General features: G+C 35.6%; 354 protein-coding genes, 2 tRNA genes, 5 pseudogenes and 4 riboswitches (1 of these 365 cut by a window edge). Of the genes and pseudogenes, 205 read left to right on the plus strand and 156 right to left on the minus strand.

The window, feature by feature from the left end; genetic code table 11:
- From ACO05S_RS15690 to ACO05S_RS15710, 5 genes are all read left to right on the plus strand, one after another.
- A protein-coding gene (locus tag ACO05S_RS15690) for a DUF1566 domain-containing protein (RefSeq protein ID WP_421918957.1) crosses the window boundary here: on the plus strand, window positions 1-881 show its 3' portion. The gene continues 346 nt to the left of window position 1, outside the view; only the last 881 of its 1,227 coding nucleotides appear in the window; its start codon lies off the left edge, out of view; its stop codon occupies window positions 879-881.
- Between the two features lie 741 nt (window positions 882-1,622).
- Complete coding sequence (locus tag ACO05S_RS15695) at window positions 1,623-3,275, plus strand: S8 family peptidase (RefSeq protein WP_421918958.1); 1,653 nt, start codon at window positions 1,623-1,625, stop codon at window positions 3,273-3,275.
- 315 nt (window positions 3,276-3,590) lie between these two features.
- The gene (locus tag ACO05S_RS15700) at window positions 3,591-4,400 is read left to right on the plus strand and encodes a DUF6597 domain-containing transcriptional factor (RefSeq protein WP_421918959.1); all 810 of its coding nucleotides are present in this window, start codon (window positions 3,591-3,593) and stop codon (window positions 4,398-4,400) included.
- Between the two features lie 77 nt (window positions 4,401-4,477).
- Window positions 4,478-5,059, plus strand: a complete 582-nt coding sequence (locus ACO05S_RS15705) for a hypothetical protein (RefSeq protein ID WP_421918960.1) — start codon at window positions 4,478-4,480, stop codon at window positions 5,057-5,059.
- A gap of 5 nt (window positions 5,060-5,064) precedes the next feature.
- Window positions 5,065-6,147, plus strand: coding sequence for an alpha/beta fold hydrolase (locus tag ACO05S_RS15710; protein ID WP_421918961.1), 1,083 nt, complete (start codon window positions 5,065-5,067; stop codon window positions 6,145-6,147).
- A 162-nt stretch (window positions 6,148-6,309) separates the two neighbouring features.
- Here ACO05S_RS15710 and ACO05S_RS15715 read toward each other — a convergent pair whose 3' ends face one another.
- The 3 genes from ACO05S_RS15715 to ACO05S_RS15725 all read right to left on the minus strand — a co-directional run bounded on the left by ACO05S_RS15715 (window position 6,310) and on the right by ACO05S_RS15725 (window position 11,270).
- Entirely contained in the window at window positions 6,310-7,440 is a 1,131-nt protein-coding gene (locus tag ACO05S_RS15715) for a YibE/F family protein (RefSeq protein WP_421918962.1), read from the minus strand.
- Window positions 7,441-7,690: 250 nt separating this feature from the next.
- Window positions 7,691-9,217 (minus strand): alkaline phosphatase, encoded by a 1,527-nt coding sequence (locus tag ACO05S_RS15720; protein WP_421918963.1) that lies wholly within the window; start codon window positions 9,215-9,217, stop codon window positions 7,691-7,693.
- Between the two features lie 148 nt (window positions 9,218-9,365).
- Window positions 9,366-11,270 carry an AMP-dependent synthetase/ligase gene (locus tag ACO05S_RS15725; RefSeq protein ID WP_421918964.1) on the minus strand — a complete coding sequence of 635 codons (1,905 nt, stop codon included), beginning with the start codon at window positions 11,268-11,270 and terminating at the stop codon, window positions 9,366-9,368.
- Window positions 11,271-11,638: 368 nt separating this feature from the next.
- Between ACO05S_RS15725 and ACO05S_RS15730 the strand changes: the two genes are divergently transcribed.
- From ACO05S_RS15730 to ACO05S_RS15740, 3 genes are all read left to right on the plus strand, one after another.
- Complete coding sequence (locus ACO05S_RS15730) at window positions 11,639-13,111, plus strand: aminotransferase class V-fold PLP-dependent enzyme (RefSeq protein WP_421918965.1); 1,473 nt, start codon at window positions 11,639-11,641, stop codon at window positions 13,109-13,111.
- 244 nt (window positions 13,112-13,355) lie between these two features.
- Window positions 13,356-14,882, plus strand: coding sequence for an IS1182 family transposase (locus ACO05S_RS15735; protein ID WP_421918966.1), 1,527 nt, complete (start codon window positions 13,356-13,358; stop codon window positions 14,880-14,882).
- A gap of 173 nt (window positions 14,883-15,055) precedes the next feature.
- Window positions 15,056-16,006: a metallophosphoesterase gene (locus ACO05S_RS15740; protein ID WP_421918967.1), complete on the plus strand. Its 951-nt coding sequence runs from the start codon at window positions 15,056-15,058 to the stop codon at window positions 16,004-16,006.
- Window positions 16,007-16,015: 9 nt separating this feature from the next.
- Here the strand turns inward: ACO05S_RS15740 and ACO05S_RS15745 are convergent, their stop codons facing one another.
- Complete coding sequence (locus ACO05S_RS15745; RefSeq protein ID WP_421918968.1) at window positions 16,016-16,390, minus strand: hypothetical protein; 375 nt, start codon at window positions 16,388-16,390, stop codon at window positions 16,016-16,018.
- A gap of 184 nt (window positions 16,391-16,574) precedes the next feature.
- Between ACO05S_RS15745 and ACO05S_RS15750 the strand changes: the two genes are divergently transcribed.
- Window positions 16,575-17,264 (plus strand): HAD family hydrolase, encoded by a 690-nt coding sequence (locus ACO05S_RS15750; RefSeq protein ID WP_421918969.1) that lies wholly within the window; start codon window positions 16,575-16,577, stop codon window positions 17,262-17,264.
- On the opposite strand, the gene ACO05S_RS15755 is transcribed toward ACO05S_RS15750, so the two are convergent.
- The gene (locus ACO05S_RS15755) at window positions 17,251-17,826 is read right to left on the minus strand and encodes a peptidylprolyl isomerase (protein WP_421918970.1); all 576 of its coding nucleotides are present in this window, start codon (window positions 17,824-17,826) and stop codon (window positions 17,251-17,253) included. The two genes, ACO05S_RS15750 and ACO05S_RS15755, sit on opposite strands and share 14 nt — an antisense overlap.
- Window positions 17,827-18,110: 284 nt before the next feature.
- Here ACO05S_RS15755 and ACO05S_RS15760 point away from each other — a divergent pair, with 284 nt between their 5' ends.
- The 4 genes from ACO05S_RS15760 (at window position 18,111) to ACO05S_RS15775 (ending at window position 21,591) form a co-directional block, all read left to right on the plus strand.
- On the plus strand, window positions 18,111-18,365 hold the full coding sequence (locus tag ACO05S_RS15760) for a hypothetical protein (protein WP_421918971.1): 255 nt from the start codon (window positions 18,111-18,113) through the stop codon (window positions 18,363-18,365).
- A gap of 296 nt (window positions 18,366-18,661) precedes the next feature.
- Window positions 18,662-19,213: an RNA polymerase sigma factor SigZ gene (gene sigZ, locus ACO05S_RS15765; protein WP_421918972.1), complete on the plus strand. Its 552-nt coding sequence runs from the start codon at window positions 18,662-18,664 to the stop codon at window positions 19,211-19,213.
- A 400-nt stretch (window positions 19,214-19,613) separates the two neighbouring features.
- A complete protein-coding gene (locus tag ACO05S_RS15770) occupies window positions 19,614-20,519 on the plus strand; it encodes a UDP-2,3-diacylglucosamine diphosphatase (protein ID WP_421918973.1) in 906 nt (301 codons plus the stop codon).
- Window positions 20,520-20,583: 64 nt separating this feature from the next.
- Window positions 20,584-21,591, plus strand: a complete 1,008-nt coding sequence (locus ACO05S_RS15775) for a glycosyltransferase family protein (protein WP_421918974.1) — start codon at window positions 20,584-20,586, stop codon at window positions 21,589-21,591.
- A gap of 229 nt (window positions 21,592-21,820) precedes the next feature.
- On the opposite strand, the gene ACO05S_RS15780 is transcribed toward ACO05S_RS15775, so the two are convergent.
- Together ACO05S_RS15780 and ACO05S_RS15785 are read right to left on the minus strand one after the other, a co-directional pair.
- A complete protein-coding gene (locus ACO05S_RS15780) occupies window positions 21,821-22,195 on the minus strand; it encodes a thioesterase family protein (protein ID WP_421918975.1) in 375 nt (124 codons plus the stop codon).
- An 11-nt stretch (window positions 22,196-22,206) separates the two neighbouring features.
- Complete coding sequence (locus ACO05S_RS15785; protein ID WP_421918976.1) at window positions 22,207-23,781, minus strand: peptide chain release factor 3; 1,575 nt, start codon at window positions 23,779-23,781, stop codon at window positions 22,207-22,209.
- 154 nt (window positions 23,782-23,935) lie between these two features.
- Between ACO05S_RS15785 and ACO05S_RS15790 the strand changes: the two genes are divergently transcribed.
- The 3 genes from ACO05S_RS15790 to ACO05S_RS15800 all read left to right on the plus strand — a co-directional run bounded on the left by ACO05S_RS15790 (window position 23,936) and on the right by ACO05S_RS15800 (window position 28,443).
- Window positions 23,936-24,442, plus strand: a complete 507-nt coding sequence (locus ACO05S_RS15790; protein WP_421918977.1) for a metallophosphoesterase family protein — start codon at window positions 23,936-23,938, stop codon at window positions 24,440-24,442.
- A 294-nt stretch (window positions 24,443-24,736) separates the two neighbouring features.
- A complete protein-coding gene (locus ACO05S_RS15795) occupies window positions 24,737-27,034 on the plus strand; it encodes an aconitate hydratase (RefSeq protein ID WP_421918978.1) in 2,298 nt (765 codons plus the stop codon).
- A gap of 68 nt (window positions 27,035-27,102) precedes the next feature.
- Complete coding sequence (locus ACO05S_RS15800) at window positions 27,103-28,443, plus strand: citrate (Si)-synthase (protein WP_421918979.1); 1,341 nt, start codon at window positions 27,103-27,105, stop codon at window positions 28,441-28,443.
- Between the two features lie 103 nt (window positions 28,444-28,546).
- Here ACO05S_RS15800 and ACO05S_RS15805 read toward each other — a convergent pair whose 3' ends face one another.
- The 6 genes from ACO05S_RS15805 to ACO05S_RS15830 form a co-directional block, all read right to left on the minus strand.
- Entirely contained in the window at window positions 28,547-30,343 is a 1,797-nt protein-coding gene (locus ACO05S_RS15805) for a hypothetical protein (RefSeq protein WP_421918980.1), read from the minus strand.
- A gap of 185 nt (window positions 30,344-30,528) precedes the next feature.
- Entirely contained in the window at window positions 30,529-31,035 is a 507-nt protein-coding gene (locus tag ACO05S_RS15810) for a methylated-DNA--[protein]-cysteine S-methyltransferase (protein ID WP_421918981.1), read from the minus strand.
- Between the two features lie 20 nt (window positions 31,036-31,055).
- Window positions 31,056-31,775, minus strand: coding sequence for a tRNA threonylcarbamoyladenosine dehydratase (locus tag ACO05S_RS15815; protein WP_421918982.1), 720 nt, complete (start codon window positions 31,773-31,775; stop codon window positions 31,056-31,058).
- Window positions 31,776-31,779: 4 nt separating this feature from the next.
- Window positions 31,780-32,439, minus strand: coding sequence for a TatD family hydrolase (locus ACO05S_RS15820; protein WP_421918983.1), 660 nt, complete (start codon window positions 32,437-32,439; stop codon window positions 31,780-31,782).
- Between the two features lie 531 nt (window positions 32,440-32,970).
- The gene (locus ACO05S_RS15825; RefSeq protein ID WP_421918984.1) at window positions 32,971-33,618 is read right to left on the minus strand and encodes a helix-turn-helix domain-containing protein; all 648 of its coding nucleotides are present in this window, start codon (window positions 33,616-33,618) and stop codon (window positions 32,971-32,973) included.
- A gap of 47 nt (window positions 33,619-33,665) precedes the next feature.
- Window positions 33,666-35,486 carry a peptidase U32 family protein gene (locus tag ACO05S_RS15830; RefSeq protein ID WP_421918985.1) on the minus strand — a complete coding sequence of 607 codons (1,821 nt, stop codon included), beginning with the start codon at window positions 35,484-35,486 and terminating at the stop codon, window positions 33,666-33,668.
- A gap of 175 nt (window positions 35,487-35,661) precedes the next feature.
- On the opposite strand from ACO05S_RS15830, the gene ACO05S_RS15835 reads away from it, so the two are divergent.
- The gene (locus ACO05S_RS15835) at window positions 35,662-36,744 is read left to right on the plus strand and encodes an alkene reductase (protein WP_421918986.1); all 1,083 of its coding nucleotides are present in this window, start codon (window positions 35,662-35,664) and stop codon (window positions 36,742-36,744) included.
- A 53-nt stretch (window positions 36,745-36,797) separates the two neighbouring features.
- On the opposite strand, the gene ACO05S_RS15840 is transcribed toward ACO05S_RS15835, so the two are convergent.
- The 8 genes from ACO05S_RS15840 to ACO05S_RS15875 all read right to left on the minus strand — a co-directional run bounded on the left by ACO05S_RS15840 (window position 36,798) and on the right by ACO05S_RS15875 (window position 45,450).
- Window positions 36,798-37,547, minus strand: coding sequence for a tetratricopeptide repeat protein (locus ACO05S_RS15840; RefSeq protein WP_421918987.1), 750 nt, complete (start codon window positions 37,545-37,547; stop codon window positions 36,798-36,800).
- Between the two features lie 15 nt (window positions 37,548-37,562).
- The gene (locus ACO05S_RS15845) at window positions 37,563-39,371 is read right to left on the minus strand and encodes a BatD family protein (RefSeq protein WP_421918988.1); all 1,809 of its coding nucleotides are present in this window, start codon (window positions 39,369-39,371) and stop codon (window positions 37,563-37,565) included.
- Window positions 39,372-39,572: 201 nt separating this feature from the next.
- Window positions 39,573-40,364 (minus strand): tetratricopeptide repeat protein, encoded by a 792-nt coding sequence (locus tag ACO05S_RS15850; protein WP_421918989.1) that lies wholly within the window; start codon window positions 40,362-40,364, stop codon window positions 39,573-39,575.
- Window positions 40,365-40,384: 20 nt separating this feature from the next.
- A complete protein-coding gene (locus ACO05S_RS15855) occupies window positions 40,385-41,422 on the minus strand; it encodes a VWA domain-containing protein (RefSeq protein WP_421918990.1) in 1,038 nt (345 codons plus the stop codon).
- Window positions 41,423-41,457: 35 nt separating this feature from the next.
- Window positions 41,458-42,450, minus strand: a complete 993-nt coding sequence (locus ACO05S_RS15860) for a vWA domain-containing protein (RefSeq protein ID WP_421918991.1) — start codon at window positions 42,448-42,450, stop codon at window positions 41,458-41,460.
- An 18-nt stretch (window positions 42,451-42,468) separates the two neighbouring features.
- Window positions 42,469-43,491: a BatA domain-containing protein gene (locus tag ACO05S_RS15865; RefSeq protein ID WP_421918992.1), complete on the minus strand. Its 1,023-nt coding sequence runs from the start codon at window positions 43,489-43,491 to the stop codon at window positions 42,469-42,471.
- 52 nt (window positions 43,492-43,543) lie between these two features.
- Window positions 43,544-44,413, minus strand: coding sequence for a DUF58 domain-containing protein (locus ACO05S_RS15870; RefSeq protein ID WP_421918993.1), 870 nt, complete (start codon window positions 44,411-44,413; stop codon window positions 43,544-43,546).
- A 107-nt stretch (window positions 44,414-44,520) separates the two neighbouring features.
- The gene (locus ACO05S_RS15875) at window positions 44,521-45,450 is read right to left on the minus strand and encodes an AAA family ATPase (protein WP_421921296.1); all 930 of its coding nucleotides are present in this window, start codon (window positions 45,448-45,450) and stop codon (window positions 44,521-44,523) included.
- A gap of 673 nt (window positions 45,451-46,123) precedes the next feature.
- Between ACO05S_RS15875 and ACO05S_RS15880 the strand changes: the two genes are divergently transcribed.
- The 7 genes from ACO05S_RS15880 (at window position 46,124) to ACO05S_RS15910 (ending at window position 60,105) form a co-directional block, all read left to right on the plus strand.
- Window positions 46,124-46,843 carry a hypothetical protein gene (locus tag ACO05S_RS15880; protein WP_421918994.1) on the plus strand — a complete coding sequence of 240 codons (720 nt, stop codon included), beginning with the start codon at window positions 46,124-46,126 and terminating at the stop codon, window positions 46,841-46,843.
- A gap of 99 nt (window positions 46,844-46,942) precedes the next feature.
- Window positions 46,943-47,458: a DUF4230 domain-containing protein gene (locus ACO05S_RS15885; RefSeq protein WP_421918995.1), complete on the plus strand. Its 516-nt coding sequence runs from the start codon at window positions 46,943-46,945 to the stop codon at window positions 47,456-47,458.
- 98 nt (window positions 47,459-47,556) lie between these two features.
- The gene (locus tag ACO05S_RS15890) at window positions 47,557-48,792 is read left to right on the plus strand and encodes a hypothetical protein (RefSeq protein ID WP_421918996.1); all 1,236 of its coding nucleotides are present in this window, start codon (window positions 47,557-47,559) and stop codon (window positions 48,790-48,792) included.
- Entirely contained in the window at window positions 48,789-49,232 is a 444-nt protein-coding gene (locus ACO05S_RS15895) for a hypothetical protein (protein ID WP_421918997.1), read from the plus strand. The genes ACO05S_RS15890 and ACO05S_RS15895 overlap by 4 nt, the downstream gene beginning before the upstream one ends.
- Window positions 49,233-49,243: 11 nt before the next feature.
- Complete coding sequence (locus tag ACO05S_RS15900) at window positions 49,244-50,044, plus strand: peptidoglycan-binding protein (RefSeq protein WP_421918998.1); 801 nt, start codon at window positions 49,244-49,246, stop codon at window positions 50,042-50,044.
- Between the two features lie 380 nt (window positions 50,045-50,424).
- Complete coding sequence (locus tag ACO05S_RS15905) at window positions 50,425-52,407, plus strand: PBP1 and LysM peptidoglycan-binding domain-containing protein (RefSeq protein WP_421918999.1); 1,983 nt, start codon at window positions 50,425-50,427, stop codon at window positions 52,405-52,407.
- Between the two features lie 255 nt (window positions 52,408-52,662).
- Window positions 52,663-60,105 (plus strand): hemoblobin-interacting domain-containing protein, encoded by a 7,443-nt coding sequence (locus ACO05S_RS15910; RefSeq protein WP_421919000.1) that lies wholly within the window; start codon window positions 52,663-52,665, stop codon window positions 60,103-60,105.
- Between the two features lie 59 nt (window positions 60,106-60,164).
- Here the strand turns inward: ACO05S_RS15910 and rocD are convergent, their stop codons facing one another.
- The 4 genes from rocD to ACO05S_RS15930 form a co-directional block, all read right to left on the minus strand.
- The gene (gene rocD, locus ACO05S_RS15915) at window positions 60,165-61,394 is read right to left on the minus strand and encodes an ornithine--oxo-acid transaminase (protein ID WP_421919001.1); all 1,230 of its coding nucleotides are present in this window, start codon (window positions 61,392-61,394) and stop codon (window positions 60,165-60,167) included.
- A 241-nt stretch (window positions 61,395-61,635) separates the two neighbouring features.
- Window positions 61,636-63,147: an ATP-binding protein gene (locus tag ACO05S_RS15920; RefSeq protein WP_421919002.1), complete on the minus strand. Its 1,512-nt coding sequence runs from the start codon at window positions 63,145-63,147 to the stop codon at window positions 61,636-61,638.
- A gap of 71 nt (window positions 63,148-63,218) precedes the next feature.
- Window positions 63,219-65,270, minus strand: a complete 2,052-nt coding sequence (locus ACO05S_RS15925) for a BatA domain-containing protein (RefSeq protein WP_421919003.1) — start codon at window positions 65,268-65,270, stop codon at window positions 63,219-63,221.
- Window positions 65,271-65,332: 62 nt separating this feature from the next.
- Window positions 65,333-67,732 (minus strand): TonB-dependent receptor, encoded by a 2,400-nt coding sequence (locus ACO05S_RS15930; RefSeq protein WP_421919004.1) that lies wholly within the window; start codon window positions 67,730-67,732, stop codon window positions 65,333-65,335.
- A 387-nt stretch (window positions 67,733-68,119) separates the two neighbouring features.
- Between ACO05S_RS15930 and ACO05S_RS15935 the strand changes: the two genes are divergently transcribed.
- The 5 genes from ACO05S_RS15935 (at window position 68,120) to ACO05S_RS15955 (ending at window position 72,380) form a co-directional block, all read left to right on the plus strand.
- Complete coding sequence (locus tag ACO05S_RS15935) at window positions 68,120-69,088, plus strand: dipeptidase (RefSeq protein WP_421919005.1); 969 nt, start codon at window positions 68,120-68,122, stop codon at window positions 69,086-69,088.
- Entirely contained in the window at window positions 69,078-69,353 is a 276-nt protein-coding gene (locus ACO05S_RS15940) for a membrane dipeptidase (protein WP_421919006.1), read from the plus strand. The genes ACO05S_RS15935 and ACO05S_RS15940 overlap by 11 nt, the downstream gene beginning before the upstream one ends.
- 72 nt (window positions 69,354-69,425) lie before the next feature.
- Window positions 69,426-69,851: a low molecular weight phosphatase family protein gene (locus ACO05S_RS15945; RefSeq protein ID WP_421919007.1), complete on the plus strand. Its 426-nt coding sequence runs from the start codon at window positions 69,426-69,428 to the stop codon at window positions 69,849-69,851.
- Between the two features lie 451 nt (window positions 69,852-70,302).
- Entirely contained in the window at window positions 70,303-70,743 is a 441-nt protein-coding gene (locus tag ACO05S_RS15950; RefSeq protein ID WP_421919008.1) for a hypothetical protein, read from the plus strand.
- Between the two features lie 1,226 nt (window positions 70,744-71,969).
- Window positions 71,970-72,380 carry a secondary thiamine-phosphate synthase enzyme YjbQ gene (locus ACO05S_RS15955; protein WP_421919009.1) on the plus strand — a complete coding sequence of 137 codons (411 nt, stop codon included), beginning with the start codon at window positions 71,970-71,972 and terminating at the stop codon, window positions 72,378-72,380.
- A 509-nt stretch (window positions 72,381-72,889) separates the two neighbouring features.
- Here ACO05S_RS15955 and ACO05S_RS15960 read toward each other — a convergent pair.
- The 5 genes from ACO05S_RS15960 to ACO05S_RS15980 all read right to left on the minus strand — a co-directional run bounded on the left by ACO05S_RS15960 (window position 72,890) and on the right by ACO05S_RS15980 (window position 79,388).
- Window positions 72,890-74,662 (minus strand): aminopeptidase P family protein, encoded by a 1,773-nt coding sequence (locus ACO05S_RS15960; protein WP_421919010.1) that lies wholly within the window; start codon window positions 74,660-74,662, stop codon window positions 72,890-72,892.
- A 227-nt stretch (window positions 74,663-74,889) separates the two neighbouring features.
- Window positions 74,890-75,945, minus strand: coding sequence for a hypothetical protein (locus ACO05S_RS15965; protein ID WP_421919011.1), 1,056 nt, complete (start codon window positions 75,943-75,945; stop codon window positions 74,890-74,892).
- Window positions 75,946-75,999: 54 nt separating this feature from the next.
- Window positions 76,000-76,548 carry a hypothetical protein gene (locus ACO05S_RS15970; RefSeq protein ID WP_421919012.1) on the minus strand — a complete coding sequence of 183 codons (549 nt, stop codon included), beginning with the start codon at window positions 76,546-76,548 and terminating at the stop codon, window positions 76,000-76,002.
- Window positions 76,549-76,625: 77 nt separating this feature from the next.
- Window positions 76,626-77,192: an RNA polymerase sigma factor gene (locus ACO05S_RS15975; protein ID WP_421919013.1), complete on the minus strand. Its 567-nt coding sequence runs from the start codon at window positions 77,190-77,192 to the stop codon at window positions 76,626-76,628.
- 375 nt (window positions 77,193-77,567) lie between these two features.
- Window positions 77,568-79,388 (minus strand): HAD-IIIC family phosphatase, encoded by a 1,821-nt coding sequence (locus ACO05S_RS15980; protein WP_421919014.1) that lies wholly within the window; start codon window positions 79,386-79,388, stop codon window positions 77,568-77,570.
- Between the two features lie 473 nt (window positions 79,389-79,861).
- On the opposite strand from ACO05S_RS15980, the gene ACO05S_RS15985 reads away from it, so the two are divergent.
- A complete protein-coding gene (locus ACO05S_RS15985; protein WP_421921297.1) occupies window positions 79,862-80,611 on the plus strand; it encodes a transposase in 750 nt (249 codons plus the stop codon).
- A gap of 140 nt (window positions 80,612-80,751) precedes the next feature.
- On the opposite strand, the gene ACO05S_RS15990 is transcribed toward ACO05S_RS15985, so the two are convergent.
- The 4 genes from ACO05S_RS15990 to ACO05S_RS16005 all read right to left on the minus strand — a co-directional run bounded on the left by ACO05S_RS15990 (window position 80,752) and on the right by ACO05S_RS16005 (window position 88,196).
- Window positions 80,752-81,441 carry an SH3 domain-containing protein gene (locus ACO05S_RS15990; protein ID WP_421919015.1) on the minus strand — a complete coding sequence of 230 codons (690 nt, stop codon included), beginning with the start codon at window positions 81,439-81,441 and terminating at the stop codon, window positions 80,752-80,754.
- A 918-nt stretch (window positions 81,442-82,359) separates the two neighbouring features.
- Window positions 82,360-83,418, minus strand: coding sequence for an SIR2 family protein (locus ACO05S_RS15995; RefSeq protein WP_421919016.1), 1,059 nt, complete (start codon window positions 83,416-83,418; stop codon window positions 82,360-82,362).
- A gap of 2 nt (window positions 83,419-83,420) precedes the next feature.
- Window positions 83,421-85,307 carry a Piwi domain-containing protein gene (locus ACO05S_RS16000; protein WP_421919017.1) on the minus strand — a complete coding sequence of 629 codons (1,887 nt, stop codon included), beginning with the start codon at window positions 85,305-85,307 and terminating at the stop codon, window positions 83,421-83,423.
- A gap of 1,614 nt (window positions 85,308-86,921) precedes the next feature.
- The gene (locus ACO05S_RS16005) at window positions 86,922-88,196 is read right to left on the minus strand and encodes a metallophosphoesterase (protein WP_421919018.1); all 1,275 of its coding nucleotides are present in this window, start codon (window positions 88,194-88,196) and stop codon (window positions 86,922-86,924) included.
- 272 nt (window positions 88,197-88,468) lie between these two features.
- Between ACO05S_RS16005 and ACO05S_RS16010 the strand changes: the two genes are divergently transcribed.
- Both ACO05S_RS16010 and ACO05S_RS16015 read left to right on the plus strand, forming a co-directional pair.
- Window positions 88,469-89,041 (plus strand): nitroreductase family protein, encoded by a 573-nt coding sequence (locus ACO05S_RS16010; RefSeq protein WP_421919019.1) that lies wholly within the window; start codon window positions 88,469-88,471, stop codon window positions 89,039-89,041.
- Between the two features lie 338 nt (window positions 89,042-89,379).
- On the plus strand, window positions 89,380-90,090 hold the full coding sequence (locus tag ACO05S_RS16015; protein WP_421919020.1) for an SIMPL domain-containing protein: 711 nt from the start codon (window positions 89,380-89,382) through the stop codon (window positions 90,088-90,090).
- Between the two features lie 169 nt (window positions 90,091-90,259).
- Here the strand turns inward: ACO05S_RS16015 and ACO05S_RS16020 are convergent, their stop codons facing one another.
- Window positions 90,260-90,859, minus strand: coding sequence for a thioredoxin family protein (locus tag ACO05S_RS16020; protein WP_421919021.1), 600 nt, complete (start codon window positions 90,857-90,859; stop codon window positions 90,260-90,262).
- 72 nt (window positions 90,860-90,931) lie between these two features.
- Window positions 90,932-91,417 (minus strand): TlpA disulfide reductase family protein, encoded by a 486-nt coding sequence (locus ACO05S_RS16025; protein ID WP_421919022.1) that lies wholly within the window; start codon window positions 91,415-91,417, stop codon window positions 90,932-90,934.
- A 793-nt stretch (window positions 91,418-92,210) separates the two neighbouring features.
- Here ACO05S_RS16025 and ACO05S_RS16030 point away from each other — a divergent pair.
- Window positions 92,211-93,050: a prephenate dehydratase gene (locus tag ACO05S_RS16030; protein ID WP_421919023.1), complete on the plus strand. Its 840-nt coding sequence runs from the start codon at window positions 92,211-92,213 to the stop codon at window positions 93,048-93,050.
- Window positions 93,051-93,052: 2 nt separating this feature from the next.
- On the opposite strand, the gene ACO05S_RS16035 is transcribed toward ACO05S_RS16030, so the two are convergent.
- A complete protein-coding gene (locus tag ACO05S_RS16035) occupies window positions 93,053-93,316 on the minus strand; it encodes a 4a-hydroxytetrahydrobiopterin dehydratase (protein WP_421919024.1) in 264 nt (87 codons plus the stop codon).
- Between the two features lie 247 nt (window positions 93,317-93,563).
- Window positions 93,564-94,529, minus strand: a complete 966-nt coding sequence (locus tag ACO05S_RS16040) for a hypothetical protein (protein WP_421919025.1) — start codon at window positions 94,527-94,529, stop codon at window positions 93,564-93,566.
- A 414-nt stretch (window positions 94,530-94,943) separates the two neighbouring features.
- Here ACO05S_RS16040 and ACO05S_RS16045 point away from each other — a divergent pair, with 414 nt between their 5' ends.
- Window positions 94,944-96,962, plus strand: a complete 2,019-nt coding sequence (locus ACO05S_RS16045; protein WP_421919026.1) for a monovalent cation:proton antiporter family protein — start codon at window positions 94,944-94,946, stop codon at window positions 96,960-96,962.
- On the opposite strand, the gene ACO05S_RS16050 is transcribed toward ACO05S_RS16045, so the two are convergent.
- The gene (locus ACO05S_RS16050) at window positions 96,951-97,526 is read right to left on the minus strand and encodes a tetratricopeptide repeat protein (protein ID WP_421919027.1); all 576 of its coding nucleotides are present in this window, start codon (window positions 97,524-97,526) and stop codon (window positions 96,951-96,953) included. The genes ACO05S_RS16045 and ACO05S_RS16050 overlap by 12 nt on opposite strands.
- 110 nt (window positions 97,527-97,636) lie before the next feature.
- Window positions 97,637-98,014, minus strand: a complete 378-nt coding sequence (locus ACO05S_RS16055; protein WP_421919028.1) for a hypothetical protein — start codon at window positions 98,012-98,014, stop codon at window positions 97,637-97,639.
- A gap of 179 nt (window positions 98,015-98,193) precedes the next feature.
- Between ACO05S_RS16055 and ACO05S_RS16060 the strand changes: the two genes are divergently transcribed.
- The 4 genes from ACO05S_RS16060 to ACO05S_RS16075 all read left to right on the plus strand — a co-directional run bounded on the left by ACO05S_RS16060 (window position 98,194) and on the right by ACO05S_RS16075 (window position 102,126).
- Window positions 98,194-99,462 carry a sensor histidine kinase gene (locus ACO05S_RS16060; RefSeq protein ID WP_421919029.1) on the plus strand — a complete coding sequence of 423 codons (1,269 nt, stop codon included), beginning with the start codon at window positions 98,194-98,196 and terminating at the stop codon, window positions 99,460-99,462.
- Window positions 99,463-99,466: 4 nt separating this feature from the next.
- Entirely contained in the window at window positions 99,467-100,165 is a 699-nt protein-coding gene (locus ACO05S_RS16065) for a response regulator transcription factor (RefSeq protein WP_421919030.1), read from the plus strand.
- A 181-nt stretch (window positions 100,166-100,346) separates the two neighbouring features.
- On the plus strand, window positions 100,347-101,024 hold the full coding sequence (locus tag ACO05S_RS16070; RefSeq protein ID WP_421919031.1) for a YggS family pyridoxal phosphate-dependent enzyme: 678 nt from the start codon (window positions 100,347-100,349) through the stop codon (window positions 101,022-101,024).
- A gap of 97 nt (window positions 101,025-101,121) precedes the next feature.
- A complete protein-coding gene (locus tag ACO05S_RS16075; RefSeq protein WP_421919032.1) occupies window positions 101,122-102,126 on the plus strand; it encodes a dihydroorotate dehydrogenase-like protein in 1,005 nt (334 codons plus the stop codon).
- 41 nt (window positions 102,127-102,167) lie between these two features.
- On the opposite strand, the gene ACO05S_RS16080 is transcribed toward ACO05S_RS16075, so the two are convergent.
- A complete protein-coding gene (locus ACO05S_RS16080; RefSeq protein WP_421919033.1) occupies window positions 102,168-102,689 on the minus strand; it encodes a hypothetical protein in 522 nt (173 codons plus the stop codon).
- 424 nt (window positions 102,690-103,113) lie between these two features.
- Window positions 103,114-105,903 (minus strand): excinuclease ABC subunit UvrA, encoded by a 2,790-nt coding sequence (uvrA, locus tag ACO05S_RS16085; protein ID WP_421919034.1) that lies wholly within the window; start codon window positions 105,901-105,903, stop codon window positions 103,114-103,116.
- Between the two features lie 194 nt (window positions 105,904-106,097).
- On the opposite strand from uvrA, the gene ACO05S_RS16090 reads away from it, so the two are divergent.
- The 5 genes from ACO05S_RS16090 (at window position 106,098) to ACO05S_RS16110 (ending at window position 109,797) form a co-directional block, all read left to right on the plus strand.
- Window positions 106,098-106,694, plus strand: a complete 597-nt coding sequence (locus tag ACO05S_RS16090) for an RNA polymerase sigma factor (protein WP_421919035.1) — start codon at window positions 106,098-106,100, stop codon at window positions 106,692-106,694.
- A 237-nt stretch (window positions 106,695-106,931) separates the two neighbouring features.
- Complete coding sequence (locus tag ACO05S_RS16095; RefSeq protein WP_421919036.1) at window positions 106,932-107,171, plus strand: hypothetical protein; 240 nt, start codon at window positions 106,932-106,934, stop codon at window positions 107,169-107,171.
- A gap of 605 nt (window positions 107,172-107,776) precedes the next feature.
- Window positions 107,777-108,631, plus strand: coding sequence for an SPFH domain-containing protein (locus ACO05S_RS16100; protein ID WP_421919037.1), 855 nt, complete (start codon window positions 107,777-107,779; stop codon window positions 108,629-108,631).
- A 10-nt stretch (window positions 108,632-108,641) separates the two neighbouring features.
- Window positions 108,642-108,824: an Arc family DNA-binding protein gene (locus ACO05S_RS16105; RefSeq protein ID WP_421919038.1), complete on the plus strand. Its 183-nt coding sequence runs from the start codon at window positions 108,642-108,644 to the stop codon at window positions 108,822-108,824.
- A 169-nt stretch (window positions 108,825-108,993) separates the two neighbouring features.
- Complete coding sequence (locus tag ACO05S_RS16110) at window positions 108,994-109,797, plus strand: CHAD domain-containing protein (RefSeq protein ID WP_421919039.1); 804 nt, start codon at window positions 108,994-108,996, stop codon at window positions 109,795-109,797.
- Window positions 109,798-109,958: 161 nt separating this feature from the next.
- On the opposite strand, the gene ACO05S_RS16115 is transcribed toward ACO05S_RS16110, so the two are convergent.
- Window positions 109,959-112,355 (minus strand): penicillin-binding protein 1A, encoded by a 2,397-nt coding sequence (locus tag ACO05S_RS16115; protein WP_421919040.1) that lies wholly within the window; start codon window positions 112,353-112,355, stop codon window positions 109,959-109,961.
- Window positions 112,356-112,584: 229 nt separating this feature from the next.
- Between ACO05S_RS16115 and ACO05S_RS16120 the strand changes: the two genes are divergently transcribed.
- Entirely contained in the window at window positions 112,585-113,721 is a 1,137-nt protein-coding gene (locus ACO05S_RS16120; RefSeq protein ID WP_421919041.1) for an FIST signal transduction protein, read from the plus strand.
- Between the two features lie 4 nt (window positions 113,722-113,725).
- On the plus strand, window positions 113,726-115,864 hold the full coding sequence (locus ACO05S_RS16125) for a PAS domain S-box protein (protein WP_421919042.1): 2,139 nt from the start codon (window positions 113,726-113,728) through the stop codon (window positions 115,862-115,864).
- Here ACO05S_RS16125 and truA read toward each other — a convergent pair.
- Entirely contained in the window at window positions 115,861-116,679 is an 819-nt protein-coding gene (gene truA / locus ACO05S_RS16130; RefSeq protein ID WP_421919043.1) for a tRNA pseudouridine(38-40) synthase TruA, read from the minus strand. The genes ACO05S_RS16125 and truA overlap by 4 nt on opposite strands.
- A 765-nt stretch (window positions 116,680-117,444) precedes the next feature.
- Between truA and ACO05S_RS16135 the strand changes: the two genes are divergently transcribed.
- Together ACO05S_RS16135 and ACO05S_RS16140 are read left to right on the plus strand one after the other, a co-directional pair.
- On the plus strand, window positions 117,445-118,173 hold the full coding sequence (locus ACO05S_RS16135) for a DUF6261 family protein (RefSeq protein WP_421919044.1): 729 nt from the start codon (window positions 117,445-117,447) through the stop codon (window positions 118,171-118,173).
- Between the two features lie 940 nt (window positions 118,174-119,113).
- Complete coding sequence (locus ACO05S_RS16140) at window positions 119,114-120,727, plus strand: dipeptidase (RefSeq protein ID WP_421919045.1); 1,614 nt, start codon at window positions 119,114-119,116, stop codon at window positions 120,725-120,727.
- Window positions 120,728-120,841: 114 nt separating this feature from the next.
- Here ACO05S_RS16140 and ACO05S_RS16145 read toward each other — a convergent pair whose 3' ends face one another.
- From ACO05S_RS16145 to ACO05S_RS16170, 6 genes are all read right to left on the minus strand, one after another.
- Window positions 120,842-121,570, minus strand: coding sequence for a class I SAM-dependent methyltransferase (locus ACO05S_RS16145; protein WP_421919046.1), 729 nt, complete (start codon window positions 121,568-121,570; stop codon window positions 120,842-120,844).
- A 16-nt stretch (window positions 121,571-121,586) separates the two neighbouring features.
- Window positions 121,587-121,808, minus strand: a complete 222-nt coding sequence (locus tag ACO05S_RS16150) for a diacylglycerol kinase family protein (protein ID WP_421919047.1) — start codon at window positions 121,806-121,808, stop codon at window positions 121,587-121,589.
- Between the two features lie 189 nt (window positions 121,809-121,997).
- Window positions 121,998-122,234, minus strand: a complete 237-nt coding sequence (locus tag ACO05S_RS16155; protein ID WP_421919048.1) for a diacylglycerol kinase family protein — start codon at window positions 122,232-122,234, stop codon at window positions 121,998-122,000.
- A gap of 20 nt (window positions 122,235-122,254) precedes the next feature.
- On the minus strand, window positions 122,255-123,598 hold the full coding sequence (gene creD / locus ACO05S_RS16160) for a cell envelope integrity protein CreD (protein ID WP_421919049.1): 1,344 nt from the start codon (window positions 123,596-123,598) through the stop codon (window positions 122,255-122,257).
- Between the two features lie 51 nt (window positions 123,599-123,649).
- Window positions 123,650-123,940, minus strand: coding sequence for a winged helix-turn-helix domain-containing protein (locus tag ACO05S_RS16165; RefSeq protein WP_421919050.1), 291 nt, complete (start codon window positions 123,938-123,940; stop codon window positions 123,650-123,652).
- Window positions 123,937-124,554, minus strand: a complete 618-nt coding sequence (locus ACO05S_RS16170; protein WP_421919051.1) for a hypothetical protein — start codon at window positions 124,552-124,554, stop codon at window positions 123,937-123,939. The genes ACO05S_RS16165 and ACO05S_RS16170 overlap by 4 nt, the downstream gene beginning before the upstream one ends.
- A gap of 203 nt (window positions 124,555-124,757) precedes the next feature.
- On the opposite strand from ACO05S_RS16170, the gene ACO05S_RS16175 reads away from it, so the two are divergent.
- Window positions 124,758-125,573 (plus strand): FKBP-type peptidyl-prolyl cis-trans isomerase, encoded by an 816-nt coding sequence (locus ACO05S_RS16175; RefSeq protein WP_421919052.1) that lies wholly within the window; start codon window positions 124,758-124,760, stop codon window positions 125,571-125,573.
- 116 nt (window positions 125,574-125,689) lie between these two features.
- Here ACO05S_RS16175 and ACO05S_RS16180 read toward each other — a convergent pair whose 3' ends face one another.
- On the minus strand, window positions 125,690-126,007 hold the full coding sequence (locus ACO05S_RS16180; protein WP_421919053.1) for a hypothetical protein: 318 nt from the start codon (window positions 126,005-126,007) through the stop codon (window positions 125,690-125,692).
- Window positions 126,008-126,176: 169 nt separating this feature from the next.
- On the opposite strand from ACO05S_RS16180, the gene ACO05S_RS16185 reads away from it, so the two are divergent.
- Window positions 126,177-128,246 (plus strand): LruC domain-containing protein, encoded by a 2,070-nt coding sequence (locus ACO05S_RS16185; RefSeq protein ID WP_421919054.1) that lies wholly within the window; start codon window positions 126,177-126,179, stop codon window positions 128,244-128,246.
- Window positions 128,247-128,332: 86 nt separating this feature from the next.
- On the opposite strand, the gene ACO05S_RS16190 is transcribed toward ACO05S_RS16185, so the two are convergent.
- The 9 genes from ACO05S_RS16190 to ACO05S_RS16230 form a co-directional block, all read right to left on the minus strand.
- Window positions 128,333-129,835, minus strand: a complete 1,503-nt coding sequence (locus ACO05S_RS16190; RefSeq protein WP_421919055.1) for a dihydrolipoyl dehydrogenase family protein — start codon at window positions 129,833-129,835, stop codon at window positions 128,333-128,335.
- A 418-nt stretch (window positions 129,836-130,253) separates the two neighbouring features.
- On the minus strand, window positions 130,254-130,913 hold the full coding sequence (locus ACO05S_RS16195) for a hypothetical protein (protein ID WP_421919056.1): 660 nt from the start codon (window positions 130,911-130,913) through the stop codon (window positions 130,254-130,256).
- An 86-nt stretch (window positions 130,914-130,999) separates the two neighbouring features.
- A complete protein-coding gene (pyrI, locus tag ACO05S_RS16200) occupies window positions 131,000-131,458 on the minus strand; it encodes an aspartate carbamoyltransferase regulatory subunit (protein ID WP_421919057.1) in 459 nt (152 codons plus the stop codon).
- A 34-nt stretch (window positions 131,459-131,492) separates the two neighbouring features.
- A complete protein-coding gene (gene pyrB / locus ACO05S_RS16205; protein WP_421919058.1) occupies window positions 131,493-132,398 on the minus strand; it encodes an aspartate carbamoyltransferase in 906 nt (301 codons plus the stop codon).
- A gap of 389 nt (window positions 132,399-132,787) precedes the next feature.
- The gene (locus ACO05S_RS16210) at window positions 132,788-133,399 is read right to left on the minus strand and encodes an IMPACT family protein (protein WP_421919059.1); all 612 of its coding nucleotides are present in this window, start codon (window positions 133,397-133,399) and stop codon (window positions 132,788-132,790) included.
- Between the two features lie 23 nt (window positions 133,400-133,422).
- The gene (locus tag ACO05S_RS16215; RefSeq protein WP_421919060.1) at window positions 133,423-134,283 is read right to left on the minus strand and encodes a hypothetical protein; all 861 of its coding nucleotides are present in this window, start codon (window positions 134,281-134,283) and stop codon (window positions 133,423-133,425) included.
- A gap of 104 nt (window positions 134,284-134,387) precedes the next feature.
- Window positions 134,388-135,818 (minus strand): chromosomal replication initiator protein DnaA, encoded by a 1,431-nt coding sequence (dnaA, locus tag ACO05S_RS16220; RefSeq protein WP_421919061.1) that lies wholly within the window; start codon window positions 135,816-135,818, stop codon window positions 134,388-134,390.
- 391 nt (window positions 135,819-136,209) lie between these two features.
- Complete coding sequence (locus ACO05S_RS16225; RefSeq protein WP_421919062.1) at window positions 136,210-137,436, minus strand: MlaD family protein; 1,227 nt, start codon at window positions 137,434-137,436, stop codon at window positions 136,210-136,212.
- Between the two features lie 63 nt (window positions 137,437-137,499).
- The gene (locus ACO05S_RS16230) at window positions 137,500-138,651 is read right to left on the minus strand and encodes an N-acetylmuramoyl-L-alanine amidase family protein (RefSeq protein ID WP_421919063.1); all 1,152 of its coding nucleotides are present in this window, start codon (window positions 138,649-138,651) and stop codon (window positions 137,500-137,502) included.
- Window positions 138,652-138,817: 166 nt separating this feature from the next.
- On the opposite strand from ACO05S_RS16230, the gene ACO05S_RS16235 reads away from it, so the two are divergent.
- Window positions 138,818-141,448, plus strand: coding sequence for a putative LPS assembly protein LptD (locus tag ACO05S_RS16235; RefSeq protein ID WP_421919064.1), 2,631 nt, complete (start codon window positions 138,818-138,820; stop codon window positions 141,446-141,448).
- A gap of 76 nt (window positions 141,449-141,524) precedes the next feature.
- Here the strand turns inward: ACO05S_RS16235 and ACO05S_RS16240 are convergent, their stop codons facing one another.
- Window positions 141,525-142,091, minus strand: coding sequence for an anthranilate synthase component II (locus ACO05S_RS16240; RefSeq protein WP_421919065.1), 567 nt, complete (start codon window positions 142,089-142,091; stop codon window positions 141,525-141,527).
- A 72-nt stretch (window positions 142,092-142,163) separates the two neighbouring features.
- On the opposite strand from ACO05S_RS16240, the gene ACO05S_RS16245 reads away from it, so the two are divergent.
- A complete protein-coding gene (locus tag ACO05S_RS16245; protein WP_421919066.1) occupies window positions 142,164-142,541 on the plus strand; it encodes a RidA family protein in 378 nt (125 codons plus the stop codon).
- Window positions 142,542-143,186: 645 nt separating this feature from the next.
- On the opposite strand, the gene ACO05S_RS16250 is transcribed toward ACO05S_RS16245, so the two are convergent.
- Window positions 143,187-143,360 (minus strand): hypothetical protein, encoded by a 174-nt coding sequence (locus tag ACO05S_RS16250; RefSeq protein WP_421919067.1) that lies wholly within the window; start codon window positions 143,358-143,360, stop codon window positions 143,187-143,189.
- Window positions 143,361-143,883: 523 nt separating this feature from the next.
- On the opposite strand from ACO05S_RS16250, the gene ACO05S_RS16255 reads away from it, so the two are divergent.
- Window positions 143,884-144,603 (plus strand): hypothetical protein, encoded by a 720-nt coding sequence (locus ACO05S_RS16255; protein WP_421919068.1) that lies wholly within the window; start codon window positions 143,884-143,886, stop codon window positions 144,601-144,603.
- Between the two features lie 142 nt (window positions 144,604-144,745).
- Here the strand turns inward: ACO05S_RS16255 and ACO05S_RS16260 are convergent, their stop codons facing one another.
- Complete coding sequence (locus tag ACO05S_RS16260; RefSeq protein ID WP_421919069.1) at window positions 144,746-145,951, minus strand: hypothetical protein; 1,206 nt, start codon at window positions 145,949-145,951, stop codon at window positions 144,746-144,748.
- Window positions 145,952-146,004: 53 nt separating this feature from the next.
- On the minus strand, window positions 146,005-147,231 hold the full coding sequence (locus tag ACO05S_RS16265; protein WP_421919070.1) for a PQQ-binding-like beta-propeller repeat protein: 1,227 nt from the start codon (window positions 147,229-147,231) through the stop codon (window positions 146,005-146,007).
- A 391-nt stretch (window positions 147,232-147,622) separates the two neighbouring features.
- On the opposite strand from ACO05S_RS16265, the gene ACO05S_RS16270 reads away from it, so the two are divergent.
- From ACO05S_RS16270 to ACO05S_RS16290, 5 genes are all read left to right on the plus strand, one after another.
- Window positions 147,623-149,329, plus strand: a complete 1,707-nt coding sequence (locus ACO05S_RS16270; protein WP_421919071.1) for a [Fe-Fe] hydrogenase large subunit C-terminal domain-containing protein — start codon at window positions 147,623-147,625, stop codon at window positions 149,327-149,329.
- 24 nt (window positions 149,330-149,353) lie between these two features.
- The gene (locus tag ACO05S_RS16275) at window positions 149,354-150,538 is read left to right on the plus strand and encodes a SpoIIE family protein phosphatase (RefSeq protein ID WP_421919073.1); all 1,185 of its coding nucleotides are present in this window, start codon (window positions 149,354-149,356) and stop codon (window positions 150,536-150,538) included.
- Between the two features lie 290 nt (window positions 150,539-150,828).
- A complete protein-coding gene (locus ACO05S_RS16280) occupies window positions 150,829-151,080 on the plus strand; it encodes an NAD(P)H-dependent oxidoreductase subunit E (protein WP_054720008.1) in 252 nt (83 codons plus the stop codon).
- 37 nt (window positions 151,081-151,117) lie between these two features.
- On the plus strand, window positions 151,118-152,971 hold the full coding sequence (locus ACO05S_RS16285; RefSeq protein WP_421919074.1) for a [Fe-Fe] hydrogenase large subunit C-terminal domain-containing protein: 1,854 nt from the start codon (window positions 151,118-151,120) through the stop codon (window positions 152,969-152,971).
- Complete coding sequence (locus tag ACO05S_RS16290) at window positions 152,971-154,155, plus strand: SpoIIE family protein phosphatase (RefSeq protein ID WP_421919075.1); 1,185 nt, start codon at window positions 152,971-152,973, stop codon at window positions 154,153-154,155. Before ACO05S_RS16285 ends, ACO05S_RS16290 begins: the two co-directional genes overlap by 1 nt.
- Here ACO05S_RS16290 and ACO05S_RS16295 read toward each other — a convergent pair.
- Window positions 154,152-154,532 (minus strand): response regulator, encoded by a 381-nt coding sequence (locus tag ACO05S_RS16295; RefSeq protein ID WP_421919076.1) that lies wholly within the window; start codon window positions 154,530-154,532, stop codon window positions 154,152-154,154. The genes ACO05S_RS16290 and ACO05S_RS16295 overlap by 4 nt on opposite strands.
- Before the next feature lie 225 nt (window positions 154,533-154,757).
- Here ACO05S_RS16295 and ACO05S_RS16300 point away from each other — a divergent pair, with 225 nt between their 5' ends.
- On the plus strand, window positions 154,758-156,863 hold the full coding sequence (locus ACO05S_RS16300) for a PKD domain-containing protein (protein WP_421919077.1): 2,106 nt from the start codon (window positions 154,758-154,760) through the stop codon (window positions 156,861-156,863).
- 73 nt (window positions 156,864-156,936) lie between these two features.
- Here the strand turns inward: ACO05S_RS16300 and proC are convergent, their stop codons facing one another.
- Entirely contained in the window at window positions 156,937-157,734 is a 798-nt protein-coding gene (proC, locus tag ACO05S_RS16305) for a pyrroline-5-carboxylate reductase (protein WP_421919078.1), read from the minus strand.
- A 202-nt stretch (window positions 157,735-157,936) separates the two neighbouring features.
- On the opposite strand from proC, the gene ACO05S_RS16310 reads away from it, so the two are divergent.
- The 3 genes from ACO05S_RS16310 to ACO05S_RS16320 are packed head-to-tail and all read left to right on the plus strand — an operon-like array spanning window position 157,937 to window position 161,207.
- Entirely contained in the window at window positions 157,937-158,935 is a 999-nt protein-coding gene (locus ACO05S_RS16310; protein WP_421919079.1) for a LacI family DNA-binding transcriptional regulator, read from the plus strand.
- Window positions 158,936-158,945: 10 nt separating this feature from the next.
- Window positions 158,946-160,100, plus strand: a complete 1,155-nt coding sequence (locus tag ACO05S_RS16315) for an MFS transporter (protein WP_421919080.1) — start codon at window positions 158,946-158,948, stop codon at window positions 160,098-160,100.
- Between the two features lie 9 nt (window positions 160,101-160,109).
- On the plus strand, window positions 160,110-161,207 hold the full coding sequence (locus ACO05S_RS16320) for an ROK family protein (RefSeq protein ID WP_421919081.1): 1,098 nt from the start codon (window positions 160,110-160,112) through the stop codon (window positions 161,205-161,207).
- A gap of 635 nt (window positions 161,208-161,842) precedes the next feature.
- On the opposite strand, the gene ACO05S_RS16325 is transcribed toward ACO05S_RS16320, so the two are convergent.
- Window positions 161,843-164,371, minus strand: coding sequence for a hypothetical protein (locus ACO05S_RS16325; RefSeq protein ID WP_421919082.1), 2,529 nt, complete (start codon window positions 164,369-164,371; stop codon window positions 161,843-161,845).
- Between the two features lie 428 nt (window positions 164,372-164,799).
- Between ACO05S_RS16325 and ACO05S_RS16330 the strand changes: the two genes are divergently transcribed.
- The 8 genes from ACO05S_RS16330 to ACO05S_RS16365 all read left to right on the plus strand — a co-directional run bounded on the left by ACO05S_RS16330 (window position 164,800) and on the right by ACO05S_RS16365 (window position 181,993).
- Window positions 164,800-167,967 carry a SusC/RagA family TonB-linked outer membrane protein gene (locus ACO05S_RS16330; RefSeq protein ID WP_421919083.1) on the plus strand — a complete coding sequence of 1,056 codons (3,168 nt, stop codon included), beginning with the start codon at window positions 164,800-164,802 and terminating at the stop codon, window positions 167,965-167,967.
- Between the two features lie 50 nt (window positions 167,968-168,017).
- Complete coding sequence (locus tag ACO05S_RS16335; protein WP_421919084.1) at window positions 168,018-169,661, plus strand: RagB/SusD family nutrient uptake outer membrane protein; 1,644 nt, start codon at window positions 168,018-168,020, stop codon at window positions 169,659-169,661.
- 41 nt (window positions 169,662-169,702) lie between these two features.
- Window positions 169,703-171,580, plus strand: a complete 1,878-nt coding sequence (locus ACO05S_RS16340) for a LamG domain-containing protein (protein WP_421919085.1) — start codon at window positions 169,703-169,705, stop codon at window positions 171,578-171,580.
- A 230-nt stretch (window positions 171,581-171,810) separates the two neighbouring features.
- Window positions 171,811-174,093: a GH92 family glycosyl hydrolase gene (locus ACO05S_RS16345; protein WP_421919086.1), complete on the plus strand. Its 2,283-nt coding sequence runs from the start codon at window positions 171,811-171,813 to the stop codon at window positions 174,091-174,093.
- A 77-nt stretch (window positions 174,094-174,170) separates the two neighbouring features.
- Window positions 174,171-176,468, plus strand: a complete 2,298-nt coding sequence (locus ACO05S_RS16350; protein WP_421919087.1) for a GH92 family glycosyl hydrolase — start codon at window positions 174,171-174,173, stop codon at window positions 176,466-176,468.
- Between the two features lie 299 nt (window positions 176,469-176,767).
- Window positions 176,768-179,008: a GH92 family glycosyl hydrolase gene (locus tag ACO05S_RS16355; protein WP_421919088.1), complete on the plus strand. Its 2,241-nt coding sequence runs from the start codon at window positions 176,768-176,770 to the stop codon at window positions 179,006-179,008.
- Window positions 179,009-179,026: 18 nt separating this feature from the next.
- Window positions 179,027-180,910: a sodium:solute symporter family protein gene (locus tag ACO05S_RS16360; protein ID WP_421919089.1), complete on the plus strand. Its 1,884-nt coding sequence runs from the start codon at window positions 179,027-179,029 to the stop codon at window positions 180,908-180,910.
- A gap of 114 nt (window positions 180,911-181,024) precedes the next feature.
- A complete protein-coding gene (locus tag ACO05S_RS16365; protein WP_421919090.1) occupies window positions 181,025-181,993 on the plus strand; it encodes a glycosidase in 969 nt (322 codons plus the stop codon).
- A 595-nt stretch (window positions 181,994-182,588) separates the two neighbouring features.
- Here ACO05S_RS16365 and ACO05S_RS16370 read toward each other — a convergent pair.
- The 6 genes from ACO05S_RS16370 to ACO05S_RS16395 all read right to left on the minus strand — a co-directional run bounded on the left by ACO05S_RS16370 (window position 182,589) and on the right by ACO05S_RS16395 (window position 189,461).
- The gene (locus ACO05S_RS16370; RefSeq protein ID WP_421919091.1) at window positions 182,589-183,002 is read right to left on the minus strand and encodes an HU family DNA-binding protein; all 414 of its coding nucleotides are present in this window, start codon (window positions 183,000-183,002) and stop codon (window positions 182,589-182,591) included.
- 326 nt (window positions 183,003-183,328) lie between these two features.
- A complete protein-coding gene (gene asnB / locus ACO05S_RS16375; protein ID WP_421919092.1) occupies window positions 183,329-185,014 on the minus strand; it encodes an asparagine synthase B in 1,686 nt (561 codons plus the stop codon).
- Window positions 185,015-185,217: 203 nt separating this feature from the next.
- Window positions 185,218-186,666 carry a redoxin domain-containing protein gene (locus ACO05S_RS16380; RefSeq protein ID WP_421919093.1) on the minus strand — a complete coding sequence of 483 codons (1,449 nt, stop codon included), beginning with the start codon at window positions 186,664-186,666 and terminating at the stop codon, window positions 185,218-185,220.
- Between the two features lie 565 nt (window positions 186,667-187,231).
- Complete coding sequence (locus ACO05S_RS16385; RefSeq protein WP_421919094.1) at window positions 187,232-187,966, minus strand: peroxiredoxin; 735 nt, start codon at window positions 187,964-187,966, stop codon at window positions 187,232-187,234.
- A gap of 223 nt (window positions 187,967-188,189) precedes the next feature.
- Window positions 188,190-188,573 (minus strand): hypothetical protein, encoded by a 384-nt coding sequence (locus ACO05S_RS16390; RefSeq protein WP_421919095.1) that lies wholly within the window; start codon window positions 188,571-188,573, stop codon window positions 188,190-188,192.
- Between the two features lie 54 nt (window positions 188,574-188,627).
- The gene (locus tag ACO05S_RS16395) at window positions 188,628-189,461 is read right to left on the minus strand and encodes an FRG domain-containing protein (protein ID WP_421919096.1); all 834 of its coding nucleotides are present in this window, start codon (window positions 189,459-189,461) and stop codon (window positions 188,628-188,630) included.
- Between the two features lie 451 nt (window positions 189,462-189,912).
- On the opposite strand from ACO05S_RS16395, the gene ACO05S_RS16400 reads away from it, so the two are divergent.
- The 4 genes from ACO05S_RS16400 to nrdG all read left to right on the plus strand — a co-directional run bounded on the left by ACO05S_RS16400 (window position 189,913) and on the right by nrdG (window position 194,930).
- Window positions 189,913-190,410, plus strand: coding sequence for a hypothetical protein (locus ACO05S_RS16400; protein ID WP_421919097.1), 498 nt, complete (start codon window positions 189,913-189,915; stop codon window positions 190,408-190,410).
- A 268-nt stretch (window positions 190,411-190,678) separates the two neighbouring features.
- A complete protein-coding gene (locus ACO05S_RS16405) occupies window positions 190,679-191,803 on the plus strand; it encodes a DEAD/DEAH box helicase (RefSeq protein WP_421919098.1) in 1,125 nt (374 codons plus the stop codon).
- 190 nt (window positions 191,804-191,993) lie between these two features.
- Window positions 191,994-192,189: riboswitch (cobalamin riboswitch) on the plus strand.
- Window positions 192,190-192,325: 136 nt separating this feature from the next.
- A complete protein-coding gene (gene nrdD, locus ACO05S_RS16410; RefSeq protein ID WP_421919099.1) occupies window positions 192,326-194,461 on the plus strand; it encodes an anaerobic ribonucleoside-triphosphate reductase in 2,136 nt (711 codons plus the stop codon).
- Entirely contained in the window at window positions 194,430-194,930 is a 501-nt protein-coding gene (gene nrdG / locus ACO05S_RS16415) for an anaerobic ribonucleoside-triphosphate reductase activating protein (RefSeq protein ID WP_421919100.1), read from the plus strand. The genes nrdD and nrdG overlap by 32 nt, the downstream gene beginning before the upstream one ends.
- Window positions 194,931-195,060: 130 nt before the next feature.
- On the opposite strand, the gene ACO05S_RS16420 is transcribed toward nrdG, so the two are convergent.
- From ACO05S_RS16420 to ACO05S_RS16435, 4 genes are all read right to left on the minus strand, one after another.
- Window positions 195,061-195,576: a biotin/lipoyl-containing protein gene (locus ACO05S_RS16420; protein ID WP_421919101.1), complete on the minus strand. Its 516-nt coding sequence runs from the start codon at window positions 195,574-195,576 to the stop codon at window positions 195,061-195,063.
- A gap of 2 nt (window positions 195,577-195,578) precedes the next feature.
- Window positions 195,579-197,066 carry an acetyl-CoA carboxylase biotin carboxylase subunit gene (locus ACO05S_RS16425; RefSeq protein ID WP_421919102.1) on the minus strand — a complete coding sequence of 496 codons (1,488 nt, stop codon included), beginning with the start codon at window positions 197,064-197,066 and terminating at the stop codon, window positions 195,579-195,581.
- An 84-nt stretch (window positions 197,067-197,150) separates the two neighbouring features.
- The gene (locus ACO05S_RS16430; RefSeq protein WP_421919103.1) at window positions 197,151-198,692 is read right to left on the minus strand and encodes an acyl-CoA carboxylase subunit beta; all 1,542 of its coding nucleotides are present in this window, start codon (window positions 198,690-198,692) and stop codon (window positions 197,151-197,153) included.
- 46 nt (window positions 198,693-198,738) lie between these two features.
- Window positions 198,739-200,406: a putative transporter gene (locus tag ACO05S_RS16435; protein ID WP_421919104.1), complete on the minus strand. Its 1,668-nt coding sequence runs from the start codon at window positions 200,404-200,406 to the stop codon at window positions 198,739-198,741.
- 431 nt (window positions 200,407-200,837) lie between these two features.
- A riboswitch (cobalamin riboswitch) is annotated at window positions 200,838-201,024 on the minus strand.
- A gap of 230 nt (window positions 201,025-201,254) precedes the next feature.
- Window positions 201,255-201,476: riboswitch (cobalamin riboswitch) on the plus strand.
- A gap of 348 nt (window positions 201,477-201,824) precedes the next feature.
- Here ACO05S_RS16435 and ACO05S_RS16440 point away from each other — a divergent pair.
- The gene (locus ACO05S_RS16440) at window positions 201,825-202,829 is read left to right on the plus strand and encodes a YitT family protein (protein ID WP_421919105.1); all 1,005 of its coding nucleotides are present in this window, start codon (window positions 201,825-201,827) and stop codon (window positions 202,827-202,829) included.
- Window positions 202,830-202,904: 75 nt separating this feature from the next.
- Window positions 202,905-203,126, plus strand: a riboswitch (cobalamin riboswitch).
- Window positions 203,127-203,253: 127 nt separating this feature from the next.
- Entirely contained in the window at window positions 203,254-205,791 is a 2,538-nt protein-coding gene (locus tag ACO05S_RS16445) for a TonB-dependent siderophore receptor (protein ID WP_421919106.1), read from the plus strand.
- A gap of 405 nt (window positions 205,792-206,196) precedes the next feature.
- Here the strand turns inward: ACO05S_RS16445 and ACO05S_RS16450 are convergent, their stop codons facing one another.
- On the minus strand, window positions 206,197-206,472 hold the full coding sequence (locus ACO05S_RS16450) for a hypothetical protein (RefSeq protein WP_421919107.1): 276 nt from the start codon (window positions 206,470-206,472) through the stop codon (window positions 206,197-206,199).
- Between the two features lie 14 nt (window positions 206,473-206,486).
- Here ACO05S_RS16450 and ACO05S_RS16455 point away from each other — a divergent pair, with 14 nt between their 5' ends.
- Together ACO05S_RS16455 and ACO05S_RS16460 are read left to right on the plus strand one after the other, a co-directional pair.
- Window positions 206,487-207,941, plus strand: coding sequence for a DUF3360 family protein (locus ACO05S_RS16455; RefSeq protein ID WP_421919108.1), 1,455 nt, complete (start codon window positions 206,487-206,489; stop codon window positions 207,939-207,941).
- 551 nt (window positions 207,942-208,492) lie between these two features.
- The gene (locus ACO05S_RS16460) at window positions 208,493-208,807 is read left to right on the plus strand and encodes a putative quinol monooxygenase (RefSeq protein ID WP_421919109.1); all 315 of its coding nucleotides are present in this window, start codon (window positions 208,493-208,495) and stop codon (window positions 208,805-208,807) included.
- A gap of 176 nt (window positions 208,808-208,983) precedes the next feature.
- Here ACO05S_RS16460 and ACO05S_RS16465 read toward each other — a convergent pair whose 3' ends face one another.
- Window positions 208,984-210,606, minus strand: a complete 1,623-nt coding sequence (locus tag ACO05S_RS16465; RefSeq protein WP_421919110.1) for an AMP-binding protein — start codon at window positions 210,604-210,606, stop codon at window positions 208,984-208,986.
- 475 nt (window positions 210,607-211,081) lie between these two features.
- The gene (locus ACO05S_RS16470; RefSeq protein WP_421919111.1) at window positions 211,082-211,576 is read right to left on the minus strand and encodes a hypothetical protein; all 495 of its coding nucleotides are present in this window, start codon (window positions 211,574-211,576) and stop codon (window positions 211,082-211,084) included.
- Between the two features lie 194 nt (window positions 211,577-211,770).
- Between ACO05S_RS16470 and ACO05S_RS16475 the strand changes: the two genes are divergently transcribed.
- Complete coding sequence (locus ACO05S_RS16475) at window positions 211,771-213,084, plus strand: cysteate synthase (protein WP_421919112.1); 1,314 nt, start codon at window positions 211,771-211,773, stop codon at window positions 213,082-213,084.
- Window positions 213,085-213,115: 31 nt separating this feature from the next.
- Here ACO05S_RS16475 and ACO05S_RS16480 read toward each other — a convergent pair whose 3' ends face one another.
- Both ACO05S_RS16480 and acs read right to left on the minus strand, forming a co-directional pair.
- Window positions 213,116-213,559, minus strand: a complete 444-nt coding sequence (locus tag ACO05S_RS16480; protein ID WP_421919113.1) for a C-GCAxxG-C-C family protein — start codon at window positions 213,557-213,559, stop codon at window positions 213,116-213,118.
- A gap of 426 nt (window positions 213,560-213,985) precedes the next feature.
- Complete coding sequence (gene acs / locus ACO05S_RS16485; RefSeq protein ID WP_421919114.1) at window positions 213,986-215,899, minus strand: acetate--CoA ligase; 1,914 nt, start codon at window positions 215,897-215,899, stop codon at window positions 213,986-213,988.
- Window positions 215,900-216,041: 142 nt separating this feature from the next.
- Here acs and ACO05S_RS16490 point away from each other — a divergent pair, with 142 nt between their 5' ends.
- Window positions 216,042-216,266: a hypothetical protein gene (locus tag ACO05S_RS16490; RefSeq protein ID WP_421919115.1), complete on the plus strand. Its 225-nt coding sequence runs from the start codon at window positions 216,042-216,044 to the stop codon at window positions 216,264-216,266.
- Between the two features lie 208 nt (window positions 216,267-216,474).
- Here the strand turns inward: ACO05S_RS16490 and ACO05S_RS16495 are convergent, their stop codons facing one another.
- Entirely contained in the window at window positions 216,475-218,955 is a 2,481-nt protein-coding gene (locus tag ACO05S_RS16495; RefSeq protein WP_421919116.1) for an FAD-dependent oxidoreductase, read from the minus strand.
- Between the two features lie 485 nt (window positions 218,956-219,440).
- Here ACO05S_RS16495 and ACO05S_RS16500 point away from each other — a divergent pair, with 485 nt between their 5' ends.
- From ACO05S_RS16500 to ACO05S_RS16515, 4 genes are all read left to right on the plus strand, one after another.
- Complete coding sequence (locus ACO05S_RS16500) at window positions 219,441-220,037, plus strand: ATP-binding cassette domain-containing protein (protein WP_421919117.1); 597 nt, start codon at window positions 219,441-219,443, stop codon at window positions 220,035-220,037.
- 2 nt (window positions 220,038-220,039) lie between these two features.
- Window positions 220,040-220,837 (plus strand): ABC transporter permease, encoded by a 798-nt coding sequence (locus tag ACO05S_RS16505; protein ID WP_421919118.1) that lies wholly within the window; start codon window positions 220,040-220,042, stop codon window positions 220,835-220,837.
- Window positions 220,838-221,272: 435 nt separating this feature from the next.
- The gene (locus ACO05S_RS16510; protein ID WP_421919119.1) at window positions 221,273-222,898 is read left to right on the plus strand and encodes a thiamine pyrophosphate-dependent enzyme; all 1,626 of its coding nucleotides are present in this window, start codon (window positions 221,273-221,275) and stop codon (window positions 222,896-222,898) included.
- Window positions 222,899-223,081: 183 nt separating this feature from the next.
- On the plus strand, window positions 223,082-223,666 hold the full coding sequence (locus ACO05S_RS16515; RefSeq protein WP_421919120.1) for an indolepyruvate oxidoreductase subunit beta: 585 nt from the start codon (window positions 223,082-223,084) through the stop codon (window positions 223,664-223,666).
- Between the two features lie 71 nt (window positions 223,667-223,737).
- Here the strand turns inward: ACO05S_RS16515 and ACO05S_RS16520 are convergent, their stop codons facing one another.
- The 11 genes from ACO05S_RS16520 to ACO05S_RS16570 form a co-directional block, all read right to left on the minus strand.
- Window positions 223,738-224,169, minus strand: a complete 432-nt coding sequence (locus ACO05S_RS16520; protein WP_421919121.1) for a hypothetical protein — start codon at window positions 224,167-224,169, stop codon at window positions 223,738-223,740.
- A 975-nt stretch (window positions 224,170-225,144) separates the two neighbouring features.
- Window positions 225,145-225,843, minus strand: coding sequence for a HesA/MoeB/ThiF family protein (locus tag ACO05S_RS16525; RefSeq protein ID WP_421919122.1), 699 nt, complete (start codon window positions 225,841-225,843; stop codon window positions 225,145-225,147).
- A 109-nt stretch (window positions 225,844-225,952) separates the two neighbouring features.
- Window positions 225,953-227,065 carry a 2-iminoacetate synthase ThiH gene (gene thiH / locus ACO05S_RS16530; RefSeq protein WP_421919123.1) on the minus strand — a complete coding sequence of 371 codons (1,113 nt, stop codon included), beginning with the start codon at window positions 227,063-227,065 and terminating at the stop codon, window positions 225,953-225,955.
- Between the two features lie 18 nt (window positions 227,066-227,083).
- The gene (locus ACO05S_RS16535; protein ID WP_421919124.1) at window positions 227,084-227,857 is read right to left on the minus strand and encodes a thiazole synthase; all 774 of its coding nucleotides are present in this window, start codon (window positions 227,855-227,857) and stop codon (window positions 227,084-227,086) included.
- Window positions 227,850-228,458, minus strand: a complete 609-nt coding sequence (gene thiE / locus ACO05S_RS16540) for a thiamine phosphate synthase (protein WP_421919125.1) — start codon at window positions 228,456-228,458, stop codon at window positions 227,850-227,852. The genes ACO05S_RS16535 and thiE overlap by 8 nt, the downstream gene beginning before the upstream one ends.
- Window positions 228,439-229,065 (minus strand): thiamine phosphate synthase, encoded by a 627-nt coding sequence (locus tag ACO05S_RS16545; protein WP_421919126.1) that lies wholly within the window; start codon window positions 229,063-229,065, stop codon window positions 228,439-228,441. Before ACO05S_RS16545 ends, thiE begins: the two co-directional genes overlap by 20 nt.
- Window positions 229,066-229,067: 2 nt before the next feature.
- The gene (thiC, locus tag ACO05S_RS16550; RefSeq protein ID WP_421919127.1) at window positions 229,068-230,870 is read right to left on the minus strand and encodes a phosphomethylpyrimidine synthase ThiC; all 1,803 of its coding nucleotides are present in this window, start codon (window positions 230,868-230,870) and stop codon (window positions 229,068-229,070) included.
- Window positions 230,871-230,976: 106 nt separating this feature from the next.
- Window positions 230,977-231,180 carry a sulfur carrier protein ThiS gene (thiS, locus tag ACO05S_RS16555; protein WP_421919128.1) on the minus strand — a complete coding sequence of 68 codons (204 nt, stop codon included), beginning with the start codon at window positions 231,178-231,180 and terminating at the stop codon, window positions 230,977-230,979.
- Window positions 231,181-231,414: 234 nt separating this feature from the next.
- The gene (locus ACO05S_RS16560) at window positions 231,415-232,140 is read right to left on the minus strand and encodes an ion transporter (RefSeq protein ID WP_421919129.1); all 726 of its coding nucleotides are present in this window, start codon (window positions 232,138-232,140) and stop codon (window positions 231,415-231,417) included.
- Between the two features lie 98 nt (window positions 232,141-232,238).
- Entirely contained in the window at window positions 232,239-233,417 is a 1,179-nt protein-coding gene (locus ACO05S_RS16565; RefSeq protein ID WP_421919130.1) for a YibE/F family protein, read from the minus strand.
- Window positions 233,418-233,456: 39 nt separating this feature from the next.
- Window positions 233,457-234,995 carry an alkaline phosphatase gene (locus tag ACO05S_RS16570; RefSeq protein ID WP_421919131.1) on the minus strand — a complete coding sequence of 513 codons (1,539 nt, stop codon included), beginning with the start codon at window positions 234,993-234,995 and terminating at the stop codon, window positions 233,457-233,459.
- A gap of 487 nt (window positions 234,996-235,482) precedes the next feature.
- On the opposite strand from ACO05S_RS16570, the gene ACO05S_RS16575 reads away from it, so the two are divergent.
- On the plus strand, window positions 235,483-237,828 hold the full coding sequence (locus ACO05S_RS16575) for a TonB-dependent receptor (RefSeq protein WP_421919132.1): 2,346 nt from the start codon (window positions 235,483-235,485) through the stop codon (window positions 237,826-237,828).
- A gap of 27 nt (window positions 237,829-237,855) precedes the next feature.
- Here ACO05S_RS16575 and ACO05S_RS16580 read toward each other — a convergent pair whose 3' ends face one another.
- Window positions 237,856-240,114: a tetratricopeptide repeat protein gene (locus ACO05S_RS16580; protein WP_421919133.1), complete on the minus strand. Its 2,259-nt coding sequence runs from the start codon at window positions 240,112-240,114 to the stop codon at window positions 237,856-237,858.
- A gap of 359 nt (window positions 240,115-240,473) precedes the next feature.
- Between ACO05S_RS16580 and ACO05S_RS16585 the strand changes: the two genes are divergently transcribed.
- From ACO05S_RS16585 to ACO05S_RS16705, 25 genes are all read left to right on the plus strand, one after another.
- Window positions 240,474-242,711 carry a hypothetical protein gene (locus ACO05S_RS16585; protein ID WP_421919134.1) on the plus strand — a complete coding sequence of 746 codons (2,238 nt, stop codon included), beginning with the start codon at window positions 240,474-240,476 and terminating at the stop codon, window positions 242,709-242,711.
- A gap of 107 nt (window positions 242,712-242,818) precedes the next feature.
- Window positions 242,819-243,331, plus strand: coding sequence for a hypothetical protein (locus tag ACO05S_RS16590; protein ID WP_421919135.1), 513 nt, complete (start codon window positions 242,819-242,821; stop codon window positions 243,329-243,331).
- A 10-nt stretch (window positions 243,332-243,341) separates the two neighbouring features.
- Window positions 243,342-244,271 carry a tetratricopeptide repeat protein gene (locus tag ACO05S_RS16595; RefSeq protein ID WP_421919136.1) on the plus strand — a complete coding sequence of 310 codons (930 nt, stop codon included), beginning with the start codon at window positions 243,342-243,344 and terminating at the stop codon, window positions 244,269-244,271.
- A gap of 1,041 nt (window positions 244,272-245,312) precedes the next feature.
- A complete protein-coding gene (locus ACO05S_RS16600) occupies window positions 245,313-246,590 on the plus strand; it encodes a peroxiredoxin family protein (RefSeq protein ID WP_421919137.1) in 1,278 nt (425 codons plus the stop codon).
- 198 nt (window positions 246,591-246,788) lie between these two features.
- Window positions 246,789-247,067 carry a hypothetical protein gene (locus ACO05S_RS16605; protein ID WP_421919138.1) on the plus strand — a complete coding sequence of 93 codons (279 nt, stop codon included), beginning with the start codon at window positions 246,789-246,791 and terminating at the stop codon, window positions 247,065-247,067.
- 389 nt (window positions 247,068-247,456) lie between these two features.
- Window positions 247,457-248,212, plus strand: coding sequence for a GLPGLI family protein (locus ACO05S_RS16610; protein WP_421919139.1), 756 nt, complete (start codon window positions 247,457-247,459; stop codon window positions 248,210-248,212).
- Between the two features lie 18 nt (window positions 248,213-248,230).
- Entirely contained in the window at window positions 248,231-248,995 is a 765-nt protein-coding gene (locus ACO05S_RS16615) for a GLPGLI family protein (RefSeq protein ID WP_421919140.1), read from the plus strand.
- Window positions 248,996-249,013: 18 nt separating this feature from the next.
- Entirely contained in the window at window positions 249,014-249,790 is a 777-nt protein-coding gene (locus ACO05S_RS16620) for a GLPGLI family protein (protein WP_421919141.1), read from the plus strand.
- A gap of 675 nt (window positions 249,791-250,465) precedes the next feature.
- Window positions 250,466-251,743, plus strand: coding sequence for a peroxiredoxin family protein (locus tag ACO05S_RS16625; RefSeq protein ID WP_421919142.1), 1,278 nt, complete (start codon window positions 250,466-250,468; stop codon window positions 251,741-251,743).
- A 277-nt stretch (window positions 251,744-252,020) separates the two neighbouring features.
- On the plus strand, window positions 252,021-252,275 hold the full coding sequence (locus ACO05S_RS16630; RefSeq protein ID WP_421919143.1) for a hypothetical protein: 255 nt from the start codon (window positions 252,021-252,023) through the stop codon (window positions 252,273-252,275).
- Window positions 252,276-252,367: 92 nt separating this feature from the next.
- Window positions 252,368-253,138 carry a GLPGLI family protein gene (locus ACO05S_RS16635; RefSeq protein WP_421919144.1) on the plus strand — a complete coding sequence of 257 codons (771 nt, stop codon included), beginning with the start codon at window positions 252,368-252,370 and terminating at the stop codon, window positions 253,136-253,138.
- Between the two features lie 91 nt (window positions 253,139-253,229).
- Window positions 253,230-254,033, plus strand: coding sequence for a GLPGLI family protein (locus ACO05S_RS16640; RefSeq protein ID WP_421919145.1), 804 nt, complete (start codon window positions 253,230-253,232; stop codon window positions 254,031-254,033).
- Window positions 254,034-254,087: 54 nt separating this feature from the next.
- On the plus strand, window positions 254,088-254,849 hold the full coding sequence (locus ACO05S_RS16645) for a GLPGLI family protein (RefSeq protein ID WP_421919146.1): 762 nt from the start codon (window positions 254,088-254,090) through the stop codon (window positions 254,847-254,849).
- 51 nt (window positions 254,850-254,900) lie between these two features.
- Window positions 254,901-255,260, plus strand: a complete 360-nt coding sequence (locus tag ACO05S_RS16650; protein WP_421919147.1) for a hypothetical protein — start codon at window positions 254,901-254,903, stop codon at window positions 255,258-255,260.
- Entirely contained in the window at window positions 255,239-255,619 is a 381-nt protein-coding gene (locus ACO05S_RS16655) for a GLPGLI family protein (protein WP_421919148.1), read from the plus strand. The genes ACO05S_RS16650 and ACO05S_RS16655 overlap by 22 nt, the downstream gene beginning before the upstream one ends.
- Before the next feature lie 18 nt (window positions 255,620-255,637).
- On the plus strand, window positions 255,638-256,423 hold the full coding sequence (locus ACO05S_RS16660) for a GLPGLI family protein (RefSeq protein WP_421919149.1): 786 nt from the start codon (window positions 255,638-255,640) through the stop codon (window positions 256,421-256,423).
- Between the two features lie 48 nt (window positions 256,424-256,471).
- Window positions 256,472-259,120, plus strand: a complete 2,649-nt coding sequence (locus ACO05S_RS16665; protein ID WP_421919150.1) for a carboxypeptidase-like regulatory domain-containing protein — start codon at window positions 256,472-256,474, stop codon at window positions 259,118-259,120.
- A 46-nt stretch (window positions 259,121-259,166) separates the two neighbouring features.
- Window positions 259,167-260,018, plus strand: coding sequence for a GLPGLI family protein (locus ACO05S_RS16670; protein WP_421919151.1), 852 nt, complete (start codon window positions 259,167-259,169; stop codon window positions 260,016-260,018).
- A 32-nt stretch (window positions 260,019-260,050) separates the two neighbouring features.
- Window positions 260,051-260,815: a GLPGLI family protein gene (locus ACO05S_RS16675; protein ID WP_421919152.1), complete on the plus strand. Its 765-nt coding sequence runs from the start codon at window positions 260,051-260,053 to the stop codon at window positions 260,813-260,815.
- A 270-nt stretch (window positions 260,816-261,085) separates the two neighbouring features.
- Entirely contained in the window at window positions 261,086-261,844 is a 759-nt protein-coding gene (locus ACO05S_RS16680) for a GLPGLI family protein (protein ID WP_421919153.1), read from the plus strand.
- An 18-nt stretch (window positions 261,845-261,862) separates the two neighbouring features.
- Window positions 261,863-262,672, plus strand: coding sequence for a GLPGLI family protein (locus ACO05S_RS16685; RefSeq protein ID WP_421919154.1), 810 nt, complete (start codon window positions 261,863-261,865; stop codon window positions 262,670-262,672).
- 51 nt (window positions 262,673-262,723) lie between these two features.
- Complete coding sequence (locus ACO05S_RS16690; protein ID WP_421919155.1) at window positions 262,724-263,482, plus strand: GLPGLI family protein; 759 nt, start codon at window positions 262,724-262,726, stop codon at window positions 263,480-263,482.
- An 18-nt stretch (window positions 263,483-263,500) separates the two neighbouring features.
- Entirely contained in the window at window positions 263,501-264,319 is an 819-nt protein-coding gene (locus tag ACO05S_RS16695) for a GLPGLI family protein (protein WP_421919156.1), read from the plus strand.
- A 27-nt stretch (window positions 264,320-264,346) separates the two neighbouring features.
- A complete protein-coding gene (locus ACO05S_RS16700; RefSeq protein ID WP_421919157.1) occupies window positions 264,347-265,675 on the plus strand; it encodes a MutS-related protein in 1,329 nt (442 codons plus the stop codon).
- Window positions 265,676-265,677: 2 nt separating this feature from the next.
- Window positions 265,678-266,988, plus strand: a complete 1,311-nt coding sequence (locus ACO05S_RS16705; protein ID WP_421919158.1) for a MutS-related protein — start codon at window positions 265,678-265,680, stop codon at window positions 266,986-266,988.
- 270 nt (window positions 266,989-267,258) lie between these two features.
- On the opposite strand, the gene ACO05S_RS16710 is transcribed toward ACO05S_RS16705, so the two are convergent.
- Window positions 267,259-267,332 (minus strand) — tRNA-Arg (locus ACO05S_RS16710).
- A 767-nt stretch (window positions 267,333-268,099) separates the two neighbouring features.
- On the opposite strand from ACO05S_RS16710, the gene ACO05S_RS16715 reads away from it, so the two are divergent.
- The 3 genes from ACO05S_RS16715 (at window position 268,100) to ACO05S_RS16725 (ending at window position 271,637) form a co-directional block, all read left to right on the plus strand.
- On the plus strand, window positions 268,100-268,798 hold the full coding sequence (locus tag ACO05S_RS16715) for a DNA-binding domain-containing protein (protein ID WP_421919159.1): 699 nt from the start codon (window positions 268,100-268,102) through the stop codon (window positions 268,796-268,798).
- An 892-nt stretch (window positions 268,799-269,690) separates the two neighbouring features.
- Window positions 269,691-270,290 carry a YceI family protein gene (locus ACO05S_RS16720; RefSeq protein WP_421919160.1) on the plus strand — a complete coding sequence of 200 codons (600 nt, stop codon included), beginning with the start codon at window positions 269,691-269,693 and terminating at the stop codon, window positions 270,288-270,290.
- A 162-nt stretch (window positions 270,291-270,452) separates the two neighbouring features.
- Window positions 270,453-271,637 (plus strand): alpha/beta hydrolase-fold protein, encoded by a 1,185-nt coding sequence (locus ACO05S_RS16725; RefSeq protein ID WP_421919161.1) that lies wholly within the window; start codon window positions 270,453-270,455, stop codon window positions 271,635-271,637.
- A gap of 299 nt (window positions 271,638-271,936) precedes the next feature.
- Here the strand turns inward: ACO05S_RS16725 and ACO05S_RS16730 are convergent, their stop codons facing one another.
- From ACO05S_RS16730 to ligA, 6 genes are all read right to left on the minus strand, one after another.
- Window positions 271,937-273,454 carry a COG3014 family protein gene (locus tag ACO05S_RS16730; protein WP_421919162.1) on the minus strand — a complete coding sequence of 506 codons (1,518 nt, stop codon included), beginning with the start codon at window positions 273,452-273,454 and terminating at the stop codon, window positions 271,937-271,939.
- Complete coding sequence (locus ACO05S_RS16735; protein WP_421919163.1) at window positions 273,393-273,977, minus strand: penicillin-binding protein activator LpoB; 585 nt, start codon at window positions 273,975-273,977, stop codon at window positions 273,393-273,395. Before ACO05S_RS16735 ends, ACO05S_RS16730 begins: the two co-directional genes overlap by 62 nt.
- An 82-nt stretch (window positions 273,978-274,059) precedes the next feature.
- Window positions 274,060-274,944, minus strand: coding sequence for a 4-hydroxy-tetrahydrodipicolinate synthase (gene dapA, locus ACO05S_RS16740; protein WP_421919164.1), 885 nt, complete (start codon window positions 274,942-274,944; stop codon window positions 274,060-274,062).
- A gap of 1 nt (window position 274,945) precedes the next feature.
- The gene (locus ACO05S_RS16745; protein WP_421919165.1) at window positions 274,946-275,488 is read right to left on the minus strand and encodes a DUF6913 domain-containing protein; all 543 of its coding nucleotides are present in this window, start codon (window positions 275,486-275,488) and stop codon (window positions 274,946-274,948) included.
- Window positions 275,489-275,595: 107 nt separating this feature from the next.
- Entirely contained in the window at window positions 275,596-276,183 is a 588-nt protein-coding gene (locus ACO05S_RS16750) for an exonuclease domain-containing protein (protein ID WP_421919166.1), read from the minus strand.
- A gap of 16 nt (window positions 276,184-276,199) precedes the next feature.
- Window positions 276,200-278,209 (minus strand): NAD-dependent DNA ligase LigA, encoded by a 2,010-nt coding sequence (ligA, locus tag ACO05S_RS16755; RefSeq protein ID WP_421919167.1) that lies wholly within the window; start codon window positions 278,207-278,209, stop codon window positions 276,200-276,202.
- Between the two features lie 302 nt (window positions 278,210-278,511).
- Between ligA and ACO05S_RS16760 the strand changes: the two genes are divergently transcribed.
- The 11 genes and pseudogenes from ACO05S_RS16760 to ACO05S_RS16810 all read left to right on the plus strand — a co-directional run bounded on the left by ACO05S_RS16760 (window position 278,512) and on the right by ACO05S_RS16810 (window position 298,292).
- Window positions 278,512-278,850, plus strand: coding sequence for a LiaF transmembrane domain-containing protein (locus ACO05S_RS16760; RefSeq protein WP_421919168.1), 339 nt, complete (start codon window positions 278,512-278,514; stop codon window positions 278,848-278,850).
- A 30-nt stretch (window positions 278,851-278,880) separates the two neighbouring features.
- A complete protein-coding gene (locus ACO05S_RS16765; RefSeq protein ID WP_421919169.1) occupies window positions 278,881-279,606 on the plus strand; it encodes a LiaF transmembrane domain-containing protein in 726 nt (241 codons plus the stop codon).
- A 5-nt stretch (window positions 279,607-279,611) separates the two neighbouring features.
- A complete protein-coding gene (locus tag ACO05S_RS16770) occupies window positions 279,612-280,661 on the plus strand; it encodes a sensor histidine kinase (protein ID WP_421919170.1) in 1,050 nt (349 codons plus the stop codon).
- 2 nt (window positions 280,662-280,663) lie between these two features.
- Entirely contained in the window at window positions 280,664-281,410 is a 747-nt protein-coding gene (locus ACO05S_RS16775; RefSeq protein ID WP_421919171.1) for a LytR/AlgR family response regulator transcription factor, read from the plus strand.
- Window positions 281,411-281,701: 291 nt separating this feature from the next.
- Window positions 281,702-282,397, plus strand: a pseudogene (locus tag ACO05S_RS16780) (carboxypeptidase-like regulatory domain-containing protein); the annotation flags it as partial.
- Window positions 282,398-282,877: 480 nt separating this feature from the next.
- Window positions 282,878-284,101 (plus strand): annotated as a pseudogene (locus ACO05S_RS16785) (outer membrane beta-barrel family protein); the annotation flags it as partial.
- 154 nt (window positions 284,102-284,255) lie between these two features.
- On the plus strand, window positions 284,256-288,917 hold the full coding sequence (locus ACO05S_RS16790; protein WP_421919172.1) for a hypothetical protein: 4,662 nt from the start codon (window positions 284,256-284,258) through the stop codon (window positions 288,915-288,917).
- A 147-nt stretch (window positions 288,918-289,064) separates the two neighbouring features.
- Window positions 289,065-293,228, plus strand: coding sequence for a hypothetical protein (locus tag ACO05S_RS16795; protein ID WP_421919173.1), 4,164 nt, complete (start codon window positions 289,065-289,067; stop codon window positions 293,226-293,228).
- A 58-nt stretch (window positions 293,229-293,286) separates the two neighbouring features.
- Window positions 293,287-293,619 (plus strand): cupin domain-containing protein, encoded by a 333-nt coding sequence (locus ACO05S_RS16800; protein ID WP_421919174.1) that lies wholly within the window; start codon window positions 293,287-293,289, stop codon window positions 293,617-293,619.
- A 267-nt stretch (window positions 293,620-293,886) separates the two neighbouring features.
- Entirely contained in the window at window positions 293,887-295,281 is a 1,395-nt protein-coding gene (locus ACO05S_RS16805) for an MATE family efflux transporter (protein WP_421919175.1), read from the plus strand.
- 395 nt (window positions 295,282-295,676) lie between these two features.
- Window positions 295,677-298,292, plus strand: a complete 2,616-nt coding sequence (locus ACO05S_RS16810) for a heparinase II/III domain-containing protein (protein ID WP_421919176.1) — start codon at window positions 295,677-295,679, stop codon at window positions 298,290-298,292.
- Between the two features lie 435 nt (window positions 298,293-298,727).
- On the opposite strand, the gene ACO05S_RS16815 is transcribed toward ACO05S_RS16810, so the two are convergent.
- From ACO05S_RS16815 to ACO05S_RS16825, 3 genes are read right to left on the minus strand one after another with little or no spacing between them, the layout of a single operon-like run.
- Window positions 298,728-299,156, minus strand: a complete 429-nt coding sequence (locus ACO05S_RS16815) for an NUDIX hydrolase (RefSeq protein ID WP_421919177.1) — start codon at window positions 299,154-299,156, stop codon at window positions 298,728-298,730.
- A gap of 9 nt (window positions 299,157-299,165) precedes the next feature.
- Window positions 299,166-299,591, minus strand: a complete 426-nt coding sequence (locus ACO05S_RS16820; protein WP_421919178.1) for a VOC family protein — start codon at window positions 299,589-299,591, stop codon at window positions 299,166-299,168.
- Between the two features lie 9 nt (window positions 299,592-299,600).
- Window positions 299,601-301,040 carry an SDR family oxidoreductase gene (locus tag ACO05S_RS16825; protein ID WP_421919179.1) on the minus strand — a complete coding sequence of 480 codons (1,440 nt, stop codon included), beginning with the start codon at window positions 301,038-301,040 and terminating at the stop codon, window positions 299,601-299,603.
- A 142-nt stretch (window positions 301,041-301,182) separates the two neighbouring features.
- Between ACO05S_RS16825 and ACO05S_RS16830 the strand changes: the two genes are divergently transcribed.
- The 9 genes from ACO05S_RS16830 (at window position 301,183) to ACO05S_RS16870 (ending at window position 314,388) form a co-directional block, all read left to right on the plus strand.
- Entirely contained in the window at window positions 301,183-302,178 is a 996-nt protein-coding gene (locus tag ACO05S_RS16830) for a GntR family transcriptional regulator (RefSeq protein WP_421919180.1), read from the plus strand.
- A gap of 85 nt (window positions 302,179-302,263) precedes the next feature.
- Window positions 302,264-303,745, plus strand: a complete 1,482-nt coding sequence (locus ACO05S_RS16835; protein WP_421919181.1) for a xylulokinase — start codon at window positions 302,264-302,266, stop codon at window positions 303,743-303,745.
- Between the two features lie 26 nt (window positions 303,746-303,771).
- Window positions 303,772-305,097 (plus strand): xylose isomerase, encoded by a 1,326-nt coding sequence (gene xylA / locus ACO05S_RS16840; protein ID WP_421919182.1) that lies wholly within the window; start codon window positions 303,772-303,774, stop codon window positions 305,095-305,097.
- A 66-nt stretch (window positions 305,098-305,163) separates the two neighbouring features.
- On the plus strand, window positions 305,164-306,771 hold the full coding sequence (gene xylE, locus ACO05S_RS16845; protein ID WP_421919183.1) for a D-xylose transporter XylE: 1,608 nt from the start codon (window positions 305,164-305,166) through the stop codon (window positions 306,769-306,771).
- A 256-nt stretch (window positions 306,772-307,027) separates the two neighbouring features.
- A complete protein-coding gene (locus tag ACO05S_RS16850) occupies window positions 307,028-309,217 on the plus strand; it encodes a GH92 family glycosyl hydrolase (RefSeq protein WP_421919184.1) in 2,190 nt (729 codons plus the stop codon).
- A 71-nt stretch (window positions 309,218-309,288) separates the two neighbouring features.
- Complete coding sequence (locus ACO05S_RS16855; protein ID WP_421919185.1) at window positions 309,289-310,107, plus strand: endonuclease/exonuclease/phosphatase family protein; 819 nt, start codon at window positions 309,289-309,291, stop codon at window positions 310,105-310,107.
- A gap of 101 nt (window positions 310,108-310,208) precedes the next feature.
- Complete coding sequence (locus ACO05S_RS16860) at window positions 310,209-312,758, plus strand: phosphoenolpyruvate carboxylase (protein WP_421919186.1); 2,550 nt, start codon at window positions 310,209-310,211, stop codon at window positions 312,756-312,758.
- Window positions 312,759-312,849: 91 nt separating this feature from the next.
- The gene (locus tag ACO05S_RS16865; protein ID WP_421919187.1) at window positions 312,850-313,467 is read left to right on the plus strand and encodes a hypothetical protein; all 618 of its coding nucleotides are present in this window, start codon (window positions 312,850-312,852) and stop codon (window positions 313,465-313,467) included.
- Between the two features lie 216 nt (window positions 313,468-313,683).
- On the plus strand, window positions 313,684-314,388 hold the full coding sequence (locus ACO05S_RS16870) for a Crp/Fnr family transcriptional regulator (RefSeq protein ID WP_421919188.1): 705 nt from the start codon (window positions 313,684-313,686) through the stop codon (window positions 314,386-314,388).
- Window positions 314,389-314,418: 30 nt separating this feature from the next.
- Here ACO05S_RS16870 and ACO05S_RS16875 read toward each other — a convergent pair whose 3' ends face one another.
- On the minus strand, window positions 314,419-315,093 hold the full coding sequence (locus tag ACO05S_RS16875) for a Crp/Fnr family transcriptional regulator (protein WP_421919189.1): 675 nt from the start codon (window positions 315,091-315,093) through the stop codon (window positions 314,419-314,421).
- 197 nt (window positions 315,094-315,290) lie between these two features.
- On the opposite strand from ACO05S_RS16875, the gene modA reads away from it, so the two are divergent.
- The 3 genes from modA to modC are packed head-to-tail and all read left to right on the plus strand — an operon-like array spanning window position 315,291 to window position 317,864.
- A complete protein-coding gene (gene modA, locus ACO05S_RS16880) occupies window positions 315,291-316,052 on the plus strand; it encodes a molybdate ABC transporter substrate-binding protein (RefSeq protein WP_421919190.1) in 762 nt (253 codons plus the stop codon).
- Entirely contained in the window at window positions 316,033-316,749 is a 717-nt protein-coding gene (gene modB, locus ACO05S_RS16885; protein WP_421919191.1) for a molybdate ABC transporter permease subunit, read from the plus strand. The genes modA and modB overlap by 20 nt, the downstream gene beginning before the upstream one ends.
- A gap of 20 nt (window positions 316,750-316,769) precedes the next feature.
- On the plus strand, window positions 316,770-317,864 hold the full coding sequence (gene modC / locus ACO05S_RS16890) for a molybdenum ABC transporter ATP-binding protein (RefSeq protein WP_421919192.1): 1,095 nt from the start codon (window positions 316,770-316,772) through the stop codon (window positions 317,862-317,864).
- Here the strand turns inward: modC and ACO05S_RS16895 are convergent, their stop codons facing one another.
- The 4 genes from ACO05S_RS16895 to purU all read right to left on the minus strand — a co-directional run bounded on the left by ACO05S_RS16895 (window position 317,865) and on the right by purU (window position 322,652).
- Window positions 317,865-318,107: a DUF3820 family protein gene (locus ACO05S_RS16895; RefSeq protein WP_421919193.1), complete on the minus strand. Its 243-nt coding sequence runs from the start codon at window positions 318,105-318,107 to the stop codon at window positions 317,865-317,867.
- A gap of 63 nt (window positions 318,108-318,170) precedes the next feature.
- The gene (gene mnmA / locus ACO05S_RS16900; RefSeq protein ID WP_421919194.1) at window positions 318,171-319,262 is read right to left on the minus strand and encodes a tRNA 2-thiouridine(34) synthase MnmA; all 1,092 of its coding nucleotides are present in this window, start codon (window positions 319,260-319,262) and stop codon (window positions 318,171-318,173) included.
- A gap of 416 nt (window positions 319,263-319,678) precedes the next feature.
- The gene (locus ACO05S_RS16905; protein ID WP_421919195.1) at window positions 319,679-320,425 is read right to left on the minus strand and encodes a DUF6261 family protein; all 747 of its coding nucleotides are present in this window, start codon (window positions 320,423-320,425) and stop codon (window positions 319,679-319,681) included.
- Window positions 320,426-321,788: 1,363 nt separating this feature from the next.
- On the minus strand, window positions 321,789-322,652 hold the full coding sequence (purU, locus tag ACO05S_RS16910) for a formyltetrahydrofolate deformylase (protein ID WP_421919196.1): 864 nt from the start codon (window positions 322,650-322,652) through the stop codon (window positions 321,789-321,791).
- A 172-nt stretch (window positions 322,653-322,824) separates the two neighbouring features.
- On the opposite strand from purU, the gene ACO05S_RS16915 reads away from it, so the two are divergent.
- Window positions 322,825-323,775 carry a radical SAM protein gene (locus ACO05S_RS16915; RefSeq protein ID WP_421919197.1) on the plus strand — a complete coding sequence of 317 codons (951 nt, stop codon included), beginning with the start codon at window positions 322,825-322,827 and terminating at the stop codon, window positions 323,773-323,775.
- Between the two features lie 83 nt (window positions 323,776-323,858).
- On the opposite strand, the gene ACO05S_RS16920 is transcribed toward ACO05S_RS16915, so the two are convergent.
- The 3 genes from ACO05S_RS16920 to ACO05S_RS16930 all read right to left on the minus strand — a co-directional run bounded on the left by ACO05S_RS16920 (window position 323,859) and on the right by ACO05S_RS16930 (window position 326,407).
- Entirely contained in the window at window positions 323,859-325,079 is a 1,221-nt protein-coding gene (locus ACO05S_RS16920) for a 6-phosphofructokinase (protein ID WP_421919198.1), read from the minus strand.
- 176 nt (window positions 325,080-325,255) lie between these two features.
- On the minus strand, window positions 325,256-325,636 hold the full coding sequence (locus ACO05S_RS16925) for a desulfoferrodoxin family protein (protein ID WP_421919199.1): 381 nt from the start codon (window positions 325,634-325,636) through the stop codon (window positions 325,256-325,258).
- 141 nt (window positions 325,637-325,777) lie between these two features.
- The gene (locus ACO05S_RS16930) at window positions 325,778-326,407 is read right to left on the minus strand and encodes a peroxiredoxin (RefSeq protein WP_421919200.1); all 630 of its coding nucleotides are present in this window, start codon (window positions 326,405-326,407) and stop codon (window positions 325,778-325,780) included.
- A gap of 304 nt (window positions 326,408-326,711) precedes the next feature.
- Here ACO05S_RS16930 and ACO05S_RS16935 point away from each other — a divergent pair, with 304 nt between their 5' ends.
- The 3 genes from ACO05S_RS16935 to ACO05S_RS16945 all read left to right on the plus strand — a co-directional run bounded on the left by ACO05S_RS16935 (window position 326,712) and on the right by ACO05S_RS16945 (window position 329,389).
- The gene (locus ACO05S_RS16935; RefSeq protein ID WP_421919201.1) at window positions 326,712-327,536 is read left to right on the plus strand and encodes an alpha/beta hydrolase; all 825 of its coding nucleotides are present in this window, start codon (window positions 326,712-326,714) and stop codon (window positions 327,534-327,536) included.
- Window positions 327,537-327,578: 42 nt separating this feature from the next.
- A complete protein-coding gene (locus ACO05S_RS16940; protein ID WP_421919202.1) occupies window positions 327,579-328,661 on the plus strand; it encodes a toxin-antitoxin system YwqK family antitoxin in 1,083 nt (360 codons plus the stop codon).
- A gap of 101 nt (window positions 328,662-328,762) precedes the next feature.
- A complete protein-coding gene (locus ACO05S_RS16945; protein WP_421919203.1) occupies window positions 328,763-329,389 on the plus strand; it encodes an MOSC domain-containing protein in 627 nt (208 codons plus the stop codon).
- 58 nt (window positions 329,390-329,447) lie between these two features.
- Here ACO05S_RS16945 and ACO05S_RS16950 read toward each other — a convergent pair whose 3' ends face one another.
- Window positions 329,448-330,209, minus strand: coding sequence for a hypothetical protein (locus tag ACO05S_RS16950; protein WP_421919204.1), 762 nt, complete (start codon window positions 330,207-330,209; stop codon window positions 329,448-329,450).
- A gap of 132 nt (window positions 330,210-330,341) precedes the next feature.
- Window positions 330,342-331,859, minus strand: a complete 1,518-nt coding sequence (locus ACO05S_RS16955; protein WP_421919205.1) for a M28 family metallopeptidase — start codon at window positions 331,857-331,859, stop codon at window positions 330,342-330,344.
- A gap of 241 nt (window positions 331,860-332,100) precedes the next feature.
- Between ACO05S_RS16955 and ACO05S_RS16960 the strand changes: the two genes are divergently transcribed.
- Complete coding sequence (locus ACO05S_RS16960; protein ID WP_421919206.1) at window positions 332,101-332,880, plus strand: protein-L-isoaspartate(D-aspartate) O-methyltransferase; 780 nt, start codon at window positions 332,101-332,103, stop codon at window positions 332,878-332,880.
- A gap of 36 nt (window positions 332,881-332,916) precedes the next feature.
- Here the strand turns inward: ACO05S_RS16960 and ACO05S_RS16965 are convergent, their stop codons facing one another.
- The 5 genes from ACO05S_RS16965 to ACO05S_RS16985 form a co-directional block, all read right to left on the minus strand.
- Window positions 332,917-333,429: a hypothetical protein gene (locus ACO05S_RS16965; RefSeq protein ID WP_421919207.1), complete on the minus strand. Its 513-nt coding sequence runs from the start codon at window positions 333,427-333,429 to the stop codon at window positions 332,917-332,919.
- 18 nt (window positions 333,430-333,447) lie between these two features.
- Window positions 333,448-333,840: a DUF302 domain-containing protein gene (locus tag ACO05S_RS16970; RefSeq protein WP_421919208.1), complete on the minus strand. Its 393-nt coding sequence runs from the start codon at window positions 333,838-333,840 to the stop codon at window positions 333,448-333,450.
- 21 nt (window positions 333,841-333,861) lie between these two features.
- The gene (locus ACO05S_RS16975) at window positions 333,862-334,356 is read right to left on the minus strand and encodes a hypothetical protein (protein WP_421919209.1); all 495 of its coding nucleotides are present in this window, start codon (window positions 334,354-334,356) and stop codon (window positions 333,862-333,864) included.
- Between the two features lie 254 nt (window positions 334,357-334,610).
- Window positions 334,611-337,082: a M56 family metallopeptidase gene (locus ACO05S_RS16980; protein WP_421919210.1), complete on the minus strand. Its 2,472-nt coding sequence runs from the start codon at window positions 337,080-337,082 to the stop codon at window positions 334,611-334,613.
- On the minus strand, window positions 337,075-337,473 hold the full coding sequence (locus ACO05S_RS16985; protein ID WP_421919211.1) for a BlaI/MecI/CopY family transcriptional regulator: 399 nt from the start codon (window positions 337,471-337,473) through the stop codon (window positions 337,075-337,077). The genes ACO05S_RS16980 and ACO05S_RS16985 overlap by 8 nt, the downstream gene beginning before the upstream one ends.
- A 318-nt stretch (window positions 337,474-337,791) precedes the next feature.
- On the opposite strand from ACO05S_RS16985, the gene ACO05S_RS16990 reads away from it, so the two are divergent.
- Window positions 337,792-338,265, plus strand: a complete 474-nt coding sequence (locus ACO05S_RS16990; RefSeq protein WP_421919212.1) for an aminoacyl-tRNA deacylase — start codon at window positions 337,792-337,794, stop codon at window positions 338,263-338,265.
- Between the two features lie 40 nt (window positions 338,266-338,305).
- Here the strand turns inward: ACO05S_RS16990 and ACO05S_RS16995 are convergent, their stop codons facing one another.
- From ACO05S_RS16995 to ACO05S_RS17030, 8 genes are all read right to left on the minus strand, one after another.
- Window positions 338,306-339,286: an N-acetylmuramoyl-L-alanine amidase family protein gene (locus ACO05S_RS16995; RefSeq protein ID WP_421919213.1), complete on the minus strand. Its 981-nt coding sequence runs from the start codon at window positions 339,284-339,286 to the stop codon at window positions 338,306-338,308.
- Window positions 339,287-339,563: 277 nt separating this feature from the next.
- A complete protein-coding gene (locus tag ACO05S_RS17000; protein WP_421919214.1) occupies window positions 339,564-340,730 on the minus strand; it encodes a DUF819 domain-containing protein in 1,167 nt (388 codons plus the stop codon).
- A gap of 90 nt (window positions 340,731-340,820) precedes the next feature.
- On the minus strand, window positions 340,821-342,065 hold the full coding sequence (locus tag ACO05S_RS17005; protein ID WP_421919215.1) for a DEAD/DEAH box helicase: 1,245 nt from the start codon (window positions 342,063-342,065) through the stop codon (window positions 340,821-340,823).
- A gap of 64 nt (window positions 342,066-342,129) precedes the next feature.
- Window positions 342,130-343,122, minus strand: a complete 993-nt coding sequence (locus tag ACO05S_RS17010; RefSeq protein ID WP_421919216.1) for a lysylphosphatidylglycerol synthase transmembrane domain-containing protein — start codon at window positions 343,120-343,122, stop codon at window positions 342,130-342,132.
- Between the two features lie 216 nt (window positions 343,123-343,338).
- Window positions 343,339-344,916, minus strand: a complete 1,578-nt coding sequence (locus ACO05S_RS17015; RefSeq protein WP_421919217.1) for a carboxypeptidase-like regulatory domain-containing protein — start codon at window positions 344,914-344,916, stop codon at window positions 343,339-343,341.
- Window positions 344,917-345,021: 105 nt separating this feature from the next.
- Window positions 345,022-346,020: a FecR family protein gene (locus ACO05S_RS17020; RefSeq protein ID WP_421919218.1), complete on the minus strand. Its 999-nt coding sequence runs from the start codon at window positions 346,018-346,020 to the stop codon at window positions 345,022-345,024.
- Between the two features lie 4 nt (window positions 346,021-346,024).
- Complete coding sequence (locus ACO05S_RS17025) at window positions 346,025-346,579, minus strand: RNA polymerase sigma-70 factor (RefSeq protein WP_421919219.1); 555 nt, start codon at window positions 346,577-346,579, stop codon at window positions 346,025-346,027.
- Window positions 346,580-347,028: 449 nt separating this feature from the next.
- Window positions 347,029-348,333 carry a carboxypeptidase-like regulatory domain-containing protein gene (locus ACO05S_RS17030; protein WP_421919220.1) on the minus strand — a complete coding sequence of 435 codons (1,305 nt, stop codon included), beginning with the start codon at window positions 348,331-348,333 and terminating at the stop codon, window positions 347,029-347,031.
- Window positions 348,334-348,653: 320 nt separating this feature from the next.
- Between ACO05S_RS17030 and ACO05S_RS17035 the strand changes: the two genes are divergently transcribed.
- Window positions 348,654-349,388, plus strand: a complete 735-nt coding sequence (locus tag ACO05S_RS17035; protein ID WP_421919221.1) for a hypothetical protein — start codon at window positions 348,654-348,656, stop codon at window positions 349,386-349,388.
- Window positions 349,389-349,438: 50 nt separating this feature from the next.
- Here ACO05S_RS17035 and nadA read toward each other — a convergent pair whose 3' ends face one another.
- On the minus strand, window positions 349,439-350,407 hold the full coding sequence (gene nadA, locus ACO05S_RS17040) for a quinolinate synthase NadA (RefSeq protein WP_421919222.1): 969 nt from the start codon (window positions 350,405-350,407) through the stop codon (window positions 349,439-349,441).
- A 226-nt stretch (window positions 350,408-350,633) separates the two neighbouring features.
- On the opposite strand from nadA, the gene ACO05S_RS17045 reads away from it, so the two are divergent.
- Complete coding sequence (locus tag ACO05S_RS17045) at window positions 350,634-351,368, plus strand: copper homeostasis protein CutC (RefSeq protein WP_421919223.1); 735 nt, start codon at window positions 350,634-350,636, stop codon at window positions 351,366-351,368.
- Window positions 351,369-351,684: 316 nt separating this feature from the next.
- On the opposite strand, the gene ACO05S_RS17050 is transcribed toward ACO05S_RS17045, so the two are convergent.
- From ACO05S_RS17050 to pstS, 10 genes are all read right to left on the minus strand, one after another.
- Complete coding sequence (locus ACO05S_RS17050; protein WP_421919224.1) at window positions 351,685-352,863, minus strand: phosphopentomutase; 1,179 nt, start codon at window positions 352,861-352,863, stop codon at window positions 351,685-351,687.
- Between the two features lie 391 nt (window positions 352,864-353,254).
- Complete coding sequence (locus tag ACO05S_RS17055; RefSeq protein ID WP_421919225.1) at window positions 353,255-354,871, minus strand: ABC-F family ATP-binding cassette domain-containing protein; 1,617 nt, start codon at window positions 354,869-354,871, stop codon at window positions 353,255-353,257.
- Window positions 354,872-355,143: 272 nt separating this feature from the next.
- The gene (locus ACO05S_RS17060) at window positions 355,144-357,192 is read right to left on the minus strand and encodes a tetratricopeptide repeat protein (protein WP_421919226.1); all 2,049 of its coding nucleotides are present in this window, start codon (window positions 357,190-357,192) and stop codon (window positions 355,144-355,146) included.
- A 384-nt stretch (window positions 357,193-357,576) separates the two neighbouring features.
- A complete protein-coding gene (locus ACO05S_RS17065; protein WP_421919227.1) occupies window positions 357,577-357,921 on the minus strand; it encodes a hypothetical protein in 345 nt (114 codons plus the stop codon).
- Between the two features lie 223 nt (window positions 357,922-358,144).
- Window positions 358,145-359,941: an ATP-binding protein gene (locus ACO05S_RS17070; RefSeq protein ID WP_421919228.1), complete on the minus strand. Its 1,797-nt coding sequence runs from the start codon at window positions 359,939-359,941 to the stop codon at window positions 358,145-358,147.
- 14 nt (window positions 359,942-359,955) lie between these two features.
- Window positions 359,956-360,648, minus strand: a complete 693-nt coding sequence (locus tag ACO05S_RS17075) for a response regulator transcription factor (RefSeq protein WP_421919229.1) — start codon at window positions 360,646-360,648, stop codon at window positions 359,956-359,958.
- Between the two features lie 75 nt (window positions 360,649-360,723).
- Window positions 360,724-360,906: a hypothetical protein gene (locus ACO05S_RS17080; RefSeq protein WP_421919230.1), complete on the minus strand. Its 183-nt coding sequence runs from the start codon at window positions 360,904-360,906 to the stop codon at window positions 360,724-360,726.
- A 53-nt stretch (window positions 360,907-360,959) separates the two neighbouring features.
- Window positions 360,960-361,382 carry a PhoU domain-containing protein gene (locus tag ACO05S_RS17085; RefSeq protein ID WP_421919231.1) on the minus strand — a complete coding sequence of 141 codons (423 nt, stop codon included), beginning with the start codon at window positions 361,380-361,382 and terminating at the stop codon, window positions 360,960-360,962.
- Window positions 361,383-361,435: 53 nt separating this feature from the next.
- Window positions 361,436-361,849: a hypothetical protein gene (locus ACO05S_RS17090; RefSeq protein WP_421919232.1), complete on the minus strand. Its 414-nt coding sequence runs from the start codon at window positions 361,847-361,849 to the stop codon at window positions 361,436-361,438.
- A 75-nt stretch (window positions 361,850-361,924) separates the two neighbouring features.
- Window positions 361,925-362,995 (minus strand): phosphate ABC transporter substrate-binding protein PstS, encoded by a 1,071-nt coding sequence (pstS, locus tag ACO05S_RS17095; protein WP_421919233.1) that lies wholly within the window; start codon window positions 362,993-362,995, stop codon window positions 361,925-361,927.
- A gap of 389 nt (window positions 362,996-363,384) precedes the next feature.
- Between pstS and ACO05S_RS17100 the strand changes: the two genes are divergently transcribed.
- The 6 genes from ACO05S_RS17100 (at window position 363,385) to ACO05S_RS17125 (ending at window position 370,340) form a co-directional block, all read left to right on the plus strand.
- The gene (locus ACO05S_RS17100) at window positions 363,385-364,131 is read left to right on the plus strand and encodes an SIR2 family NAD-dependent protein deacylase (RefSeq protein WP_421919234.1); all 747 of its coding nucleotides are present in this window, start codon (window positions 363,385-363,387) and stop codon (window positions 364,129-364,131) included.
- A gap of 834 nt (window positions 364,132-364,965) precedes the next feature.
- Window positions 364,966-365,712, plus strand: coding sequence for a 3-oxoacyl-[acyl-carrier-protein] reductase (fabG, locus tag ACO05S_RS17105; protein ID WP_421919235.1), 747 nt, complete (start codon window positions 364,966-364,968; stop codon window positions 365,710-365,712).
- 187 nt (window positions 365,713-365,899) lie between these two features.
- Entirely contained in the window at window positions 365,900-367,342 is a 1,443-nt protein-coding gene (locus tag ACO05S_RS17110; RefSeq protein WP_421919236.1) for a hypothetical protein, read from the plus strand.
- Between the two features lie 113 nt (window positions 367,343-367,455).
- Window positions 367,456-368,496, plus strand: coding sequence for a sensor histidine kinase (locus ACO05S_RS17115; protein ID WP_421919237.1), 1,041 nt, complete (start codon window positions 367,456-367,458; stop codon window positions 368,494-368,496).
- Between the two features lie 14 nt (window positions 368,497-368,510).
- Window positions 368,511-369,548 carry a histidine kinase gene (locus ACO05S_RS17120; RefSeq protein ID WP_421919238.1) on the plus strand — a complete coding sequence of 346 codons (1,038 nt, stop codon included), beginning with the start codon at window positions 368,511-368,513 and terminating at the stop codon, window positions 369,546-369,548.
- A 21-nt stretch (window positions 369,549-369,569) separates the two neighbouring features.
- Window positions 369,570-370,340 (plus strand): LytR/AlgR family response regulator transcription factor, encoded by a 771-nt coding sequence (locus tag ACO05S_RS17125; protein ID WP_421919239.1) that lies wholly within the window; start codon window positions 369,570-369,572, stop codon window positions 370,338-370,340.
- Here ACO05S_RS17125 and ACO05S_RS17130 read toward each other — a convergent pair.
- From ACO05S_RS17130 to ACO05S_RS17140, 3 genes are read right to left on the minus strand one after another with little or no spacing between them, the layout of a single operon-like run.
- Window positions 370,337-370,732, minus strand: a complete 396-nt coding sequence (locus ACO05S_RS17130) for a hypothetical protein (protein WP_421919240.1) — start codon at window positions 370,730-370,732, stop codon at window positions 370,337-370,339. The two genes, ACO05S_RS17125 and ACO05S_RS17130, sit on opposite strands and share 4 nt — an antisense overlap.
- Before the next feature lies 1 nt (window position 370,733).
- Window positions 370,734-371,882, minus strand: coding sequence for a DUF3179 domain-containing (seleno)protein (locus tag ACO05S_RS17135; RefSeq protein WP_421919241.1), 1,149 nt, complete (start codon window positions 371,880-371,882; stop codon window positions 370,734-370,736).
- Between the two features lie 5 nt (window positions 371,883-371,887).
- Window positions 371,888-372,850, minus strand: a complete 963-nt coding sequence (locus ACO05S_RS17140; RefSeq protein WP_421919242.1) for a transporter — start codon at window positions 372,848-372,850, stop codon at window positions 371,888-371,890.
- Window positions 372,851-373,022: 172 nt separating this feature from the next.
- Between ACO05S_RS17140 and ACO05S_RS17145 the strand changes: the two genes are divergently transcribed.
- The 3 genes from ACO05S_RS17145 (at window position 373,023) to ACO05S_RS17155 (ending at window position 375,328) form a co-directional block, all read left to right on the plus strand.
- Window positions 373,023-373,514: a superoxide dismutase [Ni] gene (locus ACO05S_RS17145; protein ID WP_421919243.1), complete on the plus strand. Its 492-nt coding sequence runs from the start codon at window positions 373,023-373,025 to the stop codon at window positions 373,512-373,514.
- Between the two features lie 169 nt (window positions 373,515-373,683).
- On the plus strand, window positions 373,684-374,352 hold the full coding sequence (locus ACO05S_RS17150) for a Crp/Fnr family transcriptional regulator (protein WP_421919244.1): 669 nt from the start codon (window positions 373,684-373,686) through the stop codon (window positions 374,350-374,352).
- 100 nt (window positions 374,353-374,452) lie between these two features.
- Window positions 374,453-375,328: an anti-sigma factor gene (locus tag ACO05S_RS17155; RefSeq protein WP_421919245.1), complete on the plus strand. Its 876-nt coding sequence runs from the start codon at window positions 374,453-374,455 to the stop codon at window positions 375,326-375,328.
- 79 nt (window positions 375,329-375,407) lie between these two features.
- Here ACO05S_RS17155 and ACO05S_RS17160 read toward each other — a convergent pair whose 3' ends face one another.
- Window positions 375,408-376,655 (minus strand): hypothetical protein, encoded by a 1,248-nt coding sequence (locus tag ACO05S_RS17160; RefSeq protein ID WP_421919246.1) that lies wholly within the window; start codon window positions 376,653-376,655, stop codon window positions 375,408-375,410.
- Window positions 376,656-376,742: 87 nt separating this feature from the next.
- On the opposite strand from ACO05S_RS17160, the gene sfsA reads away from it, so the two are divergent.
- The 4 genes from sfsA to ACO05S_RS17180 all read left to right on the plus strand — a co-directional run bounded on the left by sfsA (window position 376,743) and on the right by ACO05S_RS17180 (window position 380,118).
- Window positions 376,743-377,447 (plus strand): DNA/RNA nuclease SfsA, encoded by a 705-nt coding sequence (gene sfsA / locus ACO05S_RS17165; RefSeq protein WP_421919247.1) that lies wholly within the window; start codon window positions 376,743-376,745, stop codon window positions 377,445-377,447.
- Between the two features lie 83 nt (window positions 377,448-377,530).
- Window positions 377,531-378,064 carry a YkgJ family cysteine cluster protein gene (locus ACO05S_RS17170; RefSeq protein ID WP_421919248.1) on the plus strand — a complete coding sequence of 178 codons (534 nt, stop codon included), beginning with the start codon at window positions 377,531-377,533 and terminating at the stop codon, window positions 378,062-378,064.
- A gap of 164 nt (window positions 378,065-378,228) precedes the next feature.
- Complete coding sequence (locus ACO05S_RS17175) at window positions 378,229-379,461, plus strand: AAA family ATPase (protein WP_421919249.1); 1,233 nt, start codon at window positions 378,229-378,231, stop codon at window positions 379,459-379,461.
- Between the two features lie 15 nt (window positions 379,462-379,476).
- A complete protein-coding gene (locus ACO05S_RS17180; protein ID WP_421919250.1) occupies window positions 379,477-380,118 on the plus strand; it encodes a hypothetical protein in 642 nt (213 codons plus the stop codon).
- 443 nt (window positions 380,119-380,561) lie between these two features.
- On the opposite strand, the gene ACO05S_RS17185 is transcribed toward ACO05S_RS17180, so the two are convergent.
- Both ACO05S_RS17185 and ACO05S_RS17190 read right to left on the minus strand, forming a co-directional pair.
- Window positions 380,562-381,305, minus strand: a complete 744-nt coding sequence (locus tag ACO05S_RS17185; RefSeq protein WP_421919251.1) for a hypothetical protein — start codon at window positions 381,303-381,305, stop codon at window positions 380,562-380,564.
- 97 nt (window positions 381,306-381,402) lie between these two features.
- The gene (locus ACO05S_RS17190; protein ID WP_421919252.1) at window positions 381,403-382,713 is read right to left on the minus strand and encodes an MFS transporter; all 1,311 of its coding nucleotides are present in this window, start codon (window positions 382,711-382,713) and stop codon (window positions 381,403-381,405) included.
- A gap of 389 nt (window positions 382,714-383,102) precedes the next feature.
- Between ACO05S_RS17190 and ACO05S_RS17195 the strand changes: the two genes are divergently transcribed.
- The 6 genes and pseudogenes from ACO05S_RS17195 to ACO05S_RS17220 all read left to right on the plus strand — a co-directional run bounded on the left by ACO05S_RS17195 (window position 383,103) and on the right by ACO05S_RS17220 (window position 394,476).
- Complete coding sequence (locus tag ACO05S_RS17195) at window positions 383,103-383,498, plus strand: DoxX family protein (protein ID WP_421919253.1); 396 nt, start codon at window positions 383,103-383,105, stop codon at window positions 383,496-383,498.
- Window positions 383,499-383,627: 129 nt separating this feature from the next.
- Window positions 383,628-384,980 (plus strand): MATE family efflux transporter, encoded by a 1,353-nt coding sequence (locus ACO05S_RS17200; RefSeq protein WP_421919254.1) that lies wholly within the window; start codon window positions 383,628-383,630, stop codon window positions 384,978-384,980.
- 4 nt (window positions 384,981-384,984) lie between these two features.
- Window positions 384,985-387,297, plus strand: a complete 2,313-nt coding sequence (gshAB, locus tag ACO05S_RS17205; protein ID WP_421919255.1) for a bifunctional glutamate--cysteine ligase GshA/glutathione synthetase GshB — start codon at window positions 384,985-384,987, stop codon at window positions 387,295-387,297.
- 37 nt (window positions 387,298-387,334) lie between these two features.
- Window positions 387,335-390,601: an FtsX-like permease family protein gene (locus ACO05S_RS17210; RefSeq protein ID WP_421919256.1), complete on the plus strand. Its 3,267-nt coding sequence runs from the start codon at window positions 387,335-387,337 to the stop codon at window positions 390,599-390,601.
- Between the two features lie 589 nt (window positions 390,602-391,190).
- Window positions 391,191-392,699, plus strand: a pseudogene (locus ACO05S_RS17215) (IS1634 family transposase).
- A 172-nt stretch (window positions 392,700-392,871) separates the two neighbouring features.
- Complete coding sequence (locus ACO05S_RS17220) at window positions 392,872-394,476, plus strand: fumarate hydratase (RefSeq protein ID WP_421919257.1); 1,605 nt, start codon at window positions 392,872-392,874, stop codon at window positions 394,474-394,476.
- A gap of 97 nt (window positions 394,477-394,573) precedes the next feature.
- Here ACO05S_RS17220 and arfB read toward each other — a convergent pair whose 3' ends face one another.
- Entirely contained in the window at window positions 394,574-394,990 is a 417-nt protein-coding gene (gene arfB / locus ACO05S_RS17225; protein ID WP_421919258.1) for an alternative ribosome rescue aminoacyl-tRNA hydrolase ArfB, read from the minus strand.
- Window positions 394,991-395,666: 676 nt separating this feature from the next.
- Here arfB and ACO05S_RS17230 point away from each other — a divergent pair.
- The 10 genes from ACO05S_RS17230 (at window position 395,667) to ACO05S_RS17275 (ending at window position 401,466) form a co-directional block, all read left to right on the plus strand.
- Window positions 395,667-396,431 (plus strand): SDR family NAD(P)-dependent oxidoreductase, encoded by a 765-nt coding sequence (locus tag ACO05S_RS17230; RefSeq protein ID WP_421919259.1) that lies wholly within the window; start codon window positions 395,667-395,669, stop codon window positions 396,429-396,431.
- Between the two features lie 90 nt (window positions 396,432-396,521).
- Entirely contained in the window at window positions 396,522-396,941 is a 420-nt protein-coding gene (locus ACO05S_RS17235) for a DUF134 domain-containing protein (RefSeq protein ID WP_421919260.1), read from the plus strand.
- 4 nt (window positions 396,942-396,945) lie between these two features.
- Window positions 396,946-397,263, plus strand: a complete 318-nt coding sequence (locus ACO05S_RS17240) for a NifB/NifX family molybdenum-iron cluster-binding protein (protein WP_421919261.1) — start codon at window positions 396,946-396,948, stop codon at window positions 397,261-397,263.
- 11 nt (window positions 397,264-397,274) lie between these two features.
- Entirely contained in the window at window positions 397,275-397,454 is a 180-nt protein-coding gene (locus ACO05S_RS17245) for a DUF5320 family protein (protein ID WP_421919262.1), read from the plus strand.
- A gap of 127 nt (window positions 397,455-397,581) precedes the next feature.
- Window positions 397,582-397,920, plus strand: coding sequence for a NifB/NifX family molybdenum-iron cluster-binding protein (locus ACO05S_RS17250; RefSeq protein WP_421919263.1), 339 nt, complete (start codon window positions 397,582-397,584; stop codon window positions 397,918-397,920).
- A 2-nt stretch (window positions 397,921-397,922) separates the two neighbouring features.
- Entirely contained in the window at window positions 397,923-398,768 is an 846-nt protein-coding gene (locus ACO05S_RS17255) for a damage-control phosphatase ARMT1 family protein (protein ID WP_421919264.1), read from the plus strand.
- A gap of 4 nt (window positions 398,769-398,772) precedes the next feature.
- On the plus strand, window positions 398,773-399,648 hold the full coding sequence (locus ACO05S_RS17260) for a P-loop NTPase (protein WP_421919265.1): 876 nt from the start codon (window positions 398,773-398,775) through the stop codon (window positions 399,646-399,648).
- Window positions 399,641-400,525 (plus strand): ATP-binding protein, encoded by an 885-nt coding sequence (locus ACO05S_RS17265; protein WP_421919266.1) that lies wholly within the window; start codon window positions 399,641-399,643, stop codon window positions 400,523-400,525. Before ACO05S_RS17260 ends, ACO05S_RS17265 begins: the two co-directional genes overlap by 8 nt.
- Window positions 400,522-400,932, plus strand: a complete 411-nt coding sequence (locus tag ACO05S_RS17270) for an acyl-CoA thioesterase (RefSeq protein WP_421919267.1) — start codon at window positions 400,522-400,524, stop codon at window positions 400,930-400,932. Before ACO05S_RS17265 ends, ACO05S_RS17270 begins: the two co-directional genes overlap by 4 nt.
- A gap of 90 nt (window positions 400,933-401,022) precedes the next feature.
- Window positions 401,023-401,466 (plus strand): DUF4405 domain-containing protein, encoded by a 444-nt coding sequence (locus tag ACO05S_RS17275; protein ID WP_421919268.1) that lies wholly within the window; start codon window positions 401,023-401,025, stop codon window positions 401,464-401,466.
- A gap of 60 nt (window positions 401,467-401,526) precedes the next feature.
- Here the strand turns inward: ACO05S_RS17275 and ACO05S_RS17280 are convergent, their stop codons facing one another.
- Window positions 401,527-403,158: a SulP family inorganic anion transporter gene (locus ACO05S_RS17280; RefSeq protein WP_421919269.1), complete on the minus strand. Its 1,632-nt coding sequence runs from the start codon at window positions 403,156-403,158 to the stop codon at window positions 401,527-401,529.
- Between the two features lie 304 nt (window positions 403,159-403,462).
- Here ACO05S_RS17280 and ACO05S_RS17285 point away from each other — a divergent pair, with 304 nt between their 5' ends.
- The 4 genes from ACO05S_RS17285 (at window position 403,463) to ACO05S_RS17300 (ending at window position 406,406) form a co-directional block, all read left to right on the plus strand.
- Complete coding sequence (locus ACO05S_RS17285; RefSeq protein ID WP_421919270.1) at window positions 403,463-404,662, plus strand: threonine/serine ThrE exporter family protein; 1,200 nt, start codon at window positions 403,463-403,465, stop codon at window positions 404,660-404,662.
- A 182-nt stretch (window positions 404,663-404,844) separates the two neighbouring features.
- Window positions 404,845-405,168 carry an NAD-dependent epimerase/dehydratase family protein gene (locus ACO05S_RS17290; RefSeq protein ID WP_421919271.1) on the plus strand — a complete coding sequence of 108 codons (324 nt, stop codon included), beginning with the start codon at window positions 404,845-404,847 and terminating at the stop codon, window positions 405,166-405,168.
- 79 nt (window positions 405,169-405,247) lie between these two features.
- Window positions 405,248-405,520 (plus strand): hypothetical protein, encoded by a 273-nt coding sequence (locus tag ACO05S_RS17295; RefSeq protein ID WP_421919272.1) that lies wholly within the window; start codon window positions 405,248-405,250, stop codon window positions 405,518-405,520.
- 55 nt (window positions 405,521-405,575) lie between these two features.
- Complete coding sequence (locus tag ACO05S_RS17300; protein WP_421919273.1) at window positions 405,576-406,406, plus strand: YecA family protein; 831 nt, start codon at window positions 405,576-405,578, stop codon at window positions 406,404-406,406.
- 6 nt (window positions 406,407-406,412) lie between these two features.
- Here the strand turns inward: ACO05S_RS17300 and ACO05S_RS17305 are convergent, their stop codons facing one another.
- Window positions 406,413-407,012, minus strand: coding sequence for a porin family protein (locus ACO05S_RS17305; protein WP_421919274.1), 600 nt, complete (start codon window positions 407,010-407,012; stop codon window positions 406,413-406,415).
- 194 nt (window positions 407,013-407,206) lie between these two features.
- Between ACO05S_RS17305 and ACO05S_RS17310 the strand changes: the two genes are divergently transcribed.
- A complete protein-coding gene (locus tag ACO05S_RS17310) occupies window positions 407,207-407,629 on the plus strand; it encodes a hypothetical protein (protein WP_421919275.1) in 423 nt (140 codons plus the stop codon).
- Window positions 407,630-407,677: 48 nt separating this feature from the next.
- Here the strand turns inward: ACO05S_RS17310 and ACO05S_RS17315 are convergent, their stop codons facing one another.
- A complete protein-coding gene (locus ACO05S_RS17315) occupies window positions 407,678-410,326 on the minus strand; it encodes a PAS domain S-box protein (protein WP_421919276.1) in 2,649 nt (882 codons plus the stop codon).
- Window positions 410,327-410,494: 168 nt separating this feature from the next.
- Complete coding sequence (locus ACO05S_RS17320) at window positions 410,495-411,133, minus strand: leucine-rich repeat domain-containing protein (protein ID WP_421919277.1); 639 nt, start codon at window positions 411,131-411,133, stop codon at window positions 410,495-410,497.
- Window positions 411,134-411,368: 235 nt separating this feature from the next.
- On the opposite strand from ACO05S_RS17320, the gene ACO05S_RS17325 reads away from it, so the two are divergent.
- Window positions 411,369-411,761, plus strand: a complete 393-nt coding sequence (locus ACO05S_RS17325) for an FKBP-type peptidyl-prolyl cis-trans isomerase (protein WP_421919278.1) — start codon at window positions 411,369-411,371, stop codon at window positions 411,759-411,761.
- Window positions 411,762-411,811: 50 nt separating this feature from the next.
- Here ACO05S_RS17325 and ACO05S_RS17330 read toward each other — a convergent pair whose 3' ends face one another.
- Complete coding sequence (locus ACO05S_RS17330) at window positions 411,812-412,327, minus strand: hypothetical protein (RefSeq protein ID WP_421919279.1); 516 nt, start codon at window positions 412,325-412,327, stop codon at window positions 411,812-411,814.
- A gap of 282 nt (window positions 412,328-412,609) precedes the next feature.
- Between ACO05S_RS17330 and ACO05S_RS17335 the strand changes: the two genes are divergently transcribed.
- Window positions 412,610-415,063, plus strand: a complete 2,454-nt coding sequence (locus ACO05S_RS17335) for a DUF294 nucleotidyltransferase-like domain-containing protein (protein WP_421919280.1) — start codon at window positions 412,610-412,612, stop codon at window positions 415,061-415,063.
- Window positions 415,064-415,237: 174 nt separating this feature from the next.
- Here the strand turns inward: ACO05S_RS17335 and ACO05S_RS17340 are convergent, their stop codons facing one another.
- Complete coding sequence (locus ACO05S_RS17340) at window positions 415,238-415,537, minus strand: hypothetical protein (protein WP_421919281.1); 300 nt, start codon at window positions 415,535-415,537, stop codon at window positions 415,238-415,240.
- Between the two features lie 208 nt (window positions 415,538-415,745).
- On the opposite strand from ACO05S_RS17340, the gene ACO05S_RS17345 reads away from it, so the two are divergent.
- Together ACO05S_RS17345 and ACO05S_RS17350 are read left to right on the plus strand one after the other, a co-directional pair.
- On the plus strand, window positions 415,746-416,795 hold the full coding sequence (locus ACO05S_RS17345; RefSeq protein ID WP_421919282.1) for a quinone-dependent dihydroorotate dehydrogenase: 1,050 nt from the start codon (window positions 415,746-415,748) through the stop codon (window positions 416,793-416,795).
- Window positions 416,796-417,191: 396 nt separating this feature from the next.
- Window positions 417,192-418,700 (plus strand): annotated as a pseudogene (locus ACO05S_RS17350) (IS1634 family transposase).
- 224 nt (window positions 418,701-418,924) lie between these two features.
- On the opposite strand, the gene ACO05S_RS17355 reads toward ACO05S_RS17350, so the two are convergent.
- The 3 genes from ACO05S_RS17355 to ACO05S_RS17365 form a co-directional block, all read right to left on the minus strand.
- Window positions 418,925-420,253, minus strand: a complete 1,329-nt coding sequence (locus ACO05S_RS17355) for an IS5 family transposase (RefSeq protein WP_421919283.1) — start codon at window positions 420,251-420,253, stop codon at window positions 418,925-418,927.
- A 236-nt stretch (window positions 420,254-420,489) separates the two neighbouring features.
- A complete protein-coding gene (locus tag ACO05S_RS17360) occupies window positions 420,490-422,094 on the minus strand; it encodes a metallophosphoesterase (protein WP_421919284.1) in 1,605 nt (534 codons plus the stop codon).
- 411 nt (window positions 422,095-422,505) lie between these two features.
- Entirely contained in the window at window positions 422,506-423,432 is a 927-nt protein-coding gene (locus ACO05S_RS17365) for a hypothetical protein (protein WP_421919285.1), read from the minus strand.
- Between the two features lie 154 nt (window positions 423,433-423,586).
- Here ACO05S_RS17365 and phnX point away from each other — a divergent pair, with 154 nt between their 5' ends.
- The 21 genes and pseudogenes from phnX (at window position 423,587) to ACO05S_RS17470 (ending at window position 458,453) form a co-directional block, all read left to right on the plus strand.
- Window positions 423,587-424,420 carry a phosphonoacetaldehyde hydrolase gene (phnX, locus tag ACO05S_RS17370; protein ID WP_421919286.1) on the plus strand — a complete coding sequence of 278 codons (834 nt, stop codon included), beginning with the start codon at window positions 423,587-423,589 and terminating at the stop codon, window positions 424,418-424,420.
- Between the two features lie 42 nt (window positions 424,421-424,462).
- Window positions 424,463-425,761: an MFS transporter gene (locus ACO05S_RS17375; protein WP_421919287.1), complete on the plus strand. Its 1,299-nt coding sequence runs from the start codon at window positions 424,463-424,465 to the stop codon at window positions 425,759-425,761.
- 9 nt (window positions 425,762-425,770) lie between these two features.
- Entirely contained in the window at window positions 425,771-426,901 is a 1,131-nt protein-coding gene (locus ACO05S_RS17380) for a 2-aminoethylphosphonate--pyruvate transaminase (RefSeq protein WP_421919288.1), read from the plus strand.
- A 112-nt stretch (window positions 426,902-427,013) separates the two neighbouring features.
- A complete protein-coding gene (locus ACO05S_RS17385; protein ID WP_421919289.1) occupies window positions 427,014-428,270 on the plus strand; it encodes a ComEC/Rec2 family competence protein in 1,257 nt (418 codons plus the stop codon).
- An 89-nt stretch (window positions 428,271-428,359) separates the two neighbouring features.
- The gene (gene pbfA / locus ACO05S_RS17390) at window positions 428,360-429,724 is read left to right on the plus strand and encodes a (R)-1-hydroxy-2-aminoethylphosphonate ammonia-lyase (RefSeq protein WP_421919290.1); all 1,365 of its coding nucleotides are present in this window, start codon (window positions 428,360-428,362) and stop codon (window positions 429,722-429,724) included.
- 32 nt (window positions 429,725-429,756) lie between these two features.
- The gene (gene pbfA, locus ACO05S_RS17395) at window positions 429,757-431,088 is read left to right on the plus strand and encodes a (R)-1-hydroxy-2-aminoethylphosphonate ammonia-lyase (RefSeq protein ID WP_421919291.1); all 1,332 of its coding nucleotides are present in this window, start codon (window positions 429,757-429,759) and stop codon (window positions 431,086-431,088) included.
- Window positions 431,089-431,315: 227 nt separating this feature from the next.
- On the plus strand, window positions 431,316-434,816 hold the full coding sequence (locus ACO05S_RS17400) for a SusC/RagA family TonB-linked outer membrane protein (RefSeq protein ID WP_421919292.1): 3,501 nt from the start codon (window positions 431,316-431,318) through the stop codon (window positions 434,814-434,816).
- A gap of 12 nt (window positions 434,817-434,828) precedes the next feature.
- Entirely contained in the window at window positions 434,829-436,355 is a 1,527-nt protein-coding gene (locus ACO05S_RS17405) for a SusD/RagB family nutrient-binding outer membrane lipoprotein (RefSeq protein WP_421919293.1), read from the plus strand.
- A gap of 87 nt (window positions 436,356-436,442) precedes the next feature.
- On the plus strand, window positions 436,443-437,957 hold the full coding sequence (locus ACO05S_RS17410; RefSeq protein WP_421919294.1) for an Ig-like domain-containing protein: 1,515 nt from the start codon (window positions 436,443-436,445) through the stop codon (window positions 437,955-437,957).
- Between the two features lie 51 nt (window positions 437,958-438,008).
- Window positions 438,009-439,667, plus strand: a complete 1,659-nt coding sequence (locus ACO05S_RS17415) for an alkaline phosphatase family protein (RefSeq protein WP_421919295.1) — start codon at window positions 438,009-438,011, stop codon at window positions 439,665-439,667.
- A 1,183-nt stretch (window positions 439,668-440,850) separates the two neighbouring features.
- Window positions 440,851-444,810, plus strand: a complete 3,960-nt coding sequence (locus ACO05S_RS17420) for a two-component regulator propeller domain-containing protein (protein ID WP_421919296.1) — start codon at window positions 440,851-440,853, stop codon at window positions 444,808-444,810.
- 207 nt (window positions 444,811-445,017) lie between these two features.
- Entirely contained in the window at window positions 445,018-448,071 is a 3,054-nt protein-coding gene (locus ACO05S_RS17425; RefSeq protein ID WP_421919297.1) for a SusC/RagA family TonB-linked outer membrane protein, read from the plus strand.
- A gap of 18 nt (window positions 448,072-448,089) precedes the next feature.
- The gene (locus ACO05S_RS17430; protein WP_421919298.1) at window positions 448,090-449,664 is read left to right on the plus strand and encodes a RagB/SusD family nutrient uptake outer membrane protein; all 1,575 of its coding nucleotides are present in this window, start codon (window positions 448,090-448,092) and stop codon (window positions 449,662-449,664) included.
- Between the two features lie 95 nt (window positions 449,665-449,759).
- Window positions 449,760-450,566 carry a hypothetical protein gene (locus tag ACO05S_RS17435; RefSeq protein ID WP_421919299.1) on the plus strand — a complete coding sequence of 269 codons (807 nt, stop codon included), beginning with the start codon at window positions 449,760-449,762 and terminating at the stop codon, window positions 450,564-450,566.
- Between the two features lie 6 nt (window positions 450,567-450,572).
- The gene (locus tag ACO05S_RS17440) at window positions 450,573-452,099 is read left to right on the plus strand and encodes an alkaline phosphatase (protein WP_421919300.1); all 1,527 of its coding nucleotides are present in this window, start codon (window positions 450,573-450,575) and stop codon (window positions 452,097-452,099) included.
- A 21-nt stretch (window positions 452,100-452,120) separates the two neighbouring features.
- On the plus strand, window positions 452,121-453,581 hold the full coding sequence (locus ACO05S_RS17445) for a PA14 domain-containing protein (protein ID WP_421919301.1): 1,461 nt from the start codon (window positions 452,121-452,123) through the stop codon (window positions 453,579-453,581).
- Window positions 453,582-454,156: 575 nt separating this feature from the next.
- Window positions 454,157-454,993, plus strand: a complete 837-nt coding sequence (locus tag ACO05S_RS17450; protein ID WP_421919302.1) for a GIY-YIG nuclease family protein — start codon at window positions 454,157-454,159, stop codon at window positions 454,991-454,993.
- Window positions 454,994-455,255: 262 nt separating this feature from the next.
- Window positions 455,256-455,837, plus strand: coding sequence for a transposase (locus tag ACO05S_RS17455; RefSeq protein WP_421919303.1), 582 nt, complete (start codon window positions 455,256-455,258; stop codon window positions 455,835-455,837).
- 116 nt (window positions 455,838-455,953) lie between these two features.
- A pseudogene (locus tag ACO05S_RS17460) lies at window positions 455,954-456,243 on the plus strand (type I restriction enzyme subunit R domain-containing protein); the annotation flags it as partial.
- A 99-nt stretch (window positions 456,244-456,342) separates the two neighbouring features.
- Window positions 456,343-457,104, plus strand: a complete 762-nt coding sequence (locus tag ACO05S_RS17465) for a type I restriction endonuclease subunit R, EcoR124 family (RefSeq protein ID WP_421921298.1) — start codon at window positions 456,343-456,345, stop codon at window positions 457,102-457,104.
- A 617-nt stretch (window positions 457,105-457,721) separates the two neighbouring features.
- Window positions 457,722-458,453, plus strand: coding sequence for a DUF6261 family protein (locus tag ACO05S_RS17470; protein ID WP_421919304.1), 732 nt, complete (start codon window positions 457,722-457,724; stop codon window positions 458,451-458,453).
- A gap of 208 nt (window positions 458,454-458,661) precedes the next feature.
- Here ACO05S_RS17470 and mnmE read toward each other — a convergent pair whose 3' ends face one another.
- Window positions 458,662-460,059, minus strand: coding sequence for a tRNA uridine-5-carboxymethylaminomethyl(34) synthesis GTPase MnmE (gene mnmE, locus ACO05S_RS17475; RefSeq protein ID WP_421919305.1), 1,398 nt, complete (start codon window positions 460,057-460,059; stop codon window positions 458,662-458,664).
- A gap of 262 nt (window positions 460,060-460,321) precedes the next feature.
- Between mnmE and ACO05S_RS17480 the strand changes: the two genes are divergently transcribed.
- From ACO05S_RS17480 to ACO05S_RS17490, 3 genes are all read left to right on the plus strand, one after another.
- A complete protein-coding gene (locus ACO05S_RS17480) occupies window positions 460,322-460,657 on the plus strand; it encodes a DUF6686 family protein (RefSeq protein ID WP_421919306.1) in 336 nt (111 codons plus the stop codon).
- Between the two features lie 53 nt (window positions 460,658-460,710).
- Window positions 460,711-461,070: a hypothetical protein gene (locus tag ACO05S_RS17485; protein WP_421919307.1), complete on the plus strand. Its 360-nt coding sequence runs from the start codon at window positions 460,711-460,713 to the stop codon at window positions 461,068-461,070.
- A 159-nt stretch (window positions 461,071-461,229) separates the two neighbouring features.
- A tRNA-Leu gene (locus ACO05S_RS17490) sits at window positions 461,230-461,311 on the plus strand.
- Window positions 461,312-461,373 lie beyond the last annotated feature (62 nt).

Here is a 461,373-nt window from a genome sequence, read left to right on the forward strand (position 1 = left end):
CTAATTCTAATTTGGGAGGGTATAACGACTGGAGAGTGCCTGCAATTAAAGAATTGTACTCATTAATAATATTTACAGGCAAGATACAGAATGGAAATATAGAGGAGCTTTATATCGATACGGATTATTTTAACCAACCCATTGGGAATACCGATATTGGCGAACGTGAGATAGATGCCCAAACATGGTCGGCAACCGAATATGTGGGGTACACAATGAATAGAGACGAAACCGTATTTGGAGTAAACTTTGTGGATGGCAGAATTAAAGGATATCCAAAATATCAACCGGGATCGAGCGAAGGGAAAAAAATGTATTGCAGACTTGTAAGAGGAAATCCCGATTACGGAAAAAATAGCTTTACAGACAATGGCGATGGAACAATTAGCGATTTGGCAACAGGTTTAATGTGGCAAAAAGCAGATGATGGCCTTGCAAGAGATTGGGAGGAGGCTTTAAGTTATTCTGAAAACCTGGAATTGGCCTCTTTCAATGATTGGAGACTTCCGAATGCTAAAGAGTTGCAAAGTATAGTCGATTATTCCAGATCACCGCAAACAAGCAATTCTCCTGCTATCGATCCTGTTTTTTATACCAGCGAAATTTCCGATCCCGATGGTAATAGTGGGCAATATCCATTCTTTTGGACAAGTACAACCCATTTGGATGGGGCAAATCCATATGCCAGTGCGGTATACATAGCTTTTGGAGAGGGACAGGGAGAAATGAATGGAACCCTAATGGATGTTCACGGAGCGGGATGTCAACGTAGCGATCCTAAAAGTGGAAATAGTAATGATTATCCTCAATTTTTTGGTCCGCAGGGCGATGTACGATATGTATATAATTACGTAAGGAGCGTAAGAAATATCACAGAATAGCATGGTAGAAGGTGGTTTGTAATAATCTTTAGCCTTACATATAGCCTGCCGGCGGTTTAAAGCCTGATAGTATTTTAAAAGTCACTTGTACACATGTCTTGTATCTTATCCAATGCTTGATGTATTGCCCGCTTCAACAATATGTAAATAAAAAATGGCTGGAATGCAGTAAATACCGATGCGAATCACCAACAGACCCGTGCGAATCACCAACAGACCCATGCGAATCAGCCAAAATGGCATACGAATCACTTACAGACCCATGCGAATCAGTAATAATGGCATAAAGATCACCAATTAACCCGTGCGGATCAAAAATATTAGCTTACGAATCAAACATGGAAAGCAATTAAAATAACAGTTCTGAACCATAAGATACTCGCAAGTAAAAATATTATAAAATTTCTCCGATTTAAGTGATATTGTTCTTTAGCTTCATGAGCTGACCATGTATTGAATGCACTTTTATCATCTTACAGGAGTTAGGAAAGTGTATGGATAGAATTTTTTACAAGTTATCGCAAAGTTTGCAAAACTGAATGTTAGTGGAGGATCCGTAAATGCTTACAAAGCACTTGTTAAAGCCGAAAAGTTGCAAGCCAAAAAGCATGCTCGTTTCATAATTAAACAGGTATAAATTGCTTCTCTTATTCTTTTGATAAGCAGTTATTGTTTTGTAGATTCATGATGTAATTTTAAATCAAACTTAGTTCAATTTAGTATCATCAAAAAAATCACTGCATGAAAAGTCTTTTAATTAGTTGTTTGCTACTTGTAGCTACCTACATTGGTCAGGCTCAAAAGAGCGAAGGTGTTGAATTATCAGAGTTAGATTCATCCTTTTTAAATTGGTATAATATGGATCCGGAATTGGATCAAGTTCAAGGCGCTTCGGTTAACTTGGCTTACAAAGAATTGTTGCAATCGAAGGAAGCGAAAAAGAAAATTGTAGTGGCAGTTTTAGATGGAGGGGTTGATTTGAATCATGAAGATTTGAAAGATAGAATCTGGATAAATGAAAATGAAATTCCCAACAATGGAATTGATGACGATAAGAACGGGTATGTAGATGATGTTAATGGTTGGAATTTTTTAGGAAACAGCAAAGGTGACAACATTATTACTGAGAATCTTGAAGCTTTAAGAATTGTTCGAAAGTACGAGCCGATATTTAAAAATGTGAGTTCGATAGATGAATTAGAGTCTAAGGATCATGAATCATACCAATTGTATCTAATCTGTAAGGATGAATGTAATCAGGCCAAAGCAAAGTATTTAAAAAGAAAAGGTCAGATCGAGAGATTTGCAAAAAGATTAAATCGTGCTGAAACGATAGTAAAGAGAGCCTTGAACAAGAACGACATTACTCGCGATGATGTAAAAAAACTAGAAGCTAAAAATGAAATGCAAAAAGCAGCAAAGGATTTCTTGTTAAATATCTACAGCAAAGGCTTCAAAAAAGAGAGTTTTAATAATGATCGGGAAAGAACGGATTTATTTATCGACAAACACTTAAATCCGGAATTTCAGCCCAGAAAAATAATTGGAGATGATGTATCTGATATTACCGATGCACATTACGGCAATAATAATGTAGCTACAGAAACAGCTGAGCATGGAACCTTTGTTGCAGGGATTATTGCTGCCAGGCGCGACAATCAGCTTGGCATTGATGGCATAGCTCAAAATGTTGAAATTATGGCTTTAAGGGTTGTGCCTCATGGAGATGAACGAGATAAAGATGTAGCTTTAGCAATAAGATATGCCGTTGACAATGGTGCAGATATCGTTAATATGAGTTTTGGAAAAAATTATTCGCCACAAAAAGAAATGATTGATGATGCGATAAAATATGCCGAAGAAAATAATGTTTTGCTGGTGCATGCAGCGGGTAACGAAGGAATGAATGTTGATGAGGAAATTCGATATCCATCGCCGATTTTAATAAATGGGAAGCATGTAGAGAATTTTTTAAGCGTAGGAGCAAACTCGAAAAATGCAAACCAGAAATTTTGTGGAATATTTACGAATTACGGTGAAAAGAATGTAGATATTTTTGCCCCCGGGGTGGATGTGATCTCTCTTCATCCCGAAAACAAATACAAAATGCGACAGGGTACTAGCTATTCTGCTCCTGTAGTAGCTGGGGTAGCAGCATTGGTTTGGTCATATTATCCTGATCTTAGCGCAGTGGAATTAAAGCATGTTCTGATGAGTTCTAGCAATCAATATAAGAGATTGAAGGTTTTAATCCCAAATATTAAAGAGAAGCAGAAGAAAAAAGCAAAGTTTACAAAATTGTCTGTTAGCGGAGGAACCGTAAATGCTTACAAAGCACTTTTGGAAGCCGAAAAGTTGCAAGCTAAAAAGCATGTACAATTAAGTAAGAGTTAACTTTGTGATGGACTGTAAAAATTCCAATTCTATTATCGGAAATGTTGTGTATCTTATGCCAGTATTACTGTGAAATAAGTCACCTTCTTTTGTCATTTTGAGTTTATTCTTCGGTAAAAAAAAATACCGCCGTAGCTACCACTATGCATCTGTTTCTTTATCGAAGAATAAATTTAAAATTCTCAAAACAATGTAAGACTCATTTCATCTGTTCATTATTATTTTTCATCTGTTTATTATTTTTTCCATCTGCCAGATGGAAGCCGCAAGATCAATATAAAACAGATATTAGATATGATCGCATAGTAAAGGAAAATGGATTGGGATTACAATGAAATAAAACTTCAAGGTTCTTTGTCGGAAATTATAAATTGCATTTGGTGGGAAAATTACTCAGATGTTCATCCCCAAAATAATAAGCACGTGCTAATTCCGGACAATTCAATTGAATTAATTTTTACGAATTCAGATATAAAAAGGCATTTGCCACTCACTAACGAATACAAAACCAGAAAAAGTCAATTAGCCGGATTACGAATATCTCCTCAAACATGTACGGTTCTTAAAAGCCCTGTAATTAGTGTAAGGTTTAAGCCCAAGACTTTTTATCTGCTTTGTAAAACAGATGTAATTAAAACCATCGACAACAATTTAAATCCGGTAGAGTGCTTTGGTGATTCTGTTCTGGATTTGGAAAAGGAATTATTTAAGACCTCTTTGCAACAAGATAGAATACATCTTATCGAAAATTATTTTGAGAACTACTTAAACGATATAGGAAAGCAGAGAGATAAGGATTTTGAAAAAATAGTAAGCTATATAGAAAGTAAGAAGGGAGATTGCACAATTCGAGAACTCCCAACTTTATTTAATACTTCGGCCAGCACCATTGAACGGAAATTTAAAAAGAAATTAGGTTTAACCCCTAAGAAATACAGTATGCTGGTAAGGTTTGTTAATCAATTCCTTTTTGGGAAAAAAGATTTTAGTGATTATTGCTACAATAATGGTTTTAACTATTTCGACCAATCTCATTTTATAAAGGAGATGAGGAAATTCTCAGGATTAACCCCCAAACAACTAAGCTTATTGAATATAGGAATTCAAGAGGTGAATTTTGAATAATAGTAAAAATACAAGTGACGATTTTTTACAATCATCAACAATGATAATGCTCTATACTTGCAGTAAAAGAAAGAAAGATGAAAGCATTATTATTATTTATTTTTTGGCTTGTGGCCTCAAACTGCGTGGCACAATTTAAAAACTTGGAATCAATCTCTGTTTCATATTTAGGTGAAATGATTACCCACCCGGGTATTAAAGTAAGTGCCGATTTCAATATGAAAGAATGGGATAAAACAAAGAATTCCCATAGGGGCTCTTCAAAAACCATTACCAAGAGTTTACTTTTTAGTCCTGCATTAGGTTCATTTTACCATAGAAGGTATCAAACCGGGGTGTTTTTTATGCCAGAAGCTAAATTGAAACGAAAAAACCCTAAAGGGAAATTTTATGAAATTGGAGTTGGACTAGGCTATCTCAGGACTTTTATACCAAATACTTACAAAGTAAATGATGCCGGAGAGGTAAGTAAAACTTTGGCAGGTCATAATTATTTTGCAACAAATTATTCCATATCGTTCGGAAAAGATTTAAGTGTAAAAAAGAATCTGTTGGTAGCATACTTTATTAAACCTCAGTTTATATATGCTGTTCCAAACTTTCCGAATGGTACAGGATATTTTGCACTTGAAATAGGAATAAAATATAGCTTAAAATAACTCAGATGAAAAATATTATAAACAGATCGACACGATTAAAATATATACTAATAATAGGCCTGCTAATGGCTTTAAATGCTTGTGAAAAGTTTGAATTTGCATTGGATGCAGATACTTTTTTTCATGTGAAGATTGATGGAACGGAATTGCCGGTTTGGGTAAAAGGTAACACAGCTTCTTCAAAATTTGTGATTTATATTAATGGCGGTCCGGGCTTAACTAGTATTGATGTAGCTAAAGCTGATATGTTTAACTGGTCGCAAGGACTTGAAGAAAACTTTGCAATGGTTTATTATGACCAAAGAGGTTGTGGCAATGCACAAGGAAATTTTGACGAGAAATTATTGACAGTTTCGCAGTTTGTAAAAGACTTGGATGCAATAATATCAGTTCTAAATGCAAAATATGAAAATCCGGATATTTATTTAATGGGGCATAGTTTTGGGTCATTTATAGGGGTAAACTATTTACTTAGCTCTAATTATCAGACTAAAATTCGTGCTTGGATTTCAATTGACGGAGCCTACAATTTCGATTATGATTTAAGCTGGCAATATCGCAGAACTTTTTTAATTAATATCGCAAACGAGGAAATATCGAAAGGAAACATGCTCGACCACTGGACTGCTGCATTAGATTGGACAGATGTTAATCAGATCATAACAACAAGGGAACAAAAAAATAAATGGAGAGGTTTTGTGGGTTGGCCGGGAGGAATCATTATACCGGAGGAATTATCTTCACTTTCAACTCGTCAGTATCTGAGAATTGGATTTTCTTCAAGTTATAATCCCTTCCCTGCTTACCTATCAAAAAACTTGGATATTGTAAACGATCGGTTAAATGAAGATGCCGAAGGGAAAAATTTTATAGCAGAGGTATCAAAAGTTACAATTCCGTGCTTGTTAATATGGGGCAAATACGATGACTTAATTGTACCCGAGGAAGGACTAGATGTTTTTAATAATTTTGGGACTTCTGCCAATGACAAATTTTATAAGATCTTTCCTCACTCAAGCCATGAACCATACATTAGCGATCCTGACAATTTTAAGAAAGAGATTATAGAATTTGTAAAAAAATATTAGTAAAACAACTGACAAGTTTGTATGTAGTTGAATGCATTGTTGCCTTATTCTCATCCCAGTTATTAACGATGAATAGGAGATCTTGATATCAATCGTTTTGATTCATAATTGGGGTGATTTGTGGGCTAAACCATTTCCGTTGGTTCTTTACAAGTTCAGTTTTTACTTTTTTGTAAAAACCCACGAACCGATGATTGCAGTAAAAGGAGCAACCAGTACCAATCCAAAACTACCTACCAATGTGTGAAGGATTTCACCCGAAACATAGTTCAGATTTAGAATGTTTATCATCGGAGTTCCTTGTGCAATAAATACCATTAAAAGAGCCGAGAATCCTCCTGAATAGGCAAGAAGGAGAGTGGTTGTCATGGTTCCAACCACGGCTTTGCCTACTTCAAAGCCCGATTGGCGAAGTTCTTTTCTGCTAATCTTATTATTAGTTTGGTATACTTCGGCTTGCGAAGCTGCTATGTCCATCGAAATATCCATAACTGCTCCTGATGATGAGATAAATATCCCGGCAAGGAAAATTTCGGTAAGGTTTAGGTAATTATATCCAGAGTAAAGCAAAGTTTCAGAGAATGGTTTTATCGCACCATGAATATTGAAAAGTGTACCAAACAAAATAGCCATAACACAGGTAACTGCAACTCCGCTCATGGCTCCCAAAAAAGCAGTAAGGCCTTTTTTGTTGGTACCTGCAACCAAAAATATAATTACCGAGGTGAGTAAAGCTACAATTAGCAAGGATAGTGGTATAGGTGCGAAACCTTTCAATAATCCCGGAAGAAGTAATTTCCAAATGGCTATTCCTGCAAAAATAAAGGAAAGCATTGCTTTTACACCAGTCCAACCTGCAAAAGCAACCAGGAAAATTACGAATAAAGCCAGCAGAAAAGCTTCCAGACGAATTCTGTAATGATCTACAACTGTAGCACTAATAATTTGCGAATTGTCTTTGTTTAAATGAAGAACTGTTAAGGTTTTGTCTTTGGGCAGGAAATATTTGTCGAACTCCATTCTACCTACCAAGTGGTTAAATGCGCTCAGCTCTTCACCTTTAAATTTACCATTCAGTACCCTGATTTTTAAACTTTGCGTTCCGGTTTTTATAATTCCGGTTTCAACAATCAAGCTGTTATCGGTTTCCAATACCAAGGCTCTAACGCGTTTGGTGTTGGCATCTTTTTGGGTTTCAAAACCATTTGGTAAGAATACAATAAGCGTACTCAGTGCAATTAAGAGTATGATTAGAATTAAATCTGATTTTTCGGGCAGCTTGAATTTAAACATGATGTAAAGGTAAAAAATAGTAGAAATGTAGAATAGAAGAAATGTAAGGATGCTAGAAAAATAAGCCATTGATTTAATGAGCTTGTATTTTAGACGATCTCCCAATCCTTTATTTCCGATTTTCGAGACAGACTATTAAAGGTGAAGGAAAATTTATTACCGGTGGTTTTTATAACTCGTGTTCTTTTCTCCTGTAGGAGGATTTATAAGATGAGGCAAGTAAAAAGCCCCGCAAATGCGGGGCTTCCTTTTATCTGTTTTCAATCAGTTTGATCAAATTTTTAGGAACATCGGTATTGTCGAAAAAGCCTGTAAACAAATCGGCTCCAACTCCAATGGAACGAATAGGTATCGGTGCAGCCGTATGCGAGAAAGATGTCCATCCAATACCAGCTTTATTCGATAGAATATGACATGCAGTAATTGTAAATGGGTCGTAACTGCCATACAACAAATAGAATTGATCGTCTTTTTTCATTTCCTCGTTATAGTTCATGCTTTTGTCAAAAGCAATGCTTAGCTTTTGTAACTCAAACTCGCTTAGTTCAAGACCTTTTTCTGCATCTCCTAAACCAAAATGTTTTTTTACCAATGCCAATCCATCTTCAATATTGTACTTCTCTGTATTATTCTTTCTGTAATCTGTGATTAGATTTGAAAAGTTTTCGTACGAAATGTTTTGGTGTTGAAGCAGGGCAAATGCCGATTCGTAATGGCTTCCTGAAAAACCCATTCCCATACCACCTGTTTCGTGGTCGCCGGCAACAATAATTAAAGTTTGTTTAGGGTGTTTTTTATAAAAATCCAAAGCAACGGCAACGGCATTATCGAACTGTATTACTTCTTGAATAGCAGTTGCAGCATCGTTGGCATGACAAGCCCAGTCAATCTTACCGCCTTCAACCATCATAAAAAAACCATTCTTGTTGTCCAATAATTCTATACCCTTTTGGGTGAAATCGGCTAGCGAGATATCTGATTTTCCATTTTGATCAATATAGTAAGGCAAGGCAGCACCAGAGGCTAGTGCAGGTGCTATACTGATAATTTTATCATCTCCCTTTTTAAGAGCATTAAAATCTTCCACAGTATTTGTAAATCGATAACCTCTTGATTCAGCAATTCTCATAGAGTTGGTTTCTTTCTGATCAAGATCGACGGAATCTCCCATTCCAAAGTTCGACATTGAATTTTTTGCATCAATTTTACCATCGCCCTCAGGATGCTTAAATCCACCACCGGCAAAATAGTTAAATCCACTCTTGCTTAGGTCAAGGCTGATGTCGTAATACATATTTCTGGTAGGTTGATGCGCATAAAACGATGCAGGAGTGGCATGATCAATAGAAACAGAAGAGACAATTCCAATTTTATAATCTTTTTCCTTGGCTATTTCAGCAATGGTTTTTAATGGCTTTTGCCTTTTTGCATCCATACCAATTGTATTGATTGTGGTTTTTGTACCAGTTGATAATGCTGTACCTGCAGCTGCTGATCCTGTAATGAAGCGATCAACTGCATAGGTAGTATAAAATCCTTGCTTTGGCAGAGATGTTAGATTTAATTTTTGAATGCCATTTTTCTGATGAATAGCTCCCAGATAAGCTTCGGCTGTGTTGGCTTGTGAAAGCCCCATGCCATCTCCAATAAAATAGAAAATGTATTTTGGAGCTGGTCCCTGATAGTTGGCTCTCTCACTTGGTTGGGCGTAAACATTTGTAATGAATAATGTTGCAGTAAATAGCAGCCAAAGCTTTATTGATTTTAATCGTATCATGTTTTTGGTTTAAAATTTCCGAAATCTATAAAGAAATAATTATTTGTAATGCTTTTAAATAGTAAATGAAAGTTAAATCTACGTTAAAGTGAGTTCGAACCACATCTACATTATCATCGTCTTTTGCTGAATAAAACTGGTAGAAGCCTTAATTTATGCTTTTGATACTTTGCTTGTTCTTTTCGTTAAAGAAATTCTTTCCTTCTGGTGAATACAAGTAATTTATGTATTCTTTGAAGTGAGTAATTACTTTATTGCGAACCACTTTCATGGTTGAGTTCAGAAGTTTGTTTTCCTCTGTAAATCCTTCCGGAAGAATGGCAACAGCGGTTGGTAGCCAACGGTGAGGGAACATCTCTTCGTATTTTCCTTCACGACGATATTCATTCAATTCTGCTTGCAATAATTCCAAAGCTGCTTTTTGTCCTTCTTCATTATCAGGAGTTAGATTTTGCTCTTTTAGTTTTGCAACAAGAGCAGCTTTGTTCGGTACAATTAATGCAATTGTATACGGATCCTGATTGTTGTACAATATACACTGATCCATTAATGGGGATTGATCAACAAAAGCTTCCTCGATTCCTTCCGGACTAAACTTTTCACCATCATTGGCAATGAGTAGAGATTTAAAACGACCCAATACATAAAGAAAGCCATCTCTGTCTATGTAACCCATATCTCCGGTATGTAACCAGCCATTTCTAACTGTTTCGACTGAAGCTTTGTCATTTTTCCAATATCCTTTCATTACATTACCACCTTTAATCACGATCTCTCCTTTTTCACCAACAGGCAAGGCATTGCCTTCATCGTCGCAGATATTTAAGTCCATATTGCTCACCAAAAATCCCGAGGAACCTAATTTGTGTTTGTGTTGAGCATTTGACGAAATAATAGGTGATGCTTCTGATAGTCCATATCCCTGATACATTGGAATGCCGATTGCATAAAAGAATTTTTGCAATTCGATATCAAGTAACGCACCTCCTCCAACAAAGAATTCTAAATTTCCACCAAAGTTTTCTCTGATTTTTGAGAATAGAATTTTATCGTACAGCATGTACATAGGTTTTAGAAATATTCTACTTCCTTTGCCTTTGTTCCATCCATGATCGTTGTATTTGTATGCCAGCTTTAAAGCTTTGTTGAATAAGCTCACAACTTTTGGGCCTTTGGCTTTTATTCCTTTTTCGATGTTCTTTCTAAAGTTCTTAGCCAAGGCGGGCACACTTAATAAAAGATGGGGTTTTATTTCCTTGATGTTCTTAGGAATATTTTTCAATGCTTCCATTGGAGAGTTTCCTTGCTGAACCGCTGCTATGGAGGCACCATTAAGCATGAAACTGTAGATTCCGGCTGTATGAGCAAAAGAATGATCCCATGGCAAAATCAATAATGTTTTGTAATGTTCGGGGATGTGCATTAAGCTCGACGACTGAATTACATTGCTTGTGTAGTTGTTGTGGGTAAGAATAATTCCTTTAGGGTCGGCAGTAGTACCCGATGTATAAGAAATGTTGGCATTATCATCCGCTTTTATACCTTTTTGGATGTTTTTTAACTCCTTCGTATCATTTTCCGATAGATTATCACCTAGTTTTATTATCTCTGACAGGTAAATTTCTTTATCCTGTAATTCTATACTATCATCAATAAGAATAATTTTCTCCAGCTTTTCAAGCTCATCCTTAATCAAACGAACTTTTTCGATATGATTTTTCGAAACAATAACAAATCTCGATTCTGAATGAATCAGTCTAAATTTTAGTTCATTCTGAGCATCCAGCTTCACCGAAAGAGGAACGTTTACAGCACCTGTAAATAGAATTCCAAGTTCTGATAGTACCCAAGCATTTCTGCCTTCGGATAAAAGTCCAATTCGATCACCTTTTCTTATTCCGGAAGCATACAATCCTGCAGCAAGGGATTGCACATCTTTGTATAGATCCGAATAAGTTACTGATTCGTATTTTTTGCCCGAGTGTTCCCATAAATAAGGATTCGATCCATATTTATTTACACTCTCTTCAAAAAGTTGAACAATTGTATTCATTGATATGTGTAAGTCTGATGTTAAACAAATTGCGAATCCCAAAAATACTAGATTCGGCATGTCAAAGCAAATTATATTTTATAAAGAATCATTTGAAATTAGCCGTTCGTAAAGTAGAATGTCAAAAAGCTGATAATACTTCTTGTTTTTGCCTCCTCAATTCTCTATTTTGAAGCCCTTTAAAAGTGATGAGCAATAAAAATTTTTGTACTAAAATCACCAAGTCAATTGTTATTCCAGTTTTATTTTGCAACGAGCATGCTTAAACATACAGGGTAATAATTGTTTTGATTTTGTGGCTTCCATCAGACAAATGGAAAATATATAAACAAGAACCTAATGCGAATCCTAATTCTAACCCAAGCCAAATGAGTAATCTGGAGAATTATTTCAAGAAATTTCGAAAAAACATAGTCGGCTATGATGCCTGTTTTTATTCACCATATGGAAAGCAAAAAATAGTTTATGCAGATTGGATCGCCAGTGGAAGATTATATAATCCTATAGAAAAGAAAATGTTGAAAGAATTTGGTCCGTATATAGCCAATACACATACCGAGACCAACGAGACCGGAACATTAATGACTCAATCGTATCATAGAGCACAGGAATTAATCAAGAAGCATGTAAATGCCAGTCCTGATGATGTAATTATTCATGCTGGATTTGGAATGACTGCAGTGGTTAATAAACTTCAGCGGATACTAGGATTAAAAGGATGTGGGTTAATTGGTAAATATCAATGTCAAAAGGAAAGAGAAAAGCCTGTTGTTTTTATTACTCACATGGAACATCATTCGAACCAAACATCATGGTACGAAACGAATGTTGATGTTGTAGTAGTTCCTCCTGGTGAAGACCTTACAATTAGCCTGAAAAACTTAAGAAATGAATTGGAAAAATACAAAGATCGTCAAATGAAAATAGGTTCATTTACGGCTTGTTCCAATGTTACAGGCATTGTAACTCCATATCATGAAATGGCTAAAATAATGCATGAATATGAAGGAATTTGCTTTATTGATTTTGCAGCCTCGGCTCCCTATGTTGATATTGATATGCATCCATCGGATCCGATGGCTAAACTGGATGGAGTTTTCTTTTCGCCGCATAAATTTCTTGGTGGTCCCGGTTCCTCGGGTGTAATGATTTTTGATTCAAAGTTGTATACCTGCAAGGTTCCCGATAATCCGGGAGGAGGAACTGTAGACTGGACGAATCCATGGGGTAAATACAAGTTTGTTGACAATATTGAGGCTCGTGAAGATGGCGGAACTCCTGGATTTTTACAAGCCATACGCACGGCTTTGGCAATCGAGGTGAAAAATCAAATGGGAACTAAAAATATTGCAGTCAGGGAAGAGGAACTTTTAGATCTTGCTTTTAACAAATTAAAAGCAGTTAAAGATGTGTACATTTTAGCTGATAATGTGCAGAAACGTCTGGGGATTCTTTCTTTTTACGTGGAGTATATCCATTACAATTTATTGGTGAAACTACTAAATGATCGATTCGGTATTCAGGTAAGAGGAGGTTGTGCTTGCGCTGGTACTTACGGGCACTATCTGTTAAAAGTGAGTCAAGAACAATCGGATGCAATTACAAGTGAAATTACATCAGGAGATTTATCTCATAAGCCAGGATGGGTAAGGTGGTCCTTACACCCCACGGCAACAGATAAGGAAGTTTTATACTTTGTAGATTCCCTGGAAAAAGTAATTGAGAACTACGATGAATGGAAAGAGGATTATACATACAACCGAAAGGTGAACGAGTTTTTCTACAGCGGCAATAAAACTGTGAAAAAGAAAATAGAAGTGAATGGATTGTTCAAATTTTAAAATATTTGAAGCTTGAATCAATTATCATGGTAATATATGGCATTAGGGTGTGTTTTTAATATTTTGATTGTTGCTTAGTCAATAAAAATAGCTTAGTATTGTATTCAATATCATTGCAGAAAGGTAATGTGAGTTCGCTTATTTTCACCTATTGTGCCTGTTGCACAACTCTTGATAACTTGTTTATAAAACTAACAATAATAACTTTACTTAGCAATGATAATAGCTTAACTTGTAAATAAAAATGCAAGGAAAGAAACTTTACCAAGAGAAGTTATTTTCCAGCTTTCAACTCTCCGGAAGAGTTCCTGAAAATAATTTCTATCGAAGATTAAGATCCGTTTTAGATTTATCCTTTTTATACAAAAAGACTCAAGCTTACTACGGGAAATGTGGACAGAAGAGCATTGATCCTGTTGTTTTTTATAAACTCTGTTTAGTTGGGTATTTAGAAAATATCATAAGTGACAGACAGTTAATTGAACACTGCTCCATGCGATTGGATATCCTATTTTTCTTAGGATTTGATATCGATGAGCAATTGCCATGGCACAGTACTTTAAGCAGAACAAGACAACTGTTTCCCGAAAAGATATTTGAAGAGGTTTTTACTCATATTTTAAGCATGTGTGTAGACAAGGGAATGGTTGCAGGTCATACTCAGGCCATGGATTCAGCACCAATAAAAGCCAATGCCAGCATGGATAGTTTGGAACTGAAAGTTCCTGAAGAACAGCTGGAGGCTTATCTTCAAAAAGCTCGCTACCAGAGTAGAGAAGATAGAAAGCCTAAAAAGAATAAGGCTTCTCGCAATCAGCAAATCATTACAGCCGATAAAAGAGAATTGCAGGAAATAAAATCCCGCAATCGTAATTGGCAAAAGAATCAGGATCAACGTCCGGGAGCTGCCAACAAAGGAGCCAAGTATACCAGTAACAAAACCCATTACAGTCCAACCGATCCCGATGCAAGAATCAGCGTAAAACCTGGCAAAGCCAGAAAGCTGAATTATCTAAATAATATCAGTGTTGATACTGCCAATCATGTGATCACCGATGTAAAAGCCTACCATGCTTATAAAAAAGACAATCAATACTTGCAGGATGCCACAAAGCGTTTAAAGCGAAGACTTAAAAATCAAGGCTTGTTGTGGACAACCCTTCTTGCCGATGCCGGTTACAGTAGCGGAGAAAACTATGCTTTTCTGGAAATGGAAAACATTATCAGCTACATACCTCCACACGGAACTTACAAGGGCGGTCCCGAAGGATTTACTTTCTGTAAAGAGGAAAACTACTGGATTTGTCCCATGGGAAAGAAAGTTACTTTTCGAAAAACAAAAATGGTAACCAACTCTCTTCAGAATCATTATCTGACCAAACGAAGCGATTGCAAAAACTGTCCTATCAAGAAGAAATGCCTGGGCAAAAGTCACGAAAAACGCATCGCAATAACTGTGTATGTAGAACAGTATAAACGCAACAACAAAAGGGTGAAGAGCAAGTTCGGCAGATACATGAAAGGCAAACGGCAATCTACAGTCGAGCCTGTTTTCGGAACCTTAACACAATTTATGGGACTTCGAAAAATCAACACTATAGGAATTGCCCAGGCCAATAAGGTAATGCACATGTCTGCAACAGCCTATAACCTTAAAAAACTAATGAAATTTATGAATAAAACAGCTGAAACAATGACAAATCAGGCCATTGTTCTGTTTCATTCCCTGAAGAAGTGTATTGGCTTAATTAGAGTTGATTTAAGCACTTAATAATTTAAAGCACAAGCAAAAAACACAGAAAAAACAAAGCCTTAAAAGCTTGCAAATCCGCATACTTTTATGGCTTTTATCTTATTTTTTAGAAATATTACTTGGTTGTGCAACGGTTACTATTGTTAGAGTCAGAAAATTACGGGTAAACAAATTCAATTAATTTTATATTTTTGGAGAAAATTAACGAAGCAGAGCAAAAGGTGTACGATATAATTGGAGATATTCACGGAGAGGCTGAAACACTAAAGAAGTTATTATTAATATTAGGCTATACCGAAAATGAGTTTGGTTATTTTCATCCGGAAAGAAAAGCCATTTTTGTTGGGGATTTTGTTGATAGAGGGCCAAAAATTTTCGAAACACTAAAGATTGTCAAGAAAATGGTGACCGCAGGAAGTGCATATGCAGTACTTGGGAATCATGAATTGAATGTATTGGCATTCTACACCAAAGATGATGATGGTTTATACCTGCGTGATCACAATCTGAAAAATAAAACTCAAATCAAGCATACCTACGAGGAGTTTAAGCTAGATAAAGATAGACGAAAGAAATACCTTAAATGGCTACGTACTTTACCAATTTTTCTTGAATTAGAAGACTTTAGAGTAGTTCATGCTTCTTGGGATCATAAAGCCGTTGAATTATTAAAAAAGGAAAACCCCGAAAATAGATTAAGTAAGAATTTTTTAAGAAGAATATATTTTGAACGAGGAAAAGTATATGACGCTGTATTGCTCCTGTTAAAAGGCCGAGAGTTTAATTTGCCCGATAATATGGTTCTTAAAGATGGTTATGGTTTTAAAAGAACTTCTTTTAGAATAAAATGGTGGGAACCTATGCAAGGAAAAAGTTTTCAGGATATTTCTTTCGGAAATAAATTCAATCTCCCAAACTATACAATTCCGCCTGAACTTTGTTATGATATTCCTCTTTATCCTAAAGAGGATTTACCCGTGTTCTTTGGACATTATTGTTTAAATGGAAATGCTGGTGTAATTCGCAAAAATATTTGTTGTGTTGATGGTTGTATTGCTAATGGAGGTGTTTTAGTTGCATACAGATACAATGGAAAGAAGTTGAATTCAGACAATATTGTAAAAGTAAAAAAGACCAAGTAGGTAAGAAGATTATAAACCTAACCTTTTTGCATAAATCAATAATAGTATTCCTGAAAATGTAAGAGGAATTAAAATCAGGAATATGATCCAATTCATTGTATCGATGAAACCATAAAGAGCGATTGCGATGCTACTTGCAATCATTATGTAGGCACTTAATTTTATTAACCAAAAGGACAAGAGAAATCCTGCTCCATAAATCATGGCAAGAACATAAAAAACAAAAATCCACAGTTCGGTATATTCCGATTTTGTATTTAAAATTTTAATGAATTCGGGAGCCATGAATAAAAGAAAAACTCCTGTAATTAAGAAACCAACAATTCTTGCGATAATTAGGAAAAATCGCGAAGGGTGATCCTGATATTTCATTCTTTTTTCCATGCTTGGATATAATGTTATGAGAGGAAATCAGCTTTGTTTATAAGCACAAATAAATGTAGGAAATTGTACACTCAATGTCAAGATTTGTGATTCGGCCAAGCTACAGACGACATTGCATAAAGTGAAAACCTTGCAATTTTATGGATTGTTCGTAATTTTGCCGGAGCTACAAATAAAATCTCCAATGGAAAAGATAAAAGTTATTGGTTTTGATGCAGATGATACGCTATGGGTTAATGAACCTTATTTTCGTGAAACAGAGATAAAGTTTTGCGAACTGCTTACCAATGGAATGAGCCTTGACGAGGTGACTAAAGAACTTTTTGCAGTTGAGATTGGAAATATACCCTTGTATGGATACGGAACAAAGGCATTTATTTTATCAATGCTTGAAACAGGTTTAAAAATTACAAAAGGGAAGCTTTCGCCAGATAAAATTCAAGCTATTATCGAATTGGGAAAAGAGCAAATCAACAAACCGGTTGAACTGATTAATGGAGTTGAAGATGTACTAAAGGGATTGTTTGGGAAGTATCGTTTGATTGTGGCAACCAAAGGAGATTTGCTTGATCAGGAGCGAAAGTTGAAAAAATCGGGTTTGCTAAAGTATTTTCACCATATCGAGGTGATGAGTGATAAGAAGGTAAGCGACTACGAAAAATTAATTAAGCACCTTGATATTACTCCTAGCGAATTTTTAATGGTTGGCAACTCACTTAAATCGGATATTATGCCAGTGTTGAAATTGGGATGCAAAGCAATTCACATACCATTTCATACTACATGGGAACACGAAATGTTGAGTGAGAAAGAAATTGAAAATTCCCATTTTTATAAAATGAAATCCATAAAGGACTTGCTTACTTTTGTTTAATGTTTATGATTTTGATGTGTTCGATTAGCATCTGATCCTTGTCTTTTTGTTGCTGAATTTTTTTTACCACATTCATACCATTGGTAACAATTCCAAAAGCAGCAAAGCCTTGACCATCGGGATTGCGTTTGCCGCCAAAATCAAGCTCAGGCTGATTACCTATACAGATAAAGATTTCTGTTGAGGCAGATCCTGGCTCCATCCTTGCCATTGAAATCACACCATTCTTGTGCAGTATTCCGGTTTCTATGGTTGTTTCATGTCTTATTCTTGGCATATTGTCTACTATCGAATCGTGAAATAAGCCTCCTTGAATTACTTCAATTTTGACATCATTATTAGGCTGATTGTCCTTTCTTACAACCCTGTAAAAGCTTGCATCTTTAAATATACCTTTATCAATATTCTGCATAAAATGATTTGCTGTAGCAGGAGCCTTGTCAGAAAATATTTCTAATTCGATATCTCCAAAATCAGTGGTGATGACTACGATTGGGTTTTGCGAATTGCAAGCTAAAATGTTAAAAACACTTAAGGTTAAGAGATGGATCAACTTTTTCACGATTGTTTAATTTTGAGTTAATAATACACATTGGCTAGTCACATTATAATCGCAAATTTAAGCAGAAAGAAGCTTGTTCTTGAAATTTTGCGAATACTTATGGCTAAGATTAAATTTTCAGCGAATGAAAGACCTCATAAATTCCAATTATAACCAAGTATACGGGCATAAACTATTATCAAAGGAAAGTTTTTATAATTTTTTTTGCGTCCATTCTTTCTTCTTTGCGTCTACCTTGTTGAGATTAGGGATAAATAATTGTAGAATAAGAAAAATTAATACAAATGAATAACGAATGTTGCGGGTCACAATTGTATCATACAGGAGTATGTTGTAACGATGATAACGTGAAAACAGAAATGGTAAATCAAGAATTTAACCCATCAGAGGAAAAGCCTCTTAAAGATTGCGCATGTAAAGGTTTAGGACCATGTCAATGTCCACCTGAAAGTAAAGAAAAGGATGCTTTTGCAGATCGCTTTAAAGATATGAAATATGTGGTTGAAGCTTGTGGGTGTGGCGAGGGTTGCGGCTGTTAGTTAGTACTTGCAGGTAAAGTATGATAATGGTGTTTCGTAATATTAAAAAAGAGCACGTTTGGTACTCGAGCTTTGATCAATACTTTTTTGCAGGAACTAGTTAGTGAATCTTATTATTTGAACTCGGTATATTCACTTTTCTGATTAGAATTACCTCTACTAATTAATTTTCAATAAGCCATTTATTTATTATTCCGTAAATATGGGACAATAGATAAATGGCTTTTTATTTAGAATCGATATAGATAATTTGAGCAAAAATTATAATTTTGCAGTCAAATAGAATACAATTAATAATGGTAGAGCGCATTTGGAATATATATCACAAGCAATTGCTTTCTTTTATTCAGAAAAGAGTTTCAGATTCTGTATTGGCTGAAGATATCTTGCAAGAAGTGTTTATAAAAATTCACAGTAAGATTGATAGTTTGCAAGAGGATAAAAAAATAAAAGCCTGGTTATTCCAGATCACAAGAAATACAATTATTGATTATTATAGAAAATCGTCAAAGGCAGAGGAAGTGGATGCAAACATTCTGGATTTGGAAGATGAGAACAATGCCGAAGCTATGGCTGATATTCAAACTTGTATTGTTCCTATGATTAAGTCTTTGCCTGAGGACTATCGGGATGCACTGATGTTGAGTGAATTAAATGGGCTAAGTCAGAAAGAGCTTTCGGAAAAACTTCAGATATCCTATTCTGCAGCCAAATCGAGAGTACAGCGCGGAAGAAGTTTATTAAAAGAAGCTTTGAGCAAATGTTGCAGTTTTGAAAAAGATGCCAATGGAAAAATCATAGACTATGAAAAGAAAGCATCCAGCTGTAATAACTGCAAAGAGAATTGATAAAGATGGATAGCAAAACCAATGTATTTATTCGTTTTTCAATTTCCTTGATACTTGTGTCCTGATGCCTCAAACTGAGGTTGAAATGACTAGTTCTATAAATGATACTTGCTATCAGCTTTGTATAAGACTTGCTTTAATTAACAACAAATTAATTGTTGTACTGTTGATTGGTAAAAGGGTTGTGTTTTTGATGATCAAATTACATAACTCGTTCATTAATAAGTTTAATTCGAATTAAAATATTGTTACGCTTTGTGATTATTTTAGCTGAATTCTTTGTTTTATGTCAATTGTGTAATGGTATTTTAACATTTAAACTTGTGTTATTACAATTTCTTAACCCTATATAAATTACAATTTATTATTTCGTAAACTTTCTTGACGAATAAGTTAACAAGTGAAAGATACTTTTGCCTATTATCAAGTTGACGAACTTATGGCAAAAAACAAGCGAAAGGTCGAAGTTGTAGTTTTATCCGACATTCATTTAGGAACAATTGGTTGCAGAGCGGAAGAGCTCTTGAAATATCTGAATTCAATTCAACCTAAAAAGTTAATTCTTAATGGAGATATTGTTGATATCTGGCAATTTAAAAAAAGATATTGGCCAAAATCTCATATGAGAATCATTAAACACATTACTTCTTTATTGTCGAAAGGTGTTCCGGTGTATTATGTAACAGGAAACCACGATGAAATGCTTAGAAAATTTGAGGGGTTTACATTGGGTAAGCTACAAATTGTAAATAAGCTGATTCTAAATTTAAATGGTAAAAAAGCTTGGGTTTTTCACGGTGATGTTTTTGATGTTACCATGCAATATGCAAAGTGGCTAACACGATTGGGATCAATTGGATATGATTTGTTGATCATGATCAACTCGCTTGTGAATTATTTTGCAAAGTTGATGGGGCGCGAAAAAGTCTCTTTGTCACGAAAGATTAAAAACAGTGTAAAATCGGCAGTAAAATACATCAATAGTTTTGAGCAAACCGCCGCTGAAATAGCCATTGATAAAGGATACGATTATGTAGTTTGTGGTCATATTCATCATCCCGAATACAAAGAAATATCAACAAAAAATGGTTCAACCCATTACCTGAACTCAGGAGATTGGATAGAAAGTTTAAGTGCTTTAGAGTACAACAATGGTGAATGGAGTATTTATGAGTACAATCAAGACCAAAATGCAAAAACAATGGAGCCAGATCTTGAAAGCTATAAGTTGGACGATAATGAAAAGATCTTTAAAGAAATGCTGGTTGATTTTACCTCAATATCCGGAAAATCGCTCCCTGGCTAATTGCGGGAATGCTTGGTTGTTTGAGCTGTTATTATTATTTCAACGATACGATTTATAATTATTAATGAAGATATTATACGGAATTCAGGGAACAGGAAATGGTCATTTGAGTAGAGCCATTGAACTTATACCATACTTTCAGAAGGAAGTAGAAGTTGATATTTTAATATCAGGCTTACACCACGATTTGGAGTTTAATCACCCAATAAAATATAAGAAGCAAGGATTAGGATTTTTCTTTGGTACAAATGGTGGAATTGATATCTGGAAAACAATTAAAAAGTTTAATGTTTACCGATTTATTAGAGACATCAGAAGTTTACCGGTTGAAGAGTATGATTTGGTGATAAGTGATTTTGAGCCTGTTACTTCATGGGCATGCAAGCTTAAGAAGGTGTTTTGTCTCGGTTTAAGTCACCAGTCTGCAATGTTGAATTCAAGAACACCAATGCCCGAGAAAATTGAATTTTTGGGCTATCAGGTTCTAAAAAATTATGCTCCGTGTAATCACAATGTGAGTTTTCACTTTAAGGAGTATGGCCATAATATGTTTACTCCTATTATTAGAAGAGAGATACGATTATTGGAACCCGAAAATAATGGATACTACCTGGTTTATCTACCTGCGTACTCCGATGATAAATTGATTTCTGTTTTGTCGCACTTTCCTGATTGCAAATGGGTTGTTTATTCAAAACATAGCAAGTATAAATATCGATCAGAAAATGTTGAGGTAAACCCAGTAAATGGAGAAGCTTTTATAAAGAGTTTAAAAGATTGTGATGGTGTACTTTGCGGAGCGGGATTTGAAACGCCAGCTGAAAGTTTGTTTTTAGGTAAAAAACTTGCGGTTATTCCGATGAAAAATCAATTCGAGCAGGTGTGCAATGCGCATGCTTTAAAAGAGCTTGGAATTCCTGTGATTGATGATTTGGAAATAGATGGGCCATCTAGAATCAAGGAGTGGATTAATGGTGGTTACTCTGTCGAAAAGGTAGATTATCCTGATAATGCCAAGACTGTAATAGAATTTCTGTTGCAACATTATGCAGGACAGGAAAAAGTAGAGTAGCCCCGAAGAGATCAATCAGGCTTTCTGATATTATAAAAGCATGCTTGTTGTTGTTTCTGCCTTGCGGAATCATTTTTCTAGCTTTAAAAATGATCATTCCGTATTGTAGTTTATCATTTCATTTTGAAGAATGATCATTCTATGCTGAGGATTCACCATTCCGCGTTATATGGTCATTCCAAAGAGCGTTTTGGTACCCCTGAAGTAACACAAAGGCAGGGCAGTTTAACTACAGTCTGCTCATAAATTTTACAGGATCGATAATATATCGAACATGAAATGCGGAACCAATTGGTCCAGCTTCGTCAGCCGCTTCAATTTCAAAACTTATTTTTTTACCATCCACTTGTACTAATTTGGCTGTGCAGCTTATTTTTGCGCCCAGCTTGCTTGCCTTGATATGTTTGGTGTCGATTTGAATTCCAACAGAATCCATCCCTTCCTCAAGATCTGCATCAATGCATGCTACAGCAGTTCCTTCCATAAAAGCAACCATTGCAGGAGTTGCATAAACATCCAGTTTACCCGATCCATGATATTTTGCTGTATTTTTCTCGCCAACAATCATTTCTTGTGTAGCACTTAATCCTTCTTTTAAAGCCATTTGTTTTATCCTTAAAATTCTGATGTAAAATGAAATTCAAGATTTGGATAATTTGATTGAGCCATTTGTAGCATATAGCCCGAATCCGCTAAGAAAACATCTCTACCATGCTTATCTTTAGCCATATATTGATATTTCGCTTTTTTAAATTCCTTCAATTGTTCATCGTCTTCAGTCTTAATCCAACAAGCTTTATGCAGTTGAATAGGTTCCCAACGACAGGATGCACTATATTCATGTAGCAAGCGATATTCAATTACCTCAAACTGAAGTGCACCAACTGTTCCAATCACTTTTCTGCCGTTAAATTGAGAAACAAAAAGTTGAGCAACACCTTCATCCATTAGCTGATCAATTCCTTTAGCCAATTGTTTCGATTTCATTGGATCTGCATTCTCAATATATTTAAACAATTCAGGTGAGAAACTAGGAATTCCTTTAAAGTTGATTTTTTCTCCTTCTGTTAAAGTATCACCAATTTTAAAATTTCCTGTATCATGCAAACCAATTATGTCTCCAGGAAAAGCTTCCTCTACAATTGATTTTTTCTCTGCCATAAAAGCTGTGGGGCTCGAAAATTTTAATTTTTTACCATTTCTAACGTGCAGATATGGTTTGTTTCTTTTAAAAGTTCCCGAAACAATCTTCACAAAAGCAATTCTGTCTCTGTGATTTGGATCCATATTGGCATGGATCTTAAATACAAAACCCGAGAATTTTTCTTCTTCAGGTTCGATTACTCTTTCAACCGTCTGACATGGCAGTGGAGAAGGAGCAACCTTAATGAATACATCCAACAATTCTCGAACACCAAAATTATTCAAGGCCGAACCAAAGAATACAGGTGCAATTTTAGCATCCAGGTATTCCTGAACATCAAACTCAGGATAAACTCCCGAAACCAAATCCAGCTCTTCGCGAAGTATTTCGGCGTCTTCTCCTATATACTCTTCCAATTTCGGATTGGAAACATCATCAAAATCGATACTTTCTTCTACAGTTTGGGTTGCTGGGGTAAACAAACTTAAGTTTTTGTGATAAATATTGTAAACACCTTTAAAATCAGGGCCCATATTTATTGGCCAACTCAAAGGATTAACACTTAATTGCAATTCTTTTTCAATCTCATCAAGCAAATCAAAAGCATCTTTACCCAGACGATCCATTTTGTTAATGAATACAATTACCGGAGTTTTACGCATCCTACAAACCTTCATTAACTTTCTGGTTTGAGCCTCAACCCCTTTGGCAACATCAATTACAATAATCACACTATCGCAGGCCGTTAAGGTACGATAGGTGTCTTCGGCAAAATCCTGGTGACCTGGTGTATCAAGAATGTTGATTTTATGATCCTTGTATTCAAATCCCATTACCGATGTTGCAACCGAAATACCTCTTTGTCGTTCAATCTCCATAAAGTCAGAAGTTGCAGTTTTCTTGATCTTGTTTGATTTTACAGCCCCCGCAACGTGAATTGCACCACCAAAAAGAAGCAATTTTTCGGTTAATGTAGTTTTACCGGCATCCGGGTGAGATATAATTCCGAACGTACGGCGTCTTTTAATTTCTTCTTTGAAACCCATCTATAGAATCGTATTTACTTTCAAAATTTAGCATGCAAAAATAGTAATTAATACCGACAACTTATGCGATATACTTGCTTTAAAACTTCATGTTCTGGATAAAAATTGAATCTTTTTTTTATCTTCACGCTTCCAAAATCCAAAACATATTTAAATGAAGCAAATTGGATTACTTTCCGATACTCATGGACATCTTGATTCAGTTGCATTAAAACATTTGAGTTTTTGTGATGAAATTTGGCATGCAGGTGATATTGGTAATATCGAAACTGCGAACAGCTTGGCTCAAATCGCACCTCTCGTTGCCGTCCATGGCAATATTGATGGTCAGGAAGTTCGTTTGCAATATCCAAAGCATAATCGATTTACTTGCGAGCACGTGGATGTATGGATGACTCATATTGGAGGATATCCCCAAAGGTATGCTTTAAATGTGAAGCCAGAAATTTTTAACAATCCACCACAGCTTTTTATTTCAGGGCATTCTCATATCTTAAAGGTAATGTTCGACAAGGATTTGAATTTGTTGTATATTAACCCTGGAGCGGCGGGTCTACAGGGATTTCATAAGGTTCAAACTTTGGTGAAATTCATTATCGATGGCAAAGACATTAAGGATCTTCAGGTGGTCGAGTTCGGTGCAAAAGGTAGATCTTTATAGAGTGATTTTTTCAGGTTATCTAAAACTGTGCCAAAGGAGCAAATTTAGAGTTTTCTTAAACAAGAAATTACTTACCATCTTTTTAAAATACCAAGTTTTTGTTATATTTAGATATCTAAATTTGATCCTATTTAACACTTGTTTATATGCGTTGGGTTTGATTAAGATCTTGAGATTTAGAAATATCAGTATCTGAAAGTATGTGTCGAGAATACACATAAAAGATCAAGAAGTCTGAAAAGATTGATCTGCATTTTTTGGGTTTTCGAACTTTAGATGCTAAAAGACCAAAATTTGAAATATAAATTAATCAAAAATTCAATTGACATGCTGTTTGATTTTGACTTAATAAAATCTGTTTATCAGAAGATGCCCGAAAGAGTGAACTATGCCCGAAAAGTTCTTGGCAGATCTCTTACGCTAAGTGAAAAAATATTGTACTCACATCTCTCGGTTGAGGAAAAAGCAGAGAAGTTTGAACGAGGAGAAGACTATGTAAATTTCGCACCAGATAGAGTTGCAATGCAGGATGCGACAGCTCAAATGGCTTTATTACAGTTTATGAACGCGGGCAAATCTAAGGTAGCTGTTCCTTCTACCGTGCATTGCGATCATTTAATCCAGGCATCTGTTGGTGCAGAAAAAGATCTAGCTGAAGCTAAAGATCAAAATAATGAGGTATATAACTTTCTGGAATCAGTATCTAACAAATATGGTATTGGTTTTTGGAAACCCGGTGCTGGGATTATTCACCAGGTGGTTCTGGAAAATTATGCATTCCCAGGAGGTATGATGATTGGTACCGATTCACATACCGTAAATGCAGGGGGGCTGGGTATGGTAGCCATTGGTGTAGGTGGAGCTGATGCAGTAGACGTGATGGCTGGAATGCCGTGGGAACTAAAAATGCCTAAACTGATTGGTGTAAAACTTACTGGAAAATTAAGCGGTTGGGTTTCTCCTAAAGATGTAATTCTGAAAGTTGCAGGTATTTTAACTGTAAAAGGAGGAACAGGAGCTATAGTTGAGTATTTTGGTGAAGGTGCCGATTTAATGTCCTGTACAGGTAAAGGAACCATTTGTAATATGGGTGCAGAAATTGGTGCAACCACTTCCATTTTTGCTTACGATCAAAACATGAGTAATTACTTGCGCCATACCGAACGCGAACAGGTCGCCGATTTAGCAGATAGTGTAATGGAACATCTGAGATCAGATGAAGAGGTATATCAAAATCCAGAAAAATACTACGATCAACTGATTGAAATTAATTTATCAGAGATTCAACCATATATTAATGGACCGTTTACACCGGATTTAGCTCATGAATTATCGTCCTTTGCTAAAGCTGTAAAAGAAAGTGGTTACCCTCGAACTTTAGAGGTTGGATTGATAGGTTCATGTACGAATTCATCTTATGAAGACTTATCTAGAGCGGCATCACTTGCTAAGCAGGCTAAGGATAAAAACCTGAAAGTTAAAGCCGAATTTGTAGTAACACCTGGTTCGGAATTAGTGCGTTACACAACTGAAAGAGATGGGATCTTAAAAGAATTTGAAGATATTGGTGGTGTAATTATGGCGAATGCCTGTGGACCATGCATTGGTCAGTGGAAACGTCATACTGATGATCCAAATAGAAAGAACTCAATAATTACCTCATTTAACAGGAATTTTGCAAAGCGTAATGATGGAAATCCAAACACACATGGGTTTGTTGCTTCTCCAGAATTAGTAACAGCTATGGCTATTGCTGGTGATCTCTGCTTTAATCCAATTACAGACACTTTGGTAAATGAGGATGGAGTAGAGGTTAAATTGGATGAACCAAAGGGATTAGAATTCCCACCTAAAGGTTTTGATATGAAAGACTCTGGCTATTTGGCACCACAAGAAAATGGTCCGGGGGTTGTGGTCGATGTTAATCCAGATTCAGAACGTCTTCAATTATTGGCCCCGTTTGGAGAGTGGGAAGGTAATGATTATAAAGGATTAAACCTTTTAATTAAAGCTAAAGGCAAGTGTACTACTGACCATATTTCAATGGCTGGTCCTTGGCTAAGATTTCGTGGTCATTTGGACAATATTTCGAACAATATGCTGATTGGAGCTGTTAATTATTTTAATGAGAAGACCAATAAAATTTTTAATCCAGTAAATGGTGATTACAATGAAGTTCCTGTTACTGCAAGAGCTTTAAAGGCCAAGGGAATAGGATCAATTGTTGTTGGCGATGAAAATTATGGGGAAGGATCATCCAGAGAACATGCAGCTATGGAGCCTCGCCACTTAGGTGTGAAAGCTGTTATTGTGCGATCATTTGCACGTATACATGAAACGAATTTGAAAAAGCAAGGTGTATTGGCGCTCACTTTTGCTGATAAGGCTGATTATGACAAAATTCAGGAAAGAGATCAGTTTGATATTATCGGATTAACAGAATTTACTCCTGGTAAGCCTTTGAGTATTGTTGTTATTCATAGAGATGGAAGTACTGATACAATAGTTGCTAACCATTCTTACAACGATGTACAAATTGAGTGGTTTAAAGCTGGAAGTGCATTGAATTTAATCAGAAAACAAAACAATTAAAATAATAAACATTGCGTAACACTGGAATCAATCACCCCGCTTGATTCCAACTCTAAAGTATAGATTATATGAAGAAAACATTAAAACAAACTTTGTTCAAAAAGATTGAAGAACATAGACCAAGAACAAAACGCCTGTTAAAAGAATATGGAGATGTGGTTGTTGATAATGTAACCGTATCTCAGGTGATTGGTGGAATGAGGGGATTGAAATCATTGGTAACAGATATTTCTTATTTGGATCCCGAGGAAGGGATTCGATACAGAGGATATACATTGGGAGAAGTAATTGAAAACTTGCCAAAACCTAAAGGCGCAACAATGCCTTACGTCGAAGGGTTATTTTACCTGCTTTTAACTGGCGATTTTCCAAATCAGGAAGAGGTAATGCAGGTAGTAGATGAGTTTAGTAAAAGAAGAATTGTACCAAGATTTGTTTATGAAGTAATTGATTCGTTTCCGTGTTGTAGTCATCCTATGGCCATATTCTCAACCGCAATTCTTACGATGAATCGAGAATCGGTATTTAATAGGCAATATCATGCAGGATTGAATAAGAAAGATTATTGGGATGCAACTTATGAGGATGCTTTAAATTTATTGGCTAAGTTGCCTGAAATAGCTGCTTATATTTATAACAAATTGTATCGTCAAGGACCAAGAATTCAATCGAATCCCAATTTAGATATGGGCGGTAATTTTGCTCACATGATGGGAATTGAAAAACCTTACGATGATGTATCTCGTCTGCACTTTATTATCCATAGTGATCACGAAAGTGGTAACGTAAGTGCTCATACAGGTCACTTGGTGGCAAGTTCATTATCTGATATTTATCTGTCAATCTCAGCAATGATTAATGGATTGGCCGGACCTCTTCATGGTTTGGCAAATCAAGAAGTTTTAAGATGGTTGCAAGATGTAATGGATAAAATGGGTAACAAATTACCTACCGAGGATGAAATGAAGCAGTTTGTATGGGATACTTTGAATTCTGGTCAAGTGATTCCTGGTTTTGGTCATGCTGTTTTAAGAAAGACAGATCCTCGCTATATGCTTCAGCGCGAATTTAGTTTGAAACACCTTCCAGATGATCCAATCTTTAAGTATGCCGATTTGTTATACAATGTGGTGCCTCCAATTTTGAAAGAGCATGGTAAAGCAAAGAATCCATGGCCAAATGTTGATGCACAATCAGGTGTTATTCAGTGGCATTATGGTGTAACTGAATATGATTTCTATACTGTGTTGTTTGGTATTGGACGCGCTATAGGTATATGTGCTAATATTATTTGGGATAGAGCTTTAGGCTATCCATTGGAAAGGCCAAAATCGATTACTACCGATATGCTAGAAAAGATAGCAGGTATAAAGAAAGAAGTGGTAGAAGCAGAAAAAACTAAACGATGATAATTACCAGTATTATCATGAAACAATTTAGGACTCATTTCATGGTATTACTGGCGTGATTGAGAAAAATAAAAGCCGGTCTTTAAAGACTGGCTTTTTGTTATTATGACTCTGTTTTAATCAGAATGTTTTTGATTTCTCCTTCAAGTTTATCTAGATCTTTAGACACTTGATTTTTCATGATCTTGTACTTGTCTGAAAATTTTTGAGAGAGACCTTTGTAATAATCTACACCACTTAATAGATTTTTCTTAAAACCTTCAAGTGATTTGATTTGTTTTGGAATTGGATTCTTTATTTCCGATACTTGTTCTTTCAGATAATCGTAATACAAATTCAATTCTTTAATAAACATGTGAGGCCTGTCGTTCCTTTCAATCAAATTTGTACGATTATAGATGTGATCAATCATCTCTTTAAGCTTAACCTTCTTATTAAAATAAGCCAAGTTAGGTCCTGGACAAACCGATACTCCATCACCATCTTTTTTAGTATCAATATCATTCACCAAATAAGAAGCTGTCGACAGCCCTTTACACAAACATGTTTTTTGGAGTAAAAGACTAATCTCTTTTTCAAGTTCTTCTTTAGGTAAGTTTTGTTCTCTTAAATGAGCTAATTTCAACTTTTGATACTGACGGGAGGCTGTACAAATGGGCTCTTTAGTGAACTCTGTGTTCGCAATCATGTATCGTTTGGTACACGCACTTCCTGGTTGGTTTTGCTTTAATCTGTCCCAAACGTCTGCATCTCTGGTATTGCTGTTCAGATTATTAAAACGAACACCAAGCGGAGAGGCGTGACTTAATGACAAATCTTTCTCGTCTGCTTTTTCAAGCAAAGACAGTGTTTTTTCGTCAACATCGCAGGCTTCAGGTACCATTAAGAAAGGCGATCCCCAACCTATAGAATCCAGCTTGTACTGTTGCATCAGGAATTCATGCTCTTCAGCAGTACCAACGCCGCCTTGTGCAGTAAGCTTGATGTTCAGAGCCTTGGAAGGAATAGGCTTTCCTTTTTCTTTTAGAGTTTTAAAAAGAATAGGACTCAGGCTATCTCTTAATTCATCTCTTTTTTCTTTGAATTCTTGCAGAATTGGTCCCATCAAATAACCATCGGTGGCAAATGCATGTCCCCCACAATTGAGGCCGGATTCAATTCGGTACTCAGAAATCCAGATTCCTTTTTTGGCAAGAAAACGTCCTTGAATTAAAGCCGATCTGTAATCGCTAACTTTAAGAACGATTTTTTTCTTGATGTATCCATTTTGATTTGGATAAAAATCATCAAACTGTTCAAGGTAGCCATATAAACGTGGGTTCATCCCTGCTGAAAGTACCATTGAGCTCTCCAGGTTACTCATCGCAAATCCACGAAGAGCTGCATGGGCATCATTAAATTCAACAGGTAAATCTTCACCTTCATATCGGTTCCCTTTGTCTAATTTGGTCATGATATTAACATCAATCGAACCCAGAGGAAGGTTATTGCTTAACCACTCTTTGGCTTCCTTCACATAAGGATTATCTGAAAATTTCTCTTTGAACTCTTTTTTTACTTCTGAAAAATCAGGAAGAAGTTCAAGATACTCTTCAATTTCTTTTCCTTTATCCTGAATGGATTCCTTAAGATTTTCAAACTTCTCCTTCACCATCTTATCTAATAAATTCAAATAAGATGTTATTCTTTCTGCACGAAAATCTTTGGTCTTTTCTGTAATAGGCTTAAATGGAAGGCTTAATTTCTTACAGTACATTTCTCGCATTTTTTCTACAAGAACATCATCTACGATTGATACAACAGAAGAAATACCTAAATGAGCCACTTTTACAGGAGTATCCACTGTAAAGCCTGTTCCCATAACAGGAATGTGGAAACTGTGTCCTAAAATCTTACTCATGAATTATTTTTATTGATTTAATGATATTTTATCAATCCGATAGATTGATTTTAATCGTGTGGCAAGTTAGATCAATTCACCATCAAATCAAAGATAAATCAAGAGAAAGTGTTTTATATTAAAGCGTGAAATACTAAAGGTTGAATAATGAGTAATTGTGTACTTTTCAAAAAATTAATTAAACTCTAAAATAGTTGAAGCTGTTGAGAAATATTGTCTTGATCTGTGCCTTCCAACTTTAGTAATTTGGCTTTGTTTTCCAAGCCACCTGCATAACCTGTCAGTTTTCCATTCTTACCAATAACTCTGTGACATGGAATTACAATTGGAATTGGATTTTTTGAATTGGCTATCCCAACCGCTCTGCAAGCATTTGGCTTATTTATCGCATTAGCTATGTCCTGATAAGATCTTAATTCACCAAATGGGATTTTCTCAAGTTGCTTCCAAATTTGCTTTTGAAAGACTGTGCCATCAGGATCCAGTTTCAAATTGAATTTTATCAACTTGTTGTCAAAATAATCTAGGAGTTGAGATTTTACTTCTTCCAATTTGGAGGAATTTGATTGCCAGTCATTCGAAATATCTTCAAGCTCAAATTGGCCTTCAAATAGAATTTTTTTCAATCCTTTGGCTCCGGATAAAAGCAGAAGCTTACCAATGGGAGTGGGGATAATATCGTAATGCAACATGATTAGAAGTTTTTGTTGAGTTAACTCTCTATCAGGTCTTTTATAACAACCGAAGAGATGAAACATCCAAACAAAGGAGGCATATAGGAAATGGTACCTACATTTGATTTTTTGTTTTGGCTCTCATCCAAAATTACTGCATCTTTCGATACATCTTCTGGCGAGAAAACTACCTGAACTCCGTTGTAAACACCGAGTTTATGCAGGCGCTTGCGCAGCATACGGGCTAATTTACAATTATAGGATTTAGAGATATCAGTTATTTGTATTTTGCGAGGATCAGTTTTCCCTCCTGCTCCCATTGCACTTACAATTTTCAAGTTGTTTTGCAGACTGTGATAAATCAAAAATATTTTTGGAGCCAATGTGTCGATTGCATCCACTACATAATCATAATCATCTTCTTTCAAAACTTCGATCATTCTTTCGTTTTTAAGGTATTCGTTCAGAATTCGTAGTTTCAGCTTCGGGTTGATATCCAGCAGTCGAGCACCCATAATTGCTGCTTTGTCTTTATTGATATTGGAAGTGGTGGCAGGCAACTGTCTGTTTATATTCGATTCATCAATGGTATCGCCATCCACAATGGTCATTTTTCCAACTCCTGCTCTACAGATTTGTTCTGCAGCATAGGCTCCAACGCCTCCCAAACCAACTACCAGTACATGCGAGTTTTTTAGTTTTTTAAGTTTCTCACTGCCCATTAATAAATGGGTTCTGCTTAACCATGCTTCACTCATAATTTTAAAAACACTTCATAAAGTTTAATAGCATTTGCTCTTTTAATGCTTCAATTTCGATTTCTTTAATTTCAGCAGCTCTCCGATAAACTTCCTTAACGGAAATCTCTTTTTCGTCTGTTTCTAAGAAGATTCTATCAAGCGGAATCAGTTTAAATACCGATTGAAGTTTTTCATTTCTGAGAAGGGCTTCACCAAATGAAAGATAAAATCCTTGCTTCAGGAAAGCTTCAGCCACCTGTAGATTTTTATTGTATCCATGCAAAATCCAAGCTGTTCTGGTATCATGATTATTTTTGACTTTCAGAATTTCCTCCTGTGCTTTCACACAATGAATAATCATTGGTATTTGTTGAATCTTTGCCACATGAATCTGTTCAACAAATACTCTTTCCTGAATTTCCATATCCGTTGAAATCATTTTATCAAGGCCTATTTCTCCAATAGCGATAGGATTTAAGCTCAATAAGTATTCTTCAAGGTAATCTATGGCAGAATCAAACTTCAATTTTTCGATATCCCATGGATGAATACCAATGGAGTAGGATGTATTGGCAGGAAAGTTCTTATCCTGATCATTTGCATTGAGATTCAGCACCGAAATGATTTCACGCCTAGAAATCAACTGGTGTGTATGAATATCTATGTATGGAATTAAAGACATCTGTATAATATTATAAGGCGCTAAAATAAGAATATTGAGCGGTAAGCCAAACATCAATCGATGGCTTTCAATTTTATCTGTTTATTATTTTTGCCATTTGTCAGATAGAATCCGCAAGATCAAAATAATCATTATCGTGTGTTTAGTAATTATTTTAATCATACTCGTTTCTGTATAGTCTAATAATCGGTTAATATCTCAAGTATTGGAAATAAAAATGATTAGATTTTGTCAATAATATTAGAAAAAATGACTACAAACCTTGCTTAATGCCAGATTCTTGCTTACTTTGCAATAGAAACAGAACGTTCTTTACATAGAAGATAAAAGCATTCCGCATTAATTAGCGATTGTTAAACTCAACAGTTATCACATACCGAGAAAGCAACATGCTTGCAAAAGCAGGCCCCAACCTTCGGGTTGCTTCGGCACAGGGGAAACTTGACCAAGCAGGCACTCAAATCCTGTCAAACAGGAGTTTAAAATCCCAATAATTAATGCGGTATTTTTATGTCCTTTTGTGTGATAATTTTAGTGTGAATTGCTATCCACTTGTTTTAATTTATAGCTGGTACCTGTTTCTTCGAAATAAGGTTCTATAACATTCCAGCAGATTAGTTTTACAAGAATTCTCTCGGCTTTGTACCTACTGATTTTAGTTAGTTTAAAGAATTGATTCAGACTAATACCTTCATTGTTTTTTAAGTATTCCAAAAGTATCTTTTCAGTTTCGGAATAAATCAAATAAGTTCCAACTGGTTTAGATTTGCGTTTCCAAACCTCAAGAAGAATTTTGTTTGCCTGTTTGTTTTCGTCATCTTTACGCAAATAGGCTAACCATTTTCCATTTTCGCTTTGGGCATAGTGGGGCATATCGGAGGATGGCTTAATGGTGATTTCTAAAACATTTTTTCTATTTACCGTCCATACCTTACTTTCGAATTCGATTTTAGGTTTAGAATACATTTCAGCCGCCGCTTGAATCATATGATATTCTTCATCGACCTGAGCACCGGCAATTTTTCCATTATCCTTAACGCCAATAAGCAGTCTACCACCATCTGTATTTGCAAAAGCAGATAAAGATTTGGCAATTTTTCGTGAATCGGTAATACAAAATTTAAAATCTTGCTGTTGATGCTCACCTTCACGAATTAGTTTTTCTATATAGTGAACCATAATACAAAAACTTTAACGGTTCGTAATATCTATTTTATTTTTGAAGATTATCCGAAGATAATCTTCATCTCACAACGCTGACAGTTAAATTCCAGTTTGTAGCGGTTTTTATTATCTACCAAAAACAATGCCTGATTTTGACTTTTACCTGTCTTTGTTTCTTTCTGACACATTCCAAATTCATGACGCAAGCAATGTTTTGTCGTCATAATTGTTTTGCCAGAATGGTTATTTTGTAATTCAAATCCTTTTTCTATTTTTTCGACTCCACATTTGTGATAGAATTCTTCAGCCTTGCAGTTCACTACATTACCCATGTATGTTAACTCTTTGGCAGGATATTGTGGATGTGCAATTAAAGGTCTTTTTTCTTCAACCTTAAAAGCTTCTGTTCTGTTAAAAGTTAATTGTTCTAAACACTGTCGGCGTAAATCATTTAGCTTTTTAGCTTGAACAAAAGGAACACTATCAAAATTGATTTCAACATTATTGATTTGATAGATTGAATCACCACTTTTTTGAAGTTGCTTTCTAATGTTTTTAAGAGCTAATTCTTCGTTCTTAGCACTTTCAAAACTTTCTTTGATTTGAATGTTTGCTGACATTTCGTCTTCATCAATGGCAGTTAGGTTTATGCCACCTTCAACAATATCTAAATAGAACTCAACTCCAATTTTACGAACCGAATTGTCTCGTTTTAAAACCTTAGAAAATTCGTGATCATTATTTCGAAATAAACGAACTCCCTTTTGTAACATACTCATGTCATTAGGAAATACTTTATTTCCTTGAATGCCATTCACCTGAAAACCTTTCAATAGTTTGTTCTTGTTAAAGAAACACAAGCCATCACCATTATGAAGCTCGTATTTTGTCTCGACAACAACATGATCTTTTTTAACTTCAAGAATCTTACCTATCTCTTTGCCCATTGATTTTGGGGTGTGGAAATTAGCTATTTCTGGAATTCTTCCTGTAAAAAAGTAGGATGTATAAGCTCGATTAAAGGTAATTTCGGGATCTGGTTTAAAATCTGGATTTATTGTTCCCGAAGACGCAGGTTCGTATTCTCTTTTTCTATCGAAGACTTTATCTAGAGATTGTCTGTAAAAGCTGGTAATATTTTTTAGATAGGAGCTATCCTTTAATCTTCCTTCAATTTTTAATGAGCATACACCAGCGTCTACTATCTGATCCAAATGACTCGACAGGTTTAGGTCTTTCAAAGAAAGCAAGTGTTTATCTTTTGCTATAACCTTCCCTTCAACATCCACTAAATCATATTTCATTCTGCAAGCTTGACTGCACTCTCCACGGTTAGCAGAACGGCCACCAATTGCATGAGAAAAGTAACATTGTCCGCTTAAAGAAACACAAAGTGCACCATGAACAAAATATTCAAGTTCAACGCTTGTATTTTTTCTGATATTTTTAATTTCCTCTAGCGATAATTCTCTTGCCAGAATAATTCGTTTGAATCCAACTTTCTCTAAAAATTGAATTCTATCTAAATCGTAATTGTGGGTTTGAGTGCTGGCGTGAAGCTCTATTGGAGGCAAGTTCATTTCTAAAACACCCATATCTTGAACAATTAAGGCATCAGCTCCAAGCTCATATAACTTATGAATTAACTCTTCTGCTTCTTTTAATTCATTATCGTACAGAATTGTATTCATGGTAATAAATACCTTGGCCCAATACTGGTGAGCATATTGTAATAGTTTACCAATATCTTCCAAAGTATTTCCAGCGGCAGAGCGAGCACCAAATTTGGGCGCTCCTATATATACAGCATCAGCTCCATAATTAATGGCTGCAATACCTGTTTCAAGGTTTTTTGCAGGAGCCAATAGTTCAATTTTTTTCATTGTTCTAGCTAATTTCGAACGAAGATACAAAGCAATGTTGAAAGCGCTCAACAAACTCTCATCTTATTTGTTTGATGCAAAGAAATAGTTCTCTTTTTAAGAAATATTTAAGAAAATTTTTTTCAAACGCATCGTTCTTATTTATATCTTGTATAAATAAAAATAATAAAAGAAAATGACTAAAAATACATTGCTTAGCAAATTCTCTTTAGGAGATTTAGAGTTTAAAAATAGAATGGTAATGGCTCCAATGACCAGAAACAGAGCGGGAGAAGGTAATGTGCCAACTGAATTAATGGCAGAATATTACAAACAACGCTCGGGAGCAGGATTAATTATAACTGAAGCGAGTCAGATATCTCAACAAGGAATGGGATATCCTGCAACACCGGGAATTCATTCCGAAGAGCAAGTGGAAGGTTGGAAAAAGATAACAAAAACTGTTCATGAACAAGGAGGAAAAATCTTTATTCAATTGTGGCATGTTGGGCGAATTTCTCATCCCGATTTTCATGATGGGAATTTACCAGTCGCACCTTCTGCAATTAAACCTGCAGGTCAAGCATTTACTTATGAAGGGCTAAAAGATTTTGTAACACCTAGAGAGCTGGAAATAGCAGAAATTAAATCTATCGTAGATGATTATAAGAAGGCAGCTAAAAACGCCAAAGCAGCAGGATTCGATGGAGTTGAAATTCATGCAGCCAATGGTTATTTAATCGATCAATTTTTGACTGATAGAACCAATAATCGTAAGGACGAATATGGAGGTAGTATTGAAAATAGATCTCGTTTTTTATTTGAGGTGTTAGATGCAATTTGTGAGGTTTGGAGAAGTAATCAAGTTGGAATTAGACTTTCACCAAGTGGCTTGTTTAATGACATGGGGGATTCTGATCCAGTGAACTTATTCTCTTATATAATCGAGAAGCTAAATGATTATAATTTGGCTTATTTGCATTTAATAGAGCCGTTAATGCCAATTGACGAGCATCCCCATTTAGTGAAGGATGTTGCTTCTAAATTTGGCAAAATGTATAAGGGAGTTCGAATGGTAAATGGTGGATTTACAAAAGATACCGGAAATGCCGCTATACATCAAAATATTGCAGAATTGGTTTCTTTTGGTGTTCCTTATTTGGCTAACCCTGATTTAGAAAAGAGGTTTGAATTGAATGCCGATTTAAATACTGCCAACCAAGATACTTTTTATGGAGGGAATGAGGTAGGGTATACTGATTATCCGAATATGAAATAATAAAGCAAGCGGTAGTTAAAATTAAAACTGCCGCTTGTTTTTATGAATTTTGTTCAAATCATTTCAATATCTTCCTTCTTAAGCCAGCCTTTATTTCCATCACTTAGTTGTATGTTTAACCAATCGCCAAGTTGTTCTGTTACTTTTACCTTAGTGCCTTCGTGTAAAAGGAAAAGCTCAGTACCACTTACATCTGGAGATCCTTTAATGGTAACACTTGGACTAAAAATGATTGCATATTTACGATCTGTAATTTCTTCCGTTTTTTTGGAAGCGAAAGAGTAGGTTAGAACACTAAGTAAAAAACAAACTCCTGCAAAGAAGAAGCCAGCTTTCTTTAGACCAACTTTGTTGCTGTACAAATAAAAACATCCAAAAAGCAAACACAAAAAGAACAAGCCAATTGATAGGTATGACCATAAATCTGCCGAAAAGGCATTTCTAATGCCAGAAACCCATCTTTTAACAAATAATTCTGGTAGCACTTCTAGTTTATCTAAAACATGAGCCTGAGCCATTTTCAGATTATACTGAATGTCTTCATCTTCAGGAGAAAGTAACTTGGCTCTTTCGTAGTTTAGAATGGCAGGTGCAATTTGTCCTGTTTTGTAATAAGAGTTGGCAAGGTTAAAGTAAATCTCAGGAGCTTCGATATGTGTTTCTAAAACGAATTCATAAGATTTTATTGCTTTATCGTACTCACCTTTTTGGTAAAAATCGTTAGCCTCGCTAATAGGAGTATCTTGTGCCTGAGCAGAAGAAACAAAAAGCAAAGCAATTAAGATATATAGTAATTTCTTCATTTCTATTTGAATTAATTAGATGCTCTTTTCTAATTTGGTAATTGTTTCCATCGTCTTTTTATACAACTCATCCATTTCTGATGATCCAGTTGATGGAGCATAACGTGCAAACTCACAAGTATCAAGAATGTTCAAAAAGTCTTGAGTTAATTCTTGCTCAACATTTTTGCTTTGCAAAATTTCAGTGATGTTTTCTTTGTTCAAATCAGCCAATGGAAGGTTCAACTTATCAGAAGTATATCCCCAAAGAGCTTTCGATATTTCATCGTAGAATTCTTCTTTCTTTTTAGCTTTTAAACTAGTCGATGCCGCTTTCAATCGTTTCATTGCAATCCTATTGGCACGTTTGTTTTTTACACGCGCAACGTCTGCATTTTCTTTAATTCGTTTTCTGTTGAAAACAAAGGCAAGAATGAATACCAAGAATGGAACCAAGTATGCAAGATAGAAATAGGTCGTTCCGAAGAAAATTTGTCCTTTTAATCTTGGCGTAAAATCGTTGGTTTTAATAAAGCGAATATCCTTACCAATAAATTTCACATCTTCTTTCGAGAATGAGCTAATAACAGCACTTGAAGCATCGCCACTGCCTTTTCCAACTTTAATTGTAAACTTCGGTGTAGATCGTGTACGATAAATTCCTGCTTTAGGATCAAAGAAACTAAAATCAACAGGAGGAATATCATACTCTCCACCATGACGTGGAATAATTAAATACTCAAATGTTGTTGATCCTGTAACACCTTTAGCAGTGCTCTTTAAATTCTGATTTGTTTTTGGATCATATACTTCAAAATCTGCAGGGAAATCGAATTCTGGCGGATTAATCAGTTTAAGGTTACCGTTACCTGATATCTTAACTTTCAAGGTTACAGCATCATTAGCCTGAACTGAGTCTTTGTCAATTGTTGCAGACATTCTGAAACTTCCAACAGCACCGTCGAAACTAACTGGTTTGTTCGATGGAAAATCTTTCACACGAATGGTAACCGGTTTACTTTTTCTAGGAACTCGAATATCCTGATAGTTATCAAAGAAATCATCGAAGAATCCTCTGTTACCGCTTGATCTGCGTTGACGAATAATACATTCCAATTCAAAAGGATCAATGGTAATGTTACCAGTATGCTGAGGGAATAAAATTAATTTTCGAATGGTACCAACATTATAAATTGTGCCATTTACATTTTCTCTTTGCAATGATATTTGTCCTGGAGTAGGTATTTCCTGACTTAAAAATCCATTGAATGAAGGAAATTTAGAATCGCCAAAACCAGCAATGTTTAATCTTGTATATACTTTAATTGTTGCAACAACATGTTCACCCATGTAAACGCTTTTACGATCAACATTCACCTTAACAAACAAATTCGTTTGTGTAATTTTAGTTGCTGCGGCTTGGTTCGATTGTCCGCCCTGATTGTTTTGTGGTTTTTCGTTGGCTTTTACAACTTCAATACTAACCGAATTCGAGGTAAACTCATAACCTTTAACCTTAATCTTGGCTGGGTTAACTGTGAATTTTCCTTCTTTTTCTGCCAGCAATACATATGTGTAGGTGTATTTGGTTGTTGAACTCCATTTTCCATTGATGTATTGCGAACTTGAACTTGTTGCAACTGATGGGCGACCCACCAAGTCACGAAAACCATCAAGAGCAGGAAGTTGAATGTCTTTTGCCTTTTGGTTTATCGTATAAATCAACTTAAACTGTTCACCAACTTCAACCACTCGAGGAGCTGCTGCAGTAAATTTAACTTCTTCTGCAAACGAAGCAGAAGTAAAAAATAATGTCGCTAATAGTAAGAAAAATATTTTCTTCATCCGTAATGTTCTGTTTTTCAGATGTGTTTCTTTTGTTTTTTTCTAATGAAAAATCTCGCACAAATGTACTTAATAATCATCAGTATTTTTAGTTCGATCAAGCTTAATTATAAGTATCAAGTACAAAGTAACAAGTATCAAGACATTGATAAATTAACTTTAAGTACTTAAGGCAATTATAAGTACTCTAAGTACTATACCTTACCAATCCTTTTTAATTTTGGTCTTTTTTGCCTTCATGGCTTTCGCCTTGGCTTTTTGTACTTTTTCCTGAACTTTCTTTTCGTCGTTTTCTAAGGCTTCTAACAAGCGTTTAGCATCTTCCTTCGAAATCTTAGGTTGCTGCTGTTGTTGCTTTTGCTTATCCTTATCTTGCTGATTTTTGTTCTGTTGATCTTTATTCTTGTCCTGATCCTTCTTATCCTGATCTTTTTTGTCTTGATCTTTCTTATCCTGATCCTTCTTATCCTGATCCTTCTTGTCCTGGTCTTTTTTATCCTGATCTTTCTGATCCTTATTTTGATCTTTGTTCTGATCTTGTTTTTTCTGCTCCTCTTCCTGTTTCTTTTTCATCTGACGAGCATACTCCAGGTTGTATTTTGTCTCTTGAGAATTTGGATTAAAGCGCAATGATTGCTTGTAAGCCTCAATACTCTCATCAATCTTTTTATTTTCTAAAAGAGTATTTCCCATATTGTGAAACAAATGACCAAGTTTCTCAGGATCCTTTTCGTTAACAGCCAAAGTTTGAAATTGCTTTAATGCCTCATCGTACTTTTTCTGTTTGTATAGTGCATCACCCAGATTGAATCCAGCCTCGTAAGAATTTACTTTCTTATCAAGAGCTTTACGATATTCAACCTCCGAATTTTCAAATTTCTCTCCCTCGAAAAGTTCATTTCCCGATCGGATAAACTTTCTTTCCTTTTGGGCAACTGCCTCCATGCTTAGAAGACAAATCATGCTAATGAATAACAATAATACTTTTTTCATAAGTGTGGATTTGTATCGTTCTACTTCGATGGATTAAATAAATTAATGTCTTTTAAATGACGGTTCTTACGCTCTAATACAAGGAATTCAATTAATAAAAGCAACAAACCTATTGCCAAAAATATCTGAAACTTCTCGTCGTAAGCAGTATATACTCTGGCTTCGAGTTCTGTTTTATCCATTTTATTGATCTCTTTAAATAAAACGTTTAAACCAGTGGTTGTGTTGTTGGCAATAACTGCTTTTCCACCACCAGCGGTTGCAATTTCCTCAACCATTTGCTGGTCCAATTTCGAAATTACAATGTTTCCATCATCGTCTCGTCTAAAATCACTTGAACCAGCTCTAACCGGAATAGGAGCACCTTCTGGCAATCCCATTGCAATGGTATGAACAGCAATACCCATTTCATTAGCCATTGTAGCTGCTCCAACTGCATCATCCTCATGGTTCTCACCATCAGTAATTACAATAATTGCTTTACTGGCTTCACTATCTGGAGTAAAACTTCTTGTAGCCAATTCAATTGCTGATCCAATTGCCGTTCCTTGTATTGGAACAATATCGGTACTGATTGATGATAAAAACAGTTTAGCCGATGCATAATCGGTTGTAATTGGCAATTGTGTATAGGCTTCACCTGCAAACACAATTAATCCAATCTTGTCGTTGTTTAGCTTATCTACCATTTTAGAAATGGCACGTTTTGCACGTTCCAAACGGTTTGGTTGAATGTCTTGAGCCATCATCGAATTTGAAACATCAAGTGCAATAACAACCTCAACGCCTTTTCTTTTTATCTTCTGAAGCTTTGAACCAAATTGTGGACCTGCAACACCAATAATGATAAAGCCTAAAGCCAATATCAAAATTGAAAATTTATATACAGGTCGTGTGAAAGAAGCATAAGGCATTAATTGAGAGATGATATTCATCTCACCAAATTTTTGCAAGGCTTTCTTCTTAATTACATGGCTTACCCAGTACAATACCACCAATATTGGTATTAATACGAATAAGTATAGAAATTCAGGATGATCGAAACGAAACTGATCCATTTATCAATGATTTTCGGTTTATCAAATAATTACAATTAAGGAATATTCCTTAGTATTGAATTGCGTAATGCAATTTCTAACAGTAAAAACAATGCTCCAAGTAATGCGAATAGTAAAAACTCTTCACTCTTGGTACTGTATTGTTTTACTTCAATTTTACTTTTTTCAAGCTTGTCAATTTCAGCATAAATTGCTTTAAGCTTATTGTTATCTGTTGCTCGGAAATATTGTCCACCAGTCATTTCTGCAATATCTCTTAATACAGACTCATCAAACTTAACAGGCATATTTCTCATGCTGATACCAAAAGCAGTTTGAACAGGGTAGGGAGCCGTTCCTCGGGTTCCGATACCTATTGTGTACACGCGAATGCCAAATGATTTAGCCAACTCTGCCGCGGTTAAGGGAGCAATTTCACCTCGGTTATTGTCACCATCAGTAAGTAGAATAACGACTCTCGATTTTGCCTCACTGTCTTTCAAACGGTTTACAGCATTTGCCAAACCCAAACCAATAGCAGTACCATCTTCAATCATTCCACTTTGGATATCTTTGAAAAGGTTAATCAGTACAGCATGGTCGGTAGTAAGCGGACATTGCGTAAAACTTTCGCCACTAAAAATTACCAAACCAATTTTATCCTCAGGACGACCAGTAATAAATTGAGTAGCTACTTCTTTTGCGGCCTCCAATCTATCAGGTTCAAAATCGCGAGCCAACATACTGCTCGAAATATCTAAAGACATTACAATATCAATCCCTTCGGTAATTGTATCCTGAAATTTGTTGCTTGACTGCGGACGAGCCAGTGCTATTACGATAAATGCAATTGCCAAAACTCGAAATACAATCAATGCATGACGCAGATAGTATTTGTAAGTTTTAGGTGCAGCATTAAAACTTTTTACGGTTGAAACCTGAATACTTGCATGAGCATTTTTGTCCTTCAGTATGTACCATGCAATTAATGGCAACAGAAGTAACAAAAGGTAGAAATATTCGGGATTTGCAAATTCTATAGAACTCATAGTCTATTGTTTCAAAATTTACTTTTTATACTCAGATTGACTTTCCTGTTCCGATTCATCATCAGTTTTCTCTTCTTCCTTTTCAATCAAAATTGTAGATTCCACAATCTGATAAGCATATTTCATGCTTCGTTCGTTTTCGTTAGGAAGAGGTTGGAACTTTGCGAATTTTGCCAAATCGGCACGCTCAAGAACTTCTCTAAGATTAGTATGCCAGTCGTTATTAACTTCTACCGAACTTACAGCCTGAAGAATTTCATCAGTAGTTGATTCTTGTGTCGACATGTTATATCTCTCATCAAGATAAGTTCGAATGGTATCAGTTAAATCGGAATGGAATTGTTTTATTTTTCCTCCTTGCCAGAGTTTTTGCTGTTTGATTTCATCCAATTTTCTTAGCGCAATAACATGAGCTGGTTCAATTGGTTTCGAAACTGCAAACAAAGGCTGATCTTTTTGTCGGAATCGGAAATACCAGATTAAAAATCCAATTAGAACAATTACCAATAATCCACCTAAAATCCAAGGAGCAAGCTCAGCAAATGATATAGGAGTTTGAATTGGCATCACAATATCGAAATTGCCTTTAGTGGTATCAATTTGCATTGTTTTCACGCCCAATAACAATGTATCGGTACGTAGAATCTGGTTTACATTTCCATAAATCTGAAATTCGAAAGGTTTTAGTTTATAAACTCCACCATCAAAAGAAGTGATTGTGTAGTTCTTGTCAACCTTAATTGTTCCATCTTCTAAGGTTGTAGTATCCTGTGGAGTTTGCTTTATAATCTCAACTCCATTTACAATGCTATCAGAGAAAACAGGAAATCCAATTTTCACCTCTTTAGGTTGTTCAACCGATAATTGCAGATTAATCTGATCGCCAATTACAATTACATTGGTATCCAGCTTAACTCCATAATTTATTCCTCCATCGTTTTGTGCAAACGAGTTGTGAGAAAATAATACGGAAGCAAACAGAAATGTAAAAGCAAAAGCCTTTATCAAGAAGTTAATATGTGTTTTAATTTTATTTGCCATAGTTCTCAGTTTCCTGATATTATACCGATTAGTATTTGATTTAAAAATGGTATCAATGTCCTCTGCGTTGGAACAGATTAATCAGCGATCTTACGTAATCCTGATCAGTCCTGATGTTTGCCACATCAACTCCCGAACGCTTAAAAACTTCGGTGGTATTTTCTTCTTGTTTGCGCCACCACCCGGCATATCTATCGCGAACTTTTTTGTTCGATGTGTCAACCCAGGAATATTCTCCTGTTTCGGCATCTTTAATTTTCACCAGCCCAATTGAAGGAAGTTCCTGCTCGCGCTGGTCGTAAATTTTAAGAGCCACCACATCGTGCTTTTTGTTCGCAATGGTTAAGGCATTTTCAAAATCAGAATCGATAAAATCTGAAATCACGAAAGTGGTACAGCGTTTTTTAATGGCATTGGTAAGATAACGCAATGCATTGCTGATATTTGTACTTCTGTGTTCAGGCTGAAAATCGATTAATTCACGAATAATTCTCAGAATATGTGTTTTCCCCTTTTTAGGAGGGATAAATTTCTCGATGGTATCCGAAAAGAAAATCACACCAATTTTATCGTTGTTCTGAATTGCAGAGAATGCCAAAACAGCAGCAATTTCGGTTATCTGATTTTTCTTCAATTTCGACATGGTACCGAATTCACGGCTACCACTCACGTCAATCATCAACATTACGGTAAGCTCACGTTCCTCTTCGAACAGCTTTACGTATGGATGATTGTAGCGCGCAGTAACATTCCAGTCGATGTTTCGGATGTCGTCGCCATACTGATATTCGCGAACTTCGCTAAAAGTCATACCTCGACCTTTAAACGCAGAGTGATACTCTCCTGCAAAAATATTGCGGGAAAGACCTCTGGTTTTGATCTCAATTTGCCTAACGCGTTTTAATAATTCACTAGTTTCCATAAAATTTAATTACGAATTGATAATTACGAATTAAGAATTCTGTATTGATAATTAAGAAATACGTATGTAATGTTATTCGTAATTCTTAATTGATCATTCGTAATTGATTACGGTACTTCAACAGTGTTTAGGATTTCGCTAATGATATTTTCGCTGGTGATATTATTTGCTTCCGCTTCGTAAGTCAAACCAATTCTGTGACGCAATACATCATGACATACTGCACGAATATCTTCAGGAATTACATAGCCTCTACGCTTAATAAATGCATAAGCCTTAGCTGCAGATGCCAAAGAGATACTAGCACGTGGCGATCCACCAAATGCAATCATTTCTTTGTATTTCTCCAATCCGTAATCGGCTGGGAAACGAGTAGCGAAAATAATATCAACAATATATTTTTCAATCTTTTCATCCATGTAAACATCCTTAACCACATCGCGTGCTTTAATGATATCTTCTGGTTTTAAGATTTGACTTGCCTTTGGAAATGCCTTTAAAAGATTCTGACGCATGATAACTTGCTCTTCTTCTTTCTTAGGATAATTGATAACCACTTTTAGCATGAAACGGTCAACCTGCGCTTCAGGAAGAGGGTAAGTACCTTCTTGCTCAATCGGGTTCTGAGTTGCCATTACAAGGAATGGTTCTTCTAATTTATAGGTATGATCGCCAATTGTAATCTGACGTTCCTGCATTGCCTCTAACAAAGCAGCCTGTACTTTTGCAGGGGCACGGTTGATCTCATCGGCAAGAATAAAGTTAGCAAAGATAGGTCCTTTCTTTACCACGAATTCTTCTTTCTTCTGGCTGTAAATCATTGTACCTAAAAGGTCGGCAGGCAAAAGGTCTGGAGTAAACTGAATTCTGCTAAAGTCAGCATCGATAGTTGTTGCAAGTGTATTAATGGCAAGAGTTTTTGCCAATCCAGGAACCCCTTCTAAAAGAATGTGACCATTAGAAAGCATACCGATTAAAAGACTTTCAACAAGATGTTTCTGACCAACAATAACTTTGTTCATCTCCATAGAAATCATATCCACAAAAGAACTTTCTTTTTGGATACGTTCATTTAGCTCTTTGATATCAACAGTTTGGATCATAGAAATATTAATTTGTTTACTTTTATTTTGACATAAAATCATTTGGTTTTCTGAAAAACCTTTACAAAGATAATTTTTTGATGATTTTGTGAAAATTTGTGCCCGTTAAAAAGTGTTAACGCTGTAATGAATTGTTATATGAATTGAATGAAGCGTGGATTTAGATGAATGAAAGAGCAAAGGAATGTTTTGGAGTAAAAAGGCTTTCCAAAAAGTCAGATATTAACTTCATTTTGAGAAAACGAATAAGCACTGCAATTAATGTTAGTCTCAAATTAAATTTATTGGATGAAGTGTGAAAGGTGATAAGATATAACAATAGGAAATTATATTTTGTTTCCTACAAGAAAAAATTAAATTTAACTTCTGAATTCTAACTGTTAAATGTAAACAAAGCTACTACTTTAAAATACCCTAATGAGATTTCTTCGTTTTTTCATACTGCTGCTGATTGCAGTGATTACTTTGGTAGTTCTTTTTGCCATATACAACCCAACATATCTCGAGGACATTTGGCTATGGTTGATCGGTTTGTCCGGATCAATTATCGCATACATCAAAGAGATTTATAAAACAATCAAACGATTCACCCTAAAATTTTACCCAAATGACAACAAAGAATAGAAGATATTCTGCTTTATTTATTCCAAATATTATTGCGTTTACCATCATTTTAATCGGATTTAATGCTTGGTGTTTTCTTACTAGCGCTTGCTCCATTTATAAAGTTGTGGCCATTGATTTAATTATATTATGGCTTGGCATTTTTGTAAGCTATTTTATTTGGGCACTTTATTATTACAATTTTGGTATTAGTCAAGCAGAATGGGACAAAATACAGGATGCCAAGACTGCCCACAGAAATGGAGATACTTATAATATTTTTGATATTGAGGACGAACCGAAGTATAATCCATATGAAGAACAAACTTTTGGATTGCCTGGAGGAACCGTGCGAGGTATGATTGCTTTTAGTCTTTTGTTTGGTGCCATTGCATTGCTAATTGTCTCATTTGATCCTGAATTGTTTGATGAGCAACAAAGCTTCTTCTTTGATCAATTTGAATTTTTCAAGACCGCTTTTTTAATGATGATTGCTTTTTATTTTGGGAGTAGGTCTTTGGAATATCTGCATGCAAAATCGAAAGCAGATCTTCCTGAGAACCCCAAGCCATCAGAAGACAATATGGATGTTGAAATGGCGGAGGATGAAAGTAAAAGAGATTCAAATAAGGAATCTAAAACTCCGCAAATAGAAGTGAATGTAGATGGGAATATTTCAAAGATTCCGATGATTATAAATATTACAGACCCTATGAGTCACTAATTTTTTGAATAAGAATTTATGACGAAACAATACTAAATATTATTGTTGATTGCTTTCTTATTGTTTTGTGTTTCATGCCAAAAAGACAATAAGAGTCTTGTGGTAGGAAAAATTAAAAAAGCATCCGATTTAACAAGCACTCAATTTACGATCGATAAATTGGTTTATGGAAGCAAGAAGAAGAAACTATTTTGGGTGGTGAATTTAAATGAAGCCAGATTCTTAGCAGAATCGCAGGCCATTGTTAAGGCGGGAATCGATCTGAATGAATTGAGCCCAGATGATGTTAGAATTAATGGAGAAAGTATAGAGATTCATTTGCCTCATGTAAGGATAATTACTTTCTCCTATCCGGCTGATCGTTTTAAGGAGTCGCTCTATTCCAAAAACTTTGCCTTTAATAAAATATCTGTGGTCGAAAAGGAAAAACTATTTCGTGATGCAGAACTCGATATTCGCGAATCGCTTAAGTATATGGGTATACGCAAAACTACCGAAGACAAAACTCGTTTGCTATTCGAAGCTTTGCTAAGAAATTTGGGCTATAACGAAATATACATGGATTTTAAGGAAGGCGAGTTAATTGCAGAACCGGATTTGAATATTGTACAATGATAGGGTTGATTCTAAAATATTGGAAATTAATACTTGATGCACTTATCGTGATTACTTTATGTATTGCATTCAGTTATTTTGATCCTTTTCACCTTTTTATGAAAACGGAATTGCAAAGCACTGCTAACCTAATAAGTAGTGTAAAATCGGTTGGTGAATTGGTTACGGCAGAATATTATGGTGAAGTAATAAGTGATGGCAAAGCTTCTGTTTTTAATGATAGTGATTACTATGTAGATTTGATTTCTGATTTTCAGACTGATTTGATGGATCATTTGGATGCATACATGCATAATCAGGAGAAAAGACCAATTTACAAAGAACACCTTCAGACTTGGAGTGAAGATTATGCTGAGTATCAGTATTTGCTCACCTATGTTTTGCTTCAAAATTTATCTGCTAAGGAGAAGAAATCAATAGAAAAAAAGTTTAGTAAAGACAAGTTTGCAAAAATTGAAAAGAATTTTGTCCGAATATTGAATGATAAAATTTCGAAAGCAGGAAATAATAATAGAGCAAAAGCATTGGAAACTTTTATCAATGGGGGAGATAAACAAGGGTTTGAATTATTCTATAAAAAGCATAGAATAGCCGAGACTGGAAAGGAGAAAAATAAAGAGAAAATTATTCTCATTGGGCGTGGCTGTATAAAAGCCGGTTTTGATCTAGGTAGTTTGGATGAGAGCAAATTGATTTACGACAGATCTAAAAAGCAAATCAGATTTTACGATTTTCGGGCTCAAATACTTGATACCATAATTAACCCTTGGTTTATTCCTGAATTAAAAGTGCCTGGCTATGTATTTGTGAATTGTCCTAAAAGCCATGATTACAACAAGGTTCTGGAAATAAAGAAAAATTGCTTGCAAGAATTGGCTCAGCAAGCCTCGCATGCCGGAATACTGGAGCAAGCAGATGTTTATGGAAAAGAAGTATTAAAACAGTTTTTTATTACACTAACCAACGAGCCTGAATTGAAGGTGACTTTTGAAGAATTGCCACACAAAGCATTGCTTACCAAAATTACTAAGGATAAATTAATTGACTCAGTGGAGGCATTTAAGGTTTTAAAATTATTTAATAAGTATGAGAGTGCATTTTTGTCGGAATCAGGCCCTCGCGAAGAATCAATTTATAATCAGAAAAGAATAATAGCACAACAACTTAAGAAATGTGAGTTTTATAAAACAAAGAAAAAATTTAATTTGTTTGACCTTGCACATATTAGATTTCAAAATCACATTCGTGAATTGGATAAAGATTCACTCAATATTGTTTGCAAGGAGGAGTCTCAAATAATGCAATTTATTATATTGTTAATGGAGATACTTTGAGTTATAACTCTTTGCTTAGAGCAGAAATCTTAAAAATTAGAGATACCATTTATTCAATTGAAAAAGGAAGAGAGGTTTTATACACAACAAATTTTATCAAGAAGAATAAAGCTTGGTATCCTTATGTTTCTACCGAGTTGGATTTTATACATGATTTCAACTCCTCATTAAAATTGTATCCTGGGATTAATGATAATGCCTTTGCTTATCCGGAATGGAGTATCAATGACTCATTATTCAATAAGGTTCGGTTAGCTAATACGGCTGAAATAGATAGTATCTTGAATAAAGCATTTTCTAAAGATTTTATAATGAAAATGAAAGACAATGATAAGGAAACAAATGAGATATACAAGGCAGAGAAACAAAAAGCATTTAATTACGTGAATTCCATACCTATAAAAAAGTTTACTCATTCTGTTAATGAATTACTTCAATAAGATTTCCAGTCATGATGATAAAAACACATTATTTGCAAGAATTAAATATTCAATCGCACTACATACGAAAAGGAGATAAAGGATCTGATGTTAAAAGAGTACAGGAATGGATTAAATTATGGAGTTTAACCGATAAAGATTTTAAAACGCCTATTGCTATCGATTCAGATTTTGGACCCGTAACTTTACGAGCAGTAAAAGCTTTTCAGGAATACAAAGGGCTTAAACCGGATGGTATCATTGGAAACTTAACTTGGCGAGCATTAACAAATCCTATGAAAGAGGCTTTTTCCTTTGTTAATGAGTCTGAATTGGCAGACTTGATTATTGCTTATTGTCTAGCTCATACCAAACTTAAGGCAAGAGAAATTATGCCGAACAAAGGATCGTGGGTAAGAGCCTACACCAACGGAATGGAAGGCACGAATTATCCGTGGTGCATGGGATTTGTGATGACTATTCTTGATCAGGCTTACACTACATTAGGAGATAGTTTTATCAATTATGTACCCTATACTCTGTCTTGTGATAAGATTGGTGAGTATGCACTTAAAAAAAAGAAATTCCTTCGAAATAATGACATTTTAGAAGCCGAAAAACAAATTAAGCCTGGTGATATCTTTTTAAGATGCAGCCGAACCAACAGTAAGGATTGGACTCATACTGGCTTTGTCGTGAAAGTGGAAGCTAATATCATTCATACCATAGAAGGAAACACCAATAACGAAGGTTCACGCGAAGGTTACGAAGTTAGCCAACGTCAAAGAGACCTTATTAAAGAAAACTTGGATATCTATCATATAATGGGATAAACTTTATAATACGTGGATCTTACAAAGTCAGATCTCGTAACAGGAGGTACTCATTTTAGCCATGAAGAAGGACAATTTTAAGTTTTATTTGCAAATGGCAAATACAGTTGATAATGAAGTGTGCAGAATTGCTTTTCTCGCAATGCTAAAAGAAGAGGCTCTACAGAATCTATAATTTTAATTTTAGTATGATGAATTTGTGTTGGTTGTAAATTCATCTCATTGTGTTCAAGGTATTGAATTCAAAAATCGGAACGGTGCGAAACTTCTTCGATTTTTTATGTGACTCAATTCTTGTTTATATTTTGTTTTCAAGGCTTACTTTAGTATTTTTGTTTGCAATTTGAATGAACTATAAACGTTTGAAAAACAAATATTTAATGAATTGTTTTCTTCGCACCATCCTCCTGATTGGTTTCTTCTTTGGGACTGTAAATCTTGTATATACACAAACAACTACAATCGAATTATCTAAGAATAAGGTAGTTGTTGGTGGAAACACATATATGCTTCATATCGTTAAGGAAAAACAAACTTTGTTTTCGATTTCTAAAGCTTATGGGGTTTCATTAGTGGATATTATGAAATCTAATGGAAAAACTGAAGCTACGGTAAATATTAATGAAGTATTGCGAATTCCTGTTAATGAAGAGAAGCAGGCCTTGGCGCCTTTAATATTTAAGAAAGAGGATGATAAATATGTTTATCATTTTGTACAAAAGAATGATACCCTATTTTCTCTTGCAAAGAAGTATGGTATAAGCATCAATTCAATTGAAAAAGAAAATCCTGGATGCAGGCAATCTTTGCCGTTGAATTCCATGTTGAGAATCCCTAAAATTAAACAGCAAGAAAAGCTTAAGGTGTCAAATGTTCCACAGAATGATAAAAAGTACTACTATTATATTATTAAGCCAGGGGACACTCAATACTCAATTGCAAGAGAGTTTAGGATGAAGCAAAAGAAGCTACGGAAATTGAATCCAAAGCTGAAAAATAGGGTTTTAAAACCAGGAGATTGGGTAAGAATTCCACGATATCTGGTTTCACCGGAATATTTTATTGTGAAAGAAGACCTTAAAGATACTATTTCCGAAGAGTTGATTGTAATGGATACCATTCAGAAAGTGGATAAAGAGGAAATCATTACAAAATCAAAAATTAGTGTTGGTTTGTTTTTACCTCTTTACCTGAAAACCAATGATACCATAAATCAGATTGTTAGCTATAAGGATACCTTTGAGATTGTTATGGAAAAAGAGCCAAGAACAATTTTCAGAAAGTCAAGGGAGTTTATACGTTTTTATCAGGGCGTTTTATTGGCTGTTGATTCTCTTCGAAAAGAAGGTTTATCTGTGGATTTACGAGTTTTTGATACAGAACGCAATCCTGAGAAATTAAGAAGAATATTATCGCAAATTCAATTTACAGATTTCGATTATTGGATTGGCCCCGTATATCCAAGAACATTTGCTGTTGCGGCCGAATTTGCACGAATGAAAAGGATACCGGTTATTTCTCCATTGTCTGCAAAAAATTCTCAAATCAATTCAAATCCTTTTGTAATACAATTAAATACCTCATTAAATTCAATTTGTCGTCAAATTTCAAGCTATGTAAGTAGGGATTTTCAGTACAAGAATATTGTTGTAGTGCATCCCGAAAGGTATAAGCATTTACATGAAGCAAAATTGATTAAGGATATTGAGTATCAACTATTCGAAAAAGGATTGTATTGGCAAACCGATGAAGTATCTTATAAGAAGATTTCCTTTGATGAATATGGTCGATTTGGCTTAGAAGCTACCATGTGTGATTCATGCGAAAATATTGTGGTTTTGCCTTCAAATGATCAACCATTGGTAGAGAATATCATTACCAACTTAAATGTATTGAGTAAGAGATTTGCAATACGTTTAGTTGGATTTTCGAAATGGCAAAGATATACCAGTTTGGAGGCTGACTATTATTACAATTTAAACTTTTCATTGTTTAGTCCGTATTTTATTGATTATAAAGAAGATAAGATTAATGATTTCGTTCTAAAGTTTAGAGATAGATTTCTGTGTGAACCCAGCGATTTTAGTTTCAGAGCTTATGACATTTGCAGGTTCTTTTCCTTGGCGGCAAGCAGGTTTGGAACCGATTTAATGGAAAATATGAATGAACTGGATGTTGAGTTGTTACAATCCAATTATAATTTTAAAAGAATTTCGGCATTTGGAGGGTTTGAAAATAGGGGTACTCACTTAATTAACTATTCAAGAGATTTCAAAATCAGACATCAGGTTTTTAAGCAGGAAGAAAGCCAATTAGAGGAAAAAGATACAGAAGACTTGTTGGAAAAGTCTTTTGGATTATAAATTTTTAAAGCTGACCCGAAGAGTCAGCTTTTTTATCCACTATCGGATAAGTCTTCCAAAAAAGGACATGTCGAAATTAATTAAAAGAATTAGATTACATCTAAGATATAGGATAGATTAGTCTTTTATTCTCCAATATCGTAGAGGTTTCATGTGAATTGCTCTTAGGTTGTAATGTTCAGTGATTTAGGAGTGTAGGGTGTTTGGTATGCGTTTTGGTTCAAAAGCAATGTTTGTTATCAAAAGTCCTTAGCTATGAAAAAATGTTTACTCTTGCTATGCCTATGGGTATATTCAACGATTATACTATTCGCTCAAACAACACCTCCTGTTTTAACGGCTTCTTTAAATGCAACCGTTGACTCTAACTTTGATATTTCCTATGCAGATGATGCAACATGGGAGACCAGCATTTCTTCAATTTCCTATAATGGTGTTTCGCTTGTATTAAATACAGACTATACAATTGATACGACGAGTGATATAATCACTTTTATTCCGTCAGCAGGTAATTCTGCTTTACAGACAGCAGGAAATGCAAACTTTATAATCGTGGCAAGTGGATATGATAATGCGACTCTCTCACAAACGATTGGCCATGGAGCAGCTACACAGTTTACCATCACAGTACAACCAACTGCTCCTTTATCAAATGGAGCAGAATTGGCAACACTTCCTGTAGTTCAATTAAAAGATCAGTATGGAAACAATTGTGATACTGATGATTCAACGCAAGTGGATGCATCAGCAAGCGGGAATGGAAGTTGGACTTTAGAAGGCAGCTTGCCTCAAACAGCAGTAAACGGGGTTGTTAACTTTACAAGATTAACTGCAAGTAGCAATGTTGAGGTAACAGCAGCTACAATTACATTTGATTTGGTTGGAGGAAGTTTTACCCTTGAATCCAATTCATTTGCTATAAGTCTAAATACACCTCCGAATTTAACGGCAGCTTTGGGTGCTACTGTTGATGCAGTATTTGAAATTTCTTTTGATGACGATGTGGATTGGGAATCAAATATTGGTTCTATAAGTTTTGATGGAAATATTGTATCAGCTAATGCCTATACAGTGAATTCAACGATTAACAAAATTACTTTTGACCCAGCTGATGATACCGTCTTACAAATTGCCAAAACAGGAGATCTCGTAATTTCTGTGAATGGATATAGCAATGCAAGCGTTTCACAGACACTGAGGCATGGAGTCGAGACAAAATTGGTGGTGAGTAGACAGCCTGTAGCTCCAATTAGCAATGGTGAGGCATTGCAAACTCAGCCAATCCTTCAAATACAGGATCAATACAACAATGTTTGTACATCGAATAGTTCATTGTTAGTTACAGCAACTGAAAATGATCCTACTACATGGGATTTGCAAGGATCTTTAAGTCTTACAGCATCATTGGGTGAGATTGCTTTTACAGATTTAACCGCCTCTAGCACAAATGCAGTAAGTGGTGCATTCATCGCGTTTAGTGCTGCGGGAGTGACAGGAGTTAATTCAATAACATTTGATTTAGAGCTGAATTCACCTCCTGATTTAACTGCGGCTATTAATGCTACTGTTGACAATAGCTTTACCATTAGCTTTACAGATTCTAATTCATGGCAAGATAAGATAGCGTCAATTACATACAATGGCAACGCGGTTGATGTGGATGCTTTTGATACAAGTATAGCCGATCAGATTAGCTTTGATCCAGCGCAATCAACAGCTTTACAAACGGCAGCAAATGCAGATTTTGTGATTTCTGCTTCAGGATTTAGTGATAAGGTACTGACTCAGGAAATTGGTCATGGTGCACCAACATCTATATATATTGCTACTCAACCAAATGCACCAACACAAAATGGTGGTTTATTGGAAACTCAACCTCAGGTTGGTAGTAAGGATCAATATGGAAATAATTGTACCTCCGATAATGCTACTATCATTTCAGTTGCAAAAGGTGATAGTGGTGATTGGTCATTGGGAGGAACTCCAAACCAGACTCTTGCCAATGGAGTATTTACCTATTCCGATTTATCGGCAACAAGCGATCAAGAAGTAAGTAATGCATATCTTAGCTTTTCATCAGGAAGTTTCGCTTTAAAAGATTCAGATCCTTTTGATATTCCCGTTAACACATCGCCAACATTAACTTCGGCTTCGGTGGCTACGGTTGATAATGATTTCTTTATTTCTTTTAACGAGGATGCAACATGGAGAAGTGCCATATCTAGCATCACATATGGAGGTGATTTACTGCCTCCGGCATCTTATGATTTAACAGTTTCGGGACGAATAACTTTCGATCCTTCACAGTCTGAATTCCTACAGGTTAGCGGAACTAATACAATGGAGATTGTGGCAAATGCTTATGCCAATGCTGCTGTCGATCAGGAAATCGGACACGGAGCAGCAAGTGCATTATTTATTTCTACTCAGCCAGTAGGTCCTGATTCAAATGGAGGAAATTTAGCAACGCAACCCGTTGTTCAGGTACACGATCAGTATGCGAATGTCTGTACTTCGGATGGAACAACAAATATAAGCGCTGTCTCTTCGGATGTATCCTGGACCATTGGAGGTACTGCTAACCAAACGGCATCGGCGGGTGAATTTACATTTACCGATTTAACTGCAAGTAGCAATGCCGAAGTAAGCGATGCAAGCATAACATTTTCATCATTTTCTTTGGATGATATTGTATCTGATGTGTTTACCATTCCGGCTCTTAAACCTTCACCAGGTATACTTGCATCTTCAACTGCAACGGTTGATGCTACATTTGAGATAACATTTGTGGCAAATCCAACATGGCAACTGTCAATCGATTCGATACATTATGGAGGAAGCCTGATTTCTGAATCGGCTTATGACAAGACACAAAGTGAGAAGATTATTTTTGATCCATCACAGGATACTGATTTGCAGGTCGCAGGGGCTCGAAATGTTGAGATTTTTGTTCAAGGATATGAAACTGCCAGTGTTTCTCAGGAAATAAAACATGGAGCAGCCACAGAGATTGTAGTTGCTTTGCAGCCTTCAGCTCCTGCAAGAAATGGGGCAGACTTGGCTACTCAGCCAGGTGTTACACTTCGGGATCAGTATGGTAATGATTGTACCAGTGAAAATTCAATTGAAATTACTGCAACTAAAGGAGACATCAATGATTGGACATTGGGTGGAACAGTAAGTAAAATCGTGGCCAATGGATCGGTTAGTTATACTGATTTAACTGCTTCAAGTGCTGGGGCTATAACAGGGGCTTTTATTAGTTTCTCTGCTACGGATTTAAGTACAGTAAATTCAAATACTTTTAATATTCCTGATTTGAGTTCCGGACCGGCTTTAACTGCAGCTACAGGTGTTACGGTAGATAATGATTTTGAAATTAGTTTTACCGACAATGCTGATTGGAGATTGAATATCACTGAGATACGATACGGAACAAATACATTGCCTGCAAATTCTTATGATACTTCGATTGCTGGTAGGATAAGGTTTAAGCCTGCGGAGTCCGCACATTTACAAATAGTAGCAAATGAGTACATTTACATTACATCAACTTCCCATTTATTGGACTCGGTACGGCAAGAAATTGGCCATGGTGTGGCAACGGATATTCTAATCACTACTCAACCTCTTGGTCCGGATAACAATGGCGATTTATTAAGAACTCAACCTGAAGTAAAATTACAGGATCAATATCAAAACGATTGTACAAACGAGAACTCTACAACAATAGCAGCAATTGCAAGTGGAGGAAGTTGGAAGCTTGAGGGAACAGTTTCACTTATGGTAACAAACGGTGTTGCATCTTATACAGATCTTACCGCCGGGAGTACTGAAATGCGAAGCGATGCAACAATTACATTTTCCGGCACAGGACTGACAAACAAGGAATCTTCTTCGTTCATGATTCCAGCTCCTCTTTTTGCACCAGCATTAATTGCTTCCTCAACCGCAACAGTTGATTCGTTGTTTGAGCTTACATTTGATGAATATACAGCGTGGCAAGTAAAGATTGATTCCATTTCTTATGGGGGTGCCATCTTAGGTGCATCAGCCTATGACAAAAGTCAGGCTGGTAAAATCATATTTGACCCTTCAATGGATACTGCATTGCAGCAAGCTTCAGTAAAAGAATTACTTGTTTTTGCCAGAGGATTCGAGAATGCTTCGGTTGAGCAGCAAATTAATCATGGAGCACCGGATTCTCTGATTATTGAAACTCAACCTACAGCTCCACTGATAAATGGTGGAGAGTTAGATTTACAACCTAAAATATCATTATTAGATCAATACAACAACAGTTGTAATACAGAGAATGATTATGAAGTGTTGGTGCGGAAAGGTGATCCAAACGAATGGACATTGAGGGGTGATACTTTGCAATCGGTAAGTAATGGTGTTATTAATTATCGTGAGTTAAGGGCATCGAGTCAGAATCTTATTACGGGTGCTTATCTACGCTTCTCGGGTGAGGGAATTAATTCGGTTGACTCTGATCCGTTTGATATTCCTGCCTTAATGAACCCGCCTAATCTTACAGCACAGTTTGATGCTACTGTAGATTCGGATTTTGAACTCGGATATTTTGATTTTAATAACAATTGGAGATCTGAAATTACAATGATTACTTACGAAGGTGATACGCTTCCGAATTCGGCTTACACAATTAATAATAACAATATCATATTCCATGTATCCAAGGAAGTCTTATTACAGAAAGCCGGAACTTTTAATATTGCAATAAAAGCTTTGGGATATAATGATGCAGCTGTGGAGCAAACAATTAAACATGGAGTTGCTGCAAGTTTGCAAATTACTCAACAGCCCTTAGCACCTTCAACAAATGGAGATCTGCTGGAGCAGCAGCCAATAATAGAAATTTATGATCAATATTCGAACTTGTGCAATTCAGATAGTGAGAGAATTATTTTGGCCTCAAGAAATGATGATGGAGATTGGGAGCTGGATGGTACAGTTGAAAAATCAGCAGAAAATGGCATGCTTTATTACGACGATTTGTCGGCGTTCTCAACAGGTCCGATAAGTAATGCTGTAATTCAATTTAGCACAGAAGGTTTGGATACTGTTGCAGCTGAACCATTTGACATTCCGGATGTTGCAACTCCACCTTTATTAATTGCTTCGGTTGGAGCTACTGTCGATAATCCATTCATTATCACATTTACCGAAGACTCTCTATGGCGAAATCGTATTAATGTGGTAACTGTGAATGATAGTATTTTGGCAGCAGAAAGTTATAATTTCACTCAACCTGGTCAATTGGAATTAATTCCTTCGGCTTCAGAATTTCTTCAAAAAACTGGAAGCTTCCAAATAATTGTTCAATCCAGAGGGTTTGCACATGATACTGTGCAGCAAGACATTCAGCATGGTTTAGCCGACAGCATTATAGTGCTATCTCAACCTTCTGGTCCGGATGTGAATGGGGAAGTGTTTGCCCGACAACCAGAACTGAAACTAGCTGATCAATACTTGAATGATTGTACCACCGACAATACTACACAAGTAAGCGCTGAAAAGTACGACAACAAGGCATGGGAACTTGGTGGAACGTTTGAGCTTCAATCTGCGGACGGTAAGATCCTGTTTACAGATTTGATCGCAACCAGCGAAATTGCTATTGATTCAGCTTATTTAAAGTTCTCGTTTGCAGAAGATTCAGTGGTTTCCAATTTGTTTACGATTCCGGTTCCAATCATAGAGTTGATAGCAGACGAAAATGCAACGGTTGATAATAAATTTATGATTCAGACAAGTGATAATGCCAGTTGGCGAGATTCTATTTCTTCGATTAGTTTTGCAGGTGAAACATTGGTTGATACCTCTTATTTAATTGAAGTGGGATCGATAACATTTTATCCTGAGAAAGATTCTATCTTATATATTGCCAGAACTGATACTATTGTTGTTGTGGCAAATGGTTATGCTGATGCTAAAATCGAACAACAAATTGGGCATGGTACAACAACGGAAATGCTATTGGTTGATCAGCCAATTGGACCACTAAACAATGGGGATACTTTGTTTCAGCAACCAAAAATCCAATTGCGTGATCAGTATCAAAATGAATGTGTTACTGACAATGTTACGCAAGTATTGGTAGATCAATATGTAGATCCGGAGAATGATAATTCAGGCTTGTGGAAACTTGCAGGAATTAAAGCAATTACAGCAATGGAAGGCTCGGTGCATTATACAAACTTAAGTGCCACCAGCGAAGATGAAGTGATTGGTGCAAGATTACGATTTACTTCTGATGGACTTCCAAGTGTAGTTTCAGATAGTTTTGATATTGTAAGGCCTCTGGCACCAATTATTACTGCAGCAGACAATGCCAATGTGGATGAAATGTTTTCCGTAACATTTGATGAGAATACAAGTTGGAGAACAAAGATATTCGACATTCGTTATGGTATCAGAAGTTTGGAAGGCAAGTACGATATATCTGTTCCAGGGCAAATTACTTTTGATCCTTCTGTAACATCGGTACTTCAGAAATATGGAGTTGATTCAATATACGTATATGCCGGACTATACGATACAACTCGATTCGAGCAGCCCATTCATCACGGAAAATCGAAATATTTGGTAATTAAAAATGAACCATCGGCGCCTGCGAATAATGGTGAGCTATTGATAAGACAGCCAGAACTTAACTTGCAAGATCAGTATCGAAATATTTGTGATACCGATAGCGAAACCATTGTAACAGTGCGCAAGGCTGATTCGCAAGATTGGATCTTGGGAGGAAAACTTACTCAAACAGCTGCTGATGGACTTGTTAAATTTACCGACCTTTCGGCAACAAGTGATATTGAGATTCAAGGTGCAAGACTTGAATTTGAAGGTCCTGGTATTATTTCAAAAATGTCGAGTACATTTACCATACCCCAACCAATTGCCAATAGAGCTGGTCAGGCATTTGCCAATCCGGAACTGGTTTGTTATGGTTCTAAATCCAACATCACATTAAGCGGATTTGATGGTACCATTCAGTGGCAGATCTACAACGAACTGAATGGTGCTTACGAGGATTTGGCCGAGGAAAATGCTGAACTGCTGGTTACCCAGGGAATCGTTAAGAATGAGCGATATCGTGCTAAAGTATCCAAGAGTGGATTTTCAGATCAATATTCCAATGCGGTTAGTGTAAGTCCATTGGATCCGCCAACAGCTGATTTTACCTTCGAAATAGACTACAACCAAGTTTATTTTACCAATTTAAGTGTAAATGCAACGTCTATTCTTTGGGATTTTGGTGATGGAATATTAAGCAGTGAATTCGATCCTTCTCACTCATTTGTATTGGATAATAGTAATGGTACTGGTTATTTGGTAACGTTAACTGCTTCAAACGAAGCTTGTCCTGATAGTCAGATTTCTCAGCAAGTATTCATTACTACTGGTATAGAAGACTTGGTAGCTGAGAAAGGCATTGTGGTTTATCCTAATCCGAATAGAGGCGAGTTCTTTGTTGAGCTTTTTGCATCAAATGATGATGGATTATTGCGAATTTTTAATTCATCAGGAAGAATTGTTCTTTCGGAAGAAGTTCAGCATAGTTTTAAGGCTGAAAGATTAAAGTTCGATTTGAGAAATCTCCCTGGAGGAATTTATTTCCTGAGCATTCAGTATCCCGACAAAGTAATCAGAACGAAACTTGTAATTACAAAATAATTCTGCAAGAGTAGATAAAAAAGGTGAATCCGATTCAGGTTCACCTTTTTTTATTTTATTTATTCGAACTCAGCCATTGTTTTCTTAATAATTTCAATTGCCTCACGCAATTGAGTTTCGTTAATTGTTAATGGAGGAGCAAAACGAATAATGTGTCCGTGAGTAGGCTTGGCCAATAATCCGTTGTCACGTAAACGCATACAAACATCCCAGGCAGTTTTGCCGCCTTTAGGCTTAATTACAACTGCGTTTAAAAGACCTTTACCACGAACCAATTCAATCATTTCCGATTTAACTGCTTTCAATTCTTCACGGAATATCTTACCCATTGCCTCAGCATTTTCAGCAAGGTTTTCATCTTTAATTACATTAAGAGCTGCCATTGCAACTTCACAAGCAAGTGGGTTACCACCAAAAGTTGAACCGTGCTCACCTGGCTTAATGCAAAGCATTACATCATCATCAGCTAAAACAGCAGATACTGGCATAACACCACCAGAAATTGCTTTACCAAGAATCAATACGTCCGGACGAACACCTTCGTGATCAACAGCTAATAATTTACCAGTTCTTGCAATACCAGTTTGTACTTCGTCTGCAACAAATAGCACATTGTTAGCTTTACACATATCGTAAGCTTTCTTTAAGAAACCATCCTCAGGCACATATACACCAGCCTCACCCTGAATTGGCTCAACCAAGAATGCACATACATTTGGATCTTTCAATTCTTTCTCTAAAGCTTCTGTATCGTTGTAAGGAATTACAACAAAACCAGGAGTGTATGGTCCAAATCCTTTGTACGAATCGGGATCGGTTGACATAGAAATGATGGTAATGGTGCGACCGTGGAAGTTGCCATCACAAACGATAATTTTTGCTTTATTTTCAGCAATGCCTTTCACATCGTACCCCCAACGACGAACTAGCTTAAGTGCTGTCTCATCTGCTTCAGCACCTGTGTTCATGGGTAATACCTTATCATATCCAAAGTAATTTGTTACAAATTCTTCGTATTTACCTAGGTTATTGCTGTAAAAAGCACGTGAGGTTAAAGTTAGTTTTTGTGCTTGCTCTACTAAAGAGTTAATGATTTTTGGGTGACAGTGCCCTTGATTAACAGCAGAATAAGCTGAAAGGAAATCGAAATATTGCTTTCCGTCAGTATCCCAAACATAAACACCTTCTCCGCGCTCTAAAACTACAGGAAGTGGATGATAGTTGTGTGCTCCAAACTTAGACTCCTTATCCATATAGTCCTGAGCGGTCATAGTTGCTGTATTTGTCATAACAAGAACTTTTATAAGATTTTAAAAATAGGATTAAATTCTGAAAATTCAGTACGCCAATTTTATAACTATTTTTTTGATTTTCCATGTCTTTAAGAAAAAAAATACATGTGAAATATAAAAATGGAACATGGCTTAGTGTTATCATAAAGGCGATTGCTAATCTTTCACTGGTTTATGATTACAGCTAAACTTCTATAAACGCAATCAAGTCAATGAATTTAACTTAGAACTTGCATATTTATGGCAGATACTTCGACATGGTGATAAGAAGGTCGGTTTTATTAAATGGCTTTGATAAATGCTCAGAACATCCTGCCTCTAAGGATTTTTCTCTATCTCCTTCCAATGCATAAGCAGTTTGAGCGATTACTGTTAGGTTGGGGCGGGTTTTTTTAATTAATTTAGTTGCTTCTAAGCCATTGGTATGTGGCATGTTAATGTCCATTAAGATCAAATTGATTTCAGGATTTTGCAAGCTTTCGCTAATAGCTTCACGTCCAGTTTTTGCCCAAATAATATTTATGTTGGTTGGTTGCAAATATGCTTCCAATATCTTATAATTTGTAAATTGATCCTCGGCAATCAGAACGGTATAGTTTTCCCAATTAAAGATTTCAGGGTTAGGATGAATATCACTGATTAATTCGTGATCTATTACATTTGGAATGCTAAATTTCACAGTTGTTCCTATCTTTTCAGAGGACACCAACCAGATTTTTCCTCCCAGTAGCTCAATTTCTAATCTGGATATATATAAACCAAGTCCTGTGCCACCAAAGTTATGCATGCTATTGTCATCCGCTTGTCTAAATCTTTGGAAAACATTTGACTGACACTCTTTGGGAATTCCTTTTCCTGTATCGCTAACAGAAAACTCTATTGTTTGATTGTTAATTTTATAAGAGCAAGAAATACTGCCATTTTCTGTGTATTTAACAGCATTGTGCAGTAAATTATTTAATATGCCAACAATCTTATTCTGGTCTGATTTTATTACCGAGTGTTTTCCTGTTGTCTTAAAATGAAGTTGCAAATGCTCTTTGTTTTTGTTTTTTAACAATCGAGTAGTAAGAGATTTAACCTCCAACATCATGTTTGGAAGATTAAAATTTCTTTTTACCGGTTTAGCAGTTCGGCTTTCAAGCATGGATACTTTAAGAAGATCTTCAATTATTTTTAAAAGTTGAAGACCGGAGTCTTTTATTGAGCTGGCAAAACGAGGAATGTTGTTCGTAATACTTCCTGTTTCTAATAATTCTGAAAATCCAATAATAGAATTAAGAGGTGTTCTTAACTCATGACTCATATTGGCTAGAAAAGCATTCTTTAGATTTTCTGCTTCCAAAGCTTTGTTCCAAGCTTTGGCAATTTCAAATTCTTTGATTTTTATGTCGGTAATATCCTGAAAAAGAACTTCTTCTACAGTATCATTTTCTTGATACACTTCTCCGGTTATTTTACCAAGTCTCATTTCACCATTTCGATAGAATCTAAACTCAATTTCCATAGGTTGCAATTGCATCTGCTTAAGCGATTCTTCAAAAAAGACAAGATCCTCAGGGTGAATATGCTTGATAAGCAAATCTCTTGTTGGAGTTACACTAAATGGCTCATAGCCCAGTGTTTTTTGTGTTATTTCAGACCACCAAAATTTTCTGGTGGTGTAATTATATATCCAATATCCAATGCCTGCAATGCTGTGTATCTTCTTTAATTGCTTAATTTCGGTATCAGATTTGAGTGTGAACATTTTGTTTGTTTGGGTATATGATAAGTGTGATGATTGTAATGTGTTTGTTTACAGTTTTAATTTTGTATTGGTTATTTTCTAGTGTATGTTAATTTAGATTTTAATAGTCCTTCAATCAAAAAGAATATAAAAGCCAACAAAATAAATATTCTCCAAAACTGCCTTCCATTCCTTTTTTCGTGATTAAGCTCAGATAGTTTCATTTTTTCAGAAGAAATTACAGAATAATCTTGATTCAAAGCCTTGATTTTACTTTCAATTTCTGAAAGTTTGTGATGTTCAAGTTGCGATTCTCTTCTTGAAAAGTTATAGGAACATTTTTGAATAATAGTATGATTTAAAGAAATGTTGTAATTCTCTGCATACTTTATTTGACCTCGTGTTTGTAACTGTGCCGATTGATCAGCTCCTGCTGTTCTTTGGGCTATAATATCAACATCAATTTGAGTGTTTTTGATATGAAATTGCTCATCATTATTATCTTCAGGTAGTGTTTCTATGGTGATAGATTCATTTTCTCCAATGATATAATAAATTTTGTTTTTTGCGGAACTTGTTCTGCACAAATTAATTATACTTGGAACCAATAAAGGGTGGGTGGTAAGGTTTGTCCAGTTTGGATGTAAGTTAAAACTCAGTACATAACAATAGCCATTGCCAAACTTGCTTTTTGAAAATAGATTTTCCCCTCCCGCAGTTTCCCAAAGGTTTTCCTGTGTTGCATTGTTAGTATCAGATAGCTTGTAATACTTAAATATATCTGGTAAACGCACGTTATCTTTTAAATCTAAGAAAACCTCATTGTAAATATTCGAGTTGAGCTCAACTTTTGAAATTCGTTGTTTTGTAGTGTCCATTTCATTAAATCCAGGGGCATTAATATCTGTTAAAAAAGAATTGGCAGAAAGAACATTATCACCGGGGATAAAAAGAACATTACCTCCATTTCTGAGGTAGTTTTTAAGCTTTTGATTAAAGCCACTTTCGATATTTTCGATTTCATTTAAAACAACCAACTGGTATTGGTATAATGATTCTTTATGTAATTCTGATTTGCCAATGTTCCTAATTTCAAAATTACCATCCGATGCAAATAGATTATTAATGTACTTGTTTTCAGAATTCTGATTGACTGAAAGAATTTGGTAGTTGTTACGGTTTCTATACGAATAATACAAATGGTTATCAAAGCTGATAGGGTAATCTTCAATATTAACTTCTGCATGTACATGCTGTGTGTTGTTATCTGTATAGCGCAGACTTGTTATTTGAGATGAATTTTTATCAATATCGATTGATTTAACTGTTTTGATACTATCATTAACGGTTAAATGTATAGGTTTACTTTTTAGGTCTTTGTTAGAGTGATTGGTGAGTTTTACAAATAATTCTTTTGGTGAATCAGTATTGAAAATTGGATTTTCGAACCAACAAGAATCAAGCACCAGGTTGTTTGATGGTTGAATACTTAGCTTCACAAAAACAATGTTTAACAAGCTATCCGATTTAATATTTATAAAATCTGCTTGAGACTTTTGAAAATCAGAAAGAACGTATGCTTGCGCTTTTGATGTGGACAAATCAATTTTTATGTTTTTTATTACTTCAGAAAGCTTGATTGAAGCAGGAGAAGGTGCGATTTCTTGAATTCGTGCTATGGCCTGATTCTTATTAAGCGTATTTGAATAATGATTAATATCATTACTGTATATTCTTATTTTAGAATAATCCGGTAAAGACTTAACAAGTTCGAAGCCATTGTTTTTCGCTACTTCTAGCGCATTTCCTTTCTCGGTTTCACCATTCATGCTAAACGAATTATCAATGTAAATATTTATTAATTCGTTATCATTTCTATGCGATAAGTTTTTATTGGAGGTTGTTTTAAAAGGTTGGGCAAAAGCAATAACGATACATGCTAATGCAAGTATTCGAATTAGTAGTATCAATAGGTTTTTAAGTCTAGATTTTTTTTTATTCTCGATATTTAGATTTTGAAGAAAACGAAGGTTACTGAAATATATTTTTTTATAACGCTTAAAATTGAAAAGGTGTATGATGATAGGTATCAGTAATATAAATAAAAACCAAAGGTAATTTGGATGCAAAAATTGTAGCGACATATTTTTTTAACTTAAAACTCTTGCCAAAATAGCTAAAAACTAACATGAATTAAAGAGAATGATTAGAATTTAGCACTCAATTTTAAATTCAGTTTTCGTCCTGTTAGGTAATTAGGAATAGCATATTGATTGCCCGAGATATCTTTTATCCATAAGTATGAAACTGTATTGTTGATATCCAGGACATTGAAAACCTCCAGACCAATCCACATTGATTTGAAATGACGAACCAAGCCTTTTTTTCGAGTTTTCTCATCAACTAAAACTTTGGAAAAACCTAAATCAATTCTACGATAATTTGGCATTCTAAAACTACTACTTTTTCCCTGTTTAGGAGTCCAAACAGGCAACTTGCCGGCATAGGTTAGTGCCAGATGCATTTTGTATGATGGGTTGTTTGGCACATAGTCCTGAAAAAACATGGAGAATTTAAATCTTTGATCGCTTGGGCGAGGAACAAATGATCTGTTATCACCCCTGATATCTTCTTCTGTTTTTAGAAAAGAGAGGCTGGCCCATGATTCGGTTCCAGCAACAAATTCACCATTAATTCTTAAATCCAAACCTGCTGCGTAAGCTTTAGCTTCTTGATTTCCATAATAACGAATGCGAACATTCTCGATATCATATGGTGTTACTGACAGGAGGTGTTTATAGTATAATTCACTGGTAAATTTGAATGGGCGATCCCAAGCTTTAAAGTAATATTCCTGAGCTAAAACGTAATGTATGGCTTTTTGTACATTTATCTTGGTACTGATATTGCCGTTAATCATTATCATTTCGCGATATGATGGGATTTGTTGGTAAAGACCTGCTGATAAGCGGAACTTCACCTGATTCTTCCAATCAGGCAGGTAATGAATTGATGCTCTTGGTGAAAAATATCCTTTTTTATTGTAATCCCAGTAATGATAACGAAGACCTGCTGTAATCTGAATTTCACCTTTATTGGTTTCAAGAATTTGAGTTCCCTGAATGAAAGATCTGTAATGTCTAAGGTTTAGAATATTATTTGCATTGCGATTGTAAGCAAGTAATACTTCACTATCTGAAATAGGAATTGAATAACCGGCAGAATCCTGATATTGCCATTCGTTAATTTTATCCTTAATATCTTCTGATTTTATACCAATTCCCCATTGCAGAAACAAGTTATTTAAAGAATGATCTCCTTTAAAATCTACACTGTAAACTTCCTGATTAAGCTTATTTCTAGCATGATCGATAAAAGTTCCGATACCCAGATTTTCTATGCTTTCCGATTGCGATCCTCCTTGTGATACAAATAAATCGCTCAGGTAGTATTGTCCTATAATATCGTAATTTTCTTCTTCTATACTTTCGTACCTGCTTCCTATAAGCCGGATAAAAGAGTTTGAATTAGGATGATATTTGAATGTAATTGCCTGTAAGTTCGAATTGAACTCATCTTTTTCGTTCCCATCAAAATAAATGTCAAGATTCAATGCATCATTGATGGTTCCAAATGAGGTGCTCCTGTTTTTGGGTATAAAATTATAGTCGTTTCTGCTAAAATTTGTCCAGACATGCAGACTAATTGAAGAATTAAACTTGTAGTTAAGCATGGCCTGAACATCAGTGTACTTAGGTTCATATTCTCCCTTTGTATCCAGAGAATTTAATAGGTAACGATTGGTTTTATAACGTATTCCGGTCATGTATGATAGTTTTCCATTTTTTGAGGCATTGGCAAAATGGGTTGATGCTCCCATTAAACTTAGTTCTGCCGAAGCTTCAAATTTCGTAGGAGTTTTATACCTAACGTCTAAAACAGAGGAGAGCTTGTCTCCGTATTTGGCATCATAAGCACCGGAAGAAAATTGAACTGATGATACCAAATCAGGATTTATAATGCTTAAACCTTCCTGTTGCCCCGAGCGAATTAAGTTGGGTCTGTAAATTTCAATTTCGTTGATATAAACCAAATTTTCGTCGAAGTTTCCGCCACGCACCGAATATTGAGAACTCAATTCATTGTTTGAACTTACACCTGGTAATGTTTTTATAACTTGCTCAACAACACCACTTCCGCTAACAGGAAATTGATCGAAGTGTTTTGCATCAATAGTTATGCTTTTTTCTCTGAAATTGTGCTTTACCTTGATTTCATCCATTTCCTGATCCTTTAAGAAAAGAGTAATGTTTAATTTCTTTGGATTTGAATCATTTAAATGAATGGGTATTAAAGAATCCTGATACGAAACGTGAGTAATCAGGATGTTTAAATTCTTTTTAGATGAAACTGACAAAGAAAATTGGCCTTTCGAATTCGTGCTGGTTGCAAGTTTGGTTTCAATTATTCTAATATGAGCTCCATTAATGGGATTGTTGTTTATATCAACTACTCTGCCTGTAATTTTAAGTGTGTTTTGAGCGATACTATCAAAAGGAATCAGTAATACGAATAAGATAACTGATTTATAAATAGTGTGTAGCATGAGATGTTTTGGTTTAACAAGATTTTGATTCCGATTAGATCAGAAACACCAATATACAAATGATAGAAAGAATTAGGAAACTTTGTATATAAATTAAACTGAGTAAAATTAGAGTTCAATAAAATCTATACACATGTATTGCAATTAAATAGGCGTATTTAAATTTTTTATTTATTGCTTGAAAGATAATTTTGAATATTTTCACTTGTAAAATGTTATCGACAGGCAGAACCATTAAATCAATTGTAAAGTTAGTGAACCAGTTGTGCGAAGTTTTTAAATTGAAAACTGGTATAAATTAAACTTGATATTTAACCGCAAAATGAGATTGTATTCCAAATTAAGTCTATTATCTTAGGGTGTTAAACTCATAAACAATTACGAAGCATGTTGATAAAACTAAGAAAAACCATCAGGCTAAGTTTGCTTTTGCTGCTTGTATTAAACTTATCTTCCTGTAAAAATATCGAAGAAATGGCTGTCGAAATACACAGCAGTGCCTTTACTATAGATACTCACGTAGATACCCCATATCATTTGTTGGATAATGATTATAATATTAGCGAATACCATAAATTCGAACCCGGTAGCAGTTGTGTTGACTTTCCTAGAATGAAAGAAGGAGGATTGGATGCAATTTTCTTTGCAGCTTATACACCGCAACGTGAAAGAACGGAAGAAAATACTCTAATTGCCAGGGAAAAGGCTGACGAATTGATTGATTCAATTTATTCAGCTTTTAAAAAATATAAAGATATGGCAGAAGTTGCGCATAACGTATCTGATGGATATCGATTGGAGAAAGAAGGAAAACGAGCGATATACATTGGCTTGGAGAATGGTTTTCCAATTGGTAAAGAAATATCTGAGGTTCAAAGGTATTACAACAAAGGTGTACGATACATCACTTTATGTCATACTTCAAATAATGATATATGTGATTCATCTACTGATAGACAAGGATCAGAGTATAATGGATTAAGCGAATTTGGAGAGGAAGTAGTTAAAGAAATGAACAGATTGGGAATTATTATTGATGTTTCACACATATCAGACAGTGCTTTTTATGATGTTCTAAATCTATCTGCTACTCCTGTTATTGCATCGCACTCCTGCGCAAGAGCGATTTGCGATAACCCAAGAAATTTGAGTGATGAAATGCTTAAGGCATTGGCAAAAAATGGTGGTGTGATTCAAATGTGTATACTTGACGACTATGTAAAAGCTCCTAATAAAAATAGCGAACATTATAAAAAAGAAATGGAACTGCGTGAGCGTTATCGAAAGGCAGGCAGGCAAAATAACCAAGGAAGAGGAACGGAAAATTTGGGCAGAGTGGAAACAGTTGCAAATTGATTATCCAAAAGAGAAGCCAACTGTTGCTGATGCGGTAGATCATATTGACCACATTGTAAAAATAGTTGGAATTGATCATGTTGGCATTGGAACGGATTTTGACGGAGGTGGAGGTTTAAAAGACTGTGCAGATGTTAGTCAGATGATGAATATCACTATTGAATTGTTGAGGCGAGCTTACTCTAAAGAAGACATTTATAAAATTTGGGGCGGTAATTTTATGCGTGTATTTAAACATGTGGAGGATTTGGCCGGGAAAGTTTAGTGTAAATGTTTCATAATAACAATTAAGCTAATGGTATTTTTTAATTTTGTGTTGGAATAAAAATATAGAGAAGTGAAGAAAGTTCTTATAATAAGCGAAAAAAATGAAGCCCGTTCCCAAATGGCTGAAAAATGGTTGAGCTATTATGGCAGAAAGCACTTGGAAGTGTATAGTGCCGGAGTAAGTAAAGGAACCATTAGTGTTTTGGCTCAGAAAGCTATGGCCGAAGCAGTAATGGATATTCCGGAATATAGATCGAAAAGATTAAGTGATTTAAAAATAGACTGTTTTGATTATGTGCTTTGTTTCGATAAAGACTTTTCTAAAAAATTACCAGAATTTAAGGGAAAGCCGGAAATTAAGATTTTTGATGTGCCAAATCCTGCTAATGTGAAAGGTGAGGAGAAGGTGAAGTTGCAGGCTTATTATGTGGTTTGCAATGTTATTGATGATGCTTGTTTTGTTTTCGTGCAAGAACGTTTTCAAATCGTATCTTAATTGTTGAATTTATTGATAAAAGATGTAATTTTCACACGGTAAAGCTTCTATTAAAATTTAAAAACATAATGATGTAGAGGTTCATTTGTTGAACCTCTATTTATTTTGCCAATTTGTTAGTTTTTAGACTGTTCAGCTTTTAAAACAATGTGGTGATTATCTCATTTCTTCCAGGTGCTTTTTTATTGGAATCTTTAAATTGGCATTGTGTTTATTTTGTCTTAATAAGCTTTGTTTTTTACCAACAGCCTTGACAAGGCATAGATTTATTCGTAATTTTATTTTATTGGTGGATGTTCTAATAAGTATATAATCAATGCTTTATGAAGCTCGTTGTTTTTCATATCATCATTGATTTTGTTAGGACCTGTAAACGGAGAAATCTTTCAGAAGATCCTTATGACTTTAGTAATTCAATTTATTTTTTAGAATCTATTAAAAGGAGGCAATGATGAAAAAAAACATGGGAGTTTGGTTAGATACCGAAAAAGCCTACATCATTACAATTGAAAATGGCAAAGGCCATATCGAAACAATTGAATCGGAAGTAGAGACCAGAGTTCGATTTAAAGGAGAGACAAAAGCTTATTCGAAAATGGGTAATCAGTTTATTAATCCTGCAAAGAGAATGACTCATAGACGTAGACATCAGTTTAAGCAATACTTTGAGAATATTAGTACGAAACTGATCAAAGCGGAAGAGATTTATTTGTTTGGCCCGGCAGAAACAAAAGTGCATCTGGCAAAGCATATCAAGAAGTGCACTAAGCTTAATGACAGGGTCAGAAAAGTTGAATCAGAGGATAATATAACCGAAAATCAAATGATTGCTAGGGTTAAGGAGGTTTTTAGCTCCGAGCCAATAAAAGTTAAAGCAAGAATAGGACATTAAGATTTTTCGTGTAAAATGAAGTAAGGTGGTTCCCGGTTTTGGATTTTTGCGTGATAGCCCTCATGACAAAGTTCAAATCCGGGAATTTTTTTTGTATGACCAGTTCTACCATTTTTCTTATGAAACGAGCATGATTAAAATAATTATCAAACTTAGCTGTTAATGATTATTTTGATCTGATGGCTTCCATCTTATAAATGGGAAATAATTCTAAACAGAAAAATGATAACGTTTCTAATGCAAAAGTTTCTACCTGTTTTGATGCTCTGTTTTTGAAGCTTTAGAATGAGGGTATAAATAGCTTAAAACTAAATCCAAAATATCTTTGTCATGTGCCGATGACGAATAGGATCAATATAATATATGTATAAAGTATAAGAAAATGTATTTTATACATATATATGATGGTAAAATACATAAAATTACCTGTAAAATATCTACCGATGTATGTACTAAACATACATTGATATGTATTATACCTATATTAGTTAGTATAATACCTATAATTATAGGTAAAAAACCTGTACGAATTAGTTAAATACTTATAAATCGTAGTTAAATGCACAAAGATGTGAGTAAAATACACATTTAAATTAGTATTATGCATATGTTATTCCTTATCTGAAGCAATAAAACCAGGAGCTAACTTGTGATTTATATCCAGAAGTTTCTATTTGTGCCCTATAAGCTCGCAAGTTGTTTAATTGATTGGACAATTTTCTCATTCAAATTATTACCATTGAATAGGGGGAATTAAATATCAAATATTTTGATTCATAATTGGTATGAGCCTTTAGTTATTTTGAGGATAGCGATGTTTTTTAACGAAGAATAAACTCAAAAGGATAAAAGAATGAGACTAATTTCAGTGAAATTATTAGTTAACGTGAGTTCGATGTAAAATTCGTTCACAGTTTGATCTGATTTTGAGTAGAAATTTTCTCAAATTTTCGAAGGAAAATCGGGATATTTCAAGAAGATTTGAGGAAATTTATGCCGAAAGCAGGCAAACACATAATGGAAAGTTCTCTTTACGACATCTTCACATTAAAAATTCCTCAAAATAGCCCGCTATTCTTTCCATATTTTTTTTGCAAATCTATCGCAGATATAACTTTCTGTGGATAGAATTTTACGTCGAACTCACGTATGAGTATTTGCCACATCCTTGATATTAGCCCAACGAATCTTTAAATTGCATTCATACCAAATGATAAAACTCAACAATGATTCAACAAATAAAATTTACACTACCTGCCTATTCGAGAGGGTATCATTTAATTGACTCCGAAATAAGAGAAAAATTGCCTAATCTGCCTGAAACAGGGATTTTACATTTGTTTATCAAGCATACATCGGCAGGGCTAACCATTAACGAAAATGCTGATCCCTCGGTACGCGACGATTTCGAATCAATAATGAATCGTATTGTACCTGAAAATCAATCTTATTATACTCATATTTACGAAGGAGCCGACGATATGCCTGCGCATGTTAAAGCTTCATTAATGGGGACAGAGCTAACGATTCCTATAAGTAATCATCAATTAAACATGGGAACTTGGCAGGGAGTTTATTTGTGTGAGTTCAGAAACAGGGGAGGGCGACGTAAAATCGTTGCTACAATTTACTCCTAGAAAAAAAAGGAAGTCCAAAAAGTAGAATGTTAATTCTGGTAAATCCAAGAATCTTCATCATTGGGAATTAGATGTTCCACTTTGTTTAAAATGAAACGAGCAAAACTAAAATAAATATTAAACACACACGATAATGATTATTTTGATCTTGCTGCTTCCATCTGGCAAATGAGATAAAATGAAAGACAGATGACACAATATAATTTTAACCTACTTTTTGCACACCCTCTTTGTAATTTAACGTGAGTTCGACTTAAAATTCGTTCACAGTTTGATCTAATTTTGAGTAGAAATTTTCTCAAATTTTCCAAGGAATATCGGGATATTTCAATAAGATTTGAGGAAATTTATGCCGAAAGCAGGCAAACACATAATGGAAAGTTCTCTTTACGACATCTTCACATCAAAAATTCCTCAAAATAGCCCGCTATTCTTTCCAAATTTTTAATGCAAATCTATCGCAAATATAACTTTCTGTGGATAGAATTTTACGTCGAACTCACGTTAATTTATATTGCTTGTGTTTTTTCTCTTAGCCAAGCTTTATGTTTTTCGTCTAAATCAGGTGATAGAGTATCATACACTTTTTGGTGATAATTGTTCAGCCAACTTCTTTCTTCGCTCGATAATAATTCAACAATTATGGCTTTGGTTTCGAAATGGCAAAGGGTAATGGTTTCGAATTTTAAATAGTTACCAAAGTCAGAAGAACCTGCATCCTTACATAAAATAAGGTTTTCGTGACGAATTCCATATTTTCCGGGTCGGTACAAAGCAGGTTCGTTCGATGTTATCATGCCCTTCATAATAGCCTGGTCTTTTAATTCTTGACGAATGCTTTGAGGCCCTTCGTGAACGTTCATAAAACAACCAACGCCATGACCTGTTCCATGTCCATAATTGCGCAAATTCTTCCACAAATCCATTCTTGCAAGTGCATCAATATTACAACCTCTGGTTCCTACCGGAAACACTGCCATTGCCAATTGCATCATTCCTTTTAAAACCAAGGTGTAATCTGTTTTTTGTTCTTTGCTTAATTCGCCAAGAGGAATGGTTCTGGTAATATCGGTTGTACCATCAAGGTATTGTGCACCGCTATCAATAAGAAGAATGCCATCTTTTTTAATTTCCACGTTACTTTCATTAGTTGTATGGTAATGTGGAAGTGCTCCATGATCTTTATATCCGCAAATGGTATTAAAACTTTCGTCTTTAAAATTATCTTGTTGCGCGCGAAATTCTTTTAGTTTCTCTATTACCGTAAATTCAGTAATCTTAGTTTTTCCAAGATTTTCTTCCAACCAGTAATAGAAATGTGTTAAGGCAATACCATCCTTTCTCATGGCATTCTTCATGCCTTCTATCTCCACTTCGTTTTTGGTACTTTTGAAAAGTTGACTCGGATTTTCGCATTCAATAATATTTGCAGAGATTGATTTAAAGGCTTTTAAGTTAGTGCGATTAATATCCAATAGCACATTCGATGAGGCTGAAATTTCTTCTAAATCTGCAAATACTCTCTCATAATCCGCTATTTCAATTTCATCATCAAGCAGACTTTTTACCAAACTTTCAGGCACCTTATTTTCGCTTAAATATATTGTAGCTTTTTCCTTTTCGATTAAAGCATAAGACAAGGCCAAAGGATTGAAATCTACATCATTGCCGCGTAAATTAAATATCCAGGCAACATCATCCAGGCTGCCTGCAAAATGATAATTGCAATTAAGCTCAGCCATTTTCTTTCGGATCTTAGTCAACTTGGCATATCTGGTCATACCAGCATATTTTAACTCATGATCGAAAATATCTCCATTTGGTATTGCCGGCCTATCTTTCCATATTTCATTCACCAAATCAAATTCTTCAATGATACTGATTCCCAAATCACCTAAATGGGTCTTTAAATTTCTCGTTTCAGCAACAGATAAGCATTTGCCATCGAATCCAATGTTAGCATCCACATCAAGTTCTGTATTTAGCCACTTATAAGCCGATGGTGTGTTTTCTGTACCCATTTTAAACAATTCAATTCCACTCCCAGCCAATTCTTTTTCGGCTTGCATAAAATATCTGGAATCTGTCCAAAGCCCGGCTTTATCATTGGTGATCACAACAGTTCCTGCTGATCCCGAAAATCCCGAAATCCATTGGCGGCTTGTCCACCTTGCAGGAACATATTCGCTCATATGAGGATCGGAGCTTGTGATAATATAAGCTTGAATTTCTTTTTCAATCATCAGGGAACGCAAGGCGTTTATTCTTTCGGCTATATTCATTTTTAGCTTTGTTAATGTTAAGGTCTTAAAATTACAATAATATGAAGGAATTGATAAGATTCATTCCTGATAATTTTAATGAAAATAAAATTTAGCATACGAAAGAGGCTGTCTTAAAAGTATTTTGTATTCGGGTAGGTATCTGTAAGATTTTTCAAATACTCAATTCACCAACACATAAATCTACTTTTAAGACAGCCTCTTTGTATATGGAGGGTTTGTTTTTATTATCTCAAACTAACATTGCCGTATTGGCTGTTGATTTTCACTTTAGCTTTTGGCTCCGACGAGTTACCAACGATCACTTTTAGATATGTTTCCGATTTGTCAACAATCTTTTGAATTACGTTAGCATTATCAGGATAGTTAATACCACAATATTTGGTTTCTGCTTCCAAGGAATAACTTGCGCCTTCTTCGATCCCAATTTTACTTGCTACATATTGGTTGTCCACTTTAATAGATTCAAAATTCTTTGAAACATTGTCTATTTTGCAATTGCCATATCTAAGATTTAATTCCAATACGTTATTTACATTTTCTACCTTAAAATCAGAATACTGACCCATGTTTATTTTGAAAACATTGGTATTTATAATGTTGAAAGCATCGTATTTAGAATCAGCAAAAACAGTTTCATTATTGTCAAGGTGAAGTTTAGAATAACGACTTACCACAATTAGAGCCTTACTTGTTCCTATATTCATTTTCGAATATTTTAATGTAAGTTTGGTTCTGTTGCATTCGTCAATTGTGGCCTTTGCATAGGCTAAATTGATGGTACTAACTGGTTTTTCTTCAGGATACAAAAGTTTTTCTGCCTTTAAATTGCCATAGCTTAAATTAATGCTTGCTTTCTCTTTAAGTGATTGAATAAAAATGTTTCCAAACTTGTTTGCTACATCAATTTTTATGTATTCAGGCATGTAAATAATGTAATCGATACTAAATTTTTTTCCGGTTTTGAATTTTTGCGACATTCTGGTTGCAGCAGAAATTACATTACCAATTTTATCCATATTAATATCGATATTGGTAAAAAGTAATTTTGCTTTTTCTTCGCTGTTGGCTTCAATGGTAATTAAAACCTTTACCAAAACCGAGTCTTTTTTCCAATTATGGATATCAACATCTCCATATTTGTTACTAATTTTTAATTCTGTTCCTTTCCTGGCTGAAAAAACTTCTATAATTTCTTTTTCGTATTCATCAATGGCAAAAGAATTGAAACCAAATCCAATTATAAAAATTAGAAGGATAGTTGAAATTTTAAATGCTTTCATCGTTGTTCTATTTTAATGCTTTTAAATTCTGTTTATTAGTGGTAGTATTTTACTTTAAGCCGAAACGTTTAAGTTCGACTTTGTTTGCTTTCTTACCTGATACAATTGCTCAATAATTCTATTTAAAACATTAGTTTTTACCTGATAATATTCGATCATTGCTTGAATTATTCTATCATCATCAGGGTGTAATTTTAACTCTTCTTTAAGCTGATTGTAGCGTTTATCCATTTCTTTTAATTCTTCGGCTAAAATGCTTTGATGGTTGGTATTATCGAAATTTCCCATCCGCTCAATCATTTTTAGTTGACTATCGATATTAGATGTATAAAACAGCTCAACTTCTTCGTACTCTGGTGATATGGCACCCAATCCGGGTTGTTCCGGAGTTTGCATTTTACGTATCTGATATCCGGTAATCCCTGAAAGAACTACAAAAATAGCTATTGTTGCCACTTTTAAAAATCCAGAAATCCCAAACAGGGATTTCTTTTTTTGTTCATTATTCAACTTTCCAAGAAAATTTTCCAAATGATCATTCCCGGGATTCCTGTCATCGAACTCCTCTTTGTGCTTTCTAAATACTTTTTCTAATTCTATCATACAAACAAGTTTTAAGTGAATTGTTTGTAACCTCCTATCCAATTGTTAATACTAATTAACATAAGCAGAAGGATGGCTTACAGCAATTTTTTGATTTTCTCTTCTTCTAAAATTTGAATCAACTTTTTCTTTGCTCTTAAAAATTGCGATCGCGAAGTAGAGGCCGTAATATTCATTACATTAGCAATTTCTTCGTGATCATAGCCTTCCAATAAGTACAGACTCAATATAATTCGGTAACCTGTTGGTAGCAGGTTTATTCCATTTTTAATGATTTCAATTTGTTCTTTGGCGTCATCCACTTCGTAATTTACATCTTCCTCTTTTAGCTTGTAAAGCTCATCTTCTAAAGGGAATATATCTAGTTTTTTCTTTTTTAAGCTATCTAAAGAACGATTAATTACGATTCGTTTCAGCCAAGCCCCAAAACTAACTTCACCTTTATACTTACCGATATTTTTGAAAGCAGACAAAAATGCCTCTTGCATAATATCTTCGGCTTCGGTTTCGTCTTTTACGATGCGCAAGGACGAATTATACATTGCCTTAAAGTATAAATTGTAAATTTTAATCTGCGCTTTGGGATCGTTTTTTCCGCAACGCTCAATCAAATCCTGATGAATGTTTTGGTACAATGAGCTCATTAATTAATTCCTATTGTAATGACGATTGCGGAAATCATGCGTTGCATGTCTTTTAATTATTACGACAATAAATATAATTAAAAAGAAAAATCAATAAGCTGATCTGCTAAGTATATTTTGGAGATATACATGCTAGTTTTCATATGAAACGAGCATGATTAAAATAATTATTAAACATAGACGGTGATGATTATTTGATCTTGTGGCTTTCATCTCACCAATGGAAAAGAATTATATAATCTGAAATGAGTCTTAAATCGTTTAGAATTAAGAGTTCTATCAAGCCCCAAAAAGGCATAGGCTTAATATTTTTTCGAAGAATAACTCAAAATTACAAAAGAATAAGACTTATTGCATTGTAATACTGGTATAATATTAAAGTAAAGAGCTTGCACGTGCCAGAATAATTTTGGCGAAATCTTTAATAGAGGATCTAAATATTTTTAAAGTTCTTTTTAGCTGAAAATCAAATTCATTTCTCTCAAGGCTATTTTGATTAATATCTTCGATTTTAGAAATAAGTGCCTCAGCCATATTTTCATAAACCAATCTTTTGTAGTGTCGGATACTATGATTGATGTCTGCTTCCGAAATAAAATCTCTTACATCAAGAATATATGTGTCATTATGCGAATTGCAGAACTGCTCTAAAGCAGCATTCATTTTTTCATGTCTTTTTCTGGCTTTCTGATATTCTGATTTATTGGCAATAGGAGTATCCACCTCGGCACCATTTATAAAAATAATAGGCCTGTTCACTTTCTTTCGAATGATTTCGAGATTCTTAATTAACTTCTCTTCATTGATTTGCCCAACAAAATCATATTTAGTGCTAAAAAAGTCATAAAATGCTTCATCCATATGTTTAAATTCATGTTTTTTACAACGAGCAACAAATTCATCTTTCGATTCATTTACAAAATCAGAATAAGATTCATAAGGGATTTTAATTCCTGAGGTTTTCGATTGATACAAATCAAGTGTATAATCAATTAGAAGACTATACACCAAAATATCGTAATTGTTGGAAAACACTTGGGATTCGAATACATTTTTATCCAGAAATGGTATGGAAGCAATCAGCTCATTCTTACTTTCTTTATCCAGACTTTCCGATTGCAATAGAATTTCGGTATGTGCTTTAGGAATAGGGTGGTTATTTTGGTTTACATCATTGTATTCAGTACCTATTTCCAAGTTTTTATAAGACAAGTAATGAGCCATTTGCTTTAGGTCACATGCACCTTTTAAAAGAATTTTTGTTGAAGTAGAACTTGAGTTTTGAAGGTTTTGAGTCCAATCATGCACTTCTTTAATCCAGTGCGGATTTTCTTCAGAATTCAGCTCAATAGTAACGTCACCAACTCTTGATACAAGCGGGAAATTCAATTTCGCATACATATATTGCTCCACACCAATGTTCATCGATCTGCATGAGAAAAGAAAGTGTTCTAAATGATTCTTCTTTTTGTGCAAAGCATAGAAACCAACAATACCATATTCACCAAATCTATCTTTAACTTTCACAGCTTTACATTCATAAGCAGAATTGCCAATCAACAGGTTCAATTCATCTTTACCCATTCTTTTTTTGGTATAGTTTAACTGGTTGGTTCGGTTAATCAGTTCGTGTATCCTTTCGGTTATTGGATTTATATCATCAATTATTGCAAGCTGAATGTCCGATGATTCGAGAAAGTGCAAATTGTCGGAGAAATGCTCTTTTTCCTTCTCCTTTTTCTCCAAAATTTTATACTGCTTTAATCTCGAAAGCTCACTGTCATCTTTCCCTTTAAAGGCATGATGTTTTTTAATTTCTGTAATAAAATCAGGATCTTTAACATGTATCCCTTTGTTATAAAATTCAACTTCAGCCAAATTCAAATGATTGTCATCTAAAAAAAGAACATTAGCAGGTCTTAGCTGCGCCGAGGCAATAATCTGTTGTACATTGTTTCCTTTTGGGTTCCAATTGATTTGTGGAAATACAAAGTATTCCCAAATATTTAATTCAAGAAGTTTTGCTTTGGCTTTTTCAAAATTATTTTTCGAGGAAATAGAATTCATGATTCCCCTGTAACTAAGGAATTTTATGAGTTCAATATTTCCTTCAATGGGAACAATTCCTTCTTCCGATAATGTTCCTGTCCAAAATGTGTCGTCTAAATCCCAAATGATTAATTTAATAGATTCCATGTCAATTCCCTTATTGATTTGTTTAGACTAAATTTATATAGAACAAATAAAAATAACAATCAAATGGAATGTTGTTCATGACTGGAACAAGGGTGTTGATCAAATAGGAGAGAAGCAAATTGATAAAAATGCAGACACCAAACTGGATTGATGTTTTTTTTGATTTATTCTGAAAAGCGCATGACTAAAATATTTATTAAACGTGAGTTCGACGTAAAATTCGTTCACAGTTTGATCTGATTTTGAGTAGAAATTTTCTCAAATTTTCGAAGGAATATCGGGATATTTCAAGAAGATTTGAGGAAATTTATGCCGAAAGCAGGCAAACACATAATGGAAAGTTCTCTTTACGACATCTTCACATTAAAAATTCCTCAAAATAGCCCGCTATTCTTTCCAAATTTTTAATGCAAATCTATCCCAAATAGAACTTTCTGTGGATAGAATGTTACGTCGAACTCACGTTAAATAATATCAGTGTTGATACTGCCAATCATGTGATCACCGATGTAAAAGCCTACCATGCTGATAAAAAAGACAATCAATACTTGCAGGATGCCACAAAACGTTTAAAGCGAAGACTTAAAAATCAAGGCTTGTTGTGGACAACCCTTCTTGCCGATGCCGGTTACAGTAGCGGAGAAAACTATGCTTTTCTGGAAAAGGAAAACATTATCAGCTACATACCTCCACACGGAACTTACAAGGGCGGTCCCGAAGGATTTACTTTCTGTAAAGAGGAAAACTACTGGATTTGTCCCATGGGAAAGAAAGTTACTTTTCGAAAAACAAAAATGGTAACCAACTCTCTTCAGAATCATTATCTGACCAAACGAAGCGATTGCAAAAACTGTCCTATCAAGAAGAAATGCCTGGGCAAAAGCCATGAAAAACGTATCGCAATAACTGTTTACGTTGAGCAGTATAAACGCAACAACAAAAGGGTGAAGAGCAAGTTCGGCAGATACATGAAAGGCAAACGGCAATCTAAAGTCGAGCCTGTTTTCGGAACCTTAACACAATTTATGGGACTTCGAAAAATCAACACTATAGGAATTGCCCAGGCCAATAAGGTAATGCACATGTCTGCAACAGCCTATAACCTTAAAAAACTAATGAAATTTATGAATAAAACAGCTGAAACAATGACAAATCAGGCCATTGTTCTGTTTCATTCCCTGAAGAAGTGTATTGGCTTAATTAGAGTTAATTTAAGCACTTAATAATTTAAAGCACAAGCAAAAAACACAGAAAAAACAAAGCCTTAAAAGCTTGCAAATCCGCATACTTTTATGGCTTTTATCTTATTTTTTAGAAATATTACTTGGTTGTGCAACGGTTACTTTTGTTGGCAATAGTAACGTTACGGACCAAAGCATAAAAACCTATTCAAGAATTTATTCTCTTTGAAGATCCATGATGCCTCATAGAATCCAGAATAGCTGCCATTCGACATTACTATTATCAATTGACTTTTCCATGTCTTTACTGATACTTTGTCTAAGTTAATATTGTATAGATCTTTAAATGAATTCTTAGGGACTTCAACAATTTGATCATTTATTTTAACTTCAATATCATAGATTCGACACCTTGGATCTCCAACTCCTTGGTCAACTCCTAAAATATTTCCCCCTGATAATTCTACTGCTTCTTCGTATGAGATACCTACTGTTTTAATTTCTATATAAATAGAATCATTTTTGAAAGTTACACTGCTTTTTTTCAATGTATCTATCTGAACTTCATCTGTAATTCTTTCTATTGGCTTTAATCTGCTTCTGTGTATATAACCTGATTTACCCTTGGCATTACGACTTTGGGTGAAACTGCTATTCAAATGAATAGCAATCCATAATGAATCATTATACCAATCATCTCCATTATAATCGAAAATGTCACTTTCTTTTAGCGTACCTACAATACTTGATTTAATGGAAGCTTTTTCTCTAATATTAGTATATCCATCAGCGTCATTTATTACTGCACCAATTATCTGAGCACTTATAATAAAAGGAGTTAATAATATTCCAATTAGTAATAAATATTTCATTCTTCAAAAGTTATTATTGCCAACGTTGAGTATATGGCAAGTAGGCGATTGCGGGCTTCAAACTTATCAAACCAAGATGAAGTTGGAGCGGGCTACAGCCGTTGAATTTACTACCATCACGCCTATTTGCTATATACATTGTGTGTGCCCTGCATGAGCAAGAGCACACTTATTTGTAAGCTCTTGAAAAAGTTTAAATATGCAAATATTTAGTCAAAAGAGCTAACAATAAGTATGTTAATTTTCCAGAGGGTGTAAGTCCCTTATGTGCCGAGGTGACTCTCGGAAGCATTAGTAAGTCACAAGGTGGTTTACCGTGAGGTATGCACTGAAGGAAGCGAGACTACAAAATCCGGTACTGACGAACAGGAACCTGATATGAGGCTATGAGGTTGGATAAGGCAGCACATCATGTCGACGTCCTAACTCTTTTTTAGAGAAACACCAAAGTAGTAGATCAGGCAGGAATTGGAGGAAGGAAAATGCTCTTACCAGGGGAGATCTTGTCAACCACGAGTTGGTTATGACAAGAAGTCAGCAGAAGCCATAGTAGTTACGGGAAATGAGCCACAAATAGAAACTGTGGAGGTCTCACAAAGTAGCGAAGGGCTGAACGTTAGGTTGTCTTAAATTCAATAAGGAAGCTCTCATTTATTTGAGTCTAGCCTTATTCTAAAATCGGGCAAAGGTGTTGTTGGTGTAAAGAGCGATGACACTGATACCTAACGAACCGCCGTATACGAGACCCGTACGTACGGTGGTGTGAGAGGTGTACCAGTGGGCTGTTAGCTCACTGGCCATCTACTCGATTGTGTTTTCGTGCTTTATCCTATCTGTCAACTCGTGTGCTGGAAAGACATGCTCTTTAAGCAAATTTGGTCGTGCGGTCGATATGTGCGTTTGCTTAATGTGCATGGCTTAGAAGGGGGCATCTTCTGAATTAGTTATAAAATCAGATAAGTAGTCTCTATTCATAGTATCGGTTATAAAGCTTTTTGCCCCATTGAGGTACACACTTATTTGGTTATCACTCTTTAAATCAAGTCTTTTCTGGATTAGTTCTATTTCATTTTTCTCAGATTTATTTGAATACCCAACCGCTAAAAGTCGTAAGTCATCTTTCGAATTTAAAGCTTGAGTCAGTATTTTATTTGCATAATCATCTGAAAAACTATAACCAATTGTAACAATTAACTTTGAGTCTTCAAGTGTCGATTTTCTTAGCTCAGAAGTATAAAAAAAGTAAGGGTCAATTGAATCTAACTTATTCTGAATTCCAAATATCAATTCTGGATTATCTTCGGGTTCATCACTTTGAAAGAGTTTATTAGGTTCATCTGGTTTGGTATACCAGTCAATTGAACCATGCAATTTGTATAAGAAAAAATGTTTTTCCATACTGTCCTCAAAATTGCTATAGTGCCATTCTCTTGAAGTTCTATTAAACCCTGTTTCAACTTGTAGTTCTTTACCAACCACTCTTTCAAAGCATAAATCATAATTGAATGTAAATACTTTTACTGCATTACCAATCTCTCTTGATAGTGTGATAAAACCATTGTAATAACTGGCATCATTTTCATAGTTTTTAACACGAACCCAACTATTCAATTTCTTACGAATCAGTTTCTTAAAATCTGTGATTTTTTTGAAGTCACTACCTGCCAAGTCTATTAACCTAATATTCCAAGAGCCAATAAACGGGTAAACAATATTCCTATCGCGTTTTTCAATTTCAGAGATTACAACTAATAATTTCTCAACATTAAATGGTTCTCCAAATTTTCCAAAAATTCCTTCTGAATAATGAATCGAACTTTTGAGGTAGTAATACAACTCCTTATAGGGTTGCCATTCAGAATCTTCTATTATCAGTTTTTCAATTTCTCCAACCATTTGATTAGATATTGGAATCTTAGCTTCTAAGCTGGCTCCAGCACCTAATAAAAACATTATTTGTTCGCCTTTTATTTCCATATCTATAAGAACCAAGGTTTATCATTAGTAACAGACATTTGCTCAACATCAACAATATCCCCAAACTCAGAAATGTATTCAGTTATAATTTTTGAATAATATATTGAGATAGGAACTGATTTAGCATTAAATCCTCTCCAATTTGCACCTGAAAGATTAATAATGTCTTGCAGATAAGATTTATAATCTTCCACATTTGTACCAATATTAAGAAACTCTAAATGCACAGGATTTGACAGACGCTTATCCACAATCTCTTTACCATAATTTAATCCCTCAAACCAAACTAAAAACTGGTTACTTGCTAATTGAATATAACTACTTTCATAAGGGACTAAAGTGTTGTGATTACTAAATCCAAAAAACCTATTGTCAACATTAATCTTAACAACTGTAAAATCAAGATTAGACACTTCACTAATAGCTTGCTCTAATGCTTTTATTTCTGACCGTTTTATTTTAAATGGTAGGTGTAAAACGCAACTTTTATAATTCGAGAAATCATCATTTGATAATAACTGAACTAAGCCATTTTGTAGACTCTGCAAGTAATTTGTTTCATCTTCGTCTTCAGCAAGTACTTCAAGTTTCTTATAAAGACCCGATGAATCAAGACAAATTGAGTAAGCAAAGAATCTCTGTATTTTACCTGTTTCTTTATCTTTCTTATGAGAAGAACCAATCCCAAGTATTAGACAGTCAGTATTCGAAGGTTTAACTATCCAAGGTTTACCACCTAGCTTAGAGAAAACTTGTAATCCTATGTTGGAGGTTGACCATTTTAGAGTATTTCGAGCACTTAATTTTTGATAATTTAAGACTTGTAAAGGAATATCCTTCTTTAAGAATTGATACTTTAAAAAGTAATACGGCTCTGAATTACCTTCTTCCTCTGAATAATCCTCAATAAATACGGCAATTGTTTTTTTATCTTTTGAAAACTCAACAACCTTATCAACTGCTTTCAAAAGTTCTGGATTTGAATAATCTGATATTGAAACCCTTTTCACTTTTGTTTTATCAAGCTTTATCTTAAACATGGCCTCCATACCTGGAAATGTACCAGGATTTGCTTTTCCAATCAAGCTAAGAAAAATATCATTTGCGAAAGTTTTGAACCTATCTTCAAATATGAAAACAAACTGAACATCGTCCGACACAATATTTAAAGGGCCATAATTTTTTATTCCTAAAAATTGCGAACTTGAAGTCCTATTCTTAGAAAATATATATTGTTTCTTGTCTAAATGATTGCAAGAAACAGACATTAATTCATCGCTAAGGTTAATTACCGAATCTGATATATTAAAGGATTTAATGGATTGAAAATTACTTTTTAGAAAACTTTGAAAAAGTCTATGCTTATCCAAATAGTAGTTTTTATTACTTCTATATTTTTCATCCAAGCTTAAACTGAAACGTTGTACTTCCTTATTAAATGGTGTATTTTCAGCTTTGCGAAATTTGAAATCAATCAAAAAACCATGCTTATCTTCTTGCCGTAGATAGTATGGAGATAAAATCACTAATTGTTTTCCTTCATTAAATTCATTTACAGTAAACTGAATTTCGTTTATTTTATATCGTTGATAAAAAGAGTATTCAATAGTTAAGTTTGAATTTGTTACAGATTTCTTTAACGATTCAAACAAGTACCATTTTGTTAAATCAATATTATGGTTTGGGTGGCAAGAAAAACTCTCAAATCCATCTTCTTTATCAATAGACACATAATAGTTCTTTCTTTCTGTTGCCTCAGAATCAGGGAACAATCTATACCATTTTAATCCAGAGTTTTTCTCTATTGCTCCTTCAATCTCCTTCCTGTAGATATTGAATTCAAACTCTTGGTCAATAATTGGTAAAAAATTTAATTTAATGTTACTCATATCATATCAATTTCCACTGTGGGCTTGTTAAATTTGGCTCTTTTGCAAGCTGAAGCATCAGCTTTGTGTGTTGGGGCTTGCAAATGTGCCAAATGTGCGTTGGCTTTAGTTGTACGGTCTCTCTTTGCATGAAACACAACTATTAATTTGTGCACTGGTGCACTTATTTTTCTTATCTCAGAGTAAAAAGGTGCACAATACACGCCATATTGGTATGTATTGTGCACTTATTTTTGATTCACGATTCCAAATCTAAGAATTATAATCAATATTATCACGATTCAACAGGCAACAATTCGCATTGGGTTTGTTGAATATGGATCAATGCCATTTTGATGCATCAAAATAAACATATCATACCTTTAGGTCTGGATGATTTACAACCGTATGGCAATTGAAAACAGAACAAAAAAGCATTGTCGGAGAAAATGACTGTAGAAATTCTCTAGGCACATTGTTCAAAAGACAAGGCCCTATGAAATTCCCTAGGGGCGTTGTTCAAAAGACAATGCCCTATGAAATTCTCTAGGAGCATTGTTCAAGTGACAATGCCCTATGAAATTCCCTAGGAGCGTTGTTCAAAAGACAATGCCCTATGAAATTCTTTAGGCACATTGTTCAAAAGACAATGCCCTATGAAATTCTTTAGGCGCATTGTTCAAAAGACAATGCCCTATGAAATTCTTTAGGCGCATTGTTCAAAAGACAATGCCTTATGAAATTCCCTAGGGTCATTGTTCAAAAGACAACGCCCTATGAAATTCTCTAGGGGCATTGTTCAAAAGACAATGCCCTATGAAATTCCCTAGGGGCGTTGTTCAAAAGGCAACCGCCCTATGAAATTCTCTAGGAGCATTGTTCAAAAGACAACCGCCCTATGAAATTCTCTAGGGGCATTGTTCAAAAGACAATGCCCTATGAAATTCTCTAGGAGCGTTGTTCAAAAGACAATGCCTTATGAAATTCCCAAGGACCATTGTTCGAAAGGAAAAAGGGCTTTTAAAACTTTTAGGGCTTTGACTTTTGAGAAAAACGGTTTTTGAATTTAAAAAAGCGGATTGTCACTTAAACAATGTCTGTATGAATTTTAAAATGGCCATTGTCACTTGAACAATGGCCATTTTGAATTTAATTTTGGCATTGTCAGTCGATCAAAGTGCGTTTTTAAATTCAAAAACCTTTTTTCCTTTCGATCAATGCTCCTAGAGAATTTTAATATGCCATTGTCAATCGATCAAGGCAGTTAATAAATTTCTTAGACAGCTTGGTTTCTAAAACAGACAAGCTTTGAGTCCTTGTTGTATTCCTTAGTGGTAAATTATTGATACCCTCAACTTAAAGTGAGAGCATCAAGAAAGGAATCATTAGCAAACAAGCTTTGTGTTCCTTGGTGGGTTTCTTCCTTATTCCTTAGTGGTAAACTATTGATACCCTCAACTTAGAGTGAGAGCATCAAAAACAAATGAATCATTAGCAAAAAACCTTTGTGAGCCTTGTTGAGTTCCTTCCTTATTCCTGAGCGGTAAATTATTGATACCTTCAACTTAAAGTGAGAGCATCAAAATATTTTATTATCCTGGGGATTACATTTTCATGCTTTGAGACGAATTTCTCCTAAGCCAATTCAACTACTGTAATCTCCGGTGGCATTCCAATTCTTCCTGGAAAACCGATGTAACCAAATCCACGGTTTACATACAAGTATTGATCTGCTTCGCGATACAATCCGCCCCAGCGAGGGTATTTGTATTGTACCGGACTCCATTTAATTCCTACAGCTTCAATTTCAATTCCAAACTGCATACCGTGTGTGTGTCCTGCAAAAGTGAGGTCGATATTGGTCGTTTTAATTACCTCTTCGTCCCAATGCGAAGGGTCGTGGCTCAATAATATTTTAAAGGGTAGGTTTTCGCTATTTTGGGTTGCTTTTTTTAAATCGCCATGCTGTGGGAAAGGGGGTTTACCCCAATTTTCAACTCCTATCAAGGCAATTTCTTCGCCCATAATGGTAATGGTTTCGGTTTCGTTCAACAACAAACGAAATCCCATTTCTTTATGAAAATGCTTAATTGCAGCAAGGTTTTTTGCTTTATCTTCTTCTGATCGCCAGTAGGAATAGTCGCCGTAATCGTGATTTCCGAGAATGGAGTATTTTCCAATTTTAGCTTTCATTTTAGATAAAACAGGAGCCCATCCATCGGTTTCCTCGGCAAAGTTGTTTACCAAATCACCGGTAAATACGATTAAATCGGGTTCTTGTTCGTTAATCAATTCAACGGCTTTTTTAATTTTATCGAAGTTTTTGTTAAAACTCCCCAGGTGCATATCCGATATCTGAACAATTTTTAATCCCTTAAATGCTTTCGGAAGATTATCGAAGCTGATACTTTCGCGCATTACTCTGTAGTTAAATTTTCCTTTGGTTACACCGTAAAGGATAGATGCAAATGGGATGGCAGCCAATATCAATCCCATTTGATATAAAAACTCAGATCTCTCCATCTTTTTCTTCGAATTAAATTGTGGTACACTTTTATTCCTTCTCTTGCTAAACCATTTAATGGTTCTCCTAATCGCCCCTTGTATATCCTTTATTATGACGAAAAATATGAATACAAATTTTGGAAAATAAAATAAGGCAAAGCCAGCTACCAAATAGCCGCTGTAAATGTATGCATCGGCTTCTTGCACATGTTTAATTCCAAACATGAAAGTGGTAAATGCTGCGAAAATAAAAATCGAAATGCCCCAAAATACAATCCTAAGTGATTGTTGTGCAAGAGGGTACTTAATTCTTGCAATCAGAGGTTTTATGCCTCGATAGGTGTAAATGTCTACCAACAACATAAATAATAATAGAGGTATTAACAGATAAACGCTTGCTCTCATTCGTTTAAATAAAGTTTTTTAAAATGATGTTTTTCAGTCTCTACCAAAACATTTATCAATTAGCAATTGTTTTGTTTTTTACGATAGAATTTGAAATGGTTTTATGGCATCAGGTTCTTAGGCTTGTGCTTTTAAAATCAGCCTCAAATATATGCAATTTAATACTAGTAAGTCCTTAATAATTGTTAAAAAAGACTTATATTCAAAATTCGGTTGAGTGCTTGTTTGTTACTCTTTTACATTGTCACTTTTTCACTTTTAAATTATTGTTTATGTCACAACACATTCACGAATTAATCGATAAAAGATGGAGTCCGCGATCTTTCGCAAATAAGGCGATAGAGATGGATAAGCTTGAAAAGTTGTTTACGGCAGCTTCGTATGCGGCATCGTGTTACAACGAACAACCATGGCGATTTGTTTATGCCACAAATGAATATCCCGAAGGGTATAAGCAACTGTTTTCCTGTTTGGGAGAGTTTAACCAGATGTGGGTAAAAACTGCGCCTGTAATTATTTTAACCCTTGTTGCCAAAAATTTTGCCCGCAATCAAAATCCCAATGCTCATGCTCAGCACGATTTGGGTTTGGCAATTGGAAACATGTCGGTACAGGCCATGAGCATGGATTTGTATTTGCATCAAATGGCAGGGTTTTCGGTAGAAAAAGCAATAGAGGTTTTTAATATTCCTGATGATTTTGAACCGGTTACGATGATAGCTGTTGGCTATTTGGGTGATCCGAGCCAGTTACCGGATAGTATAAGGGAAATGGAATCGCCCAAGCGTGATAGAAAAAATTTAGACCAATTGTTGTTTGATGGCGATTGGGAGAAATTAAAATAAGGCAAATAAAAAAGGCTCTCATGATGGGAGCCCTTTTTATTGATAATTTATGTGATAACTTGTATCCTTTTAATTCAATCGTGAATTTGAATTAATAAGGGCGCAATATAATAAAAAAAGACTACAGTGTCTTTTTATTGTGATAGATTTTAATTGTTATCGCGATTAAATCATGAAACGGGCATGATTCAGTACACAGGATAATGATTATTCTGATCTTGCTGCTTTCATCTTACAAATGGACAAAATGATAAAGAGGTGAAATAAGTGTTCATGCAAATGCTGTTATCATCTCTATTCGAGGATATAAAAACAACAAATCAAAAAAATATAAACAGATGAAAAATGTAATTCTATTGGTAGTTATACTAAGTGTTGGTATGGGATTATATGCCCAAACCAATCATCCTACTTTAATTGTTAAAGGGGAGAGCAAGCTATTTCAACAGCCGGATATTGTAGAAATATCTGTAAATATAAGTACCAAGACAAGTGAATATGAGACTTGTTTGTCCAAAAATTTATCGGATGTTGATCGATTAAAAAAATCGCTACAATTGGCAAAGATCAAGAGCTTGCAGATATTTGACACGGGTCAGAGAATTAATGAGGATAGAGTTTACTCATCGGGCAGGCAAGTGGCTGATGGTTACCGTGCCAATTATGGTATTAAACTAAAGTTGGAAGCCAAACCTAAAATCATTCATTCTTGTTTAGAGGTTTTAAAATCATCCGATATTGAGTTGAACTACAATGCTAATTATGGATTAAGTCCTGAATTGATAAAGGCGACTGAAGCCAAGCTGATATTAATGGCTGTTAAGGATGCCAAAATCAAAGCTAAGGTGTTGGCAGAATCGGCAGAGGTTCAGATTAAAAGCATTCAGAATATCAATTACGGAGCGGCAAAAAGCCTATTTGGAGCCAAGCAATACATGAGCGAAATGAGAATGGATAAGGCTGGGTATTCGGGATCACAATCGTTCACCAATCCAGACCCTATTGTGTTAACTGATCATGTTGAGATTATTTACACATTGGCTGAGTAATGCCAATATAAGTGTTGTTAGAAGGAGGGCACTCGACTGGCAACTTCCACTTAAGATAAGAGATTAAAAAGGCACTTAAACTGAAAGGGGCATACATCGAAACTTTTTCTTTGGATGGTATAAAACAAGGGCTGTTATTTTTAACAGCCCTTTATTTATAATTATTGTGTTAGCTTTTTGATTTGATCGAGCATCCAATTGCTTTTGTATTGGTAAGCTCAGGTTTTTTGCCCTTTAGCAGGGAATTGATTGCATTTTCAACATATTTATCATTTGCTTTCGAAGCGTCTTTGTAATTGTTATCGATGGCACCAATGTATTCTACAGTAAGATTACTCCCATTTTTGCTTAGGATGTAAACATGAGGAGTTTTAGTTGCTCCATAATGCTTGTAAACTTCTTGTTTGGCATCGAATAAATAGGGGAAAGTAAAGCCTTTTTCTTTGGCTCTTTTTTGCATTCCTTCAAACGAGTCACCAGGAACAATTGCAGGATCATTAGGATTAATGGCAATTACAGGAAAACCTTTCTTCTTGTATTTTTTATCGATATCAATCATTCTATCCTCGTAAGCCACTGCATACGGACAATGATTGCATGTAAAAATTACCACAAAGCCTTTAGCATCCTTATAATCTGCCAGTGAAATGTGTTTGCCATCGATATTTTTTAGTTTAAAATCTTTGGCCGAATCGCCTACTTTGTATCCTTTAGCTTGTATCGCTATGGCTGATATAAGCAAAACGCTAAGTAATATTACTTTTTTCATTTTTATAAAAATTAGTTAATATTTAAAAACTTGAGTAGCATTTAATTTTCCGAGTATGCGTAAAGAATTCATCTATTTTTTATTGATGTGATCAATCGTCTTTGCCAGTTCATAATAGGTTACTTTTCCGGCAAAGAATTTTCGTTTGTCTTTTTTATATACAACAGTGGCTGGCAATGCTCCATCCCACTTGTTATCTACTTTGCTGATCCATGCGTTTGAATCGGGATCATCAAGTATTAGCACTTCGGCATTAATCTTCTTATTCTTGAGAAAAGCTGTGAGACGATCCTCTACTTTCGAACCAAAATCTAAACTTACCAGTAGGATTTTAACTTTTTTGTTCTGATATGATTTTCTGATGTGTTCAAATTCCGGCAGCTCTTCTACACACGGTTTGCACCACATGGCCCAAAAATTCATCACATAAGTGGTGTCGTTCTGAATGTGCAGTCTGGGCTCCAGCTCTTCGAAATCTACTGTTTTAATTTTTTGAGCTATGCTTTTAAAACCAATGGCAAGTAGCACAACAAACAAGCAAAGTATCTTTTTATTCATTGTTAATATACAAATAAGACTTACAAGTATTAAATATAAGGTTAATCGTTGAAAATGAATAGTCTAACTTGTTATTGAATTGTTAAAAGTGGGATGATTAAAGACTTTCAGGTTTTGATTTACAAGCTTCAAAAATTTTATTTCGATCTGTTTGTCAGTTCCTTTAATTTTCGGATGTAAGCTGTAAGATCAAAATAATTATTAGCCTCTGTGTTTAATATTTTACGTCGAACTCACGTTATTTATTTTATCATGCCCGTTTCTTAATTTGTTAAAGTGAGGTTTATAAAATTATTTTTATACATTTGTGATGCAAGAGTAAAACACAAATAATGAACAGATCTCATACAAACCGATTTTTTTTCTTTTTTAGCATGTAATGCTAAAAAGGTTTTGTGTGATAAAAATATTAACTGAGCCTTTTTTATAAGGCTCTTTTTTTTGTGATACGATGAGAACCATATTTTTCTTTAGCTTCTTTTTTAGCTTTTTCTTTTTTGGAGACGAGAAGGACGGGACTCTTATGGTTTAAATACAAAATATTAGAAATGAGAGTCCTGATTATTCAGGACTTTTTTTTGAATGAAATTTAATAAACCTGAGTTCGATTAGAACTATTGGCTATAGAAATTCAGATTTAAAAGAATTTAACTGCTTTTGGCATAAATTTCCTCAAATCCCCTTGCAATATCCCGATATTCCTTCGGTAATTTGAGAAAATTCCTACTCAAAATCGGTGCAAACTGTGGCAATATTGTGAATCGCACTCATGCGAATCAAAACCAAAATAAAAATGGACAAAAGAAGAATCGTTATTCAAGGTGTAGAAGGTTGTTTTCATCATATAGCTGCTAATGCTTATTATGGTGAAGATGTTGAAATTATCCCTGCTGAAAATTTTGCCAAATTAATTGATTTAATAAATGATGAGAAAGTTTGTGATGCTGGTATCATGGCGATTGAAAACTCGATTGCAGGAAGTATTTTGCAGAACTATGGTTTACTGCAAGACTCGGGTCTTGTTGTTGAGGGAGAAATCTTTCTAAGAGTAAAGCAGAATTTAATGGCTTTGCCGGGTCAACAAATCGAAGATTTGAAAGAGGTACACTCACATCCAATGGCAATAAATCAGTGTCGAGCCTTTTTCAGGAAATATCCGCACATACGATTGGTAGAAACTGAAGATACCGCAATTAGTGCTAGAAATATCCGCGATAACGAACTGATTGGAATCGGCGCTATAGCAGGTGATTTGCCTGCACAGCTATATCATCTTGAAATATTGGCCGAAGCAATTGAAAGTATTAAGAATAACCAAACCAGATTTTTCTTGCTAAAGCGAATGAAAGATGTTGGACCCAATGGAGGTTTTACAAAAGCATCTCTTTATTTTAGCACCAATCACGAACCAGGCAGCTTATCTTATATTCTGGAATGTTTTGCACAAGAGGATATTAACCTATCTAAAATTCAATCGCATCCTATTCCTGGAGAAAATTGGCAATATTTCTTTCATGTTGATTTGGAGTTTGGGGCTCCAATTCAATTTAAGAAAGCAATGACTAAAATTTCTGAGAAAGTTAGAGGAATGAAGGTTTTGGGAACTTACAACAAGGGAATCGAGATAAGATAAACTTAGCTTAGTGCCTCAAATATTTTATCGATTTTCTTAGCTAGAGAAATATCCTTTTCGGTGATCCTTCTCATGGAATGAGTCGTTAATATCACTCTGACATTTTTGTATTTATACAGTTTAATGTCAGGGTGGTGATCAACATTTTCAGCATCAACAGCAATTAGGTTAATAAAATGTACTGCCTGTTTAAATCCCTTTAAAACGTAGTTTTTTACCAGCTTACTATCGATTTCACTCCAGCCTTGTTCTAATAAAATATTCATGACGATTACTTTTTAAATATAAAGTTAAGGAAACAAAACTGTAAAGTAAATAACGTGAGTTCGACGTAAAATTTTATCCCAAAGCCTTAAAGTACTTGGTTTGCTTTCGTGCAAATGCTTAAAAATATCCTTGTATTTCTTTATAAACTGGTAAAACTTTGGCAGGAAACTACTATTGCTTCTAAAAAAGTAAAGGACAGCAAAAAACTGTCCTAAACCACTAACAAAACTAACTAAAAATATAAATTCATAATGTAATTTCCCGATCTAACTCTTCTCCCATAATTTTTGCTCCGTTGTACAATACAGATCTCTCTTCGGCTTCCATAAAAACATCAAAAGGTAGAGAAATATTGTATGCCGATTGAATAAGAATGGAGATATCATCTTTCGATCCCAATTGATTTCTCCAGTTAAAATCTGTATCGTCTAATAGATATGCATAAACAGGGCCTGAGTAATAAGCAAAACAATCTACAAAAGATGTATTACCCCACATGCAATCAAGTTTGCCAAGCAAATAGTTTTTAAAATCTGTTGGAGTTCGGGATATTTTATTCGCAGTATATTCTGCCATTCCTTCGTGAATTTCAAATCTGTTTTCACAAGCGTCGCAATCTGAGAATAATGCTCTCCGGTATTTTCTAAAGCATATTGCATCAATAATTGCTTGTTTTCTATCTTCACCTTCATTTTGCAAAGCAAATTCCAAAGCCTTCCATTCTAATTTTAACCAAAGACGCGCTTCCATTTCTTCCATGTGGTTATTGTTATATGGCAAGGGTTTCAAGTCTATTTTAGGTTGTAAACAGTGAAAAGCTTCATGTAATATTATGCATTGTTGTTCTGTTTTATTTTTTGGAAGCGGAAGAGGTATAACGGCCCAAATTCTCTTATCTATTTTTTGAGGTCCTTTTTCAACTTTAATAAAATCAGGAAGAGAACCAACATAAATTTGATTCATTTCTTCAAGTTTTAATTTAGAACTGTTTTTGTTGGAATAAACTAAACCATTCTCTTCATCAACAAAAAGGATAGGAACATTTAAGTTATGACCCCATAAGAGCCCATTATCTTTCGAACATAGTTTTTTAGTCTCGTCAAAAACAACTTTAATATCATTGGAAGAATAAAGTTGATTTGTACCAAATGAATGAGCGCTACTCATAATCAACACTACAAATCCAATTAATATACTTTTTGTGGTATTCATACAAAGTTTGATTAATAGTTCAGTGTTTGCATATCAGTTATTGTGCCAGTGTTGTTAGTAATTTAAAAAAGAATGAATTAAGCTTGACTCTTGATTTTGGTTAGAGTAGTGTTATTGTTTCGTGGCGTACACCAAGTGTTCGTTGGTGCACAGTGTTTACACTTACTTAACATTCCATTGGTGAATTGGAACTAATACGAGAATTCTGTATCTTAATTTGTGATGTTTAAAAACGATTTCTTAAGTTGTTATAACAATTCTATAATGAAACTAGCATTATTAAACATTCATTGTAATGATTATTTTGATCTTGTGGCTTCCACCTGACAAATGGAAGAAGATTGTAAACGGATCAAACTTATTTCATGCTAATATTTAATCAAGCAATTTAAATACACATAAAATTCAGGTTGAATGAACCAGTATCTTGAAATAGTAATGATTTTAATAGGATTTTTAATTGTTGCAGTTGGTGCAAATAGGATTTCATTGTATTTTCCAAGAATTAAACTTCCCATTATTACGGGATTATTGTTTATAGGTATAATTTCCGGACCATATGTATTAAACCTTATCCCTAAATCATCTATTGAAAAATTAGGATTTGTTAATGAAATATCTTTGTCTTTTATTGCTTTTGCCGCCGGAGCTGAATTATTTCTGAAGGAAATCAAAGGAAGAATGAGGAGTATTAAATGGATGACTGTAGGTCAATTGGTTTTTACATTCAGCATAAGCGTAGCGTTTGTATTATTGGTTTCGGAACGAATTCAGTTTTTGTCTGAGATGTCATTCGAATATAAACTTGCAGTTGCTCTTTTAATCGGGACTGTATTTGTTACCAGGTCTCCTGTTTCGGCAATTGCTGTGATTAATGAAATGAGGGCAAAAGGTCCGTTTACACAAATGGCAATTGGTGTAACTGTGATTAAAGATGTTTTGGTAATCATACTTTTTACCATCTGTTTTGCAGTTGCTGATGCTTTAATTTCAAAAATACCATTCGATGTTTGGTTGGTGGTAATTTTATTGGGCGAGCTATGTTTGTCAGTTTTGCTTGGATTGATACTGGGTTATCTGTTAAATGCTATATTGTCTATTAGGTTTTATACCAATGTTAAGGGTGCTATTATCGTTTTAATTGGATATAGCGTGTATCTACTGGCGAATTTGTTACATCATAAAAGTATGGAATGGTTTGGTTTTGATTTATACATTGAACCTTTATTAATATGCATATTGGGAAGTTTTGTAGTGGTTAATTTTGGGAAAAGTCGTAGGGAATTTAATAGAATCATCGAGCTTGTTGTTCCCTCCATTTACGTATTATTTTATACCATTACGGGAGCTTCTGTAAAAATTGATATCCTTCAAAATGTTTGGTCCATAGCTTTACTATTTTTTATTGTCCGTCTTGGAAGTATGGCTATAGGTGCTTTTATTGGAGGAACTCTTGGAGGTGATCCCATAAGGTACAATAGAATTTCTTGGATGCCATTTGTAACACAAGCCGGTGTGGCCATTGGTTTGGTATCGGTGGTTTCGGCAAAGTATCCAACCTGGGGGTCTGAGTTTGCCACCATTCTAATCGCTGTTATTGTTCTAAATGAGATTTTTGGACCTCCGTTGTTTAAATGGTCAATTTTATTGGTGGGCGAAAGTCATAAACAAAAAGAACTTCAGCATAAAAATAAAGTACAGAAAGCACTCATCTTTGGTTTGGAAGGACAATCCTTGGCTTTGTCGCGTCAATTATCTGATCATAACTGGGAGGTGAAACTTGTAACAAGAAATGAAGATAAATCTAGGCTGCAATATCAAAATGCTAATGTAGTTTATGTGCCAGACTATAATTTGGAGGAGCTTAAAAAAATAAATGCCCACAAAGTTGATGCATTGGTTCTATTGAATAAGGACGAGGATAATTTAATTGTTTGTGAACTTGCTTATGAATATTTTGGCACTAGGGATATCGTAGTTAGAGTGAATGAGCGAAGTTTTGTAAAGAGATTTCATGAACTTGGTGCATTGATAGTTGAACCTTCAACCGTAATGGTTAGTTTAATGGATCATTTGGTTCGTTCACCGATTGCCACTTCATTATTGTTGGGTATGGAAGAAAATCAGGATACGGTTGATATTGAAATGCAAAATCCGGAATTGCATGGAGTGGCTTTGAGAGATCTTCAAATGCCTACAGATTTGATTGTTCTGGCAACCAAACGGAATCAAAATACACTTATTTCAACTGGATTTACGCGCTTACGACTTGGTGATGTTTTAACAGTAGTAGGTTCAATTTCAAGTATTGGCAAACTAAGACTGAAATTGGAGAATACAGGCAGTTCTGATGATAAGAAAATAAGTTTTTCCGGGAAGTCAATTTCGTTTAGGCGCAGACCAATACCACCCGATACAGATTTACCAGGTTAGAAAAACGCTTGTCCAAAAGGCAAGAGGAACAATAGTATTCAGTATTATCTCCTCTCGATTTCTGGCTCTTTGGAGTCTTTCATTTTCTATTTGTAAATGTAAATTACTTATCTGTTGTTGATTTTCTATGTAGACCAGTTCTTTTTCTGTTCTGATATTTTCCAGATACAGAATAGCTTCTTTGTTTTTTTGCGGATTTGATTTAATAACTGAAATTAAATCTTGCTCCGATTCACTTAAACGGTCTAAATGATAATATGCCATTCCTCTTTGGAGTCTTACCTCATTCATATATGGTTTCTTTTCCAAAACATGATTAAAATCGTTAACAGCCTTTTGGTATTTCTTTAATTGCATATAAGCGTACCCTCTGTCCTGAAAAATGGTTGGGTAATATGGCATTATATTAATGGCTGTATCAAGCTGCAGAATTGCTTCTTTGTATTTTCCCTCTAAAATTAGCATTCTTCCTTTGTCATGATACTTCATATAACGCTCAATACCTTGTGCGTGCAAGGAAAAAGAAATTAAAATATTTAGTACTATAATGATCGTAGTTTTCATGTTACATATAGTTTTTAATCAAGGCAGCATAAGTGTTACATAAATTGTACCAAACTGAACGAAAAAACCCTTCGATTATTCGAAGGGTTTCAAAATTACTTGATAAGAACTTATGATTTTTTGCTACATTCTTTTTCGCATTTTTTGTCACATTTTTTCTTTGTGTTTGCTTCTTTTGTGCAAGATTTATTGCAGTCTGAACTACATTTTTTAGCACTAGCTTCTTTTTTAGAGCACTCTTTTTTGTCCTTACAACATTCTTTACTTGAGCACTCTTTCTTTTCTGAACAAGCTTTTTCCTTCGAACAGCAAGCCTTTTTATCAGCTTTAGCTTCTTTTTTATCCTTTTTCTTATCTTGATCCTGATTTTGATCGAAATCCTGAGTTAGCACGATATCTTTGTCTACAGTAATATTAACTGGTTGACTTGCAAAACTTACCACACTAATAGCGAAAACAAATATTAGACTCAATAATAATTTTTTCATTGTCTTAAATTTAAAATGTTAATTAATCTGTTTTAATTGTATTGAACTCTTTTATAAAGGACGTAAAAGATCTTTTTATCTGCTGTTAACGAATTGTTAAAGAGCCTCATTTTTTTAAAAAATAAATTACCTTTGAAAGAGCAATTTGCGGTGATATAAAGGAGTACAGAGGATATTGAATGAGAAGAGAAGTAAAAAAATCAATTAATACAATTAAGAATTATCGAATTCAGATATTGCTCTTTATATCTGTTCTGGTACTTATTATTCTTCTTTTAATTCAAGTTAGGTGGATTAGTAGGGCTCGTGCTTTAAATGAAGAACAATTTAATCACAGGGTTGGAATGGCTTTGCATGAATCTGTTGATGAATTCATGAAAGATAGGGAGAGTTGTGAATTGATGAGTGATTGCATGCACAAAGCCAAATTTGATGCCAATGATAGTGCTCAATTGGAAAATGAAGTAGAGCGATTGGATTCTATTGTAAAACGGCAATTTAAAAATTACCAGATTCGTTCCCCATATACTATTGAAGTATTAAGCTCGGCTGACGAACAGCCTAGAAGTAAATGTTTTTATTATAGTTTACGAAAGGCTTTAAGCCATGATAAGGCTGTTTTAAATGTTTATTTTAATAAAAGGGAGCAGAATATTATGGATAGTATGGGTAGTATGTTTGTATTCTCTGTTATGCTTATTCTAATTCTTTTTACATTTTTCGGAATAACGGTATTTTCATTGATAAAGGATAAGAAAATATTGGGAAGAACAACAGATTTAATTAATAATATTGCTCATGAATTTAAAACACCAATGGCAACCATTGCTCTTGCAGGGAAAATGTTGAGTAGGGGACAAGTCCTTTCCCGGAAGGATCAAGTAATGCATTATGGCACTATTATTATGTCGGAAAACGATAGGCTAAAAAGGCAGGTTGACCAACTTTTGAAATTATCTTGTATCGATAGAGGTGAATTACAATTGTATTCTAATCAGTTTGATGTTCATGAATTATTATCGGAATGTATCGATACTTTATCTGTGAGAATTTCTGAAAGTCAAGGTAAATTGTTGGTAAATACAAATGCGACAAACCATTTGATTACAGGAGATCGGGAACTGATACAAAATGTGTTTTTAAATATATTGGATAATGCAATTAAATATTCCCAAGAAAAACCTGAATTATGCATCGAAACCAAAAATATCAATGACAGCTTACATGTTTTGATTTCGGACAAAGGAATTGGTATGAGTAAGGAGGAATTGAAGCATGTTTTTGACCGATATTACAGAGCACCTACCGGCGATCGTCACGACGTTAAAGGATTTGGAATAGGATTATCTTACTCCAAAATGATTATAACTGCTCATAAAGGATCTATAAGTGTTTGGAGTAAGAAAAACTACGGAAGTACCTTTACCGTTATAATTCCACAATCATAAACCTATGACTACATTAGCTAAAAAAAATATACTTCTGGTAGAAGATGATCCCAATTTAGGTCGGGTATTAAATGATTTTCTTGAAATGGAAGGATTTTGTGTTACACTTGCTCGCGATGGTGAAGAAGGGTATGATAAATTCTCCAAATCAAAATTCAATATTTGCCTTTTGGACGTGATGCTTCCCAAAAAGGATGGGTTTGCCTTGGGGAAAAAGATCCGTAAGAAGGACAGGGATATTCCAATTATTTTTTTGACTGCCAAATCTTTAAAGGAAGACAAGCTTAAAGGATTCGATTTGGGTGGAGATGATTATATCACAAAACCATTTGATGAGGATGAGTTGGTTCGTAGGATCAATGCAGTTTTAAAAAGAACTGTTACGGTATCTGATCTGGCCGATTTAAAATATAAACTTGGTAATTTTGAATACAATCATGTAAATCTTACTTTAAATATTAACGGTGAGGAATCCAGAATTACACAGAAGGAGGGAGAAGTATTGTACATGTTGCTTCAGTCCAAGAATAATGTAGTTCGCCGTGAAGATATTCTTGTAAAAGTTTGGGGAGAAAATGATTACTTCATGGGAAGAAGTTTAGATGTATTTATTACCAAGCTCAGAAAACATTTAAAGCCAGATCCGCAATTAAAAATTGAAAATGTTCATGGTGTAGGCTTTATATTATCGGATGAAAATTAAATTTGGATAAGTAGACTTATAACAGTATCGTTATTTGTCAGACGGAAGCCACACGATCAAAGTAATCATTCCCTTGTGTGTTTAATAATTATTTTAATCATGCTCGTTTCACAATAAAACTGGTATTAAACCTGAAAAATTGTAATTTTGGCTTTTTAGAATTCAAAACACAAAAATTGGTATGAGCATACCTCAACGAATAAAACAGATTTTAGATACAATACCCGAAAATGTTACACTAGTTGCAGTTTCAAAAACGAAACCTAGTGAGGATATTATGGAAGCTTATGAAAGTGGTTATAGAATTTTCGGAGAAAACAAACCTCAAGAATTAACCAGAAAGTATAACGAACTTCCAAAGGATATTGAATGGCATATGATTGGCCATTTACAAAGCAATAAAGTTAAGTATATTGCTCCTTTTGTAAGTTTAATTCACGCCGTTGATAGTATTAAGTTGCTGAAAGAAATAAATAAGCAAGCTGAGAAGAACGAGCGTGTGATTGATTGTTTACTGCAATTTCATATCGCACAAGAGAACACAAAGTTTGGTTTGGACATTGATGAAACCAAAGAGATTTTTAACTCTGAGGATTTTAAGAATCTGAAAAATATTCGTATAGTTGGTGTTATGGGAATGGCTACCTACACCGATGACGAAAATCAGGTTCGATCGGAATTTAGGAATTTAAAAATGATCTATTCTGAGCTAAAAGAAAACTACTACAGGGCAGAGGATAGTTTTGCACAAATATCAATGGGAATGTCGGGTGATTACAATTTGGCAGTAGAAGAGGGAAGTACGATGATTCGAATTGGGAGTAATATATTTGGAGCCAGAAATTATGCAAATAAATAAGAATTGCTTGAAAGTCCATTGTTTATGAATCGCAATTATTTATTTAAATGATTATATTTGTTCGTCAACGTTTGAAATACAATAAAATCAATATACTATGATTAATCTTGAAACCACTTATATGGGATTGTCTTTAAGAAATCCCGTAATTGTTAGTAGTTCCGGTTTAACCAATTCGGTACGAAAAATAAAAATTATCGAAGAGAAGGGAGCTGGTGCTGTTGTATTAAAATCTTTATTTGAAGAACAGATTACTAACGAAGCTAGCCATTTGATTAGTAAAGATCCAAAAAATGTCGGATATCCTGAAGCTGAGGATTATATCCAAAACTACATTAAAGGAAACTCGGTTTCTAATTATTTAACATTGATTAAGGAGGCCAAAGAAGCAGTTACTATTCCGATTATTGCCAGTATTAACTGCGTTTCTTCATCGGATTGGATCCATTTTGCAAAAGAAATAGAAAAAGCCGGAGCTGATGCAATTGAGTTAAACGCTTTTATTGTTCCTAATAATCGCAATGTGAGTTCTACGGAACACGAAGGTCTGTATTATGATATTTTTAATGCAGTTAAAAAGGAAGTAAGTATTCCGATTTCAATGAAATTAGGGATGTATTTTACGAATTTGTTCTCGGTAGCGAATAGATTAAATGCTGAGGGAGCTGATTCCGTTGTCTTATTCAATAGATTTTATGAACCGGATATCGACATTGAAAATTTAAGCATTACAAGTGCTGAAGTATTGAGTAACGCTGGAGATATTCGCAGATCCTTGAGGTGGGTAGGTATGATTACTGACAAAATTCGAGGTTTGGATGTTTCTGCTTCAACAGGAATTCATAGTGGAGAAGCTGCTATAAAGCAATTGTTGGCAGGAGCTAAGACAGTTCAAATTTGTTCAACAGTATACGAGCATGGTTTTGATCAGGTCACTACGATTCTAGAGGAAATTTCGGAATGGATGAGCAAAAAAGAATTCAAATCTATTGATGAATTCAGAGGAAAACTGAATTATGGAAATATTCCTGATTCGGCACTTTACGAAAGAGCTCAGTTTATGAAGTATTTTTCGAACAGCGAAAAAGATGTGATGATTTAAAAATATAAAAGGCTGAGTCAACTGACTCAGCCTCTTTTTTTTTAAACTTGATCAAGAATGTGAATACACTCATGAATCATTCCTTTCACTTCTTCAGCTGCATTTGGAATTGCATCTTTCAGTTTATCTTGTTCTTCAATCTTTTTATTTTTTTCAATTTTACTAGTAAAATTTTCAATTACGGTAAATGCTTCGAATGCGGTTTCAAAATCAGACTCAATCAGTAAATCGGTAAATATACTTATGTGATTTGTAAAATCGATACTCGATTGCCAGCAAGTACTGGTTAAGTCCTTTCTGATACTCTTGTATTTCTCGTCAAGAATTGCATCAATAAAAATAGAATCGGCATTTTTATCTTTAATATCTGACAAGAATTTAAGAATTGTATCTTTTAATGAATCATCATTACTTTTTACCAGCAAGTCGAAAAGAATGACAATATCATCCAACTGTCCTTCTTCTCTCAATTGATTGATTGATTCGGTAACTGTTTTGACATCTGAAGATTGTAATCCTAATACCAGTTTATCGTGTAATGCTTTTTTTGCTTTATCTGTCATTTTTAAATCGATTTGTTCAAGGCAAAAATAAAAAATCTATGAAGAAATTTTAGAGGAATTGAATCTTATACTGGCATTACCATGCAATAAGCCTTTTCCTTTGTTCCTTAGAATATATTCTTTGTTAAAAAATATCGCCATAACTATTGCAGTGACCTTATTTTGGTCTTGACTAAACTCAGAATTCTAAATATAATCTAAGATTTATCTGTTTATAATTTTTTCCATTCGCCAGATGAAAGCCATAAGATCAAAATAATCCAATTCATCCAAATAGAAATCGTAAAAGTGATGTTCTACGATAATCAATTAAAGCTTCTTACAAAATCTATTTATACAGAATAATTACCTCAGGAGCTATTTTTTTTAATTTCTCAATGCAATTTGAACTGATGTTAAAAAGATTCCAAATTGAAAGAAGTCTTTAAGCTTCTATTTTTTCTTTAAGGTATTTGCCAGTATAAGATTGTTTGCATTTCACAGCATCTTCAGGTGTTCCTTCAAAAATAATTTCTCCTCCATTGCTGCCGCCTTCAGGTCCCAGATCAATGAGCCAGTCGGCACTTTTGATTATTTCCATATTGTGCTCAATAATGATCAGGGTGTGACCTCTCGAAATTAAGGCATTAAATGCATCCATTAATTTATGGATATCATGAAAATGAAGCCCGGTTGTTGGTTCATCAAAAATAAACAAACATGGCTCTGCTTTCTCTTTGGCGAGAAAAGAAGCCAGTTTTACCCTTTGGCTTTCCCCACCACTTAATGTGCTCGAAGACTGCCCCAGTTTAATATACCCCAATCCAACATCTACTAATGGCCTTAAACGCTGGGTGATTTTCTTTTCTATACTTCCTTTGGAAACACTAAAGAAATTGGTGGCTTCGTTCACTGTCATTTCCAATATGTCATGGATGTTTTTACCATTGTATCGAATATCTAGGATGTCATCTTTAAACCTTCTGCCTTTACAAGTTTCACATTGCAAGTAAATGTCAGCCATAAACTGCATCTCAACTTTTATAATTCCCTCTCCCTTGCACTCATCACATCTTCCGCCATCAATATTAAATGAGAAATGAGATGCTTTAAAACCCGCATACTGCGATGCTTTCTGATCAGCAAAAAGCTTTCTGATTTCATCATAAGCCTTCAAGTAGGTAACCGGGTTCGATCGGGAAGATTTACCAATTGGGTTTTGATCCACAAACTCTATATTCTTCAACATTTGCAAGTCACCTTTGAGAAGATCGAAATGCCCACTCTTGTCAGAATATCCACCATAGTGTTTCTTTAGAGCTGGGTAAAGTATTGTTTTTACCAATGAAGATTTTCCTGAGCCACTAACACCTGTAATCACAGACATCACATTGAGTGGAAACTTAACATCCAAGCCTTTCAGGTTATTTTCCCTTGCGCCTATAATTTCTATAAAATTGTTCCATTTCTTTCTCTTTGTTGGAACAGGAATATTCTTTTCCTGCGAAATGTATTGAGCAGTTAAACTTGAGTTGGATTTATTCAACTCATCCAGATTTCCTTGGAATATCACTTCACCTCCAAGTCTTCCCGCATGCGGACCAATATCGATAACATGATCTGCCGCAAGAATAATATCTTCGTCATGCTCAACCACAATCACCGTATTGCCAAGATCTCGAAGTTGCTTTAATACTTTAATCAATAGGCTGGTATCTCGTGAATGAAGACCAATACTTGGTTCATCAAGAATATATAATGAGCCTACCAGGCTACTACCTAATGAGGTTGCCAAGTTAATTCGCTGTGATTCACCACCCGATAAGCTACTCGATAATCGATTTAAAGTAAGATAACCCAAACCGACATCGGAAAGGAATTGTAATCTTTTTCGAATGTCAATTAAAAGTCTTTTGGCAATTTGTTTTTCGGATTTGCTTAGAACCAACTCCTGAAAGAATTTGTTGAGTTCCAAAATGGGCATTAGAACCAAATCCTGTATATTTTTATCAGCAATTTTAATGTAGCCGGCTTCTTTCTTTAATCGGGTTCCACGACAATCGGGACAGGTTGTTTTGCCACGATATCTCGATAGCATCACCCGATATTGAATCTTGTATTGTTTCGATTCAAGGTATTTAAAAAATGCGTTTAAGCCTTTAAAATGACGGTTTCCTGTCCAAAGCAAGTTTTTTTGTTCATCGCTTAATTCAAAATAAGGTCGATGAATGGGAAAATTAAATTTATCGGCTGCATAGATCAACTGGTTTTTCCATTCCTGCATTTTTTCACTTTTCCAGCATATCACAGCATCATCGTATATGCTCATGGTTTTGTTGGGAATCACCAGATCTTCATCAATGCCAATTATCTTTCCGAAACCTTCGCATTTTGGACAGGCTCCCACTGGGTTGTTAAAGCTGAAAGTGTGAACATTAGGCTCTTCAAACACTATTCCATCTGCTTCGAAGCGATTTGAGAATCGATGTACTTCTCCATCAAATAACAGCAAACATTCACCTTTCCCTTCATAAAATGCAGTTTGCAAAGAGTCGGCCATTCTGTTCTGACTATCTTCGTCAGACGAAACACGAATTCGATCGATTACAATGTGGATTGACTTGTCGGCTGGAATAATTTCAGGAGCTTCTAAGGCCTCAAATATTTTGTGAATTTTTCCATCAATTTCGATTCGAGAAAAGCCTTGCTTCGACAAAATTTCCAATTGTTCTTTTTTGCTCCTGCTACCATTAAGCATTTCTGCCAGAATTATTACAGGCAGGTCTTCCTTTTGCTGTAAAATGAAATTTACAACATCGGTAATGGTATGACGCTTAACCAACTTATTGGAAACAGGTGAATAGGTTTTCCCAATTCTTGCAAAAAGAAGCTTTAAGTAGTCATAAATTTCAGTTGAAGTTCCTACAGTGGATCTTGGATTTCGGGTATTCACCTTTTGCTCAATGGCTATAGCAGGTGGTATTCCTTTAATAAAATCAACTTCAGGTTTATCGATTCTTCCCAGAAATTGCCGTGCATAAGCTGATAAACTTTCCACATATCTTCTCTGTCCTTCTGCATATAGGGTATCGAAAGCAAGCGATGATTTTCCCGAACCGGAAAGCCCTGTAATTACGATGAATTGATTGCGTGGAATCTTTAAATCGATGTTCTTTAAATTGTGAACTCTTGCTCCTTTTATATGAATAAAATCTTCCGAAAATTTCTTTGTCATTTGTTTTTTATCTGCTCCAAAATGGAGTTTAATTTATATCTTCAAAACGAATTTCCAAAGTTATTTAACTTCTAAAGATTTTCAAATCTCAGGAAAAATTAGTTTATTGCATACCGTTACAAAATTAATAAACCCAAACAAAAGGAGATACTGCTTATAGAGAACATTTTACGCTGTTTAATAAATAAATAGTTGTGAAGTTGAGACAAAAAAATCCTACCGATTATGATCTCGTGAAGCAGTATATCGATGGTAATCATGATTGTATTGATATCTTAATCAATCGTCATAAGGATAGAATTTATACCTATATCTATCTGATCGTAAAAAATCATCAGCTTACCGAGGACATTTTTCAGGACACTTTTATTAAGGTGATCCGATCTTTGCGTTTAGGCAAGTATCAAGACAACGGCAAATTTATTGCCTGGGTATTACGAATTGCCCACAATCTTATTATTGATCATTTTAGGCGAGAAAAGCAGAATAACACATTCTCGAAGGATGATTATGAATTGGATATTTTTAATACCAATAAATTCTCTGAGGGTAATTGTGAAGATGACCTTATTCGTGATCAAATTCATGAAGATATAAGAGATTTGGTTCAGGAGCTTCCTCCCGACCAACGTGAAGTTGTTATTTTAAGACATTATAAAGGCTTAAGTTTTAAAGATATTGCTGACCAGACAGATGTTAGTATTAACACTGCTTTAGGCAGAATGCGATATGCTTTAATTAATATGAGAAAGATTATCGAAGAGCGGAATATGAGTTTGACTTTTCAGTAGTTTTTTATTTTAGTAGGAGGCCGTACAAAAAGTAAGTTTTCAGAGCATTCAATGAATTTTCCTCTTAAATTCCTTTTAGGGAAGTTGTTGAAATTCAGTTAGCTTGTAAGGCAAGGAAAACTGAATTTATAATTAAATCCAGAGAATTACTTTTTTGTACAGCCTCTTTTTTGTGTTCGATATACTAAATCATGTTTATGCTCGTTTAAGAGATAAATAATTTTGCAAATAATGCCTATGAATGAAATTTACTCTTTCTTACAAAGCGATGTTTTATTTTCACCTGACGAGGTACTTGTTCTTTTAGATGGAATCTCAGATTTAAATTTATTAGACTCTTTGGACTTTTATAAGATTCTTGACGAATTAAAACAGAAGGCATCTGGTGAAATTGTCGAACAAATCAAAACATTTCATCGGTCAACTGTGAATGTTGACCTAAAAATCCCGGATATAAGGGAGTTAATGTTGAATTAATCAAAATCGGAGCGAACATCGTTCCGATTTTTTTAGCATTCAAAAGAATTAGTTTAGCCTGTATTTTTTATCAATTTCGGGTTATTGCGATTCCTGTATACTGCCAGTTTTATTGTAAGATGAGTCATAAGTTGTTTTTAGTAATGGCAAAAACATAGCGGCATAGGCTTAGGTATGGCATTATTATTTAACGTGAGTTCGACGTAAAATTCTATCCACAGAAAATTATATTTGGGATAGATTTGCATTAAAAATTTGGAAAGAATAGCGTGCTATTTTGAGGAATTTTTAATGTGAAGATGCCGTAAAGAGAACTTTCCATTGTGTGTTTGCCTGCTTTCGGCATAAATTTCCTCAAATCTTCTTGAAATATCCCGATATTCCTTCGAAAATTTGAGAAAATTTCTACTCAAAATCAGATCAAACTGTGAACGAATTTTACGGCGAACTCACGTTATTTAAGAGTGAATACGCTCGTAAGGACAAAAGGATGAGACTTGTTTAATTGTAATTCTGATAAAATATGGGAAGTTTATCAATCTCGTATTGTTAGTTTAAAAATAAGTTGTAAATTGATATTAAAATGATATCAAAACAATTTAATTATGAAACAAGAACGTAGCTTTTTAGCAATTTCAGGATTTGCAATGGTATTCGTATGTCTATTCCTAGTATTAGGTGGGATATTAGGTCTCATTTTCCTAAAAAATCCAATTTTTGTACTTCTCTTTTTACTATTTGTGATATGCATTCCTGGATTTACAGTGGTAAACCCAAACCAATCAAGCGTATTGGTTCTTTTTGGTGCATATAAGGGTACTATATTGAGTAATGGATTTTTCTGGGTAAATCCTCTGTTTACAAAAAAGAAGATATCTTTACGAGCCAGAAATTTGGATAGCGAGCCACTTAAGGTGAACGACAAAATAGGTAACCCGGTAATGATTGGTGTTGTTTTGGTTTGGAGAGTTAAGGATACCTATAAAGCAGCTTTTGATGTGAATGATTATGAACATTTTGTGTCTATTCAATCGGAAGCGGCAATTCGCCACATGGCAGGAGCATACCCTTACGATAATTTTGAAGATGAACAGGCCGAGATTACCTTAAGGTCTGGAGGAGATGAGGTGAGTGAATTGTTGGAGCAAGAATTGACTGAAAGATTGGCAATAGCGGGAATAGAGGTCATGGAAGCCAGAATCAATTATTTGGCATATGCTTCGGAAATTGCAGGAGCTATGTTGCGTCGTCAGCAAGCAACCGCAGTAGTTGCTGCACGTTACAAAATTGTTGAAGGCGCAGTTAGCATGGTTGAAATGGCATTGGAAGAACTTGTAGATAAGGATATTGTTGATTTGGACGAAGAAAAGAAAGCTACCATGGTGAGTAACTTAATGGTTGTACTTTGTTCAGATAAAGATGAAACACCAGTATTGAACACAGGAAGCTTGTATCAATAATAAATTGAATATGACTAAAAAAAAATCATTTGTTCTGCGTTTAAGTCCCGAGACCTTTAAAAAGCTCGAAAAATGGGCGGTTGATGAATTTCGGAGTACGAATGGACAACTAGAATGGATTCTTAATAAAGCACTAAAAGAGGCAGGAAGATTAAAAGATGAAAAGGAGGAGGATGAGGATCACTCCAATTAAAAAAATATTATAGCATCGAAGGTTTATAGTTATAATGAGGTCATCTGTTTTAGATGACCTTTTTTTTATTATTTATAGAGTAAACAGAATATATTTTTTAAAAATGATTTTACTAATTTTTTGATTTTATGTATCTTGCAAACAAATTATAGGGGATAACTATATTGTTATGAATAAATTAAATACGTTTTACAAAGAAAGATTTGATAGATTTTTACCGCATTTAACGGATGCTAAAAATCTTAAAGAAGAGAATGTACACAAGTTACGCATTGATATCAAAAATATGCGCAGTCTGCTTTTCTTGTTAGATGCCTTGAATATAGACACTGTTGAAATTGGAAAGTTGTTAAAGCAGTTGCGTCCTGTATTTAAATATTCAGGTCGTTTAAGAACCATTCAGGTATGCAAAAAATTGGTGTTGCAGTATAATCTAAATCATCAAGATGATGTAGCAGATATACTTGAAGAAAATTTAGAAAGTGTTTCCAATGAATTTGTCCTGGCGTTGGTTGAGTTCAAGCCGGATAAATTTCAGGAAAGAATAGAAAAACTGTATCAGGAACTAGAAAAAATTTCGATTCCAAGCCTAAGAGAAAAGGCAGATAAAATTATTCTTGATGAGCTTGATCTGATATACAAATTGTGGGCTTCATCGAGTGGAGAAGAGTATTATCATGATATTCGAAAGTTCCTAAAGATTATAAAGTATTTGTTGCAGTTATTGCTCGTATTGGAAAGTTCCGATGAGATTGAGCGTGAGTATAAGATTATTAAGGAAACCGAGTCGACTCTGGGAGATTGGCACGATAGGGATGTTCTGGATAGGAAGCTTGCTACAATACAAAAGTATGCTCCTAATCCACAGTTTAAATCTTTAGTTCGTGAAATTAAAAGCAAAAACAGAAGTGAAAAGAATATTTATGCGAAGGCCATTAAACAGCAAATGCTAGCCAACTTTTTAAAGTATTAAGATGATTTTCGATTAAAAATAGTGGCCAAGCTTTGGCATAAAATCCCTCAAATTATTAATGGAATTTGAGGGATTTCTAATTCAAAATCAGTTCCAACTGCCATGGGGGCTTTAATTATTCCAGTCTTAGCATATATCAAGCAAGTATTAAACCCGGTGGGCTAATCTTTCTTCTTTCTGAAAATATTTTTAATTCGTTGATAAATGGATTTTTTCTCTGCTCTGCGTTTTTCTCTTTTTACTTTGCGTTCCATCAGTTTATCACGATCTCTTGCTTTAACGCCAAATATATTTTGGAAAAATCCTGAATCTTTGGGCAGGTAATGAGGAATGTTGAGTTGAGCTAGAATCTCATCATCTGGTTTGCTTATGCTTGCAAAACTGTAGTTAGTAAATTTTCTGTTCCTGCTCAGTTTCTTCATGAATTTGCCATATATTGGTAGCGCCATGCTTGAGCCCTGGCCCAATGTTAAGGATCGAAAATGAACTCGCATATCATCGGCTCCAACCCATGCACCTGCAACTAAACTTGAGTTATAACCAATATACCAACCATCAGCCTGCGAATTGGTAGTTCCCGTTTTTCCTGCCAAATCTCCTTCAAGAGCATATAGATTTCTCAAACTTTTTCCAGTTCCATTATTTACAACAGCCTGAAGCATATGATTGATGATATCGGCATTTTGAGGAGACATTACAAACCTGTGTTTGGTCTTGTTTTTTGATAAATCAGCTATTAAGTTTCCTTTTTTATCCTCAATTTTTATCAGGTAGTACGGATCAACATGAACGCCTCTGTTTGCCAATGTTGCATACACCTGTATCATTTCAAGTAGAGAAATATTTGCCGTACCCAATGCCAAAGAAGGAACCTTTGGTAAATTGCTTTCAACTCCCATCTCTTCGGCCAGAACGATGGCATCCCTAATTCCGGTTTGCAACAATACATCTACTGCAATGGTGTTTACCGATTCGGCCAGGGCTCCTTCCATGCTGTAGCTTCCTTCGTACATGTTGTCGGCATTTCGCGGAGACCAATTATCGTATTCTTCGTATACCTTTCTTTCGTTTGGAAAAAAATCATAAGGCGATATACCTTCTTCCAAGGCTGCCGAAAATACTACTGGTTTAAAAATAGAACCAACCTGTCTTTTTGCAGTAACATGATCGTATTTAAAATGGTTAAAATCGATTCCACCCACCCAGGCTTTAATTTTCCCCGATTGCGGTTCCATAGCTAAAAATCCGGTATTTAATAACTGAACGTAGTGCTTGATAGAATCGTTGGGAGACATGTTTACATTTTTTTCGCCCGACCAGGTGAAGATCTTCATATCTACCTTTTTTTTGAAGATTTTGTTGATTTCCTGTTCTGTTTTTCCTGCCTTTATTAGCTTCTTGTATCGGGCAGATCGGTGTTTGGCATCTGTTAAAATATCCTTTTTATTGTCCCAAGGTTTAGAATTTCCCCAATGCTTGTAAAACAAATTTTGCAATTGTTTTAGATGTTCGCCAACCGACTGTTCCGCGTAAGCTTGCAACTTGGAGTCGATGCTCGTTGTAATTTTTAATCCATCCTTGTAGATGTCATAGTATGTACCATCACCCTTAGGGTAATTTTTAAGAATGCGGTTGGCTTCAATTCTAATTTTTTCTCTTAAGTAAGGAGCCAGACCAAGCCTATTAGCTTGGTTGTTGTATTGTAAGCCCAAGGGTAATTTTTTAAGTTGATCTGCTTTGGTATCAGAAATGTAATCGTATTTAGCCATCTGATTCAATACCACATTTCTTCTTTGCTTTGATCTTTCGGGGTGCAATCTTGGATTATAATAGGTCGGCGCTTTCAGCATTCCAATTAAAACTGCACATTCATGTGTTTTTAGCTTTGAAGCCGCTTTACTAAAAAATTGACGAGAAGCACTCTCTATGCCATAAATATTCTCTCCGAACGATACGGTATTTAAATATAGCTGCAGAATTTCCTTTTTCGAGTAAATTTTTTCTAATCGCGAAGCCGTTATCACTTCCTTAATTTTATTAACGGGCATTGTTAATGCACCATAGCGCTTTCGCGGATAAAGGTTTTTAGCCAATTGTTGACTTAATGTACTTCCTCCGCCCGAACTTCTATCGCCCATAATCAAAGATTTTACCAACACACGCAGCATGCTTCTTTGATCTACACCTTGATGCTCATAAAATCTTACATCCTCTGTAGCAATAAGTGAGTTAATAACATTAGGCGATATATCCTTAAAATTAACATTGGTTCTGTTTTCGGAATAAACCCTGCCTAAAATGGCACCATCTTCCGAAAAGATTTCCGAAGCATCGGCATTCTTAATATTTCGGAGTGTATAATAATCTGGTAATTTCCCCAAAAAACCAAGGTATACAGCAGAAAAGAGTAATCCTAAAGAAAGAATAGCAAGAGCAAGCGATAGTATGCAAAAACGAATTACATAGAATTTAAAACTTCTCTTTTGGGATTTGCGTTTTTTTGAAACATTTTTTCGGCTGGCAGACTTCTTGCCATTTGTTTTTTTTGATTTTACCATATTCAATTAAATAGTTGGTATTTAGTAATCAACGAATAAATAGTGCAAAGATTATATACAATTCGTCGATTGTAAATTTAAAAAGCTCAAAAATAAGCATAAAATCTAAAAAACTACTTCAATTATGTAACACTATATGTTGTGAATCGTAATAAAAGGTTGACGAATGACTAATAATGCATTATTAGTAAAAAACAGAAGTAAACGACTACTACTTATACATTGGTAAATGAAAATTGAAAAACTTGTTTTAAAGACAAAGGAAGAGTTTAAGCTGGTTAAAAATATCAAGATAAATCCAAACTTAATATTCCTTTTTGGCTCGAGAGAGTTGTTGGTTGATGAACATTTATCGCAATTGTTGCTTGAAACATTTGGCTCGGTAAAATTGTTTGGTTGTTCATCCTCAGGCGAAATTTCCGGAATTGAGGTTATTGAAAACAGCATTATTTTAACAGCTGTTGAATTGGAATGTTCCAAGGTGCAAATGGAATCCATCGTAATTGACAATCAGGTTGATGATCATCAGCTTGGGACAAGTCTTCTGAAAAAGTTCGAAAAAAAGGGATTAAAACATATTTTTATTTTATCCGACGGCTTAAATATTAATGGAGCCGACTTGGTTTATACTTTAGATGATGAATTGCCTAAAGAAGTTAACATTACTGGTGGTATGGCCGCAGATGGGATTCATTTTAAAGAAACAGTGGTGTTTAATAAGCATGGCAAAGCGGTTAAAAATTGTATTGCTGCTTTAGGGTTTTACGGCGATTGCGTTAAGGTAGGCTATGGTTCGGGCGGGGGCTATGATAGCTTTGGATTGGAAAGAATGGTAACAAAGTCGAAAGCCAATATTTTGTACGAATTAGATGGAATACCTGCACTTAAATATTACAAACATTTTTTAGGCGACATGGCAGAGCAATTGCCTGCTTCGGGTTTATTGTATCCCTTAAGTGTAAGAGAAAACAGTTTACAAGAGCCCGTTGTTCGTAGTGTTATAGCTATAAACGAAGAAGATCAGTCCTTGGTATTTGCAGGTAATGTTCCCGAAGGTTCGTATGTAAAGCTCATGAAATCGAATGTTGATCGACTAATAAACGGAGCTGAGGATGCGGCGATTACTGCAAGCAAATTACTGCCCAAAAACAAGGCTGAATTGGCCTTTCTAATAAGTTGTACGGGGCGTAAACAGGTGCTAAAGCAGCTTGCCGAAGAAGAGGTTGAGGCTGTATCTGATGTTATAGGTAATGATGTGTGTATTACCGGTTTTTACTCTTATGGAGAAATATCTCCTTTCCGCAAAAACATGCCTTGTATGCTGCATAATCAGACCATGGCCATAACCACAATCTCAGAAAAATAGAGTGATGCATAGATTATTAAAAAGACAAATAAGAAAGTTTTTATCAGATGAAGATCAAGAAAGGTTTAAGGAATTTCTTGGGGTAATCAACAATGCATACCTTGATTTTGATTCTGATATCAAACACATCGAAAATATTCTTGAAAAAAGTTCGCAGGAGTTGTACAATGCAAATACTGAACTCAAAAAAAGAATAGAATCAAAAAGTAAGGAGATAGAAACAACAAGTTCCAGGCTTGAATTGATAGTGGATAATATTGATGAAGTTATTTTTCAGGCCACGGTTCAAGGGGAATGGGCCTATCTAAATACGGCATGGACAAATCTTACGGGTTTTGATTTGAGCTCGAGCCTTGGTACAAGTGCTTTTGATTTTATGCACCCCGATGATGTGGAAAAAAGCCAACTTAAACTTAAATATTTGCTTGAGCACAAAGAAAAGGCCAGTCAGTTAGAGCTGCGTTTTATCACCAAATCGGGCAATTACAAGTGGTGCGAGATTATAGGCAGATTAATTGTAGACAAAGATGGTAAATCTACAGGAGTTTATGGTTTTATAAAGGACATTTCGGATCGCAAAAATCTTGAGGTGGAGAAAAACTTAAATGCCGAAAAATTTAGGTTGATATTTGAGAAATCGTCGGTAGCCTATTTAATTATTAAAGAGGCTCGATTTCTTGATTGTAATCAGGCTTGTTTGGAATTGTTCGGAGTACAAAAGAGGGATGATTTTGTTGGTAAATATGTTCAAGATTTTTCTCCTGTTTTTCAGCCCGATGGATCAAAATCATACGATAAGACCAAAGAATTAATTCGTGAAGCGCAAGAAAAAGGCTTTAGAAAATTCGATTGGATACACATGAAAGAAGATGGCAGCGAATTTCCTGTCGAGGTAAGTTTAAACCCCGTTCAGTTGGCAGAGGGAAATGTAATGTTTGTTGCCCTTAGCGATTTATCGGAACGAAAAAGGGTGGAGGCTGAGCTAATCACTGCCAAAGAAAAAGCCGAGGAGGCTACAAAAGCTAAGGCACAGTTCCTTTCTACCATGTCGCACGAAATACGCACTCCTATGAATGCCGTTATTGGAGTTACCCATTTGTTATCAGAAAGTGATCCGAGAGAAGATCAGTTAAGCAACCTAAATATTTTAAAACTATCGGCCGATAATCTGTTGGCTTTAATTAATGATATTTTAGACTTTAGCAAAATTGAGGCTGGCAAAATAGATTTAGAAAGTATCGATTTTAACTTTAGAAACTTTATTAACAATGTTGCTGCCGGTTTTCAAATAAGAGCCAAAGAAAAGAATTTGGACTTTAAGCTCGAAATAGATCCAAAAATTCCTGCTCATTTAATTGGAGATCCCACAAGGTTGGCACAAGTGCTTGCAAATTTATGTGGCAATGCGTTTAAATTTACCGATAAAGGCTTTGTTAAATTAAAAGCCGATTTTATGAGTTATGTCGATAACAAAGTAAAAATACAATTCACAATTCAGGATACAGGAATTGGAATACCTGCCGATAAGAAAGATCATATTTTTGAATCATTCTCGCAAGCCGATTCGAACACCACCCGATTATATGGAGGAACTGGTTTAGGACTTGCAATTACCGGAAAATTGGTAGAGTTGATGAACGGTAACATTAATGTAGAAAGCCAAGCAAGAAAAGGAACCTCTTTCTTTGTGAATATCGATTTAAAATTGAGCATAAAGTCGAAGCCAAAAGCGAGTTTTGTGGATGATACTATGAGCAACATCGATAAAATTAAAGGAATGCATGTTTTGGTGGCCGAAGATAATCCGATGAATGTTTTAATTATAAAGCAATTCCTTAAAAAGTGGAATGTGAGTTATGATGTTGCCAAGAATGGTAAAATTGCTTTGGAAAAAGTTCAGCAATCAAATTATAATATGATATTAATGGATTTACAAATGCCTGAAATGGATGGCTACGAAGCAGCAAAAAATATCAGACAATTGAACGAGGAAAAATACCAAAGAATACCAATAATTGCCGTTACTGCATCGGCTTTTAACGAGATTAGAGCCAAAGTGATAGGAGCCGGAATGAATGATTTTGTCACCAAACCCATTCATCCCGAAGAATTGTACTTAAAATTAGAGAAATATGCCAGTTAAATAATTAGTTCAGAGCTAATCCACTCTTTTAAATCCAGCATAACACACTTATTGGCTGGATTTTTTGATTCTAAAAAAGGATAATGAATTGCAGATAGATACAAGCCCTGGGGATATGCCAAATTTAATGGACAAGGAGTAATTTGCTTGTTTAGCTGATGCTTAAACTCATCAATGCTTAGTTTTCCTTGTCCTATTTCGAGCAATTGATTCACAATAATCCGGATCATTCCTTTCAAAAATCGATTGGCAGATATTTCGAATCTAAAAAACTGATTATCCGAGCTCCTGTAAACCTGTGCTTTGCTTACTATACAAAGGGTATGATTGTGTCGATCGGGCGTTTTGCAGAAAGCACGAAAGTCTTTTTCGCCAACAAGAAGTTGCGCAGCCAACTGCATTTTTTTACTATCCAAATCAAGAGAATAAAGCGAACTGATATCGTTTAAATATGGATTTTTGCAGGTGTGAATAAAATAGTTGTATGTACGCTTAAGGGCACTGTGCTGGGCATGATTTTTAGAATCAACTCTACTAAAATCAAATATCGAAATATCAGGAGGAAGCATCCGGTTGATCGCAAAAAGAAGATTTTCGCTTATCTCGTGACTTACATCAATATGAAAATAGTATTGCGATGCATGAACACCCGCATCGGTTCTGCCACAACCTATACAATGTACTTTTTCCTTCAAAAACTTGCTCAATACATCCTCTATGCTTTCCTGCACACTGCATGCATTTATCTGCTTTTGCCAACCTCTGTAATTGCCGCCTTTATAGGCGATATGAAAAAAATATCTGTATTTCGACATTGATTTTTGATTTATGTCATGTGCTTATCAACTCGCAAACCCGATTGCGGGCAAAGGTATAAATTAATAAGAATTACATGCTATCGACATGTATAATGCCATATTATGTAATCCCCTGTTTTATAACTGTCTTGTAATCTATCATAGCGATTGTTTGTTTTGTATTTTTATTTCGATTAAGTTTTAAAATAGCGAATGAAATATTAAATTTCTTTCTAAACACCAATTGTTAATTGCATCTAAAAAATCAATAAAATAGAACAATTAATATAGGTATCTCCTCAAAACTGATCGTAAGTATGGTTGTTTATCTGTATGTAAAGAAATGTTATTGTTTCTTTGTTTGTTAAAAATAATAATATAAATTTGTTAGGCTTTTGAATAAATAAATCTGGAAATCGGCATTAAAAAAGAGTAATTTATTGTAATGCCAATTTAGGCAAAGCCAGAAAATTACTTTTTACACCATGCCAGTTTAGGCAAAGCTCAAAAAATGATTTTTTGTGTCATGCCTGTTTAGGCAAAGCCCAAAAAAATGATTTTTCGTGTCATGCCAGTTTAGGCAAAGCCCAAAAAAATGATTTTTTGCCTCGTGCCAGTTTAGGCAAAGCCCAAAAATGATTTTTTGCCTCGTGCCTGTTTAGGCAAAGCAAAAAATGACATTTTCTAATGCCTGTTTAGGCAAAGCAAAAAATGACAATTTCTAATGCCAGTTTTACAAAAGCAGGAAATTAGTTTACAGTTATTAATTTAAAATTTAAACAAATGACTTTGATTAAAAAGGTATCAACAAGTAGTCGCAACGGCGATATTAGTGCATTATTAACCCTAATTGTAGAAGCTTTTGCAAAGAAAGACTGGAGTTCTGATGCTTACTTGAGCTCCGAGATTACAACAATAGTGCAGCATGATACTTCGCTAACTGTGGCCCTTAAGCGATTGCAGCAGTTTTCGCAAATGTCAGAAAAAGACCATGTTCGCGATATGGCAATCCGATCCTTATTTAAATTGGTTGAGGGATACACCTACCTGCCGATTGAGGAGCAAAAAGAAGCCGCTCTGGTAGTTTATAATGTATTAGATCATTATGGTTTGTCAATTCAGAATGAGGATCATTCAGAAGAATCAGCTGAATTAAAATCTTTACTTAACGATTTAAATAAGGCTGATATTGTAGCAGCCATTGCCAAGTTGCAAGGTGTAGCCGATCTTGTTGCTGCCCTTACTGTTGCTCAAAACGATTTTCTGAAGGTAGCATTGGAAAAGGCCGAAAGCGATGGAGCCAAAAAAGATTTGGCAACAGCCAGCAAAATTAAAAGAGCGGCCATTAAAAAATTGAACGACAACCTGGTGGGCTACCTAAACACCATGGCAAAGACACAGCCGGATAGCTACAAAGTCATTGCCCAAACCATTGCCGAACTGATTACAAACAACAACGAAAAAGTGAGGCGCCGCCGAACCTCGAACGAGGCTGATGCTGAAGTGATTTAAACAATTGTATAGAAGGACAAAAGCTTTCACTTGGTGGAGGCTTTTGTTTTGATGGAATAGATATGAATACAATGGTACTGTTGTAAATTTATTTTGCATTTAAGAATAAAATTCACAATGAATGGGAATTCAGAAATTTGTAAAAAGATTGTAAGAAATATTACAGAAGTTTAAAAGTGGGATGTTTATAACTCTTTTGCCCCTGCTGTCATACGAATCCTTTCCTGGGCTTCGCTAAAAAACATTCTAATTGCTTGTAAAGAAAAATCCCGAACCTACCAAAGTCCGGGATTTTCTCTAACCACTTTTTACTAACCTAAATCTAATCCATGAAAAAAACTTCTCTGTTTTGTACATTACAAATGTAGGCTGTACGAGTGCAAAATGGTTTTAAGAAATGTTAAAGAAGTTTAAAAGTGGGATGTTTATAACTCTTTTGCCCCTGCTGTCATACGAATCCTTTCCTGGGCTTCGCTAAAAAACATTCTAATTGCTTGCAAAGAAAAATCCCGAACCTACCAAAGTCCGGGATTTTCTCTAACCACTTTTTACTAACCTAAATCTAATCTATGAAAAAACTTCTCTGTTTTGTACATTACAAATGTAGGCTGTACGAGTGCAAAATGGTTTTAAGAAATGTTAAAGAAGTTTAAAAGTGGGATGTTTATAAAACTTTTGCCCCTGCTGTCATACGAATCCTTTCCTGGGCTTCGCTAAAAAATATTCTAATTGCTTGCAAAGAAAAATCCCCCGTGTTGCATTACGAAACGAAGTTCCATAGAATCATATCTTTGCAAGAAATGTTTAAATAAGATATCCTGAAGTACCCTCTTTGCTGGTTAAGTGTTTTTAAATAGTTACGAAAATCATAAAAATGTGAAAGAATAAATTATTTTTAAGGCGCAATTTAAAACAGACAACACACAAATTAAATAATCGAATGAAAAAATTACTGATGGTATTTTTTGCAGTAAGCTTAATGGCTTCTGCAAACTTATTGGCACAAGGAGTTTTAGAACAAATAAACGATCCTTTCTTTGGCGAAAGCTGTACCAGTATTATGGTAGGGAAAAAAGCGTCGACTGATGGATCGGTGATTACAAGTCATACTTGCGACGGAAAATACAGAACATGGTTGCAAGTTGAACCAGGCCAAAAGTTCAAGAAAGATACTACAACAAAAGTGTATAAAGGAAGCCTTAAAACCGAAACGGCTTGGGACAGAAGAAAAATGAATGTTGCAGGAACAATTCCTCAAGCTAAAGAAACCTATGCATATTTAAATACCGCTTATCCGTGCTTAAACGAAAAACAGTTGGCCATTGGCGAAACTACCATCGTTGGGCCTAAAGAGTTGGTTAACGAAAAGGGAATGTTCCTGATTGAAGAATTGGAGCGTGTTGCTTTACAGCGCTGCACAACTGCTCGCGATGCCATTAAATTAATCGGCAAATTGATTAAAGAATATGGTTATGGCGATTGGGGTGAGTGCATAACCATTGCCGATAAAAAGGAAGTTTGGCAAATGGAGATTTTTGGCGAAGGTCCCGATAATATTGGTGGAGTATGGGCAGCTCAGCGTATTCCTGACAATCATGTAGGTGTATCAGCAAATATTTCAAGAATCGGTGTTATCGATAAAAAGAACAAAGACTACTTCCTATATTCTGATAATGTTTTCTCGGTAGCGAAGGATTTGAAAAGATGGGATGGTAAAGAAGAATTTAAATTCTGGAAAGCCTATGGTAAGGTGGATAAGCCATTCAAAATTCGCGAGTTTTTTATCCTTAATGCATTGGCTCCATCATTAAAATTAGATTTTGAAGCCGACGAATTGCCATTCTCGGTTAAACCGGATAAAAAAGTTTCGGTTCGCGATGTAATTGCCTTGTACCGCGAAACTTACGAAGGAACAAAGTACGACATGACTCAGAACCTAAAAGTGGTAAAGAAAAAGTACAACGAGGAAAAAGAGGTAATTGGTGCTGATACTTTAACGGCTCCAAATGCTCATCCTTGGCCAACACGTGATCACAGAAACTTACGCAACTACCTAAAAGAGGGTACCATTGAGTATCAGAGAACGGTTGCTGTTGCCTGGTGTTCCTACTCTCACATCATCCAGTTAAGAGAGTGGTTGCCCAATGAAATTGGTGGCCGAGCTTGGTTCTCTTTCGATAATCCTGCTCAAAGTCCGCGTATCCCAATTTATTCCGGAACTACTGTATTGCCTGAAAGTTTTAACTATTGCGGTCAGAAGCGTTATCGCAATGATGCAGCAATTTGGCAATACCGTAAAGCAAATAAGTTGGCTACTTTGCAATGGCAAAAAACCAAAAAGGGCATGATGGAAGAAGTTGCTTACTTTGAAAACAAAGGATTTGATGAGGCTGAATATTACGAAGCTAAAATCAAAAAGCTTTTAGAAGAGGGCAAGAAAAAAGAAGCAAGCATACTTCTAAATAAATTCACAAAAGATTTTACAGGAGCCACAATGCTGCGTTGGAAAGAATTGGAAAACGAATACTGGGGAAGATTTGGATTAGGATTCTAAAAGTATAATGAGAATATAGCGAAAACCATTTACTGTTCGGTAAATGGTTTTTTTATGCTGTAATTTAGCCTACTGTTTCGTTGCAAACTTATTAATTTTATGGCGATACTGATATTAGCTTGCCTCAACAATTAAAGGTAGGCTGTTTTCTATATGATTTTCGCGTTTAAAGTTTCCGAAAAACGAAATGTTTGTAAATCCTTCTTTTCGCAGCAGTTTTTCAATTTTTGATTTTCTTAATGCCAATAATGCAATGCAGTTTTGAATGCATTGATTGCTTTCTTTAATGCTTAAGGTAGTTTCAAAATCAACTTTCCCCAGTGAAGAATGGTACTTATACTTGCGTTCAAACTTTATGATTCCATTTTCGATGGTAGGGAGGTGGTCGATATTCTGATCAATAATTCTGTCGTAATTGATGATCTGAAAAAGCAATTTCCCATCTTTCTTTAAAACCGATTTTGCATTTCGAAAGAATTGCAAAACCTCTTCATAAGAATTCAAATGCACCAAGGTGTTGCCAAAACAGGCAATAATATCAAATGAGTTTGCGCCGAAAGCAGATTCCAACTCTAGCATATTTTGCAAATGGAAATCAAGATTTTTGAATTTCTTTCCTTTTGCAATTGCCTGGTCAATCATTCCTTTATCCAAATCAATACCAATTACCTTTTGGCACGATTCAGCTAGCTTTAATGATAAATCACCAATGGCACATCCAATATCCAATACGGAAAGTTGATCTTTAGCTTGCTGATGACTCTTTTCAATAAAATCAACCTGCATGTTATTCAAAGGAAATATGTATTGGTAGTATTTTGATATGCTTTCGTAGAAGTTCATAACCTTTGGTATCGGTTTATAAGTTTGTCAATTTAGGTAAAAAAATAAGTAATCCTACAAGTAATGCAGTTATTGCACCAATTAATACCGCTGCCGCTGATATGTCTTTTATCTTCTTGATTTTATCATGATAATCAGGATGAATAAAATCACAAATATTTTCGATAGCAGTATTAAATAACGTGAGTTCGCCGTAAAATTCTATCCACAGAAAGTTATCTTTGTGATAGATTTGCATTAAAAATTTGGAAAGAATAGCGGGCTATTTTGAGGAATTTTTAATGTGAAGATGTCGTAAAGAGAACTTTCCATTATGTGTTAGCCTGCTTTCGGCATAAATTTGCTCAAATCTTCTTAAAATATCCCGATATTCCTTCGAAAATCTGATAAAATTTCTACTAAAATCAGATCAAACTGTGAACGAATTTTACCTCGAACTCACGTTAAATAGTTCAGCAACAACAACAAATCCAATCGAGAAAAGAATGGCAAGCATTTCCAACTTCCTAAGTTTAAGGATAGTGCTTAAAATATAAATGATAATGCCAATACCCAGGTGAATTTTAGCATTGTCTTCTTCTTTAACTACAGTTTTCAAACCTGAGATAGCATGCCTTAAACTTTTGAGCCTGGCTTTAATGGAAAATTTGCATTCTTTTCTCATACTTCAATTGGATTTAAAAGTTATTCAGCTCTCACTTGCAGTTTATACCAATTGATATTTCTGGTAAAGTACATGGTAATAGCAAGAATTAATGTTAAACCAATGCTTCCCATTAGTAAAGCATAATCAGCCAACTGTAGGGTAACAAATAAAAAGGTGTAAATGCCCAGTATTGTTGAAGTGAGTATTCCTGTAAATTTGAACGATTTAAATACACTTGTTGAGTAAAGAGAAATTAATAAGCAACTTACACTAGCCGATATTAAATAGGCAATATTAAAATTGGTGTGTTCTGATATTGAAATGAGCAATACATAGAACAAGCAAAGCGTCAATCCTACCAATGTATATTGGAAAGGATGAATTTTTTTACCATTTAGTATCTCAACCAGGAAAAACACCAGGAAAATAAGTGCGATGGTCATAACCGCATACTTCGACGAACGAGTTGCCTTTTGATAGTCGTCCAAAGGCATTATTAAATCAACACCAAAACTTGACTCCTGCATTCTTTTGCCCATATTTCGATTTACCCATGATTGAGGATAGTTTCGATTAAGAAGGAGCGCTTTCCAGTTTGCGGTAAAACCTTCATCGCTCACTTCTCTGGTTTTGGGTATAAAATTGCCATTAAAGCTAGGCGATGGCCAAGGTGATTTTAGCTGTACTTCGCTTGTGCCACCAACAGGAATAAAGGAAAGGTTTTGACTTCCTTGAAGATTTAAATCAAATGAAAAATTAAGCTCTTGGGTATAATCTTCTGCAAGATTTGGAATATCAATACTTACACCAGATCTCATCATTTCCGGCAAACGAGAGCCAGCTTGTACCCTTAGTTTTTCTTTGCCCCAATTCAACTCAATTAGCTCTTCTATACCTCTTAGGTCGGAAATGCCTATGCTTACAAACGCCTTGTCGAATTGAATTTCTTTGAGTCCGCTTTTATCAATCTTTGCATTTAAATCAAACTTACCAGATACTTTTAGATTACTGCGATATACAACTACCTCGTAAATGCCACGCTTTAATGTTTTAGGTTCAACATCTCCGTTAATCTTTAAGGTCTCGGGAAGTATGTAAAGATTTTTAATTTGCTGAACCGTTTCATTCTCTTTATCATGATATTCGTAAAGAAGGGGAATGGTAAGAACAGGGCCGTTAATTTGTTGTTCGTTTGCCCATTTCGAACTTACTTCTTGCAGTACAGATCGATTTAAATTTTTTCGCTCCGAAATGATTGATTTAATCATGCTCGAAGGGATTAATAGTAAAAGCATTAGAACCGTAATGGTTGTAAGTTTTAGTCCTACCGATTGTTTTAACCAATTGCTAAATTTTTCGAATGGGCTTTGTTCTTTGTTCATGTTTCTATCTTTTAAAAGTACTTTGAAAATCAAAGTGGGATGAGAAAAAAATTATTTTAATAATTGCTCTATGGCTTTAATGTGTTTTAAAAATGCGGCCTTTCCTTCGTTTGTTGCGCTGTATTTTGTATTTGGTTTGCGATCTAAAAACTCTTTCTGAACTCTTATGTACTCATTTTTTTCCAAAGATTTAAGGTGACTTGCCAGGTTGCCATCGGTAACGCCTAATAGATTTTTTAAAGAGTTAAAATCCAGATAGTCGTTCACCACCAAAGCTGACATTACACCAAGTCGAATTCGGTTCTCAAAAGCTTTATTTAAATCTTTTAAAATATCTTTCACGACTTGTACTTTACTTCCATTATAATACCGTAAACAATATGAAGAACTCCAAATCCAATGCACCAGAAAATAAGACCATATCCAATAAAATAGGTGGCTATCAATCCTAAAACAATTTCCAGAATCCCCAAGCTGCGTACTTCGGTTAATGTATATTTACTGGCATTCACCAAGGCCAATCCATAAAACAGAAGTGTAAGAGGTGCAATTAAACCAACATATCCTTTTATTAAAATCAGCAAACAGAACATTCCTCCGGAAAGCAGGGGAATAAATAGATTTATTAATAATCTTTTGGTCTGCGAATCCCAGATATTTTGTTTGGTGCGTTTTACCTTTAAGCGAGTAAAGAAAATTCCGAAGCCAACAGCCATAATAAGAGTTAAGAATCCAATTCCAAGTAAGAGGATCAATTGGTCAAAACTCATTAAAGTCCTGTCGAAATTTTGATATCCCGTTTTTGAATAAACAATTATCCATGCAAAATAGGCACCGATCAGTGCAATTAATCCTGCCGAAATGCCCGATAAGCCACTCAATGAAATAAACTTGGACGATTTGTTCATCATCTCCTTAATCTCACTTAAATCTTCAATGTATTTCTGTTGATTCATAAAAAGTACTTTGAAATTCAAAGTAAAAGTATTGCTTTTTTTTTATTCTCCAAAATAATCTTGATTTTGTGCAAAACACATTTTTTAATAAAAAGGGTATAATTTGTTCCGAAGAAAAAGATGTTTATATTTCGGCTCTTGATTGAAATTAAATAAATACTACATCTACGAAAATTGTAACCAGGTGAAAAAATTATAAGCAGATGAAATCAGTTTATCCCATTTTAATCTTGGCTCTTGTGCTGTTGAGCGCATGCAATCCAAAGTCTACCAAACAAGAAATCGCCTTGGGCGATACTATTCAAACAGCCAGTGGTTTAAAGTACATTTACCTTAAAAAAGGTGATGGACGTAAAATTGAAACCGGCTGTAAAGTTGGTGCATATCTAAGCTTGAAGGTTAAAGATCAGGTCGTATGGAATACCAACAAATTACCTGATTCCTTATTTACTTATCTTGCAGATTATTCGCGCCTGATTAAAGGATTTACCGAAGTGAGCATGCTATTGCGTGAAGGCGATGAGGTAGTTGCTATTCTTCCGGATTCATTGGCATATGGTGCCAAGGGTGCCGGCGACATTATTCCTCCGCATTCTACTTTAATTTACGATCAATTTAAAGTGCTAAAGGTTGATGCCCCAAAAAAGTTTTTATCTGATCTGTTGTATGCGGATGTTAAGGAGAGATCTTTGAATGCTGCTGTGGCAACTTTCCAAAAAATTACCGAAGGAGAGGAGTCGGAAAATTATTATACGGATAGCGAGCAATTAAATAGAGTTTGGGAACAGTTAAGCAGGGATAGTTTATATGCAAAGGCAGCCGATTATGCCGTTAAATTTGGTGAGCTGGCAAAGGATGATCGATTAAAATATAGAAATGTATTGTCCCTGGAAAGCATGGGTGAATATCTTAAAGCTAAGGATCATCTGGAAATACTTCTTGCTGATGACCCGGAGAACAAAATGATGCAGGATAAAATGATTGATTTATGCAAAAAGCATAGGATGAATAACAAATAGTGTGTGAAGCTTAATGAAGTTTGCCGAGACCTATATCCGATTGAATCTAAAATTAATTGCAGAATAAGAGCTCATTAATACTGTTATAACTAGTCTCTGCAAGAAAATTATTGCTTTTAGCATAGTCTTTCTAACTCCATATTACCAAATACTTTTGAGGCAACCAATAAGTGACTGTTTGCAGATTCTAAATTAAACTCACTTGTAAATAAATTGCTTTGGAATTTTAAGGTATTGCAATTCTTTTGTTCTTCTTTTGTGAGGTATAGCTTCACAAATTTGTGGGAATTGGTTTTACCAGCATGCTTCCCCGAAACGTATTTCATATTAATGGATTGATCACTCTCCGTCCAATAGAAAGAACATACTTCTTGCGATTCAATATTTTGCCATTCACCACTGGTTATCAACTTTATTATTTCCAGGTAATTCATCTGATTTACTTTATTGTTGAGATACTTAAGTTACGAAAATCAGTACACAAGCACAATGCGCAGCTTTCTATCAATTATATTTCTATAATATGAACATTTTGTTCATACAAATGTGATTAATTTCGTAAGTTTGATGTTAAGGTATTAAATTGACTATAAAATAATTGCTATGAAAAAATTTACTTGGAGCATTTTATTGCTTGCGATGATTTTAGGCTTATCGGCATGTACCGATTCTAATACACCTAAGGAGCCTCAACCCGATCCTGAACCAGATAACTCTTTAATGGGAAAATTAGATATTTCCAGTGAATTTGATTTTCAAACCACCGGTGAGATAAAGCTTCAGATAAACGATCCGGACAATGGAGCCTATTATTACATCTATTCATATGAGGATGCAATTGAATGGCAAGAAATTGAATACATCGATGATGAGGGAAATACAGTTAGCGATGAAGTGCCTGTTGCCGATCATTATAACACCATTGAGTTAGGAGTGATTCGTATTATGGGAGGCAAAGCAAATGTTTCCTTATCGGTTCCAACCAATGTTAAGAAATTACTGCTGAAGAAATATTACAAAGGTGCATTTACCAGTGCTTACTCAAATGAAATTAGCCAAGAGCGTCCTTTAAGTTTAACTTTTGATGGAAGTGATTTAAAAAGCATGGCAAAGCCAAATATCTCAACCAAAAATGCTGCTTTGGCAAGCGATATTCTTTGGTGCGTGAATGGTAGCGGACAACTTTTTACGGTAAATCCTGAAGACATGACGACAGTTCGTAAACAAGATTTGGCTGAAGGAACTTGGACTGTGGCGATGGACTTTCAGAATCATCAGTTCTATACCATTGGGCGAGGTAAACCCTACAAATTGTATCGTTACGATGTGGATGTTGAGAATGATTACTCTGTGTCTGAACCTACTATTATCAACAGCGATTTGGGTTTTGGAGGACCACGTTTGGAATATGCCAATGATGAAGGATTCCTTTATTTCTCGAACAAAAATTACATTTATAAGTTGAATCCGGGCGATGGGAGTGTGTTGGAGACATTTAATATTGATGATGGATTAAACAATACAAGTGGAGGAGACATTGCCAAAGGAAAGGATGGAAGCTGGTACATGTCTACTTTTGGTGGCTTATATGCATTAACTTTTAATGAGGGAACGAACGAAGTGAACGCGGTTCGAAAAAGTGCCGATAATTTGCCCTATACCCCTACTTCTTTATGTATCGATACCAAACTTACACCAGATATTTGGGTTGCGGATAATTTTACACCCTCAAGTTTGTATGTAATGGATACGCAAACCGGAGGATATGAAACCCGTGATCCAGATAACGAATTGGGAATTAACGATCTTACAAAAACGCCATTGGAATACGAGAATGTTGGGGATTCTGATAATGATGGTTGTCCTGATAATATTGATGAATTTCCAAACGACCCGGAGGTTTGTTTGAAAACGGTTACACCAACCAAATATGGATGGGGAAGTATTGCATTTGAAGATTTGTGGCCATTTAAAGGAGACTATGATTTTAATGATTTGGTAGTGAATTACAGGCATACCATGATGATTAATCTGGATAACAAAGCAGTGAGAATGGAAGCTAAATTCTGGATAAAACATGTTGAGGGTGCTACATACAATAATGGTTTTGGTATCCAGTTCGATCATTTATTGCCAAATCAGATTGAAAGTGTTACAGGTAATGATATCCGATCCGATTTCATTAATGTGCAGCCCAATGGTTTGGAGGCAAATCAGGAAAAAGCGGTTGTAATTGTATTTGATCAGTCGCAGAATTATAGAAATGAAACATCCGAACCCGATCCTGATTATAATGAGTTAACACTCATGATACGGTTTGCCGAGCCGATGGATTTAGAAGAAATAGGAACCAGTCCTTTTAATCCTTTCCTTATCGTGAATGGAAGTAGAGAAAAGGAAATTCATTTGCCAAATCATATTCGAACATCCTTAGGAGAGATAAACTCTAATCAAAGTGCAACCAATTTAGATTCAGATGGAAATTATAAATCTCCAAAAGGCTTACCTTGGGCCATTGCCATTGCTCACGAGTTTAAATATACAAAAGAGAAAGTGGAGATACTCGAAGGCTATAATCATTTTGCCAAGTGGGCAGAGAGTGGAGGAGAATTGTATCCAGATTGGTATAAAGACAATGCAGGTTATCGAAATATGAATAAAATTGACAAATGATGCTTAAGTTATACCAGTTTTAATACTGATAGAATAAATACAAATACCCCAAAAATCAAATGGTTTTTGGGGTGTGTTTATTATTACTATTCAACTTCTTCAACTTTCTCTGGCTTCCAGCTTTTCAGCTTTATTAAATCAGGAAAGGCTTTTGGTTTGTATATCGATTTTTCTTCGAATACTCTTAAACATTCTTGCACCCCTTCACTAATACTTGGATGTGGATGAACATTTTGTCGGATATCTTTTAGTGTTCCCTTCTGCATTATTTGATATGCAATGGAGGTAATTAGTGTTGAAGCTTGAGGGCCAGCTGCTCTCATCCCTAAAATTCGGTCTTTCCCATCATCGCTCACGATAATTTTGATAAAACCATCAATGGCGCGCATGGCAACAGCTCGATTTACCAATGCATTAGAATAGGTTGCCACCTTGTAAGGGATACCCTTTTTTTGGCAAGCTTTCTCGTTTAGCCCAACAGCTGCAACTTCCGGTTTAAAGAACATTAAAGTTGACATGTTCGAATAATCCAGTGGATATTCCAAATTACCATATAAAGCCTCAACAATATATCTGCCTTGCAATTCTCCTACCGAATACAGCTGTGCATGTCCCGAAACATCGCCAGCAGCAAAAATGTTACAAGCTTTAAAATCGTCGGTAGCGCATACTTCGTTAATATTAAGATAACCACGATCAGTTGTTTCAATTCCAACATTTTCCAGACCGATATTATCGAGGTTTGGAATCCTACCAATGGCTACTAAAGCTACATCAACTTCTATAACTTTCGAATGCCCACCTTGATAATCTAGCACAACTTCCAAAAAATCAGGGTGTTTTCTTATGCATCGTAAATTAGCGGTATGATGAATGATTACACCGTTACTCTCAAGGTTTCTGGAAACAAATCCACTTAAATCATCATCTTCATATGGAATTACCTTATGCTGACGATCCAGCAAGTGTACCTCGGTTTGATTGTAGTTTGAGAATATGGTTGCAAACTCACAACCAATAATACCCGAACCAATAATGATCATTCTTTCAGGAAACTCTTTTAGGTTTATGATGCCTTCAGAATCGATAATTCTTTCTTGATCCATTTCTAAATCAGGCATTGGGCGAGGTCTAGATCCTGTTGCTATGATAAAGTTATCACCATGGATTCGTTCGGTATTGTTCTCTGATTTGATCTCAACGGTGTGAGAGTCAACGAAGCTGCCCCAGCCATGTTTTAGTGTAATATTTCCATATTTCTCATGTGGCTTTGCATAGGTCTCAATCTGCGAAAGCATTTGCAATTGCTTTTGTTTAGCCGCTTGTATAATTGTTTTTTGAACCTGCTTGTAATCCACATTCAAGCCCGAAGCCCTGTAGCCTCTCATAACCGATGAAGCAATTGAATAATCTCTTGAAAGTTCCCACATTGCTTTTGAGGTTAGAGCCCCATTCATAATTCCGGCTCCACCAAGATGTTGTGCTTCGATAAGGCAAACCGATTTGCCAAAATCAATTGCACGCATTGCTGCAGAGAAGCCCGCAGGACCACTTCCCAATACAACCAAGTCGTATTTTTCTGCACTCATAAAATGTTGCTGTTTATTGTGTTTTGCTGATAATTACATGTAGTCAGAACATGTGTTGATTAGGACAAATTCAGCTGTTATATGGCTCCTAACCAATTCAAGCATTAAGATAGAAATAAAATATCAACTACAGTAAATGATAATGTGATTTGCAGATAAAAAAGTCTTTTTTTAAGCATGATTCGAAGGAAATTGATAGTATTATAATACTTAAAGTGCTTAAAGTTATATCACAAGTTTTAATATTTTCAGCTCATAAGTTCTTTAAGTATCAAGCTGCGTTATATTTTATCGACCTGTATCGCTAGTTCTGTGAAATTTGTATTGTATATCACCTTTTTACGACAATCTGAATTTAAAAATTAATCAAACTCAGGTATTAAGTTACATGCTTTTTTAAACTCCACTCTTGTAATTTTTAATAAACGAGTTCCCCTTCTTTCAATTGTTCATACGTGTGTTTGTAGAGTATTTTATGAAGAAGAAAAGCTTCCTTCAAATTTTCATTGGTGAATTCTTGCTCATGTTCAATCATGTTAGCCAATTCCAGCAGAAACTCATCATCACGAAGGTTAGGGTAATCCTGTTCAATTAAATAAATATCCGAGAATTGCATGAATGGCAGTCTGCTCAATACAGCTTTTCTTTGCTCGTTGTAGGTATCCAAATCACTTGCTTTATGATCTGCAAAATAGAAATTTTGTAAACTTTCTACAAAGAAATCATCGAAGCTTTTCATTATAATGATCCTATCTTTTCTTAAACGGAAAAGTTCGCATTTATCGCTCTCAGGTTTCAGGCTTTCTTCTTTTTCAATTGCTTTGCTAATAAAAAGATAGGCTAGGTGAGCCAATCCAATATTTTCATCTTCATCTTCAATCAAATCCCAATGGATCATCATAATAATCGCCTTTCCAACTTGAGAAACATAAGTGTCATCCCAAAGAAGAAAAGGATCACTCTTTATTTCTGCGTAAATTTCTCGCAGCGTGGATTTACATGCTTTTATTTTGCCATTTTGTCCACTCTTAATTGCAGATGAAACCAATGCTCTAAATTCCTCAATTCTTTCTGTCATCTTCAAATTATAGATTTGCTCTAAAGGTAGAAAAATAAAAAAAGCCACTAAGGGCTTTTTTACCAAACAAGAAAAGAACAGTGTAATTAAATGATTTCAATATGTTTGTGATCAGTAATTTTTTCGCAATAATGACACTTTAATGTAATTGGTGCTTTTTCGACTACCTTGAATCTTGTAGTTACCGATTCAACATTGGTGATACATTTTGGATTCATACATTTTGCAATTCCTATTACTTTATCCGGCGATTCAACAATTTTTTTCTCAACTACCTGGTAGTCTTTAATGATGTTTAGTTTTGCATGTGGAGCAATCAATGAAATTTTATTGATTTCATCATCTTCAAAAAAGATATCAGCTACTTTGATAATTGCTTTTTTACCCAATTTGTCACTACCCAGGTTGTTACCAAAAGTAACAGAGTTTTTACAAGTGTCTAGTCCTAAGATGTTGATTACCTGGAATAAATACTCAGCTGGAATGTGGTCAATTACAGTTCCATTTTCGATGGCACTTACTTGTAATTCTTTTTTTACGTTCATATTTAGATATTCTTTTTATTCGTGAAACATGAGATTAAAGATCAAGTGCTTTAGCAATAATTGCTTGACGGGCATAAACACCATTAAGCGCTTGTTCAAAGTAGTAAGCTTTTGGATTGCTATCTACGTCAACAGCAATTTCGTTTACTCTCGGCAGTGGATGAAGAATTCTCAGATTATCTCTGGTATCCATAAGCATATCATTCTTTAAAATGTACACATTCTTCACTTTTTCGTACTCCAGGGGATCCGCAAATCTCTCTCGTTGAACACGGGTCATGTACAAAATGTCAGCTTCATTAATGATATCGTTGAATTCGGTATGTTCTTGATAGTTGATTTTGTTATTGTCCATGAAAATTTTGTATGCCAACGGAATCTCTAATTCTTTCGGAGCAATAAAGTGGAAGGTAGGGTTGAAGTGCGACATAGCCATAAGCAGAGAGTGAACCGTACGGCCGTACTTTAAATCTCCTACCATAAAAATGTTCAAGTTTTCAAGTGTTCCTTGTGTTTTGTAGATAGAGTATAGGTCAAGCATGGTTTGAGTAGGGTGCTGATTTGCTCCGTCTCCTGCATTAATTACAGGAACATCTGATACTTCCGAAGCATAGCGTGCTGAACCTTCGATTGGGTGCCGCATTACAACCAGATCACAATAATTGCTCACCATTTTGGTTGTATCTTTCAAAGTTTCACCTTTGGTAACACTCGAAGAAGAAGAATCGGTAAATCCTACTATTTTACCACCCATTCTGCTGATCGCAGTTTCGAAACTCAGGCGAGTACGGGTTGATGGTTCGAAAAATAATGAAGCTACAACTTTACCTTCTAACAAGTTGCAGTTAGGATTTTTTTCGAATTCAGCAGCTCTTCCCAATACTTCCAGGATTTCTTCTTTTGTGTAGTCGTCGATCGATACTAAACTTTTGTTATCCATTGATTAAAAATTAAAAGTGTATATAAAATGCTTGTTTATTATTGTGCACAAAAAAAAACCAACAATTACCGAATTAAATGGTAATGTTGGTTTTTTTGAAAAATATGTTTGAAGCGGATTGCCCAAATAGCAATAAAGGAAATACGCCTTACTGTCGTGTTTAAATCGAAATAAATAATGGAAAACGTGAGCAAAGAAGTAAAGAAACTTACTTCTTTCTGAAAACAATGTGGCTCTAGATTGAATAATTATGTACTCCATTCTAGATTACAAATATACGTATAATTTATTCTAGAAATCAAATGAAAATTTATTAATTATTAACAAATTTTTAATCTGTACTTTATATTGAATGTTCGAATTGATGCAGAGGCCTGAACAGTAATAAACTAGATGGTTCGAATGTATTCTGTTTTTACACTTGTGATTTTTCCTAATTTTTCAATTAGCCTTTCCACTTCACTTTGCCTAATGCTCAGCCTTATTTTACAAGTTAAGTTAAAGTCCTGTCCCAGTTGCTTAGGTTGATCATCTTTGACAATTTTCATGATATCATTCATCACCAAATAGTCAAAATGAACATCATATATATCATTCACAGTTTTGTCTAATATTTCAGCATTGGCAATGGCATCAGCTGCTGCAGTTATATAGGCATGAATTAAGCCACTTGCACCTAGTTTTGTGCCTCCAAAGTAGCGAACAATAACAATAAGTATATTGGTAAGGTTATTCGACAAAATTTGTCCTAAAATCGGTTTACCAGCCGTTGAGGAAGGTTCTCCATCGTCGTTGGCACGAAAAATCTTTTTATCTGCCCCAAGCATGTATGCATAGCAGTGGTGCCGGGCGTCGTAATATTCTTTTTTTAGTTGGATGATGTGTTCCTTAATTTCATCTTCGGTAGTTACGGGGTAAGCATAGCTAATAAATTTGCTACCCTTTTCTTTGTATAATCCTTCTGATTTTTTTGTTATGGTTTTATATGTATCGTTGCTCATTAAATTCTATGAATACGTGTGTTCTAGTTTGTAAGGATAAAAATAGCAATAATTGCGAGTACTATTCCAAGAAGGTTGATTTTGTTTAACTTTTCGTGGAAGACTCCGATTCCAATGAGAACTGATATAGAAACAATCCCAATATTAACAATGCTAAATACAATTGAACTATCCAAGCCTGAATGATTTAAAGATGCAATTAGAAAATGCAATGATCCGAAGTTTACAAGACCTAATATTGTTCCCCCTATTAATACCTTTTGTTTAAACAACAAGCGAAAATCTTGCTTTTTTAGAACTAGAACGATAAAGCCTGAAATGGCAGCAATACCAAATAACAGGGTAGAGAACATTTCTTTGCCTCCTGAACTTAAGTATTCCTCTTGAGCATACTTTACGAGTGAATCTACAGTTCCGGCTCCAAAAAATAAGAGTACAGGTAACCACAAATACTTTCTTCGTATGCCGTCATTTTGGCCTTTGTGAATGCTTAATAAAACCGCACTTATGGCGAGAATAAAACCTATAACTTTTTGTGCTGATATAGCCTCATTGTAAAATACAATGGAAAATATCATGGGTAAAATAAAAGACATTTTACTTGCCAAAGTTGTAATGGATATGCCTGCCTTTTGAGTTGAGCGACCAATAATAAAAAAGACAACTATAAATGCAATTCCAATTACAATGGAGATATTAAACCAAGATTGATGAATCAATTGTGTAATTTCAAGTTTGGGATCGCTTAAAAGAAATCCACAAACCGAGGCAGTAATATAGTTGATAATTATGGCGAGAAGAATATCTACCTTATATCGTTCAAGGTATTTAAAGCAAACAAAAATTCCAGCAGAGGAAAGTATAGCAAATAGTAGGTGTAGCATTTGATCAAATTTGGCGCAAAATAAGGAATGCTTCCCAAAAAGAAAAGCAGATTCAGGCGAATCTGCTTCTCAGGGTAGCAATATAGTATAGTAAGTAATATAAACTACATTTTTAATTTTTTATCGATTTCATCGATCTGACTTTTAAAGCTTCTATCAGTATCCATTAAATTGTTAACGGTTTTACATGCATGTAATACTGTAGCATGATCTTTATTACCAATTTGTGATCCTATTGAAGCCAAGGATGCTTTTGTTAATGTTTTTGAAAAATACATTGCAATTTGTCTGGCCTGAACAATTTCTCTCTTTCTTGTTTTTGCCTGAAGCACATCAATTGGCAGCGAGAAATGATCGCAAACTACTTTCTGGATGTAATCTATAGAAAGTTCGCGTTTTGTATTTTTCACCAATTTATCGATAATGTTAGTTGCCAATTCAAGATTCAGTTCTTTTTTATTCAGAGTAGATTGAGCCAGAAGAGAAATTAAAGCTCCTTCTAACTCTCTAACATTATTCGTAACATTACTGGCAATGTATTCAATAACATCCATATTCAGTACAATGCCATCTTTGTAGGCTTTCTGTTGAAGAATTCTAACTCTTGTATCATAGTCTGGATTTTGAAGATCAGCAGACAAACCCCATTTAAACCTCGATAATAATCTGTTTTCCATACCTTTCAATTCAATCGGAGCTTTATCGGATGTAAGAATTAATTGCTTACCTGATTGATGCAAGTGATTGAAAATATGAAAGAATGTATTCTGTGTTTTTTCTTTACCTGCCAATTCCTGAATGTCATCAATAATTAAGACATCAATCATTTGGTAGAAGTGGAGAAAATCATTCTTGTTATTATTACGAATTGCCTCGGTAAATTGAGTCTGGAATTTATTCGCACTAACATAAAGCACAGTCTTGTCTTGATACAATTCTTTTGTTTTTAACCCAATTGCTTGTGCCAGGTGAGTTTTACCTAAACCTGAATCTCCATACAATACTAATGGGTTAAATGCGGTGCCACCCGGATTTTCGGCAACTGCAGTTCCTGCCGATCTTGCTAACCTGTTGCAATCTCCCTCAATAAAGTTATTGAATGAGTAATCAGGATTAAGCTGAGAATCAATGTGTAATTTTTTTATTCCTGGAATGACAAACGGGTTTCTAATGGTTTGTTCTTCTTTATCAGTTGGTAAATTAACTGGGCGATTTTTGGTATTCGCAGGGTTATTACCAGGAACAACCACCGAAATAGGCTTTGAATTTGCAATGTGATTATTTTCCATCACAACATTGTATTCCAACTTTGCGTTATTACCGATTTCTTTACGCAAGGTTTTTCGCAGAATATCAATGTATTGTTCTTCCAGATATTCATAGAAGAAATGACTTGGTACTTGCAATGTCAAGACTTGCTTCTCCAAGTTCAAAGGCACGATTGGTTCAAACCATGTTTTGAAGCTAATTGGAGGAACATTGTCTTTTATTACAGCCAAGCAATTATTCCAAACCTGGAAGTGATTATTATTCATTTCTATTTCAGTGTTTTAAAAAATTCGGGTGTGTCAATTTTTGCATATGCAAGATTGTGAAAAAAAAATAGAAAAAAAAATTATTTTCCTATTGCTTTTTTGAAAAGAATGTGTATCCTACTATTAATCTGTGATACAGAAACGAAAAAAAAATGAAATTTTTCAAAGTGCAGAAAATCAACTACATACAAAGATATATTTTTTAAAGGCCTGACTTTTAGTAGGTTTCTATGACATGCTATTCTATCTCAAAATATTGATTAGAATAAGATTAATACATATCATAACAATGAACCTGTTAAGTGTTAGATAAGGGTCGAGCAACATGTTAATAGCTTATTGAATTATAAGGTTCGTAAATTAACTATAATGGCATGAGTTAAATTAGAAATTAATTCTCTGGCGTTATTTTAATAATAAACGCATCAGGAAAATCTGCTTTGATTCTCTTAAGTTTCCTAATAATTTCTTTATAGTTTTGCGTATCTTCCAGAGTGTATTTATATACACCATTATAATAAACTTCCTTAATTTTTTTATACCCTTTAAATACCTGGTCATTTAACTCAACTTGAGATTTGGAAGATAGTATTTGAATTCTGTAATGGGTTTGTTTTTCTTTATCTAACTTCTTTTTGGTTTGATTTGAATTCATGTAAAACGTTTTTCCTGTATCAAATAAAGAAAAATGCAAGTATTTTTTAGGGTTGTTCTTTAGATCAATCATTAGGTTGGTTAAGCTATTCGAGGCAGCTTCCAAATTCATATACAAGGTGTCATTGTTTACAAGCATTCCCATAGATCCTTCACCAGAGTTAATTTTTTTCAAAATTTCGTTAGATTGTTCCAATGCCAGTTTAGCGTTGGTAATAGTCTGAGCAATTTCAACAGCTTTTAATGAATCGCTTAAGGATGAAAAATTGCCAAGTATATTCGAGATATTCTTGTTGTTTTGTTTTAGGTTGCTTGTAATGGAATCTACATTAGAGATGATATTCTCCATATGAGTCTTTTGTCCTGTTACAATTGTATCAAGCGTTCCGGAGGTGTTTTCAAGTTTCTGAAAAGTTTGTTCTATGCTGCTAAAGCTACGGGTAAGGTTTTCTCGGGTGTCTTCATTAAATATGTACTGAATTACCGAAAGAACAGAGTCGACGCTGGACATCAGGTTTTCTGCTTTCTTTTTTAAAGGTAACATTTGCATGCTAACTTGTTCTTTAAGATCACCTTCAATGCTTCCCGATAGCGTATCACCTGTTTGTAAGAGGTTTTTTGAATTACCCGGGATTAATTTAATTTCTTTTGTTCCCATTATATCAGAGCTCACAATTCGAGCTTCGGTATCGTTGGGTAATTGAAATTCGTCTGAAATGGAAAATTCAACAATTAGGTTTTCTGCTTTAGGACTAAACTCTATCGACTTAATTTGCCCTATTTTAAAGCCACGAAGAGTAACAGGACTTGAGTTTTTTAAACCGTCCACTCTTTCATATTTGGCGCAAAAAGTTTGCTCGGATGTAAGCAGATTAAATCCTTTTAAGAAATTAATACCCCAAATAAGTATTACAATAGCACCTATAATTACTAAACCTATTATGGCATCTTTTGATATTTTCATACGAACTTTGTTAAATCTGTGTGTTGTACGACGGAATAATTAGTTTGTTTAATGTAAAACTAATCATGTTTTTTGAAGTTCTTTAGCTTTTGAAAGAGAAATTCGTTTCCCATTATAGAAAGCCACTACAAAACAGTCGTTTATTTTTTTTCGAATGACTCTTTGAAGTTTGAGTATTTCGTTATAATCCGTTGTAGATCCGACTGTATATTTATAGATCCCATCTATTTTTCTTTCCTTTATATCGTTTAAGTTCTTAAAGGTTCTTGAATTTAATGGAATCTGTTTTGAAGACGACTTTATTTGAATACAATATTCAACTTCTTTAGTATTCTTTTCTTCACCAATTACTTTTTCTATAATCTTTTCGTTTTCCTCTTGTTTACTCAAAACTACACTGGTTTGCTCAATTTTATCTTTATAAGCTCTAAATGCTCTAAAGATAGCACTGGCTAGATAATCTTGTCCTTGGGTGGTTTTAAGAAACTTTTCCTCAGTGGGGTTCGAAATAAAGCCAACCTCCACCAAAATGGAAGGCATGCTAACTTGCTTTAGTACCCAAAAACCTGCTTCGCGAACGCCTCTGGAGTGACGCCCAACTCTGTGCTTAAACTGGTGTTCAGTCAGTTCAGCCATACTAATGCTTTTATCTCGATTCACGCCTTGCATCAAATTGAAAATGATATAAGAAGCAGGGTTCTTAGGGTCGAAACCTTCATATTTTGTTGACCAATCATCTTCGTATTGCATTACAGCATTTTCCTTCATTGCTACGGCAAGATTTTCTTCAGTTTTGTGCAAACCTAAAGTATAAGTCTCAGTTCCTCTAATTCTGGAGTTGTGGTTTGCATTGGCATGAATGGATATAAATAAATCGGCTTTGTTCTTATTTGCAATTTCTGATCTCTTATTTAATGGAATAAAAACATCAGTTTTTCTGGTATACACAACCTTTACACCAGGGAAATATTTTTCGATGTAGCCACCTAATTTCAATGAAATATTTAATACGATATCCTTTTCACGTGATGATTTACCTAATGCACCAGGATCTCTTCCTCCATGTCCTGCATCAATCACAACGGTTTTTATGTGGTATGACTCATCTTGTGCATATAGTCTTTTGCCAAAACAGAAAGTTGTAATCGATAGCAATAATAACAATGATGTTCTTGTAAATAATCGTGTTATAATTTTATGGGTGATAATGTTCATTAGACAAATTTCATAAAAGAACTTAAAAAATGTTTTCAAGTTCGTTTCGATTAGGGATTATAGTACTTTTATTTGTATTTTTGGCGACCTAAGCTTGAGCTGAGAATTTAATTCCAGATCAAGAATTAATCAGAACTCTTACAAAAATAACAGATATAAATTGCAATTGAAATTACTACAAAAGGTTTTTACTCTTTTCATTGGAGCGGTACTACCATTGAATATATTTGCATTTGGGAATTATACGTCGGATTACTCCGTTAAATTAAGTACTGACATTAATTTTACTTTATCCGATACCATAGTGAATGATCGGCTGGTACTTCAGTTAGATAGCACGAAAGTGACAGCAACTGATTCTTTGGAAACAGATTCAACAAAAACTGAGAAACCTCTTTTTGAAACAGTTGTAGAATATAATTGCGATGATACCATTGTTTTTTCTTTAACTGGTCAGCAAGTATTCTTAAGTAAGAATGCCTTTGTAAAATATGGGCAAACCGAGTTAAAGGCTTATTATATAGAGCTGGATCTTGAAAAGAAACAGGCTTATGCCTATGGAATTCAGGATACAACTGGCAAATATATTTTTACCCCCGAGTTTAAAGACGGATCAGAAGAATTTACCTGCAAAGAGCTGAAGTATAATTTTGATACAGGCAAAGGTTTGGTTAACGAGGTAATAACCGAGCAGGAAGGTGGCTTTGTGCATAGCGAGATTACTAAAAAAATTAATGATAAAGTATTCTATCTTCGAAATGGTAAATACACAACTTGTAATCACGAGCATCCGCACTACTATATAAGGATGACAAAAGCCAAAATGATAAAGGGGGATAAAATTATTTCAGGCCCTTTGCATTTGGTAATAGAAGATGTGCCTTTGCCGGTTGGATTGCCTTTTGCTTTATTTCCTTTTAGCTCTACCTATTCATCGGGGATTATTGTTCCAAGCTATGGAGAAGAGCAGAGGAGAGGTTTTAACCTTCGAGGTGGTGGATATTATTGGGCGATTAATGAATATATGGACTTATCAGTTACAGGAGATATTTTCTCCAATGGCTCTTGGGGTTCATATATCCAATCGAAATATAAGAGCAGATACCGCTTTAGTGGTACTTTGCAAGGTGAATACCACTTTAACAAGTTTGGCGATAAGGGGCTTGCTGATTATTACGAAACAACTGATTTTGCCATTCGATGGAATCATTCACAAGATGCAAAGGCAAATCCTTACAGAACTTTTTCGGCTTCGGTAAATTTTTCTACATCGAATAACGACAGAAATAACTCAACATCGATAAGAGATATTACCAACAACCAAAAGCAATCGAGTATATCATACAGCAAGAAATGGGCAGATAGTCCGTTTAGTTTAAATGCAAGTTTGCGTCATTCACAAAATAGTCGTGATACAACCATTTCTCTTACCTTGCCAAATATGTCATTGAATATGACTCAGATTTATCCTTTTAGAGCTAAAGGGAAGAGTACAAATTTGCGCTGGTTCGATAAGGTTGGAGTTAGTTATTCATCAAGATTAGAGAATAAAACCAAATCGGGCATGAAAGAAAGTGAGCTGATGAGCTCTTCTTTGCAAAAGGATTGGGAAAATAGCTATGAACATAGTATCCCAATTACTACCAATTTTAAATTGACAAGAGATTTAACTCTTTCGCCTACCTTAAACTACCGAGGAGTCTTGTATACCCGATCTATTCAACGATACTGGGATCCGGATGCCGACGGAGGAGATGGAGATGTTCGCACCGATACCATTCAGGGGTTCAGATATGCACACAATTATTCAACAAGTGCATCACTGTCTTTAAGTCCTAAAATTTACGGGATGTTTACTTTTAAAGAAACGTCGAAAATTGCAGCCATTCGCCATGTAATGACTCCAAGTATCAGCGTAAGCTATACTCCCGAAATTGGAGTACCCCGAAGTAAATACTACAGAACCTATTACGATGAAAGGCTAGAGCGAGATGTTGAATACTCTATCTTTCAGGGCATGGGATTTTCAACTCCAACAGGAGCAAAAGAGGCTGGAAGTATTAATTTAAGTTTGGATAATAATCTTGAAGCCAAAGTGCGTACTGCTAACGATACTACCGGTTTGGAAGATATGAAAAAGGTGAAAATTCTGGAGAGTTTAAAATTTTCTACTTCATATAATATGTTTGCCGATTCGTTAAACTGGTCGGATATTAGAATGACGGGCAGAACCAAGCTATTTAATAAGAAGTTAAGTCTGAATTTTAACGGTGGTATTTCTCCCTATAAGCTCAATAATAACAATGTAGTAATTGATGAGTTTGGTCCGCGCTTAACAAGAGCTTCGGTTGACCTTGGCTTTAGCCTTTCATCAAAAGATTTAAATCCCAATACAAAAGAAAGCAGTGGGGATACCGAGGAAGATCAGCCCGAGAAATGGCGCGATCCGCGTTATGTAGATTTTGATATCCCCTGGTCCTTTACTGTTGACTATGGTTGGACCTATTCAAAACCCAGAGACAGAAAGAATATCGATCAGAATATGGGCATTAGCGGACAGTTTAGTTTAACTCCAAAATGGAAGCTTAGCTTCTCGGCAAATTATGATTTTAGCGATAAAGAAGTTACAGGTACACAATTTACCATTACAAGAGATCTGCATTGCTGGAAAATGTCATTCAATACCATTCCGTTTGGTACTTATCAGTCGTATAATTTCATGATTAATGTTGATTCATCCATATTACAAGATTTAAAATACGAGAAGAAACAAGCTTGGCAGGACGTACAGTTCTAAACCATTATAAAAAGTAAAGTATAAATTAACGTGAGTTCGACGTAAAATTAGAGTCGCATGTTTTGTGGCTCTTTTTTTAGGACAGAATCCAATTTTTTAAGATCAGATTTCCCTTTTCTGTCAGGATAGATTCCGGATGAAACTGAACTCCGCACAGATCCAATTCTTTGTGGCGAATCGACATGATTACATTGTTTTCGTCGGTTGAGGTAATCATTAAGCACGAAGGAAATCGCTCCTTGCAAACGGCCCAGGAATGATACCTGCCTGATTTAAAATTGCTATATATATCTTTAAACAAAATTTCAGAGGAATCATGAATGATGGTAGTCTTTGGAATTCCATGCACAATATTTGGCAAGTTATAGATTTGTGCCCCAAAATACTCAGCAATATATTGCATGCCTAAACATACACCAAGAATAGCTTTTTGTTTAGCATACTTATCAAGAATTTCTCCCATAATTTTTACTTCGGAAGGCAAACCCGGCCCGGGCGAAAAAATAATACGATCACATATTTCCAAATATTCCCAATTGATACGGTCGTTTCGCATGACAATACACTCCTTACAATATTGTTCTACAATATGCGACAGATTATATGTGAAAGAATCGTAATTATCTATTATAGCTATTCTCATTAATGCTTTTTTCTTTTAACTTTGAAGCCGCAAAATAAATGAATTTTTAACAAATACTTATTAATAACAGAAATGAAAAAGTGCATTAATTCAGAAAAAGCGCCTAAGGCAATCGGACCATATAGCCAGGCCGTAGAAGCAAACGGAACCTTGTATATTTCGGGACAGCTTCCTGTTGATGTTGCTACCGGAAAATTTGTTGATGGTGGTATTAAGGAGCAAACCGAGCAGGTAATGAAAAATATTGGTTACATCCTTGAGGAAGCTGGTTATAGCTATAAAGATGTAGTTAAATCTACTTGTTTGTTAAGCGATATTTCGAACTTTGTGGCAATGAACGAAGTTTATGCCGAATATTACAAAGAAGATTGCCCGGCACGTGCGGCATTTGCTGTTAAGGATCTTCCTTTGGGAGCTTTGGTCGAGATTGAAACCATTGCCGTAAAATAATAAATCAAGCTAATAAAATATATGAAAGGCTGTCAATTCGAAATTGGCAGCCTTTTGTTTTTTTATGGATATAAGAACTAACTGCCCTTTGATACCGGTTTTATTATCAAACCAGTATTAAGTGGTTTTATGAGTTAGGAGAGGGGTAAAGGCAAGAATTTTAAGCATAGCCTTTACTGCGCCATTATCTTTAAAAGTAGAATAAGCTCAAAAGAACAAAAGAAGGAAACCCATTTCGTGCTAGTTCTTTTAATCGTTAAGCTGATGTAACAGATCCTTCCTAAGCATCGATCGCTTAGCTTGCCATCCTTAGTGCTTGTATTTAAGCAGTATCTGGTTAAGATATCCGATTCCCTAAAAGCTTATTTATGTCAGATGCTTATTGATTTCCTTGTTTAATAACCTTATTGCTGATAAAGGCTTAAAGATCTGATGTAATTGGTAATAGACGAGCGCTTTGTAAAAGTGAAATGCCGGTGATGTGTTGTTAATCTTATCAATATAAAAACTAAGTAGCCCCAACGGAAAGCCTCAACCGAGCGGCGGAATACTGTAACCGAGCAGCGGAAAACCTTAACCGAGCAGCAGAAAATGATAACCAAGTAAACCAAAAGGATAATCGAGCAGCGGAATATCTCAAGCCTTTTACAAAGAATAATAAGCAAGCAAGAATGATTGGTATTTTTGCATACTAATATAATAACCGATTAGCGGAAGAGGACAACACAGTAGCGGACAATAATAAGCTTTAGCCGGAATACCATAATCATCAGGCGGAATACCATAACCTATCTGCGGAATACAATAGTATGTCTTCATGTACTGGTAAGCATATCATGATAAATGATAACTGGGCAACCACAAAGAAAAATACCTTAAGGGGATATCACGATAAGTCTTTAGATAAGATAAACTATTTAGCAAACAGTTTTTATAATGTAGGTGTTAATTAAAATATAATACGAAGTAAATGTAAATAAGCAACGGCAAAAGGCAATACAATAGCCCGAATCACTGAATTTGCTTTTAAAATCATGACATATATAATGTAAAATTTTTTTGGGCTGTTTTATGGCTTAACTCCTACGCCAAATCATTAATGGTAAAGTAACAAATAGGCTAATTATAATATTTAAGAATTTATATTATCCTGATGAATCTTAATAGGCTGTATTTACAGGGCTTATGCGACGAATTCCTTTAAAAACAAGATATAAAGATCTTTAATACGATAGAAAAAATGTGGGATTGTTTGAAAATAATTAAAAAATTATTTGCACATAATAACAAGAGTTCCTAATTTCATGCCATATTATTAGTATTACTTAAATAAAATTATAAAATGGCCAGCACAACAAGACTCTATAACTGTTCCGATGCAGTTTTTATTAGTTTTTCAGGTCAAATCATTAGCATACTTGACCAGGAACATTCTAAATTCGAATTATTTTCAAATCATTTTACACCCGAAACTTTACAAGCTTTAAAAGACAAGTTGGCTTCAGCTGATAAAATCCCTTCCGATAATGTTTATATCGATATTCAGGCAAAGTCTACCGAAAATATCAACAAAGCAGTAGACGATTGTGGAAAGTTATACCAACGATGCAAGTTCGATATTGAATTGGTATTTCCGAATGAAAAGAACATTTGGAATCAGTTTGGTTTTAATGATTACGAAGATGCTCGTAAATCTGCCAGAAACATGTATATGTTCTATTCTGATTTTCAATTTATGGTAAACTTGCATAAAGATGAGCTGATGAAAACAGCATGGACGGAAGAGAGGTTTACCCAGATTGAACAGCATAAAACAAATTTAAAGTCATTAATGGATGCCCAAACCAAAAGTATGGTTGAGCGTGGCAAAGCAACCGAAAAGCGTGTTGAGGCATTAAATGTATTATACGATGGTTTGGCTAAGTATGTAAAAGCAGCCAAATATATCTACGAAGACAATGAAGAAATTCTGAAGTGGTTTAAATTTCCGGTTACTTCAAACGGAAAGAAGGATGACGAAGCTGCTGACCAAGTAGCAGGCGACGAAAAAACAGATGCATAGACATTATAAAGAAGCTCTGATAGTTAGTACATAGAATCATGGTTGGTTGAGTACTAAACTAAAACCCCGAACTGGTAATTCGGGGTTTATTTTTTATTTATATGTCTGCAATGCGAGAATAGATGGGCAAATGTTCAAGCATTTATTTTTTCGAAATACCATGCTCAAGCTTTCTGGTATAAGTTAATTTAGCCTGTGGTTTCCAGGTTTTACCTTGGTCGTTCGAGATTTTATTCTCTACAATAAACTCATGCATATTGATTTTTGTGTAAGTAAACTGTCGGCAGGTTCTTGCAGGCATTTTTATATCAGAATAACTTATTTTGGTATCTTCTACAAGCAAAACATTTTCTTTTAATTCTCCCTGATACAATTCAAATGTTGAGGTAAAATCGTTGAAAGCTGCAATTCGGTATTTTTTACTGGCAGCATCATAAGTATAATTAATGCTTAAGGTGTTCGGAAAGTGATTTTCGTAACTAATATTTTCCTGCAACAGATTGGTAGAAGTAAACTTTATGCACGATTCGGTTGTGCCTCGGTCTTGGAGGTTTCCGCGGCGCCCAACAAATTCGAGCGTTACATTCCAATTTCCCTCCATATAAGCAAGTTTAGCTATTTCTTTGCGCTTAGGCATTGCAAATAAGGATGTATCAACTTTTGGATTAACTTCTATATTTTCGATCTGAGTAATGCGATCGCGCTGCCAAAATATTCGTTCAATAAAGAAAGGAATGATAAGCCCGTCAACCTCTCTAAAATCATCGTAATACATTTCGGCCGGCACCGATTGTGCAAAATCAACCCAAGGAGCTTCGCATTTGTACTCCAAATAGGTATTTGTATCCAGATACCATTTTTCAGATTTTCCATCTTCACGGGTAAGTTCAATCACAAACATCTCCAATCCATCCACATTTTCTTTGCCAAGGTATTCCACTTTATGTCCTCTTTCCTTGTAGTTTAAAAAAGGAGTAAAGAATTCGGCTTTTTGTTTAAAAACATTGGTTTCACTTGCGTTGATATTTCGGGCATAATCGATTTCTTGCCAGGGATCAATGGTCCATCCACACTTGCCATTAAAACCTTCAAAAACATGTTTTTCGCCAAGGTATAAATCTGCGTAGTATGCACCGCATTTGGTTTTGTAGCAGGTAAATTCTTTTTCAAGACTAAAAGCAGTAAACCTTCCGGATATTTTTAGTGCCTTTACCTTAGCCCATTTATCTTTGCCTCCGTGGGCTGTTATGTGCTTGCTTATAATTTCTTCCGCTGTTTGTGCCCAAACGAAGGCAGGCATCATAAACAGGGCAATCATTACAAATGCATGTACTAGTTTTAGTTTCATTTTGGGTCTGTTTTTATTGATTATATTTTTGCTTTGTCTGCTTTATATCCAAATTATTCTAATTCGTAACAGGCCATTTCAGTTAGGTTTCTTAAGTATATCTTACCATTTGCAAAGGAGGGAGCGGTCCACGATTTTCCATCTAAGGCTTGTATGCTTCCCAGTTCGGTAAAGGCATCCGAACTAGCTTTTACTTGTATTAATTTGCCTTTATCGGATAATACCAATAATTGATCCCCCAATCGAATTAAACTTCCTTTGCCAAATCCTCTCTTGGTCCATTTTTTTTCTCCTGTTTTCACAGATATGCATTGAAGTGCAGCTACATGAAAACCGTATACATGTCCATTGTAATGAAGGGACGAACTGTAGTCGTTTTTCATGCTGGTGCCTCGCAATATTTCCTTTGCTTTGTTATTGTTTATCTCAAGCACAATAAATGCAGGATTTCGAATCGCTGATATAAAGATTTTATTGCCATCAAACACAATGGGCATCCCGGTAGGATTGCTTATTGCAGAATTATAGGTCCAGATGGTATCGCCCGCAGTAGTTAAGGAGTAAATTTTTCTTCCATTCGCAAAAATAATGCTTTGCTGCTCGTTTATTTTGCCTGCAACAGGAGAGTTGTAAGTTGCCATACCATCACCTTTTTTCCATATTTCTTTACCTGATTGTTTATCAAAGGCCATAAAAGCTCTTGAGTCGGTTCCTCCCACTTCAACAATTACATTATTTCCTATTAATAAAGGCGAAGAGCAAAATCCCCACCTGGGAATCTTGCTGCCATATTCCTTCATAAAGTCGACTTGCCAAACTGTTTTCCCATTTTTCTTTGTATTGGCCGAGAGTTTGCCGTAACTACTTAAGCTGTAAACATTCTTTTCTCCAATGGCAGGAGTCGATCTGGGGCCATCACCAAAAGTATCGAAAAACATCTTGTCAACCTTTGTTCGCCAAATTTCTTTGCCGGTTTTGGCATCAAAAGCAGCAATAAATTCATCACCGGTAATGCTATCTTGCTTTTCGCTAATCATTGTGTAAATTTTATCGCCCGAAATGGTAAGTTCCGAAAATCCATCTCCTAGTTTTTTCTTCCAAATCAGTTTGGGAGATTTCTCTTTAAAACTACTTAGTTCGATATTGTCTGCCGAACCGTTTCGCTTAGATCCTCTAAATTGATTCCATTCCTGATTTTGTGTTTCCTGTGAATGCGTAGTAGTAATTGAGGCTGAAAGTAGCAATGCAAGAATGCTTAAAATGAGCTTTGTTTGTTTCATTCTTAGTTGGTGTTAATTCGTTTCTGCTTAAGCAGATATAAGTTTAAAAATCTTATTCACTTCTTCATAACTATCAAATTTTACGCCTAAGGATTGAAGTAACAAGCAATTAGAGAATTAATAATAAAAGCATCCTGAAAACGCTCTTTGAATTGTTCGATAGTGAACGCAATATGTACGTATTTGAATAAGCCTAATCTGCTTATTTAGAATGAAAACTGTTGCGAGATATGTAAATGTTAAGATGTGCTATAAACTGTGAAGTGGCTTATTTAAAAAGGATATTAATAGTTTAATTGTGTTCCCAAACAGTTGAAGTTTGACAAGATCAGTAACATAAATATTAAACTTTGCAGTCCTTGTTTAGAATGCCAATTTACTTTTAGATCTAATGGATATATTAAAACCGGTTTATACCGAACAGAACGATTGTCAAGATTGCTATAAGTGCATTCGCGAATGTACTTTAAAGGCAATTAAAGTAGTTAACAATTCAGCACAAATTCTACATAAGGATTGTATTTATTGTGGTACTTGCACACAAATATGTCCTGTAAATGCAAAAAAAGTTCGAGATGATGTCAAGCGTGTTAAGAAAATGATTTATGCTGGCAAAAAGCTTATTGTATCGCTTGCTCCTTCTTATGTAACCGAGTTTCCTAATTTAAAAGATGAGCAGCTGATTACTGCATTAAAAGAGCTTGGATTTGCTGAGGTTTCAGAAACAGCACTGGGTGCTCAGGAAGTTTCAAAGCACGTAGCCAATTATGTAGATCATGGCAGTAATGGTGTGTATATTTCATCGGCATGCCCTTCGGTAGTGGAAATGATTTGCAAGCACTTTCCTGATTTTACGGATAATATTACACCATTTTTGTCTCCATTGTTAACTCATGCTAAGTATCTTAAAGAAAACTATCCAGATGCAAGTATAGTTTTTATTGGTCCATGTATAGCCAAAAAAGCAGAAAGCGATGAGTTTCCGGATTTGCTGAATGCGTCATTAAGCTTTACCGATTTAAAGAATTGGTTTGAGGAGGAAAATCTTGATCCATATTTATTCCCCGAAGATGAAGAAGCAAACAGTTTTATCCCGGGTAAGGCCGGAAAAGGGATCCTCTATCCAATTGATGGGGGAATGATAATGGGAATGAAGAACAATGTAAGCGCAACTGATGCGGTATATATGACTTTTTCAGGCATAAGAAATATTCAAAATGTACTTGGCGATTTGAATAAATATCGCAAGAACAATAAGTTGTTTTTGGAATTATTGGCATGCGAAGGGGGGTGTGTAAATGGTCCTGGTGCCGAAAAGGAATATTCAACTGCCATTAAAAGATTAGAGGTAATTGATAAGCTGGATCAGGAAGAGCCTGTTGTTTTAAATACAAACTTTTCTATCCAACGAAATTTTGATTCCATTACTCCAATTCCAAGACACGAGCATTCGGAAAATAGCATTAAAGAAGCCTTAACCATGATTGACAAATACTCAAACAAAGATGAGATCAATTGTGGTGGTTGTGGATACAACTCATGCAGGGAATTTGCAGAAGCTTATCTTGATGATAAATCAGAACCAAATATGTGCGCATCATATATGAGAAAAATCGCACAGGATAAATCATCAGCTTTGCTTCGAAAAATTCCATCGGGTGTGGTAATTGTAAATAACGAACTCAAAATAATTGAGGCAAACCAAAGTTTTGCAGGAATTCTAGGGCAAGAGATGGAAGAAGTATATCAAAATATTCCAGGCTTAGTTGATGCTGATTTGAAAAAAATAATACCATTTCATAAGCTGTTTTCTTCCGCTTTAACCACTGGCGTTGATAATCTGGAAAGGGACATTAAGTATGGAAACAAGATGTTGCATGTGAGTATTTTTAGTATCCAGAAAAATAAAGTGATTGGAGCAATTTTAAGAGACATGTCGCAACCTTACATTCAAAGAGAAGAAGTTGTGAACAGAGCCAAAACAGTAAACAGAAAAAACCTGGAGACAGTTCAGAAGATTGCATACTTGTTGGGCGAGAATGCCTCGGAGACTGAGGAGATGCTGAATTCGATTGTAGAATTTTATACTTCGGTATAAGTAAAGAGCAAAAGTTAGATCGTTATGCATGATGATTTTTATATAGAGGTGGAGTGTCAGCAAATAAATCAATTGGGGCAATCGATATGTGGCGATGTTTTTATGTCGCGAAAGTTAAAGGATGAGGGCAGAACAATTCTCGTTCTCTCCGATGGGTTGGGCAGTGGTGTAAAGGCTAATGTATTGGCTACTTTAACATCTTCAATGATTTTGAATTATATGAAGGTGAATAAGGACATCAGAAAAGCAGCTGAGGTAATCATGAAAACTTTACCTGTTTGCAGTAAACGAAAAGCAGGATATTCTACATTTACCATTGTTGAAGTAGAATGTGATGGAGAAACTCGCATTATTTGCTACGATAATCCCGATTGTTTAATTCTTAGAGGTTTGGAGTTATTTAAACCCGAATATCAAGAGTTACATCCCGAAGGAGATGCAAATAAGGACAAAATCCTATATTCTTATCAATTTAAAGCACATAAAGAGGATCGAATTATTTTCTGTTCTGATGGAGTTACAAATTCGGGCATGGGAACAAATCGTTTGCCCTTTGGTTGGGGGATGGATAATGTATACCAATTTGCGAAAAGGCTTATCAGAAAACAACCATATATTTCAGCTCGTCGTTTGGGAAATGAAATAGTGGAAAGAGCATGTGCCAACAATAGCAATCAACCTAAGGATGATATTTCGTGCGCAGTGCTCTATTGCCGCGAACCCCGAAATTTAATGATCTGTACAGGTCCTCCTTACGAAAAATCTAAAGATGCAAAGCTGGTAAAACAATTGCGTGAGTTCGAAGGAACAAAGATTGTGTGTGGCGGAACAACGGCAGGTATAGTCTCGCGAGAACTGCAAGAATCGATTGTGCTCGATTTAAATGTGTATGACAGCGAAATACCACCAGTCTCTTATATTAATGGTATTGATTTGGTAACCGAAGGTATTTTAACCTTAGGTAAGGTTCATAGGATACTAAATGCCTTTAATCAAAATACAGTACTTTGTAATGGTCCGGCGGATAGAATTATTAAGTTATTGCTGGAAAGCGATAAAATATTTATTATTAATGGCACGAAAATAAATGTAGCACATCAAGATCCTAAGCTTCCCGTTGAATTAGAAATTAGAAGAACTATTGTTAAGAATATAGTTGCTCTGCTTGAGGAAAAGTTTTTAAAAGAAGTAGATCTTAGTTATATTTAACCTGAGTTCGACCTAAAATTCCTTTACAGTGTGATCTGTTTGTAGTAGAAATTTTCGAAGGAAAAGTGGGATGTTTCAAGAAGATTAAATGACGTTGATACCAATGGGAGATAGACCCATGATGGAAAGTTCTCTTGATGCAAACGTCAAATTAAAAATTATTTAAGATAGCTGGCTATTTTTACAGAATTTTTAATGTAAATCTATCTCAATTCTAAGTTTTCGGGGATGGATTTTTAGGTCGAGTTAAGCTTATTTAAACCATACAAAACACTAAATCAATAAACTAAATGGCTGAAAAAATCGAAATCACAATCTGCTTGGGGAGTTCCTGCTTTTCTAGGGGAAATGGTAAAGCTCTGAAAGCAATTAATACTTATTTGGAGGAAAACAAACTAAAAGATAAGGTATTCTTTCATGGGGAGCTTTGTACGGGCAATTGTGCCAAAGGACCTATTCTTAAAATTGACGATGAGTTATATGAAGAAATAGATCCCGAAGGTGTAATTGAAATACTGAATGGGGTTTTTGGCCTTGTTTAGTTTAATGTTTAGTTTCCAACCCTAAAATACCTGTAGTATGTCTTTAATCCTAACCAATAAGGATAAATGCAATTTAAGTTATACTTGTATTCGTGTTTGTCCTGCAAAAGCAATAAAAATTGAAAATGACCATGCTCATATAATCAAAAACAGATGTATAGGCTGCGGTAATTGTGTAAGCGTTTGTGCTCAGGATGCAATCGAATATAAAAATTCTGAGGATCAGGTAAAAATGATGCTAAATGGCAATGATCCGGTGGTAGCCATATGTGATCCAAGTATCTCCGGTGAGTTTGATGATATTCTTGATTATAGAAATTTTGTAGGAATGATACGGGCACTAGGATTTGATTATGTTGTTGAAGCTGCCTTTGGGGCAGATTTGGTAGCCTATAAGTACAAAAATCTATTCGATAATTTTCATGGCAAGTACTACATTTCAACAAAGTGCCCTGCTTTGGTGAATCAGGTAGAGAACTTTCATCCGGATTTGGTAGAAAATCTTGCGCCTATTGTACCACCTGGGGTGGCAATGGCCAAAGTTGTTCGTAAAAAGTATGGCGAAAATGTAAAAATTGTTTCCTTATCTCCGTGTGTTGCCAGCAAGAATGATGTGAAGGCCTTTAATGGTTCTGATGGTGATATTCATGCTGTTCTCAGTTTTGTTGAACTTCGAAAGCTGTTCGAAGAATACAAGATAACAGAGAATTCTGTTGAATTCTCGGAGTTTGATCCTCCGTTTGCACGTTTGGGTGGTTTGTTCCCGATCAGCCATGGTTTGTTTCAGGCTGCTGAAATAGATGTTAGTATGTTGAATGGAGGAATCATCAGTACTGAGGGGCGAAATAATTTTCTGCGTTCTATCAATGAGTTTAAAACTCAGCATAATCTAAACCAACACTTGGACTTGTTTTATTGTGAAGGATGTATTATGGGACCGGGTACGTCATCAGGTGGTCGAAAATTTTCAAGAAGATCGCAAGTAATACGTTACGTGAGAAAGAGGCTTAAAACTTTTGATGAAAAAGAATGGCAGAATGAAATTGCTGAGTATAGCGATTTGGATTTAAATCGTGGCTTTAAATCGAGAGGACAGAGCTTGCCAATTCCATCAGAAGAAGAAGTACATGCAGTACTTATTGAAATGGGCAAGGGAAAAATAGAGGATCAGTTGGGTTGTGGATCTTGTGGATATGAGTCGTGCAGAGAGTTTGCCATTGCAAAGTGTCAGGGTTTGGCGAATTACGAAATGTGTTCTTCCTATACCATTAAGAATATGAACTCTGTAATTAGAGAATTAAACTTCGCTAACGATAAATTATCAAAAACAAAAACCGCCTTAAAAAAATCAGAACGAATTGCTAATGAGGAACGAATTGTGGCACAAGAGGCATCGGAAACAGTATCAGCAATGTTACAGAAATTACCCTCAGGAGTAGTGATTGTTGATGAGAATTTAAAGGTAATAGAGTCAAATAAGAGCTTTGTAGCTTTATTAGGAGAAGAAGCCAGATTGCTGAGTGAAATAATTCCGGGTTTGGTTGATGCTGATTTAACAAAGTTGATACCTTTCCACAAATTATTTTCAACTGTTATCCTAAATGGTGAAGATATTTTAAATAGAGATGTTCATTATGGAAATTCGCTGTTTAATGTGTCAGTGTTTACCATTAAGAAGAACAAGATTGTAGGTGGTATCATTCGCGATTTATATGCACCAGAGGTTAGAAAAGAAGAGGTGATTGGCAGAGCAAGAGCAGTAATCAAAGAAAATCTTCAAACCGTTCAACAAATTGCATTCTTGTTGGGAGAAAGCGCTTCAAAGACAGAAAAGTTACTTAATTCAATTATTAAATCTCACACTCCGGGTGATGAAGAAAAAACTGAATAATGGAAGATAAATTTCACATTGATATTGATTGTCAGCAGTTGTTTCATCATGGCGATATGATTTGTGGTGATGTTTTTCTATCAACTAGGATTAAAGAAGAAAATAGAACGATTGCAGTTTTGAGCGATGGAATGGGAAGTGGTGTTAAAGCAAATGTTTTGGCTACGCTCACTGCCTCCATGGCTATGAACTTTACCATTGAGCACAAGGATGTTATTTCCATTGCTGAAATCATAATGAATACTTTACCTGTTTGTAGTGTAAGAAAAGTTAGTTATTCTACTTTTACAATTATTGATATAGAATACGATGGAACAACAAGAATTATTGAATTTGATAATCCATGTTGTGTTGTTATGCGAGGGGCAGAGATATACGATCCGGGATGGAGAATCATTACCTTGGATAGTGAAGAAAACCAAGGGAAAGAGTTAAGAACCTGCTCGTTTACGGCACGAAAAGAGGATAGAATCTTGTTTTGGTCGGATGGAATTATGCAGTCGGGAATGGGAAGTAGAGAATTGCCTTTTGGTTGGGGGCACGAAAACGCTATGGATTTCGTAAAGAATATTGTTCGATCAACACCTTATATATCAGCAAGAAATTTGGGTTTGCAGTTGGTGAAAAAAGCTTCAAGAAACGATAGCGATGAACCTAAGGATGATACAAGCGCTGGTGTGATTTATTACAGAGAACCAAGAAAGCTGCTAATTTGTACAGGCCCTCCGTTCGAAAAAGATAAGGATTCTGAATACGCAATGCGAGTGTATCACTTTAAGGGGAAGAAGATTATTTGTGGTGGAACAACCGCAGAAATTCTTGCTCGTGAATTAAATTTGAAATTTGCGGCAGGAATGAAAATTACCGACCCAGAATTACCTCCGGCATCCTATATGGAAGGTATCAACTTGGTAACCGAAGGGATTTTAACAATTGGAAAGGTTGCAAGGATTTTGGATGAGTATACAATTGATTATGATCTTGGTGACGGCCCTGCGGATCAAATTGTTCATTATCTTCTGCAAAGTGATAAAATCTCGATTATCTCGGGTACTCGAATCAATTTTGCTCATCAGGATCCAAGCTTACCCGTTGAGCTTGAAATTAGAAGGACAGTGGTAAAAAAGATTGTTAGCCTGTTGGAAGAAAAGTTCCTTAAGGATGTTAGCTTAACGTTTATTTAAAGATACTTGTTAATTAATTTCAACAATTTTTTACTTGAAATGGGTTTAGAAATGTAATCGTCGCAACCAGCGGCGATACTTTTTCCTCTATCTTCAGCCATAGCGTATGCAGTTTGAGAAATAACCGGGATTTTAGAATTCATTTTCTTTATGGCTCTGGTTGCATCAAAACCATTCAACAATGGCATTTGTATATCCATAAGAATTAAATCTATGTTATTTTGAGTGAAAATATCAATTGCATTTTGTCCATTGGTTGCCCAAATAATATGCGCACCTGTGCTTGCAAGAACCTCTTCTAAAAAAAGGTAGTTCGATTCAACATCTTCTGCAATTAAAATTGTTTTATCAGACCAATTAAATGCCTCAGTATTCATTGGATGTAAATTAAAAAAATTAAAAAGTACGGCAAATTTAGTTAAATTTTTTGGAATATATGTTGAGTTTAAAATACAAATTGATATCATAAGTTGAATAACCAATAATTTAAATGAGTCGATGGAATTAAATAGTAATGACTCTATTTAGGGTAACCGATTCGTATTGCGGATTGACTTTATCAGCATTATTGCTATTTTAGTGCATCTTTTGAAAATAATCTCATGGTTTTTAAATTATTAAGAGTAGGACTCATTGCAAATCTTTTAATTCTCTCAGGCATTGTTAATGGGCAAATTTCGTATGGAGGAGAACCATTGTTTAAGAATGGAGGTGCCAAAACTAAAATACGTTCAGTGGTACTTCCAAAATTTAATCAGCTAACCAGAACTAAAATCAGCGATGAAAATTTAATAGGGGTAAAATTAAAACTTGCAAGTTATGCACAAGAATTTAAAGTGAACTATTGCATAGATGAGAATTGTAGTTGGGAAAAACTAGAAGACGGAAGAAGAGTATGTAGATTTTCAATTAAGTCGGAAGGTGCATATTCATTAGGATTGATATTCTCGGAATTTGAACTGCCGGTAGGATCTCAATTGTTTGTGTATAATGATTACGCTGATAGGATTTTGGGTTCGTATACGCATCTTAATAATAAACGATCAGGTAATTTCTCTATTGAACAACTTGAAGGGGATGAGCTGATTCTTGAATACATTGAACCTAAAGATGTCAGCTCTTCTGTTAAATTGGTTATAAAATCGGTGATACACGATTATAAGAATATTTTTAATTCGCTTAAGGGCGGTAAAAATTCGACAAAAGAATTAGGAGACTCTGGATCATGTAATGTTGATATTAACTGTTTAGAAGGTGATGATTGGCAACTTGAAAAAAGAGCTGTTTGTCATCTCTCTTATGTGGTAAATGGAACCGGATATATTGGTACAGGAGTATTGATCAATAATTCAAAACAGGATGGAAGGCCATATTTATTAACTGCTTATCATGTAATTCACGAGCAGGAAGTAGCGGATAATGCGATTTTTTATTTTAATTACGAGAATTCAGGATGTAGTTTTGATGATGGTGAGCGCTCGCAATCTATTTCTGGTTCAAGCTTGCGAGCTGCAACATCTCATTTAGACTTTAGCTTGCTCGAACTTTCAGTTGTTCCTCCTGCATCGTATAGGCCTTACTATGCTGGATGGGATAGGTCTGGACGTATTCCTGCCAATACCACTTCCATTCATCATCCTAGTGGTGATGCAAAGAAGATATCGCTAGATACAGATTCACCTGTAACAGCTACTTATTCGGATGGACGCTATACATTTGATGACAATACCAGTTGGCAGATTTTAGATTGGGAGGTAGGAACAACAGAAGGAGGTTCTTCTGGTTCTCCGCTATTTGATGAGAATCATCGTATTATTGGAGATTTGACAGGAGGCAATGCAAGTTGTGGTAACTCAGTGAATGATTATTACGCAAAATTTTCTGAGAGTTGGGATAATTATCCAAATAACAGTGAGCAATTGAAATATTGGTTAGACCCGTTAGATTTGGGAGTGGAAACCTTGGATGGATTCGATCCATATGGTGGATTATTGGCCAATTTTACATTGTCTTTAGATACAATTTGTAATTCTTCTTCAGTTTCGGTGATTGATTTTTCGAGTGGATCACCAGATTCTTATTTATGGGATTTTGGAGAAGGTGCTGTTCCTCAAACTGCTAATATTAGTGGATCTCACACAGTGTACTATAACACAAGCGGGCTAAAGCAGATTAAGCTGATTGTTGATAAAAATGGAGTGAAAGATAGTATAGTAAAAAACCTGATCGTACAAGATTTGCCTGTAGCAGATTTCGATTATCAATTGGAATTGTTAACTGCAACCATGCTTAATCTAACTATTGATGGTTCACATTATTCTTGGAGCTTTGGAGATGGCGAATCATCAACAGAAATCAATCCTACACACCATTACTCAAGTTCCGGGAACTATAAAGTTAATTTGACGGTGGAAAATGTTTGTGGAACTGTTGAATTGGATAAAGAAATTAAAACCTCTTATAACGATCAGCTGAAGATTTATCCAAACCCATCTTCTGGCAAATATATTATAGATTTAAGACGGATAATCTATGATAGAATAATTTGGAGTGTGTTTTCGAGCAAGGGAGCTCAGGTTAAGAATGGTGTTATTTCTTCTTCAAGTATTTTAGAGTTTGACTTAACAGGTCTTTCAACAGGGATTTATATTCTAAAGGTGAATATTGATGGAGAGATTTTAAAACGAAAGCTACTCTTGGTAAAATAGAAAGGGCTGTCCAAAAATCGGATGCATTGTACTCTTGCCAATAAACCGACCTTTTGGACAAACAAAATACCATCTACTTTTCAATTTTTTCAAATGAAGTTACGATTCCTTTAATCAGAGAGGAAGAAAAACCTTGGTGCTCCATTTCGTTAAGTCCAACTATAGTACATCCTTTTGGTGTAGTTACTTTATCAATTTCTGATTCGGGATGATTGCTGTTTTTTTGTAACATTTCCGCTGCTCCTTTCACTGTTTGCGATACAATTTGATTTGCTGTATTGGCATCAAATCCTATCTGAATACCACCTTGTATCATAGCACGGATAAATCGAAATACATAAGCAATTCCGCATGCTCCTAGAATTGTGGCTGCTTCCATTAATTCTTCATTAATCATCAGACTTTCGCCTACTGCATCGAAAATATATTTAATTTTTTCGCTTTGTTCACCATTGGTATTTTTTCCGCATATACAAGTAACCGATTCTCCAATATTTGCTGCAATATTTGGCATAGCGCGAAAAACAGGAACTTTATGATCTAACATTTCATATATTTCGGTTGTACCCAAACCTGTAGCTAAAGAAACAAGAATATGCTGACCTTCTTTAATTTCTGGTTTTATTTCTCTAATTATTTTCCCAACATTATAAGGCTTCACAGCAAGTAATATAATATTTGAATTGCGCACTGCATACAGGTTGTCGGAAGTAATTTCGGCACCTAAAGTTTTTACGTCTTCAATAACATGAAGCTTTCGTCTGGTAGCAATTAGGTTTAAAGGATTAAAATTCTTGTGCTCTAGCAGTCCTTTAGCTATAGATTTACCCAGGTTGCCACATCCAATGATACTAATTTTTTCGTTCATCATTTTCCAATATAATTAGGTGTATGGTGCGAGTATACTTCTATTTTGAATACAAAAATACAATTTATTTGTCAAGTTATTTCTTAGAATAATTGTGGTAATTATAAAAAATTAACGATGATTTAAATTTTTTTTTATTCTTTTAAAAAAAATCATACTTTTGATAAATCGTTTTAGTAAACCGTTTTAGTTGTAACGAAAACCTTTGAAAAAGAAATCTATTAAAGATATTGCGCAAGAACTGGGATTATCCAAAACTACAGTTTCGTTTGTTTTGAATAATAAAGGTGATGAAAAAAAAATCAGCAAAAAAACACAGGAAAGAATTCTTGATTATGTCCGTGAGGTTAATTATCAGCCAAATCAAATTGCGAAGAGCTTAAAAAAAGGTACTACTAATACAATTGGATATTTGGTTCCTGATATTTCAAATCCATTTTATGCAAAGGTAGGTCGTTTAATTGAAGATTTATTGGCAGATAAAGGATATCATCTTATAATAGGAAGTACTGATGAGAAGCAAGAAAAGGAAGAGGCGCTGTTAAATATGTTTGAGAATAGACAGGTAGATGGTTTGATTCTAGCTTCCTCATTTGAAAATCTTAGTAGGCTTGAAATATTATCGGCGCAGGGATTTCCAATGGTGTTTTTTGATCGAGAGCATCCCGACTTTACCGGGAACTACATTTTGGTTGAGAATAAAAAGGCGATGAAGAAAGCCGTAAATCATGCAATAAAAAAAGGCGCTGGAAAAATTGGACTTTTATCGATTACACCAAACATCTATTCATTAAATTTGAGAATTGAAGGTTACAAAGAGTCTTTGGAAGAGAATAATTTAAATCGAGATGACAATCTGATTAGAATTGTTGATAATGCTAGGATAAAAGAGAGTACGCAAGAGCAGTTGACTTACTTAATGGAAAATGATGTTGATACAGTTGTGTTCACAAATAACCAGCTTGCTGCATTTGCAGTCTGGGCTATGAATATAGATCATAAAGATAAAATTCAATCAGTCAAGTTTGTAAGCTTTGATAATTTAGAATTATTTGATTATTCTAATCCAAAAGTAAACTCAATAGCTCAACCTATTGATTGGATTGCTAAATATGCTGTTGATATTTTGAATGATGTGATGCAATCGAGTGAAAGAGTGAGCAAAAGAATTATATTAGAACCAAAATTAATAGAACGATTATAATATACTATTTATGAAAAACAATTTATTAAAATCAGGACCAATATTTCTAGCATTTTTATGCATGGGTTTTGGAGATGTTGTTGGACCACTTACCAGCCAATTGCAGGCTGATTACGAACTGTCAAATTTTATGGCCGGATTGGTCACATTTATGGGATTTATCATGTTTGGTTTACTATCTGTGCCTATGGCTTTGTTTCAAGATAGAAAAGGTAGAAAGTTTGTATTGCTAATAGGAATGGTTATTGCTTTAATAGGTTTGGTTTTGCCTATTCTAGGTAATTTTTCTTCCTTTGGTTTGCTACTAGGGGCTTTACTTCTGTTGGGAACGGGAGCTACATTATTGCAGGTTGCAGGTAATCCTATTATGCGTGATGTATCTCCTGAAGGAAAATACTCAAGAAATTTATCTTTTGGACAGTTTTTTAAAGCTATTGGATCATTATCCGGGGCATTAATTCCATTATTGGCAGCCAAATATTGGGGGTTGGATTGGAAAATTTTGTTCCCTATTTATTCGATAGTTTTATTAATTGCAGTAATTTATTTATATGTGGTTAAAATCGACGAACAGAAAGATGATTCAGCGAGCCCGGCATCATTTGGTTCAGTTTTGGCATTACTAAAAAATCCATATGTCTTTTTTATGGTTTTGGCAATTTTCCTTTATGTTGGTGCGGAAGTAAGTATGAGTGCAAAGTTGCCTAACTATTTGGCTCATAAATTTAATTTTGACATAAAAGAATTAGGACTGTGGGGAACCCTATTTTTCTTTCTTGCTTTGATGACTGGTAGATTTTTGGGAGGTGTAATTTTAAATTGGATGTCACCTAAAAGATTTTTAAAAGTAACTACTCTGATTGCAATATTAGGTATTTTAGGATTATATTTGGCTCCGAGTGCTGTTTTTGGTTTTGTCTCAATTTTTCTAATAGGCTTAGGATTTGCCAATATTTTTCCATTGGTATTTTCGATTACAATTGATGCTATGCCTGAGCGAAGTAACGAAATATCAGGATTAATGGTAACTGCAATTATTGGTGGAGCTTTTGTACCATTAATTTTTGGAGCTATTGCCGATATCTTTTCACTAATGGCGGGTTTTGCAGTTACTTTGGTGTGTATCGGATATATTTTCGGGTTGTCATTTTATAAAAGAAAGTAATAAATAAACATGAATATTTGGAAAGACGAAAGAGTAGTATTGACACTTGATGCGGGAGGAACAAATTTTGTTTTCTCAGCAATAAAAAGTGGAGAAGAGGTTGTTGAACCAATTAGAAAACCTTCCAACGGTAACCAGCTTGATTTGTGTTTACAAACTATAGTTGATGGGTTTCAAGAGGTGTTAAACAAATTGGAGGAAAGTCCTGTTGCAATTAGTTTTGCTTTTCCAGGTCCTGCCGATTATAAAAATGGGATAATAGGTGACTTATCAAACTTACCATGTTTTAGAGGTGGTATTGCTTTAGGACCAATGCTAGAGGCAAGATTCAACATCCCTGTTTTTATTAACAACGATGGAGATTTGTTTACTTACGGAGAAGCTTTGGGAGGTGTATTGCCAGAGATAAATAATAAACTGGTTAAAGCAGGAAGTCCAAAACGATATAAAAACTTAATGGGACTTACTTTAGGCACTGGTTATGGCGGTGGCTTGGTGCACAATGATGAATTATTAATAGGCGATAATTCAATTGCTACAGAGGTTTGGTTAACAACAAGTCGTACTTTCCCTGAGAGATTTGCTGAGGAAGGAATTAGTACACGAGCTATTCAACGGGAATTTCTTTCGAGGGCAAAAGGAGATTATGGCAATGATTTAATGCCGAAAGATGTTTATGAGGTTGCAACGGATTCTAATCATCCTGATAAAGAAGCAGCTATAGAATCGTTTAGAATTTTTGGTAAATGCTTAGGCGATAGTTTGGCTAATTTGTTAACAATTACCGATGGTGTTGCTGTAATCGGTGGTGGATTGACCGGTGCACATGAATTGTATATGCCAGCTGCTTTTGAAGAAATGAATGGCAGATGCTACGCAGCAGATGGTGAGTCTATACCTCGATTGGTTCAAAAAGTTTATAATATTGATAATGAAGATGAGTTTGCAGATTTTGCATCAGATCATTCCATAGATGTTAAGATACCTGGAAGCGAGAAGACAATAAAATATGATCCAAACCCAAGGTTGGCTGTTTGCGCAAGTAAACTAGGAGCAAGCAAAGCTATTGGAATTGGAGCTTATGCTTTTGCATTAAAAAAATTGTAGTAGTAGTGTGTTATCCGGATTGAGAAGCTTAAGCAACTCTTTCCGGATTTTTTAAAAATAATTTAGAGTTGAAATTGCTTGGTACAACTCAGTTTGTATACAAAGCTAGAGTCATATAAAAACTGCAACCTAAGGGAGTTAATGTTGATAAAAAAGCCAAGAGGTTTTTATATAGCTGTTTACTCAAGCATCCCATGCACATATCGCACTAGAATCTACAAGATACCACCACTGGTGTACCTATTAGAGACTACCACAGTGTAGGTGAATTGCTGATGTAGAAATTTACGTTTGACTAAACTGAGTTCGACTAAAATTATTTTTATAGTTTGCACTGATTTTGAGTAGAAATTCTGACAAATTACCGAAGAAATATCGGGATAGTTCGAGGGGGATTAGAGGAAGTTTATGCCAGAAGCTGTTAAATTCTCTAAAAAGTCACCTTCACCCAATCTTTACTTTAAAACTTCTTCAAAATATCCATATGTTAATTCATATTTTTTAAAGCAGATCTCTAATAAATCTGACTTTCTGTGGTGAATAATTTTAATCGAAGGTTAATACTTGTAGAATCAAGGTTTACAAAAAATCCCTGATCAATTCATTTTGTAACAGTGAATTATTATCTGATTTAATTATAGATCTTTAGCAACAATATCTTTAAATGAATATTGATATTCTTCGTTATAGTATTTTAAATATAGTTTTCTGTAATGCTCAAAGGTTTCGATGGCTAAACTATGTTTTCCTTGTGTAGCCAGTATCTGACATTTCGCTTTTAATGCAGTTTCGTTCATTTGATCAAACTCAAAGATAACATTGGTTATTGCTAGACTCGTTGCTTTATTAAGACCACCATCTTTTACTAATTCTTCAAGAGTACTTACAATAATTCCAGTATTTGCATCCTTAAAAGAATCTAACCATTCTGAGAAAATATCTCGCAACATGGCTCCTCGCTTGAGAATAGTGATTATTTCAGGTAGGTTTTCAACATTTCCAATTTCTCTTATTGATTTGATCCTTTTTTGCACATAGTCCAGATCGCAAAAGATATTATTAGGCAATTGGATTTTCCAGTAATTATTGTCGAAAATAACCTCAGTGCCTGGAAGATCTTCAAGAATTCCTCTAAGCTTTTTAATGTTAACACCTCTGTTATTTTTTGCTTTACTTTCCGATTTGTCAGGCCATAAATACTCTTGAATTCTTTTTGACGAAATTCCTTTCCTATTGTTAAGAGTATTTAATAAAATAAGTAGAAATAATTCCTTAAGGGTAGGGCTAAATCGATAAGTAATATCTTTAGATTGATTGTCAAAAACCTGAAAACCACCAAACATGATGATTGCATTATTTTTAGGAACTTCATAGTCCGAAATTGGCGACTCAAAAATATCAGGAGAAGTATATCTTTTAATATATTTCTTGGCTTTCTTTTCTTTATTGATCTTTCTACTTATTAAAAAAGCAATTAAAACAAGGATAATAGCTAAGATAGAATAGAAGATTTTAACGGAAACAGGCAAACCAACACCATTGATATCAAACTCATCCGCGTTGCCTGGCTCATAACTTATTGTATAGATATTCACCTCATACGTAAGATCTTCTTTACGATGAGAGGTAATGGCAATTAGCTTATTTTCACTATTCCAGTAATACAAATCAGCAAACGATTCAATATCAAGAAAATTATATGGAATACTATCACCTATAAATGTGATCTGCGGATCGTGAGTATATCCTTTGACTGCTCTTAGATGTGTTTTTTGCTTTACAAAAGGAAACATTAAAGTGTAGAAACAACTATCACTTGTATTTAGTTTCATACTATTAATCGGAAGGTATTGAAACTGGTCATCACTTTCGTAATCCCAAATGCGTTCAATGATTTGCTTTTTAAAGTCAATTTTGAATAAATCGTAATAGAATTCTTTACCCAAAATTTGCTTACCCATTGAATTTCCCATACCACCAAACAGGAACACGCTATTCTTATCTTTCTCAGATTTACCAATACTTGCTAAATATCTTGGTTGTATGGTATCTCCAATAAATTCAATTTTTTCCCAGGAATTTTGTTCCGGATTGAATGATAAGATATCATTAAAATAGGAATAATATCCATAACCTCCGAAACATGTAATATTGCCTGTTATAGGGTGTAATAATTTATTGTGATGCCATAATTTAGGAATGTCATTATCGGTAAATTTGATGTTGTTATTCCATTTGTTTCTTATAGAATCATAGGTGGATATAATGTTTTTGTTAAAACTATATGAGGTTATTTTTCCTTCCTTGTTATACAAGATTTGTTGAGCTTTTTCAAAACTAGGAAAACCTTCCGGATTTTGGTTTAGTTTTTTTAGGGTTTTATTTAGTGGGTTAAAGCTTTGAATCGTTCCATCCATGAAAATGAAGTTTATTCGTTCATTTTCTTTGTCATAAAGCAAGGTTGGTGTAGAGTCAAAATTTAAGCTTTGTAATTTTATCCATTTGTTGTGATAATCTACTACCCAGTCCGGATTATATACTTTGGCTGTTTTACTTGATAATACATCTTTAACTAATAGGTTATCTGTTTTTTTTAAAGGCCAAAGATGTTTAGGTGCACCGTCAATTCTAATGCTTATATCTTTAATTGAAATTGAAGGAACCTCATTAATAAAGAAGCCATATTTATTTACTACACCAAATGATAGTGCAAAATCAGAATTTTTTGGGAGAGTGATATCTGACTCAAGTCTTTTCTCTTCAAACTTTAAATTAATTTTATTGGTTGCTGCATCTAAATGTAGCTCAAAATTAATCCATCTGTTATTTTTTATCTTTTCTTCTTCTAGATTTAGGTGAAACTTAGTTGTTCGTTTATTGTGTATTACAAAAATATCAGGTTTGCGATATGTTACCTGTATTAGATTTTTGTTTTGGTTTTCTCTTAAGGATAAAATTTCGCCATAATGAGTTTCTGAATCACGAAACGACAAGTTAAAATGAATTGTAAAATCTGTTCTGTAAGGTATATTGCCATTGTGAGTGATATCAATACCTGTTCTGTTTTCTTTATCTACTTCGTTTGATGCAAAGTATATTCCATGATCAGCTAGAAGATCAGGGGTAAAAAATAATAAGAGAATTAAGCAATTAATTAATCGCATATATAGGTGAGAGGCTAGAGTTAATAATTTAAATCGGCTGTGAATATCAAATATATTTAAATCTGATTAGACTATAAAGAAAGATGTAATAAAATACTTCTAAAAGTACCTATTTATTTGGCTTTGCACTGTTGATATATAATTTTTGTTAACTGATTCTCTTTCGAAATAAAGGCTCATACTCTGCCCGAGTCATTTAAATATCATCTTATAAGATGAAGAGTTCAGATTAATATTGAGTAACAGGATTAATCTGGGTTAATAAATCGCCATATAAAGCTATTAACTAAGGAAATATGCTTTGGTTAATGGATTTCAGACTGCGATTAATTCAATATTAATCGTGAATTAATACGTTTGCGTTAATATTGATTTGATAAAAAATTCACATGATTTTTTGTTCATTGTATAATTAATATTTACTAACTATGAAGAAATGCTATTTAAAAAATCTTCATTCTAACTTAACTAACCCATTAAGTTTTGGAAGGAAGATTAGCAGTTTAGCGTTGCTTGTTGCAGTTTTAAGTTTACCTTTTGCTGCAAACGCAAACGTTAACAGTCTTTTCGAAGACAACTCAGCAGTAGCTGTGCAGCAAACTGTAACAGGTACAGTAACTGAAGAGTCTGGAATGTCGTTGCCAGGTGTATCTGTAATTGTTAAAGGTACAACTATTGGTACTGTAACGGATGTTGACGGTAAGTTTGAAATTGCTGCCGACCCATCAAGTGTATTGGTATTTAGTTTTGTCGGCATGACAACACAAGAAATTACTGTAGGGTCGCAAACAGTAATCAATGTGGTTATGGTAACTGATGCCTTACAAGTTGATGAAGTTGTTGTAACCGCTCTCGGTATTAAGAGGGAAGAAAAAAGTCTTACCTATGCCACTCAACAAGTTAAAGGTGAAGAATTGACCACTGTTCGTACGGACAATATGATGAATGCTCTCTCAGGTAAGGCGGCAGGTGTGGTTATTTCCCCAAGTACATCAGGTGTTGGTGGTTCAACTAAAGTAATTTTAAGGGGTTACACTTCGGTACAGGGCAATAATCAGCCGTTGTACGTGGTCGATGGAGTACCTCTCCAAAATTTAATACCAAATCAGGCTGAAACTGGAAATGGTTTTGGTGGTGGAGTTGATGCTGGTGATGGTATTTCGAACCTTAATCCTGATGATATTGAAAGTGTAAATGTTCTAAAGGGTGCATCGGCTGCGGCATTATATGGTAGTCAAGCTGCAAATGGTGTAATTATTATTACTACCAAGTCAGGAAAGAAGGGTAAGGCCGAAATTAAGTTTAGTTCTAGTTTCCAAATGGATCGAGCCAACGTGTTATATGAATGGCAAGATAGATATGGTGCTTTAGGAAATACTAGTTGGGGAGCTCGATCACCAATTGGTTTTGGACATGATAACGGGAAAGAATTGTTCGAAACTGGTTATAATTTAACTAATACTCTTTCATTTAGTGGAGGAACTGAGAAATCTCGCAACTATGTATCTATGTCAAACACTTTAGCCTCGGGAATTGTCCCAACAAACGAATTGGAAAAATACAATTTGTCTGTTCGGAATACCACCGATTTCTTCGATAGCCGATTAAAATTGGATAGTAAGGTTAATTTGTTGTTGCAAAAGATGAAGAATTCACCTTCTGCTCCCGGTTCATACTTTAACCCAATTCGCTCCGCATATTTGATGCCAGTTGATGATGATTTAAATTCATATGAGAATAATTATGAAGTGTTTGATCCTGAAAGGAATATGATGACTCAAAATTGGCCATATATTGCTAATGGAAATGGTCCTCATCAAAATCCATACTGGATATTTAATAGGAACCGCACTAATGCAGATCGTGCGAGAATAATTGCTAATCTGGCTGCTACTTTTCAAATTACTAATGATTTAGACTTAAAGGTAAGAGGAAATATAGATAGGACATATGACAATTACGAGAGAAAGGTATATGCAGGTACACGAACAACCTTGTCTCATTTGAATGGACGTTATGAGTATAGAGACAAGGAAAATACTCAATATTATGGTGATGTACTGTTATCATATAATAAGCAATGGGAAGATTATTCTTTATCGGCAACAATTGGTACTAGTGTAACCGATGTAAGATTTACAGATAAAGGAGCGGACTCTAATACCAAAGGGCTTTTTGTTCCTAATCTATTCTTTTTTAAGCAAATGATTGATGGAGGACAAAATCGTACACATGTTGTTGAAAGATCACAATTACAATCATACTTTGGAACAGCTTCTGTTGGTTACAAAAATTTAGCTTACTTAGATATTACTGCTCGTCAGGATAAATCATCTACCCTACCTAAGCAAAATAATACATATTTTTACCCTTCGGTAGGGGGATCTGTATTGTTACATGAAGTTCTGGATAGAGCTGGATCTTTACCATTAATTCTTGACTATGCAAAAGTTAGAGCTTCATACTCCGAGGTTGGTAATGATGTTCCTGTATACAAATTTAGACCTTATGATTCTGTGGATGAAAATGGTACAATTAACAGAACTACAGTGCGGGAAAATCCAGATTTAAAGCCAGAGAGAACTTCTGCATATGAATTAGGTATGGATTTAAGAATGTTTAAAAACAGGGTTTCATTAGATTTTGCTTACTACAATACAACAACTGATAAGCAATATTTTGAGGTAGCCGTATCTGGTGCAACGAGTCGTGAAACAGAATTAGTGAACGGTGGTAAAGTAGAGAATAGTGGTTTTGAAATTACCTTAGGAGGTATACCTGTGCAAAACAGTGATTTAGTTTGGGATACCAGATTTAATTTCTCTACCAATAAGAGTAATGTAAAAGATCTACCTTCCGAACTGGTTGATAGAGATGGTGGATTTAACCTCTCTGATCAAGGTGGCTATAAGCTTAGAGTGCAAGAAGGCGGAGAGTTTGGCGAAATTTGGGGAACAGGTTACCGTCGAGTAAACGGTAAGTTGGTAGTTACTTTGGAAGATGATGTAGCAAAACCTGTTGCTGGAGACCCAAAAGAGGATGAAGTAAAACTTGGTTCTATAAATAATGATTTCAGATTGAGTTGGGCAAATGATTTTAAATATAAGAACTTTAGTTTGTCATTCTTAATTGATGGAACATTTGGAGGTAACGTATTATCAACAACTGAAACTGAAATGCATCAAATCGGAGTTTCTAAACAAACAGGTGAAGCAAGAGATAATTTTGGTGTTGTAGTGGATGCTGTGATCGTAGATGATAATGATAATATTTTAGATAATTATCAAGGACGCATTGAAACACGAAATTATTATGGATCAATACCTGTTGCCGAAAATGTTTATGATGCAACTAATATTAGACTTCGTGAGGTTTCATTAGGATATTCTTTCCCAAAATCAATAATGAATAAAGTTGGGTTCTTAAGTGAAGCTAGACTATCAGTTGTTGGTAGAAATCTGTTCTTCTTTTACATTGATGCACCGTATGATCCGGAGGGAACTCAATCTACTTCAGGTTTATATTTAATGAATAGCGATTACTTCGGTGTACCTTCTACTCGTAGTTATGGTCTTACTTTAAATGTTAAATTTTAGTTTGAAGCAGTTGATACTGTGATTTTAACATGAAAATAAAAATTATTGAGATGAAAAAATATTGTAATAATATCTATCAATTAATGGTGATTGCATCTATGATAGTAATCTCTGGATTGACTGCTTGTACAGATGATCTTGAAGGGTTAAATGATAATCCTTTAAGATTGACGGAAGAGAAGTTGGCCATTGATTATGCAAATGTAGGTGCATTCTTGCCTCAAATGCAGCAATCAATCTACTATAATAATGATGGTGGAAATTGGAAGTACCAATTACAACAAAACCTGAATGCTGATATTTATAGTGGATATCTGTGTCCTCCAACTCCATTTAGGAATGGAAAAAACGCTTCTAACTACTTTCTGGTTGATTGGTTTAATTGGCCATATAAGATAGGTTATTCGGATGTTATGGGCCCTTGGTCAGAAATTAAGGAATTAACACGTGAAAGCTCAAGAGAATTTTATGGAGCATCTCTTATTTTAAAGGTTGCTGCCATGCATAGAGTAACAGACGTATATGGACCTACTCCATACTCGGAGTTTGGAAAAAGAGGTCAATTTATCGAATATGATAGTCAAGAAGAAATATATAATCAGTTTTTCTCTGAACTTGATACTGCGGTTAATTTAATTTCAACTTTTTATGAAGAATACCCAGAGGTTAAATCAATATCAAAATTTGATTTCATTTATGGTGGTGATTTCTCGAAATGGTTAAAATGGGCCAATTCTTTAAGATTACGTTTGGCTATTAGAGTATCAAATGTAGATCCTGCCTTAGCTAAAATAGAAGGTGAAAAAGCTTTAAGTAATGCATACGGCTTATTGGAAACTAATGATGATATCGTACAGGTGGATCAACCAGCTATCGGTCACCCACTATCAGAAATAGCTTATTCTTGGGGAGACACTAGGATGGGAGCTAATATGGAATCAATTCTGGTTGGGTTTAACGATCCTCGCTTAGCTAAATATTTTGCTCCGGCAACAGACGAGAATGTGATAGCATCTGGAGATGTATATAAAGGTATTCGGTATGGAATTGATATTGATAGTAAAGATGATAGAGTTGGTTACTCTAATATTGGCGAGGCTTTTAACTTGGAAAATAAATTTAGTGTTCCTTGGTTGTTAATGTCAACAGCAGAAGTTTATTTCTTGAAAGCTGAAGCTGGTTTAAGAGGTTGGGCTAATGCTGGTTCTATTCAAAATAACTATGAAACAGGGATTCGCATGTCAATGGAACAGTGGGCTGCCGAAGGAAGTGTAGACGATTATATTAATAATGATTCGAATAAGCCTATCGACTATAAGGACACAAAGTTTCCTGAGTATGATGAAGACGCAGTTTCTGAAATTACTATTAAATGGGATGAAGGAGCAAGTAATGAAGTTAAACTTGAAAGGATTATTACACAAAAATGGATTGCTATGTTTCCTGAAGGTGCAGAAGCTTGGTCAGAGTTTCGTCGTACAGGTTACCCAAAATTACTTCCATTAGAAGTTAATTATAGTAATGAGAATACGATTGGTAAAGTACCAAATGGAGAGTTTATAAAGCGTCTACCATTCAATAGAGAAGAATACGACAATAATATTGAAGGAGTTGAGAGTGGAATTGAAAAATTAGGAGGCTCTGATAATGCTGGAGTTCGCTTATGGTGGGATACAGGCTCAAATAATCTGTAACCCAAATGTTAGTTGTATTTAAAAATAGAAATACGAATAAAATGAAAAAATATATATCTAAAATAACAGTCGTATTATTAGCATTAACAATGGTGGTTGCCTATCCATCCTGTGATGATGATGATAATATAGAATTTGGTTCGGTAACTTCTGAGCAGTTAGATGCATTAATTGTTGAAGCTCAAGGTATCCTAGAGGCAAATACAACAAGTTTAAATCCTGGTGATTATCAACCGGCAGCCTTGACAATGATTCGTAAAGCTTTAGATAAAGCGATCGAAATTCAGACTTATGCTTACGCTGATGATCAATTAGAGTATGGATATAATAATCTTAAGAATGCCATTGACAAAGCCGACAAATTAAGAGTTGCCGTAGCAATGCCTTGGATTCAACAAGAAGATGGTACAAATATTCAGATTTCCGACAATATTAAAGAAATATTAGGGGGAGCTTTTACTGTTGAAATGAAATTCTATGTTCCTGATCTACGTACAAAGGGATATTCGAATAACTTGTTTTCAGTTGAGCAACCTGGACCGGATAGAGGTTTTGCCGTTAGATATTTTAGTGATGGTAAAATTCAAGTTGTTATTGGCACAGGTAGTGGTTGGCCTGATACAGGTGATCAAGCAGGTGCAGGTACAATTATTACAGGTGAATGGATTGATTTAGCTGTTACAAATGATGGTAGTCGTCAAGTTTTATACATTAACGGAGCAAAGCTTGCAGAAAATGAAGGTACACCTGTAATCCCGGAACATCCTTTTATAATTGGTAATAGTCCAGAGTGGCAAGATCGTGTTTGTAATGTAGTGGTTAATGACTTTAGAGTTTGGAACTCTGTATTGGATGAATCCGTTATTAACTCTAATAGAACAGCACAGTTTGATGGTAGCGAAGATGGATTGGAATGTTATTTCCCATTTAACGTTGATCTTGGATCGGAATTCAAAGATATGACAGGCAAATGTACTGCTACAATAAATGGTAAAGTTGATTGGGTAGCTGAATTGCCTGCTGCCGTAGAGATCGTTCTCGATTACACATCTATCGACGAGGCTATCGCGAATCTTGAAACTCTTAAATCATCAATTAATGAAGGTGAGAATGATGGTGACAACCCTGTAGGAACATTAGACTATGTAAATAATTTGATCGTTCAAGCTGAGGAAAGAAAGGCTAATGCCATTCGCCAATCCGAAGTTGATGATTTTGCAGCAAGTATTGAGGTTAAAATCGCTCAGATTTCAGGAATGTTTGTAGGAGATTCGAATGGGATTTTTGTTGATCGTGATGATCCGAATGCAGTTGGTTTAAGAATTACTCCTAATTATACTCCTCAGGGTGATTATACTGTTGAGTTTGAGGTGAATGTAAAGAGTCTTTATGGATACGCAAATGCAGATTTAGTTAATAATGGTCAATACGGTGTTTGGGTATTTGGATATGAAGAATTAACAGAAGAGAACATACTAAATGCCGGTGGATTAAGGAACTTTACCAGAAAAACTGATAATTCAGGTTGGGAAACAGGCCCTACTGCTCCTGCTTTAACTATTGACCCTCAGGAATGGTATCATATCGCAGTTGTTCACCACGAAAATTTAGATGGACAGCAAGTAACTATCATGTATGTTGATGGAGTTGAGACCGGTAGAGATTATATTGGAGTTCCTGCAGAATCTGGTTGGGGTGAAACCTGGTTAGGAAATGGTTGGGGTAAAATGAATGGATATATTAAAAACTTCCGCCTTTGGGATGAAGCAAGAACTGATTTGAATGCTGGTGTATCAGGAAATGAAGAAAATCTTAGAATGTACTTCCCTCTAGATAGAGTGAAGGGAGTTGTTTTTAAAGATGAAACAGGAAACTATGATGCTGAAATGAGAGGCATTTCATGGAATACACCATTATAATATATTGTAGAACTTTTTAATTGATGGAGCTGCCATACTGGCGGCTCCAATTATAAACAGATTATTAATCCATTAAATAATGGAAGAATAAAGGTTAGCTTCCACCTTAAAATAAAAGGAAGGATGGTTTATAGCCTTTTCTCAAAAGGTGTATTTAAATAGAAAAACAACAAAGCCTTTGTGCTTTTTATTATATATCAAGCGTATTACTAACCTTACAGTTAAACCAAATGCAAAAAACTAAATCATTCAACTCACTAGTGTTATTAGCATTGATGTTAGTGGCACTTCTTGCTTCGTGCCAACTAACAGGTGGAGGCACAAATGATAAAAGCTTAACTCAATATGTCGATCCGTATATAGGTTCAGGTGGACATGGGCATGTGTTTGTTGGTGCCAGCGTGCCTTTTGGTGCCATTCAGGCTGGACCAAGTAACTTTCATAAAGGGTGGGATTGGTGTTCTGCATATCATTATTCCGATAGTATAGTAAAAGGATTTTCGCATTTGCATTTAAGTGGTACAGGAATTACCGATTTAGGAGAGTTTTTATTAATGCCAGCAGTAGGAGAATTAAAAATCAATCCTGGAACACAGGAAAACCCTGAAGAAGGCTATGCTTCATATTATAGTCATGATTCTGAAAAAGTAGAAGCAGGATATTATAAAGTGCACTTGGATTCGTATAATATTAATATCGAGATGACTACAACAGAGCGTGTTGCAATGCATCGAATTACTTATCCAAAATCAAAGGAGTCAAGATTAATTTTAGATTTAAAAGAAGGGAACGGGGATCAGGCAACTGAGACCTTTTTTCATAAAGTAAATGATACAATTGTAGCAGGTTACAGATATTCAACAGGCTGGGCAAACGACCAAAGGGAATACTTTGCAATGCTTGTATCTAAGCCTATCGAGAAAGTGTTGGTATATGATGACGAAAATAAACTAAGTGGAGATGTTGGAAAAGGCAAAGCAATTAAGGCTTTTCTTCAGTTTTCAACAAAGTCGTTCGAAAAGCTTAAGGTGAAATTTGGTATATCTCCTGTAAGCATGGAGAATGCCTTACTTAATATTAAGACAGAAATGCCAGGTTGGAATTTTGATGAGATTCTTGCTGCAAATAAAAGCAAATGGAATAAGGAGCTTGAAAAAGTTCAAATCGAAACCAATGATGAAGAAGCGAAAAGAGTTTTTTATACAGCAATGTATCATACCTTAATTGCACCCAATATATTTGATGATGTGAATGGCGAATACAGGGGTACTGACAATAAGGTGTACCACAATACAAACAGTACCAACTACACCTTGTTCTCGCTTTGGGATACTTACCGAACTGTACATCCGCTTTATACCATTACTCAGCAAGAAAGAGTTCCTGATATGATCAACTCGATGCTTGACATTTACAAACAACAAGGAAAACTACCCGTATGGCATTTGCGTGGCAACGAAACCAATACAATGGTAGGTTATAGTGCCGTGCCAGTTGTGGTTGATGCATATCTAAAAGGCTTTACAGGATTTGATGTAGAATTGGCATATGAAGCAGTAAAAACAACAGCAATGGGCGATTTCGAACCAGGTGTTAAGGAATTGCAGAAATATGGCTACATCCCTTGCGATATGATGCACGAATCGGTTGCAAGTGCAATGGAATATGCGATTAGTGATTGGGGAATTGCACAAATGGCTGAAAAGTTAGGCAAAGCAGAAGATGCTAAATATTTCAGAGAAAGATCGAAAGCTTACGAGAAATATTTCGATCCTAAAGATCGCTTTATGAAAGGTCGAATGAAAGATGGCAGTTGGAGAACTCCTTTTGATCCACTATCTGCACAGCATAGAGTTAATGATTATTGCGAGGGAAATGCATGGCAGTATTTGTGGTTGGTTCCGCAAGACCCCGAAGGCCTAATTCAATTATTGGGAGGTGATCAACCATTCGTTACAAAATTGGATAGTCTTTTCTCCATTTCTTCCGAACTGGAAGAGGGTGCTTCTGCCGATATTACAGGACTGATTGGCCAGTATGCACATGGCAACGAACCAAGCCATCATATTACCTATTTATACGCCTATGCAGGACAACAATACAAAACTGCAGATAAAGTTGATTATATTCTTAATGAGCTTTATACCGATCAACCGGATGGACTATGTGGTAACGAAGACTGCGGACAGATGTCGGCGTGGTATGTAATGTCTTCAATGGGTTTTTATCCGGTAAATCCAACCAACGGTTCTTATGTGTTTGGAAGACCTTTATTTAACAAAGTGAGTATTAATCTGAGCACAGACAAAAAATTTACCATTCTTGCTACTAACAATAGCAAGGAGAATATCTATATTCGATCAGTAAAACTAAATGGACAGAACTATACCAAGTCATTTATTACCCATAAAGATATCATGAAGGGTGGAGAGTTGATTTTTGAAATGGGTGCACAACCCAATAAAGAATTTGGGGCTAAAATGGATGACAGGCCAAAATCAATTGTGTACTAAAGCGTTTTTTAGGAAATTAACCGATGATTGAATTGAATAACTTGTAAGCTTTAAACCTAAAATATTAAATAAAAGAAATGAAGAGAGCAAATATCTTATTAATTCTTAGTGCGTTATTGGTTTCCTGTGTAGGAGAAAAAGAGGTGATGAAAACCAATATTGTTTCAAGTGTAGATATGGTAAACCCACTAATGGGTACCGATTCGGAACATGCACTTTCCAATGGGAACACTTATCCTGCGATAGCAGTGCCTTGGGGAATGAATTTTTGGACTCCACAAACTGGTGAAATGGGTAATGGTTGGGCCTACACTTACGATGCTTACAAAATAAGAGGAATAAAGCAAACTCATCAGCCAAGTCCGTGGATAAATGACTATGCAGCATTTTCGTTTATGGCTGTTACAGGGGATTTAAAGTTTAATGAAGATGATCGTGCTTCCTGGTTTTCGCATAAAGCGGAAGATGCTAAGCCATACGCATACGAAGTGTACTTAGCTGATTATGATGTAAAAGCAGAAGTAACTCCAAGTGAGCGTGCTGCAATGTTTCGTTTTACTTTTCCTGAAAACGACAACTCATACATCTTATTAGATGCCTACAACAAAGGTTCAGAAGTTAAAATCATACCGGAAGAACGCAAAATTGTTGGATACTGCAGAAATAATAATGGTGGGGTTCCCGACAACTTCCACAATTATTTTGTTGCCGAATTCGATAAGGATTTTGAAATTGTTCACACCTGGAATGGAAATCAACTGAACGAAAAATCGAAAACTGCTAATGGGGATCATGTAGGAGCGGTAATTGGTTTTAAAACCAAAAAAGGAGAAGAGGTACATGTTAAAGTAGCATCATCTTTTATCAGCAAAGAACAAGCTCAACTGAACCTGTCTAGAGAGATTGGAAATAAAAATTACACACAAGTTAAAAAAGAAGCAAAACAAGCTTGGGAAAAGGAATTTGCAAGAATAAAAGTAGAAGGAGGGACTGATGATCAGTTAGAAACTTTTTATTCTTGTTTGTACAGAGTGTTATTATTCCCGCGTAAGTTTTACGAAATCAACGATAAAAATGAAATCGTTCATTACAGTCCTTATAATGGAGAGGTACTGCCCGGCTACATGTTTACAGATAATGGCTTTTGGGATACGTTCCGGGCAGTTTTTCCATTTTTTACAGTAATGTATCCCGAGTTAAACTCTAAAATAATGGAAGGACTGGTGAACACATACAAGGAGAGCGGATGGTTACCCGAATGGGCAAGTCCGGGTCATAGAGGCTGTATGATTGGTTCCAATTCGGCATCAATTATTACAGATGCTTACCTGAAAGGAATTAAGGGATACGATATTGAAACCTTGTACGAGGCCATCATTAAAAATACCAATGGCTATAATAAAGAGGTAACATCGGTAGGTAGATATGGAGCCGAATATTACAACAAATTAGGATATGTTCCTTATAATGTAGGCATTCATGAAAATACAGCAAGAACTTTAGAATACGCTTACGCTGATTTTTGTGTTTGGAAGTTGGCGCAAGAATTGGGTCGACCAAAGAATGAGATCGACCTGTTTGCAAAAAAGGCTCTAAACTACAAGAATGTATTCGATAAAGAATCTGGTTTAATGCGAGGTAAAAATGAAGATGGAACATTCCAATCTCCATTTAATCCATTAAAATGGGGCGATGCTTTTACCGAAGGAAACAGCTTGCATTATACCTGGTCGGTTTTCCAGGATATCAATGGCCTAATTGATTTAATGGGAGGAAAAGACAAGTTTATCTCTACCTTAGATGGTGTTTTCGAAATGCCACCCAAATTTGATGACTCCTATTATGGTTTCACCATTCATGAAATTAGAGAAATGCAAATTGTGAATATGGGTAATTATGCACATGGTAACCAGCCAATTCAGCACATGATTTATTTATATAATTATGCAGGACAACCATGGAAAACCCAAAGCCGCGTGCGCGATGTAATGGATAAATTGTATACCCCTCAGGCTGATGGGTATTGTGGCGATGAAGACAATGGGCAAACTTCGGCCTGGTATGTTTTCAGTTCCATGGGATTTTATCCTGTATGCCCGGGAACCGACCAATATGTATTGGGATCACCATTATTCGATAAAGTTACCCTGAGCCTAGAGAATGGAAACACATTTACCATCTCTAGTTCTAATAACTCTAAGGAAAATGTATTTGTAAATGCAGTAAGCTTAAATGGCAAGTCGCATAACTTCAACTACATCAAACACGAAGATATTCAAAACGGTGGTGAGTTAAATTTCGAGATGTCTGTAAAAGCAAATAAAGAAAGAGGAATATCAAAGGAGTCTTATCCATACTCAATGAGTACTAAATAAGAATCCTAAATTAGATATCATTCTGATATAGTTAGTTAAAAGCTCATTGATTCTTCTTTGAGCTTTTTTCCAATTTAACAAGGAGTGTGAGTTGTTTTCCGGTAAGCAGTAAATTATTTTTACACTGGTTTAATTAATAATTCACCTAATTGATTAATCTATATATTAATCCCCATTTAATCTTGAATGGCTTATTTTGAAAAATAGATTAATAATAAAGAACCGATCGGGAAAAGCTTGGCTGGCAATAGTCCCGTTCGGTATTGTTTTACGAATTCAACACCTACAAAATCTAAATCATGAAACGCATACCAGGAATTGTAATTCTACTGTTTTTTTGCTTTAATGGCTTTGGACAATATACCAACTATGTAAATCCCTTTATTGGAAGCACCAACTTTGGAACCACTAATCCGGGTGCGATACTGCCACGTGGAATGGTATCCGTAACCCCGTTTAATGTCTCCGGTTCGGATATCAACAAATACGATAAAGATGCACGCTGGTGGTCTACTCCATACTCTTGGGATAACTCCTTCCTTACGGGATTTTCGCATGTGAACCTGAGTGGAGTGGGCTGTCCCGAATTGGGAGTAATCCTATTGATGCCAACAAGGGGTAAGATACTGGCAGATCACAAGCAATATGGTTCTGTTATGAAAAACCAAGAGGCATCACCAGGCTATTATGCTACCGAACTTGAAAAGTACAATATCAAGGCGGAGCTGACCGCTACCAAACGAACAGGAATTAGCCGATATACTTTTCCGAAAGGCGAATCGAATATTTTATTGAATCTGGGATTAGGATTAACCAACGAGCTGGGGGCTAAGCTCAGAATCGTTAACCACAAAGAAATTGAAGGTTCGAGAATGACAGGTTCTTTTTGTTATAAGGATGGATCGGAGCGCCCTGTTTACTTTGTAGCCCGATTCAGCAAGCCTGCTAAGAAATTTGGAGTTTGGAAAAATATGCCCGAACTACAGGCCGAAGCAGAATGGAGTAAAACCTCAGGCCAATACAAATACTACGATGCCTTTACCGGTGATATGTTTGGAAACGAAATAGGAGCGTATTTTACTTTTGATACCGAAGATAAAGAACAAATTATTGTTGAAATTGGAGTGTCCTATGTGAGTATAGAAAATGCACGTTTGAATCTGGAAGCAGAATCGAATGATTTTGATTTCGAAAAAACAAGAACCGAAGCAAAGAAAGAATGGAACGATATCTTGGGAAGGGTAAAGGTTGAAGGCGGATCCATAGATCAGAAAACCATTTTCTACACGGCTTTGTACCATACTCAAATTCATCCCAATATCATTAACGATGTAAACGGACAATATCCTGCAATGGAATCGTTCGAGATTAAAGAAACCAAGGATTGTAATCGATATACAGTCTTTTCTTTGTGGGATACCTACCGAAACTTTCATCCCTTAATGGCACTTCTTTATCCGCAGGAACAGTTGGATATGGTTCGTTCTATGGTAGATATGTACAAGGAAAGTGGCTGGTTGCCTAAGTGGGAATTAAACTCAAAAGAAACTCATGTGATGGAAGGCGACCCGGCAATTCCTGTTATTGTAGATTCGTATATGCGTGGTTTAACCGATTTTGATGTAGATGCTGCCTATGAAGCAATGCATAAATCGGCCACTATCGAAGGAGCAAAAAACAAATTGCGCCCCGATATCGACCATTACCTGGCAAAAGGCTATGTGCCAATCGAAAAGGAATTTGATAACTCTGTATCGCATGCACTGGAGTATTATATTGCAGATTGGAATCTGGCGCAATTTGCAAAAGCACTTGGCAAGAAAGCAGATTATCAGAGGTTTTTAAATCAATCTAAAGGATATAAAAATTACTATTCGGAAGAGTTTGGAGTATTAAGGCCTAAACTTTCTGATGGTACTTTCCTAAAGAATTTTGATCCGAAACAGGGCGAAAACTTTGAACCTTGTCCGGGCTTTCACGAAGGAACAGCTTGGCAGTATACTTTTTGTGTGCCTCACGATATTAAGGGGCTAAGCAAATTAATGGGAGGCAAAAAGAAATTTGTAGATAAGCTGCAAATGGTTTTCGATGAGGATCTGTACGATATGGCCAATGAGCCGGATATCCATTATCCATATCTCTTTAACTATTTTAAGGGCCAAGAATGGAGAACTCAGAAAGAAGTTCGCCGCATAGTGAATCAATATTACAAAAATGCTCCTGACGGAATACCCGGTAACGATGATTGCGGAACCCTATCGGCTTGGGTAGTGTACAGCATGATGGGGATGTATCCCGTTTGTCCGGGAAATACCGATTATGCATTAAGCTCTCCGGTTTTCGATAAAATTACCATTGAACTAAATCAAGAGTTTTATCCCGGAAAAAAACTGGAAATCCTTACAAAGAAAAGCAATGCCAATGATATTTATATCAAGAGCATTAAGCGAAATGCTTCGAATCATTCGGGCTACTTTATCAATCATTCCGACTTGGTAAAAGGAGGAACAATTGAATTTGAATTAAAATCACGTAAGTAAAAACTAACTCAAACTACAATGAATCTATCAGTACTCGACATTTCCATTATTATTGGATACATCATTTTAACCATTACTATTGGTTATCTGCTGTCGGCTAAGGCATCAAAAAACTTATCGAATTATTTTTTAGGAGGCAATAAAATTCCTTGGTACATGCTTGGGGTTTCCAATGCTTCGGGCATGTTCGACATTACCGGAACCATGTGGACAGTAACCATACTGTTTGTTTATGGTTTAAAATCGGTATGGATACCATGGCTTTGGCCGGTTTGGAACCAGATTTTTTTAATGATGTTTTTGGCAATTTGGTTGCGCCGCTCCAATGTAATGACCGGAGCTGAATGGTTAAAAACAAGGTTCGGCAATGACAAAGGTTCGCAGTTATCGCATTTAATTGTGGTACTTTTTGCCATAGTTAGTGTTATAGGTTTTATTACTTACGGATTTGTTGGAGTAGGGAAGTTTGCACAAACATTTTTTCCGTGGAACTTGCAAACTCACTTGATGGGAATTACCATTAATTCTGAGAACATGTACGCCATTATTATTATGGGTGTAACTACACTTTACGTGATAAAAGGAGGGATGTACTCGGTGGTATTTACCGAGGTCTTGCAGTTTGTAATCATGACCATTGCCTGTATTATGGTTGGGGTAATAGCCATGTCGCTGGTTACGCCCGAGCAAATATCAGGTGCCATTCCCGAAGGATGGAAAGACATTTTCTTTGGATGGAACCTTAACCTGAATTGGGACAACCTAATACCCGCCGTTAACAATAAGATCGAAACCGATGGTTATTCTTTGTTCTCGGTACTGATGATGATGATGTTATTTAAAGGAGTATTGGTAAGTATCGCAGGTCCTGTACCCAGTTACGATATGCAAAGAATTTTATCAACCGAAACTCCTAAAGATGCTGCCAAAATGAGTGGTATTGTTTCGCTTGTACTCTTTGTTCCAAGGTATTTAATGATTACCGGTTTGGCAGTGTTGGCTTTGGTGTATTTGGCTCCTGAATTCAATAAAATGGGAACAAACATCGATTTTGAAATGGTACTGCCTTATGCTTTAAATAACTTTATTCCGGTTGGAGCAAAAGGATTGTTACTGGCTGGTTTGGTAGCTGCCTTCATGTCTACTTTTGCCGCAAATGTAAATGCCGGTCCGGCTTATATTGTTAACGATATCTATAAAAAATTTATAAACCCCAATGCCTCACAAAAAAAATACATTCGAATGTCGTATTTGGCATCTTTTGCAGTGGTGGCAGTTGGAATATTCTTTGGCTTTTTTGCCGAAAGTATCGATACAGTAATGAAATGGTTGGTAGGAGCTTTGTTTGGTGGATATACCGCATCGAACCTGTTAAAATGGATTTGGTGGCGATTCAACGGATTTGGATATTTTTATGGAATGCTTGCAGGTTTGGTAGCATCCTTAGTTGCACCCTTGGCTTTCCCCGAAGTATCGCCAATCTACGCCTTCCCGTTTATTTTCTTCTTTGCATTGGCATCGTCAATTATTGGTAGTTTGCTTACCAAACCTGAGCCTGACGAGGTATTGATAAAATTCTACGATAGTGTTCGCCCTTGGGGATTTTGGAAGCCGGTGTACCTAAAATTGAAAGAACAAAAGCCTGAAGCAAAACCAAATAATGATTTTTGGAGAGATATGATGAACTGTACCATTGGTACAGGTTGGCAGATGATGTTGATACTTATTCCTATTTATTTGATGATTGGTGAATTTATGTCTCTAACCTGGGTAATTGTTCTATTTGTGGTATCGAGCGTAGTGCTTTATTTTACTTGGTATCGAAAACTGAAAGATTATCCTGATGACTACAAGCATGAGGCTAAAAAAGAAGAAGACAATAAAGAAAGAAAATTGGCTTGATAGTGTTAAACTGCCTAAAGTACTTAAGGTAATTGGAGTGACTGAAGTACTTAGCGTGCCTGACGTATAAAACTGAATGAAGGACTTAAATCTTGGAATAAAATTAATATCAAAATGACTAGTAAAATGATTATGCCGTGGGAGGATCGTCCTAAGGGATGTGATGATGTGATGTGGAGGTATTCTAAAAATCCTGTGATAGGAAGATATGATATCCCTTCTTCGAACAGTATTTTTAATAGCGCGGTAGTGCCTTTCGAAGGTGGGTTTGCAGGTGTTTTCAGATGCGATAATAAAGCAGTTCAAATGAATATCTTTGCTGGTTTTAGTAAAGATGGCATCCATTGGGAGATCAATCATGATCCTATAGAAATGCTTGCGGGCAATACCGAAATGATTGAATCGGATTATAAATACGACCCTCGTGTTTGTTGGATTGAAGACCGATACTGGATTACCTGGTGTAACGGATACCACGGACCAACAATAGGAATTGCATACACCTTCGATTTTAAAGCGTTTTACCAGTGCGAGAATGCATTTTTACCCTTTAACAGAAACGGGGTGCTGTTTCCCGAAAAGATTAATGGCAAATATGCCATGCTAAGTCGCCCAAGCGATAATGGCCATACCCCTTTCGGGGATATTTACATCTCTTACAGTCCGGATATGAAATACTGGGGCGAGCACCGTTCTGTAATGAAAGTTTCTCCATTCGAAGATAGTGCCTGGCAGTGTACAAAAATTGGTGCCGGATCGGTGCCTTTCAAAACCGAGGAAGGCTGGTTGATGTTCTATCATGGTGTAATTAATACCTGTAACGGATTTCGTTACTCAATGGGAGCCGCTTTGTTGGAACTGCAAAATCCTGACAAAGTATTGTACCGTAGCAAGCCATATTTGCTGGCTCCGGCAGCACCATATGAATTGGTGGGTGATGTACCAAATGTAGTGTTCCCTTGTGCAGCTTTAAGCACAGGTAACAAAGTTGCGGTATACTACGGTGCAGCCGATACGGTTGTTGGAATGGCCTTCGGATATGTTGATGAGATTATTGATTTCTTGAAAAACAATTCGCTGTAAAAGCAATTGCTAAGCAATAAAAGACTTGTTGGTATTCCAACAAGGAGTTAGATTAGAATTAGTTATTAAAAAGGATGAAGCCTGCGGGTTTCATCCTTTTTTAATTGCCGAAGTTCAATTTCCCCCTTTCTCCTCGAAAAAACCTTTGATGCTTTCATCTGTTTTAGGGTATCAATGGTTTGTTAACGAAACCTCAAGTTATATACAGAAAGCTCGTTGGAGGTTTTAAAGCTTAATGGAGCTCGCATCAACGTTAGTATAAAACAAGTCTCGTTCTTAATAAAATATCAGTACTAAAACGAAATCAGAAACTTAAGTATGCTTTGGCTTTTGAACCACTAAAAGAGTATGCTTACACAGAAAGCTCCTTATTGCCTAAGCGATTCGTTGCAGAAGAAAAAAGAATGGTAAAAGCCATTACAAAAAATAATAGGTGCCACTTGTAAAAGTGATACCTATCATTTTTTAAAGTAGTACTTACAACTTTTAAAAGTTCTACCTACAACTTTAACAAGTAGTAGTAACAACATTTAAAAGTTGTAGTAAGAACTTTAACAAGTTGTAGTAACAACATTTAAAAGTTGTAGTAAGCACATTATTCAGCAGAAGCTTCATCAGGTTCATCAATATGAATTTTCTCGAAATCTGCACCATTAATTTCCTTCTTAAATAGCTTACCCGGACCGAAATTAACCTTTGTTCCTTCGATTAATGAAGCGTTAAAATCCTCTTCCTTTTCAGCTCCTTTGCTTTTAGCGCTTAGTCCAAAACTTCCAAAATCACCCAGGTCAACCTTATAGCCATCGGCTAAGGTTTCGGGTACAATTTGCAGAAAACCCTCGATTACCGATAATACATCCATTTCGTTTAAACTGGAACGTACTGCAATTTGCTTTGCTATAAAACGATTGTTACGCTTGCCTACACTATTAATTGAGGCATAATACTTAGGTGCAGCTTCGCGATTTGAAGGGTTTAGTTTGGCAATAACTTTATAGAAGATGCTCATACTTGATAATTATTAAATTACTATTAAGATATTTTTAAGTAAGTGTGAAGTTATTAAAATAAATCAAATTACCAATATAAAAAGGAAAACATATAAAGTTAAAATATGTTTATTTTTAATTAATACGATTTAAAACTCAATAAAATAAGCATTTACAGAATGTAGTTCGGATAATAGAATTAATCTATTAATAATAAAATACGGTTCTATTGATCTGTTCTAGTATTTATAATAGAATATGGAATGTGCTTATGTGTTGTGTGGGGGCAATAAAAAAAGCTCTTTCAGTATTGAAAGAGCTTGTATTTAAAATCTATTGTACTTATTTATTTTTCAACTTTCTTTTCCTGATATCCATCATTATGAACTGAGTTTACAGCTCGTCCTGATGGATCGGCATTGTTTTGGAAAGCCTCGTCCCAAGCCAAAGCTTCGGCAGTACTACATGCAATGGAAGGAATCGAAGGAACACATGCAGCTGCTGTATCCGACCCAAAATGCTCGGTAAAAATTGCCCTGTAGTAATATTCTTCTTTCGACATTGGCGGATTAACAGGGAATCGATAAGCTGCATTGGCCAAATGTTCATCACTAATTTCATTTTCGGCAATATCACGCAAAGTATCAATCCAGTTGTATCCAACACCATCCGAGAACTGTTCTTTTTGTCTCCAGGCTACCTCTTTGGGCAAGTAATCTTCAAATGCTTTACGGATTACCCATTTTTCCATTTTTCCATCCTTGGCCATTTTATCCTCAGGATTAATTCTCATGGCAATGTCCAGGAATTCTTTATCCAGAAAAGGCACACGGCTTTCAACTCCCCACGAAGCCATCGATTTGTTGGAACGCAAGCAATCGAACAAGTGAAGCTTGCTTAGCTTACGAAGTGTTTCGGTATGGAACTCTTTGGCATTAGGTGCTTTGTGAAAATACAAGTATCCTCCAAACATTTCGTCGGCACCCTCGCCCGAAAGAACCATTTTAATCCCCATCGATTTAATCACACGAGCCATCATATACATAGGAGTAGAAGCACGAACGGTGGTTACGTCGTAAGTCTCCAAATGATAGATTACATCGCGAACAGCATCTAAACCTTCCTGAACGGTAAAGGTAATTTCGTGGTGCACCGTATCAATAAAATCGGCTACCTTACGCGATGCTGCCAAGTCTGGCGAACCTTCCAAACCAATAGCAAAAGAGTGCAATTGTGGGTACCAGGCATCTTGTTGATCTCCCGATTCTATGCGCTTGGATGCATATTTCTTGGCAATGGCTGAAATCACAGAAGAATCCAGGCCACCGGAAAGAAGTACACCATAAGGAACATCAGACATTAACTGGCGATGAACGGCATCTTCCAGTCCTTTGCGAAGTGCTGCCATATCAGTTTGGTTGTCTTTTACGTTCTCGTAATCCATCCAATCGCGTTGATACCACTCTTTGATCTCGCCATCTTTGCTATACAAGTATTTTCCGGGAAGGAATTCTTCAATTTTGTTGCAGTAGCCTTCTAAAGCTTTTAATTCCGAGGCCACATAGTAGTTTCCATGTTGATCCCAACCTTGATACAAAGGAATAATTCCCATGTGATCGCGACCTACCAGATAAACATCCTTTTCCTTATCGTACAATGCAAAAGCAAAGATTCCATTCAAATCATCAATAAAATCGATTCCTTTCTGCTGGTACAAAGCTAAAATTACTTCGCAATCAGATTTGGTCAAGAACTCATAGGATCCGTTCATCTGATTTCGAATGTCCATGTGATTATAAATTTCACCATTAACAGCCAAGACCAAATTGCCATCTTTGCTGTAAAGGGGTTGTCCTCCTGATTGAGGATCTACAATCGAAAGTCTTTCGTGCGATAAAATCGCTTTTTCACCACAGAATATACCTGACCAATCGGGTCCTCTGTGACGAATTTTCTTGGACATTTCCAGTACCTGAGGGCGCAATTCTTTTGCATCTACCTTCAAGTCGAATACTGCTACGAATCCACACATAAAAATTTAATTTAATAGTTACTTAAAAGTCGCCAAATGGTAGTTTGACGACTGGTTAATTTGATATACGCTTTGAAAATACGATTTTATTTCCAAAATGTATTGTAATCCGGATGTGATATCGTTTGCGAACTGTAAATTCGATTTAATTGACTTTTAAGGCAATGGAATTGATTCATTATCTCGATAAAAAAAAAGACACTTTAAATAGTGCCTTTGTCTTGATTGTGCTTTTTAAGATCGTTATCCAGAAAAATTTTTAGGTTATCGATATCCAGTCTTTTTGCGATAATGTTTTTGTCTTTATCCAGCAGGTAAATAATTGGGGTGGTAAACACATCGTAAAAGATCCTAAAGTTTGTTTGGTAATCAGGATCATAGCAATTGATAAAATCATAGATATCGTAATCGTGAATGGCATTTTCCCACATTTCTTTTTGATCTTGCGTGCAAACAGCAAATACTTTTAAACCTTTATCACTGTAGTGGTCAAGAATTTCCTTTTTTAAACGAGGAGTGGCTTTCTTGCAATGTCCGCAATCGGGTTCCCAAAAATACAGTACGGTGTAGTTTGCCTCCACTTCATGTAAGCGAACATATTCGCCTTCGAGTGTTTGCATTAATAAATCTTGCGCTTTCATTCCCAAAAGATTGAACTGGGTTTTAATCACCCTTTCGCGAATGTTTGCCATAAGTGTAGAATCGGCCCAATTGGCCTGACCGCTCAAATAATATTTTTTGGCGAGATTTACGAAGGCAGCATCCATTCCCATCACCTTGCTTTTTACTGCATAGTTAAGAGCATATTGTGTTAGGTATTGAAAAAAGATGGAATCTGGTCGAGCTTGCTCAATTAGCTGTACCGATTCTTTTACAATGGTATCAGGACTTTGTACTAGTATTTTCTCGAAAAATAAATCCAATTTCTTTTTAAGAATCGGTGTGCGCAAATATCTTGAATCAGCAAAATCTACATGATCGAAATAATGATTCTTATTGTATAGATATGATTTCTGTTGAATTACTTTTTCTCTATCAGGGGTATTTTTAGGAAGCTCACTTTTAAAATCAGGGATTTTTGGAGATAAAGTAAACTGAGCAAATTTCGGAACAAATGAGTTTTCAGGAAATTTTGCCTTTAAGCTCCCAATATATTCTCTTACTTCCACATCGGCATTTTTAAACTCCTTTTTGTATTTTTCTTTATCTGATTCCTTGCTTGTTTTCTTAAAAGCTTCTTGTAATTTTCTTGATTTTTCATTTTGTGATTTCATGAAAGTCTGAAAGTCATGAAAACCTATACTTTCTTTTGATCCTGATATGGCAATGCTTTCAATAAAATCATTAGGGTCGGCAGTAACAGCAAACTCTTGATCTTCACCAATCAGCAAATCAAAGTATTTCTGACTTGGCAGGTAAATCACATAAATTCCTTGGTCAAGAATCTTGTCTTTTGAGAAAACACCCTTGCCGTTTATCAATTGTGTAGTGTCATCGGCAAATATTCTTCCATCGAAATAATGAGCAAGATATGCTGTTGAATCACTACAATTTAAAAGTTGTATCGAGATATTGTATTTCTGTGCATTTAGCTTTGCGCAGGTAAATAAACTGAAAATCAGTAAACAGAGAGAAATAATTTTTAGTTTCATTTGTAAACATCTATTGATCGTTATAAAGTCAGCGAAAATTACAAAACTTTTTCAACTGAAGAGTATTCTGTCAATATTTAATACCGGTTTTATTATGCGCTAAGATGTATTTAATGCTAATACCAGCAGGATGTTTAACGTGAAATTAAAAAAAATGTTTGTGTTGAAGCTTGCCGAGCACGTGAGTGAAGCGTGAATAAGCTTCTGTGGCAATATTCTTGGTCGAAGCTATTCAACGTGAGTTCGACGTAAAATTCTATCCACAGAAAGTTATATTTGGGATAGATTTGCATTAAAAATTTGGAAAGAATAGCGGGCTATTTAGAGGAATTTTTAATGTGAAGATGTCGTAAAGAGAACTTTCCATTATGTGTTTGCCTGCTTTAGGCATAAATTTCCTCAAATCTTCTTGAAATATCCCGATATTCCTTAGAAAATTTGAGAAAATTTTTACTCAAGATCAGATCAAACTGTGAACGAATTTTACGTCGAACTCACGTTATTCAATAAAGAAAACCTGCCAGATGATTGTGGCAGGTTTGGTTTTGTGAAACAAGCGCTGGCGCTAGTAAGCAGTGGTTTCTTTTCTTAAAATTTGATTCCAAATTTCCTCTTCCTTTAGTTCTTTTGTGCAGAAAAACCAATCGTAACAGGTGATATCTTCATCGGTATTTTCCATTCGATCTTTTGCCACCCCACACGATCCGGCAGGAGGGACTATTACTTCATCACCCGGCTTCCAGTCAGCAGGTGTGGCAACCGAAAACTTGTCGGCAGTTTGCAATGCCACAAGTACTCTGTATATTTCTTCGAAATTACGACCTAAGCTCAATGGATAATAAATAATGGCCCGAATAATGCCATGAGAATCAATAAAGAACACAGCTCTTACTGCTTTGGTGCTGTCTTCGCCTGGTTGCACCATACCATACTTGTTGGCAACTTCCATTTTAATATCTTCAATAATTGGGAACTGTACCTCAATATCTTTCATACCCTTGTATTCAATCTTTTCTTTTATTGTTCTAAGCCAGGCAATATGGCTATACAAACCATCAACCGAAAGACCTACTAAATCGCAATTGACTTGATTAAATTGGTTTTCCATTTTTGCAAAGGTCATAAACTCTGAAGTACAAACCGGTGTAAAATCAGCAGGATGACTAAATAAAATTACCCATCTTCCTCTGTAATTATTTGGAAAATGGATATCACCTTGGGTGGTAATTGCTCTAAACTCAGGAGCTTTATCCCCAATTCGCGGCATATTAAGCGCATTAAGATCTTTGTTTTCGTTCATGGCTTTAAGTTTTGATATTTATGGATTTATAAAAAGATTCTTCACCATTGGCTTTATAGCAAGGATTTAATTGTTTGAATAAGATAAAAAGCAGAGATTACAGACTACAGGAGCATCTGCTGAAGTATATTAAAGTTACTTCATTATGCAACCGATGTCAATAGAATGACAGGTGTAAAGGCTTAATTTTAAATGAGTTTTAATTAAGAGGATGGGGGGAGGCTCAATCTTTTTTAGCTTGATTTGAGTCTATTTCAAGCCATTTCATTGCATCTGCTTCGGTATAGAATACCTTGGCATTTTGTATTCGTACCTGAATTTCGAAAAGCATAGCCATAGGAGTATCGTAGGAGTGACTTACAAGAATGGCACATTTGTTTAGAATGGGACTGTATTTTTCGTATTCGTTAATGTAATCGTCTAAGTCTTTAATATTAAGAAGAACTTTAGCGCGAGTAAAGTCTGAAATTACATTATAGGTTTCATCAAATCGCTTATCTTTTCTTGTGCTAAGGGTGTGCTGAATCAAATCATTCCACTTAAAATAACCGTAGTAGAACTCTTTTATCAGCTTTAAATCAGGAATAATATCATACTTGAACTTCATACCTTAGGCTTTTAATTAAAGATAAAGAGATCAATTTGTTCAAACAAAAAAGTTTTATCGATGATTGGATTCCTGTCTTGAAGTCTTCAGTTTTGGCATATCAGTAGGAGAATAGTGACGGCTTAACCATTTGCTCAACCCATCCATTCCCGGAAATAAAACCCTTTCATTAATATTTACCTGATCTAGTTTATCGCGTATTTCCCATTTTATTTCGGCAGGAATCCTAATTCTAAAATACAAGTCAGGTTTGTCCATTAACCAGGAGTTTAAAATTGAAGTGGAATGTGACATGAATGTAAAAATTGCATATTGGTTTACAATTCGGTCGTCTAAAGATGGAGGTTCAAATGCCACAACAAAATCTGATTCCTCTTTAGATAATTCCCTAAGGTCTTGATAGGTTTCCTGTAACATGTCAATGGTAAAACTATTAGAACCAATTTGATGCAGTCTGGCTTGTAAGTTTTCGGGAAGATAGTTTTTTAAGTTTTCGTAATTTAAAGCCCAAATCACACCATCTTTATGAAACTTATCAATTTCGGCAGTGGCAAAATGGAGTGCAACATATGGAGAGTAAGTCCAATCCAGAAGTCTTGTTGGCAATCCATGGTGTTGAGCCAATGCCAACCATTCCCAATCTGATTTACTATTTATATTGGGTCGTGATGAGTACTTCTTAAAATTACGCAAAAGGTGAAACTCCAACTCTTCATATGGTCCTTGCAAGCGGATGAGTGAGGTTTTTAGTTGGTAATCAAATTTTGATAAGCCACGGTAAATATAGGGAGAGCGAACTCTGTTTATCTGATCGTTAAAAGAATCAGTAAAGAGAAGTTCTTGTAATTGCAACCAGGATTTGGGAATAATTTCTTTTTTAAGCTCCATATGAATATTGTTTAGCTACAGTATTTAGCAAAAATGTAAATTATTATTCAGGTGAAATGTGCATGATTAAAATAATTATTAGAACATACGACAGTGATTATTTTGATCATGCGGATTCCATTTCTCAAATAAAAGAAAATTATAAACAGATGAATGTGTTTTTCTGATTACTCCAATTAAAGTTAATGATTTAATCACATGAACAAGTTGAAGTTGCGAATAAAAACAACCCATTTCACCAAAGATTTAGGTAATAAATTTGAACTTAATCATCAAACCTTATTGTAAGAGTTTTTAATAATTGCTACGTGCAAACGTTAGTGTGTTAAATAAACTTAAATGAGGAAATATTCTGTATTTATTTTGGAATAAGATAAGCGGATAATTATTATACTTGCAAGCCATCCTGCGCAAAAAACTACTTATTATTAACACACGCAATTTTTAATGTATGGAAAATTTAAAAACACTTGTCAAGTGGACAAGATTAGGACTTGTAGCCCTATTTCTTATTACTGTTGCGATACAGTTAAGCTTTAGTTTAATGGTTACTTATTATGATTTTGAGGTTCCTTTTTTAATTCATAAAGAAAATATGCCATGGTTCAACATATTGGGAGGAGCAATCATATTAATTGAAGTCGCCGCAGGATGGATACTGTATCGAAGCAGAACCAATTATATTAAAGTTCTTGACAAACTGGAAGAAAAATTAAAAATATTTGGGCGGATCTATTTCGTTCTATTGTTGTTGATTTGTGCTGGTGCAAGCACTTCATTAATTGCATTTGCTTTTACGCATGAATTGCTTTGGTATTTTCCTTGGTTAATTTGTATGTATTTTATTGGTAAAAACTTTCCTTTTAGACTAAATCTTTTTCATGAAATGGGAATTGTTGATGAGGAAGAACGAAAATTGTTCTATAAAAGAAAAACAGATCTGGACTAGGCTGAGCCCGATCAAAGCCGGGATTGTTAAGGTTTATAAGTATCAAGAAAATTAGTTGTTGTCTTGATACTTTCTACTTTTCGATAGAATACGTGATATAATTTACTTGGTGTATAAAAATCTTTGTAACAAACACACGAAAAATTAATATATGCTCTAAGTCCACCAGACATGGAGTTTGAGATAAGGGAAAAAATAATTCACCATTTACAACTCATAATTTTAAATTGTTTATACTATTTTTGCAGCCACATTAAAATTAATAGCCGTGGATACTTTTAAGGAACTAGGTGTAAACAAGAATATTGTTCAGGGATTAAATGAGTTGGGAATCATTCATCCTACGCAAATACAAACAGAAGTAATTTCGGTTCTGTTGAATGCTGATACTGATTTAATTGGTCAAGCACAGACCGGAACCGGTAAAACTGCTGCTTATGGCGTGCCATTGTTGCACCGGGTTAATCCTAAACTGGATAAAGTTCAGGGATTGATTCTTTGCCCTACACGCGAACTTGGTTTGCAAATTGCAAAGCAGTTGTTCAAGTTCACAAAGTATAGCGAGAAAACTTTTACAGAATGTGTTTATGGTGGAGCGCCTATCGAAAAACAGATTGCCAATTTGCGTCGACCAACACAGATCATTGTAGCCACGCCTGGTCGTTTAATCGAGTTGGTAAAGAAAAAAGCTGTTGATTTAACCTCTGTGAAAACTGTTATTTTAGACGAGGCGGATGAAATGCTAAGTATGGGATTTAAAGACCAATTGAATGAAATTCTTACTTACCTTTCGAGCGTTGAGAACAAATGGTTGTTTTCGGCTACCATGCCCGATGGAATCAAGCAAATCATCAAGCACCACATCTCCAAATCAGCTCATAAAATTCAGATCAGCGGAAAAAATGTAGTGAACAAAAATATAAAGCACCAATTCGTATTGTGCGATGATCACGAAAAGCTATCTGTGCTAATGCAGTTCCTTAAATCGGATACCAAAGCTCGTGGAGTTGTATTTTGCAAAACCAAAGAAGCAGCACGACAATTAAACCAACAATTGCAGTCGCAAAAGGTAAAAGTGGATGCCATTCATGGTGACCTGAAACAAATTGAACGCAACAAAGTAATGCGTGCCTTCAAAAGCGAAAAGTTGAGAGTGTTGGTTGCAACCGATTTGGCGGCTCGTGGTATCGATATTGAAGGATTGGCATTTGTGGTACATTACCAGTTGCCTGATAAAGAGGAGTATTACACGCATCGAAGCGGACGAACTGCTCGTGCAGGCAAAGAAGGTGTTTCTCTTTCTTTGGTAAATCATAAAGAGATGAAGAGTTTACGCTATTTCCAAAAAACATTAAATATTGGCTTCAGCCAGATTCGTTCGAAAAGGCAATAAACCGTAAGGACATTCTATGGCATGTCTGATTACATTATGACATGTTCGCAATATGATATAAAACCCATTGTGATTTATTTCTGATGGGTTTCATTTTTATAGAATAAAAAAGTTATAAACCGATAAACCTCATAGAAAATCAGAGGGTTGTCAATTCTTGTTAATAACTGAAATTGCTCAATAAAATTTAAATTCTTAACATTGTTTTGATTTGTAGGTTCCGCAAGGAATAATAGGGAATCACGTGTAATTCGTGAGCTGTACCCGCAGCTGTAAGTCCACATTTAGTGTTTTTGAAAATCTATAACCACTGTTTGCCAATTAGTGAATGGGAAGGTATCAAAAACCGGATAAGCCAGAAGACCTGCCAGAATCATATATATAAATTAGACTTTCGGGGATTGAAGTCTGGTTCAGGTCTGGCTATGTTTTTATTTAGAAAACATATTAATCGCTTCCTGTATCGCTCCCTCTCCTTTAGTTTTAAATTAAAAGTAATTACCATTCAAAAATGATAAACTTATGAGTAGTGCAGAGACTTTAATAGTTAAGAGAGATGGGAAAAAAGTGCCTTTTTCTATTGATAAAATTCGAAATGCTGTAAAAAAGGCTTTTCTATCTGTAGGCAGCTATGCCAGCGACGAAGACTTGGCAAATATTTTACATCGAGTAACTGTAAGAAGTGGTGCAAGTGTAGAAGACATCCAAAATCAGGTGGAGCGATCTTTAATGGCAGAGAATTTTTATACGGTAGCCAAATCATACATGCTTTATCGTCAAAAGCATTCAGAAGACAGGGAAACGAGGGATCGCATTAAATTCTTAATTGATTATTGTGGTGCAGGAAACGCTGCTACAGGGAGTAAATTTGATGCCAATGCAAATGTTGACAGCAAAAACATTGCTACACTAATAGGCGAATTGCCAAAAGGAAATTTTATCCGTTTAAATCGTCGTCTGCTAACCGATCGCATCGATAATATATTTGGCAAAGAATTATCGAACAAATATCTAAGTTACTTAAACCAGCATTTGCTATATAAAAACGACGAAACCAGCCTTGCTCCCTATTGTGCAAGTATTACCATGTATCCTTGGTTGTTGGAGGGCACTTCAAAAATAGGAGGTAACTCAACGGCTCCAACCAATTTAAAATCCTTTTGCGGCGGTTTTATAAACATGGTTTTCATCGTATCGAGCATGTTAAGCGGAGCTTGCGCAACGCCTGAGTTCTTGATGTACATGAATTATTTTGTGAGCAAAGAATACGGCGACGATTACTATAAGCGTAGCAATGATGTGGTTGATTTATCACTTAGAAAACGCAGCATTGATAAAATAATAACAGATTGTTTCGAGCAAATAGTTTACTCTTTAAATCAACCTACGGGTGCGCGAAACTTTCAGGCAGTCTTCTGGAATATTGCTTATTACGACAAATATTATTTCGAAAGTTTGTTTGGAGAGTTTGTGTTTCCTGATGACAGCAAACCACAATGGGAATCGTTAAGCTGGTTGCAAAAGCGCTTTATGCAATGGTTTAACAAGGAACGTACAAAAACCGTTTTAACATTTCCTGTAGAGACTATGGCATTATTGTCGGAAGACGGGGATATTAAAGATAAAGACTATGGCGATTTCACTGCAAAAATGTATGCCGAAGGCCATTCATTCTTTACTTACCTGAGCGACAATGCCGATAGTTTAAGTTCATGTTGTCGTTTGCGCAACGAAATTCAGGATAATGGTTTTAGTTATACTTTAGGTGCAGGAGGTGTATCAACAGGTTCCAAAAGTGTATTAACCATTAACCTTAACCGATGCGTTCAGCAAGCTAAAAGAGAACAGATACCGTACATCAACTATTTAGAAGAGGTAGTGGACTTGGTGCATAAAGTTCAAATTGGCTACAACGAAAACCTAAAAGAACTACAAAGTAAAGGGATGCTTCCGCTGTTTGATGCAGGATACATTAATCTTAGTCGTCAGTATCTTACTATTGGGGTAAACGGACTGGTCGAAGCTGCTGAGTTTTTAAACATCGAAATAAACGATAACCCTGAATACGTAGCCTTTACGCAAGAAGTTTTAGGGCTGATAGAAACCTACAACAAGAAATATCGCTCTGAGGATTTAATGTTCAATTGCGAAATGATTCCAGCTGAAAATGTTGGTGTTAAGCATGCCAAGTGGGATAGAGAAGATGGTTTTTTTGTGCCGCGCGATTGCTATAACAGCTATTTTTATGCAGTTGAAGACGAATCCTTAAATATTATCGACAAGTTTAAGGTTCATGGCAAAAAGTATATTGAGCATTTAACCGGTGGATCTGCATTACACATGAACTTAGAGGAGCATCTAAGTGAAGTTCAATACCGCCAGTTACTTAGGGTTGCATCTAAAGAAGGCTGTAACTATTTTACCTTTAATATTCCCAACACTATTTGTAACGAATGTGGGCATATCGATAAACACAACTTAAATGTATGTCCTAAATGTAGCAGTAAAAATCTTGATTACCTCACTCGTGTAATTGGTTATATGAAAAGAGTGAGCAGTTTCTCTATAGCTCGCCAAAAGGAAGCTGGACAAAGGTATTATGCTACAGATTTTAAAGGAACAGAAGTTGAAGAAAAAGAATATGCTCAAGTATTATAATTACGATATTGTTTTTCAGGAAATTCCTAACGAGGTAAGTTTGGCTATTAACATTACCAATTGCCCAAATCGTTGTAAAGGATGTCATAGTCCTCACCTGCAAAAAGACATTGGAGAGGTGCTTGACGAAAACTGTATCGTTTCAATAATGGATAAATATGCTTCGGCAATAACCTGCTTTTGCTTTATGGGGGGAGATAACTCTCCCCATCGGGTAGCAGACTTGGCTCATTTTATACAATGCAAGTATCCGAAAATAAAAACGGCATGGTACTCTGGCTGTCCTAATTTGCCCAAGAACTTTAATAAAAACTCGTTCCGGTTTATTAAATTGGGTAGCTACATCGAAGAATCAGGACCATTGGAAAGTCGAACCAGCAACCAACGTTTATTTGAGATCCAACATGATGGGTCTATGAAAGACATTAGCTACCTGTTTAAAGCGAATAAACAGAGAGCTGTTTTTTGATGTATTGTACACAAAACGATCTACTTTTAGCAAGGCCGTGATGAAAAATTTGGCAAATCGCAGCAAGGATTTAATTATCACGAGGCTTCCAGCTTGCAAACAAGAGGCCTCGTGACAATCAGTAATGGACTTACTCAATTTCCATTAACAGCTGATTCGCCATTACATTATCCCCTTCATGAATCAATAGCTTTTTTACAATTCCAGATTGAGCACTAAGCACCTGATTTTGCATTTTCATTGCTTCCAATAGTAAGAGAGGACTTCCTTTTTCAACCACACTTCCTTCGCTTATTAGAATTTCGCTAATTTTCCCAGGCATTGGCGCTATAATCTGACTATTGTTTTTTTGCAAATTGTTCTTGCTAAGCTTTTCTTTGCGCTGAAAAGAAGATTCGGTATCGATGGTGAAATTGTAGGTGTTTCCATTAATGGAAACGCTACATTTATTCTGTTTCAATTCGATAATCTCGCCAACAAATTGCGTTTCTTTATAATTTACAATGAATTCTTCTTTGTCGGTTTCTTTGATACTGAATTTTCCTTTTTTCGAACGAGATGAAACAACTTTATAGTTTTGAGTTTTTATGGTATATGTGTTTTCTCCTGAAAGCACAAATATTTTATTTTTCTTTAGTGATATCATGCTTAAAATAGTTTACTTCTCATTTTTGAGGCCCAAACAGAAGAATCTTCATGAACCATATTCTTTTCTATATTTTGATTCTCTTTCAAGTAGGCTTGCAGTGCCATAATTGCGGCAGCCTTTTCTTCATCTTGTTCCTGATAATAGGGCTTATCCAATTTCTCAGAAATAAAAGATGTGTTATAGCTTCCATCAATATAATCGGGATGATTTAATACTGATTTAAAGAATGGAATTGTAGTTTTCACTCCCTTGATTACTAAATTATCAATAATGGCAATTGCGTTCTCAATGGCTTCTTGTCTGTCGTTTCCGGTAATAATCAACTTACTAATCATCGAATCGTATGATGGAGGGATTAGTTTACCACTTTCGAAACCGGTATCCACTCTTAGATAACTACAGTCAGGAAACTGCATTTTATCGATAATGCCGGGAGTAGGCGAAAAGTCGGCCTGAACATCCTCAGCATTCACTCTAAGCTCAATGGCCCAACCTTTAATTTTAACATCCGACTGTTTAAACTCTAAGGGCTCACCAACCGCAGTCTTAATTTGTTGTTCAATTAAGTTTATTCCTGTAATGCACTCCGTAATTGGATGCTCTACCTGAACTCGTGTGTTCATCTCAAGAAAATAGAAGTTCATGTCTTTGTCTACCAGAAATTCTACTGTTCCTAAAGTATGGTATTTGATTTTCTTACAAAGATAGAGAGCCATTTCTCCCATCTTATTTCTTAGTTCATTAGTAAGAACAGTAGAAGGAGCCTCTTCCATGAGCTTTTGATGTTTGCGCTGAATAGAGCATTCTCGCTCATACAAATGAACTGCATTGCCATGTTTGTCCGCTAAAATCTGAATTTCGATATGCTTTGGATTTTCAACGTATTTTTCGATGAGTAGGGAATCATCATTAAAGGCAGATTTTGCTTCGTTAACAACAAGCTTGTACATCAGTTCAAGTTCATCAGACGAACGGACGATTCTCATTCCTTTTCCACCCCCACCAGCAACTGCTTTCATGATAATTGGATAGCCAATTTTATCGGCCCAATATTTAGCATCCTTAAAATTTGTGATATTGGAAGTACTACCTTCTAATACAGGAATGTTGCTTTTAAGTGCCAAATTTCTTGCCATTCCTTTGTTACCCATTGTGTAAATGGCTTTTTCGTCAGGACCAATAAATAAAATATCTTCATCTTTACAACGGCTGGCCAAGTAAGGAGATTCCGATAAAAATCCGTAACCAGGATGTATAGCCTCAATCTTATTTTCTTTACAAATTCGTATAAGTTCTTCAACATTTAAGAATATCGAACCATTCGGATTTTCTTCCAAGCTAATGATTTCGTCTGCATAATCAAGGTAAAGAGCATTTGCTTCACGGTTGGTTTGTATGCAGTATACCGCAATTCCCATGTCGCTTGCAGTTTGAGCAATTCTAATTGCAATTTCTCCTCGGTTGGCTATTAATAAAGATTTTATCATTTTAATGATTTTTTTTTGAAAGGAATATAATGAGCCGGAAGCTTCAAAAGCTACGGACTCATTACCAAGTACTAACTAATAAAATTACAATGGAATGTTTCCATGTTTTTTGGCATTTCTCTCCATATACTTATTTTCTAAGGCGTCGAATGCTGATATTAATTTGGTTCTAGTATGCGATGGTTCAATTACTTCATCAACATATCCTTTTTCATCGGCGATGTAAGGATTGGCAATGTTTTCTTTGTATTCCGAAATGAGTTTGTTTTTCGTTTCTTCTGCATTATCGGAAGAAGCCAATGCTTTTCGATGTAAGATTTTAACTGCACCTTCGGGACCCATAACAGCAATTTCGGCGGTAGGCCATGCAAAATTGAAATCGCCCCCCATGTTTTTACTATTCATTACTATATATGCTCCTCCGTAAGCTTTGCGAACGATAACTGTTATTTTAGGAACACTGGCTTCGCTAAAGGCATAAAGCAATTTTGCACCACGCCTTATAATACCTGTATGCTCCTGATCGCTTCCTGGAAGAAAACCGGGAACATCTTCCAATACCAGAATTGGAATATTGAAAGCATCGCAGAAGCGCACAAATCGTGCAGCCTTTTCGGCCGAGTTGATATCCAAAACGCCAGCTAACACTTTAGGCTGATTTGCCACAATTCCAATTACTTTATTTTCGAGGCGTGCAAATCCGGTAATAATATTGGAAGCAAAGTTTTCTGATATCTCGTGGAAACTGTTTTTGTCCACCAAATTTTTAATGATATCGAGCATGTCGTAAGGAATATTGGCTTCTTCGGGAATGATGAGGCCTAATTTTCCCGGGTTTTCAGGTGCTTCGAATTCATTGCCGGTAAGAGGAGGTAAATCTACATTGTTAGAAGGCAGATATTGTAAAAGTTTACGCACCCCCAATAGAGTATGCTCTTCGTCGTCGTAGATAAATTGTGCAACTCCACTTTTTGAGCCGTGGATATCGGCACCTCCCAATTCTTCAGAACTTGTTTCCTCATTAAGAACTTCTTTTACAACGTCTGGACCAGTAACAAACATGTATGCTGTATGTCTGCACATAAAAATAAAATCGGTAAGGGCAGGAGAGTACACAGCACCTCCTGCAGCAGGCCCTAGAATAACCGAAATTTGAGGAATTACCCCTGATGATTTCACATTGCGATGAAAAATTCCAGCATATCCTGCCAAACTGGCAACACCTTCTTGTATTCTGGCTCCACCCGAATCGATCAAACCAACAATAGGATGCCCCATACTAAGAGCCATATCCTGAACTTTCATGATTTTTTCAGCATGAACAGAACCTAGAGATCCACCCATAAAAGTAAAGTCTTGAGCAAAGGCAAATACTTTGCGTCCATTAATCTTTCCATGACCACAAATCACACCATCACCATAAATGTGTGTTGTTATGTCACCGGCAGGCTTTACGAATGCGTCAATTTCTTCAAAGCTATTTTCATCAAAAAGGATCTCAATTCGCTCACGTGCGGTAAGCTTGCCTTTTTTGTGTTGTTTTGCGAAGTATTCCCAATTGTATTGAGCTTCTAATTGCTCTTTGCGAGAGGTGTATTTTTTAAATTGTATTCTATTGTCTTTCATTATATTATTCTTTCAATTACCAGATAATTAATTTGAAAAGGATCAATTAGCTAAAAAGCAACACCAACACCTGAGCCAGCAATACCCTCAGGAACATCACCAATGGGTAAACCGTGGCATAGGCTGTAGATTGTGCCTGAACAGGTGCTATTGAATTGGCAAACTCCAAAGCAGGAGGATCAGTCATCGACCCTGAAAGCAAACCGCATATCGACAGGTAGTTGATTTTTAAAATTCTTGCAATGATTGCGAAAGTAATGAGTGGTACAAAAGTGATGATTACACCGTATAGCATCCAAATGTAACCTTCGTTCAGCAGTGTCTCAATAAAATGCTTGCCTGAAGAAAGCCCAACGCAGGCAAGGAAGAGAACAATACCCAATTCACGAATAAACAAGTTGGCACTGGGGGTCATGTAAAAGTCCATCTTGCCAATTCTTCCGGTATGACCCAGGATTAATGCAATTAATAAGGGGCCGCCAGCCAATCCCAATTTGGCTGGAGCGGGTAATCCTGGAATGTGAATAGGAATTAAACCAATTAAAACTCCTAACAATATTCCCATAAAAATAGGTAATATATTAGGGTGCGAAAGCTCTTTTACCGAGTTACCAAGTAACTTTGAAACTTGAGGGAGTGCAGATTTTTCACCTACAATTCTAACGGTATCACCAAATTCGATACTATCCTCTTCGGTAGGCATCAATTCAACACCATTGCGATAAATTCTGGTGATATTTACAGGAAAACGACGTGATATTCCAATCTGCTTGATACTTTGCCCTGCCAGCTTTTTATTGGTAATCATTACTTGTTTCATTCCAAGTCTACCACTAATTTCCTGTTCTTTTGTTTCATTAATCTTACCAAGGTTCAGCTCAATGTTCTTAAAGTTTACCTGGCTCGAAACACCATATAATTTGTCTCCTTGTTCTATGATTAAATCAGAATCAGCAGCCAAAAACTCACCCTTTCTCTGGATGCGCGAAAGAACAAAATCCTTATTGCAAGTATTGCTTAAAAATTCAATACTCTTACCAATAATATTTTGATTGGTAATTTCGATGTTAATGGCAATCAGCTTTCCATCCAATCCTGTTATCTCTTTTCTGTATTGTTCTTCTTCCTTTTTTACATTAATTCTATAGATTACTCTAAGAACGATCATGGTGATGATAATACCGAATATCCCGAAAGGGTAAGCTACGGCATAGGCCATCCCAACAGTTTGTGTGCTTGCGGCAGCTAAATCAGCATTATTTAATATATCGCCAATGGATTGCTGAGCTGCGCCCAATGCAGGGGTGTTGGTTACTGCTCCACACATTACTCCCGTAATTACCGAAATAGGCACATTAAAAATGAATTTTACTGCTACAGCGGTAAAAAAACCGGTAATAACAATGCCTGCTGCAAGCATGTTGATTTTTAATCCGTTCTTTTTTAAGGAGGGAAGTAAGCGAGGACCAACTTCAAGTCCAATGGAATATACAAAAAGAATTAAACCAAACTCTTTGATAAAGTGTAGGACGTGCGGATCAGTTTCAGCTCCCAGATGTCCGATTAGCAATCCCGAAAATAGGATTCCGGCAATGCCCAGTTTAATTTTTAAGATTTTGATTTTACCAAACAGAATACCAAGCACTGCTACAATACACATAATCATGATGGTTGAGGCAGTTCCAGGTTTAGCGAATAGTTCTAAAAAACTCATAAGCATGGATTTTAAAAGGATTTAGTGCGGCTTCCCTAATAAAAGCCTAATCTAATTACAGCTCATCAATTGTGACTGATACTTACCGATATGATGCTATAAAACCTTATCAGAACACAATTGAAATAATTGAACCACCTTGGGAAGCCGCACTTTATCGACATTGATTTCGAGGGCTAGTCAGGAATCAATACCAAATTTTATTACAAAGATTGTTTACAGAAGTAGTTGTGCAAAAAAGCAATTTGCACAGGAAAAAGTGATGTGTAAACTCCATTACGCGAGGAGTGTTATTTGTTGCTTGCATAGCTAAAACATTAATTGTTACAATTGAATGCTTGCAAACAGAAAAAAGACAGGTAATTCTCGAACAAAAGGAATAATGTTCTAAACGGAAGACCTGATTTTTTGCTTTGGTTCGCGAAAGCTTCAATCTTTACTCAAATAAGACAGGTCTCCTGGCTTTCCGGTTTATAAGGCCTTCCCATTCCTCACATTGGAACAGTGGCTTTGTTCTTACAAACTTTAGGTCGGAATCACAGTTGCGCGTCAGCTCATGATTTTCACATGATTCCCTTTTAAATCCCTTTACGGGATATCTTATTTTATTATCGAAGGCAAAGTTATCAAAAAACAAATCAAAAAAGCAAATTAAAATGGATACATGTCTTCAATTTAGAAAGTGCCACTTGCTTAAGCTATTGATTAAATATTTTTTACCATACGCTGTTCAGAAGAAATATTAGGGATTAAGGCTTTTTAGAATAGGTACTGTAGTTCTTCGAATTTGTGTTATACAACACTTTTATTTTGCGAGTGGCTGGGTTTATATGCAAAAAAAAATACAATACATTTGTCTCGATTTTGGTGATCAACTCATCCTTTCGGAAGATTGAATCAAAAGGGAATCCGGTGAAAATCCGGAACAGTACCCGCTACTGTAATTCTCAGTTTTGCCAGCTTGGTGAAACACAAATGCAATTCCGTCATGCCACTCTAATCTGTATGAGAAGGGGAAGGCTGTTGCAATTGAGGAAAGTCAGGAAACCTGCCAAATAATTACTAATTACATATTGCTTCCTGGATAGAAGTGCATGTAAGAAAAAGTTTGCTAAATAAAAGCACTTGAAGGATTTTAAGTGTGAGTTTTTTAATTAAAAAGTAATTGAATCATGCTTAAAAATAGCTGTTTCTTTATTTTTCTGTACCTACTTGTGAAAGTTCAATTTCCAAAGAGTATTCACTTATAATACTTTCTTAATTGCCAGGATATGATAGCAGTATTTATTCTGGTGCACCTTTTCCTAATCTATAGGCTGGTTAAACAACATTGGTTTTCAATACAATTCATTGCAAAACTGGTATTGCAATGCCTATATCTCACAATTATGTATTCAGAAATATAAAAGATTAAAGAAATGACTTTACTACAGAAAAACAAATTTTTATCCTATCAATGGATTTATCAATACACTTTAGTGATTGCAGGAACCTTTATAATGGCTGCAGGTTTTGTTTTCTTTATTGATCCTCATGGAATCGTACCAGGTGGTGTTTACGGTGTTGGAATCATTATTAATAATCTTACACAAGGCATGTTTCCCAATGGGCCATTTGCCATTAACGAATTAACGGATACTGGATTTTGGCACGAGTGTTTGAAATATGTGAATGAAATGTTTATAAAATATAAAGGTGGAATACCCATTGGTTTTACGGGTTTGCTGATAAACATACCACTTACCATTTTAGGCATAAAGGTATTAGGGTCAAAGTTCGGCATTAAAACGGTAATTGGCTTTATTTTGTGTACCATATTTATTGATTCTTTAACTGCTTGGTGGGGACTAACCCCTTTGGTTGAAGATGTATTGTTATCCTGTGTTTTTGGTGGAATTCTTATTGGTTTTGGTTTAGCCTTGGTATTTAAGGCAAGAGCAACAACAGCAGGTTCTGATATCATCGCAATGATCATCGAAAAGTACACACGCATATCCTTGGGCAAATTGATGATCTATGTTGACTCTACCATTGTTTTGTGTAGTTTGATTGTAGATATTGACTGGCAAATTCCCCTGTATTCATGGATTGTAATCTATATCACCGGAAAAGCAATTGATATGACATTACAAGGGAGCAATGTTGAAAAAGCCATACTTATTATATCCGACCAGTATGAGTTGATAAGAAGTATGATTAGTAATGATTTAAAACGCGGCGGCACATTTATTCAGGGGCAGGGAATTTACAATAAAGCTCCTAAAAATATGATTTTTGTTGTACTGAACAGGCGCGAACTGTCCTTTCTCGAAGACTATATTCACAGAGTTGATCCTGCTGCATTTTTTACTGTGATGGAAACCAACGAAACCATTGGTAAAGGATTTAAATCCCTAAAGGAAAAAGTGGAAGTAGCGAATTGATAAAAAAGATATTTTAGTGAGGTTTCTTTTTGGTTAATTCAATTCAAAATAGAAAGCTAATCTCAAAAAACAATTTATATTTGCAGCGATTTTGGTGTTCGACTCATCCTTTCGGGTGATAGAATGAAAAGGGAATCCGGTGAGAATCCGGAACAGTACCCGCTACTGTAATTCTCGTTTTACCAAATTGGTGAAGCATAACTGCGATACCACTATGCCACTCTGAGCCTTTTTGTGAAGGGGAAGGCGGTCGCAGTTGAGAAAAGTCAGGAGACCTGCCAAATGATAACTAATTGCATTTTGCTTCCGGGAATCGAAGTATATGTATTGAACAGATGCGCGAGTTCGATATTTACTTTTGGTATCATCCTACATTGGTGTGGAGGTAAGGTGTTGTGTTTTATTTACTAAAAAAAGCAAGACCATGATTAAACGACTTAGTGTATTGTTGATTGCCCTTTTGTGTTTACCAGCCGCTATTTGGGCTCAACAGAGTGTAACAGGATTTGTTCTCGATCAGGATTCGGGGAATCCAATCGAAGGTGCCAATTTGTACTTAAAGAAATTAAAATTGGGTACAACATCTAAAAAAGATGGAAGTTTTGAATTTATAAATGTCCCCTCGGGCAAATGCCAATTAAATGTAAGCTTTGTAGGATATGAAAATTATAATCGTACAATTGATACAGGTAAAAAGCACAAATCCATTACTATAAAATTAAAAAGAGCAGTTACCATTCTCGATGGTGTAGATATATCAGCGAAAGCGGTAAGAGAAACCGAAGAAGTGCTGAAACTGGCAGCTCCTCTTAAAGACATTCCACTTACAACATCTACTGTATCCATTGAATTAATGGAGCAAACGCAAGTAACAACTATTAATGATGCTTTAAAATATGCCACTGGGATTAAACCTGTAGTTAATTACGGAGGATTCCAAACTTTTAAAATGCGTGGCTTTGGAGCACCGGTTATTATGCTTGATGGTGCCAGGGATGAACGTATGAATTTTTCAAACAGTGCACCTCTTACATCATTGGCATCGGTTGAAAGAATTGAATACTTAAAAGGTCCTGCATCTGTACTTTACGGTCATTCGGCTGTTGGAGGAATTCTTAACATTGTTCGCAAACAACCAAGTAATACGTTTAATGCGAATGCATCACTTAGTTATGGTAGCTGGGATACAAAAAGAACGGCCTTAGGTTTTGGAAACAAATTAAACGAAAAATTAAGTTATAGGTTCGATGGAAGTTTCTCAGATTCGAAAGGATGGAGAGATGCAAGTGAGAAAACACTAAATGGATACTTGGCTGTAAACTACAATTTAGATGATAGAAATGCCTTAGAATTTAAAATCGGAGCAAACAACGATATCTACGGTACAGAGACAGGTTTACCCGTTGTAAAAAATGACGTTTATTCTGAAAATGATCAGCTATTGTATCGTAAAGGCGATCTTCCTACTAATTTTGATAGAGAACAGCGATATAACGATCCGGCGGATTTTTTGAAGCACAAAAATGTAAATGCATCAGTAAAGTACATTGGAAAAGTAGGAAGCAAATCAAATCTTAAAATACATGCTTCATATACTAATGATGTGATAGATTACTTTTCAACAGAAGCAATAAGATATTTAACTTCCGATTCTCCTATTTATAATAATTACTATTTAAATGGAGATGGAAGTAAAACTTATATTAGTTTAGATTCTTTAAGACGTGCTTATCCTTTCCGTTTTATGCATCGCACGAAAACATACCAAAATTATATCGATTATCAAACCAAATTAGAAACAGGATCATTAAAGCACAAAATAAATGTTGGACACTTTTTTATGTACGTAGATAGAATCTCGTACACAGGATATAGTAAAGAAGATATCTACTATGGAGGTGTGGCTGGCGATTATGTTGATGTGCGTGATGCTACAGTTTCGATAGTTGATCCGGTTTGGAATCAAGGTGGTTTACGATCTAAATTCTCGGGTGCAAGAATATACCGCGAAATGGTGAATGGATTGTACTTTCAGGATTTAATTGAAGTTTCGGATAAACTGAACTTTTTGGCAGCCATTCGTTACGATAATTATCACATGGAAAGACAAACTTCAGGTATAAGTAGAGGACGTAATAAAATTGATAAGACTCCTACAAAAACCATTGTAAATAATGCTTTAACTTACCGATTGGGAGTTGTATATCAACCAAATGATGATCTTTCTCTTTATTCTTCTTACTCAAGCTTTTTCAAGCCTAAAAGAACAGTATACAACGAGAATTATGCATATTTAGACAAAAATGGAATTCAATTCTTTCCAAAAGATGGAGAAGAATTATTTGAGCCGGAAGATGGGTATCAAATTGAAGCTGGTGTAAAATATGATTGGAATAATAAGGTTCAGCTTAATGCAAGTGCCTACTACATTAAGAAAAATAATATTGTAGAGAATCTTGGTGAGGTGGTTGATGGTAAGGTAACATATGGTCAAGTTGGTGTTGTAGATTCAAAAGGTTTTGATATTGATTTTATTTATAAACCTTCAAAAGACTGGAATACCACTTTTGGATATAGTTATAATGTTGCTAAATTCCGAAAATTCTCTAATAGCAAATACAAAACAAACGCTAAAGCAGGCAATAGTGTAAGAAAAAATCCGGAAAATCGTGTTTTTGTTTGGACTCATTACCAAGTGCCAAAAGGTTTGCTTAAGAACTTAAGCTTAGGTGCTGGATTTGATTATACTGATGCCGTGTTCACAAGTTCATCGAATGATTATGAATTGCCATCGTATTGCTTGGTTGATGCTAGCCTTGGGTATAAGTTTGATAAGATGTACATAAAATTAAAAATCAATAATATTTTCGATGAGAATTATTATTCAAGTGGAATATGGTCTAATCAGTTTATTCCAGGGCAAGGACGCAATACCATGTTCACCATTGGTATGGATTTTTAAATGATAATACCGGCATAACACACTACTGCCGCAATTGTTAAGCAATTAGGCTTTTTTTAAAAGGCTTTAATTACTTTTTACAACAGATCGAAAAGCAAATCCCTCATGCTTTATCTATTAAAAAAGATAAACCTGGGATTTGCTTTTATTTTTTAGGTGTAGAAGAACCATATAGCTTAGCAATAGGGGACAGACCGATATTAGAGTACTTTACATGAGGTTATTAAAGAGTGAAGTGCATGGCAATAGTGCTTTAAACTGATTTTTCTGCTAAGCCAATCATGATTATACCCATTTGGTTCGTTAGCGAAGCATATAAAATGAAAATTTAAGCCATTTCAATTTTTAAAAAAGGGTATTAAATCAACATTATAGTCCTTTCGACTTTTAGCGGAGTAGTCTAAATCATGATTTAATCCATACCAGATGTTTTAAATTTGATTCGCTGGCTAAAGAAAGCCTGAATAGAAAGTTTGCAAATGGTTCAGAATCTAATCTAGAATTCCCTATGTATTCAACGGCTTTAAGATCAGCTCCTTTTTCTAATTTTCGGTCGTAGGCAGTTGATGATAATAATTTGGCATTTTCTTTCAATATTTGACCATTATTTTTTCTTAGTTTTACGAGGATTTTTTGCCCCTGAAAACGCGTAGGTAGCTGAATAGGGGTTTGTAAAAACATCTAAATCAATTAATATGAAAAAAGAGAATCAAAACTCTTACAAACAAAGGCGTAAAAAGGCGCATGAGTTCGAGAGCAGAGAAGCCTATCTTGAACATGAACTCGAAATTATGAAATTTCGCAGGTGGCGAATTCATTTGCCATTCAGAGATTTCCACATCGAATTGGAAGACTGGGTGCCTGCCTTGGCTGCCACCATAGGTAAGGTGGTTATGGTAACAGCTATGGTTGCCGTATTTGCTACGCAGTTTGGCTTATCGCCTGAATTTGTTGCTGAAAATGTTCGTTACGAATTGTTAATAGCCGGTGGTATTTTTGTACTTCTGTTTTCGGCAATTCTAAACCCAAATGCCAACCTTGCCGGTACTCACGGTCCTATGATTCCTTTGATTCCTATTATTGCTGCCGCTGGTGGTCACCCTCTTGCCTTGGGTATTCTTATTGGTGTATTCGGACTTGCTTTAAGTATCACCAAAGGTGGCTCTAAATTAATGAAACTTACAGGTGTTGGAGTTCGAGGTGGATTATTAATCTATTTGGGAGCTGTGGGTTTGCTGAGTCAAATTTCGAAATTACAAGCCTGGGCTAGCTCAGGAGACATAGGATATGTTTCTTTTGCAGTAATCGGAATTACCATTTTGATTTATGCATATTTGGCTAAAATTAACAAACGTTGGTTGGCTATTCCTTTGTGTTCGGCTATTGCTGGTATTGTTGCCTTTGCATTGGGAGCTGATTTTGCATTTACTACCAAACCCGGTTTACCTCACTTGAACCCTATGTGGTGGTGGGGCGAAGATACTGGATGGCAGCTTGGATTGCCAAACGTAGGACACTTTATTGCTGTTATCCCCTTTGCAATTTTGGCCGTTGCCATGTGGTCTCCCGATTATTTGGGGCACCGTGTATTCCAGGAATTAAACTATCCCAAAAAAGCCAAGAATGTTTTAATGGATGTGGATGATACCATGACTGTTGCTTCGGTTCGTCAAATGATTGGTACAGCATTAGGAGGTGGTAATATTGCTTCTTCTTGGGGAACTTATATGATTCCTGCGGCAATTGCCAAGCGTCCGATCCCTGGTGGAGCAGTTTTAACTGCTTTGCTTTGCGTATTGGCTTCGGTATTCGGATATCCTATGGATTTGGCGATGTGGGAACCCGTTCTTCGCGTAGCATTAATAGTGGGTGTATTTTTGCCACTACTTGAGGCGGGTATGCAAATGGTTCGCAAGCACAAAGATTCATTAAGTGCAGGTACCTGTATTTTTGCATGTGCTTTTGTAAATCCTGTTTTTGGATGGGCATTTACCATGTTATTGGATAATATGGGATTGATTGGTGATAGCGAGCGTGCAGCTGAATTGAGTTGGAAAGAAAAATTGATTATTCCTGGTGCAATGTTTATTGTTTGTGTGGTTTCGCTGGCATTAGTGGGACAGCTTCCCGGAATCCCCGGAATATTTTAATCGAAACAAAAGCTCAATATATAATGCCGTTCCAATTTCTGGGGCGGCATTCTTTTTTCATGTCTTTGGTAGTTGATTGGTGAATAAGTTAGAAAATTGGTTACTGGTTGATTGGCAATGGGTTTGAGCTTGTAGTTATTGGTGATTGCTTATCCTTTTTTCCCATCACCCCTTATCCTTTATTCTTTTTACTTCATACTTAACGTGAGTTCGAGGTAAAATTCGTTCACAGTTTGATCTGATTTTGAGTAGAAATTTTCTCAAATTCTCGAAGGAATATTGGGATATTTCAAGAAGATTTGAGGAAATTTATGCCGAAAGCAGGCAAACACATAATGGAAAGTTCTCTTTACGACATCTTCACATTAAAAATTCCTCAAAATAGCCCGCTATTCTTTCCAAATTTTTAATGCAAATCTATCGCAAATATAACTTTCTGTGGATAGAATTTTACGTCGAACTCACGTTACTTAATACTTGGATTTTACCGTTCGAGATTTGCAATTTTTCATTAAGTTTGATCAAAAATATACCTATACAAAACAATACAAATGGAAATCAATAGAAACGAAACACAATTGGTGTGTATTGCCAATTTTACAGCCAAAGAAGGCGAAGTCGATCAGTTAATTCAAAATCTACACAAATTAATCCCTTTGACGCTGCAAGAGGGAGGATGTATTCGTTATGAATTAAATCAGGCTGTGGATGAGCCAAACAAAATCACTTTTATCGAAAAATGGTACGATCAGGAAACTTTCGATGCGCATTGCAACAAGCCTTATATTCTAGATTTCTTTAATGATGGTAATCCGCATCATGTTAAAGAGTTCGAGGTAAGACTGCACAAAGAGTTATTGCCGTAATAAATCTGCAAGTATGCGATAGATTTTGTAGTGTTTGATAAAGACTGCTTTAATGCTGTACAGTTAAATTAAAATACTAGAGGTAGATCCAAGGCATTGCTTTGGATCTACTTTTTTTTAAACTCTTATTTCTTTTGGATAATCTTTGCTAAAAGAGAAGGCAAGATATTATCCATTTATCTTCCAACCAGTCCCAATTCCTTACTTGAAATTTCTCTCATCTCAATTTTTCTGATTTTTCCTGTTACAGTTGTTGGAAATTCATCTGTGAATTTAAAGTATTTAGGAATCTTATATGTAGCAATTTGTCCTTTACAATATTCGCGTAGTTCTTCTTCCGTGGCTAATTTTCCTTCTTTAAATTTTACCCAGGCCATTACCACTTCGCCATATTTGTAATCAGGTACACCAATCACATATGTCTCGCTTATCGCTTCATGCGTATGCAGATACTCTTCAATTTCGAAAGGAGATATGTTTTCACCACCTCTAATGATCATGTCTTTAATTCTGCCTGTTATGGTAACATAGCCATCTTTATCCATACTGGCAATATCACCAGTATGCATCCAGCCGGCATCATCAATAACAGCATTGGTAGCCTCTTCGTTGTTCCAATATTTTAGCATAACCGAATAGCCTCGGGTACAAAACTCACCACTTTCCCCCCTTGGTACAATTTTTCCGGTTACCGGATCTATAATCTTGATTTCCTGATGAGGATGAACTTTTCCTACAGTACTCACTCTTTTGTCCAATTCATCATTAACGAAAGTTTGAGTCGATACCGGAGATGTTTCAGTCATTCCATAACAGATGGCTACATCTTTCATGTTCATTTTTTCTTGCACTTCGCGCATTGCTTTTTCCGGACAGGATGCACCGGCCATAATGCCCGTTCTCAAACTACTCATATCGTACTTTTTAAACTTAGGATGCTCCAACTCGGCAATAAACATTAAAGGAACTCCGTAAAGAGAGGTGCACTTTTCGTCTTGAACGGTTTGCAGTACGGTTTCAGCTTCGAAAGCTTCCCCGGGGATAATCATTGCAGATCCATGTGTGATGCATGCAAGGTTGCCAAGTACCATTCCAAAGCAATGATAAAAAGGAACCGGAATGCATACCCTGTCGTTTTCGGTATATTTTAGTCGTTCACCAATAAAGTAACCGTTGTTAAGAATGTTATGGTGGGTTAAGGTTGCACCCTTAGGAAAACCTGTTGTTCCCGATGTGTATTGAATATTAATGGGATCATCGAATTGTAATGTTGCTTCAATTTCGTCAACTTCCTTCGTCGGGATTCTTTTTCCGGCTTCAATAAGTGCTTGCCAGTCTCTGTCAAGAATCACGATTTGTTTTAAATGAATGCAAGATTTTCTGACCTCTTGAATGATTTCAAAATAATCTGTCTTTCTAAAGTTCTTCGACATAATCAGAAGACTAATTTCAGATTGGCGCAATGCAAATTTCAATTCCGATGCTTTGTATGCCGGATTAACATTTACCAGGATTGCACCAATTCTAGCCGTTGCAAATTGTACAATTACCCATTCGTGTCGGTTGGGCGACCATATTCCTACACGGTCTCCTTTTTGAACACCAAAAGCCAACAGCCCTTTGGCTACATCTTCAATTTGATTCCAAAACTCTTGGTAGTTAACTCTATAGCCCTGAAAAGGCACTATTAAGGCTTCTCTTTCGGGATATAATTCTACTGTTTTTCTTAATCTTTCCGTTATGGTTTCGCCTAATAACGGTATTTCTGAGCTACCATGCTCGTAAGATAGTTTGTTCATGCTTATGATTTTTCGCAGGAGAATTCATAGCAATTCACCTGAATAAAATAATTAAATAACAAAACCATCTTTTACTCAAAAGAAAATTTGAGCATTTTGATTGGGAAGTAATATTTAGTTGTGCGATTTCTCAAAATCGACTGCAATTTAGAAAAATTAAGAAATAGAATGAAGAGATTTTTTAAATAACGTGAGTTCGAGGTAAAATTCGTTCACAGTTTGATCTGATTTTGAGTAGAAATTTTCTCAAATTTTCGAAGGAATATCGGGATATTTCAAGAAGATTTGAGGAAATTTATGCCGAAAGCAGGCAAACACATAATGTAAAGTTCTCTTTACGAGATCTTCACATTAAAAATTCCTCAAAATAGCCCGCTATTCTTTCCAAATTTTTAATGCAAATCTATCCCAAATAGAACTTTCTGTGGATAGAATTTTACATCGAACTCACGTTAAATAAGTATCAAATCAAGTCTTAATCTTCCCAAACTATAGTTTTCATGTCTTCCCAAAAAGGACCAAATTGAATTTCTGAGATTTTTCCATCATCTAACCATAAGTGTAGGTTTTCATTAGGAAAATAAATTAATTCATGGGTAGGAAATTCTTCTGATTCAGCTTTTTCAAATTCAGCTTTTCCGAGTTGGAAATGTTCCAACTCATCTAGCAGGTTTTTTTTTGATAAGCCTATTCTGATGAAGCTAAAAATGTGATATTGGGTATGGTAAACAGAAATGTAACTTAATTTGAATTGATCGACAGATTCGAATGTAAAACTTAATCCCTTAGAGTTGTAGAAAAGAGTAATGCTGTTTTCGTTTGGGGATAGAGAATATTCTCCAACATCATCGGCTTTACCAAGTATCTTTTCAACTTCGGCTTGAATCATACCAAAATATACCCCGGATATGCCTTTCCCTAATTCGATTTCGTTTTTATCCATTCTTAATAACTGTTCCTTTTCAATCACAAGTTTAAAGTGCTAGTAGTTTATTTTGATTATTAAAGATATAATTTTGTGTAATAATTAAATATCGAATTGATAAAAATATTTTTTTATAGTTAGCAATTAATCTGGAATTTGAGAAGGTAAAAAAAACTCAAAAACTATTACAATACAGTAAATTCACTATTTTTACATCTTCAAAAACAAAACAAGTTAAAATGGCAAATGATTTTCGACCAACCGACTATATTTTAGAGTCGCTTGAAACAGGAAAAAGATTCGAGGATGAAGGATGGACTCTTGACGCTCCCGGAGAAGATAAACCTTGTTTAATAAGAGCAATTTACGACAAAAAGCAAATTGAAGTAAAAGATAAGGCTCTGGGGATTTATAAGTTTTCCGACTGGTTACCAGTTCATAAAACATTAGAAGGTTCATCAGCACCAGCTACTTATAAGAGTGAAGGTTTGGCAAAATACCTTGGTTTGAATAATCTTTATATCACATTTAGTGGATACTGGCCGGAAAAAGGTGCAAACTTTAGAACTTGCTCGTTTAAAGAAACAGAAGCTTATGCTGTAGGCGGTAGGCTGGCAGATGACAAGAATACTTTGGTTGTTGCATCGGCAGGAAATACGGCAAGAGCATTTGCAAGGGTATGTTCAGATAATAATATCCCATTGTTGTTATGTGTTCCTGAGGATAATATCAATGCATTGTGGTTCGATAAACCTATCAACAAGAATGTGAAGCTTGTTGTAACCAAATCAGGAAGTGATTATTTCGATGCGATTCACTTGTCTAATCTGGCATGTCAACTTGATGGGTTCATTGCTGAGGGTGGCGCTAAGAATGTTGCTCGTCGTGACGGGATGGCTTGTACGGTAAACTCAGCGGTTACTGAAATCGGGAAAATTCCTGATTACTATTTTCAGGCTGTTGGTTCGGGTACCGGGGCTATTGCTGCTTGGGAAGCGAATTTACGTTTTATAGAGGACGGCAGATTCGGTTCTAACAAAATGAAACTAATGGTTTCTCAAAATGAGCCATTCTTGCCAATGCATGATGCCTGGAGAGAAGATTCGCGTGAAATGTTGCCTTTAGATGATAATTTGGCAAGAAAGCAGGTAGAGGAAATTGTTGCGAAGGTTCTTTCGAACAGAAAACCTCCTTATTCAATTATTGGAGGATTATATGATGCGATGAAGGATGCTGGTGGCGATGTATTGAAAGCTACCAACGAAGAAGCAGCTGATGCTGCAAGGATCTTTGAGGAAACCGAGGGAAATGATATTCATCCGGCAGCAGCGGTTGCAACAGCTACTCTAATTAACTACGCCAAAAAGGGTAATTTGGATAAGGATGCTTGTGTAATGCTGAATATTACTGGTGGAGGAGAAGAGCGATTCAAACGTGAGAAGGAAGTAGTTTATTTAGAACCGTCTCATGTTTTCGACATCAATCCTGATTTAAGCGAGGTTAAGGAGGTAATGGAAAAGCTCTTTGAAACGAAAATTAGTACTTCGATATAGAATGAAACAGCAGGCCGTAAAGCCTGCTTTTTTATTGAGTAATCAGTGCGTTTACAATATCAATTGAATCTGTAATACATTTGGTGCAGATGATTTCTTTTGAATTGTTTTCTTTACAATATTGCTGACCTTCAGGAGTATTTAAATCACATTTAATAATATCCCTACAATCCAATGATTCATATGTTTGCGTGAACCTTCGATTGAACTCTTGTATCATACTCCTGTTGTTTTCGGTTTGTAAACTATGATTTGAATACTTCTCGCAGTTATGAATTCCGATAAGCATAAAAGCACCGGTAACAGCTCCACAGGTTTTTTGAAGTCGTCCCATTCCACCTCCAAATCCACTGGAAATTTGAAAGGCAAGATTATCATCAAATTTGTATTGATCTGAAAATGCCAGCAAAACAGATTGAGCACAGTTCATACCTGACCTAAAGTTTTCAACAGCTTTTTCCTTTTTTGTAATCATAGTGGTTTTTCATTTTTAATTGAATCAAGCTTTTTGCTGCTTAATTCATTTGTTTATCATTTTCTTCCATTTGTCAGATTGAAGTCGCAAGATCAATATAATCATTTGTGTATAATAATTATTTTAATCATACTCGTTTCATCAGTCTAAAGGTAATTTTATTGTGGGAAAGGGAAGCCAAAAGTGGAAAGAATTTCAAAGCTCAAAATTATCAAAACCATTTACGACTCGTTTTTCTGGTTATATTTTTTCCATTTGCCAGAAGGAAGCCACAAAATCAAAATAATCATTATCGGGTATGTGTAATAATTCTTTTAATCATGTTCGTTTTATAATAAAACCGGAATGAAGAGTTAATCCGGTAAGAAATTTGATTGATTCAGTTAAAAAAAGATCATCCAAATTGAATGATCTTTTACTGTTTCCTTAATCTTTTACTTCTTCAAGTGCTCCTTTAATAATTTCTTCTACAACAGAAGTGTCGAGTAGGGTAGATATATCACCAAAATTAGAGTAATCGCCTTGTGCAATTTTTCGAAGAATTCGTCGCATGATTTTTCCAGATCTTGTTTTAGGCAAGGCTCTTACCAATAAAATTCTATCCGGTTTGGCTATGGGACCAATAATTTTGGTAACACCTTTGCGGATACTGGTTCTGATACCTTCTTCACCTCCGGTAGAGAGAGCACCACAAACTACAAAAGCATAAATGCCTTGTCCCTTAATATCATGAGGGTAGCCAACAACAGCAGATTCATTAACCAGAGGATGCTCGTTAATGGCATTCTCAACTTCAGCTGTTCCCATTCTGTGCCCTGAAACATTGATTACATCATCAACTCTACCAAGTATTCTGTAATATCCATCTTCGTCTCGTTTCACGCCATCACCCGAGAAGTATAAATTTTCAAAAGTACTGAAGTAGGTTTTTTTGAATCTTTCATGATCTCCCCAAATTGTGCGTAGCATACCTGGCCAAGGATACTTAATGCACAAATTTCCTTCTACACTTTTCCCTGCCAATTCTTGACCATCGCCATCTACAATAATAGGTTGAATACCCGGTTGAGGAAGAGTGGCAAAGCCAGGTTTGGTTGGGATAATTCCTGCAATGGGACTAATGGAAATTCCACCTGTTTCGGTTTGCCACCATGTATCAACAATCGGACAACGATTTTTACCAACATGATCGTGATACCAATGCCATGCCTCTTCGTTAATAGGTTCACCAACTGTACCCAAAACTTTCAGTGTAGAAAGGTCTTTGTTTTCGACATATTCCTGACCCATAGAAATTAAAGAGCGAATGGCAGTTGGGGCAGTATAGAACTGAGCTACTTCGTATTTGTTAACAATGTCCCAATATCTACCCGCATCCGGATAGGTTGGTATTCCTTCGAACATTAGCGTTGTTGCTCCATTAAGCAGGGGGCCATAAACGATGTAGGAATGACCCGTAATCCATCCAATATCAGCGGAACAAAAATAAATATCACCATCGCTGTATTGAAATACATTTTTAAAAGTGTAAGCAGAGTAGACCATGTATCCACCACAAGTGTGTACAATTCCTTTGGGTTTATCGGTTGAGCCGGATGTGTACAGAATAAAAAGAGTATCTTCTGCATCCATTACTTCTGCTTTATTTTCTTTTTTGGCACTTTGCATAACTTCGTGCCACCACAAATCTCTTTGTGCATTAAAATTGATTTCCGAATTGGTTCTTTGAACCATTATTACCTTTTCAACCGAAGAGCAACTTTCCAATGCTTCATCAACAATATCTTTAATAGGAATTATTTTATTGCCACGATAAGCTCCGTCAGAAGTAATTACCAATTTGGCCTCGGCATCATTAATTCTATCAGCGAGGGAGTTTGCTGAAAAACCTGCGAATACAATGGAATGAATGGCCCCAATTCTGGCACATGCCAACATTGCGATTGCCAATTCTGGTATCATTGGCATATAAATGGCAACTCTGTCGCCTTTACCAACACCTAGCTGAAGCATTGTATTGGAAAACTTTTTTACTTCAAGAAAAAGTTCATTATAAGTTAGTACCCTGTTGTTATCATTTGGATCGTTGGGCTCCCAGATTATGGCAGCTTGATCACCTCGAGTAAATAAATTACGTTCGAATATATTTTCGGTGATATTTAGCTTCCCGTTTATGAACCAATTGATTTTTGGCTCGGTGAAATTCCAATCGAGAATTTTATCCCATTTTTTGCGCCAAAAGAAACTTTCAGCTATTCTGCTCCAAAAGGCTTGTGGATTTTCTACACTCTTCTGGTATTCGTGTATGTATCCACCAAGAGTACTAATTTTATCAATCATGATTTTTTAATTTGGTTATCAGTTAAATCTAAATAACTAAATATATGAAATTCTGGATTGATTGTCCAGCTCTTCAAATCTTTAAAGCTTAAGCGGTGATTGTGCAAAGGAAAATGTATCTTCGACTTTTAAATTTAAAGCGATGAAGAACAAAAGAACATTTATTATCATACTCCTTGCCCTTATAGCATTTTCGCTCGGTGCAATTTTACTGATTAACAACACCGATATCCTCAGTGGTACTGATAAAAACACTGTTGCCTTAACCAAGCAATATTTAAAAGTGATTGGGTTTTTAAGTATTATGGGTTTGGTGTATTTGCGTATGAAAAATGCAAGTAAAATAGAAGATGAGGAGATTGAATAATGAACCGACTGATTTTCGGTGCTATTGGAACCAAGGAAAATTCGGTTACTTCGCTTAAGCTAAACACTGGCAATGTATTGTTTTTGTTCCAATAAAAACAGAACCTGCTATTTGCAAAAGAATTGCCAGCTTAGCTATCCTTTTACAAGGATTAAAAAAACCTGACAGTATTCTGCCAGGTTTATATTTTGCAATAAGATTTAAGTCTTTAAATAAACAAATTCAAGTTCGATTGTTCAGCTTCTGAAAGGTAGGTAGCTACTCCACCAATCTGTACACCATCCAGTAATTCTTCAGCCTCAACTCCCATTACATCCATAGACATTTGACAGGCGATCATTTCAACTCCATTTTCTAGTGCTGTTTTAAGCATATCTTCAAGAGAATCAACTTTTTTAGAAAGCATTCTTTTCTTCATCATTTTAGATCCTAAGCCCATCATATTCATTTTTGAAAGCTTAAGATCGTCGGCACAACTTGCCATCATCTGACCAAACATTTTACCCATAAGATCTTTGTTAACTTTAGGCTTATCGGCTTTTTTAATGATATTTAATCCCCAGAACGTGAAGAATAGAGTTACTTTGTTACCTGTAGCTGCAGCACCGTTAGCAATTACCAATGAGGCCAAAGCACGGTCCATATCATCAGAAAAAACCACCATGGTTTTATTTTTTGGAAGTTGACCGATATTACCGGTTTTCTCTTCTTGCTTCTGTTTTTCAATCACAGCGGTGTAAATTCCTTTATCCGAATCAATGGAAATTAATTTGTTTCCAGTCATTTTGCACCAGGCTTCAGCATCTTTTACAAAACCTGCATCTGTCACTTTTTGTTGTAAACGCTGTCCATTCTCCAATTTATCCATTTCCTGTTTTAGCTTGATAATTGGACCTGGACATTGTAAGCCACATGCATCTACCTGAATGGTTTCAGTAATAATAGTCTTTTCCTTTTGTTCTTCTTTCGGTTTGCCTCTGTAAATGTGCCCATCGCGAGCAATATAGCTCGATTCAAAGATATCCTCATTGCTTTGTTTACAAGTGGCATGCTCGTAGGTTTTGTATCCACCACTAAGATTGTATACTTCGGTAAAACCTTTTTGCATTAAAATTCGTGCAGCAAAATAGCCTCTTAATCCAACACCGCAGTAAATGATAATCTTCTTGTTTTTTGGAATCTCATCCAATCGATTCCTGATTTGGTCTACTTCGATATTTACGGATCCTTCAATTTTGCCCAATTCATATTCATCAGGTGTTCTAACGTCCAAAATATAATTGTTGGCAGCATGAATTTGGTGAAGTTGATCCCAATGAATAATTTTTACCAAGCCGTCGATGATATTTCCTGCTGTAAATCCTGCCTGATTAACCGGGTCTTTTGCAGATGAATAAGGTGGAGCATAGGCATGTTCAATTTCCTGAAGATCGTAAATGGTTCCGTTATTTTGAAGCACTGTGGCGATCATATCCGTTCGCTTATCAACGCCTTCGTAACCTAGCACTTGAGCACCATATAGTTTTCCTGTTTCCGGATGGAACATCAATTTAATACTTGTAGGAGTAGCTCCAGGGTAATATCCTGCATGAGATCCGCTATGGGTAATATTGGATACATATTCAATACCTTCCTTTCTTAAGACTTTCTCTGCTAGTCCGGTAGAGCCAACAGTCAAATCAAAAACTTTTGCAATGGCGGTTGCAATGGCTCCTTTGTACTTGTATTTGTGGCCTAGTGCTAAATTATTGGCAAGCATTCTAGCTTGTTTGTTTGCAGGGCCTGCCAGATACGCATTGGTATATTTTCCTGTGATAGGATGAGGAAAAGCAATGGCATCTCCAAGTGCATAAATGTGTTTATCGTTGGTTTGCAGATATTCATTTACCTGAATGCCACCATTGGGAGCTAGTTCAATTCCCGCTTCTTTAACCAGTTTGGTTTCTGGTCGAACACCAATGGAAAGAATCACCATATCTGCTTCTATTTTTCTTCCCGATTGCAAACGAACTTCCAGGTAATCTCCTTTGCGTTGAAATTCACTCACGCCGTCTTTCAGGAAAAACTCAACATTTTTGGTTTTAAGATGTTGATGAACAACAGCGGCCATTTCATAATCCAAGGGTGTCATTACTTGCTCAGCCATTTCTACAATGGTAACCATCATCCCCAAATGGTGCAGGTTTTCAGCCATCTCCAAGCCAATAAATCCAGCACCAACCACAACGGCTTTTTGTGGCTTTTTCTTATCGCGATAAGTTTTTATTTTATCAGTATCTCTAACATTGCGAACAGTAAAAATGGCTTCATCCATAATACCCGGAATAGGTGGTTTAATGGGTTCGGCTCCTGGCGAAACAATTAGCTTATCGTAGCTTTCCGTATAAAATCGATTGTTTGCAATATCTTTTACTTCAACGGTTTTGTCTTTGCGATTAATTTTAACTACTTCGTTTTTAATACGAACATCAACATGAAGTCTTGCATGAAAGCTTTCCGGAGTTTGTAATAAAAGTTTCTCCCTTTCGGTGATTACGCCGCCCACATAATAGGGTAATCCGCAATTTGCATAAGAAATATGCTCACCTCGCTCAAACATGATAATTTCAGCTGACTCGTCCATTCTTCTTAGACGAGCTGCAGTTGTTGCTCCTCCTGCAACTCCACCAACAATTAAATATTTTGCCATTAGAATATTTTGTAACAATTAATACCTATAGAAATAAAAACATCTAGACATCTAGATATAACAGATGCAAAAATATGATTTCATTCGGATGCTTCGCTATATTTTGATTCGATACTGAGATGTTGTAGAGCATATTTATGAAAAGATCTTGCTAATAAACAGATATGCAATGGATAAGAAAGAGTGTGATATGTTTCACACTAGTGTGAAGAGTGTTAATAAAACGAATTAAAGTTTTTGAAAATATTTTTCTTTTTACAAGGCAAGGTTTACAGGCATAGCCGTAGCTACGGCGAAAAAGCTTAACGCAGTAGAAAGGAAAATAGGTCAAAAAATTAGTTCGGGGAATTAGCATTCTTTACACTAGTTTAATTGAGATTACTCTCACTATCAAAAATCAAATGATGAACGAAGCAAAAGAAATATGAGATATACTTCCGTAGTCAATTAAAATAAACTTAATTTCGTTGATAAGCATTATAATCATGATAGAATTCGACAATGTAAGCTTAAAGTTCGATGAACTTGTGATTTGCGAGAATTTAAGCTTCCACTTGAATCAGGGCGAATCCTTATGCCTAAGTGGTTCATCAGGAAAAGGCAAGTCCAGCTTATTGAAATTGATTCTGGGCATAATTCAACCCATTTCGGGTAGGATTCTCATAGATGGGCAAGAATTAAACACCATCAATATATCCGATGCCAGGAGTAAAATGATTTGGTTGCCGCAAAACACCAATTTGCCTGTTAATTCGGGAAAAGAATTGATCGAATTGCTTGATTTAAATACTGAGAATCGGAAGTTGTATCATTCTTATCTGGATCAATTGGGAATATCTGCAATAGCTAAAGAAAAACTTTTTAGCGAAATAAGTGGTGGGCAAAAACAAAGAATGGTTATGGCTGCCTGCCTAAGCACCGATAAACCTATCTTGCTGCTGGATGAACCAGTATCAGCTTTGGATGACGAATCGATTGATCGGTTTATTAAGCTGATCAGTGCATTGAAAGGAAAAACGATTATATCCGCCTCGCATAATCAAAAGTGGATAAACGAGTGTTCACGCATTATTGAATTGTAAAGATGAGCGATACAATTGATATTAGTATATACAATCTTGCTCTGGGATTCTTATTAATGGCTTTCCCAATTGTTGGGTTCATTTATTTTAGGGTGAAAATTATTAAGGATACTTTAATTGCTATTCTAAGAATGATAGTACAATTATCGCTGATAGCTGTTTATCTGGAATATATTTTTGAATGGAATAATGCCTGGATTAATTCGGTTTGGGTAATTGCTATGGTAATGGTGGGTGCTTCAACCACAATAAAGAGGGTTGGACTGCATTACAGGTACTTTCTACTGCCTTTTTTTATTGCCGGATTCACCAGTATATTCATAATTGATGCCTTCTTTTTTGGATTGGTAATTGATTTGGAGTACGTATTTGATGCAAGATATTTTATCCCGATATCAGGCATGGTAATAGGAAATGCCTTAAATCACAATATTGTTGGAATCAGTCATTACTTTGACAAATTAGATAAAGAGCAAGATCTGTATTACTTTCTTCTGGTTAACGGTTCAAGTAAGAAGAAAGCACTTGAACCATTTATTAGTGCCTCTTTTCAAAAAGCTTTAAATCCCTTAATTGCTACCATGTCGGTGATTGGTTTAATTTCCCTGCCTGGAATGATGACGGGGCAAATACTTGGCGGGAGTTCACCTCTTGTTGCCATAAAGTATCAGATACTAATTATGCTGGCCGTTTTTGTAGGCAGCACTCTAAATTTGATGATCTGCATTCTTCTTGCCAATCGTCAGATTTTTGATTCTTACGGATCTATAAAACCAAGCATTTTGAAGAAAACCAAGTAGTTTCGAATTTGATTTGTGTTGAGAAGAACACTTACGCAACCGTTTTCGTTATTTGAATTGAGTCTAAAAAATATCAGGGGAATATTTTTTTATTGGCGTTAATCCAAATAATGGTATTTTAGCGGCGAATAAAAGTAGAAAAGCTCATTTGAGTTACAATCTATAAGTAGAAATGAAAGATTATTTTGAATTTTACTTTTACGTTCTGGCATATTTAGTATGCTTCCTTGAAATTTTTGGTGGATTATAAAATCCATCCCTTTCTGCGATCCTTTCATTAGGGGTCGGTTTTCCTATACACATTATTTTGTTACTGAGTTTTTGAATTTGGAGTAGCTCGCTTCAAATCTTAACATCACATCTCTCACATACCTGCAATTTTGAATTGTAAGTTGTCTGAGTATATAGAAAATTAAATAGTTAAACAATTATAACATGCAAAAGTCTTTATTATTAGGTGTAGAAGCCATTGCACAAGGTGCAATTGATGGTGGAATGTCTGGAGTTTATGCTTATCCGGGAACACCTTCAACAGAAATTACAGAGTACATTCAACACTCTAAACAAGCACAAGAATTAAACATCCACAGAGACTGGGCTGCCAATGAAAAAACGGCTATGGAATCTGCTTTGGGTATGTCCTATGCTGGTAAGCGCTCTATGGTGTGTATGAAGCACGTTGGTTTGAACGTGGCAGCTGACTGTTTTATGAATGCAGCAATCACCGGTGCTAACGGTGGTATGCTAATCGTTGTTGCTGATGACCCATCAATGCACTCTTCTCAAAACGAGCAAGATTCTCGAGTATATGGTAAGTTTGCTATGATGCCAATTTTAGAGCCATCAAATCAGCAAGAAGCTTACGATATGGCACGTTTCGGATTCGAATTGTCTGAAGCTTGTGAGATTCCTGTATTAATGAGAATCACTACTCGTTTGGCTCACTCTCGTGCAGGTGTTGTTCGCGCTGCTGAGGTTGCTGCTCAAAACGACATGAAATTACCAGAAGACAAAGTACAATTCGTATTGCTTCCGGGTATCGCGCGTAAGCGTTACAAGTTGTTGTTGAACAACCAAGCAAAATTTGAAGTAGCTTCTGAAGAATCACAATATAACAGCTACACGGATGCTGCTGATAAGTCAATGGGTATTATCGCTTGTGGTTTGGGTTACAACTACCTAATGGAGAACTATCCAAACGGTGAATGTCCTTACCCTGTGGTTAAGATTAGCCAATACCCAATTCCTCGTAAGATGATTGAAAAAATCACCAGCGAGTGCGATAAAGTAATGGTATTGGAAGAAGGATATCCTGTAGTTGAAGAAATGTTGAAAGGATATTTGGAAAAAGAAGCTGTACTTGGCCGTTTGGATGGAACTCTTTCTCGCGATGGTGAGTTGAAGCCTGAAATGGTTGGTAGAGCTTTAGGTTTCGAAGTTGAAGAAGGAGCTGAAGTTCCTAGCATGGTATCAGCTCGTCCTCCTGCATTGTGTGTTGGATGTTCTCACATCGATGTATATACCGCATTAAACGAAGTTGTTGCTGAGTATGGAGAAGGACGTGTATTTGCAGATATAGGTTGCTACACTTTGGGTGCATTGCCTCCATTCAACGCAATTAACTCTTGTGTAGATATGGGTGCTTCTGTAACTATGGCTAAAGGTGCTGCTGATGCAGGTTTGATTCCTTCTGTTGCAGTAATTGGTGACTCTACATTCACTCACTCGGGTATGACAGGTTTGTTGGATGCTGTTAACGAAAAGACTCCAATTACAGTAATTATTTCTGATAACGAGTCTATCTCGATGACAGGTGGCCAGCACTCTTCTGCAAAAGGTAAGCTAGAGGCTATCTGCGAAGGTTTAGGTGTTGAAGAAGATCACTTACATGTGTTAACTGCTGTACCTAAAAAACGTGATGACTTAAAAGATCTACTTCGTAAAGAATTCGAATACCAAGGAGTATCAGTAATTATTCCTCGTCGTGTTTGTGTTCAGAAGAACGTTCGCGATCAGAAAATTAAAAAAGCCGCTAAAGCGAAAGCAGCTGTTAAAGCTTAAATTGGAGCAAAGCGATTGGAGTGGAGGCAAAGATAATACTTAAAATACTTGAAGTGCCTAAAGTACTTAAAGTGATTTCAGACTTAATCAGTTATAACTTTAAGTACTTATAACTTGGTTTTTAACTCTATTCAGTTCGCATTGTTCTAGTATATGTTATTAATCGAAAAAACAAAATAAGATATGAAAACAGATATGGTCATAGCAGGTGTTGGTGGTCAAGGGATTTTATCCATTGCTGCTGCTTTAGGATCTGCTGCATTAGATAATGATTTATATATGAAACAAGCTGAAACTCATGGTATGAGTCAGCGTGGTGGTGATGTTCAGTCATTCATGAGAATTTCTGACAAGCCTATTTATTCGGATTTGATTCCTGCAGGTGGTGCTGATATTATTCTATCGGTTGAGCCAATGGAAGCACTTCGCTACCTTCCTTACCTAAAGAAAGGTGGATATGTAGTAACCAATTCAACTCCTTTTGTTAATATTCCTGATTATCCGGAAGTTGAAAAGTTGGAGCAAACCATTAAGGAATTGCCAAACTACGTATTGATTGATGCAGATAAGATTGCTGAGGAAACGACAGGATCTAAGCGTGCTTTCAACTTTGTAATGTTGGGTGCTGCATCACCATTTATTGATGTGCCTTTCGAGTATCTTGAAGAAGGTATCCGTAAAATATTCGGTCGTAAAGGTGAAGACATTGTACAAATGAATATTGATGCGCTTCATGCAGGACGCAAGTTTGCGGAAGAGAACAAATAATTTGTATCTGACTTAGAATACTATAACTCAAAATCCCCGTTAGGAATTTTCCTTTCGGGGATTTTTTTGTTCTATTTTACCGATTTAGATTCATCCAGTATTTCGGTGATTGTAACCAGACAGTTGGCAATTTCTCTTTTAAATGGATGGTTAGGCATAATTCCACTTTCCGCATCCAATCCATTTAAAATGCCCATCCATATTGCGCTAATGCCAAATCCTACTAACACATCCTTTGGGTAGGTATTCACAAAAACCTGACGGAATTTTTCAATGTAGTTGTTAAAATGAACAGCAATCTGAAAGGCATAACTTGCATCAGGATTTTTTCCTTTCTTGATATGATAGTTAATGGCACTTACAAAAGCTTCTGATAAAGTATTGGCTAATTCTTCTATTTCTACTCTCTTATCCTGATTAATATCCATATCATTCACTCCTTTGTGAACAAGATCTTTGATGTCAGCAATATCTAAATTTTCCTTTAATAATATTGGATTCATATCATTCTGATTAATATTTAAGAAGATCTAAAATAGTATAAAAAAGTGATATTATTTAACGTGAGCTCGACGTAAAATTCTATCCACAGAAAGTTATATTTGCGATAGATTTGCATTAAAAATTAGGAAAGAATAGCGGGCTATTTTGAGGAATTTTTAATGTGAAGATGTCGTAAAGAGAACTTTCCATTATGTGTTTGCCTGCTTTAGGCATAAATTTCCTCAAATCTTCTTGAAATATCCCGATATTCCTTCGAAAATTTCTACTCAAAATCAGATCAAACTGTGAACGAATTTTAAGTCGAACTCACGTTATTTAGTAAAAAAGGATGCTCATATAATTAACAAGTTTAAAATGCTTTATTGGATTTGGTTCTAATCTAGTGTGAAGAGTGTTAATAAAACGAATTAAAGTTTTTGAAAATATTTTTCTTTTTACAAGGCAAGGTTTACAGGCATAGCCGTAGCTACGGCGAAAAAGCTTAACGCAGTAGAAAGGAAAATAGGTCAAAAAATTAGTTCGGGGAATTAGCATTCTTTACACTAGAATAACATAAAAACGTATTTATTGTCCACACTGGCGTTGACAGTATCTGCAGATGCCTTCTCTTCTAATTACAACTGAATTGATTGCATCTACAGCTGGTTTGATTGCATCTACACTTGGTTTGATCATTTCCGCACTTGCGTTGGCAGTGTCCGCACTTGCGTTGACGGTATCCGCAGATGCCTTCTCTTCTAATTACAACTGAATTGATTGTATCTACAGTTGGTTTGATTGTGTCCGCACTTGCGTTGACAGTATCCGCAGATACCTTCTCTTCTTATTACAACTGAATTGATTGCATCTACAGCTGGTTTGATCATGTCCGCACTTGCGTTAATTGTATCCACAGCTGTCTTGATTGTCTTACCAGAAGCATTTATTCTCTTCGCATATATGCAGAGGCTATACTTTCTCTGTTGGGTGTCTTTTCAAAAGTTTACCACATTGGTATTGTGAGTAAGTGCATCGTAAATTAACAGTTTGCCTGAAAGTACATCGCCTATGCCAAGAATAATTTTTATGACCTCGCAGGCTTGCATACTGCCAATGATGCCAGGTAGAACGCCCAATACACCAAGAGGCATTGTGGTTTCGTCAGGAGTATCAGAAAACAGGTCGAAGTAGGAAGGACCACCATTGTGATTCAATACGGATATTTGCCCTTCGAATTCTCCAATAGATCCATGAACAAAGGCTTTTCCTTGTTGTTTTGATATCCTGTCGATGCATTTCCTTGATTCAAAATTATCCGTTGCTCCAACAATCAAATCATAGCCAGAAATGATTTCTTCCGCATTGGTATCATCAATCATAAATGGGTAAGTGGTAATTTGTACATCGGAATTCAATTGATTCAATGTCTGTTTAGCTTGTTCTGCTTTCGACTGGTCAATTTGATTTTCCCTGTATAAAATCTGTCGTTGTAGATTCGAAAGACTTACCGTATCGGCATCTACAATTCCGATATTACCAACACCTGCAGCCACAAGGTACTGAAGTGCAGGAGCTCCTAAACCTCCGGCACCTACTACCAATACTTTAGCATCCAATAATTTCTTTTGACCTTCTACACCAATTTCAGACAGGATAATGTGTCGGTTGTATCTTTCCAGTTGTTCTTTATTCATATCATCTAACTCTTAAATGAATACCTTTAATGTATTTCAAAATGGGTATCCAAAAACCAATTGCTTGCTTATTTCCGTTGCAATTGACCAATTTGATATCATATTCAGCTTACAATTGCATAAAATTATCCCAGTCCTTCCAAATTACTTCATAACCTTTGGAATGAATCATATCTGCTATTTCTGCAGGACTTCTATCATCGTTAATAGAGAATTGTTCCAGTGATTCTTCTGTATTTGAATATCCTCCAGGATTTGTTTTCGATCCCGCACTAAAAGAGGTTGCACCTAATTTCAACATGTTATCTCTAAATTTTTCACTCTCTCTGGTCGATAGTGAAATTTCAACATGTTGATTGAACAATCGATAAGCAGTGATGAGCTGAACCAAATCTTTTTGTGAAGTTTCATAATTTGGTTGAAATCCTCCTGTATGTGGACGCAACCTTGGGAAAGAAATTGAATACTTACTTTTCCAATAAGTCTTCTCAAGATATTGCAAATGAAGTGCTGTAAAAAAGCTATCAACACGCCAATCCTCCAAACCTAACAAGCAACCTAATCCAACTTTGTGAACTCCTGCCTGACCTAATCTATCAGGAGTTTCCAATCGATATTGGTAATTTGATTTTTTCCCTGCAGGATGATATTTTTTGTAATTGGATTCGTTGTAGGTTTCCTGGTAAATATATACCGTATTTAATCCTTTGTGAGTTAATTTCTCATACTCTTCTACTTTCAAAGGTTGCGCTTCCAGCGATATCAATGAAAAATCATCTTTGATCGTGTCCATCATTTCAGAGATGTAATCACAACCACAATTTTTCTGATCTTCGCCACTAACCAGCAGAATATGCTCGAAGCCTAGTTTTTTAATTTCTATGGCTTCCTTTAGTAATTCTTCCTTGCTTAGAATTTTTCTTGCAAACTTGTTTTTGTGATTAAATCCACAATACACACAGGTATTCGTGCAAGAATTGGAAAGGTACAATGGAATATACATCTGAATGCATTTACCAAATCGTTTCTGGGTAAGCTGCATACTTTTCTGGGCCATTGATTCCAAATATGTTGTTGCGGCAGGAGATATCAGAGCTTGAAAATCATTCAAATCAATCTTATCTTTTTCCAGAGCTAGCTTAACATCTGCTTCTGTTTTAGAATAAATCTGATTCTTAACTTCCTCCCAATCGTATTTTTGTATTTCGTTGTAGAAACTCATTCTCGTCAATTGTAATTACTATAATTCTTCCAAGAAGGAAGTTAGCGGACTACTCGCATGTGCAGCAACTGAACGTTCGGCTAGTTTTGCTTCGTAAGCCATTCTACCAGCTTCAACAGCCATTTTAAAAGCCTTGGCCATTTCAACAGGATTTGGAGATACAGCAATTGCGGTGTTCACAAGTACAGCATCAGCACCAATCTCCATGGCAGCAGCTGCATGAGAAGGAGCTCCGATTCCAGCATCAACAACAACAGGAACATTACTTTGTTCAACAATGATTTTTATAAAATCGATGGTTTGCAATCCATTGTTTGACCCAATTGGTGAGCCCAATGGCATTACTGCGGCTGTTCCTACTTCTTCCAATTTTTTACAAAGTACAGGATCGGCCTGTACGTATGGGAGAACATGAAATCCAAGTTTTACCAATTCTTCGGCTGCTTTAAGCGTTTCTTCACCATCGGGCAATAAATACTTAGGATCTGGATGAATTTCTAATTTTAACCAATTGGTTTCCAATGCTTCTCTTGCTAATTGAGCTGCAAATACAGCTTCTTTAGCATTGCGAACACCAGATGTGTTTGGTAAAAGATTAACTCCTGTAATGTTCAGGTGCTTTAGCATATTGTCATTCTCGTCCTCAATATCAATTCTTTTTAAAGCCATTGTAACCAGTTCCGAACCGGATGCTTCAATGGCTTTTTGCATAATTTCATTGGAACTGAATTTCCCTGTTCCTGTGAATAATCTCGATTTAAATATTTTATCTCCTAATTGTAAATCAGTCATGCTTATGGTTGTTTAGTATTTTCAATAATGCTCCTGAAATAGCAACTCCATGCATTCCTGCATGTTGCAATTCTTCAATTTCATCCAATAATATTCCTCCTACTGCAACAAGGGGAATTTCAATTTCCTTTTCATTCATTTCTGATAGGATTTTTTGATATCCTTCCATACCAACAATCGTACTCAGGTTCTTTTTTGTAGTCGTGTGTCTAAAGGGCCCAACACCTACATAATCAGCCCCACGTGATTTTTGAAGGATGATATCATTTAAAGTATTTGCAGTTCCTCCAATGATGATTTCTTTACCAAGAATTTTTCTTGCTTCATCAATAGGAGTGTCTTTCAACCCAAGGTGAAGGGCATGAGCTCCAATTTCTTTTGCAATTTCAATGGAATCATTTATGATTAAAGTTCCTTTCTGATCATTGGCATATTGCAAGGCTTTTGAAGCTTCTTCAAATATTTCTTCCTTGCTGCTGTTTTTCATCCTGATTTGGACTGCCTCTATGCCATTTTCAAAAGCTAGTTTTGCTTGCATGGAATGCGACAATACAGCATGATCTTGTGTGATGTATTGGATTTTAGGAATTGCTCTTTGCATATTCGGTCTGCATTATTGAGTTAATTTCTTTGAAATTTGATTGAATCATATTCCGATTCTTAAGTGGATCATTGGTCCAGACAGCACCCAAAACAGCGAATCCATCAAATGGATAATCTTTTAACTGTTTGATATTGTAGGCTGCTATTCCTCCCAGTGCATAGACTTGAGTTTGTTTGGATTCATTTAAAAACTTTTTGACTTCCTTCAAATTCAGATTTCCCTGATATCCTTGTTTTGAAATACTTTCGAATATCGGACTCAAATAGACATAGTCAAATGTCTTGCCTAATGATTTGATCTCTGAAATTGAATGGCATGACGTTCCTTTACACACATCAGTATCCAGTTGAAGCGCCTTTTTTCTCTTAGTTCCTGAGAAATGCATTCCTTTCAGATTAAATTTGGTAAAGACCTCCACTTTGTTATGCAACACAATTTTAGGATGTATTGCTTCAGGTATTTCATTTAGGTAGTCGACCAAATCCCTTTCGGTAGCATTAGGTTTTCTTAGGTGAAATGTGAATTCATAATGATCCAGTAAAGAGGAAACAATTTCAGTTTCCCCTTTAAAAAAATCAGGATATGATAGTAAAATCAATTCCATTTTTAGCTGTATAATTCATTTCCAGCCTCTTCGAATTCTTCGCCCTTTGCTTTTGCTTTTTCAGCAAGTTCGCGTACCTCCATAGTTGCACGCATCGAACAGAAGTTTTCACCGCACATCGAACAAAAGTGAGTTGATTTATAGCCTTCGTCAGGAAGTGTTTCATCGTGAAACTTCATTGCTTTCTCACTATCAAGTGCCAAAGAGAATTGATCTTTCCATCGGAATTCGAAACGAGCTTTACTCATGGCGTTGTCACGATATTGAGCACCTGGAAATCCTTTGGCCAAATCTGCTGCATGTGCAGCTAGTTTGAAAGTAATAACACCTTCTTTCACATCTTCTTTGTTTGGCAAACCCAAGTGTTCTTTCTGTGTTACGTAGCACAGCATAGCCGTTCCATGCCAGGCAATCATAGCACCACCAATCGCCGAGGTAATGTGATCATATCCTGGAGCAATATCAGTTACCAAAGGACCTAAAGTGTAGAATGGAGCTTCATCGCAATGTGCCAATTGCTCATCCATGTTTTCTTTGATCATGTGCATTGGTACGTGTCCTGGTCCTTCTATAATAACTTGCACGTAGTTCTCACGGGCAATTTTGGTTAGGTGACCAAGAGCTTCCAACTCACCAAACTGCGCTTTGTCGTTTGCATCGGCTAAACATCCGGGACGCAAACCATCTCCCAACGAAACGGCAACATCATATTTTGCAAGGATTTTACAGATATCTTCGAAGTGAGTATATAGGAAATTCTCTTTGTGGTGATGCAGAATCCATTTTGCAAGAATTGATCCTCCGCGAGAAACAATTCCAGTAGTTCTGTGAATGGTCATTGGAATGTGTTTCCAAAGTAGTCCTGCATGAATGGTGAAGTAATCCACACCTTGCTCACATTGTTCAATCAATGTGTCTCTGTAAATTTCCCAGCTTAAATCTTCTACTTTACCATTTACTTTTTCAAGTGCTTGGTACAAAGGAACTGTTCCTACTGGAACTGGACTGTTTCTTACGATCCACTCCCTTGTTTCATGAATATTTTCACCAGTGGATAAATCCATAATGGTATCGGCACCCCAACGGAATGCCCAAACTGCTTTCTCTACTTCTTCTTCAATGCTTGATGTGGTAGGAGAGTTTCCAATGTTACCATTAATCTTTACCAAAAAGTTTCTACCAATAATCATTGGTTCTGCCTCTGGATGGTTAATGTTTGCAGGAAGAATTGCACGTCCTTTTGCAATTTCATCGCGCACAAATTCAGGTGTAATATGAGTTTCAGGAATCTGAGCACCCATTGGACACCCCTTGTGTTGAGAGTATTTTTCCTTGATCTCATCAATACGTTGGTTTTCGCGAATGGCAACATACTCCATTTCTGGCGTGATCATTCCCTTTTTTGCATAGTAGTATTGCGAAACGTATTTGCCTTCTTTTGCTCTTAATGGTTTGGTACTTACATGATCGAAACGCAAGTGATCTAAACTTTCATCAGCAAGACGCGCGCGGCCATAGTCAGATGACATGCCATCCAATTCATCAACGTCATCTCGGCCTTGGATCCATTGTTTGCGAATTTTTGGTAATCCTTTTTCAAGATCAACCACAATTTGATCATCGGTATAAGGACCAGATGTATCATATACAGTAACCGGATGGTTTTTAATTGTATTTCCATCCTTATCAGTGGTATCCGCCAATTCGATTTCACGCATAGCCACTTCTATGTCGTGAATTTTACCTTTTACATAGACTTTTTTGGAGTTAGGAAAACCTCCTTGAGTAATGCTCTTTGTTTTCAATTTTTTATCTGTTTAATTGTTACTTCTTGGTATTAGAAGGAGCAATTAAACGACAAATGAATATTGTTTGTTCTTGCTGAAAGCTGTTATCTTTTAACTAGAAAAATCATCCACCTTTTGTAGCCGAAACAATCAAAACTTTGTCGTTTTCCTGAAGTTGATGAGATTCCCAATCCTGTTTTTTTACTACACTATTGTTTACAGCTACTGCAATACCTTTTTGGTTCACGTATTCAGTCACCGATAAAAGTGTAAATAGCGAAGTACATTCATCCAAAGCAATTGGATTACCATTACAAAAAATGTTCATTTCAAAAAAGATTACAGGAGCAGAAACAGGAGATAAATACAATCCCTTGGCAGCATTATCCGCCCAGGTTCGTAGGGTATAATCTCAGCCGTTACAGGCACCCCTTGTTAATGCTGACAAACTTAAATGAAATATTTTGAATAACAATCGTTATCGATTTAAAAAAATGAAAGAAAGATTTAAGTAAAAGTGGAACTCGTATAAAATCAAGATGTTAGAGTATGTAAAAAAATATTATCCCTTAGTTCTTCGTTCATCTTCTTCAATTTCTCGAGCTTTAGAGAGTGAGGTAGCCACTAAACCCGCGGGAACAGTAACCACACCTACACCAATAAGCAGAACAAAAAAGGTGAATATTTTTCCTCCAACAGTAATTGGGTAAACATCGCCATAACCAACGGTGGTAAGGGTTACAATAGCCCACCACAAGCTATGAAATACCGATGCAAATACCTTTGGTTGAGCTTCGTTTTCGAAAAAATAAATTCCTGATGCAGATAAGAAAATTAGGATTCCTGTTACGATAAAGAAGAGAATAATTTCCTCTCTTACGATTTTAGCAGCAATATGAAATCGGTGTAAAGCCCTGTTGTACCTGATTAGTTTTAGGGTTCTGAATACCCTGAATATGCGAAATGCTCGAATGGCTCTAAAGTCAAGTGTTCCGCGCAAATAGAAGGGAAGAATGGCTAGCAAATCTATTATTCCATAAAAACTGAAAATATAGGAGAGAGGTTTCTTTGATACAAATATTCTAAGCAGATACTCAATGGAGAAGACAATAATACAAAAAGCTTCAAAGTATTCGAGCAATGTAATTACACTAGCTGGATTATTGGGCAATGTTTCAACCGAGAAGGAGATTAAAGAAAGCATGATTAGGACCTGAATAGTATAATCGAACACTTTCCCTTTTTTTGTTGTATTGTCTTCAACAATGCTTCTTATATATTCTTTCATGCTAAGTCACTTCAAATTCTATCTATAATAATTCACTTTCAAAAGTAGCAAATATTATAATATTAAATTTGAAATTATGACTTGGTGACAGAGAGCCCTTAAGCAAGGGCTCCTGTTGTTTTCTTAGATTTTGAAGTATAAATGTATCCGCCAACAATTGCGGTAATTGGTGCAACCAGTACCAGTCCAAAGCTACCAACCAGAGTATTCAGAATCTCGGCAGCAATAAAATTGGTGTTAAAAATACTTACCATAGGGGTTCCTTTGGCCATTAGTGCCATAAACAAGAACATGAATCCACCAGAGTAAGCAAAGAGCAGTGTTGTAGTCATGGTCCCTATTACAGGATAGGCAATATGAAAGCCTGATGTAATTAATTCTTTGGTTCCGATTTCGGGCTTTTTAAGAACCACTTCATTTTGCGATGCGGAGATATCCATGGCAACATCCATTACTGCGCCGGCAGCTGAAATAAATATACCGGAGATAAAGATATCGGTGATCTTTAAATTGGTAAATCCTGTATAGAGAAGAGTTTCAGAGAAATCTTTTACTGTACCGGGGATGTTAAAGAAATAACCGAATAAAACTGCCAGAAAACCAGTGATACAAATTCCGGATAATGATCCTGTTAGGGCTACAAATCCTTTTTTACTGAATCCATTGATTAGGATGATGATAACAGCTGTGGTAAAAGCCAAAATAAGGAGCGATATTAATATTGGGTTAAATCCCTTGAGCAGAAGAGGGATTAAAACTTTCCAGATGGATAGAGCTGTGAAAACAAAGGAAAGCAATGCTTTAAATCCGGTAAGGCCAGCAAAAACGATTAGGAAAATAGCGAATAAGGCAAATAATATCAGTTCAATATTTATTCGGTAAAAATCATCGGCACGAGCACTAATTACTTTATCTTTTTGCTTGTTTGTGGTGAGCACAGCAAGAACTTTGTCGCCTTCTTTAAATATCTTATCTAATTTTTTTTGCCCCATTAAAACATTGTGGGCATTTAAAGTATCACCTTTAAACTTGCCTTCTGAAATTTCCATTTTTAAATCCTGAGTCCCAACTGTAACAACGGCGTGGGTATGCAGATCCTCATTATTGGTTTCCAAAATTAATGCTTTAACTCTTTGGTTTTTCTCCACTAGAATTGGGTTCTCGAATCCTGTAGGAAGCAAGAATAGTACAATGGATAGCAGAGAGATACTAATTGTAAATAACTGATTTGACTTTTTAAACTTCATGCTAATAAAATAGGAAAATCTGTCAGCCACACAGACTGACAGATTTTGATTGAATTTATTGAGAATTGATTATTTCTCTTTTAAAGTTTGATACTCTGCCACCTTCATGATTTTCTTCGCAACATCTGTATTGTCGTAGTATCCGTCGAATAATGTAGAACCTTGACCAATTGCAAATACCGGAACAGGAACACCTGTATGTGAATAGGTTCCCCAATCGATACCAGCTTTGTTGTTTAAAATGTGAGTGATGGTAACGGTGAACGGATCGTAGTAACCGTAGATTACACTGATTTCTTCTGGTGCGTGATCAGACTCACCAGACATACTTCTGTTGAAAGCATCTTCAAGCAATTCTCTTTCGTAATCACTAATTTCCAATCCTTTTGCTTCGTCTCCTAAACCAAAAGAAGCTTTGGCTTCTGCAAGCGCAGATTCGAAAGTCATGTTGCCGTCAGCAGCCCATCCTTTAACTTTAGAAGTGAACACTACATACGACTCTGATTGATACTGAAGCAAATCAAAAGCTGTTTCATATTTAGTAGAAGCAAACCCTAATGACAATCCACCAGTTTCGTGGTCACCAGTTACAACAATTAAAGTTTCGTTAGGGTGCTCTTTGTAAAAGTCAAGAGCCTTACCAATTGCTTGGTCAAAAGCAATCATATCCATAGATGAAGCAACAACATCATTAGCGTGACAAGCCCAGTCTACCTTACCTGCTTCAACCATCATGAAGAAACCTTCTTCATTGTCTAGTACTTCAATACCTTTTTCAGTAAAATCAGCTAAAGTAATCATATCATCTTCGCTATCTTGGGCATAAACATCCATTGCATAAGGAAGTGCACAACCATCGCTTGTGTAGGTTTCAAGCTTTTTGATGGTAGCAATGGTTTTTCCTGATTTAGCGTTTAGTGCATCAAATGCAGCTCTGGTGTTTACATACGAATAACCTTTGGTTTTAGCATCTGCAATAAAGTTATCTAAAGTATATCCTTTGTATTTGTTGTGACGTACATTACCACCTGCAAAATAATCGAAATTAGAAACCAATAAATCTTGCCCAATTTCCTGGTAGTTGTTTCTTGAATCAGTGTGAGCGTAAAAACAAGCAGGGGTAGCGTGATCGATACTTACCGATGAAATGATTCCAACTTTCATTCCTTTTTCCTTAGCCATTTCAGCCATGGTTTTTAAATCTGAAGTATGATCACCATTCTGAGAAATAGTTCCGATAGTGGTTTTGAATCCTGTAGCCAAAGCAGTAGCCGATGCAGCTGAACCTGTAATGTATCTGTCTTCGGCATGAGTGGTTTGCATACCTGTTACCGGCAATTCGCGAATGTTCATATGACCCAAGCTAACCGCCTTGGTTGATTTGGTAGTTCTCAACTTAAAGTTTGGGTTAGCCAAAGCAGCTTCGGTAACGTTAATCTGGGTATTCGACATCCCATCACCAATAAAATAGAAAACATACTTTGGTGTTCTGTAAATACCTGTATGATCCGGATCAACTTTTACATCATCGTCGTTGTCACATGATGTAAAAACTGTTGCAAGCAAAGCACACATAGTGAGTGCTTTTAAAAAAATTGATTTTCTCATTTTAGATTTTGTTTAAATATTATTTGTTTTGCCCTGCTAAATTATGATGAAATAGAGAGGTGTTTGGAAATTTTAAATGAAGTTTGGTTTAAGTAAATCTATAAACGTGAGGTGTAAAACTTTACAATTATTTTATTAATCAAGGATTGTATTTGTTTGTTTTTTGTACTAAATGAAATGTAGGGCTATATCATCGGAGAAAGAGAGGTTTTTATCTTTATTTAGATCTTATTTTGTGCTGTTTCATGATGTGGAATTGATTTGATGCATAATTCTATGAAAATTTAACTGTTGTTTAAGGTATGCCTGTTTGAATAGAGGAGTGCTAATGGATTGAGTTGGCTAGTTTATATCATTATGAACAAATAAAATGAAAAGATCCAATCTATGAAAACGCAATAAAAAAATGCAATTAAGCGATTCGGAATTGCGAACATATTTATAACTTAAATGTTATGAATTGGTAATCACACACACAAATTTAAAAATGAAAAAACTGCTATTCATCTTTTTAATACTATTTGCCATTAATGCTTATTCGCAAATTAGTACTTCCATTATGGGTTATGTTACCGATGAAACGGGAATGACCTTAATAGGGGCTTCAGTTTATCTTGAAAATACCACGCAGGGAGCAACGACCGATATAAATGGCAATTATCGAATCGAAAATGTTAAGCCGGGATCCTATAACTTGGTTGCAAGTTACTTGGGTTATAAAAGTCAAACACGATACAATATTGATATCAAATCGGTAGGTAATCAAGAATATAATTTCATTCTCGAGCAATCGGCAACCAGCCTGTCAGAAGTTATAGTTTCCAATAAAAATAAGATTACGCGCCCAAGAGAAACACCTCTTTCAACACAAACTTTATCAGCGGTTGAAATTGCTACCTATCCTGGTGGAAATAACGATGTGGTGCGCGTAGCACAAACATTTCCAGGGATATCTCCATCACCGGGAGGGTTTCGCAACGACTTAATTATTAGAGGAGGAGCACCAAACGAATCTGTTTATTACCTGGATGGCATAGAGATCCCTAATATCAATCACTTTAGTACGCAGGGAAGTTCAGGAGGTCCGGTTGGGATGCTGAATGTATCATTTATTGATGATGTTACTTTATCAACTTCAGCATTTGGCAGTCAGTACGACAATGCTTTGTCGGGCGTTTTGCAATTCAGTCAACGCGAAGGCAGCCGATCGTCATATCATACCAATTTTAGACTTAGTGCGAGTGAGGCCGCATTAACGAATGAGGGGCCCTTATTTAAAAAGGGTGAGGAGCAAAGCAAGACCAGTTATATGATATCGGTGCGTCGTTCTTATCTTCAATTTTTATTTGAATTAATAGGCTTACCTATTCGACCTGACTATTGGGATTATCAATACAAAATCACACATCGAATCGATAAGTACAATACATTAAATCTGATAGGATTGGGATCGATAGACGACTTTGCTGTTGATGCCAGTGGTGATATGGAAGAGGATGAGTTATCGATTTTGGAGCAGGCTCCTTTTATCGAACAAGAGAGCAATACCATAGGACTAAGCTGGACGCACAGATTCAGATCCGGCAAGGGTTTTATGCAAACAAGCGTTAGCAACAACTCCTTAAAAAATGATTTCTCGCGCTACGAGGACAATAGAAGTCAAAGTGGCTTGTATTTCAAGAACGATTCGCGTGAAATGGAGACCAAACTGCGATGGGCTATGACTTACTTTAAAAAAGACTGGAAAGTTCAAGCAGGATTCAACCTGCAACGTAGCGATTACAAGAACAACACCATTGATTTGAATGACAATTATGCCTACAAAACCAAAATTGATTTCATAAAATATGGCGGATATGCCAATATCACGCGTAGCTTACTCGATGAGCGTTTGGATTTTTCTTTCGGCTTGCGTATGGATGGCGACAGTTTTACCCAAGGAAATAGCTTATTGTCTACTTTGTCTCCACGAATGGCTTTATCCTATGAGTTTGTTGATGATTGGAAGCTGAAAGCATCGCTGGGCAGATACTATAAAATAGCACCATATACCATGCTGGGATACCAGGAGAATGGAGCTTTTGTGAATAAGGATGCCAATTACACCAGAAGCGATCACTTTGTGCTGGGAATGGAGCGAATACTAGGGCCGGCAGCGAGTATCAGTCTGGAAGCATTTTACAAGAAATATGAAGATTACCCGGTATCCATAGCAGATCAGGTTTCGTTGGCCAATAAAGGTGCCGATTTTGAGGTGCTGGGAAATGAGGCTGTTGAGACGGTAGGAAAGGGTAGGAGTTATGGACTGGAATTGCAATATCAGCAAAAGCTAAGTAAACGCTTTTACGGTTTGTTAGCCTATACATTTTTCTACAGCGAATTCACAGGCTTCGACCGAAGTACATATTTGCCATCCATTTGGGATAGTCGTCACCTGATATCCTTTACCGGAGGATATAAACTCAAAAAAAACTGGGAGATTAGTGCACGTTATCGCTTTGCAGGCCAAACACCAATCGTACCCACCAATATAGATGAAACCTTGATTCGTTATCCCGAAATTGTTTTGGATTACAGTCGAATGGGAGAAGAAAAGCTAGGAGTTTTCAGTGAATTGGATGTGCGTATTGACAAAAAATACAATTTCAGGAAGCTTTCCTTAGAGTTTTTTCTGGAGATACAAAATCTACTCATGCATAAAACACCAGAAGCGCCTGAGTACATTCTGGCACGAGATAACAATGGGTTGATAGCCGAACCTCTAAGTCTGAAACAGGTAATGGAAGAGGAAGGGTCACCAATTCCTACCATTGGTATTGTTATTGATTTTTAATGAAAGCAGATTTATTGGAAAGCCTCTTTAATCTTGCTTTTGAGGCGCCATTTCCTCAATCAGATCTTCCAGTTTCTGATTGGCAGTCATATTCAATTTCTTTCTAAGTCGGTATCTTGCTGTATTTACACTCGATGGCGAAATCATTAGGATTCCTGACATTTCTCGTTTGTTCAGTCCAAGTTTTATCAAGGTGAATATTTTAATTTCATTTCTCGACAAGTTTGGAAATCTCGATTTTAAATCGGGAATAAAATTCGAATTCTTTTTCGAAAAGATTAGCAAATAGTCATCCCAATCTTCTTCGGTGGTAAGCTTCGAATTCAACAAACATTCAAGTTCATTCATTTCCCCATTGGAGGTTGATGAATTTTGGGTGTTGCTGATTTTGTCTTTCAGCTGTTCAATGGTTTCTTCCTTAATTTTAATCAGTTCTTTGTTTTTTTCAATGGTCGATTTATCGATTATTGATTGCTGTTCCAATTTTTCCTGAACCGTTTCTTTGATGTGTATTTCCGACTGAAGTCTTTTGGTTCTTCTGCGCATGTACATCACAAGCAAACTGATTAAATTGAGGGACAATAGAATGTAGAAAGACCTGATTAAAATAATTCGATTGCTCAGCCTTTTATTTTCTTGGTTTAAAGCTTTCTTTTCATGTTTGACTTGTTGTACTGTAAATTCATTGTCCTTTTTGTAAAGCATCAGAACATTTTCACGATCATGAATTCGTTTGTTGATGCTATCGGCTTTTTGCAAATAAAAGTATGCATTGTCCAATTCATTTAATTTTTTGTATGCATTGGATAGTGACTGTGCAATGTTCGATTTATCCTGGATTATGGAAATAGAGTTGTTTTGATTCCATGCTCTTTGCAGGTGTATTGCTGCCGAATCTGCTAGATTGATCTGCAAATAGTATTCACCAAACATTTTTTGAGTGTATGTTTTTAAGGTTTTTGAATTGGTTTGATCGGAAAGCTCTTTCGCTTTTTTAATGTGAACAAGGGCAGTGTTAGGCTTGTGGTCGAACTGCAATAGGATAAGTGATTTGTGCAAGTGATAAGTGCATTCAGAGCTTTTTGATTGATGAGCTTGTGCTTGCTCTTTCAGAATATTTAGGTAATGTTCGGCAGAATCTCTATTATGTTGTAGAATTTTTGATTCTACAAGATTTATGTAGTCAACAATGGCTAAATAATAAAGTTTAGCTTCTTTATGCATTTTTAATGAATGATGCAGGTACTTATCGGCATCTTTTCCATTCTTCCATTTAATCATTAATCTGCCTAGTTGCTGATAAGCCTTTGCTATGGCATTATTGTCTTTATTATCGATAAATATTCGAATGCCATCAAATATCATATCCACACCTTTCTTTAGGTTGCCGCTTAAATCGTAGCATAAACCAAGATTCTGAAGAAGGTAGGATATTTTATGATTGTCATTTTGTTTTTTTGCAATATCCATAGCCCTTTCATAATATGCAATGGCTTTGTGATTGTCGCCAAGATTGCTATACAGTGCACCAAGATAGGCCTGATCCATATAGATTTGGTCTTCGGTATCCCATTTGTTGCTAATTTCAGCAGCTTTTAAGAGGTAGTATTCTGCTTTTTTGTAATCAATTCCGCAGTTGTATAAAAATGCAAGGTTGGCATAATAAGCTCTTAGATACAAATCACTTAATGATCTGTTTTTTTCAAGGCTTTTATGTAGATAAGAGATGCCATCTTCTAGCTTGGCTGCGTACCAATAGGTGTATGTTAATTGTTTTAAAAATGCATCAAAATATCTTGATGCAAAAGAATGTAAGTCGGTATTAAGCAGTTTAATGGAGTAATAGTAACCATTCTTAAAAGCATCAATGGCTTTATCGTAATGTTTTAATCCCTGAAAGTTTCTTGCTCTTAAATAGTGTATCTGTAGTTTTTCCTTTGGCCTGTTCAATTGGTCAGCCAACAGAAAACCAGCCTCAACTTTCTGTAATGATTTTTTGTATTGCTTACTTGAATATAATCCCGATCCCCAATACAAATTCGTTTTTAGAATGGCCAGTGAATCATTAAAGGAAATAGCCTCCTTGTAGCATTTCTCAGCATAAAAAATAATTGTGTCGCCATTGTTTCCATATGAAAAATGTTCTGCAATCTTTAAATAGGTCTCCAAATGATCTTTCCCAGCTTGATGAGTTGAAATCCGGAGCAGTGAATCAATTCTGTTATCGCAAAAACCATTTGAAAATTGGAATATCCAAAAGAGAAATAATGGTATAAATCTACTCATTGTATATAATATTGTTAATACGAGAGGCAAAAATATATAAATTGGAATGCACCTACAAATATGTATATATAAAATCCTTATCGTATAAGTATTTGATATTTAGATATTATTTGATATTTGATAAAGATGTCTATTGCAATGTCTATCGATGTTTTTGCCTTAGAGATAAGGAAGTTTGCATATTTGTTCCCGGTTAATGTAAGAGGCTTTATTGATGTGATAAAAGATTAAAATTAACTGATGGAAAGAAATAATTGATAGATAAAATCATCTTACTTATCATATCAATGATCTGATTTGAAATGCAAAAGTGTTTAAAAGAAGCAATCACATAAACTTAATTACCAAACAAATTTAGAATGAAGAAAAATTTACTACTATTAATTAGCGTTTTGATGATCCCGGCAATGGGATTCTCTCAATCGTTTAAAGGGAAAGAAAAGCTTAGTTTCTTTCAGGCACCATCAGAGCAAATAAAGTTCTCGAATGCCAATGTATTTTTATCAACCGACAAAGCTTTGCAGGATGCCAAAAGGGAAGCTTCAAAAGCAAAAGTATCGAAGTTTGGATCCAAATTTGGAAACCTCGGTTCGAAGCTTTCCTGTGCGGTGAATAAAGGTATTGATAAGTTGGATGTAATGAATGAACTGATTCACTCAGTTAAAGACGAGGAAGGGCGATTTGCAGTTTGGGATTTTGTTCCTGCCTATATCAAGTACGACAAAAATGAAGTGAAGGAAACAGTGAGTGTTGAAATTTTTGTTTTACCTGAATCGCCAAAAACGGATATGGGAACCGACGAACGAATGCCAACAAAACCGGACGACGAAGGTTATTATCTTGTTCCTTGGAGTGTGAATTGTCGTTATCAGGTAACATCGGCACGCGGCGAAATGCTTTTCGAAGATAATTTGGGATTGATATCAGGTAAAACCAAAACTAAAAATTATACACTACCGAAACCCGTAAAATTGGGAAGTATAGGAGTGGCGAAAAAGGGGGAAGAAGATGGTTTAGCCATTTGCGATGAGATTGCAGTAAACGAAGCCTACAAGCGTGTGCACAAAGAGGTGTATTCGAGATACGGATTTGGACAGTTTACTGTTCCTACGAAACTCGGTAATATCAAAGAAATTAAAGAGCTCAAGAAATTAACAAAGCCTACATTGGCAATTTTCCAAGCTAAAAAAGGTTTGTTACTTAATAAAGATGAAAAGGCCAAATTAAAGAAGTATATCGACCTTGTTGAAAGAAACATCTCAAAATGTTCAGATAAAACAAGATGGGTTGCATATCACAACCTTGCTTTATCATATGCTTGGATGGAAGATGTGAACAAATCGCAGGATTATTTGAAAAAATACAGAACTGAAATTGATGCAACATTTGGTAAGATGGCTGTTTTCAATAAACTGGTAAAGCACGAATTGTCGAAAGAGGAGCGTGTTGCTGCCAAACAAAAATATGGTACTTTAGCAATTGGAAGTAAAGATTTTAAAAAGTACGGCAATTATAAGGATATCGAAACCTTTGTGAACTTCTATCCTAAAGGCGCCAAATCATACCCGGCATTATTGCACACCATCAATCGTAACCTTTCACAGTTTGTTGATTACTATGCTCATAACGATTTACTGTGTCAGTTGTTTCAGATCGATTTTCCATTTCAATTCCTTCCTCTACAAGACTTTAAAGGATTGCCTAAGACCATGAAAGGTCAGATTGTAAAAGAAGGAAGTGAGCCAATCGATTTTGATGTAAAATTTGACAGCAAACGCCGTATCAAAAAACTAGAAGCAAGTCAGATTGGTATAGATGATGATGGATCGAAAGATAAAATTGTATCGCGCGACATTAAGCCAGTATACGGCGACGATGGAAAGTACAAGTATATGGAAGTAAATGCGGGTTGGTTTGCTGAGTATTATGGAAAAACTACTTCGTACACAAAAATCAATTCAGTTTACGATCCATTGGTGGGATATACCAAGGGAGGAGCTGCTAATATTACTAAAAAAATTGGTTTTTGGGGAGATAAGATTAGCTCGGAAGATGTTCAGTTAAAGGTTGATTTGGACGGCATTATTTATTTTACAGGAAAATCGATATTGCCTCGAGCCAATGCAATATTTAAGGAGTTGTTGGATGCCAATGGTTTTGTGCCTAAAAACCCAAAAACAACTACTCAATTCGAAACTATCGCTAAAATTAACGATGAAGGTGTGTTTACCGAATGGAACTGGAATGGTTCTACGCAAACCCACATGGCAGGATCGAAAGGTGTTGGTCAGCAGAAAATTGATGCTGAGAAAATGGTTCGTAATATGAAATTTTCATCGGTGGATGACTATGGCAATCCTGTTAAAATGAATTACGCTTTAAATGTGAATGGCAAATTGTCGATGAATGAAAGATTGAGCTTTGGAAGCTTCATGAAGTGGGCATTTCTTGCAGGACAAGGTCCAAGGGTGAGTTCTGATAAGTTCGATATCAATACAAAAATGAATTGGGATTGTGAGTTTGTATACGATGCACAAGGAAATTGGACCGAGATGAAAGTGGGTCCATATAAAGCTACCCGAAGCTTTAAATATTAGCCTGTGACCATATTCTTAATGGGACTCAGGATACAAACAATTCAGGTGTCGGGCAGAATTGATATGCGCTGCCCGATGCCTAATTCTTTAACAAAACGGTGATTTTGATGAAAAAAAATATAATAGTAAAAAGCTTACTTTTTGCTCTTTTGATTTTGGGTGCGAATTTGCTTTCGGCTCAGTTGCTGCCTACTATATCAACTTCAAAGGAAGAACAACTGCTTAAGAGGTTCGTTTATTTTTCTATGCTTGAAAAAGATGTCAAGTTGGCGGTAGGACAAAAATGTATTGAATTCGAAAATGTTTCTGATTTGCCTCTTTTATTTTTTAGTGAAGCAATGTTTACTGCCAAGCGTGCTATAGAAGTGCATTTTATTAATGTAAATAACGAAAACATGGTATTGGAGCACAATAAAAGTGAGGACGATATCTTTTTTGTGAAATCCAGATTTGTAGTTGGTGAATATACCAAATCGTGGTTTGTGTTGATTGATGGACATTCTATTATTCTAAGAAACTGTTCGAGTAAGAAGTATTTGGCTCTTAATAGGGAGGGGGATTTTTATCCCGTTGATGAGTTGTCAAAAGCATCTCGATTCGAATTAATACATCACTTTTAAGCAAATGGAAATGAGAAAAATAATTACAATTTTGAGTTTGATCCTGTTTGCTGGTGTTTCGATGGCGCAGGAGGTATTTGCTCCTGCTTTTAAGATGACGAAAGAGCCCATGTTGGGGGCAAAAATTTATCTAGAGCCAAGTATAATTACAGGTGATAAACTGCCTTTCGATTTGGATAGCCTGTTGCAAAGTAATCTTAAATCGGGACATTGGGTAAATATGCCTTCGGGTAAAGCTTTGCGTATGGATAAGCATTGGAGATACATGAAGTTTTATTCGTTGGTGGATCACAAAGCTGAAGCTGATGTAGTGATAAAACCAAGTTTGAACTATGTTGCTCAATCGGAAATGGTGGACAAGCGATTGTGCGAATTTAAGGGCCGAGGAGGAGTGAAAATCCCGTTTAAAGAGATTAGGGCTACCAATTCGCTGAATGCCACTCTGCTTTTGCAAATTACAAGAAAAAACAAGTCTGCCATTACTGATACCATTGTATTTCATGCCAAATCGGAATTGAAGAAAGGAAAAAGATTGATTCCTATTACTGAGATGAATGAAAGATTTGTGAAATATATCTGCCTTCAGTTGTATGATTTAAACCATTTTGCCAAATGCGAAATGTTTCGTTTTCGATTTCCAAAAGTAAAGGTAAAAGATAAAGATTTGAAGGATGCTCTTAAAACTGTTCAAAGCTTGCTAAATGAAGCCAAGCTAAGCGAGGTGGCCAACATCTATCGAAAAATAATAGAGAGACAATCGTCGCCTGAGGCTCACTTGTGTTTGGGAATGTGTTACGAAATTGCTGGTGATTATCAGAAAGCACAGGAAGAGTATAAGCACAAAGCTGATTTTCACATTAAAACCAGAATGAAGTATAATATGCAAGTTTACAATTACTTTAAAAGTATTGGAATAAGGTTGCTGGCAATAGAGATATAGTAAAATCGATATGATTACAGCAAAAGCAATTAAAGTGTTTTTTAATTTTCAACACAAAGAAACACGTTGAAGTTGGGTGTTTTTTTATATTCACTTTATACCTGAGCTATGCAACGTGTATTATAATTAGTAGTAGGAAACCCCTTTGCCTTTTGGTGAAGGGGTTTGATTTTAAACAGGATATTGTTCTTGTATTACTTTATTCTCTTGCTATTTCTGATTTGCTATCAGGGTTCTAGGCTTGAGAATTTTAAAGTCAATTTTTTATGACTCATGATCTCAAACACGAAACCTTAACAATTCATTTTCTCAGGAATAGAAAGGACATAGGTTTAGTTGATTTTCCGAAGCTTTGGTTTTTGTCAGTTTTGCCATGAAATGAGCATGATTAAAAAAATTATAAAACATATAGGATAAATTCCTCGATAGATTTTGGATTTATTTACAAGTGCTAGGTTTGGTTATGTTACAACTATGGTGTTGTTCTTAAATTGAGGATGTTTTTTGGTGTTTACAAAATATGATTCTTTCATTTTTGTTTGATATAAACTTAAGATTCTACAATTGTTTAAATCTGTATCAATAGAATATTCATGTAATTTTTAGTTTGCAAAAAAATGCTATTTATCAAATAGTCCTAAGGTGGGATAGTATTAAGAACAAATGTATTGAAATATTATTTTTAGAAAAGTTTATTGAATTATGGTTTGTAATGTTCAAAAAATTAAGATGTTATATAAAGAAAATGATTTTTATGAATAAATAGTTTGTTTTTCACCCACTTTTTTGTTTAAATTAGATGTCTTAATGATAAGTGTGAATTTTACATGTTTAAGAGGAAGAATATGTAAATATTTATTGATATTTATCAAAGCTTCATATTAAAGCGAACCTAGAGGATTAAGGGGCTTGTGTAATTGGTAGGAAAAGGTAGCGTTTAATAATATATGTGATTTATCACTTTATTTATAAGAAAAAAGTACTGTACATATCAGTGTAGTGCAATATAATTTTGTAAATAATACCAATTAACAATTACTTATGAAAATGACTCTAAACCGAATTTCTATTTTACTACTACTTGGTTCTGCTATTATCCTTCTTTACAGATTTAGCAATCTTATTTTACCTGGTAAAACAGAGCCTAATTTTAGTCTGGAAATAAAACTAAATGGTAAAGTTCCCAAACCTGATAGCAAATGGTTTTTTGTAGCCAATGATGAAAAAGGCATTTTAAAGCCAGTCTGCTTTCGCAAGGAAAAACAAAAGGATGGCTTTATTTCGTTTTTTCAGTTTAAAAATGGCAGTGCCAAGATTCAGGAGCATATATCAAGACCCGGGCTTTATGTGTTAACCAACCAAGAACGTACTTGTTATTTTCCATTCATGCTTGATGCCAGTAGGCAGTCCATTGAATTGGTAAGCGATAGCCTGTTTAAAAGAAAAGACCTGTTAACTCCCATTCCATTTAGCTTTTCTGGTAGCACAGTCAATCAGGAATTTGTCAACTTTTGGAAGACAGAGGAGGCAGAGCAATTGCTTCAGGCTGATGCGAATTATTTACAATGGCTGCAAAACAATAAACCGTCTAAGCAGTCTACCCGAGAACAGATACAGCAGTTTGCAGAGGAGCGAAAAGAACAATTGACGCTATTAAATCTTCTAAAAGAGAGTGTGGCATTAAGCTATTTAGAGAAAAACCCCAATTCATACCTGGCACTCGATTACTTTTTGGCCTATGTGTTTAGGCCCAATTTTGCAAAGCTTGATGAGTCGGACATGAAATATTATACCTCCTTGCTTGGCGATAATTTAAAGAATACACAAGTATACAAAAGCATTGCTCAAAAGTACAAGGCAACACAAAACTTTTGTATTGGAAAAATACCACCGCCCATCGAATTGCCCGACAGCAGGGGAGACAAGCTTACACTTACTGATTTTACAGGAAATGTTACACTGGTTAATTTTTGGGTGATCGATTGCGATTACTGTAAGGCAGAGCAAAACAACATGCTGGACCTGTATGCCAAATACCATGAACAAGATTTTGAAATTGTAAGCATAGCCTTAGATACCAACAAAACGAATTGGCAAAACTATATAAATGAGAAAGGCTTTCCCTGGCAACAGGCTATTGATACAACGGGAAGTGAACATTCGCAAATTATTAAAGACTATGGGGGAATGGCTATTCCTATTAGTTACTTAATAGATAAAGAGGGTAAAGTAATTGCCAAAAATTTACGATGCCCCGCTTATGCCGATGAGGCAAAGTACAATATGAACCAACAACTGGAAAAAGTATTTGGTTTTTAATAAAAAACAAAGGAAAAGGACAGGAAGCCCAAAATTGTTGAACGCAATTGCTTCCTGCCCCGGCTCCTTATAAAGAAAGGAGGTTTAATGCAAAAGTAAGCAAATATTGGAAAAAGGAAGTTTTCTTCCGCCCTTGAAAGGATAAACAGGGCAAAACAAAAAAATAGATTATAATAAAAATGATTAAAAAATAAAATTATGAAAAAGTTTAAGAAGTTTAGTTTAATGATTGTAAGTCTTGTTGTTTTTACAGTTTCTGTATTTGCTATTCCACCTACTATATCAGCAAAAGGCTGGTGTCTTGGAGTTATTGAAGGCGGCGCAGCAACAGCGATATTTGATGAGAAGTATGATGGCATGCCATTTTATAAAGGAACTTTTGGCACTCCTCAAAAATGTGCTTATAAATGTATGGAGGAGAACGCAAATGCTTTTGATTATTACATCTACACTGGTGAATGTAGATGTTTTCATTAATTATATTCATGGGAAAATGCTAAATACGCCTGCTTTATTGTTTTTAAATGAAAGCTTTAGTAAAAATAAGGTGTATTTAAACAGCCGTTAATTTATTAATTATATTGCGGTTCACTTAAATTAATTTACTCCTTAAAGGAATTAATGTAAAGTATTCCTTTAGGGAGTTTAGACTTATGTTTTTAAAGGTTATCGCAATTTTAGTATTAGTCTTGTGCCTTTTGTAGAATTAGCATTAACCTAAGATCGATCAACATTGCGCCTCCTTGCTTTTAATCGGTATATGTTTCCAAGTTATTTTATGAATGATGATAACCAGTATTTGTTCTACTCTTAGCAAAGATTCTTTGTACTATAAGCTCAAATTAGTTTGTTATAAAAAAATATAGATGAAAAAGAAAATTGTATTTATAGCCATATTAACCTTAACAACGATATCACTATTCGCCCAAGAAAAAGAACTGTATATAAAATACAAGTATAGCATAGAATATTCTGAGTGTTTATTGTTCAGTGAAATGCCTGAAATGATTAATGGCAAAATTGAATTGTTTTCTTACGGAAATAAAATGATATCCAGAAAATATGACGGAGTATCAAACACATTAGACGAGGATGGTAATTTAATAGCAAGTGATTCTGTATATTACTACACAGTAATTGATTATCCCAAGGGGTATCTCCTAATTTCTGAGGATGTATCTGTGTCAACAGCACAGTTCCTTTTAAAGGAACCGCTAAATTTATTTAAATGGAAACCATGCATGGATACAAAAACGATACTGGGATATACTTGCCATAAAGCCACATGCAATTTTAGAGGTCGCGAATATGTGGCTTGGTTTACCCGCGAGATTCCTTTTAAGGCTGCTCCCTGGAAATTCCATGGATTACCAGGTGTGCTACTGGAAGTGTATTCAACTGATGGATATTGCAGTTGGGTAGCGGAAAGCCTAGAAATAAGACCGTTTAAAAAAGAAATAGAACTGCCTTTTTACGGATGGGATATTGTTGATTTGAAAAAATATATAAAGGTATTAAAGGCAAAAAAACAATCCTGTATAGAGTGGTATAAAAGAAATGGTGAATCTGAAGAGTTTATTTCTAATAGTGTGAGAACCATTGAAAAATTTGATTTGGATTAATCACAAAACGAACGAATTATGAAAACAGGAAAAGTCATAACACTATTATTGGTTCTTATTACGATTTCGGCATCACTTAACGCCCAGGAAAAAGAATTGTATATACAATACAAGTATAACAGAAAAGATTCCAAAGGTTTGCTACGCAGTGAAAACTCTTTTATGTGGGAAAGTGAAATTGAACTGTTTTCTTACGGAAATAAAATGGTATCCAGAAAAAATAACCTAATTTCAAATAAAGAAGATGCAAATGGTAATGTGATATCATGTGATACTTTATATTACTACACCGTCATTGATTATTCCAAGGGACACCTTCTTCTATCTGAAGATTTACCTCGTGGCCGAGGAGTACAGTACTTATTAAAAGAACCACTTAATTTATTTGAATGGAGGCCTAGTGTGGATACAAAAACCATACTGGGATACACTTGCCATAAAGCCACATGCAGCTTCAGAGGTCGCGAATATGTGGCTTGGTTTACCCGGGATATTCCCTTTAAGGCTGCTCCCTGGAAATTTCATGGATTACCTGGAGCAATACTGGAAGTGTATCCAACCGATGGATATTGCAGTTGGGTAGCGGAAAGCGTAGAAATAAGGCCGTATAAAAAAGAAATAGAACTGCCTTTTTATGGAATTGATATCGTTGATTTGAAAAAATACATGCAAATATTAAAGAAAAAGAAACAAGTTGCATTAAAGGGTGCTGAAATATTTGGGTTCTCAGAAGAGCAAATTTCTATGTCAACAAGAAGCATTGAAATTTTTGATTTGGATTAGTCCCAAAACTAACGAATTATGAAAGCAGGAAAAATCACAACACTACTATTGATTCTTATTACGATTTCTGGATCCCTATTCGCCCAGGAAAAAGAACTGTATATAAAATACAAGTATAATAGAAAAGGTGCAGAGAGTATTTCTAAGGGTTTGCTGTATAGAGAGGCGTCTTTTAAGACTTATGGCGAAATCGAATTATTTTCTTACGGAAATAAAATAAAATCCAGAAAAAATGGAGGAATATCAAATACAACAGACGCAGATGGTAATGTAATAGCAAGCGATACTTTATTTTACTATACAGTGATTGATTATACCAAGGGACACCTCCTTATTTCGGACGACTTACCTGCTGCGGGAACAGCACAGTTCCTTTTAAAGGAACCGCTAAATTTATTTAAATGGAAACCATGCATGGATACAAAGACCATACTAGGATATACTTGCCACAAAGCCACATGCAGCTTTAGAGGGCGCGAATATGTAGCTTGGTTTACCCGGGATATTCCCTTTAAGGCCGCCCCATGGAAATTCCATGGCTTACCCGGTGCAATACTGGAAGTGTACCCAACCGATGGATATTGCAGTTGGGTGGCGGAAAGCTTAGAAATAAGACCGTTTAAAAAAGAAATAGAATTGCCTTTTTACGGATGGGATATTGTTGATATGGATAAATACATGCAAATATTAAAGAAAAAGAAACAAGTAAATCTTAAGATTCTGAAAGGTTTTGGCTATTCAGAAGAGCAAATTTCTAAGAGATTAAAAGCCATTGAAATCTTTGATTTGGATTAATCACAAGGCTAAAAATGAAACTAGCATGATTAAAATAATTATTAAACATACAGGATAAATTCCTCGATAGATCTTGGATTTATTTACAAGTGTCAATTTTGGTTATGTGTATAAATATGGTGTTATTTTTAAATTGAAGATGTTTTTGATCTTTACAAAATATGATTCTTTTATTTTTATTTGATGTAAACTTAAGATTCTACAATTGTTTAAATCTGTTTGATTAGAACATTCATGTAGTTCTTAGTTTGCAAAGAAAAGCTATTTATCAAATAGTCTTAAGGTGGAATAGTATTAAGAACAAATTTAATGAAATATTATTTTTAGAAAAGTTCATTGAAATGTGATTTGTAATATTCAGGAAATTAAGTCGTTATACAAAGGAAGTGATTTTTATGAATAAATAGTTTGTTTTTCACTCACCCTTCCGTTTAATTTAAACGTGTTTATAAAGAGTGAGAATATCACTTATATTGAAAAAAGAAATAGATAAATTCATGTTGATGTTTTTGAGAACATCTTATTAAAGCAAACCTGGAGAAGTTGGAAGATTGTGTTATTGGTGGTAAAAGGTAGTGTTTAATAATAAATGTGATCTTGCGAACTTTTACATGAGGGAAGTATTGTATATATCCGTTTGATATGATGCGATTTTGTAAATCATACCAATAACTCATGAAAATGACTCTAAACCGAATTTCCATTTTATTACTACTTGGTTCTGCTATTATCCTTCTCTACAGATTTAGCAATCTTATTTTACCTGGTAAAACAGAGCCTAATTTTAGCCTGGAAATAAAATTAAACGGAGAAACTCCCAAACCCCAAAGCAAATGGTTTTTTGTAGCCAATGATGAAAAAGGCAACTTAAAACCTGTTTGGTTTGGCAAGGAAAAACAAAGGGAAGGATACATTTCGGTTTTTCAGTTTCAAAACGGCAGTGCCAAGATACATGGCTATCTAAAAAGACCCGGGCTTTATGTGTTAACCAACAAAGAACGTACTTGTTATTTCCCATTCATGCTTGATGCCAGCAGGCAGTCTATCGAATTGATGAGCGACGACCTATTTAAAAGAAAAGATCTATTAACTCCCATTCCATTTAGCTTTTCTGGTAGCACAATCAATCAGGAATTTGTCAACTTTTGGGAACAAGAAGAGGCGCAACAATTGCTTCAGGCCGATGCGAATTATTTGCAATGGCTGCAAAACAATAAACCGACTAAGCAGTCGAGTCGAGAGCATATACAGCAGTTTATAGAGAAACAAAAAGAACAATTGACGCTATTAAATCTTCTAAAAGAGAGTATGGCATTAAGCTATTTAGAGGAAAATCCCAACTCATACCTAGCCCTAGATTACTTTTTGGCCTATGTGTTTAGGCCCAAATTTACAAAGCTCGATGAGTCGGACATGAGCTATTACACCTCATTGCTGGGAGATAAGTTAAAGAAAACTCAAGAATACAAAAGCATTGCTCAAAAGTACAAGGCAACACAAAACTTTTGTATTGGAAAAACGCCACCGGTCATCGAATTGCCCGACAGCAGGGGAGACCAGCTTACACTTTCTGATTTTACAGGAAATGTTACACTGGTTAATTTTTGGGTGATCGATTGCGATTACTGTAAAGCAGAGCAAAACAACATGCTGGACCTGTATGCCAAATACCATGAACAAGATTTTGAAATTGTAAGCATAGCCTTAGATACCAACAAAACGAATTGGCAAAGCTATATAAATGAGAAAGGCTTTCCCTGGCAACAAGTTATTGATACAACAGGAAAAGAACACTCGCAAATTATTAAAGACTATGGGGGAATGGCTATTCCTAGTAGTTACTTAATAGATAAAGAGGGTAAGGTAATTGCCAAAAATTTACGATGCCCCGCTTATGCCGATGAGACAAAATACAATATGAACCAACAACTTGAAAAAGTATTTGGATTTTAGAATAAAAAGTGATGTGATGACTCGAAGTGATCCTATCACTACCCATACGAATAATAAAAAAGGAAAAGGACAGGAAGCCCAAAATTGTTGAACGCAATTGCTTCCTGCCCCGGCTCCTTATAAAGAAAGGAGGTTTAATGCAAAAGTAAGCAAATATTACAAACAGGAAGTTTTTCTTCCGCCCTTGAAAGGATAGACAGGGCAAAACCCAAAAAATGAATTTGAATAAAAATGATTTAAAAATAAAATTATGAAAAAGATTAAAAAAATAACATTGATGATGTTTTGCGTATTCGCACTATGTGTATCAGCTTACGCTAGTGTAGATTTTACAGTTTGGATACAGGGATGGGTCTCTGGATATATTAATGAAAGAGAACCAGAATTTGATACAAAGTATTATGGACCAGAATTATGTGTATACAAGAATGTTGCAAATTGGGAAGAATGCAGAGAGAAAGCAAAACGAAATCCTGAAGCGATAGCGTGGACCTATTGTCAGTCTAATCATGATTGTATTGTGATCAAGTGATTTTAACGTTTTGTTAATACTCTTGCAAAGAGTTTTAAATTCTTTGCAAGAGTATATTATGTCGATGTGTTTAAATGAAATATTAAAGCAAAATGCGAATCTACACACTAATATTAATTGTTATAACATATTTTAATAATTCAAATTCATTAATATGTGCTCAGGAGAAACAATTACGTGTAAACTATAAGTTTGAACGGAAGAATTTATATCTAGATGATAACGATAAGATATTGATAATGGCTCGACCAGTACATTATTTGAATGTATATAATTATGGTAACATAAGTATAAGAGAAACTGATCCAATGGTCGGTGTTTCGGATACCACATACAAGTATATTAAAATTGCTTATAACAAGGGAATGCTAGTTGAACCTGTAATTAAACAAAGAGGTGAATATAGCATGTTGCTCAAGGAACCACTCCAATTATTTGACTGGAAACTAGAAAAACCAACAAAGACCATATTGGGCTATTATTGCAATAAAGCCACATGCACTTTTAGAGGGCGTGCTTATATTGCCTATTTCACAAGAGAAATCCCATATAAGGCAGCTCCTTGGAAGTTTCATGGTTTACCCGGAGTAGTTTTAGAGGTACATTCTAGCGATGATTTTTTAAGATGGACAGCTCAATCCATAAATATCGAAACAAAAACTGAGAAGATAGAACTAGAACATTATGGGATGAATGTAATTAATTTGGAAGAGTACTTTGATGTACTTAAGAATAGGGAACAAGTTTTAATTGAAACACTCAGAAAAAACAAACTTCGTATTCCCGGTAACAGGTCTGATAAAGATATCAAACAAGTAAAACTACCAAACAGCATCGAAATTTTTGATTGGATAAGTGAGTGATTAACAGTTTAGGTATTTTACCATCATAAAAATAGGATGTAGTTTTTCAATAATTTAAAATGATTGAAAATGAAAAATAAAACCGCACTATTTGCACCTATTTATTTTAGTAACCGCATCGCTTAGTGCTCAGAAAAAAGAACTGGTTGTAACATACAAGTATGATAGAGTTGAAATGCGATATAAAGACTTAAAAAGTTTGGAAGTAATTAAAAGCAACAGGCCTACTGAATTTCCGAAGGTTTACTCTTACGGCAAGCTTTGCCTAAGACAAACAAGGCGTTCAATTTCGTGTAAGGACTTATCAAACGTTTTATCGTATGACACAACTTACTATCATACTTTGGTTGATTATACCAAAGGTAAAATGTGGTGTGTCACTCCTGGTCAATACTCTGGATTTGCCACCTATATAAAAGAGCCTTTAAACCTATTTCAATGGAAGTTTGAGCCAGAGACTAAAACTTTATTAGGATATCATTGCACAAAGGCTACTTGCACTTTCAGAGGCCGCGACTATGTGGCTTTCTTTACAAGAGAACTTCCTTTTAAGGCCGCCCCATGGAAGTTTCATGCTTTGCCTGGTGTGGTACTTGAAGTTTATTCAACTGATAATATTGTAAGATGGAAAGCACAATCTCTGATTGTAAGGGTTCGTCAGTCTCATCCTGAAATACCAACACCTATAGATGAAGTGCTAAGCCTTGAGCAATATGTAAAGAAATTGCAACAAAAAAGGAAGCAAAATAATGAAGAAAATCTTGAGCAAACGATTTTCCGGTTCCCTAAATTCGAAGACTCGTTTAGGTTAAAATTTAAAAATTCTAAACTACCCAATAGTCTCGAGTTGTTTGATTTGGATAAGCCCCGAGAGAATAAGGAAAGAAAAAAATAACATACTTAAAAGAAAGAACCAGAAGATATGACAAACCACAAACGATTACTAGTAATGTTAGCGTGCTTAATGATATGTGCAACGCTTCATGCCCAGGAAAAGCAAATGATTGTAAAGTATAAATCTGAACAGAAAGAATTTGATTTTATTGGAAGAAAATATATATCTGGCAAACCTACAGAAACAGAAGTAATTGCCTATGGTAATTATGTGATAAGTAGAAAGTTTACTGGGATGGGGCATGCGAATTTAACTGTTGAAAACATGCGTTCGGCAGCTCTTGATTCCATATTTAATAATTACATCATGCTTGATTATAATAAGCAACAATTGTTTGCCATAGTGAGGGTGAGAGGTAAGATGCATTTAAATGAACCTCTTAACTGCATCAATTGGAAGTTAGATAATGATTCAAAAAGCATTCTGAATTATCAATGCAGCAAAGCTACTTGCAGTTTTAGGGGGCGTGAGTATGTAGCTTACTTTACACGAGAGCTTCCTTTTAAGGCTGGTCCATGGAAATTTCACGGTTTACCTGGTGTGATTTTGGAAGTTTCTTCAACCGATGGGTATTGCAGTTGGGTGGCTGAAGGACTCGTAATAAAACCTTTTAAACAAAAAATTAAACCTCCTTTTAATGAGTTGGAGAAAGTAGATCTGAAGCAATATAAACGTATTCTACAAAACGATAGACGGAAGCATGCAGAACATCAGAAAAAAATGAAGATAAAAGCTAAAGCAAATGGAGTTAAGATGTTCTTCGCACCAGATCCAAAGGAATTTCCCCAAAGCATCGAAATTTTCGATTTAGAATAGTCAATATGCATAAAAAAAGCAAACAAAATACCCTAAAAGAAATTCAAAGAAATGACGTTAACAAAACGAATACTCGTAACGGTAGCATGCTTAATTACTTGTTTAACACTTAATGCACAAGACAAGGAATTGTTAATAAAATATCAATTTGAAAAGAGAATTCCTTCACCTATGGGAGATCAAGATATTTACAAAACAGTCAATAAAACGGAGCTTTATGCTGATGTAAATGGAGTAATTTCAAGAATGCAATTGGGGGAGCCTAGTTTAAGAGGAGTAATCACCTTTTTAGATTATGTACGTAAAGATTTTCAAAAAAATACAATATTATCAATAGAGAATATGCGTAAAATGAAAGTCTTATTAAAAGAAGAATTGAACTTATTTAATTGGAAACTAAGAAAATTCTGAGCTATAAATGTTTTAAGGCTACCTGTAGTTTTAGAGGACGTGATTATGTAGCTTATTTTACAAAAGATATCCCTTTTAAAGCAGCTCCATGGAAGTTTCATGGATTGCGAGGAGTTATGCTGGAGGTTTATTCAACCGATGAATATTGCAATTGGGTAGCGGAAAGCATAGAAATAAGGCCGTTTAAAAAAGAAATAGAACTGCCTTTTTATGGAATTGATATTGTTGATTTGAAAAAATATATAAAGGTATTAAAGGCAAAAAAACAATTTATAATAGAGTATCATAAACGAAAAGGTAGATCAGAAGAGTATATTTCTAAGAAAGTGAGAAGCATTGAAAAATTTGATTTGGATTAATCACAAAACTAACGAATTATGAAAGCAGGAAAAGTCATAACACTATTATTGGTTCTTATTACGATTTCGGGATCACTATACGCACAAGAGAAAGAGCTTGTTATTAACTACAATTATAAGTTGAATGGTAGTTCTGTACTTCACAATGAAAATTCATTTGGCCCACATGGCAAAATACAAACCATTGCATATGGAAATAAATTGATCAGCAGGCAACTTTGGGGTACAATGCCCACTTATGACGAATCGGGAAATGAACTCGATCAAGATACTTTATATTATTATGTAGTTCATGATTATACCCAAAACCAAATATTGACATCAACTTCACACGGTATGAATGTTATCGTATTGAAGGAATCCTTAGATTTATTTGCATGGGAATTAGAGGAACAAACAAAGACCATACTTAACTATCCCTGTCACAAGGCTACTTGCACTTTCAGGGGAAGGGACTATGAGGCTTGGTTTACTCTAGAACTCCCTTTTAAAGCTGCCCCATGGAAGTTTCATGGCCTTCCAGGTGTTGTTCTTGAGGTATATTCAACCGATGGTTTTTGTAGTTGGACAGCACAATCATTGGAAATTAAACCACACAGTAAAGAAATTGAACTACCCTTGGATAATGCGGAAATATTTAATCTTGAGCAGCATAAAAAATATATAGAAAAAATGAAACAACAAAGACTGGAAATGCATAAGAAAAGAAAAATTATAGATAACGGTATTCAGATCCCTAAAAAATTTGCCAAAGCCATGGAATACCAAATACCTGAAACCATTGAAAAATTTGATTTGGATTAATCAATATAAAAAAAGCAAGCAATAATTCACTAAAATAAACCCTAAGAAATGACAATAACAAAACGAATACTTCTAGTGTTGATATGCCTTTTTACCGGCACAATAATCTGCGCCCAGCAAAAAATTACCATTACCGGTCAGGTTACCAATGCCCAGAAAGAGCCCCTGCCTTTTAGCGATGTTTTGCTAACTGTAAAAGGCAAATCCAATTCCATGCTTACATTCTCGGTAGCCAATAAAGAGGGAGCCTATAAAATACAATGGACTCCCGATACCACAGCACTTCAGGTTGAAGTTTCTATGATGGGCTATAATAAGGGAGTTAAGCCAGTGAATATACAGCCTGGAAAAAGCAAATACACACTGAATTTTATGCTTGAGGAACGTACCGAAGAGATTGATGAAGTGAGTGTGATAGCCGCACCCATTGTGCAGGTAAGAGAAGATACCACCATTTTTAACCTGGCTCGAATTCGTGATAGCTCGGAAGTGGTAGTAGAGGACCTGATTAAAAAACTACCGGGTATGACAATTGAGGGAAACGGTCAAATAAAATTCAAAGGAAAAGATGTTAAAAAAGTCTTGCTGGATGGTGACGACCTGTTTGAAAACAACTACACCTTGGGCACTAAAAACATCAATGCCGACCATATAGAGGGAATAAGTGCAGTTGAAAATTATACGCACAACCCACTGCTTCGGGGAGTTGAAATTACCGATGATGTAGCCATTAACCTGAAATTCAAGCCGGGGCTTTCCTTGTCGCACAACCTAAAGGCAGGCTATGGCGCCGATGATCGTTACAGCATTACCCATAAAGGCATAGTCGTTACCAAAAAAGTGAAGGCCTTTACTTTATTAAATCATAACACTTTGGGACAGAATTCAAGTGATGGATTTTTTGATGCCGGCAGCTACATTAGAAATATGGCAGCCACCAAGGATACAGAGGCACCCACTTTTTTAGGTCTGTCGATGTCGCCCACACAAGGTCAGCGCAACGAGGCTTATTTTGGAAGCATTAACATCATGCCAAAACTGACAGAGACTTTTACTGCCCGTTTAAACATGAATTATTTTAGCGATAAGGCTGAGAGTGAAAGCTACTACAAACAAATCATTACCAGCGATCCCGATAATCCAATAGTGATAGAACAGTCGAACCAGCAGACCGATTTGCCACGCTTTTTTAATGGTAAACTGTATATGGAGAAGTACCTGTCGAAAACCGACCGCATTGACAATACCACTGTTTTCTCGAGAAAGAGAAACAGCAGCGACAATAGTGGCTTAAACAATGGAGTAGCGCAGGAACTGGACAAATCAGCCAAGGATCATTATTTTAACAATCAGCTGAATTATACCAAAAGACTAAAAGGAAGTAAATCCTTGTTTTTTGGATGCAATATCAGTTCCGATGAATCGACAGAAGAGTTGTTCCTGCTGCCGGGACTTGATGTTGAATCGGGTACGGTACAGGATGATCAGGTGACTACACAGGATGTGAGGTCGAAAAAGCAGAGAATTGATTTGAACACCACATTTATGGTGGCCTTGTTCAAGAAGCACAAAATTAATGTGAACCTTAGCAGTAGTTATTATAAAACCAGTTTGGGTACACTGTTGAGTGGAGTGGGCCAGGAGAACCAGTTTTCAAATGATATTGATTACAAGGTATTTATTCCCAATGTTGATTTTTCTTACCAGTACAAGTACAGAAAGCTTGAAATCTTACCGAGTATGAGTTTTAAGCTATACAATTACGATTACTACAACGGGGTTTCCCAAGCAGAAGAGAAGCAGTCAGATTTATTGCTAAATGCATCCTTGGGCATCAAGTACAAATTAATGCCGCGACACCTGCTTTCGTTGAACTTGAGAAACACCGAAAAGGCCCCTGAGGACAAAAGAATTTACGACAATTATATTCTGACATCCAACCGAATGTTGCAAAACAATGAAATCGACTTTGGAGCGCAAAAAAGTCAGTCTGCCAACATTACATATAGCTATCAGTCTTTGTTAAGCGATTTGTCGTATTCCATAGGAGCGAATTACAACAAAAATAACCACCAGTATCAAAGCGATTACATCATCAACCAGGATTTAAGTTTGCAAACTTCTTATTTAAGCGATAACGGATCCGAGGGTTATGGAATCAATGCACAGATGAGAGTTAAACTGGGTAAAATACTTGATCATATTGGACTAAGCTACAATTACAATAACAACGAATATTCCAATTCGGTGAACTCCGATGTGCTTAGAAAGAATAAGAATGAGCAGAATACTTACAATTTCAATTTTCAGACCAAGCTATTCTGGAACATGTTCTTCAGTAACAAAAGCACATTGTCGCAGTCGGATTACTACACCGAAGGGGTGAAAACAAGCAGAACAGAGCGCCTGAACAACAATTTGTCCTTGTACATGAATCTTTTTAAAAGGTTAAGTCTGAAAGCAGCGCATAGCTATATGGTGCCATCCACCGACAATTTCGATAATGCCTACCAAAGTTTGAATGCATCCTTGCGCTTTACCAATAAAAAGAAGACCATTATTTATACCCTGGACGGACAAAACCTGATTGATGAGAACTCAAGCCGAAATGTAAGCAATAATGAATATTCCCAAACCATTTCTTCCAACAACTTGCAAAGAAGGTATTTTCTGTTTTCGATGGAAGTGAGGTTTTAAAGGAGTATAATAAGAATTTAAATTTTATTAATGTAAATATATAAGTATGAAAAAGATAAGTCAAATTTTGTTATTGGTTCTTATGTCGATTTCGGCATCACTTAGCGCCCAGGAAAAAGAATTGTATATACAATACGATTATCATAGAAATTTTATATTTAATATAGAAGATGAGCTAACAGACAATAAAAAGGCAAACGACTTAAACAAGAGTATAAAGGCCACATCCAGCTCGAGGCCTCCCAAGAAAGTTGAAGTGTTTTCGCACGGAGGCGTTATTATTAGTAAAGAATATAGTAGTAGGATAGGAAGCCCATCTAACATTGTTAATGGGAAAATTGTTGGAGATGACTTTGAATGGTTCTGCAATTATGTGAAAAAAGATTACTCTCAAAATATTTTATTAGAAACTATTGAGGGCACCATTCCACGGCACGAGTTTGTTTTAAAAGAGCACTTAAATTTATTTAATTGGACACCTGGCAAAGAAACCAGAGAAATTCTGGGGTATAACTGCAACAAGGCAACCTGCACATTCCGAGGGCGAGATTATGTAGCCTGGTTTACAAGGGATATCCCCTTTAAAGCCGCTCCCTGGAAAATTCATGGTTTACCTGGAGTTATACTTGAAGTTTTTACAACCGATAACCTTGTAAAATGGACAGCAAAAGAGCTAAAAATAAGACCCCAACAAGCAATGGTAGAAACCCCGTTTAAAGATTTAAAAACACTGGATATTAAAGAATACAAAGAGTTTATTCAAAAAAAGGAACAAAGATCTATTGAGATGCATAAAAGATTTGTTCTGGAGCATACAGGGGATCCCAAAGCCACAATTAGAAAGCATGTTCCACAACTAAACTCATTAGAGAAATTTGAGCTAAATCTAAAAGAATAATAGAAACAGGAATATTCAATTTCGTAAAAAAAATGACACATCTAAAACAATTACTAATCGCATTTTCAATTTTAATCCTTGTTCCAACAGTACTTGCTGCCCAGGAAAAAGAACTGTATATAAAATACAAATACACTCAAAGTGATAAATTGCGCTTAATATATAGTGAAGGTTCTTCTAGGAGGAAAGGTACTGTTGAAGTATTTTCTTACGGAAATAAAATAGCATCCAGAAAATATAAAGGAATATTAAATACATTAGACGAGGATGGTAATTCAATAGCAAGCGATACTATGTATTACTACACAGTAATTGATTATCCCAAGGGGTATCTCCTTATTTCTGACGACTCACCTGCTGAGAGAGCACAGTTGCTTTTGAAAGAACCGCTAAATTTATTTGAATGGAAGCCTGGTATGGATACAAAAACCATACTCGGATACACTTGCCATAAAGCCACATGCAATTTTAGAGGTCGTAATTATGAGGCCTGGTTTACACGGGATATTCCGTTTAAGGCCGCCCCATGGAAATTCCATGGCTTACCCGGAGCAATACTGGAAGTGTATTCAACCGATGAATATTGCAGTTGGGTAGCGGAAGGACTTGAAATAAGACCGTTTAAAAAAGAAATAGAACTGCCTTTTTACGGATGTGATATTGTTGATATGGATACATACATCAAAATATTAAAGAAAAAGAAACAAGTTGTATTAAAGCTTGCTGAAAGGCGTAGATACTCAGAAGAGGAAATTTCTATGTCAACAAGAAGCATTGAAAAATTTGATTTGGATTAATCACAAGGCTAAAAATGAAACGAGCATGATTAAAATAATTATTAAACATACGCGGTAATGGTTATTTTAATCTTGTGACCTTCATCTGACAAATGGAAAAATTATTAACAGATGAAACGAACATGTAAATTTTAATCTTAGAAATTACACACAGAATAATGATTACTTACTGCGTTGCGTGAGATCGCTGGGATAAGTTAAAACTGCTTGAGAGTTCCATCCCGATAAAATCGGGACAAGTAGTGATAATTGAATGAAAATTTTAGACATATGAAAACAGGAAAAATCACAACACTATTATTGGTTCTTATTACGATTTCGGTATCGCTTAGTGCTCAAGAAAAAGAACTGTATTTAAAATACAAATACACACAAAGTAATACTATGGGCTTAATATATAGTGAATGTTCCTTTATGGAGGGAGGTACTATTGAAGTTTTTTCTTACGGAAATAAAATGGTATCCAGGAAACCTAACGGTGTATCAAACATATTAGACGAGGATGGTAAATTAATAGCAAGTGATTCTGTATATTACTACACAGTAATTGATTATCCCAAGGGGTATCTCCTTATTACTGACGACTTACCTACGTATACAAAGTTCCTTTTAAAGGAACCACTAAATTTATTCGAATGGAAGCCTGGTATGGATACAAAAAAGATACTAGGATACACTTGCCTCAAAGCCACATGCAATTTTAGAGGGCGCGATTATGTGGCTTGGTTTACCAGGGATATTCCCTTTAAGGCTACTCCCTGGAAGTTTCATGGCTTACCCGGTGCAATACTGGAAGTGTATTCAACCGATGGATATTGCAGTTGGGTAGCGGAAAGCTTAGAAATAAGGCCGTTTAAAAAAGAAATAGAATTACCTTTTTACGAATGGGATATTGTTGATATGGATACATACATCAAAATATTAAAGAAAAAGAAAAAATCCTATATAGAGATGTATAAAAGATGGGGGTATTCAGAAGAGCAAATTTCTATGAAGCTAAGAACCATTGAAAAATTTGATTTGGATTAATCACAAAACTAACGAATTATGAAAACAGGAAAAATCACAGCACTATTATTGGTTCTTATTACGATTTCAGCATCGCTATACGCCCAAGAAAAAGAACTTGTTGTAACATATAAGTATGATAAAGTTCATTTGAGGTATGAAGATCTGAAAAGCAAAGAACCCATTAAAGATAACGAGTCTACTAAGTTTTTTAAGGTTTACACTTATGAAAATTTTTGCCTAAGACAAGTAGGGATAAGGGTTGCCGGAAGAATAGATTTTAAATCTGGATTTACGGTTATGGATACAACTTACAAGCATAATCTAGTTGATTACACCAAAGGCCAAATGTGGCATATTGCTTCTATTCAAAACGCAGAATTCGCCAGGTACGTAAAAGAACCCTTAAATTTATTTAAATGGAAGTTTGAGGCGGTAACCAAAGACATATTAGGTTATAAATGCGCTAAGGCTACCTGCACTTTTAGAGGGCGTGACTATGTGGCCTTCTTTACAAGAGAGCTTCCTTTTAAGGCCGCCCCATGGAAGTTTCATGCTTTGCCTGGTGTGGTATTGGAAGTTTATTCAACTGATAATATTGTAAAATGGGAAGCGCAATCTTTGAAGGTGAGACATCGACAGCCTCATCCTGAAATACCTTCTGCTTCAGATGAAGTTATAACTCTCAAAGAATATTTGAAATTATTGAAACATTCAAAGCTAAATGAGGAGGATGGTCATAACAAAACAATTCTAAAATTTCCAGACTTCTCAGAACAGTTAAAGTTGACGCACAAAAATTCTAATTTGCCCAATAGTATAGAAATATTTGATCTGGATAAGCCCTGATAGAATAAAGCAAGAAAACAATAACATACTCAAAATAAAGAGTCAGAAGATATGACAAACACAAAACGATTACTGGTAATGTTAGCGTGTTTAATGATATGTGCAACGCTTCAAGCTCAGAAAAAAGAGCTCTTAATTAGCTACAATCAACAAGTTAAAATGTTCAATCCAATGACACAAGATTCTAGTTATTTTGGATCAATAATTGAAGTTTTAACTAAAGAGAAAGAGATTTTTACAAGAAGAGTCATGCACATGAATGGTTACAAATATATAAATGGGATGAAAATACCCCAAAATGACACTTTATATACCTACCAAGTGAAAATTAACTTAGCAAAGGCCGAATTATTACAATCAATTTTTAATAAAGAGTTGCTACTAAAAGAACCTCTTAATTTATTCGAATGGAAGCTGAGTGGAGAAACAAAACGTATTTTGGGGTATTTGTGCAACAAGGCCACGTGCAGCTTTCGAGGACGCAGTTATGAGGCTTATTTTACTCGCGATATTCCGTTTAAAGCTGCACCATGGAAATTTCATGGCTTACCGGGAGTTGTTCTGGAAGTATATTCCTCTGATGATTATTGCAGATGGATGGCTCAATCAATTAAAATAGCACCATTTAAAACAAAAATAGATTTTGAATGGCACAAAACGGAAACAATAGAACTTGCAGAATATATTAAGTGGAGAAAAGTTCAAAAACAAAGGGCAAAGGAGTTTTTAGAAAAAGGGAGATTACAATTCGGAGATCAGGTTTATTATCAATCAGCAGAGCCTCCAATTGAAATTTTCGATTTGGATTAATCACAAGATTAACGAATTATGGAAACAAGAAAAATCACAATATTATTATTGGTTCTTATTACGATTTCAAACTTATTGACAGCACAAGAGAAGGAACTTGCAGTGAGGTACAAATATGAAAGGAGTGTTGCCAGCCTTGGGGGTGAAGACAATAATGAGATTATACTGCAAAGTTTACCACCATTTAATGTGCGGGTTGATGCAACGAAAGAATGGTCGGTGAGAGAAATAGATCCCGTTGTGACTGGAACATTTACAAAGAATGGGCAATTGGTCTCCCAAGATACAATATGCAATTATGTGAAGATAAGTTACATGGATGCTTGTGTGCAAGTTCCAGTTTTTAGACAATTCTCTGTCATCGGACAAAACTTTACCATGTTGTTAAAAGAGCCATTAGGTTTATTTCTTTGGAAAATAGAGGCTGAAAGCAAAACGATTTTAGGTTACCAGTGTAATAAGGCAAGTTGTTCATTTAGAGGACGCAAATATATTGCTTATTTTACCCGCGAAGTTCCTTTTAAAGCTGCTCCTTGGAAATTTCATGGATTGCCGGGTGTTGTTATGGAAGTATACTCGACCGATGATTATTGCAAATGGACTGCGCAATCGCTCTCTATAAAACAGAGGAAAACAGAAAGAAGTGTGTCGTTTGATGATTTACAAGCCATAAACCTACAACAGTATATTAAAATGTTGAAAAAACGGAGATTAGAATCCATAGAAATTGCGAAAAAGGAATTAATGAAATTTCCAGATAGTAAAAGCTTGAAAATTGATCTAAAAGAACTTGAAATAAATTTGCCAAGGGATATTGAGATTTTTGACTTAAATTAATACAAACCGTAGCAACACTTAAAGCCTATGACCTATAAAATAGACACACAAACAATTAACGACCTTAGAATTGTTGTAAAGTCGGGAGGAGATGATATTTATAGCTTCTTTAATAAAACTTTGACGCAAGGAGGAGCTTCTGCTCTCAATAATATGTTTTTAAATCCTTTTTCAAACGAGAGTGATATAAGAACAAGAAAAAATTGTATCAGGTATTTCACAGAGTCCCAATTTCAGTTTTCTTTTAATGTTAAACTCTTTGGTTCAATTAGCTATTACCTTAGTAATTGCGACGAGAGAACCAGAATTTCGAAGAAACACACTACCACCGGGCAAAAACTAGAATATAAGCTCGGCTTGGATCAGGAGTATCGAAAGCTTAAAAAGGGAGTACTAAATACATTAACATTTTTGTACGAACTCAAAGAATTTTGGAAAGAAATTCAACCATCTGAGGGGGATAGATATAAAATTGAGGAATTGCATAGGATAAATGAGATTCTTAGCATGCAAGAATTTCACGTTGTTACGTCCCTTAAAAAAAGACCGAAGAATTTATCTTTTTCAAAAATAGCCTATTTTGATGAGCTCTTTAGGTTTACTGTAAATGCTGAGTTAATGATATTAATTCAACATGTCGATAAAGTTGATGCTTTTATTTCCGTGGCAAAAGTTGCCAGGGAAAATAAGCTTGCTTTTGCAGAAATAGAGGAGGATAGAGAAAACTGCATTGAGCTTGATCAGGCATATCATCCTTTAATTGCAAATGCCATTGCAAATACTATAGAGGTGGATGAAAACAGTAATATGATTTTCCTTACTGGAGCAAATATGGCAGGTAAATCCACTTTCTTAAAAACATTTGGTATTGCAGTTTATTTGGCTCATATGGGATTTCCTGTGCCTGCCAAAAGCATGCGTTTTTCTGTCCAAAACGGAATGATGACAACCATTAACCTTTCGGATAATCTGGGTATGGGATTAAGCCATTTTTATGCCGAGGTTAAAAGGGTGAAGGAGGTTATCGAGCGAATAAATGGAAATGAACGCATTACGGTAGTTTTCGATGAGCTTTTTAGGGGGACAAACGTGAAAGATGCCTACGATGCTACTATAGCTGTGGCAGATATATTTTCGCAGGTAAAAAACTGCATCTTTATAATTTCAACTCACATTATAGAAGTAGGAGATGTACTAAAGGAGAAAAGAGAGAATATAAAATTCAAATACCTTCCAACCATTATGAAGGACAATATACCACACTATCCATACAAGATTAAAGATGGAATTACTGACGATAGACATGGTATGCTTATTATAAATAATGAAGGCGTTTTTGACATTTTAAATACATGATTATGGAATTCGTAACTGATAATCAAACACAAAAGGAGTTAGAACTTCAGGGAAGGTACAATAGAAAATCAATATTAAGCCTGTTTAATAAAACCAAAACCATTGGAGGAAGCAGGGTGTTGGATGATATTTTTAATCAACCACTTAATGATGCAAAGCAGATAAATACACGAAAAGAAATCATCTCCTTTTATGGGCAACTAAACATCCACCTGCCATTTGATGAGGATGAGTTTGAGAAAGTGGAGAATTATTTAGCAGACTCTGTAGCGAATACCAAACTTGCATCAGGCATAAATTTATGGTGGACGAAATACAAATCCAAACTCCTTCTTAACGACGATTATGATGATTTAAGAGAAGGTGTTGAGACGACAGTTGAAGTATTTTTCCGCCTCAAAAAATTAATGACTCAGCTGCAAACAAAATCTTCGGGAAGTCTGGTAGAAAAAAAGGTTATAGAATTCAATTCCTTATTAAACCAGAACTATCTTGATCTTGATAATTGGAATAATTTGCGTAAACCTTACCGGTTTAGCGAGGTAAAAAAGATAGATTTTCTACTTAGAGGACAGTTAAAGAAGGTGTTCAGAAAACTTTTGGATTTAATATATGAAATGGATGTATACCTGGCTGTGGCAAAGGTAGCAGTGGAAAATAATTTTGTATATGCACATGCCATTGATAAGGAAAAAAAGATCATTGATATTAAAGGCGTGTATCATCCAAAACTAAAAAATGCAGTAGGAAATGACGTAAGAATTGACAGCGAGCAAAATGTTCTTTTTTTAACCGGAGCAAATATGGCAGGTAAAACAACACTAATGAAATCGGTATCTACTGCCTTGTATTTGGCTCATTTAGGATTTCCTGTTGCGGCAAAAGAAATGACCTTTTCTGTACACGATGGTTTGTTTACATCCATCAACTTGCCTGATAATATAACCCAAGGCTATAGTCATTTTTATGCCGAGGTATTGCGCGTTAAAAAGGTGGCTACCGAAATAGCCTCGGGCAAGCAATTGATTATCATTTTTGATGAATTGTTTAAAGGTACAAATGTAAAAGATGCTTATGATGCTACTGTTTCTTTAGTTGATGCATTCTCAAACCACAAAGGAAGTTTTGTGATTTCGACTCACTTAATTGAGGCGGGTAAAGCATTAAAAACCAACAATAAACTGCTTTTCAAAAAGCAACCAAGTTTTATGGAAGGAGGTATGCCTAGCTATACTTATCAACTAGAGGATGGGCTAAGCGACGACCGACATGGTATGTTTATACTTAGAAATGAAGGAATTCTTGGTATTTAAACATTTCTCTTTAGCTATTTAGCCTTCTATGTTGTAAACCAAATAAATTTATTACAAAAGCCCTATTGATTTGCACATTTTAACTTACAAGCAGAATGAAATCTTAACACCAGTATTTGTTACAAAATAAGTATTGGGTACAAGGTATTCCCACTTGATCCGTATGAATTGTTTTTTAAAGGTCAAAAAAAATCGCCACCGGATGAAGGGTAACGATTTCTTGACCCGGAAGGGTGGAAGCCCCTTTGTTCCGGAAAGACTTTTTTTAAGTGAACACGGAGGGAGTCGAACCCCCAACCTCCACAGCCGTAATGTGGTGCACTATCCAGTTATGCTACGCGTCCGTTTTCCTTAAAAAGGCGGTGCAAATGTAGATATTTTTAAAGGTCATTTGCAAATTATTTCTGTAAAAAATACAGAAAATCAGTTTTTGTTTTACAATCATATCTTTAAAATCCTAAGATGAATAGGATAATAGTGCATTGTGCAAATTCTAAAAATAGTGAACTTGACTCTACTAAAATTTAAAGCATAAAATAGGTTTACCTTTGTTTTTTTAAGTGTATTCTATTGAACCCTCGGGGATTACTTTAGTTCCTTCTGATTGGCTTAGGATTTAGGTAGGAAAGGATTTTAAACCCGATAAATATGCTTGAGTTAGATGTTAAATTAATAAGCCAGGAAAGTATATTGCATAAAGGCTTTCTGTGGCCGGCAAACCCGTTCAGTGGTACAAAGCTCTGAACGTGGTTCATTGCATTTTTTTATTCTCACCAAACTTTTTATTAGCATTAAACTGGTTTCTTGCTAATGACAGAAGCGCCGTCGGGCTTTCTGCTGCCCAATATTTTTAATCGAACTTAGCTTATTACATCAAGCAAACTGAAATTGCCAGGTATTTTGAAATAAAACTGGCATAAATTATAATCAATATAAACTAGATGTAATGCCTTGTTAATTAAAAAAAATATTCTACTTTCATATATCTATTAAGAAAAATAACACTACGGGTAATATTGATGAATAGGGACATTCAATAAAAAAAAAGCCTGTAGTGTTTCATACTAAAGATACAATTAACCTCATTTTATAACTTTTAATATTTGAATTTATGTATTATTATACATTGTATGACAACAAGCTAACCCAAGACAATCCTGATGATTGTATGGCAAAGTCTGTAAACAGTGTCGTTAAAACTGAAGAAGACCTGTTTAAATCTCTTACTGCACCTGGTTCCATATTAAAAGATGTGGAAGTTAAGGCTGTTAAAAGTGAAATCTGGAAAACCATAATTTCTTTTCTTGAAGAAGGTTACGGATATCGCGATGAAAATATTAGTATTCGTTTGGATATCAGTGGAAAATTCGAAGACAAAGATGATAGATTTGATCCGGATCGTCACAAAGTGAATATCTCTATAGTACCCGGAAAAAGTCTGAAAAAGGCTTGTAAGGAAATTAAGCCACAGTTTGTAAAAGCTACATCTGTTAAACCCGAAATTGAAAGTGTTTACGATTGGATTAGCGATACAAGCGATGATGTTTTAAGCCCGGGAGGTACTCTTGAAATTTCTGGTGAAGATTTGAAAATATACACCCAACCTACAGGGCAAGGCGTATTTTTCATCAATAAATCGAATGGACAGGAAACGCTTGCTGCCATGCCACGAATGAATGAACCCAAAATGCTTTCATTAAGAGTGCCGGAACTTGTGGCAGGAACTTATAGAATTGAGATCAGAAATTCGGCTCGAAATGCAAAAAAATTGCGTGTTGGCACAACACCTACTGAATTTACTGTGAAATAGAAAACAAATGGTTAATTGTATGACTTGATCCGTTTGGAATAAAACCCAAACGGATTTTTTTTACCATACCCTGTATAAGCTTTAAGCATGACCCTGTATAAGCTTTAAGCATACCCCTGTATAAGCTTTAAGCATTACCCTGTAAAGGTAGTATACAGGCTATGGTAAAAAAATAAGATTTTAAGGAGTCGAAAAACCAAGTTAATTTCTATGAATAAGATTATTTAACGTCTAACTCACGTTAGATAGATTGATTTTGTTGACTTAATTGATTCGGTGAATTGTTAATCAAATGCCGGTTTTATCACCTATAATTCTTTTAGGAAAATCCCTAAAAGACATCTTGACTGTATGGCTATGCTAAAAATGATTTTTTGATTATACATGTCTAAACTTTTCCTTCGCCTAAGGGAAAGACTTTTCATCTTACGTATCTTAGTTTTTCCTTGCCTCGAGGGAAAAGGTTCGACACTAGTGTAAAGAATGCTAATTCCCCGAACTAATTTTTTGACCTATTTTCCTTTCTACTGCGTTAAGCTTTTTCGCCGTAGCTACGGCTATGCCTGTAAACCTTGCCTTGTAAAAAGAAAAATATTTTCAAAAACTTTAATTCGTTTTATTAACACTCTTCACACTAGTCAATAAAAAAAAGAGACATATCCTTAGATATTGCAATAGTTTTTCAGGAAAAACATACTAAAAAGAGCAAAGGTATGAGATTGATTTCAAGCTTATACTTGCAGTAATCAAAACTCTAAAATATCAGTATACCTGAAATATTTAACACAGCTTTAACATCTATTGATGATCATTACAAGCTATTAATTTCTTATTTTTATTTATAACGAAAACAAATAGTATTTAATGATTTAGGAAACTAAAAATGAGTAACATGAAAAAAGCAATATTAAAAATGACAAGCGTATTCGTGGTCTTGGTATTTATTTTATCGACAAATGCATATGCGAATCAGGCCAATAAAAAATTGAAAAGCGAAAAAAGTACGGTTAAATGGTTGGGGAAAAAAGTTACTGGCGAACATTCGGGAACCATAAAGATTAAGAAAGGACATCTTGTTTTTAAAGATGATCAACTTGAAAAAGGAACTTTTGTTGTAGATATGACTTCTATTGTAAATACCGACATTAAAGATGAAGGATATAGAGCAAAACTGGTAGGGCATTTAAAATCGGATGATTTTTTTGGTGTTGAGAAATATCCGGAGGCTAAGTTTGAATTGGTTAAGGCAAAAAAACTGAGCGATGGAAAATACGAAGTTCATGGTGATGTTACCATAAAGGGCATTACAAAACCCATTCGTTTTAATGTTGAAATGAAAAATCATGGCGATGAACTGCATGTAAGTGGAAAAATTGTAATCGATAGGAGCAAGTTTGATGTACGATACGGATCGGGAAGCTTTTTCGACAATTTAGGTGATAAAACCATTTATGACGACTTTGAGTTGCATCTCGATTTGTATTTGCAATAAATAAAATGAATCAGAACTAAACCGAATTTAGATGAAATTCGGTTTTTTCTTGTAAATTCATCTGTTGGTCACCTTAAAATACTCCTTGATAAAGGATAGTTTTTTTATATTTTAAATAATTGTATTTTTTGGAGCTTTTAACAGTTAAAACCCCCTTTTTGTATGAAGCGAAGTTTATTTGCTACATTATTATTGATTTTTTTTGTAGGTAGTTTGTTTGCTAAAGTTAATCCTAAAAATCTTGTTAGCACAAGTGTTTATTCAACAATTCTGAAAGAGAAACGAGAATTACAAATTCTGTTACCAAGTGAATTTAGCGATACTTATTTTAGTTATCCTGTGATTTATTTGCTTGATGCAGAAGCAAATTTTAGTACAGGTGTAGATGTGTTGAGTTTTTTAATGGATAATCACTTTATTCCTCCTCATGTAGTAGTTGGAATACCCAATACGGAGCGATTTAGAGACATGACCCCTGTAGATTCGATCCTAAATAAAACAATTTTCCCTAAAAGAGGTGGAGCAGATACTTTTCTGAAAGCCATGGAAACAGATATATTCCCTTTCGTTGCAAAACAATATCGCGGTGGCTCTCGTCGTTTGGTGTTAGGACACAATTACAGTGGATTATTTGTTATGCATGCATTTTTGTCAAGATCCGATTTATTTGACAGGTTCATGGCTTTTAGTCCAATTTTATGGTGGAATAACACTGCCATGGTAAACGACATGGATAAATTTCTTTCCGAAAATTCAAGCCTGAGAAAGTATTTGTTTATGAGTTTTGCTAAAGAAGCTAAGAATATGCTGGAAGCTTGCAAGGACTTAACGAAGGTGATGGACGAAAAGGCTCCAAGTGACTTGAACTGGAAATACGAATGGATGCCAGATGAAGATCATTATAGTTTGTATCGCAAAAGTTTGATGAGAGGAATGGAGATTATCTTTAAAGACTATAAATATCCATCGGTTGAAGATTTGGTGAAAGGAGGAATTGCAACAGCTAATGGCTATTTAAGGGATATCATGCTAAATTATGGCAGAAAAGAAAAGCTTCCGTATTCATTGCTTGAAAGTGTTTGTTTGCAATTAAAACAAGAGGAAAAATATCCCGAAGCGATTAAGTTTTTAACATACACATCGGTAAACTACCCCGAAAAAGCAGAGCCTTTTTTTTATGCTGGTGAAATATACGAAACAACAGAAAAGTATCAGGAAGCTATGAAGTTTTACGAGGTAGCCCATAAGAAAGACAAGGGAAGATGGGATTACGAACAAAAGTTTCTGGCGATGCAGAAATTAATTGAGGAGTTAAAAAATAAGGAGCAAAATAAAGCACAGCTCTAGTTGTTCCGGACCAAAGAGATTCATATTCTCCTTTCATTCCCCTTCGCAATATCCCGATATTCCCTAGTGTAAAGAATGCTAATTCCCCGAACTAATTTTTTGACCTATTTTCCTTTCTACTGCGTTAAGTTTTTTCGCCGTAGCTACGGCTATGCCTGTAAACCTTGCCTTGTAAAAAGAAAAATATTTTCAAAAACTTTAATTCGTTTTATTAACACTCTTCACACTAGGTAATTTGAGAAAACTTCTACTCAAAATCAGTGCAAACTGTGACAATATTTTTAGTTGAAATTAGTTTGCTAGTTGGTCTCCATATTCTGGAAAGTATAGAAGCTGGTTTCTCCCGATTTGATTTGAATTTGAACATTTTGATTTTTTACCAATCCATCGGGAGAATTGACCTGTAGGATTAAATTATTTTCACCTTCCTTTAACCTGATTCTACTGTAGTGAATGCTGTAAGGTAAAGTTTGCCAGTTACGGGTATCTGCCTTTTCGGTTACTGCATTTAAAACGCCAACCAAAAAACCAACAGTATCATCTTGGCTGCGGGCATAATTTTCCAAGGCCTTTTTTGTAGCCAATCGTAATAAGGAATTTGCCATTTCTCTAAGCATTCTGTCGCGAAGCGTTTTAAAAGCAATGGCGTTTATGTCTTCAGCTTTATCAAGCGGGTATGAAAGCGAATCATTAACAATAACGGATGCTTCGGTATACAAAGGAATCCGTTCTGCATACTTTGGAAAAGCAACTCTTACAAATTCTAAATCGTTTAATGAGTTTCTGGTTTTATTATCCATATCGCCAACATAGAAAGGAAAGTTAAGATCTTCACCTTCGCTTGCCATTGTTAAATACCCATCAGTACCGTTAAGAGCACTAAAATTAATACTCCATTCATCTTTAACCGGACCCAAACCAGTAAGCCAAATGAAAACCAAGTCGCCTTCCTTCTTTTTAGCTTTTATGTAATCGAATCCAAATTGCTCCCTGTAAAACTCATATTCTTGAGTTAAACCAGTTTGATATGCAGTTCTTAGCAGATCTTCTTTAAGTTGAAGCGGTGCTGCTGTACCAAAATTTTTGGTGTAATTCTCTTCGTAGATTTTTAAGGCATTTCGATATGCAATAAATGCATTGTTATAATCCTTTGTCGAATCATAAATCAATCCCATTAATACATGCGCAAATGCATCATCGCTATATCGATTTTTAAAATTTTTCGGATACTTGTCATTTAAAGCATATAGCTTTTCGTTCACTCTTCTGCATTCTACCAATGCTGACCCTGTATTACCCATTTCCAAATAGCTCAATGCTTTGTAGAAGTTCAGCATTACGTTTTCGAAATCTTCGGGCACATAAGGTTTTGTTGCAGGATTTGTAAGAAGGGCTAATGCCTCATTTGCAATGTTTTTTCTCTGGTCTTCTATAAACAAATCAGCTTCATTAAAATAATTGGTAGCTTTTTGGTAATCTTGTTGCATCCACGCAAGTGTTCCTTTATTCAATAGATAAAGGGAACGGTTTTTATTTCTATGATTCTTGGCATCCTGATCAAGAGTTCTTTCAGCATTAGTAATATCTCCCGTTAAGAAATATTGGTTAAATGCTTCATTTTGCGCATAGTAGGTAGCACATCCTGATAAGAAAAGACTCGAAATAAAAACAAGTAGGAAAAATGCCTTATTTGTAAAAAGCTTATTCATTGCAAAAAGAGGAAAGAAGGGAAGACCAATGCTTCCCTTTAAATGTTTATCGATTAACGTATTTCTTGATTTTTTTATCTCCAATCCAAACCAATTCGTTGGTTTCAAGATTGGTTAGTTCAAGGTTCAACTGATAATAGCGTACTTTTTCCTTTTTATAACTATCGATGATTGAAGTAATATCACCTTGAAGAATAAAATCAGCACCCAATTCACGTCCCCATTTTTTTATGGTTTCCTTTGAAGCGAAATCTTGCTGATCTGCTCTTTCCTGGCGTAACTCTTCTCTTTTTGCACCAGCTTGAACCAATCTTACCCGGCCATCATTTAAAATAGCCTTCTCAATGTCTTTGATATATGTGTCGGAATCAATATGCTCAGAGCTTTTGTTCAAAATTAAACCAACGGTTATTACTGGTTTTTTATCGAATTCGTTTCGATAATTTTCTATCCAGCCCTGATTAAGAACTTGTTCGATTAAAGCTTCGGCAGCCAATTTGGAATCGGTATCGTTCCAACGTCCACTTAAATCAATTTGCTGATCGGGTGATACTCTTGTTACCTGTCTTGAACATGATGCAAAACTGATTAAAGCAAGAGCGAAAACAAATAGGCGAAATGAGTATTTCATATAACTAATCATTTTTTGTTTGTAAAATCAAATTTGTAATATTTTTAGCGATATTAGGATTAACAATATTTATGCCATAAGGCTACAATTCTTCTCTCAACTTGTTCAGTTTTTTATACAGAGAATTACTTGCCGGAAGTAATGGTAGACGCAAGTTGTTTAAAATGATATTTCTTTGATGTAACAAAGCCTTTATGCCTGCCGGATTTCCTTCAATAAATATTCCTTTTATTAATTCGAATAATCTGTAATGATTTTTTAGTGCTTGCTGGTTTTCACCTTTTAAAGTTTGTTGAACCATGCTGCTGAATTCCCTAGGGAATGCATTACCAATTACGGAAATTACTCCGGATGCTCCTAGTTGAATCATCGCAAACGTGATAGCATCATCACCCGAGATGACCAAAAAATCATCTGGTTTATCTTTTATGATTTGCATGATTTGATTTAAGTCTCCGGATGCTTCTTTTACTGCAATTACATTTGATAATGTTTTTGCGATTCTTACCGTGGTTTCCGCACTAATATTTATGCTGGTTCTGCTCGGAACGTTGTATATTATAACAGGTACAGGACTTGTTTCTGATATTAATTTGTAGTGTTGAAATAATCCTTCTTGACTTGGTTTGTTGTAATATGGAGCAACAGATAATATTGCATCTATTTTATCGAAATTGTTAAAATTTTTGATTTGCTGAACCACATCTTGCGTGTTATTTCCTCCAAATCCGACAACAATAGGTACACGATTGTTTGTTGTTTCGATAACGCAATCAACAACAGAACTTTTCTCCTCATTGTTTAAGGTGGCCGTTTCCCCTGTTGTACCTAGCACAACCAAGTAATTTACGCCATTTGTAATTTGAAAATTTACTAGCTTTTTCAACGAATCGAAATCTACATTGCCATTATCTAAAAATGGAGTAACAATTGCAATTCCGGTTCCAATGAATTTATCGATAGTCATGTTAGTGTTTTTTTATTAGTGAGAGGTAGTTTAAGCTTTCTTTTATTAAGTTTTCCAATGTCTTATTTTTTCCTTGATCAATCATAAGGTCCAATCGGCCGCTGCTCTGGGAAACTGCACCAACTTTACACGCTGCATTTGATAATTCTGCTATATATCTAAACGATATGTGATCAGAATCAGAGAGGATAAATAATAAATCAAACCTCTGGTTCATAAATTTATTTAAATCTTCTGCTATTGGTTCTCCATTCCATTTCACATCTTTATTGGTATAGAAATTGATTTTTTGCGCAATACCAAAATCAGGAAGTTCGCTCGCATTAATCCATCCAACGGTTTCAACTTTAAAGCCCATTTTTAATAAGTCTTCCGAGAACTTTTTTACAGTAGGATAGTTTTTCTCATCCTCTGTATCGAAAAGTATTCCAATGTTTTTAGCTCTTTCCAAGTTGTAAAACTCTTTTTTTCTTGGATGCTTTCGCAATTTACTCTTTATAATTCGATTCGAAAGTTGTTGTTTGATACTTTGAATAAGACTCATTTTAATAATAATAGTTTAATTTCAGACGCTTGGTTGAGAGGTTTACGCTTGTTAAATTTTGAAATTACAAGTTATGAAAAATTTTAGAGCGTAATTTCTTTTTAATACTATTTATATCTTTTTGGTGATTGGTATCCACCAAGATAAAGTTTGCCAGGTTTAATCTTGATTTGATTCGCCAGTTCTTCCATGCTATTTGCATTTAAAGCATTGCATGCTTTTATGGCAATTTTAGCGCAGGCTAATGTGTCTTCCAAGGCATCGTGATGTTTAAGCGGGATATCAAAAATATGAGCTAATGTATTTAGCTTATGATTGGGCATATTTGGCCATAAATTTCTACTTATCTGAACAGTACACATGTAATCAAAATCGGGATTGGAAATGCCATAGGTTTGTAAACAGGCTCGTAGTACTGAAATGTCGAAACTAGCATTATGAGCAATTATCATATTTCCATAAAAAAAATCTTCCACTTCATCCCAAATATAGTTAAAACTGGGTTGATCGGCTACGTCATCCTCACTTATGCCATGAATACTAACATTGATTGGATGAAAATACATTTCTGGCGGGGCAATCAGCCATTCTTTACTTTCAACAATCGCTCCGTTTTCAACACGTACAAGTCCAAGTGAACAGGCTGAATTTCTTTTGCCGTTTGCTGTTTCAAAATCTATTGCTGTAAAATTCATATGGGATTATAACTGCTTAAGCGTTAATTTTTGTCAGGAACTCATCTTCAGAAATCATAGGAATACCTAGTTGCTCAACCTTCGAAAGTTTAGATGGTCCAATTTTATCTCCTGCCAATAAAAAGCTAGTCTTTTTTGAGATTGACCCTACATTTTTACCTCCATGTAATTCGATAAGCTCTTTCAATTCGTCTCTCGAATGCTTTTGAAAACTCCCTGATATTACAATTGACAATCCTTCCAATTTATTACTGCCTTTCTTCAAATCGCTAACTTCTTTTTCCAATTGAAGACCATGCTGCTTCAGCTTGAAAATCAACTCTTGATGATAGGAGTCATCGAAATATTCAACAATGCTCTCTGCAATTTTATTACCAATTTCATCTACTTCTATCAATTCATCAATGCTTGAATTAGCCAATAAATTAATCGAAGGTATAGCTTTGGCTAGTTTTTTAGCAACTGTTGCGCCAACATATCTAATTCCAAGCGCATAAAGAACTCTTTCGTAGGGAACCTCTAATGAATCATGGATACTAGTTAATATCCTGTCTGCAGATTTTTCACCCATTCTTTCCAGAGGAACAATATCTTCTTTTTTAAGTAAGTACAAATCTGAGATGTCTTGGATAAGTTGTTCCTTAAAAAGGAGGTGGATGGTTTCTTCTCCCAAACCATCAATATTCATTGCACCTCTACTGATAAAATGTTCAATTTTACCTTTAATTTGTGGGGGACAAGATTTATCGTTTGGACAGTAATGATTGGATTCACCTTCTTTGCGTATCAGTTTGGTATCACATTCCGGACACTTTTTAACAAAAACAATCTTTTCAGCATTGTTGATTCTTTTGGTTTTGTCAACACCAACAATTTTAGGAATAATTTCTCCTCCTTTTTCAACAAAAACAGTATCCGATTTATGCAAATCCAGATTGCCAATGATATCGGCATTGTGAAGTGATGCTCGTTTTACTTTTGTGCCTGCCAATAAAACAGGTTCAAGGTTAGCAACTGGAGTGATAGAGCCAGTTCGGCCTACCTGATAACTAATATGATTTAAACGTGTTGATACTCTCTCGGCTTTGTATTTATAGGATATAGCCCAACGTGGAGATTTTGCAGTGAATCCCATCTCTTCTTGTTGATCAAGCGAGTTTACTTTGATAACAATTCCGTCTATAGGAACAGGTAAATCTTCACGTTTTTTATCCCATGTCATGATAAAATCAATAACCTCATCAATATTTTTACAAAGCGCTGTTTGAGTTGGAACTTTAAATCCCCATGCTTTAGCTTGTTGAAGATTTTCATAGTGTTCTCGGCTTGGAATATCTGATCCTAATAAATAATACAGGTAACAGTCTAATTTTCTTTTCGCAACTACCGATGAATTTTGCATTTTTAGAGTTCCGGAAGCTGCATTTCTAGGATTGGCAAAAGGAGTTTCGCCAATTTCTTCACGTTCTTTATTTAATTCTTCAAATACAGAAAATGGCATTAAAATTTCACCTCTAATTTCAAACTCATTAGGGAAATCACTTCCATTTAGTTGCAAAGGAATAGAACGAATCGTCTTTACATTTGCGGTTACATCATCTCCTTGAACACCGTCTCCACGAGTAAGAGCTTGAACCAATTTTCCATCTTTATAAGTAAGAGAAATGGAAGTTCCATCGTATTTTAGTTCGCATACATATTCAATTTCGCCTTCGATTAACTTTTTGATTCTTGTTTCAAAATCATGAATTTCATCTTCAGAATAGGTATTTCCAAGTGATAGCATCGGATATTTATGCTTTACTTGATTAAATTCCAAATTGATGTCGCTACCAACACGTTGTGAAGGCGAACTTGGGTCGTCAAACTCCGGGAATCTTTTTTCCAAGTCAATCAGTTCATTCAATAACATATCGAAATCGTAATCGCTGATAGTTGGAAGAGATAAAACGTAATAATTGTGATTATGAGTATGTAATTGTTTACGCAATTCTTCAATACGAAATTTAGCTTCATGTTGATTCATAGTAAAAATGTCATCAGTTTGTGAATAGAACTTAGGCTCAAACCATCTTTCATGATTTGTAAAAATAGTAAACCTTGGGCTGATTTTTATATCCTTTTATATGGAATCTTTGTATTCCATGATTAAGCAGTTGACGTCCAGATAGGAAATCTCTCTTCATAATGAACAATGATTCTTGTTATATAGTGTCATTTACCGATTCTAGTATTCCGTTAACCGATATATGATTATTTTAGCAATTAAATTACCATACTTTAGCAATACAATAAAAATGGAAACATGTTGAACCTAATTGAAATGATATGGATGAGCATAGTAATAATAGAGGTCTTTTTGCAGGTATATTATTAATAACAGTTGGCCTGGTAGTAATGTTTGAACGACTTGATTGGTATTCTGATTTTATCTGGGCATGGCTCTATCGGTGGGAATCATTGTTAATTTTTATTGGTTTAATACTTATTCTTGTTAGAAAGAGGTTCTTTGGTGGTATGGTAGCTATTTTGGCAGGAGGCTACTTTTTAATGGATGAAATGTTATTTCTTCCGCAGAATTGGGAAGTGTGGGTTTTGCCTGTAGCCTTAATCCTTGGTGGAGCTGCATTTGTTTTTCAGCCAGCCTCGAATAATTGTAAAAAATAAAATACAAATTAATCTTTTAAATTATAGATTATGAAACATCATCATCACAGAGATCACGAAATGAAACAAAACAACAGGGTAATATTTGGAATTTTCTTAATATTATTTGGTTGCTTACTTGTACTGAAAAATTTGGATGTATTTCCATATTACATGAAAGGCATCATTTTTTCATGGCCAGCGCTACTACTTGGTTTAGGAGCTTTGTTTTATGTTGGAAAAAAAGACAAGACTACAGGAATAATACTAATGGGAGTTGGAGGCCTGTTTTTGTTACCAATCATATTCGATTGGGGATTCAATTGGAGAGGTTTATTCTGGCCTGTTATTCTGATCCTAATAGGAGTTGTTATTATCCGAAAAAGAAATGAATGCTTGCCAAATGGAGGAAAAGCAGGCGAATCAGGATCAGGATATATTGATGAACTAAATGTATTCGGTGGTGGTGAAAAAGTAATTAATACCAAAGATTTTAAAGGAGGTAAGGTAACCTGTGTTTTTGGAGGTTCAGAAATTAACTTAACCAATGCTGATTTAGCAGAGGGCACAAATGTGATAGATGTATTTGCAATGTTCGGTGGATGTGTGTTGATTTTACCATCAGATTGGGATGTAAAAGTGGAAGTTTCTGCAATACTGGGAGGTGTTTCTGATAAACGTATGCCAACGACTAATTATGTTGTTGAACCTAAAAAAGAACTAATAATTAAGGGTTTTGTTGCTCTTGGTGGTTGCGAAATCAAATCGTATAAGTAGCAGTAATGAGACATCCGTTAATACGAAACCAATATGGAATTGTAATATACCTGGGAGTTTGGACTTTTTTTGTTCTGCTTCTGTTCTTTATAGGATGGTACTTCGATCAGAAAGAATGGTACTCCTCATTGATAAATTCTTTTAGTTTCTCTTTGCCACTCTTTGTATTAGGAGCATGTATATGGTATGTGGTTCGATATATAAGCATTAATGAATCAGGGATAGTAGGCTTAATCCTACACCATTTAACAGCTGGTACTATTGTGGTTGGTGTGTGGGTATCGGCAGCATATCAAATTAGGATTGGACTTTTTGGAGAAGATCCGCAGGGAATAAACTATTTAATACCGCTGCATTGGCAAGTGTTTCTAGCATTCTGTATTTATGATTATATTATATTGGTTTATTATTTAATTATTTATTACGGAAATTTTCAGGATAAAATAGTACAGGAATCAGAATTAAAGAATGTAGTAAAAGAAGCGGAGTTGAATGCTCTTAAATCACAAATCAATCCACATTTTTTATTTAATAGTTTGAATTCGGTTAGTTCACTTACCATGTCGAGGCCGGAACAATCCAGAGAAATGGTGGTAAAGCTATCAACCTTTTTAAGGTACTCATTGGGGCAAGATTTGAAAGAACTAAACAGTTTATCCAATGAATTAAATAATATTCGATTATATCTGGATATTGAAAAAGTAAGATTTGGTGAGAGACTTTTACTGGATTTTAAGTCTTCAGCAGAATGTGAGCGCCTTAAAATTCCTAATCTAATACTACAACCCATATACGAGAATGCTATAAAGTATGGTGTGCATGAAAGCATAGAGCCTGTTACCATTCATACCAATTGTGAAATAGTTGATGATGTTCTTAGAATAACAATTGGTAATAATTTTGATCCTGAGTCTATTCCGCCAAGAGGTAATGGTATTGGTTTACGAAATATACAGGAGAGGCTAAGCTTAATATATGGACGAACGGATTTGCTTAAAATCATTAAAACAGAAAAGCAGTTTACAGTTAATTTAGAATTCCCACAATTACAATAATCATGATAAAGGCAATTATAATAGACGATGAATCATTAGCAAGAGAACTTGTTACTTCATATTTGGAAACGGAAGATGAGATAAAGGTGATAGGGGAATATTCGAATGGTTTTGAAGGACTGAAAGCAATAAATGAGCTAAATCCTGATTTGGTATTTTTAGATGTACAAATGCCAAAATTAACTGGATTTGAACTACTCGAATTATTAGACAAACCATGTAATATAGTATTTACAACAGCTTATAATGAGTACGCAATAAAAGCCTTTGAGCACAATGCGATTGATTATTTATTAAAACCATTTTCAATAGATAGGTTTATTTCTGCATTAGAGAAAGCAAAAGATAGAATTGCCAAAACGAACGAAAATATTGATCAGATTGAAAAAATTAAATCTCATAACGATGATTCCAATGAGTTAATTAACCGGGTTGTGGTTAAATCTAGAAATAAAATTGACGTAATTGCTGTGAATAAAATAAAGTATTTTGAAGCACAAGATGATTATGTGATGATTTATACGAATGAGGGACATTATCTAAAGCAAAAAACCATGAAGTACTTTGAAAGTCATTTAAGTACTAGCGAGTTTTGCAGAATTCATAGGTCATATTTAGTAAGAATTGATCAAATTTCTCAACTTCAACCCTATGAAAAGGATAGTTGGGTAGTAATTCTTAAATCAGGTGAAAGCTTAAAGGTTAGTAGAAATGGATTTAAGCTATTAAAAAAACAATTGGAAATATAGCTAAGGCGATTTTTCTAACGAAGTATAAACTCAGAAGGACAAAAGAATCAGATTGATTTCATGCTAATACCGATATTAAAAATGTTAACAGTGTTTAATGAAGCCCAAGCAAAATTGTGATTACTTGAGATGAAGATTAGCAGAATTGTAGGTAGATACGTAAAAAGAATAGATTGGAGCAGATTTATTTGTGATTAAATATTTAAGAAAATGTAAAAAACACTTGCATTATTTCAACATAATCACATATCTTTGCTTCGCCCAACTACAAAAAACTAATCTTTAACTACAATGAGCCTAAAATTTATTTTTGGTAAAATTACATTTCTTTTGATTTGTATTTTTACTTCAACTATTGTGTTTTCACAAAATCAGAAAACAAAAATTAAGAATTCCGAGTTAAAAGGGAAAGTATGTGAAAGTAAATTTAACAAACCCCTTGAGTTTGCAACTGTTTCAGTTTATTCGCTAAAAGATTCTGTCTTTGTAAAAGGAACCATAACCAACAAAAAAGGCGAATTTTCCCTTTCGAATTTAAAAGCGAATGTGTACTTCTTAAAAGTCGAGTACCTTGGTTATCAATCCCATGTTAGTAGTAAAATTATACTAGAGGATGGTGATAAAAAAGAGTTGCCTGGCTTTATTAAACTAAATCTTGATACGAAATCAATTTCCGAAGTTGTCGTCGAAGGAAATCGAGAGTTTTCGAGAGTTGAACTGGGAAAAACCGTGTACAATGTATCAAAATCCCCAGTTGCAGACGGAGGTACAATTAACGAAGTATTGAATACCATACCAAAACTGAGTGTGAATGCGGATGGAGAAATTCAATTTAGAAGAAGTTCCAATGTAAAGGTTTTAATTGATGGTAAAATGACAGGACTTTTGGGAATTGACCCCTCTGAAGTTTTGAATAGTATGCCAGCAAATGAAGTTGATCGTGTTGAAATTATTAGTACTTCCTCTGCTCGTTACGATGCAACTGGGGCTGGTGGGATCATCAACATTATCATGAAAAAGAACAGAGCTAAAGGCTTTAATGGTAATGTTGGAGCTTCTGTCGGTACAAATGATAAAAAATCAGGGAACCTATCTGTTAACATGCGAACAGGAAACCTAAACTTTGTTGGTTCCTATAATTACAAGGATGACTGGGCTGGCAGAGATTACAATGTGAATAGAAGTGTATATTCAAACAATTCTCACTTAGCAGAAAATGCTGATATCGATTTTGGTAACAGATTTCATATAGCGAAACTTGGTATGGATTATTTACTAAATGCGAACAATACATTTACTTTTTCTGCTACTTATCGAGACATACTCCAGAATTGGAACGGAAGCTATGATTACACGCGAACGGATATTTTAAGTATTGCGATGCCAACATTGGATTTTCGTACCAGTGCTGTTGATTTGGATTATGAATCATGGATTTACAATGCCTCTTACATTCATAAGTTTGCCAAAAAAGGAGAAACTCTTTCTGTTGATTTTGCTTATACAAATAATGCGGCTGATAATTCCGGTATCTATGAAGAATTTGATGGTAAATGGAGCAATAAAGTTCGAGAATACTTCGATTTTTATAAAACTGCAAGAAAAGAATCTGTTGGTCAGATTGATTATGTGCTTCCCCTAGGAAATAAAGGCAAGTTTGAAACCGGATACATGTACCGAAATAATGAGATTGATTATGAAGATCAGTTTGACTTATCAACCGCATTTAATTACGAAGAAAACATTCATGCATTATATACTATGTATACAGGATCTGCAGGAAAATTTGGATACGAACTAGGACTTAGGGCTGAATATTCGGATATAAATACCAATAGAGATTATAAAGATGATTATTTGGATTTCTTCCCAAGTATACATTTGTCCTATCAAATTTCTGATATGAAGCAGTGGCAATTGGCATATAGTAGAATGATTTACAGGCCTAATTCAGGTATGCTTAATCCATTTCAAAACCTTCGCGATCCTGAAAATCAAAGATTAGGAACTCAAGATATTGCTGCGTATTACAATCACAATTTCGAAATGTCTATGTCTTTCGATCGTGAAAAGGCAAGTTACAAGACTACTTTGTATGTAAATTATTATAAAAACCTAATTAATCAGTATCGTTTTATTGAGGAGGGAACAAATCGTTCTATTGTGAAGTATGGAAATTACGATTCGAAATTTTTATCAGCATTAGAAATAGAAGCTTCAACCAAATTGAATAAATGGTGGAGCTTAAGTGGATATGTTGCCGGTATTTATGAAGAAACGAAGCCGAATAATGATTTTAACTTCGGTTCCCGAGATATGTGGGAAGTAGAAGGGAAAATTACATCGATTATGAACTTCAAGAAATGGTTTAAACTACAGGCAAGTTTCCGTTATCAGTCGGAAATTCTTGTTGCACAAGGCAAATATGAAAACCTGTACTATGTGGATTTGGGCATGAGCAGAAAGGTTTTAAAAGGTAGAGGAAGTCTCTCTTTTACTGCTAATGACATCTTTAATACTTTTAGATTTAAGATTCATACCGAAGATCCATTCTTCTACAATAAAGAAATTCAATACAGAGAATCTCAAATTGCTAAACTTAGCTTCCGTTACTTTTTTGGAAAGCGTTATGGCATCATGAGAGCAAAACCGAAAAAATCGGATATGCGACATTCCGAGAATGATATTTAATCATATACAAAAAGCTTCATCAAACGATGAGGCTTTTTTATGAATTCTATTTTAATCAAAATTAATTTATACTCAATAAAAATAAAATGCTCTTCAGCTTGACTTTGAACGCTGTCTTTATTAATTTCTGATCTATTGAATAAATTAGTAAGATATGCGCTTGAAATTATTAAATTTTAAAAAGCTGAAACAAGCAAGAGATAATAAAGAGTATCATGAACCCAGATCAGATAGCAGAAGAAATTTTCTAAAAGGTCTGGGATTTGGTTTGCTTGCTTTTCAACCTTCTTTGCAGGTTCTTGGTAAGACTCTGGAAGATGATATTCTCTACAGAAAGAAGGGAAAATCCATTACATTTTATTCTGATAACGGAAACTCTTGGAATATAGACTGTAATTCTTTTGTAGGCAAACCCAAGGTAATTTTTCGAAAAAATAAAGAGGACTATCTTTTGATTCTTCGAAATGCCTTTTATCCTGGTACTAGTTTGCCAATGGATTTTAAAGCTACTATTTACAAAGACCTATCCTGGAGAATTAAAATCACTTTTACGAAACTAAATTTATCGAAGGATCTAAAACTGTCAGATTGGATTAATGGAAATGCTGAGCTAAATTCAGTCGTTTATCTTTCCGACCGAATTGAATTAAATCATAGGTATTTTTTAGGGATTGAAGATCATTATGATTTGACCATTGATAAGTTTTGGAAAATAAGATTGCAAGGAAAAGATCTTGTTAGCTATAAATTGAACCACATTGCTGCCTCGGCAGATCAGATTTGCTTGAGCTTGCCTGTTCAGGAGGATAGGGACTATTGTAACGCCAATTTTGAACCCAATCTAAAATTGAATATTAAAACCCGCAATGTAGAAAGTTTTCTATCAAATTGGGAGTTGTTTAATGGTTCAGAATTGCATAGCTGTGGTGATGTGCAGCATGACATTCAAATATTAAAATCTCAGACCCATTCACAGACTGCTTCCTCTGTTTTACTACTTGATGAAAAGGAGCTTAGGGATGTTCCTGGCTTTTTGTTTCATAAGAAGGTTAAAGAGGATGTAGATGAGGTTCTCAAGCTTTATCGTTCCCAACTTGCCATCGAATTAAATGAAGAATCTGAAAAACTGGTTTTTCTTGCAAGCATAACAAATGATGGAATTTGGACAAATTCCTCCGAAGCTTCTTATCAGTTGATTAATTCAGATGACCAAGCTGCATTCGAAATGCTTGGGTCAAATGGTAAGATTGAATCGGTAAATGGACTTGCACATGTGGCAGCTACCAAATATTTATTGAAAGATGCCATTAGTCTTGCAGTTGATTATCCGGAAAAACCACTTGCCCAAATTGACTATCAAGACAGGAAACTGCAATCAAGAAAGAAAGTTGTTATTGATGCCCAATTAGGAAAAATCAAAATTAAGGAAAAGGAAATTATACGATTAAGTATACTTCGCCCTGAAGATATGCTCTTGTTGCAATTTGAGTTCTACAATTTCAAGTACATTAAAAAAGATCAGCAAAGTTTTTTAGCAATCAACAATACGAAGAAACCTGCTAGCATGGTGGTGGTATTTCCTCCCCAGCATACTTTGGAACAAGCATTTTGGGAAAACAACTCTTTGCCTGGTGGCGAAGGAAACGAGAATGTGATTTTACCTGCCAGGTATATCAGGAGTGGTAAAAGCCGCCTTGTTTACTCAGTTCCTTCCAGTTTTAACGGAATGCCTATTCTATTGGATGAACTGCTAAACTGGTCGCGTTTTAAGTTAAAGGTAAATTATCGTGCAAGGGTATTGGAACCTGTTAAGCAAGTAATTAACAAATTTCAAAAACTTGGCGGTTTTGTGAATAAGAAGAGTATTACTTTACCCAAAGTAGTTGGTAAGCAAAATTTAAACATTACAAAATACTCAAAGAACCGTTTAAGTAGCAGACAATTATACAACAAAGATCAGCTATCAAAAAATCTGCCTTCCGAAGTAAGCGGACAGCTTTATGCTAAAATCAATTATGCTGCTCTTAAAGCCAATCTTTTGGAGATGCGCAAACCAAATTTGCTGGAGACTTCCATCGAAGCGCCAACACGTTTGTTTATTTCTCCAAATCAGTTGGCAGGCTTTGCTCACATCCGGAAACTTCAGCAAAAAGAACACAAAGAGATTCCGAAAGGCAATGTTCAAAACCTTCAGTTCAATAATCCTATAATTACAAACAAAGGGAAACTATCCGAATTGTGGCATTCACGCTTGGGGGTAAGATTAAAAAATGGTGAGATAGATGAAAATGGTATGGAAGGTTTTAGAAGTATAAGGGCCCTTTGGGCTCGCGATGCATTCAAAAAACTGGTTCCGAAACCTGCAAGGAACAAACCATTTCGAACAGCATTGGATAGTCGTGATCGTCACAACATTGTTCATCAGACTTCTAATTTTACCATTAAATCCTATAAACCAAGAGCTGTAAAGGCCAATAGGTTCATGATGTCTTCTTTGGGAGCTTGGATTGATTTCAATGCAAACTTTGATTACCCTGATTTTCATGCGCAGCCTGATTTAGAACTTCTGGAATGGGAACATCTTTCTACTTTAGGGAGGGATCACTATGTAAAAGTTGTGGAAGCAGGGTTTTTATTTCCTTTCGGACATACAGCGGCATTGGTTAAGATTACCGAAAGAAAGCCCGATAAGGCAACAAGAGCAGCAGTGAATCGACAAAGAATGTACATTGTGATACTGGAACCTGTTGTTTACTATCAAATGAGGGATCAGCAAAATGGTTTCATTCCTTTTCCATTTCAAACGGTCGAATTGCCAGCTACAAGAACTCCTGACCTGGATCCACCAGCAAACTTGATTGATATGGGAGGAGACTACAATTTCTTGATTCGTAGTGGAGGTGTAGATTTGATATTTGATTTGTTGTTGGTTGATCAGGAGGGTGAAGAACAGAAAATAAAGCTTCCATTAATTTTTATTGGCAAATCGGCAGCATATAACGAATCAAAATCAGAGCAACTGGTAGCAGTTTACAATGCCGAAATGAATCGCTTTAAAGCTGATTTTAATTTGCAAAAGGTGGCTTATTCTCCTTCTTTAATCAATGGGGATACCGAGTTCGAAACCACCTATATTGATTTTGGAGCTTTATCTTTAAAGAACAAAGCAGCAAGGGTTTTAAAGTTCCATCCTACAATAAAAACGGCTAAGATAAAAGTGAAAGCTGTTGAGGAATTAACAGGAAATCCTGAGCCTGTGACCATTGAATTACATGATGATGAAAACGCTGCTAAAGTATTTGCAAAGGTTCTGGATAATTTAAAAGCCGATTTTTCAGGTGGTTCTGATAAGTCAGGAGGATTTATGAGTCCAAATACTCAGCTTACTTCTCTTTCAAAATTGAAAGGTCCTTTGGGAGGTGCAGCAGATAAATTGCAAAATCTGGAATTCGATCCATCTGAGTTTTTTGCATCATCTGGGGATATGCCTGTTGCCAAATTATTTGGTGTTGTTTCGATTTTTGATCTCTTGTTGGGGAACTTAAATTTTGGAGTGGAAGGAAATCAACAATCCGAAGTTCTAAACGGACTAAGCAATCAAATGGAATCTATAAAAGAGGATATTTTGGAACAGCAAGCCGTCTTGGAAACTGCTGCCGAAGAGGCAAAAGCTGCCATCGAACAGGAGATCCAAAACTTAAAAAGTCAGTTGGAAAATAAGATAAGTGAGTTGGAACAGCAATTGACCAGTCAGATTCCTCGAATTCCTAACTTTAATGCATACAAAACAAATAAGGCATTTGTGGTAGAGTACAGGTGGATTCCCGAAATGGAAGCTAGCAAATCGCTCTTTGGAGGATTTCTAACAGTAAATGTTCAGAAACCCAAAGAAGCATTGCAAGTTCTAAGCAAGCTGAGCAGGCCTTTCGATACTTCACAAAAAACACAATTTGGAGTAAATGCATCCTTTACGGATTTTGATGTGGAGATCAAGGAACTGATCCGCGTAAGCTTTAAATCACTGAAATTTGGTGGAGGATCAGGAAAGAAAGCTGATGTAAAAGTAGAAATGGCTGAAGAAGATTCAATTCTGTTTTTGGGACCACTGAGTTTTGTGAACCAATTACAAAATTTGATTCCTTCCAATGGATTTGCTGATGGCCCCTACATGAAACTATCACCAACAGGAGTGAAAGCAGGCTTCGATTTGGCAATTCCAAGCGTGGAAGTGGGAGTATGCACCATTGCAAACATGACGCTTGGAGCAGGAGTTCATTTGCCATTTACAGGAGCTCCGCTTACCCTTTCATTCAATTTCTGTAAACGTGAAGCTCCATTTTTACTTACTGTTTCGGCATTTGGAGGTGGAGGATTCTTCTTAATGAAAACCAGTGTGAAAGGTTTTGTAGGAATGGAAGCAGCATTTGAGTTTGGAGCTTCCTTATCTATAAACCTTGGGGTTGCAAGTGGTGGCGTTTCCGTTATGGGAGGCTTTTATTTTAGTATGGAAATTGTTGATGATCATACCGAAACGATTCTTACAGGTTATATTCGTTTTAACGGATATTTATCAATACTCGGAATTATTAGCCTTTCTCTGGAAATATATCTGGCATTTGTTGCCATGTTCCAAAATGGTAAGGTTGAAAAATTATATGGTGAAGCCATTGTAAAAGTGAAGGTTGAAGTGCTGTTCTTTAGCAAGACAGTAACTTTAAAAGCAAGAAGAGAATTAAAAGGAGCCGATGCAGATCCAACTTTCCAGATGATTATGGAAGAAAACGATTGGCTGGAATATTGCCAGGCATATGCATAATAAAACTGGTATAATATAGAATGAGTAATTATTAATGCTGAATTGAAAGTGAAACGAGCATGATTAAAATAATTATTGAACAGATACGCTAATGATTATTTTGATCTTGTGACTTCCATCTGACAAATGGAAAAAAATAATAAACAGATGAAACAAAAAATCATATTCACATGTTTGCCACACCGAATTGATGAACAAGAGAAGTTGCGCTTTTCGGTGCAGATTAGTTTGCGTCTCGAAAATGCAAGTTCAACCACCTTAGCTGCTTTCCCTGATATGGAAAATTGGCCTGAAAAGATAAAGAACTCCACATTTAAGCTGAGACTTAAGAATGGAAGTGAATATGATATTGATTTAAATTCGGACTTGTTTGATGAAGAGTTGTGGATGAAATTAATGCACAAGGATATTAGAGTGGATGCTTTCCAGCAGGAAGATTTAAGCAAGACAAGAATCCATTCCTACCCAATAAAACATGTACAAAGTTTTGTTTTGGATACATACAAAAAACTAGGTGTTCAAAATCCCGACCGATTAATTGATCCCAAAGACCTGAGCGATCCTAAAAGTTTGGGACAAATTTCGAAATTTAGCAAACGTGATACACCTAAACCTTCTGGAACTAATTCAACAACAGCAGGACGAAGAGTATTTAAAGAATCAGATTTTTTGGATGTGGATAATTCTACCACCGAACGCTTGGAAGCTGTTAGAAGAAAGAATGGATTTGTACCATTCCAAAATCAGGCCAATCCTAAATTGGATTTTGCGCAGTTTAGAGATTTTCACAAAACGGATCGACCTACCAGATATGAACCTCTTGCTGAAATAAAGAAACCTGAATTCGAGTTTCACGACATATTGGCTGTGCTTAGCACCTATCCTCAAATACAAAGGAAACTGGGAGTTGTTCTTGATTTTAGTTTGGATATTCCAAATGGTTTTCCGGCTGCCAACTCCATGCGATTGATAATTCAGGATATTGATTTTAAAACCAATACCGAAGTATCAGTTCCTTTAACCGCTTACCAATACACCGAGAAAGGCTTTTATCCTCAATCAAAGGAGAGTTCGGATATCAATTTGGGATTTGTAAAAATCAACACCGATAAATTTACAGCCTTTCAGATTGATACCGATGGAATTGCCATGAAGGTAAACCAAATGGTGGACAATAAGATTCAGGAAGAGGTGAAGCTAAAACTGATTGAATTGGATTTGGGTAAAAGTAAGCGTTTTAAAAATGCTGTGATCCCTGCGGATGAACCCGAAAAGGAAGGCTTGCCAAGCTTGCGGTCGGCAGGGATTGGAATTGCCCGAAATGGAATGGGACAGCATTTAAATGCTCGCTTTGTAAAGGCAAAACAACTGCAAGCCAAACTTATCGATCCATCGAAATTGGATAACAGCTTAAAGCTGATTTTGTCGGATGAAAAATTGTTTGCCGAAGATTTGGTGCAAGCCTATCGAATGGATGTTGCCTATTCAACTGAACCCGAGAAGTGGCATTCCTTGCACATGAGAAAGGAATCTTACTCCTATTTCGATTCGGATAATGCAGAGGAGTTTATTGATGATGTCATGCCGGATGAGGGATTTATACAAACCGCTGCCGCCGAAGATACCGAGAATGCCGATGAGCTATTTGTGGGAGAGAATATGATTCGTTGGGAAGGATGGAGTTTATCGGTTCCTAAACCTGGATTCGCCATTAACGAAGCAGAAGATGATAATACGGATCTTTCGAAACGAGTAGATTATGTAAATACCTCAAAGAATGTAGAAGCCAAGAAATATCAGTTCGATTCTACCAGGGAGTTTAGATTGCATACCAAAACGGAAAGTGTAAAGGGAACTTTACCAAGACTGCGATTCGGACGGGATTACATGCTGCGAGTAAGAACTGTGGATTTGGCCGGGAATAGTGTTCCGCTAGACTCGCAACCCGAGAAGATAAGTGAAGCAGTAATCAGAGGATTTAGATATTACCGTTACGATGCCTTAATGAATCCGGTCTTGCTACTCGGATCTGAATTGAAAGATGGAGAAGCCTTGGAGGAAATGGTAATTCGGAGCAATTACAATATGAATACCGAGCAATTTCAAGAGCGATACGGAAATCTGGATGCCAGTAATAATATTCTGGCAACACGACATTTTCTGCCACCTCGCAATTCGCAATTAATAGCCGAACAACATGCCAAGTTCGACAAAGCATTTGGCTATAGTCCTGAAGTGGCCAAGGCATTATATAAATTAATCAGTTCGAAGGAAGTGCAGTTGCAAAAAGGTGAGAACGGCAAAGAAAAAGTATATCAGGCTAACGATATTGACTTGATTTACCTGCCTGATCCTGCCGCAGCAGGTGTTGCTTTGTTTTTGGCCGATGGATATGATGATACACATTCTCAGACTTTCGAACCTCGATTGTTTAGTTTTTTTGGCAATGATGAGCTGAATCCAAACAATACAAATATCAATCTTTCTGATGAGGATTGGTACAAAGCCAGGTCTTTGCGCATTCAATTGCTTGAAGGAAACACTGCTTTTAACTGGAATGCAGCCAGTCGTATTCTGCTTGTATCCCTGCCAAAGGGGGAGAGAATCAAGTTGAGGTTTTCTACTTTCTGGAAAAAGAAAGATTTGGAAGAGCTTTCGGGAATGTGGAAATTGCTTCAGGAGGACAATCCGGGGAACATTGCAAAGCTCGAAGAATTGGCAAAAACCGGAAGACACTGGATGATCAGTCCGGCACGTGAAATTGAATTATCGCATGCAGTTCAGCAACCAGTTGAAGCTCCGAAAATTGATATCATTAAGCCAGATAGGAATTACAATGATACCCATTCTTGGTTGCATACACGCTTTTTGGTGCATGGATATTCAAGTCATAAAGTAGAGTACAAAGCACGCTGGAAGGACAGAAGAGATGATCCAAGAGCTGTAGAGCCTGATTGGCTTGATCATTCGGACAATGTGGAAGAAATAGACATCAATTATCATGATAAACTGGTAGACAAAGGAAATCTGCCAGAGCAAAAAGATCCTTCGAAGCAATTGGCCATGAAAGCTCAGCAAAATCATATCAAAGCCAGAAAATTAAAAGTGAGTCTGGCCAGTGAGTTTAGTGGTGCCTTACAACACAAATTTGGCGATACCAAACACCGATATGTTGATTATTATCCTGAGGCAACTACAAGATATGCCGAGCACTTCGACAAATTAATAAAATCAGAAGGACTGGAAATTACAAGAGATGGAGAGTGGTTCGAGAAAGTGAATATTTTAAGCTCCGATCGACCCAAAATACCATTTGTTGATTATGTGATACCTACATTTGAGTGGCGAAAGACAAAATCAGCCACGGTAATGCGTCAGCATCGACTTGGGGGTGGATTGCGTGTGTACCTAAAGCGTCCTTGGTTTTCGACAGGCGAAGATGAGATGTTGGCAGTGCTGCTACCAGCATCAGATCCATCTAAAATATCTCAAAGCATTGCTGCACTGGGAACACCGGGATTTAATACCATGTTTACGCATTGGGCGCAAGATCCTATTAGGCCATCGAAGCCAGATAATATGAATTACCCGGCCATTAAGGATTTTAGACACAACCCAACAATAGACAAAGCCTTGGTTTATCCTGGTAAGGAGAACATAAAAACAAGTGCCATTGCTTATCCGGTAGAGTTTGATAAGGAACGGAAGCTGTGGTATGCCGATTTCGCCATTGATCATGGTAAAATGTATTTCCCATTCGTTAAATTGGCTTTAGCCAGATATCAACCCCATTCGGTTCGAAAAGGCAAAAGAGATGTATGCTTGTCATCCGTTGTAATGGCCGACTACATTCAGTTGGTTCCTGAGCGTATTGCTACGCTTAGCTTTAAAAAGGACAATATGAATTCTCGATTTACTTTAAAAGTTGAAGGAGTAATATCCAATGCATTGGATAGAAAGGGCAACACGGGAAATTATTTAGAGATTAGCTTTATTGATCCTCAAATTGTACAGCCAGTTTACGGTATTGTGTCCGATGGTAGAAATGAGGAGAGTCTGGAAGAGAAAGGAGTGAGAATTCCAATATCAGGAAATATAGTACAAAGCAACTACTTTATTGTAGAGCGAGAATTTAAGTTGAGCAGAAAATACAAAGATCAACCAATACAGGTGGTGGTGCAGGAATTTGAAGGATCTACTTTGGGCAAAGGAAATATAAGAAGCCTTGCCAGTGGTGTAAGTGAAGAGAATCAGCCAAAGTTGGTGTATGCTGATGTGTTTAAAATTAATGCAATTGACAATACGCAGTAATAAGGGAATAACCATTATAATTTATAAATATCAACCATAACTTTAAATCTTCTACGTAATGCATGACATCTATCCGGAAATGATCAAAAACCTACCCGAAGCTGATATTCCTTTTAAAGGAGTTAAAGGCTGGGTAGCTCAAGGAGAAAACCATCAAATTGTTTTTTTTGATTTTGAACCCATAGGCGAAGTACCCCGCCATTCGCATGCAGCGCAATGGGGAGTGGTGATTGATGGTGATATGGAGCTAACCATAGCAGGAGTTAGTAAAACCTATCAAAAAGGAGATCATTATTACATTCCCGAAGGGGTTTTACATTCGGCTATATTTAATAGAAGAACGATTGTTATGGATTACTTTGCTGAAAAAGATCGATATAAACTGAAATAACTCTTTAAAAGTTGTAGTTACTTTACAGGCAACTAGTGTAAAGAATGCTAATTCCCCGAACTAATTTTTTGACCTATTTTCCTTTCTACTGCGTTAAGCTTTTTCGCCGTAGCTACGGCTATGCCTGTAAACCTTGCCTTGTAAAAAGAAAAATATTTTCAAAAACTTTAATTCGTTTTATTAACACTCTTCACACTAGAGCCTTTTTGTCATCCAGCAAGTGTTACTTACCGACTTTTAATTTTTTTTGTCCGAAATTAGTCTGTCTTGACAAGCATTCTTGGTACATTTGTCCCACTTTCTATGGACAAAAATAGCCAAAACGTATACGAATTAGAGAATGCCAAAATAAGCAGCTTGCTGTGGAAATATTTTTGGCCATCATTTACGGGAGTTGTGATCAACTCGCTGTACAATGTGGTTGACCGCATTTTTATTGGTCATGGTGTTGGTTCTGTTGCTTTGTCAGGATTAAGTGCAGTCTTTCCCATCATGCTAATTCTGATGGCATTTGGAATGTTAATAGGAATAGGCGCAGGTGTTCGTATCTCAATTAATCTGGGGAAAAAGGATTTTAAAAGAGCAGAATGGGTATTGGGCAACTCTTTTGTTTTAATGCTGATTGTTTCGGTAATCATTACCCTTATTGGTTTTACAATTAAAGATCCCCTCTTGCGATTGTTTGGTGTATCAGCAGATACCAAACACATTGCAAACGAGTATCTGAATATTATACTATATGGTGCTGTATTTAATGTGGTTGGTTTTTCCTTAAACAACCATATACGCTCCGAAGGGAATGCTAAAATTGCCATGTACTCCATGTTAATTAGTGCAGGAACCAATATTGTTCTCGATCCTATTTTTATTTTCTTTCTGGATATGGGCGTCGCAGGGGCAGCCTATGCAACAATTATTGCTCAGCTGATATTGTGTATTTGGGTAATCAAACACTTTAGAAGTGAGCGATCGGTAATTAAGTTGCGTACCACTAATTTTAAGCTTAATCCACAAATTATATGGTATATCCTATCCATCGGATTTGCCCCCTTTTCGATGCAAATTGCTGGTAGCTTTGTGCAAGGATTGTACAACGTACAGCTGATAAAATTTAGCAGCGACGTAGCAATAGCAGCCATGGGTGTAATCAATTCGGTAGCCATGCTAATTGTTATGACCATTATTGCTGTTAACATGGCGGCACAACCAATTTACGGATTTAGTTATGGCGCAAAACACTACGATAGGGTAAAGGAAACTTTGAAAATCTGTTTGATTGCAGCCACAGGAATTGCTATCGTAGGATGGATATTGGTTCAGCTATTTCCCGAAACCATGGTGCTGGCATTTAATAGCACCGATAAGGAACTGCTGCAAGTAGGAGCTAAAGGACTTCGTATCTTTATGTTTGCGCTTCCGGTTGTTGGTTTTCAAGTTATTGTTGGCAATTATTTTCAGTCAATAGGTAAAGCAGGCATTTCAACATTGCTCACACTTATGCGACAGGTTATTCTTCTGATTCCTATCCTTTTTATCCTGCCTAAATATCTTGGACTTGATGGGGTTTGGCTTGCCGGACCAATTTCCGATTTAGGCTCAGCAATGGTATCGGCTATCTTTATCATCAGAGAGTTTAGAAAGCTAAATTCATGGAGAGTTTAAAGGATCGGGAAATTTAATTTTTGTCTGGTACCTGATACAACTTTAAACGATGTGCTCGATACTATTTTACGTCGAACTCACGTTATTTACCGTTTGCATAAAATCTTTTCATCGAATTCACGTTACTTAAAAGAGTAATACAGGTATAATTTAACCAGATGATAACACATTAGTCTGCTCAATCATACAGATTTTTGTATTTTAAAGCCGGTTTTATTTTGAAACGAATCTTAAATTGTTTAAACATTTTGAGTTTAGTAGAGGCAAAAAATAGAGGCATAGCCATAGCTACGCCGATATTTTTTAACCAAGGATAAACTCAAAAGGACAAAAGAATTGGACCGATTTCATTGTAATACTGGTATAAACCTCGACATATCAAAAGAAGGGACTAGATGAGAAGTGTATTGGTATTTCTGTTTTTCTTTTTACTGTTTGGTTGCTATTCCCAGGATGTGCCCCTTGTGAAGGAACAACATCCAAGAATAGAATTGAGTCAGGAACGCTTTAATTGGCTAAAAGAGAATATTTCCAGCGGAGAGTGTAAGGAAACTTATCAACGATTTAAAAGTGCATACGATAGAAATTGGATAACCAAGTCTAACACCTATTTGGTGGGATCGGATTCTACCCAATGGAGATATGATTTTGCTTCGAATGAGGCATTCCCGATGTTGCGAATGACTGCTTTTTTACTAAGATTGGGAACCGATGGCTTGGCACAGAAACGTTGCGAATTCATTATATCCAGGTATATTGAATATTTAAACTCACTAAATTTCGATAGCTATTCAGGCGATACCAAGGAAAACTTATTAAGGAACAATTGCAATTACGGAGCAATTCTTCTCGATTGGACTTACAATGATGTACCTCGAACCAAAAGGCAACAGCTTTCGAGGACCTTGTATAAAGTTCTCGAATACTTTATGGATAATTATGTATTAACACGTGCAGGCAATAGTTATGTAACCAGCCATAACATCTACAATTGTGGAATTACCATGCATGCAGCATTGGCTTTGCATGGTGCCGATGGATTATCGTCTGCTCAAATCTCGGATGTAAATTCGTGGTACGAAACTTTGGTTGACAAATGGGAGAGTGGTATTCTTCCTGCTTTTGCTCACTTTCGTGATGATGATGGGGGTTGGAATTGGGGAGCAGCTTATTCCATGTATGGATTGCCACGCCAGTACCAGTTCTTCGACGACATGAAAATCGCTACCGGAACCGATTACTATCAGGAACAATCGTGGATCAGAGAGTCGATCAATCAGTATTGGTACTTCTATCGGCCAGACAATTATACCATTCATTTGGGAGATGACGTAATCAACTTGAATCAGGCCAACAGGGTAATGTATCGACATGCTGCCGAGTTTGGCGACGAAAGAAGTCAATACCTGGTTCAAAAGTATGATGGTGTAGAATATCTTACTAACTCATATCTCGTATTTCAGAAACTGATGTTTAAAGACTTTGAAGCAGCTACAATTTCTCATCCCGAACCACCTTTGGATTGGTGGGCCGATAAAACAGGCTTGGCGGTGAGCAGAACCTCATGGGACGAGGATGCTACCATGCTTTGGTACTATTGCGCTCCGGTAAAAAGAGCCGATCACGAACATAGGGATAACAATCACTTTGTAATTATTCGCGATAAGCCTCAGATATTGGATGCTGGCATGTACGACTCTTATGCAACAAATCATTATAACAATTACTATTCTCGAACCATAGCGCACAATTCCATTTGTGTTTTTGATGAATCGGATTCGTACCGGGCTTTTGGCCGATCGGTTTCTAATGATGGAGGCCAAATTTGGACCGACCGATTAGAGAATGTGGGTGAAATTACCGATAAGGATCACATAAGAGGAGAGTGGCTAAAATATGCTGCCGACGATGAGTTTGCCTATTATATTACCGATGCTGCAGATTCGTATGCTTCAAATAAATTAGATCGATTTGAGAGGCGATTGCTTTATCACAAACCCGATCGGGTTTTGGTATTGGATCATCTTCATCTTTTAAACACCAATACGAGGGAAAGAAAAGTAAAGTACATTAACCATTTTGCGAATCGTCCTGATATCAGCGGACAAGTTGTAAATACCACAGTTACTGATAAAATCATTAGCTATAACGGAACTGATTATAAAGCATCACATGGCAATGGGAATGTTGCTATTCGTACATTATTGCCCAAATCTACTACCACAACTTTAATAGGAGGAAGTGGCTATGAGTATTGGGTAGATGGAAGCAATTATCCACCCAGCCGAAACCCCGATTTTGATAACAAACATCCCGGAACCTGGCGAATAGAGGTTGAACCAAGCGAGGTGAAAGAAGATTTGGTATATCTACACAGCATAAAAATTGGCGATAATCAGAACCCATCAAATGCAGGGGGAGAAGTACTGCAAAACGATAATACCATTGGTGTTGACTGGGAGAATCATTTGTACCTGTTCCATGCCGAGGGTGATACTTTAAATTCATCTTACACGGTAAATCCGCTTGACGGAAATAGAACCATTAAGATTTTTGCTTTGGATATGCAGGCCAATACTTCCTTTGGCGTTTTTATAGATGATGAATTACAACGAACCGGAGATTCTAATGAGGATGGAATATTTCAAGTTACAGTTGATTTATCGGCAGGATCGCATAAGTTGGCGGTGCGTGATACCATAGCTGGCGATCCGAATCCTGATACTGATCCAGAACCCGATCCGGCACCTACACCAGAAGAGGAAGCATCAAAAGAGGTTAAGATATTTCCAAATCCAAGTGATGGAATGTTTACCGTATTAATTGATCACAATGAGGTGAACGAGTTTTATGTAAGTACATTCGATTCAACAGGAAGAAAAATTAAGGAATATTTAACTCCTGGCAATCGAGTTGATTTAAAAATGAATGGCTTGTCGTCCGGGGTTTATTATTTGCTTATTCAATATCTTGATAAACAAGTAAAGAGAAAAATCGTTTTAATCAATTAAGTGATGATTATTTGTTACTATTAAAGATATTCTGCAACAGCTCCATTTACCAGTAAATGTGCTTGTCGAACTTTTTTTTAATAGGATTTACCGGTAAATGTCGCTAGTCCTGATTTGCAATCAGGGCTTTAGAGTTTAGGATTTTAAATCCGCAAAGTTTAACAAACTTCGAAATGATTTACATTGCTAGTCCTGATTTGCAATCAGGGCTTTAGAGTTTAGGATTTTTAATCCGCAAAGTATAGATGTAAAAAAGGAAATTCACACCGACCATCCTTATAAATGATGCTCCAATCAAACATCCTATAGGCAAACACATAATGGAAAGTTCTCTTAACGACATCTTCACATTAAAAATTCCTCAAAATAGCCCGCTATTCTCTCCAAATTTTTAATGCAAATCTATCCCAAATATAACTTTCTGTGGATAGAATTTTACGTTGAACTCACCATATTTACTTTCTCAAAAATCACATTCTGAATAACAGGATAAGTTAATTCCTCAGGCAAGTTGTTAAAGAAACATATCTCAGCAATTTCAGATTCTGGCAATTCGCCCAAATGGGTAATATTGGCAAAAAAGATTCTGCCACAATTGATTTCACCCTGCCAATCGCAAGAGTAATCGGCAATCAGTTTAAGACTGAACTCTTTGGCACCAGTTTCTTCGTACAATTCGCGTCGTGCAGCTTGCAGAGCACTTTCGTTTTCTTCTATATGTCCGGCAGGCATTTCCCATGTGTTTCGCAATTTGTGGCGCACAAACACCCATTTGTTCTGGTATTTCGAACAAACTATTGAGTATTTTAAATTCTCTTCTGGTATACTTAAGGGATCTAAAAAATTAACGATTGGTTTTGTCATGTTCAATTTTTACTCAGAGGTTGATTTTCCTTTATACATTTCGCTAAACGAACCTTCAATCGGCTCCCAAAGTTCTACTTTATTTCCTTCGGGATCGAGAATCCATCCAAACTTGCCATACTCGAATACTTGCATTTCTCCTATAACTTCAACACCCTCTTCTTTCAGAATTTTTAAAAGTTCCTCCAGGTTTTCCACACGATAATTAAACATGAAATCTTTTTGCGATGGCTTAAAGTATTCTGTTTTTTCATCAAAAGGACTCCAAATGGTAAAACCTGTCTCCTCAGGATTACTCGTCTTTTGCCACTCAAACACTCCTCCATATTCATTAGGACACTGAATCCCTAAATGTTTGTTGTACCATTCTCTTGTTTCTTTTGGATCTTTACTTTTAAAAAAGATACCGCCTATTCCTGTAACGCGTTTTTTCATTGGGGATATTTATTTGTTGTAATTTATAATTCCTTTTATCATTCCATTAAAGATAAACACATGAAAAGGATAACTTAAAATCCAATACAGTCTTCCTCCCAAGCCCTTCGGTCTAAAAATTGCTTTTTGCTGAAGGTAGGTTTTATCTTGCTTCTGATTCACCGAGAATTCTAACCATGCCTCACCAGGTAATCTCATTTCAGCGTACAGTAACAATCTCATATTTTGTTTATCAGCAAGCAGCACACGCCAAAAATCCAGCGAATCGCCAATTTCTATTTCGTTTGGATGTCTTCGTCCACGATTTAATCCAACACCACCAAATAGTTTGTCTATAAAACCACGAATTTGCCACAACCAATTGGCATAATACCAACCTCTATCGCCACCCACAGCCCAAACATTATCAATCGTTTTTTCAATATCACCAATAGGATATGATTTTGTATCGAAATAGCAGCCAAAGCTGGGAGGCTCAACATACTTAAAATTTTTATTTGAGAGTCTGCCACTACTCAAAGCATCTTTCCACGACGAAATTACCATTTGTTGTTTGATATTGCCCATGGCTAGTCGAATGGCCTCTTTATAGGGTATTGGGTGGATATCAAGTAAGTTCTCCAGATCGTTCGGACGGCATACAACCTCTATTTTCATGCTATTCACCAAATTAACCGCCAAATTATACGATGTTGACGTGATAAAAAACAACCAATAAGATGATAAACGAGGAGTCATAACCGGTAAACTGATAATCGTTCTGTTTAGTTTTCTTACTTGTGCATATTGTTGCAGCATCTCTTTGTAGGTTAGAACTTCCGTTCCACCAATATCAAAGGTTTGGTTCAAACAACTTTTGTGACAAATGGATTTGTACAAATACTCAATTACATTTCTAATGGCAATGGGCTGACATTTGGTTAAGAGCCATTTGGGAGTAAGCATAACAGGAAGTTTCTCAACCAAATCGCGAATAATCTCAAAAGAAGCACTGCCCGATCCCACAATAATTCCAGCACGTAAAATGGTATAGTAACTCCTGCTTTGTTTTAAAATTTCTTCAACCTCTTTCCTCGATTGTAAATGTTTCGATAATTTATCTTCATTAGCAATGCCACTTAAATAAATAATTTGTCGATTTTCGGTTGTTTTAAGGTAGTCGACAAAATTCTGAGCACACTTCTTCTCTAAAATGTCAAAGTCCTCTGTTCCTTGCAACATCGAATGAATCAAATAATAGCTTACTTCAATATCCTTAGGGATTTTATACAATGTTTTTGGCTGTAGTAAATCTACCTCTAAAAGCCTCAGATTTTGATGAGGAAGTTCTTTATGGGTAAACCTCTGCTTATTTCTTACGCAGCAATAAACAATATGGCCTTGTTCTAATAGAACAGGAAGTAATCTTTTGCCTATATATCCATTGGCACCAGTTAAAAGAATTTTCATTGGCAGAATAATCTTGTTGTTAAACCATTCAATTTACTAAAAACCTGATTTGGATTAAAATATTTGCTCAATACTTCATCCTTAAAATATTATTCCTACATTTGAAGCATAACAGAACAGGACACCTAAATTAATATTTTGAATGAAAGCATTTCAGTTTACCCCGGATAGCAACTCACCAACACCAAAATTTCAACAATTAATTCAGGCCTTTCAGGATGCGATAAGCCAAAAAATTTTAAAGCCAGGGGATGTATTGCCTTCCGTAAATCAGATGTGCAAAGAGTGCAAGCTATCAAGAGATACTGTATTTAAAGCCTATGCTGAATTAAAAAAGCGCAATGTAATTGAATCGGTGCCTAATAAGGGCTATTTTGTGGCTGGTGAAATAACAAGAGTGTTTCTGTTTTTGGACACATTTAAAGCATATAAAGAGGTTTTATACGCTAGTTTTAGAAAGAATCTTCCCGAAAATGTTGCAGTAGATCTGCATTTTCACCATTACAATATCGATGTTTTTAAAAATCAAATTCGCGAAAGTGCAGGTAAGTATAGTAAATATCTTATCATGAATTTCGATCATGAAGATGTAACAGAAACATTAAAACAATTAGACCCTAAGAAAGTATTAATTATAGATTGGAATATTAATGCCCAAGACCAGAATTCTCAAATCTTTCAGGACTTTGGGCAATCTGTTTTCGATGCCTTGCAGTCAGGAATAGATCGTATAAAAGCCTACAAGCATTTCTGCTTCGTTTACCCTGATTATACTTATCACCCATACGACTCGGTTGAGTTTTTCCTTCGATTCTGTAAACAGAATGGGATCAAGCACTCCATTTTTACCGATCCGGATGCTATTGAGGTAAACACAGGGACGGTTTATCTTTCGGTAAGCGATAGAGCCATGGTAAAGATACTGGATAAAGCAAGAGCCAAAGATCTTGAATTCGGAAGCGATATTGGATTGATATCCTACAACGAAACACCTATGAAAAAATACATTGACAAGGGAATTACAGTATTATCTACCGATTTTGAACTGATGGGAAAAAAAATTGCAGAATTTGTGCAAGGTGCAAACCCCCAGTATTACTGTGTTCCTACCAAGTTGATTATCAGAAAATCATTATAATATCAAAAAATATTTTTTTTTATTCGGAAACATTTTTAATTTTGAAACAGAACAGAACAGGGCAGAACGGAATAAAATAACTCAAATGTACTTACTAGGATTAGATATTGGAAGCTCATCGGTTAAAGCATCATTATTAGATGCGAAATCAGGCAAATGTTTGTCAACGGATTTTTACCCAAAAAAAGAGATGGAAATTACTGCTCATAAATTGGGTTGGGCAGAGCAAGATCCACAAATGTGGTGGCAGAATTTAAAGCTTGCTATAAAAAGTGTAATTGCCAAAGCGCAAGTTGACAAAGAAAAGATGAAAGCAATCGGAATTTCGTATCAAATGCACGGACTGGTGTGTGTTGATAAAAATCTGGAACCGGTGCGATCATCCATTATCTGGTGCGACAGTCGAGCGGTTTCAATGGGAGAAGATGCGTTTCAAAACATCGGAAAAGAAAAATGTTTGTCTCACCTTTTGAATTCTCCAGGAAACTTTACAGCAAGTAAACTGGCATGGGTGAAAGAAAATGAAACTGATATCTATAACAAGATTTATAAAATCATGCTTCCTGGTGATTTCATCGCAATGAAACTAACAGGCGAAGTTTGTACCACTGTTTCTGGTTTATCAGAAGGTATTTTTTGGGATTTTAAGAATCAAAACATTTCGGAGGATGTATTAAATAATTATGGTATAAGCAGAAATTTACTGCCAAGTATTGTTGATACTTTTTCGAATCAAGGAAAGGTGTTGCCTGATATAGCCAATGAACTGGGTTTCTCTGAGAATGCAGTTGTTTCATATCGTGCAGGAGATCAACCAAACAATGCGCTCTCGTTAAATGTGCTAAAACCAGGTGAAATTGCAACAACAGCAGGAACTTCGGGGGTGGTTTACGGAGTTAGCGATGAGGTGAAATATGATCCTTATTCAAGAGTCAATTCTTTCGCACATGTGAATCACACTGATGAAAATACAAGATTAGGAATTCTACTGTGCATTAATGGAACAGGGATTATGAATTCATGGTTGCATAAAAATGTAGCCAAAGGCATGTCCTATCCTGAGATGAATGATTTGGCAAATACAGTACCTGTTGGTGCTGATGGAGTGTCTGTATTGCCATTTGGAAACGGAGCAGAGCGCGTTTTAAATAACAGGGAAGTTGGAGCTAAGATAGCCAATCTTAATCTTAACAGACATACCGATGCTCACGTATTGAGGGCGGCACAGGAAGGTATAGCGTTCTCATTTTACTATGGAATGGAAATTATGAAGGAGATCGGAGTAAAACCTGATGTAATTCGAGCAGGTAATGCCAATATGTTTCTAAGTCCATTGTTTAGAGAAACACTAGCTAATGTTTCAGGAGCTGTTATCGAGCTTTACGATACGGATGGATCGCTAGGAGCAGCCAGAGGAGCAGGGTTTGGAACCGGTTACTATTCTTCATTGGAAGAGGCATTTAATGGTTTGGAGAAAATCGCTACGATTAAACCTAATGATTCGATGCGAAAAGAAACATTAAAGGCTTATTCATGCTGGACAAATGAATTAAATAAGAATTTATAAAGCTTAAAATTATAAAAACACAAATCATGACTATTCTTAAAGGAGACAAAGAGTACTTTCCAGGAATTGGAAAAATAGCTTACGAGGGATCAGAATCAAAAAATCCATTGGCATTTAAATGGTACGACGAAAATAAAGTTGTGGCAGGCAAAACAATGAAAGAACATTTACGTTTTGCAGTGGCATACTGGCATACATTCTGCGGCGATGGCGGCGATCCTTTCGGGCCAGGGACACAGAAATTCCCTTGGGCAACCGAAACCAATGCAATTGATGCTGCAAAATCGAAAATGGATGCTGCATTTGAGTTCTTTACAAAATTGGGTACGCCTTTTTACTGTTTTCACGATACCGATGTAGTGGGTGAAGGTAGCGTTTTCGAAATTGAGAAGAGAATGGCTACAATGGTAGAATATGCGAAGCAAAAGCAAGCCGAATCGGGAGTTAAGTTGCTTTGGGGAACTGCAAATGTATTCTCCAATGCTCGATATATGAATGGTGCATCTACCAATCCTGATTTTAATGTACTTGCTAATGCTGCTACTCAGGTTAAAAATGCTTTGGATGCTACAATTGCTCTTGGTGGTACGGGTTATGTATTCTGGGGTGGCCGTGAAGGCTATATGTCTCTTCATAACACAGATATGAAAAGAGAATTGGATCATATGGCAATGTTTTTAACAAAGGCTCGTGACTATGGTCGCGCCAATGGTTTTGAAGGAACTTTCTTTATTGAGCCAAAACCAATGGAACCATCAAAACATCAGTATGATTTTGATTCGGCAACGGTTATGGGATTCCTAAATAAATATGGTTTAGCTGATGACTTTAAAATTAATGTAGAGGTAAATCATGCTACTTTGGCAGGACACACCTTCGTACATGAACTACAAACATGCGTTGATAATAACATGTTAGGAAGTATTGATGCAAACAAAGGCGATTATCAAAATGGATGGGATACTGATGAATTTCCTACAAGTATTTATGAGATTACTGAGGCAATGTTGCCAATTCTTCAGAACGATGGATTTACTCATGGAGGAATTAATTTTGATGCCAAGACACGCCGTAATTCTACTGATCTAGAGGATATTTTTATTTCTCATATTGGTGGAATGGATGTATTTGCTCGTGCATTGGTAATTGCTGATAAGATTAGAACGGAATCGCCTTATTTACAAATGAAGAAAGATCGTTATGCTTCATTTGACTCGGGCAATGGTTCTAAATTCGAAAAAGGCCAATTAAGCCTTGAAGATTTAAGAAAAATTGCTCAAGAAGTTGGTGAGCCGGCTCAAATCAGTGGAAAACAAGAACTATTTGAACACTTAATTAACTGGTACATTTAATAAGTAATCCCATTGTGCTCCTGTGATCATTTCGCAGGAGCTTGTATTAACCTTTATTCTAATCAAATGAGCCAACCCCAAACTCAAGGCAGTAAAATGTTTATTCTCTCGATTACCCTGGTTGCCACACTAGGAGGTTTATTGTTTGGATACGACACAGCTGTAATTAATGGTGCAATTGAAGCACTAAAAGTATTTTTTGTTACTCCTCTGCAATCAGATAATTCTCTTGCTCTACAGGTTTTATCAGAATACAAAATTATTGTATCACTCTGTTTTGTGGTGATATCTACTTTGGTTTCCAGTTTCATGTTTCGAATGTATGGAAAGAAGAAAGGAATGATTTATAGCACTGGAATTATAACTCTTGTTGCTGTAATTTGGTATACACAGTTTTGGCTATCCGTAAACGAAATTTCAGAAAATACTCTTAATTCCATTAATGGATTTACCATATCAAGTGCCTTGATTGGTTGCATTATTGGTGGATCAATAGGTGGATATTTAAGTCAAAATATTGGTAGAAAGAAAGGTTTAATTCTAGCCGCTCTTCTATTTACACTTTCTGCAATAGGTTCTGCTATGCCAGAAGCCATGAATATTTTTGGAGCAGGAACAATTACTTCATTTATTTTTTACCGAATTATAGGTGGTATCGGCGTAGGAATTGCCTCTATGTTATCACCCATGTATATAGCCGAAATAGCACCAGCAAACATACGTGGAAAATTAGTTTCATGGAATCAGTTTGCAATTATCTTTGGTATGCTGGTGGTTTATTTCGTGAATTATACAATTGCCCTAAGTGGCGATGATGGTTGGCTTAATGAGATTGGTTGGAGATATATGTTTGCTTCTGAAACCATTCCAGCAATAATATTTCTGATTTTGTTGCTATTCGTACCCGAAACTCCAAGATATTTAATGTTAAAATCACAAGATGATAAAGCCAAGGACTTACTAAATAAAATTGTTGGAAGCGAGAAAGCACAAAGTTTAATGAAAGACATTAAGCAATCATTGGTTGAAAAAAACTCTCCTTGGTTAAGTTTTGGTGGACTGATTATCATTATTGGAGTATTACTTTCAGTATTTCAGCAGTTTGTTGGTATTAATGTCGTGTTGTACTATGCTTCCGAGATATTTAGAAATATGGGAAGTGATACGGATACCTCATTGTTGCAGACCATTATTGTGGGAGCTATAAATTTGATATTTACAGTTCTGGCAATTTATACAGTTGATAAATTTGGTCGTAAACCATTAATGATTATTGGTGGTATTGGAATGGGTATATGTATGTTTGCCCTTGGTTTTGCTTTTTATTTTAACCAAATGGGTTTAGCAGCATTATTTGCGATGTTAGGATATGTTGCTTTTTTTGCAATGTCATGGGGGCCGGTTACCTGGGTTCTTCTTTCCGAAATCTTCCCGAATTCTATTCGTTCTGCAATGTCAATGGCAGTAGCTGCTCAATGGATCGCAAATCTTATCGTATCATGGACATTCCCAATGATGAATGATAATACATGGCTAACAAATCAATTTAATCACGGGTTCTCCTACTGGATTTATGGTTTTATGGGGATTCTTGCAGCATGGTTTGTATGGAAAATTGTACCCGAAACAAAAGGAAAATCACTAGAGGATATGCAGAAGCTTTGGAAAGAATAGTATTTAGTAAGAAAATCAGATCAGTTTAATTCATTATCAGAATTTAATAAATAAGTTGGTGGGTTTTATTAGTTTACGATAATGAATGATGAGTAAGGATCGGCAATTTGCTGATCCTTTTTCGTTCTAATTGCTCTTGTTTTTGCATTTGAACTAAGGATAAAATATTGCTTTTACTTATATTTGATTCATATTTCCAAAAGCCAATTTACCATTTACATCTTCTAATTTTTATTGAAGATAAAATTTACTAACTATGAGATTATTAGCCTTTTGTTTGGCAATGATAGGATTTTTTGCGTGTAATAATGAGCAAGAAGATCGCAGAAAGTTAACTGATTACGTAAACACATTTGTTGGAACCGATGGACCCGGAAATACCTATCCCGGGGCAGTTGTCCCTTTTGGGATGGTACAATTAAGTCCTGATAATGGATTGCCGGGTTGGGATCGAATTGCCGGATATTTTTATCAGGATTCGACGATTGCCGGATTTAGTCATAAACATCTAAGTGGCACTGGGGCTGGCGATTTGTATGATATTCTTGTTTTACCTTACAATAGTAGATTTGACAAAGATTTGTGGCCAGACCAAGAAGATTACCGTCCATATTCTATGTTTGACCATAGTAAAGAATCGGCTAGACCTGGATATTACTCTGTAGATTTATTAAGCTCTGGTATCAAGGCAGAGCTATCTGCAACAGAAAGAGTAGGTTTTCATCGTTACACTTTTCCAAAGGATGATGAATCTAAAATTTTAATTGACTTGGGATACAAACTAAACTGGGATGATCCGACAGAAACATATCTTAAATTGGAAGATGAAAATACAATTGTAGGATACCGTTATTCTACAGGTTGGGCTCCGGATCAACGTGAACATTTTGTTATTAAATTTTCAAAGCCAATTAAAAATGTTGACTTTTATATTGGTGTTAACAAGTTGGATAATAACGAAGTAAAAGCAAAAAAGACGAAAGCTGAAATCCTATTCGCTACTCAAGAACATGAAGAAGTGCTGGTTAAAGTAGCCCTTTCATCCTACTCAATTGAGGGAGCAAAGAAAAACTTAGAGGCAGAGTGCAATCATTGGGATTTTGATAAAGTAGTTTCTCAAGCCGACGCAAAGTGGGAAAAACAACTAAATGTAATAAATGTTGAAGGCTCAGACTATCAGAAAACGGTTTTCTACACCAATTTATACCACTGTTTTTTAACCCCATCGTTACATTCTGATGTTGATGGATGGTATAAAGGGGCAGACAAACAAATGCATCAAGCAATTGGCTATGATAAGTTAGAGACTTTCTCATTATGGGATACTTACCGAACAGCGCACCCACTATATACCATTGTGGTTCCAGATAGAGTTAAAGATATGGTGGCTTCTTTTTTAAGTCATTTTGATGAGACAGGTTTGTTGCCTGTATGGAGTTTTGCCGGAAATGAAACGAATATGATGATTGGTTATCATTCAGTTCCGGTAATTGTAGATGCCTATTTTAAAGGTATACCTATGGATGTAGAAAAAGCATATGAAGCTTGTAAAACCACGGCAATGAGTGATGCCTGGAGCTTACCTGATTATAAAAAGTACGCTTATGTACCAATGGATGATGCTCATGATGGTCATTGGAGTGTGTCAAAAACCATGGAGTATGCTTACGATGATTGGTGTATTGCTGTGTTTGCAAAAGCTTTAAATAAGGATGAGGATTATAAATACTTTAGCAAGAGAGCTGACTATTGGAAAAATCATTACGATGCAGAGAGCACTTTTATGCGTCCTAAGGCTAAAGATGGTAAGTTTATTAAGCATTTTATTCCTAAAGAATATACCGAGTTGTTTTGTGAAAGTAACGCTTGGCATTACTTCTGGCATGTTCAGCACGATATTCCAGGTTTAATCGAGATTACAGGAAAAGATGTTTTTGCTTCCAAGTTAGATTCCATGTTTACCTATTATGACGATCCTAATGATGACTTGCCTATTTTTTCTACCGGTATGATCGGTCAATATGCTCACGGTAATGAACCTAGTCATCATGTAGCATATTTGTTCAATCAGATTGGTCAGCCCGAGAAGACTCAGAAAATGGTTCACCAGATTATTGAGTCACAGTACACAGATAAACCTGACGGTTATTGCGGCAATGAGGATTGCGGACAAATGTCGGCTTGGCTAGTCATGTCTGCCAGTGGAATATATCCTGTAAATCCAGCTGATGGAATCTATCACATCACTTCTCCATGGCTGGAACAATTAAGCTATAACTTACCAAACGGAAAAACATTTAAAATCACAACAGAAAATTTTGGACAAGGACATGTATTGATTGATAAGGTGTTTTTGAATGGCGAAAAACTGGATAAATTGGTCATTACCCATCAACAAATTATGAATGGAGGAGAACTGCATTTTCTGTTAAAATCGACGAAATAAATGATAGAGGCTGTGCGTTACGTACAGCCTTTATTATTTATAACCATTTAATGAGGAAAAAATATATAAAGATGAAACAACTGATAGCCTTTGTTGTGATAGTATTTTGTCATTCCACATCATTGTATGCGCAAAAGTTTATGACTTATAATCTCCGATACGACAATCCCAATGATGGACTTAACAAATGGGAACTTCGCAAGGAAAATATTACTGATTTGATTCTAAAATATTCTCCGGACATATTTGGAACTCAGGAAGGCTTGAGTCGTCAGTTGGATTATTTGGATGAGAATTTGAAAAACTATTCGTTTATTGGAGTAGGGCGAGATGATGGCAAAAGAAAGGGTGAATATTGTGCCATATTTTATAAATGTTCCGATTACAAAATATTGGACGAATCAACATTTTGGTTATCAAATACACCAAATAAAATTTCGATTGGATGGGATGCTGTTTTGGAAAGAATTTGCACTTGTGCTTTGTTCGAAAACAAAAAATCTGGAAAGAAATTTTGGGTGTTTAATGCCCACTTTGATCATATTGGAAAAGAGGCGCAGTATGAAAGTTCCAAACTAATTGTAAAGAAAATTCAGGAATTTAATCAATGTAAATATCCTGTTGTTTTAATGGGTGATTTAAATCTAATGCCTTCAAGCAAGGCAATAAAGTTTTTAAGTAAGAATTTTCTTGATGCACATTTTCAGACTGAGGCAATAAGTAATTTGGGAACATTTAATGCATTTAAGCATAAGGAGCCTGTTGTGGATAGAATCGATTATATTTTTGTTGATAAATCTTCAAATGTAAAGAACTATCGGATAATTAATGACAAATTAAATGGAAAATATCCGTCGGATCATCTGCCCGTTCTTGTAGAACTCAAATAATAGTTTTCTCTTTATATCAGTAATACCAGGATAAGGGTAAAGTACTCTTTTTGCTATATTGAAGCTTAAATTAAAATAGGAGGATTACCACAACTTAGCTTATGCAATCGGAAACATTTCAGAACGAAGTAGAATTAAGGTACAAATTGTACAACAGTATATTTTTAACTCTTCCCTTAGATGGTATACACGGAACAGGCATTTTGATTCCTTTAATGAAAAGTGAATGCCGAAAGGGATTAGAAAATGGGAAATCTCCTGTTGAAATATTGGATCTTTTTTTTGAAAAGCAAACCAATTTTAAGACAGAATCGGAACAGTTAGACTTCATGTTTCGTGTAATTAACTATATTGAAAGGCAGGTTGTGTTGTTGGATGCTCTGGAAGATGCTGCTTTTTTGGATTTACATGATCCGCAAAAAAGAGGGAAAATTGAGTCAATTAAGATTCGATTAACAAGTGGTGAAAGAAAGGAGAAAATTGGAGAAGCTTTAAAAAAAATAGCGGTTCGGATTGTTTTAACTGCTCACCCCACACAGTTTTATCCTAGCACTGTGTTGGCAATAATTCATGATTTAATTGATGCTATTCAGAAAAATGATCTATTACAGATTAAGATGTTACTCACCCAACTTGGTAAAACTCCATTCTTTAAAAAAGAGAAGCCAACTCCTTATGATGAAGCCAAAAGTCTGAGTTGGTATTTAGAGAATATTTTTTATCAATCGGCATCCGAACTGTATGATGATCTAATGAAAGAAGTGAGCAATCCTGAGGAACAAGATGGGAGTATACTGACTTTTGGATTTTGGCCAGGAGGCGATCGCGATGGAAATCCATTTGTAAAGGTAGGTACGACATTAGCAGTGGCTAATAGGTTAAGAAGTATATTATTATCCAACTATCACAAGGATATCAGGAAGTTGAGAAGAAGATTGAGCTTTAAGAGTGTTTATGAAAAAGTTTTAGAGCTGGAAGAGAGAATCTTGCAAGCTGTTAATGGAGAAGATATTTCTTCCGGAATTCAACAGAATGAGATATTAAATGCTTTATCCAAAATAGAAGAGCTTTTGGTTAACGAACATGATAGTTTCTTTGTAGAGCTAGTTCATGAGTTTAGAAATAAGGTTTTGTTGTTCGGTACGCATTTCGCAGGTATAGATATCCGACAAGATAGCAGAATCATTAAAAAAGCTTTTGACGTTCTTTGTTCCACTGCACCTGAACTAAAGGATCAAAATTGTAATTTGAAATTTGAGGATATCATCAAACTTAATCAAGTAGTTTCTTTTTTTCAGTCCGAAGATGAAGTCGTAAAAGATACTTTGAATCTTTTTGGAACCATTAAGGAGATTCAAAAAAGAAATGGAGAAAAAGCTTGTAACAGGATAATTATAAGCAATTGCAGAGGAGAAGAGGATGTGGCCAGAGTTTTTGCAATGGCAAAAATGTGTGCTTGGCAAAATGAAGTTCCTCTTGATATTATTCCACTTTTCGAAACCATTGATGATTTGGAGAAGGCAGCATTTACTATGCGAAAACTATATGAAAATAAAGTATATGCCAAGCATCTCTTAAATAGGGGAAAGAGACAAACCATCATGCTTGGATTCTCTGATGGAACAAAAGATGGAGGATATTTCTCGGCCAACTGGAACATTTACAAAGCGAAAGAAAATATTACCAAATTATCGAGGGAATTAGGTATTACCGTCGCTTTTTTTGATGGGAGAGGAGGACCTCCGGCACGTGGAGGTGGAAATACGCATAAATTTTATTCATCTCTTGGGAATACGATTGAAAATAGAGAGATACAAGTAACCGTTCAAGGGCAAACCATAAGTTCAAAGTTCGGAACTAGAGATTCAGCAAGATTCTATCAGGAAAGATTACTATCGGCTGTACTGGAAAATAGTTTATTTGATGATTGCGAGAAGATCCTTTCTGATACGGATCGATTAGTAATGGAAAAACTTTCTAAGTATAGCTTCGAGGAATATCAAAGGTTCAAGTCTTCGGATAAATTTGTTTCTTATCTCGAAAAGATGAGTGCACTAAAATATTATAGTAAGGCTAATATTGGAAGTCGTCCAGGGAAAAGAAAGGAGTCTGAGAAATTAAATTTTGAAGATTTACGGGCAATTCCATTTGTTGGAGCTTGGAGTCAAATGAAGCAAAATGTTCCTGGATTTTTTGGTGTTGGATCGTCCTTAAAAAAACTGGAAGAAGAAGGATTATTTGAAGAATGTATCAGTTTATATAAATCGTCATTGTTTTTTAGAACACTTGTGGCTAATAGTATGCAATCTCTTAGTAAATCTTACTTTAAATTAACAGAGTATATGAAGAAGGATGAAGAATTCGGAGAATTCTGGACTTGGATCCACGATGAATATCAATTGAGTATAGAGATGTTATTAAAAGTATCCAATCAAGATGAATTGATGCAAACGGCTCTTTTCCTTAAAGATTCAATTCATCTGCGCGAGGAAATGGTTCTTCCATTAATAACAATTCAACAGTATGCATTGATAAAAATTAGAGAAATGGAACGGAATAATGAAACAAACACTACAAAATACAGTATATTGCAAAAGTTGGTCATCCGATCTCTTTATGGTAACATAAATGCAAGTAGAAATTCTGCTTGAGAAAAATCTTAAAAAATTTTTTTTTTCTGGCAATTTTGCAAACAGATGATCGTTTCAATATTATTAAAAAATTAATATCAATTCAAGTCATATGCACAAATCAATTCTTACTTACTGTTTAATATTTCTATTTGCGTTTACACTTACCGCTCAGGAAGCAGAACCTGGAAAACAAGATGTTAAGCCTTCATTAGATAATGGAACCATTACCAGTCAATTTGAGTACTTAAAGAAAAAATCGAGTAATTGGCAAGGGCATGAAGTAATTAAGGTTGACATGCTAAATAAATATCAATCAAATGTTAATGATACTCTAAAGCTTTTAAAAACAACACTAAGCAGTTCGGAAAATAAGCTTGCTAAGCAGGATGATGAAGTGACAAGTCTGAATACTGAAATCCAAAACCTTAAAAAGCAACTAGATGAAACCATTCGCATGAAGAATAGTATGAAGTTTCTGGGAATGGATCTTCCAAAATCAACTTATAATACAATTATGTGGGTTCTTATCCTGGGATCTTTAGCGGTTGCAGGAGTTTGTTTTATGCTGTTCAAAAGAAGTAATGTGGTGACAGTGGAAACAAAACAAACATTAGAAGAGGTAAGGGAAGAATTTGATACACATCGCAAGAATGCATTGGTTCGTGAACAGAAACTTGCAAGACGCCTTCAGGACGAAGTAATCAAAAATAAAAAATTAGGTCTTTAAAGCAGATTAAGAATTACAAAAACAGGCTGCATAACCAATTGATGCAGCCTCTTTTTGTTTAAAACGGTGTGTCATTAAGAATCGACCATAGTATGTCAAACCTATCCTTTTGGTTATAATGTCATTATTCTTTCATATCCACTTAGACCAACACCCACAATTTCACACATAAAAAAGATTGTTTTATCTTATATTTGTGTTATATCTCACACTATCATGTTACAACAAACCGACGATAAAATTTTTACCCATTGCCAAATTTGTACTGACAGATCATGTGCTTCTCATATACTATCTGTTCAGGAATTAGAATTACTCAGTAAAAGCAGTAATGAAGTGATGTTTGATAAAGGAGATGTAATACTAACCGAAGACTCAAGAACATCGTATATTGCATACCTAAGAGAAGGATTGGTAAAAGAATACGGCAAAAATGGACTTCAGGGAGAACACATTTTGCAAGTAGTTAAACCTCATTCCTATTTAGGTTTGCATTCGATTTTTAGCGATGCAAATAATCATTATTCTTATGTGGCCTTAAGCCCTGTTCGTGTTTGTTATATAGAGTTGACAGTTTTTTCAAATTTTATTAAAGAGAATGGCAGGTTTGGATATGAAATCCTATCCTCGGTATGTAACGAAAGTTTGAATAATTATCATCGATTTATAGATCAGCATCAGAAGAAAATTTATGGGAAAGTAGCGGATGCATTGCTATACTTTGCTAAGATTATTTTTGAAAAGGAGGACTTTGATTTACCGCTAAGTAGAAAAGAAATCGCTCACATGATAGGTACCAGCAGGGAAAGTGTATCAAAACAATTAAACGGATTCGAAAAAGATAAAATTATTTCCATTCAAGGTAGAAATATTGAAATTTTGGATATGAATCGATTGCAAAATATTAGCAAAGTTGGTTAATACAAGAAGTAATTAAGATCACATTTTTTGCTAGTTTAGTGCACTTGGCCTTCTAACCAATATGCGTCTTCTGTTATAAGTAATAATACCATTTCTTTCTAATTCATTTAAAGTAGTAGTAACCGTTTGGCGTGTAGTAGCAGCTAAACTTGCAATGTCTTGATGTGTGAGACTCAGTCTGATTTCTCTTTCGTCACCAATTTTAATTCCATGTTCTTCAATTAAATCCAATAGCAAACATTTTACACGTTCCGGTGCAGATTTAAACCACATTCTTTCCAATCTACTCCGAACTTTTTTAAGCCTGAAACCAATTAGCTTGGTCACTTTTAAACTAAGCCTGGGATGAGAAGCAAGGAAATGCTCAAAATCCTGAATGTTTACATAGCAAATTTCGGCATACTCGGTAGTGGCTGCAATCTGTTCACGTTTACTTTGTCCTGTAATTGCCAATTCACCAAAAATTTCACCAGGTCCCAAAATGGCATAGATTAATTCTTTGCCATCATCAGAGAAAGAAGAAATTTTAACCTTACCCTTTTTTAAAAAATACACAGAGTTTGCTTCATCATTTGGAAGGTAAATGGTTTGATTTTTCGTTGCTTCCAACATTTTAACTCTTTTTCTTAAATCCATTTTTTCGAGAATGGATAAAGAGCCTAAGAAATTAAAGTTTTCGAAATACCAAAGTATCCTGTCTTGCATAACTGGTTGATTTTATGGAGCGATAAGAATGCCTGAATATACAAAAATTATCTATACTGATTTAAAATAAGCATTCGTAAAATGTGTTAAATGATGTTTAACGAAATAAGGGTCATTCTTTTCTGCAAGAATTGATTGGAAGTTCAATACAGTCTTTGTTTAAAAATTACTATTTTCAAGGCTTTAGCAAAATCAGCATGAATAAAACCATTTTACTCTCTTTGTTTGCTTTACTTCTGTTTTCTTGTTCAATCAAACAGAAAAAGGAAAATCATATTACCTTATTCGTGGCCTCCAGTTTAACGAATATAGGGTATGAAATAGCTAATGGTTTTAAATTAAAAACGGGAGTAAGGGTAAAATTGAACATAGCGTCTTCGGGAATTTTGGCACGGCAGATCGAAAATGGTGCCTATTTTGATTATTATATTTCAGCAAATCAAGAGTGGGTGCAATACATCGATAGTTTGGGTTTGCTAAAGAAGAGTTCTATTGAACCTTTGGCATCCAATAAAATGGTAGCTATTGTTCCTAAAACTGATGCTAGAATAATACCAGATGAGGTATTTATTAAAGAATTTCCCAATTTATTTAAAGGAAGGTTATCTCTGGGCGATCCGATACATGTGCCCGCAGGAAAATATGCTAGGCAAGTCATTAATTTTTATGCATGGACCAATGAAGTTTCCACTAGATTATTACCAGCTAAGAATGTGCGCGATGCTTTGTTAATGGTTGAAATGGGTGAAGCAGAAATGGGAATTGTTTACAAAACAGATGCATTAAAATCGGAGAAAGTAAATGTCATTTATGAATTTCCAAATAGAACTTGTCAATCTATTGTCTATGTTGGTGCATCAACAAAGGAAAAATCTAAAAGTTTAGAAAGCTTTATATCGTACCTTCAATCTGATGAGGTAATGAAAATATGGAAAACGAATGGGTTCAATCTCGATTAGTATAAATGATTTGCTAAATTTTAGCGGAGAGGAATTGGTTGCTGTGGGACTTTCGTTTCGAGTAGCACTTTGGTGTGCGATTTTAACTCTTCCTCCTTCTGTTATGATAGCCTGGTGGTTGGCTCGCAAAAATTTCAAAGGAAAATCAATTGCTGAGGGTTTCTTTAACCTGCCATTGGTATTGCCACCAGTAGCCACAGGATTTATCTTGCTATTGCTCTTGGGTAAAAACGGATTTATTGGTAAATATTTAAATGAATGGTTTGGAATAAAACTCGCTTTCAGCTTTTATGCAGCCATAATAGCCTCTATAGTTGTTTCTTTTCCTCTCGCGATTCGCGCCATTCGTTTGTCGATAGAAATGATTGACCCAGCTTACGAAGAAGCCGCAAAAACACTTGGAGCAAATTCACTACAGACATTTTTTCGTATAACTTTACCTTTGGCTTTACCCGGAATTGTTAGTGGTTTTGTCTTGGCTTTTGCAAGATCATTGGGTGAGTTTGGAGCAACCATTATTTTTGCCGGAAACATATCAGGTGAAACGCAAACTATTCCTTTAGCACTTTTTAATGAAATTCAGATACCAGGACATGAAACGTCGGCTTTTCGCTTGTTGTTGGTGGCAGTAGTGTTTTCATTTGCTGCCATGTCGTTTTCTGAATTCTTAGTAAAGAAACTTCATCATCATCAATAAAGTAAGATATAACAGTTCATATGCATGCATTATCCGCCAAATTAAAAACCAGTAAAGGAAACTTTTCATTAGATGTTGAACTTGATTTCGTGAGAGGTATTACAGGTGTTTTTGGACCTTCCGGATCGGGTAAAACAACTTTAATGCACTTAATTGCAGGTCTGGAAAATCCAGATGATGGTTATATCAAGATTAATGAAGAACTAATTCTGGATACAGATAAAAAATTTACCGTAAAATCTCGAGGAAGACAAATTGGATATGTATTTCAGGAAGGAAGGTTATTCCCACATATGACTGTTAGAAAAAATTTGCTGTTTGGAAATGCTTATGCCAACAAATCTCAGCATCGGATAGAATTTAAAGACCTAGTTGATTTATTGGAAATTAGAGATCTTTTAGGGAAAAGACCAAAGAGTTTATCGGGAGGTGAAAAGCAAAGAGTTGCCATTGGCCGGGCTTTACTAAGTGCACCTAAACTAATCTTAATGGATGAACCATTTTCGTCTTTGGATCTTGCTTTACGCAGGCAAATAATTCCCTACCTAATTCGCATTAATAAGACATTAGATATTCCGATGTTGGTAGTTAGTCACGATTTGCCTGATTTGTTGAGCTTAACCCAGGAATTGTTTCTTTTAAAGAATGGCAGGGTAGAAGGTCATGGCAATTATTTTGATTTAATTCAGTCTGAAAAGTCGCTTGATATTATGCGAGGGGCTGGTTTATTGAATGTAATTCCTTTTAAAGTAGAATCTCATGATTTGGATAACGGATTAACCCATTTAATCAATCGAGATGCCTGTCATGAAATTCATGTAGAACGTGAGCTAATAAACGACTGCTGTTTGGTGGATGAAGAATTAAATGTTTCTCTGCGTCCGGAAGACATAGCCATTTCCTTGAAAGAAATATCGGATATTTCTATTCGCAATCAATTAAAGGGAAAAGTCACTAAAATCATTAAAAAAGAAAACAGAATTTACTGCCTTGTAGATGTGGGTTTTCTTCTTATCGTTTCAATTACTCAAGCATCACAACAGAAAATGAACCTCAATGTTGACACCGAGGTTTATTGTCTATTCAAGTCTATGGCTCTGCAAGTAAATTTATAACTACTGATACTTCTTACACAAAGGACGCAACATTCCCTCTAATCCATTCAGTTTGATTTCATACATTGACGCTAGCATTTCGCCAAGTTTTCCGGGTGGAAAACCTTTTTCGCGAAACCATACCAAATAAGGCTCTGGTAAATCGATCAGGTATCGTCCTTTGTACTTGCCAAATGGCATGCGCATTTGTATCAGCTTTATTAATTCTTCGTTTAGTTCTGTTTTGTTGATTTCGTGGGTCATTTATAAGATAGTAAATGTTTTAGAGACGCAAGATCTCTCGTCTCTACCAGTTCAAGGCGTAATTTAATCATTGTATTCGGCAAATCCACCACCTATTAGTTTATCGCCAATGTAAAATGCTACAGGTTGTCCCGGAGCCATTGCCCAAGCAGGATTGTCTAGATCAACTTGTAGTTCGTTATCATTTAGTATAGTAATCTTGGAATAGCCTTCGGGATTTAAACCTAAACCTCTAATTACGGTTGTGATATGTGCTTGATTTACATCCTCTAAATTGTTAAAATAGTAACCAGAAACCCTAAGTTGTAGCTTGTTTAAATCGGCCTTTTTCTCCAGAATTAGTGTATTATTATTGGCATCGATTCGGCTTACCATTAAACCAGATTTTTCATTTAGTTCGATTCCACGTTTTTGTCCTACAGTATAATATGGATATCCATCATGAGTTCCTAAAACTTCACCTTTGGTATTAACTGCTTTACCTTTGCCAACTTTTTCATTCAAATTCGGAATCATTTCCTTTAGAAAATCTCTATAATCCTTACGATCCATAAAGCAAACTCCCATACTTTCCTTTTTCTTTGCTACCTCTTCAAATCCGTAAGATTTTGCAATTTGTCGCACTTCCGGTTTTGTATATTTTCCCAGAGGTGTTAAAGTGCGTGAAAGAATATTCTGTTTCAAATTCCATAGAAAATAGGATTGATCTTTGGCAGGATCTTTTCCTTTATGGATATAATACGATTCATTGTCCTTTTCTATGGTAATATAATGACCAGTTGCAATGTGAGCACAATTCAATTCGTCAGCTTTTTCCAGTAACAATTTCCATTTTAAATTAGGATTACATTGAATGCACGGACTAGGCGTCCTTCCTGCCAAATATTCATCCAGAAAAAATTGAATTATTGTATCACGAAATTCTTTTCGAGCGTCTATAACATGATGTTCCAGGCCAAGATTATGTGCAAGCTTCTGAGCATCTACAATAAAGTCAGGATAAGAATCATTTTCATCGTATGAATGAGTGTTCGTATAAAACCAAAGGGTAACACCAATTACTTCATAGCCCTGATCTTGCAATATCATTGCCGATACCGAAGAGTCTGTTCCTCCGCTCATTCCTAAAATTACTCTTCCTCTTATCTCTTTCACTTCGGGCATATCAATAGGACGGTATTATGTTATTAATTCAAATCTGTACCTTTTCGAAATACTTATTCGTCTTTTCTTTGAGATTATACAAAATAAGGAATCAAAGATTCGCCAAATATGAGAAAAAGATAATAAATAGACAATTTAGACTGCTTTACTGCCCTAAAAATTATTAATCTCCCTACCCTTTATTTGCAATCAGGCTGTATGGAGTAAAGAATTTTTAATTCGGTTAATGGGATTTGAAATCCCAAACTCTGAGCCTGTAAATTTCAAATTTACAGGAGCCGTAGTAAGAGCATCAACAGCATGGGTTCTGAGGGTATCACTTAAAGTGATGCTCTCAGTTTATAAAAGCGCAAAAAAAATGGGACACGTCCCACTGTGTCCCTTTCATTAGCCCTATAAATAATTAATTAATCCTCGGTCGCATCATCCTCACTGCCTCCATTGGCATTTCGGGTTTTGCGAGAACGTGCTTTAGAGTTTACCTCTTCAATTCTTCGTTCAATGGCATCAAGTAAATCACCATACTTATCTGGTTGTACCGAATTCCAATTGTTTAAATGTGGCAGCAATTTTTCGTTGATGATATTGCGAAGAATACTTTTTTGAATGGATGGAGCAATCACATCCTGAATTTTAGATTCCTGAGCGTTTAACTCCTCGTAACAGGTTTCAGCATTTTTTAATGATGCCTTTGCCTTTTCGAAGCAATCGTTCACACCAACCAATTTCTCGAGCTTGGTCTTCATTGCAGGCTCTTCAAGTTTCGAAAACAACACATTGGCATTAGTAAATTGGCTTTCAAGACTTAATGCCTGAAGCTGACGATTGTATTTGCCCATTAAATCCCAAATTTCGATGGCATCATTAACAATCTCTTCATTGTCCATATTTTTATTGGCTGTAATAAAGCCTTTCATACAAGTAAAGTCATGATCGAAAATATCATCCAACTCTTTTAGCTTATTACTAACCGTACCTCTTTTACTGTATTTAATACTGGTTTCCAATACCGCTCGCTCATTTCTTGATTCTTCAAGAATTTGTGTGAGAAGAGCATCATCGCTGGTATCAACTTTTTCACTTTCTATTTCAATGGTTTTGCCGATACTATTGATCTCATCACCACTGCAATAATAATAAACAGTTTTTGTCATTTATATAATATTTTTAGAGTTAAGGGCTAAAATTGAATGGAATTTAGAAATATAATTCTGGGCGATGTGTTAAATAATGTTAAAATAGAATTATAAGTAAAATAAAGAATAGATGCCTTGGTCTATTAAACCAAAAATTCTAACTTGGATGATTTTTGTTCATTTTTAAGATAAGTACGGTAAGGTAGAATATTTTGTCCACCAATTACCATCAATGCTGGTATGATGATCATTTTGCCGCAAAATATTCAATACGATAAGTTGGGATCAAAATCGCGAACTAAAATTATCTTCCTTATCAGTTTTGTTGATTTTTTTGCACAAAATATTGAGATAAGACTCTTGAGAAATGTCTTTTTGCACAAAAAGATCGTCTTTATTGATCTTGGCCTGAAAATTTGCACAAAATAAATGTAAAGATTGATTGTGATGACAAAAATCGCACAAAATAATCGCCATTATTGATTTTGAAGCTCGGATTTGTACAAAATAAACAGCACCATTCATTTGTTCATTATTTGGTGCGCAAATTTTTCCCAGTTGCTATTTTTACTGATTTGCATAAAGGAATATGTTGGGTTGCTAGCGCTGATTAGCAATCAGGCTTCATTGGATAATGGGATTTGAAATCCCAAACTCGAAGCCTGTAAATTTCAAATTTACAGGAGCCGTAGTGAGAGCATCAAAAGCATGGGTTCTGAGGGTATCACTTAAAGTGATGTTCTCAGTTTTTGAATGGGTTGCTAGCGCTGATTAGCAATCAGGCTTCATTGGATAATGGGATTTGAAATCCCAAATTCGGGGCCTGTAAATTTCAAATTTACAGGAGCCGTAGTAAGAGCATCAAAAGCATGGGTTCTGAGCGTATCACTTAAAGTGATGTTCTCAGTTTTCGAATGGGTTGCTAGCGCTGATTAGCAATCAGGCTTCATTGGATAATGGGATTTGAAATCCCAAACTCAAAGCCTGTAAATTTCAAATTTACAGGAGCCGTAGTAAGAGCATCAAAAGCATGGGTTCTGAGGGTATCACTTAAAGTGATGCTCTCAGTTTTTGAATGGGTTGCTAGCGCTGATTAGCAATCAGGCTTCATTGGATAATGGGATTTGAAATCCCAAACTCAAAGCCTGTAAATTTCAAATTTAGAGCCGTAGTAAGAGCATCAAAAGCATGGGTTCTGAGCGTATCACTTAAAGTGATGCTCTCAGTTTTTGAATGGGTTGCTAGCGCTGATTAACAATCAGGCTTTATTGGATAATGGGATTTGAAATCCCAAATTCGGAGCCTGTAAATTTCAAATTTACAAGAGCTGTATTAAGAGTATCAACAGCTTGGATAAGAAAAAGAATTTTTCAGTTAGGAGCTAATCAAAAACAATTGTCCTGCTACCATCAACAATAATTCGATGTTCGGCTTTGTAACTTAAAGCTCGGGCCAGAACAATGCGTTCCAAATCGCGACCTTTACGAATTAAATCAGGAATGGTATCCTTGTGAGTTATACGCATGATGTCTTGTTCGATAATCGGACCTTCGTCCAAATCTTCGGTTACGAAATGACTGGTAGCTCCTATCATTTTTACACCACGCTCGTAGGCTTGCTTGTATGGATTACCACCTACAAATCCCGGAAGGAAAGAGTGGTGAATGTTGATGATTCTGTTGCGATATTCATTAATAAAACCAGGCGATAGCACTTGCATATATCTGGCTAATACCACCAAATCGATATCATATTCTTTTAAAAGAGCAATCTCTTTTTTTTCCTGTTCTTGTTTGTTTTCTTTCGAGATTGGGAAAACATGGTAAGGAATATTGTTAGCATCGGCTATGTGTTGCAAATCGGGATGATTCGAGATGATCAAAGGAATTTCAATATCATATTCATTCATATTGTATCGCCAAAGAATCTCTTGCAAACAATGATCGTACTTCGATACAAAAATTGCCACACGTTGCTTTTGTCCCGAAAACTCTATCCTCCAATGTGCATTAAACTCTTTGGCTAGTGGTTCGAAAGCTTCATGTAATCCCGATGCAGGAATTTTAGAGTTCTTGATGTTCCAAACCACTCGAAACGAAAAGAATTCCTGATTTTGATTTACATGTTCGTCTAAGGCTATAATATTGCCACCACTTTGGTAGATGAACTGTGTGATTTTAGCAACAATCCCGTTCTGATCGGGACAGGTTAGAAGTAAATAAGCATTTACATTGTTTTCAGACATATTCTCGTGTTGAATTGGTTTAAATTTAAAATTAACGAAATGTCCGTTAGAATTTGATAGGTGTGTGATTCAAAATTAGAAAATTTAAGGAAAGAGCAAAAATCCTAAGATATTTGATTAGGTTTGCCAAGTAATTTTACAGTTTATAAGGCAACTGTAGGTATAGAGGAAGATGACAAAAGAAAGAATGTATAAATATTTGTTTGGTCCAATTCCATCGCGACGTTTGGGCATGTCCTTAGGCGTAGATTTGGTACCAAAAAAAGTGTGTACCATTGATTGTGTGTATTGCGAAGTTGGAAGAACTACTCAATTATCGGTTCAACCGAAAGATTACATTGCAGCAGATAAAATAAAAGAAGAGTTGAATCATTACCTGAAGCACAATCAGGCTCCCGATTATGTGACCATTACAGCATCGGGAGAACCAAGCTTAAATGCCAATTTGGAAGAAATTATTGCTTTTGTAAAACAGAATGAAGCCAATATTCCTGTATGCGTAATTACCAACGGAACACTTTTGAATGATAAAAAAGTAAGAGAGGCTCTGAGCAAATCTGATTTGGTTTTGCCCTCTCTGGACGCTGCCACAGAAAAGGTATTCAGAATGATTAATCGTCCGCACAAAGAGATCAACTTTGAAGCTTACTTGCAGGGACTGATTGATTTTAGCGCAGAGTTTAAAGGTGATATTTGGTTGGAAGTATTCATTTTACCAGGATATAACGATCATAAGGAAGAGTTGTTAGCATTAAGAGAAATCATTCAAAAGATCAATCCAGACATAGTACAGTTGAACACCCTTGATAGACCTGGCACGATAGATAATTTACGGGGTGCTACACAGGACGAATTGCAAAAAATTATGGATTTATGGCAATTGGATAATGTGAGAATCATTGCAAAAGCGAAGCAATCGAATAAAACTATATTTAGATCGGATACCAAAACAGCCATTAAAGAAACCATATCACGCAGACCATGCACGCTTGAGGATCTGGTTAGCATCTTAGGGCTCTGCGAAGAGGAGATTGATCGTTGTCTTGCAAGTTTGGCTTTTGTTAAAGGATTCGAAAAAGTAGAACAGGAGAGAGGTGTGTTCTATCAGATCAGAGAACAGTAGATTAAGATTTTAAAATGAACAAGAAAGGCAGTTGAATCGTTCTCACTGCCTTTTTATATGCTTACAATTATTTTTTACTCCTTTTATTCCCAGTTTAAAATTTTCTTGAATATATAGTTTTCTGCATCCGGAAGATACTCTTTAGCTGCTTCCATATCTTCTTCGTTTAGGTAATGCAGATTGTAATTCATTACATTTTGCACTTTTTCACTGTTTACATCAACCAATCTTGGTTTCACTTTTCCGTTTTCATCTTCAACATCTTTCAAAAAAAGTGGAGCAACATCACCCTTAGGGTCAACAGTTACCATACATTTTGAGTGCCCTTGCTTAAACAGTGTGTAAACGCCATCACCAAGAAGAGTGCAAAGATTCAAATCGAATCCGATAGGACGACAACATCTCAAACCAAAACCTAATTCAACCGGACGAGTTCCGATATTTAAATCGTAAGATTTGATTTTACGCTGAATCAGCATGTTAAATACGTGAGATTTACTTACGTTGAACAATTCGGGGTGACCGTGAGCATCGTAGGTAAAGTTCACCCCGGTACTCTTGATTTCTTCATCGCTCATAAAATGGAAAACCCCTTCACTAATAACCGCTGCACCATAGTTCAAGCCTAAAATTCTACGCTTAATGATGGATGAGATTACCAATTGAGCAATCTTTTCTGCCGAAATGGCCGTTTTGTTGAACATTTCAGGGATGATAATCATCGGAAAATGACATGCAGCACCAATTCCAAATGCCAAGTGCCCCGCTTCACGACCCATTGCCGCCAGCACAAACCAGTTTTGCGAAGTTCTGGCATCTTCGTAAACCGTAGTTGCAATTTTTACACCTTCATCTTTTGCTGAGTGATATCCAAAAGTAGGACTTCCTTTTGGCAACGGAAGGTCGTTGTCAATGGTTTTTGGAACGTGAATGTTTGAAATGTTCACATTGTTTTCAGCTAAATATTTGCTGATTCTGTTTGCAGTAGATGCAGTGTCGTCGCCACCAACGGTAACCAAAAGTTTTACCTTGTTTTCAACAAAGAACTTGGTTGAGAAATCGCTGTCTTTAGGTTTAAAGCGACTCATTTTAAGGTGAGAACCACCTTTGGTAAAAATCGCATCCAGAGTTACAAAGTCAAGTACTTCCATTTTTCGATTCTCAGAAAAAAGCCCTTTGTAGCCTTCGTGTAAACCAATAACTCGATAAGCGTTTCGTAAGAATACTTTACCAACACTACTAATTACAGTATTAATGCCTGGAGCTGGTCCACCACCGCATAAGATAACAACAGAATCTTTCATATTTATTCAATATCAAATATCATTTTTATAAAGATTGGGCAAAGATATATTTTTCAATTAGAATTGATGGATTATAAACGGTGGAAAGATTATATAACTGGTATAATCACTCAAGTTTGATAAAAAAAAGCGAGAAACCTTTTGGCTTCCCGCTTCTATAAAATTCTATGAAATTGTTATTCTGAAACTTCAACAAGCTTTTCATCCGAATGCCATAATCCATGCTTGGTACAGAATGCAGTTGCAGTTAGTTTCATTTTACGGGAAGGAACTACGTAAAAATCAACTTCTGTTTGATTTGCAAGTCCGCCAAGAACTCCAGATGAGAAGTTAGCTTGTGTAAGCATTTTTTCACCATCCCATAGCTGAACCCATGCAACATAGTGATCGAAATCATCAGGATGTGCATAAGCATCACCAATTTTTACTTTTACCTTGAATTTTTCACCTTTCTTAGCTTCTTCTTCACAGTGAATAAAAGCTGAGTGTCTGTCGATGTAATCTTTTTTAGCTTCACCATCGATAGTGGTGATATCCTGGTATCTGTTAATTTTCATGTTTTTGTTTTTTTGATTATTACCACATAAGTGGTATAGAGATTTAATTTCGTTAAATATTTAAGGCACTAGTAAAGCTTGCTCAAAATGATTCGATAAGTTTTAATCTAATGCCTTAATGACTTCAACCCGTAATTGGTATTATTTGCTAAGGTATTCTGCAACACCTTCGGCAGTTGCTTTCATTGCATCTTCACCTTTGCTCCAGTTTGCCGGACATACTTCACCGTTTTCTTCGAAATGGTGAAGCGCATCAACCATACGAATTGCTTCATCAACATTACGCCCTAAAGGAAGGTCATTAATTACTGAGTGGCGAACAACACCTTGTTTGTCGATTAGGAACAATCCTCGGTAAGCAACAGGCGCTCCGGTTGAAACAGCATTACCTTCAGCATCGTAATCGTACTCAGATGCTAATACACCAAAGTTTTCTGAAATGGTTTTAGAAAGATCGGCAACCAGTGGATAAGTTACGCCTTCGATACCACCTTTATTTCTTGGGGTATTTAACCAAGCAAAATGCGAGAATTCTGAGTCAACAGAGCAACCAACAACCGCAACATTTCTTGCTTCGAACTCAGCCAATTTATCTTGGAAAGCAATAAGCTCTGTTGGGCAAACGAATGTAAAATCAAGAGGGTAGAAGAAGAATACAACTTCTTGTTTTCCTACATATTGATCTAGTGAAAATCCTTCAACAATTTGATTTCCGTTTACTACTGCACTTGCTTGAAAAGAAGGTGCCTTTTTTCCGATTAAACTTTGCATTTTATTAATATTTTAAAAGTTGATTATACTGTGTTTTTGTAACTGATACAAATGTAGAGTTGATTTGAATAAAGCACAAATTATATTAATCAGTAATCTTTATGCCTTTATAGAGAGAATTAATATGGCGTGATCAAAAACTTGTAAATGCTCAGATTCACAGAGAAATCCAAAATCGCATAAGCTTAGTAGCATTGGAAAGTTTTTTATTGAGTGATATTTTTTAGTTTTGTAGAAGTTACAACATTTCTACCGATAAAAGATGTGCTTAAAGAAGAATTTATGGAAAGATAATATGCTGAATATGAATGACTCTAAATACTGTTTCGAAAGCTATTACGAACGTACTGATATTAATAATATGATTGGAAATATTAGCTTATCGGTTCTGGATAGCAAATCCCGTTCGTGGGTACCGTTTTTTGTTTATCTACCACCCAATTGGTCACCCAAAAAGAATTATCCCTTGGTGTTGTTCATGCATGGTCAGGGAGGAGATGAGTCTACTTTTAATAAATATGTGAATGCTAAACAAATTAATGATTGGATACTGGATGGAGAAATTGAGCCGGTGGTTGTTGCCGGAATAAGAGGGGATAATGAAAGGGAGAATGTGCAATGGTTTACTCCGGAAAATGAAAAATTAATGATTGGGGAAGAACTTGGAGAATTTGTTGCTTATTGTCAGCAAAATTTTAGGGCAGGAATCGATTCAAAAAGTGTTTCTATCGAAGGACATTCGCGAGGAGCTGCAGGAGCAATTCATTACTACTTAAAGTATCCTGGTAAGTTTGCATCGGTGGTGGGGATGGGATATGTAAGCAACTATACCCTTGCTTCCAATATGGAATTGGCAGCAAAGAACCTGGAAGGGTTAAAGAAACAGGGAATTCCCTTAAGACTTGAAATTGGTACAGAAGATCGCTTTGTGTTGACCAAAAATCGCAAATGCATTTACGATTTGCATGATTATTTGAATGAATTGGAATTGAATCATGAGTTTGAAGTGTTACATGGGGTTGAGCATAGATTTGATTATTTTTGGAATTACCATACCGATAATGGTGAGCCAAATGGATTAAGGCACTTAAAGTTTCATGAGAATGCACGAAAGGACTTATCCAAATAAATGTAGGAATGAAAATTGCTGCAACACCCAAAAAATGTAAGTATGAATCCAAGACTATTTTTATTGTTCTATCTGATTTTTCTGTCAACATTAAGTATAGGGCAGAAGACCGTGTATTTTAATGACAACTGGCTGTTTGCCGAGAAAACAGATGCAAGTTATTACAGCGTGATTTATCCTATAAAGGATGGTAAATATCAGGTGAAGGATTACACAATTTCAGGGCATTTATTATCAGAAACTGACTATAGTCCTAAATCGGATCTAATAGAATGGGAACGATTATATGAAGAAGGGTTTCAAGAGTTGGCGATTGAGGATGGCACATGTACTGAGTTTTTTCCCAATGGATACAAAAAGAAACAGTTTAGCTACGAAAAGGGGAAGCAAAATGGCAATATTCGATTATGGTCGGAAGATGGGAAGCTATTTCGTGATTTTGTTGCCAAAAATAACATCGCCAATGGATTATATCTGGAATACTATAAAAATGGCAAGGCAAGCTTATCGGTAAACTTTAAAAACGACACTTTAAATGGTCCGGCGGCTTATTATCATTTAAATGGTAAAATGTCTCAGAAAGGAAACTTTAAAAAAGGGAAGAAAGTAGGGAAATGGACATACTGGTCGGATAAGGGTGATGTAATCGGAAGTGAAAGCTATCGGAATAGCTTTTTTATTGAAGGTCCTGATATTAATATCGGTTTTCCGAAAGGAAACTGGTGTTTGACTGACCAATTTAAAGATGGAGAGTTAACCAATTTTGTTTTCTCAAGAACACAGGGGAATGAGCAACTTACAGGTAATGCAGTTCCAACATGTATTTTGTCCTTGGAATATATTGGGGGTGATCATAAACTATTGGATTACTCATCCTATAAAAGAAGACGATTAACTGTTGATATTCATAAAGTGATTAGCAAGGAGCAAGATTTGTTTTCTATTGAGAATTCAATGGGCTATTTGGGTTCATATGATGATGATAAGAAGAAAAAGCATACAGTTGTCGTTTTTCATACCATACAAAAACAAATTGGGGTTGAAATGATTATTGATATCCAACAAGAGGATTATGAGAGTTTAAAAAAGGAAGCCGTTTATATTTTACAATCGATTAAAAAGTAAAGAATGAAACGAGCATGATTAAAATAATTATTAACTCAAAGGATAATGATTATTTTAATCTTGCGGCTTGCATCGGGCAAATAAGATAAAATTATAATTAGATGAAAGTTGTATCAACAAATAAAGGCAAATTGGTAGAGATCAATTATCATGGAAAAATGGTTAAAACCGGAATGTTTAAATACCCGGTTGATGAAGGGATTTGTTTAGGCAAAGAAGATGTAAGGGGTGATACAGTAATCGACAGAAAATATCATGGAGGGTTAGATAAAGCCTGTTATTTGTATTCTACTAAGCATTATGTTTTTTGGAAAAATCGATTTCCTGATTTGGATTGGGAGTTTGGAATGTTTGGAGAGAACTTAAGCATTTCAGATTTGGATGAAGGGACCGTTCGTATAGGCGATGTATATGAAATTGGAGAATGCCTGGTTCAAGTCACTCAACCTCGTCAACCATGTTTCAAACTAAATTATCGATTTAATTGTGACAGCATGGTAAAAGAGTTTATTGATGCAGGATTTCCAGGAGTATACATTAGAGTGCTGCAAGAAGGAATCATTTATTCGGGCAACAAGTTGATTCTTAGAGAACGCAATGCAGATAGTTTATCGGTAAGTGATGTTTATCAAATGCTTTATGCAGTGAATAAAGATACTATACTTTTGCAGAAAGCACTAAATGATGCAGCTTTGGCAGAAAGTTGCAAGAAGGATTTGAGCAAATAAAAGAGGCTGTCGGATGTTTGATTTTTAGGACAGCCTAATATTTTGGATACAGACAATGCTAGTTGCCTAAAATAATTTTTCTCACCAGGTTTTCGGCATCATTAGCATCAACATCCATATTAAAACCAATTCTGTAGATTAAACCATTGTGCCATGCATAATATTGATACGACCCAGTTGTTTCTTTAAATATTCGATTTTGAGATTCATCGTACATATAATAATCAAACACTCTTGGCCACAGATTATCTTTATCTTTAGGAAGGTAGTACAGAGAATCCTGCTCTGTTAAATTCAAAATCACATACGCTCTTTTGGTTAAATCTTCGTGCAGAGTTTCAAGTTCAGTTTCACTCATTTCCATAAAGGGATTGTTAGGATGCTGAGTAATTGAAACAATAAAGAAGTCTTTGAAATTGATATCGTATCCTTCATCATTCTCCAGGTAAGACAATTGAATTTGAAACACAAGCTGGTTCTGATCATTCCATGACGTTACAATGTTGGCCTCCTGAATATTTGCTGTAAAACTAAGTTCCGAAGGTGAAAAAAGATTGATCTTTGTTCTCATCTCTTCCGGAATTCTATTTAGTGCTTCGTAGATGCTAACAGGAATATAAAAATCTACTTTTTCACGTTCTTTCAAGATGTTAAAATCGTAATTGTAGGTGTGATCATAGCCTTCAACTTCGTCTAAACCAACAAGTAATTCTTCGTTTGGATCTACAAAACCAGAATGTTTATCGCTTTCCGAACAAGATATTATTCCTGTAAACAAAATTATAATGCTAAGATATTGGTAGGATTTTCGAAAATTCATAATTCTTTGTTTATCGTATTCACTAATGAACCATACAAACTTACGGAAAAAAAGAATTTATGTTTTCTTTTTTGTTTAAGAATTCTAATCCTGTCGAAAAATACCTGAAATACAGATTTGTATCATCCCAAGTTACTTTTGATTAGCCAATTCAATTGCGGTTAAAAATATTAAACCACTTACTTTTCTAACAGATTGATAATCTAACTTATCAGGAGTGTCGGTTGTTCTGTGATAATCATCATTTAAACCATTAAAATAAAAAATTGAGGGTATATTTTTTTTAACAAACGAAGCTTGATCGGAAGCTGAATATAGAAAGTTATCCTTGGTATCGTATGAATAATCTAATTCTAAATTCGGATACAAATGGTTTAGACTATCGCCTATCGTTTTTAGTTTGGGATTAAGGTCAGATGCACCTATAAGATAAATAAAGTTATGGTTCTTGTGATTGATATCTCTTCTTCCCAACATATCAATGTTTAGATTTGCTTTAATGTTGGTATGAGGAAATGTTTGTTTTTCAACAAAATATTTCGAGCCCAATAGTCCTTTCTCCTCTCCAGACAGAGCCGCAAAGATAATACTTCGTTTAAGTTGTAATCCATTGTCAACCGCATCTTTAATTGCCTTAGCAATTTCAATAAGTGCCGCAGTACCAGAAGCATTGTCATTGGCTCCGTAAAAAACTTTATTTCCTCTTCTTCCCAAATGGTCGTAATGAGCTGTAATAACGATATATTCTTCTTTTTTTTCTGTTCCTGGAATACATGCAATGACATTCTCGCTCGGCTTTGAATCGTAGGTGTTTTCAAATTCAAGATCTAATGTAATCTCGCGTTTATTAGGCCATAAACTTGAGTTTTCGGAGATGTATTTTTTTAAGTCTTTTAATCTAAGCTCCAATATTTTTGCAACAGCTTTTTCGCTTATTGATCCTTGGTAGGTTTTTCTTGTTCGTTGAAAATCGTAATACATTTCTTTATGTGATATTGAATCAAATGGATTTTGAGAGGGGAACTGGTAGGGGTCTAACATTGTGCGATGATTGAGTATACTCTTGTTGTGTCGAATGATCGTTTGAATCTGATTTGGATTGATAGGGTTGCAGTAAAACACAATTTTTGAGTTGGTCTTGCGAATGATATCCGAAGCCTTTACTGGTGCAGCATACAAATTCCGGGTTAAGAACAAAACTGCTTTATTTGAGAAGTCTTTATTCTGGTATATACTATCATGAGCTGCACCTAAAAATTCTAGTTCAATATTATCTCTTTTAAAGTTATTATAGCCTGATAATGTAAAATCTTCATAAGCTTTAAATTCAAATCCATTAGCCAACAGATTAATAATTGGAGCTTTCTTTTTGTAAATCAAGAATTCTTGGAAATAACTTAAACTGTCGTTTTTAAGCTGATAACTGGATATACCTGCATCACGGAATTGCTTAAAGATGTATGCTGCGGCTAATTTTTGACCTTCTTCACCTGTTTCTCTTCCATTCATATTTTCTGATGCCAGCTTATAAACATCTTGCTTAATATTTTCGGCCGATATCTTTTTAGAAAGAGCAATCAGGTCTATTTCTTGGCCAATAAGTTTAAAAGTTATTAATAAGCCAATTGAAAGAATTGTAAATTTCTTCATCACAATGTTTTTAAGCAATTAATGGTGTAATACCAGTTTTATAATGAAATTAATCTCCTTTTGATTTAATTCTTCCATAAAAATATAGCCTAAGCTAAGACTATGCTTCTATTTTTTGGCTTAAATAAACTCAAAATTAGTAAAGCAATGAAAGACTCGTTTTAGAATAACACTGATCTAGCATGAATTTAATAAATTTAATTTCCTTTTTAATGGTGCTTTCTTTTAAAACTGAAGCATTATGAATGCGAATTTTCCTGTCGATGATAATGTTGTAACTTTATGCAAGGCAAGAAACAAGATGAAGATTGTATTAACATATGGACTGGGGATTATAATTGCCACTCTCTTTATTCCAAAAATGCAACATGCTCAGAATACTAATTTTAAGGCAAAAAGATTTAAAATGCTTGCTGAGCAAATCATATCAAGAGGAATAAAAAATGAGGAGGTAATAAAAGCAATGCAAGCTGTTGAAAGGCACTTGTTTGTTCCACACCACTTGCAAAAATATGCATATCAGGATAGGCCATTGCCCATTGGCTATGAGCAAACCATCTCTCAACCGTATATTGTTGCCTTAATGTCTCAATTGCTAGATGTGAAAGAAGGAGAAAAGATTTTGGAAATTGGAACGGGATCTGGTTATCAGGCTGCTGTATTAGCCGAAATGAAAGGCAGGATTTTTAGTATAGAAATTGTTAGGCCTCTGCAAAAAAGAGCAGCATTTGTGTTAGATTCTTTGGCTTATAAAAATGTCGAAACTTGTTATGGCGATGGTTATTTAGGCTGGCCTGATCAAGCACCTTTCGATGGGATTATTGTAACCTGCTCGCCAACAAAGGTGCCACAAGCCTTAGTTGACCAATTAGCAGAAGGAGGCAAGCTTGTGATTCCTGTCGGTTTAAAAAATGTAAAAAAGCTGGTACTGTTAGAGAAAAAGAAAGGCAAAATCATTCAAAAAAATGTTATTTCTGTTCGTTTTGTGCCTATGGTTGATTTACATGGAAATCAATATTAAAAAACACCTGAAAATTGATATGATTCATTCGCAAAGTCAATTGATATGATTTGATTTCTTATAAATTCCTTCGAACTGGATTGTCCAATTTTTTCCATTATCGGTTGTTGATTCCCATACCTGTTTTACTTCTTCGTTTGAAAGTTTCGTCCATGTTATTCGATGTATTGAGTTGGGTTCACCCATATTAGAATCTAAACCGCTGGTAAGAACCATTTTTTCATCACGAAATTCGCCTTTCAACAATAGGTTATTTCCGTTTTTATCTACCCATACTTGATGCCATTTATTTGATTTTGGATTGTAGAAACTATAACTGGTACCACTAAAGTTATCATTTTTTGAAACCCAGTTTTCTTGAATAAGATATTTGTTCTGAAGAAACACAACTTTATTTTTGCCTACAAGATTTTCTCCTGTATAAACATCCCATTCGCCTATCCAAAAATCAAATTGGCGAGAATAATTAGTAGGAACTATGTTTTCCTGTGCAAATAATGAATAAGGCATACAGCTTACTGCCATAAGCAGTATTAAAATTGTTTTCATAGTGAAGCGGCTTAAAAATTAATCTTCAAGATAAGTAAGGCATCGTTCTAATTTCATTTTTAGTTCTTTAGCAAAAGGCTGCAACTCTTCGTTTTCAATCACATTAAAAGCTGCTGTTGGATCCATTATCGAAATATCAACATGACCGTTATCTTGTTCAACAACGGTAATATTACATGGCATCATAATGCCAATCTGATCTTCCACTTGAAAAGCTTCATAGGCTAAAGTTGGATTACATGCGCCAAGAATTCGATATTGCTTAAAATCAACATTAATCTTCTGCTTTAGAGTTGCTTTAACATCAATATCAGTAAGTATTCCAAAACCTTCTGTTTGTATAGCTTTTGTAATTCTATCTACCGCTTCATCAAAAGTGAAATCTGTTATTCGTTTAATATAGTAGCTCATACTTCAATTTTTAACTTAGTTTTAAATGTCCTGTTTAAATTTATCTGATTGAAGTCCCTTTCTACGCGACAAGTCACAGGTTTTATATAAAATCCCTATTAATAAAATGAATGAAAGTATCCTTACATAAGAGAGAATGGATTCATATTCAGAACCAAGTGGTCCGTGAATGTAATCCATAAGCATAATTACACTTAAAGGAATGAAGAGAGCCAATAGTATTATTAACAAAACAGCGGATTCTTTGTACACTCGTTTAATTAATAATCCTATACCACAAATAATTTGAATAAAACCCGATGAACTTGTGACTGTATATGTTGACTTAAAAGCTGCGGAGAAAAGATGACTAAAAAAAGAAGGAATCAGGATGTGTAAAGCACCAATAACAATGGCAGCAACCCCAAAAGCAAAACGTAAGTGTTCTTTTTTTGAAAAACTTTTCAGGTAATTGCTAAATAATGTGGCAATTCTAATGAGGATATATGTTGTTAATATTGTAAGAATCAGTAGCATAGCAGTAGATTTTAAAAATCTTCGTATTATATCAATTGTATATCCACCCCATAACTCATAGGATGGATTCGTAATCGGTATTAATTTACGAATTTGTAGTTCTGCTTGCAAATCAGAGTTTAGCACTAACAAAGAGGCAACCTAAAAAGGATTTGTATTTGGAGGTATCTATTTAGTTTTGCAAATACTCAACTCTTTTTCAATACAAAAATCGACTTCTTAGGTTGTCTCTTAATGAATGGTAGGGTCTGTTTTTATTTTTTTAAAGTGATTTCCATGACTCCATTTTTAGCATTTTTGCCATACTTTTCAATAGCTGATTCGCCTTTAATAAAATTTATGCTTTTAATTTGATTGGGTGAGATTTCATCAAAACGTTTAGCACTAATCTTTTTGCCATCGAGAATATAAAGAGGTTTATCTTTTCCGTTTTGCTCTTTATTTTTAAGGAAGGCAGGTTTATTCTTTCCTTTATTTTTTGACTTGATTAGAACGACACCATGCTCGGCTTCCTTACCATATATCTCAATTGCTTTTTGATTTTTAAGAACACTTACGCCATCAATATTGTCCGGATCCAAGTATTTAATATGGTTTGAATCAACCAGCGAGTCATCAATAATATAAAGAGGCATGTTTTCTTTTACCTCTCCTTTAAATTTAAGATTTGAATACTGTATAAAATTACTATTTTCTTGTCCAGCAAATACAAATTGATCATTTTTCGAATCTTCTTGTCCTTGTATTATTTTTTCTAACTGATCCCTATATTCAAGAGTGTTTAGTTTTTCCAAATGCTTATAGATTCTTTCCTTACTTCTTTCAAGTTTATCCTGAAACTCCTTTCGATATTCTGGGGAGTGATATTTTTCGATATGCTTTTTTAAGGATTCTCTTTGTTTTTGAAGTCGCTGTTCAAATTCTCCTGATTCTATTCTGTCGAGATGCTCTTGAAGTGATTTCTTAGATCTTTCGATGTTTTTCTTTAACTGATCTTTATATTCTTTGGAATTAATCCTTTCAATAGTCTCCTGAATTCTCTCCTTAATTACAATTTTTTCTTTTTCACTAAGCTCCCTGTCAGATTCAATTTCTTTAAGTTCATTACTTAATTCTTTTTTCTGAAGCTCTTTTTCCAATTCGAGTTGTTCAATTAAGTTCTGGTTTGAGAACTCTTCAAGCTCTTTTCTTAATTCGGCTTGTTGCTCTTGCATCTCATTTTTAATCTGCTCAATATCCAATTCTTTAAGAGCAGTTTCCAGTTCTGCAAAGTTCATTTCTAGTTTAATTTCCTCCAATTCCTTAGCAGCTTCCTTCAATTCAATTTTTTGCTCCTCAATGATTTTGTTTACCTTTTTCTGTAACCATTCTTTTGACTTCAAAGAATCTTCAGGAATGTCGAAATCAACATCCATTAGAACTTTCACCTCACGATCAATTTCCGCTACAGCTTCTGTTTCCATCTTAGGAGCAGTTTCTACTTCCACCACTACTTCCACTTCCGAAGTAATTTCAACTTCATCTTTGGTTTCTGTTTCTACTTTAACAGTTTCAGTTGATTCGAGTGTTGTGTTTGCTTTTTTGTTCTTTTTCTTCTTCTTTTTGTCTTGTTGTAACGGAACGGCATTGTTATCAGTTTTTTTGTTTTGTTTTTGATCGATCACATTAATTTTCGAGAAAAATTGCTTGCCCGAGAATGCGTTCTCGGAAATAGCGAAGTTCGAAATCAATATCAATCCTGAAAACAGAAACACAAATAAACCACTAATAAGTAATTTGTCGCTCCGTTTTCCCAACTCTGCTTTGGGTCTTAAAATTCGTTGAACTCGATTAAAAAGATTGTCTTTTTTGCCCGATAGTCCCAAAACCAATTCAAATCTTTTTTTCCTAATTGCTTCCATATTATTTAATGCTTTAATAAGGGTTAAGGATTCACCACAAACCTTTACCGCCAGGTCATCACAAATGTGTTCTCTTTCGGTATTAACCACAGAAGACAGCCACCAAACAACAGGATGATAGAAAAATAATAATTCTAGTATTCCTTGTACAAATTGAAATAAATAATCATGACGTTTTATGTGCGCCAATTCGTGAGCTATAATAATTTCCAGCTGATTATACGGAATGCAGCTTAACATGCTAACCGGCAACAGAACAACTGGTTTAAAATATCCAATTAATGAAGGAGTCTGCACATAACCAGATTCCTTGAATGTAACTTTTTGTTTTAAATGAAACCTTTTAATAAGGTTTGAGGCTAGTTTTTGAGTTTTATTAGAAATAGGGTAGGTTAAGTGTTTTTTCAATTTTAAGCTTTGTAGGTAATTAAAAGTCATGTGTAATGATAAAACACATACTCCAATACACCATAAATTAACGATTACAGGAAAATATCTGGCAAAATTTATATTGTCGAAACTGAAAAAATCCGAAGAGCTGGAACTGTTTTTTAACAATAGCAACATCATCTCGGGATCAATATTACCTGTTTCTACCATTGTTCCGGTTCTTTTTAAATAATAATGAACAAAAGTTAGGATAAAACTTACAAAAACGAATGAAAGACCAATGGATGCAATTCCGTAGCGCAGTTTAGCATTGTCTTTTGAAATCAATCGGAAAACAAGCCAAATAATTGCACCGACAATTGTAATTTGCCACAAAGAATTTAATAAAGTCCAGCCGGCGGCATTTATCAGCTTAAATAAATTAATATCATTCATTGCTATCCGAATTTTGCGACGATTCAATATCGTCAATTAAACTACGAATTTTATTCAGCTCATCGGTGCTACAAGTTTTATTCCCAAGGGCTTGCAATACCATTCCGGATGTTGATCCGTTAAATAGGGTAGATATGAATTTATCTATGAGAAGATTTTTGGTTTCTTTTTCTTCCACAATAGCCTCGTAAATATGAGTTCGTGAGTTTTTTTCTCTTCGAAGCATATCTTTTTCCGTCATGATTTGCATCACTTTTAGAGTTGTTGTATATCCAACATCTCTGCCACTTTTTAATTTTTCGTTTACAACACGTACTGTCGACGGACCATAAGTCCATAATACTTGTAAAATTTCTAATTCAGCGTCGGTAGGCTTAATCTTCTTTGGCATTTTGTGGTGAATTCTGTTATACGATTAATTTCGTAGATAAAATTATACGAAACAATTCGTAATACAAAATTTTATTACGATTATTTTCGTAATTAGGCATCTTTGTCCAATCATTTGTACTTACTTCTTTTGTCTAGTTTCTTAATATAAAACGTTTTACTCTTTACTTCCACCTTTTTTTTTCGTATTTTATTGTTTCTCTATTAACTAAGTATAAGAGGACGAAAGTTAGAAAAGAAAAAAACTCAATCGGTTTATCCGATTAAAGGCTTAAAGCCTTATACTGATTGCAAATTTTAAACCATAGAACCAAACGCTATGCCTATTCGAAAGTTAAAGCAGTATTTAGATGAAAGACAGATAAAATATGTTACGATTCGGCATTCTTCGGCTTATACAGCTCAACAGATTGCTGCATCGGCACATGTTCCAGGTAAAATGCTCGCAAAAACAGTAATGATTAAAGTGGATGGCAGAATGGCAATGGCTGTATTGCCTGCTTCTTATTTAATTGATTTTGATTTGTTAAAGCAAATGTTGGCTTGTAAAAAAGTTGAATTAGCTCATGAGCAAGAGTTTAAAGATATCTTCCCTCAGTGTGAGGTAGGAGCAATGCCTCCTTTTGGAAATATTTATAATTTAGAAGTTTATGTGTCAGAAAGCCTAGTAGAAGATGATGATATCGTATTCAGTGCAGGAACTCATACAGAATTAATCATGTTATCGTACGAGGATTTTCACAACTGTGTTGAACCAGTAGTTTTGAAATTTACACACAAGTGTTACGCTTAGATTCTATATCAATAATTAAAAACAAGATCCTTTTCTTTTCTTACTTTTTCTTTTCGTTTTTATAATCATCCACAATTCCTTCGCAAAGCCATTTGGCTAAAGCTTGTCTGTTATCCATTCTGGTAAACCTTATTTGATCTCTGTAATTGTTAATATTTCCGAGTTCTGCAAACACCGATGGTGGAGTAGTTGTACTGAGCATATACAACTTTCTTGCTCCTACCGTTCCGGTATACTCTCTGCTAGGTTGATGTTTAGCATACTTGGTTTTGATTTTTTTTTGTAACGCCAATGCCAGTTTCTTTCCTTTCGAACTTTTGGCATGATGATAAAAATAAACATCGGTTCTGTTGCTTTTACTTCTTGAATCGAGGTGCAGAACAATTAATCTTTGGTAAGTTCCAGACTTTTCTTTTCTTGCTAGGATATTAATAGCCGCAGCTCGTTGTCTTAATCGCGGAGTTTGTTTTTGCGGTATCACTTGCGAAGGGTAGCACCTTTCATCTTTGTCAGGTTTTAAAAATGCGGCATCTCTTATTCCATCATTGTAATCCCTGATAATAAAGTGCACCTTAGCACCACGGGAAATTAATTCTTTGCCCAGTCTGAGTACAATATCATAGGCATATTCATCTTCACAAATTTTATGACCAGATACTTTTCCCACCGCACCTGGGTCGGGCCCGCCATGACCTGCCACCAAGTGAATAACCGCACCTTCCAATGTATTGTTTATTTGTTTCACTCTGGAGTGATCTTTGCCTAGTAAAGGAATACTATGCAACGTGTATCGAAGAGGGACTTTGTATTTTTTACCCGCAATTAGATGACCAGTTTTTGTAAACTGTCCCTGGTTTAAAGCTTTGAATTTTGAAGTATGTTTGGATGGATTTAATTGATTTCTGTATAAAAAGGCATTAAAACCTTCTCCTTTCTTTACAGTCACCCATTTGAAGTTTTCCTGCGAAAATCCATGAAATGATAAAGTAAGTATGATAATAAACGAAAGGAATTTCAACATCAGCTTTAATTTGTTTTTTAGTTTATTAAAAATAGTTAAAATACTGATGGAGTGATGTTATGGAGGAAATTATTTTACAAATAAATCTGGGGAGTAATACCAGTTTTATTCTGAAACGAGTCTTAATTTTTTTTGGAATTTTGAGTTTATTCTTCGTTCGAAAAATATCGCTTTAGCTAATGCTATATCAAGTAAAGTAGTGCCTCTTTTCCTTACAAAAAAGAGAAAGGCTCGTCTTTGTAGGAGAAACAAGCCTTTTATCATGATATCAACTTACCTAACTCAAATAAATTGCAATACTAACGCCAATAAAAGTACCAATCACATACCCCAGTATGCCTACAAGAATACCAGGTGTAACCAGTTTCTTTTGTCCCATAGATGCGGCCATAGGAGCGGCAACCGATGGTCCCATAATGTTGGCTGCTGATGAAATTACTACTTCATAAACATCCAATTTAAACAGTTTAGCCAATGCCAATAGGAATACAAAGTGGAAAACCATAATACAAAGGTAGAATGCCAATACTGCCGGTCCGATGCTGAATATTTGCTGTATGTTTGTTGCCGCTCCAATAACGGCTAGAAATATATACATCATCCATAAACCAATTGAGAATGCAGTATTTTCGAGAGGTTGTAAAAATTTTGGGAACAAGTTGGCTGCCAAAACAGCGAATACGGTAATAATAAGTATGCTTAAATTGATATCGGTATTCAAAAGATTCTGTAAATAGGGAGATACAAAGCTTCCTGCACCTGCAATTAGTGCTGCAACGAAAACAGTAACTGCAATTCTTTCCATAGTAATTGGGAATTCCTTTTTCTGGCTTGTTGTATTTTCTGAACGATTTTCTGCTTTTGGTTTTACAAAAAAACGCGAAAAAAATAGGAGGGAAGGAGTTAAAAAAAGGAATAAGGTATATAGGTTTGACACAAAATTATCAACTGCTATGGTAGCTGTAAATAAAGGGTTGGTACTGAAGTTTAATGCCTCGGCAGCTGCAATAAAGTTAACACTGCCACCAATCAATGTAGCGGCAATTACTCCGGCTGTGTTTCCGGAATCAGGCCCTAAACCAATTAATCCAAAAGCAATAAAACAACCTAAGACAATACCAATTGCTCCAAGAATATAGGCTACCAGAAGTTTACCACTCTCTTTAACGATTTTTATAATGTTAGAGCTAAATAGCAGCATTGGTATCGAAATGGGAATGAAGTATGAAAATACCAAATCATATACTTCTACTTTAACATTTGGATTTGAAGCAACAGGAACTACGCCTGTCATTGCCAGTAAGGACATAGAAATCATGGTAACTAAAATACCTGACAATTTTCCGAACCATTTTTTATGTTCCGAATATATTCCAAAGGCTGCTGCTCCAGCTATAATAAAAAACAATAACATGTTGCTATCGGGCGAGATAATAGATTGCATAAATATGGTTTTTTTGAAATTAGTGGATACGAATTTAATAAAAATCAAAAGATAAGCTCAAACGAATTTGGCTTGAGCTAACTATCTTTTTTATTTGTTCTTTCTTTTTTTCTTTTTTTGATTTTCAAAGTAATCTTCGGCTTCATCCATTAATTCTTTCAAACTTTTCGAATAATCTTCCGAAAAATCAATGGTGGCTGAATATTCCTTGTGAGAAATGTCCATCACTTGTATTTCCCCTCCTAGATAATCCTCAATCTCATTTAAAAGTTCTTTTTCGGTATCCAGACAACAAAAAGAAATTGCTGTTCCTTTTTGCACTCCACGCCCCGTTCGTCCAACTCTATGAACGTAGTTTTCCGGTACATCAGGAAGATCATAGTTTACTACATAATCAACATTCGGAATATCTATGCCACGTGCACTTACATCGGTAGCAATCAAAACTTTTACCTTACTAGATTTAAATTCATTTAAGGCTGCCAAACGATCTTTTTGTTCTCTGTCACCATGAATCAATTGACTCGTAACTCCAACGCGTTGCATGGCTTTGTGTACACGTTCTGCACGCACCTTGGTTCTTACAAAAACCAATATTTTGCTCTCCTCGTGTACTTTGGCAATACGCTCCAAAAAGAAACGCTTGTCATCCATTTTTACATAGACCAAAGAATGTACTACATTTCTTGAAACCGGATCTTTTGGTGAAATCTGAATACGAATCGCTTTACGAACCAAGGAGTAGGCAAGCTTCTTAATCTTTGGTGTTATGGTTGCCGAAAAGAACAAGGTTTGGCGGTTTTTTGGTAGAAATTTAATCAGGTCACGAATGTCATTTATAAAACCCAAATCCAACATGTGATCGGCTTCATCCAATATCAAGATATCAATCCCTCTTAGGTCGATATAGCCTTGGCTTGATAGGTCGAACATTCTGCCAGGTGTCGAAATTAGGATATCAATCCCCTTCTGTAATTTTGCAATTTGCGGATCTTGTTCTACACCACCAAAAACGCAAAAACTGTTTACTTTGGTGTATTTACCAATTTCTTGGAATACCTCTGTAATTTGTATGGCAAGTTCGCGTGTAGGAACCATAACCACACATTTAATTCCTTTACTGCTTTTATTTTTTTTCGATTTATGAATTTTATCGATAATAGGAATTGCAAATGCAGCGGTTTTACCAGTACCGGTTTGTGCAATCGCTAAAACATCTTCTCCTTTTACAATTGGAGGTATGGCCTTGTATTGTATATCTGTTGGTCGTTTAAACCCCAGTGTCTCCAGATTTTTCTTAATATCTGGTGAAAAGTTATATTGATTAAACTTCATAGTTCTTTGTCTTCAAAATTTGCGACAAAGATAGCTGTAAAAACTGAGTTTGGTAACCAGCGTTCTAATTCTTCTTTACTTTGGTTTCCACCCAATATCTAAAATACCCATAACCGCCAAGTATCAATGTTCCGATAAAGGTTAATCCGTTAGATAAAATGCCAAAGGAAATTCCTGCATTGGCATCGAGCCGATATGCCAAAAACAGCTGTAGCAAAAAGAAATGTGTAGTACCTATTCCACCCGGGCTTGGTAGCGCCCAACCCAAACCTCCAATGAATAGAATTATCACTGCAAAGAAGATGTGATAGCTCGATGTTTCGGGCAAGCAAAGCAGGTAAATAAAATTTAGCAATACTAATGTTGCCCATATTAATAGGGTAAGAAGAATAAATTTGAATTTCTTTTTAAGCAATAAACCTTGCTTTAAAGATTTAAACATACTTTGAAGAAAGCCAATAATCTTTTTAAGGATAGGGTGCTCTGATTTTTTAAGTTTTTTTAGGCTAATAAGAATGAGCACGAGAAATATAAGCAGCAGCACAGGAAATACATAAATGTATCGATATCCATAAATGTGTGAGATACCACCAATTGTTGAATCAATAATTCCTTGCAGGCGATCAAGTTCAATAAAGAAAATGCTTATGATGCCCAATCCTAGAATGAGTAGGTCGTAAGCTCGTTCGGCCATTACACTTCCCATAGAAACGGGAACTGGTATTTTTGAGTTTTTTTGCAAAGATGTGCATCGAATAATCTCGCCTAGTTTAGGGGTGAAACTATTTACAAAATATCCTAATAATAGGGAGGTTAATACTTTATCGGAGCTTGGTTTTTCTCCGGTTTCTTCTATTAATAATTTCCAACGTAGCGCTCTTAAATAGAATACAAAAAACAAGCATATAAAGCTAAGAAAAATGAAAAAGTAATCGGCATCAGCCAGACTTTCCCAAACTGGTTCTAATGGTTTTTCATGCAGTGTTAAGAATAAGAAAATCGCACCTATTAATACACCTGTTATATTTTTAAGTATGCTTTTAATTTTATTAATCATCAATACAACTTTCGGTAATTACAAGAGAAGAGACAAAATTAGAAAATTATACCAATAATAACTCCTAAGGTAACTATTTTAGGAAGGGTAAAGTCCTCATCCGTAAAGGCACAGTTCCCATGCACAAAGGTAAGGTAATGATTTGTATTGTCGGGGTATTCTTTTATAAAGGCAGTATTCACACGTTTTCTGGGGTGATTGTTTGCGATTGTATTTCTAAATGTCTTCAGAATTTCCAAGAGAAATTTGTTGCATACTATTGTTAATCCTTTTTAAAGCATCTTGAATACTTTCTTCGGGTTTTATAAAATTGCTTTTACCCCAAAAATTAGGATCGTATTTGGTTTTATGGTTCGAAAAGATTGTGGTAGGATGAATGGTCTCTTTGTATTTAAATTTCACAACATTATCGGTCTTCATATTAGTGGTTGCCATTTCGAACGAAGTGGTAAAATGGTTTGAAAACAGTTTCTTTTTGTTTTTGACTTTGAACTTGAGATTGCCCAATACATGACTTAGATGGTATTTCCCATTAATATCCCTATAACTCACAGTATATTTCACCATGGTAGGCCTTGCCTTGGTTTTTGCGCTCCCTTTTATAATAAATCTATCCTTGAGTTCAGTTAATCGATGCTTTTCATAGCCAAATTCGGCTCTTATTATGGCTAAATTATTCGTTTCGATGTATATTCGTCCTTCTAAAAGTGGTTCGCTAAGATTTGGTTTAGGTTTAAAATCAACAATATAAACCGGTTTATTGTTATAAGTGCTAATATCAGCCAAACGATAATTATAAAAGTGAGCATATTCTTTGTTCAGAAATTCAGGGATGTTTTTTACAATATCTAATTGTAAACAGCCGCTTATTCCACCTTTTAATCTGAACGAGATGGTATCTAACCTGGTAACGTCGTAAATTTTCCTACTCTTAAAAATTTTTACTCTTTCCAAGTTATTTTGATGCGAGTAGGAGCTTTTGTATATATCAAGTACAGATTCTAAGTAGATCATATACTTATTGTTTTTAAGCACAGATTCGCGATAAAAAGAGGTAAGGTTACTGGCTTGCTGTGGGTAGTTCTCATTAATTCTGTGAACCGCTGCCTTTATTAGAGCTTCGGGATCATTGTTGCGTATAATCACCTCCTGAAGAGAAATAAAATCTTTCGTTAGAAAGATTTCAATTTCATTCTTTTGTAAGTCTGCAACTTTTATTTGAGTATTTTGATATCCCACAAACGAAAATACCAAAGTATCATTTAGATTTTCTGCAGATAAACTAAGAGAAAATTCACCATCCTGATTGGATATTGTACCCATGTGTTTTGACCTGATGCCAAGGCTGGCATAGGGTAATATTTGTTTCGTCTTCTGGTCTTTTACAATACCGGAAAGTTTTCGGTAAGATAGGTAAGGAATTAGCTCATTTTCCGTGATTATCGCCTGTTTTTTTGTAATTGGAACGATTACAATGTGTTTTTTGGTAACATGAAAATTCAGGCCTTCATCAGGAATTAACTTTCTTAATACGTTTGATAATGATTCATTACTAGCATTCAGATTTATGAGCTTTCTGTCGGTAAAAAGATCCGCATTATAAGTAAAGTAGCATTCCGCTTTTTTTTCTATGCTATCAAGGGCATTGTCAATACTGGTTTTCCTTAAATCTAGATTTATTTTTTTTTCTAATAAACTAACTTGAGCCCGAAGGTTAAAACATGAGATTAGCAAAATAAAAAGCACAAAAATACACTTTATCACAGTTTCAAGATATGTTTTAACATTATTCATCTGGTTGTAATTTCTTTCAATTTCTAAGATTTAATCCACAAGATTAAAATAATCATTATCGCAAGTGTTTAATAATTGTTTTAATCATGTTCGTTTCATACCGCTTTAACTGCCTTTTTTAAAGATGATGGTTTGTCCTTTTTTTTCATAGCTTAAATTTAAGGACATACATAGTCTGTCTAAAACATCCTTAAGTGGATCCTGATCGAAAGTTGTATTGATATTTTCTCTGGCAATATCATCGCTTTCAAATTGCACACTAACATGGTAGGTTCTTTCAATTACTTTGGCCACATTCTTTAATTGCATTCCTCGAAAAACCATTTTTTTGGTTTTCCATGATAAATAATTGTCATCATTCATTAGAGTTTTATTCAACGAATTCTCTTTAAGGATGGCAAAATCTCCTTTTTCAAGCATTACAGATTCTTTATTGTTATCGATCTCGGAAAATTGAACTTTTCCAGATTCAACCAGTACTTCAATTTTATCATCTTTCGCAATTACATTAAAAGAGGTGCCCAATACTTTTATTTCTGCTCCTTTTACCGCAATAATAAAAGCTTTATTCGGATTCTTTGTAATGTCAAAAAATGCTTCACCTTCCAGACTTACAATTCTGGCGCTGGCCTCAAATTTTCCTGGATAAACCAGTTTGGCTTTCCCATTAAGAGTTACGGTAGAACCATCGGCAAGGACAATTGATTTGTTACTATCGTGTACTTGTGAAATAAAAGTTTGATATGTTGTTAGGTGTTTGTTGTAAATGGTATTAGAAATCAGGCCTAAGCCTATTACAACAACAATCATTGCTGCAAATCGAACAATACTATTGGCATTTAAATAAATACTATTACCGCTATTCCTATCCGAAATTTGCTTGCAAACTTTATTCCAGGCATTGTTGGTATTGTATTGTTTTCTGATATGCATTACCTCTTCAACCCAATTCAGATCCTTTTCTGATGCTGCGACAATTTTAGCATATTCGGGATTCGAATCAATCAACTTTTTAAAAGCTGCTTTATCTTCCTTATTCATTTCTCCGTTCAAGTAGCTCGAAATGTTTTCCCAATTAATCTTATGTGGTGTTTCGTTCTTCATTTTATTAAAGCACAATTATACTAACGTAATCTTTTAGATTTTTGCGAAATGCTTTTAAAGCTCTTCCCATATTGGCTTCTACAGTTTTTACCGATACGGAAAGTTTATCCGCTATTTCATGATATTTTAAACCTTCGTATCTACTCATCTTAAAAATTCTACTGCATTTTTCAGGCAGATTTGATAGAGTATTTTGAATGATGGTTTGAATTTCCTTTTCTTCTACAGAATGATATCGGGTTACATCACCATTACTAGTATTCTTTACATAGGCTTCGTATTGGTTTCGTATTCCTTTTTTGCGTAAAAACTGCAAGCTGTTTAAATAGGTTGCTTTATAAAGGTAAGCTTTAAAAGAAGTGTGGATTTTTAGCTTTTTTCTGTCCTCCCAAATCTGGCAAAACAGGCTTTGAACTATTTCTTCGGCTTGATCGTGATCTTTAACGAATTTCACTGCATAGTTACAAAGCAGTGGATAATAAAACTTAAATAATCGCTCAAATTCTTTTAAATTGCCCTTTTTAATATGATATAATATGCTGTTGGTATCTTCCGACATTCTCATTAGAGTATTTCTCTTCCTATAAATACATTCTAATATAGTTTTTTTAGTCTGCAATTCCTTAAGATATGTTTAGGCCAAATAATAGTTTCTTAAGAAGGAAGGGAAGAATCATCTATACCTTTTCTCCAAATCAGAATGATTCTTTCCTCTTAAATCTTAATAAACTGATTTTGATTAAAGATATGTGCCATAGCAAGTCATATTTATTCAAAATTGCTTTAAAAAATCTGAAAGAATATCGGGATATTTTACAGTAAAGATTGATTGAATATAACTATTCAAAGTGTTTAGCTGTTTTTGGTATAAATTTCTTCAAATCCCTTCGCAACTTCTCTATACTACTTAAATAATTTGAGAAAATCTCTACTCAAAATCAGTGCGCTGTGACAATATTTTTAGTCGAACTCAGATTACGTTTTTAAAAGCCGGATGCGCTATAATTCTTAACGAGATTTTCTTTTCAATTTTCTGATAGCCGCCTCGATAGATTGATCTGGTTCGATTGTGTTATGTGCCCCCCAGAAGTTTTTATCTGCAAAGTTTCCAATTTCGTCAACCATTACTTGATTGGCTTTGAATTTTTCATGACGAGAGAAACGCACAATATTTGATTCATCTCTATCTGTTATTGCAATTTCAGTCATTGCTGAGTAATTGGTATTGAAAAGCTTCCTTTTCCAGTTGCACTTAAAGTTGATTTCTCCTCTGGCATATTTAAAATACCATTTGCCTCCTGTTTCGTGATAATTTACGATATAATCGGCTGAGGTTGGAGTAACTTTCACACCCATTGGTTTCCTTTTTATAAACAGCTTACTCGCTTCATCCGGATTATCAAGATTTAAGCTAAACTGCGCACTGGTTAATGCAAGATTTTTTGTTTCTACATAAAGCAAACCGTAGTACAATGGAATATCTATTTCTTTCTTTTGTTTGAATTCAATTACATAGTGTAGCTTACCATTAATTTGGGTTATTGATTTTAATGAGAATTTATAGCTTTGGTTAAAATCTTCTGACAGTAAATTGTAAGGATTTTTGATTACATCAAGTAATAGAGCCGTAGCAGGTCCTCCCTGCAATTTAAAAAGAAGTGTATCCATTTTCTTCACATCCTGGCTTTTTCTTCCTTTGTATACTTGTACCTGATCTGATTTGGCTTGTTTGTATCCAGATTTATGAACGTTAACAACAGCTTCCGAAATGGCCACATAGGTTCTGTTTTTTCTTACTGTTTCGCGGTAAAATCCCTCCATCATGTTCGGGCTTGTAGAATAGTTTTCTTCAACTTTTTTTAGAATTCTGCGAACCAACTGCTCCGGATCTAGAGGGTAAATGTTGATTTGGTCGAGTGGTACAACAGCCATTTGAAGTTGCAATACATTTCTCTTCTGTTTTAATGAACTGATTTCAACTTCCAGGTTTTTATAGCCAACATGGCTAATTTCTATTTTGCTAACAGGCAGTCCTTTTGCAATTTTTAAAAGAAATTCGCCTTCATTGTTTGATACTGTGGCAACATTAACACCTTTTACGGCAATGGTGGCAAATATTAAAGGTTCTTTTGAGTCTTTGTCCTGCACCTTACCTTTGTATACATTGTATTTTAAGGTGTCGATTACATGCTGTACCTTATTCTTATCTTTCTTGTTTTTCTTTTTCCGCTCTCCTGCCGATACAGAAATGGATGTTAGTAATAAAAATGCCGAAAGCAGAATGGTAATTTTTGATATGAAATTTGTTCTCATGGCAATATATTTTTTGTGTTTCTGATAATTGATAATATGGAATTACGATTGTTTCTTTTCCTGTTTCTATTCGTAAGATGCACGAATTCGATTATACCCTATCAAAAAACGTAAGTTTTTTCTGTTCGGACTTAAAAACACTAAAAAAGCTCGAATTCCCTGAATGAAAGGTAATAATTGCATGTAGGACAATTGCATTTTAAAATTTGTAACTGATTTACGTAAATCTGCGATAAAATAATAATTGCTTTAAATGCAATCTTCAGGTCGTTACATGCGATTCGAATTTTTATAAGTACATTTAAAGTGATCATTAAAAAATGAACCAATGTTTAATTCATATGAAAGTTGATTACTGCAAAGAAAACTTGATATTAAAAGTATACCCAACCGTTGGCGGATGTTTTGAGGAAGCATGGAGTGTTTTAAAAAATCATTTTTTGATTCTGTTTCTTTCTGTTATACTTGCTTCGCTATTGGAAATACCATTGGCTTACAATCAATATATCGAAAATATAAGTGATTCTGATTCGGTGGGAGTTTCTTTTTTGGGCATGATTTCTTTTTTATACTACATCATGATTGCTACACCATTTAAATATGGTTTTGATTGGATATACTTAAGTGCAGCCAGAAAAAAAGAACCTCGGTTCGAAGAAATATTATCAGGTTTTAAAAAGTACTTATTTGCTACACTCAGCCATTTGCTAGTAATTGGAATAACAGGATTGGGTTTTATTCTACTTATTATACCTGGCATATATCTGCTCTGTAAATTAGTATTTGTTCCTTTTTTGGTAATGGATAAAAATGTTGATCCAATTCAAGCCATTAAGCTAAGCTTTTATCTAACGAAAGGATATTTCTGGACAATTTTTGGGATGGGGATTCTGTCAGTCTTTATTATCATATTAGGAGTGATTTGCTTTATTGTGGGAGTATTTGTATCTCTTGTTTGGGTAAAATCAGCTTTTGCTGTTTTGTACAAGGCCGTTGAGGAGTTACATTATAAGGAAGCTTTTGTTTTGGCAGGGATAGAAATTAAAGAGGAATAAAAAAGAGGCTTCTCTTGCTTTGCAAGATAGAATCCTCTTTCTATAATAAATTAAAGTTTTAACTGTTTCGAAATTTCAAGCATTTTAACAATTGGCGCTTTAGCATTCTCCATAATATCTTCGGGTAAAATAATTTCCGGTTGTTCATTTTTAAGAGCCAAATAAATTTTTTCCATGGTGTTCAATTTCATGTATGCACAATCGTTGCATGAACAAGTTTCATCTGCAGGAACAATCAAAAACTCTTTTTTGGGCGAATCTTTTTTCATTTGATGCAGAATACCAGTCTCAGTAGCGACAATAAACTTTTCGGCATCACTTTTTTGGGTATACTTTAACATCGCAGTTGTAGAGCCAACAAAATCGGCAAGCATTAAAACAGGTTGTGGACATTCGGGATGCGCAATGAGTGTTGCATCTGGATTTTCAACTTTCATTTTCATGATTTTTTCAGCAGAAAGAATGTCATGAACTTCGCAGGTTCCATCCCAAAGAACCATATTTCTTCCGGTAAGTTCGTTGATATAGCGACCAAGGTTTTTATCTGGAGCAAATATTATTTCTTGATTTTTTGGCAATGATTCAACCAATTGGACTGCATTTCCTGAGGTGCAAATTAAATCTGAAAGGGTTTTAATTTCTGCACTACAATTGATGTATGAAATTACCATGTGGTCAGGATATTTTGCTTTAAACTTGGCAAAATCATCTGCGGGACAAGATTCCGCCAAAGAGCAGCCAGCTTCCAGATCAGGAAGAAGAACCTTGGTGTTTGGATTTAGAATTTTTGCAGTTTCGGCCATAAAATGCACTCCTGCAAACAGAATGATGTCGGCATCAACTTCGGTTGCTTTTTGAGCAAGAGCCAAACTATCACCTTTAAAATCTGCAATTTCCTGAATGTCCGGCGTTTGGTAATAGTGCGCTAAAATAACGGCGTTCTTTTCTTTCGCCAATTGAAGAACTTTATCTTTCATCAAATTTTCCTTTGCTAGTGTGTTGTATAAATACAGATGCAAATATCTTTAAATTATCCAGAATTTCAAATACACAGCACCTATTTTAAGCGCTTCTTAGGCTTTAGACCGAGGGTAAAATGAAAAAAAAGTACGCCTTTCGCTTTTAAAAGAATGTTAAATCAATTGTTTAGATATAATATGAATTTTGAAGGTCAAACATGGTGTTGTATGCAAGAAGTAGTTTATTTTTATACTTTTAAAATTAGTCAGATTAAGAAATAGATATATGTTGGAAATATGCTGTTATACTGTGCAATCGGCGATTATTGCAGAACAATCAGGAGCGAATCGCATAGAACTGTGCGCAGGAGTGCATGAAGGAGGAACTACACCTAGTTTGGCGGCCATTCAAATGGCAAAAGAACAGTTAAGTATTCCTGTTCATGTGATTATTCGACCAAGAGGTGCAGATTTTTGCTATTCGAACCTTGAGTTTGAGTGCATAAAAAAAGATATTCAGGCATGTAAAGAACATGGGGTAGAAGGTGTGGTTTCAGGCATTCTTCTTCCCAATGGTAGAATTGATATTGCCAGAACCAAAGAATTGATTGCTCTTGCCAGACCTATGAGTTTTACTTTCCACAGAGCTTTCGATATGCTTGAAAGTTATCTGGAATCTATGGAGGAATTAATTGAATTGGGAGTGGATAGAATTCTTACTTCGGGGGGAATGCAAACCGCAGAGGAGGGAATAGAGCTTCTTAGCCAATTGGTAAGAAAAGCTAAAGGTAGAATTAGTATCATGCCTGGGAGTGGTGTAAACGACAACAATATCAAGAAACTTAAGGAGATAACAGGAGCAAAAGAATTTCATTGCTCTGCTAAAAAGTTGGTGAAAGGCAAAATGGTATATCAGAATCCTAATGTAAACATGGGCGGAGAGGGGAGTATTCCTGAATTTGTTCACTATGAAGCGGATTCTGAGATGATTAAAAGGATAATTAGAGCTCTGAAAGCCTGAGAAAGAAATATAAGTAACGTGAGTTCGACAAAAAGAATTGTCATGTTTGCATTGATTCTGAGAATATTTATTCCAAAATCAGTTAAATTCTTTGAAAGGTCATCTTCACCCAATCGTGACTTTAAAAACTCTTCAAAATATCGAAATGTTATTTCAAATTTTTAAAGCAAATTTTGAATAAATTTGACTTTCTGTGGCGAATATTTTTAGTTGAAGGTTGATCCCAATCATGCAGTTATGTTGATTGGCAGAACTGCTCCGCTTCCATAAAAAGTGCTGCTTCTTTTGTCACAGCGCTTTCCTATTCAAGATCGTTTTAATACAAGTCTTTGGCAAAGCTCCCTTCCTCTTTACTACCCAATAGCAATTCTTCTATAGTTGCGGCAATATCTGCAAAAGTAGTTCTGGTTCCCAAGTTCACATTTTGTTTGATACTTTTTCCATAAACCAGTATAGGAATGTACTCTCTGGTGTGGTCGGTTCCCTTGTAGGTGGGATCGCATCCATGATCAGCAGTAAGAATCAAGATTTCATCTTCTTTAAGTTTTTTCTGAATTTGAGGCAAGTATTGGTCAAACTCTTCCAATGCAGCTTTATATCCTTCTGGATTTCTTCTGTGTCCATACATCATGTCAAAATCGACCAAATTAGTAAAGATTAAACCTTTAGACTCTTCTTTCAAAGCAAGCAAAGTTTTTTCAATTCCATCCAGGTTGTCTTTGTTGGTTCCACGAGACTCGGTGATTCCTTGGCCTGCAAAAATATCTTTGGTTTTACCAATCCCAATTACGTCTAAACCATTGCTTTTTAAACGATCCAATATCGTTGCCTTTGGAGGTGTAACAGAATAATCGTGACGATTAGAAGTACGTTTGAAATTTCCTTTCCCACTGCCTAGATATGGACGTGCGATAACCCGCGCAACAGGTTCAAGTTCAGAACAAATTTCAAGAGCTATTTCGCAAGCTTTATATAGTTCTTCTAAAGGAATTAATTCTTCGTGTGCAGCAATTTGAAAAACAGGATCAGCGGATGTATAAACAATCCAATTGCCGGTTTTCATTTGTTCATCACCATATTCATCTATAATTGCAGTTCCTGAAGCAGGCTTATTGGCCATTACTTTTCTCCCCGTTCTTTCTTCGAACAAACGGATAGTTTCTTCCGAAAACCCATTTGAATAAGTCGGGAATGCTTTATCAAGTTTCACACCAGCAATTTCCCAGTGTCCTGTAGTTGTATCTTTTCCTTTCGAGGCTTCAGCAGCTTTCCCGAAAGCTCCATTTGCATTTTTTATGGGAGCTACACCTTCAATTTCAATAATGTTTCCCAAGCCAAGTTTTTGCATGTTTGGCAGATTAATTCCACCGCAATGTTTTGCAATATTTCCTATGGTGTTTGAACCAACATCACCAAATTCTTCGGCATCGGGTAAATATCCAACACCTGCGCTATCTAGCACCACGATTGTAGCACGTTCAATTTTTGGAATCATAAAGTATTGTGTTTTTTGTATTTCGAGAAATACAGATGATGGGTCGTTTTTGTAGTGTTGCAAAGATAAGAGATCAATTAGTAATTAACAATTAATGCCAAAAGCTTTATGAATGGTATATTGTTGTAAATTATATAAAAATCATTGTCAAATGCCCTCAGCGAAAAATATAGATAAATTTTGAAAAGCTACATGCTATCAGGGTGAAAATATGGCATAATCTATATGCAATATGGCAGACTTAACACAAGCTATTGTTTAAAAAATCCCTCATGCAACAGCTGCTTGAGGGATGAAACGAATATGATTAAACACAAGCGATAATGATTATTTCTTTCATCTGACAAATGAAAAATAATAAACAGATGAGATACTGAATGTTTATGTAGACTTATATTTGATACATTTTTTCACGCTGCTCTTTGATCTTATCGCTTGTAATGTAGTCATCGTAATCCATAAGTTTATCGATAATTCCATTAGGGGTTAACTCGATAATACGTGTACTTACGGTTTGAATAAATTCATGGTCGTGTGAAGACATTAGCACAGTACCTCCAAAATTAATCAAAGAGTTGTTGAATGATTGTATTGATTCCAAATCCAAGTGGTTGGTAGGTGTATCCAAAATTAACAAATTGGCATCTTTCAACATCATTCTTGAAATCATACAACGCACTTTTTCACCCCCCGAAAGGACATCAGCTTTTTTATAGATATCCTCACCGGAGAATAACATTTTACCCAAATATCCACGCAAGTAAATTTCGCTGGTATCATTAGAATATTGTGCCAACCAATCAATTAAAGTAATTGATTCCTGAAAGAAACTTGAATTATCCAAAGGCAAGTATGCAGGAGTTATGGTAACACCCCATTCGTAGGATCCGTTATCTGCTTTTGCATCTCCATTGATGATATCGAAGAGAGATGTCATTGCACGAGGATCTTTCGATAGGAATATCACTTTTTCACCTTTTTCTATTGTGAACTCTACATCTTTAAATAAAGTTTCTCCTTCTATACTTTTGCTTAAGCCCATGCATGAAAAAATTTTATCACCAGCTTCACGTTCCTGTTGAAAAATGATACCAGGGTAACGACGAGTAGATGGCTGAATATCTTCAATGTTCAACTTCTCTAACATCTTCTTTCTGGAAGTTGTTTGTTTAGATTTTGCAACATTGGCGCTAAAACGAGAAATAAACTCCTGTAGTTCTTTTTTCTTCTCTTCGGCTTTTTTGTTTTGTTGTGCCTGCTGACGAGCTGCCAACTGGCTGGATTCGTACCAGAAGGAGTAGTTACCAGAGAACATCTTTATTTTTCCAAAGTCGATATCTACAATATCGGTACAAACAGAATCGAGGAAGTGACGATCGTGAGATACAACAATTACAGTATTGTTAAAATTGGCCAAATAATTTTCCAACCACATTACGGTTTCAAGGTCAAGATCATTGGTAGGCTCATCCAGAAGCAAATTATCAGGATTACCGAAAAGTGCTTGTGCAAGCAATACGCGTACTTTTTCTTTACCACTTAATTCCTTCATGGTTTTGTAGTGCAATGCTTCCTTAATTCCAAGGCCACTAAGCAATTCAGCCGCATCACTTTCTGCATTCCATCCATCCATTTCGGCGAATTTCTCTTCCAACTCTGATGCTTTAATTCCATCTTCTTCCGAAAAATCAGGCTTGGCATAAATAGCATTCTTCTCTTCCATGATTGTCCAAAGCTCAGCGTGTCCCATTACCACGGTATCCAAAACAGAATATTCATCAAATTCAAAGTGATCCTGCTTTAGTACAGCCATTCTTTCGCCTGGCTCCATCATTACATTACCAGTAGTGGAATCTAAATCTCCCGACAGAATTTTAAGGAATGTTGATTTACCAGCACCATTGGCACCAATAACACCATAACAGTTGCCAGGAGTAAATTTTATATTAACATCTTGGAAAAGCGTTCTTTTTCCGAACTGAATTGATAAGTTTGAAACTGAAATCATATTATATCTTTATAATAAAAATTGAACTGATATAGTGCCGAGTTAAATTCGCTAAACAAAAAGGAATGAAGTCAACTTCAAGTTTATTTGAATTAGAATCGGTATTGTTTTATCTAGACCATTTATTAATTCGGGCGCAAAATTAGCAATTATTCTGCATTATAAAACACTTGTGGAATTAAGTTTTAGTGAATATCATATTTGAACTAGCCTATGAGTTTTACTCAAATCCCAATATGAATCTAAGAATTGAAAGTAGCTAATGTATTTTGCTATTGATGCGCGATGGATTCTTTGATGTAAATATTTTCGGCATTGGGCACAGTAAACTTAAAAGTAGTACCCTTTCCTTCCTTACTTTCTACCCAAATTGCGCCATGATTTCTCTCAATAAAATCCTTACATAGTATTAAGCCTAATCCATTTCCTTTTTCACCTCTGGTTCCTTCACTGGTCTCATCAAGCTCAAATATGTGCTCTATTGCAGATTCGGGTATGCCAACACCATTATCTTGAATCCAAATTTCGGTATGCTGTTCAAGCATTTGGGCTCCAAGAAGAATCAAACCACCTGCCGGGGTGAATTTTATAGCATTGTTCAAAAGATTACGAACAACGGTTTCAAGCATCGGTTTGTCGGCATATACAAATAGGTTTTGTTTTAAATCTAGCTCAAGCAAGATATTTTTTTCCAGAGCTCCCCTTTTATAAATCTCAATTATACTGATTAAAAGATTTTTTACCGGGATAACAACAGGTGTAAACGGTAATTTTTCAGATTGATTCAGCGACCATGACAATAGGTTATCAGTAAGGTTAAGAACTCTGGTTACACATTCATTTAAATCTTGGCTGGTTTCGTTCAATTCCTCATAACGACCCTGTTTTAATAGAATTTGAATCAAGTCGGATATTCCTGATACCGATGCTAAAGGAGAACGCAAGTCGTGAGATATAATTTGGAATAATTTGTTTTTGGTTTGATTGGATATTTTAAGTTCTTTATTTCTATAATCCAGTAGCTCTTTTGATCTTTCGATGCGAGCTTTTTGCAGGCTAAGTAACTTGGTAACTTTCTTGTTTCTGTAATAAGAGTATACAATAAAGCCGCCATATCCAGCTATTAAAAATAAAATAAAAATCAAGCCATTTCGTTGGGTGACTTTGCTTTTATTTTCTTTTTTTAGCAATTCTATATGTGCCTCTTTTTTTTCAGCTTCATATTTGGCTTGGATTTCGGAAACCTGCTTTAAGGTTTCTATATTTAAAATACTATCACTTAACCGTTCGTATTTGGCTAAATAAATTAAGGCACTATCAGGTTTTAATTGCTGCATTAGTATTTTAGATATCTCTTTGGTACTATTTTCCTGAAATTTTATATTGCCTATTTCTTGTCCTAAACGCAGTGCCTTCTCACTATACTTTAGCGACTCCTCGAAATTATTCATCATGTAATTGGCATGAGATAAGCCATTTAAGGAAGTAATGATCAGGTTTTTATTCCCAATTTCTTCTTTTAGCTTAAGGCTTTGTTGCTGGTAGTCAATTGCTAAAGCATATTGCTCCATCTCCAAAAAACATGCACCAATATTGTGATATGTTTGGGCAAGTCGATACTTGTTGGGAGTATTTTTTAAAAAATCAATGTTTTTTTTGTAGAATGTAATTGCCTGTTGAAAATCATTTTGAATAGACAGTATATTTCCAATATTGTTATAGCAGTAATACAAATAGGAGTTGTATTTGGGCTTTAAAGCGATTTGTAATGCCTTTTTATAGTATGTAAGGGCTTTTTTTAAATCTTTTAGATTTTTATAAACCAGTCCAATATTATTATATGCAGAGAGTGTTTGTTTTTGATTTTCAACTTTTTCAAAATACTGTAAGCTTGATATATAATCGTTTAGAGCCAGATCGTATTTGGTTAGCTTTAAATAAATACTACCTCTATTTAAATAAGTTTTATTAATGCCCAATGTATCTTTTGAAAGTGAGTAATATGCAATTGCTTCTTCATATAAATTTAAGGCTTGTGAATAGTCTTCTTTTCTTTTATGGATTAAGGCAATTCTTACTAATGCGTTACCTGCCCCGGAATAATCATTGTTGCTTTTTGAAAGATCCAAACACTTTTCAGAATAAAAAAGAGTGCTTTCAGGTAAACTCCTATAATTTTTTCCTGTCCAATCATTTAGGAATTTAATCTGATCATGCACATTTTGTATTGAATCTAACTTCTTATCTACATATTCATTATTTTGCCCTAATAATTGAAGGCCTGAAGGAATTAAAAGAATGAAAAGTAGTAACTTTTGCATGTTTTTTTAGGTTGTTAGCAAAAACTAAGATATGAAAAATCTGTAGTTTGTGAGAAAGCAAATTAAAAAATAAAACGATGCAATTACTTTTAAGTCCGCATCAAACAATTTAGGTATATAATTACTATTCTAATTGATCTTCATATTAAGGTTGTAGAAAGCTTAAGCTCGAATACTTTACTTAACCATAGTTTAATTGGTTTGTTATTGCTGAATCTGCTGTGTTACCATTAAAGTAGAGCTTAAATTGTCAAACATAAGAATGATTAAAAAAAAGTAATATAGATTTTTGAAGCAGCAAATGATCCGCATGAGAGTTTATAAAAAAAGACATCATATTATTATCTGATGTCCTTTTATCATATAGGTGAATTCACCAATTATTTATGGGGTTTCTATCTCGGCATCGTCGTAATCTATATCTGTGTTATGGTCGTTAATTGGATTTGCAATGTTAGATGTATCAATCATTACCATACTAACCGTTTTGATCTCATCGGTTGGTCCTTGTGCCAACGGAACCGTGAATTCTGCAATTTCTGTTCCAACACTTCCATTACTCGTTATTTCTGCAGTAACAGCCCAAAACTTTTTGTCATTCCTTATAATTTCAGATTGAGTTAATGAACTTAGAGCGTATCCTTTAGGTACTGATACTACCGAGTTTAATGTGTAAACACCATCTGGGGCAGTTTTAATTAAATTCACATAGGGTTTTAATAATTTCATAATTCAACAATTTAAGTTAATATTTCTTAATCAAATGTGAAATTAGTAAAATAAATCTATTGTGCAAGGCAATTCAAACATAAATTACTTACATGCTAAGTATCAGTAATGTTAGCATGAAATAGCAGCAGTGCGATATGCGTATATTTTGAACGATAGCTTTAAATGGATTAAGGAAAGTACATTAAAATCCAATCTGTTTTACTTTAACTTGCGAGTATACTTAGCTTAATTGCTTTTTTAAGGAGAAGAAAAATTCCGTTCCACCTCCTTTTCGTGCTTTTACAAATATGCGGCCTTTATGAAATGCCACTGCATTTTTTACGATTGATAAACCTAAACCAGTTCCACCCATTTTTCTTGATCTTCCATTATCTGCTCGATAGAAGCGTTCAAATATTCTTGGTAAGTGTTCTTCTGATATGCCAATTCCATTATCATGATATGAGAAATAATGGTAATTATTATCTTCAAAATAATTTTCTATTTTAATAATTGAGTTCTCACCCGCGTATTTAATTGAGTTATCGATAAGGTTTCTAAATACAGAATCTAATAATTCAGAATTCCCCTTTATACTAAGTTCCTTTGGAATTAAAAGCTCAATGTTCATATTGGCCTTCTCAAGCTTTAATTCGAAATCATCAAGCATCTCATTCAGCATTTTACCAATATTAACAATTTCAATAGTAAACAATTGCTGAGTTTCTTCCATTTTAGTAAGTACCGATATATCCTGAATTAAGTTTGATAATCGATTAATCTGCACACAGGATCGTTCAATGAATAGAATTTTCTTGTCCTCGGGCATTGCAGGATTATCCTTAATGGTCTCTAAAAATCCAGAAACAGCTGTAACAGGAGTTTTTAATTCGTGAGCAATATTCAAGGTCATTTCCTGTTTAATAGTCTTTTCATTCTCCGATTTGGTAATATCATTAATTGAGATTTCAAAGTTAAAATCAGGGAATACAACCACCTGATAAAGGAACATTTTATGCCCAACGGTAACAATGTTTTTGCTGCTAATAATATCATCATTTGGGATATAGTTGCCCACTAACTTTTTAGTGTTAGAATTTATAAAGTCATTAATCTCTTTTAATTCTGGTAGCTCAAAAATTTCCTGATAATTATGCGAAGATATGTTAGCAAGGTAATTGATATAATCAATAAAATGACTGTTCCAAAGGATTAAGTTCCTGTCTTTATCGAAAACGGCAACACCTTCTTGGGCAATTTGCAGGTGCATAATAAGTTTTTCCTTTTCCTTAACCAGAGCTTCTTTTGTTTTGGTTAGCTTTTTGTAAATTTTCACGATCTGACGACTGATTTCCCCAAGTTCTGTTTTTCCAAAATCTTCGTTCGGGTCGATAGGTCGATTTTTGGCTGCATTCACAGCAAACTTTCTAAGCTTGGCAATAGAGTTACCAAAGTGTTCGGTCGCATAAATTAAAAAAACATTGGTTACACCAAACAGTGCTATCAAGAAATAGAAAAAAAGCTTGTTGGTTTTTAAAAAAGATACGACATCATGGTTGTAGGGCAGGGCAGATCTAACAAAATGGGTGTAATAATACCTTGAATAATAATAATAGGTGTCACCAGTAGAACCAGATAATCGGATATTGCTTCCTTTATTGGTATGCAGTGATTTTTGAATCTCAGGTCGATTCATATGATTCTCAAGAAGTGCGAGGTTTCTTACGTATGAATCGTAAACCACCTTACCATCACGCATAATTATTGTTAGCCTAATGTTTCGATCGGGCATTAAGGATCGTAAAGAGTCAATTATGGCAAATTCATTGGTAGAGATTAATTTTTTTTGTCTGATTAATTCCTGAACCTGCTCGGTATATATTCTCAATGCATATTCTAATTTTTCTTTACGATACTTTACTTCCTGATTATATTGAAATCCTCCAATTAATACGGAAAATATCAGTACAATTAAGAAAAAATAAACGAATAATCGTTTTTTGTATTTCGATCCTGAATTAGGAAAATTTGCTGCCATCTACTTTAAACGAATTAACTATTTTTTATGGGCTCAAAGTAATACCCGTAACCTGATTTGGTTTTTATTAAATTATGATATTCACCAATTTTTTTTCTAATTCGTCGTACGTTAACGTCTACAGTCCTGTCTCCTACATAGGTATCGCCATTCCAAATTTTGTTCATGATTTCATCACGAGAGTATATTCTTCCTGAGTGACTTAGAAGTAATTGCAGAATTTCAAATTCTGTTTTGGTAAGGCCTACATCTATCCCATTTATTGTAACCTGTTTCGATTCTGGAATCAACTTTAGATTTTCGTGTTCGAAACTGGTTTCGGTTTTCGATTCAGAGAAAACTCGTTTGCAGATCACATAAATTCGTGCAATAACTTCCTTAACTGAGAAAGGTTTAGCTACATAATCATCAGCTCCTGCCTTAAATCCAAGTAATTTGTCTGTTTCGCTTCCTTTAGCTGAAATAAACAGAATAGGCTTCTCCTCTAAATCGGGGTTACGACGAATTATTTTTGCCAACTCCAAACCTGAAATTTCTCCCATCATGATATCTAATAGGAAAAAGTCATACTTGCTCAGGTCTAGTTTTAGGGCTTGCTCTGATGAAAAGGCGGTATCCACGTGAAAACCTTCTTGTTCTAAGTTGTATTGCAGGATTTCGCATAAATCCTCTTCATCGTCGACTACTAAAATCTTTAAATCCTTCATTTTCTGGAATTCTTTTCCGGGTTATTTTAATTAGAGTTTGTAATAAATTCGTTATTAAAAGTAAGTTCTTTATTTTTATTCTTCTTCAGATATATCTTTGTGACGTAAGTCAATTCCCTGTTGATAATAAATAGAAGCTTCTGCAATATTTGTAGCATTATCAGCAACTCTTTCAATACTACTTAAGATACAGCCGAAATTTAGTAAATTAAAAATGTCATTTTTATTTATTCCCTCAGGAATTTCGTTCTTTACCATTCTTTTCATCAACTAATTCATCATTTTTAATAGTCCAGATAGCGTATTCTTTATCACCATAAGGCTTTACGAACCATTTTGTCACTTATAGATAGCATGTTTAGCAATGAACCTTTGTGTCTTTCATGAATAAATGGAGGATCCATGTTGTACATGAAATTGATAACATTATTTAATTGATCGCCAATTCTTTCAATAAAACCAATCATTCTAAAATAGGAAACTAACAAGCGAAGTTCACTAGCCATTGGTTGCTGTAACCCCATGGTAAGAATGATATTATCACTCATTTTTAGTTCCAGACCATCAAGTTTATCTTCATTGGCTTTGAACTGATCATTTTTTTTGGGGTCAACAATATCTAAACCATATGATACAAGCTCTTCCAAAATTTCAAATTGCTCTTGAAGCAATAATTTCATTTTACTGAAATCAGAATGAAGCTTATCAAATCTTTTATCTTTTTTAATAGACATTTTTTGGTTCTTTGATATTTAGGATGGATGAATATACAATTAATTTATTTGGATCACCCAAATTTGCCAGTTAAATATTCTTCAGCACGTTTGTTCTCTGGTGTTTTAAACATCTGTTTGGCCTTTCCATATTCTACTAACTCACCTAGATACATTAATATAGAGTAATCAAAAGCAAATGGTAATGTAATGATAAAGGCAAGTATAGATGTTAAAAGAGTACCGACTATAAATGGCAAAGCACCATAGGATTCACGCCCTTCACTTGGATTCCATTCTGCGGAACAGAAAAAATCAAGCACAAAGCCTTTAAAAGAGGGGATGGATCCTACGAATAGTTTAGCAGCAATGCCTAGCGCAATTAACACCATAAAAGCACCGCTGCTTACCAATACATATTTAAAGATCTTTTCACTGCTCATAAAATTAGAACGATTCAGTGTGAAGGAAAAAGGAGCTTGTTTCATTTTCTTTCTCGGAAAACTATTTCGGTTAAGTTTAATCCCTAAAACAAGATTGTTAATATTTTAATAGTTAAACCATTACTTTAATGGTTTTCCGTTATAAGTTACCTTAGCCAGAACAGCTTTTGCTTTAGCAATCACATCATCGGGTAGAGGAGCATAGTGCACTTTAGAAGTCTCTTTTTGTGCTTCTGAACTAAGCATCCAATCAATCAGCTTGATGGTTTGTAAAGCTTGGTCCGGACTTCTATTGCTGTAGTTTTGCTCTTTGTAAAGAATCAACCAGGAAAAGCTTGAAATTGGGTAACCATCAACAGCATCTGTGTTGGTTAAGCTTACTCGGGTATCAACTAACATTTCAACTTTGGCAGCCGAGCTTACCGACTCAACAGATGGTAAAATGAAGTTGCCAGCTTTGTTTTGAATACTTGCTGCAGGAATCCCCATAGCGAATGCATATTCAGAACCGATGTAACCAATTGCGCCTTCGGTTTGGTTAATTGTACCTGAAACACCGGGGTTACCTTTAGCTCCAATGCCAATAGGCCATTTTAAAGCTTTGCCTGCACCAATCTTTTCTTTCCATTTAGTGCTTACTTTGCTCATGTAATCGCTAAAGATAAAAGTAGTGCCCGATCCATCTGAACGGTATACAACAGTAATCTCAATTTCAGGTAATTTTATACCTGGATTCACAGCAGCAATTTTTGCATCATTCCACTTTTTAATTTCACCCATAAAAATTCCTTCCATTAATTCCGGAGTGAATTTTAATTTAAGTTCTCCCGGAAGATTATAGGCAGCAACAACAGCACCTAAACAAGTAGGAACGTGAAGAACTTCACAGGGCATATTAGCCAACTTTTGATCATCTAGAAACGCATCACTTGCAGCAAAATCAACAATTTTATCTTTCAAGCTACGAATACCACCACCGGATCCGATTCCTCCATAGGTAACCAATAAACCTTTTTCATTGGTGTAAGTCTTGAAAATTTTGTTGTAATAAGGTTGAGGGAAAGTAGCTCCAGCACCTGTAATTGTCTTGGCTTTTTTAGTACTTGCAGCTTTTTCTTTACCTGCATTTTCGCAACTAGTCATCATTGCAACTACAATAACAATGGTAAAAAGCAATTGAAATTTTTTCATTCTGTTTTTTATTTTGTGATTAAAAAACGATTGGTTCGATGATTTTTAAAACGATAGAGGCATATGTTGGCATTATATGGTATGAAACGAGCATGATTAAAATAATTATTAAACATACACGATAATGATTCTTTTTATTTGGCGGCTTCCATCCGACAAATGGAAAATAATTATAAACAGATGAAAAATAATTAACTAATTTCCGTTTGTGTTGCAATGTTAGAACACTAGTGTTACAGTAATATTACAACAGTATTAATAAATCATTACCTGTTAGGGAAGTTTTCGATTATGCTTAAAAACTTTAAAATTTTGTTTAGGATACATTTTAAATTCGCTCTTAAGAATTGAATTAATATAATTTTTATTCTAAAAAAGCATCTAAAATAATGAAGAAAGATTTTCAAAAAGTAGTGGATATTATATCAAACTCCAAATCTATGATTGCATTTACGGGTGCAGGTATATCGGTTGAAAGCGGAATACCTCCTTTTCGTGGTTCTGATGGTTTGTGGAGCAAATACGATCCTAAGTGCTTGGACTTGGATTATTTTCATTTACACCCTCAAGAATCATGGAGAGCAATTAAATCGATATTTTACGATTTTTTTGGAAAGGCTACCTATAATACTGCGCACAAAGTACTTGCTGATTTGGAGGCAGAAGGCATATTAAAGGCGGTCATCACACAAAATATCGATAACCTTCACCAGCAGGCAGGATCTAAAAATGTATTTGAGTTTCACGGCAATTCTCAAAGGTTAATTTGTAATACATGCGGAGAAATATATCTGCCCGATGCATTAGATTTAAATCAGTTACCACCTTTGTGTGTGCACGATAAAACTGTATTAAAGCCGGATTTTGTGTTTTTTGGAGAGGGGATTCCCGAAGTTGCTTATCGAAAATCATTGCAGGCAGCAAGAGATACCGATGTTATAATGGTTATCGGAACAACAGGAGAGGTGATGCCTGCTGCCATGATCCCCTCAGAGGCGAAGCGAAATGGTGCAGTGGTAATCGAAATCAATACAGAGAAATCGAACTATACAGATGGTGTTACGGATTACTTTTTACAAGAAAAGGCGAGTGAGATATTAGAGGAATTAAATGTAAAGATTAAAAAATTTAGTTAAAAGAGATTTCCATTCCAAGGATTATTGGTTTAATATTTTAAAAGTATAACGAATGAATATAGTGAACCTGATATTGGAAGGTATGATACTGTACATTTATTTCCCATTACCATTTTAATGGATTTTTACCAAACACCTGATGATGTAGAATTTGTAATGCATACCCAATAATCAAAAAGAGAAAGGTGTAATTTCAACAATATATTTTACGTCGAACTCACGTTATTTAAATTAATAACGTATTCCTTCAACAAGCTGTGAGAGCTTCATTGGCTCATGAAAATGGTAACAACAAGCTGCGAGAGCTTCATTGGCTCGTGAAAATGGCAACAACAAGCTGCGAGAAGCAAATCGGCCTCAAAATATCCTTCTAGCGACCTGCGAGAGCAAAATCATGATATAAAAACGTCAAAAACAGATTGCGAGAAGCAAATCGGCCTCAAATTTTTGCTCTCGCAGCTTGTTGTTCTGCTTTTTGGCACCCAAATATGTTCTCGCATGCTGTTGTTCTGTATTTTGGCATCTAAATTTGAGAATTACAAGAATAATAAAGAAATTTTTCTTCAAGAGATAGACTTTAAAATTTTGATCAACAAAGAAGCAAGCAAGTTTTACAACGAGCTTGTATTTGTTTGATATATTGGCTTATGAATTAAGCTTTGTAATTTTGATTGGTTTGTATTCGTTGCAGAACGGTCTTTCTAATGTCATTTAAAAAGGCATTATAGACGAAAATATTTTATATTTGTTAGCGGTTTTGGTAACTGTGCTTTCGTGCACGTATTACAAATCATCCTCAATTCGAATATATTTTAAATACAAATAGAATTTCACATGAAGTTATTAGAAGGAAAAACAGCAATTGTTACCGGTGCTTCTCGCGGTATTGGTAAAGCAGTTGCAATAGAGTTTGCAAAACAAGGTTGTAATGTAGCTTTTACTGATTTGTTCTACAACGAACAAGCAATGGAAACAGAAAAAGAAATTGCTTCTTACGGAGTTAAAGCAAAGGGATACGCCTCTGATGCAAGTAACTTTGCAGACACAGATAAAGTAGTTGCGGAAATCGTAAAAGAATTTGGAGCTATCGATATTTTGGTGAACAATGCAGGTATTACTAAGGATACTTTATTAATGCGTATGACCGAAGAGCAATGGGATGCAGTAATCAATGTGAACTTGAAATCTGTTTTTAACTTTACCAAAGCAGTGCAAAGAACCATGTTGAAACAACGTAGTGGTTCTATTATCAATATGAGTTCGGTAGTTGGTGTAAGCGGTAATGCTGGTCAGGCTAACTATTCAGCTTCAAAAGCCGGTATTATTGGTTTTACAAAGTCTGTTGCTAAAGAGCTAGGATCAAGAGGTATCCGCTCTAACGCAATTGCTCCAGGTTTTATTATTACTGAAATGACAGGTCAATTACCTGAGGATGTTGTGAAAGAATGGGCTGGTAAAATTCCTTTGAAAAGAGGTGGAACTCCTGAGGAAATTGCACAAACTTGTGTTTATCTGGGATCTGATTTGTCCTCTTACGTTACAGGTCAAACATTGCACGTTTGTGGTGGCATGAACATGTAAAAAATAATGCCTATAAAGATTTGAGCCATCTCTTATGAGGTGGCTTTTTTTTGCTTGTAACATGCTTCTTGCATTTCACTACATGCTTTCTACAGTTGATGTCAATCGTTTTTTTTCTTATACAGTTTATTCGGAATATTGTATCGTAGGATAAAAAATATAAATCATGAGAACAAAAAATAAGAACATGAAAAAACTTTTACATTTTACTTTGGCTTTGGTGGCGGCATTAATGCTCTCCACTATATCATGCAATGCAGGCAATGAAGATTCTGAGATAGAAATTAGAAATAGCAACAGTTTGCGTGTAGAGAACATTAAAGTATCAACCAATGGAAATATTGAATTTAATGATGATTACACTGATGTAAAAGCAATGTCCGACGATGCTTATATCAAAATCAGTATGGTTAGCTTTGGTATGAAACGCAAATTATACATCCATTCAGAGGAGGGAAGAATTCTATACCGCTACATGGAAGGAAGCAGAGAAGTTGATTTTGAACCAAAGGGCAGAGAATGGATGAAGAAAATGCTTCCGGATATTGTTCGCAGTTCAGGAATGGATCTGGAAAATAGAGTAAATAAAGTATATAAGAAATCTGGTATTAGCGGATTTTTAAAGGAACTGGAAGAGACAAGAAGTGACTATTACCGATCTAACATGGTAAGATATTTATTAAAAAATAACTCACTGAACAAGAACGAGCTTCGCAGTTTAATTCGTGAATTTCCTTATCGCATCAAGTCGGATTACGAGCTTTCTCGGATTTATAAAAAATACAATCCGATTTTTATTCACGATCCCGAAATATCAGAAGAGTTCTTTAAAAGCTTAGAAGAGTTATCATCTAATTACGAACTTTCGCAAGTATTAAAATCGGTATATAGGCAGAATGAACTTAACCTTAATAACTTTAATCGTTTTATTGATGCAATGGACGATATCAGTTCTTCTTACGAAAAATCGAATTTAATAAAAATGGCTTTGGCCGATAATAAGTTAACCAAAGCACAGTTAGATGTATTATTGGATGAAGTGGAAGAGATTGGCTCTAATTATGAGAAATCTCAAATTATTAAATCAATCATTAAAGTAGATGGATTGTCATCATCTAATGCCAATAAAATAATAGAACTTACAGGATCTATAAGTTCCGATTATGAAATGGGTTTAATCATTAACTCAATGATACATGAAGAGATGCTGAATCAGTCGAATTTGGATGAGTTCATAGATCTTTTGGATAACATTTCATCAGATTACACCTTTAGAAGAATTCTGAATCAGTTGATAACATATGATGAATTAGGTGATGATAGATTTGATTTCCTTTTGGATGTATCAGACGAAATATCATCAAGCTACGAACTAAGCAGGTTTTATAAGGCTCTTGCGATGACTGGAGGTATGACAAAAAAACAACAATTAAAGCTGATCAATAAATCTGGAAACATTTCATCGAACTATGAATTGGCAAATTTTCTTAAATTGGCTACCATAAAAATGGATATTGAAGATAATGACATCAGAGATGCACTAATTGAGGCTGCACAAGGAATTGAATCAGAATTTGAATATGGCAAGGTAATGAAAGCCATTTACTCAAAGAACCAGCCAAGTAATTAAAAAACTTGAATTCGATTTATCGGAAGATTCTTCCGATAAATCTAATAATAATGATATGCTTTTGTATCCTAATAAATACAATGCATTGTTTTTAATTGAAAATTCATACACAGGTGAACAAGAACCTCCGTTTTATTACCATCAGTCCTATACTTGGAATGCTTTGTTATGTTCTGGCATTTTATAGTTACGAAGGGCAATTACCAGGTCTCGAGTATAAATACACAGGATATCTACCCAGTGCTATATTTGGTTTTTGGGCAGGAATTTCAGCTCTTTTAATTGGCAAATATTTAAATCAATGGGTTAGTTGGAAACAACGTCATGCAATTCGTTTTCTTATCCAAAGTTCATCTTTATATGTTGTTGGATTAATTTTAATTGCCATTTATTCCGAAATGTTTTTGATTTCGCTCCGAGGTGATCTGAGTTACTCTCAATTTTGGTTGATTTACAATGATGAAATATTTAAAACTTTATTAATCCTTTTTTTGGTTGTTCTTGTGTATTGCATTGTCGATTTTATGATTTATTCATTTACTCAAATGCGCGAAGAAGAAATTAAATCAGTTGAAATGATGAATAATCAATTGAATTTGCAATTCGAAGCTTTAAAATCGCAATTGAATCCACATTTTTTATTCAATTCTTTAAATACCATTTCGTCTTTATTATACAAGGATAAGGAAGTAGCCGAAAAATTTATCAGAATGTTTGCAGAAAGCTATCGTTTTATATTCAGGCAAAACGATCGTCCTTTAATACCACTTGAAAAGGAGTTGAATTTTGTAAAATCATATAACTACTTGTTGCAGGTACGATTTCAGCAGGCTTATGAATTGAAAATAAATATCCCTGAAAATGCCTTGCAAAGCTATGTTCCTCCTCTCTCTGTTCAAATGTTGGTAGAAAATGCAATTAAACACAACTTAATATCGCAAACTTCACCTTTATTAGTAGATATCGAGGTGGATAACAATTATTTGTGTGTAAAGAATAATATCAACCCTTTAAAAGAACAACCTGAATCCTTTCAAATTGGAATCGAAAACATAAAAAAACGGTATTCGTTCTTTACCAATAACAGTATTTTGCTTGATAAGAATGAGCACTTTAAAGTGAGTTTGCCATTAATTTCACAGTCGGTAAATTAATTGATATGGTATCAATGAAAAGCAATTATTTAAATAATCAATTCTATCGTCTGATAACACCACCTGTGATTGCCATTTTGGTATATCTTTTAATGTTGTTAATTTTTGATCGTTTGACCGATATTAGCAATAATTTTAGTCCGGAAGAGTTGATGTTTTTAATTTTTGTGACGGCGATCTTATTCGAATCCTACAGGTTTTGGCTATTAAAGACCGAAAAAAATAAAATGCTGAAAAAAAGTAAACTGATTAAATACACCATTGTTTATTCAGGAAGTTTACTGATTACTGTTGGTTTGGTGTATTTTCTTGTTGCCATTTATTTCAGGTTGGTAATCGGAATTAGCGAATTTTCATCAGAATTGATTTCATTTCTAATCATATTTACTTTAGTAGGAATTCTGTTTCATCTGTTTTATTTAAGTATACAATTCTTAGACAAGCAAAACTCCTTACTGCTGGAAAAAGAAGAAATAAACAGGAAAAATATCGAATTTGAATTGGAGGTATTCAGGAACAAATTAAATCCGGATTTTTTATATGAGTCTTTAGAAAGTGTGATTAGTATGATTCGAAAAGACAATGTGGAAAAAGCTGAGAAATATATCGATCATTTGGCTTTATTCTATAGACGAATTTTAGGCAGTCGATATTCTGAAATTATTACATTAAAGGAAGAAAAGCATAAAATTGATGAGTATTTAAAACTTAGAAATTACAATTACTCAGGTAATTTGATAGTAAATTGGAATCTGGATGAAATGGAAAATATTAATGTGGTTCCAAATATGATTTTACAGACTTTGCAATTAATAGAATATAGCCAATTGGTAGATGTAAATAGTAAATTGGAAATAGGGATAAGGCAAAGCGAAAACTACTTGATATTTGAATTTATATCTTCACAGAAACTTACTCCACTGCCAAAATTTAAAAATCTTAAAGAAACAATACAAAAGGCACTTGGTTTTTATACAAATTTAAGAATGGAATGGCAACAAATAGATCATCATATTAGGGTATCTATTCCAAAAATAAGCATAGACGACTAATCTACAAGAACGACCTAAAACATGAAAGTTATAATTATTGAAGATGAAATTTTAGCTGCAGATAAATTAGAGAGACTATTGCATAAATACGATCCGCAGATTAAGGTAATTGATAGATTTGAATCAATTACCGATTCTTCGCTGTGGTTGGGGAATCCCGAAAATAGTGTTGATTTAATTTTTTTAGACATCCATTTGGTGGATGGCTTGAGTTTCGAAATATTCAATAGGGTTCAGGTTAAAACTCCAATTATTTTTACAACTGCTTATAATGAATATGCATTAAATGCATTTAAATTAAATAGTGTAGATTATCTGCTAAAGCCAGTAACTTTTGACAGCTTGTATGATGCTCTTAAGAAATTTGAGAGTATGAAAGAATCTTTTGGAAACAAATCAATAAAAACCATAGAGGAACTTAGTGCTGCTTTGGCAAATATCCAAAAAGACTATAAAACACGTTTTATGGTAAAAGTGGGTGAAAAACTCAAATCGTTTAGAGTGGAGAGTATTGAGCTGTTTTATGCAGAGGGAAGAGATGTATTTATTCTATTAAATGATGGAAAAAGATACATTATTGATTATAAAATGGAAGAACTGCAAGAATTGCTCGATCCTTCACAGTTTTATCGCATTAGCCGATCTTTTATTGTAAATATTAATGCAATTAATGATGTACTTGTGCATTCGAATTCTCGCTTAAAGGTAGTTCTTAATACTGGTTTCGAAAGAGAGTTAATTGTAAGTCGCGACAAGGTGGGTAGCTTTAAAAATTGGTTTAGCGGAAGTTAGAGCTGTCTGATGATTAAGCGATTTTTCTTGCGAATGATAACTCCTAAAATCCAACCCCATATTAAATAACACATCATATAATATGCTGTACCGGTAAATTGAACTCCTGTTACAATGCCAATTAAAAGCAGTAAAAAGCCAGTTGCACCACCAAGTAATATTCCTTTGGTACTATTCAACCCTTTGGTGCTAAAACCAAAAAGAAGAGCTGTAGCAAATAAAGCGAAGAATAAACAGGTCCAATCTATCATGAGTATTTGCTTGCGAAAACTTGTCCATGGGATAACAAGTTCTTCGGCAAGATAATTTGTAAAAACAAACCCATAAAGTAGGCTGGTTAGTATCAGGCTCGCTACAGCTCCTCCAATTATAACTCGAACAGAACCTTTCATATTATTTAAATGAATCAAATCGATATGCTTTTGCTTTTTCATTTACAATAACTCCCAAAACTCGTTCTTTGGGATGCAATCTGTTATCCGTGAAGTTAATAGGGAAATTAACGGTCGAATTGGTAGGGTAATCTCCGTAAGGGTTTCTGTTGTAGCTTCTGTTGTAACCAGTATTGTTGGACAATACTTTACCTGCGGTAGTAATTTGATTCCAAGTTTCCAACGTGGTCTCTAGAACAAACATATTCTCGGTTTTAGACGCTTTTAAATCGCCCTGCACACAAGTTTGTAACATTTGGCTCCAGTTCGATAAGGTTTTTCTATCATAGGGTACAACATTGCTATTGTAAAGAAAACCCGAAACTCCAAATGTGGTTGTTTCGCCGTTTATTGTTCTGTTCCAAACGGTTGCTGTGCCTGTTAGCGGACAAAATACCACTGAATAAAAGTTGTTATTTATCTGATCGTTAACAATTTCGTGCCAATTTAAAACTGCATGTGGATAAGCCCTGTACTCATTGTCGATACAAACACCAATAACAAGAGCTTGCTCTCCAATTGTATTGATAAAACTATCGTCTTTAGGCTTTACAAATTTAGGATCTTCGATTGCAGGAATTGCATCGCGCAAAGCTCCAACGTGTACATCTTCTCGGGGTATCAACCAATCCTGAGTGCCCGATACACTTGCTCCAAGGTTAGGGACAGACGCCGGGTTATCAAAGATCTCTAGTCCCGGAAAAAAAGTTCCCCACGAAAACCAATAACCCATATAAGCATTCATGGGAGTGAGTAGTTTGCCTTGATTAGGGCCATTTACGGCACTTCCAAAAATAGTATATTTGCTGCCTTTGTTATCTTCCATGATTACTGGCAATTCTCCACTAATACTGGTGAAAGATAGAGTTTCGCCTTCCAATTCCGTTTTAAAAGCAAGCATAAAATTCCATCCTTCTGATCCGATTACCACAAAATCTTCACCTTCGAAATTATCTGTAATAAGATCGATTACATATGAGGACGAATCACCTGAAGGAGAATCATCATCAATATTTCCAAGAGGGTCTGAAATGATGTCGTCGCTTGAACTGCTGCATGCGAATGTGAACACGAAAAGTAGTGTGCCAATTTTACTTAGTATTGCTTTCATGTTATTTATTTTAGTTTGATTGTATAATTTAATCCGATATTTCCTCTGTAAGAGGTTACCAGTTGAGTACCCACAACATTAGTATGGATCGGAATTTCAAAATTTGCATGTAATTTCACTTTTGCAGAGAGTTGGAAGTCGATGTTGGGAACAAGGTACATCCATGTTCCACCAGTATTTGGAAAATCGCTTCCATTGTTTTCATCCTTTTCTGTATGTCTTAATTTGTATTGAATTCCTGCACCCAATAGCTTATTCCCCAAAATAAAACGATCAGACATGCCAATGTTTAGTACCGTCTCATTTCCGAACCGATATTCTTGACCGCCATCATATCTGGCTACTTCAAAACTATATCTATAGCTTAATAAGGAGTGAAGGCTAAGCGTTGGTCGAAACAATCCAAACCGAGAATAAGAAATTGCTCCAATACCATCCCATGAGCCGGTTCCGGGTTGCAGGTCGGGCGGCAAAAGTAGATTAAACTCCTGATCGCGCTTATATACCGTTCCCGTAGGAAATTTTGATCCGCCGGCCAATATAATTTCATGCTTGTTGGTTTGGTACAGTGCATATTGACCAAGAAGCACAACATCACCAATGCCATTAGCCGATTGCCTGGTATTTCTAAAACTTGAGAAAACAGTCTGCTCCTGCCAAACGTATGGGAGAATGGTGCTGATGGTCCACTTTTTTGATATTGGATAACTAAGCCTTAGCAATGCACTTTGCGTGATTCGTTCGCGATTGGCATCATCCAATTGACTGCTGCCTACATATAGCTTGTCCAGTTTATTAAAGTCGTAAGAAAAATCAATGATCAAGGAATTTTCGGCATATGATTTAATGCCCAGACTGCTGGTTAAAGGAGCACCACCTGTACAGCAAGCTTGCGAGAAAACAAGATTGCCCGATATAAAATGACTCAGTATTACTATGGTAATTAAACTTAGAATGTGCTTTTTCATGATGATTTTTGTTTCTAGGACGAAATTACGATGAAGAAGAGGCTTAAAATGTCAGTAACATGACATTTTAGCTTTTTACAGGCAAACTATAATACTAAACGATATTTGAATTGTTCGTTAAATAGATTAATTTTAAATAAAATAATTAAATCATTTAAATATATTCGTTGTCATGAAAAAAATGTTTAAAACCGCGTGTCTTGGTGCTATTCTTAGTTTGTTTTTATTTGCAGGAAATCAAAAAAGCGCATTTGCCCATTGCGAAATACCTTGCGGCATATATGCCGATTCGGTGCGTGTTGCCTTAATGAGCGAGCACATTAGTACCATCGAAAAAAGCATGCAGAAAATTGTTGAACTATCAGCAGAAGAAAATGTAAATTACAACCAATTGGTTCGTTGGGTAAACAACAAAGAAGAACATGCAAAAAAGATTCAGGAAATTGCGACCCAGTATTTTATGTTCCAGCGTGTAAAGCTTACCTACGATTCTGATCAAATCAAGAAGAATCAGAAATTATTGGCAAAACTTCATGAAATTTGTGTATATGCCATGAAGGCAAAACAAACTACTGACTTAAATTACATTAAGAAACTGAACAATGCAGTACACGATTTTTCTCATCTTTATTTTGGGCCGGGAAAACATCACCACCATCACTAAGTAATAAAACACATCCTTTTCATTACTTATACCAGTATTATTATGAAATAAGTCTTATTCTTTTGTCCTTTAATCATAACTAAGCTCAAAATTGTCAAAACAATTTAAGACTCATCTCATAATAATACTGGTATTAAAAGAAGAACTCTAATCAAAATCAAAAAACAGCATGAGTAACTTTATTTGGAGCTTCGAGAATGTAAATCTATTTCGTATCCTTTGTCCGCATAAATTAAGAAATTTTCAAAAAAATCATTTTGAGGGATTCAAAAAAGGAGATGTAATCTATTTTCCGAATGATGCTTCTAAATCCATATTTATGGTGAGCAAAGGAAAGGTGAAAATAGTTTCCTATAGCAAGGAGGGTGAAGAAATTGTAAAAGCCATTTTAGGGAAAGGCGAAATTTTTGGAGAGAAAGCCTTATTGGGCGAAGAGAAAAGAGACGATTATGCACTTGCTTGTTCCGAACCAACTCTCTTGTGTCCGATGCAACTGCCGGATATGTATACATTGATGCGCGATAACGAAAAATTCGGTTTATCCATTTACAAGTTGATTGGTTATCGCATCAAGAAGATGGAGCGAAGGTTCGAGGCCTTACTTCACAAAGATGTAAAAACCCGTTTGTGTGACTTCCTGAAAGAAATGGCTGATGAGAATGGTATTGAGAGTGGTTCGGAGGTGATTGTGAATCATTTCCTGACTCAAAAAGATTTTGCAGACCTTATAGGAACAAAACGGGAAACCGTTACCCGATTGTTTAATGAGTTAAAACATGATGGTATTATCGACTACTCAAGAAAAGAGATAAGGATTAGGGAAATAGAAAATTTGTAAAAAAACCTTAAAACTAACACTTATGTGATGCAGCTTACATTTTTTGGATGGGTAACAAGCTACTTTTACAGTATAATATTAATCCAAAAAAATGTGTGTTATGAGAAATTTACTATTATTTGCAGCTGCAAGCATTTTTATCTTTTCTGCTTGCGATGATGACGAAGATATCTTTAAGCAAGATCGACTAAACCTTAATATTTCAGGATTAGAAGATTTGGGAGATGATTATGCCTACGAGGGGTGGCTTATTGTTGATGGAAAACCCGTTTCTGCCGGTATTTTTAATGTTGATGCTTCCGGAGCATTATCCCAAACATCTTTTGTTATCGATTCGGAAGATTTGAGTAATGCATCTGCATATGTATTGACCATTGAACCAAGTCCGGATAGCGATCCGGGTCCCTCCAAAGTACATATTCTGGCTGGTGATTTTTCCGGCTCTAAAGCCTCACTATCGGTAAGTCATGCTTCGGCTGTAGGCACAGATTTTTTATCGTCCACAGGAAGTTACATTTTAGCTACTCCTACTGATGATGCCGATAATAATGAAAAAAGTGGTGTTTGGTGGCTTGATCCTTCGGCAGATCCGGCAGCTACCCTGGATTTACCAAGTTTGCCTGCGGGTTGGAAGTATGAAGGTTGGGCAGTTATTGATGGTGTTCCGGTTACAACAGGTAAATTTACTTCGGTTACCGGTGCCGACGAAAGTGCTCCTTTTAGCGGAAGTAAAGCAGGACCTCCATTTCCTGGTGAAGATTTTCTGATGAATGCTCCTTCGGGACTTACATTCCCAACGGATTTGACAGGTAAAACAGTTGTAATCTCTGTTGAGCCGGAGCCAGATAACAGCGCAGCTCCATTTTTATTAAAGCCATTGGTAGGCATGGTGCCAACAGATGCTGATGCTCATACTCTTTACGACATGAGTAATAATGCTGAGGCAAGCAATCCGACAGGAAATGTAACAAGATAACATTGCCGGTTTATATAGCATTTATAAAATCAATAAGCTCGTTTTGGGCTTATTGTTTTTTTAGGATATGGCATCTGTATTAAAAGTGCTTGTTAAGCCTGGAAAGTAGAAGGTATGCCCCAAACAGCTTATTCTGATTAAAACTCACCAAAGGCAAATATCCTTCATGCCATTTGCCATCCTTCCATTTTAATGGATGATTTTTCACCATCTCTTTATGAAACTGGTCGAAAGTAGATTTTGGCTGAAAATGCACTTTAAACTCTCCTTTGGTATCGTGATGTAAATATTGGTCGAATAAAAGTGCCAAAGTACCCATATTGTATCGCAAATTGATTTCCAAACAGGGCTGAACTTTCATTTCTCCTTTCTGATCGCTGTAAAGCATACAATCAATACCCAAATGACCACAATAGTTTTGTGCAATGCCACATGAAATTAAAGCTTGCTTTATTCCACCTGATAGCTTTTGCATGCGTTCATCAGAAAGAAATTCTTTCATTTCCTTTGGCATACCACCCAGAATGTTGCTGTCGTATTGGCCATTGCTGTTGGTCTTAAAATAACCATTGCCTCTGAATTCTATTTTCCCCTTTTCATCAATATGATATTGAAAAGAAAAATCGTATTTCTTATTTAATAAGGGTTCAACCATTACATAGCCTTGAACATCCAATGTGCCATTTATCCATTGTATGATTGAATCATTTAAATGAGATTGACGAAGAACTTGCAATCCTCTGCCCGAAGAACTCCATGGTGCTTTAATTACAATTTGTTTGCATGTTTCAATTAATCCTTTTATTTCTGCAAGTGAGTAACATACTTTTGCAATTTGATTTTTTGAGATGTATAAATTGCTATCTGCTTTGTTCAGAAAGTGGTTTAATACTTCCAATGCTTTTTTGCGACTGTACAGATCTTTGTGTTTATCATTCCAATAAGCATTGGGGCGATTTTTGAACTCTTGCTGACAAGAATCTTTAAGGTGCTTAAAGATATGATGAATTCGGGGGCTCCATCCCCAAGGTTCCAAACTCTCTTTGGCAGAGATGATAAAATCTTTATCCTGTATGCATTCATCGAATGGTTTAAAATTGGGCAATAAAATTCCAGCTGCTTCTATCAAGTTTCTAAAATCCCGGTCAGGCAATTGATTTACCAGAATCACATCGTTTTCATCGGCAAAATACATGGGCAAAACATCCAAATCCCTCTCGAATCGCGAAAGCATTTTATTGGGCATATAGCTTACAGTGCCATTGGCAATGGCTATTTCGCAAGTGGGATTGTACACAAATATTTTAGGAAACTTGTTGCGACTCATGTTTATATTCTTGTTTACAATGAGGCAAAAGTAGGGGAATTCGATATATATTTGCTATTCGATCTACACTTTTCTAAAAATTGCTTTATGATATTTCCTAAGCCTCTTGTTCATGGCAAATTTATTCGCCGATACAAAAGATTTTTAACCGATATAGAATTGGACGATGGTGAAATTGTAGTTGCACACACCTCAAATTCAGGCAGTATGAAATCTTGTTTAGAGGAAGGAGCCGAAGTGTATCTCACTCATGTTGATGATCCCAAACGCAAAACCCAGTACACTTGGGAGATGATCAAAATCAACGAAAGTTGGGTTGGTATTAATACTGCTGTTCCCAATGTTTTGATTTACGAAGCAGTACAAAATCAGCAAATAGATGCATTAAAGGGATATAACACGGTAAAGCGAGAGGTGAAGTTTGAAGACAGTCGTTTTGATGTGTTTGCCAGTAATGACAATGAAGAATGCTTTATCGAAGTAAAAAATGTGAGTTTAAAGGATGGCATATTTGCACGTTTCCCCGATGCTGTTACCACACGAGGAAAAAAACATCTCGAAACCTTAATGCGAGTGAAAGAAGAAGGCAAGCGCGCTGTTATGGTGTATGTAATACAGCGCAGCGATTTAGAGGTTTTTACGCCAGCCTTCGATATAGATCCTGATTATGCAGCAACACTAAAAAAAGCATGCGAAAGTGGAGTAGAGGTATACCCCTATCGTGCGGTTGTTGGTCCGGAAAGAATTGAACTTGCCGAAATTCTCCCCTTTAAATTGAACATTGATGAGTAAACCCATGCAAATTTGCAGAGGCAAAAATCCCTTTAGGGTGATTTAGGGGCTAATTTTCCTACATTTGCACAAAATCGAAAGAAATGAACGAAAAGGCAAGAGAAGAATTGGTAAAGTACCGCCAATTAAGAGATGAGGTAAGTGAGTTGAGTGAAAAACTGGCAAATCTGCATACAGATCAAATGGCATGTAAAAAAGGCTGTTCGCAATGCTGCATGAATTTTCAGGTGCTCCCTGTGGAGTATTTTGCCATACTTGATGAATTAAAACAGAATGCTGGTGTACAGCTCAGAGAACTTGGCGATGAGGCAGAGGAATGTAATTTCCTGATTGATGATTTGTGTCAGATCTATGCATCTCGTCCTTTTATTTGCCGAACTCATGGTTTGCCGCTACTTTATATGAACCAGGAAGGCGATGCATGGGAGTTATCGGCTTGTCCGTTAAACTTCACCAATTTTGATGATTTTGATACCGAAAACACCTACCCACAGGATACCTACAACAGCAAAATATTCATGATCAATCAAGAGTTTATCAAACATTACGAAGCTGAACAATTCGGGGAGTTTGATTTGATTCCAGTTAATAGATTGGTTGCTGATTTGAAGAAATAAAGAGGTTCACGCAAAGTACGCTAAGATATTTTTAAATAAAAAACGCAAAGGATATCTGTTATAGATGTAGCCTTTGCGTTTTTTCTTGTATATTTCTTCAATCATAAAAATACCTATTTACAGATATTTTGTACTTTTATCGAACACAAAACAAAAAAATAGATATGCATCACTTCTTAACCAGCATACAGATTAATAAGATATTTCATTTGGAAGATATCAAAATAGATATTGATGAAAAAGAGAAAAAACATTTATTAATTACAGGTAAGAATGGGTGTGGAAAAACTTCTTTATTGAATGCCTTGGTTAACTATCTGCAGTCTGTAAGAAATGATAAATATTTAGGTTTTTTAAAATATAGGAAATATAAAGATGATTTGATGGCAGAATTAGGCCGTCTTGGACATACTCCTTCCGATGAACTGAAAAAAAGTTCGATTATTAAAGATCTTGATATTATAGAAAGTAATATTCAAAATCATTTTGGTAAAGTAGATTTGGCTTTTAATCATATTCATGATCTTGCATCTTTACATCACAATGAAGAATTTTTGTTTGCTTTTTATCCTGCAAATAGAATTAGCAAAGTTATACGTCAGACAAATCCTGAAAAACCTAATTTAAATCCTGTAGAAAAAATTACAGATTCAAAACAAATAGAATTTGTGAAATTTCTTATTGATTTGAAGGTGCAAGAAGCATTGGCTGAACGCAATGGAGATATCGTATATGCAAACGAAATTAAAGAGTGGTTTGATAATTTTGAAGCATTATTATATAAAGTGTTTGAGGATGAAAACCTGAAATTGCATTTCAATTTTAAAAATTATGTGTTTACCATTCAGCAAAATGAAAAGGAGTTTGGTTTTAATGAATTATCCGATGGATATTCAGCAATAATATATATCATAACTGATTTGATATTGAAAATGCAAGATCCTGAAAATTTAACAAGAGCCTATAAAAAGCAAGGAATTGTATTGATTGATGAGATAGAAACCCACCTGCATTTGGAATTGCAAAAGGCTATTATGCCAATGCTTACTCGTGTATTTCCCAATATTCAGTTTATTGTTACTACCCATTCTCCTTTTGTTTTAAATTCTATTGATAATGCCGTTGCTTACGATTTAGAAAAGAAAGAACGATTGGATGAATTGCATGAATATTCATATGAAGCACTGGCTGAAGGATACTTTGATGTGAGTACAGAGTCTTCTTTTCTCAACAATAAGCTCGAACGATTAAAGGAATTAATAAAGAAAGAAGAGCGAGATTCGGATGAGCAGTTTGAATTGAATCAAATTAAGAAAGAATTTGATGAGGCATTAGACAATGCATTAACTCCAGAATCAGTGAAAATCGAATATCAGCAAATCAAGTTGAACTCATAATTTCCTTTTGCAGTCATGATTAGAGTTTTTAAACAAGAGGAAGTACCTGCTTCACTCCAAAAGGATGGATGTAATAAGCATGATGGTCAAGATGTACAAGATGCTTTGTATGAAGATCAGTATAACAAGTGTTATTTAAGCGAACAGTATGTTGGAAAGGATTCAGAGATTGAACATCTTCGTCCTCAAGCTCTTTTTCCTGGATTAAAATATGAATGGACCAATTTATTTCTAGTCAGCCCATATTGTAATGGCAGAAAAGAAAATTCATTAGTATTACTTGATCCTACACAGCACAATATAGAAGATATCATCGAACAACGACTAAATATCGGAACCAAAAACTTGGAGTTTGTAAGTATTGAAACAGGCAAAGAGCTTGCTGATACCATTGCCTTACTAGACAAATTGCACAATGGCAAAAAAGGTTTGAGAGATAGAAAAACTAAAGCTTTTTACGACGATGTAGAGTTTGCAGTAAGCAATTTCTTACGTCTTTTAAACAAGTATAAAGAGAATCCATCAGACCAGAACAGGCTACTGGTTAGTGAGAGTCTTCAGATTAATAAAGAATTTCTCGGCCTTAAATATTGGATGATTAAAGACAATGGATTTGAAGAGCAATTTCAAAATGAAATAATCTGGAACAAGATATAGATACTACTTATGATATCAGAAAAGCCCTTATTGAATTGTTAGTAAGGGCTTTTCTATGTATAGGTGTTTCCAATTGATCAAATTTATATAATGATTTAGACGGTAGGGAAGTGATTTGCTATTAAGTAATACCAAATTAACCAATAGTTATATCATATTGAGCAAAAAAAACAGATCTTTCTAAAATATCATTAGTCTTTGCGCCTAAAAGTAAGTCTTTCCATAAAAACACGAATCTATCCAATGTATAAAGAGTCATTCCAATTATAATTGAATCTTTCTCGGAAATACTAAAGAAAAAGTGGAAAGATTAACAAATAAGTAGAAAGAATTAGAAATAAGTGGAAAGAAGACAAAAAAAGCGGAAAGAATTAATTAAAATTGGAATGACTAACCTTTTCTGTAAATATTACTATCATTGTTAAAACTATAATTCCAATCGCTTAATTTGTATGCTCAGTATTATTAATTAATGACTTTTTATTCTTGTAGTACATTGAGTGATAACCTGACAAGCGTTCCTTATTCTTCGCGAATACATATTTACCAGCATTTTTTATCTCATCAAGCAATAATTTTAGGTAGGTGTATGATTGATCTCGTAAAAATTTGACTTTAACCTTATCTGGTGTACTAGCAACGAATATAGAGTGTTGTTTTTGTAATTTAAATGCTAATTTATTTGCATCATCAAGTTGATTAAATTCAAAGGAGATCTTTTCAAGTAGCTTTGTATGTGTATTGCCAATTCTGATTAAATCAAACATTGTAGCAACAAGATCTGCAGTTTTATTTTTCTTCTTAACCTGCTTTAAAACTTTTAAAGCCTGTTCTTCATTTCTAAAGGCATATTTATAGATGAAGATCAGTTCGTGTCTCATTTCAATGGCAAGTTGTTTATTTTCTTCTAGAAGTGCTTGCTTTTCTGGCTTTATCTTCTTCAGCTTCATCCATTCAGTCTGAAGCAAACGGCAAGCCTCAATTCGCTCTTTTACATCTTCAATTTGAGTAGATGTTATTCCAACTTTCGACAATTGATCCATATCATCCTTTGCCCATACTGCAAGATTTTCGGCTTCTTGCAAATAGATGGCTATAGGAATGGTAGGTGTAATGATTTGTTTTTTTGATATAGATTTGATTTTTTCTAAAAGCTCTTCTTGTATTTTGATGGTAATTTCACTCACTATTGCTAATATGTTTGGTTGAAAAAGTCTGTAAATTTAACAAAAACTAGCAATTGATGAATATAATATCGAAATAAATTTGATCCAAGTTCTTGTTTTAATTCAACTGTGGGTTTCGTGCTTTTACCGATAAGAGGAGCAGAACAATCACCACGGCTATGCCTATATATCCCGTAAGGAAATAATGGCCGGTAATGGTGTTAATTCTGCTGTAAAACAAGGGGGCCATAGCACTTGCAAAAACAATAAGTGACATGGATAATCCACTAATGGCACCCAAATGCTTGCGTCCAAAAAACCGAGGCCAACTTATTGATGCCAGAACAGAAAATAAACCTCCCATAAGTCCGTTGCCCCCAATTAAAATGTAATATCCTGCGGGAAGATCGAGAATGGCAACCCCAAGCGCCGACAACAAACATCCTAATAAGTATACAAACAACAGTTTTTGTAAGCGCATGTAATCGCTAACAATATTACCAACAAAGGCTGTAATGATGGATACGATGGATGTTGGTATAAACATGCTTAGTGCCTTTTGTTCGGAATAACCGCATGAATCGAATATAGAGATCACATTAAATGTAAAACCAGTAATAAAGAAAGCGCAGAAGCATAAGGACAGGGCAAAAATCCAAAACACCCAGGTACTACGGGCTTCGCTTAGGGTATAGTCTTTTTTGGGCGTAAAAGCAGTATTGTTTTTCGATTTGGCTTTCAATACTTTTCCATCGGGTATTAAACCGCATTCTTCTGGATTATCGCGGTAAAGGATAAATGCAAAAGCAACAAATAAAAGCGTCATAAGTGCCAATACAAGATAGGCTGTTCTCCAATCGAAATTGCCAATAAGCATGGCTATAAACAAAGGAGCCATTGCAAAACCAAAGGATTGAATGGCACTAGATATGCTATTGGCCAAGCCCCTGCGCTTGTCGAACCATTTCATGATTAAATTGCGCGATGCCAGGGTTAGTACCCCTTGACCCGAAAAGCGCAATAAAAAGAAGAAAAATGATACCATAACGAATGTTACAATGGTGTATTTAATGCCAAAGCTTGCAGAAATGCTATTTGCAATACCTGTTGAATTTGAAAACAGCATGAGGGTAATTGCCAATGTTATTGCAGCGATTATGGCAGTAAATCTTGCGCCAAATTTGTCGTATATTTTTCCTGCAAAGGTTAATATGCTTGAACTGGCAACAGTTCCAATTAAATAGGCAGTACTCAATACATCGCGGCTTAAGTGTAGCTCTTCAATTAAATAATCGGTGAAAACCGAAACCCCAATGGTTTGACCTGGAATACTGCAAAGCACACCAATGGTACCGGCAGCCATACTTACCCAGCCATAGAAAAATGGAAATTTTGCAGGTGCAAACGGAAAATTCGGATTTCTTTTCATTCTACTTCGTAATTAAAGAGTGTGCAAAGTTAATCGATTTTGCTTATCGGCTGATAGATATTAAATAATACTCTACTAACATATCATTAAAGAATTATAAAGGTTTTATTATGAAACGAGTATGATTAAAACAATGAATTAACACATAGGTTAATGATTATTTTGATCATGCATTTTCTATACTGACAAATGGGCAATATTGTAAACAGATGAAATAAGTCTTAAATTGATGTTCGTATTTTGCGATTGCTTAAGAACAAAAACAGAAGCATCAGCATGCTGATATTTTATAAGAATGAATAGGCTTAAAAGGAGAAAAGAACGAGGCTGATTTCGTGATAAAATTGCGATTACATACTATTTTAAATATTGAACCAAAAAAAGAGAATATGGAAAATTTAGGAAAACTGATCCTTAGAATAAGTGTAGCGGGCTTAATGCTACCTCACGGAATTCATAAGCTAATGCATGGCATCGACGGTGTGAAATATGTGCTTGGACAAGCAAGTATGCCCCAAGTTTTAAGCTATGGAGTATATATTGGTGAAATTGTAGCCCCGCTATTAATGATTTTAGGATTGTATGCCCGAGTATCGGGACTATTGATTGCTTTTACCATGTTTATTGCTACTGTAGCGGCTCATGGTCATGAATTATTTGCTTTTACAAAATATGGAGGATTGGTTGTAGAATTGAATGCTTTATACTTTTTTGCTGCTTTAGCCGTTGCCTTAATTGGTCCGGGAAAGTTTAGCCTGGGCAATCAGAGAGGTTTTTTTAGATAATAACACTGGTATAATCACATTTTTATGCTTGGCTATAGCGTGAAGTGTGGAACAAATAAATTAACAATGAATTAAGAGTTACGACTCGAAATACATTGTATTTTTGCACGTGTATTTCGAGTTGTACTTATGATTACACTAATAACTCGTTTTTATAAACGGGAAAAACAATATTCAGCCGTTGGGAAAAAGCTATTCAAGTTAGCCATCCCTATTATCGGCTCTTATCTTCTTCATACCGCCTATAATCTTACCGATATGATTTGGGTAGGATCATTAGGAAGTAATGCCGTTGCTGCCGTTGGATCGGCAGGTTTCTTTTTGCATCTGGGCTGGGCAATGGCATCTATTGTTACGGTGGGTGCAAACATCAAAATATCGCATTCGGTAGGGGCAAACGATAAGGAAGGAGCAGGCAGGTTTGCAAGCTCAGCCCTTTGGGGAATTGGAATAATAGCCGCTGTATTTTCTGCTATCTTCTGGATCTTCCCCGATAAGTTCATCAAGTTTTTTCAGATGCAAGATCCTGAGGTGAACGAAATGGCCGTTTCTTATCTTGTGATTAGCACCTTTGGCGTGATCTTGAGCTATGCAAACCTCTTATTTATTAGCATGTTTAATGCTCATTCGCAAACCAAAGTTTCCTTTAAAGCCAGTTTAATAGGTACAGTGGCAAACATTGCACTCGATCCCTTGCTTATTTTTGCTTTTTCGCTTGGGGTGGATGGGGCAGCATATGCAAGCATTATAGGCCGTAGCTTAAGTTTGATATACTTTCTGGTGATCTACAAGAAAACTACCAATATCAATTTTAATGGAATTTTTCCATGTATGGCGAAGTTTAAAAGCATATTCAGCGTGGGAACTCCGGCAGCAGTTCAAAGAATCTCGTTTTCGATTATTTATATATTTCTGGCAAGAATCATTGCCGAATGGGGACCAAATGCCATTGCTGTTCAGAAAATTGGTGTGCAGATAGAGTCAATTACTTTTATGATTGTAGGTGGTTTTATGCAGGCGGTAACCATAATGGTTGGACAAAGCTATGGAGCTAAAAACCTGACCGAAGTCCCAAATATTTATAAGGCTGGTTGGAGAATGTCTTTTGCCGTAGGTGTAGTAACCACAATGATATTTTTACTGATCCCCAAAACCCTGTTTTCAATCTTTGTTCCCGAAGAGGAAAGTATTATTATGGGTAAAGAATATTTAATGATTCTGGCAGTTTCGCAGTTGTTTATGTGTTTGGAGATGATTAATGCCGGGGTATTTAATGGTTTGGGAAAAACCAAAATATCGGCTGCTGTAAGTGTAATTTTCACATCCCTTCGTTTGCCTGGAGCTTACTTTTTAGGATTTTATACCTTTTTAAGTTTAAATGGTGTTTGGTGGAGTATTACAGGAAGTAGTATATTAAAAGGAATTGTAATGTATTTGCTGCTTAAAGCATTTATGAGAAAAAATACTTTTGGAAAAATTTAGTTTGATGGTTCATTTGATAAATAACATAGCTAAAACATTGTCTTGCGATAGTATAAAAGCAAGTATTACGGATGGTTTATTTGGTATAGAAAAAGAGAATGTTCGTGTGGATGAACGTGGAAGAATGGCCAATACGCCACATCCAGGGATTTTAGGCGATAAGTTTCGCCATCCTTTTATTACTACCGATTTTTCTGAAAGCCAGGTGGAAATGATTACCCCACCATTGAAGAGTATTGCCGAGGTTCATGGTTTTTTGGAAACATTAAACGATGTGATTTTAGAGAATTTAGGTGAGGAATTGCTATGGCCGCAAAGCTTGCCTCCCTTATTGCCTGCTGAAGAAGAAATTCCGATTGCTAAGTTTGGTGAAGACGGTATTCATAAAGAGAAATACAGAGAGGAATTGGCTAATAGATATGGTAAGGAAAGGCAAATGTTATCAGGAATACATTTTAATTTCTCTTTATCTGACAGACTGGAAAGAAAACTTTGTAAAGCTATTAAATGGCAAGGCAATCAAGAGGCTTTTAGAGAAGCCCTATATTTAAAAATGGTGCGCAATTTTATGCGATATCGTTGGTTATTGGTTTGGTTGTTCGGAGAAAGTCCTGAAGCAGATCCTTCCTTAAAAATGAAATCACTGCGAACAGGTGAGAAAATGAGTATGGGATGCAGAAAGGCGGTATCGATTCGTACCAGTTCCGGTGGCTATAGAAATGCTGAAGAGTATTTTATTGATTTTAATTGTTTGACTTCGTACAAAGAGTCGGTTAAAGCATTGGTGGACGATGGTAAGATACTTTTAGATGAGGAATTGTACCTGCCCATTCGATTGAAATTTGATTCGGAAAGCAAAAGGATCTCACATCTGGAGGTTAGAATCTTAGATCTTGATCCTTTCGAGAAGTCGGGAGTATCGAAAATTAGATTGCATTTTATGCACTTGTTTATGTTATATTGTTTGTTCGAAAAGGAAGAGAATATTTACAATGAAACAGATCAAAAAATAGCTTCAAAAAATCATGACTGGGTGGCTTGCAGTGGTCTTAATCCTGAATTGTTGTTGAAAGATTTTAAAGGAAACATGCTGAGGATTGATGTCATGCTTCAAAATATGCTTAGCGACATTAAAGCATTTGTGAATACATCGGGATTAGCAAATAATGAATGTTACCAAAAGGCAATGGACAGAGTCGAATGTTTAATCACTCATCCGGAAAAACGCTCTTCGCTATTGGTAAAGCAGCAAATAGATAAAAAAGGCTTTATTAATTTTCATTTGGATCAGGCAAAGAAATATAAACTGGAAAGCGAAATGAGTGGCTTCCGTTTTCACGGATTTGAAGATCTGGAATTGTCGTCGCAGTTGCTAATGAAAGCTGCACTTCGACGTGGAGTTGAATTTAAAATTCTGGACAGAAGTGAGAATTTTATCAGCTTGCACCGAGAAGATAAAACAGAATACGTAATGCAGGCTACACGAACATCATTAGACAATTATTCGAGTGTTTTGATGATGGAAAATAAATTGGTTACCAAAAAAATATTGGAGAAAGCCGGTGTTCGGGTTCCTGGTGGATTAGATTACCGGGATGCCGTACAAGCTCGATCGGATTTTGATTTGTTCGAAGGAAAAGGAATTGTGATAAAACCCAAATCAACCAACTTTGGATTGGGAATTACCATACTAAAAGATAATGTCAGGGAAGAGGTATACAAACGAGCTGTAGACATCGCCTTTGAACACGATAATAGTATTCTGATTGAAGACTTTGTGGCAGGTAAGGAATATAGATTTTTTGTAATAAATGAGGTGGTTACCGGGATTTTGCATCGTGTTCCTGCCAATGTAAAAGGTGATGGAAACAGTACAATTCGACACTTGGTTGAAGAAAAGAACAAGGATTCATTGCGCGGAAGAGGCTATCGTACTCCTTTGGAAAAAATCAGATTGGAAGAGCCTGAGGCAATGTTTTTACAGGATCAGAACCTGAGCTTCGACAGCATTCCTGCCAAGGATGAAATTGTGTATCTGAGAGAGAATTCAAATATTAGCACTGGAGGCGATAGCATCGATTTTACGGATGATATTCATCCTTCGTATAAGGAAATTGCAATAAAATCAGCGAAAGCTTTAGGGGTTAGAATAACGGGTTTGGATATGATGATTGAAGACATCACTAAACCGGCACACAAAGATAATTATGCCATTATTGAAATGAACTTTAATCCTGCAATTCATATTCATTGCTATCCATATGAAGGGAAGAATCGCAAGCTGAATGAAAAAATATTGGATGCATTGGGTTTTTAAGTAAATTCAGCTCTTAATTTTAACATGAACCTTCCGCATGAACAAAACGACATACATCCTTAAAAGTTTGTGGTATTATCGCAAGCAGCATCTGGCTGTGTTGCTAGGAACAATTGTAAGTACAGCTGTTTTAACCGGAGCTTTAATTGTAGGCGATTCGGTAAGAAACAGCTTGCTAGAATTGGTTAATCTTCGACTGGGGAAAGTAGAATATGCCATGTCAACCGGCGATCGTTTTGTGCGTGCTGAATTGGCAGATGAAATTGCAAATGATTTAGATGCACATGTGATTCCCGTTTTACAGACTGATGGAATAGCTGTTCGTCCCGAAAGCAATACGAGAATCAATCACATTCAGGTTTATGGTGTTGATGCCTCGTTTAACAAGCTGACAGATACACAGGTGTATAATTTAAAAGAAGATGAAGCCTGTTTAAGTTTAAATCTTGCTAACAGGATGAATGTAAAGCCAGGCGATACTTTCTTGTTGCGACTTAAAAAAGCCAGTGTAATTCCTGCCAATGCACCTTTTGTATCGGATGAAGATCAGAATATTGCTTTAAGATTAAAAGTAAAGGCCATTTGTGATGATTCACAATTGGCTAGGTTTAGCTTGAAAAGCAATCAGATTGCTCCTTACAATGTATTTTTGTCCAGAGAATCCTTAGCGAAAGACTTGGAATTGGAATCGCTATCCAATTTAATTTTAGTAGCACCTAAAGAATCAAAAGAGTTGAATTTGCAAGCATTGCAGGAAAGCTTGCACGCCAACTGGAAATTGGAAGATGCCAGCTTAAAGATTAGGGATATTGAAGGGCAATCAAAAGTAGAAATGACTTCTGATCGCGTTTTTATTGATACGCCCATTATGGATCTCGTTCATCAGATATCAGGGAAGAAAGAGTATGTACTTAGTTATTTTGTGAATAGCTTAAGTGTAAATGAGCAGAACACGCCTTATTCTTTTATCACTTCGGTAGATAGCTATCAAATTAAGGAAAATGAAGTGATTATCAACTCATGGTTGGCGGAAGATCTGAAGGCCGAAATTGGTGATACCCTTCGAATTAAATACTATACCATTGGTGCTTTACGACAATTGCTTGAAGAGTACAGAGCATTTACTATTAAGGATATTCTGCCAATGACAGATGCACATTGGGATTCATCTATGATGCCATCCTTTCCCGGTTTAACCGATGCAGGTTCTTGCAGTGAATGGGATGCAGGTGTTCCTGTTGACTTTTCAAAAATAAGACCCAAGGATGAGGAGTACTGGAAAAAGTACAAAGGCACCCCAAAGGCATATATCTCAACCCATACTGCCATTAAGCTATGGAGTAACAAATACGGAACTTATACTGCAGTAAGATTTGACTCAAAGGATGATCTTAGATCTGAGATTGAGAATTTGCTTACACCGGATGTATTGAGCATTGCCTTTGCAGAACCAAGAAACGAAGGGAAAAGAGCAGCCAATAATATGGTAGACTTTGGAGGGCTGTTCCTAAGTTTGAGCTTCTTTATTATCGCAGCAGCAATTCTGCTTAGCATTTTAATCTATTCCTTGAATTTGGATAATAGAAATGAGGAAACAGGTATTCTGCTTGGTTTAGGATTTAACAAATCGAAAATTATAGCCATTAGAATTTACGAATCGATGATTACTGTAATTCTTGGTGGCGTTTTGGGCGTATTACCAGGAATTATATACAACAAGTTGATGTTATCCGCATTAAATTCTGTTTGGCAAGATGTAGTGCGAACCAAGATGCTGCATGTTCACTTGGAAATGGATACATTGATAATTGGTTTTGCATCAGGGGTAATTATTGCCATCATTTGCATAGTGTTTGTTACCCGAAAAAAGGTGAAGCAATCGGCTGTTAGGCTGATTAAGGATGCTTATCAGGAAAATATATCAAGCAAAAAATCGACTTACACCATATGGACTGCTTTGTTTTTGTTGGGAGTTAGTATTGCCATAATCGTCTATGCATTTTCATCTTCTTTAGAACAGAATGCTGAGTTGTTGTTATCAGCAGGCGGCTTGTTTTTGCTATCCTTTTCGGTGATTGTGTATTCTTATTTAAAAGGACTTGGTGTAAAATTTAGCAATCAAACCCCAAGTATAAAAGACTTATCTCTTAAAAATGCGGCACGTAATGTAAAACGCAGTCTTGCCATTGTTGTTTTATTGGCATTGGGTACTTTTTCAGTTCTGATTACCGGTGCCAATCGCAAAACATTTCAGGGTTCCGAAAACTCTAATCAATCAGGGACAGGTGGGTATGAGTATTGGATAGAATCTACTCTTCCAATTTTAAATGATTTAAATAGCCGCGAAGGGCAGGAAAAACTTGGTTTTAGTAAGGGAGATTTTGATGATTCAGTAAGATTTGTACAATTCAGAGCCCTTGAAGGAGATGATGCAAGTTGCCTGAATTTGAATCAGGTAAGCAAGCCAAGAGTATTAGGATTTAATACTTCTGATTTTGAAGATCGAAAGTCTTTTACTTTTGCAAAACTGATTCCCGAAGTGAATGAGAAGAATCCCTGGAGTGGCTTAAATCAAAATTTTGGAGAGGATGTAATACCTGCCATTGCAGATCAGACCGTGATAATGTGGGGATTGAAAAAAGCTGTAGGAGATACTTTGTTTTATCAGAACGAATATGGAAAGCATGTGAAATTATTGCTAGTTGGAGGTTTGGCAAATTCAATCTTTCAAGGCAATATATTGATATCAGACAGCTTGTTCCAAAAGAATTTCCCATCGGTTAGCGGATCTAAAATTATATTGGCCGAATGTGCTAAAAAGGATTCCTTGTTCATGACTAATTTTGAAGATAACTTGCAGGATTTTGGACTAAGAGGAAGTAAGAGTTCGGAAAGAATGGCTGCTTTCTATTCTGTTGAAAATACCTACTTAAGTATGTTCATGATTCTTGGAGGATTGGGTGTAATCATAGGAACAATTGGTTTGGGAATTGTACTGTTGCGGAATGTTTTGGAACGAAAAAAAGAATTGGCTGTGTTAAGATCTGTTGGTTATACTGAGGGCGATATATTTAAGCTCTTATTTGGCGAGAATTTGTTTTTATTGCTACTGGGTTTGACAGGAGGAATTCTATCAGCACTAATTGGCGTACTGCCTTCATTATTCACCCATGCTTTTCAGATGCCCTACCTATATGTTTTATTGCTGATTTTGGCAATCGCCATTAGTGGCTTAGCATGGATTTATATCCCTTTAAAGCTTATTCGCAAGCAAAATATCATCGAATCCCTGCAAAATGATTGATTAACAATGTGAGTGCTAAGGATTGCCAAGGAAAGGAAAAGGGAGATTTAATATTTAACGTGAGTTCGACGTAAAATTCGTTCACAGTTTGATCTGATTTTGAGTAGAAATTTTCTCAAATTTTCGAAGGAATATCGGGATATTTCAAGAAGATTTGAGGAGATTTATGCCGAAAGCAGGCAAACACATAATGGAAAGTTATCTTTACGACATCTTCACATTAAAAATTCCTCAAGATAGCCCGCTATTCTTTCCAAATTTTTAATGCAAATCTATCGTAAATATAACTTTCTGTGGATAGAATTTTACATCGAACTCACGTTATTTAAAATGTATCAGATACTTCCCTTGTCAAGAAAAAAAAGCTAGTCCTAAAATCAAGCTATCATTACCATATTAAAAAATACATTGAAACAGAACTAAGAATTACAGGTTAACACCAGTATTACATTACGTGTACAATGTTTAAGAATAGTATTTTTCCTGAGTTCCGCACTTTTTTCAGGCAAAAAGATTTAAGTCGCACTATTACAGGGTTATAAGTACTTTTTAGTTGGATGTTTGGGTGTCCCAGGCTTATATTTGCACTATGTTTGTGAGAAAAAAGAAGAACAATAGTGGTGTTGTCAGTGTGCAAGTCATTGATAAAAGCTCTGGAAAATACAAAGTGCTTAAAACTATCGGCAGTTCTTGTTCTGATACTGAAATAGAAACTCTTTACCAACAAGGACTTGATTATATCTCGCATTATGAAGGTCAACAATCTTTTGATTTTACAGTACAGGATTTCAAGTAAACCGTCAAACAAAGCATACGAAACATTTCAATTGAAGGTGTCCACCTGTTACTTGGCAGGATTTATAATGAAATTGGATTTGACACTGTTTGTAACGACCTTCTAAAACAATTAGTACTGGTTCGACTGTCGCACCCGGCAAGTAAGTTAAAAACGACTCAGTATTTACACAGATACTTTTCGATAAATATAAAAGAAGACAGGATATACAGGTATTTGGATAAAGTCTATTCTGATCACAAAGAAACGCTTCAGCAAATTAGTTATCATCACACCAAAAAGATACTTGGCGGTATCATCAGGGTTGTTTTCTACGATGTTACAACAATTTATTTTCAAATTGATGATGAAGATGATTTAAGAAAACGAGGCTTTTCCAAAGAAGGAAAACACCAGAATCCGCAAATCGTATTGGGGCTACTTGTTGGTATTGAAGGCTATCCGTTAGCATATGAAATTCGTGAAGGCAACAAGTTTGAAGGCCATACAATGCTTCCCATTATTGATGTTTTTAAAGACAAATATGATCTGGATAAGCTAGTTGTTATAGCTGATTCCGGCTTACTCTCATCTTCTAATGTCAAAGAACTTCAGGAGAAAGGTTATGAGTTTATTCTTGGCGCACGCATTAAAAATGAAAGCAAGGCGATTAAAGAAGAAATACTCGCTCTGAATCTCAAAGATAAATCCAGTGCAATTATTCCCAGAACCGATGGAACAAACTTAATTGTCGGATATACTGACAGAAGGGCTAAAAAGGACAGGCATAATAGGGAAAGGGGGCTGATGAAGTTGGAGCAAAGGATCAAATCAGGTAAGCTGACCAAGTCATCGATAAACAATAGAGGATACAATAAGTATTTACAACTGGAAGGAGATATAACTATCAGAATCAATCATGGAAAATTTGAAGAGGATGCAGCATGGGATGGACTGAAAGGTTACATGACCAATACAACACTTTCAAAGGAAGAAATCATCAATAATTATGGCCAGCTATGGAAAATCGAGAAAGCCTTTAGGGTTGCAAAGCATGACCTGAAGATCAGACCAATCTACCATAGACTGCAAAAAAGGATTCAGGCGCTTATCACCATCAATTTTGTAGCCTATAAAGTTTACAAAGAACTTGAGAGGCAACTGAAGTTAAAAACAGACAAAATGAGTCCCGAAAAAGCCATCGACATCGCCAAATCAATCTATGCAATCGAAATCTCAGATCCCAAAACTGGCAACACTTTTAAAGAAACTCTACTTCTAAATGATGAACAAAAACATCTAGCTAAATTATTTGATTTCTAATTTGGGTGTCCCAGTGCGGAACTCAGGAGAATTACAGGTTAACACCAGTATTACATTACGTGTACAATGTTTAAGAATAGTATTTTTATTGGATTGAGGAATTTATTTTGTTATATCTTTGCCTGTGCATTCTTAGAATAGAAATAAAACACAAAATTTAAATTATCATATTATGTCCGATTTTAAATATCAAAAACCATTTCCGATAACAAAGGATACTACAGAATATCGTTTGTTGACAAAGGATTATGTGTCAACAATTGATGTTGACGGAAGAAAAGTTCTTAAAGTTGATCCTAAAGGCTTAGAGGTTTTATCGAAGGAAGCATTCTCTGATGTTTCGTTCTATTTGCGTTCTGCTCACCTTAATAAATTGCAATGCATTTTAAAAGATGATGAAGCTTCGGACAACGACAAATTCGTAGCACACACCATGCTGATGAACCAAGTAGTTGCTGCAGACGGTCAGTTACCAACTTGCCAGGATACAGGTACTGCAATTGTGGTAGCAAAAAAAGGTGAAGATGTTTACACCGGAGCAAATGATGCAGAGCATCTTTCAAGAGGTGTTTTCGATACATATCAGCAAAGAAATTTAAGATATTCTCAGGTTGTTCCGTTCTCAATGTTCGAAGAAAAGAATACAGGAAACAACCTGCCTGCACAAATTGATATCTATGCAAATCAGGGCAACGAATATGAATTTTTGTTCTTAACCAAAGGAGGTGGATCAGGAAACAAAACTTTCTTGTATCAGCAGACAAAAGCATTGCTGAACGAGGAGAACCTTTCCTATTTCATAAAAGAGAAGATCAAGGATTTGGGTACTTCTGCATGTCCTCCATATCATCTTGCCTTGGTAATTGGTGGTACATCTGCTGAGGCGAACCTTGCTACAGTTAAAAAAGCATCAACAGGATATTTAGATCACTTGCCAACAGAAGGTAATGAAGGTGGCCAGGCTTTCCGCGATTTGGAGTGGGAAAAGAAAGTAGAGCAAATTTGTCGTGAAAGTGAAATTGGTGCCCAGTTTGGCGGGAAGTACTTCGTTCACGATGTAAAAGTCATTCGCTTGCCTCGTCACGCTGCTTCTTGTCCTGTAGGAATAGGTGTAAGCTGCAGTGCAGATAGAAATATTAAGGCTAAAATCAACGAGGATGGTATTTTTCTGGAACAATTGGAAAAAGATCCTGTAAAATACATGCCCGAAGAAGCTCCGGCAATGAAGAAAGCTGTTGATATTAACTTGGATCAGCCAATGGAAGACATTTTGAAAGAATTAACCAAGTATCCAATTAAAACTCGCTTGAATCTTTCAGGAACTATGATTGTTGCACGTGATATTGCACACGCACAAATCAAGAAGATGTTGGATGAAGGCAAGGAAATGCCTGAATATTTCAAAAATCATCCGGTATATTATGCAGGACCGGCAAAAACTCCGGAAGGAATGCCATCGGGTAGTTTCGGTCCAACAACCGCAGGGCGTATGGATCCGTATGTGGATGTATTCCAGAAAGCAGGAGGATCAATGGTGATGGTTGCAAAAGGAAACCGTTACCAATCAGTAACCGATGCATGTAAAGCCAATGGAGGTTTCTACTTGGGATCAATTGGAGGACCAGCGGCAGTATTGGCTAAGAATAGTATTAAATCTATCGAAGTAATCGATTTCCCTGAACTGGGAATGGAGGCAGTCCGTAAGATTCGAGTAGAAAATTTCCCGGCATTTATTATTGTTGACGATAAAGGAAATGACTTTTTTGCAGATATGTAAGAATCATTGAAAAAAATAAAGCTTGCATCATTATTGGTGCAAGCTTTTTTGTATTACTGAATTGATGCTACTTTGAGTCAATTCCTTTTAAATACATTTAGAAGTCCGGCTTTCTCCTGTTTTCTTTTTTCTGTGATTTTTGTTGCTTATCAGTCTTCCGCTTTTCAATGGAAGCTCTGCTTGGGCGAGTTTTCTTCCTTGGTTTAGCAGGTTTTAAAGCCAGTTCAATCCATTGGTATAACTTTTGAATGGCAATTTCCTTGTTTAAGGTTTGGGAACGTTCGTTTTGAGCAGTTACTGATAATATTCCCTGACTATTGATGTGGTGATACAACTTTTTGAAAATGGTTTCTTTTTCTTCTTGACTTAGAATATTGGAATCAAACACGGAAAAGCGCAGTTCAACTTTTGAATTTACTTTATTTACATTTTGACCACCAGGACCACTGCTTCGTGACGTGATAAATTCAAACTCCTTGCTTAAATCTTTTGAAAATTTATAGTCTTCTTTCATAGAAGGTAAAGATATATTCAATATTTGATATAGAAAGAATAATATGTCAAAAATGCTCCTGAAATGAGCATCATTTTGACATATTTGTAAATTTTATTTATGTAATTGATATTTTTCAACTGCAAAGTCAAGATCTTTCTGGTCATAGCCTTTTATGTTTAAAAATGTGGATTGACAAGGATTTATATTTGCCAATTTTAGATGGTATGAAACGAGCAGGATTAAAATTATTATAAAGATACATGGTAATGATTGTTTTCATCCTGTGGCTGCCAGCTTACAAATGGGAAATTTATTAACGGATGAATTCCGAGTATAACCACCGGACTTGGTTTTGCATAAAAAAAACCAAAGAAGATGAAAAAATGCAATGTTCCGTAAAAACTTCCAGCCCGGAATGCCATTGGAAAAGATTATAGACTACTCGCACCCGGATAAGAAATAGCAGAAACATTGCATTGGCAACAAAGGTATAAAAATAACAAATGCAAATAAATATCTTGCATGACCGATGTTTACTGAATTTTCTAAATAGAATGCAACTGCTTATTTACATTGCAAAAGGAGATTGATATTTGTATTTTGCATAGATTGAATCTAAATAACATTAGTATTGGACCATAAACAGTCTTATTTCTAATTGTTATTTTTTAAATGCTAAAAAACGGAGGTCGAGATGAATGAATTAAAAGTATCCCCTAAAGGGAGAGTTGCTTTTGTAAGTGGTGCAAACAGAGGAATTGGAAGAGCAATAACCATTGAATTACTTAAGGAAGGAGCAAAAAAAGTATACGCTGGTGTAAGAAACCTTAAATCATTGGATGATTTAAAGCCGGAATATGGAGATAGATTGATACCTATTCAGTTGGACTTAAAGAACGATAAATTAATATTTAGAGCAGGAAGATTAGTTAAGGATGTTGAAATATTAATTAATAATGCCGGTGTTTATGAATCGGGAGGTTTTTTTTCTGATGAAACCCTGGATAGTTTGGAGGATAACTTTGGTGTAAATGTTATGGGCTTGGTGAAGCTAAGTATATCATTAATTGACCATTTGAAGAATAAACCATGTGCTGCTATTGTAAATGTTGCTTCGGTATTAGGATTGGCAAGCATGCCGTTTTCAGGTACATATTCGGCTTCGAAAGCTGCGGTTCATAGTATTACGCAGGGAATGAGAGGAGAGTTGACTAATTCAAATGTATTGGTAATGGGTGTTTATCCTGGTCCGATTGAAACTGATATGACTAGAGATCTTGATATGGATAAAGATTCTCCACAAAATGTGGCTAATGATATTGTAAATGCGTTAAAAGAAGGTAGCGAATATGTATTCCCGGATGTAATGTCGAAACAGGTAGGTGAGCTATTCTTTACAGAACCTTTAAGCATTGAGAAGCAATTCGGAAGTTTTGTCTCGGAGGAACAGGAAGCCTAAGAAAAAATACTTGCATAGAGTAAGAGATCGTTAAGATCTCTTTTTTTTTGTATAAAATTTGCGAAATGAGAATATTCTCGATATGTTTGTATGAAAATTACTGATATGCCTAGAAGAGCCAGACTAAGAAAAGTAGTAGAACCGCCTCGATTTAAAGGATATAGACCTTATGGGGTAAATGCAAAAAAAAGAGATTCTATTGATTTGCATTACGACGAATACGAAGCAATTAAATTGGCTGATTATGATTTTATGAAACATGATGAAGCTGCAAAAGTAATGGGAATTTCACGGCCAACTTTTGCAAGAATATATGAATCAGCCAGAAGAAAGATTGCAGAGGCGCTGGTTGAGACTAAGAATATTAACACGGTTTATGGTAATGCGATAATGGATAAAGATTGGTTTGTGTGCAAAAAATGTCACGCTCGATTTAATATACCTAAAGGCATGGAGAGTGGTAAATGTCCGGCATGCAAGTCTGATAATATAGAACTTTTAAATCAATAAAAACATGAAAACAGTTATAACATCAGCGGGAGAAGGAGAAAATTCTTTGTTCGATTTAAGATTTGGACGTGCAGCTTGGTTTTGTATTTACGATGATGCAGATGGTAGCATAAAATTCCTGGAGAATAGACACATAAATGCGTCATCGGGAGCAGGGGGCAAAGTTGTTGAAGATATACTTGAATTGGGTGTAAGTAAAGTCATTTCCGGTGACTTTGGTCCAAAGGCTAAAGATTTACTCGAAAAATTTAATGTACAAATGGTAATCCTAAAGGATGATCACAAAACAGTGCAAGACATTCTTAGTAACTTAAAATTATAATATTCGATATCATGCCAAAATTAGACGGAACAGGAAATGGTGGCCAGGGATCAAATACTGGTCGAAAACTTGGCAAATGTACTTCCGAGAATTCAGATTCATTACTTAAAAAGTTAGGAAAAGGATTAGGTCTTCGATGCAAAAGTGGAGGAGGATCAGGAAGGGGTAAAAGGTTAAAAAGTGGTATGTAAATCTATAAAGAATAAAATGTATACAAGGAATTAGTTTTGTTTTCATGCAAATTCGATTTACAGCATGCAAGAAAACTTTGTTTTGACATGAAGATCAATCAGTATATAAGTATTAGAAACAGGAAAAATGAAGAAAAAAATTGCAGTCCCTATAAAAGAGGGAGTTTTAGATGCACACTTCGGGCATTGTAGTCATTTTGCATTAATTGATGCAGAGGGAAAAGAGATTTTGGCAGAAGAATTGATTGAGGCACCTCCGCATGTGCCAGGAAAGTTACCTCCATTTTTGGCAAATCTTGGTGTTACGGATGTTCTTGCAGGTGGAATAGGAGCAAGAGCCATTGAGATTTTCAATGCCAATAATGTAAATGTTTTTGTAGGAGCTCCTACTATGGAAGCTAAAGAACTAGTAATTGGTTTTTTAAACGAAACCATTGAGTTTAATGCCAATTGTTGCGATCACTAGTTATGAATACAGAATGTTTAGCTTGTCAGGCTAAAACAATAAAACATATTGCAAATAAATTCGGATCAGATAAGAAAGTGACTGACAAATTTGTTGAAGAAGCTAACTATATAATCTCCAATGGTCAGTCACTTGTTACTCCTTATTCGAGTTTATTACTGCATCGCTTGGCAAAAAGAATTTTTAAAACGGAAAACTTATATGCAAGCGAAAAGCTAAAGGCAAATAAACTTTTGTTCCATAATTATCAATATTGGAAATCTCTAGCTTTAGAGTCTGAAAATCCTTTATGTGTAGCTGCCAAATTAGCTGTAATAGGTAATATTATCGATTATGGAGCTCATTCAGTACCTGATGATATCATCTCAGAAATTAATATTCTTTTAAAAAAAGAATTTGCTTTAAATGAGAGTGAGGAATTGTTTGAGGCTGTGAAAAACGCTGAGTCAGTTCTCTATTTGGGTGACAATGCGGGTGAAATTGTATTTGATAAACTATTTATTGAAATTTTAAATCATTCTAATTTAACCTTTGTGGTTAGAGGACAGCCAATTATTAATGATGTTACCTATGAGGATTCCGAATTTGTGCAGATGCAGGAGGTTTGTAATGTAATCTCTAATGGACATGATGCTCCCTCAACTTTATTGGACAATTGTTCAAACAAATTTCAAAAGTTATATAGAGATGCTGATGTAGTAATTTCCAAGGGACAAGGAAATTTAGAAGGTTTATTGGACGAAAAAAGAGACAAGTTGTTTTTCATGCTAATAGCAAAATGTGATTTAATAGCTGGTAAGCTTGGTGTTCAAAAAAGAGATCTAGTGATTAAGCAAAATAAGAAATAGGATTATGAGCTATAAAATAGCCGTTTGTAGTGGTAAAGGAGGAACAGGTAAAACGACCGTTGCGGTTAATCTTTTTTCAACCATACAAACGAAGTGGACAAAGAATGTACAATTAATCGATTGTGATGTAGAAGAGCCTAATGATTTGCTATTCTTTAAGGATGCTAAAGTGATTAATCGTTCTATAGTAAATCAACCAGTTCCAGTAATTGATGAGTCGAAATGTACCTTTTGCAGGAACTGTGAAGACTTCTGTGAGTTCAATGCTATTTCAATTATTCCTTCTGTAAAATATGCTACAATAGATCCTAATATGTGCCATTCTTGCGGTGCTTGTATGCATGCGTGCAAGTACAATGCAATTAAAGAGAAGAATCATGCCATTGGGGAATTAACAGAGTATACCAATAGGAATGAAACAGATATTATAGAGGGGAGTCTTAAAATTGGGTCACCTTTGCAGACTCGTGTAATAAAGGATCTGAAAAAGAAGGCTAATGAAAACATAGGGATACAGATTTTTGATGCACCTCCAGGAACGAGTTGCCCTGTTGTAGAAACGGTTTCTGAAGCTGATTATATTATTTTGGTAACTGAGCCAACCCCCTTTGGTTTATATGATTTACGCTTAACCGTAGATTTAATGAATGAAATGAATAAACCATTTGGAATAGTTGTAAATAAAGCTGGTTTGGGTGATAGGGAAGTATATAATTATATATCTGAAGAAAATATTGATTTGTTAGCTGAAATACCTTTTAATCGTGATTATGCATCGCAATATGCCAAAGGAAAATTGCTTGCAAATGTTCCTCCAATAATAGAACAGGAATATTTAAAACTTGCAATTTATCTGAAGAACAGAATGAAATATGATTGAAATAACAATTTTAAGCGGTAAAGGAGGAACTGGAAAAACTGGCTTAACAGCGGCTTTTGCAAGCCTTGCCAAAAAAACAGTATTTGCCGATATAGATGTTGATGCGCCAGATTTACATCTGGTTTTACAGCCTAAAATAAAGGAGAAGAATGTGTTTTTAGGAGCAAGAATTGCTTCTATTGATGAAGAACAGTGTGTAAATTGTGGTTTGTGCAAAAAAGAATGTCGTTTCGATGCTATACATTATAAACAGGAAGGTGGCTTGATAGTAAACCCATTCGAATGTGAGGGGTGTAGATTGTGCGAAAGAATCTGTCCCATGCAGGCAATTACCTCACAACATAGCACCAACAATTATTGGTATGTGTCTGAAACCAGATATGGAACAATGCTGCATGCTAAAATGGGTGCAGGAGAAGAAAATTCTGGTAAGTTGGTAACTGTTGTACGCAAAAAGGCAAAAGAAATTACGAAAGAACAAAATGCTGATTATCTTTTAAATGATGGCCCTCCTGGAGTTGGATGTGCTGCTATTGCGTCTATAACAGGAAGTGATAAAGTGATTCTTGTGACGGAACCAAGTAAATCTGGCTTTCATGATGCTGTAAGGTTAATTGAGTTGGTTCAAAAGTTTAATATTCCTTTGTATGCGGTAATAAACAAGTGGGATATTAATCCTGAGATTGCAAAACAAATGGAAAGCTTCTTTCTTACCCAAGGTATTCAACTTTTAGGAAAAATTCCATTTAACGAAGAGATGGTAAATGCCATCGTAAATCAACAGTCAATTGTGGAGTTTCAACCTGAGTCTGATATTGCATTAATAATCTCAAATATGTGGAATAAGCTTATAGATCCAAATAAAGTATTAAAATGATAGTAGGAGAGTGTAAAGTAAGACCAAGATATGGAGAGGTAGATTCTATGGGTTATGTGTACCATGCCAATTATGTAGATTATTGTCATTTTGCACGAACTGAATTAATGAGAACATTTGGTATAAATGATAAAGAGCTGGAAGATAATGGAATCATGATGCCAGTAATCGAAATGAATCTAAAGTATAAAAAGCCAGTGACCTATGATGAAGAATTGTTAGTAATTACAAGAATCTCAGAAATCCCTTCAACTCGATTTAAATTTGATTTTGAGTTTAGAAATCAAAAACAAGAATTGGTGTGTAAAGCAAACTCAACGCTTGTATTTGTAAAAAGCGATACTAGAAAACCAACAAAAGCACCTGAAATTGTAATCAATAGACTAGGTGAAGCTATGGTACTTTAAATTAGATTTTGATAGTAAATTTTAATACACACTTTTAAAGATAAGAGCCTTTTAATTGGAGTTAAGTTTTAATCAGTAATACAACTTAGTATGGGAAAAATGAAATTAAATATGTGGATTGATTTGTTACTATTATTATGCTTTTCACTTGTAGTTGGAATTGGATTTTTGATAAAGTATGTACTAATTACTGGGCAAGAAGTCTGGACTAAATATGGAACGTATTTGCACTTGGAATTCTTAGGAATGGATAGGCATGAATGGGGAGATGTTCATTTGATCTTCGGATTAATAATGATATTTCTTCTGGTATTGCATGTAATTTATCATTGGACTTTGATTAAATCGATGTTTGATAAGTTTTGGGGATTATTAGGTATAAAATTAATAAGTATAATAATATTTTTATCAACTTGTTTGTTTTTCATTTTTGCTCCATTCTTTGTTGGTGCTGATGTATCAAATCTATCTAATGGAAAAGAACATTATAAAACTGAGAAAGTAAGAAAGTACAAAGGTAGAAATCATAAATAGCTAGTCCATATTGATAATTTAAAATACAGACTACTTTTATAGCTTTTTCTATTGATATTGTTATTCCAATTTCTCTTTTGCAAGATTTATAGCATCATCGAAATTATCCAAAATATTATATTCCGAAATATATTTGGTAATTTCACTGCGTTCTATTTCTTGTTGGACCTCTTTGTTAACACCTGATAAGATAATTTTTGTATTTCGCTTTTCCAGAGTTTTAATAATTTCTGTAAAATTTCTAATTCCGGTAGCATCAATAAAAGGAACATGTCGCATTCTGATAATAAGTACAGATGTAGTGTGTTTCAATTCTCGTAAAGTTTCTTGGTATCTCTTGGCTGCCGCAAAGAAGAAAGGTCCACTTATTTCGTATACTTCTACTTCCTTTGGTATTTCATTATAGTTTTGGATCTCATCCGAATCGGTTTCAACAGGCATTACACCATTAATTATTGACATGCGATACATGAAAATTAGTGCAGCCAAAACAATCCCAATTTCTATTGCAACACTAAGGTCAACTAATACAGTCAGAAGAAACGTTATTAACAAGACAATGATATCAAAATGCGACCCTTTTAAAATAGATCTGAATGTACGCCATTCGCTCATATTGTATGAAACAACAATAAGGATTCCGGCCAGGCAAGACATTGGAATAAGTTTTGCCCACTTTCCAAATACCAACATAATTAACAAGAGAGTAAGAGCATGTACAATTCCTGCAACAGGTGTTCTTCCACCATTCTTTACATTGGTAGCTGTTCTGGCTATTGCTCCTGTAGCAGGAATTCCTCCAAAAAATGGGGAAAAGATATTAGCAATACCTTGGGCAATTAGCTCAGTATTTGAACGATGATTTCCTCCGATCATACCATCAGCAACTACAGCTGAAAGAAGTGATTCTATGGCACCAAGTATGGCAATAGTAAGAGCTGGCTGAAAATAATTGTGGATTAAGCTCCAATCAATACTTGGCATATCAAAACCAATTGAATTAGGAATATCTCCATATACAGATTCAATGGTGTTTACAGGTAGATTTAGTAACTGAACCAGAACGGTCATTACAATAATTGCAACAAAAGAACCAGGGATTTTAGGAATCAATTTACCAGCGTAAAGACTAATTAAAATTGTTCCAATGCTAATAGAGATTGCATATTCATTTATGCTATTCAAATTAGACAAATAGCATACCCATTTCTCGATAAATTCTGAAGGAACGGAATCTAATTGTAAGCCGAAAGCAGCCTTTATTTGTGTGGAAAAAATTACCAAAGCAATACCCGAAGTAAAACCAACAATTAAAGGGTGTGGAATAAATTTAAGGATTGCACCCAATCGTAGCAAACCAAACACTACCAATATAATACCAGCTAAAAAAGTAGATATCATTAATCCTTCTAAGCCGTATTGACTCACAATACCATAAACGATTACAATAAATGCACCAGTTGGACCACCAATTTGCACTCGGCTGCCTCCAAAAAAGGAAATTAAAAAGCCTGCGATTATGGCGGTAATCAATCCTTTTTCTGGCGAAACTCCAGATGCTACTGCAAAAGCAATTGCCAAAGGAAGTGCAACAATACCTACAATTATACCTGCGAATAAATCTTTTTGAAAAGATTGAGAATTATAGCCTTTTAAAACTGATAATAGTTTTGGCTTAAAGATCGATTTCATTGAAATATGATATTAATTAAGCTGCAAAAGTAATACTAATACGCTTTCGTTGCTCTTCGTTATTGATAAATTTTTGAGTGAGTTGAAAAAATGAAAATCAAGACTAAATTGTCTGTAATTATTTGATATTTAGATATGCTTTCTAGTTTTTTGATCTATTGTAAATTAGCAATGAAAAGTATTAATCTTTATAAATAAAATGCACGTGTAAAATAAGATGATGTTATGAATATTATTAATGGTATTTTTGTACCGTTTAAAATAGAAGCACTCGATACTTGAAGTTTAAAACTCACAAAGAGTAATGCAGATACCTCAAAAATACAAGTTCATTGTTAAGCTTGGTAATGCACTCCATACTTATGGAGTGCCTTCCTATAAATCTCAAATGTATTTGAATGAAATTGCTGAGAAAAAGGGAATAAAAGGGAGTTTCATGGATACCCCTACTTGGATTAATTATGTTTTTTATGAGGAAGACGATCACACATATAACTATGTTGAATGTGTTCCTCCTGGAGAATTAAACTTGGGAGCATTATCACGAATCGTTGAGATTACCAATAATGTACTATCTAATAAAATCGGTTTTTCAGAAGCGAAGCGAGAAATTGAAAACATTAAAACTGCTCGATTAGGCTATGGAAGTTTAATCGAAATGTTCTCATTTATGACATCTGCTGGAGCTTTTTGTGTAATTCTTGATACAAGCTGGTTTTCTTCAATTTTGGCTTTTTTACTTGGAGCTGTTGTTTATTCAATTACCTTGTTAGCTCAAAAATCAAGTTATGTGCGCAGTACTTTAGAATCATTGGTAGCGTTTTCAGTTACAATAATAACAGGTTTATTAGCATTACAATATGAGCAAATAAATGTTTCCATGACTATTTTGGCTTCTATTATTGTGTTCATCCCAGGTTTATCCATTACCACTGCACTGGAAGAAATTACATCAAGAAGCTTAGTTTCAGGTACAGCTAAATTGTTTGATGCCTTGGTTTCATTATTTAAGCAATTTTTTGGTGTAGTACTAGGTTTGGCAGTATTGTATAGTTTTATAGATTTAAAGCCAAATGTGGTAGTTAATGATGTGCCCAAATGGGTTGATTATATTGCTATAATTTTATTGACTTCCAGTATACTGCCTGTATTTAAGGTGCGCCCTAGAGACCTAATATTTTGTGTAATTTCCGGGTTTTCTAGCTATTTAGCAACCACCTTGTTAGATTTTGCGGGTATTTTGATTAGTATCTTTATCGGTACAATAGTAGCAGTTGCTTGTAGTAAAATCTTTAGTAAGATTACAAAATCACCAGAATTGGTGTATTTGGTTCCGGGAATCATCATGCTTGTACCAGGAAGTAAAGCTTTTATCGGTTTAAGTAGTGTGTTTATTGGTGCAGGTAGTTCTCATAGTAATATGGGAGAACAAATTTTATATATATTTATGGGCATTATAGGGGGGCTTATATTTTCTGGAAGCTTTATTGATCGCGGTAAATAACACAAAAAGTAGAAAATGATAATTTTTCTCCTTATCTGATGTGTTTACTTGTGAGTTTTAGCCAACAAACAAAATGTAAATGATGAAAAAAGCTTAGCTTTAATTACAGGTGCAGCAATTCCACCAATGCGTTTAGGAACACAAAGCGAAATTGTTTTAATTATTTAAAAAGTGGATTAATCATGAAAAATATTATCATTACAGGAGCTACAGGAATGGTAGGCGCAATTGTATTAAAACACTGTTTAGAATCAAATGAAATAGATAAGATAACAAGCTTTGTTCGAGAACCTACTGGTATTAAACACCCAAAATTAAACGAAATAATAGTAAAGAATTTTTTAGATTATTCGGATCACCTAAACGAATTCCAAAATGTAAGGGCAGTTTACTTTTGTATTGGGGTATACACAGGCGCAGTGCCTGATACAAAATTCAAAGAGATTACCGTGGATTATACTTGTAAATTTGCCGATGCCTTAAAACATAAAACAATACAGTCCTGATGCTAATTTTTGTTTTTTAAGTGGAGCAGGAGCCGATAATTCCGAAAAAAGCCGCTTTTCTTTTGCCAAATACAAAGGAATGGCTGAAAATTACCTGTTTGCCAATTTAAGCAATGTATTTTCATTGCGCCCTGCTTATATTTATCCGGTTGAGAAGCGAAAAGAGCCTAATTTAGGCTACAAAATCTGGCGCATTTTATATCCTCTGCTTAGATTGCTTGGGAAAACTGCCAGTATCAAGTCAACTCAATTGGCCAGAGCAATGTATGAGATAGGATTAAGAGGAGCTCCAAAAGATGCATTAGAGAATAAGGATATCCTGAATGTTCTTGAAAGCGCGCATAAAGCTTAATTTGCTGATTTTGCTTTTCTACTTTTCCTTATCTTTGCCCGGTAAAACAAAGAATATGATTCGATCAACAAAGCAAGCATTCGAGATAATTGACACCAAAGCCACAGGAATACCCTATGAAGCTATCGACTACTTAAGAAATCAGGAAAGTAGTAACGAATTAAATAAAAAGCTGGTATACGCACTTAAAAATGCCTATAGAGGAGAAGTATATTATTCTGAGAAATACAGACTCATGTTACCAGCACCTTTGTGGTATGCTGTAGTTGCCGAAAAACATTTGTCCGAAGTACTATTTGAACCATTGCTGGAGATGTTTACAATAGAAGAAGATTGGGATTTAATGAATGAGCAAGCGGTATATCTGGTAGGCTTGTTGGCAAAAAAATACCCTGAAGCATTTCTTGATAAGGTGTTGTTCTTTATAGAGGAGAATATCAAAAAGAAAAACAAAACACCATACATATTCTGTTTTGAGGCTCTTTACTATGCAAAGGATAATCAGTTCGATAGAATACATGCCATGCTTGAAAAAGAAAACTTCCATTGGATAGATCATTATATAAGGGTTTTAGGAGATTTGATGCGCAAAGATACACTTGCTAAGTTTAAGGAAGTGTTGTCTAAGTTCGAAGGCAAACATACAGTTATAGAATTACAGTACTATATTGATGTAATGGAAGGTAGGATTACAGATTTTCAAAAAGGGCTTGCATTTTGCGAAATGCGTGATGCAGAATGGAAGAACCATTACAAACCAATGGAGCAGATGTTTGCCAGCACACAATCACCAATTCAGCAAGAGGTAAAAATAAACAGAAATGATGCTTGTCCTTGCGGCTCAGGCAAAAAGTACAAAAACTGCTGTATTATAAATCAATGGTAATGTGATTTAAAGTCGATAAGCTAGTCCTAAAGAAAAGACTCTGTTCTTAGCATCCGAGTCAAGAACGCTTTTATTATATATTTTACTGATTCCATGATAATACCTGGTTTGAACGCAAAACTGATCGTTAATTTCATATTCCAATCCCAGGTTAGCTCCATAATCAATGTCTTTATAGATTTCTTGAATTGCAAAGTCGCGAAAACCAATATAAACTGGTCTGTAAAAATCTTCAGGATCTTCGTTTGCTCGCACCAAATAGCCTATTTGAGGACCAAAAATAATCTTAAACTGTTCAAAATTTCTGAGCTTAAACTGTATTAATATAGGTATGGTGATATAATTCAGGTCTACTTTTAATGATTCTCCATCAACATGGTCTCTAAAACCTTGCATAGAGTAGTTTACTTCTGTTTGTAAATTTGTATTGTTATTGATATTATAAGTGAGCATTATGCCGCCATACCCGCCAAACTTGTGCAGACCACCATTATCTTCACCTTGATAATTACCCAAATTAAATCCACCACGGAGTCCAATTTCGAAATCCTGAGCGATAAGTGCAATAGGAGCAATTGTCATTAGGAGTAGGATTATTTTTTTCATTTTGCCTGCATTTAAAGTTTAACGGGTCGAATTTACGATAAATAAAGTTTGTATTAAGGAAATGAACCAAAGTAAAACAAACGACCAACCAATCTAATTTGTACATTTGATCACCCCACAGGATTGTAATACAGGTAAATAAATCGGGTTAAATAATGGAAAAATTAAAAACAATAAAATAAGAGCTTTATGAAATGGCTCGGCATTTTGTAAACGCTAGGATTCAAGAAAATAATAATTCGCTTGAATCTCTAAAAGAATCGATGGACAGTGAAAGCAAAAGTACTGCTGGAGATAAACACGAAACAGGAAGAGCCATGATGCATATCGAGCAAGAAAAGTTAGCTCGTCAGTTGGCAAATAATCAGAAAATAAAAAGTATTGTTGATAGAATTAACCCGGAGGTGAAATCGGATACAGTTGAGTTAGGTGCTCTTATCATCACCGATAAAATTCGATTTTTTGTACTTGCAGGATTAGGGCAACTTGAAATGAAGAGGGATCAATATTTATTGGTTTCCTTCCAATCGGAATTGGTACAAGAATTCAAAGGGAAGCGAAAGGGAGATCAAGTTAATTATAGGGGACAAGCTTACGCAATCCATGATATTCTGTAGGGAGTAGGGACTCATAAATAGAATGCATGGGCAGTCTTCAGCTTAAAATCAATCGGCAAGAGGCAGCTCAATAGTAAATACACTTCCTTTTCCCATTTCACTTTTTACCAATATCCTTCCCTTATTTTTCTTTGCAAACTCTTTACATAGCAATAGTCCCAAACCAAAGCCCTTTTCTCCATTTGTGCCTTCTTTTGAAAAAGATTCTTCGATTTTAAAAAGTTTTGCAAAATGTTCCTTATCAATTCCTACACCACTGTCTATCACATTTAGTCTGGCTGTTTTATAAGCTTTTATAATACTAAGTTCTACCTTTCCATTTTCAGGCGTAAATTTAATGGCATTCGAAAATAAATTTCGTAAAACTGTTTCAATCATTTCTCTATCAACAAACAAACACATATCTTTTTCTAAAGATAGACTAACCTCAATATTTTTGGCAGAAGCTATTTGTTTTGCCAGTTCCAGAGGTTCCTGAATTAGATCACCTACTGAATAGCTATTGGGATTAAAAATGATTTTATCACTTTGGGATTGTGCCCATACCAATAGATTGTTCAGAAACGAATAGGTATTTTGAATTGCTTTATCAATAAGAACAGCGTATTTCTGTAGCTTGTTATATTCCTTTTTTTCTATCTTTTCCATTATCATTTCGGAAAAGCCCAATATGGAAGCAAAAGGTGAACGCAAATCATGAGAAATTATAGAAATGAACTTATCCTTTGAAGCAATAGCAAGCTTTAAGTCTTTCTCTAGTTTTTTCCTTTCCGTGATATTCTCAACCGATCCTTGAATGGAATACAATTGATTATCTTGAATCACATGAAAGGAATTATTAATAAGGTTAATGTAATCCCCGGATTTGGATTTCCCTACAATTTCAATATTTTTCCCATTTGCACTGTGTTTGATAAAGGCTTTTACTGCTTGCCTAAAAAGTTGATCGTCATTCCAAAAAAGTTCAAATAACTTTTTATTAATCAAATCTTCTTTTTTTATGTAGCCATAAGCTTTGGCAGTTGCATCATTACAATTTTCTATATACAAATAACTTTTGATCCAGTTGTATTTCTCTTCAGTTGAATAACCGATTGGCATTGGTTTTTTCAGGCTCAAGAAAAACATTCCTACAGGATTAGTTTCAATAAAATTTGTTAGCTTATCCTTTATTTGCTTTAACTCCTTTTCTTGTTTAAGCTGCTCAGTTATATCACTAATTAAACCTGTTATATACTTTTGATTTCCAATTGTTATAAGTTGCGATCTCACATCTACATTGTAAACGCTTCCATCTTTTCTTCTAAATTCAGCACCCCTATTTTTTCCTTCTCCGGTCTTTAATGATTCATTATAAGCTATATTTGGAGCATTCGGATCTGCTTTCATTTCAAAAATGTTTAGATTTTTCAACTCTTGAAGCGAAAAACCAGACATTTCGCAAAAAGCTGAATTAGCATATAAAAACTTTCCTTCCTCATTAACAAATGTTATCCCTTCTTTCATATTGGAAGTTATGGTACGAAACTGTTCTTCGCTTTCTTTTATCTTTCTTTCAGCTATTAAATCTTGGGTAATATCTTTCGAATATATTGCAATTTGAATTAGCTCTCCTTTATTATTTAAAACCGGATACAACTTTGATTTTACGATTAATCCATCTCGTTCATCAATAAGAGTAACCGTTTCTTTTTTTGCAACGACTTCATGCATTGCCTGCTTTCTGGATTCAATAACCGATTTTGGAAGAAAATCATATGCACAGTTACCAATTAAATCCCGTTCTTTACTTTTAAGTCGATCCGTACAAATGGAGTTTACTGCTAGAAATTTGGCATCTAAATCAATTAAAAAGGCTGCTTCGTCGGATGCATTTAAAAGTGTTGCAGTAACCTCTTGACTTTTTTTTAACTCTAGTTCTGTTTTATGTTTTTCGCTTACATCTTCTACCAACAGCATGAGGCTTGCTTTACTTACACCATTTAATGGCACAACAACACAATTTAAATAACTTTCCTTTCCAAAGCTGGATTCAACTTCAAATTCATATTCAATTGATCTTTCTTCCCGATATGCCTTGAGAATTTGTTCATACAATCCGCAATCTTTCCATGATTGTATAAAGTGATAGTTTTGCAATAAAACCTGATCATGTGTAGCTCCAATGATTTTGCCAATCATGGGGTTTGCAAAAATACAATTTCCATCTTTATCGTAGGTTGCAATTCCGGTTGGTGATTGACTTACAATTGACTGATGTATATTCGATAGTTCCTTGTATTTTGATTCAAGTTCTTTTTTTTCTGTAATGACTCTATTGATACTGCGAACTCCAATCAACCTTCCTTTATCATTATATACTCTAACACAATCATGATCAATCCATTCCACCTTACCAGATTTAGAAATGATTCTGTACTCAATAGATTTTCTAAATCCATCATCATCAAGCTCATGATCATGCTCTTCGTACTTCGTTACATCTTCGGGGTGAATGATCTGATTGATCAATTTTTTGTTGGCATAAAACTCTTCAGAAGAATAACCTGTAATCAACTCTGCCATATTTGAAACATATATGCATTCCCCTTGTGAATTGGTGACGTACTCCCAATTTTTTGAGTTGTCAATTATGCTCTTGTAAAAATATAATTCTTCCCGGAGTCTTTTTATGGTGTAGTCTTTTTGCTCTGACATATTCAAATATTGCTTTTCCTTCCATCTAAATATATCAATAAAATTAAAGGCTAGTTTATTCTATGCTTTAAACACCTCTAATTCAAAAAAAGATTTAATAAAAAATATAACTCGCAAAACCTGGCACTTGGTCTTAAGAACAGATTTGAAATTCATACATGCACCAAATTATAAAAGTAGATTACCAATTAAAGGCAAATCTGAAGGGGTTTCTTGTATTGAATTTTCAATGAGTATTAGTTCCTTCAATTTATTGTCTTCGATTAAATGAAAGGGAAAATCTGTGAGTTGATTATTTCTTAAATAAACATTCGTGATGCTATTTGAATTCAAGATATGCTCTACTCCTTCCGACACCATATTGTCTGTAAAATCAATCAGTTTTAGTGCTTTACAATTCGTAAGCAGTTCTGGTATTTTTGTGAAATGATTATTTCCCATATATAATTTTTGAAGTTGAGGAATATCAACAATAGATTTCGGCAATCCCTTAATTTGGTTGTTTCGAATATCAATACAGCGTAAGCTACTTAGTCTTGAAATTTCATCTGGAATGGATTCGATCTTATTTCCCTGGATGTCTAAAAATTCCAGATGTTTGAGCTTGAAAAGTGCTGAAGGCCAACTGCCTTTTAAATTGCACTTTGCAATATTTAAGTGGGTAACATGTCCCAAATCATCCATTTGATAGCCTTTAATTAACCAGTTAACCCGCCTTACCTGTTTTAAGTTGCGATTGATTTGACCAATCAGCTCTTCGATAAGCTGTACATCTTTCATTAAATGTATCAATGATTCGTTCTTCATTATTTAAAATTACAAAAACTCAACTAATAGATAAATAACTAAAGCAAGCAGTAAGACTTTAAATCCCAGCCAGGAGTTTGATTTATTCTGACATACCATCATGTACTTTGGTCTCTCTTTTCCGGTAACAATACATTGAATAGAAAGAAGAAGATAACGAATAATTCCTCCGATAAAACAAAAAATAGGATTCATAATTTTAAGTCTAACTTTGTTGTGGCAAGATATCACGATTATGAAGAAGAAAAATAAGTTTATGCAAAAAAACGAGGAAGAAATTAAAGAATACATCCACAAAAATAAACTGAATGCTTGCAGAACTCAATCTGGATTATACTACGTAATTGTGCAAAAGGGAGTGGGGAAAATTCCTACACCCAATTGTAATGTTTCCATTGCTTACATCGGGTATCTAACCAATGGACATATTTTCGACAAAAGTGAAAGCCTGGAAATTAACCTCTCTGTGGTAATTGATGGATGGAAAGAAGGTTTGTCCTATTTTAAAGAAGGTGGTGAAGGAATATTGCTTGTACCATCGCATTTGGCTTATGGTAGTGCAGATTACGGATCCATTCCAGGTGGATCCGTTCTGATATTTGATATCCTTTTAAGCAGAGTTTTTTAATAAAAAAACCTGACAGAAATGCCAGATTGGGTAATCTCGAGAAAACGAATTTATATTCTTTTCATCATGTGCTCAATCTCTTTAATTTGAGCTGATAACATTTTCTGCTTATCCAGGCTTTTAGCTTCTTGCAAGTAATATTTTGATAGTTTCTTGTTTCTTCTGGAAAGATAGATACCCGATAAATTTAAATTGGCTACTGCTTTATCAGTCTTCATTCTTAACCCTGCTTTAAGAGCTTTTTTAAACTGTTTTTCTGCTTGCGTGTTATTATGCTCTTGTGAGTTAACCAGACCCGATAAATAATAATAATAAGCCTCCTGACTTTTAATCATTCTTTCTGGATGTTTTACACCACTTAGTACTTTACCTGCAGTTTGGAACTTATTTTTTCGAAGAAAGTAAAAGGCAAACAGGTTCTTCTCGTTCTTAAAGTGCAGTAAAACAAATATTCCAGATAGGAATAATGTAAGTACGCCCAAACCAACCAAACTTTTAATAAACAGGAAGATTGAACCCAACAGTAAAATTCCGGCAATAATCAATCTTATAATGTTGCTCAACATGACTTGTGTATTTTTTAATTTGTAGTACAAAACAAAGCATTTTTTGTTAAAAACCAAGAGGCTAAATAAGGTGTTTTACGTTTTTACATTGATTTAAAATTAACTTGGATTAATCTGAATTATGCAAGTTGTTGAATGCTAGCCAACCATCATCTTAAATTGAATGCAAATCAGGAGGAATTGTTAGCAATCAATTCTCTAAGATCGGTTAATATGTTTTACTATATTTACCAGAATATTAACAACAGCTGTTATTCTATTGTATCTCAAACTTATTATTGCATGAAAAAAGCAAATCACAAATTTATCTTCAGCATTGTAATCCCTACCATTGTGGCAATTTCTATGTTTGTGATAACTTTCTATATCATCATTATTCCTTTGTTCGAACGCAGTATGATGGATCGAAAAAAAGAAATGATTCTTGAATTAACCAACACAGCCTGGAGTGTATTGTCAGAATATCAGGAAACATATCAGAATGGAGAAATTACATTGAGCGAAGCTAAACAAAAAGCTTCCGAACATATTGGCAAGATGCGCTATGGCAATGAATTGAAAGATTATTATTGGATCATTACCAAAAATCCTAAAATGGTGATGCATCCGTACAGGCCTGACTTAAATGGCACCGATCTTTCTAATTTTTCTGACAATCATGAAAACAAACTATTTGTTGATGCTGCTGACTTGGTAAAAACCAAAGGCGAAGGTTTTATTCAATATTATTGGCAATGGAAAGATGATGCTTCTAAAATATCGCCAAAATTATCGTATGTAAAAGGTTTTTCGGATTGGAACTGGGTGATTGGTACAGGAATCTACCTGGACGACGTAAGAAAGGAAATTAGTGATTTAAAAAAGACTCTGCTTAAAATCTTTTTTACAATCATCTTATTTATTGGCTTTATTCTATTATATGTACTTCGGCAATCGCGCATTATCGAGGAAAAAAGACTAAAAGCCGAAAAACAACTGCTTTCCTCCATCCAGAAATACAAGAGCTTGGTGAATGCTTCAACCGAAGGAACACTTATGGTGGTGAATCAAAAAGTTGTTTTTTCAAACAACAAATTCTCCAGCCTTTTCGATCACAATAATATCATCGGTTCTAAATTCTCAGATCTTTTTAAAATGAATTGGGATGATTTGGCCAATAAGATCGAGAACCCTAATAAAACATCCACTTTTGAAACGGAATTAATTAACGCTCATGCTGGCTTGGAAAATGTAATTGTATCACTTACGCAGATTAAATTATCGGGCGAAGTTGGATACATTGTGCTTGCTAAAAATGTAACAGAAAAAAAACGCATACGATTAGATGCCAATAAAATGTCGGAAGACATTCAGCTTTCTTTACAGCTTATGAATCAACCTATCGATAATCTGATTCATAAAAATGTATGCTGCAATTTAAAAACTTCAATACATGAAGTTGCCAAGCTAATGACCGAACAGGAAAGTAAAATCATTTGTGTAAAAGAAAACCATGAGCTGATTGGAGTTATTACGGATACTGATTTGCGAAGAAGGGTTTTGGCAGAAGAAAAAAACATGAATCATTCTATTGCCACTATCATGACTGCTCCTGTTGTTAGCATCGGGCAAAATGCGCTTTTGTACGAAGCAATTTTAAGATTCAAACAGTATAACATTTCACACCTTTTAGTTGAAAACGGTTTTGGTGAAATGATTGGAAATATCAGTAGTAAACAATGCTACGAAATGCAGCAAAATTCGCTAAACCATTTGATTAATCAGATTAAGGAGTGTAGCACGGTGGATAGCATTAAACGCATTCAGAATAAGGTTCCAATTTTAATTCAAGCCGTATTCACCAGTTCCGACAACATTAATAGTGTGTTGCGCATTATTACATCTATTGCAGATGCCATTACCTCAAGAGTAATAGAGTTGGTTATTGCAGAAGTAGGCGAAGCACCTTGCCAATTTGCTTTTATCTGTATGGGAAGCGAAGCCCGCTCCGAGCAAACTCTTAAAGCCGATCAGGACAATGCAATTATATTTGCAGAACATAGCGATGAAAATAAATCTTACTTCCTCAGATTTTCGGAAATTGTAAACGAAAATCTTCATACCATTGGCTATTCCAGATGCAAAGGTGATTTGATGGCCGGAAATCCTGAATGGTGCAATTCTCTTTCTGTTTGGAAAACTTACTTTTCAGGATGGCTTAGCAATCCGGATATGCCCAATGTGCTAGACAGTTCTATATTTCTTGATTTGAGAACCATTTACGGAAATAATAAATTGGTAGATGACCTGTTCGAACATATATATGGAGAATTAAAGGACAATCAGGAATTCTATAACCAATTGGCTAAATCAGTGATTGCCGGTAAAGCTAGCATCGATAAAAAATCAGTAAATATTAAAAAGTTCTTACACCCAATTATTGGTTTCCTTCGAATACATGCCTTATATCATTCGATTAGAGAAACGAATAGCCTGTTTCGATTGAATCAATTAATGGCTTTAGGTGTGTTGAGTGAAAAAAATGCGGATGACATTGAAGCCATGTTTAATTTTTTGATGCATTTAAGATTAAAGTGGCAAATTTATTTAATTATGGATAACGATTGGCCTGAAAATGAAGTTTTACTAAAACATCTTACCGAAATCGATAAAAATACCTTTAAACGAATAGAAAAAGAGATTGTATTGCAACAGGATATTCTCAAGACTACTTTTAAAATTTCGGAATATCAATAATTTAATAAAGCTAGTATTGCATGGCCAAACAGAGATTGCAGCTTTGATGTTCTGTTTTGCAAGGTTATCAAATAAAGTTTACAGGCTAAAAATGGAATCAGCAAATCCCTTGGGCTTAATACTAAAAATCCTCCTTATCACATGATAAGAAGGATTTTTATAATTCGTTTTTATTTATTCAGCACCTATTGATTTCCTAAAACGAAGTGCTTTTTCTCTAAATTCATCAAATTCTCCGTATTCAATAAACCTACTCACCCTACCCTTACATTTTTTACAAATTCCTTTGATCAGAATATCATTCATCTCATTTAAAACATTCTCTTTTACATCAACGCCTTTGGAGCACATTTCTTTACAATGAACGCAATAAGTACCTTCCTGAACGATATAGTCGTATGCAGCCTTCTCCTGTTCATCCAAAAGAACGTTTAATTGAAATTGATTGAGTTTTATTTCGTGGTTCTTGTTCATAGTTTGATATCGGTATTGTTAATTGATAGTGGTTTTTTCAATTCAAAAATTAGCTTAACGAAGTTAGGAATATTCCAACTTACGACAAATTATTTTACACATTTTATCATTAAATAAAAAAAATCGCACAATTCTCCTCTTATTTAAAGACACTCATGTCCTTTATAAAAGATTTCATTATATATTTGCTCTAAATAGCAATTTAAGTATGAGTTTATATCAAAAAATAATACGCCCCTTTTTAATTCAATTTGACGCTGAAAACATTCATATATTCACTTTTTCTTGTTTTAAGTTTTTACAAAAATTAACTGTGGTTCGATACCTCTTATCCTTACTTTTTAATAAGAGACATCCTGTTTTAGAAAGAGAGTTGTTTGGTCTAAGATTCCCGAATCCTGTTGGGCTTGCTGCTGGACTCGATAAAAATGCAGAAGCTTTTGATATTTTGGGAAGTATGGGATTTGGTTTTGTTGAAATAGGCACATTAACTCCTAAATCACAAGACGGAAATCCTAAACCTCGGCTTTTTAGATTCGTTAACGATAAAGCCATTGTGAACAGAATGGGCTTTAATAACGATGGAGTTGTGGAAGCAGTTGAACGTTTAAAAAAGAAAAAGACAAATATTATTATAGGAGGTAACATCGGGAAAAACAAACTTACTCCGAACGAATTAGCTGGCGATGATTATATCAATTGTTTCGAAGAACTTTATCCCTATGTTGATTATTTTGTCGTAAATGTTAGTTCACCAAACACGCCTAACTTAAGGGCTTTACAGGACAAGGAACCCTTAAAAAACATACTGAATAAACTGATGGGGCTCAATAAAATTAAGACGAAAATAAAGCCAATACTCTTAAAAATAGCTCCGGATTTAAATGAAAATCAACTTGACGATATCATTGAGATTGTAAGAGAAAGCAAAATTGCAGGTATTGTTGCAACAAACACAACAATTTCAAGAGATGGCTTAAGCTATAACAATGAAGAAATTGAAGCTATAGGTGCAGGCGGGTTAAGTGGAAAACCCCTTAACGAAAAATCTACAGATGTGATTCGCTATATTCATAAAAAATCTAATGGTACTATCCCTATTATTGGGGTTGGAGGAATCATGAGCGTTCAGGATGCGTTGGATAAACTAGATGTTGGAGCATCGCTAGTTCAGATTTACACCGGTTTTATTTATAGTGGCCCTGCTTTGATCAAGAATATTAACAAAGCTCTTATTGCTCGCAATATCAATAAATAAAGTTCTTACAAACAGGTTAAAAAGCGTAGTAATAGATTTAAAAATATTGGAATCTATAAACGATAATTATAAAGGCATAATATTGAAAAAGGAAGAACTAGTGCTCTTCCATTTTTGTATTCATTTTCTTTTAGATACCAGTTTTATTATAAAGGGAGTCTTTACTTGTTTTTACATTTTTGAGTTTAGTAAAAGAAAAAAACGAGGCTCAGTTACGGCAATATTTCTAAAAAACAAACTCAAATGCACAAAGAATGAGACTTATTAAAAATCAATTAACCGTCTATTTCCTGAGTTCCGCACTTTTTTCAGGCGAAAAGATTTAAGTCGCACTATTACAGGGTTATAAGTTCTTTTTAGTTGGATGTTTGGGTGTCCCAGGCTTATATTTGCACTATGTTTGTGAGAAAAAAGAAGAACAATAGTGGTGTTGTCAGTGTGCAAGTCATTGATAAAAGCTCTGGAAAATACAAAGTGCTTAAAACTATCGGCAGTTCTTGTTCTGATACTGAAATAGAAACTCTTTACCAACAAGGACTTGATTATATCTCGCATTATGAAGGTCAACAATCTTTTGATTTTACAGTACAGGATTTCAAGTAAACCGTCAAACAAAGCATACGAAACATTTCAATTGAAGGTGTCCACCTGTTACTTGGCAGGATTTATAATGAAATTGGATTTGACACTGTTTGTAACGACCTTCTAAAACAATTAGTACTGGTTCGACTGTCGCACCCGGCAAGTAAGTTAAAAACGACTCAGTATTTACACAGATACTTTTCGATAAATATAAAAGAAGACAGGATATACAGGTATTTGGATAAAGTCTATTCTGATCACAAAGAAACGCTTCAGCAAATTAGTTATCATCACACCAAAAAGATACTTGGCGGTATCATCAGGGTTGTTTTCTACGATGTTACAACAATTTATTTTCAAATTGATGATGAAGATGATTTAAGAAAACGAGGCTTTTCCAAAGAAGGAAAACACCAGAATCCGCAAATCGTATTGGGGCTACTTGTTGGTATTGAAGGCTATCCGTTAGCATATGAAATTCATGAAGGCAACAAGTTTGAAGGCCATACAATGCTTCCCATTATTGATGTTTTTAAAGACAAATATGATCTGGATAAGCTAGTTGTTATAGCTGATTCCGGCTTACTCTCATCTTCTAATGTCAAAGAACTTCAGGAGAAAGGTTATGAGTTTATTCTTGGCGCACGCATTAAAAATGAAAGCAAGGCGATTAAAGAAGAAATACTCGCTCTGAATCTCAAAGATAAATCCAGTGCAATTATTCCCAGAACCGATGGAACAAACTTAATTGTCGGATATACTGACAGAAGGGCTAAAAAGGACAGGCATAATAGGGAAAGGGGGCTGATGAAGTTGGAGCAAAGGATCAAATCAGGTAAGCTGACCAAGTCATCGATAAACAATAGAGGATACAATAAGTATTTACAACTGGAAGGAGATATAACTATCAGAATCAATCATGGAAAATTTGAAGAGGATGCAGCATGGGATGGACTGAAAGGTTACATGACCAATACAACACTTTCAAAGGAAGAAATCATCAATAATTATGGCCAACTATGGAAAATCGAGAAAGCCTTTAGGGTTGCAAAGCATGACCTGAAGATCAGACCAATCTACCATAGACTGCAAAAAAGGATTCAGGCGCATATCACCATCAATTTTGTAGCCTATAAAGTTTACAAAGAACTTGAGAGGCAACTGAAGTTAAAAACAGACAAAATGAGTCCCGAAAAAGCCATCGACATCGCCAAATCAATCTATGCAATCGAAATCTCAGATCCCAAAACTGGCAACACTTTTAAAGAAACTCTACTTCTAAATGATGAACAAAAACATCTAGCTAAATTATTTGATTTCTAATTTGGGTGTCCCAGTGCGGAACTCAGGGGATATTCTATAAATGCTCACCCAAATTAAGAATCTAAACCCACAACCGTAACTGGATGTAAAAACCTGAGCTTTTTACGTTAATGCCTGAGCTTTTAACATTAAAACGTGAACCTGGAATTTTAAAAGCTGAGGTTTTAATGCTACAAGCTTAAGTTTTGATGTTTTTTGCTGTCCTTTTAGCTAGTCGATCCTTACTAAGTCAATTTATAAATTAATTTTTCTGGGATTTTGTACTTACTTCCCAGAAAAATTAATGTCCAAAGAATGTGCTCTTTGATTCTTCGCAGTAATGCTTTGAAGTTATATCCTGCAGCAGCCAAGTTTGCATTAACAGAGTTACCAACAATTCCTTTCAGATAATTTCTGATCATTCGGTTACCATGTTTTGTATGTCCAATTACAGGTTCAACAGCAGCTCTGGATCTGCACTTCTTACGCATTGTGTCTTTTGAATAAGGCTGCCTTGAAGAAGGTGGTCTTGGCGTTACAATACAGGTGCCACGTACCATCTTTTTTCCTTTGTAACCTCGATCCACAATAGCATTTTTAAACTTTATCTTACTTATCTTCTCAATATTTTCCAATGCAGGTTCAAGTGTTGATGTGTCATTGGGATTACCATTAAAATTTTTGATGCCAACTATAATATTTACTCCCGGCACTACAGCGAAAGATACTTTTGATCCAAATTCAAACTTTTTATGAGCTTTTCCTTTTGCTATGCAAGCCGTTTCGGGTTCATGTAAACTGTAAATTTTGTTCTTGTCATTTCTCTTTTGAACTACAATTTTGTTACAATTCTTTAGAATCTCCTGGTATTGTTTCAAAGCATCTTCACTGAGTTTTCGTTCCAGTTCCCAAACCAATCGTCCTGCTATAGTTCGCAATTTTCGTAGCGCAGCTGTTGCTTCTTTCTTACGTTTTGGATGATGAGCAAAGCGTTGTTTTAGCAACAGTTTTTTCATTGTTCTTTTGTAATTCTGACGTTGATCAATTCCCTGCTCTTTGGCAATTTTGTTGCATCGTTTAATCACTTTTATCAGTAGTTTGGCATCCGTTGGATAGCTTATGTTTTTTTCCTGGGCTGTTGTGTCTATCAGAACGTCATTGGTACTTCTGATTTCATCTTTTCTGGTGTGAATAGATACTTCCAATATTTTTTCTGCTCCCTCTTCTCCGATACGTTTTCGAAAATGAACCATGTCTGAAGGATCACATGGTGGTTCCCATTGAAACTCTGCTTCTCCACAAAAGTATTGGTAATATGGATTTTGAACCCATTGTACCATAACCGTTTCATCACCTAAATTATAGATCCTTTTTAGTAACAACAGACCAACCATGGTGCGTATTGGAATACCTGGTTGACCTGTATGTGAATACAATGGACTAAAGCTATCTTCAAAATATTGCCAATCAATACGCTTTGATAAAATTATCAGTTCATGATTAGGGTTAATAATATCTTTTAGAATAGGTCGGAATAAGTTCCGTTGATTCTGATTAGGTAATGTTCCTTTCATTATTTCTGCAAGATTTTTACCCAATTTACTAATAACCTTGCAATTAAACTACTCTTAAAACAAAGGTTATTCGCAATTAAATGCTGATTATCAACAACATGGGACATTCTTAAGGATTAACTAGCTAAATTATTTGATTTCTAATTTGGGTGTCCCAGTGCGGAACTCAGGAGTTACGGCAATATTTCTAAAAAACAAACTTAAATGCACAAAGAATGAGACTTATTAAAAATCAATTAACCGTCTATTTCTTCTTCAAAAACAATTCCTTCCTCGTTTATTTTCAGTTCGATTTCGGTGTCGATATCTTCATTTTCGCTTTCTAAATCAACATCATAGTATATGCCACCATTTTTATCCGGACGGATACTTACTTTATCAATTGTAAAGCCTTTGTACTTGGCTAAAATTGATTTTTTGATATCCGCAGGTAGTTTGTCAAAGTAATCAATGGTATTGTGATGATAGCGAGCGGCTATTCCTTCATTTTTGCGATCGACAAGTGTATTGGGCTCCTTAGGGTTTTTTATGAGATCAAAAGCATCATATAATTCACCTGTAGCTGTATACGATTGAAAATGAACTGTATCATGATCAACGGTAACAATCTGCACCAACTGTGTATTCTCAGCATCACGATCTTTTTCAGCTCCCCATTTTTGCCAGCCTTCTTTGTCCAATTTGTACATTTTTCCACCACTTACCGACACCACATACATTGTACCTGTCTGATCCATCTTATTAATTCCTGAGGTTAGATTGTACTCTTTGGGAGCTACATGACCTCGAGCATAAGTATGGTCGTGACCTTGCAACACAAGATCAACATGGAATTTGTCGAATATTGGCTTCATCAAATCTCTCCACTCCTTATTCGAACGACCGTCGGAAGCAGAATAAAGTGGGTGATGAAAGGTAACAATTGTCCATTTGTTAGGATTGTTCGATAGGATCTCCTTTAACCACTCGGCTTGTTCCTTTTTGTGTTCATTTGAGTTAAGACTAATCATTCTTACCCCCTGAAAATCCATATAGTAAGTTGTTTCCTTAAGAGCCTCAATACCTTTGGGGCCATTTTCGGGTAAAGTAAATTGCGGATGCCATTGAATGCTTAGTTGTTCCAGTGAGTCAGCCTGACCTTCAAATAGAGGCTCATATTCATGATTACCTGGAGTAGGGAATCCAGCAATCATTCCATGAATAAAACTACCTGCTTTGAACCATTCCTGCCATTGCACTTCGCTATGGGCATCGCTAATCAAGTCACCGGCGTGAACTATAAAACGAGCATCCGGTGCTTTTTGAAACCCCTGACGGATTAAGCGTGACCACAGTTCTAAAATATAGTTCTGGGCATCACCAACATATAAAAACGAAAATTTATCATTGCTTGCGGATGCAGTTTTAAACTGAATCCATTCACTCCAATGATCACCATCACCCACACGGTATGCATAAAGGGTATTTGGTTCTAATTCGCTAAAAGTAACAGAATGATACTTGCTGGTTAAACCAGCATCTTTTACCAACTTCCCATCCAGCAAAGTACTTTTTGCTTTAAAACGTTTCGAAGTTCTCCAAAACTTGGGAGCAGCAGTTGCTTTTACAATTTCGGCATAGGCTACTTCTATTTTGGGTGATGTTCTCCAAGTAATACTTGCTGTTGTACTGGCATCGGCACCATAGTTTAATACGATTCGGTCGGGATGAACACCTGCTTGTGTCCATTCCAGTTCATATTGCGGAGGCTGATAAACAACTTGGTGATTGTGATTTTGAGCAACGCTTGTTCCAACACATATGGCAAATACCAATGTGCTAAGTAAACTTTTAAAATTCATTTCGATTGATTTAGGGTAAAGATTTGTGGATTCAAAAGATAGAATCTATTAATATTATTCAGGGCGAAATGTAGAAAACATTTTCCCATTGGATGTGTCAATTTTGTTAAAATACTTGCTTATACCAGTTATAATATGAAATGAGTATTAAATTGTTTTGAGAACCTTGAAATTAATAGAGGCAAAAAATAGAGGTATAACCATAGCTACGACGATTTTTTTAAAATAACAGAAGAACGCATAAGTTAGATTGCAATCAACATGTTAACGATGTGCAGACGCACAAAACTGCACGGATGACGATGTGCAGACGCCCCAATTGGGCATCTCTAAGGAACCTCAATTTTAAGATTACTTCCCAAAATATTTTCTAACTTAATTTACCACTAGAATGTATTCTTGGAACCCTTTTTATTTATCTAAACCAATCTTCGCAGACTTAAATTGGTTTGCTATTTCAACCTCTTTGCTTAAGTCGTTAACATTAAATTGCGGCTTAGGAATAGAAAGACACTCGATCATTTGAGGTTCGTTTTTTAGGTATTGATGTATTTCCGGTATATCTATCTCAACACTTTTATCAAAATATTGAGTTTCTATACGGTTGTAGTCCTTCTCGTTACAAAAGTCTGCTACCTTTCGAAGTACAATCTTTCTGGATATAGGCTCGCGTGCATAACTAATTGCTGCAAATATACCTCTCAAATACTCGGACTTACGGGTAAATGGCAAACTAACATGTATCATCAAATACTCATTCGGAATGTCATTTACCTCTGCCATTTGAGCAGTTAAGGTTTGATGACTGATAACTAAACCAATTCCTTTGTAGCTTAATGTACTATTTTTATTGCCTTTAAAAACTTCCACATACTTTTCAATAGGATTGGTTCTAATCCAAAATGGTTCTTTTTTAACTACATACCCGGCAGTAGTAATGTAATACAGGTCGTATAAACCTTCGAAATATTGTTTTACGAAATCATATGAATTGCAACTTTGCTCTTTGATTAAAGAAAAGTAGTCTAACTCTTTTTCTTGGATTAAATAATTGTTAAGAGAGTTTTCGAGCATTGTTATATATACATTAAGCTGTTGCAAAGTTTTATGGGCCGACATGTTGTTTACCAGTGAAAAGGCATAGTCAATTTTCTCCTCTACATCTTCGTTTTCAGCATCTGTTTCGGCAATTACAGGCAATATATTCTTTAGCAAGCTGGATAGTACCGGTGCTGGTAACTCTAATATTGCGGCAATATCCTTTTTCTTATATCCTCTGGATTGCAATGTGTTAGTAAGTTCAAGTAGTTTCTGTGATTCTAAGATATAATTAATCATTACTTTATATTAATTTAATTGAACCAATATTATTAATAAAGAATATTGCTGAATTAATTTTATTGAGTAAACTAATGTATGAATTTTGCATCGACAAGCATGGTGAACAACTTTAAATAAACGAAAAGTTTTACTGACTAACAAAGGTGCAAAAATGGAAAAATTAAAACACATTAAAGGTATTGTTTTCGACTGGGCAGGTACATTGGTTGATTATGGCTGTTTAGCTCCAACTGCTGTATTTGTAGAAGTATTTAAAAAAAATGGTATTGCAATTACCATGGAAGAGGCCAGAGGCCCCATGGGATTGGCTAAAAAGGATCACATCAGGGAATTATTTAAGTTAGGATGTGTTGCTTCCCAATGGGAAAAGATACATGGAGCTGCACCCACCGAACAAGAGGTTGAACAATTATACGCACAACTTACTCCTGTTCTAATCGAAATCATACCAAAGTACTGTAAAGCCATCCCAGGCGTTAAGGATTTGTATGAATTTCTGAAAAATTCTAATATCAAAATTGGTTCAACCACTGGTTATGTTAGCGAAATGATGGAACCAGTAATTCTTGCAGCAATCAAACAAGGTATATTGCCTGATTCTGTGATCACTTCGGATGAAATACCTCTTGGCCGTCCTGCTCCATTTATGGTTTATAAAAATGCTATTAAACTGGCTATTTTTCCAATGAAAGCCATGGTTAAAGTTGGTGATACCATTGCGGATGTAAAAGAGGGCATAAATGCTGGGATGTGGGTTGTTGCATATACAAAATGTGGTAACGAACTTGGCTATTCCGAAGAAGATATTGCAAAGCTTCCGGATACAGAACTTAATGAAAAACTTACAAAAGCAGAAGAAAAACTACGTGCTGCCGGAGCTCACTTTGTAGTTGAAGGGCCTTGGGAGTTACCAAATGCTTTAAAGGAAATTGATGAGTTAATTGGAAAAAATATTGTTCCTGCAAATATTAATTCTCTGGTATAATAAAAGACATTTGGTTTTATATCTAATCTCTTAATATTAAAAATGAACTTACTAAGAAATACATCAACGATTTGGCGATTCAGAATTTTCGGACTAACCTGGCTGGGCTATTTTGGATTCTATTTCTGTAGAAAAAACCTAAGTGTTGCCAATGTAAGCATGCAAGCAGAATACGGGTTCGATAATAATGACTACGCCTTAATGGTTGGGGTATATAGCTTGGCCTATATGCTGGGACAATATATCAGCGGATATCTTTCGGATAAATATGGGCCTCGAATAATTGTTGGAACAGGCATGATATTATCCATTCTTGCCAACTTGTTTTTTGGTGTGATGGGAACCATTGTAGTTCTTGTAATGTTGGCGGGATTAAACGGATTAGGACAATCAACAGGTTGGTCGGGTTTGGTTAAAAATATGTCGTCGTGGTTTCGAAAAGAAGAACGTGGCGTGGTGATGTCGTGGTGGTCTACCTGCTATGTGGTAGGTGGTTTTCTGGGCACATTGTTTGCCACATATTGGCTTACCAACCAAAGCTTTTGGCCTAAACTAGGACTTACACGAGTGTTTTGGGCTCCAGCGTTGGTGTTGGGAATCATAGCTGGTGCTTATATTCTATTTACACGAAACAAACCCGACAGGCATTTAAGCACAGAAGATCAAGAAAGTTTAAGAGAGCATGATGATGAAACGGTAAGCATAAAGGACTTGTTAAATAACTCGGCATTATGGGTAGCAGCTATTATGTACTTTTTCATCAAATTTACGCGATATACTTACTTATTTTGGTTGCCCACCTATTTGGTTCAAGGCTTAAATTATTCTGCTGAAAATGCGGGCTACACTTCTTCCATTTATGAATTTGTAGGATTCGCAGGAGTTATTTTTGCAGGTTATTTATCTGACAAGGTATTTAAAACTCGTCGTTTTCCCGTTGGCTCATTAATGCTCTTTGGGTTATCCATTGTACTTGTATTACAACCCATTTTAACTGGTATGGGGCATGTTCCTACCATGATTGCCATTGGCTTGATAGGCTTTATGACCTATGGGCCGGATTCATTAATGTCGGGAGCAGCGGCTATGGATATCGGATCGGAAAATGGTGCAGCTAAAGCAGCAGGTTTTATAAATGGAATAGGCTCAATAGGACAGCTGTTATCTCCTTTTATTGTGGCCTTTGTGTCGAATCACTTCGGTTGGGAGATGCTGTTTAAAGTTTTTGTATTTACTTCTCTGATCTCTGCCATCTTGTTGGCAAGCAAATGGAATTTTGGTAAGAAGGAGGTTTTGGAAGAAAAGGTAAAGATGGATACACTAAAAGTTAAAACGAACTAAAACAAGCAAATGATTTTTGAAGACAAATATTTATTCACTCCAGGGCCATTAACTACTTCACAAACAGTTAAGGCAGCTATGGCAAGAGATTTAGGTTCTCGTGATACCGAGTTTATTCAAGTAGTAAAAACGATACGTCAGGACTTAGTTAAGTTGGCAGGTGTGGATTTAGATTACAAATACGATTCGGTATTAATGCAAGGAGCCGGAACTTTTGGCGTTGAATCAATCATATCGACAGTGATTCCTGAAGACGGTCATTTATTGGTGATTAAAAATGGAGCATACGGTCAACGAATCGAAAATATGGCTAAAGTTCATTCGATCAAAACATCAGTTTTAGCCTTTAGCGAGGACGAAATACCACAAGCTGAAATAGTGAAAGAATTCTTAAAAGACAATACTGATGTTACCCATGTAGCCATTGTACATTGCGAAACTACAACAGGCATTTTTAACGAGCTAAATGCCATTGGCGGGATTGTAAAACAGGCAGGCGCAGTTTATATGGTTGATGCCATGAGTAGTTTTGGGGCGGTGCCAATTGATATGCTTAGAGCAGGTATCGATTACCTGATTTCATCTTCAAACAAATGTATTGAGGGGGTTCCCGGTTTCTCTTTTATCATATTTAACAAAGAGGATTTAAACAAATGTAAAGGCCAAAGTAGAACTCTATCACTTGATCTTTATGAACAATGGACTGCCTTGGAATCAAACGGTCAATTTCGGTTTACACCACCAATTCAATCGATTCTGGCTTTTCATCAGGCCATTAAGGAGCTAATAGCCGAAGGAGGAGTGAAAGCCAGAGCAGCCAGGTACAAGAATAATCATAAGGTTTTAATGGAAGGAATGACGAATCTGGGTTTCATACCTTATTTAAAATCCGAAGTTCAAGGTTATATCATTTCCTCTTTTCTGTTTCCTGAAAATGATTCATTTGATTTTAATGTGTTTTATAATTTCTTGAATGAGAGAGGCTTGGTGATTTATCCTGGTAAACTCACTCAGGCTGATTGCTTCAGAATTGGAAATATAGGTCAGTTGCATCAAAAGCAGTTGATAACATTAATCGAGACCATTGAGTTGGCTATTGACCAATTGGGAATTGAACTAGTACAAACACAAAATAAATAGCTATTAAAGAAGAAAATAACAGAAATGGGAAGAAGCAGAATTTATTTCGACGATTAATCTGCGCTTCCTTCGTGGAGATGAATGTTTTAATATACAATTAAAGGGAAGTGATATGTATAAGTTGATTGGTTTTATGATTCTACTATGCTTTGGGTTTAAAGGTAAATCGCAAGAGTTTTTACCCAAATGGCAAAACGGGTATTTAGATATTCATCATATTCAAACTGGGAGGGGAAATGCAACTTTTGTCGTTTTTCCAGATGCTACAAGCCTTTTGATTGACTGCGGGGATATGTCAGAGTCACATTCTCGTGTATTATCAGATCGAAATACACAGCTTGTTCCTAACAACAGCAAAACAGCTCCCCAATGGGTGGTTGACTATGTAAAACAATTTCAGCCAAACCGTTCCAATTATATCGATTATGCATTGATTACCCATTATCATGATGATCATTTCGGTGAGATGGACAATCAGCGCAAAAAATCTGCCAAGGGAGATTTTTTTTTAACAGGAATAACAGAATTTGGAGATGCCATTCCGATCAAAACAATAATTGATAGAGGTTTTGAGTATCCAATTAATTTAAAAGATAAATCAGTTCAGAATCAAGCTGATTTTAAACACGATAAATATAAAATGATTCCTACGCTTCGGGAATATTGGAAATTTATTGATCACTGTTCAAAATCAAATGGTTTAAAATACGAGGAATTCGAATTGGGTTCAAAAAAACAAATTTCGCTACAAAATGAAGCGAGCAGATTTACGAACTGTTATGTGCAGAATTTGGCTGTAAATGGAAGAATATGGACCGGAATTCCTGATGAAACAATTTCCCTTTATCAAGCGGGAATATATCCTGGAGAAAATTCACTAAGCACTTGTCTTAAGATTGTGTATGGCAAATTTGAATACTTTACAGGTGCTGATATTTCTGGTGTAAATGATTTTGGTGAGGCCGACTTTAATTCGATGGAATCGCATTTGGCACCAGTAATCGGAGCAGTTGATGTTGCAACATTAAACCACCATGGCAACAAAGACTCCAGCAATAAATACTATATAAGAACAATCCGTCCTCGTGTATGGATTTCTCAGGCATGGTCCTCCAATCATCCAGGTCACGAGGTTTTTAAAAGAATAAGATCTAAACAAATTTATCCTGGAGAAAGAGATATTTACTCAACAACTGTACTGGCTGCTAGCAAAAACTTTATGGGTGTTGATGAAGGCGAATTTGCTTCGGAGCATGGGCATATTGTAGTTCGTGTATATCAAAATGGAGAAAAGTATGAAGTATATGTACTAGATGAGAAGGATGTTAAGAGAAAAGTAATTATGAAGAAGGAATACAACAGCAGGTAAATTAATTACTCAATTATTACAAGCAAAGATTCATACGACTTATTATTTTTTGCTCGTGGCATTCTAAATACGCACTTATTATTATGGAAATGACTAAGATTAAGCACGCTAGTGCAGAACAAAGTGAACCGAACAATAGCAAAGAAAGACTAAACTACAAGCAATCCTTAACAGATAAGGAAACATTAAAATGGCTTGAAGCAGACGAAAAATACTTTTTGCATCAGGAATTGTCAACGCCGGTAATGAATATGCTTTCTAAAGCTATAGGCGCAAGCATATATGATTTAACAGGTAAGAAATACTTGGATATGCATGGCAATGGAGTTCACAATGTAGGATTTAACAGGAAAGAAGTAATTGCTGCTGCACATGAGCAATTAAATTCTGATTTGAATTTTACGCCACGTCGTTATTCAAATATTCCAACAATACAACTGGCTAAAAAATTAATTGAAGTTAGTCCCAAAGGCCTAGAAAGAGTATTGTTTTGTCCGGGAGGAAGTCAAGCTATAGAAATGGCAGTAATGTTAGCCAAACAAGTTACCGGTAGATTCAAGACCATTTCATACTGGGGTTCATACCACGGGACAGGCTTTCAAGCGGCCTCGATTGGTGCCGAAGAGCATTTTTCGACAGGAAACGGGCCTATGCTTCCCGGTACCTTTTACGTTGATTTTCCCAATTTATATAGAAATCCTTGGGGATTTACAACAGCAGAGCAAGTTGAGAAGGAATGTATTCGCCAGATAAAAAATGTGATCAATCATCACCCTGATATTGCCTGCATAGTAGGTGAGCCAATTTCTGCAACTCCATGGGTACCATCAAAAAAATATTGGCAAGAAATCAGGAATATATGTGATGAACATGGCATTCTATTAATTTTTGATGAGGTAATTGAAGGATTTGGTCGAACCGGGAAGATGTTTGCCAGTGATCATTTTATTACACCCGATGTGCTGGTAATGGGTAAAAGCTTAGGAGGTGGTTTGGTTCCTTTTGCAGGAATTTTAACCAAAGAAAAGTTTAATGTGTTACAGCATCGTTCCATTGGTCATTACACACATGAAAAAAACCCCCTTTGTTCGGCAATTGCACTGGCCAATATCGAAGTAATCGAAAAAGAGGGTTTGCTTGAGAAAGCTGCTGAAAATGGGAAATATTTAAAACACAGACTATTGGAGCTGAAGAATAAATACCCTTTGGTGGGAAACGTTGAAGGCGTTGGAATGCATTTAGGTATTGATTTGGTGAAAGATGAAGTAAGCAAGGAAAAGGCAAGAGAAGAAGCCGAAAAAATAATGTATCTGGCCATGGAGCAGGGGGTAGCCTTTAAAATAATAGAAGGCAATGTTCTTACTCTTCGTCCATCATTGGTCATTACAAAAGAAGAAATTGATGAGGTGGCAAAAGTACTTGATGAGGCTATTGGTAAAATAGTTAATGGTTGATGGTTAATGATCGAAAACTTAACTCGAATAAAATGTCTACAATAAAAACAGAAGGCGATATCAATATAACACCACTTAGAAATGAGTGGAATGAAAAGCATGACCTTACAACCAAGGAATGGTTATTGGAGGATGAGCGTTATTTTCTGCATCAATCCATGTCCACCCCATGTTTAGATGTAATTCAAACATGTTATGGATCTTCCTTTGAAAATCTGAAAGGCAAAAAATATATCGACTTTCATGGCAATAATGTGCACCAACTAGGCTATGCTCATCCACGTTTGAAAAAGGCCATTCATGAGCAAATGGAAACATTGTCTTTTTCTCCTCGAAGGTATACCAATAAAGCAGCAATTCGATTTGCCCGTAAAATGGCATCCGTTTGTCCTGGTGATTTGAATCGTATTTTAATGACTCCCAATGGGAGTAGTGCCATTTCAATAGCCTTAAAAATTGCAAGGGGAATAACTGGCAAGCACAAGCTCATTTCATTCTGGGATTCTTTTCATGGTGCCAATCTGGATGCGATTGGAGTTGGAGGAGAACATGTTTTTAGAGATAAGATGGGACCATTAATGCCTGGAGTTGAACGGGTCCCGGGACCAGCTACCTATCGTGGTATTTTTGCAGATCAACCAGAAAAGTACTTGGAGTATCTTGAAATGGTTGTTGAGAAAGAAGGTGATATTGGAGCAATTCTGGCTGAAACAATAAGGAATACCGATGTTCAAATTGGAGATCATTCTTTCTGGAAAGGCTTACGTCAACTTTGCGATAAACATGGCATTCTGTTAATACTAGATGAGATACCAATTGCCATAGGGCGAACAGGAAAGTTGTTTGCTTTTGAAAACTTTGGAATAGAACCGGATATCCTTTGTTTAGGAAAAGGACTTGGCGGAGGCTTATTTCCTCAGGCTTGTGTTGTGACACGTGATAAGTTCAATGTATTTCAAGATATTTCCTTGGGGCACTACACCCACGAAAAAAGTCCAATTGGAGCAGCGGTTGGATTTGCTATTCTTGAAACACTCGAGGAAGATCAAATTTTAGAGAATGTGCACAAAAGAGAAGCCTATTTAAAAGATCGATTGAATGCCATGCAAAGTCGCTTTCCTATAATTGGTGATATTCGCGGAATAGGTATGCTTTGGGGAGTAGAGCTGGTTCGTGACAAGACTACCAAAGAAAAAGCAACTGATGAAGCGGAGAAAGTGCTGTACAGTTGTTTGGATAAAGGCTTGAGCTTTAAAATATCAGGAGGAAATGTATTGCAATTGTCTCCAGCCTTAACCATTACCGAAGGTGAACTAAAAGAGGCCTTGGATATTTTGGAAAAAAGTTTACTAACAATTACATAAACCGGATTTTAACACTTTTTACTCTAATGATAGCAAGATTATTATTCACAAAAAATAAGCCTAAAAAATGAAATGCCTATGATAAAACTCAGAGCTTTAGATTCCTAAGAAACAGAAGAAACCGGAACTGTTGGAGCACTCCCGGTTTCATTACAACAAGAATTTTATAATCCTTATATGAATTGAACAAAATTATGAATTTAAATCGAAATTATAAACAGAAGGGCATGATTTTTAATAAAATAATTGCATCCATCCTTCTTGTATTGATTATTCAGCTTCTGAGCATTACAAAAATACAGGCACAATCATCAGATCCTGTAGTTTCGTTACAGCTGGAAGAAGCTTCGCTAAAACAAGTATTCGAAAATCTAGGTTCATCTACTGGTTTTACCTTTCACTATACCGATAACATTTTAAATGATTCAAAAAAATATTCATTTAAAATAATGAAGCAACCGCTTAGCCGGATATTGGAACAAATTTCTAAAAGAGCAGGTTTTGCCTACGAAATTGTTGGTAAAAAAATATCAATAAATAAGCTGGAGAAGAAAGCTATTACAGGTAAAATAAAAGATGCCGAAACCGGAGAAGAACTAGTAGGGGTAACCATTAGAATTAAAGGTACTACAGATGGCACCATTTCCGATATTAACGGAGATTATTCTTTTCTAGCTTACCCTAATTCTACCATTCAGTTTTCTTACATTGGCTATGTAGTGAAGGAGGAAGATGTAAACGAGAGAAATTCCATTAATATCAGCTTAAGTCAGGACATCACCAATCTTGACGAGGTGGTAGTGACCGCTTTAGGGATTTCCCGTGAAAAGAAGGGGCTAGGTTACGCTGTACAAGAAATTCAGGGGCAGGATATGAACGAAGCTCGCGAAACCAATTTTATCAATGGATTAGCAGGTAAAGTTGCAGGTGTTCAGATTTCCTCTTCAGGAGCAGTGGGTTCTTCTTCAAGAATTAATATTAGAGGAGAGAACTCTCTGAACTTTGGAGCAAATTCACCTCTCTATATTGTTGATGGTGTACCAGTAGGAAATTCGGGAACATCGAATTCAACGAGTAGTGACTATGGAAACAGTGCTGCAGAAATCAATCCCGCTGATATCGAGTCTCTAACCGTTCTTAAAGGAGCTGCCGCCTCAGCTTTATATGGTTCCAGAGCGGGTAATGGTGTGATCGTAATTACTACAAAGTCTGGTAAAGATTCCAAAGGTTTGGGCGTAAGTATAAATTCAGGATTTACATTTGAGGAAGTTCTGCGCTTGCCAAAGTTCCAGAATGAGTTTGGTCAAGGAAAAAATGGAGACTACGAAGGTTCCAACTTTGGAGCAAGCTGGTCCATTTATCCTGATGGTAACCGTGATGGCTACGATGAAAGCTGGGGTCCGCGATTAAATGTAGGTACTCTGGAGCGTCAGTTTCAATCGCCAACTATTGGTAGAATGAGAGGTGGAGATGTTGCTAATCCTAACAGGGAAGAGGTGATTCCAACACCATGGATTGCTTACAAGAATAACATCAAAGATTTTTTTGATACCGGACAGACCAGGTTTAATAACATCTCTTTAACTGGATCAAACGAAAATGGATCATTTAGGTTTTCTTATACCAATCTTGATCAAAAAGGTATTGTGCCAAATAATGATTTACAGCGCAATACTTTTGCTTTGAAATCCAGTTATCAATTTACCGATAAATTTAGTGCTGATGTTTCAATGAACTATATCAATACTACCAGCACAAATCGTCCTGAGACTGGTTATGGTCGCCATTCATTAATGTATTTTATGAACTGGATGCCACGAAATGTTGATATCAATGCATTGAGAGATTACTGGCAAATAGGTTTCGAAGGATCTCGTCAGTTTCAGTACAACTATGGTGAAAATCACAACAATCCTTTTTTCTATCAGTACGAAAATACAAAGGGACAGGATAAACATCGCTTGTATGGTAATGTTAAACTGAATTATGATTTCACAAGCAATTTATCTTTAATGTTACGAGCAGGTACCGACTATTACCAAGATTTCAGGCCAATGAGATGGGCTGTGAGTACAGTTGGTGTTGAAAAAGGTAGGTATCGGGAAGTGAACCAATACTTCCAGGAGCGGAACTATGATTTTCTGTTACGCTACAATAACAATATAGGTAAGTTCAAGTATATCGTATCTGTTGGTGGAAACAAAATGGAGCGTGAAATCCGAAATAGGTTGGAACAAGCTCCTGAACTATTGATTCCTGGTATTTACTCATTGGCGAATAGTGCATCCGAAATAGTAGTTGGGTCATATTCAAGCGAAAAAGAAATACATAGTTTATATGGTCTTGCACAATTGGATTATGCAAATACTTATTACATGGATATTACTGCTCGTAACGACTGGTCGAGTACTTTACCATTGGATAACAATTCGTACTTCTACAAGTCAGTATCCTTTAGTGCACTGATTAACCAAATTGTTGACATGCCTGTTTGGGTAAATCAAGTAAAGGTAAGACTTGGAGCTGCAGAGGCTGGTAATGACACAGAGCCGTATAATTTGTACGATACGTTTAGCTTTCAACCTGCGTGGGGAACTACTTATTCATTATCCAGTAGTTCAGTAATGAAAAATAATAAGCTTAAACCGGAAGAGGTTACTACTCTTGAAGTAGGAGGGGATATTAAATTGCTTAATAATAGGTTTGGTGTTGACTTTACGTTTTACGACACCAGAACAAGAAACCAAATTATCAATATTCCACTTACCCAATCTACAGGTAAATCATCCAGGTTTATTAATGCTGGTGAAGTTCAAAGTAAGGGAATTGAGTTAATGGTAAATGCTACACCAATTAAAACTAGAAGTGGTTTTGAGTGGAACATAGGATTAAACTATTCGAGAAATCAAAACAAGATCATTGAACTTGTAGATGGAATTGACGCCATTGTGCAGACTGCTCCTGGTGAAGATGCATCCATTCAAGCAAGGGTTGGCGAGAAGATGGGAGCCATTTGGGGACCGGGATATCAAAGGGTTGATGATGTTAACAGCCCATTGCATGGTGAAATCATCATATTTGAAAATGGTCGTCCTAAACCTACATCCGATGATATTTACTTAGGAAACTTTAATCCTGATTGGACTGGTAGCGTTTCAAATACTTTCCGATATAAGAATTTTAGTTTAGCTACTTTGGTTGACATTCATTGGGGAGGAGAGTTTATTTCTCGATTCTACAATAAAGCCATGGGAGCAGGACAACTTAAAGAGAGTGCAATTGGTCGCTCAGCTCGTCCTGTGGGCGAAGAATATGGCGATTATTACATTGCCGGAGCCGCAGCACTTTCCGATGGAACTTATGTAGCTAATTCAACTAGTGCTGATGGTACATACAGCGAGGGAGTGCATAAAATTGATGCTCGATATTTTCATAAGGGATTTCTCGATCACATTAGCGAAGGACAATTATTTGATGCTACATATGTGAAACTTCGAGAAGTAAAACTAGCTTATAAATTTCCGAATAAGCTGTTTAATGATGTTGTTAAAGATGTACAACTTTCATTGGTTGGGCGTAATTTATTCTTGTGGACACCTGACAGCAACCAGCATTTCGATCCGGAAGTATCAACCGCCACAACAGGTAATGGTTTAATACCCGGATTTGAGAATATGAGTCTTCCTTCTACCAGAAGTTATGGTTTTAATTTGAGTTTAAAATTTTAAAACATGTTAGCAATGAATAGTTTAATAAAATATATAACAGTCCTTTTTATTGCAGTTTCTTTGTTTTCGTGTACCGACGACTTTGAAGAAATAAACACCAACCCCAATGATCCGGATAGGGTTTCAGATCCTTCTCTGCTATTGCCTGAAATAATATGGGATTTCTCGGACGCCAACTTTGAAAACTCGTTTGATAGGGGTGCCATAGTTGCAGATCAGGTTTCAAACTTTTTTGTGGGTTCATTCAATGATTGGACACGTGCAGATGTTAATCGCTTTTCTTGGGGATATTACAGTAAGATATACGATCTGGATTACATGATTAATATTTCAGAGGAACAAGGGTTGAATAACTACAGGGCTATTGGAATGATACTTAGAGCCTGGGCTTTTCAGAGTATAACTGATAATTTTGGTCCAATACCTTACTTTGAAGCAGCAAGAGCTCAGGATAACATTAATTTTCCAAAGTTCGATGCTCAGCAAGATATTTATGCCGATTTGCTGGAGAAGCTTGAAGAAGCGAATCTATTGTTAGATGAAAGCAAAGAGGTAGTGAACGGAGATATTTTATTTAGTGGCAGCATTAAGAACTGGAAAATGTTTGCCAACGGAATGCGATTGCGAATTTTAATGCGTCAATCCGACAAGATTGATCCATCTGCAGAAATGCAAAAAATTGTGAATGATCCATCCACATATCCTTTGTTCGAATCACATGAAGATCAAGCTGCATTGCAATATTTGGATAGCAAATCAAATGCGCACCCTGCCTTTAGGGGGAATGTAAGTGATTGGTCATCCTCTTCATCAACAAGGTTATCCTACAATATGGAGGTAATCCTGAAGTCTATGAACGATCCAAGAATCTCAGTATTTGCATTGCCAACGGCAGCAACTATCGATACAGATAATCCGGAATATTTTGGAGTTCCAAACGGATTGTTGGATGTCAATGATTGGAACGGAGGGGTTCAGAATCACTCTTTAATGGGATTGCTATTTGCACCCGAACAATATGATCCATCATTGGTTTCGATGAATGCAGCACAAAGTATTTTAATACCATATTCTGAGGTTCAGTTTATTCTGGCGGAAGCCAGAGTGCGTGGATTTATCACAACGGGTGATGCAGAAACCTATTATATGAATGGCATCAAGGATCAGTTTAACTATTATGCAAGTCGTATTCCCGATACATGGTTGTTACCAAATGCTGCTGATTTGATACCTTCTTCTGATTATTACACACAGGAAACTGTTGCTTTTACAGGTAGTTCAGAAGAAAAACTCAATAAGATTTATACGCAAAAATGGCTGGCCTTATTTACTGTTGGTTTTGAGGCTTGGTCGGAGTGGAGAAGAGTGCATGTTCCTGTTATTACACCAGGTCCTGCTACCAGTGGATTTATTCCTGTGCGTTATATATATCCTGCCGACGAAATGCGTCTTAACGATGACAACTACAACGAAGCGGTAAAATTATTAGGGGGTAATGGCGATGAAATTACAAGTCCGGTTTGGTGGGATGTTGACTAATACAAAAACCGATAATACAATTGATATAATTATAATATAATAGTGTTTACTAACTCGTAGAACCTAATACAATAAAAAAATATAAACATGAAGACATTACATATAAAAATAACTTCAGCTTTAATGCTCTTGTTGACATTATTTCTATTCTCTTGCGACGATGATGAGAATGATGATATGGATATTGTAAATCCTTATGTGGTAAGTTATAATCCGGTTATGGGGGTAGATGGAGTTGCTTTGAGTAGCAATTTGGTGCTTACCTTCGATGATATTGTAAATAAAGGAAGCGGAAATATCACGATTACCACGGATGTTGAACAAGGAACTCAGGTAATTGACGTTAACTCGGATGCCGTTACAATCAGCAATGTAGGCAGAGTAATGACAATCAATCCTCAGGATTTTCTTTCAGGTAGAGATTACCAAGTCGTTATCGATAAAGGAATAGTTGTTGATATGGCGGGGAATGAATATTTTGGAATGCCCGATGAAGAACAATGGGTTTTTAAGACTGGTGGTAATACAGGAGATCTGGATGCTCCATTATTGGCCGGCTTAACACCTTCTAAAGGTAGTACAGATGCTTCGGTGATTGCAATTCATGCAACATTTAACGAGGATGTTAAAACATCAACAGGTAATTTTATAATTTACAATAGCTCAGATGTTGCAGTGGCTACAATCGATGCTGAGGGAGAAGCAATCAGCATTGATGGAGCAAGGATAAGTATTAATTTCCCGGAACCATTGGATTTTGGAACTGCTTACTACGTGAATTTTGACCAAGGAGTAGTAAAAGATATCGCAGGAAATTCTTTTGCAGGAATTACTGATAAGTCAACTTGGAGTTTTACCACAACTGCTGGTAGTGGTTCCGATTTAGTGGTTCATTTGCCTTTCGATTCGGATATGAAAGACATTAGTGGAAATGCATTCCACGCTATGTTGGGAGCTACGGCTACTGCCGATGTTTCTTTTGTAAATGATGCTACACGGGGAGATGTGATTCAATTCAACGCAGGATCTTTTGCATCGCTTCCGAAACATGATTTACTTCGCCCGGGAGCTACACAGGACTTTAGCTTTAACTTTTGGGTGAAATTGGCAGGTACCGATTCTGATCCGGCTATCTTCTCAAACAAAAACTGGGACGGTGGTAGTAACCAAGGTTTTGTACTTTGTACTGATGATGGTCATGAATATGTGCCAGGAGACGATAATGATGGTTGGAGTGTAAATGTTTCTGACGGGAATAGAGTGGACTGGGAAGCTGGAGATTGTACTCCAAACAATGCTCCTTCTATGTCGGATGATGAATGGCATATGATTTCAGTTTCATTCGATAGAGCCAACGGAAAACTATCCGTTTATATTGATGGAGTTGCCTACTCTCATCCCGAAGGTGCTGATATTAGTGGCTTAACGGGTGCATTTTATGACGAGGTGAACGATTACCCTTTCAACATTTGGGAAGACGGAACCGGTATGTACAATGCAAGTGACGACAGACGTGCTGCCATGACAGGATTAATGGATGACTTAAGAGTTTACAATAAAGTCCTAAGTCAGGATGATATTACAGAATTATTCAATAATTAATTTAATAGCCTATGGTGGGAGTGATCCTGCCATAGGCACAATAATTTTGGTATGAAGAATCTATTGCAAATAGTAATATTTACTACACTGCTTATCTCTCTTGCATCTTGCAATCGAGAGTTTAAACCAAAAAGCATTAAGCATGTAGTTGTAATTGGTATAGATGGGATGTCGGTTGGCGGCTTAATAAAAGCCAATACACCTAATTTTGATAAGTACATTAAAAATGGTGCACACAACTTCCATACCCGCGATGTAATGCCAACTGTAAGTAGTCCGAATTGGACAGCCATGCTAACTGGCTCGTACGTTGCACAAACAGGAGTTACTTCGAATGATTGGCGTTATAACAACTATAATTTACCCCCTGTTGTAACCACAGAAAACGGAAGATATCCTGATATTTTTTATGCCATTAAGAAATCAAACCCTCAATTAACAACTGCTTCGGTATATCATTGGAGCGGTTTTGGTAATTTATACGACCATAAGAATGTTGATTTTGATTTTGATACAGATGGAGAAGTGGCAACAGCCGATAAAGTGGCAGAGCTTATAAAGTCTGAGAAACCAAATTTCACGTTTGTTCAGATTGATCATGTGGATGGAGCCGGACACCATTTTGGGCATATGACCGAAGGATATTTTAAATCAGTTGAGCTGGCTGATTCATTAAGCGGAATTATTGTTGAAGCAACAAAAGAAGCAGGAATATTCGATCAAAGCTTATTCATTATTCTGGCTGACCATGGAGGGCATGGATATGACCATGGCCACGAAACGGTTCAAGGAAACGAAGTGCCTTTTATTCTTTATGGATCAAGTATCAAAAAGGATTATCAAATTCCAACTGCTGTTAATGTAATGGATGTAGCAGCTACTTCGGCCTTTGCCCTTGATGTTAAAAGGCCTCAGGTATGGGTTAGTCGTCCTGTGGTTAATGCTTTCCTTAATTCACCAAAACCCGATCCCGAAACCTTAATGGGTCAGTTTATGGCTTCTTCGGCTTATGTCCCAGTGATTAAACCCAGAGATAAAGATGGTTCGTCAGGTGGCTTGTATATTGGTAAAAAGGCAATGGTTTCGATCGAGTCAGCAGGAACGTCTGGTGAAATCAGATATACCTTAGACGGCACAATTCCAAGCAAGCAATCAAAACTTTACACCGAAGCGTTTGAGTTAGATTATACAGCTGTTGTTAAAGCCACATACTTTGGGAACGACGGCAGTCAATCTGCTTTCTCTTCGGGTTATTTTAGAGTGGTAGAACAAGTAAAGGAAAATACAGGGGTAAACTACCAATTGTATAAAGGTGAAAACTGGAGCAAATTGCCAAACTTTAATGCATTAAAACCGATAGAAATCGGAAAAACCTTTGAAATGGCTACGGATGCCTTTAAAGAAAAAATTGGCTCATATACAGCTTTGGTTTTTGATGGATATTTAAATATTGAAAACGAAGGAGAATACATATTTGCAACACGCTCTGATGATGGTAGTAAATTATACATTAATGAAATAGAGGTAGTAAATAACGATGGTGATCATGGTGTTCAGGAAAAAGAAGGCTCAATAAACCTAAGCAAAGGAAAGCATAAAATTAGAGTGGAATACTTTAATGGTGGTGGAGGTTTCTTTTTGAGTAGCTCCTATAGTGGACCTGGCATTCCAAAACAAATTATTTCTCCTGATAGGCTAAGCATTAACTAAAGTTTTTTTCATTATACAGTCCAAGGCTAATTGCTAATGGTCTGTTGGATATGAAACAACAATTATAAATTTTCCAGAGAATAACATTACATTAAAACTAACGTACTTTTCAAGTTTCATTTTTAGGAAAGGGGGCATCGCATTCATGTGGTGGCCCTTTTTACATGTAATAAAAAATAGAATATCAAAAAAACTGGCACACCATTTTGTTTGTTAGAATGTTTAATTATTTTATCATTTTGAAATTCCAGAATCAAAACGCAAACAAATAGAATGAGGGGGTAAAACAATTCAAGTTTTCCTTACAGAAGGTTCTCCACATGGCATAAAATTAGCCGAGATAACCTCAAACATCGAACAAGCCATTTTTATCTCGCGAAGCAAAATGAACGAAGCTTCTGCATGAAAGGAAGTAGGCCGGCCATGCATCTATTTTTTATTTGGTAAGAATGGAGAAGACCAAAAAACAGAAGTTTATATTGGTCAATCTCGAAATTGCATAGATCGCATTAAAACCCACGGCTAAAAGAAAGATTTCTGGAATTATGCTGTCTTGATTATCTCGAATATTTTGGTGAAATCACCGCCAAAATAACAATTACGAACCAAACAAACCCAAAATAAAATGGCAGCAAAATTTCAAAACAAATACCTTATTCCATCTGCCTGCTGGAAGGATTGGGATTACGCATCGCAAGGCATTTATTTTAGTGACCATCTGCATAAACAATCATGAACATTATATTGGTGAAATTACCGTAGAGACACCCTGCCAGGGCGTCTCTACGTAACAAATAATCAAAAACATGACCACAGAACCCGAACAAATATTAGAAGATAATTTAGTCGCACAATGAATTGCCTTAGGATACGAAAGGTTTCTCACGCAAAGGGTAAGCCTTTCCCGGACAGGAATATGCCATTGCCAGGTGGTAAGGAGTTAATAAAATAAGGGAATCCGAAGATTTATTTCTTTGAGCAAGAGATTTAAACCGGTACATTACCACTCACTTTTAGCTTGTCAATACCAGTTTTATTCTGAAACAAGCTTGATTAAAATATACATACACCCCAATTGAATAAAAACGATTCAAGGTTCATCTTAACCCAAAAATAAAGCTCATGTAAAACTTACTTCTTATTAAATGCTTTTATTGTAAATCCATTTTGATAATGTGGCTTTATGAGGACTGTACTTATTTATACTTGGCTTTATCTTATATGCTTTTGTATTTCGATAGTTAAGGTGTCGGGAAACACGCGTTATAAATTTCAAGTCAAAAACACCACTCACGGTCTGTCGAATAACACGGTATTGAGCATTGATCAGGATCATTGTGGCCGCTTGTGGTTTGCCACCTACGATGGTTTGACTTGTTACGATGGAGAAGGCTACCATGTGATTAGGCCTAATTCAGGAGTAGATAACAATGGTATTCCCAGTGGTAAGGCACGTGAAATTAGGGTAGACGGTCGGGGAAACATCTGGGTACTTTTTGAGAAAAACAGATTGGTTCGCCTAATAAATTTTAATGGAAAGTGCAAAGAATACAGGAATTGGCACACTTCATCAACAGCCGAAGCTACTCTTCTAATCAATGAATTCGGAAAGGCAGTTGTTAAGGTCGAGAACAAAAAATACATTTATGATCCGCAAAAGGATCTATTCGAAAAAGTTTTGAGTGTAGATATAAATACACCATCAATTACACTTTTTAATGAAGCGGAGCGTCTATTGCAAAAGAACTATTCGGATGTGGAAATATCGACTATGATAAAAGCACCCAAAAGTGAAGATGTTTGGGTAGGTACGTTGAATCATGGCTTGTTCTTGATTAAAGATGGAAATGATGAGAGCATCATCAACTTTCATGCAGCTGGCGAGAGAGGATCTAAAATTTCCAGTAATGAAATTTATTGTGTCTTTATTGATAATTCGGGTTATGTATGGGCGGGTACAAAGGACGGTGGCGTAGTGCTGGGAATACCACAAACTACAATGTTTACCCATTACAATTTTGATAATTTAATCAGCGAAAAAATTCCGGAGGTAACAGTCAGAGCAATTTGTAAGGACAGGTCGGGGCAAGTTTGGCTGGGAACCTATAACAATGGCATTCTCATAGAAAAACAGGATTCATTTGAGCACTTCTCATTTACTGATCATGGGAAAGAGGACAAATGGAATTGGATTCGGACCATCTACTGCGACCAGGAAGGTAATATGTGGGTTGGCAGTTATGCTGGTTTATGCAGAATTAACCCGAAAACCCAGGAAAAGATCTATTACTCACCGCATGATAAGCAAACAAGCATCACCGAAGGCAGAATTTATAGCATTGCAGAAGATCGGAGTGGGAATTTGTTTATAGCGGAATGGGGTAGCCTAAATTTCTTCGAGCGAAATACCGGGCGTTTTCTTAGGATCGATACGATAAGTGAACTTGCTAATAAAAATATTCGCAAATTAATGCTGGATGAACATGAAAACCTCTGGGTGGGTACAGAGACTTCCGGTGTGTATGTGATCTCGACCATTGATTACACCTTAAAATCCCACTATTATCACGACCCCAAGAGTAAATCCGCATTGAATAGCAATAGTATATTCGATATCTATCAGGATAACAATGGTCGAATTTGGATTGCAGGATTCGCAGGCTTAAATAGTATCCGTCAAAAAGGAAAGATTGAAGAGTATGATTGGGTCAACAATAACTTGCCATCGAATTTAATCTACCGAATTCTGGAATCGGCGGATGGAAATATCTGGTGTAGCACAACCAAAGGGATAGTATGTGTTAATGTAAACGACCATTTTGTACGACTTTACGATACTTATGATGGATTTGCTTTGCAGGATTTCTCGGAAGGAGCAGGTTATATGGACATGGCAGGGCAAATGTATTTTGGTGGAATAAATGGATTATGCACTTTTCATCCGGATGTACTTTCGAAAAGTGATTATTTGCCATCACCGGTTCTGGAAGCGGTTACTGTTAATGGAACTACTAGCAAAGAACTTTCATTGGCTTTTGACTCCGATTCGATAGTACAGTATGAGTCTTGGCAGGATGAGTTGTTCTTTGATTTAAAAAATGTATACATCAATGGTGCACACAAAACCAGCTTGGCTTATAAGCTGGTGCCAAAGGATAGCGATTTTCAATTTCACAGGAAGAATCATTTCAGGGCTCGGTACTTTGGATTAAAACCAGGCAAATACACTTTGGTAGTTAAAGCTGCAAACCCTGACGGCCGATGGTCTTCTGAGAAAGAAGTTTACAAGTTCAGCATAGCCAAGCCTTTTTGGATGTATACCTATTTTTACTTGTTAATTATTGTTGGGCTTGCCGGTGCGGTAATTCTTTTCGGAAGGCTCCGATATATTCAGATGAAAAAGAGAAATCTGGAACTGGAAGCATTGATCACCAAACGGACTCAAAAGATCGAAAAACAGAAAAGAATTCTGGAATCGACCAATAAAAGGCTAGAGGAGCAAAACAGAAAGGTATTGGCTCAAAGAGATCAAATATTGGCCCAAAGAGGTCACCTGCTTGAAATGCATCATCGGGTTGAAGAGCAAAATCTGATCAAAGAAAAATTCTTTACCAATATATCCCATGATATCCGAACACCATTATCCTTAATTTGTGGACCGATTAACCATATCCTGGCCTGCGAAACCTTACCAGATGAAATTCGACCACAACTAAATCGCATTCAAAACAATGTTGATTATATCATGCAGTTATTAAATCAGGTATTGGATAAAAAGAAACTGGAGCTGGGGGGCTTGCAAGTAGTTCTAACGCAAGGCGACATTGTTAGAACCTGCCGTAGAGTAAGCGAGTCGTTTGCCGATCAGGCGATTCAAACAAAAATTCTACTTCAGTTCAATACAAATGCAACATCCTATCAGTATCGATATGACCATGAAAAATTACAACAGATTGTATACAATTTGCTTTCCAACGCCATTCGCTTTACCAACGAAGGGGGGCAAATCTCCTGTGACCTTTTCTTTACCGATAAATACTTTGAAATTGTTCTTACCGATACCGGTATAGGGATTCCCGAAGATCGTATCGACCATATTTTTGATCGTTACTACCAGGTTGGAAAGTCACAAACCAAGGAACTGAGTGGCTCGGGAATTGGACTATCCCTTGTAAAAGATTACGTGGAATTGCTGAAAGGAAGTATTGAGGTAGAAAGTCAAGAAGGAAAAGGAACACAATTCAGACTGAAGTTTCCGTTGATGATAAAAATACAAGAGACAGCGCCTACGATCATATCTGAGATTGAAGAAAATGAAGACAAAGAAGAAGAGGAAGAAATCGTAATGGTAAATAAGGGTGCTGATTCTGGAAAGGAACGCATTTTAATTGTAGAAGATAATAAGCAATTGCAAGAATATTTGTCGGAGATTTTAAGTGTTGATTATGATGTGCAGGTAGTTACCGATGGAAAAGCTGCCTTGCATTTCTTGCGTAAATACCCCAATGTAAACCTTATTCTTTCGGATTGGATGATGCCTCACCTTGATGGCATTGAACTGTGCCAGGCCTTAAGAAAAAAAGCCAGGTTTCGAACACTGCCCTTTGTTTTGTTAACGGCATTGCAAGAGCCACATAATCAAAAGGAAGGACTTACTGCCGGAATTGACGAATACATATCAAAGCCATTTGATCCTGAATTACTACTGATTAAAATTTCAAATCTGCTTAAAAAAAGCAAACAGATCAAAGATGAAGTTAAAACCGAGCAAAACCTGAAACCAGAGGACAAACCTGAATTGACAATGGACGATAAGCTCATTGTAAAAATCAAAGAGATTGTAGAGCAGGAGATCGCAAATTCATCCTTTGGACAGTCTGAACTGGCAGTAGAACTTGGTATGAACCAAATGAAGCTATACCGCAAATTAAAAGATCTGGTTCAACTCACTCCTGTGGAGTTTATACGATCCATACGGCTAAGTCGTGCCTCTCAACTATTAAAAAACAAAGGATTCACCATAAATGAAGTAAGTTATATGGTAGGCTTTAACGATCCGAAATACTTCAGCCGTTGTTTCACCAAAAAACATGGAATGAGCCCCTCAAAATACAGAATCAGGACAGAGGATGATACGATATAGCAAAATTTTGATATTACCGGGATATTAGTCCTGTGTTAACTTATTTTTAATGCAAAAAGTATCCCCATTTATGAGACGAAATCTCCACCTATTGCAGAAAATGTCCACTTTTTATAAATAAAACATCCACCCCTTTTTGATAGCATCCCAATACTTTAGCGGGCGGAAATCAATCCATAAGTTAAAAGAATTAAATTATTATTCGACATGAAAAAACTGATGTTAGTATGTTGGGTAGTTTTACTACCTGCATTAATTATGGCACAAACCCGATTAAGTGGAGTTGTATATGATGACGACAACTATCCGCTGATTGGTGCCAACATTTTCATTAAGGGAACAACCAACGGTACTGTTAGTGACATTGATGGAAAATTTGTTCTGGAAACGGAGCAAACTTCCGGACATCTCGTTGTTTCTTTCATTGGGTACCTGCAACAGGAACTGCCTTTTTCATCCTCGCAAGAGTATGTTGTAAAATTGCAAAGTAACTTTAATGATTTAGAGGATGTAATGGTAATTGGTTACGGTACTTCTAAGAAGAAAGAGTTAACCGGAGCAGTTGCATCTGTTTCAAATCTTGAACAAATCAACAGTCGTCCGGTTTCCAATTTACAAGACTTTTTTCAAGGTGGCGTATCTGGTGTAACGGTTGTGCAGCAGGGTGGCGACCCTTCGAATCAAGCCAATATTGTTATTCGTGGTGTTGGTTCGGTTAACCAGGAATCGCCTCTATGGGTAGTGGATGGAATGCCTTACTATGGTGGAACCATCAACCCAAGCGACATTGAGTCTGTAACAGTACTTAAGGATGCAGCATCTGCAGCAATCTATGGAGCGCAGGCTTCCTCAGGTGTAATTGTGGTAACCACAAAAAGTGGTAAAGCCAATAAAGTGTCAGTAGCTATTGATGCTTACGCAGGTTTTCAGGAAGCCACCAATTTACCAACACCATTAACGGCTGAACAACAAAACTGGGCTTATAACCTGGCTGCCGACAATAGCGGAGCAGAACGCAACCCGGCCAGAAATGTAACGGCTAATCCATGGGGAGGAACCAATCGAACCAACTGGATGGACGAAGTTTTTAGATCAGGAGCTATTTATAATACCAATGTGGCTGTGAGCGGCGGCGGCGATAAGGGAGTGTATAGTACTTCTTTTAATTACTTGAAAAAAGACGGGGTTCTTTTAAATACATCTTATGAGCGATTGGCATTACGCCTGAAATCAGAATATGCACTATCTGATCGAATTAAGATTGGACAAAACTTTTATGTGACCAATGAAGAATCTGTGGGAGCCAACACTTCCTCTAGTTATTCGGGTGTAATTATCAATGCTATGTATATGCCATCTGCGGCTCCTGTGTACGATGAGAACGGTACCTTTCACGGAGTTGCTCCCGAAGGATCGGAATTCGCAGGTACTTATGGCGATGTTTACAATCCAGTGGCTTTATTAAAGCGTCCAACTACCAGCAACCCCACTACCTTTATTGATGCAAATGCATATGGAGAGGTGGAATTAATGGAAGGATTAAAATTCCGTAGCTCATTTTCATTAAGTCAGAGAACCAGAGAATATAAAAAGTTCACTCCTAAAATACCTGAAAATGGTCGTCCTTCTGGAATGAATTACCTGAATCAATCATGGTCAAAGCGTAACAAATGGATATGGGATAACCAGGTTACTTATACCAAAACACTTAACAAGCACAAATTAGACTTTACGGGTGTATACTCGGCTCAATTTACCGAATACGAATACAATAGTGTAAATGCACAGGATTTTGCACGTGAAGATGATTGGTATCACTACCTTGGAAATGCGGGGGAAGTATCAGATTATGACAGTGATGCTTTTGAGGATGCCTTGTATTCGGTGATCGGACGTGTAAGGTATAATTTTGACAATAAATACTATTTGTCGGCAAGTGTGCGTCGTGACCAAACCTCTCGCCTGGCAAAAAATAACAACAGCGATGTTTTCCCTTCTGTATCGGCAGCTTGGAGGATTTCAGAAGAAAGCATTATGAATTCGGCAGAATGGCTAAACTCATTAAAGTTAAGAGCTTCGTGGGGACAAATTGGAAACATTCAGTCGGTGAGTTATTATGCCTACAATGTGCCAATGTCGTCGCACAGACCAACCATGGGAGCAGGTAATGCCCAAAGAGTTTCCGGTTACTATGTGAAACAACAATCAAACCCTGATTTGAAATGGGAAACTTCCGAATCTTATAATGTGGGATTAGACCTGTCTGCCTGGAATGGTAAAGTAGAATTTACTGCTGATTACTTCCAGAAACTAACAAAGGATATGATCATGACCAATGCAGCAGATGCGCATTTGGGTGTTTCAGACGGGCCAACATCAAATGTTGGAGAAGTGAAAAACGAAGGTTTTGAATTGTCATTAACCTATAAAAACAAAATTGGCGACCTGACTTATTCAATCAATGGAAACCTTGCTTCAATCAAAAATGAATTGAAGAGTTTGGATGCTTATACCAGTGACTATATCTACCACAATAACAAGGTGCGTTCAACGCTATATCCATTCCGATCAGAACCAGGAGAAGAGTTGTACTCCTATCACCTGATAACAAGCTTGGGTACCTTTAAAACACAAAGTGAGATTGACAGTCATGTAGGTCCAAATGGTGAAAAGATTCAACCTAATGCCAAACCAGGAGATTTAAAATTTCAAGATCTTAACGGTGATGGTAAAATCGACAATGAAGATAAATCCTTTAAAGGAAATGCTTTCCCAGATTTTACTTATGGCATCAACCTTTCAGCTCAATATAAAAACTTTGATCTGTCAATGACCTTTCAAGGGGTAGCTGGTTCTAAACTATTCAATGGATACAAATACACCACTTATAATGCAGGTCAGCAGGGCTATAATTTGGATAACCGTGTGCTAAACGCTTGGTCTACTGAAAATCCAAATTCAAATATTCCTATTCTACGTGTGGATGATCCTAACCAGAACTTCGCAACCAATTCTGATTGGTACCTTGAAGATGGTTCGTATTTAAGAATGAAAAACCTGACCATTGGCTACAGCATCCCGGAAGTTATTATGAATGGTATACTTGATGGTTCTTCTTTACGAGTTTTCTTCTCAGGTGAGAACTTGTTTACTATTACTGATTACTCAGGATTGGATCCTGAAATTGGTGGTATTGGTCTTGATATGGGAACTTATCCGGTATCCAGAGTCTTATCAGCAGGTGTTTCATTTAAGTTTTAATGTAAAAAAAACAGTATCATGTTAAAAAAATATTTTTCAATGGCCATTGGTGCCATGTTAATTGCGGGAATAAATGGGTGCTCGGATGATTTTACAGATCTGACACCTTTGGGAAGCGCAACAGAATTAAATTTCTGGCAAACACAGGCCGATGCGGAGGCAGGTGTAAATTCCATGTACTACTACATGGGTGATGAAGATATGTTTTCACGAGGTTTTATGTGGTATATTAATGCTTCGGACGATATGGTAACCGGTCGACCTAACTCAACAGCTGATAACATTAAAAATTTCAACATGACCGGTGATGAAGGGTATTCAAGTTGGATGTATCCACAATGCTTTAAAATCATTCGCCGTGCTAACGATGTGCTGGCCAATGTAAAGGATCTTGATATTGAGGGGTCTCTAAAAAACAGATATCTGGGTGAAGCATTGTTTATGCGTGGTTTTCATTATTTCTGGGTGGCTTCCACTTATGGAAATGATGTAAGCGGTGGTGTGCCAATTGTAACCGAAGAAAATATGAAGGATACCAAATTCACACGTCCTGAAAGTGTGGTTGCCAACTATGATCAGGTTGTGAAAGACTTGGAAAGAGCGGCGGATTTATTACCCTTGTATACAAGCTATTCTGATGAAAACAAAGGGCGTGCACATAAAGATGCTTGCTATGCATACATTGCTAAGGCTTATCTGTACTGGGCACAATATGACAACACAAAATGGGAAAAAGTAGTTGAATATTGCGATAAAGTAAGCAATTCGGGTTCAGGTAGAAAATTAATTGATACCGATAATCCGGCAACTGATTATCGTGAAGTATTTAAATACCAGAACGAGTTTGGCCCTGAATACATTTGGTCTGTTACATGTGGTATCGAGAGAGGTAGTAAGCTAAATGGTGTGATGCTTGAAAACAAAGGTTGGGGAGTATATAACGGCTGGGGTTATTACATGCCTACACTCGAACTTTATAATGCTTTCGAAGATGGTGATTATCGAAGAGAAGCAACTATTCTTAAGTTTGGTGATGAGTTTCAATTCTGGGGAAGTACACGACGCTATTCCTCTGCTAACTCTTTGTCAGGTTTTCAGTTTAACAAGTATATGGACATCTATTCTTACGAAGATCCAATTGGAAACTCCTTAATTAACGCCAATGGGGATAGATTATATACAGTGTCGGATGTACCTATCTTAAGATACGCTGAAATATTGCTGATGAAAGCTGAAGCTAAAATTATGATGGGACAAAACGGAGATGCGGAAATTAACATGGTGAGAAATCGTGCAGGATTGACTTCGAAGACTGGCTGCACAATGGATGACCTAAAGCATGAACGCCGTGTTGAGTTTGCCGGTGAATTTGCCAATCGTCATCGCGACCTTGTACGATGGGGCGATGCCGAGGAAGCATATGGCAAACCGCTTCACGGACGAATTCATGTTGATAAAACAAATCCTGATTCGGACTACAACGAAGAAGTGATTTGGGAAGCCAGAAATTATGATCCTAACATACACAATGTTTGGATTATTCCTAATGAAGTAATCGAAAGTTCAGGAATACCTCAAAATAAGGGTTGGTAAAATTCAATTTAACCGGTGCCCCTGCTCAGGCGGGGGTGCCATTCTTTTTTTTTCGAATTGAGATAAGCCGGAAGGCATAAAAATACCAGCCTAGCATGAATATACTTTCAAAGAAAATCAAAACAACCTGTCTTACTGTTTTTATGCTATACGCCTCGTGTTCATTTGTAGCAGCACAAGGGCTAAATTTTAATGGAGGACATTCTCACAACGACTATTATCAGGCTCAACCTTTGCACGATGCTCTTAAAAACAAATTGGTTAGCATCGAAGCAGACGTGTTTTTGCAAGATGGAAAACTTCTTGTTGGTCATTCAAAAGATGAACTCAATTCCAAATTAACACTAAAGCACCTATACCTGGATCCACTTAAATTATTGGCTCGGCAAAATAAAAACTTGCGAATCATCCTTATGGTGGACATCAAGGAAAATGGATTGGCTGCTTATAATGCCCTTAAGCCTATCTTGAAGCCTTACCAACAAATGCTAAGTTCGGTAATCGATAATGAAGTATATACCAGGCAGGTTAGCATTATCTTATCGGGTGATCGTCCGGTGCAAACCGTATCCAATGAAGCCAAAAGGTTTGTATTTCTTGATGGCCGTTTAAATCAACTGAATGATCATACGGATTGGAGTTTATTTCCACTTATTAGTGACTCCTGGGGAGATCATTTTAAATGGAAAGGCAACGGGGCAATATCCTCGGAAGAAGAAAACAAACTGAAAACTTTAATAAACGATTGCCACCTTCAACACAAGCTAATTCGTTTTTGGGGATTACCTAAAGAGAAAGATAAGGCAGAAGCATTTTGGAGGCTGTTTTCCAGACTTGGTGTTGATCTTATTGGAACCGATAGTCCCGATCATTTTCAAAATTTTATGCTTTCAAATCATTAAAAAGATATGAATAACATGATTCGTGCAGCTTTTATTGCTGTGTTTTTTATTACCATAGTAACAGGATGTACCTCCCCTAAAACTGAGCGGGGTGAATTATACCAGGCCCTGATTGATTATGAATCAGAGTTCTGGTTCGATCGTTCTATATCACATGTATTGCTAAATCGTATGGTGAGCAATAATACCCAGGTGGTTTGGAGTACCAATTTTCATACGGCAGCTCCTGTACCCTTAGGAGCGGTAGGACCACACAAGTACATTAACAAGCTGAAGGGAATTATTCATAATGATTCAATAGGTAGGGTACTGAAAGAAGCCGTTGCAGATGGTGTAAACATCATCACCGTTATAGGCGACGGCATGGGAAACATGCACATGGCGCTACCAGTATATATGCGATATGCTCAAAACAATCCCCAAGCAAGCATGTTCGAAAAAATTATGGCAGAAGGTTCAACGGGTTATGTGTATACCAGTACCATTCGAGGATTGGTAACCGGTTCGGCAGCATCGGGAACTGCAATTGCTTGTGGACAAAAAACCATGATGAACATGATAGGTGTTGATTCAACAGGAACGCCCCTGACTAGTGTTATGACTTTAGCCAAACAAAATGGCTACAGAACAGCCTTGGTAACAAATGCCAGTATAACAGATGCCACACCTGCAGCTTTTTATGCCCATACCGTTAACAGAAACGAGGAAAACAAGATTGCACAACAATTGGTGTCGAGCCATACGGTGGATGTGATCATGGGTGGTGGCGGCCAACATTTCATTCCTCAAGGGAAATCACTATTCGAAATGCTTGATGTGAAGGAGGCTAACAACTATACGTCTGCCCGAAAAGATACTTTAAATCTGCTTAAAGATCTTGGCAGTAATGCCTATCAGCTAATCCACAATAAAAAGGAATTAAGCCAATTGGATGAGAGTACCTTAAAAGTAGCAGGCTTTTTTGCCGCAGGAGGCTTACCTGCTCCAATTAACTATGAGCAGGAGCGAACTATGGCACCTACTCTTGGTGAAATGAGTTTGAAATCATTGTCATTGGTTCAGAATAAAACAAAGCCATACATTGCTGTTATTGAATGTGCACGCATCGACTGGGAATCTCACGACAATGATATTGGTGCAGTTTACAAATCGGTTGAAAATATGAATGAGATCTTGAAAACAGCCTATTCATTTTATTCAATGAATCCCGACAATACCTTATTGCTTTTTACTTCAGATCACGAAACGGGAGGATTAGAAATTGCATATCGTAAAATGCCAAAAGAATATCAGGAAGAAAAAATATTATCTACGGGCAAAAGTTGGTCCAACGACACCAACCCACTTAGCTATGAAAGATATATCGCCACATTAAATCAACAAAAAAAGACTGTATCCTTTGTTTTGAGGCAATCGCATACGGTAAAGGAGCTAAAACAAAATGCCAAAAAATACTTGGGTATTCGTTTGTCTGATCAAGAAGCTGATTTATTGCTATATGCCATGAAAGATTACCAAAAATATAAGGACTAAAATCAATCAAAATCTTACAAAATGAAAATATTTAAAATCGCATTCATATTAATCTGCCTGATGGCAGGATCGGCTTTCCAGTTTCTGTCGGCTCAGAAAAAGTCAGATTCTTTTCTCTTTAAGAAAGATTCTACATTTAAAATCATGCAGTTTACAGATATCCACTGGGAAAGTGGCAAGCCTGAAAATGCCACTGTGATTTCGATGATGGAATCTGTATTGGATAAAGAACAACCTGATTTGGTAGTTTTTACCGGAGATATTGTTACATCGGGTGATCCGAAGAAAGGCTGGCGAGATGTAAGTGCACCTGTAATTGAGCGAAAAATAAGATGGATTGCCACCTTGGGAAATCATGAATCAGAAGGCAATACCGCTAGAAACGAGATATACCGCATTCTAAAATCTATTCCATTGAATGTGAATAGTGCAACAGCAGACAATATTTTTGGTTTTGGGAATTTCTATCTTCCCATATCTTCTAACAAAAACAAACAAGCTGCAATCCTGTATTTTTTCGATTCAAACGAATATGTACCTTCTCATATTCCGGGGAGTTATGATTGGATCAGGTTGGATCAGATAAAGTGGTATAAGGAATTGTCTCAATCTATCAAAGAAAAAAATGACGGACAGCCAATTCCTGCTTTGGCCTTTTTTCATATTCCTTTGCCCGAATATAAGGTGGTTAAAGATATGGAAGAAACAGTAGGCCATAAAAGTGAAGGGGTGTCTTCTCCTGTGCTTAACTCCGGACTATTTGCAGCAATGGTTGAGCAAAAAGATGTAATAGGTGTATTTACAGGTCATGACCACAACAACGACTTTATCGGAACCTTGTACGACATTGCTTTAGCTTATGGCAGATGTTCTGGTCATAGTGGATATGGAGATTTACGCATTGGCTCAAGAGTAATAGAACTGCATCAGGATCAGTTTCATTTTAAAACCTGGATCGCAACACCCGGCAAATCAAGCAATAACTTTGTGTATCCAACAGATGTAAAACTTGATTTTGAAAAGGACGACTTGCTTCCGGCTCAAGCAATAGCAAAAGCACTGCAACCAGGATTAAACTATAAGTATTTCGAGGGTGAGATCGAATCGGTGAACGAGATTCAAAACTTAAAAGTGAAGAAAACAGGAGTTGCCAATACCATTTCGCATCGATTCGGAGAACAGGATGATCATTTTGCTCTTCAGTTTACAGGTTATTTGGACATACCTGAAGATGGTTTTTATGAATTCTATCTGTGCTCTGACGATGGGGCAATTCTTAAAATAGATGATCAAGTAATTATCGATAATGATGGTGGGCACAGCGCACAACTAAAACGAAACGATATTGGACTGGAGAAAGGAATGCACAGCATCGAAATTCTTTATTTTGAAGATTACGAGGGCAATGTATTAGAGGTAGGTATCTCAGGATTAAGTTTCAGAGAGGGGCCTTTGCCTTCCGGTTTATTATACCATGATTAAGCATCGCAAGCGGATGCGAAAAATGATATAATTTGGATTAAATTGTTGATAATTTGCATGGCTACTTAGCCATGGGCTATTAAGATTATGAAGACAATACAGCCTGAGTTCGATTAAGATTAAAGTATTTTTCAAGTTTCATTTTTAGGAAAGGGGACATCGCATTTATGTGGTGACCCCTTTAGTATGTAACGTGAGTTCGACGTAAAATTCTATCCACAGAAAGTTATATTTGGGATAGATTTGCATTAAAAATTTGGAAAGAATAGCGTGCTATTTTGAGGAATTTTTAATGTGAAGATGTCGTAAAGAGAACTTTCCATTATGTGTTTGCCTGCTTTCGGCATAAATTTCCTCAAATCTTCTTGAAATATCCCGATATTCCTTGGAAAATTTGAGAAAATTTCTACTCAAAAACAGATCAAACTGTGAACGAATTTTACGTCGAACTCAGGTTATGTAGTAAAAGCAGTGCATCAAAATACCTGACACAGCATTTTGTTTGTTAGAATGTTTAAATATTTAATCATTTTGTTAATTTTGAAAATTCCAAAATCAAAACGCACACAAACAGAATGAGAGGTAAAACAATACAAGTCTTCCTTACAGATGGTTCTCCACGAGGCATAAAATTAGCCGAGATAACTTCAAATATCGAACAAGCCATATTTATCCCGCGAAGCAAAATGAACGAAGCTTCTGCAAGAAAGGAAGTAAGCCGGCCAGGCATCTATTTTCTATTTGGTAAGAATGGAGAAGATGCAAAACCAGAGGTTTATATTGGTCAATCTCGAAACTGCATAGATCGCATTAAAACCCACGACCAAAAGAAAGACTTCTGGAATTATGCTGTTTTGATTATCTCGAAAACCGAGAGCTTTACCCAAACGCATGTTGAATATTTGGAAGAGTTGGCAATTACCAAAGCTACCGAAGCCAATCGCTATAGCCTGGAAAATTCTGTAAATCCAAAGAAATTTAAAGTGCCCGAGACCATGGAGGCCGATTTGCTGGACAATTTCGATACCATTAAAATCTTACTTTCTACCCTGGGGTTTCCTTTGTTTGATACCATAGGCAAGGAAGAAAAATCAAAAGAGATATTGTATTGCAAGGGTAAAGATGCCATGGCCGAAGGTGAATACCAAGAAGATGGTTTTGTGGTTTTTAAGGGATCTAAAGCGAAAAAAAATATTACTCAATCAAGCACATCAACGATTTTTGAGTTAAGGAATAAATTAATAGAAACAGGAATATTAATAGAGAGTGGGGATGTGTATTTGCTTAAAGATGATTACATATTTAGTTCACCAAGCGCAGCAGCTTCACAAATATTAGCTCGAAACGCCAATGGCTGGACTGAGTGGAAGGATAAAAATGGAAAGTCTTTGGATGAGTTGAAGAGGAAATAAAAATCTTATACCAATCCCTAATATTGAATTCTAAACAAATCAGAAAAGCATGGACACTAAATTTTTTGATAATATCTCTAACCTTTGGGGGAAGATCTAAAGTTAAATCTTAAAAAAGGATTGTTACAGAAAATGTTTGTGTAATCCATAACACCGTAGAGACGCCCTACTAGGGCGTCTCTACCACCACCACCAACAACAAAAAAAAACACCATCACCAACCACAAAACAACAATTACGAACCAAACAAACCCAAAATAAAATGACAGCAAAATTTCAGAATAAATACCGCATTCCATCCGCCCGCTGGAAGGATTGGGATTACGCATCGCAGGGCATTTATTTTGTAACCATCTGCACAAACAATCGTGAACATTATTTTGGTGAAATTACCGTAAAAACGCACGAATCAGGCGTTTCTACCACCAACAATAAAAATAATTCCGAATCGGACGTATCAATGAAATTATCCGAAATAGGTGAATTGACCCACAAATTCTGGAAGGAAATCCCCAAACATTTCCCATTTGTACAATTGCATGAATTTGTAATTATGCCCAACCATATACATGGAATGATCGAAATTAAAACCGAATTGACATCCAAATTGGACGTCAATACCGACAAAGATTGGAAACCAGGTACATTAGGGGTAATGATTAATCAATTTAAACGAATTTGTACCATCAATGCCCGAAAAATAAATCCTAAATTTAAATGGCAAACCCGATTTCACGATCGTGTAGTGCGCGATTTCGACGAATATCATCGAATAGAACAATACATACAAAACAATCCTAAAAATTGGGAAAATGACAATATGAACGTAGAGACGCCCTACTAGGGCGTCTGAATCAACGCCAATGCGTCTGAATCAACGCCAATGCGTCTGAATCAACGCAAACACACCGGAATATTGTAGAGACGCCCTACTAGGGCGTCTCTACCGATACAAAACACAGCCGTGAACACCTCGACGAATTCATTTCTCATTACAACAAGGAATTTGGCACCAATTATTCTACCAAAGACTCTCAATCTTTCTACAAATACTACAACGACATTGCCCGCAGGGTAAAAAACAAACAGGTGGATATTCTTTTGGTGGTGAACATGTTTCTAACAGGATTCGACAGCAAGAGTTTGAATACCATATATGTCGATAAGAATTTGAAATATCATGGCTGATACAGGCTTATTCTCGTACCAACAGAATTCTGGATGAAAGAAAATCGCAGGGAAATGTAGTTTGTTTCCGAAATCTGAAACATGCAACTGATGAAGCCATCAAGCTATTCTCCAATATCGAAGCCAAAGAAAAAATTCTCATAAAGCCATACGAGGAGTATGTGAAGCAATTCAATGAGGCATTTCTAGAACTGCTAAAAGTTACTCCTACAGTTGATAGCGTGAACCAATTGCAAAGCGAAGAGGATGAAATGGACTTTGTAAAAGCCTTTCGCGAGCTAATGCCACTAAAAAATGTACTAAGTACATTTACCGAGTTTACTTTCGACGATCTTTCTATGCAGGAACAAGGCTTTGAGGATTACAAAAGCAAGTACCTTGATTTGTACGATAAAGTTCGCACCAACAATATGAAGGAAAAGGTTTCCATTCTAGATGATATCGATTTTGAGTTGGAGTTAATTCATCGCGATGAGATTAATGTAGCTTACATTCTGAAATTATTGGGACAGCTGAAAGCAAAGAATGCAGAAGAGCAAGAGAAAGAGAGGAAACGAATCGTTGATATTATTTCTGCAGATACGCAACTGAGAAGCAAGAAAGAATTGATTGAACGATTTATTCAAGAGAATTTGCCACATATTGAGGATACAGATCAAATTCCTGATGAATTTGAGGTGTTTGTGAATAAGGAAAGAATAAAAGCAATTAAAAGCTTAAGTCAGGAAGAAAACCTTGATAAAGTTAAGTTTGAAAAAGTAATTGGCGATTACCTATTCACCGAAAAACAACCCCTACGCGACGATGTAATCGGAATGATGAATAAACGCCCAGGATTGAAAGAACGTCGCTCTACAGCCGAACGAATCACCAGTAAGATTGTGAAATTTGTGGAGACATTTATTAGTGGGATAGCAGGATGATTTCATTTTCGCATTGCACACCGTAGAGACGCCCAATTTGGGCGTCTCTACGGACAAAACCGATTTTACCAATTATTTTTGATATGATTTATCGGTAAATGTGCTCACCAAACTTTTTTTTGATATGATTTACCGATAAATGTGCTTGCCAAACATTTTTTTAATTGCATTTACAGATAGACAGGCTTGTCAGAAAGTTTTTTGAAAGGATTTACCGGTAAATGTAGTCGCCAAATTATTTTTTGAATGCAATTACTGGTAGATCCGCATATTAAATTATTTAATCATAGCATCTATGGCAGAATGTACTCGAAAAACAATTTCTTATTTGCCTTTTCAAACCAATGACTTTTTCCATATAAATGAATAAGTGTTTCATTTGAATGCTTATTCTACTAAAAAATAGAGTATCTGTGTTCATAATGTTATAATATTTGTGCTTGTGTTATAAACAGTTAGCTAGGTTTCATTTCCATATATGATAGCTTTTTAGAGGCATAGCGCATAAATAGAATCAATTGTTAAAAATCAATAAATTTCTTTTTAATTTTACAGAATATTTTAATTTTGTATGTGTTAATCATATGCTGTTGGTTCATCAATAAAAAAATTCGAATATGATTATAAAATTAACATCTAGTATGCTGCGCTTAAACGAGTTTTTAAGCTATTGCAGCGAAATCAATGCCTTTCTAAAAACATTGGATAAGGAAGGGCTGCAAATTAATCCGCTTATAGATGAGTTTGCGAAAAAATATGAAAAGGCAATTGAGGTTGCCAATCGTGCCCGCTCAAGTCAATATACCGAATTATTAAAAGAGAGGGATCATCGTAGAGATGAGTCCTATCTTGCATTTCGAAACTTGATTGAAGCAAGCTCACACCGCAAGGATGCCTCAATTGTTAAGAAAGCAGGAAATGTGTTGAGAACAATCAAGTCTCACGGATGGTCATTACAACTGGCAGGTAGAGCAGAGCAGTCTGCTAAAATGGCAAGTTTGATCAAGGAGTTGTCATCTGCTGAAAATACGGAACTACTTGCAGCACTATCGGCTACCGATTGGTACCAGGACATGCTTGATGACAATTCGGCTTTTTTGCAATTGCAAGAAGATAAAACCAAAGCCGAAGCTTCTGAAGAAGATTACGATACTTTTGAAGTGTACAAGGAGCTACAAGTATGTTGCGAGCAATTGTTTGATAGCATTGAGGTGTTAAACCGCATAGCTCCAAACGAAAAGTATGATCAAATGGAAGCGTTTATTAACGATTGTACGAAGCGTTATCAGACCTTAGCAAAAACACGTACTACCAAAAATGAAAACGCAAAGGAAGAACACGAGGCATAAATAAAAAAAGCTGAGGCTCCTCAAATTCTCGCATAAACACGCAAAAGTTTCAACAGGGAATTAAGGGCCTCGGCTTACCGACAAAAATAAAATCTATTTGTCAGTATTTATCTATCCTCGAAAATTTTTATACCAACAGCATATATAATAAGACAAAACCTCCTTTTTTAATGAAAGGAGGTTTTTTGTATGGTATATATGAACGAATTTATTTGCCGATACAAAAGTTCTTGAAGATGTTACCCAAGACTTCGTCAGTCGAGATGTCACCAGTAATCTCACCTAGGAAATGCAGGCATTCGCGAATGTCTTGAGCCAGAAAATCGGTTGGGATTTGTGTTTGCAAACCATCCTTAACACGCTCTATGCTTCCCAAAGCATTTTTAAGAGCCTCAAAGTGTCGGATGTTGGTTACAATTACATCTTGTTCGTTAATCTTATTCATGTTCACCGATTTCAGCAATTCTGCGGTAAGGGCATCAATATTTTGCTTCTGTTTGGCCGAGATGAAAAGCAATTTGTCTTCTGCTTCCATGCCAATTAGGTTCTTGGCTATTTCCTGTGGACTTTCAATCAGGTCGATTTTATTGATACAAACCACAAGATGCTGAGAATCACGATTGATGGTTTTGTTTACGCTTGCAAGTGATTCATTAATCCGTTCCATATCCCTGTCGGCATCCACCAATAGCATTACGATTTGGGCCTGTTTCATTTTGCTGTAGGTACGCTCAATTCCCATACTTTCGATACGATCCTTGGTGGTTCTGATGCCTGCCGTATCAATAAATCGGAAGGTGATTCCGCCAAGATTTATGGTGTCTTCGATTACATCGCGAGTGGTTCCCTCTATATCCGAAACAATGGCTCTGTCTTCGTTCAGAAGGGCATTCAGCAGTGTTGATTTACCCACATTGGTATTCCCCACAATGGCAACCGGAACACCATTTTTAATTACATTTCCCAACTCAAAAGAATCCACCAGTTTTTGGATCAAATTTCTAATTTCATTCACAAGATTGGTCAATTGAGTTCTGTCTGCAAACTCAACATCCTCTTCACTAAAATCAAGCTCCAGCTCAATTAAGGAAATAAAATGGAGCAATCGCTCACGTAAACCCGCAATTTCACCCGAAAAACCGCCACGCATTTGCTGTAAGGCAACTTTATGGGCAGCAGCAGAGCTGGAAGCAATTAAATCGGCTACAGCTTCGGCCTGCGATAAATCCATTTTCCCATTCAGAAAGGCACGTTGGGTAAACTCTCCGGGATTAGCCGTACGTGCACCATTTTTAATTAAGGTTTGTAAAATGCGATGCTGAATAAAGGGAGCTCCGTGGCAAGCAATTTCAACCGAATTCTCGCCAGTGTAGGAGTGAGGTGCTTTAAATAAACTTACCAGAACTTCATCAATAATTTCGGCTTTATCCTGTATTGTGCCAAAATGCACAGTGTTGGCTTTTTGTTCGCTCATTTTTTTGCTTTTGGCCGGCGTAAAAACTTTTTCACAGATATCAAAAGCACTTTCTCCCGAAAGGCGAACAATGGCAATTGCCCCATTCCCTGGAGCCGTTGATATTGCACATATGGTTGATTGATCGATCATATACAAATCATTTAAAAGGCAGTAGTACCTGTTCAATATATAGGATCAGCAAAGATAAATCAATTATAATTACAACGAACCTATTTTACGTCGAACTCACATTATTTAAGATTGCAATTTGATTCTTGCTTAATAGTTTTATACATCCCCTACATAATTCTTCGCATTAAATTTTTGGATGTTTAAAATATCCCAACATATTGGTATTGCATTTACTGGTTGGCACAAGTAGTTTTGTATAATTATTCTAAATAAGAAACACATGATTTACAACAGAACATCAAACGGCTGTCTTTTTAAATGTGATTCCTGTCAATCAATACATCTGGAATTCAATAATATAAATATCAATTTCTCTTCAATAGATAGTTATTATAAATTTGCAGAATACCTGCGTGATATCAATATCGATGCTACACTTAAACAAAATGTACATTCTCCCTATCAACGTAAAATTGTAATTCCCATTGGAGGCGGCGGATGTAACTTTATGCTGCACCCGGGAGAGTTGGAAGACTTAAAAAGGCTTTGCCTCTGGAATCTTGAAAAAAACACTTTAAATATTTCGAAACTTGAGATTGATTTTAGTTTAAACTAAAGAATGTTTCTACTTTTGATCTTCGTTTTATAAAATCGTTCAAGAATAGAATTATGAAGAACATTACAGGCCGTTGGTCGTTTAACGAAGATTTTGGTTTCGGCAAAGATGAAGGCTTTGCGGAGTTTACTCAGCAAGGCGAAAAAATAAGCGGGCTAGTGGTATATACCGAGCGAATTGAAGGAGAAACTCCATTTCGGGTTCAACAAGCTGTGCAAGGAAACTTCGATGGAAAAAACTTTAGGATAAGCGGTACAAAAGTTGAATTGTTGGATTGCGAAACACAGTTTGAATATCACCTTGATACATGGGAAGGTGTGTTAAACTCTCAGAATCAAATTGTAGGCCATAGCTACGATCACCATGAGTGTTTTGGAGTGTTTGTTATGAAACCAATAGAACTTTCCCAATAAGTAGAGTTTGGCTAAAAATATTGTCACAAAAACTTTACCTGTAAATCAATGTGTTGAGTTTATATCTTGTATTTTTAAAGGCTTTCATTGTGATTTTTAAAAGGAAGTATTTTGCTGGATCATAAAAAATACTCATATTTGCACCCGCAATCAAATAACGCGGATGTGGCGTAATTGGTAGCCGCGCTAGACTTAGGATCTAGTGCCGAGAGGCGTGGGGGTTCGAGTCCCTTCATCCGCACAGAAAGGATCAACGAAAGTGATCCTTTTTTTGTATCCATAATCCTGATGTAATACCCCGGC

The sequence above is a fragment of the Marinifilum sp. genome (assembly GCF_965230805.1).
In the GTDB taxonomy this organism is placed as follows: Bacteria; Bacteroidota; Bacteroidia; order Bacteroidales; family Marinifilaceae; genus Marinifilum.

Coding starts and splice junctions, on each gene's coding strand:
- ACO05S_RS16545 (WP_421919126.1), bottom strand. CDS start 229,065: ATGGAATTGATTTTACTATCATATCCTGATTTTTTTAAAGGGGAAACT.
- ACO05S_RS16070 (WP_421919031.1), top strand. CDS start 100,347: ATGAGCATACCTCAACGAATAAAACAGATTTTAGATACAATACCCGAA.
- ACO05S_RS16005 (WP_421919018.1), bottom strand. CDS start 88,196: ATGAGAGCAAGCGTTTATCTGTTAATACCTCTATTATTATTTATGTTG.
- ACO05S_RS17420 (WP_421919296.1), top strand. CDS start 440,851: ATGAGGACTGTACTTATTTATACTTGGCTTTATCTTATATGCTTTTGT.
- ACO05S_RS16420 (WP_421919101.1), bottom strand. CDS start 195,576: ATGATATCACTAAAGAAAAATAAAATATTTGTGCTTTCAGGAGAAAAC.
- ACO05S_RS16690 (WP_421919155.1), top strand. CDS start 262,724: ATGACAAACACAAAACGATTACTGGTAATGTTAGCGTGTTTAATGATA.
- ACO05S_RS16850 (WP_421919184.1), top strand. CDS start 307,028: ATGAGATTATTAGCCTTTTGTTTGGCAATGATAGGATTTTTTGCGTGT.
- ACO05S_RS16365 (WP_421919090.1), top strand. CDS start 181,025: ATGACTAGTAAAATGATTATGCCGTGGGAGGATCGTCCTAAGGGATGT.
- ACO05S_RS16695 (WP_421919156.1), top strand. CDS start 263,501: ATGGAAACAAGAAAAATCACAATATTATTATTGGTTCTTATTACGATT.
- ACO05S_RS16265 (WP_421919070.1), bottom strand. CDS start 147,231: ATGAAACAAACAAAGCTCATTTTAAGCATTCTTGCATTGCTACTTTCA.
- ACO05S_RS15960 (WP_421919010.1), bottom strand. CDS start 74,662: ATGAATATAGCCGAAAGAATAAACGCCTTGCGTTCCCTGATGATTGAA.
- ACO05S_RS17135 (WP_421919241.1), bottom strand. CDS start 371,882: ATGAAAGCAATACTAAGTAAAATTGGCACACTACTTTTCGTGTTCACA.
- ACO05S_RS17295 (WP_421919272.1), top strand. CDS start 405,248: ATGGCTGAAAATTACCTGTTTGCCAATTTAAGCAATGTATTTTCATTG.
- ACO05S_RS17330 (WP_421919279.1), bottom strand. CDS start 412,327: ATGTTGAGCAACATTATAAGATTGATTATTGCCGGAATTTTACTGTTG.
- modA (WP_421919190.1), top strand. CDS start 315,291: ATGAATAAAACCATTTTACTCTCTTTGTTTGCTTTACTTCTGTTTTCT.
- ACO05S_RS16685 (WP_421919154.1), top strand. CDS start 261,863: ATGAAAACAGGAAAAATCACAGCACTATTATTGGTTCTTATTACGATT.
- ACO05S_RS16770 (WP_421919170.1), top strand. CDS start 279,612: ATGAGACATCCGTTAATACGAAACCAATATGGAATTGTAATATACCTG.
- modC (WP_421919192.1), top strand. CDS start 316,770: ATGCATGCATTATCCGCCAAATTAAAAACCAGTAAAGGAAACTTTTCA.
- ACO05S_RS16925 (WP_421919199.1), bottom strand. CDS start 325,636: ATGAAAATTAACAGATACCAGGATATCACCACTATCGATGGTGAAGCT.
- ACO05S_RS17265 (WP_421919266.1), top strand. CDS start 399,641: ATGATTGAAATAACAATTTTAAGCGGTAAAGGAGGAACTGGAAAAACT.
- ACO05S_RS17100 (WP_421919234.1), top strand. CDS start 363,385: ATGAAGAAAGATTTTCAAAAAGTAGTGGATATTATATCAAACTCCAAA.
- asnB (WP_421919092.1), bottom strand. CDS start 185,014: ATGTGTGGATTCGTAGCAGTATTCGACTTGAAGGTAGATGCAAAAGAA.
- ACO05S_RS16385 (WP_421919094.1), bottom strand. CDS start 187,966: ATGAACGAAAACAAAGATCTTAATGCGCTTAATATGCCGCGAATTGGG.
- ACO05S_RS16270 (WP_421919071.1), top strand. CDS start 147,623: ATGGATATATTAAAACCGGTTTATACCGAACAGAACGATTGTCAAGAT.
- ACO05S_RS17340 (WP_421919281.1), bottom strand. CDS start 415,537: ATGAACAAGAACCACGAAATAAAACTCAATCAATTTCAATTAAACGTT.
- ACO05S_RS16015 (WP_421919020.1), top strand. CDS start 89,380: ATGAAAAATGTAATTCTATTGGTAGTTATACTAAGTGTTGGTATGGGA.
- ACO05S_RS17360 (WP_421919284.1), bottom strand. CDS start 422,094: ATGAATTTTAAAAGTTTACTTAGCACATTGGTATTTGCCATATGTGTT.
- ACO05S_RS15750 (WP_421918969.1), top strand. CDS start 16,575: ATGGAAAAGATAAAAGTTATTGGTTTTGATGCAGATGATACGCTATGG.
- ACO05S_RS15875 (WP_421921296.1), bottom strand. CDS start 45,450: ATGATTTCTATGGAGATGAACAAAGTTATTGTTGGTCAGAAACATCTT.
- ACO05S_RS16735 (WP_421919163.1), bottom strand. CDS start 273,977: ATGAAATACTCATTTCGCCTATTTGTTTTCGCTCTTGCTTTAATCAGT.
- creD (WP_421919049.1), bottom strand. CDS start 123,598: ATGAACAAAGAACAAAGCCCATTCGAAAAATTTAGCAATTGGTTAAAA.
- ACO05S_RS17300 (WP_421919273.1), top strand. CDS start 405,576: ATGATTCGATCAACAAAGCAAGCATTCGAGATAATTGACACCAAAGCC.
- ACO05S_RS16525 (WP_421919122.1), bottom strand. CDS start 225,843: ATGAATAAAGAACAACTGGAAAGATACAACCGACACATTATCCTGTCT.
- ACO05S_RS15805 (WP_421918980.1), bottom strand. CDS start 30,343: ATGAGTAAGATTTTAGGACACAGTTTCCACATTCCTGTTATGGGAACA.
- ACO05S_RS17180 (WP_421919250.1), top strand. CDS start 379,477: ATGATTAGAGTTTTTAAACAAGAGGAAGTACCTGCTTCACTCCAAAAG.
- ACO05S_RS16315 (WP_421919080.1), top strand. CDS start 158,946: ATGAAAAACAATTTATTAAAATCAGGACCAATATTTCTAGCATTTTTA.
- ACO05S_RS15975 (WP_421919013.1), bottom strand. CDS start 77,192: ATGAGCTCATTGTACCAAAACATTCATCAGGATTTGATTGAGCGTTGC.
- ACO05S_RS16975 (WP_421919209.1), bottom strand. CDS start 334,356: ATGCTACTGATTCTTACAATATTAACAACATATATCCTCATTAGAATT.
- sfsA (WP_421919247.1), top strand. CDS start 376,743: ATGATATTTCCTAAGCCTCTTGTTCATGGCAAATTTATTCGCCGATAC.
- ACO05S_RS16745 (WP_421919165.1), bottom strand. CDS start 275,488: ATGAGTCTTATTCAAAGTATCAAACAACAACTTTCGAATCGAATTATA.
- ACO05S_RS16180 (WP_421919053.1), bottom strand. CDS start 126,007: ATGAATTACCTGGAAATAATAAAGTTGATAACCAGTGGTGAATGGCAA.
- ACO05S_RS16460 (WP_421919109.1), top strand. CDS start 208,493: ATGGAAATCAATAGAAACGAAACACAATTGGTGTGTATTGCCAATTTT.
- ACO05S_RS17335 (WP_421919280.1), top strand. CDS start 412,610: ATGAAAAAAGCAAATCACAAATTTATCTTCAGCATTGTAATCCCTACC.
- ACO05S_RS16815 (WP_421919177.1), bottom strand. CDS start 299,156: ATGACAAAACCAATCGTTAATTTTTTAGATCCCTTAAGTATACCAGAA.
- ACO05S_RS16435 (WP_421919104.1), bottom strand. CDS start 200,406: ATGAGTTTTTTAGAACTATTCGCTAAACCTGGAACTGCCTCAACCATC.
- phnX (WP_421919286.1), top strand. CDS start 423,587: ATGGAAAAATTAAAACACATTAAAGGTATTGTTTTCGACTGGGCAGGT.
- ACO05S_RS17110 (WP_421919236.1), top strand. CDS start 365,900: ATGAAAAAACTTTTACATTTTACTTTGGCTTTGGTGGCGGCATTAATG.
- ACO05S_RS16855 (WP_421919185.1), top strand. CDS start 309,289: ATGAAACAACTGATAGCCTTTGTTGTGATAGTATTTTGTCATTCCACA.
- ACO05S_RS17170 (WP_421919248.1), top strand. CDS start 377,531: ATGAACGAAAAGGCAAGAGAAGAATTGGTAAAGTACCGCCAATTAAGA.
- ACO05S_RS16830 (WP_421919180.1), top strand. CDS start 301,183: ATGAAAGCATTTCAGTTTACCCCGGATAGCAACTCACCAACACCAAAA.
- ACO05S_RS16225 (WP_421919062.1), bottom strand. CDS start 137,436: ATGAAAATATCAAAAGATGCCATAATAGGTTTAGTAATTATAGGTGCT.
- ACO05S_RS17035 (WP_421919221.1), top strand. CDS start 348,654: ATGAACCAATGTTTAATTCATATGAAAGTTGATTACTGCAAAGAAAAC.
- ACO05S_RS16575 (WP_421919132.1), top strand. CDS start 235,483: ATGAAAAAACTGCTATTCATCTTTTTAATACTATTTGCCATTAATGCT.
- ACO05S_RS17090 (WP_421919232.1), bottom strand. CDS start 361,849: ATGAAACAAGCTCCTTTTTCCTTCACACTGAATCGTTCTAATTTTATG.
- ACO05S_RS15800 (WP_421918979.1), top strand. CDS start 27,103: ATGAAGAAAACATTAAAACAAACTTTGTTCAAAAAGATTGAAGAACAT.
- ACO05S_RS16790 (WP_421919172.1), top strand. CDS start 284,256: ATGCGCTTGAAATTATTAAATTTTAAAAAGCTGAAACAAGCAAGAGAT.
- ACO05S_RS16020 (WP_421919021.1), bottom strand. CDS start 90,859: ATGAAAAAAGTAATATTACTTAGCGTTTTGCTTATATCAGCCATAGCG.
- ACO05S_RS16105 (WP_421919038.1), top strand. CDS start 108,642: ATGACTAAAAAAAAATCATTTGTTCTGCGTTTAAGTCCCGAGACCTTT.
- pyrB (WP_421919058.1), bottom strand. CDS start 132,398: ATGGATAACAAAAGTTTAGTATCGATCGACGACTACACAAAAGAAGAA.
- ACO05S_RS16380 (WP_421919093.1), bottom strand. CDS start 186,666: ATGAAACTAAAAATTATTTCTCTCTGTTTACTGATTTTCAGTTTATTT.
- ACO05S_RS15920 (WP_421919002.1), bottom strand. CDS start 63,147: ATGTTCACACTCAAATCTGATACCGAAATTAAGCAATTAAAGAAGATA.
- ACO05S_RS16440 (WP_421919105.1), top strand. CDS start 201,825: ATGACTTTACTACAGAAAAACAAATTTTTATCCTATCAATGGATTTAT.
- xylE (WP_421919183.1), top strand. CDS start 305,164: ATGAGCCAACCCCAAACTCAAGGCAGTAAAATGTTTATTCTCTCGATT.
- ACO05S_RS17045 (WP_421919223.1), top strand. CDS start 350,634: ATGTTGGAAATATGCTGTTATACTGTGCAATCGGCGATTATTGCAGAA.
- ACO05S_RS16465 (WP_421919110.1), bottom strand. CDS start 210,606: ATGAACAAACTATCTTACGAGCATGGTAGCTCAGAAATACCGTTATTA.
- ACO05S_RS16630 (WP_421919143.1), top strand. CDS start 252,021: ATGATGTTTTGCGTATTCGCACTATGTGTATCAGCTTACGCTAGTGTA.
- ACO05S_RS17235 (WP_421919260.1), top strand. CDS start 396,522: ATGAAAATTACTGATATGCCTAGAAGAGCCAGACTAAGAAAAGTAGTA.
- ACO05S_RS16150 (WP_421919047.1), bottom strand. CDS start 121,808: ATGCAAATCTATCACAAAGATAACTTTCTGTGGATAGAATTTTACGGC.
- ACO05S_RS17305 (WP_421919274.1), bottom strand. CDS start 407,012: ATGAAAAAAATAATCCTACTCCTAATGACAATTGCTCCTATTGCACTT.
- ACO05S_RS16040 (WP_421919025.1), bottom strand. CDS start 94,529: ATGAATACCACAAAAAGTATATTAATTGGATTTGTAGTGTTGATTATG.
- ACO05S_RS15710 (WP_421918961.1), top strand. CDS start 5,065: ATGAAAAATATTATAAACAGATCGACACGATTAAAATATATACTAATA.
- ACO05S_RS16835 (WP_421919181.1), top strand. CDS start 302,264: ATGTACTTACTAGGATTAGATATTGGAAGCTCATCGGTTAAAGCATCA.
- ACO05S_RS17030 (WP_421919220.1), bottom strand. CDS start 348,333: ATGAGAACAAATTTCATATCAAAAATTACCATTCTGCTTTCGGCATTT.
- ACO05S_RS16620 (WP_421919141.1), top strand. CDS start 249,014: ATGAAAGCAGGAAAAATCACAACACTACTATTGATTCTTATTACGATT.
- ACO05S_RS16210 (WP_421919059.1), bottom strand. CDS start 133,399: ATGAGCAACGATACATATAAAACCATAACAAAAAAATCAGAAGGATTA.
- ACO05S_RS17400 (WP_421919292.1), top strand. CDS start 431,316: ATGATTTTTAATAAAATAATTGCATCCATCCTTCTTGTATTGATTATT.
- ACO05S_RS16295 (WP_421919076.1), bottom strand. CDS start 154,532: ATGAATACTGAGGCATTTAATTGGTCTGATAAAACAATTTTAATTGCA.
- ACO05S_RS17365 (WP_421919285.1), bottom strand. CDS start 423,432: ATGATTAATTATATCTTAGAATCACAGAAACTACTTGAACTTACTAAC.
- ACO05S_RS15855 (WP_421918990.1), bottom strand. CDS start 41,422: ATGGATCAGTTTCGTTTCGATCATCCTGAATTTCTATACTTATTCGTA.
- ACO05S_RS16610 (WP_421919139.1), top strand. CDS start 247,457: ATGAAAAAGAAAATTGTATTTATAGCCATATTAACCTTAACAACGATA.
- ACO05S_RS15865 (WP_421918992.1), bottom strand. CDS start 43,491: ATGGCAAATAAAATTAAAACACATATTAACTTCTTGATAAAGGCTTTT.
- ACO05S_RS16660 (WP_421919149.1), top strand. CDS start 255,638: ATGAAAGCAGGAAAAGTCATAACACTATTATTGGTTCTTATTACGATT.
- ACO05S_RS17315 (WP_421919276.1), bottom strand. CDS start 410,326: ATGTCAGAGCAAAAAGACTACACCATAAAAAGACTCCGGGAAGAATTA.
- ACO05S_RS16665 (WP_421919150.1), top strand. CDS start 256,472: ATGACAATAACAAAACGAATACTTCTAGTGTTGATATGCCTTTTTACC.
- ACO05S_RS17145 (WP_421919243.1), top strand. CDS start 373,023: ATGAAAAAAATGTTTAAAACCGCGTGTCTTGGTGCTATTCTTAGTTTG.
- ACO05S_RS16895 (WP_421919193.1), bottom strand. CDS start 318,107: ATGACCCACGAAATCAACAAAACAGAACTAAACGAAGAATTAATAAAG.
- ACO05S_RS16585 (WP_421919134.1), top strand. CDS start 240,474: ATGAAGAAAAATTTACTACTATTAATTAGCGTTTTGATGATCCCGGCA.
- ACO05S_RS17280 (WP_421919269.1), bottom strand. CDS start 403,158: ATGAAATCGATCTTTAAGCCAAAACTATTATCAGTTTTAAAAGGCTAT.
- ACO05S_RS16595 (WP_421919136.1), top strand. CDS start 243,342: ATGAGAAAAATAATTACAATTTTGAGTTTGATCCTGTTTGCTGGTGTT.
- ACO05S_RS16820 (WP_421919178.1), bottom strand. CDS start 299,591: ATGAAAAAACGCGTTACAGGAATAGGCGGTATCTTTTTTAAAAGTAAA.
- ACO05S_RS16120 (WP_421919041.1), top strand. CDS start 112,585: ATGAAAATTGAAAAACTTGTTTTAAAGACAAAGGAAGAGTTTAAGCTG.
- ACO05S_RS17085 (WP_421919231.1), bottom strand. CDS start 361,382: ATGTCTATTAAAAAAGATAAAAGATTTGATAAGCTTCATTCTGATTTC.
- ACO05S_RS15970 (WP_421919012.1), bottom strand. CDS start 76,548: ATGATAGAATTAGAAAAAGTATTTAGAAAGCACAAAGAGGAGTTCGAT.
- ACO05S_RS15930 (WP_421919004.1), bottom strand. CDS start 67,732: ATGCTACACACTATTTATAAATCAGTTATCTTATTCGTATTACTGATT.
- ACO05S_RS16010 (WP_421919019.1), top strand. CDS start 88,469: ATGTCACAACACATTCACGAATTAATCGATAAAAGATGGAGTCCGCGA.
- ACO05S_RS16280 (WP_054720008.1), top strand. CDS start 150,829: ATGGCTGAAAAAATCGAAATCACAATCTGCTTGGGGAGTTCCTGCTTT.
- ACO05S_RS16330 (WP_421919083.1), top strand. CDS start 164,800: ATGAAGAAATGCTATTTAAAAAATCTTCATTCTAACTTAACTAACCCA.
- ACO05S_RS16750 (WP_421919166.1), bottom strand. CDS start 276,183: ATGAATTTTACAGCAATAGATTTTGAAACAGCAAACGGCAAAAGAAAT.
- ACO05S_RS16500 (WP_421919117.1), top strand. CDS start 219,441: ATGATAGAATTCGACAATGTAAGCTTAAAGTTCGATGAACTTGTGATT.
- ACO05S_RS15720 (WP_421918963.1), bottom strand. CDS start 9,217: ATGATACGATTAAAATCAATAAAGCTTTGGCTGCTATTTACTGCAACA.
- ACO05S_RS16065 (WP_421919030.1), top strand. CDS start 99,467: ATGACTACATTAGCTAAAAAAAATATACTTCTGGTAGAAGATGATCCC.
- ACO05S_RS17320 (WP_421919277.1), bottom strand. CDS start 411,133: ATGAAGAACGAATCATTGATACATTTAATGAAAGATGTACAGCTTATC.
- ACO05S_RS17010 (WP_421919216.1), bottom strand. CDS start 343,122: ATGATTAATAAAATTAAAAGCATACTTAAAAATATAACAGGTGTATTA.
- ACO05S_RS16350 (WP_421919087.1), top strand. CDS start 174,171: ATGAAGAGAGCAAATATCTTATTAATTCTTAGTGCGTTATTGGTTTCC.
- ACO05S_RS16250 (WP_421919067.1), bottom strand. CDS start 143,360: ATGAAGACATACTATTGTATTCCGCAGATAGGTTATGGTATTCCGCCT.
- ACO05S_RS16030 (WP_421919023.1), top strand. CDS start 92,211: ATGGACAAAAGAAGAATCGTTATTCAAGGTGTAGAAGGTTGTTTTCAT.
- ACO05S_RS16985 (WP_421919211.1), bottom strand. CDS start 337,473: ATGCCAAAGAAGATTAAGCCTACCGACGCTGAATTAGAAATTTTACAA.
- ACO05S_RS17175 (WP_421919249.1), top strand. CDS start 378,229: ATGCATCACTTCTTAACCAGCATACAGATTAATAAGATATTTCATTTG.
- ACO05S_RS15890 (WP_421918996.1), top strand. CDS start 47,557: ATGAAAACGGAATTGCAAAGCACTGCTAACCTAATAAGTAGTGTAAAA.
- ACO05S_RS17450 (WP_421919302.1), top strand. CDS start 454,157: ATGAGAGGTAAAACAATACAAGTCTTCCTTACAGATGGTTCTCCACGA.
- ACO05S_RS15700 (WP_421918959.1), top strand. CDS start 3,591: ATGGATTGGGATTACAATGAAATAAAACTTCAAGGTTCTTTGTCGGAA.
- ACO05S_RS16140 (WP_421919045.1), top strand. CDS start 119,114: ATGAAAAAATTACTGATGGTATTTTTTGCAGTAAGCTTAATGGCTTCT.
- ACO05S_RS16390 (WP_421919095.1), bottom strand. CDS start 188,573: ATGAAGTTCAAGTATGATATTATTCCTGATTTAAAGCTGATAAAAGAG.
- ACO05S_RS15955 (WP_421919009.1), top strand. CDS start 71,970: ATGATTCAACAAATAAAATTTACACTACCTGCCTATTCGAGAGGGTAT.
- ACO05S_RS17485 (WP_421919307.1), top strand. CDS start 460,711: ATGAAGAACATTACAGGCCGTTGGTCGTTTAACGAAGATTTTGGTTTC.
- xylA (WP_421919182.1), top strand. CDS start 303,772: ATGACTATTCTTAAAGGAGACAAAGAGTACTTTCCAGGAATTGGAAAA.
- ACO05S_RS16170 (WP_421919051.1), bottom strand. CDS start 124,554: ATGAATCAACAGAAATACATTGAAGATTTAAGTGAGATTAAGGAGATG.
- ACO05S_RS16455 (WP_421919108.1), top strand. CDS start 206,487: ATGAAAAAAGAGAATCAAAACTCTTACAAACAAAGGCGTAAAAAGGCG.
- ACO05S_RS16000 (WP_421919017.1), bottom strand. CDS start 85,307: ATGAGTAACATTAAATTAAATTTTTTACCAATTATTGACCAAGAGTTT.
- dapA (WP_421919164.1), bottom strand. CDS start 274,944: ATGACTATCGATAAATTCATTGGAACCGGAATTGCAATTGTTACTCCA.
- ACO05S_RS16580 (WP_421919133.1), bottom strand. CDS start 240,114: ATGAGTAGATTTATACCATTATTTCTCTTTTGGATATTCCAATTTTCA.
- ACO05S_RS15830 (WP_421918985.1), bottom strand. CDS start 35,486: ATGAAAAAAATTGAACTATTGGCTCCTGCAAAAAACCTTGAAACAGGT.
- ACO05S_RS16915 (WP_421919197.1), top strand. CDS start 322,825: ATGACAAAAGAAAGAATGTATAAATATTTGTTTGGTCCAATTCCATCG.
- ACO05S_RS16605 (WP_421919138.1), top strand. CDS start 246,789: ATGAAAAAGTTTAAGAAGTTTAGTTTAATGATTGTAAGTCTTGTTGTT.
- ACO05S_RS16775 (WP_421919171.1), top strand. CDS start 280,664: ATGATAAAGGCAATTATAATAGACGATGAATCATTAGCAAGAGAACTT.
- ACO05S_RS15730 (WP_421918965.1), top strand. CDS start 11,639: ATGAGTAATCTGGAGAATTATTTCAAGAAATTTCGAAAAAACATAGTC.
- pbfA (WP_421919291.1), top strand. CDS start 429,757: ATGTCTACAATAAAAACAGAAGGCGATATCAATATAACACCACTTAGA.
- ACO05S_RS16325 (WP_421919082.1), bottom strand. CDS start 164,371: ATGCGATTAATTAATTGCTTAATTCTCTTATTATTTTTTACCCCTGAT.
- ACO05S_RS16875 (WP_421919189.1), bottom strand. CDS start 315,093: ATGCAAGACAGGATACTTTGGTATTTCGAAAACTTTAATTTCTTAGGC.
- ACO05S_RS15925 (WP_421919003.1), bottom strand. CDS start 65,270: ATGTCGCTACAATTTTTGCATCCAAATTACCTTTGGTTTTTATTTATA.
- ACO05S_RS16670 (WP_421919151.1), top strand. CDS start 259,167: ATGAAAAAGATAAGTCAAATTTTGTTATTGGTTCTTATGTCGATTTCG.
- ACO05S_RS16765 (WP_421919169.1), top strand. CDS start 278,881: ATGAAACATCATCATCACAGAGATCACGAAATGAAACAAAACAACAGG.
- ACO05S_RS16760 (WP_421919168.1), top strand. CDS start 278,512: ATGGATGAGCATAGTAATAATAGAGGTCTTTTTGCAGGTATATTATTA.
- ACO05S_RS16400 (WP_421919097.1), top strand. CDS start 189,913: ATGGAAAATTTAAAAACACTTGTCAAGTGGACAAGATTAGGACTTGTA.
- acs (WP_421919114.1), bottom strand. CDS start 215,899: ATGATTGATAAAATTAGTACTCTTGGTGGATACATACACGAATACCAG.
- ACO05S_RS15820 (WP_421918983.1), bottom strand. CDS start 32,439: ATGTCTTTAATTCCATACATAGATATTCATACACACCAGTTGATTTCT.
- ACO05S_RS16495 (WP_421919116.1), bottom strand. CDS start 218,955: ATGGCAAAATATTTAATTGTTGGTGGAGTTGCAGGAGGAGCAACAACT.
- ACO05S_RS17155 (WP_421919245.1), top strand. CDS start 374,453: ATGAGAAATTTACTATTATTTGCAGCTGCAAGCATTTTTATCTTTTCT.
- ACO05S_RS16865 (WP_421919187.1), top strand. CDS start 312,850: ATGCACAAATCAATTCTTACTTACTGTTTAATATTTCTATTTGCGTTT.
- ACO05S_RS15950 (WP_421919008.1), top strand. CDS start 70,303: ATGAAAAAAAACATGGGAGTTTGGTTAGATACCGAAAAAGCCTACATC.
- ACO05S_RS17080 (WP_421919230.1), bottom strand. CDS start 360,906: ATGGTAAAGAACGAAATTCCTGAGGGAATAAATAAAAATGACATTTTT.
- ACO05S_RS16520 (WP_421919121.1), bottom strand. CDS start 224,169: ATGAATCCAATATTATTAAAGGAAAATTTAGATATTGCTGACATCAAA.
- ACO05S_RS16080 (WP_421919033.1), bottom strand. CDS start 102,689: ATGACAGATAAAGCAAAAAAAGCATTACACGATAAACTGGTATTAGGA.
- ACO05S_RS17440 (WP_421919300.1), top strand. CDS start 450,573: ATGAATAACATGATTCGTGCAGCTTTTATTGCTGTGTTTTTTATTACC.
- ACO05S_RS16725 (WP_421919161.1), top strand. CDS start 270,453: ATGAAGCGAAGTTTATTTGCTACATTATTATTGATTTTTTTTGTAGGT.
- ACO05S_RS17245 (WP_421919262.1), top strand. CDS start 397,275: ATGCCAAAATTAGACGGAACAGGAAATGGTGGCCAGGGATCAAATACT.
- ACO05S_RS16490 (WP_421919115.1), top strand. CDS start 216,042: ATGAAGAACAAAAGAACATTTATTATCATACTCCTTGCCCTTATAGCA.
- ACO05S_RS16705 (WP_421919158.1), top strand. CDS start 265,678: ATGGAATTCGTAACTGATAATCAAACACAAAAGGAGTTAGAACTTCAG.
- ACO05S_RS15785 (WP_421918976.1), bottom strand. CDS start 23,781: ATGGGTTTCAAAGAAGAAATTAAAAGACGCCGTACGTTCGGAATTATA.
- ACO05S_RS17055 (WP_421919225.1), bottom strand. CDS start 354,871: ATGATTTCAGTTTCAAACTTATCAATTCAGTTCGGAAAAAGAACGCTT.
- ACO05S_RS17230 (WP_421919259.1), top strand. CDS start 395,667: ATGAATGAATTAAAAGTATCCCCTAAAGGGAGAGTTGCTTTTGTAAGT.
- ACO05S_RS17195 (WP_421919253.1), top strand. CDS start 383,103: ATGGAAAATTTAGGAAAACTGATCCTTAGAATAAGTGTAGCGGGCTTA.
- ACO05S_RS16395 (WP_421919096.1), bottom strand. CDS start 189,461: ATGGAGCTTAAAAAAGAAATTATTCCCAAATCCTGGTTGCAATTACAA.
- ACO05S_RS16430 (WP_421919103.1), bottom strand. CDS start 198,692: ATGAAAGACAATAGAATACAATTTAAAAAATACACCTCTCGCAAAGAG.
- ACO05S_RS17120 (WP_421919238.1), top strand. CDS start 368,511: ATGAAAAGCAATTATTTAAATAATCAATTCTATCGTCTGATAACACCA.
- ACO05S_RS17270 (WP_421919267.1), top strand. CDS start 400,522: ATGATAGTAGGAGAGTGTAAAGTAAGACCAAGATATGGAGAGGTAGAT.
- ACO05S_RS16535 (WP_421919124.1), bottom strand. CDS start 227,857: ATGACTGATTTACAATTAGGAGATAAAATATTTAAATCGAGATTATTC.
- ACO05S_RS17275 (WP_421919268.1), top strand. CDS start 401,023: ATGGGAAAAATGAAATTAAATATGTGGATTGATTTGTTACTATTATTA.
- ACO05S_RS17385 (WP_421919289.1), top strand. CDS start 427,014: ATGTATAAGTTGATTGGTTTTATGATTCTACTATGCTTTGGGTTTAAA.
- sigZ (WP_421918972.1), top strand. CDS start 18,662: ATGGTAGAGCGCATTTGGAATATATATCACAAGCAATTGCTTTCTTTT.
- ACO05S_RS15835 (WP_421918986.1), top strand. CDS start 35,662: ATGACTAAAAATACATTGCTTAGCAAATTCTCTTTAGGAGATTTAGAG.
- ACO05S_RS17425 (WP_421919297.1), top strand. CDS start 445,018: ATGAAAAAACTGATGTTAGTATGTTGGGTAGTTTTACTACCTGCATTA.
- ACO05S_RS15725 (WP_421918964.1), bottom strand. CDS start 11,270: ATGAATACAATTGTTCAACTTTTTGAAGAGAGTGTAAATAAATATGGA.
- arfB (WP_421919258.1), bottom strand. CDS start 394,990: ATGAAAGAAGACTATAAATTTTCAAAAGATTTAAGCAAGGAGTTTGAA.
- ACO05S_RS17200 (WP_421919254.1), top strand. CDS start 383,628: ATGATTACACTAATAACTCGTTTTTATAAACGGGAAAAACAATATTCA.
- ACO05S_RS17150 (WP_421919244.1), top strand. CDS start 373,684: ATGAGTAACTTTATTTGGAGCTTCGAGAATGTAAATCTATTTCGTATC.
- ACO05S_RS17210 (WP_421919256.1), top strand. CDS start 387,335: ATGAACAAAACGACATACATCCTTAAAAGTTTGTGGTATTATCGCAAG.
- ACO05S_RS15760 (WP_421918971.1), top strand. CDS start 18,111: ATGAATAACGAATGTTGCGGGTCACAATTGTATCATACAGGAGTATGT.
- ACO05S_RS16095 (WP_421919036.1), top strand. CDS start 106,932: ATGAATGAAATTTACTCTTTCTTACAAAGCGATGTTTTATTTTCACCT.
- ACO05S_RS17260 (WP_421919265.1), top strand. CDS start 398,773: ATGAGCTATAAAATAGCCGTTTGTAGTGGTAAAGGAGGAACAGGTAAA.
- ACO05S_RS15880 (WP_421918994.1), top strand. CDS start 46,124: ATGACAACAAAGAATAGAAGATATTCTGCTTTATTTATTCCAAATATT.
- ACO05S_RS17455 (WP_421919303.1), top strand. CDS start 455,256: ATGACAGCAAAATTTCAGAATAAATACCGCATTCCATCCGCCCGCTGG.
- ACO05S_RS16335 (WP_421919084.1), top strand. CDS start 168,018: ATGAAAAAATATTGTAATAATATCTATCAATTAATGGTGATTGCATCT.
- ACO05S_RS15825 (WP_421918984.1), bottom strand. CDS start 33,618: ATGGTTCACTATATAGAAAAACTAATTCGTGAAGGTGAGCATCAACAG.
- ACO05S_RS16155 (WP_421919048.1), bottom strand. CDS start 122,234: ATGAGAAAAGAATGCAAATTTTCCATTAAAGCCAGGCTCAAAAGTTTA.
- dnaA (WP_421919061.1), bottom strand. CDS start 135,818: ATGAATAATAATCACTTCCAGGTTTGGAATAATTGCTTGGCTGTAATA.
- ACO05S_RS17125 (WP_421919239.1), top strand. CDS start 369,570: ATGAAAGTTATAATTATTGAAGATGAAATTTTAGCTGCAGATAAATTA.
- ACO05S_RS16230 (WP_421919063.1), bottom strand. CDS start 138,651: ATGAACATTATCACCCATAAAATTATAACACGATTATTTACAAGAACA.
- ACO05S_RS16110 (WP_421919039.1), top strand. CDS start 108,994: ATGAATAAATTAAATACGTTTTACAAAGAAAGATTTGATAGATTTTTA.
- mnmE (WP_421919305.1), bottom strand. CDS start 460,059: ATGATCGATCAATCAACCATATGTGCAATATCAACGGCTCCAGGGAAT.
- ACO05S_RS16215 (WP_421919060.1), bottom strand. CDS start 134,283: ATGCTACACCTACTATTTGCTATACTTTCCTCTGCTGGAATTTTTGTT.
- thiH (WP_421919123.1), bottom strand. CDS start 227,065: ATGAGTTTCTACAACGAAATACAAAAATACGATTGGGAGGAAGTTAAG.
- ACO05S_RS17325 (WP_421919278.1), top strand. CDS start 411,369: ATGAAGAAGAAAAATAAGTTTATGCAAAAAAACGAGGAAGAAATTAAA.
- ACO05S_RS15980 (WP_421919014.1), bottom strand. CDS start 79,388: ATGGAATCTATTAAATTAATCATTTGGGATTTAGACGACACATTTTGG.
- ACO05S_RS17005 (WP_421919215.1), bottom strand. CDS start 342,065: ATGAAGTTTAATCAATATAACTTTTCACCAGATATTAAGAAAAATCTG.
- ACO05S_RS17250 (WP_421919263.1), top strand. CDS start 397,582: ATGAAGAAAAAAATTGCAGTCCCTATAAAAGAGGGAGTTTTAGATGCA.
- ACO05S_RS15735 (WP_421918966.1), top strand. CDS start 13,356: ATGCAAGGAAAGAAACTTTACCAAGAGAAGTTATTTTCCAGCTTTCAA.
- truA (WP_421919043.1), bottom strand. CDS start 116,679: ATGTCGAAATACAGATATTTTTTTCATATCGCCTATAAAGGCGGCAAT.
- ACO05S_RS16860 (WP_421919186.1), top strand. CDS start 310,209: ATGCAATCGGAAACATTTCAGAACGAAGTAGAATTAAGGTACAAATTG.
- ACO05S_RS17480 (WP_421919306.1), top strand. CDS start 460,322: ATGATTTACAACAGAACATCAAACGGCTGTCTTTTTAAATGTGATTCC.
- ACO05S_RS17435 (WP_421919299.1), top strand. CDS start 449,760: ATGAATATACTTTCAAAGAAAATCAAAACAACCTGTCTTACTGTTTTT.
- ACO05S_RS15850 (WP_421918989.1), bottom strand. CDS start 40,364: ATGAAAAAAGTATTATTGTTATTCATTAGCATGATTTGTCTTCTAAGC.
- ACO05S_RS17380 (WP_421919288.1), top strand. CDS start 425,771: ATGATTTTTGAAGACAAATATTTATTCACTCCAGGGCCATTAACTACT.
- ACO05S_RS16965 (WP_421919207.1), bottom strand. CDS start 333,429: ATGAAAACAATTTTAATACTGCTTATGGCAGTAAGCTGTATGCCTTAT.
- ACO05S_RS17355 (WP_421919283.1), bottom strand. CDS start 420,253: ATGAAAGGAACATTACCTAATCAGAATCAACGGAACTTATTCCGACCT.
- ACO05S_RS16515 (WP_421919120.1), top strand. CDS start 223,082: ATGAAAACAGATATGGTCATAGCAGGTGTTGGTGGTCAAGGGATTTTA.
- ACO05S_RS16240 (WP_421919065.1), bottom strand. CDS start 142,091: ATGAGAATAGCTATAATAGATAATTACGATTCTTTCACATATAATCTG.
- ACO05S_RS15900 (WP_421918998.1), top strand. CDS start 49,244: ATGATGATAAAAACACATTATTTGCAAGAATTAAATATTCAATCGCAC.
- ACO05S_RS17310 (WP_421919275.1), top strand. CDS start 407,207: ATGGCTCGGCATTTTGTAAACGCTAGGATTCAAGAAAATAATAATTCG.
- ACO05S_RS15775 (WP_421918974.1), top strand. CDS start 20,584: ATGAAGATATTATACGGAATTCAGGGAACAGGAAATGGTCATTTGAGT.
- ACO05S_RS16055 (WP_421919028.1), bottom strand. CDS start 98,014: ATGAAAAAATTATTATTGAGTCTAATATTTGTTTTCGCTATTAGTGTG.
- ACO05S_RS17285 (WP_421919270.1), top strand. CDS start 403,463: ATGCAGATACCTCAAAAATACAAGTTCATTGTTAAGCTTGGTAATGCA.
- ACO05S_RS16960 (WP_421919206.1), top strand. CDS start 332,101: ATGAATGCGAATTTTCCTGTCGATGATAATGTTGTAACTTTATGCAAG.
- purU (WP_421919196.1), bottom strand. CDS start 322,652: ATGTCTGAAAACAATGTAAATGCTTATTTACTTCTAACCTGTCCCGAT.
- ACO05S_RS16050 (WP_421919027.1), bottom strand. CDS start 97,526: ATGAAAACTACGATCATTATAGTACTAAATATTTTAATTTCTTTTTCC.
- modB (WP_421919191.1), top strand. CDS start 316,033: ATGGGTTCAATCTCGATTAGTATAAATGATTTGCTAAATTTTAGCGGA.
- ACO05S_RS16795 (WP_421919173.1), top strand. CDS start 289,065: ATGAAACAAAAAATCATATTCACATGTTTGCCACACCGAATTGATGAA.
- gshAB (WP_421919255.1), top strand. CDS start 384,985: ATGGTTCATTTGATAAATAACATAGCTAAAACATTGTCTTGCGATAGT.
- ACO05S_RS16995 (WP_421919213.1), bottom strand. CDS start 339,286: ATGTTGAAATTCCTTTCGTTTATTATCATACTTACTTTATCATTTCAT.
- ACO05S_RS15990 (WP_421919015.1), bottom strand. CDS start 81,441: ATGAAATATTTATTACTAATTGGAATATTATTAACTCCTTTTATTATA.
- ACO05S_RS16950 (WP_421919204.1), bottom strand. CDS start 330,209: ATGAATTTTCGAAAATCCTACCAATATCTTAGCATTATAATTTTGTTT.
- ACO05S_RS16510 (WP_421919119.1), top strand. CDS start 221,273: ATGCAAAAGTCTTTATTATTAGGTGTAGAAGCCATTGCACAAGGTGCA.
- ACO05S_RS16825 (WP_421919179.1), bottom strand. CDS start 301,040: ATGAAAATTCTTTTAACTGGTGCCAATGGATATATAGGCAAAAGATTA.
- ACO05S_RS16370 (WP_421919091.1), bottom strand. CDS start 183,002: ATGAGCATCTTCTATAAAGTTATTGCCAAACTAAACCCTTCAAATCGC.
- ACO05S_RS15790 (WP_421918977.1), top strand. CDS start 23,936: ATGAAGCAAATTGGATTACTTTCCGATACTCATGGACATCTTGATTCA.
- ACO05S_RS16100 (WP_421919037.1), top strand. CDS start 107,777: ATGAAACAAGAACGTAGCTTTTTAGCAATTTCAGGATTTGCAATGGTA.
- ACO05S_RS16125 (WP_421919042.1), top strand. CDS start 113,726: ATGCATAGATTATTAAAAAGACAAATAAGAAAGTTTTTATCAGATGAA.
- ACO05S_RS15780 (WP_421918975.1), bottom strand. CDS start 22,195: ATGGCTTTAAAAGAAGGATTAAGTGCTACACAAGAAATGATTGTTGGC.
- ACO05S_RS16905 (WP_421919195.1), bottom strand. CDS start 320,425: ATGACAAAAACTGTTTATTATTATTGCAGTGGTGATGAGATCAATAGT.
- ACO05S_RS16300 (WP_421919077.1), top strand. CDS start 154,758: ATGGTTTTTAAATTATTAAGAGTAGGACTCATTGCAAATCTTTTAATT.
- ACO05S_RS17445 (WP_421919301.1), top strand. CDS start 452,121: ATGAAAATATTTAAAATCGCATTCATATTAATCTGCCTGATGGCAGGA.
- ACO05S_RS15815 (WP_421918982.1), bottom strand. CDS start 31,775: ATGAGTGAAGCATGGTTAAGCAGAACCCATTTATTAATGGGCAGTGAG.
- ACO05S_RS15715 (WP_421918962.1), bottom strand. CDS start 7,440: ATGTTTAAATTCAAGCTGCCCGAAAAATCAGATTTAATTCTAATCATA.
- ACO05S_RS16290 (WP_421919075.1), top strand. CDS start 152,971: ATGGAAGATAAATTTCACATTGATATTGATTGTCAGCAGTTGTTTCAT.
- ACO05S_RS16075 (WP_421919032.1), top strand. CDS start 101,122: ATGATTAATCTTGAAACCACTTATATGGGATTGTCTTTAAGAAATCCC.
- ACO05S_RS16425 (WP_421919102.1), bottom strand. CDS start 197,066: ATGATAAAATCTTTATTAATAGCCAACCGAGGAGAAATTGCAATTAGA.
- ACO05S_RS16255 (WP_421919068.1), top strand. CDS start 143,884: ATGGCCAGCACAACAAGACTCTATAACTGTTCCGATGCAGTTTTTATT.
- ACO05S_RS16990 (WP_421919212.1), top strand. CDS start 337,792: ATGCCTATTCGAAAGTTAAAGCAGTATTTAGATGAAAGACAGATAAAA.
- ACO05S_RS17190 (WP_421919252.1), bottom strand. CDS start 382,713: ATGAAAAGAAATCCGAATTTTCCGTTTGCACCTGCAAAATTTCCATTT.
- ACO05S_RS16810 (WP_421919176.1), top strand. CDS start 295,677: ATGAGAAGTGTATTGGTATTTCTGTTTTTCTTTTTACTGTTTGGTTGC.
- ACO05S_RS16135 (WP_421919044.1), top strand. CDS start 117,445: ATGACTTTGATTAAAAAGGTATCAACAAGTAGTCGCAACGGCGATATT.
- ACO05S_RS15705 (WP_421918960.1), top strand. CDS start 4,478: ATGAAAGCATTATTATTATTTATTTTTTGGCTTGTGGCCTCAAACTGC.
- ACO05S_RS17220 (WP_421919257.1), top strand. CDS start 392,872: ATGTCCGATTTTAAATATCAAAAACCATTTCCGATAACAAAGGATACT.
- thiS (WP_421919128.1), bottom strand. CDS start 231,180: ATGAACATTTTTTGTAATGGTAATCCAATTGCTTTGGATGAATGTACT.
- ACO05S_RS16060 (WP_421919029.1), top strand. CDS start 98,194: ATGAGAAGAGAAGTAAAAAAATCAATTAATACAATTAAGAATTATCGA.
- uvrA (WP_421919034.1), bottom strand. CDS start 105,903: ATGACAAAGAAATTTTCGGAAGATTTTATTCATATAAAAGGAGCAAGA.
- pstS (WP_421919233.1), bottom strand. CDS start 362,995: ATGAAAAAATTTCAATTGCTTTTTACCATTGTTATTGTAGTTGCAATG.
- ACO05S_RS16445 (WP_421919106.1), top strand. CDS start 203,254: ATGATTAAACGACTTAGTGTATTGTTGATTGCCCTTTTGTGTTTACCA.
- ACO05S_RS16175 (WP_421919052.1), top strand. CDS start 124,758: ATGAAATCAGTTTATCCCATTTTAATCTTGGCTCTTGTGCTGTTGAGC.
- ACO05S_RS16600 (WP_421919137.1), top strand. CDS start 245,313: ATGAAAATGACTCTAAACCGAATTTCTATTTTACTACTACTTGGTTCT.
- ACO05S_RS16355 (WP_421919088.1), top strand. CDS start 176,768: ATGAAACGCATACCAGGAATTGTAATTCTACTGTTTTTTTGCTTTAAT.
- ACO05S_RS16195 (WP_421919056.1), bottom strand. CDS start 130,913: ATGACAGAAAGAATTGAGGAATTTAGAGCATTGGTTTCATCTGCAATT.
- ACO05S_RS16870 (WP_421919188.1), top strand. CDS start 313,684: ATGTTACAACAAACCGACGATAAAATTTTTACCCATTGCCAAATTTGT.
- ACO05S_RS16920 (WP_421919198.1), bottom strand. CDS start 325,079: ATGAAAGATTCTGTTGTTATCTTATGCGGTGGTGGACCAGCTCCAGGC.
- ACO05S_RS15840 (WP_421918987.1), bottom strand. CDS start 37,547: ATGAAGAAATTACTATATATCTTAATTGCTTTGCTTTTTGTTTCTTCT.
- ACO05S_RS16635 (WP_421919144.1), top strand. CDS start 252,368: ATGCGAATCTACACACTAATATTAATTGTTATAACATATTTTAATAAT.
- ACO05S_RS16275 (WP_421919073.1), top strand. CDS start 149,354: ATGCATGATGATTTTTATATAGAGGTGGAGTGTCAGCAAATAAATCAA.
- ACO05S_RS17130 (WP_421919240.1), bottom strand. CDS start 370,732: ATGAAAGGTTCTGTTCGAGTTATAATTGGAGGAGCTGTAGCGAGCCTG.
- ACO05S_RS16700 (WP_421919157.1), top strand. CDS start 264,347: ATGACCTATAAAATAGACACACAAACAATTAACGACCTTAGAATTGTT.
- ACO05S_RS16145 (WP_421919046.1), bottom strand. CDS start 121,570: ATGAACTTCTACGAAAGCATATCAAAATACTACCAATACATATTTCCT.
- ACO05S_RS17430 (WP_421919298.1), top strand. CDS start 448,090: ATGTTAAAAAAATATTTTTCAATGGCCATTGGTGCCATGTTAATTGCG.
- ACO05S_RS16930 (WP_421919200.1), bottom strand. CDS start 326,407: ATGCAAAGTTTAATCGGAAAAAAGGCACCTTCTTTTCAAGCAAGTGCA.
- ACO05S_RS16320 (WP_421919081.1), top strand. CDS start 160,110: ATGAATATTTGGAAAGACGAAAGAGTAGTATTGACACTTGATGCGGGA.
- pbfA (WP_421919290.1), top strand. CDS start 428,360: ATGACTAAGATTAAGCACGCTAGTGCAGAACAAAGTGAACCGAACAAT.
- ACO05S_RS15860 (WP_421918991.1), bottom strand. CDS start 42,450: ATGAGTTCTATAGAATTTGCAAATCCCGAATATTTCTACCTTTTGTTA.
- ACO05S_RS17290 (WP_421919271.1), top strand. CDS start 404,845: ATGAAAAATATTATCATTACAGGAGCTACAGGAATGGTAGGCGCAATT.
- ACO05S_RS16185 (WP_421919054.1), top strand. CDS start 126,177: ATGAAAAAATTTACTTGGAGCATTTTATTGCTTGCGATGATTTTAGGC.
- ACO05S_RS17140 (WP_421919242.1), bottom strand. CDS start 372,850: ATGAAAAAGCACATTCTAAGTTTAATTACCATAGTAATACTGAGTCAT.
- ACO05S_RS17050 (WP_421919224.1), bottom strand. CDS start 352,863: ATGATTCCAAAAATTGAACGTGCTACAATCGTGGTGCTAGATAGCGCA.
- ACO05S_RS16955 (WP_421919205.1), bottom strand. CDS start 331,859: ATGAAGAAATTTACAATTCTTTCAATTGGCTTATTAATAACTTTTAAA.
- ACO05S_RS16045 (WP_421919026.1), top strand. CDS start 94,944: ATGAACCAGTATCTTGAAATAGTAATGATTTTAATAGGATTTTTAATT.
- ACO05S_RS17345 (WP_421919282.1), top strand. CDS start 415,746: ATGAGTTTATATCAAAAAATAATACGCCCCTTTTTAATTCAATTTGAC.
- ACO05S_RS16945 (WP_421919203.1), top strand. CDS start 328,763: ATGAAAGTTGTATCAACAAATAAAGGCAAATTGGTAGAGATCAATTAT.
- ACO05S_RS17060 (WP_421919226.1), bottom strand. CDS start 357,192: ATGCAAAAGTTACTACTTTTCATTCTTTTAATTCCTTCAGGCCTTCAA.
- ACO05S_RS17410 (WP_421919294.1), top strand. CDS start 436,443: ATGAAGACATTACATATAAAAATAACTTCAGCTTTAATGCTCTTGTTG.
- ligA (WP_421919167.1), bottom strand. CDS start 278,209: ATGAATCAACATGAAGCTAAATTTCGTATTGAAGAATTGCGTAAACAA.
- ACO05S_RS16625 (WP_421919142.1), top strand. CDS start 250,466: ATGAAAATGACTCTAAACCGAATTTCCATTTTATTACTACTTGGTTCT.
- ACO05S_RS17025 (WP_421919219.1), bottom strand. CDS start 346,579: ATGTCGGAAGATACCAACAGCATATTATATCATATTAAAAAGGGCAAT.
- ACO05S_RS17000 (WP_421919214.1), bottom strand. CDS start 340,730: ATGCAATCTATTATCTCGCCCGATAGCAACATGTTATTGTTTTTTATT.
- proC (WP_421919078.1), bottom strand. CDS start 157,734: ATGATGAACGAAAAAATTAGTATCATTGGATGTGGCAACCTGGGTAAA.
- ACO05S_RS16345 (WP_421919086.1), top strand. CDS start 171,811: ATGCAAAAAACTAAATCATTCAACTCACTAGTGTTATTAGCATTGATG.
- ACO05S_RS16570 (WP_421919131.1), bottom strand. CDS start 234,995: ATGAGAAAATCAATTTTTTTAAAAGCACTCACTATGTGTGCTTTGCTT.
- ACO05S_RS15910 (WP_421919000.1), top strand. CDS start 52,663: ATGAAAAAATGTTTACTCTTGCTATGCCTATGGGTATATTCAACGATT.
- ACO05S_RS15995 (WP_421919016.1), bottom strand. CDS start 83,418: ATGGAAATAAAAGGCGAACAAATAATGTTTTTATTAGGTGCTGGAGCC.
- ACO05S_RS16715 (WP_421919159.1), top strand. CDS start 268,100: ATGTATTATTATACATTGTATGACAACAAGCTAACCCAAGACAATCCT.
- ACO05S_RS16680 (WP_421919153.1), top strand. CDS start 261,086: ATGAAAACAGGAAAAATCACAACACTATTATTGGTTCTTATTACGATT.
- ACO05S_RS15845 (WP_421918988.1), bottom strand. CDS start 39,371: ATGAAGAAAATATTTTTCTTACTATTAGCGACATTATTTTTTACTTCT.
- ACO05S_RS16480 (WP_421919113.1), bottom strand. CDS start 213,559: ATGATTACAAAAAAGGAAAAAGCTGTTGAAAACTTTAGGTCAGGTATG.
- ACO05S_RS17015 (WP_421919217.1), bottom strand. CDS start 344,916: ATGAATAATGTTAAAACATATCTTGAAACTGTGATAAAGTGTATTTTT.
- ACO05S_RS17375 (WP_421919287.1), top strand. CDS start 424,463: ATGAACTTACTAAGAAATACATCAACGATTTGGCGATTCAGAATTTTC.
- ACO05S_RS16260 (WP_421919069.1), bottom strand. CDS start 145,951: ATGAAACTAAAACTAGTACATGCATTTGTAATGATTGCCCTGTTTATG.
- thiE (WP_421919125.1), bottom strand. CDS start 228,458: ATGCAAAGAGCAATTCCTAAAATCCAATACATCACACAAGATCATGCT.
- ACO05S_RS16675 (WP_421919152.1), top strand. CDS start 260,051: ATGACACATCTAAAACAATTACTAATCGCATTTTCAATTTTAATCCTT.
- ACO05S_RS16940 (WP_421919202.1), top strand. CDS start 327,579: ATGAATCCAAGACTATTTTTATTGTTCTATCTGATTTTTCTGTCAACA.
- ACO05S_RS15745 (WP_421918968.1), bottom strand. CDS start 16,390: ATGGAAAAAAGAATGAAATATCAGGATCACCCTTCGCGATTTTTCCTA.
- ACO05S_RS16360 (WP_421919089.1), top strand. CDS start 179,027: ATGAATCTATCAGTACTCGACATTTCCATTATTATTGGATACATCATT.
- ACO05S_RS16245 (WP_421919066.1), top strand. CDS start 142,164: ATGAAAAAGTGCATTAATTCAGAAAAAGCGCCTAAGGCAATCGGACCA.
- ACO05S_RS16615 (WP_421919140.1), top strand. CDS start 248,231: ATGAAAACAGGAAAAGTCATAACACTATTATTGGTTCTTATTACGATT.
- ACO05S_RS16970 (WP_421919208.1), bottom strand. CDS start 333,840: ATGAGCTACTATATTAAACGAATAACAGATTTCACTTTTGATGAAGCG.
- ACO05S_RS16650 (WP_421919147.1), top strand. CDS start 254,901: ATGACGTTAACAAAACGAATACTCGTAACGGTAGCATGCTTAATTACT.
- ACO05S_RS17255 (WP_421919264.1), top strand. CDS start 397,923: ATGAATACAGAATGTTTAGCTTGTCAGGCTAAAACAATAAAACATATT.
- ACO05S_RS17160 (WP_421919246.1), bottom strand. CDS start 376,655: ATGAGTCGCAACAAGTTTCCTAAAATATTTGTGTACAATCCCACTTGC.
- ACO05S_RS16590 (WP_421919135.1), top strand. CDS start 242,819: ATGAAAAAAAATATAATAGTAAAAAGCTTACTTTTTGCTCTTTTGATT.
- ACO05S_RS17075 (WP_421919229.1), bottom strand. CDS start 360,648: ATGAAGGATTTAAAGATTTTAGTAGTCGACGATGAAGAGGATTTATGC.
- rocD (WP_421919001.1), bottom strand. CDS start 61,394: ATGACAAATACAGCAACTATGACCGCTCAGGACTATATGGATAAGGAG.
- ACO05S_RS16720 (WP_421919160.1), top strand. CDS start 269,691: ATGAAAAAAGCAATATTAAAAATGACAAGCGTATTCGTGGTCTTGGTA.
- ACO05S_RS16190 (WP_421919055.1), bottom strand. CDS start 129,835: ATGAGTGCAGAAAAATACGACTTGGTTGTATTGGGAAGTGGTCCTGCG.
- ACO05S_RS16035 (WP_421919024.1), bottom strand. CDS start 93,316: ATGAATATTTTATTAGAACAAGGCTGGAGTGAAATCGATAGTAAGCTG.
- ACO05S_RS17470 (WP_421919304.1), top strand. CDS start 457,722: ATGATTATAAAATTAACATCTAGTATGCTGCGCTTAAACGAGTTTTTA.
- ACO05S_RS15870 (WP_421918993.1), bottom strand. CDS start 44,413: ATGGAAACTAGTGAATTATTAAAACGCGTTAGGCAAATTGAGATCAAA.
- fabG (WP_421919235.1), top strand. CDS start 364,966: ATGAAGTTATTAGAAGGAAAAACAGCAATTGTTACCGGTGCTTCTCGC.
- ACO05S_RS16450 (WP_421919107.1), bottom strand. CDS start 206,472: ATGTTTTTACAAACCCCTATTCAGCTACCTACGCGTTTTCAGGGGCAA.
- ACO05S_RS16475 (WP_421919112.1), top strand. CDS start 211,771: ATGGCAAATGATTTTCGACCAACCGACTATATTTTAGAGTCGCTTGAA.
- ACO05S_RS16935 (WP_421919201.1), top strand. CDS start 326,712: ATGAATGACTCTAAATACTGTTTCGAAAGCTATTACGAACGTACTGAT.
- ACO05S_RS17240 (WP_421919261.1), top strand. CDS start 396,946: ATGAAAACAGTTATAACATCAGCGGGAGAAGGAGAAAATTCTTTGTTC.
- ACO05S_RS15935 (WP_421919005.1), top strand. CDS start 68,120: ATGTTGATAAAACTAAGAAAAACCATCAGGCTAAGTTTGCTTTTGCTG.
- ACO05S_RS17415 (WP_421919295.1), top strand. CDS start 438,009: ATGAAGAATCTATTGCAAATAGTAATATTTACTACACTGCTTATCTCT.
- ACO05S_RS17405 (WP_421919293.1), top strand. CDS start 434,829: ATGAATAGTTTAATAAAATATATAACAGTCCTTTTTATTGCAGTTTCT.
- ACO05S_RS15695 (WP_421918958.1), top strand. CDS start 1,623: ATGAAAAGTCTTTTAATTAGTTGTTTGCTACTTGTAGCTACCTACATT.
- ACO05S_RS16645 (WP_421919146.1), top strand. CDS start 254,088: ATGTTAGCGTGCTTAATGATATGTGCAACGCTTCATGCCCAGGAAAAG.
- pyrI (WP_421919057.1), bottom strand. CDS start 131,458: ATGAACGTAAAAAAAGAATTACAAGTAAGTGCCATCGAAAATGGAACT.
- ACO05S_RS16980 (WP_421919210.1), bottom strand. CDS start 337,082: ATGAATGATATTAATTTATTTAAGCTGATAAATGCCGCCGGCTGGACT.
- ACO05S_RS15810 (WP_421918981.1), bottom strand. CDS start 31,035: ATGTTGCATTACGATATTATCCCCACTCCCATTGGTAAGCTTCTGCTT.
- ACO05S_RS16340 (WP_421919085.1), top strand. CDS start 169,703: ATGAAAAAATATATATCTAAAATAACAGTCGTATTATTAGCATTAACA.
- ACO05S_RS17070 (WP_421919228.1), bottom strand. CDS start 359,941: ATGGCAGCAAATTTTCCTAATTCAGGATCGAAATACAAAAAACGATTA.
- nrdD (WP_421919099.1), top strand. CDS start 192,326: ATGAGTAGTGCAGAGACTTTAATAGTTAAGAGAGATGGGAAAAAAGTG.
- ACO05S_RS16560 (WP_421919129.1), bottom strand. CDS start 232,140: ATGAAAGAATATATAAGAAGCATTGTTGAAGACAATACAACAAAAAAA.
- ACO05S_RS17065 (WP_421919227.1), bottom strand. CDS start 357,921: ATGAAATTATTAAAACCCTATGTGAATTTAATTAAAACTGCCCCAGAT.
- ACO05S_RS15905 (WP_421918999.1), top strand. CDS start 50,425: ATGAATTGTTTTCTTCGCACCATCCTCCTGATTGGTTTCTTCTTTGGG.
- ACO05S_RS15965 (WP_421919011.1), bottom strand. CDS start 75,945: ATGAAAGCATTTAAAATTTCAACTATCCTTCTAATTTTTATAATTGGA.
- ACO05S_RS16800 (WP_421919174.1), top strand. CDS start 293,287: ATGCATGACATCTATCCGGAAATGATCAAAAACCTACCCGAAGCTGAT.
- ACO05S_RS16115 (WP_421919040.1), bottom strand. CDS start 112,355: ATGGTAAAATCAAAAAAAACAAATGGCAAGAAGTCTGCCAGCCGAAAA.
- ACO05S_RS16285 (WP_421919074.1), top strand. CDS start 151,118: ATGTCTTTAATCCTAACCAATAAGGATAAATGCAATTTAAGTTATACT.
- ACO05S_RS17020 (WP_421919218.1), bottom strand. CDS start 346,020: ATGAAGAACGAAACACCACATAAGATTAATTGGGAAAACATTTCGAGC.
- ACO05S_RS16505 (WP_421919118.1), top strand. CDS start 220,040: ATGAGCGATACAATTGATATTAGTATATACAATCTTGCTCTGGGATTC.
- ACO05S_RS16025 (WP_421919022.1), bottom strand. CDS start 91,417: ATGAATAAAAAGATACTTTGCTTGTTTGTTGTGCTACTTGCCATTGGT.